The sequence below is a fragment of the Microbacterium oryzae genome, from assembly GCF_030406385.1.
In the GTDB taxonomy this organism is placed as follows: domain Bacteria; phylum Actinomycetota; class Actinomycetes; order Actinomycetales; family Microbacteriaceae; genus Microbacterium; species Microbacterium oryzae_A.
In genome coordinates, this window is record NZ_JAUEPM010000002.1 from 1 (window position 1) to 430,569 (window position 430,569).

Below are 430,569 nucleotides of genomic sequence, written 5' to 3' on the forward strand. Positions count from 1 at the left end.
GAGGGCACGATCCCGGAGGGGACCACGTTCCCGCTTCCGGACACCGCGACCGACGGTGACTACACGCTCGAGGCTCGCGACCCGGCGGTGAGCGACGAACCCGTCGCAACCGACGACCTCGTCGTCGGTGCTGCGGCTCAGTCGGTCGTCGGAACGGACCCTGCCTACGCGGGGCTCGACCTGCCGATCTCGGGTGACGGCTGGCCGGCCGGCTCGACGGTGACGGTGACCCTCGAGGACGAAGAGGGCAATGTCATGGCTGGTCCTGCGGAGGTCGAAACGGATGAGACCGGCTCCTTCCCCGCCGACGCGGTGCTGCCGCTGGGTGGTGACGTCGATGCCGGTGACTACACGCTGGTGGCTGTGAGCGGTGACCTCGAGGCGGCGGATGCGCAGCCGGTGTTCGCGCCGACGGTGGCGGCGGATGACCCCGCCGAGCCGGGCACGGACGTACCCGTGACGGGTGAGGGCTTCCCGCCGAGCACCGACATCGAGCTGGTCGTGGTCGACGACGAGGGCAACCCCGTCGAGAACGCCGATGGCAACCCGGTCGTCGTGACCTTCACGTCGACGCCGGAGGGCACGATCCCGGAGGGGACCACGTTCCCGCTTCCGGACACCGCGACCGACGGTGACTACACGCTCGAGGCTCGCGACCCGGCGGTGAGCGACGAACCCGTCGCAACCGACGACCTCGTCGTCGTCTCGGACGCGGACGTCGAGGCGAACGCCAATGCTTCGGCTTCTGCTGGGGCGTCGGCCGACGCTGATGACGACAGCAACGCGTCGGCTCAGGCCGCTGCGCAGGCTGCTGCTCAGGCTGACGCTTCGACGGCTGCGACTGCTGCGGCAAACGCGGACGCGACGGCTGCTGCTTCGTCGGCGGCGAACGCGGATGCGTCGAGCGATGCGTCGACGGATGTCTCCTCGGAGGCGAACGCTTCGGCGCAGGCGGCTGCTCAGGCGGCGTCGAACGCTGACGCGTCGTCGGCTTCGAACGCGGACGCGTCGTCGGCTGCGGAGGGCGATGCGTCGGCTGCGGCTGCTGCGGCGTCCAACGCGGACTCCTCGTCGGATGCGTCCTCGGCGGCGGCATCGAATGCCGACGGCTCTGCCGATGGTGACGACACGCAGGCCGACACGGCTGCCGATGCGGATGCTGACCAGAACGCCAACGCTTCGGCGTCGGCCGCGGCCTCGGCGAACGCTGATGACGACAGCAACGCGTCGGCTCAGGCCGCTGCGCAGGCTGCTGCTCAGGCTGACGCTTCGACGGCTGCGACTGCTGCGGCAAACGCGGACGCGACGGCTGCTGCTTCGTCGGCGGCGAACGCGGATGCGTCGAGCGATGCGTCGACGGATGTCTCCTCGGAGGCGAACGCTTCGGCGCAGGCGGCTGCTCAGGCGGCGTCCAACGCTGACGCGTCGTCGGCTTCGAACGCGGACGCGTCGTCGGCTGCAGAGGGCGATGCGTCGGCTGCGGCTGCTGCGGCGTCCAACGCGGACTCCTCGTCGGATGCCTCCTCGGCGGCGGCAGGAAACGCTGACGGTGCTGCAGATGGCTCGGACGACACGGCGGACGCGGACGCGAACGGCGACGACTCCCAGGCCGATACGGCCGCGGACAGCGATGCCAACGCGAATGCGTCGGCTTCGGCTGCCGCGTCGGCCAACGCCGATGACGACAGCAACGCGTCGGCTCAGGTCGCAGCACAGGCTGCTGCTCAGGCTGACGCTTCGACGGCTGCGACTGCTGCGGCAAACGCGGACGCGACGGCTGCTGCTTCGTCGGCGGCGAACGCGGATGCGTCGAGCGATGCGTCGACGGATGTCTCCTCGGAGGCGAACGCTTCGGCGCAGGCGGCTGCTCAGGCGGCGTCGAACGCTGACGCGTCGTCGGCTTCCAACGCGGACGCGTCGTCGGCTGCGGAGGGCGATGCGTCGGCTGCGGCTGCTGCGGCGTCCAACGCGGACTCCTCGTCGGATGCGTCCTCGACGGCGGCAGGAAACGCGGACGGCGGTGCCGACGGCTCGAACGTCGACTCGTCTTCGACCGCGGATTCGTCCTCGAACGCCGACTCGTCGGCGGACGGCGGCGATGACTCCTCGAACGCGACGTCCTCGTCGAACGCCGACGGGTCGAGCGACGGCGACAGCGGCATCTCGATGTCGCTGAAGCTCGAGCGCCGCATGGTCGGGGAGCAGCAGACCGCCTACGGTCACGGCTTCGAGCCGGGTGAGAAGGTCGCGGCGACCATGTACTCGACGCCGCAGGACCTCGGCACGCAGATCGCCGACGAAAACGGCGACGTGACCTTCACGTGGACCATCGCGGCCGGGACGTCGCTGGGTGAGCACCGCGTGGAGCTCGTCGGCGCGACCTCCGGGTCGGTGGACGACACCTTCGAGGTCTACGCCCGCGAGGGTCAGCTGTCGCCCACGGGCGGCGACCTGAGCGCACCGCTCGGCGGTCTGGCCGTCGCGATGCTCCTCGGAAGCGCGGCCATCTGGCTCGCGCTCCGGCGACGAGAAGCGAGCGTCTGATCCAGGCGTGACTCGGGTGCCTCGAGCGCGATCCGCTCGAGGCACCCGGTAACCTTTCAGGAAATCGACGGTGCCCCGGTGATCACCTCACCGGGGCATCGTCGGTTCGCAGAACTTCCGGCTTCTGGAGGCCTCTCGGTGCCCGATAAGACCCTTCCGCGTCGTCGCGTCGTCACCCGCGTCGTCATGGTGCTCGCCGTCGCCGTCACGGCCTGGCACGTGCTCGCGTCATTTCTGTGGATCGCGCCCTATTCGCCGCTCCGTGAGGTCGTCGGGCAGAAGGCGCTTTCGGCGTACATGCTCCCCGTCTTCGGGCAGTCCTGGAGCGTGTTCGCTCCCGAGCCGATCAACGGCGACTACCGCTTCGAGGTCCGTGCGCTTGTCGACGGCGAGGAGACGGAGTGGGTCAGCGCGAGCGATGTCGAACTGTCGATGATCCGGTACCACCTCTTCACGCCCCGTGCGGGCATCCAGGCGATGGACGTCTCAAGCCAGTTCAAGGGCGCCTGGGCGGACTTGAACGAGGACCAGCAGGCTGTCGCCGAGCTCAACTACTTCAAGGACGCGTGGGAGGACCGGATGGCCGAGGCCATGATCGCGTATGGCGACGAGGACGTCGTCGCGAACTACGTCGACCAAGAGCATCGCGCCACTGCGTACGCCACGCAGGTGGCCTACGCGATCTGGGGAGACGACGTGGAACGGGTCCAGTTCCGGGCGACGCGACAGAACGTCATCCCGTTCGAAGACCGTCACGACCCCGAAGCAGAGCGCCCGGCCATCCAGTACTCGCCGACCGGATGGCGCGCGCTGGTCATCGAGGATGGCCAGTCGCAGGAGGCGTTCGCCGACGTCTTCCGCCGCGCGTACGAGCGGATGGGCGAGTGAGCGGCCGCACGACGGCGAGCGCCGTCGCCGCGCGGGCGCCCCGCGCCATGGCTCGGCTCCTCGTCGAGCTCTGGCGCATCGTCGCGGGAGCGGTTCGGGGGGTGTGGCTGTTCGGAGAGTCCTGGCTGCTGGATTCGAAGAAGTCGCTCTACGGGATCGCCGTCACCCGCATCCTGCTCGGTCTCACCGGCATCGGCCTGCTGCTCACGAACTTCTCGAGCCGCCTCTACACCTTCGGGTCCGGCTCCGCGTGGAACGGCGAGGCGGCGGAGCCGGTCAGCGAGTTCCCGAAGATCTGGCTCTTCAGCTGGTTCGACCGGGTGCGACTGGACGACACCCTGTTCACCGTGCTCTACCTCGTCCTTCTCGCCCTCGCGGTGCTCTTCACGATCGGATGGCGCTTCAAGGTCGTCCTGCCGGTCTACTTCGTCCTGTGGATCAGCTTCATCGAGATGAACGACGCCGTCGGCGACCAGGGCGACAACATGTACCGGATCGTCCTGCTCCTGCTCTTCTTCGCCGACCCCGCCGCGCGCTGGTCCCTCGATGCGCGCCGCCGCGCGCGAAACGGGGATCGAACCATCCTGCCCCGCGAGATCAGCACCCTTCTGCACAATCTCGCGCTCGTCGCGTTGACCGCCCAGGTGTGCTTCGTCTACGCCTCGGGCGGTCTGTACAAGGCGGGCGGCGAGCCGTGGTCGGGCGGGTACGCGGTCTACGCGCCGCTCATGACGGAGCGGTTCGGCACGTGGCCGGTGCTCAGCGATCTCGTGACGGCGTGGGGGCCCGCGGTGACGATCGCGAGCTGGGGCTCGATCATCCTGCAGATCGCCTTCCCCTTCATGCTGCTGTCGCGCCCGACGCGCATCATCGCGCTCTTCGGCATCATGAGCTTCCACATCGGCATCGGGGTCCTCATGGGCCTGCCGTGGTTCTCGCTGGCGATGATCGGCATCGACTTCATCTTCATCCGCGATCGCACCTGGCGGCGTGCGCTCGAACTCGTGCGCACGAGCTTCCGCGAGGAGCCCCGACCGGGCGATATGTCGTCGACAGACAACGCTCTCGACGACCGTGACGATGCGGACCTGTCCGGTCGGGACAAATCATCTGCGAGGGTGTTGTCGAAGGCCTAACGTGGAGACCATCCTTCCCACCCCGTAGAAGAGGTGTGACTCATGGTCGACACAGTCGTTCGCCCCGTCCAGCCCAGCACGCGCCCGGTCGCCGCTGAGGCCGACGACGCCCGCATCGACATCTCCCGCGTCAATCGGATGCTGCTCGGCACCTGGGCGGAGATCCGGCTCGAAGCCCGCGAGATGATCAAGGACTCCGCGTTCTGGCGGATCGACGGCCTCAGCCACCACGCGCACCGCGAGCGGGTGCTCGATCAGACGCAGCGTCTCGCCGATCTGGGGGCGGGAGCGCGCGCCTACCCGCTCGAGTACGGCGGGAGCAACACCAACGGCGGCAACCTCGCCGGCTTCGAGGAACTGGTCCTCGCCGACCCCAGCCTGCAGATCAAGTCGGGCGTGCAGTGGGGCCTCTTCGGCAGCGCCGTTCTGCAGCTGGGCACCCAGAAGCACCACGACCGGTGGCTGCGCGACATCATGAGCTTGAAGATCCCGGGCGCCTTCGCGATGACCGAGACCGGACACGGCTCGGATGTCCAGTCGATCGGCACGACGGCGACCTACGACCCTGAGACGGAAGAGTTCGTCATTCACACGCCGTTCCGCGGGGCGTGGAAGGAGTACCTGGGAAACGCCGCGGTGCACGGGAAGGCCGCGACGGTGTTCGCGCAGCTCATCTCCCGCGGCGTCGACTACGGGGTGCACTGCTTCTTCGTGCCCATCCGCGACGAGCAGGGCGTCTTCCTGCCCGGCGTCGGCGGCGAGGACGACGGCGTCAAGGGCGGGCTCAATGGCATCGACAACGGACGACTTCACTTCGACCGCGTGCGCGTCCCGCGGGAGAACCTGCTGAACCGGTACGGCGACGTCGCACCGGACGGCACCTACACCAGCCCGATTGCGAGCCCCGGCCGCCGTTTCTTCACGATGCTCGGCGCGCTCGTGCAGGGCAGGGTCTCGCTCGACGGCTCCGGCACGCTGGCCTCCGCGCTCGGACTGAAGATCGCCGTCACCTACGGCAACGAGCGCCGGCAGTTCGACAGCGGCAGCGGCACGGGGGAGACGGTGCTGCTGGACTACGGCAAGCACCGCCGCCGCCTCCTGCCGCTCCTCGCCACCACGTACGCGCAGTCGTTCGCGCACGACGAGCTGCTGGTGAAGTTCGACGGCGTCTTCAGCGGCGAGGCCGACACCGACGAGAACCGGCAAGACCTCGAGACGCTGGCGGCGGCGCTGAAGCCGCTGTCGACATGGCATGCCCTCGCGACCCTGCAGGAATGCCGCGAGGCCTGCGGCGGCGCGGGCTACATGGCCGAGAACCGCCTCGTCACGCTCCACCAGGATCTCGACGTCTTCACGACGTTCGAGGGCGACAACAACGTCCTGCTGCAGCTCGTCGGAAAGCGCCTCCTCACCGACTACGGCGCGCAGTTCAAGGGCAAGGACGCCCGTGCCCTTGCCCGCTACGCCGTCGGCGAGACCGCGGGCAAGATCTTCCACGGTGCGGGGCTCCGCCGTCTCGGCCAGGCCGTGGCCGACCGGGGATCCACCGCCCGCTCCGTCGAGCTGGGTCTGCGCGCCGACGACCAGCAGCAGCTGCTCACCGACCGCGTGCAGCGCATGGTCGCCGATGTCGCGGGCCGCCTGCGCCTGGCGTCGCGGCTGACGCCGGCGCAGGCGAGCGACCTCTTCAACGAGAACCAGGTCGAGCTGCTGGAGGCCGCGCGCGCCCACGGTGAGCTCCTGCAGTGGGAGGCCTTCACGGATGCCCTGGGCCAGGTCGACGACGACGGCACGCGGCAGGTGCTCACCTGGCTGCGCGACCTCTTCGGCCTCAGCCTCATCGAGAAGCACCTCGCCTGGTACCTGCTGCACGGGCGCCTGTCGACGCAGCGCGCGGCCGCGGTGTCCCGGTACATCGACCGCCTCTGCGCGCGCCTCCGGCCGCACGCGCAGGACCTCGTCGACGCCTTCGGCCTCGCCCCCGAGCACGTCCGCGCGCCCATCGCCTCGGGCCGGGAGCAGGAGCGCCAGGAGGAGGCGGCCGCCTACTACGCGGCGCTGGCCGCGAGCGGCGATGCTCCCGTGAAGGAGAAGAAGCAGAAGCGCTGAGCGCGCGACGTGCTCACGCTTCGGCGACGTCCGCGTCGTCGGGGTGCCTCAGGTCCTCGGCGGTCGCGACCAGCTCGTCGAGGAACCGGATGATCACCTCGCGCTCCTCGGGGGCCAATGATGCCGCGACGTCGAACCGGCGGGCGTGGATGCGGCCCACGGTCGCGCGAGCGGCGACGCTGGTCTCCTCACTGACCTCGATGGCCAGGCTGCGGCGGTCGGTCGGGTGCGGCAGGCGCCGCACGTGGCCGCCCGCGGCCAGCCGATCCAGCAGCTTCGTGGTCGAGGCCGTGGAGATGCCGAGGTGAGCGGCGATCGAGCTGGGCGTCACGACCGCGCCGTGACGCTGCGCGGCGATCAGGTAGCGCAGCGCGCGCATGTCGGTGGTGCCGAGCTTCATGTAGCGCCGCGACGCCTCGCTCAGCTCGGCCTCCGTGTCGCGCCACCTCTTCATGGCCTCGAGGACGCGGACGACCTGCGTGATCTCCTCGGCCGGAAGGTGGGCGCGCTGGACCAGCTCCTCGTCCGGGTCGACGACCCGCGGATCGAGCAGCGAGAACGGCTCCTCCGTCGGCGACTTGTCTTCAGGCACGGCTCGAGCTTACTCCTTATATTGAAATCAGCTACGTTGATAGCTAGCTTGGGGAAAGATCATAAGGAGAGACGGATGACGACTGCAGTCGAGCGCGTGGTGCTCCTCGACGATGAGGGGCGCTCGGTCGGCGCGGCGCCCAAGGCGACCGTCCACACCGAGAGCACGCCGCTCCACCTCGCCTTCTCCTGCCACGTCCTCGATCCACGAGGGAGGATCCTCCTCTCGCGTCGTGCGCTCTCGAAGCGCACGTGGCCGGGAACCTGGACGAACGCGTTCTGCGGCCATCCGAGCCCCTTCGAGGCGATTCCCGCCGCTCTCGAGCGGAGGGCGAAGGAGGAGCTCGGCCTCGTCCTGCGCGATGTGCGCCTGGTGCTGCCCGACTTCCGCTATCGCGCCGTGGATGCGTCGGGCATGGTCGAGAATGAGGTCTGTCCCGTCTACTTCGCGGTCGCCGACGACCAGCCGGCTCCCGCCCCGGACGAGGCGATGGACGTGAGGTGGGCGGATGCGGACGATCTGGCGACGGCGCTCGACGCGGCCCCGTGGGCGTTCAGCCCCTGGCTCGTGCTGCAGGCCAGGGAGCTCTCGCCCGGCGGCGCCATCAGCGGCGCCGCGTGGCGGGGTGCGGTGACATGATGACGAGCGACACCATGGCACACGACGCGCTGAGCGCGATGCTCGAGACGTTCTTCGCCGAGCGGCAGGCACGCGCCGAGGAGCTCGGGCCGGCCTACGCCGCGCTCTGGCGGCGGATGGCCGAGGCCGTGCGGGGTGGGAAGCGATTGCGGCCGCGGCTGGTCCTCACCGCGCACGCCGAGCTCGGCGGCATCGACGAGGCGGCTGCCCACACCGCGGCCGCCGCCTTCGAGCTGCTGCACACCGCTCTGCTGTTCCACGACGACCTGCTCGACGGCGACCTCGTGCGGCGCGGCAGGCCGAACCTCGCCGGCACGTTCACCGCGGAGGCGATGGATGCGGGCACGAGCGCCGACGCTGCGACCGCCTGGGGTCAGGCATCCGGGCTGCTCGCGGGGGACCTGCTGCTGAGCGCCGTCCACGCGCTCGTCGCCCGGATCGAGAGCCCCGCCCGGGTGGCCGTTCACGAGATCATCGACGACTGCCTCTTCCTCACCTCCGCGGGGGAGCACGCCGACATCGGATTCGCGCACGACACGATGCCCGCCGAGGCCGCCGACATCGTCCGCATGATGGAGCAGAAGACGGCCAGCTACTCCTTCGCGGCCCCGCTGCGCGCCGGCGCCGCACTCGCCGGCGCCGGCCCGCTCGTCGATGCCTCCCTGCAGCGGATCGGCACGCAGATGGGCTTCCTCTATCAGCTGCGCGACGACGTGCTCGGCGTCTTCGGCGTCGAGTCGCGCACGGGCAAGACCGCCCTGGGCGATCTGCGCGAGGGCAAGCGCACCCTGCTCATCGCGTTCGCCGAGGACCAGGCCGCCTGGCGCGAGGTCCGTCACCTCTTCGGTCGGCGGTCGCTGGAGGAGGAGGGCGCCGCCCTGCTGCGGAACGCGCTCGTCGCGAGCGGCGCCGCCGCCGAGATCGAGCGCGTCATTGCGGAGCAGTGCGCGATCACGCGCGCGGAGATCGCCGACGCGCCGCTTCCCGATGGCCTGCGCGAGGAGCTCGACGCCCTCACCGTGCGCTGTGCGGAGCGCGACGCATGAGCGGTCTGGACCTCTACACGCGCACAGCGCGGGCCGCGGCAGCCCGCGTCATCACCGCCTACTCGACGTCGTTCGGCCTCTCCAGCCGGCTCCTGCCATCCGAGGTGCGCGCCTGCATCTCCGACGTGTACGCGCTCGTGCGCGTGGCCGATGAGATCGTCGACGGCCCGGCGGCGGAGGCCGGGCTCGACGCGGGCGAGAAGCGCGCCGTCCTCGACGCCCTCGAGGAGGAGACGGTGCGCGCGATGTCGTCGGGCTTCAGCGCCAACCTCGTCGTGCACGCGTTCGCGCACACGGCGCGGCGCACCGGCATCGGCGAGGACCTCGTGCGTGCGTTCTTCGCCTCGATGCGGATGGACGCCGACGGCGTGGAGATCTCGGACGACGCGACGTACCGGCGGTACATCCACGGCTCCGCGGAGGTCGTCGGGTCGATGTGCCTGCGCGGGTTCGCCCAAGAGGACCCCCGCCTCGTGATCGACGAGGCGATGGAGGAGGGCGCCCGGCGCCTCGGCGCCGCGTTCCAGAAGGTGAACTTCCTCCGCGACCTCGCCGAGGACTGCGACGGGCTGGGGCGCTCGTACTTCCCGGGCGTCGACCCGCACGCGTTCACCGAGGCCGACAAGCTCCGGATCGTCGCGGAGATCGATGACGACCTCGCCGTCGCCCGCGCCGCGATCGTGCGCCTTCCGCCCGCCTCCCGGCGCGCGACGACGGCGGCGGCCGACCTGTTCGGCCGCCTCAACGACCTGCTGCGCGCGGCACCGGCGGGGGAGCTCCTCGTGCGGCGCGTGTCGGTTCCGACGAGCGAGAAGCTCCGGGTGATCGCCGCTGCCATGGTGCGCGGCACGAGAGAAGGAGCGGCATGACCGCACGACGGGTCCTCGTCATCGGCGGCGGCATCTCGGGGCTCGCAACGGCGGCGCTCCTCGCACACGACGGGGCCGACGTCACGCTCCTCGAGGCGCGCGACGACCTGGGCGGACGCGCGGGCCGGTGGAGCGCCGACGGCTTCGTCTTCGACACGGGCCCCTCGTGGTACCTCATGCCGGAGGTCTTCGATCACTTCTTCCGGCTGCTCGGCACGTCCGCGGCCGAGCAGCTCGACCTCGTGCCGCTCGACCCGGCGTACCGCGTGTACTTCGAAGGCGACGACGAGTCGTTCGATCTCCCTGCGGAGGGCGCCCGCGAGGCGCTGCGGGCACTGGACCCCGCGTCCGCCGGCCGGATCGACGCCTACCTCGCCTCGGCTGAGGAGACGTACGGGCTGGCCACCGCGAAGTTCCTCTACAGCACGTTCGAGTCGATGCGCCCGCTGCTCGACTCGTCCACGCTGGCGCGGCTGCCGCGGCTCGCACGCCTGCTCGCCGAGCCGATGGAGCGCTTCATCGCCCGTCACGCCGACGACCCGCGGCTGCGGCAAGTTCTCGGGTACCCGGCGGTCTTCCTCGGCACCTCGCCCTCGCGCGCCCCCGCCATGTACCACCTGATGAGCCACCTCGACGTGGGGCAGGGGGTGCTGTACCCGCGGGGCGGATTCGGCGCGGTGATCGACGCGATCGCGCGCCTCGCCGCGGCGAACGGGGTCGAGCTGCGCACGGGTGCTCCTGTGACCCGCATCCTCGTCAAGGATGGTGCCGCCTGCGGCGTCGAGATCGAGGGCGCGGATGGCACGCGCGAGCAGCTCCTCGCCGACACCGTCGTCTCGTCGGCCGACCTGCATGTGACCGAGCGCCTCCTCCCGTCGGCCAGCCGTTCACGCAGCGCCGCGTGGTGGGACCGGCGGGATCCGGGCCCCGGAGCGGTGCTCGCCCTGCTCGGCGTGCGCGGCGAGCTGCCGCAGCTGGCGCACCACACGCTGTTCTTCACGCGCGATTGGGACCGCGGCTTCGAGGCCATCCACGGCCGCGAGCCCTCGATTCCCGACCCCGCGTCGCTGTACGTGTGCCGCCCGAGCGCGACCGATGACGCGGTAGCCCCGGCCGGCCACGAGAACCTCTTCGTGCTCGTGCCGGTTCCCGCAGACACCGGCATCGGGTTCGGCGGGGTGGATGGCGCGGGTGACGCGGCCGTGGAGCGCACGGTGGACGCGGCCATCACGGAGATCGCGGACTGGGCGGGCGTTCCCGACCTCGCCGAGCGGATCGTCGTGCGCCGCAGCATCGGGCCGGCGGACTTCGAGCGCGACTTCGGCGCGTGGCGCGGCGGCGCTCTCGGCCCCGCGCACACCCTCCGTCAGAGCGCGTTCCTGCGCGGATCCAACGTCTCCTCCCGGGTCGACGGCCTCCTCTACGCCGGAGCCACGACCATCCCCGGGATCGGCCTGCCGATGTGTCTCATCAGCGCGGAGCTCGTGCTGAAGCGGCTGCGCGGGGACGTCTCCGCCGGACCTCTGCCGGAACCCCAGCCGGAGCCGGTGTGAATCTCGTCTACCTCGCCGCGCTCCTGGTCTCGTTCGCCTGCGTGCTCGTCGTCGACCGGCGCTTCCGCCTGTTCCTCTGGCGCGCGCCGCGCACCGCGCTCGCGGTGCTGGCAGTCGGACTCGTCTTCTTCCTCGCGTGGGACGCGGCGGGGATCGCCCTGGGCGTGTTCTTCCGCGCCGAGACGACGTTCATGACGGGCATCGTCCTCGCGCCGGAGCTGCCGCTGGAGGAACCGGTGTTCCTGCTCTTCCTGTGCGAGCTGACGATGGTGCTCTTCTGCGGCGCCGAGCGCCTTCTGGCCCGCCACGCGGGAAGGACGCGCTCGTGACGTACGCGCTGCTGTGCGCGGTGTTCCTCGGCGTCGCGGTCGTGGCCGCAGTCGCCCTGACCGTCGCGCGGAGACGGGGGAGCCGGCCCCCTGTCCGCAACGTCGTGCTCGCCGCCCTGCTCGCGGCGGCGGCGCTCCTCGTGCTGACGGCGGTCTTCGACAACGTCATGATCGCCGCAGGGCTCTTCGCCTACTCGGACGCCCACATCTCCGGGATGCGGATCGGAACCGCCCCGGTCGAGGACTTCACGTACCCGCTGGCCGCGGCCATCCTGCTGCCCGCCCTCTGGCTCTTCCTCCGGAGGCGACATGATTCGTGAGCTCTTCCTCTCCTCGCGCCCGCTGAGCTGGATCAACACCGCGTTCCCGTTCGCCGCGGCGTACCTGCTCGCCACCCGCGAGGTCGACGTCGTGCTCGTCGTCGGCACCCTGTTCTTCCTGGTGCCCTACAACCTCGCCATGTACGGCGTGAACGATGTCTTCGACTACGCGTCCGACCTCGCCAACCCGCGGAAGGGCGGCGTCGAGGGTGCGCTCCTCGAACCCGCGCACCATCGCACGGTGCTCCTCTCGGCCGCGCTCTCGTGTCTGCCGTTCGTCGTGGCGCTGTTCATCTTCGGGGCGCCCGCGTCCTGGGCCATCCTCGCCGTGAGCCTCTTCGCCGTCGTCGCCTACTCGGCGCCACCGTTCCGCTTCAAGGAGGTGCCGTTCCTCGACTCGCTGACCTCGAGCATCCACTTCACGAGCCCCGCGCTCTACGGGCTCGTGCTCGGAGGCGGCGACCTTGACCGCGGCGCGCTGACCGTGCTCGCGGCGTTCCTGCTGTGGGGGATGGCCAGCCATGCGTTCGGCGCGGTGCAGGACGTCGTCCCGGATCGCGAGGGCGGCATCGCCTCCATCGCCACCGTGTTGGGTGCCGCCCGCACCGTGTGGTTCGCGCTCGCAGCCTGGCTCGCAGCAGGGGTGCTTATGCTGACAACGGGGTCTCCCGGAGCATGGGCGGCGCTGCTGGCGCTGCCCTATCTGTGGGCCGCCGCGCCGTTCGCCCGTGTGTCCGACGCGGACTCCGCCCGCGCGAACCGCGGGTGGCGCCACTTCCTCTGGATCAACTACGCCGCCGGCTTCGTCGTCACGATGATCCTCATCGTGTTCGCGATGCAGACCGCCTGACCATCCGCCATGACCGACAGGAGAACTGCCATGACCACGGCCTCCACCGTCCCGTATGCGTCGCCCGCCTCGGCGGACGGCGCACCGTTCGTCTCGACACCCCAGCGATACGACGCCATCCTCCTCGCCGGGTTCGGCGGTCCGGAGGGGCAGGACGACGTCATCCCGTTCCTGCGCAACGTCACGCGCGGGCGCGGCATCCCCGACGAGCGGCTCGAGGAGGTCGCGCACCACTACCGGCACTTCGGCGGTGTCAGCCCGATCAACGCGCAGAACCGCGCGCTGAAGGCGGCGCTCGAGGCGGAGATCGCGCGTCGCGGTCTCGACCTCCCTGTCTACTGGGGCAACCGCAACTGGGCGCCGTACCTGGGCGACGTCGTGCAGGAGGCCGCTCAGGACGGGCGCACCCGCCTCCTCGCCGTGGCGACGAGCGCCTACAGCTCGTTCTCGAGCTGCCGCCAGTACCGCGAGGACTTCGCCCGCGTGCTGGAGGAGACCGCCCTCGGCGGCGAGGTCACCATCGACAAGGTGCGTCAGTTCTTCGACCACCCCGGCTTCGTCGACGCGTTCGTCGACGGCGTGGTCGACGCCGTCCGCGGGTTCTTCGCGGATGGCGTCGCGTCGCAGGCGGTGAAGGTGCTGTTCACGACGCACAGCATCCCCGTCGACGATGCGCTGCGCTCGGGCCCCCGCGACATCGACTTCGGTCCCGGCGGCGCGTACGAGGCGCAGCACAGGGCCGTGGCCGAGGTCGTCATGGCGAAGGTGGGGGAGATCCTGCCGGAGGCCGCCGACATCTCGTGGGAGCTCGTGTACCAGTCGCGGTCGGGCCCCGCGTCGCAGCCCTGGCTCGAGCCCGACATCTGCGACCGCATCGCAGAGCTCCCCGCCGAGACGGCGGAGGCCGTGGCGATCGTGCCGGTCGGCTTCCTCAGCGACCACATGGAGGTCATGTGGGACCTCGATGAGGAGGCGCTGGAGGCCGCCGAGGAGGCGGGCCTCAAGGCCGTGCGCACGCCCACCCCGGGAGCGGACCCCCGCTTCGTGGCGGGCGTCGTCGACCTCGTCGAGGAGCGGATGGCCGCTACGCCGCGGGAGGAGCGGCCGAGCCTCACGAAGCTCGGCCCCTGGTACGACGTGTGCCGCCCCGGCTGCTGCGAGAACGTGCGCGCGGGGTTCAAGCCCGCCGCGGCCGGCGTCGCGCCGTGATCGGCTCCCACTCCGCGCCGGAGCCGGCGCGGAGTGGGAACCTCCGCCCTCGGCACGGCAGAATGGAGCGGGGAGGATGAGCATGGTTCACTCGGAGATCGCCGGCGCGGAGATCCACCAGGCCGCGGAGTGCCCGACGTGCTTCGTCGAGCTGCAGCGCGACGGCGGCTGGTGGCAGGCGCGTCCGGCCGGATCCCGGCTGGTGGGCCTCGTCGTGCAGCGCGATGACATGCCGTCGGTCATCCAGCAGCGCGAGGACCTGGCGCGCTTCGGTGTGCCGATCGACGGCTTCCGGCACCCGGCTCCGGACATCCTCGAGTCGTGGGAGGAGCGGCTGCACCGGCTGTTCTCACGGCTGAAGGGCGGCGATGTGCTCGTCGTCGCGAGCGTGCACGCCCTCGGGCGCGATGCCGCGGAGGAGGTTCGCACGGTCGCGGAGCTCAGTCGTCGCGGCGTCGTCGTGAAGGTGCTCGACCACGGTCAGAAGCACCTCCACGACGCGTGAGGTCGCTCGGGGCTGCCCCTCGCCCCGGACGTTGAGCGAGCGAAGCGAGCCGTCCGGGTCACTCATCCCGGTCGTTGAGCGAGCGAAGCGAGACGAAACGCCTCGCCTGGGTCATCCGCCCCGGACGTTGAGCGAGCGAAGCGAGATGAAACGCTCCGTCCGGGTCACTCCTCCCGGTCGTTGAGCGAGCGAAGCGAGACGAAACGCCCCGTCTGGGTCATTCACTCCGGACGTTGAGCGAGCGAAGCGAGACGAAACGCCCCGTCCCGCCCCGCCTCAGATGAGCGAGAGCTCCTTGAGCTTCGCCTCGACGTCGGCGTTCGTCGGCTCCACGTGATGGGTGGCGTCGGGGTAGACCACGACCGGGATGTTCGTGCGGCCGGAGATGTCCTTTGCGACCTGCGCCGCCGACGGGTCGGCCTCGAGGTCGACGTACGTGTATGCGATGCCGAGGCCGTCGAGCTGCGCCTTCGTGCGGCGGCAGTCGCGGCACCACTCGGCGCCGAACATGGTGATCTCGTTGCTCGCGGGAGTCGTCATGCCTTCCAGCGTACGCGCGTGGCGGCGGGCGGGCGCTGCGAGCCCGGCGCGGCGAGCGGGCGTTCGTGTGGCGGCCGGTGGACGGCTCCGTGTCTCACTTCTGGTGGCTTGCCGCCGGTCATTCCCGCCTGGAGTGAGACACGGTGCCTGGGGCGACGGCTCTGTGTCTCACTTCTGGTGGCTTGCCGCCGGTCATTCCCGCCCGGAGTGAGACACGGTGCCTGGGGCGACGGCTCCGTGTCTCACTTCTGGTGGCTTGCCGCCGGTCATTCCCGCCCGGAGTGAGACACGGTGCCTGGGGCGCCGACGCTGAGCCCGCCGACGCGGCAGGACTCAGACCTTCGCCGCGTCCACCACGACGACCGCCCACGACAGCGGCGGGAGCGTCGCCCGCAGCGTGCCCTCGTCGAAGCCGACCTCGCGCAGGGGCACGAGCCCGACCCGATCCTGGTCGCCCTCGACGTTCGCCGTGCCGCGGTCGCCGCCCTCGGGCGTGGTCAGCACCTCGGCCGAGCGGATGGCCGTGGCCGAGAGCCCGCGGAGGTCCACCGTCACCTCGCCCGACTCCTCGAGGGAGCGGTTGGCGAGGAACAGCGCGACGGTTCCGTCGGCCTCGTCCCACGTGGCGGCGGCGTCGACCGCGTCGACGTCTCCGAACTTGCGCGTGGGGATCTGCGACGACTCGACCGCGAGCCGCAGGATCCGGCCCTTGGCGAGCTGGGCCATCCGGGCGAACGGCCAGAAGATCGACTGACGCCAGGCGGGGCCGCCCTCCTCTGAGCGGATGGGCGCGATCACGTTGACGAGCTGCGCCTGGTTCGCGATGCGGACGCGGTCGCCGTGCCGGAGGAGGCTGTGGAGGAGCGTGCCGACGACGACGGCGTCGGTGACGTCGTAGGTGTCCTCGATGAGGCGCGGGTGCTCGCGCCAGCCCGCCGCGGCGATCTCGTGAGCCTCGACCTCGTTGTACCGGGTCTGGTCCCACACGTTCCACTCGTCGAACGAGATGTCGATCTGCTTGCGGTGCTTGCCGGCGGCCTTCACGCCGTCGATCGTGGCGACGACTCCGTCGATGAACGCGTCCATGTCGACGCCCTCGGCGAGGAACGACGCGGCGTCGCCGTCGTGCTCCTGGTAGTACGCGTGCATGGAGATGTAGTCGACCTCCTCGTACGCGTGCGTGAGCACGGTGTGCTCCCACGTCCCGAAGGTCGGCATCTCCCTGCTGGAGGAGCCGACGGCGACGAGCTCGATCGTCGGGTCGACCAGGCGCATGGCCTTCGCGGTCTCCTGCGCGAGCCGGCCATACTCGTCCGCGGCCTTGTGGCCGATCTGCCAGGGGCCATCCAACTCGTTGCCCAGGCACCACAGGCGGATGTCGAACGGGTCCGCCGCGCCGTTCTTGCGGCGCAGGTCGGACCAGTACGTTCCGCCCGGATGGTTCGCGTACTCGACGAGCGCGCGGGCCTCCTCCACGCCGCGGGTGCCGAGGTTCACCGCCTCCATGATCTCGACGTCGGCCTCCTTGGCCCAGTCGACGAACTCGTGCAGACCGAACGCGTTCGTTTCGACGGTGTGCCAGGCCCCGTCGAGGCGGCGCGGCCGGTTCTCGACCGGCCCGACGCCGTCCTCCCAGAGATAGCCCGAGACGAAGTTGCCGCCCGGGTAGCGGATGACGGTGGGCCCGAGCTCCTTCACGAGCTGCAGCACGTCGCGTCGGAAGCCGCGCTCGTCGGCCTGCGGGTGCCCCGGCTCGTAGATGCCGGTGTACACGCACCGGCCCATGTGCTCCACGAACGAGCCGAAGAGCCGCCGCGGCACGTCGGCGATCGTGAAGTCGCGGTCGATGGTGATGCGGGCGCTGGTCATGGTTCTCCTGTTCTGCGTGCGCGAGGTCACTGGCCGCCGAAGCCCGTGGTCGCGACGCCCTTGACGATCTGCTTCTGGAAGATGAGGAACACAATGATGAGCGGCAACGCGGCGAGCACGGCCTGCGCCATGATCTGCGCGTACTGCACGCCGTAGGCGCTGATGACGGTCTGCAGGCCGACCGGCAGGGTCATGAGCGTGGTGTCGTTGATGACGAGGAACGGCCAGAGGAAGTTGTTCCACGCGCCGATGAACACGAAGATCGCCACCGACGCGAGGATCGGCCGCGACAGCGGCAGCACGATCGACCAGAACACCCGGAAGCGGCTCGCGCCGTCGACGCGGGCGGCCTCCTCGAGCTCGATCGGCACGGCGTCGAAGAACTGCTTGAGGATGAACACCATCGCCGGCGCCACCACCTGGGGGAGGATGAGCCCCCAGTGCGTGTCGACGAGGTGGAAGGCGAGCATCTCGTAGAACAGCGGGATGATGAGCGCCTGCGGCGGGACGACGATGCCGGCGATCACGACGACGTAGAGCCACCGGCGGCCGCGGAAGTCCATCCGCGAGAACGCGTAGGCCGCGAGCGCCGAGATCGCGAGGGTGATCAGGGTCACCGCCACCGACGTCCAGAGGCTGTTGAAGGCCCAGATCCAGACGTTCCCCTGCGAGAGGATGGCCGTGAACGCCCCCGTGGTCGGCCCGCTCGGCCCGATCCAGGAGGGATCGCCGGAGGCGGCGTCGTTCTCCGTCTTGAAGGCCGTCGCGACCGCCCAGAGGAACGGCAGCAGCCATCCGATCGCCATCAGCAGCAGCACGATGAACGCGACGATCCGCAGCGGGCTGAACGGCTTCGACCCCGGCTTGCGCTCGTGCGTGCCGGCGCCGGTCGGCGCGACGATGGTCTCGGTGAGGGTGGTCATCACTGCTCCTTCCGGCGCCCGACGACGAGCGCCTGAGCGATGCCGATCACGACGATCAGCGCGAAGAACACGTAGGAGATCGCGGCGGAGTAGCCGAATCGGTAGCCGACGAAGCCGGCCTCGTACATGTACTGCACGATGGAGCGCGTGGTGTCGCTCGCGACGCCGCCGAGCATCTGGTACGCCTGGTCGAACAGCTTCAGCGACGCGAGGATCTGCAGCATGACGATGAGCACGGTCGCGGGGCCGAGCTGGGGGATCGTGATCGACCAGAGCTGACGCCACGGCCCCGCGCCGTCGAGCGAGGCGGCCTCGTACTGCTGGGCGGGGATGTTCTGGAGGGCCGCGAGGTACAGCAGGAAGTTGAACCCGACCGTCCACCACACCGTCGCGATGACGATGGCGATGAGGTTCGTGTCGGGGTTCTGCAGCCACGCGATGGGCGGCAGTCCGACGGCCTCGAGGAGATTGTTCGCTGCGCCGATCTGCGGGTTGAAGATCCACACCCAGATCTGCGAGATGACCGTCGAGGCCAGCAGGAACGGCATGAAGAACGACAGCCGCCACAGCCACTGACCCGGGATGCCGCGGTCGACGAGCACCGCCATGATGAGCGCGAGCACGACGAGTGGGATCGTCGACAGCACCGTGAACAGCAGGGTGTTGCCCATCGAGCGCCATGTGGTCGGGTCGCTGAGCGCCTCGGCGTAGTTCGCGAAGCCGATGATGTCGCCGCCGGCGCCGGTGAGCGACTGGTCGGTGAAGCTCAGGTAGATGCCGTGCAGGATGGGCCAGACGAGGAAGAGCGCGAACGCGACGAGGAACGGGGCGAGGAACGCCCAGCTCACGAGCTGCTCGCCGCGCTTGCCTCCCGCGTGCCCCGGTCGCTCGCGGGCCGCGCCCGTGACGATCGCGCGGGTGGTCTGCGGTGCCGTCGTCATGACTGCCACGTCCCCTCGGGGTCGGCGGGGTTCGGCCTGGAGAGCACGGCGTCGACCCGGCGCTGGAAGTCGGCGATCGCCGCGGCGGGGTCGCCGCCGCTCAGCAGCGCGTCCTGCACGGAGGCGCCGAAGTCGCCCTGGAAGTTGGAGCCGGATCCCGTGAACCAGGCCGGCGGGTCGTACGCCACGTGCTCGGCGGCATCCGCGTAGTGCGCCTGCGGCACGAGGTCGGCGTAGTCGGGGGACTGCGTGACGGGGAGGTAGGCGGGGATGTGGCCCGCTTCCGCCCAGTCGAACGACCCCTTGAGGAGATCCGCCACGAAGCGGTACGTGAGATCGCGCTTGTCGGGGTCGGGTTCGGTCTGATGCGGCAGGACGAAGGAGTGCGAGTCGGCGTAGACGGAGTCGGTGCCGAACAGCGTGGGGATCATCGTCGCGTCGAACGGGATGCCCGCGGCCTCCATCGTCCGCAGCTCCCACACGCCGGTGAGGAGCATGCCGCTCCGGCCCGTCGCGAACTCGGCGATCGCCGACTGGTAGTCGTTCTGCGGGGCTGCGATCTCGCCATCCAGCAGGTTCTGCATGAGGGTGAGCGACTCGACCGCCGCGTCCTGATCGAGCTCGCTCTTGCCGCCCTCGGGCAGCTCCATCTCGAGGCCGTGCTGCGTGTAGAGCGTGTAGAAGAGGCGCCACATCTGCGCGCCGTCGCCGAGGTACCCGTACGAGAGGCCGTGCCCCTCGGCGGAGCCCGCGACCGCGCGCGTGAGCTCGAGGAACTCGTCGGGACTCTGCGTGGGGTTGAGGCGCCCGTCGCTGTCGAGCACGCCCGCCGCGTCGCAGATGTCCGGGTTGAACATGAGGACGAACGGATGGGCGTCGAGCGCCACGCTGTAGAGCTCGCCTCCCGCGTGTCCCTTCTCCCAGATGGGAGCCGGGAACGTGGACTCGTCGACGCCGAGCTCGGCGAGCCGGTCGACGTCCCACGGGTCGAGGAGGCCGCCCGGCGCATAGCCTGCGACACGCGTCGCGTGCATGATGGCGACCTCGGGCGCGCGCCCGCCGGTCGCGGCCATGGCGAGCTTCGTGTAGTACGGCGACCCCCAGGCGAGCACGGTGGGCCGGACGCGGTAGTCGGACTGGGCGGCGTTCGCCGTGTCGAGCAGGCCCGACATGGTGACGCCGTCGCCGCCGCTGAGGAGGTGCCAGAACTGCAGCTCCTGCGGGGTCCGAGCACTGCCGGGAGGCGTGCAGCCGGCGAGGAAGGCGGTTCCCGCGAGGGCGGCGGCGCCGGCGAGCAGCTGCCGGCGCGTCATATGAAGCGATGGTGGCGCCATCGTCACTCCTTCGTGACTGTGTGACCAGGGTCCGGCCATCATTACATCGATGTAATAGCGCGTGCAAGAGGGGAGGCCGGACAGATGCAGGAGATCCGGCTGGGCACGCGCTGAGCGGCCCCGAGAACACGCCGCCCGGGCGCCGCTGAGAGCACGGATCTCCTGCGCTGCGTCCCGGGCCGGGGCGAGCTGCGCGCTGAAGCGGCAGCTCAGCGCGTCGTGCTGCCGCGGACGACGAGCTCGTACGGAACGCGCACCGCGCGCGGGGTGTGCGCGCGATCGCCCATGCGCCACTCGAGCAGGGTCAGCGCCTCGCGGGCGAAGGTGCGCCGGTCGAAGCGGATGGTCGTGAGCGAGGGGGTGGTGAAGCGCGCGATCTCGACGTCGTCGAATCCCGTGAGGAGGACGTCCTCTGGCACACGGAAGCCGTGCGCGTGGAGCGCGTGCAGCGCGCCGGCGGCGAGGGAGTCGGTGAACGCGACGATCGCGTCGAAGCGCACCCCCCGGGCGAGGAGATGCTCGACCGCGGCCGCGCCGGAGCCGACCGTCCACGGGAGGCTGCTGATCTCGAGCGCCGGGTCGGCGGGGATGCCGGCCTCGGCGAGCGCGTCGCGATACCCGGCCAGGCGCTCGCGGCTGGTCGCCGTCGCCGACGCGTCATCGCCATCCCCGCCCACCGCCGCGATACGGCGCGCGCCCTGCGCGATGACATGCCGCGTGACCTCGCGCGACGCGGCGAGGCTGTCGACGTGCACGCGGTCGGCGACGCGCTGCTCCACCTCCCCGATGAGGACGACCGGCGGGAGGTGGTCCGCGTGGCCGATGGCGCTGTCCTCGAAGCGGATGGGGTTGAGGATGAGGCCGTCGATGAGATGCGCCCGGGCGCGGGAGAGCAGCTCGTACTCGCGCCCGGGGTCGGAGGCGGTCTCCTCGACCTGCACGGCGAATCCGCGCTCGTGCGCCACCTCGACGAGACTGTGCAGCAGTTCGGCGGAGAACGCGGTGCCGAGGTCGGGGAGCGCGACGGCGATGGTGCCGGAGCGGCCGTTGCGCAATCCGCGCGCGCTGAGGTTCGGCACGAAGTCGAGCTCGCGCATGGCGGCCTCGACGCGCTCAGTCGTCTCCGGGCGCACGTAGGTGGTGCCGGTGACGACGTTCGAGACGGTCTTCGCGGACACGCCGGCCAGCGCCGCCACGTCCTTCATGGTGGCTCTCCCCGCCCGCCCCGCCATCCGCTCAGGATAATCCGGCATGTCCCACTCGTTCACGCCAAGAGGCGGTCATGACGTGCACAAGTGAGACATGCCGGAAGGGGGAGCACGAACTCACCCGGTGTTCTGGAGGCCGGCCGCGACACCGGAGACCGACAGGAGCAGCAGGCGCTGCTGCTCGGGGTCGGCGGGCAGGTCGGCCGGGGCGTCGCGCAGCGCACGGAGCGCCCGCAGCTGCAGGAGCGAGAGCGCGTCGACGTACGGGCTGCGGAGCTTCACCGCGCGCTGCAGCACCGGCTTGTTGGCCAGCAGGCCGTCGCCGCCCGCGATCCGGATGACCCAGGCGCGGGTGAGCGTCATCTCGTCCATGACGAGCTGCGCGAGGTCCTCGCGGTCGCCGAGGGCGAGGTACTGCCGCGCGATCCGGTCATCGGCCTTCGCGAGGCTCATCGCCACGTTGTCGATCATGGTCCGGAAGAGCGGCCACTGCGCGTAGGCCTCCTTCAGCCGCGCCTCGTCGCCGACGGATTCCAACGCGGTGCCCAGCCCGAACCATCCGGCGAGGTTGATGCGCGCCTGCGTCCACGCGAAGACCCACGGGATGGCCCGGAGGTCCTCGAGCGACTCGACCGACAGCCCGCGCCGGGCGGGACGGGAGCCGAGCGCGAGCAGCCCGACCTCCTCCATCGGCGTCACCGTGGCGAACCACGGCGCGAAGCCCGGGGCCTTCACGAGGTCGAAGAACCGCGCCCTCGACGTGGTCTCCATGACCTCGGCGATGTCGGCGTAGCGCTCGGCCGCCGTGCGGTTCCGCTCCTCGTTCGAGGGCGCCGAGGCGGTGAGGATGGCCGCGGCCACCTGATCGACGTGGCGCATCGCGATGTCGGGATCGCCGTAGCGGGCGAAGATGACCTCACCCTGCTCGGTGAGCTTGAAGCGGCCGTCGACCGAGTGCGGAGGCTGGGCGAGGATGGCGCTGTTCGCCGGGCCACCGCCGCGGCCGAGGGCGCCGCCGCGGCCGTGGAAGAGGGTCAGCTCGATGCGGCTCTCCTGCGCCCACGCGGCGATCAGGGCCTGCGCCTCGTACAGCGCGAGGTTCGCCGCGACCGGTCCGACGTCCTTGGACGAGTCGGAGTAGCCGAGCATGACCTCGAGACGGCGGCCGGTGGCCTCGAGCCGCGCCGAGAACTCGGGATGGTCGACGATCTCCGCGAGGATGCCCGGCGCCGCCTGCAGGTCGGCGAACGTCTCGAAGAGCGGGATGACGTCGAGCACGGGCGGGGTGCCGCCCTCGCCGACCGCGTACCGGGCGAGACGGTGCACGTTCGCGAGGTCCTCCGCGGACTGCGTGAACGACACGATGTACCGGCCCGCGGCACGCGGGCCGAAGCGCTCCTGGATGAAGGAGATCGCGCGGAAGACCTCCAGCACCTCCTCGGCCTGCTCGCTGCGGGCGTCGCCCGCGTCGAGCTCGGCGAGCACCTTCGCATGCACGGCCGAGTGCTGGCGCACCTCGAGCTCGGCGAGGTGGAAGCCGTACGTCTCCACCTGCCAGATGAGCTGCTGCAGCTGACCGTAGGCCTGACGGGCCGCGCCGCCGCGAGCGAGCGACTCCTGCACGATGCGGAGGTCCGACAGCAGGTGCTCGGGGTCGCGGTACGCGAGGTCGGCGTCGCGGGTGCGCGTCGCGGCGATCTTGCGCGAGAGCAGCAGCACGACGCGGCGATGCGGCTCGTTCGGCGAGCGCTTCGCGATCTCGGCGGCCGCGTCCTCATCCGCACTGCGCAGCCGCTCCCAGAGCGCGAGCAGCTCGTCGCTCGGGGGAGTGGTGGACGCGTCCAGGGTGAGCCCGCGCCCCACGCGCTGTGCCGCGCGCTCGAGTCCGAGGAGCACGTGCTCGCTCGCGATCGCCGCCGCCTGCCGGCTCACCTTCGCGGTGACGAACGGGTTGCCGTCGCGGTCGCCGCCGACCCAGGTGCCGACGCGCACGAAGGGGCGCACGAGCGGCGGCTCGTCGCCGTCGATCCCGCCGCGGATGGCCTCGTCGGCGCGGCGGTAGATCTCCGGCACGGTCGTGAAGAGGGTGTCGTCGAAGACGGCCATGACCGTCCGCACCTCGTCGGTCGGCGACGGCTTCTCGGCGCGGATGGGCGCGGTGCGCCACAGGGTGTCGATCTCCTCGAGCATGTGCCGCGTGGTGCGCTGCTGCGCTGCGCTGTTCTCCGGCGCGGCACCGAGCTCGTCGACGAGCGTCGACAGACGACGGATGGCCGTGGAGACCGCGCGACGTCGGGCCTCGGTGGGGTGCGCGGTGAAGACGGGGTGGAAGCGGAGAGCCTGCAGGCGCTCGCGCGCTGCATCCTCGCCCACCTCGGCGGCGAGATCGGCGTACGCGCCGGCGATGGTGCCGCGCGGGTCGCGCTCGGGCTGGCCGTCGCGCTCGCGCAGCACGCGCACGCGGTGGTGCTCCTCGGCGAGATTCACGAGGTGGAAGTAGCAGGTGAACGCGCGCGCGACCTCATCCGCCCGCTGCACCGAGAAGGAGTCCGCGACGCGGGCGGCCCGGTCGAACGCCTCCGGGCTCGGGTCGGTGTAGGCGTGGATCGTGGCCACGCGGAGCCGCTCGACGTCCTCGTACAGGTCTGCGGAACCGCTCTCGCGGAGCACCTGGCCGAGCAGGGAGCCGAGCAGGCGGACATCCGCGCGCATCCGCTCGGGCATCTCCTGCTCCGCTTCCAGTCGCCCGACGGCGTCGAGAACTTCCGTGGGGGTGGGATCGTGCATACGACAACGGTAACGGGCGCCGAGGGATGCTCCGTCGCGCGTCGTCGCACGCCGTCATGCGCTCGCCGTCCCCGCTAGGGTGGGCCGCGGAACAGGAGGGCGCATGCACAGCGACCGCACGAGCGCCGACCGCGCGCAGCCGGTCTCGCTCGCCGTCGTGGGGGCCGGATGGCGCGCGCGGTTCATCCTGCGGGTGGCGGCCGCGCTTCCCGAGCGCTTCCGGATCGCGGGACTCGTCGTGCGCGATGCGGCGGCGGCCGAGCGGATGAGCGCGGAGTGGGGGGCGCCCGCATTCGCCACGCTCGACGCGCTGCTCGCGCATCGCCGCCCGGACTTCCTCGTCCTCTCCGTGCCCCGCGCTGCGGCGCCCGAGCTCATCGCGGACGCCGTGCGCCGGGACCTCCCCGTGCTCACCGAGACCCCGCCAGCGGACTCCCTCGACGATCTCACCGCGCTCTTCCGCACCGTCGGCGGGGAGGCGCCCGTCCAGGTCGCCGAGCAGTACCACCTGCAGCCGCTCATCGCCGCTCAGCTCGGGATCGCCCGGTCGGGAGTGCTGGGCGAGGTGCGCGAATGCCGCGTCTCGATCAGCCACGGCTATCACGCTGCGAGCGTGATGCGGCGGATGCTCGGCGTCGGATTCGAGGACGCCGTGATCGCGGCGTCGCGCTTCGACGCGCCGCTCGTCGGCGGCCCCGGCCGCGGCGGAGACCCCGAGCGCGAGGAGCTGCTGACCGCCGAGCTCACCCTCGCGCATGTCGACTTCGGCGGCCGGCTCGGCGTCTACGACTGGGCCCCGCAGCAGAACCGGTCGTGGATCCGCGGCACTCGCCTCCTCGTCCGCGGGGAGCGCGGCGAGATCGACGGGCTGGACGTGCGCTACCTGCAGGACGCGCGCACCCCGATGGAGTACCGCATCCGCCGCGTCGAGGCGGGGCAGTTCACGAACCTCGAGGGGCACTTCCTGCGCGGTCTCACCGGGGGCGGGGAATGGCTGTACCGCAATCCGTTCGCGCCGGCGCCGCTCATCGATGACGAGATCGCGGTGGCCCATTGCCTGGCGCGCATGGCGGAGTACGTGCGGGGTGGCGACGGCTGGTACGGCCTCGCGGAGGCCGCGCAGGACCACTACCTCGGGATGGCCGTGGCGAGGGCCGCCGAGAGCGGCGAGCGGGTGCGCACCACGCGGCAGGCCTGGGCGGCCTGAAGTCAGACGGCGGCGGTCTCGTGCCGCGGGCAGGGCGCTGCGTCGCCGCAGCCCTCGCACAGCACCACGCGCACCTGGCACGCGTCGTCCACGCAGTCGACCATCCGGGCCGACGGAGCCTCGCAGCGCGAGCAGCGGGAGATGACGGCCGCGCCGTCGCCGAAGGTCATCGACTCGCGTCCGTCGAAGACGTAGAGCGCGCCCTCCCACAGTCCGGTGTTGCCGAAGGTCTCGCCGTAGCGGGCGATGCCGCCATCCAGCTGGTACACCTCGCCGAAGCCGCGCGCGGTCATGAGACTCGACAGCACCTCGCAGCGGATGCCGCCGGTGCAGTACGTCACCACCGGCCGCCCCTTCAGATCGTCGTAGCGGCCGGAATCGAGCTCGGCGATGAAGTCGCGCGTGGTGGCCACATCGGGCACCACCGCATCGCGGAAACGGCCGATCACCGCCTCGAACGCGTTGCGGCCGTCGAAGAAGACGACGTCGTCGCCGCGCTCGGCGACGAGCCTGTGCAGCGCACCCGGGCTGAGGTGCGTACCGCCGCCGACCACGCCGTTCTCGTCCACGCGGAGCTCCTCGGGGGCTCCGAAGGAGACGATCTCCTCGCGCACCTTCACCGTCAGTCTCGGGAAGTCCAGGCTCCGGCCATCCGCATCGAGTCCGCTGCCGGACGACCACTTGAAGTCGATGCCCGTGAAGGGCGCGTAGTCCTTCGTCTTGCGGATGTAGCGCTTGAGCGCGTCCATGTCGCCGCCGACGGTGCCGTTGATCCCGTCCTTCGAGAGGAGGATCCGCCCGCGCAGGCCCAGCAGTTCACAGAGGTCGCGTTGCCACAGGCGGATGGCGTCCGGGTCCGCGATGGGGGTGAAGAGGTAGTACAGGAGGATCTTCGCGGGCACGGATCCAGGGTAGGCGTCAAGGCCGAGAAGACGCCGGTTGCGCGGCAGTACGGTGTGGGCCATGACGTTCAACGACAACGCCGATGTGAGCCGCAACCGCGCGCGTCGCCGCGGCCGCACGACCGCGATCGCGGGCGGCGGCACGGTCGGCGTGCTGGGCCTCGGCTTCCTCCTCCTCAACCTGCTGACGGGCGGCGACTTCAGCGCGCTGCTCGGAGGCCTCGGGCAGCAGCAGGCGGCACAGGGCGGGGGAGGCGGCGAGACCGCGATCGCCGACTGCGAGACCGGCCGGGACGCGAACGAGAACGACGACTGCCGGCTCGCCGCCGGGTCGCTCGCGCTGGATGAGTTCTGGGGCGAGACGGTGGAGGGCTATCAGCAGCCGGACCTCATCATCGTCGATGGCGAGACCTCCACCTCATGCGGCACCGCGTCGAACGCGACAGGGCCGTTCTACTGCCCACCCGACCGCACCGTTTACATCGACCCGACCTTCTTCTCGCTCCTGCGCGAGCGCTACGACGCGGAAGCGGGCGATCTCGCGCAGCTGTACGTGCTCGCCCACGAGTACGGGCACCACGTGCAGGGCCTGACCGGCACGCTGGCCGCGCATCAGGGCGGCGGCACGGGGGCGGACAGCGACAGCGTCCGCACCGAGCTGCAGGCCGACTGCTACGCCGGCGTGTGGATCGGGCACATGGCGGAGCAGGAGGACGACAACGGCGTCGCATACCTCAAGGCGCCCACCGCCGCGCAGATGCGCGACGCCGTCGATGCCGCGGCGGCGGTCGGCGACGACCACATCCAGCGGCAGTCCGGCGGCGCCGTCGATCCCGACAGCTGGAGCCACGGCTCGAGCGAGCAGCGCACGCGGTGGTTCGAGACCGGCTACGAGGGCGGAGTGAACGCGTGCGACACCTTCGCGGTCGGCGGCAGCGACCTCTGAATCTGGACGTCGCCTGCATCACGACCTCGTCACGTATCAGGCTGGAGTTGCGTGACTCCTTCCGTATATGGGCACAATGAGTGCGACATGGATGACCTGTCTCTGTCGGTCCCCTCGGGAGATGACTCCCCGGGGACGCTCTCCTCGTCGCCCGAAGACGCGCAGAGCGATGCCGACCACGGCACCGGGAACGCCGCTGCGCGCTGGGAGCGCGCGGCGCGGTCGTTCGAGAGCTGGCGCGACGGCGATCCGCGTGCGATCGACGAGCTGGTGCGGGTCATGACCCCCGTGCTGTGGCACCACGTCCGCGCCTACGGGCTGCCGAAGGCCGCGGCCGAGGACGTCATCCAGTCGACGTGGCTCACGCTCGTGCGCAAGAACGGGTCGATCACGCACGCGGCCGCGGTGTACGGCTGGCTCAGCACGACCGCGCGCCGCGAGGCGTGGCGGGTGTCGCGGATCGATCGGCGAGCTGACAGCCTCCCCGATGACGAGCTCGAGGGAAGGCTGCCGACCCAGCGCGCCGCCGAGGAAGACGTCGCCGAGCGCGACACGTCGCATCGCCTCTGGACTGCCGTGCAGACGCTCAACGAGCGGTGTCAGCGTCTGCTGCGCATCGTGGCCTTCGACGACCGACCCGACTACGCTCAGATCGCCGCCGACCTTCATATGCCGATGGGAAGCATCGGCCCCACGCGCCAGCGTTGCCTTGCCAAGCTGCGTGCGAAACTGGATTCAGACCTGCGAGATGGGGGGACCCGATGACGGGGACCGACGGCGGAGACAACCGCGAGCTCTTCACCGCGCTGCGGAGCGCGTGGGAGGACGTCGACCCGGTGCCCGCCGGACTCGCCGAGCGCATGATCGCGGCCATCGCCGTCGACGACCTGAGCCGCGAGTTCCAGCTGCTGACCCTCGTGGAGGGCGTCGAGGTCGCCGTCCGCGGCGAGGACGGCAACCGCACGGTGCAGTTCGAGGGCGACGGCACCGAGGTGCTGCTGCACCTCGCAGCGTCGCAAGCCGGCGTCGTCCGCGTCGACGGATGGTCGCGGCCGGCGGTCCTCGCGGCGCGCCTGGCGCAGGAGGACGAGGAATGGAGCGCGCAGACGGTCGGCGACGGCCGCTTCGCGTTCGACCACGTCCGTCGCGGCCGCTCCCGCGTGCGGATGGTCGTGCAGCAGGACGAGGCGATGCGCGAGTTCACGACGCCCTGGTTCGACATCTGACGCCGCACTTCCCCGCCGTCTTCGGGTAGGGCAGGATTCCCGGATACGGTTGTGACCGGATCGACCGGCGGGAGGGCGGATGTCAGACCACGGCCGCGCCGACGCGAGCGACTCCTGGGCGCTCTCCGGCCTCGAGGAGGTCTCCGCGGAGGAGCTCCTGCGCCGCGGCATCGCCGAGAACGGCCGGGGTCGGCTGCGCAACGCGCGGCGGATCCTGGCGCGTGCCCTCCTGAGCGCGGGCGACGACGCGCTCCGCGCTCGGATCAGCGCTCCGCTGGCCTACGCGATGGGGGAGCTCGGCGACGCATCGGGCGCGGAGCTGCTGTGCCGCACCGCACTGGGGCTGCCCGAGCTGCCGCCCGCCATCCGGGGCATCCTCTCCGGCCAGCTCGGCACGCTCGTGCTGCACCGGGGCGGGGTGGACGCCTCCCTCGCGCTGTTCCGGACGGCCGTGGCGCTCGTCGAAGACCCCGCCGCCCGCGCCAACGTGCTGCTCAACCACGGTGTGGCGCTGCTGCAGCGACGCCGCCTGCGGGAGTGCGCCGACGAGTTCGCGGCGGCGGCCGAGCTGTTCGCCGAGCTGGGCGATGCCGCCGGAGAGGCCCAGGCCCGGCACAACCTCGGGTACACCGCTCTGCTCGCGGGAGACCTGGTGCTCGCGCTCACCGAGATGAACGCCGCGCGCGACGAGCTCGGGCGGGAATCGCCGATGGCGGCCGCGATCTCCGATCTCGACCGCGCGGAGGCGCTGCGCGAGGCGGGCCAGCTGCACGAGTCCGAGGAGCTGCTCGAGCAGGCCGCGCACGCATTCGGGCGCCTGCGTCGTCCGCAGACGCGCGGCGAGGCCGAGCTGCAGCTCGCACAGACGCTGCTGGGGCACGACCCCGCGCGAGCCGCGCAGGTCGCGGCCCGCGCCGGCCAGCGCTTCCGCGCCCTGGGCAGCGAGTCGTGGGCCGTGCGCGCCGACGGCGTACGGCTGCGCGCGCTGCTCGCCCCCACGGGGGATCGCACATCCACCAAACCCGTGCCGCCGGAGCTGGAGGCGGCCTGCGCGCGGACGAGCCGGAAGCTGTCTCGTTTCGGCTTCCGCGTCGAGGCCCGCGCCCTCGGATACGTGCGCGACGCCGCTCTGGCACGCAGCGGCCATCCGCCCCGCCGTGCCCCGCGTCTGGACCCCGACGATCCGCTGTCGGTTCGCGTGCTCGCGCATGAAGCGCGAGCCGCACGGTCGGCGGCGCTCGGGCGAGACGCCGACGCCCGGCGGCATGCGGCCGAGGGGATCCGAGAGGTGTCGGCGTGGCAGCGCTCCTTCGGCTCGCTCGACATCCTGTCCTCCGTGGCCATTCACGGCTCCGGTGTCTTCGCCGAGGGGATCGCGGCGGGCATCCGGTCGGGGCGGCCAGAGGTCGTGTTCGAATGGTCGGAGTACGCGCGGCACTTCACGCAGCAGGTGTCGCCGGTCCGCCCGCCGCAGGACCCGAGGCACGCCGCCGACCTCGCGCAGCTCCGGGCGCTGCGCGCGGAGATCGGAACGGCGGACTGGGCGGACGACTCGCGCGTCGTCGCGCTGCGCCGACGCGTGAGCGAGCGGCAGTGGGTCGGGACCTCGTCTACCGACGGGCCGCCCTCGCTGGGTCTGGAGGAGTTTCGCGACCTCCTGGACGACGACACCGTGCTGCTCAGCTATGTGTATGCGCGCGGCCGGTTGACGTGCCTGGTGGTGCCGAGGACGGCGCCTCCCGCACTCGTGGATCTCTCCTGGCGAGCCGTGCGCGATCTGCGTGACGGTCTGCACACCGAGCTCAACGCGGCGGCAGCGACCCACGGGGGTCGCGCGGGACGTCTCATCCGCGAGGCGCTGGAGCGACGACTGGCTCGGCTGTCCCAGGCGCTTGTCGAGGAGCCGATGCGGATCGCGAGCCATGCTCGTCGTGTCCTCATCACCGTTCCGGGCGAACTGCAGGGCACCCCGTGGGGGATGCTGCCCGCCCTTCGCGGGCGGGTCATCACGAATGTCCGGTCCGCCTCACGCTGGGCGCACGGCAGCCGCGTGCCGTTCGCACTCCAGCGCGCCGGGTTCGTCGTCGGTCCGCGCGTCGCGCGCGGCGTGGAGGAAGCGCAGTCGGGTGCGCGACCCTGGTGGATCGAGGCGGAGCGCCGCGCGCGCGGCTCCGGAGGCGATGCCGTCCACGTCCTGGCGGATGGCGCCGCCCGGGTAGAGCACGCCACGGCGCTCGCCGAGGAGGTCGATGTGCTGCACGTCGTCGCGCACGGCCGCCACTCCGCCGACTCGCCGTTGCTGTCCGGGTTCGAGCTGGCCGACGGCACGCTGTTCGGTTACGACATCGACGCGATCGCCGAGGCACCGGACCTCGTGGTGCTGTCCGCGTGCGAGCTCGGCAGGTCGTCGGTGCGGTGGGGCGAAGAGGCGATCGGGATGGCGAGGGCGTGGCTGCATGCCGGGAGCCGCTGCGTGATCGCCGCCCCCGTGACCGTGGCGGACGACGTCGCGTGCGAGTTGCTGAGCGTCATGCACGAGGGACTCGCGGCCCGGCTCGACCCGGCAGAAGCGCTCGCTGCGGCGGCCGCAGAGACGGGCCACGACTCCCCGTTCCTCTGCTACGGCTCCGGGTTCTGAGAAGAGAAGGGCCCCGGTGGCGCTTCCGGCGCGCCACCGGGGCGGTGTGAAGGCCGTAAGCCCTCCCCACCCTGCTCGGCCCCGAGGGCCGAGGTTTCCGGTGCGGGCGCCGCGGGGGTCGGCATCGGCACCGGAGTCTGTGGCCGCAGGCATGCTGCGGCGTGGTCCCCGTCGATGAGGAAGAGCACCCCCCGACCCTCCTGATACACGCCGATCCGGACGAGTTCCCGGGCGCGTCGCTCGATAGCCCTCGACGACGTTCGACAGCCGGTCTCCGCGACATCGCGAGGCGATGTATCAGTCGCGCCCTCGCCCCCTCCTTCTCTTCGGGAACGCCTCACATCCGGGTGACGCGGCCCGCAGCTGCCAGGGGGCAGCGATTCGTTTCGGGGAGATGCGATGTATTCCTATGTCAGCGCCCGGGCCTCGGCCCTGCCTGCTCTGTCCTGCGCGGGCGGCCGCACCGAGCGCGGATCGAGGGATGCCCGATGACCGCGCGAAGCGCAGCGGCGCGTCCGATCCTCGCCATGGGCATCGTGGCGCTCGTCACGATCGGACTCGGTGCGCCGAGTGTCGCGAGCGCGAGCTCGTGGCCTGCGCGGCCGCAGGGCGCGAGCATCGAGGCCGGCCCCACGCAGCTCGTGTTCTCCGGCGAAGCCGGAGACTCGTGCGAGGTCGAGCAGGAGATCCCGATCGCGGCATGGGACGACTCCGGCCGACAGTGGACAGCGTCAGCAGACGCGGACTGGCTGCAGCTGAGTGCGACGAGCGGCACGACGCCGGCGCGCATCACCGCGACCGCGGACTGCGACGACCTGGCCGCCGGCGTCCACGACGCCACGATCTCCTTCGTCGGTGCCGACTCGTCGGTCGCGGGCGACGAGATCGCCGTCGCCGCCGTGATCCGCGAGGTCTCCCCGGTTCGCGTTGCCACCTGGAAGGACGGGCATGCCGGAGCCTTCAGCACCTCAGTCGACGACGGCCACGACACGGGATTCGACGCGCTGATCTCCGCCGGCGACACGGGCACCTTCGTCGCCAGCGGCGTGACGCCGCCGGCGTACTACCCGGGCCTGCATGACGCCGGCATGGAGATCGGCTCGCACCTCGTCAGCCACTCCTGCGAGGGCTTCGACGCGAACGGATGGCGGGACGAGATCGAGGGGAACCTCGACGGCCTCGAGATCGCGGCCGGATCGCTCGACGAGCTCACCACGCTCGTGTGGCCGTGCGGCTACACCGACGAGCTCGCGCAGGTCGTCGCCGGCGAGTACTTCCTCTCCGCGCGGGGGTACAACCACAACGCGCTGGAGGATCCGACCCCGTCGAACTTCATGGATCTGAAGAGCTTCAACTCGCATGAGCACGAGCCGTTCCCGCCTGCGGACCTGAAGACCATCGTCGACGACGCGGCGGCGTCGGGAAAGTGGGCGAACCTCGTCCTCCACTACATCATGGACGACGACGACGCCATCCAGTACGCGGCCGCGAAGGACGTCTGGGCCGCGCCGATCGGCGAGGTGATCACGTACATCCTGCAGCGCGACCGCACGGTCATCTCCGACGTCTCCGTGTCGTCGTCCTCGATGACGTTCGACTTCCGGCGGCTGCCGCTGCCGACCTCTCCGCTGCGGGACTTCGAGCGGACGGTGACCGCTGACGACGAGGTCACCTTCGAGGTGGCGCTGGGAACCGCGCAGCATCCGGTCGAGGTCGAGATCGGCGGGGCATCGGTCGCGTTCGACGTGCGTGGCGAGGGCAGCGAGCGGAAGCTCTTCTTCACGGCGCCGGTCGGCACCGCGGCGGAATCCGCCGAGATCGGGCTCTCGTCCCAGCCGCAGCCCGTGCTGGACGTGGACGCCGAGCAGCTGAGCTACCTGATCGCCGCGGACGGCGATCCGGAGCGGCAGGACGTGGCCGTCGCCAATGCAGGCGCGGGGACGCTGGCCTGGCGCGCGAGCGTCGAGCCCGCGGCGGCCGGATGGCTGTCCCTCGCGGCGACCTCCGGCTCGGGGAACGGATCCCTCGGCGTCATCGCGGATCCGGCGGGTCTCGAGCCCGGGGTGCACACCGGCTCGATCGCGGTCTCGCCGCAGTCCGGCGGGTTCGCTCGGAACCTGCTCGTGACGCTGCGCGTGCGCGACGGGGCGGTGCACACCGACGTGTTCGACTACGCCTCCCGTGCCGAGCTCGCGGCCGACGGCTGGGACTTCCGAGGACGGTCCGCGAACGGCCAGGTGCGCGACACCGAGGCAGCTGCGGAGCTCTCCTACTCCCGCGCGGGACTCTCGGTCCCGGCCGTCGCCGGCGATCTGTGGGAGGGGCTGAACAACACGCGCAACAGCTTGTTCCGCGATCTTCCGGAGGGCTGGACGAGCGCGGAGGTGGCGCTGAGCTTCGCGCCCACGGCCGACTACCAGCAGGCATCCGTCGTCGTGTACGAGGACGACGACCACTACGTGCAGCTCATGCGCAATCACAACACCTACACGGGCGGCAGCACCGTGGTCCTCGTGACCGAGGACGCCGGGTCGGCGGAGAACCGCAGGTCCGCTCCGACGGCCGCCGGCGAACTGCGGTTGCGGCTCGAGCGGGCGGGGAACGACTACTCGGGTTCGTTCTCGACGGATGGCGGATCCACCTGGGTCTCCCTGGGCAAGGCGACGCAGTCGTTCGAGGACGCTCGTCTGGGCGTGGTCGTCGGCGGAGACGACGCCGCCGGCGCTGACGTCGCAGCCGCGACGATCCGCTCGGTCGCGATCACCACAGGGCCGGAGCCGACCCCCACCCCGACTCCCACGCCGACCCCGACTCCCACGCCGACCCCGACTCCCACGCCGACCCCGACGCCGACGCCGGTGCCCGAGGAGGACGCCGCGTACGCCTTCGACTACGCGACGCGTGCCGAGCTGCTGGATGCCGGCTGGGACTTCCGGGCGCGCACCGCGACGGGCGCCACCCGGGACACCGAGTCCTCGTCGACGCCCTCTCTCGCCTACTCCGCGTCAGGCCTCGGCGTCCCCGCGGGTGCCGGTGACGTCTGGGAGGGCTTCAACGACTCGCGCAACAGCCTGTTCCGCGACCTCCCGTCGGGATGGTCCTCCATCCAGCTCTCGCTGCAGTTCGCGCCGAGCGAGAACTACCAGCAGGCGAGCCTGGCCGTCTACGGAGACGATGACGACTACGTCGCCGTGACCCGCAACTTCAACTCCGATCGCGGCGGATCGGGAGTCGTGATGGTCGACGAGAAGGCCGGCTCGGCGAGCGTGCCCGGACAGACTCTCACCACGGCCGCGAACGTGATTCTGCGCCTGGAGAGGGAAGGCGGCGTCATCACCTCGTCCTTCTCGAGCGATGCGGGCGCCACCTGGACCGCGGTGGGTTCGGCCACGCACGTGGTGGAGCGGCCGCGACTGGGCATCATCGTAGGCGCCTCGAACAGCGGATCGCCCGTCGCGACGCTGCTGTCCGCCGAAGTGACCGTGGCGAGCACCACGCCTCCCGAGGAGGGTGTGCAGACGCTCTTCGGCACGGCCGCGCCCGCGATCGCCTCCAAGTCGGACGAGCGCTCGGCCGTCGAGCTGGGCACCGCGTTCCAGGTGACCCAGACCGGCGAGGCGACCGCTATCCGCTTCTACAAGGGCGCGGACAACACCGGCACGCACCGCGGCACGCTGTGGTCCGCCACGGGCCAGGTGCTCGGTCAGGTGACCTTCGAGGAGGAGACGGCGAGCGGCTGGCAGCGCGCCGCGCTGGCATCTCCGGTTCCCCTCGTGCCCGGCGAGACCTATATCGTCTCCTACCTGGCTCCCGAAGGCGGATTCGCGATGGAGGGCGGGTACTTCGCCTCGGCACGCACCAGCGGCTCCATCACCGCGCCCACGACCGGCAACGGACGCTACCGCTACGGCGCCGGCGGCGGCTTCCCGACGGACTCATGGGACGCTTCGGCCTACTTCGTGGACGCCGAGATCGCCTTCGACGCGCAGGGGGTGACCCCGTGAGGGTCGGCATCATCGGGGCGGGCTTCTTCGGATTCCATATCGCGCGGCAGCTCGAGCGACGCCACCCGGACATCCAGGTGGAGATGTTCGAGAAGGAGAGCGCGCCGCTGGTCGGCGCGGGGACGAACAACCAGTGCCGGCTGCACATGGGGTTCCACTACCCCCGCTCCGGCTACACCATCTACCAGTCGATCATGGGCTTCGACCGCTTCGTGAGCGAGTACGGGGAGTTCCTGACCGACGTCTCGGACAACCTCTACGCGGTGCACAACGAGGGCCTTGTCTCCGTCGATCAGTACCTGGCCGTGATGGACTCCTTCCACCTGCCCTACGAGACGCAGCCGGTGTCCTCCGATCTCTTCCGCAACCCCGACGAGATCGGGCTGCTGGTGCGCGTGCCGGAGAAGTCGATCGACGTGCGCAGCATCCGGCAGAACCTCGGCAGCTGCCTGCGCGGGTCGGTCAGAGTGGGCACTCCGATCGACGAGGTGGATGCCGAGAACGGGCTGCTCCGCAGCGGCACGACGGAGTTCGGCCCCTTCGACTACATCATCAACGCGAGTTACACGAATCCGAACCTCGGGCTTCCCCCGGCGCTCCACTTCGGCGTGAAGTGGGAGCTCGCGGTCCTCGTCCTCGCGCGCACCTCGCTCGCGAACGATGCGGCGGTGACGCTGATGGACGGCGAGTACGTGTCGGTGTACCCCGCCTACGGCGGCATGCACACGCTGTCGTCCGTGCGGCACACGCCCATGCGGCGCTACGACGACGCGATGGACCTCGCCGCCGACTACCCGAACCGCTTCCAGCTCGCCCAGGATGAGGGGCGGGAGCGCGCCATCGCGGACGATGTCGCGCGGCACCTCCGCATCGAGTACGACACCGAGGAGCTCTGGGTGACCGCGAAGACGAAGCTGTCCACCGACATGGGCGACTCGCGCGTCACAGAGGTCCGACGTCACGGGCGCCTCCTCTCCGTTCTCTGCGGGAAGATCGACGCGGTGTTCGAGGCCTCCGACGCGATCCTTCGGGAGCTGCGATGAGCCGCCCCGGAGCCGGAGCCGGAGCCGCTCCCCGTGGCCTGCCGACCCTAACCGCCCTGCGCGCAGGCGCCGCGGCTCTCGTGTTCGCGTATCACCTCAGCAGGATCGTCGTGCCGGTTCCCCTCGCCGACGTCGGCTACGCCGGAGTGGCGTTCTTCTTCGTCCTCTCCGGGTTCGTGCTCACCTGGTCGTACCGACCTGAGGGATCATGGGGCGGCTTCATGGTGCGACGTGTCGCTCGCGTCTTCCCCAGTCACCTGGTGGTGATGGGGGTCGCGCTCATCCTGAGCGCCTCGCTTCTTCCCGCGACGGTGACGCCCGGCATGGTGGCGTCGCAGACCCTGCTCGTGCAGGCGTGGCTCTTCGATCCCGAGACCATCCTCGGGATCAACATGGTCTCCTGGTCGCTCAGCGCGGAGATGGCCTTCTACGCGCTCTTCCCCCTGCTCGTGCCGGCGCTCCTGCGCATGCGGCCTCGGCTCCGCGCCGTGTGCGCCATGGTGCTGCTGGCCATCCCGGTCGTCCTCGGCACCGTCCTGACCGCCGCAGGGTCGCCGGAGGCCGCGCGTCTGCTCTACTTCGACCCGCTCGCGCGCGTGCCGGAGTTCGTGCTCGGCATCGTCATCGCTCTGATCGTGCGCGCCGGACAGGCGCCCGTGCTGCCGCGCGGGACCGCGATCCTCCCCGTCGCCGCCGCGTGGATCGCCTGCTCGGTCACCGCGGTTCCGGAGTTCGTCGGGAACGCGGCGCTCGCGCTGGCCTTCGCCGTGATCATCTGCGAGGCGGCTCGGAGGGATGTCGCACGCGCCTCTGGTGGACGCGGCCGAGCGCCCGCGCGCTGGGCGCAGTTCCTCGGACGCATCTCCTTCGCCTTCTACCTCGTGCACGTGCTGGCGATGCAGCTGGTCGTCGCATACCTGCCGGTCCCCGCAGGCGTCCGCGCGGTGGTCGCCCTCGTGCTGGCGACGGCGGCGGCTGTCCTGCTGCACATATGGGTGGAGAAGCCCGCGCAGCGGTGGGTCATGACCGGATGGATCAAGCTGCGCGAAATCTCCTCGTCGCGGACGGGCAGCGCGGTACTGCGGTCCGGGACGCTTGCCGCAGAACGATCGGATGGAGAGGCGAGACGATGAGTGAACCGCGCAGGCTGGAGATCGGAGTACGCGACTGCTCCTTCGGCGACGGCTGCGTCGTGGCGGACCTCGTGAACGTGTACGACGCCGTCTTCGGCGACCGCTGCTTCATCGGCCCGTTCGTCGAGGTGCAGAACGACGTGCGATGCGGCGACAATGTCCGCATCCAGTCGCACTCGCTCATCTGCGAGGGGATGGTGATCGGAGACGACGTGTTCATCGGGCACGGTGTGATGACCGCCAATTCTCGCTATCCCGTCGCGGGTGCGGCCGAGTGGACATGCGAGGCGCCGGTCATCGGCAACCGGGTCGCGGTGGGCTCCAACGCCACGATCCTCCCCGGGGTCCGCATCGGCGACGGGGCGGTGATCGGCGCGGGCGCGATCATCACGAAGGACGTGGCGGCCGGCGCCGTGGTGATCGGGAGGGACGAGATCGCACGACGCGGGCCTCGCTCCGAGAAGACGACTGAGGGAGACATGGAATGAGCACTGACGAGATGACTGCGGTGAGCACGCGGGTGCCCTTCCTGAATCTGGCGGCGCAGCAGGCCGAGGTATCGGACGAGGTGCTGCCGCGGTGGCGAGAGCTCTTCGAGACGGCGCAGTTCGTCGGCGGCTCGGAGGTGTCCTCCTTCGAGGCCGAGTACGCGCGCTACATCGGCGTCGAGCACTGCGTCGGCGTGGCCAACGGCACCGACGCGCTTGAACTCGCCTACCGCGCGGTCGGCGTCGGCCCCGGCGACGAGGTCATCATTCCGGTGAACACGTTCGTGGCGACCGCCGAAGCCGCGACGCGGATCGGCGCGGTGCCGGTGTTCGTCGACTGCGATGAGCACCTCCTGCTCGACGTCGACGCGGTCGAGGCCGCGATCACCGCTCGCACCCGCGCCATCGTGCCCGTGCATCTCTACGGCCAGGTGGCGGACGTCGCGGCCCTGCGCGTCGTCGCCCGCCGTCACGACCTCGCGATCGTGGAGGACGCCGCGCAGGCGCAGGGAGCGAGCTCGCAGGCCGGGCGCGCAGGCGCGCTCGGCCGCGCGGCGGCGACGAGCTTCTACCCGAGCAAGAACCTCGGCGCCGCCGGGGACGCCGGCGCGGTGCTGACCGACGATCCCGAGCTGGCTGCGTACGTGCGCAGCTTCGCGGCCCACGGAGGGGCGAGCCGCTACGTCCACGACGTACCCGGAATGAACTCGCGACTGGACGCCGTCCAGGCCGTGCTCCTTCGCGCCAAGCTCCTTCGCCTCGACGCCTGGACGGCCGCCCGGACCGAGGCCGCCGGCCGCTACGGGCGCCTTCTCTCGGGCATGAGCGGGGTCCAGGCGCCGACATCGCTGCCGGGCAACGACGACGTCTGGCACCTCTATGTCGTCCAGGTGGATGACCGTGACCGCGTGTCCGCCGAGATGGACGCCGCGGGCGTCGACAACGTCATCCACTACCCGCACCCCCTCCACCTCACCCCGGCGTACGCACCCCTCGGGTACCGACGGGGTCAGTTCCCCGTCGCCGAGGCGGCAGCGAAGCGGATCCTCTCGCTGCCGCTGTACCCGCACATCACGGCACCGCAGCAGGAGCGTGTGGCAGAGGCCCTGCACGAGGCCGTCCGGTGAGGAGAACTCGCATGATGCCTGTCGACCTCGCCGAGAGGACGGAGCCGAGCTGGCCTGGGCCGAAGCCTCGACTCACCTTCTTCCGCGTGCTCGGCGAGCCCGAGCTGCCGACCTTCGTGCGCGGCCACTTCCGGGACCAGGAGCGCTGCCTCGCGCAGTTCTTCGACGTCACGGTCGTGACCGAGAGCGCCGACTACGACGAGATCGTGGACCGGACGGAGCCCGACCTCGTGCTCTTCGAGTCCGGCGTCTACGCTCGGGCTGGTCGCGCCATCACGAACACGCACACCCATCCGGAGGTGCCGAAGCTCGGATTCCTGCACTCCGACGGATACTGCCTGTCGCGGTCGGTGTTCCTCGCGGACATGGACGACTGGGGTGTGGACACGTACTTCGCCTACGCCATGTCCGCGGTGGGCTACACGCCGGACATCGCCGATCGCACCTACCTCTGGCCGAACTTCGCCGACCGATCCGTGTTCCGCTCCTATCCGGATGGCAAGAGCGAGACCATCCTGCTGAGCGGCAGCCGAGAGGCCAACTATCCCTGGCGGGTGCGCGTCCACCGGCTCCTCGCGGAGCGCTTCCCCTCGCGCTCCATCGCCCACGGCGGCTGGTTCGACCGGCAGGCTGCGGCGGCGATGCCGGTCGGCAGCGACTACGCGCGCTCGCTTTCGTCGGCGCTCATCGTCCCCACGTGCGGAACGATCGCCGAGGAGTTCGTCCGCAAGTACGTGGAGATCCCCGCCGCCGGCGCGGTGCTGCTCGCCGAGCGCACGGCGATCGCGGAGTCCGCGGGCTTCGTCGACATGGAGAACTGCGTCTTCGCAGACGAGAGCGATGTGGTGGACAAGGTCGAGCACCTGCTCGACCATCCCGAGGTGCTCGAGCGCATCGCCGCCGCCGGCCAGGAGCTGGCGCATTCCCGGCACTCCATCGAGCATCGAGACCAGATCCGGCAGTGGTTCGAGCTGAACAGGAAGGCCGCTCCCGGGCAGCGCATCGTGCAGCCGGACCCGTTCGCCCCGATGGAGCTGTCGGAGCATGCGGCTCCGGCGCGCACGGTCAGCCTCGCCCTGCCTCCGGGCCTCGACCGGTCCCTCCTCGCCGAAGCGCGCGAGCAGCTGTCCGCAGATCGCCCGATGCAGGCAGCGGAGGGCTTCGCCGAGGTGCTCAACCTGCACTATGAGCCCGAGGCCGCTCTCGGACTCGCCCGCAGCTGGCTGCGTTCAGGGCGACCCGCGTGGGCTCGGGGCCTCCTCGAGCACGCGACGGACACTGGCGTCGCGGCCCATGGAGCCTCGCATCCGGATCCCGTGGAGTGGGCGTGGCTGATCCGCGCCTCGCTGTGCGAGGGCGACCTCCGCACCGCCGGGGAGCGCGCTGCGCGCTACAGCGGCATTCGCCACCCGGAGCTGGACCGGATGCGTTCGGTCGTGGCAGGGCTCGGCGGCGCGACCGACGAGCTCGCGCTCGCCGATCGCAGCCGACACCGCAGCGTGCACGGAGACGACGGCACGGACTGGTCGTCCTGGGTCGACGGCCTCGCCCTCGACCTGAGGGCGTCGGGGCGCAGCGCGATGGCGGAGGGCGTGGCGCGGATGGGCGACATCGCCGACCCGGCCGAGATCCGCGAGCGGCGCCCGTCTCCGGGCCGCGGGCAGCGTGCCGCGCTGCTGAACCGGGCCGCGAGCATCGCTCGGCGCGGAGTCCGCCGGGTTCAGCGTGAGCTCGATCGCCGCAGCCGGCCTCAGCTCCCTCCCGACCGCACCTCCCTCTTCCAGCTGCTCGGCGGCATCGGAATCGACACCGCCGTGCTGGTTCTCGTCGACCAGGAGACGGGGGATCGCTTCGAGCCGTATGCGCTGCGATGCGCTGACCCCGTCGGCGTCGTCCGGATCGGCCGCGCCACACCGGTGGGCGCGAGCATCGCGTCGGGGACGATCGGCCTCCGCACGGGTGCGGAGGCCATCCGATACGCCGCAGCGTGGGGGCGATCCGTCATCGTCGCCTCGCCGATGGGTGCGTCCTTCGTCGACGTGGAGCACCTCTCGCAGGCCGCGGTGTTCGCCGTGATCGGCGGCGAGGAAGCCGCGGTCGAGGTCGAGCTGCGCGGCTCGGCCGGTTGGATCCGCGGCGACGAGGACCTGCACCGCGGCTTCGCGCGCGCCCTCGGTCATGAGGACACGCGGCTCTGGGTCCGCGCGGCCCGTGCTGAGGCCTCGGATGTCTGAGAAGGCCGCGGCTCAGCCCGCACTCGCCAAGGTCGCGGCCGCCGGGATCGCCTGGACCACCGCGCAGACGTGGGTCTCGCGATTGGGAGGGATGGCGACGGTCGTCATCCTCGCGAGGCTGCTCTCGCCGGAGGACTTCGGCGTGGTGGCCATCGCCATGGCACTGCCGCCTATCCTCCAGCTCATCGCCGACATGGGGCTGTCGACCTACATCCTCCAGGCCGAGCGCCCGACCCGTCGCACGTACAGCACGTTCTTCTGGTACTCCGCCACCGCGGGGGTCGTGCTCTCGGGGCTCCTCCTCGCGGCCGCGCCGGTCGTCGGCGCAGTGCTGGACACGCCCGAGGTCGTGCCGATCAGCGCCGCCCTGGCTCCCGTCGCGCTGTTCGTCGTCCTCGGGTCGGTGCCTGTGACGATGCTGCGTCGAGAGATGCGCTTCCGCGTCATCGCGCTGCAGACCGTGGTCGCGTCGATCGCCAGCCAGATCGTCGCCGTGACCCTGGCCCTGACCGGATTCGGAGCGTGGGCGCTGGTCTGGCAGACCCTCACGTTCCAGTTCATCGTCCTCGTCCTCGCGTGGTTCTCCTCGCGCTTCCGACCGCGGTTCGCCTTCTCCGTCGCGGAGTTCGTCGAGATGACCCGCTTCGGCGTCAAGGTGGTCGGCACGCAGGTGCTCGGCGCCGCCGCGATCTGGGCCGTCAACGCGATCATCGTCGGGGCGCTCGGGACGGCCACTCTGGGATACCTCAACATCGCCCAGCGACTCATCACCCTCGCTCAGGAGCTCACGACGAACGCACTCGGGATGGTCTCCACCGTCCTGTTCGCGCGGATCCGGAACGACCGGGTCCGGCTGCGGGGGGCGTTCCTCCGCTCGCTCTCGATCTCGTACGCGGTGGCCATCCCCCCGATGGTGCTGGTCGCGGTCGGAGCGCCGCAGATCATCCCGATCGTCTTCGGCGAGCAGTGGGGGGACAGCGTCGTGCCCGCTCAGCTGCTCGCCGTCGCGGCCGTCTTCGCGTCGCTGGCCGGAGTGGACTACTCCCTCTTCATCGCCCTCGGCAAGCCGGGGACGTGGTTCGTGTACTTCGTCGCGATCGACCTGATCGTCGTCGGCGTGACCGCGCTCGTGGTCTCCCAGGGGCTGGTCGCATATGCGGTGGGATACGCGGCGGCGGCGGTGCTCGCCACCGCTGTGAGGTGGGTCATGCTGGGCAGGCAGCTGTCCTCCCCCTGGTGGCGGATCGCCGAGCCGTTCGCGCGGACGGCGCTGCCGTCCGCGTGCGCGGCGGCCGTCGGCGTCGGGGTGGGCGCGCTCACTGCGGAATGGCCGGCCCTGCTCGCGCTCATCGCGATGGGGTCAGCCATGCTGGTGGTCTACCTGCCGCTCATCCGGCTGACCTCACCCGAGGCCTGGTCGGAACTGTCTCGACTGCTCGGCGGCGCCGTCCGCCGGCTCCGTCCTCGCGCCAAGGAGGTTCGCGCAGATGCCTGACACCCCGCTCCACCGCGTTTCCGTCGTCATGCCGCTCTACAACTACGAGCAGTACCTCGACGAGGCGATGAGATCGGTGCTGTCGCAGGAGGGCGTGGACCTGGACGTGACGATCATCGACGACCGGTCCACCGACCGCTCGTACGAGATGGCGCTGCGGTGGCAGGACGCCGACCCCCGGGTGCGCGTCATCCAGCACACGACGAATCGCGGACATATCGCGACTTTCAACGACGCACTCGAGAGCGCCACCGCGCCGTATGTCGTCAAGCTCGATCCCGACGACCTCCTCACCCCGGGCTCTCTGCGCCGGTCGGCGGACGTCCTCGCCGCGCATCCCGATGTCGCCTTCGTCTACGGTCGGTGCCGGGTCTTCAGCGGGGAGGCTCCCGCTGTCCCCACGCCCGCCGACCGGCCGGCGCGCCTGTGGAGCGGGGAGCGGTGGGTCGCGCGTCGCAGTCGCGGCGGGGCCAACGTCATCTACCAGCCGGAGGTGATGATCCGCGTCAGCGCGCTCCGAGAGGTCGGCGGACACCTCGCCGAGGTGTCGGAGGCGAGCGATTACAACCTCTGGCTGCGGCTCGCCACGACCGGCCGGGTCGCCCGCCTGGACGGCGCCGTGCAGGGGCTGTACCGCGTCCACGAGAACTCGATGCAGCGGACCATCCACAGCGGAGAGCTGCGCGACCTCCGTGCGCGCGTGCGAGCGTGGGAGCTGTTCCTCGAGCAGCGTGGGCGGGTGCTGTCGAACCGGTGCGCCATCGAGCAGGCGGCACGCCGCACGCTCTCCCGAGAGGTGGTCATCAAGGCCCTCGATCTCTTCGACGGCGGGGCCGCCCGGTCGCAGCCGATTGCGGAGTTCCGAGCCCTGGCGCTCGAACTCGACCCCGCCATCGTGCGCAGTGCGCGGTGGCGGGAGCTGAGCCGGCGGATGGACGCCGGGCTCGCTGTGGCGACGCCGCGGCATTCCCCGACGCGAATCGCGCGCCAGCTGCGCTGGAACCACCGCATCGCACGGATGAGAAGATTCCGCACATGAGAGGACGACCGATGAGACGAGCTGCTGCCGGAGCGGAGGTCGGCCTCCTGTCGGCGCTGACGGCCCTCGTGGACGCAGGTCCGCCGAGCGTCCGCTTCGGGCCCTGGCGCGAGCTGCGACGCCGTCTCATGTCCCGTCCCCTCCCCGTGCTCGGCGCCGCGGACACCGGCGGCGCCGCGCGTGTCGACGTGGGCTCGCGCGAGCTGCCGGACCCGCAGGCGGAGGTCGTCCTGGTGACCGGCGGTCTCGGCACCGGTGGCGTCGAGACCGTCATCGGGATGCTCGCCCGCGACCTGCCGGGGCACGGGGTGCGCACCTCCGTGCTGTGCTCGGCAGGCGGCGCGACGGCGGAGGCCCTGCAGAACGAGGGGATCGCGGTCCGCGAGGCGGGGGACGCCGCGACAGCCGCCGCCTGCGTGGCGCAGCTGCCCGCTGGTGCTGTCGCGCAGCTGCACAATGCCCCTGAGCACCTCATCGAGGCCTGCCAGGCCGCGGGGGTGCCGATCATGCCGGTTCTGCACACCACGGACATCAATCTCACCCCCGAGCAATGGCGGCGCGCCGGCCGGCTGACCGATGCGGCGCCGGTGAGCGTCGCGGTGAGCGAGATCGTCCGCGCCTTCCACCTGAGGGGCGTGCCGCAGCAGCCCGGCTCGCCGATCGTCGTCATCCCCAACGGCGTGGAACCGCATCCCGCGGCTGCCGGCACCGCCGCGGCCGCGCGGGCGCAGCTGTCGGATCTGCTGCGGGCGCCGCTGGACCAGGTGACACTGTTCACCTGCCTTGCGCGCTACGACATCCAGAAGAACGTGCCGGGACTCGTCTCCGCCTTCCTGGAGGCCGCCGCGGAGCGCCCGGATCTGCACCTCATCGTGGCCGGCCCGGTGACGGACTGGCTCGAATACCGACTCGCACGGGCGCTGTGCCGTGGGCACGCGGCCGGTCATCGGGTGCACCTCATGGGGCCGAGCGACCCGCATCGCCTCCTGGCGGCGTCCGACGCCTTCGTCCTCGACTCGTTCTTCGAAGGATGGGCGGTGGCTTCGAGCGAGGCCGTGATGGCGGGCATCCCGGTCGTCGTCTCCGACACGGGAGGCGCCGCGGAGCTCGTCGGCGAGCAGGGCTCGCGCGGGTACCTCGTGGGCAATCCGGCGGGCGATCCGGAGGTCATGAGCATGCCGCGCATCAGGCGCGCCCGGCGGCGGACCGGCGGTCAGGAGAATCGCTCGGAGCTCGTCGACGCGCTGCGCCGCGTGCACGACGACGTAGACCGGTGGCGGGGTCGTCGTGGCGACCTGGCCGCCGACGCGCGCAGCTGGCTCGGGCGCGAGATGATGGTCTCCGCTCACGCGGAGACCATCATCTCAGTGGCCGCTCGCTCCTGACCTCGATCAGGAGGAAGCGAGAGCTCAGGAACGGGTGAGCTCGTCCGCGAGGACGCGGACGAAGGCCTCTCCGGTCGGTTCCCAGGATCGACCGCGCACGCTCGCGGCGGCGGCCGCCGCACGCTCGACACGTCGTGGATGCGCGACGGCGGCGACCAGCGCGTCGGCCAGCGCGGCGGGTGTGGCGTCGGCCCAGACCACCTGCGGATTGTCGAGCACCATCCGCGCGTATCTGTCCTCGTTCACGACCGGAATCGCGCCGCACGCGAGCATCTCCTCGGGAACGAGGGAGACGTTCGTGAAGGACAGCGCGAGCCCCGCGATGACCCCGTTGTAGAGGTCGCTGAGCGCGTTCGGCGTCATGTTCCCGTGGTTGACGACGGGAAAGCGGACGTCGGCCACGACGTCGCCGTACACGTGGATCGGCTCCTCGGGGAGCCGCTCGTGGAACAGCTCGAGAGCGCGGGTCGCGTGACGGTAGCCGCGCCGGTCGTTGCCCCGCTTCGCATACCAGGCGATCCCGCGGCGCTCCGGCTGCGGGTCCGCCAGCTCGTAGGCCTCGGTGTCGCATCCGAAGGGCACGAGATCGCTCGCGACCCCCAGTTCGTCTCGCAGCAGCTCGTGCACCATCTCGCCCAGCGCGATGTTGCGGAACCCCAGCCGATACGAGTCCTGGGCGAAGGCGTGCTCGGACCCGCGGGGTGAGAAGAAGGGCTCGTAGTCCTGGATGAAGTAGAGCCTCCTGCCTTCTGGGGCGCGGGAGGCGATCACGTGCGCGGTGGACCAGCTCGAGGCGACGAGGGCGTCGAAGCCGATGATTCGCTCGGCAGCCGCCTCGATACGGACGTCGAGCCATGGCCAGGCGTGTCGGATCACCTGGCGGTAGTAGTCGACGTCGCCGTCGTGGCGGTTGTACAGGAGGAGCGTGCAGTCGAACCCCGCGCCGACGGCGCTCGCGATCATCCGGAAGAGCGTGGTGTGCCCGCCCGATCCTGCGCTCGGCGGATGGACCACCCATCCGATCCTCGGACGAGCGGGCGCCGGGTGCACCTCGTGAGGTGAGAGATGCTGCGAGTCGGCGAGATCGCCCTCATGCAGCGGGAACAGGAGCCGGCCGGCATCCACCCGGTCATACAGCTGCAGGGCCGCGAAGCGGAGCAGGTACGCCGGTGTCCGGCCGCGCAGACGGGCCAGCGGACCGCGGCGCGGTCGGTCGGACGTGGGCGCGACGCGCGCACGCGCGCCCGTGCGGTCCTGCTCAGGTGCGGACATCGCGCGTCTCCTCGATTCGATGGTCGGCGAATGCGGCGGGGAGCCGCTCGGATATGCTCCAGGCGCCGCCGCAGAGCCCCGGCATGAGCGCCAGGAGGCCGAACGCCTTGGGGAACGAGAACGAGTCGAAGAACGCGGACAGCGCGACCGCGACCAGGCAGCTCGCGGCCAGCGCGACCGCGAGTCCGGAGATCGCCGGGGGTGCGGTGCGGCAGCGCACCACGCTCAGGATGGCGACGACGTAGAGGGCGAGGAAGGCCACTGTGCCGACCACGCCGAGCTCCAGGAGGAGCAGCAGGTACTGGTTGTCGAAGATCCGGTACTGCGGAAGCAAGGTGCCGAGCCCGCGGCCGGTCCACGGGCTGATCGGAAGGAGCACGGAGAAGACATCCAGGCTCGCCGTGCGCGAGAGGACGCTGGTGTCCGATCCCGCGCTCTGGAAGAGATGGCGCAGCGTGCCGATCATCCCGGGAACGGCGACGTAGACGACGACGAGGGCGGCGCCCCCCGCGATGAACGCCTTCAGCCGTTCGCGGGCGCCGAGCGTGAACAGCAGCGGCACCACGCCGATCACGAGCCCGAGGATGGCCGATCGGGACCCCGCGATGATGAGGGCCATCGCGATGAAGCCGACGCTGACCAGCATGACTGCCCGCGTGCGACCGCGGCTGCGCAGGGCGAGCATGAGCGCCACGGGGAACGCGACCGCCAGCGTCATCGCATATTCGAGCGGATGGCTGGCAGTGGCGGCGGGCCGCAGGAAGTCGCCTCGCATGCCCGCTCCTCCCGTTCCGTCGCCCACGAGCCACGGCGTGGGGATGGAAGCCGCGAGCGGAGTCTCCGTGACGAACTCGAGGATCCCCAGCAGCGCGACGAGTGCGGCGAGCACGGAGAAGCGCCGCAGCAGCGCTACGAGGCGCCCGAAGGTGCGGATGCCGTTGGCGGCGACCAGAGCGACTCCGAGGAAGGACAGCATTCGGAACAGGTTCCGATCGGCAGGTGAGATCTCCTCCACCGGGATGGCGCGCATCATGCCGAAGATGTAGCTGAGCAGGATCGCAGCGAAGAACGCCCAAGCCGCGACGCCTACCGGCGTGAATACCCGCACCTCGCTGCGGCGGCGACTGAGCACGTGCCAGACCCACCAGAGAAAGCAGCCGAAGCCCCACAGGATCGCAGGCGCCCCCAGATTTCCGAGACCCGGCACCGCCCGGTCCGAGGGGATCAGCAGAAGGAGGAAGAGGTAGACGCTGAGCGCGCTGACCGCGTCGAAGCCCTGGCGGGTGCTGCCATCGTCCGCCCGATCCACGATGTCATAGCTCGTTCGCCGGAGCTCGGCGGACGCGCGCGCGACGGGGCTAGCGGCGGTGCTCACTTGTCAGCACCTCGCCGTCGATCACGTCCACGTCCGCCTCGTCGCCCTCCAGTGCCGCGGCCCCCGCGCCGACGTCCGTCGCCCGCGCTCCGGTGCGCTCCGCGGAGGAACGCCGCCGCTTCGCACTGTCGCGGCGGCGGTCGCGAGGGCGCACCGTGTCCTGGTGGGGCACGTCGCGCGCGCGCAGCGGCTCCAGCGGGTCCCGCTCACGAGCGGGTTGCACCTCGAGGGCGGCCTTGCGGCGAGAGCGAGCGGTGGCGAGCCCCTCGACTGCGCCCGCCAGCACGACGCTCAGCACGACGCCGACCGCGGCGACGGCGAGGGTGAGCTGCGTCCGCTCGGAGGAGAGCTCCGTCGCCTCGATGTCGGAGGTGATGCGCATCATGCCGATCGTGGAGATGTCCTCGACGTCGAGCTCCTGCTGCATGAGAGCGAGCTGCGTCTCTGCCGCGGCCTCCACCTGGCCCACGAGCGCGAGGGCATCCTCCTCCGTTCCCGCCTGCGTGGTGATGGCGAGGAAGGCAGCACCCGAGCTCGTGTCGCCTCCCACGCCGTAGTCCGCATCGTCGTCCGGAACGAGCAGCTCGTGCTGCTCCTGCGAATTCAGCCGCGTGTTGAGCACGGCGAGCGCCTGACCGAGTCCGCCGAGAATCAGATACGGATTGTCGCCCTCGTAGGCGTCGATGCTCTCCTGCGGCGGCAGCAGCATGAGCGTCGATCCCGCCTCGTAGCGGACGGGGGTCTCGCCGTAGACGTACGAGGCGCCCCATCCGGCTAGAGCCAGGCCGGCGACGATGACGTACCACCGTCGCAGCAGGCCGCGCATCAGATCGCTGAAGTACATGATGAATCCCCCTTGCGCCGTCCGACCCCCGTCGGTGCGGCTGTCGCTGCCGATGTAGCTCCTCGCCGACGGCGAGGAGAAGGTTCAGATCCGACGCCAGAGCGGAGACCCTCGACCATGAAGGATGTTCGTCTCTTGACCAGAACGTCCACGAGGACAGCCGCGGCGAGGCTCACGCCGACGCCGAGAGCAGCGATCCCGCCCAGCATCCGGGCGCGGTCCGGCCCGACGGAGAAGACCTCGGGAATATCCGGCGAGGCCTTCCATCCGATGCGCTGATCATCGGCCACGACGTACTCGTCCTGGCGCTCGTCGATGACCTCGGCGACATCGGCCGTGAGAGCGACGACGCGGTCGGTGACGTAGGAAGCCGTCGGTCCGACGACATCGATGACCAGCACCGGACGGTTGAAGTTCGGCGCCCACTGGCCTCCCGCGTTGGGCACGTAGACGACCTCGCCCTTCCGCACCCCTGCGCCGTAGAGCGGCGCATCGGGGGAGGCGAACAGCTGTCCCGTGAGGCTCTCATCGATGCTCGCCTCGACGACGCGCGCGAACGCGACCATCGTCGCGGCGGAGTCGGTGAGCGAGTTCCCTCCCACAGCCCAGCCGACGGGTGGAAGCAGAGTGACGACTGTGCGAGCGGCGTAGACGCCCGTGACCTGCAGAGCGGCGGTCGCGCCCCCGATGGTGAGGAGGACGCCGATGAGGAGCACGAGCCACCGGCGCGCCAGCATTCGCAGAATCTGGGGAAGGGTCATGGCGCCCCCGAGCAGCGGAGCCTGGCGCTCACAGACCTTGAGCCGCGGTCGCGGCGAGCGCGCGGCCGGCCTGATGAGCTGGTGCCGTGACAAGGCGATGCATGGTGACTCCCCCGAATCAGTGCCGCGGTGTTGCGACGAGGCGACGCCCAGCCCGGATGCTCGGCGTTCCCTATAGGAGGAAGAGGGCACAGCCGTCACTTTGATACAAGCGGCGGCTATGCGACGCGGCGGTGGCGTTCGCAGACCGCTTCGTAGGCGTCTGCCAGCCTCTCCCGCGGTGCGTCTTCGATCATCGTCAGTCCCGCGAACGCGGCCGACGCCCCACGGTGGATGTCACGCACGTGCTTGTCGGATCGGCGGAGCGAATAGAGGAAGACCTTGTAGCGGAGGTAGCGCCGCAGTCCGCGAAGCGCGCGGGACCCGCGCGGGAAGACCTTGTGGGAGATGTAGGCGTAGTTGAGAACGTGGAAGAACCCGTAGTCGAAGCCACCCGCGCGCTTCCCCGGGGCGACATTGTGGAAGACCGCGGCGCCAGGCGCGGCCGCGATCAGGAGTCCCGATCGCAGAACCCGGAGGCCCAGGTCCTTGTCCTCGTGCGTGGCGTAGCCAATGCGCGAACCGAGAAGCGCGTCGAACAGAAGACCGCGGGCGACGTCGGTGCGGAAGCTCATGAGAAACCCCCCGATGGTCTCGACGAGCGGGTGCTCCAGGCCGTCCTGGTGCGCACGTGCTCCGAGCTCCGCGATGCGCTCCTCCCCGTAGACGTTGAACGGCTGCGGCACGAGGAGCCGCTCGATGCGATTGCGCCAATGGACGATCCTCACATCGTCCTTGAGAGAGCGCTGCGCCTGCGGTACTTCGCTCGAGCTGCTTCCGGGACGGTGAGTCGTCTCCGTGGCCGACACCCCGCCGTACCGATGATGCACGTCGGCTTCATAGACGGCCATGAGCTCGGCGGCGGTTCCGGGGTGCCAGAAGGAATCGTCATCCGGAAATGCGACGACGTCCTCGTGGACGAGCGCAAGGCCCTGATTTCGCTGGACAGGGAGATTGGCCGCCTCCCCGTAGTGCACCTCTAGGGGGATGACCGAGGCGGAGGCGAGCTCCTCGCAGTACTCCCGAACCACCTCGTGGTCGTCGCTGCGATCCACGACGATGATGCGATCGGCCGGACGGCTCTGCTCGAGGAGCAGCGGGAGCGACGTCTTCAGCATCGCGAGGCGGTTGCGGGTCGCGACGACGATCGCGTAGGTCAGCATGCGAATTTTCCCGGGAGCCCGGTGGACACGGTCTGCGCCGCGATGAGACGGCGGTGCGCGGTCATCGTCATCGAGTCGCGATCCTGGCCTTCAGTCGGTCGAGGCCGTCCTTGCCCGCCACCGCCACGAAGGCTCGCTTGCCGAGCCCGCGCGCGGTCTCACGGGAGTAGCGCGCGGGCGAGCGCACGAGGCGGTCGAACGCGACGGTGCCCGCCGGCGGGCTCGGCACATCGTCCAAGAGGTCGCCGAACAGCGTCCGGTGGGAGTCGGGTGAGACGCGCACGCCGCGCACCCGGTTGCTCACGTTGCCGCCGTGCACGACCTGGAGCCAGGCGGGCCGGCCGCGGTCGGTCACGACGGGAAGGTGGTTGCGCAGGAGAGTGTGCCAGTCGCGCCAGGCCGTGAGCGGCGCATCCCATGGCTCCGCCACGCTGCAGAACGCGTTCTCGTCGTCGCGGCGCAGATACACCTCGTCGCCGTGGGCGATGATCCCGCGGCCGAGGAAGAGCGCGGCGTGCGGATTCGCGCGCGCGAGAGTCTGCAGCCGATGGACGAAGTCATCGGCGATCGCATCGTCGTTGTCGAGGTTGGTCGTGAGCAGGATGGACCCGCTCGCGCCGGTGAGGGAGCGCGCGTCGGCTGCCACATCCTGCCATGACACGGACTCGCGGTAGAGCGGAGTGAACAGACCGGCCGCGACGTGCGGCGCGAGGCGCTCCAGGAGCCATGACGGACTCTGCGGGTCGAGGTAAACGATCCACCGGAAGCTCCTCTCCGTCTGACGGGAGACGGACGGCACCGTGTACCGCTCGAAGAGGTCGATGCGTTCGCGCAGCCATCCCTCCCGCGCGCGTACGAGGCTCTCTGGGCCCGGCGTCGGCAGGTTGAAGCGCGTAAGGATCACGTGATCGACCGAGGAGGCCGGCAACGCGGAGCCGACGCTGCGCGAGGACTCGTCGCGCTCCCAATCCGACTGCCCCTTCCGTGCTGCGCGATTGCCCTTGACCCGGCCTGCGAGGGCGAAGCCGGCGTACACGAGGGCGTCGGCCGCCGTGAGCGGGCCGACGACCGTGCGCGCGAGCTCGCGGAGGCTGGACGGCGCCGTCTCCACGCCCTGCTCCGCAGGTCCGCGACGATTTCGGGTCAGCACCCGCACAAGTGCATCGGCGGTGCGCGGTGGGGTGACCTCGACGGGCGCGCCGTCCGGCAGCGTCTTCTCTGCCGCGTGGAAGAGCCGGTCCACATGCAGATCGTCCGCCGTGACGTCGGGGAAGCGGCCGAGCCGGCCGTGCCCTTCCTCGCTCAGGCCATAGGCGCCGGCACCCCAGAGAGCGCCGCGGGTGGAAGGCATGCGATCGCGGGCGCGGTAGTACGCGCGCACGAGCGGGGAAGCACCCTCGGTGACGACGCGGAACGCGGGGCGGCCGGCGAGGGCATGGCCGTCTGCGAGCGCCCGGATCACGGGCTCGAGGGCCTCGGGGGAGACGCCGATGTCCGCGTCCAGGTAGATGCGGGGCCAGTGCGTCGCGTGCTCGTCGCCGAGGTTCAGCGCCGCCGTCTTCGAGGGGACGGCCGTCTCGAGGACTCGGACGCCCGGGATGGCGCGCGCGCGGGCGGCCGTGTCGTCCGCGCATCCGTTGCAGACGACGATCACCTCGACGCGGCCGTCCTCGGCGAGCGGGGACAGCGGGCGGAGCGTGCGCTCGATCACCGCCGCCTCGTCGTGCGCGGGGATGATGATCGACGCCGCGGGGAACTCCTCGGGCATGATCGGGTCTCGCTCGGCACGCGGCAGCTCCGCCCACCGCGCACGGCGCGCGAGGGCCCACCTTGCGCGCGCATGGCTGGGGTCCCGCCGCAGCTGCTCGCCCACGACGACCGCCGCGCGGAATGCCCCGGCCCGGCGCGGGGCGTGCTTGTCCATGTAGCGCACGCGGTTGACGATCGTCAGTGCGACGAGGTCGGCCGAGGTGCCGGATCCGCTGCCCTCGTGCACCACCACCGCGTCCGGTTCGAACCAGATCTGGAATCCGGCCTCACGCAGGCGCCGCTGGAAATCCGTCTCCTCCGAGTACAGGAAGAACCGCTCGTCCCAGGAGCCGACGGCGGCGGCGGCATCGCGGCGGATGAGGATGGCAGCGCCCGTCGCCCATTCGATCGGGTGCGCCCGCCGGTAGGCATCCGCGGAGCGCACGTACTCGGAGAGCGCGCCGGGGCGACCCTGCCAGACGCGGCCGAGGGCTCCGTCGGCGCATGCTCGCACCAGCGTCGGCTCTCGTCGCAGTGACGGGTAGACCTGGCCGTGTGCGTCGTTGATCAGCGGAACGACGGCACCGATCCGCTGATCGAGCCGCAGTCGCCGCAGCATCGTGTTGATCGCGCCGTCGGAAACCCGGAGGTCGGGATTGAGCACGAGGACGGCCTCGGCGGTGCCCGCGTGCGACATCGCGACGTTCAGACCGCCGGAGTAGCCCAGGTTGCCGCCGGTCGCGACGGCGATCACGTCGTCATGTCTCCGGGCGACGGCGAGTGTGCTATCGGACGAGGAGTTGTCCGCGATGATGACGCGCAGCGAGACGGCCGCAGCCTCTCGGCGAAGGTCTGCGACGAGTGCATCGATGTGCGCGGCGTTGCGGTAGGTGACGACCAGCACGGCGACCTCGACGGGCCCGCCGCGGTGGAACCGTCCTTCGACGGCGCGCTCGTGATCGACCTCTGCGGTGACACCGGAATGCATCGCGACTCCCCCTGGATCTGGCCGCGAACGCGCGCGGCTCGGGGCGCTCCGCCCGGATGCCGAGCGCTCCCCTCGCAAGGGAGGAGGGCCGGGATTACCTTCTGATACACCGGTGTGCGCGGCCGGTCGAGGGTGGTAGCTTTCGTCGCACCTGACCTTCCCCCCGGAGGTCGGACTCTCTCGGACGGTCGGTGCTCACATGCCATTTTCGATGACGGCGGTGCCGCGCCGCCGCGTGTTCTTCACCGGAGGGACGGCGCTCGCGGTGAGCGCGCTGGCAGCGGGGCTTCTCGCGTTCGGCCCCTCGTCGGCTGCAACCTCCTCGGCTGCGACCTCTGCGGCCGCTGACCCCAGCGACATGGCGTCGCCGGGATGCGACGGAGCGCTCCCATGGGGCGCCGCATCCACCTGGTCGGACGGCGCGGTGCCCGGGGAGGGCGCCGACGTCACGCTGCCAGCGGGCGCCGCCGTCTCGGTCGACGTGGACGTCCCGCACCTCGGGAGGGTGGAGGTGCCCGGCGATGCTGCACTGTGCTTCCCCGATCGGGACGCCGTGTTCAGCGCGAGGGAGATCATCGTCCATGGCGAGCTGCAGGCGGGCACCGCGGAGCGCCCTCTCATGAGCGAGCTCACCATCAAGCTCGAGGGCGGGACGCCGGAAGACGATTACGAGCTCACCGGGCACGCGGCTCATGCCATCGAGGAGTACACGGGCTCGCATCAAGGACACTGCACGGGCAGCGGCGACTGCCTTCACGTCGGGCCCAGCGCGGGAACCAACCTCCTGCTCGCGGCCAACGGCGGCTCCATCGAGCTCCACGGGCAGGATGTCGGCCGGACATGGACCGAACTCGCTGCGACGGCGGAGGCAGGGGCGACGACGCTGGAACTCGACGAGGCCGTGTCATGGCGCGTCGGCGATGAGATCGTCGTGGCGAGCAGCAGCGTCGACTGGCGGGAGGCCGAGTCCGCGCGGGTCGAGGAGGTGTCCGGGGACGGACGCATCGTCCGGCTGGATGCGCCGCTCGAGCACTCCCACAGCAGCATCGAGACCTGCGAGACCGCCGACGGTGAGACCCGGTGCGTGGCGGAGCGGGCGGAGGTCGGGCTGCTCACGCACAACGTCAAGGTGGCAGGACCCGACGAGCCGGTCGACGGGTTCGGGGGGCAGATCATGATCGCCGCGGGCGGCCGGATCGACACCGCGTACACCGAGCTCGTCAGGCTGGGGCAGAAGGGCCTGATCGGGCACTATCCGATCCACTTCCACGTCACCGGCGCGGGCGGCGCGGACTCCGAGGTCGCCGACATCAGCATGCACGACAGCTTCAACCGGCAGGTCACCATTCACGGCACCGACGGCGTGCGCGTCAGCCGCACCGTGTCGTACCTCACCTTCGGTCACAGCTTCATGCTCGAAGACGGTTTCGAGACGGGCAACCAGCTCTCGGACAACCTCGTCATCGGCAGCCGCTTCGAACCCGACCCGGAGCAGCGGGTGCGCGAGTCGGATCGCACGCCCTCCGGCTTCTGGATCCCGAACGCGGACAATGACCTGCGTGGCAACCACGTCGCCGGCGGAGACGGAACCGGCATCTGGATCGACTTCGGCACCGACAACCACAACGTAAATGAAGCGCGGCGAGGTGTGTTCGGCGTCTTCGACGACAATGTCGCGCACTCGAACGACGCAGCCGAGGCCGACCGTCCGGCGCACGAGGCCGGCAATGGCATCTTCGTCGGGGGATATGTCGGCAGCCCGCCCGAGCGCGCCGAGGCGCTCCGCAACAGCGCGTGGAAGAACACCGGGACGGGTCTCTGGATCGATGGGCCGATCGACTTCGTCGATTCGACCGCGGCGAACAACCACATGGGTGCGACGCTGCAGGGCTCCGTGATGCGCGGCGGCCTGCTGATGGGGGAGACGGAGAATGCCGCCGCAGATCCCGCATCGTCCTTCCTCTTCCCCTATGGCGCAGGTGTCCTGCGCGCCTATCACGGCGCCTCCGATTACGACGACGTGTGGGTGGGCGGATTCGGAGGCACGCCGATCACGGAGAACTACTCGGCCATCAGCGACGGCGGAGCCGGCATCTCGGATCACCCGATGCGCATCAAGAACCTCCGCTTCTTCGGAGAGGGGTATCGCGTGCTCTTCGACGCGTGCCCGTTCGAGGAGGACGGCGGCACCGTGTGGGGGCAGTGCTACTGGGGTCCCGAGCACGGCGGCAACGCCCACGCGCTGGTCGACCTCGACGGCTCCATCCGCGAGGACGGGCAGCCCGTGACCTACACGAACTCCGCGCCGTTCCTGCGCCACGGCGACGACTTCCTCTATCCGCAGGGCGGTGAGACCCCGTTCGGCCCCACAGCCCGAGGTCTCATCACCTCATCTGAGCATCGCTACATCGAGTTCACACCTCGCGACCCGGCCGAGGGCCTGACTCTCACACGGGAGAGCGACGGAGCGACGACGACCGACGCGGGCTGGAACATGATCGAGCTGGGCGAGCGGTACCGCGTGGACGGGCCGTTGCGGATGTTCAACGTCGGCGGCAACTACGCGGGAGAGGTCGAGTTCGTCGTCGAACTCGATGCGCCCCCGAGCGAGGTCGCGCGCGGCAGCGCGCTCGACGGCGGCGATCGCGTCGCGCAGGAGGAGGCGTCGAGCCTCGAAGCCCTGGGCGAGGATGGCGCGTGGTGGTGGGAGGACGGCGAACTCTACCTGCACGTGGAGATTGGCGGCGAGGATGTCCCGTTCGGCCGTGCGGGCGACGAGACGACGCTCGACCACCGCGAGGGCCCCGTCTGGAGCATCGTCCCCTGATCGACGCCGTCAGGATTCGGCGGCGTTGACCATCGCGCTGTTGTCGTAGTCCTGCGCGATGACCCTTCCCGGATTGCCCGCGACGAGGCACCGGGAGGGGACGTCGCGCGTGAGGACGGTGCCGGCGGAGATCGTCACGCCGTCGCCGATCGAGACGTCACCGGAGATCGTCGCGCCGGGGCCGATCCAGACGTTGCGGCCGATGCGCGGCACGCCCTGGTCGTTCTGCGCGACGCGCATGCCGATCGTGACGTTCTGGTAGAGCGTGCAGTTGGGGCCGATCCGAGCGGGACCGACCGTGATCCCGCCGCGATGCATGATCAGCAGGCCCGGCCCGATCATCGCGTCGCGGTGGATGTCGCACTGGTGCTGGTGCGTGCATCGCCGGTTCCAGACCCGGTGCGCGACGACGAGCGGCAGCGCGGCGATCGGATGCCGCACGCGCATCCGCCGCGTGAACCGGCCGAAGCGGTAGCAGGCGACGCAGTGCAGCTCGGAGTTGAACAGCAGGAACGCCGCTCGCGCGCGCCAGGAGGGTGCCACGCCGCCGAGCATGCGGGCGAGGTCGCCCGCGAACGCGCCCCTCACGCGGTCTTGCGCTCCACGAAGGCGACGAGCTGGTCGATCCCGTCGAGGTTGGCCGGCACAGTCTCGGAATCGGCGACCGCGATGCCGAACTCCTGCTCGATGAACTCGATCAGCTCGAGCACGCCGGTCGAGTCGATGACTCCGGTCTCGACGAGCGAGTCCGATCCCGACGGCATGCGGGAGGCGTCGCCGAGGAGCAGCGAGTCGAGGATGAAGCCCTCGATGCGGGCGCGGATGTCTGCGGTCACGGTCTTCCCCTCGTCGAGCCGTTGCATGCCGTTGGCGTAATGCTCCTGGCGGGGCTTAATGTAACAGCAACATCGACGGCGAGAGGAACGCGGATGACGCGGAGCGACTGGCGTCGCGTCGTGGCCGAGGCGGCCGACGCGGCCGCGGACGGAGCGAGTCCCGCCAGCATCGCGATCCACCTCGAGGAGGCGTGCGACGTCGTTTTTCCCGACGCGTTCATCTCCACCGCGCGGCTCGGGAGCGCCGACGCCATCCTCGCCACCTTGCGCGAACTCGGCGAGCCCGTCTGATGTGCGGTATCTGCGGCGTCTACTCGCCCACAGCGCTGCCCGACGTCGAGCTCGGGCTCGCCATGATGGGCGAGCTCAGTCACCGAGGCCCGGACGGCAGCGGCTACCTCCGCGACCAGACCGTGCTGCTCGGACACACGCGCCTGGCGATCATCGACGAGGCCGGTGGCACGCAGCCGATGTCGAACGAGGACCGCACGGTCTGGGTCGTCTTCAACGGCGAGATCTTCAACCACGTGGAGCTGCGCGCGGAACTCGAGCGCCGCGGTCATCGCTTCCGCAGCCGCTCCGACACCGAGGCCATCGTGCACGCGTGGGAGGAGTGGGGGCACGGCTGCTTCGAGCGGTTCAACGGGCAGTGGGCCGTGGGTATCTGGGACCGCCGCTCGCGCGAGCTGATCCTCTCGCGCGACCGCCTCGGGGTGCGGCCTCTCTACTACACGCGGGCGGGCGGGCGCCTCCTGTTCGCATCCGAGGTCAAGGCCCTCTTCGCGGACGCCGAGGTTCCGCGTCGGATCGATCCCCTGGGGCTCGACGAGGTGCTGACCTTCTGGTCGACCGTGGCGCCGCGGACGATCTTCGAGGGCGTGCAGCAGGTGCCGCCGGGCTCGTCCCTGATCGTCAGCGAGCGGGGGGAGACGCTGCGCCGGCACTGGCGCCCGTCCTTCCCCGAGCGCGGCGGCGAGCCGAAGCAGGATCTGGCCGAGAACGTGCGGGAGCTGCGTGAGGCGGTCGTCGCGGCGACGCGGCTGCGCTTCGAGCGGGCTGACGTGCCGGTGGGCGCGTACCTGTCCGGGGGCATCGACTCGGCGGTGACCGCGGCCTCGATCGCCGAGTACACGGGCGCGGAGCTCCACACCTTCTCGCTGCGGTTCGCCGACGCCGAGTTCGACGAGGGCTCCCCGCAGGCACTGATGGTCGACCGACTCGGATCGCGGCACAGCGAGGTGGTCGCGACGGAGCGGGACATCGCCGAGGTCTTCCCCGAGGTGGTCCGGCATGCGGAGACCGCTCTGCTGCGCACGGCGCCCGCGCCGATGTACCTGCTCTCGAAGCTGGTTCGCGATTCCGGCTACAAGGTCGTCGTCACCGGCGAGGGCGCCGACGAGGTGCTGGCCGGCTACGACATCTTCCGCGAGGCGCGCGTGCGGCGGTTCCTCGCGCGGAACCCCGATTCGGCGGTCCGGGGTCAGGCGGTCGAGCTGCTGTACCCGTGGATGAAGCGGTCGCCGGGCAGCGCGCCCGCCTTCGCGCGCAGCTTCTTCTCGCGCACCATCGACGTCGACGACGTCGCGCTGTCGCACCGGCCCCGCTGGGAGTCGACGTCGGTGCTGAAGAGCATGCTCACCGCGGACGCGCGGGTCGACGGCTCCGCCCCTGACGAGGCCCTCGTGGCGGCTCTGGCCGACGAGGGAGCGGGGTGGGACCCGCTCGCGCAAGCGCAGTGGCTGGAGCTGAACACCCTGCTGCCCGGGTACATCCTGTCGTCGCAGGGCGATCGGATGCTCATGGCGAACTCCATCGAGGGGCGGTTCCCGTTCCTCGATGCGAACCTCGTCGAGCTCGCCAGCCGTCTGCCCGCGCGTCAGAAGATGCGGGGCCTCGACGAGAAGCACCTGCTGAAGCAGGCCTTCGCGGATCTCGTGCCCACGGCCATCCGCGATCGCCCCAAGCAGCCCTATCGCGCTCCGGACGCCGCCAGCTTCTTCGCGGATGGCTCGCCCGACTGGCTGGACGACGTCGCCTCTCAGCGCGCCCTGGTCGACACCGGAGTGTTCCGCCCGGAGACCGTCGATCGGCTGCTCGCGAAGTGCCGTGCGCGCGACGGGCGGGGTCTCGGCAACACCGACAACATGCGCCTGGTCGCCGTGCTCTCCGTGCAGCTGCTGAGTGCCCTCTTCCTGGGGGCGCGGCCGGCCGCACCCCGACGGCCCCCGGAACCGGTCGTCGCTTTCGACCTCGTGGGCGAACTCGGACACATGCGGGACGGAGCCGGCGCGGCCGGGAGGAAGGACACGACATGACATTCGGACCGGAGAGCCTCGCCATCGACGAAGAGGCGGAGGTCGAGCGGATCACTGCGAGCCTGCGCGACTACGCCGCGCGGCACCGCCGACGGGGCGCGGTGCTGGGTGTCTCCGGCGGAATCGACTCCAGCGTGGTGGCGGCGCTCTGCGTGCGCGCATTCGGCCCGGAGCGCGTGTTCGCGCTGCACATGCCGGAGCGGGAGTCGTCGGACGACACCCTCGGCTTCAGCACGAGCCTGACGGACTGGCTGGAGGTCGAATCCCGGGTGGAGGACCTCACCGGCATCCTCGAGGCGGCGGGCGCTTACGAGCGTCGCGACGCGGCCATCCGACGCGTCCTGCCGGACTACGGCGAGGGATGGAAGTCGAAGATCGTGCTGCCGAGCGTGGTCGATTCCGACGCCTTCCGCATCTACTCGGTCGTCGCCGAGGCGCCCGACGGCACCCGCGTGACGCGGCGCCTGACGACGGAGGCGTACCTCGAGATCGTCGCGGCGACCAACACCAAGCAGCGCGTGCGCAAGATGACCGAGTACGGCGACGCCGACCGGCTGAACTACATCGTCGCGGGCACTCCGAACCGGCTCGAGTACGACCAGGGCTTCTTCGTGAAGCTCGGCGACGGCGCGGCCGACGTGAAGCCGATCGCGCATCTCTACAAGTCGCAGGTCTATGCCCTGGCTGCCCACCTGGGCGTGCCCGACGCCATCCGCGAACGGCCGTCGACGACCGACACCTACTCTCTCGAGCAGTCGCAGGAGGAGTTCTACTTCTCGCTGCCGTATCAGCGGATGGACCTCTGCCTCTACGGCCTCAACCACGGGGTGCCGGTGCCGGAGATCGCGACAGCGACGGGGCTCGAGGACGAGCAGGTCGAGCGCGTCTTCCGGGACATCGTGCAGAAGCGGCGGACCACGTCCTACCTCCACGAGCCGCCGGTGCTCGTGGAGCCCGTCAGCGAGGTGTGACAGGCGAGGCCGTCGCGACCGCCATCGCGACGGCCTCCGTCGACGACGTCCGCACGTGCACGTGGAGCGCCGCCGCGGCCTCGGCCACAGGGCCGGTGAGATGCGCGGTCTCCTCCTCGGGCACGATCCCGATCCACTGCCAGGGCACGGAGCCGTCCCAGCCGCGGAGGCCGAGCGCTTTCCATACGGCCTCCTTCGCGGCGAAGGTCTCGGCGTAGGCACGTGAAGGAGAGGCGTCCGCGTGGCAGCGCCGGCGCTCCTCGGGCGTGAACCAGCGTTCGGCGACCGCCCCGCCTCGCAGCGCGACGAGATGGGCGATGCGCGGGACGGCGGCGACGTCGACCCCGATCCCGTGGATGCTCACGGCGCGACCGGCGCCACGACGCGGACGAGCTCGCCGGCCGCCGCGCGGGCGCCGAGGGCGTTGAGGTGTCCGGAGTCCGCGGCGAGAGCGCGGTTGAGGACGAAGTAGCGGTCCGCTCCCTCCGCCCGGGAGGTGGGCCGCTGAGCCAGGGTCGCCTCGACGGCGGCGACGTCGAACAGGGCGCCGGAAGCGCCGTAGCGCTCGCGGATCAGCTCGTTGTACTCCTCGCGCGCGACGTTGTCGAGCGGACCGGCCTGGTCGCCCCGCCCGACGAGCGCCTTGAGGTTCGCGCGCCAGCTGGGGTCGGTCGTGAGGGGCACCGTGGTGTACAGGAAGCGGATGTCGGGGTGCCGCCAGGCGAGTTCGCTCATCGCGTGCGCGTACGCGTCGAACACCGCGGGCACGTCGCTGCTGGCCGTGACGTCCAGGTAGCAGAACTTCAGCAGCGCCACGTCGACGCGCTCGCCCATCGGACCGTCGAGGATGCGCGTGAAGTCCGCGATCTTGCTGTACGGGTCGCCGTTCACACCGAGGTAGGCGTGGGCGATGAAGCCCCCGTCCTCGGCGGGCGGCTCCGTCGTCTCGACGATCCGCGGCGCGCGCGTCGTCGACCCGGCATAGACGTCCTCGACGCCGGAGAGCACGTTGGCCCCGACCGACTGATGGCCGAAGAAGATCCGGGTGCCCGCGACCGCCTCCAGCTGCTCTGCGGCGGGCGGCTGCACGTCGATCTCGTCCATCGGCGGGTTCTCCAGTGTCCAGTAGGCGGCGCTGACGGCGAGAACGAGGATGGCCGCGGTCGCCAGCAGAGCGCGACGCCTCCCGTTCATGACGACGCCCGTGCCAGGGCTGCGGTGATGCAGAGCTCCCGCACGCTGCGCTTGACGACCTTGCCGTTCGCGTTGACCGGCAGGGCGTCGACGGTGTGCACGCGCACGGGCACCATGTAGGGCGCCAGGCGCTCGCGGCAGTGACGGAGGACGTCCTGCGGGGTGAGCGGCCGATCGGGCGAAGCGACCACGACCATCTCGACACGCTCGCCGCAGCGCTCGTCCGGCACGCCGACGGCCGCTGCGGCGATGAGTCCCGGCAGCTCCATCGCCGCCGCCTCCACATCGGTGCTCGCGATGCGGTAGCCCCACGACTTGATGAAGTCCTCGGCGCGGTCGACGACGTAGATGAAGCCGTCGGCGTCGACGGTGCCCAGGTCGCCGGTTCGCAGGACGCCGTCCGACATCTTGCGGGCGCTCGCCGCGGGGTCGTCGAGATAGCCGGGGGAGACGTTGCGCCCTGCGGCGACGATCTCGCCCACCTCGCCGGGCGCGACGGCGACGCCGGCCTCGTCCAGCACGCGGAGCACGACGCCGGGGATGCCGCGGCCGATCGAACCCTCCCGGCGCAGCAGCTCCTCGGGCGGCAGGTACGACAGCCGCGCAGTCGCCTCGGTCTGGCCGTACATCACGAACAGACGCGCGTGCGGCTGCCCGGCGACGAGCTCGCGCAGCACGCGCGGGGAGAGCGCTCCGCCGGCCTGCTGCATGTGGCGCAGGGCGGGCAGCTCGCGCCGCGTGAACGTGCTGCCTCGGACCAGGAGGTTGTAGACCGACGGAACCCCGGCCATCCCGGTGCAGGCGTGATCGGCGAGAGCCTGCACGATCGTCTCCGGGAACGCGGACGACGGATGGTCGACGAGCGAGGCGCCCGCACGGAGGTGCGTGTGCAGGAGCGAAGCGCCGAACACGTAGGTGAACGGCAGCACGACCAGCATCCGGTCGTCGGCAGCGAGCTCGAGGTACCCGAGGATCGAGTCCGTGTTCGCACGGATGTTGTCATGCGTGATGCGGACGGCGCGCGGGTCGCCCGTCGTGCCCGAGGTGAAGAGGTACGCCGCATCGGCGTGCGGGTCGACCTCCGTGACGGGGAAGTCGGCCGCTTCCCCCCGTGCCCAGGCATCCCCGGCCTCCTCCTCGAGGACGGGGATGCCTGCGCCGGCTGCGGCCTCCGCCTTCGCCGCCTGCGAGCGTCCGGCCAGCAGCGCGCGGCACCCCGCCCACGACGCGCGCCGAGCGATCTCCCCCGCGTCGATGGCGGTCGGAAGCGGCACCGCGACCATCCCCGAGGCGAGGATCGCGAGGTACGAGGCGATCCAGAACGTCCCGTTCGCGGCGAGCAGCGCCACCGGCTCGCCGCGAACGAGGCCGAGCGCTGCCACGCGCTCGATCATCGTGCCGACCGCTGCGCGGAGATTCGCGTAGGAGACCGCGCCGGTGCCGTCGATCCACGCCGTCGCCTCGCCCGGTGCCTCCGCGAGGAGGTAAGCGGCGACGTTCGTGTGCCACTGTGGAGGCGTGAGATCGGATGCGCGACGCTGGGCGGTGTGGGTGCTGGCCGCGTACGTGCTCGCCGTCATCGTCGTGCTGCTCTCCCCGGTCTCGCCCGGGAGGGCCGTCGAGGTGATCACCGACGCGGTACGCGGGCTGGGGCTCCCCTGGGTGCGGCAGGGCTGGGTGGAATTCGGTGCCAACATCGTGCTGTTCCTGCCGTTCGGCTTCCTGCTGACGCTGCTGTGGCGGCGCCCGTGGCTCGGCGTCGTCGTGGCCGTGGGCGTCTCGGTGGCCGCCGAGGTCGCGCAGACGGCTCTCGACGGCCGGTTCGCCACCCCGCGCGACGTGCTCGCGAATTCGCTGGGCGCGCTGCTCGGGGCGGCGATCGGATGGGCGGTGCGGCGTCGGCTGGTCAGGCCGGGCTCAGCGCGCGGATCGGCTGGGCGTGAGAACGGCGCACGGCGAGGTACGCCGGCGGACCCTGGATGAGGTAGCGGCGGGCGAGCCGGCGCGGCTCGAGCATCAGGCGGTACGCCCACTCGACACCGGCGTTGCTGACCCACTCCGGAGCGCGGCTGACGCGTCCGGCGAGGAAGTCGACGACCGCGCCGAACGCCAGCAGTGCATCGGCGCCGGTCTGCGCGCCGTATGCGGAGATCCAGCGCTCCTGGCGCGGCTTGCCGAGGCATACCAGCAGCACGTTCACCCCGGTCGCGCGGATCTCGTCGCAGAGCCGGCGGCAGGCCTCGGGGTCGCTCAGCTCCTCGCGGGAGGGCGACCAGTGGCCCGCGAAGCGCAGCTCCGGCCATCCGTCGGCCAGACGCTGCCGCAGCGGCTCGGCGACCTCGGGCATGCCGCCCACGACGCCCACCGACAGATCGGCCGCGGCGAGGTCGCCGAGCACCGACGTCACGATGTCGCTGCCGGCCAGACGCGGGTAGGCGACGCCGGTCATCCGCTGCGCCTGGTGCGCGATGGGCGCGCCGTCGATGAGGTTGAGCCAGCGCACCGACCCGTCGGAGCGGAAGGAGTCCGCGCCGCCGGCGAAGTGGTGGATGTGATCGAGGTTGATCGACGAGACCGCGAGGGGCTTCCGCAGCGGTCGCCGGGTCGCCTCGGCGATGACGCGCCGCGCGACGCGCTCGTCGACGAGGTGGACGGGCGCGCCGCCGATCTCGATGACGGGGAGGCTCGCGAAGTCGTCGCTCACGAGGCGGGGTACGGCCGGCGGCTGCGTCGCGCGTCGGCGGAGGGTCGGCATCACCGACGACAGAGACAGGGTTGCTTGAGACATCAGTACGCCCCTTTCGGACGGACGACCACCGCGGCGGTGCGGAGGATGATCTTCAGGTCGGTCGCGATGGACCAGTTCTCGACGTAGCGGAGGTCGATGCTGACGCTCTCCTCCCACGTCAGGTCGCTGCGCCCACCCACCTGCCAGGGGCCGGTGATGCCCGGCTTGACGTACAGGCGGCGGTAGGCGGAGCGCTCGTATGCGAACACCTCGCGTGGCAGCGGGGGTCGAGGGCCGACGACGCTCATGTCGCCCCTCAGCACGTTCCAGAACTGCGGGAGCTCGTCCACGGAGAACTTCCGCAGGAAGCGACCGACGGTGGTGACCCGGGGGTCGTCCCGCAGCTTGAAGAGCGGGCCGGCTCCCTCGTTCGCGGCCTCGAGGCGCTCGCGCTCCGCCTCCGCCGACTGCGACATCGAGCGGAACTTCACCATCCGGAACGGGCGGCCGTCGCGTCCGATGCGCTCCTGCAGGAAGAACACCGGGCCGGGGGAGTCGAGCTTGATCGCGAGGGCGATCACCGGCAGGACCGCGCCGATCGCGACGAGAGCGAGTGCCGACACGACCACGTCGACCGCGCGCTTGGCGAGGTGCGATGCGCCGCGGTAGCGGGGAACCTGCACCTGCACGAAGGGCACGCCCTGGATCTGCAGGAGGGCGAGGCGCGACGGCGCGGTGTCCCGCAGCCCGTTGGCGACGACGATCTCGGCCGCCAGACCCTCCAGGCGCCATCCGAGGCGCTTGATGAGGTCGCTCCCGGCGGGCGGGGCGCTCGCGACGATGACGGTGTCGGTGCCGAGTGACGCGGCGGCCGCCGTCACGCGCTCGATGACCTCCGAGGGGTCAGCGGTGTCCTCGATGAGCACCGAGCCGTCGATCCGGTAGCCGTTCGCGTCGTCGCGAGCGAGGGCCGCGGCGAACCCCTCGACGTCGATCGCCCTGCCCACGAGGAGGGCCGATGCGAGGTCGTGCCCGGCCCGGCGGCGGACGGTGGCGCGGAGGCGCAGGGCCTCCCGCGACAGCGCGAGCCCGGCGAGCCCGACGGGGGCTGCCACGAGCAGAACGGGCCGGATGGCGTCGGACTCGACGGCCACGAAGGCCATCGTGAGCAGGCCGAAGGCGACGACGGTCGGGGCGAGGAGCCGTTGGCGAGCCGTCGTGGCGGTCGCGGAGCGGGAGCGGCCGACGAGAAGAGCCGTCCACCACACCGCCGCGCTCAGCGCGCACGGCAGGGCGTCGGGCTGTGCGCCGAGGAGCGGTGCGAGAACCCAGGCCAGGATGGCCGCCGCGGACACGACGACGGCGTCGGTCGCGGCGGTCAGGAGCCGCTGCCCGCGTTCGATGCGCAGACGACGAGCGAGAGCGGTCGCGGTGCGTGGCGCCGCTGCGGTCGCATAAGGCGAGGCGACCGGGCGCTCGACCGCGACCTCGTGCGTCTCCTCCGTCGGCCGCAGCGCCGACGGCTCGCGGCCGACGACCTCGCGCAGCGGACGGAGTCCGATGCGGCGTCGCGGGCGGAGCGTCGCCAGGGTCTCTTCGAGCGCGGTCACCGCGCGCCTCCTGGTGCGGCTCCACGCCGCTGCCGATGCAGAATCGCCATCGCATGCCCCCATCCCTCGAAGAGCCCGTCCGGCACGAATGGGGCCGGGTTCACTGAGGGAGGAGAGCGCTCCGGTCGCGCTGATACGTCGGGGTCGGGAATTGACGTGCGGACCGCCCTGACCCGCGCGTCGACAGCGCCAGGCCCTCCGGATACGCTCGGGCCATGGCCTCGCTCGTGCTCACGCTCATCGGACAGGACCGCGCCGGACTCGTCGCCCGGGTGGCGGATGTCGTGGAAGCGCACGGCGGCAACTGGGAGAGCAGCCGGCTCGCCGAACTCGACGGCACCTTCGCCGGAGTGGTGCAGGTGTCGGCACCGCCGTCGCAGATCCCCGCGCTCACCGAGGACCTCGATCGCATCGAGGGGCTGGCCGTCATCGTGCGCGCGGCCGAGCAGCCGGAGCGCGTGACGGGCGCGAGGTTCGCGTTGCAGGTCCTCGGCGACGACCGGCCGGGAATCGTCCGCGAGGTGTCCGCAGCGCTGCTGCGCGGGGGCGCGAGCATCGAGAGCATGTCGACGCAGACGCGGGAGGCCGCCATGTCGGGAGGCCGCCTCTTCGAGACGGCGGCCACGGTCCGCGTTCCGGAGGGCATCGCCGTGGCCGACGTCGCGCGCGAACTCGAAGGCATCGCCGCCGAGATCCAGGTCGACGTCGCCCCCGCCGACGAGACCGCGCCCGCGCCGCTGCACTGAAGCTCAGCGGGGCGCCGCGCGGCGGGAGCTCAGCGGGAGGCGCTCACCTCGAAGCCGGATCCGCCCTGCGCGGCGGTCTCCTCGACCGTCAGGGAATCCACCCGCGCGCCGACGGGCCCGTGACGCATCCAGTCGACGAGGGCTTGCACGGCGTCCGGTGCTCCTTCGAGTTCCGCTTCGACGGTCGCACGTCCTGCGTTGCGCACCCAGCCGCTCACTCCGAGCCGCTCGGCTTGACGCGCGGTGCTCCAGCGGAAGCCCACGCCCTGCACGCCGCCCTCCGCGACCACGCGCACCCGCTTCACCGCGGCCATCCGATCAATCCAGCCCGAATGGCCGGCCCTCGGCGACGGAGAGCGCGTACGCGTGCACGATCTCGGCGCCGGCACCCGGCGTGAGCTGCTCGACGACGGGGCCGGCGTGCTTCTCGATCTCCTCGACGGGCTTCCCGGTCCACTCGCGCCGGAACTCCACGTCCTGTTGCTGCCAGATCAGACTCATGAGCCCACCCTCGCACCGATGCGGCCGTTTTTCCCGGGCTTGATGGCTGGGGGCGACAGCGGTATCGAAGCCCGCGCTTCCTTCTCCCGCCGGGATCCCTCAAGATGGGCGTGGGGGAATCGAATGCATTCGGAGATATCGGACCGACAGAGCGAGGACGAGGCCGCGCAGCGGCCGCGTGCGACGCTGGTCGCGCACGTGGGTGTGGCCATCGCCGCGCTCGTCGCCGTCACCACCGGGGCAAGCGCGCTGGCCGTGGGCCGCCCGGTTCCCGAGAGCGCGCCGGTCGCCGCCGTGTCGCTCGCGGTGGACCCATCGCAGGGCGACGCGGCCGAGCCGCCGGAGTCGCCCACGGCAGGGTTCTCCGACGAGGCCGCGCGCTTCGCCGAGCAGACGGTGGAGGTGCCGGACCTCGCGTCGAGCTCGTACGGCGCGACGACGATCGACGAGCTCACCGCCACCTTGCGGAAGGCTCGCGAAGCGCTCATCGCCAACGCGCGCGCGGCCGGCCTCGACGTCGACCTCTCGCGGCTGGGCGACGACGAGGACCTTCCGTCGCTCGGCAAGTTCATCTGGCCGGTCGCCAACCCCACGCTCACCGACCCGTTCGGTGCGCGCGGCGGCCGCCACATGGGCATGGACATGGCCGCAGCCGGCGGCACGCCCATCACCGCGGCGTCGCCCGGCATCGTCGTGCTCTCCAGTGAGAGCCACTACGGCTACGGCGTCGCGGTGATCATCCAGCATGTCAACGGCGTGCGCACGCTCTACGGGCACATGATCCACGGCAGCCGCGCCGTCCAGGCGGGCGACTGGGTGGAGGCCGGAGATCCCATCGGCCTCGTCGGCAACACCGGCCACAGCTTCGGCAACCACCTGCACTTCGAGGTGCACGTCGATGGCGTCCCCGTCGACCCGCGGCGCTATCTCGATGGCGCAGGCGACCCTGTCGACGTGGAGCCGTGGCAGCCCGTACCGGCTGACCCGGAGCCGGCGCAGGTGCCGCCGTCGGCATCGCCCTCGCCCTCCGCCGATCCTCGACCCACGGCGACCCCTGAGCCCACGCAGCCCGGGCCGACGCAGACGCCGCCGCCGACCACGGCGCCCACTCCGTCTCCCACGACTCCGCCCGCCACGCCGAAGCCCACGCCGACGCAGCCGCCGGCCACGGCGGAGCCGACGCCGACCACGCCGCCGACGACGCCTCCCGCGACGACACCGCCGACCCCAGCGCCGGAGCCGGCTCCCTCGACGCCGGTGCCCACGGAGCCGACGCCGTCCGCGCCGAGCACCCCCGCGCCGAGCAGTCCGGCGCCGAGCAGTCCGGCGTCCCCTGCGCCGGCGCCGACGGACACCGCTGCCCCGCCCGCCAGCGCGTGACGTCCGACACGCGGCCGCTGAACGCCGAGCCGCTCCACACTGACGCGCTGGATACTGCGCCGCTCACCGCACGGGTGCGCGGCCGCGACGTGCGCCGGTTCTGGCGACGATTCCGGGACGTACCCGGGGCGCGTCAGCCGGGTCGCGGCGCGCGCGTCGCGGTGGTGACCTTCGGCGCGCTCGTGATCCCGATCGGGCTGCTGGCGATGTCCGTCGGCGTCGCGCAGGAGATCGAGGAGGCCGCTCCTGACATGGCGGAGCAGCTCACGGGGATGTCCGTGATGGTGCTGCTCTTCCTCGTCGCGGGTGCTGTGCTGACCTGGGCATCGGTCCGCATGGGCGCGCGGCGGCGCAGCCGTCGGGAGTTCTTCCGCCTGGCCCGGTTCGCCGCCGTGAACGGGCTCGACTTCGCGCCGGGGCTCCACGACGGCTCGCACCTCGAGCCGTGGCGCGAGCGGGGGAGGGTCGGCGTCATCGACGCCATGCGGACTCGCGGCGGACGCCCTGTCGAGTTCGGGAACTACGAGATCCGCACGTCGGAGGGCCACCGAGCGCAGGCGACCTTCGGCGGCTATGCCGCCACGCGTGTCGGAACCGCGCTGCCGAACATCCGCCTCGAGTCCCGTCGCGTGCGACGGGTGATGAGCGAGGGCGCCGTGGCGCGCGAGCAGAGGCTGAGCCTCGAGGGGGACTTCGATCGCGCATTCACGCTCACGTGCCCGCAGGGGTACGAGACGGATGCCCTCTACCTCTTCACCCCGGATGTCGCGGCGCTGCTGATGGACGCGGCGTCGGATTTCGACATCGAGCTCATCGACGACTGGGTCTTCCTCACGTCGCCCGCCGACGTGGTGACCCTGCGCGCGGAGCGCTGGCAGAACGTCGAATCCGCGCTGCGGGCGGTCGTCGCGAAGATCGATCAGTGGGAGCGGTGGCGCGACGATCGCGTGGCCCGGACGCGGCTGTCGGGCCCGGGAATCGTCGCCCAGGCAGGCAGGCGACTGCGTATCGGTGTGGGCGCGGGAACGGTGATCACGGGTTTCGGCATCGCGGCGTTCACCGCTATGGCGCTGATCGTCGGCGCGTTGGGCTGAGCTGGATCGGAGTGGGCTCGTCGCTGGAGCGACCCTCGAAGGGGCGCAAGCGTCGTGAGCGGCCTTGAGGCTTCACCGGGGCAGAGCAAAACCCCCGCCATGTAGAAGCTAGGCGAGGGTTTCTGGGATGACTGTAACGGTCATCCTTGTGGCTCCGACGGGCGTCGATCCCGTGACCTCACGATTTTCAGTCGTGCGCTCTACCAACTGAGCTACAGAGCCGAGCTGCAGATATCTGCCGCTTCCTAGACGAAAGGCCTTCTCGAAAGAAGGCCCATCGTTCGGAGCGACCCTGACGGGACTTGAACCCGCGACCTCCGCCGTGACAGGGCGGCACGCTAACCAACTGCGCTACAGGGCCATGATGTGCTTTCGCACGGATTTTCAATTGTATCAGCTCGTGTGACCCCAACGGGATTCGAACCCGTGCTACCGCCGTGAAAGGGCGGCGTCCTAGGCCGCTAAACGATGGGGCCGGGAGTGAACCTCGGGCTCACGCTTGCCGACGATCCAGCATACGCAGACGGTTTCGAAAAATCCAAACCGCGCCCGCGCGCCGGGCGTGCCGCGCGGAGAAGGCGCGCGAAGATGGGCTGGGAATCTCCCCGCTTTCGTACCCGCGAAGATGCCGGCTGTGACGGAAGTTGCTACTGTTTCGGCTGGTGCGTGTACGTGCGGAGAAGGGTGCGATGAACGTCGAGAAGAACCTCGTGGAGGAGTGCGACTGCGCCCCCACCGCCGCAGAGCGACGCATCCTCTGGAATCCCCTCTCCCGACGCAACGCCCTGATCTTCGGCGCCCTCGGCGTCGCCACGATCGGTGCCGGAGTGGGCGCCTTCGGCGCGAAGCAGTCCGCGGCGGCGCTGACGTACAACCCCGACGACTACCCGAGCTGGGATGACGTGGAAGCCGCGCGCGGCGACGAGGCGGCGAAGGCGGCCGAGGTGTCGCGCATCGAGGGGCTCATCGCCGGTCTTCAGAGCCGCGTCGAGGAGACGAAGGCCGCCGCGAAGGCCGCCGCAGACGACTACTACGCCGCGCAGCAGGCGTTCTACGAGGCGGCGTATCGCGCCGACGAGCTGCAGAAGCAGGCCGACGAGCAAGCAGAGAAGGCCGACGCGGCGGCGCAGACCGCCGCCCGGCTCGCCGCGCAGCTCTCCCGATCCGGCGGTGACGACACCTCTCTCGAGCTCCTCTTCGCGGGTTCCGCGGAGAACGCCGACGAGCTGCTCACCCAGCTCGGGCAGATGGACAAGCTCATCGAGCGGAACGAGTCCGTCTACGCAGAGGCCGCCTCCGCGCGCGACTCGGCCCAGTCGCTGAGCGACCAGGCCGAGACCGCCCGTGCCGAGCGGGACCGGCTGCAGAAGATCGCCGAGGAGAAGATGGCGGCCGCTCAGGCGGCGCAGCAGGCCGCGGAGGCCGCGCTCGCCGACCAGGAGGCGAACCTCATCACCCTCGAGGCGCAGCTCGCCGCCCTGAAGGACACCACGAGCAAGACCGTGGCCGAGTACCAGGCCGGGGTCGAGGCGAAGCGGGAGTACGAGGAAGAGCAGCGACGTCTCGCCGAGGAGCGCGCGCGGCAGGAGGCCGAGCGCCAGCGGGAGATCCTCCGGCAGCAGCAGCTCGAGCAGCAGCGTCAGCAGGAGCTCGAGCAGCAGCAGGCGCAGACCCAGCAGCAGAGCGGCGGCGGGCAGCCGGCGCCGCAGCAGGCGCCCGCCGACAACGGCGGCGGCGGAGGCGCCACGCAGTCGGGCTCGAACGGCTGGGTGCGTCCGAACAACGGCGTGCAGACCTCCGGCTACGGACGTCGCTACCAGATCTGCGGGTCGAGCTACTGCTCGTCCTCGTTCCATGCCGGGGTCGACCTGGCCGCCGGCTGCGGCTCGGGCATCTACGCCGCGCACTCCGGCACCGTGATCTACTCCGGGTACAACGGCGGCTACGGCAACTACATCCACATCGACAACGGCGACGGCACGGGGACCGGCTACGGCCACATCGTCAACGGCGGCCTGCTCGTCGGGCAGGGCCAGTGGGTCGAGGCGGGCCAGCTCATCGCGCTCGAGGGCAACACCGGCAACTCGTTCGGCTGCCACCTTCATTTCGAGGTCTACGTCAACGGCGCGACGGTGAACCCCATCGACTTCATGGCCGCGCGAGGCATCTCGGTCTGACGCGCGACGACGAGAAGGGGCCCGCCGATCATCGATCGGCGGGCCCCCTTCTCGTCGCGGGACTCAGGCGCGGGAGTCGGGCAGCTCGCCCTCGCCCTGCGTGCGGGTCTGCCCCTCGTGCTCCTCGAAGCGCTCGAACGCCTCCTGCACGAGACGCTCGGCCTCGGCGGCGCCGGCCCACTCGTCGACCTTGACCCACTTGCCCGGCTCGAGGTCCTTGTAGTGCTCGAAGAAGTGCGCGATCTCCTTGCGCGTGTACTCCGGGAGGTCGTCCAGGTCCTGGATGTGGTCCCAGCGCGGGTCCTTCGCGAGCACGGCCACGACCTTGTCGTCGCCGCCGGCCTCGTCGCTCATCTTCAGCACCGCGACGGGGCGCACCTTGGCGCTCACGCCCGGGTAGATGGCGTGGTCGAGCAGGACCATGACGTCGAGCGGGTCGCCGTCCTCCCCGAGCGTGTTGTCGAAGAACCCGTAGTCGGTCGGGTAGCCGAAGGTCGTGTAGAGCACACGGTCGAGGAACACGCGCCCCGTGCCGTGGTCGACCTCGTACTTCACGCGGCTGCCGCGCGGGATCTCGATGACTGCGTCGTACGCGCCCATGCGAGTGGTGTCCTCTCGTAAGGAAATCTGACGTGCCCAGCGTAGCCGCGCGCGCCGCGACCCGACGAAGCGCGCGCTCGCGCGCCCGCTAGCGTGGGATCGTGCTCGATCCCGCCATCGCCGCCGTCCGTCTCGCCGTGCGCGCGGCGCTCGCGCCGCTCGAGGGCTCGGGCGCCGCGATCGTCGTCGCGCTGTCGGGCGGCCCCGACTCGCTGGCCCTCGCCGTCGCGACGGCGTTCGAGGCGCCTCGGCTCGGCCTCCGGGTCGTGACCGCGACCATCGATCACGGGCTGCAGGACGACTCGGCCGACGTCGCCCGCCGAGCCGCCCAGCAGGCGCGGATGGCCGGGGTCGCCGACGCGCGCATCATCCGCGTCGAGGTGGGGGCGGAGGGCGGCCCCGAGGCCGCCGCCCGCGACGCGCGATACGCCGCCCTCCGCGACGCCGCATCGGAGGAAGGCGCCGCCGCGGTCCTCCTCGCCCACACGCTCGACGACCAGGCGGAGACCGTCCTGCTCGGCCTCGCTCGGGGCGCGGGCGCGCGAAGCCTCGCCGGCATGCCGCCGCGTCGCGTCGACGCGCGGGGCCTCGCCTGGCTGCGGCCGCTCCTCGGGCTGCGGCGGGAGCAGATTCACGCGTTCTGTCGCGCATCCGACCTCGCACCGTGGACGGATCCGCACAATGACGAGGAGCGCTTCGCACGCGTGCGGGTGCGAAGCCGCGTGCTCCCCGTGCTGGAGCGCGAGCTCGGCCCGGGCGTCGCGGAGGCGCTCGCGCGCACGGCCGATCAGCTGCGGGAGGACGACGAGGCCTTCGCCGACATGATCGACGAGGTCATCGAGGACATCGTCGAGCCCGCCGAGGCCGGCATCGCGATCTCCGTCCCCGCGCTGGCCGCCAACCCGCCCGCCCTCCGGCACCGGATCATCCGGCACGTGGCGCAGAGCGAGTTCGGCGCGAGCCTCACTCGCACCCAGACCCTCGAGGTCGCCCGCCTCGTCTCGGACTGGAGCGGGCAGGGCCCCATCGACCTTCCCGGCTTCACCGCCGCGCGCCGAGCGGGCCTGGTGGTGTTCGCCGCGCGAGCCTGAGTCACCGGGATACCGGGCCGTATGACCCGCGCCGCATACGAGAGCGAATACGCTGGAAGGTCCACGCGGCCGCTCCGCCGGCGCGCGCCTACGGAGGATACGTGCCAGGAAACGCCATCGCCCGCTTCGACAATGTCGCACTGCTGTCCGTCACGAGCGAGCTGCCGAGTCGTGTGACGACCTCCGACGACATCGAGAGCCGCCTCTCCGATGCGCTCTCGCGGCTGCGCCTGCGCAGCGGACTGCTGCGACGGGTCGCCGGTGTGCTGGAGCGGCGCAACTGGGCCGAGGGGGAGTCGTCCGACGCCGCCACGATCTCCGCGGGGCGACGGGCGCTGGCCGAGGCCGGCGTCGACCCGTCCGAGGTGGGCCTGCTCGTCAACACCTCCGTCACGCGCAAGCACCTCGAGCCGTCGGTCGCCGTGCGCCTGCACCACGGTCTCGGCATGCCGACGTCGGCCGTCAACTTCGATGTCGCCAACGCGTGCCTCGGCTTCATGAACGGCATGAGCCTTGCGGCGGGCATGATCGAGTCCGGCCAGATCCGCTACGCCATCGTCGTGAACGGCGAGGACGCCGACGACATCCAGGTCAACACGATCAACCGCCTCCTGCGCGCCGACATCGGCCGCGAGGACTTCATGAGCGAGTTCGCCTCGCTCACGCTGGGATCCGGCGCCGCGGCGGCCGTCCTCGGCCGAGCCGACGAGCACCCCGAGGGGCACCGCCTGCTCGGCGGCGTCACCCGCGCCGCGACGCAGTTCCATGAGCTGTGCGTGGGCAGCGTCGACGGCATGTTCACCGATGCGAAGGCACTGCTCAAGGGCGGCCTCGAGCTCGTCGTGTCCGCGTGGAAGGAAGCCGCGCCGGAGTGGGGATGGGCCTCGGTCGACCGCTACATCACCCACCAGGTGTCGTCCGCCCACACGAACGCCATCGTGAAGGCCGCCAAGCTCGACCGCTCCCGCGTGCCGGTGACCTACCCGCGCTACGGCAACGTCGGGCCGGCGTCCATCCCGATCACCCTCGTCGAGGAGAGTGCGACCCTGAAACGGGGCGACCGCGTGCTCCTCATGGGCGTCGGCTCGGGGCTGAACACGGCGATGATGGAGCTCTCCTGGTGACGCAGCCCGCCTCGCCTCTGCCGGCGAGCCTCCCGGGTCTCGACGCACGTCAGAGCCGGGTCGCGGTGGTCGAGGGGCGGGGCGCCGACGCCGGCGTGACCCGGTCCTGGCACCACCTCGACACGGCGGACGAGCTCGTGAAGCTCGGCGCCCGGCAGCTCGGCACCATCCTCGCCGTCCACGGCAACCCGACGTGGTCCTACCTGTGGCGCCACGTCGTGGCGGCCACGCTGCGGCAGGCCGAGGAGACCGGCGAGGGCTGGCGCGTCGTCGCCGTGGACCAGCTCGAGATGGGATGGTCCGAACGCACCGGTGTGCATCGGCCGCTCGCGCAGCGCGTCGCCGACCTCGCGGCCTTCGCCGACGCCGTCGTCCCCGCGGGACCAGTCGTCACGCTCGGTCACGACTGGGGCGGCGTCGTCTCCCTCGGCTGGGCGGTCGATCACCGGGACCGCCTCGCCGGCGTCGCGCTGCTCAACACGGCGATCCACCACCCGGAGGGCGTGCCCATCCCCGCCGTGCTGCGCCTCGCGGGCTCGCGCGCGGCGCTCGCCTCGGCGACCGTCCGCACGACCGCGTTCCTCGACACGACCCTCGCGCTCGCGTCGCCGGCGCTGCCGTCCGATGTGCGCGATGCCTACCGCTCCCCGTACCGCACGGCCGCACGCCGCGGCGGGATCGGCGCGTTCGTCGCGGACATCCCGGCCGACGCCGAGCACGAGAGCCACCCCGAGCTGCAGCGGATCGCCGCGGGCGTCGCCGAGCTCGACGTGCCGGCCCTCATGCTCTGGGGCCCCAAGGACCCGGTCTTCTCCGACCGCTACCTCGACGACCTCGTGCGCCGGATGCCGCACGCCGACGTGCACCGCTTCGAGGGCGCCGGTCACCTCGTCGCGGAGGACCGCCCCTGCGCCGACGCGCTGCTGACCTGGCTCGGCGACCGCCTGCCGGATGGTGCCATCGGGTCGGATGGTCGGAGCGGTCCTCCCGAGGGTGCCGCGGCTTCCGGCGACGCGCCGGCTCCCGCGATGCCGCACGAGTCGCTCTGGGCGCCGCTCGACGCGCGCCGCGAGGACGACGACATCGCGGTGGTGGAGCTCTCCGCCCAGGGCACGCGGCGCGTCAGCTGGCGGCAGCTGGACGAGCGCGTCCGCGCGATCGCCGCCGGCCTGCACGAGATCGGCGTGCGCCGCGGCGACCGCGTCTCGGTGCTCGTGCCGCCGGGTGCCACCCTCACCGCCGTCATCTACGCGTGCCTGCGCATCGGCGCAGTCGTCGTCGTGGCCGACGCGGGACTCGGTGTGAAGGGCCTCTCGCGCGCCGTGCGCGGCGCGTGGCCCGCCTTCCTCATCGGCGAGCGGAAGGGCCTCGCCGCCGCGCGTGCCCTGGGGTGGCCCGGGCAGCGCATCTCCGCCGTCGGGCTCGCCCCCGCGGTGCGTCGCGCACTCGGCGTCTCGCACACGCTGGGCGAGATCGCGGCCCTCGGTCGAGACGCCGAGCTGCCGGAGGCTCCGGGCCCTGCCGATCGGGCGGCCATCCTCTTCACCTCCGGCTCGACGGGACCAGCGAAGGGAGCGGTGTACACGCACGCGCAGCTGTCCGCACTGCGCGACGCGCTCGCCGCGCACTTCGAGGTCGGCCCCGACACCGGCCTCGTCACCGGGTTCGCGCCGTTCGCCCTGCTGGGGCCCGCGCTCGGCACCCGCTCGGTCACGCCCGATATGGACGTGTCCGCGCCGCGCACGCTGACCGCGCAGGCGGTGGCTGCGGCCGTCCGCGAATCCGGCGCGCGCATCGTCTTCCTCTCGCCCGCGGCCATCCTCAACGTCGTCGCCACCGCGGATGGCCTGACTCCGGCAGACCGCGAGGCGCTCGCCGGGGTGAGGACGTTCCTGTCCACGGGCGCGCCGATCGGCCGGGCGCTGCTGGAATCGGCCGGCGACCTCATGCCCGAGGCCGTGGCGCACACCCCGTACGGCATGACCGAGTGCCTGCTCGTGACCGACACCACCCTCGACGGCATCCGCGCCGCCGAGACCGCGCCCGACGGCGGCGTGTGCGTAGGGCGGCCGATCGGCGAGGGGCGCGTGAAGATCAGCGCGCTGGACCCCGCCGGGCACGCGACGGGCGAGCCGGGCGAGGAGCCCGGCGTGCTGGGGGAGATCCTCATCTCGGCTCCGCATCTGAAGCGGGGCTACGACCGGCTGTGGCTGACCGACCGGGCGGCCGCACGGGAGGTGCCGCAGGACGGGCGCCGCTGGCACCGCACCGGCGACGTCGGGCACCTCGACCCCGCGGGGCGGCTGTGGGTCGAGGGGCGCCTGCCGCACGTCATCGTCACGGCGGCTGGACCCGTCGCCCCCGTCGCGACCGAGCAGGAGATCGAGACCGTCGCCGCCGTGCGGCGCGCGGCCGTCGTCGGCATCGGCCCAGAGGGCGACCGGCGCGCGGTGGCGGTCGTCGAGACCCGCCCCGCGGCCCGCCGCCCTGGCCTCGCGAGCCCCGACCTGACCGCCGCCGTGCGGGGGGCGGCCCGGTTGCCGCTCGCGGCCGTGCTCGTCGTGCCGGTGCTCCCCACCGACATCCGGCACAACTCGAAGATCGACCGCACCCGGCTGTCGGGATGGGCCGAGCGGACGCTCGCCGGCGGGAAGGCGATGCGGCCGTGAAGGTCCTCGTCACGGGAGCGTCCGGCTTCCTCGGTCGCGCGGTCGTCGAGCAGCTCCTCGCAGCCGGCCACGAGGTGCGCACGCTGCAGCGCCGCCCGTCGCGTGTCGCCGGTGCCGAGGATGTCCTGGGTTCGGTGACCGACGCTGCGACGGTCGAGCGGGCGATGACCGGGGTCGCCGGGGTCGTGCACCTCGCCGCGAAGGTCTCGCTCGCCGGCGACCGTTCGGAGTTCCGCACCGTGAACGTCGAGGGCACGCGGGCGATGCTCGACGCGGCCGAGCGCGCCGGAGCTGGGCGCTTCGTGCAGGTGTCGTCGCCGTCGGTCGCGCATGCCGGGTCGTCGCTGGTCGGCGTGGGGGCGGAGCCGGCGTCGCCCGACTCGGCGCGCGGCGATTACGCGCGGACGAAGGCCGAGGCCGAGCTCCTCGCGCTCGCACGCGACGGCGGTGCCATGCACGTCGTCGCCGTCCGGCCGCACCTCGTGTGGGGGCCGGGCGACCCGCAGCTCATCGAGCGGATCGTCGAGCGTGCGCGGCGCGGCCGCCTGCCGCTCCTCGACGGCGGCACCGCGCTCATCGACACGATCTACGTCGACAACGCCGCCACCGGCATCGCCGCGGCGCTCGAGCGCGCACCTGAGGCGCACGGCCGGGCCTACCTCCTCACGAACGGCGAGCCGCGCCCCGTGGGCGACCTGCTGGCCGGCATCTGCCGCGCCGCCGGCGTGCAGCCGCCGCGGTGGAGCGTGCCCGCGGGCGTCGCGCGCGTGGCGGGATCCCTCGTGGAGCGGGCATGGGCCATCCGTCCGGGCGTCGACGAGCCGCCCATGACGCGGTTCCTCGCCGAGCAGCTGTCGACCGCCCACTGGTTCGACCTCCGCGACACCGTGCGCGACCTGCAGTGGCGGCCGAGTGTGACGATCGACGAGGGGCTCGAGCGCCTCGCCGCGCACTACCGCTCGCGCGGCGGAACGTAAGCTGGTCTCATGCGTGCAGCCGACATCTCCGGTGACCTCGATCGCGTCCTCGTCACGGAGGAGGAGATCCACGCGAAGCTGCGCGCGCTCGCCGCGCAGGTCGAGAAGGACTACGAGGGCAAGAAGCTCCTCCTCGTCGGCGTGCTGAAGGGTGCCGTCATGGTGATGGCGGACTTCATGCGGTGCCTCAACCGCGAGGTCGTCATGGACTGGATGGCGGTGTCGAGCTACGGCTCCAGCACGAAGTCGAGCGGCGTGGTGCAGATCCGCAAGGACCTCGACACCGACCTCGGCGGCTACCACGTGCTCATCGTCGAGGACATCATCGACTCCGGCCTCACGCTCAGCTGGCTGCTGAGCAACTTCGCCTCGCGCGGTGCCGAGTCCATCGAGGTGCTGGCGCTGCTGCGCAAGCCCGACGCCGCGAAGGTCGAGATCGACTGCCGTTACCTCGGGTTCGACATCCCGAACGAGTTCGTCGTGGGCTACGGCCTCGACTACGCCGAGCACTACCGCAACCTCCGTGATGTCGCCGTGCTCGCGCCGCACGTCTACGCCTGACCCCCGTACGCCGTGGGCGAATCCCAGACGGCGCATAGAGAGGCCGCGGTAGCCTGAGACGACTCGACGCTGGTCGCGTCGACGGGAGGAAGTCACGCCAGGCATGGACGTCAAGAAGCTCACTCGCAACCCGCTGATCTACATCCTTCTGGTCGGCGTGCTGCTGATCGTCGGGTTCTCGCTCATCTCCAACCTCGGCGCACCGCGGCAGATCTCCACGCAGCAGGGCCTCGAGCTGCTCGACGGCGACACCGTCAGCGAGGTCGTCATCACCGACGGCGACCAGCGCGTGGACATGACGCTGTCGAAGGCGTACGAGGGTGCGACCGACGTGCAGTTCTACTACGTCACCGCCCGCGCCGAGGAGGTCGTCGACGCGGTCGACGCCGCCGCTCCCGCCGACGGCTACGACGACGCGGTGCCGCGCGCGACGATCTGGGACAGCCTGCTCTCGCTGGCGGTGCCGATCCTCCTGCTCGGCCTGCTGTTCTGGTTCCTCATGTCGAGCGCCCAGGGTGGTGGCCGCGGCGTGATGCAGTTCGGCAAGTCGCGCGCGAAGCTCATGAGCAAGGAGCACCCGGACGTGACGTTCGGGGATGTCGCCGGCGCCGACGAGGCGATCGAGGAGCTCCAGGAGATCAAGGAGTTCCTGAAGGACCCGGCCCGCTTCCAGGCCGTCGGAGCCCGCATCCCGAAGGGCGTGCTGCTGTACGGCCCTCCCGGAACCGGCAAGACGCTGCTCGCACGTGCAGTGGCCGGCGAGGCCGGCGTGCCGTTCTACTCGATCTCCGGCTCGGACTTCGTGGAGATGTTCGTCGGCGTCGGCGCGAGCCGCGTGCGGGACCTCTTCAACCAGGCCAAGGAGAACTCCCCGGCCATCATCTTCATCGACGAGATCGACGCGGTCGGCCGGCACCGCGGCGCCGGCATGGGCGGCGGTCACGACGAGCGCGAGCAGACGCTGAATCAGATGCTCGTCGAGATGGACGGCTTCGACCCCAAGGTCAACGTCATCGTCATCGCGGCGACGAACCGCCCCGACATCCTCGACCCGGCGCTGCTGCGCCCCGGCCGCTTCGACCGGCAGATCGGCGTGGACGCCCCCGACCTCAAGGGCCGGCTGCGGATCCTGCAGGTGCACAGCCGCGGCAAGCCGCTGGCCGACAATGTCGACCTCGAGGTCGTCGCGCGGAAGACGCCAGGGTTCACCGGCGCCGATCTCGCCAACGTGCTGAACGAGGCGGCCCTCCTCACCGCGCGTTCGAACGCGCAGCTGATCGACGACCGCGCGATGGACGAGGCGATCGACCGCGTCATCGCCGGTCCGCAGCGCCGCACCCGCGTGATGAAGGACAAGGAGAAGCTCATCACCGCGTACCACGAGGGCGGTCACGCCCTCGCGGCGGCGGCGATGAACTACACCGACCCCGTCACGAAGATCACGATCCTCCCGCGCGGCAAGGCGCTCGGCTACACGATGGTGCTGCCGCTCGAGGACAAGTACTCCGTCACGCGCAACGAGCTGCAGGACCAGCTCGCCTACGCGATGGGCGGCCGCGTGGCCGAGGAGATCGTCTTCCACGACCCCACCACGGGCGCGTCGAACGACATCGAGAAGGCCACCAGCATCGCCCGCAAGATGGTCACCGAGTACGGCATGACCACGGCCGTCGGCCCCGTGAAGCTCGGCAGCTCCAGCGGCGAGGTGTTCATGGGGCGCGACATGGGTCACGGGCGCGACTACTCGGAGCGCCTCGCCGAGCACATCGACGGCGAGGTGCGCGCGCTCATCGAGCTCGCGCACAACGAGGCGTACGAGGTGCTGAACGCGAACCGCGAGATCCTCGATCGGCTGGCGCTGGCCCTCCTCGAGCAGGAGACCCTCGACCACCTGCAGATCGAGGAGATCTTCAAGGACGTCAAGAAGCTCCCCGAGCGGCCGCAGTGGCTGTCGTCGAGCGACCGTCCGGTCTCGGCCCTCCCGCCCATCGACGTGCCGCGGAAACGCCAGGTCGACGGCATCGCCGCCTCGACGGCGGCGGAGAACTCGTCGACCCAGTCGGTGACGCGGCCCGCGACCGGACACGCGCGCCCCGCCACGGCCTGACGGTGAGCGCGTGACCGTCGACCGGGAGCGCGTCGCGGCGCTCACCCGCGAGCTGCTCGTCGCGATCGGAGAGGACCCCGATCGCGCCGGGCTGCGCCAGACCCCGCAGCGCGTCGCCGACGCCTACGCCGAGTTCTTCGCCGGCGTCGGGGAGGACCCGGCGGCGCCCCTCGCCCACACGATCAGCGTGAGCCGCGGACCCGCGCCCGACACGCTCCCGTCCGGCGCGGTGCTGCTGCGCGGCGTGCGCTTCCGCTCGATGTGCGAGCACCACCTGCTGCCCTTCGCCGGCCACGCGCACATCGCGTACCTGCCGGGGGAGCAGGTCGTCGGCCTCGGCGCGCTGCCCAGGGTCGTCGACGTGCTGGCTGCGCGCCCGCAGGTGCAGGAGCGCCTGGGCGAGCAGATCGCGGACACCATCGCGGGCTCGCTCGATGCCCGCGGCGTCGTCGTCGTCCTCGACGCCGTGCATCAGTGCGTGACCATGCGCGGCGGTCGCCAGAGCGACAGCTCCACCGTCACCGTCGCGGCCCGCGGCGAGCTCGCGGAGCCGGCGGCCCGCGGCGAGATCGTCTCCCTCATCGCGCTGGGCGGCGGTCTCGCGCACGAGGAGCTGCCGTGACCTCGATCTGGGGCATCGTGAACGTCACCCCCGATTCCTTCTCGGATGGCGGCGCGCACTTCGCCGTGGACGCGGCTGTCGCGCACGGACGCCGACTTCGTCAGGACGGTGCGACCGTGCTGGACGTCGGCGGCGAGTCCACGCGCCCCGGGGCTGAGCCGGTGGGCGCGGCGGCCGAGATCGCGCGCGTGGAGCCGGTGATCCGCGCGCTCGCCGCGGACGGCGCGACCGTGAGCGTCGACACGTACCGCGCGGAGACCGCGCGATCGGCGATCGACGCGGGCGCTGCCATCCTCAACGACGTCTCCGGCGGCCTCGCGGACCCCGCGCTGCTCGAGGTGGCCGCCGCGCACGACGTCGACGTCGCGCTCGGGCACTGGCGCGGTCCGTCCGCCGACATGTACCGGGAGGCGTCGTACCGGCGGATCGGGCGCGAGGTGGCAGACGAGCTCTCGGCCCGGGTCGACGCCGCGCTGGCCGCCGGCGTCGATCGCGAGCGGATCATCCTCGACCCGGGCATCGGATTCGCCAAGCGCGGCGAGCAGAACTGGGCGCTGCTGCGCGAGCTCGACGACGTCCTCGCGCTCGGCTTCCGCGTGCTCGTCGGCACCTCGCGGAAGGGCTTCCTCACCGCGGCGCTCGGCGATGCCCCCACGCTCGCGCAGCGCGACCTCGCGACCGCCGTCACCAGCGTGCTGGCGGCGAGTGCGGGTGCGTGGGGCGTGCGCGTTCACGACGCGGCCGCGACCCGGGATGCGCTGGCGGTGGCGCGGGCCTGGCAGGGTTGACGACATGGAAGCGCTCGATCGGATCGAACTGACCGGACTGACGGCCTTCGGGCGGCACGGCGTCTTCGACTTCGAACGCGAGAACGGCCAGGACTTCACGATCGACCTGCGGCTGTCGCTGTCCACGCGGCGCGCCGCGGAGTCCGACGACGTCGCGGACACCGTGCACTACGGCGAGCTCGCGGAGCAGGTGGTCGCGATCGTGGCGGGAGAGCCGGTGAACCTCATCGAGACCCTCGCCCATCGCATCGCCGACGCGGTGCTGGCCGACGAGCTCGTGCGGGCGGTCGACGTCACTGTGCACAAGCCCCACGCTCCGATCACCGCGCAGTTCGCCGACGTGTCGGTCACCGTGCGCCGCTTCGCGCTCGACCAGCCCGACGGGCAGGACGCGCCGTGAGCCGCGACCTCGCCCGACCGCTCGGCTCAGCGCCCGCACGCGAGCGCCCCGCGGCGGTGGCGGCCGTGGTCGCGCTGGGCGCCAACCTCGGCGACCGGGCCGCCACCCTCGCCGCCGCCGTCCATGAGCTCGAGCGCCTGCCGCTGACCGAGGACGTGACCTGCTCGCGCCCGCACGAGTCGGTCGCCGTGAAGCTCGACGGCCCGGACGCCGACGCCCCCGCCTACCTCAACGCCGTCGCCCTCGTGACGACGCGGCTCGCGCCCACCGTGCTGCTGGGGTACCTGCAGGCGATCGAGGAGCACCACGGGCGCGTGCGCCGCGAACGGTGGGGCGATCGCACGCTCGACCTCGATCTCATCGCCTACGGCGACGTGCGCTCAGACCACCCTCGGCTGGTTCTCCCGCACCCGCGCGCGGCGGAGCGCGACTTCGTCCTCGTCCCCTGGCTCGAGGTCGACCCCGACGCGGTGCTGCCCGGCGCCGGCCGCGTCGACGCGCTGCTCTCCCGGCTGCGGGGGGAGCGGGCATGAGGCGGACGAACGCCGTGACCCTGCTCGTGGCGGCCCTGCTGGGCGGCGGCGCCGGTTTCCTGCTCGATCACGTGCTCACCGCGTCGGGACGCGCCACCTTCGCGCCCTCGCTCATGCTCCCCGTCCTCCTCGTGCTCCTGGGCGCCCTCGTGCTCGCGCTCGCCTGGCCCGTCCGCCGATCCGTGCGCGACCCCGATGCGCCGCGCGTGGATCCGTTCCGCGCGCTGCGCATCGCCGTGCTGGCGAAGGCGTCGAGCATCGTGGGCGCCGTCGTCGGGGCCGCGGCGCTCGGTCTGCTGCTCTACGGCGCCACGCGGCCGGTGGCACCCGCGCTAGGGTCGGTCGGGACGACCATCGCGTGCGCGATCGCGGGTGCACTCCTCGTGGCTGCCGCGCTGCTCGCAGAGCACCTCTGCACGTTGCCGAAGGACCCCGATGAGCGAGATCCCGACGAACCCGCAGCCGGAGCCGAGCCCCGCTGAGGTCTCGACGCCCGTCCTCGACGACGACACGTATCGCGGCATCCGCGAACCGCGCCGCGGCGGTGGCCTCGCCCTCGACGGCACCTGGCACCAGATCTCGCCGAAGTACGTCGCATCGCAGCTGCTGCAGAACGCGATCTTCCTCGTCGTGGTCTGGACGGTCGCGATCGTCGTGTGGGCGCTCGCCGACGCGCAGGTCTGGCCATGGGTCGTCGCGGGCGCCGTCACGCTCATCACCGCGCTGCCCCTCGCCATCCTCCCGCGGCAGGCGCGTGCGCTCGGATACATGCTGCGGGCCGACGACATCGTCTTCCGCAAGGGGATCCTGTGGCAGCGGATGGTCGCGGTGCCGTACGGGCGGATGCAGCTGGTGGACATCACGGGCGGTCCGCTCGACCGCGCCTTCGGCATCGCGAAGCTGAAGATGGTGACGGCGGCGGCGACCACGGGCGTGGAGATCCCCGGGCTCGGGCAGGACGCGGCCGAGGCGCTGCGCGACGCACTCATCGAGGTGGCCGAGACCCGGCGGACGGGGCTGTGAGCGCGATGGCACCCACGCCGGCCTCACCCGGCGCAGGCGCCGGCGTCGCCGTGCTGCCTGGTGGCGGCGCGTCGGCTGTCGCCGACGGCGAGTGGCACCGGCTGCACCCTCTCACGCCGCTGTTCAAGGGCGGCCTCGCCCTGCTGATCGTCGCGGGCATCGCGCTCAACAACATGCGCGACCGCCTCATCTTCTGGGCGGTGTCGCTGTTCACGCCGCCGGAGGCGCACGTCGACGACTACCGGGGCGGCGATCCGTTCGACTGGGTGCTGGCCAACAACCTCATCCTCGTGGCGCTTCTCGCGACCCTCGGCGTGGTGGCGGTGCTCGTGCTCGTGTTCTGGCTGGTGTGGCGGTTCCAGCAGTTCCGCATCACGGAGGAGCACGTCGAGGTCCGGAAGGGCATCGTCTTCCGCTCCCACCGGCGGGCGCCGCTCGACCGCGTGCAGGGCGTGAACCTCACCCGCCCGTTCCCCGCGCGGCTCATCGGAATGGCCAAGCTGGAGGTCGTGGGCGCCGGCAGCGACGCGAACGTGGTGCTCGAGTACCTGGCCACCACCCGCGCGGAGGCGGTGCGCGCCGACATCCTGCGGCTGGCCTCCGGCGCCCGGGCGGCGCGAGTTGCGGCCCGCTCCGGCGCGGCGGTGCCGGCCGCCGGGCTGCGCGCGCAGGTCATCGGGCATCTCAACGAGGGCGTGAGCGGCCTCATCGAGGGAGTGGACCTCGGCGACGTCGCGCCGGAGAGCGTCGTGAAGATCCCGACGGGCCGGCTCGTCGGGTCGCAGGTGATCGGCGGGGTCATCTGGTTCGTCTTCTTCATGGTCGTCTTCGCGGCCGTCATGCTCGGGCTGCTCCCGATCGCGCTCGCGAACGAGGACGGCGACGGGATGCTCGTGCTCCTGGGAGCGGGCATCGGGATGGGGCTTCCGTTCCTCCTCGCGACGGTCGCCATCGTCTGGGCGCAGATCTCCCGATCGCTGCGCTATGCCATCGCCCCGACCCCCGACGGCGTGCGGATCACGTTCGGTCTCTTCACGACGGTCACCGAGACGCTCCCGCCCGGGCGCATCTTCGCCGTCGAGGTCTCGCAGTCGCTGCTGTGGCGGCCGTTCGGCTGGTGGACCGTGAAGATCAACCGCATGACGGGGAAGAGCCTGGCGCAGCAGAGCAGCAGCACCGCGCAGCAGTTCAACGTGGTGCTGCCGGTCGGCAAGCGAGCGGACGTGGAGCGCGTGCTCGCGCTCATCCTCCCCGACGCCCCGGTCGCCGATCTCCCGCTGGTGTGGGAGCACGGGATCCTCGGCCCTGTCGAGGGCGACCCCTACCGGCGCATGCCCGCCCGGGCGGCGTGGCGGCGCCCGCTCTCGTGGCGGCGTCACGGCTACGCGGTCACCGACTTCGGCCTGCTGCTGCGCCGCGGCCGGATCTGGCGGAAGCTCGCGATCTTCCCGCTCGCCCGACTGCAGGGCGTCTCGATCGCCCAGGGGCCGATCGATCGCCTGCAGCGGGTCGCCTGGGGTCAGGCGCACACGGTCGCCGGTCCCATCTCGGGTCAGGTCGTCGGACTCGAGCGAGACGACGCGATCGCGCTCCTGCAGGAAGCCAGCCGGCGTGCGGTGCACGCCGCCTCACGCGACCACACCCACCGTTGGGGCGAGCACCTCGCGCCGATCCCGATGGATTCCGACGCGGATGTCGATTCCGGTCTTCCCCGTTCGACGCACTGAGTGAGAGGGTCGAGACGCGACCCCCGCGAGAGGTGGAGAGACCGATGAAGTTCATGATGATCATGCGCGCGACCGACGAGGCCACCGCGGCGTACCGGCAGGTCCCGTTCGAGGAGATCCTCGAGCAGATGGGCCGGTACAACGAGGAGCTCATGAAAGCCGGGGTGCTCCTCGCGGGTGAGGGCCTCGCCGACATCGACGACAACGCGTTCGTCGTCGACTTCTCGAGCGAGCCGCCGCTGGTCACCGATGGCCCCTACGGCGAGACGAAGGAGCTCTTCAGCGGCTTCTGGATCATCGAGGTCGCCACGAAGGACGAGGCCGTGCACTGGGCCCGGAAGGTGCCGCTCGGCCCGGGGTCGAAGATCGAGGTGCGCCGGGTGACGGAGATGAGCGACTTCCCCGCCGACAACGAGTGGATCGAGAAGGAAGCCGGATGGCGCGAGGAGCAGGCGAACCGCGCGCAGTGACGGCGGCACCGTGAGCGGCGCGGCGGACGAGGTGCGCCGCGCCGTCACGGCCGTCTGGCGGGCCGAGGCCGCGCGCATCGTGGCGACCCTGACGCGCTACACGGGCGACTTCTCCCTCGCCGAGGACCTCGCCCAGGAGGCGGTGGCCGACGCGCTCGCGCAGTGGCCGCGCTCCGGCATCCCCCGGAACGGCGCCGCGTGGCTGACGACGGCGGCCAAGCACAAGGCGATCGACGTCTGGCGACGTCGGGAGCGCTACGACGCGCGCGTGGTGGCGCTCGCGCACGCGCTCGACGAGGCGCAGCCGGACGCGGACCCGTGGGACCCGGACGAGATCGACGACGATGTGCTGCGCCTCGTGTTCGTCGCGTGCCACCCCGTGCTCGCACCGCCCGCGCGGGTGGCTCTCGCACTGCGCGCCGTGGCCGGTCTCGAGGCCGACGAGATCGCGCGCGCTTTCCTCGTGCCGACGGCCACCGTGCAGCAGCGGATCGTCCGCGCCAAGCGCGCCCTCGCGGAGGCGGGCGTGCAGTTCGAGGTTCCACTGCCCGAGGAGCGGCCGACGCGGGTGGCCGCGGTGCTGGCAGTGCTCTACCTCGTCTTCAACGAGGGCCACTCCGCGAGCTCGGGTCAGGACCTGCTGCGGCCCGACCTGGCGCGCGAGGCCATCCGGCTGGCCCGCATCCTCGCAGCGCTGCTGCCGCGAGAGCCCGAGGTGCACGGCCTCCTCGCCCTCATGGAGCTCACGGCCTCCCGGTTCCCCGCGCGCACCGACGCGCGGGGAGAGCCGGTGCTGCTGGCCGATCAGGATCGCCGGCGCTGGGACCGCGCCGCCATCGCGCGCGGTCGCGCGGCGCTCGCCCGCGTCGACCTGCTGGGCCGAGGCCGCGGGCCGTACGCGCTGCAGGCCGCCATCGCGCAGTGCCATGCCGTCGCGCCCGACGTCGCAGGCACCGACTGGGCGCTCATCGTGCGGCTGTACGAGGCGCTCGCGCAGGTGGCCCCGTCGCCCATCGTCGACCTCAACCGCGCGGTGGCCGTCGCCGAGGCATCGGGGCCGGACGCGGGGCTGCGCATCGTCGACGAACTCGTCGCGGGCGGACGGCTGCGGACCTACCATCTGCTGCCCGCCGTGCGCGGCGAGCTGCTCGCGCGCCTCGGGCGGGACGAGGAGGCGCGAGCGGAATTCGCGGACGCCGCGGCGCTCGTCCGCAACGAGCGGGAGCGTGCGGCGCTGCAGGCGCGCGCGGCCGCGACGGGAGCCCCTACCAGCCGTGCGCGTTGAACCACTCGTGTCGGCGTGCGACCTCCGCGTCGCTCTCGGCGGCGTCCGACGTGTCGTGGGGGAGGAAGCGCCCGCGCGGATCGAGCTCGATGAACCGGCCGCAGGTCGGGCAGAGCGCCAGCCCGTGCGGATAGCCGTCGTCGAGGGGTGGGGCGGGGGCGCCGCGCTGGCCCGTGCCCGGGCACCCTGCGGCGTCGGCGGCGAGGTCGCTCCACATGATCGCGCGATGCCGGTGCAGGCCGGGGTGGTCGAGAGGACGGGTGCAGCGCGCGCCGTCGCGACGGCTGCGGCAGAAGCGCATCATGACGACGAGGATGCCAGGTCGACCCGGGGCACGGCGCCATCGCGTAGGGTCGACGCCGTGCGACGGGACGGACGACTGGGAGTCGGCATCATCGGAGCCGGCCGGGTGGGGCCCGTGATCGGGGCAGCGCTCGCGGGCGCAGGACACGCGATCACCGGCATCACGAGCGGGTCCGACGAGGAGCGCGTCTCCGCTGTGCTGCCCGATGTGCCCGTGCTCGATGCGCTCGAGGTCGTGCGTCGCTCGGAGCTCGTCGTGCTCGCGGTGCCGCATGCCGAGCTCCCCGGCCTCGTGCACGGGCTCGCCGACCTGGGAGCGTGGCAGCTGGGGCAGCTCGTGCTCCACACCGACGCGGCATACGGGATCGAGGTGCTGCGCGCGGCTGCCGAGAAGGGCGCCATCCCGCTCGCCGTGCACCCCGCGATGGCCTTCACGGGCACGACGATCGACCTGCGCCAGCTCTCCGCGTCGTACGCCGCCGTCACCGCGCCGGGACCGGTGCTGCCCATCGCCCAGGCGCTCGCGGTCGAGCTGGGGTGCGAGCCGGTCGTGGTCGAGGAGGCCGACCGGGTCGCGTACGCCGAGGCGATCGCGACGGCGTCGGAGTTCTCGCGGCAGATCGTCCGCCAGGCGACGGGGATCCTCCGCGGAATCGGGGTGGAGAACCCCGGCGGGTATCTTTCGGCCCTCGTGCGGTCGACCGTCGACCAGGCGCTCACCGAGGCGAGCCCGGCCATCCCCGACCTGCCGCCCGAGGAGTGACCAGGACCGGCTGACTAGACTTGCAGGCAGACTTTCTGAGGAGCTTGCATGTCTGAGACGCCCGTCGAGAACGCCCCCGAACCGACCGAGGAGGACGTCTTCGAGCAGAAGGCGGTCCGCCTGGCCAAGCGCGAGCGGCTGATCGCCGAGCGCGGTTCGGCGGCCGGCGGCGCCTACCCGGTGACCGTCCCCGTCACCACGACCATCCCCGCCCTGCGTGCGGAGTACGGCGAGCTCGAGGCCGGTGCTGAGACGGGCGTGACGGCGGGGGTCGCGGGACGCGTCGTGTTCAGCCGCAACACCGGCAAGCTCTGCTTCGCGAGCCTGCAGTCCGGCGACGGCTCCCGCATCCAGGCGATGGTCTCGCTGGCGAACGTGGGCGACGAGTCGCTCGCGCGCTGGAAGGAGCTCGTCGACCTGGGTGACCATGTCTTCGTCTCCGGCGAGGTCATCTCCAGCCGTCGCGGCGAGCTCTCGATCATGGTGACGGACTGGGAGATCGCGGCCAAGGCCGTTCTGCCGCTGCCGAACCTCTACACCGAGCTGAGCGAGGAGGGCCGCGTCCGCAGCCGCTTCCTCGACCTCATCGTGCGCGACCAGGCGCGTGTCACGGTGCGCTCGCGCGCGAAGGTCAACGCGAGCCTCCGCGCCACGTTCGACCAGCACGACTTCGTCGAGGTGGAGACCCCGATGCTGCAGGTGCAGCCAGGCGGCGCCACTGCACGTCCGTTCATCACGCACTCCAACGCGTTCGACACCGACCTCTACATGCGCATCGCGCCCGAGCTCTACCTCAAGCGCGCGGTTGTGGGCGGCATCGACCGCGTCTTCGAGATCAACCGCAACTTCCGCAACGAGGGCGCGGACTCCACGCACAGCCCCGAGTTCGCGATGCTCGAGGCCTACCAGGCCTACACCGACTACAACGGCATCGCCGACCTCACGCAGGAGCTCATCCAGAACGCCGCGGTGGCGGTCGCCGGAGACACGAAGGTCACCTGGGCGGATGGCACGGTGTACGACCTCGGCGGACAGTGGGACCGCGTCTCGATGTACCCCTCCCTCTCGGAGGCAGCGGGCGTGGAGGTCACCCCCGGCACCCCGCTCGAGGAGCTCCTGAAGCTCGCCGAGGCGAACGACGTCGACGTGCCGTCGCACGCCACGCACGGCAAGCTCGTCGAGGAGCTGTGGGAGCACTTCGTCAAGCAGCACCTCACCCGGCCCACCTTCGTCATGGACTTCCCCGTCGACACCAGTCCGCTGGTGCGCGAGCACCGGAGCGTTCCCGGAGTCGTGGAGAAGTGGGACCTCTACGTGCGCGGCTTCGAGCTCGCCACGGGCTATTCCGAGCTCGTCGACCCCGTCATCCAGCGGGAGCGGTTCGTGGAGCAGGCGAAGCTCGCCGACCGCGGCGACGACGAGGCCATGCGCATCGACGAGGAGTTCCTCCGCGCGCTCGAGCACGGCATGCCGCCCACCGGCGGGATGGGCATGGGCATCGACCGTCTGCTCATGGCGATCACCGGCCTCGGCATCCGCGAGACGATCCTCTTCCCGCTGGTGAAGTAAGCGCTCCGGCGGCCGGATCACGGCCGCCGGAACGCCCACGGCGGAAGGTAGGCCGCGTTCAGCATCGACGCGATGATGCTGGCGAGGCCGTGGTCGGGCTCGATCTCCGTCACGAGGTGCACGTAGTGCGCGGCATGGGTCGCGCGGCCGAGCGCCCAGCTCAGCCACGCCGCCGAGACGAGGGGCCCCACGCGGGCCTCCCGGGGCGCGGCTGCCGCGAGTCGCCGCACGAGCGCGAGCGCCCGCTCCAGCCGCTCGGCGTCGGGTCGCGGCCCTTCGCCCATGAGCCGGATCGGGCCGTCCGGCTCGGATCGGTCGCCGGCGCGCCACCGCTCGTTGAACTCCAGCGCGCGATAGCCCTCCGCCAGATCGGCGCTCCACTGCGACAGCGCGACGTCGCGGTAGAAGGGGCGGTCGAGCGCCCACACCAGCGCGGCCGCGAGGTACGGCTCGAGCCCGTCGGGGTCCCAGCCCACGCACTCCTCGAACACCTCCGGCAGATGTCCGAGCAGGCACACCGCGGCGAGAGCGCGCGGGGGCACTCCGCCGATCCCCGCCGGGCTGTCGCCGCCGAGCACGTCGGCGGCCCGCGAGACCTCCCGGAGCGCCCGCGCGACGCGCTCTCGCTCGGCGAGGTCGGATGCCGGCAGATCGACGCCGTCGCCCTGGTCCGCGAGCACCGCCGACGGCTCGACGCCGTCAGGGAGCGCGTCCTCGTGCGCGATCTCCGCGAGCGGCCGCGCCTCTCCGGGGTCGTCGAGGTACGAGCCCCACCCGTCTGCGGCCACGCACAGCGCGTCGACGGCGTCGAGCCCGCAGTGGTCGGCGCGCTCGCGGAGCCACCGCATGAACCCGTCGAACGCGATCGCGCCATCGCCGTCGCGGAACGGGCGGTCGGTGTAGATCACCGCCGTGAAGCGCGTCACATCGGGCAGCCGGCACACGACGCCGAGCGCGGTCGCGGCGACCTCGCCCCACGCCTCCTCGTCGGGCGGGAGGTCCAGGCGCGCGACTGCCGCCGTGCACCCGTCGGCGATGGGCACCACGACGAGGCTCAGGCGCGGGAGATAGCCGCACACGTGAGGGAGGACGGAGAGGAACTTCTGCGCGGACCGCGCGGGGATGATCGTCGTCATGCCCTCGAGGCTCCCGCCGCGCGCCGCCGCGGTCGCGGTGCTCACAGCCGCCGGAGGGCGGCGCGCCGGGTGAGGGCGGCCTGTGGAGGAGACGTCGGCCGCCCGGGCATCTCCCAATCAGGCCCCGTAGAATGCGATCGTGGACAGTTTCTGGGTGGCGGCGCTCTGGTCGCTCGCGCCCACCGTGGCGATCGCGCTGGTGTTCTGGATGATCCTGCGGAACATCATCCGCTTCGATCGCACCGAGCGGCGCACGTACGCGGCCATCGAGGCGGAGGAGCGCGCGAAGCGCGGCCTGCCGCCGCGGGAGGACTGACCGCGGCCTGTCAAGGCTCTGCCGCCGGCGCCCCGCGCACGCGAGGGTCGATGCATGTTCTTCGGCTACCACGCGTCCCATGAGCAGCTGCCGCCGAGCGCGCTGCTGTCCGCCGTCCAGCTCGCGGAGTCCGTGGGCTTCGAAGGCGCCATGTGCTCCGACCATCTCGCGCCGTGGGGACGCGCGCAGGGCGAGTCGGGGTTCGCCTGGTCCTGGCTCGGCGCGGCGCTCGCGACCACCCGCTTCGGCTTCGGCGTCGTCACGGCCCCCGGCCAGCGCTACCACCCCGTGATCACCGCCCACGCCATCGCGTCTCTGGGCGAGATGTTCCCCGGCCGCTTCTGGGCGGCCCTCGGCAGCGGTGAGCGCATGAACGAGCACGTGACGGGCGACCCGTGGCCGGAGAAGGGCGAGCGCGACCGCCGCCTCGACGAGTGCGCGGCGATCATCCGCCGACTGCTGGCCGGCGAGCGCGTGGATCACGAGGGTGCGGTGCGCGTGCACGAGGCGCGCCTGTGGAGCCTTCCTGCGGCCATCCCGTCGCTCGTGGCCGCGGCGATCTCGCCGCAGACCGCGGCCCGCGTCGCGGGCTGGGCGGATGGCCTCATCACGACGGGCACGGACGCGGACGCGCTGGGGGACACGGTGAGCGCCTACCGGGAGGCGGGCGGGCAGGGCGAGGTGAGCCTGCAGCTGCACCTCAGCATCGACGCCTCGCGAGAGCGCGCGGCGGACATCGCCCGCGATCAGTGGCGGCACGGCGCGGTCAGCGAGGTCTCCCCGTGGGACGTCGCGCAGCCGGAGGACTTCGATCGGCTGGCCGAGGAGGCCGACGAGGACCCGGCGGAGACCGTGCTCGTCGGCGACGACCCCCGCGAGCTCGCCGACCGGATCCGCGCCCTCACGGCGGGCGTCGACCGCGTCTACCTGCACCACGTGGGGCAGGACCAGCGCGGCTTCCTCGAGGAGCACGCGCCTGCCCTCCTCGCCGAGCTGCGGGGCGCCCGATGAGACGGGAGAACGTGGCCGACCTCTGGTGGCGGTCCGCCGTCGTCTACTGCCTCGACGTGGAGACCTTCCTCGATGGAGACGGGGACGGCATCGGAGACCTGCCGGGGCTCGTTCGCGCCGTGGACTACGTCGCGGACCTGGGCGCCACGGTGATCTGGCTCATGCCCTTCTACCCGTCACCGAACCAGGACGACGGATACGACGTGGCGGACTTCTACGGCGTCGACCCGCGCTACGGCACCCACGGCGACCTCCTCGAGGTCATCCGCGTCGCGCACGGTCGCGGCCTGCGCGTGATCGTCGACCTCGTCGTCAACCACACCTCCGACGAGCACCCGTGGTTCGTCTCCGCACGCCGGTCGCGCACCTCGCCGTATCGCGACTTCTACGTCTGGCGCGACGATGCGCCAGACGACGCGGAGAACACCGTGTTCCCCGGTGAGGAGGCGAGCATGTGGGAGTGGGAGCCGGAGACCGAGCAGTACTTCCTGCACAGCTTCTACCGGCATCAGCCGGACCTGAACTTCGCGAACCCGCGGGTGCGGGATGAGATCGCGAAGGTGGTCGCGTTCTGGCTGAGCCTCGGCCTCGACGGCTTCCGCGTCGACGCGGTGCCGTTTCTCGTGGACCCCTCGCCGGAGCGGATCGCCGACCCGCACGAGTATCTGCAGGACATCAAGCGGTTCCTCCGCCGGCGCTCGCCGAGCGCCGCGCTGCTGGGCGAGGTCGCGCTCGACCACGACGGCCAGGAGGCGTACTTCGGGTCGGGAGGTGACGAGCTCGACCTCCAGTTCGACTTTCAGACCAACGTCGCGCTGTACCTCGCGTTCGTCCGCGGCGATCCCACCCCCATCGTCCGCTCCATCGAGAGCCGCAAGGCGCCATCCGACGACGTGAGCTGGGCGCTCTTCCTGCGCAATCACGACGAGCTGTCCCTCGCCCTCCTGAGCGAGGAGGAGCGGCAGGAGGTGTTCGAGGCACTCGCGCCCGACGAGGCGCAGCGCGTCTACGGCCGCGGGATCGTGCGGCGGCTGCCGACCATGCTCGAAGGCGACCAGCGCCGGATCCGGCTCGCCTACAGCCTGATGTTCTCGCTGCCCGGCGCCACCGCGCTGCTGTACGGCGAGGAGATCGGCATGGGCGAGAACCCGGACCTCGAGCGTCGCCGCGCGGTGCGCACGCCGATGCAGTGGACCGCGAGCGGCGGCTTCTCCACGTCGGACGAGCCTGTCGCGCCCTTTCCGGAGGGCGCCTGGTCTCCTCGAGAGGTGAACGTCGCCGATCAGCGGCGCGACCCCGACTCCCTGCACCGGTTCCTGCGGACGGTGATCGCCGCCTACCGCTCGACACCGGCGATCTCCTGGGGCGCGTTCGAGGCGCTTCCGTGCGATGCGGCGGGGGTGCTCGCACACCGCATGCGCTCGGATCTGGGTGACGCCCTCTTCCTCCACAATCTCCGGGATGAGCCGGTCGACGTGCGGCTGGATGTCGACGCACAGGACGACGCCCTCCTGTGCGACCTGCTCGACTCGGAGCGGCCGCGCCCGCTGCCGCGGCCACTGGAGATCTCGCTCGAGGCCTACGGCTTCCGCTGGTACCGGCTGCGCGGCGCGTCGGAGATCGGACCGGAGGAGGCGGGACCGGCGCGCGCCTGAGCGGCGGCGCGGCGCCGGACCCGCGTCCGGCCAGGTCAGGTCGAGATCTCCTCGACGGTCTCGCCGGTCTCGACCGGGGCGAGCGCGAGGGCGATGTCGGCCTGGCTGATGATGCCGACGAGCCGGTGGTCGTCGAGCACGGGGAGCCGGCGCACCTGGTGATCCTGCATCAGGGTGAGGGCGTCGCGGATGTCGTCGCCCGCGTCCACCGTGACGGGCGCCCCCTCCGCGAGCTGTCCCGCCCGCGTCGAGCTCGGGTCGCCCCCGGACGCGATGCACTTCACGACGATGTCGCGATCGGTGAGCATCCCCTTGAGCTTCCCGTCCTCCCCGCAGATCGGCAGGGCGCCGACGTCGAGGTCGGCGAGCAGCTTTGCCGCGTCGACGAGCGATTCCTGCTCGCCGACGCACCGGGGATCCGAGGTCATGATGTCGCGTGCCGTGGTCATGGTCCTGCTCCTTCGTCCGCTGCCAGGTTCGGTCGCGACGATACGAGCCGCGACGATGGACGGCAGGGCGGTTGACAGACGCGGCGTCCACGCTCTCGTCGCGGGTGCACCCCTGTCCGCGACCGCGCAACCCCCTATCGTCGACCGACGCACCTGGATACCGTCGGCGGCATGACCGTCACACTCACCGGCCTCGCGACCGTGGTGCCCCCGACCGTTCTCCATCAGGACGAGGTGAGGGAGGTCTTCGGATCGCAGCCCGAGCTGTCGCGGCTGGCGAAGCGCCTGGTGAGCACGTCCTTCGGCGTCTCCGGAATCGAGCGCCGCTACACCGTCCTCACCGAGCTCGGCGAGCGCACCGCGCAGCCCGGCGTCGAGCGCGTGTTCTACGACGCGGAGACGGGCCTGCTGATGTCTCCGGGGACGAAGGCGCGCAACGACATCTATGCGCGGGAGGCGAGCCGGCTCTACGTCGACGCCGGCCGCGCGGCGCTGGCGAACCAGGAGGAGTTCTCGGCCGAGGACGTCACCCATGTCATCACCGTGTCCTGCACCGGGTTCTACGCGCCGGGCCCGGACTTCGTCGTCGCGCGCGATCTCGGGCTGCCGGCCGACGTGCAGCGGTTCCACCTCGGCTTCATGGGCTGCTATGCCTCGCTTCCCGCCCTCCGCCTGGCGACGCAGCTGTGCCAGGCCGATCCCGAAGCCGTCGTCCTCGTCGTGAGCGTGGAGCTGTGCACGCTGCACCTGCGCACGTCCGACGACCCCGACACGATCATCGCCACGTCGCTGTTCGGGGATGGCGCTGGCGCGGCGCTCGTGTCGGCTCGCCCCATCCCGTCGCACGAGCCGGGCTTCGAGCTCGACCGGTTCGCTTCGCGGGTCGCCCCGGAGGGCGAGTCCGACATGGCGTGGCGCATCGGCGACCACGGATTCGAGATGGTCCTCTCGAACATGGTCCCGGCCATCCTCGGCCAGCACGTGACCGGCGCCGTCCAGCCCCTCTTCGCTCCCGAGCCCGACCTCGCCCGCGCCCTCGACGAGCGGCGCGCGGGCGACGTCATCCCGCACTGGGCCATCCACCCCGGCGGTCGCAGCATCCTCGACAAGGTCGAGTCGGCCCTCGAGCTCAGCGAGGCGCAGCTGCTGCCGGCGCGGGCGACCCTGCGCGACTTCGGCAACATGTCCAGCGCGACGGTGCTGTTCGTGCTGCGCCACATCCTGGATTCGCCGGCCGCCGCGGCCGGGGAGCGCGTGGCGGCCATGGCGTTCGGCCCCGGCCTCACCGTGGAGTCCGCCCTGATGACCATCCGGGGCTCCTGATGGCCGGACGGCTCGCCACGCGCGACGCCGTCGTCGCCGAGCGGATGGACGACCCCGACTGCGACCCGGACCGGCTCGCGCGCACCTACGCGCGCTTCGGGCTCATGAACGCGGTCGTGGCCGCGCCGCGCGCGGCGTACCGTCGCTGGATCGCGCCCCGCCTGCGGCAGGGGGACGTGCGCCTGCTCGACGTGGGCACGGGCGGCGCCGACTTCCCGCGCGCGGTGTGCCGGTGGGCGCGACGGGAGCCCGGGCGGCTCGACGTGCTCGCGATCGACCCCGATCCGCGCGCTTTCGCGTTCGCCGAGCTCGTGCCGCCCACGCCGGGCCTGCGCGTGCGCCGCATGGACACCACGGCCGTGCTCGCGAGCGGCGAGCGGTTCGACGTCGTCATGTCGAATCACGTGCTCCACCACCTCTCCGACGACGAGGCCACCGCGCTGATGGCCGAGACCGCGCAGCTGCTGCGCCCGGGCGGCGTCGTCGTGCACCGCGACATCGAGCGGTCACGCGGAGCGTACGTCGCCTTCGCGGTCGGCACGCTCCCGGTGCATCCGCTCCTCCTGCGGGGCACGTTCCTGCGCGAGGACGGGCTCACGTCCATCCGTCGCAGCCGCACGCGTGCGGAGCTGGAGGCGATCGTGCCGCCGGGCTGGCGGGTCGAGCGAGGGCGGCCCGCGCGCCTCGAGGCGGTGCACGAGGCATGAGCGCGTCGCACGACGTCGTCGTCGTGGGCGCGGGGCCGGTCGGCATGCTGCTGGGGTGCCTTCTCGCGCAGCAGGGTGCGGACGTGGCGGTGCTGGAGCGCTCGCTCGCGCCGTCGGCGAGCTCGCGTGCGGTCGGCATCCACCCGCCCGGGTTCGCCGCGCTCGCCGCGGCGGGCATCGGCGACGACATCGAGCACGCGGCGCTGCGCATCCATGAAGGCGTCGCGCTCTGCCGCGGGCGTCGGATCGGGACCCTGTCCTTCGCGGACCCCGTGCGGATGCTCCCGCAGGACCGCACGGAGGCGCTCCTCGAACGGCGCCTGAGCCGGGTCGCTTCCCGCGCCCTGCGCCGCGGGATCGAGGTCCGGGGCCTGCAGACGACGGCCGCCGGGGTGGAGCTCGAGACGTCGGAGGGCTCCGTCGCCGCACGCCTGCTGGTCGGGGCGGATGGCACGCGCAGCTTCGTCCGCGAGCGCGCGGGGATCCGGTGGGAGCGCCGCGATCCCGACGTCCGGTTCGTCATGGCCGACGCCGACGATTCCGGCGAGCATCGCGGCCGCGCGCTGCTGCACCTCGAACCTGACGGGGTCGTGGAGTCGTTCCCGCTTCCGGGAGGCCGGCGCCGCTGGGTCGTCCGCACCGACGCGCACCGCGCCGATGGCGCGGCGCGCGTGCGCGCGTGGTCTCGCGCCGCCTTCGCCGCCGTCGTCGAGGAGCGGGTGGGTGCGGTCCTCGACACCGCCACCATGAGCGAGCCCAGCCCCTTCGCCGCCCGTCAGCAGCTTGCCGCCACGTTCGCGCGCGGGCGGGTCGCGCTCGCGGGCGATGCCGCGCACGAGGTGAGCCCGATCGGCGGGCAGGGGATGAACCTCGGATGGCTGGACGCACGCGCCCTCGCCGACCGCCTCCTGTCTGGTTCGAGCGGAGGTGACGCGTGGGGGGCCTACGCGTGCGCGCGCCGTGCTGCGGCGGAAGGGGCGATGCGCCGCGCGCGTTTCAACATGGCGATGGGCGCCCCGCGCGAGGACGCTGCGCTCACCGCGCGCAACGCCGCCATCCGCGCCCTGGCCCTTCCGCCCTTCCGGAAGGTGCTCGCCGGGACCTTCACCATGCGCGGGCTGTGACGGACGTGGCTGATGTCAAGCCCTTTCCTCCGAGTTCCGTCACGCGCTTCTCTGGACATGCCAGAGAGTCCGCACGCAGCAGAGGAGAGGGTAATGAGCCACAGAACCACCGATCGGGTCGGCTACGCCGAGACCCCGGTCCAGAAGGCCGCGCTGATCCTGGGAGTCGTCTTCCTCCTGGTGGGCATCGCGGGCTTCATCCCGGGGATCACCTCGGGCGTCGACCAGCTCGAGTTCGCATCGCACACGTCCGAGGCGATGCTCCTCGGCATCTTCCAGGTGTCGATCCTGCACAACCTCGTGCACGCCCTGTACGGCGTCGCCGGTCTCGCGATGGCGCGCACCGCCTCGGCGGCGCGCAGCTACCTCATCGTGGGCGGCATCGTGTACGCCGTGCTGTTCATCTACGGTCTGTTCGTTCCGCACGACAGCGCCGCGAACTTCGTTCCGCTGAACAGCGCCGACAACTGGCTGCACCTGGTGCTGGCCGTGGCGATGATCGCGCTCGGGTTCCTCCTCGGACGGGACACGGTGCGTCGTCGCGCCTGATTCCGCTCCACCGAGCCGCCGTCCGCACACGCGGGCGGCGGTTCGCTGTGCCGGGGAGGGTGCCGCGGAGCGCCACCGGGTCAGGAGCGGCACGGTCAGGAGCGCTGCCGTCGCTTCGCTAGGCTGGCCAGGACGAGGAGGGTTCCGATGGACTGGGTGGTGAGCTCCGCCTTCTGGCTCGGCGCCTACACGGTCGTCGACATCATCGTGCGCATCCTCGCACTCGTCGTCGTCCCGGCGAACCGCAAGCCCACCTCGGCGATGGCTTGGCTGCTCGCGATCTTCCTCGTGCCGATCCCGGGCATGATCCTCTTCCTCCTCATCGGCAACCCGCGTCTGCCGCGGGAGCGCCGGGAGATGCAGACCGAGATCAACGGCGTCCTCCGCGAGGCCAATGAGCACCTGGAGCGCGGCACACCGCGTCCGAACGAGCCGGGCTGGTTCAGCGCGATCGTGCGCATGAACCGCGAGCTGGGCGCGCTGCCGCTCTCGGGCGACAACGGCGCACGTCTCGTGACGGGATACCAGGAGAGCCTCGACGAGATGGCCGAGGCCATCCGCTCGGCCCGTCGTTACGTGCACGTCGAGTTCTACATCCTGAAGTCCGACCGGTCGACCGAGAGCTTCTTCCGTGCACTGGAGGAGGCGTGCGCGCGGGGTGTCGCCGTCCGCGTGCTCATGGACCACTGGGCGAACCTGTCCAAGCCGCTGCACCGGAAGACGCGCGACCGCCTCAAGCGCATGGGGGCGGACTGGCACTACCTGCTGCCCTTGCGCCCGTTGCGGCGCCGGTGGCAGCGGCCGGACCTCCGCAATCACCGCAAGCTCCTGATCGTCGACGGCGAGGTCGCCTACATGGGCTCGCAGAACATCACCGACGCGAGCTACAACGTGCGCTCGAACATCAAGCGCGGGCTGCAGTGGGTGGACCTGATGGTCCGGCTCGACGGCCCGGTGGTCTCCAGTGTCGACGCGGTCTTCCTCAGCGACTACTACAGCGAGACCGGGCAGACCCCGCCCGGCGTCGACCTGCGCGACATGGCGCCGGGGACGGGCGACGTGGACTGCCAGGTCCTGCCGTCCGGCCCCGGATTCGAGGTGGAGAACAACCTGCGGCTGTTCCTCGCCCTCCTGTACGCGGCGCAGCGGAGGATCGTGATGGTCAGCCCGTACTTCGTCCCCGACGAGGCGCTCATGCTGGCCGTCAGCGCCGCGGTCTCGCGCGGGGTGCGCGTGGAGCTGTTCGTCTCGGAGATCAGCGACCAGGCGATGGTCTACCACGCGCAGCGCAGCTACTACGAGGCGCTGCTGAAGGCGGGGGTGCACATCTACCTCTTCCAGTCGCCGTACATCCTGCACACGAAGACGGTGTCGGTCGACGACGAGGTCGCCGTGATCGGCTCGAGCAACATGGACATGCGCTCGTTCGGCCTGAACTTCGAGGTGTCGCTGCTCGTGCGCGGCGAGGAGTTCGTCCGTCAGCTGCGCGAGGTGGAGGACGACTACCGTGCGCGGAGTCGCCCGCTCCAGCTGGACGACTGGGTCGCGCGGTCGTTCGGGAGCAAGGTGCTCGACAACCTCGCCCGCCTCACGTCGGCTCTGCAGTGAGTCAGAGCCGCCCGGTCAGAGCCGGGCGGTCGGATGGCCGTGGGGGACGGCCATGAGGAGGGCGCCCTTCTCGATCCGGCAGTGCAGTCGGGTCGCCTGGCCGAACTCGTCGCCGTCGAGCTCCACCGGCTGGATGGACACCGGCGCGGTCTCCATCTCGATGCCCCGCAGGAACCGCACCGACGAGTCGCGGCGCCGCTCGACGACGCGGCGTCCCAGCCGCGAGCGGCGCAGCACGGAGTTGTCCCACCACACCTTTCGGAAGACGCCGAGCCATCCGAACACTCCCGATGGCTGGATGAGGGCGATGTCGAGCACCCCGTCGAAGACCGAGGCCTCCGGGATCAGCTCGATGCCCGCCGGCAGCGCCCCGCAGTTGGCGAACAGCACGCTCTGCACCTTCGCGGCGTGGAGCCTGCCGCCGTCGAGCTGGTAGACGACGCGGAAGGGCTCCGCTCCGGGAAGCGACCGGGCCGCGCCGTCGACGTAGGCGACCCATCCCACCTGCCGCTTCAGGCGCGCGTTGGTGTTGGCGATCATCGCCGCGTCGAGCCCGATGCCCGCCATGACGACGAAGGCGTGCTCCTCCACCTCGCCGGTGAGGCGACGCAGCCGCGCGACGCCGATGTCGGTGGCGACGACGTCGCCGTCGATCGCCGCGCGCACCATCTCCTCGGGATCGGCCAGTGGCAGTCGGAGGTTGCGGGCGAGGAGGTTGCCGGTGCCGCTCGGGACGACGGCGAGCCGCACCCCGGTTCCCCTCATCACCTCGGCCACCGCGCGCACGGTTCCGTCGCCGCCGGCGACGAGGACAGCGGAGACGCCCTCGGCGAGCGCGCGCTTCGCGGCGTGCTGCCCGGGATCCTCGATCGTCGTCTCGAAGACGAGAGGCGGCAGCCATCCGCACTCGTCGGAGATGAGCGTGACGGCCGAGCGCAGCGCGTCGGCCGAGGCGACCTTCACCGGGTTGTAGACCAGGGCGGCCCGCGGCGCGGCGGCGGGGGCGGCGGACATGCTCACACTCTAGGGCGGCGCGTCACGTCGCTTCCGGGAGCCCGCGCGGGTCGCACGCCTAGACTCTTAGGGTGATCGACCCCGTACTGCTGCGTGAAGACCCCGAGCTCATCAAGCGTTCTCAGGTGGCGCGCGGCGGATCGCCCGACGCCGTCGACGCCGCGCTCGCCGCGGACGCCGCCCGCCGCACGGCGATCAGCGCGTTCGAGGACCTGCGCGCCGAGCAGAACGCGTTCGGGAAGACCGTCGCGAAGGCGCCGAAGGACGAGAAGGCCGCGCTCGTGGCGCAGGCGAAGGACCTCGCCGACCGGGTGAAGGCCGCCCAGGCCGCCGCGAACGAGGCGGAGACCGAGTTCCGGACCGCGATCGACGCCATCCAGAACGTCGTGATCGACGGCGTGCCGGCCGGCGGCGAGGACGACTTCGTCGAGCTGCGCCGGGTGGGGGACATCCCCGCGTTCGACTTCGAGCCGCTCGACCATCTCGCGCTCGGCGAGAAGCTCGGCGCCATCGACATGGAGCGCGGGGCGAAGGTCTCCGGAGCGCGCTTCTACTTCCTCAAGGGCATCGGCGCGCGCCTGGAGCTGGCGCTCATGAACTACGCGCTGAACACGGCCCTCGAGCACGGCTTCACGCCGATGATCACCCCGACGCTCGTGCGGCCCGACATCATGGCAGGCACCGGCTTCCTCGGCGCGCACGCCGACGAGATCTACCGGCTCGAGGAGGACGACCTCTACCTCGTCGGCACGAGCGAGGTCGCCCTCGCCGGGTACCACAAGGACGAGATCGTCGATCTCTCGAGCGGGGCCATCCGCTACGCCGGCTGGTCGACCTGCTACCGGCGCGAGGCCGGCTCGCACGGCAAGGACACCCGCGGCATCATCCGCGTGCACCAGTTCAACAAGCTGGAGATGTTCGTCTACACGACCCCCGAGGACGCGGAGGCCGAGCACGAGCGCCTGCTGGCCATCGAGGAGCAGATGCTGAGCTCCCTCGGACTCGCGTACCGTGTCATCGACGTCGCGGCCGGTGACCTCGGCTCGAGCGCTGCCCGGAAGTACGACACCGAGGCCTGGGTGCCGACGCAGGGCGCGTACCGCGAGCTCACGTCGACCTCCAACTGCACCACCTACCAGGCGCGTCGCCTGGACATCCGTCACCGCCCCGACGGCGGGAAGACCCGGCACGTGGCGACGCTCAACGGAACGCTCGCCACCACGCGCTGGATCGTCGCCCTCCTGGAGACGCATCAGCGGGCCGATGGGTCCGTCGTCGTGCCGGAGCCCCTGCGCCCGTATCTCGGCGGACTCGACATCCTGGAGCCGATCGCATGACCTACCCCGTCGACGAGTCCGCACGCCTGCTCATCGCCCTCGACATCGACGGCACCGTCGTGCTCGAGGACGGCACCTTCAGCCCTGGCGTGCAGGAGGCGGTCGCCGAGGCCGCCGAGCGCGGCCACGTGGTGACGATCGCGACCGGGCGCAGCTGGGAGTCCGCCGCCCCCGTGATGGAGGGCCTGGGCATCCTGCCGCCGTACGTCGTGTGCGCGAATGGCGCGACGATCATGTCGCGCGACCCCGAGGACCCGACCGGGTACATCCGCCACACCACCGAGACGTTCGACGCCACCGAGGTGCTGCGGTTCATCCGCGAGCACCTCCCCGGCGCGAGCTACATGGTCGAGCTCGCCGATGGCACGCGCCTGTTCACGCAGTACATGGACGACTGGGACCTCAACCGACCGGGAGCCCGCCACGTCGAGTTCGAGGAGATGCTGGGCCTGCGCGTGACGCGCGTGGTCGTCGTCTCGCCCGAGCACGACGGCGAGGAGTTCAACGCCTTCGTCGAGCGCATGGGCCTGCAGCAGGTGACGTACTCGGTCGGCTGGTCCGCCTGGCTCGACATCGCCCCGCAGGGCGTGAACAAGGCCACCGCCCTGGAGAAGGTGCGCGAGTGGGTCGAGGTCGACCGCGAGCGCGTGGTGGTCATGGGCGATGGGCGCAACGACATCGAGATGCTGGCCTGGGCCGGCGAGGGCGGCGGCAGCGCCGTCGTGATGGGTCAGGCGCCGGCGGAGGTGCAGCAGTACGCGACGCAGCTCACGCTTCCCGTCGAGGGCGGGGGAGTCGCGGCCGCGCTGTCGGAGCTCGGCGTCGCGACCGCCACCATCGTCTGAGCGCCGGCCGGACCTGACAGCGACCCTTCAGGGGACCCGCCGACAATAGCGGGACGGCCGTTCCACTAGACTCGACGCCGTCCGCGCTCGCCGCGGGCACGGAGGGTTGTCCGAGCGGCCGAAGGATCCGGTCTTGAAAACCGGTGGGCAGAGATGTCCCGTGGGTTCGAATCCCACACCCTCCGCGGAAGGCGGCTCGCGTCAGGGCGCGGGCGGTCACCGTCCAGCCCGAGAGGACGCGAGTGAGCGACAACCGGAAGCACGACACGCGGCGCACGATCGCGCGCCACGGCCGGCTGACCTCGCCGAGTCCGCTCCGGCAGCTCCTGCGCGTGCTCGGCGTGGCGGTATCCGTGCTCCTCGTCAGCGGTGTGGGCGTGGCGAGCTATGCCGCGTGGGACTTCGGCTCGACGTTCAGCGCGGACGCGGTCGTCCTCGAGGGGCAGGACGCCTCGCCGCCCGATATCGGCGCGCTCGACAACGAGGGCGTGAACATCCTCTTCGCCGGTCTCGACGCCTGCGAGGAGGAGTACAAGCAGTACTTCGGCGGCCGCTGCCCGGACGACGCCGCGTACGACCCCGATTCCCGCGACAGCGTGCTGAACGACGTGAACATGCTCGTGCACATCTCGCCCGAGCCGCGACGCGTGACCGTCATCAGCTTCCCCCGCGACCTCATGGTCGAGGCGCCCGAGTGCACCGACCCGCAGGGCGACGTGGCGTCGGCCCTCACCCGCAGCCAGCTGAACGAGGCCTACTACCGCGGCGACCTGGGCTGCATCGTGAAGACGATCGAGCAGCTCTCGGGGCAGACCATCGACTACGGCGCGACGGTCACCTGGGGCGGCGTCATCGAGATCACCAACGCCATCGGCGGCGTGAACGTCTGCGTGGGCGGCGAGGGCATCTACGACGAGCACACCGGTCTCGCCATCCCGCCCTCGGACAACTACACGCTCGTCGGCGTCGAGGCGCTGCAGTTCCTGCGCACGCGGCACGGCGTCGGCGACGGCAGCGATCTCGGTCGCATCAGCAACCAGCAGGTGTACATGTCGGCGCTGGCCCGCAAGCTCATGAGCGAGGAGGTGCTGACCGATCCCGCGACGCTTCTCACCCTCGCGCGGACGACGCTGCAGAACGTCGACCCGTCGTCGAGTCTGACGAACCCGGTCACGCTCGTGCAGATCGCGATGGCGGCGAAGGACGTGCCGCTGGACGAGTTCACCTTCGTGCAGTACCCCGTGGTGAGCGACCCGTACGACGTGAACCGCGTCGCTCCCGACTACGCGTCGGCGGAGGCGCTGTGGGCCGCGCTCGAGGAGAACGTGCCGCTCGAGCTCACCGGCGACACCGGCGGCGGTGCCGTCCTCGCTGAGGGCGAGGACGGCGCCGAGACGCCCGCCCCCGAGGACACCGCGACTCCCGTCGAGACCGAGGCGCCCAGCGACCCGTCGGCGACGCCGAGCCCGACGGAGACCCCGGCGGACGGCGAGCTGGGTGCGAACGTGCACGGTTCCGACGCGAGCCAGGTCACCTGCTCGAACGGCGCCGGCTGAGCCGGTTCGCGACACCGGCTCAGAACCGTTAGGATGGTCGCTGTGCCTGTTCGCAGGCGCTGGAGACGTCGCATAGTCAGGCCTAGTGCACCACCCTGCTAAGGTGGAGTCCCCTTATGGGGACCGAGGGTTCAAATCCCTCCGTCTCCGCCACGAGAAGCCCCCGGACAGAGGCGTCGCAGGTTGTCGAATCCGTTGATTTGCGAACAGGCTGCGAACGGTTCTGAGCGTCGGCGGAGCGAGAAATTTCATCGGCGCTGGTCGTGCGACGCCTGGTCACGTGCTGTCTGTCGGCGATGGTCGAATCTGACGTGTTAGCGGCGTGCACGCCGGTGGCCGTCGCAATGGGGCTATTGCTCGGAGGCTAGCAAAGCCTGAAAGAGCGCTTCGGGGGTCCGGTCGCCGCTGCCGCGTCGCCAGGGGCCCGCGGCATCGCGGAAGTAGATCCGGGCGCCGGTGTCGGCAGTGCGGTGCCTGCGGGTTATCACCGGCCGCGTGCGCGCGGAACGGCCGGTAGTAACCCGCAGGGTGCAGGCCGCGCCGCAGTTCCCAATTGATCGTGGAGGGGGCTCGCCCGAGCAGCTGCCCGATCGCGGTCGGACCGAGACCGCGGTCGGCGAGATCAGCGATCTGCACCCGCTCGGCCTTTGATAGGAACCGAGGCGAGATCACGCGGACGGCGAGCAGCTCAAGCGTTAGCGCGAACTTGACCGTGCCATTCTTTCGACACACCGTCACGCCGTTCTTCCAGATCCGGCCCGTCGAGCGACCGACCTCCAACTCGCGGCACGCGCTACTCAACGTCCAGCCCTGCGCGAGCATCTCCAGGAAGCGACGGCGCTTCTCCGTCATCGGCCGACGAGCCGGCCCCTTCGGAACACGACGAGACGGCATGCAAAGCACACCTTTCCGATCGTTCTGGGACGGGTGGGGATCCTGTCGCGCAAGCGTTTGCCACGTCCTGTTCAGAGTGTGTAGGGCGCGCGCTTCGTCATCCGTCCTTGGCTAGTGCGAGATGCTGTCAATCCTTGGGAGGCGCTGACTGACGCGGAGTGTGCGGTCAGCCGAGGTTGTCCGGGAGTGCGGTCGCAGTCTTGCCCACTGTGAGTCTCGTCGGCCGGCGTTTCGCTTTCGTTTCTAGACCGTAAAAGGAAGCGGCAAATTGCAATCACAACGATCAGAAAAACGTAACGTCTTGATCGTTCGGATCGACGGGGATCATCGCGCCACCGCCTGAGGAGGGCACATGGTCACCCCTGAGACTCGTACCGCGATCCTGACTGCGATCGACGAGCAGTTCGACAGCGCCGTCGACCTTCTTCGCGCCATGATCGACGAGCCCAGCGTCGGCCCCTGGTTCGGCGAGCCCGCCGAGGTGTCGGGCGAGGGAGGCATCCAGGCTCTGCTCCGCGCGAGGCTCGAGGCGATGGGCGCCCGGATCGACGAGTGGGAGCCGAGCGCCCAGGACCTCGCACACCACGCGGGCGGCCCCGGCTACTTCGCCGACCGCGACTTCACCGGCCGTCCCAACCTCGTAGGGACGATCACGCCGCCCTCGGTGGATCCGGAAGCCGACTCGCTCATGTTCCTCGGGCACTGCGACGTCGTCCCCGGGGGTGTGGGCTGGACGAAGGCCGAGCCGTTCACCAGCACGCTCGTCGACGACCGGATCTACGGCCGCGGCGCGTGCGACATGAAGGGCGGGATGGCCGCCGCGCTCGCCGCAATCGAAGCGGTCCAGCGCGCTGGCGTCGAGCTCTCGCAGCCGCTGTCGTTCGGCTCGGTCACCGAGGAGGAAACCGGAGGCATGGGCACGCTCGCCCTCATCGATCGCGGCTACCGCCCCGGCCTCGGCATCGTGATCCCGGAGCCCACGAGCCTCAAGGTCGCACCGCTGTGCCGCGGGATCCTCTGGGGCGAGATCACGATCCCCGGCAAAAGCGGTCACATCGAGATCGAGCAGCCCGGGTGGCGCGACGGCGGCGCCGTCGACGCGATCGCGCACGGGCGCCGGCTCCTTGCCGCGGTCGACGAGCTCAACGCCGCGTGGGCCGAGCTGCCCGAGAAGAACCACCGGTACATGCCCCTCCCGTGCCAGATGAACGTCGCCGTCATCGATGCCGGCACATACCCGAGCTCGTGGGCGGGATCGTTTACGATCCGCTTCGACATCCAGTATCTGCCCGTCGAGCTCGACGAGCGCGGCGGCGGCGGTCTCGTCCGCGCCCAGATCGAGGATATGCTCGCCGCGTTCGTGGGCGAGGACGAGTGGCTCGCAGAGAACCCGCCCGTGCTCGCCTGGCTGGTCGACGCCGACTGCGGAGAGACCGCCGACACCGAGCCGATCGTGACCGCACCCCTCGCGGCGATGCGCGAGCTCGGGATGGAGCCCGTCATCGAGGGCGTCACCTCTCACACCGACATGGGGCTCCCCATCAAGGCGGGCGTCCCCACCGTGACCTTCGGTCCGGGCTTCCTCAGCGTCGCCCACCAGCCCGACGAGTACCTCGACCTTCCCGAGTACAAGCAGGCCATCCGGGTCATGGCGCTCATGATCGCCGACCTCTGCGGAGCGGGTGGTGACGATGACTGATCGCGACGGGACCGATGTCGTGGCGGTCCGCACGCTCCTCGCCGGATGGGGCATTCACGCCGTGCACGACGTCCGTGCGACCGCGAGCGAAGCGGACCGCACGTTCCTCGTGGCGACGGACACCGGCGTCGTCGTGCTGAAGCAGTCGCCCTCGGGAAGCCTCGCACCCGCCATGCAGGCGGCGCTCCTCAACGCCGCGCAACGCGGCGCGGCGGAGCTGCCCGTTCCCCGTCTGCTCCCGCACCTCGTCACCGGCGGACCGCTGTCGCCCGACGGCACCGCCTTCGTCTCCACCCTTTGCCCCGGGCGCCCGCTCGAGTCGGTCGCGCCAAAAGACGCCTATATCGACGCGATCGCGGACGCGCAGGCCCTGCTGCTCGCAGCGCTCGAGACGGTGGATGCCGCGGCCTCCCACGTGCCCGACACCAACGAGTGGTCGCTCGACGCCGTCGTCCGTCACGAGCCGCTCATCGATCGGCACCTCGCCGAGCGCCACAGGAGCGCCGCGCACAGCATCGTCGCAAACTATCGCGCGCTCGCGGAGACGGCCCTGCCCGCGCTCGCGCACCAGGTGATCCACGCGGACTTCAACCTGTCGAATCTGCTCGTCCACGACGGACGGCTGAGCGGAATCATCGACTTCGGCGATGCCGTGCGCGCACCACGCATCTTCGACGTCGCCGTCACCGCCGCGTATCTCGCGCTGTGGGCGGGAAGCCTGGAGAGTCCGCTGGTCGCTCGGTACATCGATCGGGTCGGGCAGCGCGCCGCCCTCACGTGCGACGAGATGGCCGCTCTGCCGGTCCTCGTCCGCTGCCGCATCGTCATGGTGCTCGCGCTCGGGCGCCACACGGCGGAGCGCCGGCCCGATCGCGCGGAATACCAGCTCCGCTACGACGCCCTGGCCGAGCGCGCGTTCGACGACGCCCTCGCCCTGTCACCCTCCGGTCCCCATCCGCAGCGAAAGAAGCACCAGTGACCACGACGACACCCGCCAGCGGCCGGATGATCAACAAGTTTGATCCCGCATCCGCCGGAAACCTCTCGGCTGCGGACCAGGACCTCCTCGCCCGTCGCCGCGCCACGCTCGGCGACATCTACCCGCTCTTCTACGAGCGGCCCCTCCACATCGTCCGCGGCAGCGGCGCGCGGCTTATCGACGCCGACGGCGCCGAGTACTTGGACGCGTACAACAACGTCCCCGCGGTGGGCCACGCGAACGCGCGGATTGCCGAGGCGGTGTATCGCCAGCTCACCCGCATGAACACCCACACGCGGTACCTGCAGGACGGCGTCGTCGCGTACGCCGAGCGCTTCCTCGCGACGTATCCCGCGGCTCTCGACCACGTCGTCTTCACCAACTCGGGGTCGGAGGCGAACGACCTCGCGCTCACCATCGCGCGGTGGCGCACCGGCAACGAGGGCGTCATCGTGACCCGCCAGGCCTACCACGGCACGACGAGCGTGCTCGCCGGCGTCTCACCCGAGAACGGCCCGTCGATGGCCCTCGCCCCCTATGTGCGCCTCGTCGACGCCCCCGACACGTACCGCGACGGTGCCGCGGCCGGAACGGTCTTCGCGGAAGCCGTCGCGGCGGCGATCGACGACCTTCGACGCTCCGGGCTCGGCGTACGGGCGCTGCTCCTCGACACGATCATGTCGACCGACGGAATCTACGCGGGCGAGCGCGGGATGCTCGCCGATGCGTTCCGTCGCGTGCGCGACGCGGGCGGCATGGTGATCGCGGATGAGGTGCAGCCGGGCATGGCCCGTCTCGGCGAGCACATGTGGGGCTTCCAGCGCCACACCGACGAGGTCGACATGGTGACGTGCGGCAAGCCGCTCGCCGGCGGGCTCCCCATCGGCAGCCTGGTGCTGTCGTCCGAGCTTTCGGATGCGTACGCGGCGAGCAACCGCTACTTCAACACGTTCGGGGGCAACCCGGCGTCGATCGCCGCGGCGACCGCCGTGCTCGACGAGATCGAGGACCGTGGGCTGCTCGGTCACGCGGCGAGCGTCGGAGCACTGCTGCAGGACGGTATCCGCGCGGCATCCGCCGGCAGCGGGCTCGTCGCCGATGTGCGCGGGGTCGGCCTCTTCATTGGGGTCGAGATGAACGCCGCCGACGGCCGCACCTCGCGCGAGGTCGCCGCGGCCATGGTCAACGGCCTCCGTGAGCGCCGGGTGCTCATCTCGGCGGTCGGTCCCGTAGGCGAGACGCTCAAGGTCCGTCCGCCCCTCGTCTTCACCGCCGACGACGCGGCCGAGTTCGTGTCGATCTACACCGACGTCCTCGCGGACGTGGAGCAGAAGGGAATCGCACATGAGTGAAGAAGTGCTCACCATCACCGACGTCGGCAAGAACTTCGGCGCGGTCACCGCGCTGCGCGATGTCAATCTCAAAGTCCACGCTGGTGAGATCGTCGCTCTCCTGGGCGACAACGGCGCAGGCAAGTCAACGCTGATGAACATCATCTGCGGGTCGCACGCGGCGGATGTCGGGACCGTCAAAGTGAAGGGCCAGGAGCTCTGGTCCCTCGCCGACGCGAAGCGACTCGGCGTGGGCGTCGTCTATCAGGATCTCGCCCTCGCGCCCGACCTCACGGTCGCTGACAACCTCTTCCTCGGCAACGAAGAGGTGCGTCGCGTCGGTCCGTTTCGGATGCTCGATCGCCGGGCCATGCGGAAGGACGCGCGCGCCGCGATCGAGAACCTCGGGATCTCGACCCTCCGCGACGTCCGGCTGCCCGTGGCACGGCTGTCCGGCGGCCAGCGTCAGGTGCTCGCCGTCGCGCGAGCCATGAAGTGGGCGGAGAACGTCATCCTGCTCGACGAGCCGACAGCGGCTCTCGGACCGAAGCAGGTCGGCATCGTCCTCGACTCGATCAAGCGCGCTGCCGACCACGGCATGGGCGTCGTCCTCGTCTCGCACGACATCCCGAGCGTCCTGAAGCTCGCCGACCGCATAGTCGTGCTGCGGCACGGCACCATCGCCGCAGACCGGCCGCCCGCCGGTCTGACCGTCTCCGAAGTCGTCACCGTCATGGTGGGGGAGGACTGACATGACCGACACCGTCACTCAGACGGCCGCCGCGGACGCGCTGGCGCCTTCCAGGCCGACGCCCGGCCGGTCCGCTAAGCATGGGATCGCCAGAGTCCTCTCGAACCGCGCAGTTCAGATCATCCTCGTCGAGATCGTGATCATCGCGATCTTCCAGGTGCTCTCGCCGAGCGGAGCCTTCCTCAGCGAAGCGAACATCCGGGGAATGGCGATCACGGCATCCCAGGTGCTGCTCCTCGCCATTGGGCAGGCCATCCTCATGTCCGCGGGGCAGATCGACATCTCGCAGGGTGCTGCGGTCATCCTCTCCTCGGTGTTCTCCGGGCAGCTTATGATCGCGCTCACCGGGACCCTGCCGGTGCCCGTGATCCTCGTCCTCGGCTTCGGGATGGCGATCCTCACCGGTGTCGTCATCGGCCTCGTCAACGGCACGCTCGTCGGAATCGTCCACGTCAACGCACTGGTCGCGACCCTGGGTATGCTCTCGGTCGCGACGGGTGTGGCCCAGGTGGCAACCGGTGGCGTGAACCTCTTCGGGATGCCGAATGAGCTGCAGTCGTGGTTCGGCTCCGTCTCGTTCGGCGCGCTGCCCCTCCCGATGCTCGTGAGCCTTGTCGTGATCCTGATCATCTGGGCGGTGTACCACTTCACCCCCTGGGGCACGCACACGCTCGCGATGGGCTCCAACCGTCAGTCCGCCCGCCGCGTCGGCATCAAGACGCTGCAGAACACGATCTTCATCTTCGTGCTGTCGTCGGCCCTTGCCGGACTCGCCGGATTCATCGACCTGGCGCGCTACTCCACCACCAACATCTCGGGGCACCTGAACGACTCGATGGCGGCCATCGCCGCGGCGCTCATCGGCGGCACGGTACTCACGGGCGGACGGATCAGCTTCCTCGGAGCGATCGTGGGCGCATTCCTCGCGATCATCCTCCAGTCCGGCCTCGTGATCGTGAATCTCTCACCCTTCTACCAGACCATCGCGATCGGAGTCATGCTCCTGGTCGCGGTCAGCTTGGACCGCAGCAGCCGGGCCGCGTCGAAACGCGACTCATAGCCGCTCGGACCGAGAAACGCGCCCCCCGACCCTGTTCGCAACTCGCCCTCACCACTAGGAGACATCCATGTCCAGAAGCACCTCCCGTCATCGTCTCGCCCTCGGAGCGGGCGCGCTGCTCGCCACCACCGTCCTCGTCGCAAGCTGCTCGTCCAGCGAGGCCCAGCCCGCAGCGTCGGACGAGGCCTCGGCTGCCGACATCACGGTCGCAATGGTCACGCCCGAGAGCACCGGCGAGTTCTACGGCGCCATGTACTGCGGCGCCGAGGTGGCGGCGGAGGAGGAGGGCGTCACCCTCAACGTCCAGGGCACGCCCGGCACCTCGACCGAGGAGGTCATGCAGGTCCTCCAGTCCGTCCTCGCCACCGACCCCGACGGTCTCCTCCTCACCGTGTGGGACAACAACGCGTTCAACGCGACGATGGAGCCCTACACGTCGGCCGGCAACCCGCTCGTCATGCCCGACTCGTTCCTCTCGAACGACGAGTTCGTGCAGAGCATCCGCACCGACAACTACCAGTCGTCGTACGACGCGGCCCTCCAAGCAATCGACGACTTCGAGGTGACCTCGGGCAGCGTGCTCGTCGTCACGGACGCACCCGGCAACGCCGTGCAGTCCTCGCGCGCCGAGGGCTTCCGAGACGCGCTGCTCGAGAACACGGATCTCGAGGTGCTGGAGTTCCAGTACGTCGGCGCCGACGCGGCCGAGGCCTCGCAGGCCGTGACGTCGGCTCTCGCCGCCAACCCTGACCTCGGACTCGTCTTCTCGACGAACATCGGCGCAGGTACCGGCGCAGCCAACGCGATCCGCACCTCGGGCGCCGAGGCCGTCCACATCGGGTTCGACACCGCCTCGGCGCAGGTCGAGGAGCTCCGTGAGGGGTCATACGACGCGCTCATCGCGCAGAGCCCGTACCAGATGGGCTACGAGTCGACCGTACTCATCTCGCAGATCCTGAAGGGCGAGACCGACGCCGACTCGATCACCGAGAAGGTCGAGTGGTCGCCGTGGGCCCTCGTGACGCAGGACAACGTGGACTCCGAGGAGATCGCGTCATTCCTTTACTCGGCTGATTGCAGCTGAGTCCGCCGCAGTGCCGGTGGTCCCCTGACCACCGGCACTGCACCCTGGGAGATCGACACCATGGACAGCACCGCGACCGCAACCGGCTCGATCGCCCGCACGCGGGCGCAGCTGGCGAAGGGCGCCGTCAAGGCCCGCGACCTCGCCGACGGCATCCTGGCCCGTCTGGATGCGGTCGACGCGCAGACGGCCGACGGTCCCTCCCTCAACGCCGTCGTCGTTCGCAGCGCGACGATGCAGGATGACGCGGCGCGCCTCGACGCGGAGCGGGACGCTGGCCACGTGCGCGGCCCGCTCCACGGCATCCCGTACACGGTGAAGGACAGCTTCGCGGTCGAGGGCATGACCCTCGCCGCCGGCTCACCGGCCTTCGCCGACCTCGTCGCTCGCCGCGACGCGGTCGTCGTCGAGCGGCTCCGCGCAGCGGGAGCGCTCCTCGTCGGCAAGACCAACATGCCGCCCATGGCGATCGGCGGGGGACAAGCCGGGCTCTACGGCCGCACCCGCAGCCCCTACAGCCGCGACTGGCTCGCGGCCGCGTGGCACTCCGGATCCTCGATCGGCTCCGCCGTCGCCGTCGCCGCCGGCCTCTGCGCCTTCGGCATCGGCGAGGAGACCGTGTCTTCCGGGCGCTCGCCCGCATCCAACAACGCCCTCGTCGCCTACACGCCGTCGTGGGGCGTCATCCCCAGCGCCGGCAACTGGCCGCTGCACCCGCACCGCGACGTTGTGGTGCCGCACACCCTTCGCGTCGACGACCTCCTGGACGTCCTCGCCGTGATCGCGGGCCCCGACCACCGCGACTTGTGGCACCGCCAGGGCATCATCGACGTGAGCGCCGCCGACCGCGTCGCCGAGGCGTTGCGCGCCGACGCGGTGCGCGCGGTCGCTCGTACGGATCTGCGGGGGATGCGCATCGGCGTTCCCCGGATCTACGTCGGTGACGACCATGACGGCGTCGCTGCGGTTCCGCTACGCGGCTCGGTACGCACGCTGTGGGATGCCGCGGCCGCCCGGATGCGTGAGGCGGGCGCCGTGCTGCTGGACGTCGATTTCCCTCTAGTCGAGGCCTACGAGGATCGCCATCCCGGTCGCCCATCACTCGAAGAGCTAGGCCTGCTCCCGACGTCCTGGGCGCGATACGAGCTTGGTCCGCTCCTGACGGCCGCGTGGCAGGAGCATCTCGATGTCTACGGCGACGGCCGGGCCCTCTCGACCGTGGATCCCGCCCTCGTGCGGCCCACGCCCCCGGGCGCCCTCGACGACACCGTCGGTGATACGCATCCGGGCCGCGACACCTTCGACTTCGCGGCCGTCCTCGGCGACCCCCCGCCGACGCCCGACGAGATCGCCGCGACCGCCGCCGCCCCACTCCGGGGACTCGTCCGCGCGCGCGATCGGCTCTTCGACGCGTGGATGGAGGAGGTCGGCATCGACTTCGTCGCCTTCCCCGCCAACGCCGACGTCGGGCGCTGGGACTCCGACACCAATCCGGAGTCCGCCGCGGCGTCGTGGGCGGACGGCGCCGTCTTCTCGACGGGGAACCACGTGCTTCGCCGTGTGGGAATCCCCACGGCGACCCTGCCCATGGGGATTATGTCCGACATCGGCATGCCCGTCGGCCTCACCATCGCCGCGAGCGCCTACGACGACGCCGCTCTTCTGAGCCTCGCCGCCGCCGTCGAGGCCGTCCTGCCCGACCGCGTCCCCCCGCCCCTGCCCTGACCCCGTTCGTTCCGACCCCACGCCAGACCTGGAGTACCCATGACCGACACCACCACCGTCCTGCCCCTCTACTTCCGCACCGCGACCGAGTTGCGCGACGCGATGCGCAGCGGCGACCTGACTGCTGTCGAGGTGATGACCGCCTTTCTCGACCGCATCGACGCCACCGACGACGCGGTCAACGTGATGGTTTACCGGCTCCCGCGTGAAGCGGCGCTCGCGCTCGCCACCGAGGCAGACCGCGCCCGCGCCGCTGGCGAGGAGCTCGGGCCCCTCCACGGCATGCCCATCGCGATCAAGGACCTCGTCGACGTCGCCGGCATGCCGACATCGCGCGGGTCGCGCGCGTTCGCAGGACGCGGGCCGATGCCCGAGGACGCCCCCCACGTCGCGAAGCTCCGCGCCGCCGGCGCGCTCATCATCGGCAAGACCAACTCGCCCGAGTTCGGAGTCGGCACGGTCACCTTCAACGATGTCTTCGGCGTGACGCGCAATCCTTTCGACACCACGCGTCACGCCGGGGGCTCGACGGGAGGCGTCGCCGCCGTCGCAGCCGGGATGCTGCCGTTCTGCGACGGCTCCGACTCCGGCGGCAGCCTCCGCTACCCGGCATCCTTCTGCAACGCGGTCGGGCTGCGCACCACCCCGGGTCTCGTCCCTGCCGTCGCTGGGGGTGGCTCGTGGTCGCCGCACTCGGTCAACGGCCCCGTGGCGCGCACGTGCCGCGACGCGGCCCTGCTGCTGTCGGGGATGACCGGTGCCGAGGCGTTCAGCCCGCTGTCGAGCGGACTGGGCGCGAGCAAGGAACTCGGCGCCGTGCGCACCGCCCCGCTGCGGCTCGCATGGAGCGTCGACCTCGGCGACCTGCCCATCTCTCCCGACGTGCGCTCCTCGTTCGCGCAGACTCGCGACGCCCTCGAGACCGGGGGAGTGGAGGTCGTCGACATCGACGTGGACTTCGCCGGCGCCGACCGCGCATGGGAGGTCATCGAGCTCATCGGATGGTTCTCGCTCCTCGGCCGCGACCCGCTGGAGAACCCCGAGAAGTACCGCGACGACTTTGCACGCAATGTCGCCGAGGCGTCGGAGTTCTCGACGAGCGAGCTGATCGAGGCGGAGGCGCGGCGCTACGAGCTGTTCACCCGGTTCGTCGAACTGCTGACCGAGTTCGACGCGTTCGTGTGCCCCGGCGCTCCTGTCGTCGCGCCCCCGGCGGATTGGAAGTGGGTTCCGCGGATCGAAGACGAGACGTTCGACCGCTACTTCCTGTGGCAGCGCCTTGCGTGTCGCCTCACTGTCACAGAGCACCCCGTGCTCGCCATGCCCGCTGGATTCAGCGACGGCGGATTGCCGATCGGCATCCAGGTGGTCGGACGCTACGGTGCCGACGTCGAGCTCCTTGCGATCGGTGAGCAGCTCGAGCTCATTCTCGGCGCCGCCGACGTCCACCCGGATCTTGGATGAACGGCGCGGTCCATCGGCGCTGAAAGGATTCACGGTGAGACGTCGCACTGACTGGCGACGGTCGGAGAGGACACGCACGTGGGAGATAAGGCAAGACGCCAGCAGCGCATCATCGAATTGCTCGAAGAGGAAGGGCGCGCCGAGACCGCAGCGCTCGCCCTGCGTCTGGGCGTGACGGAGCTCACCATCCGCCGCGACATCGACCAGCTCGACGAGCAGGGTGTCGTGCGGCGCGTGTACGGCGGAGCTGTTCTCAACTCTGGCAGCAGCTTCGAGCCGCCGTTCGCGATGCGGCTGAAGACCAATGTCGACGGGAAGAAGGCCATCGCCGCCGCCGCGGTGCGGCTCGTCCCGCGCGGTGCCAATATCAGCATCGACTTCGGCACGAAAGCCTACTACCTCGCGCTCGAGATGCGCCGCCGTCATGTCCAAGTCCTCGCGGCGCCCACTAGCGTGCAGGTGATCGAGGTTCTCGGCCAGGATCCCGACATCCGCATCCTCGCTCCCAGTGGAACGGTCAAGTCGGGCGAACTGAGCTTGCGCGGCTCCTCGACCGAGCACTTCTTCCGCGAGCGGCGGTGGGACCTGGCGTTCGTCGGCGTCGCCGGCATCAATGCCGACAAGAACCTGATGTCCGACTTCGACGAGGCGGACGCGCGGCTCAAAGCCACCATGATCGGCTCAGCCGACCGTGTCGTCGTCCTCGCCGAGGCCAAGCACCTTGGCGCCCTGTCGTTCGCGCCGGTCGCGCCGCTCGACCCGGTGACGACAGTCGTGACAGATGCGCGCGGCGACAACGAGACCCTCGCCGCGCTCGAACAGCGCGGCATCGAAGTGATCAGAGCAGCGGAGACCTCATGACGGCGACCATCGTCGGCACCACGAACGTTGGCGCGTCGAACACGCCTTCGTCGGCATCGCGCTCTCGGGCCGCGAGGAGGTGTGGATCCACCTGCGCGGCCGCGAGGACGCCGTGCGCGAGGCCGCGCGAATCGGCGCGCTCGCCGACCCGGGGGCGGATCTGCCCCTCCGCGGCCTCGTCGTCGCGGTAAAGGACACCATCGACGTGGCGGACATGCCGACCACGGGGGCTATCCTGGTGCGTCATTCGATCCGGATCAGGACGCCGCGGCCGTCGCCCGGCTGCGGGGTCAGCGCGATGATCATCGGCGACACGAGTCTCGACCAGTTCGCGACGGGCCTCGTCGGACGCGAAGCCCGTTCGGAGCCGTGCGTAGCGCGCACCATCCCGAACTCAACAGCGGTGGCTCCAGCTCGGGCTCGGCGGTCGCGGTCGCTCTCGGGTTCGTGGGCATTCCGCTCGGCACCGACACCGCGGGTTCGGGCCGTTTGCTCGCGGGGCTCTACGGGATCGTCGGAGTCAAGCCGACCCTCGGTGCCGTGACGCTCGATACGGGCGCGGTCGTCACCCGATTCGGGTGCTCGGCCCTCCCGCACCTCGTCAGAGGACGCCGGGAGGGTCGAAGCGCGCGGCGCGCGGCAGGCCGTCGACGAGGCTGCTTGCGAGTCCCACCGTCCACGCGATGTTCGCCGCAATGCCGTCGTTGGGCAGATCGTCGGGCTGGTGCAGGCGGTGCAGGTCGTTGAACGTCATGAACGCGCTGGGGACCCCGGCGCGATAGAACGAGGCGTCGTCTGTGCCGGTGGTCGGGGGGAAGCGTGAGACGACGCGCAACGCCCTGCCCACGCGGCGGCCATGGCTTTCGACCGCGAGGTGCAGCGCGGTGTTGAACGACTCCGGCGACGCGAACGCCTCGAGGAAGTCGCCGCGCCCGAGGCCGTCGATGTTGAGGACGAAGTCGAGGTCGTCGATGCGGTCGGCCGACCCCTCGGGAGCGGACCGCGCGACGTCCACGTAGAACCGCGACCCGGCGAGGTGCCACTCCTCTGCCGTGAAGAACAGGACGCGCACGCTGCGCGCTGGTGGGGTCTCGCGCCAGGCGCGCAGCAGGTGCAGGAGGGCGATCGTGCCGCTGCCGTTGTCGTAGGCCCCGACGGTGTTGAAGAACGTGTCGTAGTGTCCGCACACGAGCACGCGCGCGTTGGACGCGCCCGGGACGTCGACGACGATGTTGTCCGCGACCGCCTCCTCGTCCGGTCCGGCGTTGCAGCGAACGTCGACTGCGGGCTCCTTGCCGTCGGCGATCCACTCCGTGAGCTGCTGCGCGTCGAGCCGCCCGATCGCCAGGTGCGGCACGGTGTGATCCGAGCCGGCGGGGAGCGGCTGCGGTGCGGCGGGTCCGCCGTCGCGACCGTGGAGGTAGGCGACGACCACGCCGGCGGGGTCGACGACGGCGAAGTGCTGCCACACCTGCGAGTCGCCCCAGATGCCCTGGGGCCCGAGTTCGACGACGTGACCCGCCACGGTTCCCTCCGCGCCTCCGCTGCTGAGCATGGGCCACGCTGGGAGTGCACGGCGCAGCGGCGAGGTGACCACGACGTCCGAGACGGTCCCCGGCTGCCAGCCGCTGAGCACGACGCGCTGCCGCACGGGGGCGTACCCCGCGGCGCTCGCCTGAGCGACGAGCCAGTCCGCAGCGGCATGAATCCCGGGGCCGCCGTGGAAGCGGGGGCCGAATGACACGAGCGTGGTGAGGTCCTCGAGCGCCTGCCCGGCGGTTCCGGCGGTCATCGGCGGTCTCCTTCGTCGAGAAGAGAGGGTTCCATGTGGACGAGCTGACGCACGATTTCGGCGATGTTCGCCGTCGGTCCGCGGAACCACCAGGTCGTGAAGCGGTCGGTGGTGGGCCGGCGGGATCCGTCGAAGCCGAGATCGGCCGGCGTGCCCGGCGCCTCCATCTCCGCGAACCCGCCGAGTCCGCCGTCGTCGTCGTAGATGTGCAGCGCATCGCCGCGGTGACCGGGGCGGTCGTCCGGCTCTTCGGCGTAGTCCAGCCCGGGATGCACGGGAGAGGAGCGGACGAGCAGTGTGGACATGTTGTCGGGGAGGGCGCGGAGATAGCCGAGGCGCCCCGTCACATGGGGCGCCGCGAAGCCGAGCTTGAAGCGGTCGGCGCCCGTCATCGTGACCGCGACGCCGCCGCGGGTGCGGCGAAGGAGTTCGCCCACCGGCTGGTAGTAGTCGGTGACGCGCATGCCGGGCGTGCCGGGGACGAGCGCGGTGCTACCGGCGTGGACTTGGAGGAGCACCCACGGCTCGATGGGCGCCGGAGTGCCCGCCGCCCCATCGTGAACTCGGTCGCGTAACCGGCGTACTCGACCGACCGGGCTATCCCCCCGAGGTGGCGGAGCCGATCAGGTGCGGGGCGCACACGGATCTCGAGGTCGACGTTCGTGATTCCGCCGGAGAGGTGCGGTCGCACGCGCAGATGCCGGTGCATCGTCGGTTCGTCGGGCCCTCGCGACAACGTGTGCTCACCCGGGTCGAGGGCGGAGGGCATGTCGTAGGTATCCCAGTACCGATCACGATCCGGGATCATGTACTCGATCTCGGGCCCGATCCACACCCGGTCGCCGCCGAGGTTCCACTGCTCGTCGGCGTGGAGCGCGGCGAAAGCGTCGGCGTCGCCGAATGCGGACGGCAGCCACGACTCCGACACGCCCGCGCGAAAGAACGGCCCGTACACCCGCGCGCCGTACGACGAGACGACGACTGCGGCGTCCGCGCCTACGTCGAGGCGACGGAAGGGGATCGCGCGCTCCGAGAGGCGCGCCTCGACGGCGGCGAGGTCGGCGATCGGGGCGGCGTCTCGGGTTCCGGACATCGTGGTCGACGGCATGTTCACGCGGCGTCCTTCTCGTAGGCGGCATCGTGGAAGCGGTTTTCGGCTTCAAGGGCACCGAGGAACCAGGCGTCGAGCGTGGCGTCGTCCACCTCGCCGATGGGGAGGCGATCGACGAGCGAGCGCCAGAACTGCGCCTGCGCAGCGAACTCCACCGTCGCGTGCATGTCGATCCAGGCCTGCACCGCCTGCGGCCGCGGCCGCGGCCGGCGCGCCGCCGCGGCGCACCAGATCGCGTAGAGGGTCTCCGCCGCGGCGAAGCACACCGCGATGGCGGGCGCGCCGTGGGAGACGGCGAGTGCCGTGACATATGCCGTCAGCGGGTCCGTCGTGCGAGGGCCGGCGATCGGCGCGGCGACGCCGTCCTCGGCCAGACGTCGGAAGTAGTCGTGCTGGGGCCCCGCGAGGTCGGCGACGATGTCATCGAGACGGCGCCGGACGGCGGGGTCGCGCTCCTCGTCCCGCGCCCGCTCCGCGAGACCGAGCGCGGTCGTGACGAACGTCGACTCGAGCTCGGCGTACCGCTGGAATTCGCCGGTCGTCACGCGGCCGCGTGTCATGGCGCGCAGCAGCGGATGCCGCGTTGCTGAGGCAAGGTCGTCCCTGCAGCGCACCATCAGATCGTCGGCCCTCGTCATGACCGCCCCGTGACCCAGCCGACGATGCCGTTGAACAGTGCGGTGTAGCCGCTCCACTCGTCGCAAAACGCGGGCGGGGCCCAGTGGGGCGAGCAGTCGCTGGTGAAGACGGCGGAGCGTCCCTCGCCGATCTCCCACACGGTCACGAGCGGGTCATCGCCCATCGTCGCGAGGGTCGTCGCACCTTCCTTGGTGATCGTGCGGTTGTAGCCGAGCAGCGCCGGCCAGGTCGCGCCGGCTGACCCCAGGGCGGGGTGCGTCGCGTCGAGCACGGTCGGGGCGACGCCCGCGGGGCGCTCGACGCGGTCGTCACCGACGAGCATCTCGACGGGCAGCACCGGCGCGAGATCGGTCTCGCGGTAGGCGGCGAGCGCCTGGAAGCCCGTGAAGGACAGGTAACCGCCGATCATGATGAGGCCTCCGCCGCGCGTCACCCAGGCCGCGAGCTCCTGGAGGCGGTCGCGGCCGGGGATCGATCGCTCGATGACATCGGGTGCGAGCTGCACCGAGTTGGCGCCGATGTCGGACAGGATGATCGCGTCGAAGGCGGCGAGCTGCTCGGGCGTCTCGGGGAAGTCCGAGGGGACGAGGTGGCCGGGCATGTGGACGACCTCGTGCCCTCCCGCTTCGAGCGCGGTGCGCAGCTGCGCGACGCCCTCGACGTACGAGTGCAGGGTGAACGCGTCAACGCCTTTCGTGTGGGTGCTGGTGGTGAGCCAGCTCTCGCCGGCGATGAGGATGCGGGCCATGGTGGTCTCCTTCGGTGAGGGGGTTTGTGTCGGTGCCTGTGTGTCAGCGCCGGGTGGCGAGCGCGAAGAGGCGCTGCACGTTGGTGGTGTTCACGGCGCGAACGACGGTCTCGTCGATGCCGAGATCGATGAGACGGTCCAGGAAAACCGCGGGAATGTAGGCGAGGCCGTTGCCGCCGTTCTTGCGCAGCATCCCCTTGAGGAAGAGATCGTGGCTGAACAGGAGCCGATCTCCGAATCCGGCATCCGTCAGGCGCTTGATCGCCGCTGCGGTCTGGTGCGGCGCGGGCGAGGGGCCCTCGCCCGGAAGGGTGAAGCGGTACGGCATCCCGATCATGTCGAATTCGAGCCACACGCCCCGATCGGCAAGCGACCGCTGGTAGGCGGGGTCGTCGCCCGAAGGGTCGACGTGGCAGAGGACGACGGCGCCCGGGTCGACCGACTCGTCGTCGAGGATGATATCGAGCGCCCGTTCGCCGTGCCGGACGAACCCGGGAAGGTGCACCCACATCGGAAGGCCGACCTCCCGCTGCAGGCGGCACGCGGCCCGCAGCGACCGCTCCTCGCGCTCGGTGAACGCGGGGGAGATGCCGATCTCGCCGATGGCGCCCGAGCGCGGCCCCTCCGCCTCGTCCGGGCGGCCGTAGTCGTCGAGCAGGACCGCGGTCATCGCGTCAATGTCGTCGCCGCGGGTGATCTCCGGGTGGAAGCGATCGAGGTACCACCCGCCGCCAGCGACGATGTTGACGCCGGTGCGCTGCGACAGGTCCGCGAGCCCGGCTCGGTCGCGCCCCAGCCCCTCGCTCGTGACCTCGATGACGGTGGACCCGCCGAGGGCGCGGAAGTGCTCGAGCTCGACCGCGACCGCGTGCGGGTCGTCGAGGATGCAGTTGTCGCGCGAGGCGTACGGCCGGTCGCGAAGGATCCAGGCGAGCTCGGGGGTCACCGGTGCGTCGAAGAGGTCGGGGAAGTCCGGGTCGGGGACGAGACCTCCGGCCTCGATGCTGTTGAGCAGGTGTTCATGCGGCAGCACGAAGCCGAGTTCGCGCGATGGGATCGCGCCGGTCACGGTGACGACGTCCGTCATTTGTCTCCTCGTGTGCGTCGGGATGGAGATGCTGGGACAGCGATTGCCCGATCGGTCTGCCCCTAAGAGTGAACAGTCCACGTTTCAGATCGGACAGCGCTGTGTTTCCAACACGTGACAAGATTTGTTGATCGGGAAATGGATTGCCGAACTCGGGATTGCGCGTCCTACGCTGGGCGGGTGAACACCATCACCCTCGCCGATGTCGCCCGCGCGGCGGGCGTGTCACCCTCTACTGCGTCGCGGGTCCTTTCTGGATCGCGTCCGGTCGGCTCGGATGTCGCGGCGCGCGTGCATCGGGTCGCTGACGAGCTGGGCTACACCGGCAACGGCGTCGCCCGCGCGCTGCGCAAGCGCCGCACCGACTCGGTCGGTATGGTCGTGCCCAGCATCCTCAACCCGTTCTTCGCGGGCCTTGTCGACAGCATCGAGGCCGCGCTCCACGACAGCGGGATGCAGCTGCTGCTGTGCGACGCGCGGCAGTCGCCTGACGTCGAGGCGGCGCACCTGCGCGCGCTCGTGGAGCGCAACGTCGACGGTATTGTCGTGAGCCCGTGCCATTCCACCGCCAGCATCGACGCCGTCGGTCGGGCGGCGGCCATCGTTCCGGTCGTGCAGCTCGACCGCTGGGTCGACGTGCAGGGGACCGACTGGGTCGGGATGGACGACCACCGCGCGCTGCGCATGGTGCTCGAGCATCTCGTCGGCACGAGCGCGAGGAGCGTCGCCTTCCTCACCTCCGAGCTGACGAACTCGTCGACAGCCGATCGTGTACGCGGCTTCCGCGAGAACGCGGCGGCGCTGGGACTGACCGTCGTCCCCGACGGCGTCGTGCTGGGCGACTTTAGCGTCGAGAGCGGCCAGGCGGCGGCCGAGACGCTGCTCGCACGCGGCGACCGACCCGACGCCATCGTGTGCGCGGACGACCTCATCGCCATCGGCGTGCTGAGCGCGTGCCGAGCGAGGGGGATCGGGGTACCCCGGGATGTTCAGGTCACCGGCATCGACGACATCGACTTCGGCCGCTACGTCGTGCCGACGCTGACCACGCTCGCTCAGCCGACCGTGCGGATGGCGGCGGAGGTGATGCGCCTCCTCGGCGAGCGGGTGTCGTTCGCGGTGAACGGGGCGGCGCCGCGGGACGCGACGCGGCTCGCGCTCAGCCCGCGGCTCGTCGTGCGAGAGAGCACGAGGGCGGTCTCGTGAGCGGCGACATCCTGAGCACGAATGCGGGGCGGATGTCGTCGGCCCCCGATGTCGTCGACCTGCTGCGCGTGCTCATCCGCGAGGACACCACAACGGGGTCACCGGGGGAGCGCGAGGCTCTCGCTCTGCTCGCTGAACGAGCGGGGCACATGGTCGGAGCCGCGGGCGAGGTGAGGGTCGCGACGAGCGGTGACGCGTTCGTCGTCGTCCCCGATGCCGGCAGCGGCCCGGTCCTGCTGTTCGCGTGCCACATCGACACGGTGCCCGTCGGGGATCCCGGGCGCTGGCAGCACCCGCCTCACGCCGCGGTCGTCGCAGACGGCCTCGTGCACGGTCGCGGAGCCTCGGATATGAAGTCCGGCCTGGCGGCGGCCCTGCTCGCGGTCGCAGACGGCCTTACCGCCGGCGTCCGCGTGGCCTTCGCCGCCACGACAGGCGAGGAGGCCGGGTGCCTCGGCGCCGCGTCGGCGGCGGGACTGCTGACGGACGTGCCGGTCGGCGCCGTTGTCATCCCCGAGTCGACGGACAACCGCGTCGCCCTCGGCCATCGCGGCGCCTACTGGCTCACCGTCGAGACACGCGGCGTCGCGGCGCACGGAAGCACCCCGGCCGCCGGGGTGAACGCCGTCACGGCGCTCGTCGACGCCGTGTATCAGCTGGACCGCCTGCCAGTGCGGACGCATCCCTCGCTTGGCGACGAGAGCGTGAATGTCGGGCGTTTCGCGGGCGGCGAGGTCCACAACATTGTTCCCGATCGCGCGAGCGCGGCGATCGACCACCGCGTGGTGGAGGCAGACGTCGACGCGCTGACCGCCTGGTGGGCCGCGCGGGTCGACGCCGTCTCGGAGGACCTCCGCCTCGACCCGGTGTGGACGGATCCCGACGACGCGTGGGTGCGGAGCCTCTCCGCACCCGAGTCCGTGTCCGACGACGCGGTCCCGTACTTCACCGACGCCTCCGTCCTCGTGCGCTTTCTCCCGCCGGGAACACCCATCGTCGTGTGGGGTCCGGGTGACCCCGCGGCCGTCCACACCGTCGACGAGTCGGTCTCCATCGTGGCGGTCCACCGCGCGCTCGAGCTGTTTCGCGCCGCCGTCGCCCGATGGGGAGACCTTCCGGCCGTCGATCCGGCCACCCGTCCGGAAGGAACCCCGTTATGATCCCCGTCGTCGATCCTGTACCGCCGCTGCGTTGGACGCATGCCGCCAGCACGGCCTCGTGGTCCGAGAATGTGCTGACGATGATCTCGCCCGCCCAGAGCGATTGGGCCCGCGACGCCCGCTTCGCGCACCTGCCCGCGCAGCTGGACACCACCGCGCTCGTCTTCCCGGTCGACGAGGACGCCGTGATCGCCGCGCGCGTCGAGGTCGTCGGCGAACGCACGACGTTCGACGCCGCCGTGCTCGTCGTCTGGATCGACGACGACCACTGGGCGAAGCTGTGCTTCGAGATGTCCCCGGCGGCTGAGACGATGGTCGTCAGCGTCGTCACCAACGTCTTCTCCGACGATGCCAACGCCTCGGTCGTGCAGGGCGATCACGTTCATCTGCGCATCGCGCGTGTGGGGGACGCCTTCGTCTTCCAGTCCTCCGCCGACGGGGTCGACTGGCGATTCGTGAGGCTGTTCCGGCTCCATTCCGATGCCCCCGCCCACCTCGGCTTCCTCTCGCAGTCGCCAAACGGCGGGCCGTGCACCGCCCGGTTCTCCGACGTCTCGTACACTCGCGGGACGCTTGAGGTTCTCCGGGAGGGCCTTGAATGAGGGCCGTTGTCTACACCGGGCCGTCCGCATATCGCGTCACGGACGTTCCGCCGCCCGTCCCCGGGCCGGCCGAGGTGCGCATCCGCGTCGAGCGGGTCGGAGTGTGCGGCACGGACCTGCATGTCCACCACGCGAGCATCCCCGTCGGGTCCCCTGTCATCCCCGGCCACGAGATCGTGGGAGTCGTCGACCTCGTCGGCGCAGGAGTGACCACGGTGCGGGTGGGCGACCGCGTCGTCGTGAACCCGAACATCACGTGCGGGGTCTGCGATGTCTGCCGTCGGCGGCCCTCGATGCAGTGCCGACGCATCCGCGGGCTGGGCGTCGGCGAGGACGGCGGACTGGCGGAGCAGGTTGTCGCCCCCGAGGGGAACGTGTTTCCGGTCGGCGATCTGCCGCCGGACCTGGCGGCCTTCGCCGAGCCGGTGGCGTGTGTGCTTCACGGCGTCGAGCGCCTGGATCCTGGCGTCGGCGATTCGGCGGTGGTGTTCGGGGCGGGGCCCTCCGCAGCGATCATGGTCGCCGTGCTTCGGGCGCGCGGCGTCGGGCCCATCACGGTCGCCGCACCCGAGGGGGCGAAGCTGCGCGCGATGGGTCGGTACGGGGCGACGGGGTTCGTCGCGCTCGACCGATCTGATCCGGATTTGGCGGACTCGGCGCTGATCGCGGCTTCGAGTGACCGCGGCTTCGACCTCGCGATCGACGTCACGGGCGTGGCGGGCGTCATGGCCCTGGCGCTGCGGCACGTCGGTGCAGGCGGCACGGTCATGCCATACGGCGTCGCGGATCCGGGTGCGGTTGTTGGCGTTCGGCCGTACGATCTGTTCCTCCGCGACCTGACGATCGTCGGGTCGTTCGCACAGACCACCTCGATGCCCGCCGCGATCGCGTTCCTCCGCTCCGGCGCCTTCGATCCCCGCCCGCTAGTCACCCACGAGTTCCCACTCGAAGACTGGGCTCGCGCCATCGACGCGGTGGAGAATGATCGCACGGTGCACAAGGCCGTCATTGTCATGGAGGCCGCATGAGCGCTCGCGTCCAAGTCTTCGGTAGCCTGAACCTCGACATCTCGCGCCGCGTCCCCTGCTTCCCGCGGGCGGGCGACCCTGTCCGGCGTCGCCGCGCCCGACGGGCCCGGCGGCAAGGGACTCAATCAGGCGTTCGCCGCTGCGAAGCGGCGCCCGCGTGATCATGCACGGCACACTCGGCGACGATGCCAGCGGCGAGGCCGTGCGCGCCTCGCTGCGAGCTGAGGGCATCGACGCGGCGGGCGTCCGCACCGCTCCCGTCCGCACGGGACAGCGGTCGTGGTCACGGACGAGAGCGGCGAGAACCGGATCGTCCTCGACGCGGGCGCGAACGCGCTCGCCGCGGCACCGGAATCCGATGCGTTCGCCCCGGGGGACGTGCTCCTCGTGCAGGCAGATGCTCCCTGGCCGCAGAACGCGCTCGCGATCGAGCGCGCCACGCCGCCGGGGCGACCGTCGTGCTGACGCCCGCGCCCGTCGTGGACGTCGGCGACATCCACGCCTCGCCCATTGACATCGCCCTGGCGAATCAGTTTGAGGTGACCGCGCTCGCCGCCGCAGAGCCGGGGGCCGCGGCCGCGACCCTTAGCCGGCGTTCCCGCTCGGGGTGGTGAGCCTCGGCGCGGACGGCGTCCTCTGGGAGCGAGGCGGTGCGGTTCGCGGAGCGCGTCCCGCCGCGCCGACCGAGGTCGTCGACACGACGGCGGCCGGCGACACCGTCGTGGGTGCGCTCGCCGCCCGGCTGGTAGGGGGTGACTCCTTCGAGGTCGCGATGGCCTGGGCGCTGTGCGCAGCGTCGATCACGGTCTCGCGGACGGGTTGGGCCCGCTCAATTCCCCACGAGAGCGAGATCCGCGACCGCCTTGCAAGCGAGCAGCTGCGGCATCGCTGACGGGTAAACTCTTGCCGGTTGTACCTCACCGCTGGTAACTCACCGCTGGTCTGCGCGGAACGTCCCGCTCTTCCGCCGGACGTGCGAAGAGATTGCGAACAACTGAGGACTCGCGACCACCCCGAACCTCCGCGAACGCGGCCGCGAACCCCGTCGATTCAAGGGGAACAGCCCTGGCTATTCGCGAGGATCCCCATAGAGTCGGAGTTCAAGTCCCTCCGTCTCGGTCACGAAAGACCGGGTGAGAAGGTTTTTCTGACCCGGCCTGCGTATACGGGAGCTGCTCGCCGAGCGTCTGTGACGGGGCCCGAGTGTCCCCTGCCTGTCTGAGCCTGTTCGGCGTCTGTCCGTCGCCGGAGGTGCTCGCGCCCGCTGGTCGTCTCCGAGGATGTGGGCGTAGACGGCCATCACCCTCCTCGGGTCATCCCCGAGGTACTCCGCCACCTCGCGCACTGGTGTGCCGAGGCGCGGCCATCGTGAGGCGGCGTAGTGCCGAAGAGCGTGCGGACGGTGCACTACCTGTTGCGGTGTTGGGTTGGAATGAGCGCTTGATGGTGAACCCAGTGGCGCGTTCGACACGTCCGTCTTGTTCGAGGTTGTCCACCAGGTCGTTTGTCGCCGGTGTCGGGATCCCGAGGTAGTGGCTGGGCTCGGCCGGTCGCGCGGTTCGATCGGCGCGGCTCAGGAGGGATCGGAGGGCGGGCATCTCGTCCTCAGCCATCGACGAAGCTTCGCGAGCGCGGCGGCGCGTGGCGACTTCGGCGGCTCGGTAGGTGCGGAGCGCCTCGAGGGTCTGTCGGGCGAGGGTCTTCTGCTCGGAGAGGTCGTACTGCCAGCCGTGGCGGTGTCGTCGAGGTTCGTGCCGCCGTGGGTGTCGGGGTGTCTGGAGGTGGCGTTGCGTCGCGATCGATCGGCCTCGCGTCGCTCATGCGAGGGAGAGGAAGAGCTTTTCCAACTCGTCCGGAGTGCTGACGCCGTCCGCGGCGGGGTCGGTCATGCAGTCGCGGAGCGCGGCGGAGATGACCAGGAAGCCCGCCCGGTCGAGGGCTTTCGAGACGGCGGCGAGCTGCTGAACGACGTCACGGCAGTGTGCGTCGCTTTCTACGGCAGTGATCACCGCTGCGAGCTGACCTTGAGCGCGCTTGAGGCGGTTGACGACCTTCCGCTTGGCCTCGGCGTCGTGGGCGAACTCTTCGACGGTGCCTTCGGGTGCGCTCATCTTCGTTCCTTCCGTGAAGTTGACAATCACGATACCCCCCAGGGTATGCTGAGTCCACTCCGAACCGATACCCCCGGGGGTATTACAGATTGAGGGACCATATGTGCAGAGCTACGAAGTGCCGAACCTGCGGGAAGACCACGTGGGCTGGCTGCGGGCAACACGTCGCAGCCGTTCGCAAGAGCGTGCCGGCGTCGGACTGGTGCAACGGAAACCACACCCGCGGTGAGGTCCAGGCCGCGCAGTCCCAGAGAGGCGGGTTCTTCACCCGCCTGTTTGGCAGGTGACCACATGTCGACGATCGATCTGACGGGTGAGGCCTTCGGCGACGCTGTTGCGGGCGAGGGTATCGTCCTCGTCGACTTCTGGGCGGCGTGGTGCGGTCCGTGCCGTGCGTTCGCGCCTGTGTTCGACGCTGTGTCCGAACGTCACCCAGACGTGGTGTTCGCGAAGGTCGACACCGAGGCTGAGGTCGGCCTCGCCACCGCCAACCGCATCACCTCCGTCCCCACGCTCATGGTCATCCGTGATGGCGTCCTGGTTCACAAGCAGCCTGGCGCTCTTCCCGAACCTCAGCTCGAGCTCCTGATCAGTAAGGCCCGCGAACTCGACATGGACGACGTTCGCCGGCAGATCGCCGAATCATCCACCGCCGCCTGAAAGGGCCCCGCTATGTGTGCACAGATCACCTGCTCGACCTGCGGCAAGCCCGCTTGGGCCGGTTGCGGGCAGCACATCGAACAGGCCCTCGCGGGCATTCCCAACGACGAGCGCTGCAGCTGCGCTCACTGACAGCGACACGAAAGCGGAATCATGCTCCTCGAACGTCTCTATGACGACGACCTCGCTCACGCCAGCTATGTCATCGGGTGCCAGCGCACCGGTGAAGCGATCGTCGTCGACCCGCGTCGCGACGTGCAGGTCTACCTCGACCTTGCCGCGAAGAACGGCATGACCGTCACCGCGGTCACCGAAACCCATATCCACGCGGACTACCTCTCCGGCACACGCGAGCTCGCATCTCGCACCGGAGCGAGGATGTACGTGTCCGGCGAGGGTGGCCCGGACTGGCAGTACGGCTCCGGATTCCAGGACGCCTCTCGGATGATGCACGGCCACCGCATCAGCGTCGGGAACGTCACGATCGAGGCGGTCCACACTCCCGGGCACACTCCGGAGCACCTATCCTTCCTCATCGCCGACGGCGCCGCCTCCTCCGAGCCGGGCTACGTCCTCACGGGTGACTTCGTGTTCGTCGGGGATGTGGGACGCCCTGACCTGCTCGACGAGGCCACCGGCGGTGTCGACACCCGTTTCGACAGTGCGCGCGATCTGTTTGCCAGCCTCCGCGACCATTTCCTCACCCTGCCCGACTACGTGCAGGTGCTCCCCGCTCACGGGTCGGGGTCTGCATGCGGCAAAGCGCTCGGCGCCGTGCCCAGCTCGACCGTCGGGTACGAGCGGCGCTTCGCATGGTGGGCGCCGTACCTTGAGGCCGGTGACGAGCAGGGCTTCATCGACACGCTGCTGAACGATCAGCCCGATGCCCACGCGTACTTCGCGCGCATGAAGAGGCAGAACCGTATCGGACCGGCCGTACTCGGCGAGCTCGCTCCGCTGGCCGAGTACGGTGCGTCTGAGCTTCGTGTCGACGTCGAGGCCGACCGGGTCGTCGTGGTCGACACCCGCCACCACTCCCTCGTCCACGAGGGCACCGTGCCTGGCGCGCTGAATGTCCCTGGTCTCGCGAAGGCAGCCAGTTACGGCGCGTGGGTCTACGACCCTGAGACCGAATCGCGCCCGCTCGTCTTGCTCATCGACTCCGCGGACGCCGCTGCCCGGTTCCGGGATCACCTGCTGCGCGTCGGCATCGATCGGGTCGACGGGTTCATCACCACCCTCGAAGGTCTGCCCACGGCGCAGCCCAAGACGATCGCCGCGACCGACCTGGACCAGGTCGACGCGGCGCTCCTCCTCGACGTGCGAAACCGTACCGAATACACGGCCGGACACATCCCCGGCGCCGCGCAGCTCTCCGGCGGCCGAGCCCTCTGGCGCACCGATGAACTGCCCCCCGGCAAGATCCTGACCTACTGCCAGAGCGGCGTCCGCAACAGCGTCGTCGCCAGCGCCCTCCGCCGGGCCGGGCACGATGTCATCGAGATCGAAGGAAGCTACAACGCCTGGGTCACAGCCACCGTGTCCCAGCCCGCCACGGCCTGATCGGGCTGAGGAGCTCGAGTGAGTACGTCCATCGTCTTCGCCATGGCCCTCGCGGTCCTGCTGGGTGTCGCACTCGGGCTCCTCGGTGGCGGCGGCTCCATCCTCACCGTCCCCATCTTCACTCTCGTCCTAGGTACCGGAACGAGAGAGGCGATCATCTCCTCCCTGTTCGTTGTCGCCATCACCAGCGCGGTCTCCGCGGCATTCCGGGTAGGGCGGAGCGAGGTGCGATGGATGAAGCAGGCCGGGTTCAGTGACCTCCGCAACCTCGGGTCACTCGTGCAGCTAGAGCATGGCCGCGTCATCGCCGGCGCTGGGAGGCCGCGCCTCGCGCTGCAGGGGCGACGGGCGAGCGATGAGCTCGAGGAGGTTGCCTTCGGGATCGGCGACGAACGCGATGGGCAGGCCCGACATCGGGGAAGCCCCGGGCGGTGAGATCGCACGAGCGCCGGCCTCGAGCAGGTGCTCGTAGAGGGCGTCGAGCTCCTTCACGCGCAGGCAGATGTGCCCGTAGCCGCGAGTCATGATCGCCTCGGCGGGACTTGTCGCCTGCAGCCCCGGCTGCGAGCCCGTCCGCTCGACGAGCTCGATGGCCCATCCCTCGTCCGGGTCGACGAGGTATTGCGTGCGGATGCCGGCCGCGGTGCTGCCCAGAGGCGGAAGGGCCCGCAGGCCCAGGGCGCGTTCGTACCATCGTGCCTGTCCGTGCAGGTCTGCGACGGACAGGCCGATGTGGTCGAGCGCGGTCATTCGTGAGCGATCGCTTCGATCTCGATTCGCAGCGCCGGCTCGAAGAGGCGCTCCACGATCACGAGCGAGCTTGCCGGCAGGCCACCCGGGAACAGGCGCGGAAAGGTGACGTCCATGTGCGGCACCAGCTCGGCCATGTCGTCCGCGGAGGCCACGAAGATCGTCAGTTTGACGATGTCTCCCAATGTGAGGCCCACCGCGTCGAGCGCGGCGGCGACGTTCGCGAGCGCCTGGTCGCACTGGGCCGCAACCCCCTGCCCGACGAGGCGCCCGTCGGCGGTCGCCCCCACCTGCCCGGAGACGAAAGCGAGCTCGCCGACGCGTACCACCTGTGAATAGGGTCCCGGTGGGGTCAGCAGCGTCGCGGGGTTCTCGAAGATCGGTGTCGTCACGTCGTCATCCGCTCACTGTCCGGTGCTCACGCCTGCTCGGCGAACGTCTCCGCGATCCAATCGGCGGTGAACTCGCCGACGTAGACCAGGTTGTCGATGCCGATGTGCTCGGCGCCGCCTTCCTCCTGTGTGAAGACGCGCAGCTCACGCTTAGGCGAGTTGACAGCGCCCTCATACTCGTCGTGGGCGTACTTCACCGGAATCTGGCGGTCGCCCTCGCCGTGGGTGACGAGGAAGGGCACGGTGATCTTCCCGATGACATCCTCGAGGCGCATGTTCTTCGTCTTCTCGATGAAGTCGTCCATGTCGCTCGCGCCGAACACCCAGAAGACGTGGTCCCAGTAGTGGGGCACCGGGTTCTCGCCCTCGCGCCGGCGGCGGGCTTCCTGCACGGCGGCCCAGTCGTAGTTGGCGCCCCAGGCGACGGCGAGCGCGATGCGCTTCTCGAAGGCCGCGGCACGGGGCACGTAGTAGCCGCCGAGTGACCAGCCGACCAGCCCGATGCGACGGGTGTCGACGTTGAGAGCGGCGGCGTTCTCCTCGATCCAGTCGATCGTGGATGCCGCCCACACCTCGGTGTCGTATCGCGCGGACAGGCCGCGCATGCGCAGCGCCTCGCCGGATCCGGGGGGATCCATCATGAGGGTGGAGATACCCCGTCGGGCCAGCTGCTGCGGGAACCCGGAGGTGTACATCATCTCCTTGGTCGAGTCGAGTCCGTTCCACATCACGACGAGCGCGTGCGGCCCATCGCCGGGAGCGCGGTAGAAGTATCCGGGCAGCGCGGAGCCCTCCGGGGCGTCATCCCCCTGGTAGGGGATGTCGACGGTGGTGAGAGGCACATCGCCCAGCTCGGCATGCTTCAGAAGCAGGTCGATGGACTTCTGGTAGGCGGCGGTGCGACCCTCCCACTTCGGTGACTGCAGACGCTCTGCCTGCGAGGTGTACAGCGCCGCTCGGTAGTACTTGTCGGCCGCGCTGAGCTTCCAGCCGCGCGCCTGCGCGCGCTCCGCCTCGGCCAGCAGCCGATCGGCGACGGCCTGCCACGAGGCGTAGAGCAGCTCGGTGCCGACGTCGTCGCCCTGCTGGGAAGCCTCCAGAACTGGTCTCGAAGCCTTGTCGACATCGTCGATGAGCCCGCCGTTGTTCAGCGATGCGACGACGGCCATGCTCCAGACGTAGTTGGAGGGGAAGTACATGTACACGTGGGCGCTCCTAGGGGGTTGGGGGACGGACGGCGTCAGACAGGAAGGTGGCAGCGCCGGAGAGATACTGGCCGCCGTCGACGCCGATCTCGGCTCCGGTGATATAGGCCGCGGCGTCGGAGAGCAGGAAGACCACGACGTCTGCGACTTCCTCCGGCTCTCCGGCGCGATGCAGCGGAGAGATGGCGGTGTTCGCCTCGAGGAAGGCCGGCGGTGCGCTCGCCGTCATCTCGGTGCGGATGTATCCGGGGTGGACGATGTTGGCGCGGATGCCGTGCGGTCCGAGCTCGGTCACGCACGTGTGGGTCAGGCCTCGGATCGCCCACTTGCTGGTCGTGTAGGCGGCCGTGTAGTGGCCGGTGAGGCCCGCCGCGGACCCGATGTTCACGATCGAGGAGCCGGCCCCCATGAGGGGCAGGAGCGCTTGGATCCCGAGCATCGGACCGGTCACGTTGATCGCCATCACCCGGTCCCAGTCGGCCCGATCGACCGCCCCGATGCGGATCCGCGACGTCACTCCGGCATTGTTCACGAGTCCCTTCACGGCCCGGCCGCCCATCGACTCGACGAGCATGCGCCACTGGGCCTCGTCGGTCACATCGAGCCGGTGATACGTCACCGTCCCTGGGAGGTCGGCGGCCCGGGAGAGGAGCTCCGGGGCGCTCGCGGCCAGATCAGCCGCGATGACGTCCGCGCCGTTGGCCGCCAGCAGCAGAGCCTCCTGGGCGCCCTGTCCGCCCGCGGCGCCCGTGACGACGAAGAGGTTGCCAGCCAGCCCGGGCAAGCGGATGTCGGTCATGCCGTCACCGCTCCCTTCCGATCGAGCAGTTCGATGAAGTTTCCCTCGGGATCGGTCACGAAAGCGAAGCGCACCCCGGGCTGCGGTGACTCACCGGGGGCGGTCACGATGCCGGCTCCGGCGGTCACGAGAGCTTCGTAGACGGCGTCGAGGTCCTCGACGCGCATGCAGATGTGTCCCCACCCCTGCGACAGGAGCGCGTCCGGCGGTGTCGCGGCCGGCGTCGGATGGGACGAGCCGCGGCGCTCGAGAAGCTCGATCGCCATGCCGTGGGGCGCGAGCAGGAAGACGCCGCGCAGCCCGACGCCGGGGATCTCGAAGGGGTCTGCGATGCCGAATCCGAACGCGCGCTGATACCAGTCGCGCTGAGCGTCGAGATCGCCCACGGACAACCCGATGTGATCGACGTGCATGATCCCCTCAGTCCCGCGGCCCGCGGCGCATCAGCCCATCACGTGCGCTCTCGGGGAGCACGTCGAGGGCATCCTGTCCGTACTCGCCTCCGACGAGCACGAACGCGACCCGCGCGACGCGATCCGTTCGGTTGGCCCACGCGTGATCCGTGCCTCGCTGGATGACGACGTCGCCGGCACTCGCCGTCACCGCGGTGGCATCGAGGATCAGGGTGATCTCGCCCTCGAGCACGATTCCGTAGTCGATCGACTCCGTGCGGTGCACGGGCGACTGCAGGCCCTTGTCATCGAGATGTCCGGGCAGGAACTCGTTGATGCGGATCCGGGTGCCCCGCGCGGGCGGGGGTACCGTAAGGGCTCCCGCCGTGGGATCCTCCTGACCCGCGCCGATCACGGCCGGGGCGCTGTCGGTGACCCAGATCTCGTGGAAGGCGACGCCGTCCTCGAGGAGCTCCTGGGTGACCGGCACGGGGCCGTCGCTCACGACGACCGATGCGCCGTTCCGGTCGTGGCCGGTCACGATGCGGCGGGGCACGCGGAAGCCGCTCACGGCGCCGGAACCAGAGCGCTCAGGGCGTCGGCCATGACGCGGCCGGGGTCGGCATCGGGCGAGCCCGGGTTCTGCTCCCAGTCGGCCAGCAGGAGGGAAGCCTCGACGACTCCCTTGACGCGGGGGACGCGCCGGGAGTGGAACTCGCGCATCTGCGTCTCGAGGTCGCCGTCCTCCGTGACGTACTGCGCGAAGAGCAGCGCATCCTCGAGGCACTGCGCGGCCCCCTGGGCGATCAGCGGCGGGACCGCGTGCACGGCCTCTCCCAGCGCGATGACGCGCCCGCGGTGCCACGGGCCTTCCACGAAGATCCACTCGATCTCCTGGAAGTTGAGGAAGGTGCTCTCCGTGATCGACTCCCGCAGGAAGTCGAAGTCTCCGTGGTAGTTGGCCATCAGGCGCTTGACCTCCTGCCAGTCCGGCAGGCCGTTGTCGGGACGCTCCGGTCGGCACAGCACGAAGACATAGCACTGCGTGTCACTCACCGGTGTGTAGCCGACCTTGAACGCGCCGCCGTCATCCTGGAGCGGAAAGGCGATCCCGCCGGTCATCTCCGGGCGGCGGTCCGTGACGGCGCGCCAGATGCCGAGGCCGCTGGGTGCGCGGTCCTCGGTGATGCCGAGCTTCGGTCGCGTGGGGGACTTGATCCCCTCTGCGACGACGATGAGGTCCCAGGACTCCGTTGTGCCGTCCGAGAGCACGGACGTCGCCGAGTCCTCGTGATTCTCGAACGAGACGAGTTCCCGTCCCATCCGGATCTCGACTCCCAGCGACTCGGCCTTCGCGACGAGAATCTCGTGCAGGTCCGGCCGGAGGGCGCCGATCGTCGGAGGCAGGTCCTCGCCGCCGGTGTGCGGGGTGTGCAGCGGCGCCATGACCCGGCCATCGGCGAAGAAGAGCGTCAGGCCCTGTTCCGATTGACCCTTCTCGAGAACCTCGTCGATGACGCCGATCTCCTTGAACACCCGCAGCGCGTTGCCCTGAATGGTCAAGCCGTGGCCGACGCGCGCCCACTCCTTCGCGCGATCGACGAGGGTGACCGCCACTGAGCGCCGAGCGAGCGCGATCGCCGCCGTCAGGCCGGTGAATCCACCGCCGACGATGAGCACGTTCCGAATTGACATCCTCGTCTCCCACTTCCTGGTGCGACATCGCACTCACCGCTCGACGTTAGGGCCGCCGTGGTGGCGCCACCAGTCAGCGAGCGCGATGGCACCTATCGGGACGCGCAGCGCCACCGACCGTCCAGTGCGTGGTCCGGACACGCCCACGGCAGATGCGTGGTATCCCGCCATCGCCTGGTGTCCCCGGGGCGGATCGGCATACCCTCGGTGGGTCGCGTTCCGCGCGACACGGTTCTGACATGAAAGGTCGACGATGACTGAACGGCTCGTCTCTCATCTGCGCTACGCAGCGCTCGCCGTGCCCGACTTCGAAGTCGAGCGCGAGTTCTTCATCCGCCACTGGGGCCTCACCGAGGCGCACGGCGAGGACGGGCTCAGCTACCTCGCGGCGGAGGGGTCGACGGAACCCTTCATCCTGCGCCTGCGCCGCGACGAGAAGCGCGTCGACCTCGCGGGCTTCGCCGTGCGGACGCGTTCCGACATCCATGCTCTGGCAGAGAAGCTGCACCGCGAGGAGGTTCGGTTCGTCCACGAGCCGCAGGAGCTCACCGGTTTCAGCGGTGGCTACGGCTTCCGCGTCTTCGACGGCGATGGGCGCGTACTCGAGTTCGCAACGGGATACGAGCAGCGCGAAGCACGCAAGATCCGCGAGCGCGAGCCGATCCCGGTGAAGCTCTCGCACATGGTGTTCAACTCGGCGGACCTCAACACGACCGCGCAATGGTACGTGGACCACCTGGACTTCACGATCTCCGACTCGCTCGTGCGCCCCGACGGCGTCGAGATGATGCACTTCATGCGGTGCAACGCCAATCACCACTCGATCGCGGTCGCGATGGGACCGCACCACTCGCTTCACCATCTCTCCTTCGAGATGCGCGGCATCGAGGAGTGGATGCGCGGCGCAGGAAAGATCCTGCGCGCGGGCACCCGCATGATCTGGGGGCCCGGCCGTCACAACGCCGGCGACAACACCTTCGCGTACTTCCTGGACCCCTCGGGCAACACCATCGAGTACACGACGGAACTGTCGATGGTGGACGACGACTCGTGGGTTCCGGGCCAACACGACATCAGCAAGCTCTCCACTCAGGATCAGTGGGGCACGGCCCAGGAGATGAGCGAGCTGGTGGCTCGGGAGTCCTTCAACGACATCGACCGCGGCCTGTTCGTCGCCCCGCCGGTCTGACCCTTCGCACCTCGCTCGAACACGGAGACCTCAGACATGACACGCATCCACTTCGCCGTCGACCACGGCGGTTACGAACTCGGACGCGCCCTGGCGGCGCGGGCGAAGGCAGGAGGTTTCGACGTCGTCTGGCACGGCGCGGACGAGATCGACCCCGGCGACGACTATCCCGTCTACGCTGTCCGCGTCGGCCGTGCCGTCGTGCAGGATCAGGACGCCGGCGTCGACGCATTCGCCGTGCTCGTGGTCGACGAGGCGATGGCGGGCGTCGTGGCAGCCAACAAGGTCAACGGTGCGCGCGCCGTCACCACGGTCTCTCCCCGCGCGGCCATGGCCGCGCGCGGGGTCGTCGACGCCAACGTGCTGGTGCTCGACGGCACCGCGTTCGAGGAGTCGGCATGGCTGAACATCTACGCGTTCGTGACCGCGCCCATGCAGCAGACGGTCGAGCGGGGGAGGCAGATCCTGCAGATCGAGGAGTACGAGAACGCCGGAACGATCGAGGGATGGGCCGTCCAGCTCGAACCCGATCAGATCGCCGTGCGACACGAGTGATGCCCGGTCGGGATCGTCCGTGAGCCGTGCCCGCGCCGTACGCGGTCGCCGCCTGGGTCCCCGGGTCAGACCACGTCGAGGAGACGCGACCAGGCGACCTCGCGACCCAGCTGCCCAGTCTGCTGGAACAGTCGCACCTGATGGGTGTCAGCCAACGCCTCGGCAAGCTCGTCACGATCAGCGGCCTCGAACCCGAGACTCTGCCAGAACGGTCCAGAACGGCGACTGAACAGCCACGCCTTCATCGCACCCTCTTCCGCTGCGCGCTCAAGCGCGAAGCTCGCGAGCGCGCGACCACGACCACGGGAGCGCTGAGACGGGGCGACCGCCACGCTCCGGATCAGTGCGTGTCGACCGTCACCGCTGATCTCGTACCCCGTGCTGCCGGCGATCGCTCCCCTCTCGTCACGCTCGATCCACAGCCGCACACTCGGCGCATCCAGACCACTCAGGGTGAGATCCACTTCGCTCAGGAACGCCGCCAGCGCCTCCACTTCGGCCACCTGGCACTGCTCAAGATCCACACCGCAAGTCAACCAGCCGGCTGGGCCTCGACCTGGCGAACCGCAGAGGGGCACCCGCAGCGGGGAAGGTCGTCGCCCCCTGACGGATCGCGTCGTCAGGGGGCGCGGCATCAGGCTCTCCAGACCGTCTTCAGGTTGCAGAACTCCCGGATACCGGCGGCGGCGAGCTCACGGCCCACGCCCGAGTCCTTCACGCCGCCGAAGGGGAGCTCGGGGTATGACGCCGTCATCCCGTTCACGAAGACGGCGCCGGCGTCGAGGTGGCGCACGAACCAGTCCTCTTCCTCGGGGTCGCTCGTCCACACGGCCGAGCTCAGACCGAAGGTGGTGCCGTTCGCGATGCGCGCGGCTTCCTCCCTGCTGTCGACGCGATAGACGGTCGCCACGGGGCCGAAGGCCTCCTCGAGGTGCAGGCGCATCTCGGATGTCACGCCGGCGAGCACCGTCGGCTCGAAGAACCAGCCCGGGCGGTCGGGCGCCGTGCCGCCCGCAAGAACCGTCGCGCCGTTCGCGACGGCATCGGCCACCTGACTGGCCAGCTCATCGCGCCCGGACTCGGTGGCGATCGGGCCGATATCCGTCGACTCGTCCAGCGGATCCCCCACGGTGAGGCCGGAGACGCCTTCGGCGAACAGCCGCACGAACTCGTCGTGGACATCGCTGTGCACGATGAAGCGCTTGGCTGCGATGCAGGATTGGCCGTTGTTCTGGTTGCGCGCGATGACCGCGGTCGCGGCGGCCCGCGCGATGTCGGCGCTCGGCATGACGATGAAGGGATCGGAGCCGCCCAGCTCGAGGACCACGTGCTTGACCTCGGATCCTGCGACGGCCGCGAAAGACCGTCCGGCGGGCTCGGAACCGGTGAGCGTCGCGGCCTTGACGCGGCGGTCTCGCAGGACCGGCTCGACGCGGGACGCGGGGATCAGCAGCGCGGCGAAGGCTCCCGCGGGGAAGCCCGCGCGCTCGAAGAGCGTGTCCAGATAGAGCGCGGCCTGCGGCACATTCGAGGCGTGCTTCAGCAGGCCCGTGTTGCCCGCCATGAGCGCTGGGCCCGCGAAACGCAGCACCTGCCAGAGCGGGTAGTTCCAGGGCATGACCGCGAGCACGACCCCGATCGGCGCATACACGGTGCCAGCCCGCGAGGCGCCGACGACGGCAGGGTCGGCCAGCTGCTCGGGCGCGAGGAACTCCTCGGCGTGCTCGGCGTAGAAGCGCAGTCCCTTCGCGCACTTCAGCACCTCGGCGCGGGCGCCCGTGATCGGCCGACCCATCTCGATGGTGATGATGCGAGCGAGCTGCTCCTGGTCCTCTTCCAGCAGGTGCGCTGCCGCCCGCATCCACTCCGATCGCTGCGTGAACGTGGTGTCACGCAGGGTCTCGAAAGCGGTCTGCGCAGCCGCGATGCGGCGCTCGATCTCGGCATCATCGTGCGGGGCGAACTCTTGTTCGATCCGGCCGGTGTACGGGTTGACGGTCGCGATGGCCATGGGGCTCCTCGGGCAATGACAGGACGACGGAAGCGTACGTCGCGGTGGCCGGCGCGGTCCACCGGCTTCGGCGATAGGTGCCATGGGGTACCAGGGGGTGGCCCGCGACCGCCGGAGAGCCCGGGACCCGAGCGCACGTCGGTGTCTGTCCGAGCGATAGCACGTATGGAAGCGGCGACGTTGCAGTGCCGGCAGGCGTCTGAGTACGTTCACACTCGAAGCGTCACCGCTCCATTCAGCATCACCGCAACGCTGCGCATCACACAGACGCGATCCGCATTCCGCGCGCCAGGGCAAGGAGGCCCCGTATGTCCCGCACTCGCATCACCTCGGTCTCGACGGTCGGACTGGCCATCGCAGGGCTGCTGCTGGCCGGCTGCTCCGCAGAGAACGGTTCATCAGCGGAGGCGACTCCGGAGCTCGACCCGGACGATCCCGTTGCCATCGAGGTGCTCCAGTCGGCCGGTGGGCAGTTCGAGTCGCTCCTGCTGGGCATCGAGCAGGGCTTCTTCGCAGAAGAGGGCCTCGACCTCAATGTCACGGTCGGCACCGGGAACCCGGCCACGATCGCGCCTCAGCTCGTGAGCGGTCAGATCCAGTTCGCTCAGATCGACGCAGCCTCCCCGATCGCCGCGGTCTCGCAGGGCATCCCCATCTCGCTCGTCTCCGTCATCCAGAACGACGACCCGGAGGTGACGCCGTCCGCCGGACTCCTGGTCCCTCCGGGAAGTGACGTCACCTCGGTGGCAGACCTCGAAGGCAAGACGATCGCGACGGGCCAGCTCGCCGGGCTGCCCGTGGTCTCGACCAACCTGGCGCTGACGGCGGCCGGTGTGCCGCTCGACTCGATCGAGTGGGTGCAGCTCACGCCCGACGCTCTCCCCGATGCCGCCACCTCTGGTCAGGCCGACGCCATCCTCACGTACGCCTCGTTCTTCGCGGGCGCGAGGGAGAGCGGCTTCACCTTCCTGGAGGAGACGAGCACGAGCGCGACGCTGCCGGAGGTCACCCAGGTCGCGTGGGGCGCGAGTGACGCCTACCTCGAAGAGAACCCCGAGGTCGTCGCCGCGTTCATCCGGGCCACCGACCGGGCGAACGAGTATGCCAACGAGAACCCCGACGAGGTGCGCCGCATCGACAGGGAGCAGACCGAGCTGCCCGACGACTACATCGAGAGTCGGGAGATCCAGCCGTTCGGCGGCTCCTTCCACGTGGACGTCATGCAGCAGCTGGCCGACGCGATGCTCGACCAGGGGTTCAGCGACGAGGCCGTGGACGTCGCCGACGACCTCCTCTGGTCGGAAGCCGATCAGGACTGACCCGTGGTCGTCGGTTCTCTCGCTCCCACCACGGCGGTCCGGACCATCCGGGCGCCGAGGAACAACCGGCGCCGGATCCTCTCCCTGGTGGTGATCGCCGCGGCGATCATCGCCTGGGAGGTGGTGGCCCGCACCGGCCTGCTGTCCGCGGCGCTGCTACCTCCCGCCAGCGAGGTGCTGGTCGCACTCTGGCGCCTGCTTCCGCAGTCGGGGTTCTGGGGCTCCGTCGGCCTGACGGTGGGCGGAGCGATGATCGGCCTGGCGATCTCAGCTGTGATCGCCATCCCCATCGGTCTCATGGCCGGGCTCATTCCGTTCGTCGAACGCTCGACGCGGATGCTCGTCGACCTCGGCCGATCGTTCCCGTCCATCGCCCTGCTGCCGGTGATCGTCCTGGTGCATGGGACGAGCATCACCTCGAAGGTCATCGCGGTCGTCCTCGCGTGCAGCTTCCCGCTCATCGTGCAGTCGCTGTACGGTGCGCGAGGCATCGACCCGGCGATCGTGGAGACGTCCCGGGCGTACCGGGTCCGTGCTCCGCTGTACTTCCTGCGCGTCGCCCTTCCGACCGCGACCCCCTCGATCATGACGGGGCTGCGCCTGGCGGCCACCATGGCCGTGCTCGTCTCCGTCGGCTCCGAGGTCGTCGGAAGCATTCCCGGCATCGGCTTCGGACTGGCGACGGCTCAAGTGGACGGCGCGACATCGACGGCCTTCGCCTACTTCATCGTCGCCGGCACCCTGGGTTACGTCGTCACCCGGTCGGCCGAAACCCTGGAAGGGCACTTCCTGCGCTGGAGGCAGAACACCGATGACTGACACCACGACATCCTCCCGGTCGACCGCTCGGCGAGCAGGAACTGCGCTGAGCTACGTCTGGCTCCCGTTGCTGCTGCTGGCGTCGCTCTTCGTCGTCTCGGCGAACAGCACGGACGTGTACTTCCCCCCGGCGACGGAGGTCGTCCAGACGATCTTCTCCGGGTTCGCCGACGGCGAGCTGACGGCGGCCCTCGGGTACAGCATGTTCAACTTCATCAGCGGCTATGCGATCGCCGCGATCGTCGGAATCGGCGGCGGGCTTCTGCTCGGTGAGCGGCGCGTCCTGCGCGACGCGACCCGGCCGCTGCTGAACTTCGTGCGCGCGCTGCCGTTCGTCGCACTCGTGCCGATCTTCATCGTGGCTCTCGGCATCGGCGCGGCGCCGAAGGTCGCCCTCATCGCCCTCGGCTGTGTCTGGCCGATCCTGCTGAACACCACGGACGGGGTTCGCGGCATCGCGGCATCCGTGCTGGAGACCTCGCGCAGCTACCGCATCAGTCACCCGCTGCGCCTGCGCCGCGTGACGCTGATGGGGGCGCTGCCGCAGACCTTCGCGGGACTGCGGATCGCCCTGTCGGTTGGAATCGTGATGGTCGTTGTCAGCGAGATGTACGGCTCGGCCGACGGAATCGGCTTCTACATCCTCTTCAGCGCGCAGCGATTCGCCGTCGCAGAGACATGGGCGGGCACCGTCGTGCTGGCCGTCGTCGGCTTCCTCATCAACGTCGTGTTCATCTGGGTAGAGCGGATATCGCTCAGCTGGTACTTCCGCCGAGGCGGGGCCTGAGCCCCGTGCGCGACGCGTTCACACATCAACGAAAAGGCTGAAGCAATGAACATGACAACTGATGCGCCGCAGAATGTGCGTTCTACGGCTCCGCTCGTCATCGACTCGCTGACGAAGTCGTTCGGCGACCACACGGTGCTGGGCGGGCTGAACCTGACGATCAATCCGGGGGAGTTCGTCTGCATCGTCGGCCCGTCCGGAGCTGGCAAGACGACGATGCTGCGATGCCTGTCGGGGCTCATGCTCCCGACGTCGGGCTCGGTCAGGTACGGCGACACCGCCGTCGATCGGCCGCTGTCCGAGATCGCCGTGGTGTTCCAGGACTACCGGGGATCGCTGATGCCGTGGATGCGGATCTGGGACAACGTCGCGTTTCCGCTGCAGAGCAGAGGGCTCGGCAAGGCTGAGCGCCGGGAACGTGCCGAGCGGGCTCTGGAATCCGTCGGTCTGGGCGACGTCGGCGAGAAGTACCCGTGGCAGCTCTCCGGAGGAATGCAGCAGCGGGTGGCCATCGCACGTGCGCTGGCCTACGACTCGCCCATCCTGCTCATGGACGAGCCGTTCGGCTCCGTCGACGCACAGACGCGGTTCGAGCTCGAAGACCTCATCCTGAACCTGCGCTCGTCGCTCGGGCTGACCATCGGCCTCGTGACGCATGACATCGACGAGGCCGTCTACCTCGCCGACCGGGTCGTGGTCGTCGCGGGCAAGCCGACGCGCGTCATCGACGAGGTGACCATCGGCCTGGGGCCGGTGCGCGATCAGATCTCGACGAGGGCGGACCGACGATTCGGCGAACTGCGCAGCAAGGTGCTGCGCGAGATCATGGATCCCAGATTCCTCGAGGCGGGGACAGGAGGACAGCGTGGCTGAGCGGACATCCAGCGCCATTCCCGAGTACGCGCGCGGGTACGAGGAGTTCGAGGGCTCCGTCAAGGAGACGATCTCGGAGTCCCGCCCTGCGTGGCCGGCGGAGCCGACCGCACGCGAGGGATCGCCGAACGTGATCGTCATGCTCGTCGACGACATGGGGTATGCCGACATCGGTCCCTTCGGATCCGAGATCGACACGCCCAACCTCGACCGCCTCGCCGAGCGCGGCGTGCGCATGACGAACTACCACACGACTCCCGTGTGCTCTCCGGCTCGTGCCGCGCTGCTCACCGGGATCAACCCCCACCGCGCGGGCTTCAGCACCGTCGCCGGGTTCGATCCGGGCTTTCCCGGCTCCACATTCGAGATCGCCGACGACGTCCTCACGCTCCCGGAGATCCTCAGGGGGAATGGCTATTCGACGTTCATGGTCGGCAAATGGCACCTGAGCCGAGGGTCGGCGACCAACGACGGTGCGGCGAAGGACTCCTGGCCCCTGCAGCGCGGCTTCGACCGCTACTACGGCTGCCTCGAGGGCTTCACGCCGTTCATGGCACCGAACCGGCTCATCCGGGACAACAGCCCGGTCGAGGTCGAGCGATACCCCGACGACTACTACCTGACGGACGATCTGACCGACGAGGCCATCGGCATGATTCGCTCGCTGCGCGCTCACGACGCGAAGCGGCCGTTCTTCCTCTACTTCGCCCACCATGCCATGCACGCCCCCTTCGCCGCGAAGAAGGAGGACATGGAGAAGTACCGCGGCCGATACGATGCCGGTTGGGATGAGGTGCGTGCCCGGCGGTTCGACCGGCAGCGCGAGCTCGGTGTGGTCGAGGAGGGCACGCGCCTTCCGGAGCGGAACCACGAAGGACCCGCATGGGACGTTCCGGCTTGGGATGAGGTGTCTCCCGCCGAGCAGGCGAAGACCGCGAGGATCATGGAGGTCTACGCGGCGATGGTCGACAACCTCGACCAGAATCTCGGCCGGCTCATGGACGCCCTCGAAGAGCAGGGCGAACTGGACAACACGATCATCGTGTTCACCAGCGACAACGGCGGGGCGAACGACGGCGGGCGCCTGGGCACGCGGAGCTACCTGGCGAACTTCCTCGGATTCGTGGCGGACGTCCCGGAGGACTGGACCCGCGACACGGATCTCGATCTGGACCTCATCGGCGGCCCGCAGGCCATGGTGCAGTACCCGCGCGGGTGGGCGATGGCGTCGAACACCCCGTTCCGGTTGTACAAGGGGTCCACCTTCGCCGGCGGCGTTCGCACCCCGGTCATCGTGTCGTGGCCCGAGGGGCTGCGCCGCGGTGCGGAGGACGACGGGTTCCGGCGGCAGTACGCCTACGTGACCGATCTGTCGCCGACGATCCTCGATCTGCTGGGCATCGATCGACCCGCCGAACGCTGCGGTGCGCCGGCGAAAGAGCCCGACGGGCAGAGCTTCGCACCGGTGCTCACCGACCCGGTTCACCCTGCGATCCGCACCGAGCAGTACTCGGAGTTCAGCGGCCACCGCGGGTTCTACCGCGACGGCTGGAAAGCACTCACGCTGCACCGCCCGGGCGCCCCGTACGAGGACACGGAATGGCAGCTGTTCGACACTCGCAGCGACCCCACCGAGATCGACGACATCGCCGGGGAACACCCCGGACTGGTGGCGGAACTCGCCCAGGCGTGGCAGCGGGAGGCATGGCGCAACACGGTCTTCCCCCTGGGTGACGCCTCGGGCGTCCTCACCGGCGTCCACCGCCCGTCGACGGATGCGTTCTCCGATCCGCTGACGCTCTATCCGGGAACGCCGCAGCTCGAGCGCGAGCGCTCGGCCGCCCTGATCAGCATGCGGTCGTTCGAGGTCCGCGCTGCCGTGACGGTCGGCGGCGATTCCGCGGGCGTGCTGTTCGCCCACGGCGACCAGAACGGCGGATACGTCGTGTATGTCGAGGACGGCACGGTCCACTTCGAGTACAACGAGTACGGCATCATGCACAAGGTCACCGGACCGCGGTTGGCCGAGGGAGCACACGAGGTCGTGCTGCGGGCGGAATGGCGCCCGGGCATGAAGTGGGACTTCGACCTCGCGCTCGACGGGTCGACGGAGTCGGCGACGCTGACGGGCGTGCAGATGATGATCGGGCTCGCCCCGTACACGGGTATCGACGTGGGAATCGATCGTGGCGGGCCTGTCTCGTGGTCGATGCACCAGCGCCACGGCGCCTTCCGCTTCAGCGGGAAGCTTCACCACGTGGCGTTCATCCCGGGCGAGCCCGCGGACCACAACCGAGAAGAGCACTTCCGGGCCTGGCGCGACGCTGCAGCGATGTTCGACTGACGCGACGGATGGAAGACAGCGGAAGCCCGGCAGGGGCCACGGCGGACATATCCGTCGGGAACCGTGGGACTCGTCTCATCGCCGTCGAGGAGGCCTTCAGCATCCCCGAGATCGTCGAGGCCGCGCGTGAGCAGACCGGGGGTCGGCCGTCGATGAGCTCCGGCCCCATCGCGGGGCCTCTCCTTGGGCCGCTCCTGGACCTCGGGCCCGGACGAATCGCCGCCATGGATGCGGCCGGGATCGACGTGCAGGTGCTCTCCGTCTCCGCGCCGGGGGTTCAGCATCTCCGTCCTGAGGTGGCGACGCCGCTCGCGCGGCTCGCGAACGACCGTGTTCACGAGCTCCTCTCGGCCCACCCGACGCGGTTCGCCGGCATGGCCACGCTGCCCATGCAGTCTCCGGCCGACGCAGCAGCGGAAGTCATGCGCGCGGTCGACGAGCTGGGGCTCAGCGGCGTGCTGGTCAACTCCCACACCGAGGGCCGCTACCTCGACGACCCGCGGTTCGAGCCGGTGCTCGAGGCGATCGTGAACGCCGACGTCCCGCTGTACCTTCACCCGCGGGAGCCCTCCGAGACGCTCGCCGGCGCCGGCATTCCGGGCTTCACCGTCGGATGGGCCTATGCCGTCGAGGTGGGCACGCATGTCCTGCGGATGATCAGCGCGGGAGTCTTCGACCGCTTCCCCGATCTGCGGATCATCCTGGGCCATCTCGGTGAGTCGCTTCCCCTGCTCCTGGACCGCATCGATGACCGCTACCGCTTCGAGCTCACCGCAGTCGGGGGCGCACCGTTGGAGCGCACGCCGAGCAGCTACTTCCGCGAGCACGTCTGGGTGACCACGAGCGGGATGAACTTCGCAGCTCCCGTGCGAGCTGTGGTCGACATCCTCGGCCCCGAGCGCGTGCTCTTCGCTGCGGATCACCCGATGGAGGACCAGGCTGCGGCGGCAGCCGCCTTCCGCGCACTCGACCTCAACCCGCACGAGCGCACCCTGATCTCCCACGAGAACGCCGAGCGCGTGTTCGGTCTGGCTCCGGCCGGCGCCGCGCCAGGTCACGAGAGGAACGACTGATGACACGCACCCGCCCCGAGCGTCCTGGCGCCGTCGGCCGCACGATCGCCGGTACCGAGCCCTGGTGGCCGCCGCGCCCCGGAGCAGGCCGACGGCGCCCCAATGTCATCGTGATCCTCGTGGACGACATGGGCTTCAGCGATGTGGGATGCTACGGGTCCGAGATCCCCACCCCGGCGATCGACGCCGTGGCGGAGGCCGGTACCCGGTTCACGAGCTTCCACGTGACGCCGTTGTGTTCGCCGACGCGCGCGTCTCTGCTGACCGGAATCAACCACCACCGGGCCGGCTTCGCATTTGTCGCGAACACCGATCCTGGCATGCCGAACCGGACCGCGACGTTCCCGGCAGACTGCTCGCCGCTTCCGGAGATGCTCCGCGACGGTGGATACGCCACGATGGCGGTGGGGAAATGGCATCTCGCCCCGGAAAGCGAGATGCACGACGCGGGTTCCCGCGAGATGTGGCCGTGTCAGGTCGGCTTCGACCGCTTCTACGGGTTTCTCGAGGCTTTCACCATGCCGCACAGTCCGCCGCGCCTCGTCGTCGACAACAGCGCCGTCGATACGGACAGCTATCCCGAGGGCTACCACGTGACGGATGACCTGACCGATCGGGCCGTCGAGATGATCCGCGCCGTGCGCGCCGCAGATCCGGAGAAGCCGTTCTTCCTCTACTTCGGCCATGCAGCGGTGCACGGACCGCTGCAGGCGAAGGACGAGAGCATCGCCCAGTTCGCGGACATGTACGCCGACGGCTGGTCGAGGACCGCCGAGACGCGCTTCGCCCGGCAGAAGGAGCTCGGGCTCTTCCCCCATGATCTCGTCATGGCCCACCGCGAGGAGGAGCCCGGTCGTGCCGTTCCGGACTGGGACGAGCAGACCGACGAGCAACGCGCCCTCTACGCGCGCATGATGCAGGTCTACGCCGGGATGATCCACGAGGTGGATCAGAGCACGGCACGGCTGCTCGAGGTGCTGGACGAGCTCGGCGAGCGCGAGGACACGATCATCATGTTCCTGTCCGACAACGGCGCCACGGCCGAGGGCGGGCCGCGCGGAACTCTGCAGTACACCAAGGCTCCGCCCCTCGCCCGGCGCGAGGACGACGATCTCGATCTTCCGCTCGACGAGGTCGGCGGGCCGCGGAGCATGATGCACTACCCGTCGGGGTGGGCCATGACCTCCAACACCCCGTTCCGCCTCTTCAAGGCCTCGACCCACGAGGGTGGCGTGCGCTCGCCGCTCATCGTCTCGTGGCCCGCCCAGCTGCCGTCGAACCGCATCCGCGAGGGGTACCAGTACGTCACCGACATCGCGGCCACGGTGCTCGACCTCGTCGACCTGCCCGGTCCGGGTGACCGGAACGGCCGCCCCGGACTCGAGATGGACGGCCGCAGCTTCGCCGACGCCCTGCGCGAGGTCCCCGGTGCCGAGCCGCGACGGTCCCAGCACGAGGAGGTGAGCGGTCATCGCAGCTACTACCAGGACGGATGGAAGGCGGTGACGCAGCATCCGCGCATGACGGACTTCGACGACGACCGCTGGGAGCTCTACCACCTCGACTCCGATCCGGGTGAGGTCCGCGACCTCGCCGCCGACGAGGGGGAGCGCCTCGATCGCCTGCGGACCGGGTGGGAGGATGCCGCACAGCGCAACGCCGTGTACCCCCTTGACGAGGGCTCGGGGTTGGCGAACGCCGTTCGCAATCCCGATGAGGAACGCTACAGTCGACCGCTGCGGCTCCTCCCGGGAACGCCGACAGTCGAGCGCTACCGCGCGAGCAAGCTGGTCACCGCACGTTCGTTCGAGGTCGTGGCCGATCTCGAGGTCGACGAGAGCGAAGGCGTGATATTCGCGCACGGCGGGCAGGCCGGCGGCTACGTGGTGTACGTCGAATCCGGACACGCCGTGCTCGAGTGGAACGACTTCGGCATCATGCACGTCTCCTCCCCGTGTGCTCTGCCCGAGGGCCGCACGACCATGCGTCTCGCGGTCGAGGTCGGGGCGGCGCGAGCATGCCGCGCCGAGCTCATCACGGACGGGGAGACGGCGACTGTCGGCGGACTCACCGCCTTCGGGATCTTCGCGCCCTTCAGCGGCATCGATGTCGGGATCGATCGACGCTCGCCCGTCTCGTGGGATCTGCGCTCCCGGCGCGGGACGTTCCGCTACTCCGGCGTCATCCACTCCGTCACCTATACGGCGGGCGAGCTGGCCCCCGATGCCGCTGAGCGTCGGATCGACGACATGCGCGCTGCCGCGTCGCGGTTCCAGTGAACCCGCAGGATCTCTCGAGAGGAGTCAAGATGCGTTTCGTGGACCTGTCCATGCCACTGGATGACGTGGTTCCGGTGGATCCCCCGTTTCTGCGCCCGAAGATCGACTACAAGGATCACGTCGGCGGGCTCAAGGACATGTATGCGATGTACGGCATCCTGCCCGACCAGTTGCTCGACCAGCAGGGGCTCGCGGCCGAAACCGTCACGATCACCACCCACGCCGGCACACACGTCGACGCCCCCTGGCACTACCACCCGACGATGAACAACGGCGAGCGCGCGTGGACGATCGACGAGGTGCCGCTGGACTGGTTCTTCCGGCCGGGCGTCAAGCTCGACCTCCGCCACCTGCCCAACGGGCATCTTGTCACCCCCGACGACATCGACGCCGAGCTCGAGCGCATCGGATACGAACTGCAGCCGCTGGACATCGTGCTGGCGAACACGATCGCGGCGCAGGCCTACGGGCGGGACGACTACATCGACACCGGCATCGGATTCGGGCGCGCTGCGACCCTGCATCTGACCGCGAGGGGCGTGCGCGTGGTCGGAACGGATGCGTGGGGCTGGGACGTGCCGGTCAGCATCAACCGACGGCAGTTCGAGGAGACCGGCGACCCCTCGATCGTGTGGGAGGGGCACAAGGCGGGCGCCGAGGTGGGCTATTGCCAGATCGAGAAGCTTCAGCACCTCGATCAGCTGCCGCCATCCGGATTCACCGTAGCCTGCTTCCCCACCAAGGTGCGTGGCGCGTCGGCCGGGTGGACGCGCGCGGTCGCGATATTCGCTGAATGAGCGCCCGGATGTCGTGACGCCCGCCGATGCCTGGCATCGCCACCGGACGGTGGCCGCGGGTGCCGCACGCGCCTAGCGTGATCACGGTGGGCGAAGCCGCCCCCGACGACGACGTTGAAAGAGGAATGACCATGGCCTACGTATGCAGCGCCACCTGGACCGCCCTGCCCGGCGAGGAGCAGACCGTTTGCGACGCCCTCGAGCAGCTCTCACCGGCATCCCGCGAGGAGCCCGGGAACATCTACTACCAGGCGTACCAGAGCCCGGATGAGCCCCGGATCTTCCGCATCTTCGAGGTGTACGCCGACGAGGCCGCCTTCAAGGCGCACGCCACGTACCCGCATTTCGAGCAATGGGCACTCGGGCAGGCGATTCCCGCACTCGAGACCAGGCAGCGCGACTTCTACGAGACCTTGGACTTCTGACATGGGGCGCTATGCGCGCTACGTCGGTGCGAACGGCATCGTTCACACGGGACGGGTCGGGCACGGCAAGCTTCACGACATCCCCGGCGATCCCGAGATCCTGGAGCTGTTGAACAGGCCGGCCGACGTTCGTCGGGATCTCGACGTGCGCGCCGGCCGGATGCAGAAGCTGCCGATCGAGGACGCGACCTTCGCGGCTCCGGTGCAGCCGAGGGCCATGCGGGACTTCCTGGTATTCGAGGCCCACATCGCCGGAATGAAGAAGAGCGAGCCCGGCAACGGTGCGGTTCCCGAGCAGTGGTATCAGGCGCCGGCCTTCCTGTTCATGAACCCGTGGTCGGTTCTGCCGACGGGCGCCGACGTGCCGATGCCGCCCTTCACCCGCAAGCTCGACTTCGAGCTCGAGGTGGCGATGATCGTCAAGGACACGGTGAAGGACGTCCCGATCGAAGAGGCGGCGGAGCACATCGCCGGCTTCTGCCTGCTCAACGACTGGAGCGCTCGCGACATCCAGGGCGATGAGATGCGCGTGGGACTCGGACCCTCGAAGGGCAAGGACTTCGCGAACACGCTCGGACCGTGGATCACCACCCCTGACGAGCTCGAGCAGTACCGCGAAGGAGACCGATACGCGCTCGAGATGTCCGTCGCGATCAATGGCGAGGTCATCGGCACCGACAATCTGCGCAATATGTCGTGGTCCTTCGAAGAGATGCTCGTGCATGCCTCGCGCGATGCCTGGGTGGGCGCCGGCGACGTCCTCGCGACCGGGACCGCTTCCCAAGGGGCGCTCTCGGAGCGCTGGGCCCGCAGCGGCTCCCTGACACCCCCGCCTCTCCAGGTCGGCGACGTGGTGACGATGACCGTCGAGGGGCTGGGAACGATCGAGAACCGCATCGTGGAGACGACGAGCCCCGGACACACCGTGCCGCCGGCGCGGCGGACGTACGGTCCCGACCGGCTCTGACGAACCCAGCCTGTGGGCTCATCCCTCCGGGGGCGCCGTCGTCCGTTCGACCGGGCTCGCTGTCGCGGCGAGGTCCGCGTGAAGGGCGGCGGCCAGGCGCTCTCGGAACCACCTGTGCGCCGGATCGGCGTCATGACTCTCATGCCACCACAGGTTCAGCGCGATCGGAACCGAGCCGAAGGGCGCAGGCACGCCGATCGTTCCCGTGGGAGGGCCCAGCACCTCGGCCAGCGCCCGGGGCACCACGGCGACGAGGTCGGTGCCGGCCACCACGGAGGGCAGCGGCAGAAACGACGACGTGGTCACGCGTGGCTCCCGACGGTCGACGCCGAGCTCGCGCAGGCGCCGGTCGGCGGGCGTGTAGTGCAGTCGACCGAAGCGGGCGACCGCCTGTGGCAGGGCGAGGAAGTCCTCGAACGACAGCGCGCCGTCATGCAATGCCGGGTTCGCCGCATCGACGAGGCACACGTACTCGTCCTCCAGCAGTGGCAGGTGGGGGCCGTCGATGCCGGTCCCCGGCACCGTGATCACGAAGTCGTGCGTGATGAGATCGCGCTCGCTCTCCATCGGGCGCTCCGGCAGCGGCATGAGGTCGACCTGCATGAGCGGAGCGTCGGCGAGGACGGCGGCCAACGCGGGGCGCAGCCGCATCACGCCGTAGTCGGTCACCATGATGGTGAAGGCCCGCCGAGCGGTTGTCGGCTCGGGAAGGCGCTCGCCGGTGAGCACCCGCTCGATGAGCGGCACGGTCGCCTGCACCTGCGGCAGCAGAAGCCGGGCGAACGGGGTCAGCTCATAGTCGCGCCCCACGCGCACTAGGAGCTCGTCGTTGAAGGCGACGCGCAGCCGCGACAGCGCCGAGCTCATCGACGACTGTCCCAATCGCACCCGCTGACCCGCGCGCGTGACGTTCGCCTCTTCGAGGAGCGCGCGCAGGGGGATGAGGAGATTCAGGTCGTAACCGCCGTTGGCCATGGCGGCATGCTAGCGCGCTCACCCTCGCCCTCCTGCTCTCGTCCTCGCCGCCGTGCGGAGATGATGGCAGGTATGCCGGCTGCGCCGTTACACGGAGAGGTGGAGTTCCCTAACGTGGGATCGGCGATCTGCCGTCCGTTCGCGAAGCGGCAGGGCGCACTCAGCGAAGGAGGAGCACATGGGTCGGCTTGAGGGCAAGATCGCACTGATCACGGGGATCGGCGGGGGGATGGGGCGGGATGCGGCGCGGCGCTTCGCCGCAGAAGGCGCGAAGGTCGTCGGCTGCGACATCAACGCCGAGACGCTGGACGAGACGGTTCGCATCGTGCGGGAGGAGGGCGGCGAGATCGCTGGGTTCGGTGACATCGACCTCACCGATCCCGATGTCACCGAGCGATGGGTGGCGGAGGCCGCAGACGTTTACGGCGGCATCGACATCCTCTACAACAACGCCGGGATCCAGCGGTTCGCACCGATCGACGAGCTCACCGTGGCGGACTGGGAGCTCAACCTCAAGGGTGAGCTCAGCATCGTCTTCTACGCGGTGCGTGCGGCGTGGAAGCACCTCGCGCAGCGCCGCGGCGTGATCGTGAACATCGGCTCGATCGCCGGGATCCGCGGGGTGGAATTCGCTCCCCAGAACGTGCACGGCAGCGCCAAGGCCGGCGTCATCAACCTGACCCAGCACCTCGCCGTGGAGGGCGGGCCGCTCGGCATCCGCGCGGTGTGCATCTCGCCCGGCTTCGTCGTCACTCCGGCGACGAAGTTCCTCGTCGACAACCCGCCGCCCGCCGTGGAGGCGACGTGGGGCCGCATCCCGCTGCGTCGCGTCGGCCAGACCTCCGATATCGTCAACGCGGCGGTCTTCCTCGCCTCCGACGAGGCCTCGTGGATCACCGGCATCAACCTCGTCGTCGACGGCGGAGGCTCGGTCATCGGCTGAGGTCGGGCAGGACAGCGGGTCTCCCCTGCGATCGAACCGCGATGGCTGGTATCCCCCCAGCCGCGTTTCGGCTTGTCGCGGGTGTCTCTACTGTCGGGGGTGGAAGCCGCGCCGTCGCGGCATACTCGAGCGAGGAGCCCGCCGTTGACGTCTGACACCCTCACGATTCCCCCTTTCGACGGTCGCCTCGTGCTGCCCGAACACGCGGACTGGGACGACGCCCGGGTGGGGCGTGTCTTCAACGGACGTCGACCGGATCGGCAGCCGGATGCGGTGCTGATCGCCGAGTCGGTCGAAGACGTGCAGCGCGGAGTGCGGCTGGCCGCCGAGCGGGGCTGGACGGTCGCCGTGCGCTCCGGCGGCCACGCGTGGGCCGCGTGGAGCGTGCGTGACGGCGGCCTGCTGATCGATCTCGGCGCTCTTCGGGACATCTCTTACGACGAGCAGAGCGAGATCGTCTCGGCAGGACCGGCGACCAAAGGCGGTGATGAGCTGTCGCCGTACCTCGAAGCATATGGGCGCTTCTTCAACGGTGGCCACTGCCCGTCGGTCGGCATCGGGGGATTCCTGCTGCAGGGCGGACAGGGCTGGAACCAGCGAGGCTGGGGCTGGGCCGCCGAGTCCGTGGTCGCGGTCGATGTGGTGACGGCCGACGGCGAGCTGATCCGCGCCGATTCGGAGCAGAACAGCGACCTCTTCTGGGCGGCCCGCGGCGCGGGCCCGACCTTCCCGGGCATCGTCGTGCGATTCCACATCAAGACCCGCCCGATCTTCGGCCACCTTGCTCACACGGTGCACGGGTACGAGCTCGAGGACTTCGCCGAGGTCATGCAGTGGCTGTACCGGGTGCATCACCGCGTACCCGACAACGTGGAGATCGTGGCTGTGTCCACGCCGGTGCCGCTCGAGGACGGGACCGAGCGCCGATTGCTCCTGGTGACGGCCCTGGCGTTCGGGGACGACGAGCAGCACGCTCGCGAGTCGCTCGCTGAGTTCACCGCGAGCCCGTTGCTCGACCGGGCGGTGTTCGTCCAGGACGCCTCCCCTTCGACGATGGCCGAACAGCGCGTCCAGCAGGAGCTGCAGAACCCGGAGCACTGGCACTACATCACCGACAACGCGTGGATCGACGGTGAGAACACCCCGGAGGGCATCTTGCGGATGGTCGAGCACATCCGTCCGCTCTTCACGACCAACCCCACCGAGAAGGGCTTCGCGATCTGGATGAGCAACGCTCCACGCCGGCCACTGCCCGACATGGCGTTCTCACTCCAGACCGACGCGTACGTAGCCGCCTACACCGTGTACGAGGATGCATCGGAATACGCCCGCAACAGGGCGTGGGTCAGCGAGGTGTTCGCCCACGCGCAGCCGGTCACGGCCGGACAGTACCTCGGCGACTCCGACATGACCCACCGGCAGCTCCGAGTGATGGCGCCCGAGAACTGGGTGCGGCTGCTCGAGATCATCCAGGCCCGCGATCCTGAGGGTCGCTTCCACCGCTACCTGGCGCGGGACAGCGATCGGTTGAATCACAATCACTGGGAGATCGACCAGGTCGCGGACGTTCCGGGATGAGCGCATCCGTCTCCACGCTCGAGGGCATGTTCTCCTGCGCGGGGCAGGTGGCGGTCGTCACCGGCGGTGCGACCGGGATCGGCCGCGGCTGCGCCGAGGCGCTCGCGGCCGCCGGCGCGACGGTGGTGATCGCCGGACTCGCCGCGAGCGAGCCGGAGCGCGCGGCGCAGGAGATCCGGGACGACGGCAAGACCGCGATCGGCATGGACTGCGACGTCACGGATGGCGCGTCCCTCACGACACTGGTCCAGGGCATCGTCGAACGATTCGGTCGGATCGACACGGTCCTCGCGAATGCCGGCGCGGCGCTCGACGACCCGAGCGCCCCCGATGACCTCGAGGATCTCGACCGGATGTTCGATCTGCATGTGCGTTCGGTGGTGCGCCTGTCGCAGCGCGCCCTGCCCATCATGGCCGACGGCGGCGGCGGCGCCTTCCTGGTGATGTCGAGCCTGTCGGGGCTCCGCGGCAACCGCGCCATCGGCAGCTACGGAATCACCAAGGCGGCGAACGCACAGCTCGCTCGCAACGTCGCCGTCCAGTGGGGCCCGCGAGGCATCCGATCGAACGCGCTGTCACCGGGCGTGATCGCGACCGACTTCGCCCGTCCGATCACGGGCGACCCGGATGCCGCCCGGACGCGACTCGGCAAGACGCCCCTCGGCCGCTTCGGCACACCGGCCGAGATCGGCGCGGCAGTCGTCTGGCTCGCCTCGCCCGGCGGCGCCTTCGTCAGCGGGCAGAACATCGTCATCGACGGCGGCACGCTGGCCGCGGATTGAAAGGAGATGCGGATGAACGCACGCACAGCGATCGTCAGCGGTGGTGCCCGGGGCATCGGAGATGCCATCGCCCAGCGGCTGCAGGCGCACGGGGTCGACGTCGTCAGCCTGGACATCGCGGAACCGCCGGTCCCGCGAGAGGGCGTGCTGTACGTGTCGTGCGACATCGCCGATCCCGGGGCGGTGAGCTCGGCCGTCGAGCGGGTGGCTGCGGAGCGGGGAGCGGTGAGCGTCCTCGTGCACTGCGCCGCGTTCCAGCGCACGGCTCCCTTCGTGGAGCTCCAGCCCGCCGACTGGGCGCGCACCTTCCGCGTGAACGTCGACGGCGCCTTCCACCTCCTGCAGGCGACAGTCCCCGGGATGCGCGCCGCGGGCTGGGGGCGCATCGTCCTCATCACCTCGTCGACCTACTTCACGCCGCCGGCCGGCATGAGCCACTACATCGCCAGCAAGGGTGCGCTGACGGGGCTGGTGCGCGGTCTGTCGATGGAACTGGGCGCGGACGGGATCACCGTGAACGCGGTCGCCCCCGGCCTCACGGGCACGGACAATGCGATCCGAGACATCCCGGAGTCCCACTTCGCGCTGGTGCGCGGCCGCCAGGCGATTCCCCGCACCGGCGAACCCGACGACATCGCCGCAGCGGTGGGGTTCCTCGTGTCGGACGATGCGAGCTTCATATCCGGGCAGACGGTGCTCGTGGATGGCGGTGAGAGTCGCGTCTGAGGATGCAGAGATGGTGGGTGGCCATTCCGTAGGATGGGAAGTCCGTTCCCTCCCTCGATTCGGATTCAGCGCCGTGACCGACGTCCGCAAGCTCGACCTCAACCTCGTCGTCGTGCTCGACGCGCTGCTCACCGAGCGGAACCTGACCCGCGCCGGTGAGCGCATCGCCATGACGCAGCCTGCGGTGAGCAGCTCCCTGGCCCGATTGCGGGAGTTGTTCGACGATGCGCTGTTGGAGCGGGAGGGGCGTGGCTTCGTTCTCACGCCGCGCGCCGAGTCGCTCGTTCCCATCGTCGCGGAGTGCATGACGGAGATCCATCGGACGTTCGAGGTGCTGCCGAAGTTCGACCCGCAGACGAGCACGCGTACTTTCCTGGTCTCCGCGAGCGACTACGTCCTGTCCGAGATCACCAGCCCGCTGCTGAGTCTGTTGCAGCGCGACGCGCCGCGCACACGCGTGGAGTTCACATCGCTCCAGACGCATGCGATGATCTCGCCGATCGATCTGCTCCGCTGCGACGTCAGCATCGCGGGCACGGGCAGGGGAGTGCCCGGCAAGCGCGCCTCGCTCTTCTCGGACCGCTTCGTCTGCCTGGTGGATGCGGCCAATCCGGCTCTCGAGAACGGCCGGCTGTCTCTCGAGGCGCTGAGTCGGCTGCGACACGTCAAGTCCACGTTCGGCGCGAACCCCGCCACTCACATCGACGACATGCTCAGCGCGGCCGATCTGGTCCCGTCGGTCGCCGCGACCGTGGTGGGCTTCCTGCCGGTCCCGTTCGCCATCGCCGGCACGCCGTGGGTCGGGTGGGTGCCCGAGCGCACCGCGCACCGATACGCCGCTCCGCTCGGTCTGGTGATCGCCGAGACGCCGATCGTGCCGAGCGTGCTCGTCGAGGCTGCGCACTGGCACCCGTCGAAATCGGATGACACCGCGCTCCAGTGGCTGGTGGGACGCCTCCGAGTCGCCGCCGAGCTCGTGGAATTCGGCGGGAGCTAGGAGCGGACCCGTCGCGCTTCGGCCGGTCGGCGCCGGGGCGAGGACGGCGCGAGGCGCGACGGCCCCTCCGGCCGCTCAGCCCGTGAGACCCCTCAGCGGCCAGCCGGTGTAGGCCTCGGCGAGGTAGGTGCGCCCCGCTTCGGACTCGACGACGCTGCGCAGCTCGCCGAGCTGGCGGCGGCGATCGAAGTCCGAGGCGTCGGGCGCCACGTGCAGCATGCTCGTCATCCACCACGAGAAGTGCTGGGCCTTCCAGATGCGCTGCAGGGCCGTCTCGGGGAACGCTTCGAGCAGGCGCGCATCGTTCTCGAGCAGGAGGGCGCGCAGGGCGCGCTCCAGTACCAGCACGTCCGCGACGGCGAGGTTCATGCCCTTCGCGCCCGTCGGCGGTACGGTATGCGCGGCGTCGCCGACGAGGGCGACGCGCCCGTGCAGCAGCTCGTGGGCGACGAAGCTGCGGAACCGCAGCACGTCGCGCTGGAAGATCGGGCCCTCCTGCAGCTCGGTGCCGGGAACCCGCTTCTGCAGTTCGCGCCAGAGCTCCTCTTCGGTGAGCGCATCCGGGTCGGCATCCGGTTCGCACTGGAAGTACATCCGCTGCACCGAGGGACTCCGCTGGCTGATCAGAGCGAAACCGTCAGGGGAGTTGCTGTAGATCAGTTCGTCCGCGCTCGGCGGTGCCTCGCAGAGGATCCCGAACCACGCGAACGGGTACTCGCGGAAGTAGCCGTTGCGTGAGCCCGACACGGCGGCGCGCGCCACGCTGCGCGACCCGTCGGCGCCGACGACGAACTCGGCCTCGATCACGAGCTGCTCGCCGTCGGCATCGGTCGCGATCACGCGGGGAAGAGCGGATGCCGCGTCTTCGACACGCGTGGCGGTCACGCCGAACCGCAGATCCTGGCCGGCGGTGACTCGCGCGGCGATGAGGTCTTTCAGCGCCTCGTGCTGCGGGTAGAGCCAGACCGCACGGCCGACGAGCGCTTCGAAGTCGATGCGGTGCCCCTCGCCGTCGAAGCGCAGCTCGATGCCTTCATGGCGGCTTCCCACGGTGCGCGCCCGCGAGGTGCCGAGCGTGTCGAGGATCTCGACGGTGCCCTGCTCCAGGATGCCCGCGCGGATCGTGGTCTGGATCTCTTCTCGGGAGCGCTGGTCGATGACGACTGATTCGATGCCGGCGTGGGCGAGCAGGTGGGCCAGCAGCAGGCCGGCGGGGCCGGCGCCGATGATCGCGACGCGGGTGCGGACCGTCGTGGTCATGTCATCTCCTTCGATGCGGGGGAACCATCTTCAGTGTGAGGACGGCCCGCCGCACGAAGGGATCAATTCCCGTTCAACGGGACGGCTTCTACCGATGGCGCACGAGAGCGTTCTCGATGCCCGCGGCTGCATGCCTCAGCTCCGGAAGCGCCGACTCCGGAGCAGTGCCGCGGGGCAGCACGACCGACAGAGCGGCGATCACGACGCCCGATCCCTCGCGAACCGGCACAGCGACGCCCGTCGACACGGTTTCGATGTAGCCCGGCGCCACCGCATAGCCGACGAGCCGGATCTCGCTCAGCTTCCGACGCACGTCCGTCGGGGCGACCAGCGTGGCGTCCGTGAGTCGTTGCAGCGGGGCGGAGAGCACGCGCTCTTGGAGATCACGGTCGGCGTACGACAGGAGGACCAGGCCGGAAGACGAGGCGTGGAGGGGGAGGCGCCCGGCGACGCGGGTGATGTTGGCCCCCGAATCGGCGTCGCTCAACCGCTCGAGGAACAGCGCCTCGTCCTGCTCGAGAATGGCCAGCTGCGTGTGCTCGCGGACGCGGGCCTGCACGCGCTCCATGAAGGGGAGCGCGACCTGGCGCAACCGCAGCGCGTGCGATGAGCGCGTCGCCAGCTCCCACAGCCGCATCCCGATCCGCACGCGCCGCTGATCGTCGCGTTCGAGGAGCCCGGCTTCGACGAGCTCCCCGACGATGCGGTGCGCGGACGAGCTCGGCAGTCCTGCTCGCCGTCCGATCTCGGCCGTGGTCTGCACGGTTCGCGTGGGCGTGAACGTCTCGAGGACGCGGACCAGCCTGTCGGTCACCGAGTCGCCCGAGGTGGAGTTCGCCACGGCTTCATCCTCGCAGGCCGACGAGCCGCGATCGAGCCCGTCGCCGTGGGGGTACCCTCGACCCATGGCCTCCGCGGTACCCGACCCCGCCACCCCGTGGGCGCCCCTCGCCCCCGAGTCCGTCGCCGAGATGCTCGATGAGACGACGTCGCTGTGGTGGCTCTCGGGTGGTGCCGCCCTGGACCGCTGGCTCGGTGCGCCGATCCGAGACCGGGCCAACATCGACGTGAGCACGACCTCTCCTCATCTGCCGGGGCTCCTCGGCTCGCTGCCGGCGACGCGGAGCGCGTGGGTCACGGTCGACGGCACCCCGGTGCCCTGGCAGGAGGCGCCCGACGACGTCGACCCGCACCCCGTCCTCATCCACGACGACCAGCGCCGCGCCTGGGTGCTGCAGATCGCCGTCGAGGACGGCTCCGATCGCGCATGGATCTACCGGCGCGACCCGAGGCTGCAGCTGCCATGGGACTCCGCCGTGCTCGACATGGACGGCATTCCGACCGGGGCGCCCGAAGTCCAGCTGCTCTGGAAGGCGCTCCGACCTCGCCCCGAGGATGACATCGACAAGGACGCCGTGGCTCCGCTTCTCCCCCTGGGGGCGCGGGCGTGGTGGGAGAAGGCGCTGCTGTCGATCCATCCGCACTCATCTTGGGCGATCCAGGTGCGCAGCCCCATGTTCCCTGCGAAGGCCAGCTGGAATCGCGCCAGGGATTAGGCGGGCTGGTCCCCGAGCGCCTCGCGGTATTCGTCGGAGGTGACGGCGCTGTGCACCAGGGAACGAAACCAGTGCTGGATCGGCGACAGCCCGGCTTCCCAACGGGTGTACAGCGCCACGGGGGAGCTGTGGCCGGGCCAGGGGAGCTCCGCGATCCGCAGGGCGGGGAACCAGCCGCAGAACACCTCGGCGACATGCCGGGGGAGCATCACCACAAGATCGGTCGCGACGAGGACGGCGGGGACGGTGGCGTACTCCTCGACCGTCAGTGCCACCTGGTGAGCGAGGTCGTGCTCCACAAGGGCCTGCAGGGGAAAGACATGACCACCGCGGGTCGATACCTGGACGAAGCGGCGATCCGCGAACATGTCCGGCGCCGTGGGCGGCAGCGGGGCGGCGGCCGATGACAGCGCGACGTACTCGACGGTGCGCACCGGCGTGCGCCACAACCGCGGCGTCGACATCACCGATACCGTGATCGCCACGTCGACCGCACCTCGGACGAGCTCCTCCTCGACCTGATCTGCGTCCAATCGCTCCACCCTGAGGTGCGCGGTCGCGGCCTCGCTCTCGAGCGCGGCCATGATCGGCGGAAGGAACGTCTGCTCGCCGATCGAGGTCAACCCCAAGGACAGTTGGCCGCTGAAGCTCCCGGGGTCGAACGCGTCCGATCCTCCCACTGTGGCATCGATCTGCTTCAGTGCCTCGTGAAGCGGGCCGAAAAGCTGCGTCGCACGTGCTGTCGGCACCATGACGTGACCCTCGCGCCGGAAGAGGTCGTCTTCGAAGTGCCGACGCAGCCGCGAGAGGGTGTAGCTGACGGTCGGCTGCGTCACGTGCAGCTGATCGGCGGTGGCGGTGAGGCTGCGCAGCTCGTACAGCACGACGAACGTGCGGAGCTGATTGAGATCCGCGGTCGACATCAATAGATCCCATCTATGGCGACGTACTCTCGAATCTATTGGACCACAGTCATTCGTCGGCCTATCGTCAAGAAAGCGGGACGTTCCGCATCCGATCTGTTCAATGACGAGGATTTCGCGTGATCATCGACATCCACGGCCACTACACCACGGCCCCGGCGCAACTGGGTGCCTGGCGCGATCTGCAGATCGCTTACGCAACGGGCCAGGGCGATGCGCCCGATCCCGCGGCGCTGCAGATCGCCGACGACGACATCCGCGAGACGATCGAGGCCAACCAGTTGCGGCTGATGAACGACCGCGGCAGCGATGTCACCGTCTTCAGCCCCCGCGCGTCGTTCATGGCGCACCACATCGGCGACTTCGCGGTGAGCGAGAGCTGGACGCGCATCTGCAACGACCTCGTCGCGCGCGTCTCGCAGCTGTTCCCCGACCGCTTCCTGCCGGGCGCGATGCTTCCCCAGTCGCCCGGAGTGGACCAGAAGACGACCCTGGCCGAACTCGATCGTGCCGTGAACGATCTCGGTGTCGTCAGCGTCAACATCAACCCTGATCCGTCCGGTGGACTGTGGACCGCCCCGCTGCTGACCGACAGGAGCTGGTACCCGGTCTACGAGAAGCTCGTCGAGTACGAGCTGCCCGCCATGATCCACGTGAGCACGTCGTGCAAGCCGCAGTTCCACACGACCGGCGACCACTACCTCGGCGCCGACACGACGGCGTTCATGCAGCTGCTCAAGGGCGACCTCTTCCGGGACTTCCCCGATCTGAAGTTCGTGATCCCGCATGGCGGCGGTGCGGTCCCCTACCACTGGGGGCGTTTCCGCGGCCTCGCCATGGCGCTCGGCAAAGGGGAGCTGGAGGAGCATCTTCTGGGCAATGTGCACTTCGACACCTGCGTGTACCACCAGCCGGGCATCGATCTGCTCACGGACGTCATCCCGACCGACAACATCCTGTTCGCGAGCGAGATGATCGGGGCGGTCCGCGACATCGACCCGCGCACCGGCCACCACTTCGACGACACCAGGCGCTACGTCGACGCCACCCCGAACCTGAGTGACGCCGCGCGGCAGCAGGTGTTCGAGGGGAACGCCCGACGCGTCTATCCGCGCGTCGACCGCGCGCTGAGCCGCCGAGGACTGTGAGGAACGAGAACATGCGACTGAACGACCTCGGACTCGTCCGCACGAACATCCACCGCCCCGACCCTGCCGACGTCGAGCGGCTCTCGAGGTTCGGTGTCGCCACCATCCACGAGGCCATGGGGCGCGTGGGTCTGCTGCGCCCGTACATCCGTCCCGCCTACGCGGGAGCACGCCTGTGCGGCCCCGCCGTGACCGTGCTCCTGCAGCCCGGTGACAACTGGATGCTCCATGTCGCCGCCGAGCAGGTGCAGGAAGGCGACGTCATCGTGGCAGGGTGCACGACCGAGAGCGAGGATGGCTTCTTCGGCGAGCTGCTGGCCACCTCTCTGCGCGCCCGCGGCTGCCGCGGACTCGTCATCGACGGCGGCGTCCGCGACGTCGCCGACCTCGAGAAGATGGACTTCCCGGTGTTCTCCCGTGCCATCAACTCGAAGGGCACGGTCAAGGCGACACTCGGTTCGGTCAACATCCCCGTGGTCGTCGCGAACGCTCTCGTGAATCCGGGTGACGTGGTCGTCGCCGACGTGGACGGTGTGGTCGTCGTTCCTCGCGAACTCGTCGGTGCGGTGGCGGATGCCAGCCAGAAGCGCGAAGACAACGAAGAGGCCAAGCGCCAGAGGTTCCGCGACGGTGTGCTGGGGCTGGACATCTACGGCATGCGCGAGCGGCTGGCCGCCGCCGGCCTCGAGTACGTGGAGGACTGACCCATGCTCGAGGGCACCGCACACGGCACCACCACCGGCCACTTCGACAAGACGCCGGGATGGCTCGACTGGTACGACGGGCCGTCGAAGCCCGCCTTCACCCTTCCGGCGGGCGCGGTCGACGCGCACTGCCACGTATTCGGACCGGGGGAGGAGTTCCCCTACGCTCATGAGCGCAAGTACACCCCGTGCGACGCATCGGCCGCTCAGCTGTTCGACCTGCGCGACCACCTGGGGTTCGACCGCAACGTCATCGTGCAGGCCACCTGCCACGGGGCCGACAATCGCGCGCTGGTCGACGCGCTGCGGCGCAGCGAGGGACGGGCTCGTGGTGTGGCCACGGTCCGGCGCGACGTCAGCGATGCCGAACTCGCCGAGCTGCACGAGGCCGGCGTTCGCGGGGTCCGGTTCAACTTCGTCAAGCGCCTCGTCGACCGGGTGCCCACGGACTCGCTCGACGCGATCGTGGCGAAGATCGCTCCGCTCGGGTGGCACGTCGTCATCTACTTCGAGGCGGAGGACCTTCCCGACCTCTTCGGCTTCTTCTCCGGCATCCCGACCGACGTCGTGGTCGACCACATGGGCCGTCCCGACGTCGCGAAAGATCCCGACGGGCCGGAGTTCGGTCTGTTTCTGCGCTTCATGCGCGAGAACCCGAACGTGTGGACCAAGGTGAGCTGTCCGGAGCGGCTCTCCCTGACGGGTCCACGCGCTCTCGACGGCGAACAGCACGCGTATCGCGATGTCGTGCCGTTCGCCCGACGCGTGGTCCAGGAGTTCCCCGACCGCGTGCTGTGGGGCACCGACTGGCCCCACCCGAACCTCAAGGACCACATGCCCGACGACGGGCTGCTGGTCGACTACATTCCGCAGATCGCCCCCACGGTCGAGTTGCAGCAGAAGCTGCTCGTCGACAACCCGCGCCGCCTCTACTGGCCTGAAGGAGAATGACATGGCTCTCGACAAGCCGTACAAGAATGTGCCCGGCACGACCATCTTCGATGCCGAGCAGGCTCGCAAGGGCTACCACCTGAACCAGTTCTCGATGTCGCTCATGAAGCCCGAGAACCGCCAGCGGTTCCTCGCCCACCAGGAGGCCTACCTGGACGAGTGGCCGCTCACTCCCGCCCAGCGCCAAGCCGTCCTCGACATGGACCTCAACACGATGATCCGCGAAGGCGGCAACATCTACTTCCTGTCCAAGATCGGCGCCACGCACGGCCTCAGCTTCCAGCAGATGGCCGGCTCCATGACCGGCATGAGCGAAGCGGCCTACCGCGACATGATGATCGGCGGCGGACGCCGGCCCGAAGGGAACCGGCTCAAGGATCTCGACGGATGGACGCCGCCGCCGACCGAGAAGGCGACCGTGATGCGCGAGGATGCTCCTGCGCGCTTCACATCAGCACTGTTCACCTCCCATGTGCCGGCTATCGGTGCCGCTATGGATCTGGGCAAGACCGAGGAGCCGTACTGGAAGAAGGTCTTCGACGGGTACGAGTGGACGCGGAGGTGGGCCAAGGAGAACACCCCCGACGTGGTCATCCTCGTCTACAACGACCACGCGACGGCGTTCGATTCGAACATCATTCCGACCTTCGTGCTCGGTACCGGCGCGCATTATCCTGTCGCCGACGAGGGGTACGGTCCTCGCCCGGTACCCGACGTGAAGGGCTACCCGGAGCTCGCCGCCCACATCGCACAGTCGGTGATCCAGGATGACTTCGACCTGACGCTCGTCAACGAGATGGTCGTCGACCACGGTCTCACCGTTCCGCTCTCCCTCGTCTTCGGCGACGTCGAGGAGTGGCCGTGCCGCGTCATCCCGCTGCCGGTGAACGTGGTGCAGTACCCCGTCCCCTCCGGGCGCCGCTGCTACGAGTTGGGCAAGGCGATCCGCCGCGCACTCGACAAGTGGGACGGGCCCGAACTCAATGTGCAGATCTGGGGTACCGGCGGCATGAGCCACCAGCTCCAGGGGCCGCGGGCGGGTCTCATCAACGAGGAGTGGGACAACGCGTTCCTCGACCACCTCATCACCGATCCGCTGGGGCTGACCGAATGGCCCCACATGGAGTACGTCGACGAGGCCGGGTCCGAGGGGATCGAGCTCGTGGACTGGCTCATCGCACGAGGGGCCATGGACGACCAGTTCGGGGGCGGGGCGCCCGACGTGAACCACCGCTTCTATCACGTGCCGGCGTCCAACACCGCGGTCGGCCATCTGGTGATCTCGAACCCGACGGGCCTGAACACCACGGCGGCTGCCGACGCGGTCGAGGCGGCGGTCGCGGGGTCCGACGACAGTGGCGAGATCACGGCCGAGCAGGCGAGAGAGGCAGAGGTGCCCGCATGAGCGAGCGGGTCCGCATCGCCGTCGTCGGCGCCGCCGGAGCCTTCGGCATGAAGCACCTCGACGGCCTCGCGAACATCCCCGACGCCGAGGTCACCGTCGTCAGCGGCACCCGGCTCGAGCCGACGCAGGCCGTGGCCGAGAAGTACGGGGTGCCCACCGCGGTGGTCGGATACGACGCGGTGCTCGAGCGCGACGACGTGGATGCCGTCATCCTCGCCACCCCGACGGGCCTGCACGCCGCTCAGACTCGAGCGGCCCTGGCCGCCGGCAAGCACGTGCAGGTGGAGATCCCCCTCGCCGATTCGCTGGCCGACGCCGAGGCTGCGCTCGCGGCGGCCGAGGCATCCGACCTCGTGTCGATGGTGGGGCACACGCGGCGGTTCAACCCCTCCCACCAGTGGCTGCACAACAAGATCGTGACGGGTGAGTTCGGCGTCCAGCAGATGGACGTGCAGACCTACTTCTTCCGCCGCACGAACACGAACGCCAAGGGCGAGCCGCGGTCGTGGACCGATCACCTGCTGTGGCACCACGCCGCGCACACGGTCGACCTGTTCGCCTACCAGGCGGGCAGGATCGTCCAGGCGAACGCCATCCAGGGCCCCATCCACCCCGACCTGGGCATCGCCTTGGATATGTCGATCCAGCTCAAGGCCGAGTCGGGAGCGATCTGCACCCTGTCGCTGTCGTTCAACAACGACGGTCCGTTCGGCACGTTCTTCCGCTACATCGGCGACACCGGCACCTACATCGCCCGATACGACGATCTCGTCGACGGCAGGGAGAAGCCCATCGATGTGTCGGCGGTCGCCGTCAGCATGAACGGCATCGAACTGCAGGACCGCGAGTTCATCGCCGCGATCCGTGAAGGCCGCGAGCCGAACTCGTCGCTGCGCCAGGTGATCGACTGCTACCGCGTGCTCGGTGCGCTGGAGGAGCAGCTCGCGTGACCCCCTCGCGCGCGAGCCTGCCTCGGATGGGTCTGGGGTGCATGGTGCTCAGTCACGCGTACGGCGTGCCGCCGTCGGCCGACGACGGGCTGCGGATGCTGCGGGGCGCGCTCGACGAAGGAGTGACGCTGCTCGACACGGCGACTCTGTACGGCGCCGGACGCAATGAAGAGCTCGTCGGGAGGGCGATCAACGGACGACGCGACGAGGTGGTGCTCGCCAGCAAGGGCGGCATGGCCTCCGTCGACGGCGTCAGGACGATCGACGGCCGCCCCGAGACCCTGCGTGGTCAGGTCGACGCCTCGCTGCGTCGGCTCGGGGCCGACCATATCGATCTGTACTACCTCCATCGGTGGGACAAGAAGGTGCCCATCGGCGACAGCGTCGGCGCCCTGGCCGATGCGGTGGAAGCCGGCAAGATCGGCGCCATCGGGCTGTCGGAGGTGTCCGTGGCGCGCCTGCGCGAGGCGCAGCGGGTCGCCCCCATCGCCGCGGTGCAGAACGAGTACTCGCTGTGGACGCGCAACGCCGAACTCGGGATGCTCGACGCGACCCGCGAGAGCGGCACGGCCTTCGTCGCATTCTCACCCCTCGCGCGCGGGTTCCTCGCCGATGGAGTGCACGACCCCGACGCGCTGGCTGCGGGGGACATCCGCCGCGGCCAGCCGCGCTTCCAGCCCGATCACTGGCCGAGGAACGCCGCGCTGCTGCCGCGGTGGCGCGCCCTCGCCACGGAGGCGGGGTGCACGCCCGCGCAGCTCGCGCTCGCATGGGTGCTCTCCCGCGGCGAGCACGTGGTGGCGATCCCCGGCACCACGCGCATCGACCACCTGCGGGAGAACGACGTCGCCGTGGGCCTCGCCCTCGATCCGCAGATCCTCGCCCGCGCGGGAGAGCTGATCGACACGGCGACGGTCTCCGGCCCTCGCTACCCGGACGCGCAGGCGCGTGAGGTCGACGCCGAGACCTTCCCGGAGGCGGTGTGAGGGCCATCACGTCGATGGCGACGCGGCATGTGCTCACCGAGCTCGCCGCCGCCGTCGCCGCCGAGGGGCTTCCCGCCCTGCAGCTCGAATCGGTCGGGGGCGTCACCGCCGCGGACCGCGTGCGCGCCGGTGAACCGTGGGACCTGGTCTTCCTCGCCGTCGACGCCCTCGAGCGGCTCGGCGCGGACGGACACGTCATCGCCGACACCGTGACGCCCATGCTGGTCTCGAGCGTCGCCGTCGCCGTCGCCGTGCCGTCGGCGACGACAGAGCCGGCTGCCGACCCCGCCACTGCGGCGTATCCGGATGCCGGCGCCGTGCGCACCGCTGTGGCCGCCGCCGGGCGCATCGGATACTCCTCCGGGCCGAGCGGAACCGCCCTGCTGCGGCACTTCGAGGACTGGGGGCTGCGCGCGGCGCTGGAAGGGCGGCTCGTGCAGGCGCCCCCCGGCGTGCCGGTCGCCCGGATGCTCGCCGACGGAGAAGTCGACATGGGCTTCCAGCAGCTCAGCGAGCTCGTGGCGCAGCCGGGTATCCGCCTGCTGGGGACACTGCCGCCCGACTGCGCCATCACGACGGTGTTCGGGGGCGCGGTCGCGGCGACGGCGGCCGAGCCCGCGCGTGCCCGCGATGTCCTGCGCTACCTGGCCTCGGATGCCGCCGCGCCGGCCGCGCTCCGGCACAGCTTCGCGCGCCCCGGTCAGGACTCCGAGGGCGTGAGGGGGAGCTGACGTCCATAGTTCCAGGACAGGATGGCCGGCTGCTCGCGGTAGAAGCTCAGCACCGACACCGATCCGGCGTCCAGAGTTATCTGCGCGGCGAAGCGGGGAGCCAGCCGCAGGAACACCGCGGTCAGGATGCGCAGGAAGTGGCCGTGGGCGACCAGAGCCACGTCTCCCTCCGCCATGGCGGGTAGCACGCGCGTGAGCACGCGGGATGCGCGCGCTGCCACCTCCTCCACGGTCTCCCCTGGCGTCTCCCCGCGGATCACCCCGTGGGTGAAGGCGCTCCAGTTGTAGCCGAGCTCGCGTCGGATGTCGAGCGTCGTGCGCCCCTCGTATCCCCCGTAGTCCCACTCGACGAGAAGCGGATCGATCTCGGCGTGCAGATTCGCGAGCTCCGCGGTGCGGCGGGCGCGCTGCAGAGGCGACGTCAGCACGAGGGAGAAGTCGTAGTCGGCGACCAGCTCGCCGGCGCCGCGCGCGAGATCCTCGCCCCGACTCGTCAGCGGGAAGTCCGACAGGCCGGTGTGTCGGCCATCCTTCGACCACTCGGTCTCGCCGTGACGCAGGAGGATCAGCTTGCCCTGCGGGTTGTCGGGGGCCGGGTGGTCGAGCAGTGGATCATTCGCGAACACACGGCAACCGTAGTCTCCCTGCGTCTCCCGGGGCCGCTCACGGACGTGCGTCGTCCCGATCCCGGGCGGTGTCAACCCCTGTCAGCGGCCCTGTCCGCCTGCATACCGTGAGCGTGCCGCCATCCCATCAGGAGGAGTCACGACCATGACCTACATCACGCGCATCGGCGACCTCGAGCAGATCTCGGAGCTGCACCGTGGCGAGGGCGAGCCGTACGCCCAGGCCCGCGTGCTCGTCCTCGACGAGGTCGACCGCGCCGCGGGGGTGAAGGAGGGGCGACCGGCAGCCGCGTACGACGTGCTCGTCAGCGGAGCTCAGGCGACAGCCCTCGTGGAGGCCGCGCAGCGCAGCACCGGACGCATGCGGCTGTTCTTCGCGGGCACCACGGAGGACCGCCCCGCCGACGAGGCCGTGCACCGCGTGCGGGCCGACGAGGTGGGTGTGAGTCTGCTCGATCAGACGGTGACCGTCCACGACTCCGACCAGAGCGTGGCGCAGACGGAGCCCTGGGACGCGCCGCTGCCGCCCGAGGCCTAATCTCCTCCGGCGTTCGGGTCAACCCGTGGTGCCCGGGCCGCTCATCCTCCAGGATGGTGGCGACACGAGGAGGCCGTATATGACCGATGCAGAACGCCCGTCCACGCAGACGTCCACCGAGAACGAGGAAGCCGTCGACATGCGCCCCGAGGAGGAGCGCGCGGATGCCACGCTGGAGGCGCCGAGCACCTCTCAGGAGCCCGGCGAGGAACCCCGCGCGGACGAGCCGCAGGTGAGCGACGACGCCAGCCACCACGCCGTCGGGATCGGCGTCATCGACGCGGAGATCCCCGGCGAGGAGGGCGCTCCGGAAGCGGAGTGACCCCGAGACGATCAGCGAAGGAGCGATCATGAGCGCGCAGACCGGACGAGACGACCAGCAGGACCCGGGGGAGTACACCGACGTGGAGGAATCGGACGGGCAGGAGCGGCCGAACCGGACCGTCGAGCAGCCGGGCCAGTACACCGACGTCGACCGCGACGAAGAGGTCTGACCCGCTCACAGGTGATCGATCAGGGCCGGCCGGGCTCCGCGAGAGCGGAACCGGTCGGCCTAGTTGTTCCCGTTTCCCTTGCCCTGGTTGCCGTTGCCGTTGTTCCCGTTGCCGTTGTTCCCATTGCCGTTGTTGCCGTTGCCGTTGCCGTTGCCCTGATTCCCGTTCCCGTTGCCGGGGTTCTCGGGCTGGGTGACCTCCGGTTCCGGTGCCTCGGTCTCGGGCTCGGGTGCCTCGGTCTCGGGCTCCGGTGCCTCGGTCTCGGGTTCCGGCGCCTCCGGCTCAGGAGCCTCGTTCACGGGCGACTCCGGTGCCGGGGGAGCGTCATCGTCTGCGGGCGGGTCGGTGGCGACCTCCGACACCGGTTCCTTCGTCGTCGGCGTCGGCGTCGGCGATGGCGTGGGCTCGGGCGCGGCGAGCGTCACGAGATCCGCGCGCACGACCTCGATGGCGTCGCGGATGGCGACCGCCCGACCGCCGTCGATGTCTCCGGCGACAAGCGCGTCGTCCACGTCCTGAGCGAGGGCGTCGAGCGCGGAGAGGGCGCTGTCGTGGTCGCCCGAAGCGGCGCTCTCGGCGATCTCGACCACGCCTGCCTGCAGCGCCGCGGTGGTCTTCGCGTCGGATTCATCGGCGGCGCACCCCGTCAGCAGGATGCCGGCGAGCACGACGCCGGGAAGGAGGAGCCGCCTCACGGTGTCACCGCTTCCATGAGATCGTCGAGGTGACCGCCGAGGGGGTCGTCGACCTGCGGCAGCGCGGGCGGATCCGGCTGCTCGGCTGAGCCGAACAGAGCGGGCCCGCCGATGGCCAGTGCCAGCGCGACGAGCACCGTGGCGAGCACCGCGCCGACCGTGATCGTCAGCGCACGGCGACGGGACGGCGCGTGCTCGTCGGCGCGGGCGAACGAGGAGAGCGGGGTCGCCGAATCCGCGCGCGCGGCCGGGATGGCGAGGTCCGACTGCTCGACGGGGAACGGACGGGTCGCGTCATCGTCGCGGGTGGCAAGCGCGTCCGCCGTGACGGAGACGGGGTCTGCGGTGTCGGGAGCGGTGTCGAGCGGAGCGGTGCCCGGAGTCGCAGTGCTGAGTTGCGTCGTGTCGAGAGAAGCGGTGTCGACGTCGGCGCTGCGCTCCATCTCCTCAGCCGCGAGCGCGCGGGCCGCGTCTGCCACCTCGGTCGCGGAGGGCCGGCGATCCGGCTCGCGATCGGTCATCGCGGTCAGCAGGGCGCGCCACTGCGGCCCGAGATCAGCCGGGATCTCGGGCTCGCCCGTGAGCCGGAGCGCGAAGACCTCCTGCGGGGTGCCGGCGGGGAACGGATGGCGTCCCGTCAGCATCTCGAGGAGCATCAGTCCGAGCGCGTAGATGTCCGACGGTGGCGCGGGCTGCTCACCGCGCACCTGCTCCGGCGCGATGTACGCGGCGGTGCCGATCATCGTCCCCGGAGTGGTGATGCGGCTGGAGTCGAGGAGGTACGCGATGCCGAAGTCGGCGAGCGTCACCGAGGGGGCGATGCCGGGCAGCTGAGCGGTCCGCAGGAGCACGTTCGACGGCTTGACGTCGCGGTGGACGATGCCGGCATCGTGGACGACCGCCAGGGCGTCGGCCAGAGCCGCGCCCGTCTCGGCGATCTCTCTTCTCGAGATCGGGCCCGCGGCCATCCGGTCGCGCAGCGTGGGACCGTCGACGTATTCCATGACGAGGTACGGATGGTCGTCCTCGTCCACTCGCGCGTCGAACAGTGTGACGAGCGAGGGATGGTTGAGGGCAGCCAGCAGCTGCGTCTCGGCTCGTCGGCGCTGGCGGGACTGCGGGTCGTCGGGCATCGGCCGGAACAGCTTGACGGCGACGTCGCGCCCGAGCAGCTCGTCTCGCGCGTGGTAGACCGTGGCCATCCCGCCGGCGCCCACCCGGGAGACCAGGCGATAGCGCCCGTCGAGGAGCTCGCCGGTGGCGGGCCCGTTGAGGAGGTCCGACATGGCCTCAGGCGAGCGGCTCTCCGTTGTCGGTGGTCCGCCGCGTGGTGATGCGCTCACCGCTGGCGGGGTCGACAGCCGTCCGCTGGGTGGAGACCGCGCTGCGCCGACGCATCATCATGACGAGGCTGATGAGGAAGACCAGCGCCCCGGCGGCCATGAGGATGTAGCCGATCATCGTGAGATCGATCCCCGCGATGTCGATGTCGATGGCGAACGCGACGATGGCGCCGATGGCGATGAGGGCGATGCCGGATCCGATTCCCATGGTGGTGCTCCTTCCGCGCGCTGAGCGCTGTGCGCCGGCCGACGGACGGGCTCGGGTCGCCTGTCACCGCGTCGACGGCTCATCAAGATGTACCGTCAACGTCGAGCGCACGTCGCGCGGTTGACACGGCGGTGACGGGAGGGTAGCCCTTCCGTGCCCAGGCTCAGTCGTCGATGGTCGAGGGCGGGGTGCCGAGCTTCTCGACCTCCGGCCAGAAGTCGTCGGGGATGGCCGTGGCGTAGAGCTTCTCGAGCTCGCGGATGCGCTCGGGGCGGCCGACCCCGACCACCGTCGAGTGGATCCCGGCGTGGCGGAGGGAGAAGTGCAGCGCGGCCGCGGGGACGGCGAGTCCCCACTCGCCGCAGAGCCCGCGAAGCCGGCCCAGCCATGCGAGGAGGTCGGCGGGAGCCTCCCGATAGGCGTAGCGAGTGCCCGTGCCGGCGAGGAGCCCGCCGCCGAAGGGCGCCGCATTGAACACGCCCATGCCGCGGTCGTTCGCCTCCGCGATCAGGTCCTCGGCGCGCCGGTCGACGAGAGTGAACCGGTTGTGCGTGAGGAGGGCGTCGAAGACTCCGGTGCGCACGTAGGCGGTCTCGAGGCTGATCTCGCCCACCGCGATGCCGATCGAGCCGACCAGCCCCTGCTCGCGCAACTCCACCATCCCCTGGATGGCGCCGCCCGGCGCGCTCGCCTCTTCCACCGTGGTCGCCCACGGGTCGTGGAGGTGCACGAGCGGGAAGCGCTCGATGCCGAGCTTCTCGACGCTCTCCTCGTACGAGCGCCACACGCGGTCCCGATCGAAGCGGCCATCCAAACCGACGTCGACCTTCGTGACGATGCTGTGGCCGTCGGTCAGCCCGCCGCGCGCATCGAGCGCGCGGCCGAGCGCGGTCTCGCTCGCGCCGCCGGCGTAGTTGTTCGAGGTGTCGACGACCGCGAAGGGCGCCCCGAGCATCTCCTCGGCGAGGGCGACGGGATCAGCGGGGGAGCGCTCCGGGTTCCCGAGCGACGAGGCGCCGAGCGTGATGGGGCTGACGACGAGCGGCGTCGAGCCGAGCGGGCGGGGGTCGAGCACAGACATGGGCGCCTCCATCGGTCGCGGATCCGTCTCCAGAATGACGCAAGACGGCGCCGGTCGTCGAGAATGGGCGGATGCCCATCATCGACAACGCCGTGTACGTCGACGGCGTGCGCATCGCCGATCCGCCGAGCCTCGACATGACCTTCGAGCAGGTGCGGGCGCAGGACGGGATGGCGTGGATCGGCCTGCTGCGCCCGACCGCCGAGGAGCTGGCGACGGTCGCCGCGGAGTTCGACCTGCACGCGCTCGCGGTCGAGGATGCGCGCAAGGGGCATCAGCGGGCCAAGCTCGAGCGCTACGGGGAGACGCTCTTCGTCGTGCTGAGGCCGGCCTGGTACATCGACGCCACCGAGACCGTGGAGTTCGGCGAGCTGCACGTCTTCGTCGGTCGGGATTTCGTCGTCACCGTGCGGCACGGGGACGCGCCGAACCTCGCGCGCGTGCGGCAGCGGATGGAGGCGGAGCCGGGGCTGCTCGCGCTCGGCCCGGAGGCGGTGCTGTACGCGATCCTCGACGAGGTCGTCGACCAGTACGCACCCGTCGTCAGCGGCGTGGAGAACGACATCGACGAGATCGAGGACGCGCTCTTCACCGACACCGACACCTCCCTCTCCCGTCGCATCTACGAGCTCTCGCGGGAGGTCATCGCGTTCCAGCGCGGCACGCAGCCCCTCGGCGGCATGCTCGAGGGGCTGCTGCGCGGCGGGGAGAAGTACGGCGTCGTGGGGGAGCTGTCGCAGCTGCTGCGTGACGTGCACGACCACGTGCTGCGGTTGAATGACCGGATCGCGGCGTTCCGTGCCATCCTCGACAACGCCCTCACAGTGCACGCCACGATCGTGACGCAGCGGCAGACGGAGACGTCGCTGCAGCAGAACGAGCAGGTGAAGAAGATCTCCGGATGGGCGGCCATCCTCTTCGGGCCGACGCTCGTCGGCGGGATCTACGGGATGAACTTCGAGCACATGCCCGAACTGGAATGGGCCTGGGGCTACCCGATGGCGCTCGCCCTGATGGCCGTGACGAGCGCGACCCTCTGGGGCGTCTTCAAGTGGCGGAGGTGGATGTAGCGCGCGCGCCGGACGGAGCCCGCGCGACCGGCGAGACGGCGTGCCCGCTCCGAGACAGCCTCCGCGCTCCGAGACCACCTGCGGTGTACGGGGCCTTGGAGCGTAGCCGCAAGTCGGGAGCGACGGGGTGATGTCGGCGCCCTACCGGGGCTGCGCCGTCGCATCGGCCAGCTCCGGCACCCTCCTGCCGCGCTGGCGGACGAAGAGCGCGTACGCGAGCCACAGCAGGCCGAGCCAGACGACCCCCACGATCAGCGCAGGACGCGTGTCGGGGACGATGCCCAGCACCACCACGACGAGCGCGACGAACGTGACCGCGGCGTAGGACGCCGCCGGCCACAGCGGCACGGGGAACTCCGAGGGAGGGAGGTTCGCTCGCGCGATCTCGCGCTTCATCCGCACGTGGGCGAGCAGGATCATCAGCCAGACCCAGACCGTCGCGAAGGTCGCGACGGATGCGATGAGGAGGAACGCCTGCTCGGGGACGACCGCATTCACCACCACGCCCACGAGCAGCGTCGCGACGAGGATCAGCACCGGCACGAGGGGCGTGCCGTGCCGGGAGGTCCGCGCGAAGGCGGCGGGCGCCTGACCCTGCTGGGCGAGCCCGAACAGCATCCGGCCCGCCCCGAAGATGTCGGAGTTGATCGCGGAGACGGCGGCGGTGATGACGACGGCATTGAGGATGTGCGGGGCGAAGGGGATGCCCAACGTCGTGAAGATCGAGACGAATGGGCTCGCCTCGCCGGTGATCGAGGTCCAGGGCACGAGCGTCATGATGATGGCGAGCGTCAGCACGTAGAACAGCAGGATGCGCAGCGGCACCGTGTTGATGGCCAGCGGCAGCACCCGCTGGGGCTCCTTCGCCTCGCCCGCGGCGACGCCGATGATCTCGATGCCGCCGAAGGCGAACATCACCACGGCGAGGCTGGCGATCACGCCACCCAGGCCCTCCGGGGCGAACCCGCCGTGGGACCAGAGGTTCGCCACTCCGGACGCGCCCTCGGACTGCGCGCCCAGCCCGAACACGATGATCGCGATGCCGCCGGCGATCATGGCCACGATGGCGGCGACCTTCACCAGCGAGAGCCAGAACTCCAGCTCGCCGAAGATCCGCACGCTCGCGAGGTTCAGCGCGCCGATGAACAGGATGATCGACAGCACCCAGATCCACCGCGGCACGTCGGGGAACCAGAACCCCATGTAGATGCCGAATGCGGTGACGTCGGCCAGGCAGACGATCACCATCTCGAAGGCGTAGGTCCATCCGGTGACGAACCCGGCGAACGGACCGAGGTAGCGCGCCGCGTACTGCCCGAACGAGCCGGCGACCGGGTGGCGCACCGCCATCTCACCGAGGGCGCGCATGACCATGAAGACGGCGGCGCCGCCCACGATGTAAGCCAGGAGGACGGCCGGGCCGGCGGCCTGGATGGCGGCGGACGATCCGTAGAAGAGGCCGGTGCCGATCGCGGAGCCGAGGGCCATGAAGCGGATGTGACGGGCGGAGAGCCCCCGGCGCAGGGTCGCGGATTCAGACATCGTGCCTCCATTCTCCCAGCGGATGGCCCGGGGCCGGGTGAGAGAACGGCCGTCGGCCATAGGGTGGGCGCGTGGACAGAGCAGCGCAGCAGATCGTGATCACCGGCGGCAGCGGCAAGCTCGGACGGGCGGTCGTCGCCCATTTCGCCGAGCACGGGTACGCCGTGACGACGGTGGACCGGGTTCGCCCCGCCGAACTGCCGGACGGCGTCCGCTTCCTGCAGGCCGACCTCACCGACTACGGGCAGGCCGTCCAGGTGCTCACGCACATCGACGAGCACTACGGCGCGCTCCCCGTCGGCTCGGGCCGCGGCGTCGACGCGCTCGTGCATCTCGCGGCCATCCCCGCCCCCGGCCTCATCCCGGACGCGGCGACCTTCGCGAACAACACCGCGATCACCTACAACCTCTTCTCCGCCGCGCGTCTGGCCGGCGTGCGCCGCGTCGTCTTCGCCTCGAGCGAGACCCTCCTCGGGCTCTCCTTCGACGAGACGCCGCCGCCGTACCTCCCGGTCGACGAGGAGTACGCGGTGCGTCCGCAGACGTCGTACTCGCTGAGCAAGGCGGTCGACGAGGAGAACGCCCGGCACTTCGCGCGCTGGTGCCCGGATGCCGGATTCATCGGGCTGCGGTTCTCGAACGTCATGGAGCCGGCGGACTACGAGCGGTTCCCGAGCTTCGAGGAGGATCCGCGGCTGCGCTCCTGGAACGCCTGGGGCTACATCGACGCCCGCGACGGCGCGCAGGCATGCCGGCTCGCGGTGGAGAGCGATCTCGTCGGAGCGGAGAACTTCGTCATCGCGGCCGCCGACACCGTCATGTCGCGTCCGTCGGCCGAGCTCGCCGCGGAGGTGTTCCCCGCGATCCCGCTGCAGCGCGAGGTCGCGGGCACCGAGACGCTGCTCGCCATCGACAAGGCGCGTCGTCTCCTGGGATTCGAGCCGCGGCACTCCTGGCGCGACGGGCGCTGAGCGCCTACGCCGGGACGTCGACGATCCGCTCGACGCCGACGACCGGCGAGAGGGATCCGGCCGAGGCGGCCGCGAGATCCTCGGCGAGGCGACCCAGGCCATCCGCGGGGACCCACAGCTCGAACCGCGCCGCCGCGCCGTACGTCGTGTCGCCGAGCGTCGCGCCGTGGTGCTGCACCCACTCGCGCAGGAGGTTGTCCACGCGACCGGCGTCGCCGTGCGGCACGTCGACGAGCGCCTGCGTGAGCGACTCCCGGCGGACGATCGCGGCGAGATCCAGCGCCTCCGAGACCGCCGCGGAATACGCGCGCACGAGCCCGCCCGCGCCCAGCTTGATGCCGCCGAAGTAGCGCGTGACGACCGCGACGACGTCGGTGAGCTCGCGGCGGCGCAGCACCTCGAGCATGGGGATGCCGGCGGTCCCCGACGGCTCGCCGTCGTCGGAGGAGCGGGCCTGATCTCCGAGGACGCCGGTGACCATGGCGACGCAGTGGTGGCGCGCGTCCCACGCGCGCTTCCGCACGGCCGCGATCACGGCGTCGGCCTCCTCCGGCGACGCGACCGGCTCGAGGTGCGCGATGAAGCGCGACTTGCGGATGACGAGCTCGTGCTCGACCGTCGCGGCGATCGTGGACGGGAACCGGCGCGTCATCCCGTCGAGGATACCGTCGTGCTCTGCGCGTGATGAGATCGAAGGATGAACGCGCACGCTCGCAGAACCGGCTGGATGGCGGCGCTCGTCTTCCTCGTCGCGCTGTGCCTCCGCCCCGCCATCACCTCCGTCGGACCGGTGCTCGCTTACCTCGGGGCCGACACCGGCCTCGGCGAGGGCACCCTCGGCATCCTCACCGCGCTGCCGCTGCTCGCGTTCGCCGCTGTCTCGCCGCTCGTCCATCGGATGGCCGCGCGCTTCGGCGATGACAGGGCGGTGCTCGTGGCGCTCGGCGTCCTGGTGGTGGCCACCGTCGTGCGCTCGTACGCGGGCGACGCCGGTCTCTGGATCGGCACCTTCGCGATCGGCGCGGCGATCGCCGTGGGCAACGTGCTCACCCCGGTGCTCGTCCGCCGTGACTACCCGGAGCGGGTGTCGCTCGCCACGGGCTTCTACACCGCGTTCCTCACGCTGGCGGCGGCCACGGGATCCGCGCTCTCGGTGCCGCTCGCGCACCTGGTGGACTGGCGGTTCTCACTCGTCGTCTGGGCCGGCCTCGCGCTCCTCGTGGCGCTGGCATGGCTGCCGCGCATGGCGGGCCCGGCCGTGCACTCGCCCGCCCTCGAACCCGTCCCGGTGCCGCACCATCCGAGCATCTGGCGCTGGGGCACCGCGTGGCTCGCGACGGTGTACATGGGGCTGCAGTCCACGACCTTCTACGTGCTGGCGACCTGGCTGCCGACCATCGAGACGTCGTGGGGTGTCCCCGCCGCGACCGCGGGCCTCCACGTGTCGTTCTTCCTGCTGCTGGGGGTGCTCGGCGGTCTTCTCATCCCGCGGCTGCTGCGGGATGGCCGGGACCAGGCCCCGGGGATGCTCGCGGCGACCGCGCCCCTTGCCGTCGGCACCGCGGGCATGCTGCTGTGGCCGGACGCGCTGCTGCTGTGGCTCGTTCTCCTCGGCCTCGCGCAGGGCGCCTCGCTCGTCGCGGCGCTGACGATGCTGAGCCTCCGCGCGCGCAGCCACGGCGAGGCGGCGAAGCTCTCCGGCATGGCGCAGTCGATCGGCTATCTCCTCGCCGCGGCGGGCCCCTTCGCGGCCGGATTCCTCGCCGAGCAGACCGGCAGCTGGACGCCGACGCTCGTGCTGCTCGCCGTCTTGACCACGACCCAGACGATCGTCGGAGTGGTCCTCGGCCGCGGCGGCCGTCGCTGAACCGGATGGCGAACCGGGCGCCGCCCCTCCCCAAACCGCGCGGCGCCGCATAGCCTGGCCTCACGACACCCACCGCCGCGATGTCGCGGCCCGAGCCTCACGATCGGAGGTTCCCATGTCCATGAGCCAGGTGCAGAGCACGAAGGCCATCATCGGTGAGCCCGAGGTCGTCGAGGACGGCCGCATGGCGAGCGGCCGTCTCGAGAGGGCGGGCGCGGATGGCCCGGTGGCGGAGTCCGCAGCGTGGCTCCGACTCAAGGCGGCCGCGATCGCCATCCAGGGGATGCAGGCGCCGGACGGCTCCATCCCGGACGCCGCGCATCATGCGACGGCCCGGGTCGAGGTCGAGCGCGTGCAGGCGGCGGTGCGCGAGCTCGCGCCGCGCTTCCCGCACGATGCGGCGTACCTCGACGCCGTCGTCGCGGACCTCGGCCGCTGGGGCGATGCGGGGTTCGGCGTGCCGGACTTCCATGACGCGCTCGTGGCGTTCCACCCCGAGGAGCACCGCGTCGACGGCCTCGGCCACCTCGTCGTGTTCCCGATGTACACGCAGAACGGCTCCCGCGACCGGCACCTGGAGGCGCTCCTCGTCGAGGTGATCTGGCCGCAGTTCGTCGCGCGGCTCGAGGCCAGCTCGTACAGCAACCGCCTCTTTGTGAGCCTCCGCCTGGTCGACTTCACGCCGGGGTACGACACGAACTCGGCGGTGCTGTTCCCCGAGACCGTGTCGGTGCGGGAGGTGCCGACGTTCACGTGGGGTGCGATCTTCCAGGATCGCGAGGCCGCCCGCTATCGTCGCGTCGTCCGCGCCGCGGCGGAGATCACCAAGCTCGAGCTGCCGGAAGAGGCCGCCCGCATGCTCGACGACCAGCGGCTGACGCAGCAGTCCTTCGTCATGTGGGACATGATCCACGACCGCACCCACATGCGCGGTGACCTGCCCTTCGACCCGTTCATGATCAAGCAGCGGATGCCCTACTTCCTCTACGCGCTGGAGGAGCTGCGGTGCGACCTCACCGCGTTTCGCGAGAGCGTGGCCATCCAGCGACGACTCACGGCCGCGAAGGAGCTCGATCCGGATGGCCTCGACGCCGTCGAGGAGGAGACGCTCGCGCAGGCGCGGCTCGTCCAGTACGCCGTGATCTTCGATCGCATCTTCCGGTTCGCGATCACGGGCAGCCGCGTGCGCAACTACGACGGCCTCGGCGGCCAGCTGCTGTTCGCATGGCTGCACCAGCGCGGCGCGCTGCACTGGACCGACACCGCGCTCGCCTTCGACTGGAAGGCGGTGCCGGGAGCGGTCGTGGCGCTCGGGGATGCGATCGACGAGCTCTACTGGCGCTCGATCGACCGCCCGAAGTCCGCGCACTGGCTGGCCGCGTACGACCTGGTGCGCTCGGTGCTGACGCCGCACCCCGCGTCGACCTGGGCGCGCGGGCTGCCCGACGAGGTGCTCGCCGGACCGCTGCGCGGCTACACCGACGCGGTGCTCGACGACGAGTTCCCGCTGTCGATGTTCTACGAGGCGCTCGAGCGGAAGATGCGCGACGTCATCGCGCAGACCTCGGGCATCCGCGGGACGGATGACTGAAGCCGCCTCGGCTCGTGCCCCCGGTGCTGTTCTGCTCACCGGGGGCACGAGCGCGGCCGGCCGCGCGGTCGCGCGACGGCTGGCGGATGGCGGCGCCCGCGTGATCGTGGCCGGTCGCGACCCCGAGAAGCTCGCCTCTCTCGCCGCGGCCGGGTACGACACCATCGAGGCCGATCTCGCCGAACCGGGGGAGGTGCGCGTGCTGGCCGAGGCCGTCGGACCTCTCGACGGCCTGCTGCACCTCGTCGGCGGATGGCGCGGGGGCGGCGGCCTCCCCGGGCAGAGCGACGAGGACTACCGTGCACTCGAGGCGTCGTTCACGTCGCTCCGCCTCGTGACCCGAGCGCTCTGGCCATCCCTCATCGCCTCACCCGGCGCACGGGTGGCGATCGTGTCGTCGACCGCGGTCGCGCGGCCGCTCGCGGGTGGCGCGAACTACGCGGCGGTGAAGGCGGCGAGTGAGGCGTGGGTGCGCGCGCTCGCCCACGGACTCGCGAAGGAGGCGCCCGCATCGGCGGCGACGATCTTCCGGGTGAAGGCGCTGGCGGGTCTCGAGGAGCGGCTCGCGGAGACGTACGCGGGGCTGTGGGCAGCGGCGGCCGCCGACGTCAACGATCGCGTGATCGAACTCCTCCCATGAGCGGCGAGAATAGGCTGGGTCGGTGACCTCACTGCATGACCCGAACCTGCGCAGCTTCGCCTCCGACAACTACGCCGGCATCCATCCCGACGTGCTGGCCGCGATCGCGGGGGCCAACGACGGCCACCAGATCGCCTACGGCGAGGATGTGTACACCGCGCGCCTGCGCGACGTGCTGACCGAGCAGCTCGGCGGTCCGCTCGAGGTGTATCCGGTGTTCAACGGCACGGGCGCCAACGTCACGGCGCTGCAGTCGATGCTGCCGCGCTGGGGCGCCGTCGTCGCCGCGACCACCGCGCACATCAACACCGACGAGCAGGGCGCTCCGGAGCGGATCGGCGGCATCAAGATCCTCGGCGTGCCGACCGAGGACGGCAAGCTCACCCCCGAGCTCATCGACCGCGAGGCGTGGGGGTGGGGCGATGAGCACCGCGCGCAGCCCCTCGTCGTGTCGATCACGCAGGTGACCGAGCTCGGCACGATCTACACGCCGGAGGAGATCCGCGCGGTCGCCGACCACGCGCACGGCCTCGGCATGCACGTGCACCTCGACGGCGCCCGCCTGGCGAACGCCGCGGCCGCACTCGACCTGCCGCTGCGCGCCTTCACGCGCGACGCCGGCGTCGACGTGCTGTCCCTGGGCGGCACGAAGAACGGCGCCATGCTCGCCGAGGCGATCGTCGTGCTGAACCCCGAGGCGTCCACCGGCCTCACGTACCTCCGGAAGCTCAACATGCAGCTCGCCTCGAAGCTGCGCTTCGTGTCCGCGCAGCTGCTGGCGCTGTTCGAGGGCGATCTGCACCTCCGCAACGCGCGGCACGCCAACGCCATGGCGCAGCGGCTCCGCGCCGCCGTCGAAGCGGGCGTGGCCGACGGGTCGATCCGGGGCGTGCGCTTCACGCGGGAGACGCAGGCCAACGGCCTCTTCGCCATCCTGCCGGCGGGCGTCGCCGACCGGCTGCGCGAGACCGTGCGCTTCTATGACTGGGATGCCGCGACCGCCGAGGTGCGGTGGATGTGCAGCTTCGACACGACGGAGGAGGACATCGACGCCTTCGTGGCTGCGATCGCCCGCGAGACCACGCGCTGATGGCCTCGCTGCTGGAGCGCGCGCGGGCCACTGCCGGCGACGCGGACGCGCTCTACGACGCCTTCGTCGAGTGGGCGGACGAGCGCGGGTTCGCGCTCTACCCCGCCCAGGACGAGGCCGTCATCGAGCTCGTCTCGGGCAGCAACGTCATCCTCGCCACTCCCACCGGAACGGGGAAGTCGCTCGTCGCGATCGCCGCGCACGCCGCGGCGCTCGCCGGGGGCGGCCGCACCTACTACACGGCCCCGATCAAGGCCCTGGTCAGCGAGAAGTTCTTCGCGCTCGTCGACATCTTCGGCGCGGAGAACGTCGGAATGGTCACCGGCGATTCGTCGGTGAATCCGGAGGCGCCGATCATCTGCTGCACCGCCGAGATCCTCGCGAACCTCGCGCTGCGGCACGGCGCCGACACCGAGGTCGACCAGGTCGTCATGGACGAGTTCCACTACTACGGCGACAGCGACCGCGGCTGGGCGTGGCAGGTTCCCCTGCTCCTGCTCCCGCGCGCGCAGTTCCTCCTGATGTCCGCGACGCTCGGCGACACCACGGCCATCCAGGAGGACCTCTCGCGGCGGACGGGGCGGCAGACGACCCTCGTCGCGGGAGCCGAGCGGCCGGTGCCCCTGCACCACACCTACTCCGATCATCCCGCGCACGAGACGGTCGAGAAGCTCCTCGAGGAGCGCGAGGCGCCGATCTACATCGTGCACTTCTCGCAGGCCGGCGCCATGGAGCGCGCGCAGGCGCTCGCGAGCGTCAAGGTCACCACGCGCGAGCAGCGCGACGAGATCGCCGAGGCGATCGGGGGCTTCCGGTTCACCACCGCGTTCGGCAAGACCCTGTCGCGGCTGGTCCGGTCGGGCATCGGGGTGCATCACGCGGGCATGCTGCCGCGCTATCGGCGGCTGGTCGAGACGCTCGCGCAGCGCGGGCTCCTCCGCGTCATCTGCGGGACCGACACCCTCGGCGTCGGCATCAACGTGCCCATCCGCACGGTCATGATCACGGCGCTGTCGAAGTACGACGGCACGCGCATGCGGCGGGTCTCCGCGCGCGAGTTCCATCAGATCGCCGGTCGTGCCGGACGCGCGGGCTACGACCCGTACGGCAATGTCGTCGTGCTGGCTCCCGAGCACGACATCGAGAACGCGCAGGCGCTGCGGAAGGCGGGGGACGACGCCGCCAAGCGCAAGAAGGTGCAGCGCAAGAAGGCCCCCACCGGCTTCGTGTCGTGGAGCGAGCAGACGTTCGAGAAGCTCGTCGACGCCGAGCCCGAGCCGCTGCAGCCGCAGCTGCAGATCACGAGCGCGATGCTCATCAACGTCATCGGGCGCGGGGGAGACGTCTTCGCCAACGTGCGTTCGCTGGTCTTCGACAACCACGAGTCCCGCCCGCGGCAGTACGCGCTCGCACGGCGTGCGCTGGCGATCTTCCGGACGCTCCGGGAGGCCGGCATCGTCGAGGTCGACGCCGACGGGCGCATCCACCTCGTCGTGGAGCTGCAGCCGAACTTCGCTCTCAACCAGCCGCTGTCGCCGTTCGCGCTGGCCGCGATCGAGCTGCTCGATCCCGCGGCCGGGGCGGATGGTGTGGGCACCGGCTCATACGCCCTCGACGTCGTGAGCGTGATCGAGGCGACGCTCGACGATCCAAGGGCCATCCTCTCGCAGCAGGAGTTCAAGGCGCGCGGCGAGGCCGTCGCGGCCATGAAGCGCGAGGGGATCGAGTACGAGGAGCGCATGAACGCGCTCGAGGAGATCACGTACGCCAAGCCGCTCGCCGACCTCCTGCAGCAGTCGTTCGAGGTGTTCGCGTCGAGTCAGCCGTGGGTGCGCGACTTCGAGCTGCGCCCGAAGTCCGTGGTGCGCGACATGTTCGAGCAGGCGATGTCGTTCGCCGAGTTCGTGAACTGGTACCAGCTCGGACGCAGCGAGGGCCTCGTGCTGCGCTACCTCAGCGACGCGTACCGCGCCATCCGTCAGACCGTGCCCGCCGAGGCGCGCACCGAGGAGCTGCGCGACATCATCGAGTGGCTGGGCGAGCTCGTGCGCCAGGTCGACTCGAGCCTCGTCGACGAGTGGGAGGCGCTGGCATCCGGCGCGGACGGCGACGACGCGACCTCGGTCGTGCCGCCGGCACCGCCATCCGTCACCGTCAACCGCCGCGCGTTCACGGTCCTCGTGCGGAACGAGATGTTCCGCCGCGTGCAGCTCGCGGCGCTCGAGAAGGACGAGGAGCTCACCGCGCTCGATCCCGAGATCGACTGGCCGCGCGCGCTCGACCGGTACTACGCCGAGCACGACACGATCGGCACGGGCGGGGCCTCGCGTTCTCCGGCCCTGTGCCGCATCGAGGAGGACGGCATGACCTGGCGCGTCGAGCAGACGATCGACGATCCCGCCGGGGATCATGATTGGCGCATCCGCGGCGAGGTGGATCTGGAGGCGTCCGCGGAGGCGGGCACCGCCATCCTGCGCGTGACGGAGGTCGTGCGGCTGTAGGACAGTTCGGCACCACCGAGCGCGCGCTGGCGAGGCCGGTCTCGCTCGGTGGTGTGGAACTCGCGATCACGGTGCGGAGAACGGCAGTTCCGCACCACCGAAGCGCGCGCTGTCTTGCTCGGTGGTGCGGAACTCGCGCTTACGGCCCCCAGAACGACAGTTCCGCACCACCGAAGCGGGCGCGGTCTTGCTCGGTGGTGCGGAACTCGCGCTTACGGCGTCAGGCCGCGTCAGCCGCGCAGGGCGTCGAGGCTCCGGGCAATACTCGCACCTGCGGAGAGCCACGCGCGCTGCGTTGCGGGGCGGAGCGCGCCGTAGTGCAGCAGCCCGCCGATCATCGCCGGGTCGTACGGGATGCCGACGACGTCGCGGGAGATCGACCGGTACCCGTCGATGACCTTGCGCTGCTCGCTCGGGTGCGCGTTCGGGTCCGCCTGGCTCACGATCGTGACGGCGTTCTGCGCGAGTCGGGCCGAGCGCTCGTCGCGTGAGGCGAGAGCCTCCAGCAGCAGCGCGCCCGCCTCGGCGTGCTCCGCGCGGGACGTGGTCGCCACGACGATCTGGTCGGTGTGGTCGATCATCCGCAGCCACATCGGGTCGGACTCGTCGTTGCCGGAGTCCATGACGATCAGGCGGTAGTACTTGGCCGCGACCGCGTGGATGCGGTCGACGTCGGAGGAGTCCAGGCGCTGACGCCCGGCGAGGACCATCGGCTGCGAGCGCAGCACGTCGAACCGGTCACGCGTCTGGTGGTGCACGAATCGTGCGAGGTCGGCGGCCTGCGCACCGGCCGAGAGCAGGTGGTCGGTCTCCGGCAGCAGCTCGTGCAGCGTGGCCTCGTGCGGACCCTGCTCCGTGCGCCATCCGAGGGTCCCGCGCGTCTGGTTGTTGTCCCACGCGAGCACGCCCGCGCCGCCGAACCGCGCGAACACCGCGGCGGTGAGGATGGTGGCCGGGGTCTTGCCCGAGCCTCCCTTGCCGTTGACGACGGCGATGGTGCGGGGGCCGGCCCAGTGCCGGGCGACGGCCGCGACGTCCTCGCGCTCGGCGAGCTCGGCAGGGCCCGGAGCCACGCGGACGCCGGCGCGGACGAGCGCACCGCGCCAGCCGCGGGTCGCGGGCTCCTCCACGTGCTCCGAGGTGAGGAAGGACTCACGCGACTCGCGAGCGCCGGGCTCCTGAGCGGACGGTGCGGGTGCGGCGGACGGCGCGGGTGCGGCGGACGGCGCGGGTGCGGCGGACGGTGCGGGTGCTGAGCGCGTCGACGCGTGAGCAGGCACCGGCGCGGCGGCGGATCGCGGTGCGGCGACCGGCTGCGGCGCGGGAGCTGCAGCCGCGGACCGCGGCGCGGCGACGGGCTGCGGCGCTGCGGACCGCGGCGCCGCAGCGGGGGAGGAGCCGGCGGCGGCGCCCTCCAGGGAGTCCACGCGGCCGTCGGGGTGCACGACCAGCGGCCAGTCGCCATCCGGCTCGTGCACCATCACGTGCACGGGCGCTTCGAGCATCGCGGCGATCTCGGCCGCGCGTCGCACGATCTCGCGACGGGCGTCCTCGACGAGCGCGGTGTCGATCGGCTGAGGGGTCTCGTCGACCGTGAGCACCGCGGATCCGTCGGAACGGATCACCGCCGAGAGCCCGGACCGCGTCGCGTCGTCAAGCATCTGGTCGTCTCCTCAAGGAAAAGGCCGACGTCATCGGCGGATGTCCGATCCAGCCTACAGACCGCGTCGTCGCCGGCGCCTGAGAGGGATCAGGCGCGCGCGGTGCGCGTCTCGGTCACGGCGGCCGAGAGCTGCCGGAGCTGGGCGTCGAGGGCGGGGACGTCCGCTGCCAGGTTCCGAGCGGGCGCCAGCGTTCGGGCCCACACCTGCCTGATGCGGGAGAGGTTGTCCTCGGCGAGCTGCGTGATCGACACGACGACCCCTCGCCCGTCGCCGTCGGGATGGCTGCGCGCGATGAGCCCGACGCGTTCCAGCTGCCGCAGCGCCTCGCTCACGTTCGGGCGCTTCAGGCCCAGGCTCGTCCCGATCTCGGTCGGGGACGAACCAGGGCGGTGATGCAGATGGCGCAGGACCATCCGCCCCGTCGCGGTGAGCGTGATGACCTCGCCATCCTCCGAGAGGTGCAGCTCGATCTCCCTCGCGAGGGACAGGACGGCATCGGCGAGGTCGGCGAGCTGCGCGTCGGTCGCTGCGGGCATGGGCGAGAGTCTACGACCACGGCTAATATTGTTATGTACGCATAAACACTGGAGTGAGCATGACCACGGGAACGATCGCACAGCCCTCCGTCCGAGCCGGGCGGGAGGGGAAGATCGGCGTCGGGCTCCTGCTCGTTCTGGCGCTGCTGTCGGCCGTCGCGCCGTTCGCGACCGACCTCTATCTGCCGGCGTTCCCGACGATGGCCGCCGATCTCGCCGCGGACGCCAGCGGGATCCAGCTCACGCTCACGGGATTCCTCGTCGGGGTGGCGGCGGGCCAGCTCGTCTTCGGTCCGCTCTCCGACCGCTTCGGCCGCCGCGGGCCGCTCCTCATCGGCGCCGCCGCGCTCGTGCTCTCGAGCGTCGTCGCCGTCCTCGCCCCCACACTGGAGGTGCTCGTCGCGGCTCGCGTGGTGCAGGGGCTCGCCGGAGCGGCGGGCATGGTGCTCGGGCGGGCGATCATCGCCGATCTCGCGATCGGCGCCGCCGCCGCGCGCGCGTTCAGCCTGATGATGATCGTCGGCGGGGTCGCTCCCGTCGTCGCGCCGCTCGTCGGCGGGTTCATATCGGGCCCGCTGGGGTGGCGCGGCGTGCTCGCCGTCGTCCTCGGGATCGCCGTGGTCATGCTCGTGGCCGTCGTCCTGGTCGTGCGCGAGACGCACCCGGCCTCGGCGCGCGCACGGCGAACGGAGGGAGCGGATGGCGGTAGGCGCGCACTCCGGAGCCGCGAGTACCTCGGCTATGCGTTCGCGTTCGCGTTCGCCTTCGCGGTCATGATGGCCTACATCTCCGCGTCCCCGTTCCTCTATCAGTCGATGCTGGGGCTCGATGAGGTGCAGTACGGCCTCCTCTTCGGAGCCAACGCGCTCGCGCTCATGGTCACCAGCGCGCTGTCCGCGAACCTCGCGGCGCGGGTCGCTCCGCGTCGGCTTCTTGGGTGGGGCCTCTCGGGCACTCTCGTCGGCTCGGTCCTCTTCTTCGTCATCGCTGTGACCGGTGCGCCGGTCTGGCTGCTCGCCGGGGCGGTCTTCCTCGCGATCGCCGCGCTCGGGCTCGTGCTGGGCAACGCCACCGCGCTCGCCCAGGGGGCGGCGCCGGCGGCGGCGGGTACGGCCTCTGCGCTGCTGGGGGCGCTGCAGTTCGGCCTCGCGGCGCTCGTGTCGCCCCTCGTCGGGCTCGGCGGCGAGACGACCGCGGTGCCGTGCGGCCTCGTGATGGCGCTGTCGGCTGCCATCGCGCTGGTGGCCTTCGGCGTCTCCGCCAGGCGGCGCGGCTGAGAGCACGCCTTACCCCCGTGGAAAGAATCGGCCTTCTTGCGCTCTCCAGGCATCGTAAGCAGGGCGATCATCGCGCATAACCTGTCATCACGAAGGATGTGGGCGCAGCTGCCCGCCGGATCGAAGGAGAACCCCAGCGTGAGCCAGCAGTTCGAAGCCCGCCGTGCCGAGTGGATCGCGCGGGAGGAGCTCGCCGAGCGGATGATCCCGCTGATCGGGCGCCTGTACCGCGAGCTGGGAGTGGTCACGTCCATCCACGGTCGCCGCCTGCTGAACATCTCGCCGGTCGAGATCCTGCGCACGCACCGCGACACCCGCGAGCACGGCGGCGACGCGCTGCGTCCGGAGAAGACCTTCGCCGTGCTCGAGGCGCTGGAAGCGCTCCGCCCCGGCCCCGCCTCGGTCGACGTCGCGCGTCTCGTCGCGCGGTTCGACGCCCGCGACGGCTCCTACGGCACGACGGGCCTCGTGGACTTCCTCCGCGAGGAGCTGGCCCCCGTGCTCGAGGCGCGCGAGGCGAAGCCGACGGACGTCGTCCTCTACGGCTTCGGGCGGATCGGGCGTCTGCTGGCGCGGATCCTCGTCGCCCACCAGGGTGACGGCTCGGGCCTCAGGCTGCGGGCCGTGGTCGTGCGCCGCGGCTCCGAGAACGACCTCCTCAAGCGCGCGAGCCTGCTGCGCCGTGACTCCGTGCACGGCCCCTTCGCCGGCGCCATCGAGGTCGATGAGGAGAACGGCACCCTTCTCGCCAACGGCACGCTCATCCAGTTCATCTACGCGAACGACCCCGCCGAGGTCGACTACACCCGCTATGGCATCGAGGACGCCATCGTCGTCGACAACACCGGACGCTGGCGCGACGAGGAGGGCCTCGGACAGCACCTCCGCGCCCGCGGCGTCTCGCGGGTGCTCCTCACGGCACCCGGCAAGGGCGCGATCAAGAACATCGTCTCCGGGATCAACAGCGACGACATCTCGGCCGACGACGTCATCCTGTCGGCGGCTTCGTGCACGACGAATGCGATCACCCCGGTGCTCGCGGCCGTCGACGAGGCGTTCGGCATCCGTCACGGCCACGTCGAGACCGTGCACTCCTACACCAACGACCAGAACCTCATCGACAACTTCCACAAGGGCGACCGACGCGGGCGCTCCGCGGCGCTCAACATGGTCATCGCCGAGACCGGGGCCGCGAAGGCCGTCGCCAAGGCCCTGCCGCAGCTGGCCGGTCGCCTCTCGGGCAGCGCCATCCGCGTTCCGACCCCGGATGTCTCGCTGGCCATCCTCAACCTGCAGCTCGCTCGGCCGACGACGAAGGACGAGATCAACGCGTTCCTGCGGCAGACCTCGCTCACCTCGCCCCTGCGTCAGCAGATCGACTACGTCGAGTCGCCCGAGGTGGTCTCGACGGACTTCGTGGGCAGCAACCGCGCCGGCATCGTCGACGGCCTCGCCACGATCGCGGGCGAGGAGAGCGTCGTGCTCTACGTCTGGTACGACAACGAGTACGGATACTCGTGCCAGGTGGTGCGCGTGCTGGAGAAGATGGCGAACGTGCACCCGACGATCCTCCCGGTGCGCGAGCCGGTCGTGCTGGGCGCGGAGCCGGTTCCGGTCTGACTCCTACTTCGCGACGAGCGTGGTCTCGAAGCTGTACATGTCGGGCCGGTAGCAGTGGTGCCCGAACTCGACCGCGCGTCCTGACGAGTCGTAGGCGACGCGCTCCATCGTGAGCAGCGGTCCGCCCTTGTCGACGTCGAGCAGCTCCGCCTCGTCGCCGTGCTCGCGCCGCGCGCCGATGCGCTGCTTGGCGACCCGGATGGTCACGCCGCGCGACCGCAGGATCTGGTACAGCCCCTGCTCCTCGAGGAGCTCGAGGGAGATGTCGGCGAAATCGCCGGGCAGCCAGTTCTCCAGCAGCGCGACCGGCACGCCGTCGGTGCTGCGCTGGCGGCGGAGGTACAGCGCCTCCGCGCCGACCGGCACGCCGAGCTGCTCGGCGACGTCGGCGGGCGCCGCGCGGAGGTCGCGCGTGAGCACGCGCGTCGTGGGCGCGTGCTGCGTGTTCTGCAGGTCCTCGTAGAGGCTCGTGAGCTCGACCTGCCGCGTGACCTGACCCTGCACAACCTGCGTGCCGATCCCGCGGCGGCGGACGAGAAGGCCCTTATCGACGAGCTCCTGGATGGCGCGGCGCACGGTCGGGCGCGACAGCCCGAGGCGGTGGCCGATCTCGATCTCGTTCTCGAGACGCGCGCCCGCAGGGATGGTCCCGTTGCGGATGGCCGCCTCGAGTCGGCTGGACACCTGGAAGTAGAGGGGCACCGGGCCCGTCCGCTCGAGATCGGCGAACAGTTCGTCTGGCCACACTGCCGGCTCTGCCATGAGGGCGCTCCTTCTCGGCCGTCGCTCGGCCTTTGTCGGGACAACGTTACTAGGCGCAGTCTTTGTCATGTCGGATTTCCCCTTGCGCGACGACCTGCTTGTGATATTGTCATGACATAGACGAAAGCCGGGCGGAGCCGCCCAGTCAGGACAACGGAGCATGACGATGAGCAACTCACCCGACGTTCTTGCGATCGGCCGCCTCGGCGTCGACATCTACCCGCTTCAGGACGGTGTCGGACTCGAGAAGGTCGAGACGTTCGGCAAGTACCTCGGCGGAACCGCCGGGAACGTCTCCGTCGCGGCAGCCCGCTACGGGCACCGCTCCGCGCTCGTCTCCCGGGTGGGAGACGACCCCTTCGGTCGCTACCTCCTCGGGGAGCTGACTCGCCTCGGCGTCGACAACCGCTACGTGGCGACCGACCCGACGTTGAACACCCCGGTGACGTTCTGCGAGATCTTCCCGCCGGACGACTTCCCGCTCTACTTCTACCGTGAGCCCAAGGCGCCGGACATGAACGTCGACGCGGCGCAGATCGACCTCGACGCGGTGCGCGACGCCCGCATCTTCTGGTTCACCACGACCGGCCTCAGCGAGGAGCCGAGCCGGGAGGCGCACCACACCGCCCTCGCCGCTCGCGAGCGTCGGACGCACACCATCCTCGACCTCGACTACCGCCCGATGTTCTGGGAGGACCCGATGCTTGCGACCGAGCAGATCGGGCAGGTGCTCGACAAGGTCACGGTCGCCGTCGGCAACCGCGAGGAGTGCCAGGTCGCGGTCGGCGAGACCGAGCCGCAGCGCGCGGCCGACGCGCTCCTCGAGCGCGGCGTGGAGCTCGCCATCGTCAAGCAGGGCCCCAAGGGCGTGCTGGCGAAGACTCGCGACGAGGTCGTCGAGGTGCCGGTGCACGCGGTCGAGGTGATCAACGGGCTCGGCGCCGGCGACGCCTTCGGCGGGGCCCTCTGCCACGGCCTCCTCGAAGGATGGGGCCTGGAGCGCACGCTGCGCTTCGCGAACGTCGCCGGAGCCGTCGTCGCGTCGCGTCGGGAGTGCTCCACCGCCATGCCCACGGCCGAAGAGGTCGAGAACCTGCTGCAGGGAGCCTGAGATGACCGCACTCACCGAGGCCGACTTCGAGCGCCTGCGCGATATCCGCGCGCACCGCCCGCACGAGATCGGCGAGGCGTTCTCGTCGCGCCGTCGTCGCGACGTGCTGCAGGGCGACGGCCGCCTGTTCATCATCGCGGCCGACCACCCCGCCCGTGGGGCCCTCGCCGTCGGCAGCGAAGCCACCGCCATGGCGAACCGCTACACGCTGCTCGAGCGCCTCGCTACCGCTCTCAGCCACCCCGGTGTGGACGGCGTGCTCGGCACCCCGGACATCATCGACGACCTCGCGGCCCTCGGCCTCCTCGACGACAAGGTCGTCGTGGGCTCGATGAACCGCGGCGGCCTGCGCGGCGCCTCGTTCGAGATGGACGACCGGTACGGCGCGTACGACGTGCCGACCATGAGCGCCAAGGGCATCGACTTCGCCAAGACGCTCATTCGCGTGAACCTCGACGACCCGGGCACCGCGCCCACCCTCGAGGCCACGGCGAAGGCTGTCAACGAGGCCGCCGCCGCGCGGCTGCCGATCATGCTCGAGCCGTTCATGAGCCGCTGGCGTGACGGCCGGATCGTGAACGACCTCTCGACCGACGCCGTGATCCTGTCGGTGGCGATCGCGTCGGGCCTCGGCGCGGACAGCTCCTACACGTGGATGAAGCTTCCCGTCGTCGACGACATGGAGCGCGTCATGGCCGCGACCACCATGCCCACGCTGCTGCTCGGCGGCGACTCCGGCGCCGACCCCGACGAGACCTTCGCCGCGTGGGAGGGCGCTCTCGCTCTGCCCGGCGTCAAGGGCCTCACCGTCGGCCGCACCCTCCTCTACCCGCCCGACGGCGACGTCGCCGCGGCCGTCGACACGGCGGCCCGCCTGGTGCACCCCGCACTCCCCGCCGCCGTCTGACGCATCCGCCCCACATCATCGAAGGACACCTCATGACCAACACCATCGGACACTGGATCGACGGCGCGCACCGCGCCTCGCGCTCGGGCCGCACCGCACCGGTCTACAACCCCGCCACGGGAGCGCAGAGCGCTGAGCTCTCCCTCGCCGACGAGGCCGAGATCGAGGAGGCCCTCGCCTCCGCGCAGCGCGGCTTCGAGGTCTGGAGCCGCCTGTCGATGGCGAAGCGCCAGAACGTCATGTTCGCGTTCCGCGAGCTGCTGAACGCGCGCAAGAAGGAGCTCGCGGCCATCATCACCGCCGAGCACGGCAAGGTCGTCTCCGACGCGATGGGCGAGATCCTCCGCGGCCAGGAGGTCGTGGAGCTCGCCACGGGATTCCCGCACCTCATCAAGGGCGCCTTCAGCGAGAACGCGTCCACCGGCATCGACGTGTACTCGATCAAGCAGCCGCTGGGCGTGGTGGGCATCATCAGCCCGTTCAACTTCCCCGCGATGGTTCCGATGTGGTTCTTCCCCGTCGCGATCGCGGCCGGCAACTCGGTCATCCTCAAGCCCAGCGAGAAGGACCCCTCCGCCGCGCTGTGGCTGGCGGAGCTGTGGAAGGAGGCCGGTCTTCCCGACGGCGTCTTCACGGTGCTCCAGGGCGACAAGCTCGCCGTGGACGGCCTGCTGACCGACCCGCGCGTGCAGTCGATCTCGTTCGTCGGCTCCACTCCGATCGCGCAGTACATCTACGAGACGGCCTCCAAGCACGGCAAGCGCGTGCAGGCCCTCGGCGGCGCGAAGAACCACATGCTGGTCCTCCCCGACGCCGACCTCGACCTCGTCGCAGATCAGGCCGTGAACGCGGGCTACGGTGCGGCCGGCGAGCGCTGCATGGCGGTCTCCGTCGTGCTGGCCGTCGAGCCGGTCGCCGACGAGCTCATCGCGAAGATCTCCGAGCGCATCGCCAACCTCCGCATCGGCAACGGCGCGGGCGTCGACGGCGTCGAGCCCGATATGGGGCCCCTCATCACGGCGCAGCACCGCGACAAGGTGGCCGGATACGTCGACATCGCCGAGGCGGATGGCGCGAAGATCGTCGTCGACGGGCGCGACTTCCGTGTCGACGGACACGAGGACGGGTTCTTCTTCGGCCCGACCCTCATCGACGACCTCCCGACCACGTCGCGTGCGTACCAGGAGGAGATCTTCGGTCCCGTGCTGCAGGTCATCCGCGTGGAGAGCTTCCAGGAGGGTGTCGACCTGATCAACTCCGGTCAGTTCGGCAACGGCACCGCGATCTTCACCAACGACGGGGGAGCGGCCCGCCGCTTCCAGCACGAGATCCAGGTCGGCATGATCGGCATCAACGTGCCGATCCCCGTGCCGGTCGCCTACCACTCCTTCGGCGGCTGGAAGGCCTCGCTCTTCGGCGACGCCAAGGCCTACGGTGTGCACGGGTTCGATTTCTTCACGCGCGAGAAGGCCATCACGAGCCGCTGGCTCGACCCCGCCACGCACGGCGGCATCAACCTGGGCTTCCCCCAGAACGACTAGGACCGAGGCGAGCGGAGCGAGCGGCCTCTGGTCGTTCAGCGAGCGAGGAACGAGCGAGACGAAACGCGGCGACCGTGTCTCGAGATCGGATCACGGCGTTTCGTCTCGCTTCGCTCGCTCAACCTCCGGCGGAACCGATTCATCAAGGAGAGACACGCACATGACCGAACAGCGCTGGTTCCACACCCGGGGCGCACTCGCGCGCGACGGCTGGGAGACCGTCGTCGACGGGTCGATCGAGGGATGGGTCCACACCGGACTGCGCGTCGCGCGGCTGGCGGCGGGGCAGGAGCTCTCGCTCGAAGCCGGCGTCGAGAAGCTCGTCGTGCCGCTGTCGGGCTCGTTCGCTCTCCGTGTCAGCGAGGGCGGGGCCGATGGCGAGATCGCCCTCGCCGGTCGTCCGTCGGTGTTCCACGGCCCGACCGACGTGGCGTACCTCTCCAGCGCGGCCACGGCCGTCCTCAGCGGCGAAGGCCGCGTGGCGGTGGCGACCTCGCCCACCGACGAGGTCTTCCCGACCCGCGTCATCCCGGCGGCGGACACTCCGGTCGAGCTGCGCGGCGCGGGGGCGTCGAGCCGGCAGGTGCACAACTTCGGCACGCCGCAGGCGCTCGACGCCGCCCGGTTCATCGTCTGCGAGGTGATCACCCCGGCGGAGAACTGGTCGTCGTACCCGCCGCACAAGCACGACGAGCACAAGCCAGGACACGAGTCGCGCCTCGAGGAGATCTACTACTTCGAGACCGCGCCGTCGCGCGTAGGCGGCGAGAAGGGCACGCAGCAGGCGTCCTTCGGCATGTTCAGCACGTACTCGTCGCCGGCGGGCGCGATCGACATCAACGCGCAGGTGCGCACGGGCGATGTCGCCCTCGTCCCGTTCGGCTACCACGGCCCCGCTGTGGCGGCGCCCGGATACGACCTCTACTACCTCAACGTGATGGCGGGCCCCGATGCGGAGCGCGCCTGGCTCATCAGCGACGACCCCGGACACGCCTGGGTGCGCGAGACCTGGGAGGGCCAGGAGTTCGACTCCCGCCTCCCCTACGAGAACAAGGAAGGCTGACCCATGGGCGGCACCAAGCGGATGACCGTGAGCCAGGCGCTCGTCGAGTTCCTGGCGCATCAGTGGACGGTCGACGGCGATCACCGTGAGCGGACGATCCCCGGCGTCTTCGGCATCTTCGGACACGGCAACGTGGCCGGCGTCGGCCAGGCGCTCAAGCAGTTCAACCACGAGCAGCCAGAGCTCATGCCGTACTACCAGGCCCGCAACGAGCAGGCGATGGTGCACCAGGCCGTCGGCTACGCGCGCATGCACCGCCGCCTCGGTACCTACGCCGCCGCCGCGTCCGTCGGCCCTGGCGCCGCGAACATGCTCACCGGCGCAGCGCTCGCCACCGCCAACCGGCTGCCGGCGCTGCTGCTGCCGAGCGACACGTTCGCCACCCGCGTGGCCGACCCCGTGCTGCAGCAGCTCGAGCACCCGCACGACCTCGGCATCCAGGTGACCGACGCCTTCCGCCCGGTCTCGCGCTTCTTCGACCGCGTGCAGCGCCCCGAGCAGCTGTTCTCCATCGCGCTCGCCGCGATGCGCGTGCTCACCGACCCCGCGGAGACGGGCGCCGTGACGATCGCCCTCCCCGAGGATGTGCAGGCGGAGGCGCTCGACGTGCCGCTGGAGTTCCTGCAGGACCGCGAGTGGCGCATCCGACGGCCCCGGCCGGATCGCGACGCGTTCGCCCAGGCCGTGCGGGCCATCCGCGCCGCCAAGCGCCCCTTCCTCGTCGCCGGCGGCGGCGTGCTCTACTCCGAGGCGGAGCGGGAGCTGCGCGCGTTCGTCGAGGCCACGGGCATCCCCGTGGGCACCTCGCAGGCCGGCGGCGGCGTGCTCAACTGGGACCACCCGCAGAACCTCGGTGGCGTCGGCGCGACCGGCACGCTCGCCGCCAACCGCCTCGCGGCGGAGGCCGACGTCGTGATCGGCATCGGCACGCGCTACAGCGACTTCACCACGGCATCGCGCACGGCGTTCCAGAACCCCGACGTGACGTTCGTCAACATCAACGTCGCGGCGTTCGACGCCTACAAGCACGGCACGCAGCTGCCCGTCATCGCCGACGCTCGCGAGGCGCTCGACGAGCTGATCGCCGCGCTGCCCGACCTCCGCGTCGACGGCGGCTACGCCGAGCGGATCGCCCGCGAGAAGGCGGAGTGGGACGCGACGGTCGACGAGGCGTTCGCGCCGTCCGGCCTCGCGCTGCCGGGTCAGCCCGAGATCATCGGCGCGGTGCAGGAGGCCAGCGACCCGCAGGACGTCGTGGTGCAGGCGGCCGGCTCGCTCCCCGGCGACCTCCACAAGCTGTGGCGCGTCCGGGACCCGCTGGGCTACCACGTCGAGTACGCGTTCTCGTGCATGGGCTACGAGATCGCCGGCGGCATCGGCGTCAAGCGCGGCGCGGCCGAGTCCGGCTCCGAGCGCGACGTCATCGTCATGGTGGGCGACGGCTCGTACCTCATGCTCAACACCGAGCTCGTCACCGCCGTGGCTGAGGGCATCAAGATCATCGTCGTCCTCATCCAGAACCACGGCTACGCCTCCATCGGGCATCTGTCCGAGACGGTCGGCTCCGAGCGCTTCGGCACGAAGTACCGCGCCTACGATCCGCAGGCGCGCAACTTCCAGGGCGAGGACGTGCTCCCCGTGGACCTCGCGATGAACGCGCGCAGCTACGGCCTCGATGTCATCGAGATCGAGCCGACCGAGTCGGCCGTCGACGACCTGCGCGCCGCGATGGCGCAGGCGAAGGCGTCCGACCGCTCCACGGTCATCCACATCAACAGCGATCCGCACATCTACGCTCCCGACGGAGCGGGGTGGTGGGACGTGCCGGTCGCTCAGGTGTCCACGCTCGACTCCACCCAGGACGCGCGCGCTGAGTACGAGGAGCAGGCGAAGCTGCAGAAGCCGCTCCTCGGCTGAACTGCATGTATGTTTGTCAAGACAATTAGTCGATCAATGAAGAGGACACGATGAGCACCGGACTCCGCATCGGCACCGCACCCGACTCGTGGGGTGTGTGGTACCCCGAGCACCCGCGCCAGATCCCCTGGGATCGCTTCCTGGACGAGGTCCAGAAGGCGGGCTACAACTGGATCGAGCTGGGCCCGTACGGCTACCTGCCGACCGACCCGAACCAGCTGCAGGACGAGCTCGCCAAGCGCGACCTCAAGCTGTCGGCGGGCACCGTGTTCACCGGGTTCCACAAGGGCGAGGAGCAGTGGCAGCGTGCCTGGGACCAGGCCGTCCAGGTCGCCGGTCTCGCGGCGGCCGTCGGCGCCGAGCACATCGTCGTCATCCCCGACCTGTGGCGCTCCGACCTCACCGGCGAGGCGCTCGAGGCGCGCACCCTCGACGCCGAGCAGTGGGACAAGCTCGCCAAGGGCCAGGACCGGCTCGGCAAGGCGCTGCTGGAGGAGTACGGCGTCAAGCAGCAGTTCCATTCGCACGCCGACAGCCACGTCGGCACGCGGAGCGAGGTCGTGCGCCTGCTCGAGCTCACCGATCCGCGGTACCTCAACCTCTGCCTGGACACCGGCCACTACGCGTATTACGGCGGCGACAATCTGCGTCTCATCCAGGAGCACCCCGAGCGCATCGGGTACCTGCACCTCAAGCAGATCGACCCCGAGTACCGCTTCGAGGTGCTGAAGAACGACATCCCGTTCGCGGACTCCGCGATCGACGTCATGGTGGAGCCGCCCGCCGGCATCCCCGAGTTCGGACCGATCATCGAGGCTGTCGCGGCCATCGACCCGGAGATCTTCGCGATCGTCGAGCAGGACATGCCCGGCGTCGACATCGACCTCCCGCTCGGCATCGCCACCCGCACCCGGCAGCACATCTTCGGCTGCACGTCCTTCGCACGCACCCGTTGACGCCCCCGTCAGAACCAGGAGACATCATGAGCCAGGACCTCCGCATCGGCGTCGTCGGCGCCGGCATGATGGGCGCAGACCACATCGCCCGCATCACCCACCGCATCAGCGGCGCCTTCGTCTCGGCGATCATCGAGCCCGACGCCGCCCGCGCGGCGGCCGCTGCCGACAACGCTCCGGGCGCGCAGACGTTCTCGCGCATCGAGGACGCGATCGAGGCCGGCGCCGTCGACGCCGTGCTCATCGCCACGCCCGGTCAGTTCCACCAGCCCGTGCTCGAGCCCGCGCTCGCGGCTCGCCTGCCGATCCTGTGCGAGAAGCCGCTCACGCAGGATTCCGCGACGTCGGCGCAGATCCTCGAGATCGAGCAGAGGCTCGACCGCCCGCACATCCAGGTCGGCTTCATGCGCCGCTTCGACGCCGAGTACGAGCAGCTCCGCCAGCTCATCGTCTCGGGTGAGGCCGGCGAGCTGCTCATGCTCCGCGGCGTGCACCGCAACCCGAGCGTGCCCGAGAGCTACGTGCAGAACATGCTCATCACGGACTCCGTCGTGCATGAGTTCGACGTCGTGCCGTGGCTCGCGGGCTCGCCCATCAAGACCGTCGAGGTCAAGTACCCGCGTCGCAACGACCTCTCGCCCGAGCGTCTGCGCGAGCCGATCCTCGTGCTCATGGAGCTCGAGAACGGCGTGCACGTCGACGTCGAGATGAACGTGAGCGTGCAGTTCGGCTACCAGGTCGGCACCGAGGCCGTGTTCCAGCAGGGCGTGGCCCGCATCGGCCAGCCGTCGGGGCTCCAGCTGTGGCAGGCCGGCCGCGTGTCGACGGCCGAGCACCAGAGCTTCACGACGCGCTTCGCCGCGGCCTACGACAACGAGATCCAGCGCTGGGTCGACGCCGTCCGTGATGGCCGTCTCGTCGACGGACCGAACGCATGGGACGGCTACCTCGTCGCCCTCGCGTGCGAGGCCGGCGTGCGCGCCCTCGACGGCGGCATCCACACGGTCGACGCCGCCGAGCGCCCCGCCTTCTACGCCTGACCGGCCGCAGACATCCGCTTCGAAGGAGAACACCGATGGTGCGCATCGCCCTCGACCCCACGCCGTACAACGACTCCGTCCACCTGCTGGACTTTCCGGACCTCGTGGCCCGGCTGGGGTACGAGTACCTCCAGCTGACCCCGAACCCGGACTTCGGTCGCCACTTCCACCACCCCAAGGTGGACTCCGCGATGATCCGCACACTGCGCAAGCGCGCGTCGGACGCCGGCGTGACGATCACCTCGGTCCTGCCGGTGCAGCGGTTCTCGTGGCCGGAGGAGCCGCAGCGTGAGGCGGGCGTGCGCAACATGAAGCGGTACATCCGGGTGGCTGCCGAGCTCGGCGCTCCCGTGGTGAACACCGAGTTCTCCGGCCGTCCTGAACGCGAGGAGGACTCCGAGGCCGCGTTCTACCGGTCGATGGAGGAGCTCCTCCCCGTGCTCGAGCAGGAGGGCGTCACGCTCAACATCGACCCGCACCCCGACGACTTCGTCGAGGACGGGCTCGAGGCGTGGCGCATCATCCGGGCGCTCGACACCCCGCGGGTGGGCTTCGTGTACGTCGCCGCGCACACCTTCCACTACGGGGACCGCGCGGCCACGCTGCTGCCGGAGGTGGGGGAGCGGCTGGGCGCCGTATACGCGGCCGACTCGTTCGACCACCACCGCTCGCACGGCCTGCGGTACATCTCCAACCCTCCCGGCAACGCGGCGCGGGTGCACCAGCACCTCAACATCGGCGACGGCGATGTGGACTGGTCGGAGCTGTTCGGCACCCTGAAGCAGATCGGCTACTTCGATCGCGAAGACGCCCTCATCGTGTCGAACGTGTTCGCCGAGGACGAGAACGCCGACGCATCGGCGCACCACCAGCTGCAGAGGCTGCGCGAGCTCGTCGGATGACCTGGGCGCGCTACCCGTACGACGGCACCCGGGTGCTCGTCACGGGAGCGGGCACCGGGATCGGCGCGGCGATCGCACGCGCGTTCCTCGAGCAGGGAGCGCGGGTGGCCCTCATCGGGCGTACCCGCGCGACCCTCGAGGAGACCGCGGCGGTCGCCCGTTCGCGCGCACTCGTGGTGGTGGCGGATGTCGCCACGCATGACGGCGTGTCGGACGCGGTCGCCGAGGTGCTCGCGACGTGGGGCGGCCTCGACGTGGTCGTCGCCAACGCCGGTCTCAGCGAGCACGGGGCCGTCTCCGACCTCGACGACGCGTCGTGGGAGCGCATGCGCTCGCTGAACCTCGACGGGACGCTGTTCCTCGCGCGGGCGAGCATGCCGCACCTGCGTGACGCGCGCGGCACGTTCCTCGCCATCACGTCGATCGCGGGGCTCGGCGGCGACTGGGCGCAGCCCGGGTACAGCGCGACGAAGGCCGCCGTGAACGCGCTCGTGCAGACGATGGCGATCGACGAGGGCCGCTCCGGCGTCCGGGTCAACGCCATCGCACCCGGCTTCACACGCACTGCCCAGACGGCCGAGCGCCTGGACGATCCCCGCTTCCATGCGCGCCTCGTCGACCGGCTCGCGCTCGACCGCGCGGCGGAGCCCGCCGAGGTCGCCGCCGCCGCGCTGTTCCTCGCGAGCCCCGATGCGTCCTACATCACCGGGGTGATCCTCCCCGTCGACGGCGGCACCACCGCATCGATCGGGACGCCGCGCCCACCCGCCTGACCAGACTCGAACACGACGAAGGACCATCCATGACCAAGCTCTCCATGAACGTCACGACGACCTTTTACGGCAACGTCGTCAACGACATCGCCGTCGCGAAGGCCGCCGGATACGGGGGCATCGAGCTGCAGAGCCCGAAGCTGTACCGCTATCTCGACGCGGGGTACGCCGTGGACACGCTGCCGCCGCTGCTCGACGGGCTCGAGGTGACCGGCATCGGCGCGGTCCTCGACCTCGAGCGGCAGGGCGACGCGCGTGCCGACTTCCTCGCCGAGGTCGAGCGGATGGCCGACATCGCCGTGGTCGTGGGAGCGCCGATCCTGCAGCTGTGCACGGGACCCGTGGACTGGGAGGTCGTGAAGGACTTCCGCGCGGGGCGGCTCACCGCAGAGGACCTGCGTTACCGCGGCACGCTGGGCCTGTCGGAGAGCGACGCCCTGGACGCGGCGGCGTCGAACGTGCGCGAGGCCGCCGACATCGTCGCCGACCGCGGGCTGGACCTCTACCTCGAGCCGCTGGCGTGGTCGAACCTCAACCGGCACCGCCACTCGCTGGAGATCATCGAGCGGGCGGGCCGCGACAACGTCGGCATCGCGCTCGACACGTGGCACTACTGGACGACGGGCGACACGCTCGAGGAGGTCGCCGCGACGCCGAAGGAGCTCATCAAGGCCGCGCACATCTCGGATGGGCTGAGCCTCGATCGCGAGAGGGACGTCCCGGATCAGAGTGTGCACCGCAATGTGATGATCGGCGGCGGGGCCATCCCGCTGCAGGAGTGGGTCGACGCGATCAAGTCGACCGGCTACGACGGATGGTGGGTATCGGAGATGTTCTCCGACAAGGCCAACGAGCACGACTTCCTCGAGGTGGCCACGACCATCCGCGGCCTGCTCCACATCCTCGTCTCCTGAGAGGCTCGACCATGCAGCGCTTCGCCCTCATCGGCGCCGGATTCATCGGGTCGGTCCACGCCCAGAGCCTCGCCGCCCATCCGGATGTCGACTTCCGGTTCGTCTACGACGTCGACTTCGGCCGCGCCGAGGCACTCGCCGCGCGGCATGGCGCTCGTGCCGCCCGCACGATCGCCGACGCCTTCGACCCCGCTCAGGTGGACGCGGTCTTCATCGCGTCCTCCACCGACACGCACGCGGAGAACCTGCGTCGCGCCGCGGATGCGGGCCTCGCCGCGCTCGTGGAGAAGCCCATCGACCTCGACCTCGCTCGCGCGGCGGAGACCGTCGCGTATGTCGAGCGGGCGGGCATCCCCGTCATGGTCGACTTCAACCGGCGCTTCGACCGCGATCACGCCGAGCTCAAGCGCCTCGTCGACGAGGGGGAGGTGGGCGAGGTCGCGCTCGTGCAGCTCACCTCGCGCGGGCCCGCGCTGCCGCCTTTGGACTACCTCAAGGTCTCCGGCGGACAGATGCGCGACCAGACCGTGCACTTCTTCGACCTCGCGCGGTGGATCAGCGGGCTCGACCCTGTCGAGGTCTTCGTCGCGGGATCGGCGCTCGCCGACCCGCGCGTGGCGGAGATCGGCGACGTCGACACGTCGGCCGCCACCCTGCGGCTCTCGAGCGGCGCGCTCGTGCAGATCGACAGCGTGCGGCACACCGGCTACGGATACGACGAGCGCATCGAGGTGCTGGGCTCCGCGGGGATGGCCGAATCCGGCCGTATGCGCGCGGGCGGCGTCACGCGCTTCCGGGGCGCGCACGCGACATCGGACGGTCTGCACGCGGGGTGGTTCGAGCGCGTGCAGCCGACGTACGCCGCCGCGCTGGGCGCGTTCGTGTCGGCGCTGGAGACGTCGGGGCCCATGCCCGCGACGCTGCGCGACGGGCTCGCGGCGCAGGCCGTCGCCGAGGCCGCAGCGCGCTCGCTCGTCACCGGCCGCGCGGAGCCCATCGACCTCGCGCTCTGACCCGCACGCGAGAACGGCCGCAGCTCCGAGGAGCTGCGGCCGTTCTCGCGTCGGGATCAGCGACGACGACGGGGAGCGGTGTTCTCCTCGACCGTGCGGATGGCCTCGGTGCGGCCGCCGAACTCCTTGAGCTCGTGGCTGAGCTCGGCGAGCTCGTCGCCGCCCGCCATCTGCCGCGTGAGCTCGTCGAGGGTGACCTCGTCGCGCGTGCGGTCGAGGACCGCCTGCCCGAGCTTGAGGATGACGAAGTGGTCGCCGACGAGGTAGGCGTGGTGCGGATTGTGGGTGATGAAGACCACGCCGAGACCCGCGTCGCGCGCCGCGGCGACGTACTTCAGCACGACGCCCGACTGCTTGACGCCGAGGGCGGCCGTCGGCTCGTCGAGGATGAGCACCTTCGCTCCGAAGTACACGGCACGCGCGATCGCCACGCACTGGCGCTGTCCGCCCGAGAGCGTGCCGATCGGCTGGTCGAGGTCCTTCACGACGATGCCCATCTTGCGCAGCTCGGCGTCCGCGATGGCCTTCATGTCGCGGATGCGCATGCCGGCCAGCGGGAACTTCGACCCGACGAGCTCCGAGCCGAGGAAGAAGTTCCGCCACACCTCCATGAGGCCCACGACGGCGAGGTCCTGATACACCGTCGCGATGCCCTGCGCGAGCGCTTCGCGGGGCGAGCTGAACGAGGCCTCCTCGCCGTTCACGATCAGGCGCCCCTCCGTGTGCGGGTGGAGGCCGGCCATGATCTTGATGAGCGTGGACTTGCCGGCGCCGTTGTCGCCGAGCACGCAGGCGACCTCGCCCGCGTTGACCGTCAGGTTGATGCCCTTGAGCGCGCGGATGGCGCCGTAGCTCTTCCCGACGTCCTGCATCTGGATGAGCGGCTTGTGGGTCTGCAGAGTCTCCGACATGGCGATCAGCCCACCTTCCTGGTCGTGGAGAGCTTCTTGACGTAGAGGTTCACGAGCACGGCGAGCACGAGCATGACGCCGAGGAACGCGCGGAACCAGTTCGGGTCCCACCCGGCGTAGACGATGCCGAGAGAGGTCATGCCGAAGATGAAGGCGCCGATCGCGACGCCGATCGCGTTGCCGAAGCCGCCGGTGAGGAGCGTGCCGCCCACCACCGCGGCGATGATGTAGAGGAACTCGTTGCCCACGCCGTTTCCCGCCTGCAGCGTGTTGAAGCGGTAGAGCGTGTGCATGCCGACGAACCAGCCGAGGAACGACACCGTGATGAACAGGCCGATCTTCACGCGGACGACGGGAACGCCGACAGCGCGGGCGGAGGCGTCGTTGCCGCCGACGGCGTAGATCCAGTTGCCGATGCGGGTGCGCTGCAGGACCCACGCGGCCAGGGCCACGAGGACGAGCCAGTAGATGACGCTGTTCCAGATGGTGACGCCGCCGATGCGGAACGATCCGGCGAAGACGGCGTGCATGATGCCGTAGCCGTCCATCTGCGAGATGTTCGGGCTCGCCACCGCGCCGGTCACGAGCTTCGTCACGCCGAGGTTGACACCCTGCAGGATGAAGAACGAGCCGAGCGTGATGAGGAAGCTGGGGATGCCCGTGCGCATCACCAGGTAGCCGTTGACGAAGCCGACCACGAGGCAGAAGACGAGCGACACGATCGCGCCGACGATGAGGTTGATGCCGAGGTAGTACGAGAAGAGGGCGTTGAAGAGCCCGGCGCTCGTGACGATGACGCCGGCGGAGAGGTCGAACTCGCCGCCGATCATCAGCAGCCCCACTGCGACGGCGACGATGCCGATCGTGGAGGCCTGGTACAGCACGGTGAAGAGCGCGTCGGGCGACCGGAACGATGGCGCCACGACGAGGAAGAAGATGAAGATGAGCACGGCGGCGACGGCCGCGCCGACCTCCGGACGCGCGAGCAGGCGGTTGGACCAGCCGAGCTTCACGCGGTTCGAGGACTCATGCGGCGCGCTGACCGGCGCCTGCGTGGTGGCCTGACTCATGAGGAACTCCTAAGGGTAGGGGCGACGGCGAGCGGGGGCGCCCGAAGGCGTCCCCGCTCGTCCGGCGAGAGATCAGCGCGTGTTGTTCTGAGCGAACGGGAGGATGACGTCGATGTTCGACTGGTCGACGAACGAGGGGCCGGTGAGGACGGGCTGGCCGCCGCCGATGTCGTTGCCGTTCTTCAGGTTCAGGTAGAGCGACGTGACCGCGAGGTAGCCCTGCATGTAGGGCTGCTGGTCGATCGAGAACTCGATCTCGCCGTCCTTGATCGCCTGAGCGGCGTCGGCGTTGAGGTCGAAGGTGATGAGCTTCGCCTCGCTGCCCGACTGCTCCATCGCGTCGAGCGCGTCCATCGCGATGGGGGCGCCGAGCGTGACGATGTAGTCGATCGACGGGTCCTGCTGCAGCTTCGCCTGGAGGCTGGCGACGACCGCGGAGTCGTCAGCGCCGTTCACCTGGATGTTCTCGGTGGCGGGCACCGCTTCCTTCACTCCCGCGCAGCGCGCCTCGAGGGCGACCGAGCCGGCGGCCTGGATCACGCAGAGCGGGTGCTCGCCGCCGTCCTCGGCGATCCGCTCACCGGCGGTGTGGCCGGCGAGGTTCTCGTCCGAGCCGAAGTACATCAGCGCGCCGAGATCCTGGTACTGGTCGATTCCGGAGTTGAAGCCGACGATCGGGATGCCCGCCTCACCCGCCGCCGCGACCGACGACGCCAGCGCGTCGGGGGTGGCGAGGGTGGTGGCGATGCCGTCGACGTTCGAGTCGATCGCGGTCTGGATCAGCTGCGCCTGCTTGTCGGCGGCGGGGTCGTTCGAGTACTGCAGCTTCGCGCCGGTGTCCTTCGCGGCCTGCTCGGCACCCGCGCGGATCTTGTCCCAGAACGTGTCGCCGGGCGTCTCGTGGGTGACCATGGCGATGGTGTAGCCCGAGTCGCCGCCGCCGCCACCGGAGTCGTCTCCGCCGGACTCCGGCTGTGCGCCGCCGCCGCTGCAGGCCGTGAGGGCGAACACGGCGACCAGTGCGCCGGCGCCGAGGATCTTTCGGGGGGTGATGAGCCTCATGGTGGTCCTTCCAGGGATACGTCGAGGGCAGCTTCGCCCTGCGACCGACCGTCACCGCTTCGACGCGGTGGAGATAAGAGTGAGGGCAAGCCCAACGCGCTGTCAAATTTTTGTCTTGACATTGTGTCAATTCCGTTACCAATGGCCTCGATGCCTCGACGGCGCAACGCTAAGGACAGTATGTCTATTTGACGTGACAAAGTTTTGATGTCAGGATATGGCGCAAGCGAGCGCCGGTCGGGCGGCGCGTCGGACGAAGGAGTCAACATGGCAAGTGCACACTCGGAGGGCTCGAGTACGAGCCTTCCTCCGCTCACCGGAGGACCGCATCGCAAGCGGCTGGGGCTTGTCGCCCTCATCGCCACCTTCGGCGGCCTGCTCTTCGGCTACGACACCGGCGTGATCAACGGGGCACTGGTTCCGATGTCGGAGGAGCTCGGGCTCAACGCCTTCACCGAAGGCGTCGCGACCAGCTCGCTCATCTTCGCCGCCGCGATCGGCGCGATGTTCGGCGGTCGGCTGTCGGATGGCTGGGGCCGCCGGAAGACGATCATCCTGCTGGCGGTGCTCTTCTTCGTCGGCACGCTGTTCGTCGTCTTCACGCCGAACCTCGCCGTTCTGGTCGTCGGTCGCGTGATCCTCGGCCTCGCGGTCGGCGGCGCGTCCACCGTCGTACCGGTCTTCCTCGCCGAGCTCGCGCCGTACGAGATCCGCGGCTCGCTCGCCGGCCGCAACGAGCTCATGATCGTGACCGGTCAGCTGGCCGCGTTCATCATCAACGCCGTCATCGGCAATCTCTACGCCGGCGCCGACCATGTCTGGCGCATCATGTTCGCCATCTGCGCCATCCCGGCCATCGCGCTCTTCTTCGGCATGCTGCGCATGCCCGAGTCCCCGCGCTGGCTGCTGGAGAAGGGCCGCAACGCCGACGCGCTGGCCGTGCTCAAGACCGTGCGCTCCGAGGACCGCGCGAAGGCCGAGGTCGCCGATCTCGAGCGGATCGCCGCCGAGGAGAGGGCGGAGGGCCAGCTCGGCTGGCGCGCCATCCTCAGCAACAAGAACCTCTCGCGCATCCTGCTCGTCGGAATCGGGCTCGGCGTCGCGCAGCAGCTCACCGGCATCAACTCGATCATGTACTTCGGCAACACCGTGCTCACCGAGTCGGGGTTCGAGCAGGGCGCGGCGCTCATCGCCAACATCGCCCCGGGCGTCATCGCGGTCGTCGGCGGCATCATCGCCCTCGCCATGATGGACCGGCTCGACCGTCGGAAGACGTTCGCGATCGGCCTCACGCTCACCACGTCGTGCCACCTGCTCATCGGCGTCGCCTCGATGGTCCTGCCCGCCGGCAACCCGCTCCGCCCCTGGGTGATCCTCTTCCTCGTGGTGGCGTTCGTCGGCTCGATGCAGACGTTCCTCAACATCGCGGTGTGGGTCTACCTGTCGGAGATCTTCCCGCTGCACATGCGCGGCGTCGGCATGGGCATCTCGGTGTTCATGCTGTGGATCGTCAACGGCTTCCTGTCGCTGTACTTCCTCTCGCTCGTGGACGCGGTCGGCATCACCGGCACGTTCTTCCTCTTCGCCGCAGTCGGCGCGCTCGCGCTCATCTTCGTCATCACTCAGGTGCCGGAGACTCGCGGGCGCACCCTCGAGGCGCTCGAGGAGGATGTCACCACCGGCGCCATCTACACGGTGCGCGGGCGCTCGCCGCGTCGCTGACGCTCGCAGCAGAAGGGGCCCGGTCCGCGCGGATCGGGCCCCTTCTGCTGTGCTCAGCGGGTGATGGAGCGCCGCTCGGCGTCGGCCGTCGCGCCGCGTGTCAGCTCGCGGCGAGGCGCCAGGGTGTCTTCCGCCCCGACTCCATGCGGTCAGCGCTTGACCGGACCGAGAAGCGCATGACAGAATGTCCTTACAAATAAACTCTTCGTCAGGAGCTCGCCATGCCCCTCGTCCGCATCGACCACAGCGACGCCCGCACGAATCCCACGGAGATCGCCACGGCCATCCATGACGCGATCGTGTCGGTCTACGGCATCCCCGAGCGCGACCGCTTCCAGGTGATCACGTCGCGCCCCGCCACCACGATCATCGCCGAGGACGCCGGCCTCGGCTTCGAACGCACCGACCCGGTGATCATCCAGATCTTCACGCAGCGCGGCCGTGCGACCGAGCAGAAGCAGCGCCTGTACGCCGCCATCGCCGACGCGCTGGAGCCGGTCGGGGTCGCCCCGCAGGACGTCTTCATCGGCTACGTCGAGAACGGCGCCGAGGACTGGAGCTTCGGGTTCGGGCGCGCGCAGTATCTGACGGGGGAGCTCGCCGTCCCCGGCGCATGATCGCCGCTCGCCCCGCGCTCGGCCGCGCCGCTAGTGTGGATGGGGGAGGTGCGGTGGGACGGAACGCCGATGCGATCGAGGAGGGTCTCGCGATCGCGCATGCCGCCGCGCGACTCGCGGTGAAGAACAGGATCCTCGTCAGCACGATCTCGCTGGACGAGGCGTTCGACGCGTCCCACTTCCTTCCCGCGGCTCGTGAGGCGATCGCCTCGCTCGCGGATGAGTCGGAGCAGGCTGCGGAGGAGATCTCACGCCTGCGCAAGGCGGCCTGGGGTCGGCACACGCAGTCCCGCGGCACGCACGACTACCGCGATCGAGACGTGCGCAATCTCCGCCGTCGCGCCAAGCAGTACGTCGGGGTTGCGAAGGCGCTGCGCGCGGAGCTCGAGGATGAGGCGCATCTCCTCGCACTTGTCGAGCAGTCGCGCGAGGCGGCGTGGGGCGACATCGCCTCCACCCTCGACAACCGGCTCCGCGTCGAAGCCATGCGGCCTGACCAGGACCCCAACTACGCCTCGATGCGGGAGGCGCGGATGCAGGCGCTGCGCCTCGTGGACCTGCAGAAGCTCGCAGTCGAGACCAAGGAGCGCCGCAGCGAGACCGAGCCCGCTGACGCCGACTGAGCGCGACGCGCCCGGGGTGCCCGCCTCGATTTGTGAGTGCCCGCGACTGCGTTGTATGCTCATACGGTTGCCGCGGCAACGGAGATTGCGCCCGTAGCTCAATGGATAGAGCATCTGACTACGGATCAGAAGGTTAGGGGTTCGAGTCCCTTCGGGCGCACATCACGACAGAACGGCCCCCGCTTCGGCGGGGGCCGTTCTGCGTTCCGATCAGCGGCGCTCGCGCACGGCCTCGCCCGCGCGCCACTCCTCCCAGCCCGGGTCGCCCGCCATGAAGCGCTCGATCTCGTCCTGAGAGGCGGTGAGCTTCGGGTCGTGCTTGAGGTACGCCCGCGTCTCGCGCGCGACCAGGCCGGAGAGGATGAGCAGCCCGATGAGGTTCGGCAGCGCCATGAGGCCGTTCATCACGTCGGAGAACGCCCACACCACGCCGAGCTGCGTCGTGCAGCCGATGAACACCACGAGCGAGAAGACGATGCGGAAGGGAAGCACAGCCCGCCGCCCCAGGAGCTTCTCGACGTTGCGCTCGCCGTAGTACGACCATCCGAGGATCGTCGAGAACGCGAACATGACCAGCGCGAGGGTGACCACCCAGTGGCCCCACTCGCCGGGCAGGCCGTGGGTGAACGCCTCGCCCGTCATGAGCGACGCCTCGATCTGCGCGCCGGCGTCGTCGGTGAGCTGGTATGCGCCGGTGGTGATGATCACGAGGCCGGTCATCGAGACGACGATGATGGTGTCGATGAACGTCTGGGTCATCGACACGAGGCCCTGGCGCACCGGGTGACTCGTCTGCGCGGCGGCCGCAGCGATCGCCGCCGAGCCCATGCCCGACTCGTTCGAGAAGATGCCGCGCGCGACGCCGAACTGGATGGCGACGATGATGACGGACCCGGCGAACCCGCCGGCGGCCGCGCTGCCGGTGAAGGCGTCGTGGAAGATCGTCGCGAAGGCCGCGGGCACGTCGGCGATGTTGGCGATGAGGATGTAGAGCGCGCCGATGACGTAGAAGACGATCATGATCGGCACGAAGCCGGCGGTGACCCGTCCGATCGACTTGATGCCGCCCACGAGCACCGCGAGCGCGATGATCGTGAGCACGACGCCGGTCGCCCAGGTCGGGATCGAGAAGCTGCGCTCGAGATTCGCCGCGACCGAGTTGCCCTGCGTCATGTTGCCGATGCCGAAGCACGCGAAGATCGTGAAGATCGTGAAGGCGAACGCGAGCACCTTGCCGAATCCGTTGCGGATGCCGCGCTCGAGGTACTGCTGCGGCCCGCCGTTGCGCTCGCCGGCTGCGTCGGTGGTGCGGTAGCGGACGCCGAGGAACGACTCCGAGTACTTCGACGCCATGCCGAGGAGGCCGGTCACCCACATCCAGAACAGAGCGCCGGGGCCGCCGATGCCGATGGCGGTCGCGACGCCGACGATGTTCCCTGTGCCGACGGTGGCCGCCAGCGCGGTGGTCAGCGCCTGGAACTGCGAGATGTCGCCCTCGGCGCCGCGGTCCTTCCGGCGCAGGATCCCGAGGCTCAGCGCCGGACCGAGGCGCACGAACTGCAGGCCGCCCAACCGGATGGTGAGGTACAGCCCGGTGCCGAGGAGAAGGGGGATGAGGAGCCACGGTCCCCAGATGATGCTGCTGAGCTGTTCGAGGAACGCCTGGATCGTGTCGAGCATTCGTCTGCCTTTCCTGCCTGCGCGCCGTCGCGCTCCGCTTTTCCGGCAGAGTCTATGAGCACGGCCGGGCCTGCGTGGCACAGCCGTGCGGCGTGGTCAACCTCCCCGGGTACTCCCGGAGATTCGGGCAGGATGGTCGAGACGTGCTCGCGACGACAGGAGACCTGCGATGTTCGGAAGGCAGCGGCCTCGCACACAGGCCACGCAAGCGGTGACGATGAACTCCGCGCACACGCCGCGGCGCCTCTGGTCGGACGGGTTCGGCACGCTGGCGACCCGGTCCATCCAGCTCATCGCGGTCGTCATCCTCACGGCGGGATTGGTGGTGACCTTCCGCGCGCTGTCGCTGGTGTTCATCCCCGTGCTCCTCGCGCTCATCTTCGCGTGCGCCTTCGAGCCGCTCATGGCGCGGCTGCGGCCCCGGCTGCGTCCGACGCTGTCGACCGTCATCGTGCTGCTCGCGATCGTGCTCGTCGTGGGCGGGCTCGGCTGGGCCATGGTCTCCGCCGTCCGCAACCAGTGGGACGACCTGTACGAGCAGGCGCAAGCCGGCGTGCAGCAGGTGATCGCCTGGGTGCAGACGCTGCCGTTCGCCCCGGATCAGGACCAGATCGACGAGTGGCTCGCGACCGTCACCGACTTCATCACGAGCGCGCAGTTCGGCCAGACCGTGGGCTCCGGCGCGGTCGCCGGCGTCGGCGCACTGGCGAACTTCGTCACCGGCTTCGTGCTGCTGGTGGTCGTGCTGTTCTTCTTCCTCAAGGACGGCCCGGGGCTCTGGCGCTTCCTCACCCGCCCCTTCGAGGGCAAGTGGTACGCGCGCGTGCGCCGGGCCGGTTCGAAGACCGTCGATACGTTCGGCGCCTACCTCCGCGGCACCGCGGCCGTGGCGGCCGTGGACGCCATCGGCATCGGCATCGGCCTGCTCATCCTCGGGGTGCCGCTGGCGTTCCCGCTGACGATCCTCGTGTTCCTGCTCGCCTTCATCCCGATCGTCGGCGCGACGGTCGCCGGCATCCTCGCCGCGCTCGTGGCGCTGGTCGCCAACGGTCCGGTGGTGGCCCTCATCGTCATCGGCATCGTGGTGGTCGTGAACCAGCTGGAGGGCAACTTCCTGCAGCCGCTCCTGATGGGGCGCGCGCTCAAGCTGCACTCGCTTGTCGTGCTGATCGCCTTGACCGTCGGCACCGTCCTCGGCGGCATCCTGGGCGCCGTGCTCGCCGCGCCGTTCGCGGCCGTCGTCTGGGGCATCGTGCAGGTGTGGGATGGGCCGGAGACTCCCGCGCGCTGGGCCCGCGACAACAAGAAGCCCGCCGTCACGATCTGACGGCGGGCTCCTCGGGGCCGAGCGGAATCGACGCGGGGGCGTGCGGCGATCAGCCGCCGAGCGCGGCGGTGACGACCGCGCGGGCCTCCTCCTGCACCTGGCGCAGGTGCTCCTCGCCGCGCAGCGACTCCGCGTACAGCTTGTAGACGTCCTCGGTGCCCGACGGGCGCGCGGCGAACCACGCGTGCTCTGTCTGGACCTTGAGGCCGCCGATCGCCGCGCCGTTGCCCGGCGCGTGCGAGAGCTTCGCGGTGATGGCCTCGCCCGCGAGCTCGGACGCGGAGACATCGTCGGGGGAGAGGGCCTTCAGGGCTGCCTTCTGCTCCGTGGAGGCGGGCGCGTCCACGCGCTGGTAGGCGGATGAGCCGTACTCGGCTTCGAGCTCCGCGTAGCGCTGCGAGGGGGTCTTGCCGGTGACGGCGAGGATCTCCGCGGCCAGCAGGCAGAGGAGGATGCCGTCCTTGTCGGTGGTCCAGACGGTGCCGTCCATGCGGAGGAACGACGCACCGGCGGACTCCTCGCCGCCGAACGCGACGGAGCCGTCCAGGAGGCCGGGGACGAACCACTTGAAGCCGACCGGCACCTCGAGCAGGTTGCGGCCGAGGGCGGCGGTGACCTTGTCGATCATCATCGACGAGACGAGGGTCTTCCCGACGGCTGCCTCCGGCGACCATCCGGGCCGGTGCGAGAAGAGGTAGTCGATCGCGACGGCGAGGTAGTGGTTGGGGTTCATGAGCCCCGCGTCGGGCGTGACGATGCCGTGCCGGTCGGAGTCCGCGTCGTTGCCGGTGAGGATGTCGTACTCCGCGCGCTTGGCGACGAGCGACGCCATCGCCGAGGGAGAGGACGGGTCCATGCGGATCTTCTCGTCCCAATCCAGCGTCATGAAGCGCCAGGTCGGGTCGACGTCGGGGTTCACGACCGTGAGGTCGAGGCCGTGCATCTCGGCGATGAGCGCCCAGTACTCGACCGAGGCGCCGCCGAGCGGATCGGCCCCGATGCGCACGCCGGCCTTGCGGATGGCCTCGATGTCGATGATCGAGGCGAGGTCGCGCACGTAGGCCTCGCGGAAGTCGTACTGCCCCAGCGTCTCGGCGTCGAGGTCGGCGAACCGCACGCGCTTGACGGCGTCGAGGCCGTCGGCGATGAGGGCGTTGGCACGGTCGGCGATCCAGCCGGTGGCGTCGGTGTCGGCGGGGCCGCCGTGGGGCGGGTTGTACTTGAAGCCGCCGTCGGCGGGCGGGTTGTGGCTGGGGGTCACCACGATGCCGTCGGCGCGGCCGGGGTCGTCGATCGCGCGGCCGCGGTTGTGCGCGAGGATCGCGTGGCTGAGGGCGGGAGTCGGCACCCACGAGTCGCGCGAGTCGACGCGCACGTCGATGCCGTTCGCGACGAGCACCTCGATGGCACTGCGCTCGGCCGGCAGCGAGAGGCCGTGGGTGTCGCGCCCGAGGAAGAGCGGGCCGGCGATGCCCTGCTCGGTGCGGTAGTCCACGATCGCCTGCGTGGTGGCGAGGATGTGGTTCTCGTTGAAGCTCGTGTTGAGGCTCGACCCGCGGTGACCGCTCGTGCCGAATGCCACCTGCTGCGCGGGGATCGAGGGATCCGGCTGGCGGTCGTAGTAGGCGGAGATCAGCTCGTCGACATCGATGAGGTCGGATGCTTCTGCGGGGAGTCCGGCACGGCTCGTCATAGGGCAAGTCTGCCCCGTCTGCGCCCTTCGTGCACAGCATCGCGTCTCGGACGCGCCGGTGCGCCCTCTAGGCTGATCGTCATGTCGACGGAAGCCCCCGAACGCCGGACGTACAGCTACCTCGGCCCGGCTGGCACCTTCACGGAGGCCGCGCTGGCCCAGGTGCCCGAGGCGCGGGGGCAGATCTGGCGCCCGGTGAGCAACGTCGGTCAGGCTCTGTCGGACGTCGTGTCCGGCCGCAGCGACGCCGCGATGATCGCGATCGAGAACTCCGTCGAGGGCGGCGTCTCCAGCGCGCAGGATGCGCTGGCGACCACGCCGAACCTCCGCATCGTGGGCGAGTACCTCGTGCCGGTGCGATTCTGGCTGGTCGGCCATCCGGGGGCGACCCTGCGCGACATCCGTGCGGATGGCGTGGCCGGCATCGCCGCGCATCCGGTCGCGTACGCGCAGTGCCTGACGTGGCTGGGCGAGAACCTGCCGGCGCACGAGCACGTCGTGGCCTCGAGCAACGTCGCCAGCGCGATCGGCATGCTCGACGGCACCCTCCCCGCGCGGGCGGCGATCGTCGCGCCGGGTGTGGCCCTGCATCACGACGTCGAGGTGCTGGCGGAGGACATCGGCGACAACCAGCAGGCGGTCACGCGATTCGTGCTCGTGACGAGCACCGTCGCGCCGGCCGCGCCGACCGGCGCCGATAAGACCTCGCTCGTGGCCGAGCTGCCGAAGGACGAGCCGGGCGCGCTGCTGGAACTGCTCGAGCAGTTCTCCACGCGCGGCATCAACCTCAGCCTGCTGGAGTCGCGCCCGGTGGGCGACGAGCTCGGCCGGTACCGCTTCGTCATCGACGCGGATGGCCACGTGTTCGACGAGCGGATGGCCGATGCGCTCATGGGGTTGCGTCGCTTCAGCCCGAACGTGGTCTTCCTGGGCTCGTACCCCCGGGCCGACCGGCAGGTCGTGCACTACCCGGAGCGCTACGGCGACGAGGCCTTCGTCGAGGCGCGCGACTGGCTGCGCGCGCTCGTGGCCGGCGAGCCGGAGGCGTAGCCTCGAGCCGCCAGTTCGCCGGTCGAGCGGGCTCAGCCGAGCTCGGCGGCCAGCCGCTCGATCGTCTCCAGGCGAGCAGGGGCGGCGTCGAGGGGGTCCGCCTCGTACGAGCCGGCTGCGGGGGAGATCATGACCTCGTCGACGCCGTGCTGCGCGCCGAAGGCCCGCAGCTCCGCCGCGACGGAGGCGGCGGTGCCGACGAACCAGCGCGCGCGGCCCTGCTGCACGAGAGAGTCCTCGAGCGGGTCGGATGGCGCGGCCAGCACCTCGTCGATGGTCTCGATCGGGCGCATCGGCTTGTTCGTGCGCAGGCGCGCGAACTGGCGCAGCTGGGGGAGCGCGCGGCGCTCGGCCTCCTCCTGCGTCTCGGCGACGACCACGTTGGCCGTGATGAACGACTTCGGCGCATCGAGCCACGCGCTCGGCCGGAACTGGTTGCGGTAGAGCGCCATCGCCCGCTCGAGGCCCTCGCCCGCGAAGTGGTTGGCGAACACGTACGGCAGCCCCATGCTCGCGGCCAGCTGCGCGGAGTAGTCGCTCGAGCCGAGCAGCCACACCTCGGGGGTGCCGGCCGCGGCGGGGGTGGCGTGCACCTGGTACTCGCCGCCGGAGGTGAAGCGCACCGTCGCGCCCTCGGGGCTCATGATCGAGAGGATGTCGGCCACGTTGTCGGGGAAGCGCTCTGCTTCGCTTGTCGTGCCGGATCGACGCAGCAGCTGCGTGATCACCGGGTCGCTGCCGGGGGCGCGACCCAGACCGAGGTCGATGCGGCCCGGCGCGAGCGCCTCGAGGGCCGCGAACTGCTCGGCGACGATGAGGGGCGAGTGATTGGGGAGCATGACGCCCCCCGACCCGATGCGGATGCGGGAGGTGCGGGCGGCCGCGGCGGCGATGAGGACGGGCGGCGTGGTCGACGCCACGGCCGGCATGTTGTGGTGCTCGGCGAACCAGTACCGACGCAGGCCGAGCTCGTCGGCGAGCTGGGCCATCCGCAGCGACGCCGTGATCGCCTGGGAGCTGGACTGTCCCGTGCGCACGGACACGAGATCGAGGACGGACAGGGCGGGAGCAGGTGCGTCGGACATCACTCACGCCAACAGGGCGAGGCTGTCGCCTATTCCGAGCGCCGATAGCCTGGCGGTATGGGCGCCGAGATTTTCGTGATTCTCGTCTGTTCGGTCGCCGTGGCGGCCTTCGCGCGATGGCGGGGATGGCCGGCGCCACTGGTCGTGACAGGTGTCGCCCTCATCGCGTCGCTGCTGCCGTTCGTGCCGTCGGTCGAGATCGACGGCCACCTGCTGCTGAACCTCACGCTGCCGCCGCTGCTCTACTCGGCGGCGCTGGAGGTGTCGTACGTCAGCTTCAAGCGGTCGCTGCCGCATATCCGCCGACTGGGGATCGGGCTGGTGCTCACCACCGCCGCAGCAGTGGGGCTCGTCGCCTGGCTCATGATGCCCGAGCTCACGGTCGCCGGCGCGCTGCTCCTCGGCGCGATCGTGGGCCCGCCGGACGCCGTGTCGGCGGCGGCGATCGCGCGGAAGCTGGGCCTCCCGCGTCGCGTGATGACGGTGATGTCGGGGGAGAGCCTCATCAACGACGCCACGTCGCTGACCCTGGTGCGCGTCTTCGCCGCGATCGTGGCGGGAGCCACCGTGACGATCTGGGACGGTCTGACCGAGTTCGCGCTCGCCGTCGTCGTCGGCGTCGCGATCGGCCTGGTCTTCGGCATCGTGCTGCATCAGCTCCGCCTGCGGATCAGCGACCCCGTGGTCACGGGCACCGTCGGCCTCCTCGTGCCGTTCGGTGCCTACGCGATCGCGGAGGAGCTGCACGGCTCGGGAGTGCTGGCCGTGGTCGCCATGGGGCTCTACGTCGGCTACAACGCTCCGAAGACCAGCTACGCGACGCGGCAGCAGGATGGTCCGCTGTGGTCGTCGATGGACTTCCTGCTAGAGAGCTTCGTCTTCGCCTACATCGGCCTCCAGCTTCCCGATGTCGTGGCCGAGCTCGGCGACGTGTCGGGCACCCGGACCCTCCTGCTGGCGTTGACGGTGTTCGCCGTCGTCCTCGTGATCCGTCCGGTGTTCGTCTACGCGAGCTACGCCTGGGGGCAGGCGTGGCAGCGCGTGCGCCTCGTCCGCTGGAAACACGCCGCGGAGGAGTACCGGCGGAGCCCGGACAGCCGCCGGGCGCGGATGGTGCGCAAGCAGCGCGCGCGTCTCGAGAAGCGCGGTCGCCCCATCACCGAGCGGACCATCCGCCAGCGCATCGTCGAGCCGCCGATGTCGGTGCGCGAGCGGGCCGTGGTGTCGTGGGCCGGGATGCGCGGCGTGGTGACGCTGGCGATGGCGGCGGCCCTTCCCGACCTCACGGACGGCGGCATGTCCACGGGAAACGTGGAGGTGCTGATCGTGTGCGCGTTCGTCATCACGGTCGGCACGCTCCTGCTGCAGGGGCTCACTCTCGCCCCGCTCATCCGCCTGCTCGGGGTGAACGCCGACGCGCAGCGCGCATCGGACGCGCGTCAGCTCGAGGCGGTTCGAGGTCTCTGCGCCGATGCCGGGCGTGACTATCTGCAGGAGCGGCAGCGGGAGTGGGTGGCGCTCTACGGCGAGGACTCGCTGCAGAAATTCGACAAGGTCGCGCGGTCGCTCCTGCGGGTGGAGAAGAACGCGGACAAGGCGGAGCGCGCGCTCGACGCGGCGGAGGAGGCGAAGCCGATCGTCAAGCGGCCGAGCTACGAGAGCGTGCGAGACCTGTCGAAGGGATGGCTCGAGGTGCGTCGCCGGGTGCTGCTCGAGGAGCGCGACAAGGGCAATCTCAGCGAGGAGGTCATGCGGGAGCTCATCACCGCGATGGACGCCGAGGAGCTCGCACTCGACACTCGCGGAAACCTGCGGCCACCGGCGCCGGATACTCCGCAGCGGGCCGGCCGCATCAGGCCAGAGCTCTCCCGCTGATGCGGAGCGCGGCGCGGCGCGGCAGCAGGCGGACGACGCCGGCGGCCAGCGCGTTGAGGCGTCCGGACACGACGCTCGGGGCACCGGCCGGCGCATCCAGGGCGCTGAGCGCGCGTCGGACGACCTCGTCGACGCTCTGCTGCCGGCGGAACGCCGCCGCCCGCGTGCCGATCTCGTCGAAGAACTCGGTGCGCGTCGGGCCGGGGCTGATGGCCAGCACGCGCGCCCCGCTGCCGCGGGTCTCCTCCGCGATCGCCTCCGTGAAGCTGAGGACGAAGGCCTTGCTCGCCCCGTAGGCGGCCATCCCCGGACACGGCTGGTACGCGGCGGTGCTCGCGACGTTCACGAGCGCACCGCGGGCCGCGAGGATGTCGGGCAGGAACTCACGGGTGAGCGCCGCCAGCGCGCCGACGTTCGTGCGCACCATCGCGTCGAGGCGCTCCGGGTCGGCCTCCGCCAGGGCGCCGCGCATGCCGAAGCCGGCGTTGTTGACGAGGCCGTCGATGCGCACGCCGTCCGCCTCGAGCCGCTCGCGCAGCGCCGTGGCGGCGTCAGCGGCGGCGAGGTCGAGCGGCACGACCCGCACCCGCACGCGGTGATCGCGCTCGAGACGGTCGGCCAGCTCACGCAGGCGGTCCTTCCGACGCGCGACGAGCACGAGGTCGCTGCCGCGGGCGGCGAGCTGCGCGGCGAACTCCGCGCCGAGACCCGAGCTCGCGCCGGTGATGAGGACGTTCTGCAGCTGTCGTGGGGAGCTGGTCATGTGCCCACCGTAGACACTCCGGCAACGACGAGGGCGGCCATCCGATCGGATGGCCGCCCTCGCCTGAGCGCGTGCGGCTGCGTCAGCTGCGCGCAGCGACCGCTGCGGCGCCCTCGTGCTCGGCGTCCTCGCGCTCGGACTCGTCGATGAAGGGCAGACCCTCGCGCGGCGCGTCGTAGAGGTCGCGGTCGAGGATGCCCTCGCGCTTGGCGACGATGGCGGGGATGAGCGCCTGGCCGGCGACGTTGACCGCGGTGCGGCCCATGTCGAGGATCGGATCGATCGCAAGCAGCAGGCCGACGCCCTCGAGCGGCAGGCCGAGGGTCGACAGGGTCAGCGTGAGCATGACCGTCGCGCCCGTGGTGCCGGCGGTGGCGGCGGAGCCGACGACCGAGACGACGACGATGAGGACGTACTGGATGAGCGACAGCTGGATGTCGAAGAACTGAGCCACGAAGATCGCGGCGATCGCCGGGTAGATCGCGGCGCAGCCATCCATCTTCGTCGTCGAGCCGAACGGGACGGCGAACGACGCGTACTCGCGGGGGACGCCGAAGTTGCGCTCGGCCACGCGCTGCGTGAGGGGGAGTGTGCCGATCGACGAGCGGCTGACGAAGCCGAGCTGCACGACGGGCCACACGCCCGTGAAGAACTGCCTGATCGAGAGGCCGTGGGCCTTCACGAGGATCGGGTAAACGACGAACAGCACGAGCGCGAGGCCGATGTAGATCGCCAGCGCGAACCAGGCGAGCGAGGTGAGGCGCTCCCAGCCGTACTCGATGACGGCGTTGCCGATGAGGCCGAGCGTGCCGATGGGGGCGATGCGGATGATCCACCACACCACCCGCTGGATGACCTTCAGCAGCGACTCCGTGAAGGCGAGGAACGGCTCGGCCTTGCGGCCGGCGCGGAGGGCGGCGATGCCGACGACCGCGGCGACCACGATGATCTGCAGGATGTTGAAGCTGACGCTCGAGGAGACGCTGCCGTCGTCGGCGACGTTCGTGGAGACGCCGAGGCCGAGGAAGTTCTGCGGCACGAGGCCGAGCAGGAAGTCCCACCAGGAGCCGACGTGCGAGGGCTCGGAGGCCTCCAGGCCGGCGCCGGCGCGGTTGCCCGGCTGCAGGACGAGACCGAGGGTGATGCCGATGCTCACCGCGATGAACGCGGTGATGGCGAACCACAGGATGGTCTGACCCGCGAGGCGGGCGGCGTTCTGCACGCGGCGGAGATTCGAGATGCTCGCGACGATCGCGGTGAAGACGAGCGGGACGACCGCCGTCCGCAGGATCGTGACGTACGAGCTGCCGATCGTGTCGAGGGTCGCGGCGAGGCCGTTGGGCTCTCCGTCGGCGGATGCGCCGATCGCGCGGCCGATCAGGCCGAGCACGATGCCCAGGATGAGGGCGGCGACGATCTGGAAGCCGAACGAGGTGTAGAAGGGGCGCTTCGCCTTTGCGGGGCGGGCCGTCGTGGTGCTGCTGCTCATGGTCTCCTGTGGCGGCGGGGATCTCCCGCCGGGCACGAGCGTCTACTTTAGATGCGCCGGAATATGGGAAGGGCGGCTGCGACGGAAGAAGTCCGCGTGTGACGGCGTGTGTCCGGCGTCTGGTCGTTCAGGCGCTCGAGACTGCGCGGTAGCTCGTGGGTCGCGCATCTGCTCTGACACAACGTGCGGCGAATGCTGTCCGAGAGCGGTGACGATGCGTCGGAGTGCAGCCGGGGCCTGCGGCGCCGGGGCCCCGTCAGCCGACCGTGTGGCGATCGTCGCGCACGACGCTCGGGAGCTGCGGAGCCGCATGCGCGAACACTGCCGCCGACCATCACCGGTCCGCGCGTACCAGCAGGTCGCCGATCTCGCAGTCGAGCGCCTGACATACGGCGATCAGAGTCGAGAAGCGGATGGCCCGGGCCCGGTCGTTCTTGAGGACCGACAGATTGACGATGCTGACGCCGACGATCTCGCTCAGGCGGGTGAGCGTCATGCCGCGCTCGGCGAGCAGCTCGTCGAGACGGCAGTGGACCCCGGTCCACTCGTCATCGGTCGCGGGCGTCACACCAGTCCTTCCGTGTCGCGCTGCAGCTGAGCTCCGTGGCGGAAGATCGCCGCGAGTGCCGCGAGGAGAAGCGCCGCGCCGAGCGGCCACAGCGTGGATTGGACGTAGAAGAACTCCGGGTAGCCGGCGTCTCCCCGGCCGATCAGGCCGCGGAGGATCGCGGTCTGGCCGATCGATGAGAGGACGTCGGAGCCGAGGCCGGTGACCGCGACGACCACCGCGCCGATGTACATCGAGCGGGTGGTGAGGGCGTGGAACGGGCGCCCAGCGGCCGCTTGGAACGACGAGATCGCGACGATCACGAATGGCGTGAGCAGCGCCGCTGTCGACAGGACCTGGGTCCCCACGACGATCCAGCGCATCCAGGCGGCAGGGGAGGAGACCGTCGCGCGCGCGTGGTCGTACGACAGGCACGCGAGTGTCGGCTCCACGGGGCGATCGGCGGTTCCAGAGAAGCACCCCGTTGGCATCGAGTATGGGCCCACGCTGCTCGTGGAGAACTCGATCCACGAACTCGAGAACGTCGTGATCACCTGCAGGGCGAGAACGAACATCGAGATCACGACGAACCACGACGACAGGATCAGCACGACGTCCAGCACGGCCGACCGACTGCCGCTCCGCTTCGCTCGCCAGAAGATGAATGCCACCACGATGGCGATCACGCCGAGGACGGCTGCCGCCATCCACAGGGCCGCGCCCGGATTCTCTCCACCTGCGGTCATCACACGAGTCCTTCCGTGTCCCGCTGGATGCGGGAGCCGATCGCGAAGGCGCCCGCCACGAGCGCGAGAATGAAGCTCCATCCGATCGGCGCGAGGTCCAGGTCCAGCAGGAATGGCCAGAGGATGGTCGTGAGCTCGGGAGTGCGCGCGGCGAGGTCCTCGACGACGAGGGCTCGACCGAAGGCGCCGCACGCCTGAGAGGCGATCCCGCCGACGAGGACGAGGCCGGCGATGGCGGCGAGAGCCGTCGCGATCATCCGGCGGAAGGGGCGCCCGCGCATGAGCGCCAGCGCGAGCACGGAGGCGACGACGCAGACTCCGATCGTCGCGAGCGCAGGCAGGGCGCCCTCGAGAAGCAGCAGCCAGCGGGCGCCCGCCGGAGGATCGGCGAGCACGACATCCGCTGCCGCACCTCGCGCGTCGACGATGCCGGCGACGCCGTCAAGCTGAGCGATGTCGGCCTGCTGCAGCGGCAGTCGCACCTGCGGCGCATCGGCGAAGACGGACAACGCGCCGGTCACGATGGCGACGACGGCGCCGACCGCGACGGAGACCGCCCCGGTAGCGATGACGCCGAGCGCGACCGCATCACCGCGAGAGACCGGATGGCCGGGAGAGAGTGACATGGAAGCCTCCTTTCTTCGCGATTAACGATAACAACGACAATCGATAAGAGAAGAGGTGCCCAGTCGCGTTCGTGATCGTTTCGTTATATGGAGGGCGCGAGAGCTCTCGCTCTCCCGTTCGAATGTCGGTGGTCCGCGGGATGATGAGTTCATGAGCCAACGAAGGCCACGATTCGAAGAGCGCCTCACCTACGAGGCCACTCCGGAGGAGACCCGCGTCCTCGGCAATGTCGTCGAATCACTCCTCCACTACCGGCGCGTGATGGCCTCGATCGCGGGGGCGGAAGCGCAAGCGCTCGCCATCGCCGCCGGGATCGCACGAGATCAGATGTCGCGGTCCGGGTCGAGCTCGGAGTACGCCTTCCCCTATCGTGCGATCGCCGCCGAGATCGGCGCGGCGCTCCACGAGCCCTCGGGGTCGATCGAGCGGCGGATGGCCGATGCCGAGGTGCTGACGAAGCGGCTGCCCGCGGTCCGGGAGGCGCTCACCGAGGGGCGGATCACCCGAAAGCACGCCGAGATCATCCAGGAGTACGCCGGGTTCGTCGACGAGCAGGCGCTGCCGCAGTACACGGCGCTCACCGTCGCGTTCGCCGAGGATGCGACGCAGCATCAGCTGCGGGTCTTCGCGAAGCAGCTCGCTGAGCGGCTTGGGGTGCTGACCCGCGAGACCCGCCAGCGCGTCGCGCGGCGACAGCACGGCGTCTGGGCGCGCGACCTGCCTGATGGGAACGGCGAGCTCGTCATCCGGCACAGCGCCGAGGTCATCCGCGCGATCAAGGACCGGGCCGATGCGCAGGCGAAGGCGTTCGCGAAGAAGATCCGGCGGCAGAACCACGCCGAGCGCGTGCGGGCCGAGGCGGATGGCGTGCCTCCGCAGCTGGACGACCGCAACCGGGACCAGATCCGAGCCGACATCGTCGCCGACGAGCTGCTCACGGCCGCCCCCACCGTCCACGTCGTGGAGCGGGAGGGGACGCCGAACCTCCTCGCCGGGATCCGGGGCACGATCGCCATCACGATCCCCGTCACCACGCTCGCCGGACTCGACGACGAGCCGGCTTTCCTGCACGGATACGGCCCGCTCGACCCCGACATCGCCCGGCGCTTCGCGAAGCAGGCGCCGGGGTGGGAGCGGGTGTTCCAGGATCCCGACACCGCCGCGCTTCTGACCGTCGATCATTACGAGCCGACCGCGGCCATCCGCCGGCTGATCGATGTGCGCGACGAGGTGTGCCGCTTCCCGTCCTGCGATCAGCTCGCACAGCACTGCGAGAAGGATCACACCGTCGAGTACGCCAGGGGTGGGCCGACGAGGGCCTCGAATCTGGCGGCCCTCTGTCGGCCGCACCACATGCTCCGACATCAGACCGCCTGGCATCCGAGACAGGTGTCGCCGGGAGTGATCGAGTGGACCAGCCCGGCCGGACGGAAGTATCGCGAGGTTCCGCTGCCGCAGCGCCGCAAGCGTGCCGTCGATCAGATGCCGCCGTTCTGAGCGCTATGCCCAGGGCGAACACGAGCACCGGCCAGGCCTTCCCTGGTTACGGTGGAACCACGGCGCGCCGACCGTCCTTTGTCGACGCGTCCTCGGCCTTCGGCCCAGAGGAGTGACATGTTCGAGAGATTCACCGACCGTGCCCGTCGGGTGGTCGTCCTCGCCCAAGAAGAGGCGAAGATGCTCAACCACAACTACATCGGGACCGAGCACATTCTGCTCGGACTCATCCACGAGGGTGAGGGCGTCGCCGCGAAGGCGCTCGAATCGCTCGGGATCTCGCTCGATGCTGTGCGCGAGCAGGTTCAGGACATCATCGGCCAGGGCCAGCAGCAGCCGACGGGGCACATCCCGTTCACGCCGCGCGCCAAGAAGGTGCTGGAGCTGTCCCTGCGCGAGGCGCTGCAGCTCGGCCACAACTACATCGGCACCGAGCACATCCTGCTCGGTCTCATCCGCGAGGGCGAGGGCGTCGCCGCTCAGGTGCTCGTGAAGCTGGGCGCCGACCTCAACAAGGTGCGCCAGCAGGTCATCCAGCTGCTCTCCGGCTACCAGGGCAAGGAGCCCGTGGGCGTCGCGACGACCGGCCAGGAGTCCCAGCAGGGCGCCCAGGGCGGCTCGCAGGTTCTCGACCAGTTCGGCCGCAATCTCACGCAGGCCGCGCGCGAGAACAAGCTCGACCCCGTCATCGGGCGCGAGAAGGAGATCGAGCGCGTGATGCAGATCCTCTCGCGCCGCTCCAAGAACAACCCCGTCCTCATCGGCGAGCCCGGCGTCGGCAAGACCGCCGTGGTCGAGGGGCTCGCGCAGGCGATCGTCAAGGGCGATGTGCCCGAGACGCTCAAGGACAAGCAGCTCTACTCGCTCGACCTCGGCTCGCTCATCGCCGGCTCCCGCTACCGCGGCGACTTCGAGGAGCGCCTGAAGAAGGTCACCAAGGAGATCCGCACGCGCGGCGACATCATCGTCTTCATCGACGAGATCCACACCCTCGTGGGTGCGGGTGCCGCCGAGGGCGCGATCGACGCGGCCTCGATCCTCAAGCCGCTCCTCGCACGCGGCGAGCTGCAGACCATCGGCGCCACCACGCTCGACGAGTACCGCAAGCACTTCGAGAAGGACGCGGCCCTCGAGCGCCGCTTCCAGCCCATCCAGGTCGCGGAGCCCTCGCTGCCCCACGCGATCAACATCCTCAAGGGTCTGCGCGACCGGTACGAGGCGCACCACAAGGTGCAGATCACGGATGGCGCGATCGTCGCGGCCGCGAACCTCGCCGACCGCTACGTGAGCGACCGCTTCCTGCCGGACAAGGCCATCGACCTGATCGACGAGGCAGGTGCCCGCCTGCGTCTGTCGATCCTGTCGTCGCCGCCGCAGCTGCGCGAGTTCGACGAGAAGATCGCCAAGGTCCGCGAATCCAAGGAAGCAGCTTCCGAGGAGCAGGACTTCGAGAAGGCCGCCTCGCTCCGCGACGAGGAGAAGGCGCTCCTCGGCGAGCGTCTGCGCCTCGAGAAGCAGTGGCGCTCGGGTGACGTCGCGGCTCACGCCGTCGTCGACGAGGGCCTGATCGCCGAGGTCCTCGCACAGGCGACGGGCATCCCGGTGTTCAAGCTCACCGAGGAGGAGACCAGCCGCCTCGTCTTCATGGAGAAGGCGCTGCACCAGCGCGTCATCGGCCAGGAGGAGGCGATCGCCGCGCTGTCGAAGACCATCCGTCGTCAGCGCGCCGGTCTCAAGGACCCGAAGCGCCCCTCGGGGTCGTTCATCTTCGCCGGCCCCACCGGCGTCGGCAAGACCGAGCTCGCCAAGGCGCTCGCGGAGTTCCTCTTCGACGACGAGGCCGCGCTCATCTCGCTCGACATGTCGGAGTTCGGCGAGAAGCACACGGTCTCGCGCCTCTTCGGCGCCCCTCCCGGATTCGTCGGCTTCGAAGAGGGCGGCCAGCTCACCGAGAAGGTGCGCCGCAAGCCGTTCTCCGTCGTGCTGTTCGACGAGATCGAGAAGGCGCACCCCGACATCTTCAACTCGCTCCTCCAGATCCTGGAAGAGGGACGACTGACGGATGGCCAGGGTCGCGTCGTCGACTTCAAGAACACGGTGATCATCATGACGACGAACCTCGGTTCGTCGGCGATCGCGGGTGGTCCCGTCGGCTTCCAGGTCGAGGGCAACACGCAGACGACCTACGAGCGGATGAAGGGCAAGGTCGACGAGGAGCTCAAGCGCCACTTCAAGCCCGAGTTCCTCAACCGCGTGGACGACATCATCGTGTTCCCGCAGCTGTCGAAGAGCGAGCTCGTGCAGATCGTGGACCTGTTCACGAAGCGTCTCGCCGAGCGTCTCCTCGACCGCGACATGACTATCGAGCTGTCGCAGGCGGCCAAGGAGCGCCTCATCGAGGTCGGCTTCGACCCGGCTCTCGGTGCCCGTCCGCTCCGCCGCGCCATGCAGCGCGAGGTCGAGGACCGGCTGTCGGAGCAGCTGCTGAACGGCCAGCTCGAGTCGGGCCACCACATCAAGGTGGACCTCGTCGACGGCGCCTTCACCTTCGACAGCGCACCCCGTGGCGAGAGGGTCTCTGTCGGCGTGAACACCGGCGGCGACCTGTCCGCGACGCCGGACCTGGCGGCGCTGGGCGACTGACGCTCGTCGTATCGACAAGGGGCGGGGCCTTCGGGCTCCGCCCTTTGTCGTATGCCCGCTCGCCCGGCTCGCCCCGCTCGCTCGCGTCCAGGAGAGGCAGAGGTAGCCCGTCCTAGGCTGGGAGCATGACGGAGTTCACCCTGCGCCCGGCACGAGCAGCCGATATGGAGCGGGTGCACCGGATGCTTCAGCCGCTGGTCGAACGGCGCATCCTCCTCGGCAAGGACCTCGTCGTGCTCTACGAGGCGACGCCCGAGTTCCTCGTCGCCGTGGATGGCGCGGGTCAGGTCATCGGCTGCGGCGCCCTCCACGTGATGTGGGAGGACCTGGGCGAGGTCCGCACCCTCCTCGTCGCCGACGAGTGGATCCACCACGGCGTCGGCCGAGCCATCGTCGAAGGGCTTGAACGGAATGCCCGCGAGCTCGGACTCTCGCGCCTGTTCTGCCTCACCTTCGAGGTCGATTTCTTCCGCCGTCGCGGCTTCGAGCCCATCGGCGAGCAGGTCGTCTCGCCCGACGTGTACTCGCAGCTCGTCCGCAGCCGCGACGAGGGCATCGCCGAGTTCCTGGATCTCGCGCACGTGAAGCCCAACACGCTCGGCAATACCCGGATGCTCAAGCACCTCTGAGAGGATGCCCGCGTGAGTCAGCGACGCCGCCCCAGTCCCGCCGTCTACCGACGCCGGCGCCTTATGGTGCTCCTGCTCGCCCTCCTCATCGTCGGCAGCCTCGTCTGGCTCGCCGTCGCGCAGCCGTGGCGCGGCGCGAGCGAGGCCGCGCCCGACACGGAGAACCCTGGTGCCTCCGCGACGGCGGCTCCCGCGGTGACCGAGCCGGCGCCATCCGCTGAACCCACGCCGACCGGCGCGCCCACGCCGCAGCCCTGCGACCCGAAGGACCTCGAGGTGACGGGGATCGCGGACCAGAGCGAGTACGCGGCTGATCAGGATCCGCGCTTCTCGATCGAGCTCACCAACAGCGGCGATGCCGAATGCCTGCTGAATGTCGGGACCACGACGCAGCGCTTCACGGTCATGAGCGGCGCCGACACGTGGTGGAAGTCGACCGACTGCCAGAGCGAGCCCAGCGACATGGAGGTCACCCTCGACGCGGGGCAGACCGTGACGAGCGCGGAGCCCGTCGTCTGGGACCGCACCCGCTCCAGCGTCGACACCTGCGACAGCGACAGTCGCCCGGCTGCCCCCGCATCCGGCGCGTCGTACCACCTTCAGGTCGAGATCGGCGGCGTGGCGGCCGCCGAGACCACGCAGTTCGTCCTCAACTGACGAACCAGCTTCCGACACGCCCGGCGATCGTGTCCCCCGAAGGGGGGACAGACGGTATTAGGCGGACAGCGTACAGTTGTATCAACTCCAGTGCACCCAGGGCCGTCCCCAGCGGCTCGTCGCATATCGTGTCCCCAGCACGGCGGCTGCACCGGAGGGACTCGGACCCCTCGCACCTCTCGGAATACCAGAGGCGGGGGGTCCCTCATTCTCTGCGCAGGGTGTTCGCGGATCGGCCGGTCCGTAGGCTGGAGCCATGGCCTCTGCGAAGCGAAAGAAGTCCGTCGCCGCGGATCCCTCGGCATTCCGCTCCGAAGCCCTCGCCCGGGCGCTCGAGAAGCAGGACATGGCGGCGGTCGCCCTGGCCCTCCGCAACGGCAACACGGTCGTGCCGCTGCTGTCACCCGGGCCGAAGGACGACCCGCTCGACGGCGGCGAGGTCTGGACCTACCGTGACCAGAGCACGGGTCAGGTCGCACTGCTGCTCTTCAGCGACGCGCGGCACAAGCCCGGCAACCTCCCGCCGCAGGTCGGGGTGTACTCGCCCGCCTGGCTGCGGGCCTTCCTGACCCAGCACCGCACGGCGATCACCACCGTGTTCCTCGACATCGCCGGCCCTCACCCCATGCAGGCCGCGCCGGGCGACCTGCTCGCCGCGCTCGACGCCTGAGCGGTCGGCCGCTCAGAAGTCCGCGTACCCCGTGTGCTGCGGCACCAGGTGCAGGGCGCGGATGTCGTTGAGCGCCGACGAGAGCTTTCCCGACCGGTCGTCGACCACGCGCGTGTAGCCGAGCCGCGCGGCCTCCGCGCGGCGCTGCGCGCCCTGCGTCACCGGACGCACGTCGCCGGAGAGGCTGAGCTCTCCCACCGCCGCGACATTGCGTGCGATGGCGTGGTTCCGCACCGCGCCCGCCACGGCGATCGCGATCGCGAGGTCGGATGCGGGCTCCGTGAACCGCACGCCGCCCACCGTGGACACGTACACGTCGAGGTCGCTCGTCTTGATGCCGGCCCGGCGCTCGAGCACCGCCAGCACCATCGCCACGCGAGACGGATCCACACCGTGCACCACGCGGCGCGGGTTGTTCGCCTGCGTGGGCACGGTCAGCGCCTGCACCTCGACCGGCAGCGCACGGCGCCCCTCGAGCGCGATGGAGATGCACGTGCCGGGCTCAGGGCTGCCGTGCGAGAGGAAGAGCGCGCTGGGGTCCGGGACCTCGACGATGCCGTCGCCGGCCATCTCGAAGCAGCCCACCTCGTCGGCCGCCCCGAAGCGGTTCTTCAGCGCGCGGATGAACCGCAGGCTCGTCTGCCTGTCGCCCTCGAAGTGGCACACCACGTCGACGAGGTGCTCGAGCAGCCGTGGCCCGGCGACCTGCCCGTCCTTGGTGACGTGGCCGACGAGGATGACCGGCAGGTCGCGCTCCTTCGCGATGCGGATGAGCGTGGATGCCACCTCCCGCACCTGGCCCGGCATGCCGGCTGCGCCATCCGACAGGGAGGACGAGATCGTCTGCACGGAGTCGACGATGACGAGCGCGGGCTGCACCTCGTCGATGTGCCCGAGGATGCGCGCGAGGTCGGTCTCCGCGGCGAGGAACAGCTCGTCGTGCAGCGCCCCGGTCCGCTCCGCGCGCAGGCGCACCTGTCCCGGCGACTCCTCGGCGCTGACGTAGAGCACGCGACGCCCTTCGCGCGCGGACTGCGCGGCCACCTCGAGCAGGAGCGTGGATTTGCCGACTCCCGGCTCGCCGGAGAGCAGGATGGCCGCCCCCGGCACGATGCCGCCGCCCAGCACGCGGTCGAACTCGCCCACGCCGCTCGCACGACGCGGCGTCTCCGCCGTGTCGATCGACGTGATGGGGCGTGCGGACGCGGTCGGGATCAGCGGCGCCACACGGCGCGCGCCGCCCGCGGGCGCGGTGGCCTCGACGACCGTGTTCCACTGCTGGCACTCGCCGCAACGCCCCACCCACTTGGGCGACGTCCATCCGCACTCTGAGCAGACGTACGCCGGAGCGGGAGCGCGTTTGGTAGCCATGATCCCCAGCGTAGGCGGGGGTTCCGACATCGCCCTCGGGTCAGCCGCGCAGCTGCTCCTCGATGTCGGCGAGGGCGGTGGCGGACGCGCGCAGCGACGCGAGCTCGCGCTCGTCGAACGATGTCTCGCGGATGGCCGTGGCCCCGTTCGCGGAGACGACCGACGGCACCGAGAGGGCGACCCCGGCCATCCCGTGGAAATCGGACAGCACGGTCGACACCGGCAGGATGGCGTGCTCGTCGCGCAGGACCGCCTCGACGATGCGCGTGGCCGAGAGCCCGATCGCGTAGTTCGTCGCGCCCTTGCCCTGGATCACGGTGTAGGCGGCGTTCCGCACGTCGGAGGCGATCTCCTCCAGCTCGTCCAGCGTGAGCCGGGCGCCGTTCTCCGGCTGCCAGTCGAGGATCGGGACCGGCCCGATGCGTGCGCTCGACCACAGCGGGAACTCCGAGTCCCCGTGCTCGCCCACGATGTGCGCGTGCACCGAGCTCGGGGTGACCCCGGTCCGCTGCGACAGCCGCCAGCGCAGGCGCGACGTGTCGAGCACCGTGCCCGATGCGAAGAGGCGCCGCGGCGGCAGCCCGGTCTGGGCGACCGCGAGCGAGGTCAGCACGTCGCACGGATTCGAGACGACGATGTAGACCGCGTCGGGCGCGACCTCGAGCAGCTGCGGCAGCAGCGTCTCGAGGATCCGCGCGTTCGTCCCGATGAGGTCGAGCCGCGTCTGTCCTGGCCGCTGTGCGGCACCGGCCGTGATCACGACGACCTGCGCGCCGGCGACGACCGAGATGTCGCTGCCGCCCTCGATCGTGCTGGCGCCGGTGAACAGGGCGCCGTGCGCGAGGTCGAGCACCTCGGCGTCGACCTTCGCGGTGTTCACGTCGTAGAGGGCGACCTGGCGCGCGGCGCCGCGGATGAGGAGCGCGTACGCCGTGCTCGCTCCCACCGCCCCCGCGCCGATGACGGCGACCTTCGCGTTCTCGATCGCGGACATGGAACCCCTCTCGCCGAACGGCCGGTGTCCGCCCAGTCTCTTTACGTTGCATGAAGCGCGCAAGCGCCGCGAGCGCCCGCCTGTGATGGACTCTTCTCATCGGCACACGAGGCCGGTGATCCCATCCCGTCCCAAGGAGACTCCCATGTCCCGTATCCCTCGCGCGGCGCTCGCCGCGGCCTCCGTCGTCACGGCCGCCGCCCTTCTCGCCGGCTGCTCGGGCGGGTCCTCCTCGACGGGGTCGGCGCCGTCCGGCGAGCCCCAGGAGGGCGGCACGCTCACCTACCTCGAGCCGCAGACGTGGAACACGCTGTACCCGCCGGCCGCGGGCTTCTACCCGAACGGCGGCATCGTCGACAACATCGCCGATCGCCTGCTCTATCAGAATCCCGAGACGCTCGAGCTCGAGCCGTGGATCGCCGAGGACTGGCAGGTCAACGACGACGCGACCGAGTACACCTTCACCCTCCGTGAGGGCGTCACCTACTCCGACGGCTCGCCGCTGGACGCCGAGAACGTCGTGCGCAACCTCGACCTGTTCGGCAAGGGCGACCCCGACCGCGCGCTCACGGTGTCGGAAGCCATCAACAACTACGACCGCGGCGAGGTCGTCGACGACCGCACGGTGAGGTTCCACTTCACGGCGCCGTCGCCGGGGTTCGCGCAGGCCGTCTCGACGATCAACTCCGGACTCGTCTCCAACGAGACCCTGGAGCGCACCGGGGAGGAGTTCGGTCCCGGCAACGCGACCGAGATCATCGGCAGCGGCCCGTTCGTGATCGCGGACGAGGAGATCGGCACGGAGATCTCCCTCGAGGTCCGCGAGGACTACGACTGGGCGCCGCCCTCGCTCGAGCACCAGGGCCGCGCGTACCTCGACGGCATCGACTACCTCGTCGTCCCGGAGGACAGCGTGCGCGTCGGCACCGTCACCGCCCAGCAGGCGCATATCGCCCGCCAGGTGGAGGCGCCCGACGAGACGCAGTTCGACGCCGACGGGCTCTCGCTCCTCGCCGCCGCGACCAACGGCGTCAACAACGGCCTGAGCTTCCGCTTCCGCGACCCGATCCTCGAGGACATCGACGTGCGGAAGGCGCTCGTCGCCGGCATCGACCGCGAGCAGATCGTCGAGACGCTCTTCACCGACAGCTACCCGCTCGCCACCGGCGCGCTCGCCACGACCGCGCTCGGCTACACCGACACCTCCGAGTACTACCAGTACGACCCCGACAAGGCAGCCGAGCTGCTGGATGGCGCGGGCTGGGAGATCGGCTCGGACGGCGTCCGCGAGAAGGACGGTCAGAAGCTGTCCCTGACGTTCAACGAGGCCCTGCCGCAGCCGCGCTCGGCTGAGGTCGTCACGCTCATCCAGGAGCAGCTGGGGGAGCTCGGCATCGAGGTGAACCTGCTCCCCGGCGATCAGGCCGCGCAGGACGCCGCCCGCGTCGAGGTCGGCACGCTGCAGGTGTACCACTCCATGGTCGGCCGCGCCGACTTCGACGTGCTGAAGTCGCAGTACCACTCCGGCAACCGCAACACGCTGCTGAACGGCTACCCCGATGGCAGCATCGGCGACGAGGAGCTCGACCAGCTGCTGCAGCAGGTCGCATCCACGCCGACCGAGGAGGGCCGCGCCGAGGCGTCTGCCGCCGCGCAGCAGCGCATGGCCGAGCAGGCGTACATCCTGCCGATCTTCGAGGAACCGCAGGTGTTCGGCTTCGTCGACGCGGTGCAGGGCTTCCGCACGGAGTCGGTGGGCCGCCCGTGGTTCTACGACACCTGGCTGGCCCAGTAGGCGCCGGATGACCTACGTCCTGCGACGCGCCGGGCAGGCGCTGCTGGTGCTCGTGCTCGCCTACACGGCGGCGTACGTGCTCCTCGCGGCCCTGCCCGGCGACGCCGTGCTCGCCCGGTACGGCAACCCCGATCTCGGCCTCACGCCCGAGCAGCTCGACGAGATCCGCGCCTCGTATGGCGCGGATCAGCCCCTCATGCTCCGCTACCTCGACTCCGCAGCGGGCTTCCTCCGCGGCGACTTCGGATTCTCCGTGCAGAGCGGAGCGGCGGTGTCCGACCTCATCGCCGCGAACCTGCCGTCGACCCTCCTCCTCGCGGTGCTGGGGCTTGGGGCGGCGATCTTCCTCGCCGTCACGATCGCGTTCACCGCGACCTACGGCAAGGGCGGATGGCTGCGCCGCGTCTTCCGCAACATCCCGCCGTTCTTCGTCTCGCTGCCGCTGTTCTGGGTCGGGATCATCCTCATCCAGGTCTTCTCGTTCCGGCTGCGGCTCATCCCCGCGATCGGGGCGAGCCCGGTCGAGTCGCTCATCCTGCCCGTGGCCACCCTGGCCATCCCCATCGCCGCGCCGCTCGCGCAGGTGCTCATGCGCAGCATCGACGAGGTGCGGCACCGCCCGTTCGTCGCGGTCGTGCGCGCCCGCGGCGCCAGCACGTCGTGGCTGCTGTGGCGGAACGTCGCCCGCAACGCGCTGCTGCCCACGCTGACCATGGCTGGACTGCTGTTCGGCGAGCTCGTCGGCGGCGCGGTCGTCACCGAGACCGTCTTCGCTCGCAACGGCGTCGGGCAGCTGACCGCGCAGGCCGTCGCGAACCGCGACACCCCGGTGCTCCTCGCGGTCGTCGTCATCACGACGGTGACCTTCGTCGTCATCAACCTCGTCGTCGACCTGCTGTACCCCGTGCTCGACGCGCGGCTGCGGACGTCCAGCCGTGCCACCCGTTCGGCTCGGCCTGCTCGCAAGGGAGCCCTCCGATGAGCACTCTCCTCGCTCCGACCCGCCCCTCCCGGACCCGGCTCGGCCGCGCGCTGCTGCGACCGGGCGTCCTCATCCCGGTGATCGTGCTCCTTCTCGCGCTGGCATGGGCGATCGCGCCGAACCTGTTCGCCCCGCTCAGCCCCACCGAGAGCGTGGGCCGCTCGCTGCAGGCACCGAGCGGTGCGCACTGGTTCGGCACCGACGCGACCGGGCGCGATGTCTTCACGCGGGTCGTCCACGGCGCCTCGCACTCGATCAGCGGCGCGCTCATCGCGGTGCTCGTCGGGCTCGTCGTGGGCACCGCCATCGGCGTCACCGCGGGAGCGACCGGCGGCGTCGTCGACGACGTGCTCATGCGCGCGGTCGACGTGCTCCTGGCCATCCCCGCCCTGCTGCTGTCGCTGAGCGTGGTGATCCTGCTGGGCTTCGGCACCACGAACGCGGCCATCGCCGTCGGCGTGACGTCGATCGCGGTCTTCGCGCGGCTCGCGCGCGCGGAGGTCGTGAGCGTGCGCGTGAGCGAGTTCGTCGAGGCCGCGTACGGCTCCGGCGGCACCTTCCTCAGCGTGCTGTGGCGGCACATCCTGCCGAACTCCCTCACCCCCGTCATCGCGCTGGCCGCCCTGCAGCTCGGCTCGGCCATCCTGCAGATCTCGACGCTGGGCTTCCTCGGCTACGGCGCCCCGCCGCCCACGCCGGAGTGGGGTCTGCTCATCGCGGAGGGGCGCGACTACGTCGCCACCGCGTGGTGGCTGACCGTGCTCCCCGGCGCGGTCGTCGTGATCGTCGTGCTGGCGACCAACCGCCTCAGCCAGGCGATCCGAGGAGGGGAGCCCGCATGACCGGGCCGCTGCTGTCCATCCGCGACCTCGCCGTGCAGTACCGCACGGGCCACGGCCCGGTCGATGCCGTGCGCGGCGTCTCCTTCGACGTGCAGGCCGGCCAGGTCACCGCGCTCGTGGGCGAGTCCGGATCGGGCAAGACCACCGTCGCGCAGTCGGTCATCGGCCTCCTCGCCTCCAACGGGCACGTCTCCGGCGGCAGCATCCGGCTGAACGAGCGCGCGTCGGGCGAGACCGAGCTGGTCGGGCTGAACGAGCGCGGATGGCGACGGCTGCGGGGGCGGTGCATCGGCCTGATCCCGCAGGACCCGGGCAATTCGCTCAACCCCGTCGCGACGATCGAGTCCAGCGTGTCGGAGGCCCTGCGCATCCACGGGTGGCGGGACCGGCGGAAGATCCACCAGCGGGTCATCGACCTGCTCGAGCGCGTGGACATCGACGACCCGGAGACGCGGGCGCGGCAGTACCCGCACGAGCTGTCGGGCGGCATGCGCCAGCGCGTGCTCATCGCGGCGGCGCTCGCGCTCGAGCCCGAGCTGATCATCGCCGACGAGCCGACCAGCGCCCTCGACGTCACCGTGCAGCGGACCGTCCTCGATCTGCTCGACCGGCTCCGCGAGGAGACCGGCACCGGCATCCTCTTCATCACGCACGACCTCGCCGTCGCCGCGGACCGCTCCGACGACATCGTCGTGATGCGCGGGGGAGAGGTGCAGGAGGAGGGGCCTTCGGCCACCGTGCTCACGGCGCCGCAGTCGCCCTACACGCGTACGCTCCTCGCCGACGCGCCCTCTCTCGCGCAGATCGTCGAGCGCACGCCGCCGGTCGTCGAGGCCGGCGCGCGTCCGGTCGTCGAGGTGGCGGGACTGCGGCAGGAGTTCTCGCGCGGCGCCGGGCGCGAGCCCCTCGTCGCGGTCGACGACGTCACGTTCGCGGTGCCGCGAGGCACCACCCACGCGCTCGTGGGGGAGTCGGGGTCGGGCAAGACCACGACCGGGCGCAGCATCGCGGGGTTCAACCGTCCGACCGCGGGGGCCATCCGCGTGGGCGACGTGGACGTGACCGCGCTGCGTTCTCCTCGGCAGTTCCGCCGCACGACGCAGCTCGTCTACCAGAACCCCTACGGATCGCTGGATCCGCGGCAGACGATCGCCGACATCCTCGCCGAGCCCCTGCAGAACTACCGCATCGGCGACCGTGCGGAGCGGGCCGACCGGGTCGCGCATCACCTCGAGCTCGTCTCGCTCGCCCCCGAGATCGGACGGCGCCGGCCGCGGGAGCTCTCCGGCGGGCAGCGGCAGCGCGTCGCGATCGCGCGGGCGCTCATCCTCGAGCCCGAGGTCGTCGTGCTCGATGAGGCGGTCTCGGCCCTCGACGTCACCGTGCAGGCGCAGATCCTGCGTCTGCTGGCCCGCCTGCAGAGCGAGCTGGGGCTGACGTACGTCTTCATCTCGCACGACCTCGCGGTCATCCGCCAGATCGCCGACACGGTGTCGGTGCTCCAGCGCGGCCGCCAGGTCGAGCTCGGCAGCGCGCGGCAGGTCTTCGACGACCCGCAGCACGCCTATACGCGGCAGCTGCTGGCGGCCATCCCCGGCGCATCGTTCACCGGCGCGCCATCCGCCGGCACGTCATTCGGAGGAGAGGCATGACCCGGATCGGATTCTTCACGCGGCTGCTCGAGGACGCGCCGGCGGCAGACCGCTACCGGTTCGCGCTCGAGCAGATCGCGCAGGCCGAGGCGTCGGGCTTCGCCTCGGCCTGGGTCGCGCAGCATCACTTCGGCGAGCACGAGGGCGGGCTCCCGTCGCCGTTCGTGCTGCTCGCGGCCGCGGCGGAGCGGACCTCGCGCATCGAGCTCGGCACCGCCGTGCTCACGCTGCCGATCGACGACCCAGTGCGCTCGGCGGAGGACGCCGCCGTGCTCGACCAGCTGAGCGGCGGCCGCGTGCAGCTCGGCGTCGCCTCCGGCGGCACGCCCGCCTCGTTCGCGGCCTTCGGGCGGAACGCCGACCGGCGCCGCGAGATCTTCGCCGAGCACCTCGAGGTGTTCCTCGACGCACTCGAGGGGCGCGGCATCCGGGGCACCGAGTCGCGCGTCTACCCTGCCGCGGGCGACCTCTCCCGGCGCATCTGGCAGGCCACGTTCTCCGCCGACGGCGCTCGCCGTGCCGGCGAGCGCGGCGACGGACTCATGCTCTCGCGCACGCAGCCGCGACCGGAGGGCGCTCTCGACGCGCCGCTCCACGAGGTGCAGCTGCCGATCATCGAGGCCTACCGTGCCGCGCTGCCGGACAGCGCCGTGCCGCGCGTGCTGGCGTCACGCACCGCGCTCGTCGTCGACCCCGAGCACCGCACACGGGCGCTCGAGCTCGCGCAGGATGGCCTCGCCCGCCTCGCGCAGACGATGTTCCGCGTCGACCCGGCCGGCATGGGCATCGACCAGCTCGCGCGGCTCACCGACACCCACGTCGGCACCGTCGACGAGGTCGTCGCCTCGCTCGCCGCCGACGAGACGCTGCCCGCGGCCACCGATGTGTCGTTCCAGGTGCACTCGATCGCAGCGACGCACGAGCTCACACTGCGCTCGCTCGAGCTGCTCGCGACCGAGGTCGCCCCGCGGCTGGGGCTCGCGACTTCCGCATCCACTACCGCCTCCGTTCCCGAACTCGTCACCGAAGGAGCCTCATGAGCCAGAACGCGGACATCATCGACCTGCTCGCGGGAGTCGCCCCGGGCAGCGCGCTCTCGGCCATCCGCGACCAGCGCGCGCAGGCTCGAGAGAACGCGCAGCGCAGCTTCGAGGCGCTGCTGGAGCCGGCCGACCCCGGCACCTTCCCGCACGCGGAGCGCTATGCGGTCGCCGCCTTCACCGCGCGCCTGCACGGCTTCGGCGAGGCCACCGCGTTCTACGCGGATCTGCTCGGCGATGAGGCGCCCGAGCTCGTCGACGCGGTCGATGCGTCGGCGGCGGATGGCGCCACGCGCGGCCCGTACGGCGCCTACCGTGAGGAGGGGCTGCGGGGCGAGAGTACCGAGGGCCTGCGCTGGACCGCCGATGCCGCCGCGCTCGGCGAGCGCCTCGCGGCCGCGCTCACCCACACGCACCTGCTCGTCTTCCGGCCGCGCGAGGCCCGGCCCACGGCCATCCGCTCGCTCGTCGATGCCGGCTGGAGTGCAGACGACATCGTCTCGCTGTCGCAGCTCGTCTCGTTCCTCACCTTCCAGCTGCGTGCGGCGTGGGGACTGCGCGTGCTGGCGCGCAACACGAACGACACGGCATCGACCGACTCACGCGAAGGGACCGCAGCATGACCGAGCTCGTCACCGAGTACCCCGACCTCGCCCGGCCCGAGGCGTTCACGCAGCAGGGGCTCGGCTGGGTGCCGTGGCTGCTGCCGATCGCCGAGGCCGACCTGACCGACGAGCAGCGCGACGCGCTCATCGAGCCCGCGCGCGCGAAGATGCCGTACTTCCGGCTGCTCGCGCGCGACCCCGACGCGCTGCGGGCGCGGACGCTCACCGACCGCGACATCTTCTTCAACGTCACGAGCGGCGTCGGGCGGGCGGAGCGCGAGCTCGCGGCCGCCGCCACCTCGCGGCACAACGGCTGCGTCTACTGCGCGCACGTGCACGCCGCGGCGGCCACCCGCGAGTCCAGTCGCGAGGCCGACGTGCAGCGCCTGCTCGACGAGGGCGTCGGCGCCGACCTGGGCGATGAGGTCTGGAACGCCGTCGCGGCGTCGTCCGTCGCGCTCGCGGAGACGCCGCTGGCGTTCGGCGATGCCGACGTGCAGCGGCTGCGGGACGCCGGTCTCGACGACGCCGACATCGTCGACGTGATCAACGGCGCGGCCTTCTTCAACTGGGCGAACCGCCTCATGCTGTCGCTGGGCGAGCCCGAGGTCCCGGCCCGGCGGCGAAGGTGACCATGGCCATCCCGCGCCTGCTCGACCACGTCGTCATCGCCGGGCCCGACCTCGCGGAGCTCATCCGGTGGTTCGCCGAGCGCACCGGCGTCACGGCCGCTCCGGGCGGCGTGCATCCGACGGGGACCGCGAATGCGCTCGTCGCGCTCACGGTCGGCGGGGAGCGCGGGCGGCAGTACCTCGAGCTCATCGGCCCCGACCCCGACCGCGCAGACCCGGCGCTGCCGACGACGTTCGGGATCGACGCACTCACGGCGCCGGTCGTGCGGACGTACGCCGTGCATCCGGATGACATCGACGCCACCGTGGCGGGCGCTCGCGAGCGCGGCTACGACCCGGGCGAGGTCAGCGACCTGTCACGACGCACGGCCGATGGCTCGCTGCTGCAGTGGCGGCTGACGCAGGGGGAGGGGCGGCGGCTCGACGTGCCGTTCCTCATCGACTGGGGCGCCACCGCCCATCCGGGGCTCGGCGACATCCCCGCCGTGGAGCTCGTGGCGTTCGAGCGGGTGGAGCCGGACCCCGCCGCGCTGCACGATGTGCTCGATGCACTCGCCCTCGGCGACGGCGTCGCACCGGTCGTCGAGGGCACGCCCGCCGGGTACCGGCTCACGCTGCAGCCGACGGAGGGGCGGGTCGCCGTCCTGTAGGAGCCCGGGGCGGGCGAGGTGGCGGCGGGCCTGCGCCGAGAGCGCGTCGGCGCTCCGAGACTGCGCGTGCGCTCACGGTCGCCGCGCCGACGCTCCGAGACCGCATGCGCCGCACGCGGTCTCGGAGCGAGGACGCACCTTGCGAGCGACGGCGCGGTCTCGGCGCGACGCGCTACAGCTCGACGCTGCGGTTCGTGCCGACGTCGGGCCGACCGCCCGTCATCGCGGTCTTCACGATCTTGAACGCCGCGACGACACCCGGGTCATCCTGCGACCAGTACTCCGCCGACTCCGCGTGCACCTTGATGAGCGCGACGGTCGGGTCGTCCTTCCCGTCGGGGAACCACGCCGCCACCATCGACGACCAGTACTCGTCGACCTTGGCGCGGTCGTGCACGACCTCCGCCGCCCCGGCGATCGAGAGGTAGCCCTTGCCGCTCTCGAACGCGACATTGACCTGCGGGTTCCCGGCGATGTCGCGGACCTTGTCGCTCGGATCCTGCGTGAAGAACCACAGGTCGCCGTCGAACTCCACGTCCTGCGCGGCGAGCGGACGGCTGTGCAGATGCCCCGCGTCGCTGATCGTCGTGAGCAGGCCGATCTTGGCCGCCTTCACGATGCGCTTGATGGTCTCGTGGTCCTCTTCGGTCGCATGCCGGATCTCGTTGTCCATGCTTCTCCCTTCGTGGTCCTCCGAGCCTAGGAACCCGCGCCGTGATGCGAACCGCCTTGACAGGTGCCGCAGCAGGCGACAGAGCGTGGCGAGCGCGCCGTGACGCAGGCGCACGAGGGCATGCTCGTCCCACGATTTGATGAACCGGGATGGCGCAGGGGAGTCTGTTCTCGACGACGACGACGACGACGCCGTCGAGACGGAGGCCACCTCATGACCCACAGCCCGATGACCCTGCCGGGAGTCCACGACGACGGCGGCCGTGCTCTCGTGCCGTCGGTGACGATCTTCCGCTCCGCCGGCGCGGCGCTCGTCGTCGCGTTCCGCGACGACGGGCTGCCGGAGGTGCTGCACTGGGGGAGCGACCCCGGGCCCGTCGATGCCGCGAGCCTCGCCGCTCTGGATGCCGCGGCGGCGCGGCAGGTGTCGGCGAGCGCCCTCGATGAGCCGTGGCCGCTGACCATCCTGCCGACCGAGCGCGACGGATGGCAGGGGAGGCCCGGCATCGCGGGTGCGATCGGCGGAGTCCCGCTCCTGCCGTCGTGGCGCGTCGCCGCCGTCGAGATCGACGACCGCGGCTTCTCTCTGCGCGCGGAGGCAGACGGCGTGCGCCTGCAGAGCTCGCTCCGCTTCGACGAGGCCGGCGTGCTGCTGGTGTCTCACACGCTGGTGAACACCGGCGACGAGGCGATCGCGCTCGCGGCGCTCGAGGCGACGCTGCCCTTGGCCGAGCGGGCGACCGAGCTGCTCGACTTCAGCGGCCGATGGACCCGCGAGCGCACGCCCCAGCGCCGTCCGATCGGGATGGGCAGCCACTCGCGCGAGTCGCGGCGCGGACGCACCGGGCACGACGCACCTCTCGTCGCCGTGGCCGGCACGCCCGGCTTCTCCGACCGGTGCGGAGAGGTGTGGGCCGTGCATCTGGCATGGAGCGCCGACGCGATCTACCGCACCGACCGGCTCCCCGAGGGGCGCTCGGTGCTGGGCGCGGCCGAGCTCCTGCGCGCGGGGGAGATCGTTCTCGCGCCGGGTCAGTCGTTCGTCACACCCGACGCATGGTTCATCTGGAGCGACGCCGGGTTGGATGGCCTCTCCGCGCGGGTGCACCAGACTCTGCGCGCGCGGGAGCGTCACCCGCGCAGCGACCGTCCGGTGGTCCTCAACACGTGGGAGGCGGTCTACTTCGCCCACGAGCTCGAGCCGCTCGTCGCGCTCGCGGATGCGGCGGCGGCCGTCGGCGTGGAGCGGTTCGTGCTGGATGACGGCTGGTTCCTCGGCCGTCGCGGCGACGACGCGGGGCTCGGGGACTGGGCCGTCGATCCGGAGGTGTGGCCGGAGGGTCTGCACGCCCTGGTGGATCACGTCCGCGCGCGCGGCATGGGCTTCGGCCTCTGGGTCGAGCCCGAGATGGTCAATCCCGACTCAGAGCTCCACCGCAGCCATCCCGACTGGCTGCTGACGCCATCCGCTCGGTCGTGGCGGAATCAGCAGGTGCTGGATGTGGCACGCCCCGATGTCGCTGCCTGGCTGCTCGAGCGCCTGGACGCGCTGCTCACCGAGTACCCGATCGAGTACCTGAAGTGGGACCAGAACCGCGACCTGCTCGAGGCCGTGCACGCGGGGCGCCCGGGCGTCGACGCGCAGACGCGCGCGGTGTACGCGCTCCTCGACGAGCTGCGCCGGCGCCATCCCGGGGTGGAGATCGAGTCGTGCTCGTCGGGCGGCGCGCGTGTGGACCTCGGCATCCTCGCGCGGACGGATCGGGTCTGGGCATCCGACACGAACGACCCGATCGAGCGCGCCAGGATCCAGCGCTGGACGGAGCTGCTCCTGCCGCCCGAGCTCATCGGCAGCCACGTGGGCCCCGCCCGCGCGCACACGACGCATCGGGTGACCGACCTGCGGTTCCGGATGGCCACGACGCTGTTCGCGTCGGCCGGGATCGAGACCGACATCACGCGCTTCACCGAGGAGGAGCGTGCGGAGCTGACCGCCTGGATCACGGAGTACAAGCGCCTGCGGACGCTCATGCACACCGGCGAGCTCATGCATGCGGAGACCGAGGATGAGGGCACCGCACTCACCGGCGTCGTGTCGGCGGATGGCTCGCACGCGCTGTACCGTCTCACGCGCGAGGCGACAGGGGAGTGGGCGGTGCCGCCAGCGCTGCGGCTGCCCGGGCTCGACCCGCGGCGCACCTACCGCGTCGACGTGCTGCCGGCGCTCACGGCCGCGCGCTTCCTCGACGTCAAGCCGGTGCCGTGGGTGGCGGCGGGCGGCGTGACGCTGCCGGGCTCGCTGCTGACGACCGTGGGCGTGCGCGCTCCCCTGCTCGCGCCTGCGTCGGCCCTGGTGGTGGAGGCGGTGGCGATCGCGTGAGCCCCGACGGTCCGGGGAAGCGCCGGGCGACGCGCCGATTCGCGTCTGGGTGGGAGTTGTCCTAAGCTTGTCCGCGGTGACGTGTCCGAGCGGCCGAAGGTGCAACTCTCGAAAAGTTGTGTAGGGTAACCCCCTACCGTGGGTTCAAATCCCACCGTCACCGCCACTGAGAACCCCCGGTCTTCCGGGGGTTCTCTGCTTTTCCGGATGCGCTCATGCCCGCCGATGCATGGCATCCTCGGACGGTGATACACGAGGAACGCGGTGAGCCGAGCTTGGCGGCGGTCTGCGCCGTGGTGCGGCGGGATGTGACCGAGGGTCTGCTGCAGCTCTGGGGGCGGTCGACGGTCATCGACGAGCACGTCGGGCAGGCGGTGATCGCTTCGGCGGTCTTCGAGGCGCTGCATGAGGCGGCTGGCCTCGATGAGGAGTTCCCGGAGGGCAATGCAGGTCTGCTGCACGTCTACGGGTACTGGTTCTCCGACGTCCTCACGCCGTTCGGCCGCAAGCGCGACAGATGGGTGGACGGCGCGCTCGCGGCGGCTCTCGGTCGCGACCGTCGTGCCTTCCACCTCGACGCCGACGACGACACGTCGCTGCTGGAGCGGGTGACGGAGGCAACGCTGCCGGTGCTCCTCGATCCACCTCGGGCGGCCGTCTTGGTGGAGCAGCCCGTCGGCGACCACCTCACCAGGGTGGTCGTGCAGGCCTCTCCGGATGGACTCGGCTCAGCGCTCATCTACGGAGTCGACGGCGGAAGCGGCTTCCGGTTGATCACCGCGTTCCCCGTGGCAGGCGACGGGCGAGAGGTCCTGGCGGACTTCTCGAGCTCCGCGCAGCTGCGCTGGAACGCCGCCTCGCGGCCGACGTAACCAGACGTTCACTCCCCGGATGACGATTCGTCCATATTGCGGCGTACGGTCGGACGCATCGTCCAGCATCGGGAGCGCGCATGAGGCCCAGCATCATCTTCGACTTCGACGGCACCCTCGCCGTCGGATCCGGTCCCGTGCGCGCGTATGCGCAGCTGGTGGCTCTCACCGCCAGAGCGGGGTACCTGCAGCGGGTCGAGGCCGCATTGCGCGCATTCGAGGACGGGGATACGACCTACCGCGACGGGTACGACGTGGTCGGATCGCTCGCCGCCGACGACGGCGTGGACGGCGCCGCGATGAGCGCCGCCTACCACGGCAGCCGTGACCTGCTGGGCAGTCCCCTCGCGCCCGTCTCAGCGATGCCCGATCTCCCTGGGTTCCTCGAGCGACTCTCCGGGCACGCGCGCCTCGTGCTCGCGACCAACGCGCCGGAGGCGGGGGTCGAACGAGTGCTCCAGGCATGGGGCGTTCGTGATCGCTTCGACGCCGTGCACGCGACGGTAGGGAAGCCGGCGGGCCTCGCGGCGGTCATCCGCGCTCTGCTCGAGGACGGACCCGTGCTCGCTGTGGGCGACATCTTCGACTTCGACCTCGCACCAGCGCAGGCCCTCGGCGCCGACACCGCGCTCGTCGGCGCGACGGCCGCGACCTCGCGCGCGTCGGTGACGATGCGCGGCGCCGACCTCGGCCACATCCGCGGCGATATCGAGACCTGGGCCGCGACCGCGGCTTCCCGGAACCCCGCGCCCGAGGGCGCAGACCCCCTCATCGAAAGGTAGCTCCGAGCAATGCGCACCCCTCTCATCGCCACTGGCGCTCTCGCCGTGGCCTCGCTCGCTCTCGTCGGATGCAGCACCGGCTCCGGCGACTCCGCCTCCGCCGACGACTCGTGGCCTGAATCCATGACCATCTCCCTCGTCCCCTCCGTGGAGGGAGAGGATCTCGCCGAGGCGCTGGATCCCCTCACGACATATCTGTCCGACGAGCTGGGCATCGACGTGGAGGGAGTGGTCGCGACCGACTACGCCGCCACGGTCGAAGCGCTGGGCGCCGACCAGGCGCAGGTCGTCATCACGGATGCCGGATCGCTCTACAATGCGATCGAGCAGTACGACGCCGACCTCATCCTGCGCGACGTGCGGTTCGGGACCACGTCCTACGCGTCCGTCGCCTACACGAACGATCCCGACACCTACTGCGACGACGAGCCGGTCATGGCGACATACGACGCGAGTGGAGTGGAGCTCGCCTACTGCAACGGTCTGGAGAAGCCCGGCGAGAGTGCGACCGGCCGAGGACCGGCCGGCCTCGAGGCCTTCTCCGAGATCGGCGAAGGCACCAGGGTGGCGCTGCAGGCGGCCACCTCGCCTGCCGGCTACCAGTACCCGATGGTGGCCATGGAGGACGCCGGCATCGACACCGACGCCGACATCACCGAGATCCCGGTGGAAGGCAACAACAACGCGGTGCTCGCCGTGGCCAACGGAGACGCCGAGATCGGCTTCGCGTACTGGGACGCCCGCACCACCGTCCTCGAGGAGGCCCCGCAGGTCGCGGAGAATGTCGTCGCCTTCGCCTACACCGAGATGATCCCGAATGGAGGAGTCGCCGTAGCGTCGTCCCTGCCCGACGACCTCGTCGCCGAGCTCGCCGAGCTCATGGATGGATACGCCGAGTCATCCGAAGAGGCTGCGACGGTGATGTTCGACCTCGTCGGCCTGTCCGACTGGACGGACGAGACGGCTGAGGACGAGATCACGCGCTACGGCGAGATCCTGCAGCAGTTCGCCGGCTGAGACCGCGCACGAGGAGCACCACGCATGCACATGGATGCACGCCGAGCGGGGGCCGGGCAGAGCCCGGCCTCCGCGTCGTGGCACATCGAGCTCGATCGGGTGTCGGTGACGTACCCGAACGGGACGCACGCGCTGCGCGACGTCTCGCTGCGCATCGAACCGGGGGAGATGGTCTCGATCGTAGGGCTGTCCGGCTCGGGCAAGTCCACGCTGATCCGCACCATCAACGGTCTGGTGCGCGCGACGAGCGGCTCGGTCGAGGTCGGACCGTTCGCGATCGACGCGTTGAGCGGACGGCGACTGCGCGAGGCGCGCGGTCACATCGGCATGATCTTCCAGGGGTTCAATCTCGCTGAGCGCACCGACGTGTTCCACAACGTGCTCGTGGGTCGGTTCGCCCACACCTCCGCGCTGCGCTCGCTGCTCGGAGTGCCGACCGCTCACGACCGCGACCTCGCGCTTCGAGCCCTGGATGCGGTGGGGATGCTCGAGAAGGTCTGGACCCGCGCGGGGTCGCTCTCCGGCGGCCAGCAGCAGCGGGTCGCGATCGCGCGGGCGCTCAGCCAGGAGCCGAACGTGATGCTCGCGGATGAGCCCGTGGCGTCGCTCGACCCGCCCACGGCTCACGCGGTGATGGCGGACCTGCGACGCATCAACGCCGACCGCGGGCTCACCGTGCTTGTCAACCTCCATCTCATGGACCTCGCTCGCCAGTACACGACGCGGATGATCGGCTTGCGCGGGGGCGAGCTCGTCTACGACGGATTCGCTCACGAGGCGACCGACGCCGACTTCGAGCAGATCTACGGGCGTCCGGTGCAGGCGCGCGACCGCCTCGAGGCCCGCGCATGAGCTCCGAACTCCTCGTTCCGGAGCGGCCTCGGCACCACCTGCGCATGGTCGCCGGCGTCGGCGCGTTCGCGGCATTCACCGTGGCGGCGTGCTTGCCCGCGATCGGCGGCGTCGCGCTCGACTTCGGGTCGATCGTCGACAACTGGCGCAACGGGGCGGACAAGATGCTGCAGTTGCTGCAGCCGAACCTCGCGTTCGTGCCGCGCACGCTGGGGCCCATGCTCGAGACCCTGCAGATGGCACTGGTCGCCGCAGCAGTCTCGGCTCTCCTGTCGGTTCCCCTCACGCTGTGGGCCGCTCAGCCGACGAACCCGAACGGTCTCACTCGTCGCTCGGTCCGAGCCGTCGTCAACGTCGTGCGGGCGGTGCCCGACCTCGTCTACGCCACGGTCCTCGTGGCGATGGTCGGTGTCGGGGCCCTGCCCGGTGTGCTCACGCTGCTGCTGTTCGACATCGGCATCATGGTCAAGCTCGTCTCGGAGTCGATCGACGCCGCCGATCACCGCTACATGGAGGCGGGAAGGGCAGCCGGCGGCAGCCAAGGACAGATCAACCGCCTCACTGCGCTGCCTCAGACCCTGCCGCTGTTCGCGAACCAGTGGCTGTATGTGCTCGAACTCAACGTGCGCATCTCCGCCATCCTCGGCATCGTCGGGGCCGGTGGCGTGGGGAGGCTCCTCGACGAGCGCCGCGCGTTCTACGCCTACGCCGACGTGTCGGTGATCATCCTCGAGATCCTCGCCGTCGTCGTGCTCATCGAGGTGCTCTCCAATCTGCTGCGACGGAGGCTCGTATGACGGCCGCAGTCTTCGACCCCTCCGTCAACGTCACCGCGGCGCCGCCGCCGCGGCCGTCGAAGATCGGTCAGACGGTCGCGGCGGCCCTCGTCGGCGTCGTCATCCTCGCCGCGGGCGCAGGACTGCAGATCTCCTGGAACGCTGTCCCGCAGCTGCCGGCGAGGATCGCGGACTTCCTCGCGCTCATGTTCGCCTCCCCGGACTGGGGTCGGCTGCCGCGGGCCCTGCTGGAGACCTGGCGATCGATCTCGATGGCGTGGATCGGCGCCATCCTCTGCGTCGTCCTCGCGATCCCGCTCGGCATGCTGACGGCGCACGGAGTCGGCCCGGCGTGGCTGCGCGCGATCCTGCGGGCTCTCTTCGCCGTCATCCGCGCGGTTCCGGAGGTGGTCATCGCGCTCATCCTGCTCACCGTCACAGGACTCACTCCCTTCACGGGGGCACTGGCGCTCGGAATCGCGGGCATCGGCACCCAGGGCAAATGGGTGTACGAGGCGATCGAGTCGGCGCCGCAGGGCGCTTCCGAAGCCGTGCGGGCAGCGGGTGGCACGACGGCGCAGATCGTGCGCTGGGCGCTCTGGCCGGCGGTGGCGCCTGCGCTGATGTCGTTCGCGCTCTACCGCTTCGAGATCAACATCCGCACGTCCGCAGTCCTCGGCCTCGTCGGAGCGGGCGGCATCGGAAGCATGCTCTCGAACTACACGAACTTCCGCGAGTGGGATACTGTCGGCATGCTCCTCATCGTCGTCGTCATGGCGACGATGATCATGGACGCCGTCTCCGGCGCGATCCGTCGTCGGATCATGGAGGGGAGCCGCGCTCGTGGCATGGCGCGGAGCAGCTGACGCTCCGGTGAGCGCGCGCGTGCTCTCGCTGCTGCCGTCCCTGCAGCGCACCGAGCAGCGCGTGGCGGAGGCGGTCGTCGCGGATCCGGGTGGGACGGTGGAGCGCACGGCTCAGGAGCTGGCCGATGCCATCGGCGTCGGCCGCACCACTGTCGTCCGCACCGCGCAGTCGCTCGGCTACGACGGCTATCCGCAGCTGCGGGTCGCGGTCGCCCAGGAGCTCGCGCTGCGGCGTTCGGCGCCCGCGCCCCAGGGGGCGGAGGATTCTCCCGTGGGCGAGATCAGGGCCTTCGCGGCACGATTCAGCGCGAATCTCGGACACTCGATGTCGGCCCTGACCGACGAGGCGGTCGCCGCATTCCTGGAGACGCTCGACGAGGCCGAGCGGGTGCTCGTCGTCGGCAACGGCCTGTCCGGCCCGCTCGGGCTCGACCTCATGCTGCGTCTCAACGCCGCAGGACGACCGGCGGAGCAGCTGATGGATCCGGTGGCCCAGCAGATCTCGGCGCGCCAGCTGGGCTCGGCCTCTGCCTGCGTCGCGATCTCGGGCTCGGGGGCGAGCCGTGCGACGGTCGTGAGCATGCGTGCCGCGCGCGACAGCGGCGCGCGAGTGCTCGCCGTCACGTCCTTCGCCCGGTCGCCCGTCGCCGACGCGGCGGACGTGGTCCTCGTGATCCCGCCGGCGAACGACAGCTTCCATGACGAGCTGATCCACACGTCACGGGCGGCGCTCATGCTCGTGAACGAACAGCTGGTGGATCTCCTGATCGCGCGCCGAGGTGGGCGCGGGCAGGATGCGCGGGCGGCGTCGCTGTCGGTGCTCGGCGGCTCCTTGCAGGAATGATCCCCGCCTAGGTGTATGGAGTCATCAGGCCGGTGACACGCGGGCTGCGGGCGTGAGTCCGTGGCTGGAGTGGGTTCGTTCAGTGTCGTAGTGCTCGATCCAGGGCGCAAGGGCGTCGGCTCGGGCTCGGCGCCGGGGTCAGTGGCACAACGGCTGAGTTCGCTGTTCTGACTGCATGGAGCGCCGTGTCGGAACAGTGGACAACGGCGCAGGCCGCGTCAGCAGGTCTTGCGGGCGCTACTGCCGCCACAGCCATCGAAGCGCTCGGCGGCCACAAGGGCGCGCGACCGTACTCATCGAGGGTCCTTCCGGGGCAGTGGGCAGCGCAGCCGCGGCGTTCGCCCTCGCCGCGCGCGCTGCCGTCATCGGCACGGGTAGCCGAAGCAGCATCCCTTCCCGGTGATCGTCGCAACGCGTCCGGAGGCTGGCGGCTGTGGTGGTCGGTCGCTTGGCGGGATGCAGCTGACCACCGCATCCCGCCGAAGCGCCTTCAGGAGTGTTGGATGTCGGAGAAGAGGCCGGTGAAGGCGGCTCCTGAGCCGACGAGTCGCTGGAAGAACTCCCCTGCGGTCGGCGTGCTCACAGCGGCTGAGGCGGCCTCGTAGCTGTCGAAGTAGAGGTCGAGGGTTCGGTGGGCGGGGGTGGGTGTGCCGTCCTCCTTGGGCCAGACCTTCGCCTCTTCGAGGCGCCGGAGTTCGGGGAGCTGGCGGGCGAATGCAGCGATGTCGGCGTACGCGGTCTCGAACCGCGCCATGTCGGCGGGGTTCTCGATGATGATGGTGATCTTCGTGGGCATGGTGCTCTCTCTTTCTTGGGTGGTTGCTATTGCGCGGCCGGTCGGCCGTACGTCTCCAAAAGTCGCAACCAGACCTCGCTGATGGTGGGGTAGGCAGGGACGGCGTGCCAGAGCCGGTCGATGGCGACCTCTCCGACGATGGCGATCGTGGCCGAGTGGACGAGTTCCGCGACGTCCTGTCCGACGAAGGTCGCTCCGACGATCACTCGTCGGTCCTCGTCGACGACGAGCTTGGCTCGTCCGGCGTATCCATCGGCATGGAGCTTGGCCCCGCTCACCCATCCGAGGTCGTATTCCACGGTGCGGTAGCGGATGCCTTCGCGCCGTGCGCCGTCCTCGGTCAGCCCGACGGCAGCGACCTCGGGGTCGGTGAACACGACACGAGGCACGGCCGAATGATCGGCGGAGGCGACGTGCTGACCCCACTTCTCGTCGGAGACAGTAGCGCCTACTGCTCGCGCCGCGATCGCCTCGCCTGCGGCACGCGCTTGGTACTTGCCCTGATGGGTGAGCAGAGCCCGCCCGTTGACGTCCCCGACGGCGTAGAGCCAGTCAGTGCCGACCGCCAGCATCGTGTCGTCGACCTCGATCGCACCGGTAGGAGGCAGCCCGACCGTCTCGAGCCCGAGGTCATCGGTGGCCGGTCGACGGCCGGTCGAAACCAGAAGCTCGTCAGCCACGACGGTGCTGCCGTCGGCCAGCTCGATTGTCACGCTCCCCTCGTGAGCTCGGTCGACCCGCACGGGGGTGGCGGCGGTGTCGACCGTGACGCCCTCGGTGACCAGCGCCGCGGCGACCAGCTCGCCGACGAAGGGTTCCTCGCGTTCGAGCAGTGGGTTACGCGATAGCAGGGTCACCTGCGAACCGAGGGATGCGAAGGCGAATGCGAGCTCGGTGCCGGCGACCCCGCCGCCGATGATCGCCAAGCGCGGCGGTACATGCTCGGCGGACGTGGCCTCGCGGGTGCCCCACGGTGAGGCTGCGGCGAGTCCCGGAATCGCGGGCAGCACCGGAACGGATCCTGTAGCCACGGCGACCGCCCCGGCCGTGTAGAACCGGTCGCCCACGGCGACTCGTCCCCGGCCCGTGATCCTCCCGCGACCGCGGATCAGATCGATGCCGGCGGATTCCAGCCAGGACACCTGGCCGTCATCGCTCCATCCGTCGGTGAATGCCGTCCGTCGTGCAAGCACAGCGGCCGCATCGATGCCGCCCGTGATCGCGTCGCGAGCGCCAGCGAGGCGCTGCGCAGCGCGAAGGGCGTGGCCACTTCGCAGGAGCGCCTTGGACGGCATGCACGCCCAGTAGGAGCACTCCCCACCGACGAGTTCGGCCTCGATGATCGCGACGCGAGCGCCGCGCTGGGAGGCGTAGCCGGCGACATTCTCCCCGACGGGACCGGCGCCGATGACGATGAGGTCGTAGTCGGTCGTGCCGTTCATGAGGTGACCCGCTTGCGCAGGATGCTCGTCAGGTGGATCGCGGAGATCAGGAAGAACACCGCGCCGAGAAGCGCGTATCCCGCGACTCCGGTGATCGCTCCGCTGCCCTGCAGTCCCTGGAAGAGGAATGCCGATCCGGCGAACACCGAGATCCCACCGGAGAGCATCTGCGGCACCTGTCCGCCGGCGCGACGGTTGCGGACGGCCGTGACCAGCTGCGGGATGCCCGCACCGATGGCCCAGAGTCCCCAGACGACGAGCGCAGCCGATGCGGACACCGTGGAGGCCCATCCCAAGGCGATCGCGACCAGGATGCTGACGACGATGTTCACCCACTCGGAAATCTTCGTTCGCTCGGAGTCCTTGTTCGACCGAAGCTGCCAGAACACGGCGGCCGCATCGAAGAGCGGGTAGATGATCAGCAGGGTCGTCAGGAACGGGCCCATCGATCCGCCGGTTGCGAACAGCAGCGCTGCCCATACGAGCGTGAAGCCGAACCTGGTGAAGTAGAGGCGGCGCAGTGCGGTGCCTGTAGCGGAGGAGGCGGTCGAGTCGACGGCGGTGGTCATGGTCATTCCTTCAGGTCGAAATCTAGGTAGAGTTACTAGTACGTCTACATGGATGACCGTAGACTCATTCGGGAGGTCGCGCAAGCAGCGTCTCGAGATCGGAGCAACAGATGGCGCCCGCCGCAGACACACGGTCGCGGATACTCGCAGCAGCGAACGAGCTGTTCTATGCGCAGGGCATCCGCGCGACCAGCGCCGACCGCATCATCGAGCAGGTGGGGATCACGAAGGTCACCTTCTACCGCCATTTCCGCACCAAGAGCGACCTGGTCGTCGCCTACCTAGAGGCGCAGGCTGCTGCGGAGAACGACTGGATGCTCAGCGTCATCGACCCCGGGGAACCCGCCGGGTCGTTGGCCGCACTGGCCGCAGGCATCGGAGCGGCGAGCTGTCAGCCCGGCTTTCGCGGGTGCGCTTTCATCAACGCCGCCGCTGAGTTTCCGGATCCGGAGGACCCCGTTCGCCGGACCGTCGACGCGCACCGGGAACGAATGCTCCAGACCTTCGCTGAGATCGCCCTCGCAGGGGGTGTCAGCGACGTGCCGGCCAGCGCGAGACAGATGATGTTGCTGCGTGACGGTGCCATGGTCAACGGATATCTCGGTGAACCCGAAGCCGTGGCCGAGGCTCTCGACGCGGGATTCGCTGCCATTCTCACGCAGGCTGCACTTCGATAGACCCACACACAGCGGGGTGCCCGCGGATTGGTGAATCATGAGACTCGACCTCACCGGAACTGTTGCGCTGATCACGGGATCGACCCAGGGCATCGGGCTTGCGATCGCCACCGGACTCGCCGGCGCTGGCGCGCACGTGATCGTCAACGGGCGGCGCGCCGACGGAACCGAAGCCGCGAGAGAGTCGATCCTCTCGGCCGTGCCGGGGGCGAAGGTGTCCATGCTGTCGGCGGACCTCGCTTCAGAGGAGGGAGCGGGTACCGCATCCGAACGGTTCCCGGATGTCGACATCCTCGTCAACAACCTCGGGATCTTCGGATCAGAGGATGCACTCGAGATCGAAGATGACGAGTGGCGGCAGTACTTTGAGACGAACGTCCTCTCAGCAGTTCGGCTGACGCGAATGTACCTTCCGCGGATGATGGATCGGAGGTGGGGACGGGTGCTGTACATCGCGAGCGACTCGGCATACGTCACCCCCATCGAGATGATCCACTACGGCGTGTCCAAGACCGCGCTTCTCGGCGTCTCACGGGGTTTCGCGAAGGTCGCCGCGGGGTCGGGAGTCACCGTGAACTCTGTCATTGCGGGACCCACCCATACGGGCGGCGTTGAAGACCTCGTCTACGAGCTCGTGGACCGCTCCGTCCCCTGGGAGGAGGCGCAGCGCCGTTTCATGACCGAGCATCGCCCCCAGTCCCTCCTTCAGCGGCTGATCGAGCCGGAGGAGATCGCAAATATGGTGGTCTATCTGAGCTCCCGGCAAGCGTCTGCGACCACGGGTGGCGCTCTGCGCGTCGACGGCGGGTACGTCGATTCGATCGCTCCGTGACCGACGACTTCACGCGCCCCCGGTATCGGCAGTGGACCCGATCACGGGTCGCACGACGTACGAGAACGACGAAGTGAGGAGCGTTCATGGGAGCGATGGATGACCTCATCAGTCCTGCGCTGGTCGCGCAGATGCGAGCGGCACTGCGATCGGTCGCGCCCGCGATGGACACGCCCAACCTCGCTCATGCGGAGACTGCGGTGCTCGGGGCAAGCCTCCGGCGCCGGGTCGACATAGTGCGGGATGCGCTTCTCGATGACCTGCCCGCGGGTTTCGCCCCGACCGAAGAGGTCGTCCTGTATCTGCTCGGAGAACCGCGATTCGCCGGGTGGATGATCTGGCCGACCACCGAGGTCGTGGCCGCGCGGGCGCTCGGGTCTGGATCAGAGCAGGATTTCGACTCCGGGATGGCTCTCCTGGCCCGTCTCACGACCGGACTCACCAGCGAGTTCGCGATTCGAGGTCTCCTCGCGGCCCGTCCTGAACGGGCGCTGGCAATCATGCAGACCTGGACGACGCACGACGATGAGCACGTCCGGCGGCTGGCGACGGAAGGTTCCCGCGCGTACCTGCCGTGGGCGAAGCGGGTTCCTTGGCTTCTGGCTCACCCTCGAGCGACGGAGGGGATACTCGATGGAACGTATCGCGATCCGTCCGAGTACGTCCGGCGGTCTGTGGCCAACCACCTCAACGATCTCAGCCGCATCGATTCTGCGGTCGTGGTCGACATCGGCAAGCGGTGGGCGGGCGATCCGAACGTGAATACCCCGTGGGTGCTCCGGCACGGACTCCGAACGCTGGCCAAACGGGCTGACCCGGGCGCGCTGGCCTTGCTGGGATTCAGCGGTGACGAGTTGGACGTCGAGCGACCGCAGCTATCCCGGGGCCTGGTGCCATGGGGTGAGGAGATCGCGATCAGTGCGCAGGTCCGCAACCACGGCTCTGCAGAGGCACTGGTCGCGATTGACTACTCCATCGGCTTCCAGCGTGCCAACGGCTCAGTAAGTCCGAAAACCTTCAAGCTCGCTGTTCGGCGCATCCCTCCCGGGGACACCGTGATCGTCGACAAAACGTTCTCCTTCCGCAGGATCACAACCCGCACGTACTATCCGGGTCGGCACTATGTCGCCGTGCAGGCGAACGGGGTGGTCTCCGAACCAGCGGACTTCGTCCTGGATGATCCACGCCCGTCGCAGATGACTGCGCGCTAGCGGACGGCGCTTAGGTCCCGACACGGATCACGCGACGGGGTCTCTGAGGATCGTGCGGAGCGTTGCCTGCGACGTGGTTCGTGTAAATCCGTCAGTATGGATTTCATGGTGGGGGCCGGCTCGGTGCAGCCCTCTCTCCTGTGCGTAGTCTCCGAGGCGCTTGAGGGTCGCGAACTCTTCCGAGAACGGTCCGTGATGCATGACCTGAACGACCTCCTGGGAGGGAACTGAGAACAGCGAGATGTCATCCGAGGTGTTGTCGGCAACACTTGCGGCACGGGTGCGTGCGTCAGCGATGTCCGCTTCGGTCTTGCCTTCGGGGATCTGAGCGAGCACCCGGTAGAGCAGCGACGGGATCGGGTTGACGCTGTAGAAGTCAGCGATTTCAACGGGTGTGGAGTCCTCGGGGTACCAGAACTGCAGCTCCACGACGGGCGTCTCGTCGCTGCCGTTAAGGATGCGGGCGATATCGGAGACCAGAACCTTCTTACGGTAGAACTCATCGCTCCCGGGAGCACCGTCGCCAAGGACCGCGACGTAGTCGACGGAGGGGGTCCGCACGTATTCGGGGTTGTCGGATGCGTGCAGGTGCTCGGATAGCTGGGTGGTAGTCATTACTTGCTCCTTTGATTGTTACTCGTGGGTGTTGGTCTTGTTCGCCCCGGCGGGGCGGGTGCGGGCGATGGTGGCGTCAAGGCCCGCGCTGATGCTGGCCATCGTCTCCGCGTAGGCCTCGTCAAGATCGATGCCGAGCTTGTCGGCGAGGACGAACGTCCACCACATCGATTCGGCGAGTTTGTGCTTGAGTTCGGCTCGCGGGTCACCGTCGATAGCCCAGGTCCCGTCATGGGCGAGCAGAAGGCGACCGATGTAGCCGACGTCGTTGGAGAACCCGATCATCAGCTCATGCAGTGACCAGGTCTTCCCGTTGAAGCGCTCCTCGAGCACTTCGTACTGCGAGCGAACCGCGAGGGCTTGCTCACGTGCGGTGGATAGTGAGGCTGTGTGCTCAGGCATGGGCGGGCTCCTTCGAGTCGGGGTTACTGGGGAAGACGGTCATCGTGCGGCGCGCGAGGGCCAGGAGCGATTCGCGAGGCGTTCCGTCGGCTGCTCGGATGGCGAAGCCACTGCTGACAGTGATCAGAAACGCTGCGAGCTCCTCTGGGTGTTCATCCGGGGGGAGGTCGCCCTCGTCGATAGCGCGGCGGAACCGATCTGCGAACAGAGCTTGGATTCTCGCCCGGTTCTCCGTCAGCGAAGCCAGCTGTGTGAAGCCCTCGGTCGCGACGGCAGCCTGCACTGAGAGACATCCTGCGGGAAGCCCGGGCATGGTGACGGCGATGGCGTTGCCCGCAAGGAAGGCTGCTGCCACATCACGGGCTGTGGTTTGAGCGAGGGCGTCTGTGACATAGCCCATGTTGCGTTGCACGTAGCGATCAAGCACTGACTGAAACAACTGATCCTTGTCGCCGAACGCTGCGTAGAGGCTCGGGCGATTGATGCCCATCGCCGCGGTCGGCTCCGAGAGGCTGGCGCCGTCGAAACCGCGCCGCCAGAAAACGTCGACGGCTGCATCGAGAGCCACGTCGGCTTTGAAGCCGCGGGGTCGTCCAGGAGCTGTCATTGCCATCCCGCCTCTCTTTTCTTACCGATCGGTATAGAACTAGCGCGTCGCAGAATCTGCCCGGTGGGTAGGGCGCAAGTGCCGGTACGTGCTGAGTCCGAGCGTCAGCAGAACGACGATTGCCATGGCTGCGATGGGCGGCGTGATCGCGACGACGGGAATCAGGGCGAGGGTTAGTGCTGCCGCGATCGCGCTCGACCAGGGGAGGCGGCGCGATGTGACCGATACGTAGGCGGCAGTGGAGGCGAAGAACAGTGCCAGCCCGCCCGCCAGGGCCGTCGCGTTGAAGATCCCGATGTCGCTGGCTTCCTCAATGTGTTCGATGGCGCCACTGATCCCCAACGAGGCCAGCAGGACTCCTGCCACGATCCCGAAATGAAGGTACGTGCCGACGGTCGCCACCCCCGTGCGCCGGGCGCCATCGAGCTCGTTGATGTCACGCTCAGCGGCTGCGGAGAGTCTGCCGAAGTAGTGCCACCACATGCTGAGGGAGAGTGTCACGGCGAGGAGAGCGCCGACAACGGCGAGAGGAGAGAGGGCGGCGTGAGCGGCCCCGAATCCAATCGAGATGATCGATTCGCCGAGCGCCAGGATGACGACGAGACCGTGCCTTTCGGCGTAGTGCCCGGCCGAGGGCAGTTGCCACTGGCCACCGCGTGAGGTGAGGTACACGGTGATGCCTTCGATGGCGACGGCGGCCAGCCAGAGAGCGATCTGAGCAGGCCCTTCGAGCACCGCTCCCGTGATCAAGGCGGCAGAGACCGGCACGATGGTGACGCCCATGGTCAGGATGACCTGGCGGCGAAGTAGCACGTCGTGGCCGGCGACGAGGATGTTGACCCCCGTGTAGGCGAGGGACAGCACCACGAAGCTCGTCGCGAACAGCAAGGCTCCGAAGTGGCTTTCGCCGGGGCCGGGGTAGACCTCGGGGATGGAGATCGACAGGACGAGGACCATTGCGATAGCGATGAGGATCCCGATTCGCACCACACCACGGTCGGCGACGCGCTGGTTCGCAAGCCAAGCATGGGAAGCCCACGACCACCACAGCACACCGAGAACTGCGACCCCACCGAGCACGCTCGTCAGATCCGCGCCCTCCGCCATCAAGTGTGTGATTTGAGTGAAAGCGAAGACGTAGACCAGGTCGAAGAACAGCTCCAGCGGCGTTGCTCGCTGCGCTCCAGCAGACCGTCCGCCGGATCGCTCGTGTGTCTCGATTGCGGTGGTCATACGCGTGCGAACGCGGTCGAGCTGAGGCCGTTGATGGTGGTGTCGCCCTGGAGGAAGCCCGTGGCGGAGCTGCGGATCACGTTCATCGGGTACTCGAGAGTGGGCTCGGTGAGCGACGACAATCGTGCGAGCTCCCCAGGGGACAGTACGACGTCTGCAGAAGCCAGGTTGGCCTGAAGCTGATCCACGGTGCGTGCGCCGATCAGTGTCGATGTGACCTCGGCCTGCTGTCGCACCCATGCGAGCGACACGGCGGCGACGGTCGTGGCGTGCTCACCTGCGATCTCGGCCAGCGCGTCCAGAAGAACGAAGGTGTCTTCGGTGAGGTTGGGGGCGGCGTAGCCGGACCTGCTGGAGCCCTGCACGGCTCGGACCTCGCGGGAGTACTTGCCGGAAAGCACCCCCGATGCCAGCGGGCTCCACGGGGTCACGCCGAGTCCGAGCGCTCGGGCGGCACCGAACTGCTCCCCTTCAGGGGTGCGGGCGAGGAGCGAGTACTCGACCTGAAGCGCAGCGATACGCTCCCAGCCGCGTGCTCCGGAGAGTCCGGCTGCCTGGCCCACCCACCATGCCGGTACGTTCGAGACTCCGATCGCCCGGATCTTCCCCGTCCGCACCAGGTCATCGAGCGTTGAGAGTGTCTCTTCGATCGGGGTGTGCCGGTCCCACTGGTGCATCCAGTAGAGATCGATGTAGTCGGTGTTGAGTCGACGCAGCGACTCATCGAGCTGTGTGTGGATGGCCTTGCGGCCGGCCCCTCCGGCATTCGGATCTGACGGGTGCAGCGTGCCGCCGAACTTCGTCGCGAGGACGACACGATCCCGGCGTCCGGGCCGCTGGTCGAAGTAGTCGCCGAGAGTCTGTTCGGACTTGCCGGCGTTGTACTGATTGGCTGTGTCGATGAAGTTGCCGCCCGCGTCCAGGTAGTGGTCGAGGATGTCGAAAGACGTCTCCGGGGCAGAGCCCCAGGTTCCATCGTCGAAGTTCATCGCTCCGAGTGCCAGAGGACTGACGCGAAGCCCGGTCGTGCCGAGCGTGCGGTAGGAATCGATGGTCATGGTGCCTCCAAGTAGATGGTGCGGTGTCGTTTGATTCGAGTCTTCGACCGAGCCTCGGTCGGCGGAAGGCCGCGCGACCCGGGGTGCCGCGCACCCCCTCAGCGGTGGTGGCAAGCGGCTGAGGGGGTGCGGCGCACCCTGGGAAGCGCGCCCTTCCCCGCAGTGTCGAGCCCGCGCAGTGTGGAATCCATGACCACGAACACGAATAGCCCCGCCATCACCGCCGAGACCGTCGCCGCTTGGGTCGCCCGCTACCTCACCGCGTGGAAGGCCAATGACGCCGAGGACATCGCGGCACTCTTCGCCGAGGACGGCGAGTACCACGAAGGGCCTTATGAGACCGACTGGATCGGCCGCGACGAGATCGTCGCCGGCTGGCGTAGTCGCTGGGACTGGCAGCAGGGAGGCTGGAGCTTCGACTGGCAGCTCGTGTCCATCGCCGGCCCCTCCGCTGTCATCACCGGAGTGGGCCGCTATAAGAAACTCGGCAACTTCGACAACCACTGGACCGTCACCTTCCGCACGCCCGAGCTCTGCGAAAACTTCGTCATGATCAACAACGAAATCGACGACGAGGAGTGATGGCGCGCCGTTCCCCGGTCGCCCCGCGAAGCGCGACGCGCCGCATGCTGCACTCGGCCGGGGGCCAGCTAACGTGAAGACCATGCCCGTCCAGCCCAGTCCTCTCGGCGACTTCCTCCGCGCGCAGCGTGCCCGTGTCGCACCCGCTGACGTCGGGCTCCCCGATGTCGCAGGTCGACGCGTCAGCGGCCTTCGCCGTGAAGAGGTGGCTGTCCTTGCCGGTGTGAGCGTCGACTACTACACCCGTCTCGAGCAGGGGCGGGAGCGCACCCCGTCAGCTCAGGTCGTCGACGCGATCTGCGGCGCCCTCCGGCTGAGCCCTGACGCTCGCCAGCACGCCTACCGACTCGCCATGCTCGCCCCGACATTCCAGCCGCCGTCGGGCACCGTCAGCCCGGAACTGCTGCAGCTGATGGACGCGTTCCCGGGAGCTGCGGCCTACGTCGTCGACCCGGCTTTCCGGGTGATCGCGGCCAACGCCACAGCGCGAGCACTGCTGGGTCCGACGCAACTCGAAGCCGGTGGCCTCGAGTACATCTTCCTCGAGCCCAGCGCCCGGGACTACTTCGTCGAGTGGGACGTCGTCGCGCGGGCCAGCGTGAGCGCGATCCGACTCGCTGCAGGATTTGCGGTTCCGTTCCCGGCGGTTCCACCGCTCGTGGAACGTCTCCTGCGTGAGAGCAGTGATTTCGCCGCTCTGTGGGCGGACCACACCGTGGCCGGGCTGAACATCACTTACAAGGTCATCAACCACCCCGACATCGGTCGAGTGGAGCTGACCTATCAGACCCTCGACGTTCGCGATGCGCCGGGCCAGCAGCTCACCGTCGCCACCGCTCCCGTCGGTTCACCGAGCGCTGACGCCCTCGCGCTGCTGGGAACCATCGACGCCACCCGACGAGCGCGGAGCTAAGGCCGCGCGGCTCCACCCCGCCCGGTGGCATGGGGCTGCGGTGTCGCACGCGATCTACGCGCTCGTCGAGGAGTCGGCTACCCGGCGGCGCGGTAGATGCCGCGCACCCCTCCGACAGGGCCGTGCCCGTCGTCGTTCAGCCATAGCGAGGTGTTGTCACCGGCGTGCGTCGAGGTGACCTCGGCCTGCTGCCGGTCGGAAAGTCAGTACAGGCCCGGGCGCCGGTCCCGGAACAGATCGTTGTGCGGGGGCAGACTCTTGTCGTCGCGGCCGGTCACGGCGAGGTCGGCGACGGCGGTCGCACGCGCGTCAGGCCGCGCCGCGATCCAGCCGTCGCCGTCGATCACGACGGTGCCCGACGTCCACGTCACGCCCCGCTCCTGACCGCGTCGGTCCGCGATCACGGTCGGCAGGCGGGAGGACCGCGCGGCGGCCATCGCCTGGATCACCTCCGGCGGGTGCTCGCCGGGCGGCCGTGCGACGACCGGCCAGTTGACGGGCAGCGCCAGCACCTCGGCGCCGGCCAGCGCGAGACGACGCGGCACCTCCGGAAACTCGTTGTCGTAGCAGATCGCGACGCCGAGACTCCCGACCGGGGTGTCCACCACTGCACCGGCGAAATCGCCAGGCTGGAACACCGCCTTCTCGATGCCCCAGAGGTGGGATTTGCGGTAGTGCTCGAGAACGGCTGACCGGGTGAATACCACCGCGGTGTTGAACAGGCCGGTCGGCGAGGATTCGGCGTACCCGACGACGGCCGTCGCGCCGCCGGGAAGCGCTGCGCGGAGCAGCTCGAACCGCGGGTCGGCACGATCCAGGGCCGCGGCGCGCGCCTCGGCGACACCCGTGAAGACATATCCGCTCAGAGCCAGCTCAGGCGCGACGATGAGGCGGGCGCCGCGAGCGGCGGCTGCGGCGATCGCGACGGCGACACGCTCGATGTTGCCATCGACGTCGCCGAGCAGGATCTCAGGCGACACGGCCGCCGCTCGCAGCACCCGCACGATCAGTAGATGTTCGCGAGCTCGAGCGGCTCGTCGCCGCGCATGCCAGCGATCTGCGCCCGCAAGGCGATGTCGTCCCACAGGCGCACCTCCTTGACGAGCTTGCCCTTGTGGAAGGTGAACTGCGAGATGCCCAGAACGTCGACGGGCTTGCCCGTGAGCGGCCCGTAGTTCGCCTTGCCCACGTACCCGCCGAGGAACTTCCACGTCACCGCAACCCGCAGACCGGCGTAGCGCACGTCGTAGTTCGTCTGGATGTCGCGGATCTCGAACTGGCCGGCGGGAAACGACTCCAGGAAGCGGAGCAGCGCCCGGCGGTAACCCTCCGGACGGATCACCGTGCGGTTCCCGACCGTGAGAAGCGTCAGATCGCGCTCGAAGTAGCGCTCAACCTTCTGCAGGTCGCGCTGGTTCCAGACCACGTCGATCATCTCGAGGACCGTCTCGACTTCGGACCGGTACTCATCGGGGCGGGGACCCGAATCGCCGACCGCGATCGGGTCGACCGGTGCGGGCTCGGTCCACGAACCCGTGTACCCGCGGAACGACTGGGCGCGCGCGAGCTCGTCGACGTCGAGGCCGTGGTACAGGGCGCCCGCGAGGCTGTCGCGCACGACCCACTCCTCGACCATCCGACCCTGCCGGTACAGGCAGTTCGCGATGGTGCGGCCGACCTCGGGTGTGTGGAGGTAGCCCGAGAAGACGAGGTGCGAGCTGAGGAACGCGTCGTCACCTCGCGCCTCCCACACCACGTCCTCGGCCTGACCGGTGCGGTCGGGCGTGGCGGAGATGCGCATCAGCGAGCCCTCGATGACCTCGTCGCGGGTCGTCGAGGTGCCGAGCGAACCGTGCACGATCGAGTCGGGCTCGTAGTTCTCGCGGATGTAGCTGATCGAACGGTTCACCCAGATGAGGTCGGTCACCTCGCGGATGAAGTCATCGGGGTCGGCGTAGGGCTGGTAGGCGATCGGGTCGAGGGGCATGATGGTCCTCCGGGAAGGCGCGGCTGGGCCGCGGATGGGGTCGGGCGTGGGGTGGCACGGAGATACAGCGGCCGGATCAGCCTCCGGGGTCGGCGGGCGGGCCGAGCGTCGACCGATCCACGAACCGCGTCGGGAAGGAGACGGTCTCGAACGTGTCCGTCTCGCCTTCGAGCCGAGCGGTGATGAGCCGGGCGGTCTCGCGCATCATCGCGTTCAGGTCGTACGCGATGGTCGACAGCTGGACGATGTCCCACGCCGCGGACGGAAGGTCGTCGAAGCCGATGATCGAGACGTCGCGCGGGGGAGTGAGGCCCGCACGCGACGCGGCGTTCAGCGCACCGATCGCCACCACGTCATTGGCCGCGAACACGGCGGTCGGCGGCGTCGGCAGCGCGAGCAGGTCAGTCATCGCCCGGTCTCCCGTCTCGGTGTCGTACCCGCCCCGACGCACGAGGCTCGACGGCAGGTCCATGTCGTGCCGGTCGAGGGCGTGCCGCAGCGCCGACTCCCGGGAGCGCCCCGTGCTCGTGTTCTCGGGGCCGAGGATCGCCGCGATCCGATGGTGCCCGAGAGCGACGGCACGATCCACCGCGTCTTCGTAGCCCGGCGCGGGATCGACGACCGTGGCATCTGCATCCACGAGCGACCCGGTCCGGTTGAAGTACACGAACGGCACCGATCGGTCGCGCAGCCGGATGGGGGTCGCCGATTCCAGCGTGGAGGTGGCGAGGATGACGGCAGCCAGTCCGTTGGCGACGAGCCTCTCGGCGAGGGTGTCGTCCTCGCCCGTCTCGGTCTGCAACATGAGCTGATACCCGAGCCGGTCGAGCTCGCGATGGGCCGGTGGGATGAGCTGCGAATAGAACTGGTTGTCGAGGTCGGTGACGAGCAGCCCCACTCGGCGGCTCCGCCCCGACGACAACGCGCGACCCGCCTCGCTCGGGACGTAGCCCAGCTGGGCGGCAGCCTCCCGCACGCGACGCTTGGTCTTGTCCGAGACCTTCGGGTGGTCGCTCAGCGCGCGCGAGACCGTCGCCTGCGAGACGCCGGCCAGTCGAGCGACGTCGTGGCTCGTGACGTTCACGAGATCACCGCCGCACTGGCATCTGTCCCGGTCATCCCTTGACGGACCCGTCGCTCAGTCCCGCCACCAGGTACTTCTGGGCGACGAAGGCGATGATGACCACCGGGAAGGTCAGGAGAATGGATGCCGCGCCCGCCTGCTGCAGCATGGGGAGGTTCTGCCCGAGCTGGGTGGCGATGAACACCGGGACCGTCTTGGACGAGCTGTCGGTGAGGACGACGGCCGTCAGGTACTCCTGGAAGGCGAAGAGGAACACGAAGATCCCGGCCGTGACGATCCCCGGGCCCATCAGCGGGATCATCACCCGCCGCAGGATGCCGATGCGGGTGCACCCGTCGATCATCGCAGCCTCATCGAGCTCCTTCGGGATCTCCGCGAAGAAGTTGCGCAGCAGCCAGATCGTGAACGGCTGGTTGATCGCGACGAGGGCGATCGCCAGCGCGAAGGTGGTGTCGTAGATGCCCAGTGCGCGGCTGATGTCGTACATCGGCAGCACGACCGCGAACCGGGGCAGCGACCGGAAGACGAGCGCGATGACGAGCAGCAGCGCCGATATGTAGCTGGGGAATCGCGACAGCGCGTAGGCGGCGGGGATGCCGATCACGAGCGCGATCAGCGTCGAGACGACGGCGACGACGAGGGTGTTCACCAGGTAGTCGGCGAAGTAGGTGGTCTCCCACAGGTCGACGAACGCCTGGAGGCTCGGCTCGTAGTCCCAGAGGACCGGCGGGTTGCGGAAGGCGATGTCGGTCGGCTTGGTCACCGACATCGTCATCCAGATGAAGGGGCTGAGGAACAGCAGGCACAGCAGCCCGAGAAGCATGCCCGTCACGACGGGAGGTCGCCGCCGCCGGCGCGCCCGCTGCAGATCGGAAGCCGACAGGGCGGAGCCCGAGCTGATCTCAGTGGTCGTGAGGCTCATCGGAGGGCCTTCGCTTCCTTGAAAGTCCCGCGGATGAACGGGATGAGCATGATCAGGATGATGAGGATCGTCAGCACGTTGATCGCGCTGCCGAGACCGAGATGCTGCGCGCCGTCGGTGAACGCCATGGCGTAGACATAGAGCATGATCGACTCGTTGCCGATCACCGCCGCTTGCGGCGACAGCGCGATGAGGCTGTCGAAGACGCGCAGGACGTCCATGATCGCGATCAGCGTCACGAAGCCGAGCACCCCGCGGATGCTCGGGATGATCACGTAGAGGTGCGTCTGAAACGCGTTGGCCCCGTCGATTCGAGACGCCTCGCGTAGTTCCGCGGGCACGCCCTGCAGCCCGGCGAGGATGATGAGCATCGCGAAGGGCTGCAGCGACCACACCTCGTTCGCGATGACGAGAACCTGGTTCCAGAACGGATCGGTGAACCAGAGCACGGGATCACCGCCGAAGAACTCGATCAGCCGGTTGACGACACCGCCGAAGTTGTCGTTGAACAGCCACGAGAAGGCGACTGCGCCGACGAGCGACGGGAGCACGTACGACACCAGGAGGATGCCGAGCACGACGGGGCGCGTGCGGCCGAGTCGGTTGAGGCCGATCGCGATGAGGTACCCGAAGACGAGCAGGATCACCGTGGTGACGAGCGTCGTCGTGATGGTGAAGACGACTGCTCGGCCGAAGCGGCCGTCGGTCAGGGCCTCGGCGTAGTTGTCGAGGCCGATGAATGTGCCGCCGGAGCCGTAGGAGACGTCCTCGAGGCTCCACTGGATGGTGCGGGCGAGCGGCACCACGAGCAGACCGCCCATGATGAGCAGGCTCGGGGCGAACAGGTACCAGAATTCACGCGCTTTCATGGGGTGACGCGTTCCTCTCATCGGAGTCCGTGGTCGGCCTCTGCAGGGCCGACCACGGACGAAGGTCGTTGCCGGATCCGAGGTCAGCCGATGGTTTCGCCCTCGGCCTGCATCTGCGCGACGCCGTCCTCGATCGACATGTCACCCATCAGGATCGCTGCGAGCGTGTCGCGTGTCGCAGCGGTCACGTCGGCGAGGATCGGCGAGACGACGGGCGGCATGACCGACACGATCGACTCGTTCGCGGCTTCGCCGTACGGTGAGTTCTCGTCGGTCACCATGCCCTCGCGAGCGGGGTAGGCCGCGGGCACCGAGGCCGCCGACGCGTCCTCACCGACCGACGAGGCGATCATCTGGAAGAGCATGTCGTGGTCGAGCCCGGTGTTGAAGGGAATCGACCAGCCGTCGATGGAGACGCGGTTGTACGCGTACTCGGCGTCGGCGTTCGCCTTTGGAGGCGCCGCGAAGGCGATGTCGTCGAAGAACTCGCTGTTGGTCTCGAGCATCAGGTCGTTCATGCGGCCGGAGAACATGATCGACATCGCGGCGGTGCCGTTGTACATCTGCTGCTGCACGCTGGGTTGGTCGAACGTGAGCACCTGCGGGTCCATGTACGGCACGAGGGAGGTCATGGCCTCGAGTGCCGTGCGGGCGTCGTCGGTGTCGAGGGTGACATTGCCGTCGGCGTCGACGAAGTCGCTGCCGAGCGAGTTCATCATCGCTTCGAAGCTGGTCGACACGTCGGAGGTGGCCAGCCACGGCAGGGCGATGGGGTAGTCCATGGTCCCGGCGTCCTGGATCGCCTGTGCGGCGCTGATCATCTCGTCGAACGTGGTCGGGACCTCAAGGCCGAGCTCGTCGAACACGTCCTCGCGGTAGGCGAGGATGAACATCTGCCCCTGCATCGGCAGGGCGTACAGCGTGCCGTCGAACGTCAGCGCGCTGAGCATCGATTCGCTGAGCGCGTCGAGGTCGTACTGCTCGCTGTACTCGGCGAACAGGTCGTCGAGGGGTACAAGCTTGTCCTCGGCGGCCTGCGCGGGAATCGCGAAGCCGTAGTTCTCGATGATGTCGTAGGTGCCGGTGTCGCCCGAAAGAGTCGCCGTGGTCTTCGTCACCTGCCCCGCGAAGTCAATCGGGTCGTGGACGAGGGTCACGTCGTCGATCGAGCAGCTCTCGACCATCGTGTCCGTGAATGGATCGATGGCCGACGAGTTGTACGCCAGGACGTTGACGGTGGTGGCGGATTCGGGCGCGGTGTAGTCGCACGCGACCGCCGCCGAGTTCTCGTTGGTGGTGCGGGAACCCGCACCACACCCCGTGAGCGTGACCGCAGCCGCGGCTGCTCCGGCGACAATCATGATAAGACGGTTCTTGGTGGGAGGCATGAGCTCACTGTATCCGTATGCACTCGGACAGTACGCGCCGCTAATGCTAAATCTGTGTTAACGCGTGTTACTTCTGCGGGTCAGCTGCATACGTATGCGTAACGCCGGCGCCGTTATCGAAGAGCCACGCCGTCGTCTCGCCCGGCAGCATCGGCGCGCGATCGCCGGGGATCGGGGCCGACGGGTCAGAAGAGAGGCCTACGACCTCGCCGGGAGCGAGGCGGAGCGGAACCGGGACGTCGCCGAAGTTCGTCAGGGAGCGGACGCCGTCGCTGCGTCGGACCTCGAGCACATCCTCGCCGTGCTCCACGATCGAACACATCGCCGCGCGCTCGAACCGGCGACGACGCTCAGTCAGTGCCGACCGATAGAACTCGATCGTCGACGTCGGATCGTCGGTCTGCGCCTCGACGCTCAGCGTCCCGAACCACGACGGCTGCGGGAGCGGGGTCGCCGACCCGTCACGTTCGGGCCCGAACCCGAAACGGGGGCCGGTCGACGTCCATGGGAGCGGCACCCGGCTCCCGTCTCGACCCTTCCGGCTGCCGGAGCTGCGAACCCAGATCGGATCCTGTAGCGCCGACCGCGGGATGTCGGGCACCTCGGGCAGGCCGAGTTCCTCACCCTGATAGAGGTACGTCGACCCGGGGAGCGCGAGGATCAGCTGCGTCGCGGCGCGTGCCCGGCGCAGGCCGCGGTCGCGGTCCTCCCGCGGGTCGCCGCCATCGCTCATCAGCCACGCCACGGCATCCGCGCCGGGCGGAAGGCCGTAGCGCGTCGTGTGTCGGATGACGTCGTGATTCGAGAGCACCCACGTCGACGACGAGCCGACGGATGCCGCGAGGGTCAGGTTCTCGCGGATCGCCTCTGCGAATGCAGCCGCGCACCACGGCGACTCCAGCAGCGGGAATTCGAAGGCCTGCCCGAGCTCGGTCGGCCGGGCATACAGTGCGCGGCGGTGCGCGGGGACCCACGCCTCGGCGACTGCCGACCGGGGCGGGTCGTACTCGTCGAGCACCCGTCGCCAGCCCGCGAAGATCTCATGCACCTCGTCGCGGTCGAACAGCGGATCGGTGCCGTCGGCACGGCGGGGTGGCGGCGCGGCGTCCATCGAGCCGACTGGCCCCATCGACAGGGAGGACGAGCCAGGCAGAGGATCGGACAGGTCTTTCGCCAGCCCGTGGGCGACGTCGACGCGAAAGCCGTCGACCCCGCGGTCAGCCCAGAAGCGCAGCACATCGTGGAACATCTCGCGGACCTCGGGGTTCGACCAGTCGAAGTCCGGCTGCTCAGGCGCGAAGAGGTGCAGATACCAGGTGCCATCGCCGACGGGATGCCACGCGCTGCCGCCGAAGAGCGACGTCCACCCGTTCGGGGGCAGGGCGCCCGCCTCGCCTCGGCCCTGCCGGAAGACGTAGCGCGCGCGCTCGGGCGAGCCGGGCCCCGCGGCCAACGCGGCACGGAACCAGGCGTGCCGGTCGGAGGAGTGGTTGGGAACGATGTCCACGATGACTCGCATACCCAGCGCGTGCGCGTCGCGGAGGATGCCGTCGACGTCGTCGAGCGAGCCCAGCGCGGGATCCACCGCGCAGTAGTCGTCCACGTCGTACCCGCCGTCGGCGAGAGCGGACGGATAGAACGGGCTCAGCCAGACGGCATCGACGCCGAGCGCGGCGAGGTACGGCAACCGGGAACGGACGCCGCCCAGGTCGCCGACGCCGTCGCCGGTGGTGTCGGCGAACGCCCGCGGGTAGACCTGGTAGACGACGGCATCACGCCACCAGTCGGCGTCCGGGGTGATCATGTCTCGTCCGTCCCTCCGACGCGCGCCCGCCACTGAGGGACCAGGCGCGCGTCGAGGGTCATCGCCAGCAGCGAGACGAGCAGCACGGCGATCACGAACCAGAATGCCCCGACAGACGCCGCGGCCACCGCTGTCGCATCCGTCGCGCTCGCCGTCGTCGAGAGCGCGAGGGTGAGTGCGACGCCGGCGACGCCGACGCCCGTGGCGGAGGCGAGTTCGCGCAGGGTGCTGTTGATGCCCGCTCCCGCGCGCCCGCCGAAGCGGCCGTAAGACGTCGTCAGCCGCGTGGACAGGGGGGAGGAGCACAAGCCGCCGCCGACCCCGACCACGACGAGCGCCGATTCATAGAGGAGGAACGACCCGTCGGCGCCCCAGGCGATGACACCGAGATACCCGATGCTCGATGTCAGCAGGCCCGCGGCGGCGATCACACCGAGTCCCCACCGGCGCACGAGCGGGACGGTCGCGTAGGTGACGATGAACATCGCGACCGAGATCGGCACGAGGCTCAGCCCGCTGATGCCGGCGCTGAGGCCTCGGACCGTCTGCACGATGTGCGCGTGCAGCGAGAAGAGCGTGAACAGCCCCGCGAACGTCGCCGTGATCCCGAGCGACGCTGCCCGGACCGTCGGGTCGCGGAACACCTCGAGGTGCAGGAGGGGATGGGATCTGCGTCGCTGCACCCTGACGAACCCGATCGAGGACGCTACAGCGATCGCGACGGGGACGGCGAGCAGCGCCGGCGCCGTCCGCAGCAGCGCGGGCGCCTCGATCACCGAGACCAGGGTGCCGACCGCCGCGAGCACGAAGAGTCCCGTGCCGGCGAGATCGAGCGGCGCACGACGATCGGGCCGTGCGCGCACGCCCACCGTGAGGACGACGAGGACGGCGGCCACCGCAGCCAGGGGCGCGGTCACCGCGAACGCGCTCCGCCAGCCGCTCGCCGCGACCAGGGGGCCGCCAAGGCCGTTGCCCACGATGCCCGCGAGGCTGGTCGAAGCCGTCCACGCCGCGACGATCGTCGCCTGGCGCATTCCGCCCCCGCGCTTCAGCAGGATCGACAGGGTCTGCGGCAGCGCGATGCCTGCGCCGATGCCCGCCACCGCGCGGGACGCGATCAGCAGCGGCATTCCGGGTGCGCACAGGGCGACGACGCTTGCCACCGCGAACAGAGCGAGGCCGGCCACGAGCACGCGCCCCTCGCCGAAGCGTTCTCCGATCATCTCGGACGGCAGGAGCAGACAGGCGAATGCGATGACGTACGCGTCGACGAACCACGTGAGCTCTGCGGAAGTCGCGCGCATCGTGCTGTCCGCGAGCACCGGGACCGAGAGGTTCGCCAGCGAGACCGCCGACATCAGGAGGACGACGACGCCGCACAGGATGGCAAGATCCCGGCGGCGGGTGCGAGTTTCGGTCATGACACCAGTAAGCGGGAGGGGTGGGATGCGCCACGGCGAGTGCCGGTGCCGTATGGACGGCGGCGTGGTGCGGCTCGAATCAGATCGGAGCCTCGCGCGTCCACCGGTCACTCTACGGCGCAGACGAGGTCGTCCCGCTCGCGGAGACGCCGAGATCGAATGCGTCGAAGCCGTCCCCAGCACGTGGCGGAACCGCCCGAACCGGCTCATGCCTGATAGCGCTCGAGTCGCATCGTCGCCGTCGCGGAGTGCGCCGCCATTCCCTCCGAGTCCGAGATGGTCTGGACGGCATCGGCGAGCTCGGGCGTCGTTCCGCGAGCGATCCGCTGATACGTGAGTGGCTTCACGAAGCGCGAAACGGACAGTCCCGCGCTGTGCTTGGCGCCACCGGCGGTGGGCAGAACGTGGTTCGTGCCCGCCATGCCCTTGTCGGAATACGCCACCGTGCTCCACGAGCCGAGGAACAGCGAACCGTAGTTGCGGAGGCGATCGTGATACCAGTCGTCGTCGCGCGTCATCACCTCGAGGTGCTCGGGGGCGAGGTCGTCCATCAGCGTCGCCGCTACCTCGCGATCGGTCGCCACCGTCACGACGCCGTAGTCGCGCCAGGCCGGACCGGCGATCGACTGCGTGGCGAGCGACGCGAGCTGGCTGTCGACCGCTTCGATGACGGCCGCCCCGTGTGCTTCGGAGGTTGTGACCAGGGCGGCGGGAGAGTTCGGGCCGTGCTCCGCCTGGCCGAGCAGGTCGGCAGCGACGATCTCGGGGTCGGCGCTGTCATCGGAGATGACGGCGACCTCGGAAGGACCGGCGAGCAGATCGATGGCCACGGTGCCGAACAGCTGCCGCTTCGCTTCGGCGACGAACGCGTTGCCCGCGCCGACGAGCATGTCGACCGGCAGATCGCCGAGCAGGCCGTACGCCATCGCGGCGAGCGCCTGGACGCCGCCGAGGACGATGACGCGGTCGACCCCGGAGAGGTGCGCGGCGTACACGACGGCGTCGTTAGCCGCCCCGTTTGGCTGCGGCGGCGAGCAGGCGATCACGGTGGGAACGCCCGCTTCCTTCGCGACTCCGACGGTCATGAATGCGCTTGCCGTCAGCGGGAAGCGGCCAGCGGGCAGGTAGGCGCCGACGCGGGAGACCGGGATGTAGCGTGCGCCGGTGACGAGGCCCGGCACCAGCTCGACCTCGAAGTCGGCGAGTCTCGCGCGCTGGGCTGCCGCGAACGCGCGCGTGCGCTCGGAGCCGAGCTCGATGGCTGCGCGAAGATCGGGGGCGAGACGGTCGCCGCTCGACGCGATCTGCTCGGGAGACAGCTCGATGTCGCGCCCGTCGTAGCGGTCGAGATCGCGTGCGTGGTCGAGCACGGCGTCCATTCCGCGCCGCTGGATGTCGAGCAGCATTCGAGAAACCGTCTCGGCCACCGCGGGGTCGCGCTGGGCGGCGGGAGCGTCGACGAGCGGTTGCTTGAGGTGGACGAACGATCCGGCGAGACGGTCGAGCACGGGGGAGCTGTAGCGCATACCTGCACGCTAGAGAACTGAAGAACATCGCACAACGGCGTGGAAGACGATGATTGACATCGCATTTACCATTGGCGTGTGACCGTCACTCAGCTCACCGCGTTCCTCGCCGCCTTGCGTCTTGGATCGTTCACCGCCGCCGCGGTCGAACTGGACACCACGCAGGCGTCCATCTCCGAGCTCGTCGCGCGCCTCGAGCGCGAGGTCGGCGCGCGACTGTTCGTGCGCGGGCCGCGGCGACTCGCCCCGACCGAGGCGGCCCTCGCCCTCGCGGCACCCGCCGAACGCGCGGTCGCCGCCGTCGGCGAGGGGCTCGACGCCGTTCGATCGGTCACCGACCTCGACACGGGCACGTGCACGTTCGGCGTTCTCCGCAACGCCGCGTACTACGACCTCTCCGATCTCGTCCAGCGATTCCATGCGCTGCACCCCCGCGTCACCGTGCGATTGGTCGGACTGAACTCAGCCCTCGTCGCGGAATCCGTCGCCTCGGGTGAGATCGAAGCGGGACTCGTCGTGCTTCCGGTGGACGATGCGGGGCTGGCGGTCCGTCCCCTCGCGCGTGACGAGGTGCTCTACGCATCTGCGAACCGTGATCCGGGTCTCGGCGCGGTCACCCTCGATGAGATCAGCAACGCCAAGCTCGTGCTGTATGACGCTTACGCCGGATGGCGTGACCCGACGAGGCGTCAGCTGCGCGACCGCGCCGCGCTCGCCGGCCTCGCCGTCGAACCCGCGATCGAGGTCGAGCATGTCGAGACGGCGCTGAGCCTGGTCGCGACAGGATCGGTCGACACCATCGTCTCGCGGCGGGTCGCGGAAGGTGCCGGTTTCCCCTCCGGCATCCATGTCACCGCGTTCGACGACCCGCTGTACGACACGATCGCACTCGTGCAGCGACGGGGCGCGCACCTCTCGACCGCGACCCGCCGCATCGTCGAGCTCGCCGTCGAATCGCTCGCGTCGGCGGAGCTTCCGCGCGTCGCGGCGGGATGATGGCGAGGGCGAGGCTGCGGGTCGAGCTGTGTCGCGCGGAGCGCATCGAACCTCGATGAAGAGGTAGTCGGGTGCGAGCCGCTGACGGCCACCGCGTAGGGCGCGAGCAGAGCCTCACCATCGACGTGAAGGGCCTGATCCGTGGCCACTCGACCCCGGAGGCCTCTCCTACGTCAACACCGACCGGCACGCCAACAGCCCGCGTAAGGGTTCAAATCCCACCGTCACCGCCAGATGAGAAGGCCCCCGATCCCATGGAGACATGGGGATCGGGGGCCTTTCTCGTACGCTGATCGACGCCGACGGTGACGCACCTGCCGTGCTTCAGGGCGAACCGGCGTCGCCCCGACTCTCCTCGAGGACGGCGACGAGGTCGCACTGCACGAGCGCTCGGCGGTCGAGCTGGGCGGACATCGCCTGCCGGGCGGGGCGGCTCGCCGGATCGGGGAACATCTCGAGCCATTCGCGATTGAGCGCCATGCGGTCGCGGTAGTCGGCCAGCCAGAACGTCATCTTGACGATGTCGTCCACGTGCCCGCCCGCGGCCGCCATGAGGTGGCGCACGTGGAGGAACACGTTGCCGCACTGGGCGTCCAGTGACGCAGGCATCGTGGAGGTATGCGGGTCGCGCCCGGTGAGGACGCCCGAGAACAGGAAGGGCCCGATCCGCGACGCCGTCGGTATCGGGTTCTCGTGCGAGAAGCCCGGCATCAGGACGCTCGACCGCCGCGGCACGGTCATCCCTCCTCGACGACGCGGTTCTCGATCGCGCCGAGGCCCTCGATCTCCGCGTGCACGACGTCGCCCGGCTTCAGCCAGTTCTGGGTGGGAGCGCCGATCCCCGCAGGCGTCCCCGTTGCGAGGATGTCCCCCGGCATGAGCGTCATGACCTGCGACAGGTAGGCGATCTGCTCGTAGATGTCGTAGATCATGTCGTGCGTGCCGAAATCCTGCCGCACCTCTCCGTTCACGCTCAGGCGCATGCGCAGGTCGAGCGGATCTGCGATCTCGTCGTCCGTCGTCAGCCATGGTCCCATCGGACCGTGGGTGTCGAAGGACTTCCCGAGCGTGAACGTCGGAGAGCGCTTCTGCAGCCAGTCGCGAACGGACACATCGTTGACGACGAGATACCCCGCGATGACCGAGCGCGCCTCATGCGCCTCGACGTGGCGGCAGCGCTGCCCGATCACGACCCCCAGCTCGATCTCGTAGTCCAGCTGCTCGCTCACCCGCGGGCGCTCGATCGGGTCGAAGGGCCCGCCGATGCAGGAGACCTGCTTGTTGAACCACAGCTGGCTGGTGGGGATGGGGATGCCGGCCTGGCGTGCCTCCTCCGCGTGCTCGCGATAGTTCATCCCGATCCCGAGGAACTTCTGCGGGTCGTCGACAGGCGCTTCCAGGACGACGTCGGTGAGCGGGATCCGATCGCCCTCGGCGGCCAGAATGCCCTCACGCAGCTCGGCGAGCCGGGGTAGAGCGGCCCGCAGCGATGTGCCGACCCCGGGAAGGTCGCTGATGTCGACGAGCGCGTCGCCGTCGACGCGCGCCAGCCGCGAGGCTCCGTCGGCGCGGCGGTATCGAGCGATTCTCATGTCTTCTCCTGTTCCGCTCCGGCATCGCCGGAGCCCTCGTCCTCGGCGCGCTCGGAGGGCAGCTCGCCCCACACCTGCTCGCCGTACGGTGTCATCTGAAAGCTCACGAAACGCCATGCGCCGGTGGCGTCGCGTCGCAGCACCTGTGTCACCGCGCCCCCGAGCGTGCGCTCGCCGCCGTCGGGATTGCGCAGCCGGTTGATCAGGGGGCCGTCAATGATGGCGACATCGCCCAGCACGCGCACCCGCAGCTCTCCCCGGGAGATGCCGAGATAGGCCTGCCGTGTCGCGACGTGCTCGAGCAGCTGGCTCTTCGTGTGCGTGACGCCCGGCGCGTGGATGTGGACGAGGCTCTCATCGAACATGGCGTCGAGCGCCTCGACATCGGCGGCCATCAGCGCGCGCTGGCGCCGCTCCTCGAGCGCGAGCACCTCGGCCACGGCCGTGTCGTGATCGGCCGCGGGTTTCGTCGTCTTCATAGCAGTCCCTCATACGTTCCGCCGTCCAGCTGGATGCTCTGGCCGGTCATGTACCCCGCCTGCGCACTGCAGAGGAACGCGCAGGCGTCGCCGAATTCCTCCGGCCTTCCGAGCCGCCCGGCGGCGATGGTCGAGGCGATGCGGCGGTACGCCTCGTCACGGTCGATGTCCTCGGCGCTCATCAGCCGTCGGGCCATGAACTCCTGGCGCGGCGTGTCGAAGCGCTCTGGCAGCAGGCTGTTGACGGTCACGTTGTCCTGGACCACCTCGCGGCTGAGCGCCTTGCTGATCGCCGTCAGCGCGCTGCGCGCAGAGGTGGACAGGCCCATCTCGTAGGAGGGGCTCTTCACCATCGCGGAGGTGATGTTGACGATCCGTCCGAAGCGCCGAGCGCGCATCCCCGGCACATACGCGCGCATGAGCTCCACCGCGGGAATCATGTTCGCGCGCGCGGCCTCGATCAGCGCGTCCTCCGTCCATCCCTCCAGACCCACCGGCCGCGGACCGGCGTTGTTGTTCACGAGGATGTCGACGTGAGGACGCGAGCGGACGATCGCGTCCCGGCCCGCTGCGGTGGTGAGATCGGCTGCGACCGCCGACACGTCCGCGCCCTCCACCTCCTCGCGAAGCCGAGCAGAGGCCGCGTCCAGCCGGTCGGCGTCGCGCCCGTTGAGCACGACAGCGACGCCCTCACGCGCCAGGGCCAGCGCGCACGCATAGCCGAGGCCCTGCGATGACGCGGCGACGAAGGCGGTGCGTCCCGCGATTCCGAGGTCCATGCCGGATCGGCCCTGGTTCAGGCCCGACCGGCTGCGGCCGGCTCGTCCCAGGTGCGGAAGCCGGTCGCCTCGCCGGCCTCATGCCCCGGACGCGGGGATCCGACGAGCCGGTGGTAGCGACTGAAGATGGCGTCGGCCTCGGTGAGCGGGAGCACGTCCTCGATGTCCTCGAACGGCTGCCCGTCGGTGCGCTCGGCCACCATCCGCCGGATCACCTCGTACCCTTCGCCGCGCATGTTGTCGGCGATGCGGTTCACGATGTCACGGCGCGCGGCGTCGTACGCGGCGAAGGCCTTCCGGGGATCGCCGAGTTCGATGAGCTTCTCCGTCAGCACCCGCGCGTCGAGCATGGCCTGCGTGATGCCGTTGCCGCCGCGGGGGTACATGGCATGCGCCGCGTCGCCCAGCAGAACGACCCGCCCGTCCACCCAGGTGTCCAGGGGGAAGTGCCGGATGAGCGGGAACAGGTACACCTCTCGCGCGTCGCGGATGAGCTGCTGCACGTCGAGGAACGGCAGCTTCAGGGTGTCGAAGGCGGGAATGATCTGCTCGGGGTCGGCGACCTGGTTCCAGTCCTCGGCGGTCTCCTCGCCGTTCGTCTCGACGACCCAGTTGACCAGGTCCAGGCCCGAGCCCTCGAAGTTCTGCGCGATCGGGTACACGATCATCGTCGAGATGCGCGGGTCTCCGAGGTGGAGGATCGTGTGCCCGCCGCGGAACGGCTCGCGCAGCGTGGTGCCGCGCCACATCGTGATGCCGGAGAACTCCGGCTCCGCCTGGTTGGGGTGCATCTGCCGGCGCACCGCCGACTTGATCCCGTCGGCGGCGATCACGGCGTCGTGGCGCTTCTGCTCGGTGCGGCCGTCACGGTGGGCGATGTCGAGGGTGACGCCGTCCGCGTCCTGGGCGTAGTGCTCCACGCGTGCGCCGAGGATGACCGCGTCCTCGCCCAGGCGCTCGAGCACGGTCCGGTAGAAGAGCATCTGCAGGATGCCGCGATGCACGAACCGCTGCTCGTGCAGGTAGCCCATGTGCACCCCGCACTTCTCGGCGTAGATCTCCTGGCCGAAGTGGTTGTAGAAGATCGAGTCCTCTGCGTCCACAGAGATCGCGCGGAACTTCTCGAGGAGGCCGAGATCGTCGATCTCCCGCGTTCCGACGGTCTTGATGTCCACGCCGACGCCCAGCGGCTTCAGCTCCGGCACTGTCTCGTAGATCGTGGGCCGGAAACCCGCCTGGTGCAGGCGGAGCGCGGTGATCAGGCCGCCGGGGCCCGCGCCGATGATGGCGATATCGGTCATGGTTGTTCTCGCTTTCTGGGGCGGGACGGTCTCGGTCTCGCTCGGGGGGATGGCGGATGGCCGGTGGGCGTCAGTGGTCAAGGGGGTCTTCCTGCAGAAATCGCTCGATGCGCTGCCACGTGCGGGCGGCGCTGCGGGGGTGCGGACCGAAGCCGGCCCGGCGCGAGGGAGGTGACGGCGGATCGGTGTAGCCGTGGCCGGCGCCGCCGAACAGGTCCACCTCCCAGTCCAGTCCGGCCTGCGAGAGCGCGCCCTCTATGCGGGCTCGCTCAGCGGCCGGCGCCATCGGGTCGTCTGCGCCCGTGCACAGCAGCACACGCGCGCTCGCGGTCGCGCTCGACCAGTCGTCGCCGACGAGGTCCAGTCCGCCAGCGATGCTCACAGCGCCTGACACCTCGGCGCCGGTGCGCACCAGTTCGAGGGCGGAGGCGCCGCCGAAGCTCGTGCCGATGACGACGGGTCGTCGCCCTGCCGCCTCCGGTCGCTCCCGGAGGGCGTCGAGGGCGGCGGTGAGACGTCCGTGCCACTCCACGCGATCGGCCGCCATCCCGCCGACGAGCGGACCGGGGTCTTCGCCGGGAGCGGGCACCCGGCCCCAGACGTCGGCGGCGAGAACCGCGAAGCCGAGGTCCGCGAGCCGATGCGCGTCGCCGAGCACCGAGCGCGTGAGGCCGTACGCGCCGTGCACGAGCAGGACGGACGGCGACGGCCGCTCCGAGACGGGCGCGACGAGCATGCCGTGCATGGCCGTGTCGCCGTGCGCGTAGGGCACGGCCTGCTCGAGGCTCATCGCGCGGCCTCGGCGACGTCGGTGGTCAGGCGTCGTGGCGCGAGCGGTACCAGCCCGAGATGAAGTCGAGGAACAACCGCACCCGCGCGGGTGTCTGACCCCCCGGTCCGTGCACGGCGTACAGGGAGCGCGTCGGCGGCGGCAACTGCGGCAGCACTTCGACGATCCGTCCGGCGTCGAGCGCCGGCTGCGCGGGCCCGCGCGGGATGATGCCGATGCCGCAGCCCTGCTCCACCATCTGCTCGAGCAGCAGGTACGCGTTCGTCATGACGGCCGGTTCCTGCACCTTGTACTGCTGGGCATCCGGTCCGTCCCCCAGATGCCAGACCGCGTCGTTCGCGTGCGTCAGCAGCTCGTGTCCTGCGAGGTCGGAGGGTCGCTGCGGGGTCCCGCGCCGGGACAGGTACTCCGCCGATCCCGCCAGCACGAAGGGCAGCTCCGTGACCCGTCGCACCCGCACCCGGGAGTCCCGTGGATCCCGCGCATGGAAGGCGACGTCGAAGCCCCGGTCGAGGAAGTCGTACAGGCGATCCGACATCGATCCGAGCTCGACGCGCACGCGGATCCGCGGATGCTCGCGCACGAAGGCGCCGATGGCCGTGCCCAGGTCGAGGTTGCCGATCCACTTCGGACAGAGGATGGACAGCTGGCCCTCGGCCGAGCTCTGCCGCTCGGCCAGTTCCGCGTCCGTCTCCTCGATCTCCTGCAGGATGCGGTCGGCGAACTCCGCGTACTGCTGCCCCGCATCCGTCAGGCTCACGGAACGGGCGGTCCGGTTGACCAGCCGCACGCCGACCTGCGCCTCCAGGTCCGCCACATGCCGCGACACGAGCGAAGGCGAGATGCCGAGAGCTCCGGCAGCGCCGTTGAACGTCGACACCCGGGCGACCGCGACGAACGTCCGCATGACGACGAGACGATCCACGCCGGTTCTCCTTCGCTCCGTTGCCGCGGCCTTCCGATCCGAGCTTATCCGTCGTCCGCGCGCTCATCGCGCCGCCGCCTTCCGCTCGGCAGCGCGCAGGGCGCGGCGCTCCTCGCGTCCGGCCGGCGTCGCCGCGGGGGTCGCCTCCAGGAGCGTTCGCGTGTACGGGTCACGGGGCGAGGTGAACAGCGTCTCGGTGTCGGCGAGCTCGACGAGGCGCCCCTGGTTCATCACACCGACACGGTGGGCGATGCGTCGCACCAGTCCCATGTCGTGCGCGATGAACAGGTAGCTCACGCCGGTGAGCTCCTGCAGATCCATGAGGAGGTTGATGATCTGGCTCTGCGTCGACAGGTCCAGCGCGCTCACCGCCTCGTCGCAGACGACCAGGCGCGGCTCGAGCACAAGCGCCCGCGCGATTGCGACGCGCTGCTGCTGGCCGCCGGAGAGCTCGTTGGGGAAGCGTCCGAGGTGATCGGACGAGAGCCCGACGAGGTCGAACGCATGCCGCGTGCGGCGGTCGAGCTCGCGGCGGTCGCGTACGCCGTGGCGCCGCAACGGCGCCTCCACCGCGTGCGAGACGAGGTGCCGCGGATTGAGCGAGGCGCTCGGATCCTGGAACACCGCCTGCACCTGACGCCGGTAGGCGAGCGGGGTGCGGCGACCCCAGCGGGCGATGTCCTCGCCGTCGAACAGGATGCTCCCCGACAGCGCCGGCAGCAGCCGCAGGATCGCGCGTCCCGTGGTGCTCTTGCCCGAGCCGGACTCGCCGACGAAGCCGAGAGTCTCCCCGGGCCGGATGTCGAAGCTCACGTCCTCGACGACGGGGGCCGCCGGGCGCGTGCGCAGGAGGCCGGCGCGGGTGTCGTACGCGGCGGCGAGATCCTTCACCTCGAGAAGCGGGCGCTCGTCGATCTGGCTGCTCATCGCACGGCCTCCATCCGGTCCGCGGCCGCGACCGCGTCGTCGATCTGGGCGCGGGTCGCGGCGTCGATGGTGCGCAGGCGCCCCGCACCGTCCGCGCTCGCCGGGTTCGCCGCCAGCAGCGCCGCGGTATAGGGGTGCTGCGGGGCCGCGAACAGGCGCTCCGCGGAGGCGTCCTCGACGATGCGTCCGCGGTACATGACGGCGGCTCGATCACAGGTCTCGGCGACGACGCCGAGGCTGTGGGTGATCATGAGCACGCCCATCCCGTACTCGTCGCGGAGGTCCAGCAGCAGGTCGAGCACCTGCGACTGTGTCGTGACGTCGAGCGCGCTCGTCGCCTCGTCGGCGATGAGCAGCTCGGGCTCGGCCGCGAGCGCCATCGCGATGGCCACGCGCTGGGCCATTCCGCCCGAGAACTGGTGCGGGTAGTGGTCGAGCCGCTCCGCCGCGCGCCGGACGCCGACGCGCTCGAGCAGCTCGACGGCGCGCGCCCGCGCCTGGGCGCGGGGGAGGCCCTTGTGGATCCGGAGCGGCTCGACGAGCTGCTGGCCGACGGTGTGCACGGGCGAGAGCGCGGTCATGGGGTCCTGGAACACAGCTCCCATGACCGTGCCGCGCACGCCGACGAGCTCCCGCGCCGGAAGCCGGGTGAGGTCGCGTCCGGCGACGCGGATGGAGCCGCCGTCGAGCCAGGTGCCGGCGGGGAGCATCCCCAGCACCGCGCGTGCGAACGTGGACTTGCCCGAGCCCGATTCGCCCAGGAGGCCGACGATCTCGCCGCGCCCCACCTCGAGGCTCACCCGGCGGACGATGTCGACGGGAGGACCCGAGGGGCGGGCCAGCGCGACCGTGACGTCGTGCGCCCGCAGCACCGGCTCTGCCCCCGACCCCCGCTCCTCGCGTGCGTCTGCCGACGCGACCGGCGCGACCGGGGCGGCGACAGGCGCGGCCGCCGGCGTCGCGGCGCGCCGCGGCCGGCGGCGGCGCTCGCCTGTCAGGGCATCGTTGAGACCGTCGCCGAAGACGTTGAACGCCAGCACGGTGAGCATGATCGCGAGACCGGGCGGCCAGGACAGGAAGGGCGCGACCGCCTGCTTCTCCACGGCGAGGCTCAGCATCGCGCCCCATGTCGGCACGTCGCCGCCGAGGCCGATGCCGAGGAAGCTCATCGCGGACTCGAGCATGATCGCAGACCCCAGGAACACGGCGGCCTGGGTGATCACCGGGCCGATCAGGTTCGGCAGGACCTGGCCGAAGATGATCTGCCCGGTGCGCAGCCCCGAGACCTCGGCGGCCTCGACGTACAGCTTGCCGCGTTCGACGAGCACCGTCGCGCGGGTCATCCGGGCGAACGCCATGCAGAAGACGAGGCCGATCGCGAACATGAGGATGAACATGTTGCGACCCAGGATGGCGATGACCGTCAGGCCGATGAGCATCCCGGGAAGAGCCTGGGCCATGTCGACGAACCGCATGCCGATGCGGTCCCACCATCCGCCGTGGAAGCCGAAGAGCAGGCCGATCGGCACGCCGAGCACCGCGGCGATGACGACGGATCCGAGCGCCACGAGGAGCACGATGCGCGTGCCGTGGATGAGACGGCTCAGCTGATCGCGCCCGAGATCGTCGGTGCCGAGGACGTGCGCGGCGGACGGGGCCTCGAGCACGTGGTCGAAGTCCGTCAGCGTGGGGTCGTACGGCGCGATGAGCGGCGCCGCGAGGGCGACGACGACGAGCAGCACGATGAACGCGAACGAGACGACGGTGGCCGGCTGCCGGCGGGCGCGGAAGACGATGCGCCCGATGTTCGTGCCGCGCTTGGATTCGGACGCGGCGATGGAGTGGACGGTGCTCGTGACGGTGTCGCTCATCGCGGCCTCGCCTTCGGGTTGATGAGTCCATAGAGGACGTCGAGGACGAGGTTGACGACGATGATCATGACGGCGATGAGGAGCACGCCCGCCTGCACGACGGCGAAGTCCTTGCCGGTGACGCTGCGGAGCATGAGCGTGCCGATGCCGGGGAAAGCGAACACCTTCTCCAGGGCGAAGCTGGCGCCGAGCATGATGCTGATGGTGATGCCCGTCGCGGACAGCACGGGGACGAGGGCGTTCTTGAACGCATACCGGAACACCACGCGGCCGCGCGGAACGCCCGCCGCGGTGAGGGAGTCGACGTAGCGCGAGGAGAGCGCCTCGGCCATCGCCGTGCGCGTCTGCCGCGCGATCAGCGCAGCGCCGGCGATGCCCAGCGCGATCGAGGGCAGGATGAGCCCCCGCAGCCATCCGACGGGGTCCGTCTCGAAGGGCACGTAGGCGACGACGGGCACCAGCCCCAGCTGCACCGCGAAGACGAGCAGCAGCACGATGCCGACCCAGAACTCGGGCACCGACATCGTCAGGGCCGAGATGGCGGTCGCCACCCGGTCGCGGATCGAGCCCGGTTTGGTTCCGCCGAGGAGGCCGAGACCGAGACCGAGCAGCAGCGCCACCACGAGCCCGCCGAGCATGAGCGAGAACGTGGCGGGCAGGCGCTCGGCGAAGAGCTCGCCCACGGGCCGCGCCGACACGTACGACATCCCGAGGTCCCCCTGGAACGCATGCGCGTACCAGTCGCCGAGGCGGGTGAAGAACGGCCGGTCGAGCCCCAGCTGTGCTTCGAGCTGCGCGACGCCGGCCGGGGTGGCGGCGGCGCCCAGGATGGCCGCCGCCGGGCTCCCCGGAACGAGGTACGTGAGCAGGAAGACGAAGAACGACAGCAGGAGCAGCTGGGGCACCGCCAGGGCGAGCCGGGAGAGGACGAGCTTCAGCATGTCGTCCACCCCCTTCGCGGCGCGCCCTGACGGATGGTGATGCAGGACATCAGGCCACGGGCTCCAGATCGCGGTAGTTGACGAGGTTCGGCTCCCAGCGCTCGGCGGGCGCCGCCACGCCGGAGACCGTCTCCGTGTTCCAGGCGAGCGTCTCGACGCCGCGTGCGTGGGCGCAGGTGAGCGCCTCATCGGAGATGATCTTCGTCACCTCGGCCCACAGGTCGGCTGCCTCCTCGGAGTCGCCCGCCGCGATGGCGGCGTCGGCGGCGGCCTTGAGCTCGGCGCTCTCGGCACCGGACGGGTTGCCGGGCGCATCGGCGGCGAACCATGCGCTGTACCACTCGTAGGGCGTCAGCTCGTCGTTGCTGGCGAGCCCGAGCGGGTAGCGACCCGAGTTCCACTCGGCGCTGAACTGCGGCGGGGGCAGCGTCGACACGCTGACGGAGACGTCGCTCAGAGCGGCCTTCACCTGCTCCATGAAGATGGTGATCTGCGTCTCGTTGTAGGGCGCCGCGACCATCTCCGCCGAGACGACGGGGCTGCCGGCCTCCTCGTAGAGCTCCTGTGCGGCCTCGATGTCGGTCGGGTAGCCCTCGATGTCCGGGTTGTACCCCAGCTCGCCCTCCGCGAAGTGCTGTGTCGCGCTCTCGCCCTCGCCCTCGACCTCGACCATCTGCTCGACGTCGATCGCGTAGCAGACCGCCTGGCGCAGCTCCTGCGACGCGAAGACCCCGCCCTCGCCGCGGTCGAAGAAGATGAGGTTGTTGCGGATGGCCGGGTACTGCAGCGTGTCGATCGCGGAGCCCTCCAGCGTGGCGAGCGATGTCACTTCGATGTCGCTCACATCGATCTCGCCCGACTGCAGGGCCGCGACGGCCGCGTCGTTCTCGGCGATCGCGTACAGCTCGACGTCGGCGAAGCCCGGGGCCTCTCCCCAGTAGTCCTCGTAGGCGGCGAAGTACATCTTCGTGCCGAGCACGGAGCGGTCGGGGTCGTACGCCCACGGCGAGGTCCCGACCGGGTTCTGCGCGATCGTGCCGTCTTCGAGTGCCGCGGGGCTCGCCATCGGCAGTGCCCGCGTCGTGAGCGTCTGCGCGATGGACGGCGTCGGAGCGGTGAGATTGAAGCGCACGGTGAATTCGTCGACGACGTCGACGGACGCGATGGCCGCGAGCGTGGCGGCATAGGCCGTGGCACCGGCCTTCACGTACTCGACGTTGGCCTTCACGGCCTCGGCGTCGAAGGCCGTGCCGTCGTGAAAGGTCACGCCCTGTCGCAGCGTCAGGGTGATCGCGTCGTCGGTGAGCTCGTACGCCTCTGCGAGGAACGGAGCCGGCTGGCCGTCGTCGCCGACGGCGAGGAGGGTCTCGTAGGGCACTCGGAGCAGGCCGCCCTCCATCTCCTGGCCGGGTGACCAGTTCTCGGGGAACTCGCCCCAGTTGACGCGGAGCGCGGCGTCGGCGGGCGCCTCGGGCGTATCCGCCGGGGCCCCGCCTCCTCCCGAGCATCCGGCGAGCGCGACGCCCGCGACAGCGAGCGGGACGAGGGATCTGAGCAGAGCGGTCTTTCGCAGCATGCGCGCCTCCTTGCGACATGGCGCGGCTCCTCGGAGGAGCCGTCGAGATTCGGGTCGCGTTCACGCTAGAACGCCCGGTGCCCCTTCCACGACGTCCGATCGTGCAACCTCACCGTGCAGGATCGTGCGGATGCGTCAGGGCAGGGCGCGCCTATCGTGAGGGACGTGACGATGCCGTTCCAGCGCGATGACGCGCCCTCCCCTCCTCGCCCCGCTCGCATCGGCGTGCTGCGCGCCGAGCTGCGCGGCGACGCCGCCTGGGTGGCCACGCCGACCCCGCGGCTGACGTGGACGGTGGAGACGGACGAGCCCGGATGGCTGCAGGCGTGGGCCGAGATCCGGCGCGGAGACGAGATCCGTCGCATCGACGGCGCCGAGAGCGTGCTCGTCGCATGGCCGTTCGCCCCCCTCGCGGAGGGTGAGGTCGCCGAGGTCGCGGTGCGAGCCGGAGCGGTCGACGGCCATGAGACGCCGTGGAGCGCGCCACTCGAGGTCGCGGCAGCGTTCACGACCGCGTGGCGCGGTCGCCTGATCGGTCTCGCCGACCCCGACGCGCCCGCCCGACCCGCGCTGCTGCGCAGGGCCTTCCGAGTGGAGCGGCCCGTGCGCCGCGCGGTGCTCCACACGACGGCCTTCGGCGCGGCGGACTGGACGGTCAACGGCGCGGCGGTGGACGACGGCGTGCTCGGGCCGGGCTGGACGAGCTACCGGCTGCGTGCGGTGCACGACACCGCGGACGTCACGCCGCTCATCGCGCCGGGGGAGAACATCCTGGCGGCGCGTCTGGCAGGAGCCTGGTACACGGAGGAGTACCACCTGCTGACGCCGCCCCGCCGAGTGTACGGCGCGCAGCCGTCCGCGGCGGCCCAGTTGCGCGTCGAATACGCCGACGGCTCCGTCGAGACGATCGCGACCGACCAGCGGTGGCGCGCGATCCCCGACCCCGAGACGCTCGCGAGCGGCATCTATGCCGGCGAGACGGCGGACGGCCGCGGTCGTCTGGACGGATGGGATCGGCCGGGATTCGACGACGTGACCTGGCCCGCCGCCGCGCTCTCATCGGATGCGCTGCCCACGCCAGAGCCGCGGATCGCACCGCCGGTCCGCCGCGTCGATACCGTGCCCGTGCGCGCCGTGCTGCCCGCACCATCCGGCGGCGTGATCCTCGATTTCGGACAGAACCTCGTCGGGCGTCTGCGCATCCGCGTGCACGGCGAGCGCGGCTCGCGGATCGTGCTGCGCCATGCGGAGGTGCTCGAGGACGGCGACCTCGCCCTGCGGCCGCTGCGGCGGGCCGCCGCCCGCGACGAGTACGTCCTCGGCGGCGGCGGCGAGGAGGTCTGGGAACCGCGCTTCACCTTCCACGGGTTCCGCTACGCCCGCATCGAGGGATGGCCAGGCCCCTTCGACGCCGACTCCGTCGAGGCGGTCGTCCTCCAGACCGACCTGCCGCGCACGGGCTGGTTCTCATCGTCCGACCCGCTGCTCGACCGGTTCCACGAGAACGTCGTGTGGACGATGCGCGGCAACGCGCTGGCCGTTCCCATGGACTGCCCGCAGCGCGACGAGCGTCTCGGATGGACCGGCGATCAGCAGCTGTTCGCCCCGACCGCGGCCTTCCTGTTCGACTGCGCGGCCTTCTACCGATCCTGGCTGCGCGACCTCGCCCTCGAGCAGGAGCGCGCCGGCGGCATCGTGCCGCTGTTCGCGCCCGACGCCGTGCCCTCGGTCTCCACGCGCGGACCGATGGCCGGATGGGGTGACGCGATCGCGATCATCCCGCGGGTGCTCGCGGACGCGACCGGAGACCTGACGTTCCTTGACGACCTCTACCCCGCGATGCGCTCCTGGCTCGACGTCGTCATCGGGGCGCTCGACGACGACGGGCTCTGGACCGCGGGCCGGCAGCTCGGCGACTGGCTGGACCCGAACGCGCCACCGGACGCCCCGGCCCGCGGGCGGACGGACGCCGAGATCGTCGCCACGGCCTACTTCATCCGCAGCGCGCTGCTCGTCGCGCGCATCGCGCGCCGCCGAGGGCACGGCGACGAGGCCGATCGGCTCGAGCACGAGGCCGAGATCTCGCGGGCCGCGTTCCTCGAGGCCTATGTCACCCCCGCCGGTCGGATGATGTGCGACACCCAGACCGCCTACGCGGTGGCGATCGCCTTCGACATCGTCACCGAGGAGCGGTTGCGGGCGCGCCTCGCCGACCGCCTCGCCGACGTGGTCCGCCGCGACGGATACCACATCGCGACCGGGCTCGTCGGGACGTCGGTCATCGCGCAGGCCCTCACCGAGGGCGGCCACCCCGACGCCGCGGAGCGGCTGCTGCTGCAGACCGAGAGCCCCTCATGGCTGCATCCCGTCACCGTCGGCGCCACCACGATCTGGGAGCGCTGGGACGGTCTGCGCGAGGACGGCACCCTGAATCCGGGCGCCATGATCTCGTTCAATCACGTCGCGCTCGGATCCGTCGCGGCTTGGCTGCACGAGGACGTGGCGGGCCTCGCGCCCGCGGAGCCCGGCTACCGGCGCATCCAGGCGGCGCCCCGCGTGCTACGGGGCATCGACAGCGCCCGGGCAGAGCACCTGACGCCGTACGGGCGCGCGGTGGTGGGATGGGAGCGCCGCGGCGGCGTCGTCCACGTGACCGCGGTCATCCCGCCCAACACGACCGGCGATGTCCGCCTGCCCGACGGCCAGCGGATGCGCGTGGGCTCCGGGTCGCACGAGTGGATCGTCGTCGATGAGCCGGACGAGCCCCGGCCTCCCATCCACCTCGACTCCTCCATGGCCGAGCTCGCCGACCACCCGGCGGCCTACCGCGCGTTCCACGCGGCGCTCGCCGCCTCCCCGAACGACTTCGTCGCGCGCGCCGTGCGCGCCAACGCGCTGTACCGGGACACGCTCCGCATCCGCGACGCGCTCACCTTCGCGGACGAGCCGACCGTCCTCGCCATCGCATCCGCACTCGCGAGTGCATCCGCACCCGCGACCATCTCCGCCTGACCAGAAACCGCTGAGAGGAAGGACCGCACATGACGGTCATCGACATCAACATCCACCACCTGCCCGAGGACCTCTTCACGAACGAGAAGACCCTCAACGGCTTCCTGAACAGCGCCCCGCGCGGCTTCGGCGAGATCGCCACCGTCGGCACCGCGGACGACGGGAAGCAGCAGCTCATCCTGGAGAAGCCGAAGGGCTACCAGAACCTCAACTACGTCGACGGCGACTACTCCGCCGAGGCGAAACTCGCGGCCATGGACGACGCGGGCGTCGATTACGGCATCATGCGCGTGCCGGTGTGGCAGGAGTGGCTGGACCTCGAGACGTGCAGGGTCGTCAACGACAACGCGGCCGACATCGTGAAGCGGTCGAACGGCCGGCTCTTCTCGACGGCGTGCGTTCCGCCGTGGGGCGGCAAGGAGAACATCTACGAGCTCGAGCGCTGCATCGGGGATCTCGGCGTCGTCGGCGTGCAGGTCGCCTGCCACTACGGCCAGCTCTACCTCGACGACGAGGTCTTCAAGCCCTACCTCAAGGTCCTCAACGACCTGCAGGTGCCCGTCATCGTGCATCACACGCCGCTTCCGGTCGAGTGGCGCTCGGTCATCGACTACACGAACCTGCGTCGTGAGTACGGGCGCATCGTCGACCAGGCCACGGCGGTCGGTCGTGAGCTCTTCAGCGGCATGTTCGACGAGTTCTCGAACCTCAAGTTCATCCACACCATGTTCGGCGGCAACTGGTTCGCCAACACCGAGCTGCTCACGCCGCACGCGTCGAACAAGAAGGAATCGCTCACGCGGCTCGACCCGACCGGTGGGGAGAAGATCAAGAGCTACCTCGACAACAACATCTTCTACGACATGACCCACCCGCACTCGTGGGGCAAGCACCAGGTCGAGGCTGCGCTGAAGATCAACGGGGCGGACCACTTCATGTTCGGCTCGTCCTTCCCCGTGTTCCGCAGCTGGATGAGCCAGGGCGTGGACTTCGTGAACGACGACCTCGACATCAGCGACGACGAGCGCGAGCTGATCCTCTCCGGGAACGCCAAGCGCCTCTTCAACCTGCCGATCTGAGCATGGGCGCTGCGATGACAGATGACGACGTCGATGGCTTCTTCTCGACCGCGCGCCTGCGCGGCAGGGCGGAGGCGGTCCAGCTCGGCGACGAGAGCTATCGCGAGCACCTGCTGGACCTCGAGGACCCGAAGCTCGCCGCCTGGCGCGGCCTCGACCGAGAGGAGTTCGCGCGGCGGCGCGTCGACAACCCCTTCGTGCAGGGACTGCTCGCCGATTGGAATGCGCTCTACCGTGAGCCGTTCCGGGGCATCACGACGGACGGCGCGGTGCGCGAGGGCCTGTACCCGCTCGCGGACGGGGGAGAGCCCGACGTCGAGATGGGGCGGGCCGTCGCCCGCCTGCTCGACGTCCTCGCACCGGAGCGGCTCGCGGCCGTCCGCTATCCGCTCGACGCACGAGAGTGGCGCGCCTGGAGCAACCCCGAGTTCGCCGTCCACCGCGTCGGGGTGCGGCTGGAGGACCTCGACGCCGACGAGGTGACCGCGGTCCTCGCGGTGGTGGAGGCTTCGCTGAGCCCCGCGGGCTTCGCGCGCGTGCGCGAGACGATGGCGCTGAACGGCTACCTCGGCGAGCTCGTCGACCTGCCGCAGGTCATGAACGAGCGCAGCTACTCCTTCGCGCTGTTCGGCGAACCGGGAACAGGCGAGCCCTGGGGATGGCAGCTGTTCGGCCACCACCTCGCGCTCAACGTCGTCGAGGTGGCGGGACGTCACGTCATCGCGCCCGTGTTCATCGGCGCGGAGCCCGCGCTCTCGGACGACGCTCGCGCTCCCCTCTTCGCGGAGCGCGAGCGACTCGCGCTCGAACTCGCTGCCTCCTTGACGCCCGCGCAGCGCCGGGCGGCCGTCGTGTACGGATCCGTGCTCGATCCGGACATGCCGGAGGGGCGCGTGCATCCCGCCGACGAGCGCCACGTCGCGGGCGCCTTCCGGGACAACCGCGTCGTCCCGTACGAGGGCGTCGTCGCCGGCGACCTCGACGACGCCCAGCGGGACCTGCTCCGGCGGATCGTGGCCGATGCGCACCTGCTTCTCAAGGACGGGCAGCGCGCGGCCACGCTCGCCGAGTTCGATGCGCACCTGGATGAGACGCACCTCGCCTGGTACGGGGCCACCGACGGCAGCCAGCCGATCTACTTCCGCGTGCACAGCCCGGTGCTGATCGCCGAGCTCGACGACCACGCGGGCGTCTGGCTGGCCAACCGCCTGCCCGCGCGCTTCCACGTGCACACGACCCTGCGCCATCCGAACGGCAACGACTACGGCAGGGCATGGATCCGGCAGTGGCGAGAGCGCACCGGCTCGCCGTCCGAGAACGACTTCTGAAGGAGAGCCGATGCTTCCCGTCACCAATCCCCACCCCGCGTTCGCCCTCACCAGGGCCAGTCACGTCTCGATCGCCGTGACCGACCTCGAGCGCAGCCGGGACTTCTACCGCGACGTGATCGGCCTCGTCGTCACGGAGGAGACCGACGACGCCGTCTACCTCCGCGGGCTCGAGGAGGCCGCGCATCACAGTCTCGTGCTCGAGCGCGCCGACGAGGCGAAGGCGCTGCACGTCGGCCTGCGGGTGCGCACCGACGACGACATCGTCGCGGCCGAGCGCTTCTTCCGAGAGAACGACATCGAGCACCGCCGCGTCGAGCGTGCCCACCAGGGCCCCACGATCCAGTTCCGCGACGCGGTCGGCACGCACATCGAGCTCACGTCGTCGATGGACGTCGTGCCGCGCATGATGCAGCGCTACGACACCTTCGTCGCGGGTGCCCCGCAGCGCATCGACCACTACCAGTGCGTCACGCACGACGTGCAGAAGGCGACCGACTTCTGGACGGGGCTCGGCATGCGGATGTCGGAGTACACCGCGAAGGACGGCACTGACGAGCTCTGGGGCACGTGGATGGAGATCAAGGGGAACACGCACGACCTCGTGTTCACGAACGGGCGCGGGCCGCGCCTGCACCACTTCGCGTTCGCCGTCCCCGACGGCTCGTCGCTCATCCACGCGGCCGACGTCGCCGGCGCCCTCGGCTTCGGCGACGAGATCGACCGCGGGCCGGGGCGCCACGGCATCAGCAACGCGCTGTTCCTCTACCTGCGCGACCCCGATCAGCATCGCGTGGAGCTCTTCAACACCCACTACCAGTTCATCGATCTGGAGACCCCGCCCATCCGATGGGATGTGACCGACCCGCGTCGCGCGCAGCTGTGGGGGATGCCCGCCTCGAACCGATGGTTCTTCGAGGCGAGCGAGTTCCCCGACGAGCCTGTCGAGGAGCCCCTGCTGCAGGCGACGCCGCAGACGCTCGAGCAGTACCTGGGGGTGCACTGATGGAGCTGATCGAGAAGCTGCGCGCGGCGCCCGTCGCCGGCCTGTCCGCGCAGCTGCGGCGGCGCGGGCTCCACCGGGTGTTCATCGACGGCGTCGCTCCGCTCACTCCCGGCTCCTCCCTGATCGGGCGCGCGCGCACGCTGCGCTTCATCCCGCTGCGGGAGGACCTCTTCGCGCGGCACGGCGGCGGTCACAACGCACAGAAGCGCCTCTTCGACTCCGTCGGACCGGGCGAGGTGATCGTCATCGAGGCGCGTGGCTTCCCGCACGCCGGGACGCTGGGGGACATCCTCGCGCTGCGCGCCCAGGTCGCCGGCGCCGCCGGCGTGGTGACGGATGGCGCGGTGCGCGACGCGCGCGCGGTCGCCGGCATCGGCGTCCCGGTGTTCGCGCAGGGAGCGCATCCCGCCGTGCTCGGGCGCGAGCACGTGCCCTGGGAGCACGACGTCGCGATCGCCTGCGGCGGCGCCGCCGTCGAACCGGGGGACTGGGTCGTCGGCGACGACGACGGCGTCATCGTCATCCCGCCGGACCTGGCCGAGGAGGTCGCCGACGCCACCATCGCCCAGGAGCAGGAGGATGCCTGGATCGCGGAGCGCGTGGCGGAAGGCCATCCCCTCGACGGCCTGTTCCCGATGAGCGCCGAGTGGCGGAGGCGGTTCGACGAGAGGGACGCCGGTGCTGACGCCTGAGGTGCTCACCGGGATCGCCGACGAGCTCGCCCGGGCGGAGAGCGCGCGCACGACGGTGCCCCTGCTCACGGCGCGGCACGACGGGATGACGGTCGACGACGCCTATGCCGTCCAGCGGGTGTGGCGTGACCGGGGCCTCGCCGTGGGCCGGCGGATCGCCGGGCGCAAGATCGGGCTCACGAGCCGCGCCATGCAGCAGGCGACGGGCATCACAGAGCCCGACTACGGGGTGATCTTCGATGACGTCGTGTTCGAGAGCGGGACGGCGATCGAGCACGGGCGGTTCTCCAACGTGCGGATCGAGGTCGAGCTCGCCTTCGTGCTGGCGCGACCCCTGGCCGGCCCGCACACGACCGTCTTCGACGTGCTCGACGCGACGGCCTACGTGGCGCCGGCGCTCGAGATCCTCTCCAGCCGCATCGAACTGCCCGGGCGCACGATCGTCGACACCATCAGCGACAACGCGGCGCTCGGCGGCATCGTGCACGGCGGGACGCCGACGGCGCCGTCGGCGATCGACCTGCGGTGGGTTGGCGCCCTGCTCCACCGCAACGAGGTGATCGAGGAGTCGGGTGTCGCCGGGGCGGTCCTCGGCCATCCCGCGAACGGGGTCGCGTGGCTCGCGAACAAGCTCGCCGCGCACGGTGACCGGCTCGAGGCGGGGGAGATCATCCTCTCCGGCTCGTTCACGCGTCCGATGCGCGTGGAGCGCGGCGATACCGTGCACGCGGACTTCGGCGCGCTGGGGGCGGTGTCGTGCCGCTTCGTCTAGCTCCCACTCTGCGCACGCGGCTGGCCGACGCGACGCGGCCGCTGGCGGGGATGTGGGTGTGCTCTGGCTCGCCGCTCGTCGCCGAGATCTGCGCCGGAGGCGACGTCGACTGGCTGCTCATCGACATGGAGCACGCGCCGAACGGCCTCCCGTCGGTGCTCGCGCAGCTGCAGGCCGTGGCCGCGTATCCGGCGACGCCCGTCGTCCGCGTCGCATCGGCCGATCCCGTCCTCATCAAACAGGTGCTGGACGTCGGCGCCCAGAACCTGCTGGTGCCGATGGTGGGCTCCGCCGCCGAGGCGCGCGAGGTCGTCGCGGCCGTGCGCTACCCGCCGCTCGGTCGCCGAGGGGTCGGCTCGGCTCTCGCCAGGTCCGCACGGTGGAATCGCGTCGACGGCTACCTGACCGAGGCCGACGAGCACACGGCGCTGTTCGTGCAGGTGGAGACGATCGAGGCGGTCGAGGCCGCCGGGGAGATCGCCGCCGTGGACGGCGTCGACGGCGTCTTCGTCGGTCCGAGCGACCTCGCCGCGTCGATGGGCCTCATCGGCCAGCAGACGCATTCCGACGTCACAGCCGCCGTGCGGCGCGCGTTCGAGGCGGTGCTGCGGGCCGGCAAGCCCGTGGGCGTGAACGCCTTCGATCACGCCGTCGCGCAGAGCTACGCCGGGGCCGGCGCGGCTTTCCTGCTCGTGGCCGCCGACGTGGCCGTGCTCGCCCGTGCCGCCGAGAACGTCGCGTCGGAGTGGGCCGGTGCCCCCGCGAGCTCTCGGGAGTCGTACTGACACGCGAGATCCTCCGGCGACACGGATTCGCTCCGTCCTCACGGACTCGTGGGGGCTTGCGCCGTCCGCCCTGTCGACCTCCGCGTAAACCAGCTCCTCCCTGAACGCAAGGGGTCCAGTCGGCTCAGGTCACCAGGGGAGAATGGCGCATGCCATGGGAAGCATCGAGCGAAGTTCCGAGCAGCAGGGCGTCCGCGCGCTGCTGCTTCCGCTCGTGCAGCTCCCACCGCGGCTCTGGGCCCTGCTTATCGCCGTGCACCTCGGGATCGCGGCCATCCTCCCGCCGATCGTCACTGCGCTCTTCGAAGGCGCCCTGCACGTCGCGGACCTGCGCGCGCTGACCGATCAGAACCTGCTCGTCCTCGCCGGCACGCCGGGCTCGGTCGCGCTGCTGGCCGCGGCCGGCGCGCTCATCGCGGCGGCCTCTGTCGGATGGGCCGTGCTCGCCTTCGTCGTCGCCGAGCGTCGCCTGGCGGGGGAGGCGTCCCGCGGCAGCATGTGGCCGCGGCTCCGCGTGGCAGCCGGCATGCGCCGCGCCTGGCCCCTTGCCATCGGGATGGCCGTGGCCGGTCCGCTCGCGGGCATCACCGTCTTCGCACCCGCCAGTGCCGTCCTCGCGGTGCCGCCGTTCATCGGGCGCGAATTCCTCAAGGACGGCCTGAGCGGTGCCCTGTGGTCCGGAATCATCGGCGCGCTCCTCGTCGTCACAGCGGCCGCCATCCTCGCCCTTCCTGCGCTGATGCTGGAGCTGTGGCCGAAGGCGCCTCGCGACGAGCGCTGGGCGCGGCGCCGTGACGAGCGCCGCACCGCGATCGCCCTCGTCGTCGTGGCCGCCATCGTCGCCCTCCTGCCCAGGGCGGCGGCCTTCCTGCTGGAGACCGGACAGAGCGGGCTGCGCAAGGAGCCGGAGACCTTCGCGGGCCAGGCCATCCTCGCGTGGGCGCTGTACCAGCTCGTCAGCGTGTTCGCGGCGCAGGCGATCGCCTTCCTCGTCGTCGCCCGCGCGCGCCTGGCCGCTGGGCTCGAGGCTTCGGCCATCGGGCCGGCGCCGGTCCGGTGGCGCCGCGTGCGCATCCGCGTGGTCGCCGTGACCGGAGTCCTCGCCCTCGTCGGGACCGGCGCGCTGACGGCAGGAGCGTCGCAGGCGACATCGGCGCTGCCCGAGGATCCGCTGCTCATCGCGCACCGCGGATACGACAACGGCGGCCCCGAGAACACCATCGCCGCGCTCGAGGCGGCGGCGGAGTTCGACCCCGACTACGTCGAGGTCGACGTGCAGCAGACCGCCGACGGCGACTACGTGGCGAGCCACGACGTGAATCTCACGGTGCTCGCGGGACGCAACGAGAACATCTACGAGATGACCACAGCCGAGGTGCTGCAGACGACGGTCAGCATGCACGGCCGCGCCGACACCATCCCCACCATGACCGAGTACGTGGAGCGCGCGCGAGAGCTCGGCATCCCGCTCATGATCGAGCTGAAGATCACCGGCCACGAGACCCGCGACCCCGTGGACGAGCTGCTCGCGGAGCTCGACGCCATCGGCGGGACGAAGGGCAACGTCTTCCACTCGCTCGACCGCGCGTCGGTGGAGAAGCTCAAGCAGTTGCGCCCGGACCTGCGCGTCGGCCTCACCGTCGCGATCAACGTCGGCAAGCTCCCCGACGTCGGCAACGACTTCTACGTCGTCGAGCAGGCGTCCATCACCCCCGAGATGATCGACTGGGCGCATGCGCGAGGCCTGCCGATCTACGCGTGGACGGTGAATGACCGGATGGCGATGGACGCGCTGCTGGCCGCGGGGATCGACGGTCTCGTGACCGACCAGCTGGACGAGGCCGTGCCGCTGATCTCCGACGCGGGCGGCTGACCAGCCCAGCGCGTTACTGTCGAAGGATGCCCGCAGGAGTCGACACCCCGGATGAGGCACCGCACATGCGGCGTCTCGCGTCGGCGATGAAGGACACCGGACGGCGGAACGTGGTGCTCGCCGCGGCTGCCGTGCCCGTCCACGTCACGGTCGCGGGGTCGAAGACGCTCGTCCTGCTCGGGCACTTCTCCACGTTCATCGCGGCCAACGTCCTCTTCACGCTCGGGATGGCCGCGGTCAAGATCCTCGTGGTGCGCGCGCATCGGAGCGAGGAGGGCGGGCACGGCACCGAGGCGGCGCTGCGCACGTATCGCATCTCCGGTATTCTGCTCACGTCGATGGCGGCCGTCTATACCGTCGCGTGCATCCCGCTCGCGCTCGGCGAGCAGGTGCGGGTCGGCTACGACCGGTACGTCGCGATCGCACTCGCCGTGATCGCGCTCGTGGAGCTCGGCCTCGCCATCCACGGCTTCTTCTCCGCCCGGCGACTTGGCGATGTGCTCATGCGCGCGGTCAAGCTCGGCAACATGGCCGCGGCTCTCGTGCTCCTCGTCCTCGCGCAGACCGCACTGCTGTCGATCCTCGGGCCCTGGCAGGACCCGTCGCGCTACAACGGATGGTGCGGGGTCGTGCTCGGCGGCGTCGCGCTGGCGATCGGCACGTCGATGATCCGGCACCGCCCGGGGGAGTGACGTCTCCTCCTTACGGGGGAGGGCCGTATCGAGATTCCGACGGGCGGCGGATGGTCGTGGTCGCGCCGGATTCGTACGGTGGGGACATGAACACGCAGCAAAGCAACCGCACCCCCTTCATCGACCCGGTCATCATGAGCGCCATGACGGGTGCCGGAGTCGGGGTCGGCATGGCTGCGACATTCGCCATCGCCGCGCTCGCCGAGGTTCCGTTCGGGCTGCCCATGGCCATCGCGCTGCCGGCCGCGATGATCCTCGCGATCGGCGGCGCCGTCCTCCTCACCTGCCGGAAGAACCGCCGGGCAGCCTGAACGCCGTCGTCACGAAAGCGGCGCCAGCCCCGGGTGACGTGCGAGACCATCCTCGCCGTACGCGGCGAACACGGTCATGACGGCGGCCAGGGGAACATCGGCGCCGCGGAGGCGGAGCGGCGCGATCGTCCCGCCGAACTCCGTCACCAGCGTCCACGAGCTCACTTCCGGATAGATCGCGGTCATCGCGCCGTAATGGAAGCTCATCCACTGTCCTCGCACGAGGCAGACGAGACGTCGATTCGAGACCAGCACTCGCACGTGCTCCCATTCGCGCCACTGCTCGGCCGCGGCGGCGTTGGCCGCCGAGCGTCGGGAGGCGGTCACCACAGCGCTCGCGGCCAGGCCGGCGAGCACGAACGCCGGCCTTCCCGCGAACACGCCTCCCGCTGAGGTGTACGTCACGTCCTGGCCGTAGTACCGCTCGTAGTCGGCCTCGAGCTCGAAGAAGAACACCTCATCGCCCTCGGGCACCACGTGCCAGACGGGCATCGTCGCCGGCACCTGCCGGCGCAGAAGCGTCGACCGCAGGGCGCGCGCGGCCTCCCACCGAGCGAGCTCCTGCTGGGCTCGCGCCTGCTGCACCTGCTCGAAAGGCGTCAGGATCCCGCGCCGCCGGCGCGATTCCCGCCTGACCCGCAGAGCGCCGGTGACGGTGAGCACCGCGGCGACGAGCATGCCGACGACCATCGCGGCGATCACCGACAGCACTGTGAGGCCGAGGCCGACGCTTTCCGTGGCGTCGGGGATCTCCGAGATCGCCGCGATCGTCAGTGCTCCCGCGAGGTAGATGACCGGCACGCACAGCAGCGGGATGATCCAGCGCAGGTGTCGTCGCATCGGGCTCCCTTCACCGGTCCGGTTCGAGAAGAGTAGTGCCTTGGGTGCCCTCAGCGACTGCGCTCGGACTGGCGGGAGTCGTCGGAGCCGCCGACCTCCTCGGGAAGCTCGTCGATGGGGACGATCACGATGTCCTGCACGCGCCAGTCCAGATCGATGCAGGCGTTTCGCGCCTCCATGAGCTGGTCGAGGCTCGGCGTCTTTCCCTTCCGCGGCACCACGAACGACTCGACGTGGAAGACGTGGCCCTGGTCGCGCATGCGGCTGCCCGCCCTATCCACCCAGGGCAGATTCCGCAGGTAGGTGTCGACCTGACCGGCGACGGGATGGGGCTTGCCGTCGTCGAAGGTCGTCGCGCGCGTGTCGATGAGATCGGTGATGGCCGCACGCATGTTCTTCACGCCGTCGGACACGATGCTCGCCGCGATGAACAGCGCGGCCGCTGCATCCGCCCACCACAGTCCCAGTCCGATGCCGGCGACGCCGACGATCGACCCGGCCGCGGTCATCCAGTCGGCCTTGTTCATATCGGCGTCGGCATACAGCACCTTGTCGTGCAGATCGCGCGCGAGGCGCATCTTCACCTTGCCGAAGTAGATCGGCAGCGGGATGGTGAGCGCCATCGCGATCATCATCAGCCATCCCAGCCAGATCGGCTGACCGAAGAGCACGATCGATCCGATCGGCGGGTGCTCCGCACTGATGAGGCCGGAGCCGGAGTCGATGATGAGGAAGACGCCCATCGCGAAGAGGGCGACGCCGGCGACCAGATGCGCCACGCCGACGGCCCGGTGATAGCCGTAGGGGTACTTCTCGTTGGGCCGCCGGTTGACGATGCGCACCGCGATGAGGAACGCGATGGGCGGCGTGAGCGAGAGCAGGTCCTCGATCCACGCGGCCTTCATCGCCTGCGAGCTGCCCATCACGAGATAGACCATCGTGATGGTGACGGCGAGGAACACGAGCGTGTACCACTCGAAGCGGACGGCCTTCCGCAGGGCCTGCTCCTGCCGCTCGGGCAGCTCGGTGCGTCCGAAGCGCGCGGTCATGACGCCTCCTCGTACAGGAACTCCTCGAGGGCGACGAGGAGCCGGTTCTCGCCCATCCGCACGATCATCACGTGCTTGTCGGGCCCATCCGCGGTGTAGGGGAAGGTGACGGCACCTTTCTCCGCCCACGGGGTGTCGTCGAGGAAACCGCCGATGACGAGGTCGAGCTCGCCGCGGTCGAGGGCGTCCATCAGCACGGCCTCGCTCCCGGTCGTCCACTCGACGTCTGCACCCTGGCCCTCCGCGAACTCGGCGACGAGATCGGCTTCGCTGCCAGCCGGCTCGGTGCCCCCATCCATCTCGACCCAGGGCGGGTTCTCGGTCGCGCCGACGCGGAGCGCGCCGCCCTGAGCGCGATCGAGGGTGCCGTGCGGGTCGGCGGGGATCTGGATCGAGCAGCCGGTCAGCAGCACGGCGAGCGCCGCGACGGCTGCGAGCTTGAACTGGCCTCTCCCCATGAAGCCGACCATAACGAATCACCTCGCGCCGAGCGGCGGGACGGGCGCGGCTTGATTCGCGAGCACCGGAGGAGTACGGCCCGGGGCGGGAGCGACGGGCATGTGCTCGGCGGCCTGTCGCTCGAGTTGACCCCTACCCACATCCCGTGCGCAGGGTCAAGGGCGCGACAGCGACCCCCGCCATCCGACACCATCTTCGGTGGACGCCTCTGAGGCAGGCGCGAGCACGAGGAGACAGCATGACGCAGGACACCGCCCCCGATACCAAGCTGCGCAGGGGGATCACCGGCCCGCTGCTGTTCGCGTTCATCCTCGGAGATGTGCTCGGCGCCGGCATCTACGCTCTCATGGGCGTGCTCGCCGGCGACGTCGGAGGGGCGCTCTGGGCTCCGCTGCTCGTCGCCCTGCTGCTGGCCCTGCTGACCGCCGGGTCGTACGCCGAGCTCGTCACGAAGTACCCGAAGGCAGGCGGCGCGGCGGTGTTCGCCGAGCGCGCGTTCCGCAGCCCGATCGTGTCGTTCCTCGTCGGGTTCTCCATGCTCGCCGCCGGCGTGGTCAGCGCCGCCGGACTCGCGCTCGCGTTCGCCGGCGATTACTTCAGCACGTTCATCGATCTGCCGGCGCCGCTCGTTGCGATCGTCTTCCTCGCGGTGGTCGCGGCCCTCAACGCCCGCGGCATCCGCGAGTCGATGGGCGCGAACCTCGTCATGACGATCATCGAGCTCAGCGGCCTCGTCATCGTCGTCGTGGCAGGCGCGCTGATCCTCGGCGGCGGCGCGGGCGATGCATCGCGCGTGACCCAGCTGCCGGAGGGCACGTCGGCCGCGACCGCGGTGCTCGCCGGCGCCATCGTCGCGTACTACTCGTTCGTCGGATTCGAGACGTCCGCCAACGTCATCGAGGAGGTCAAGAACCCCCGTCGCGATTACCCGCGCGCGCTGTTCGGCTCGCTCCTCACCGCCGGCGTGGTGTACATCCTCGTCGGGCTCGCGAGCTCGATCGCCCTGCCCGCCGACGAGCTCACCAAGTCGAGCGGCCCGCTCCTCGAGGTCGTCGAGGCGAGCGGCATGGCGATCCCGTCGTGGCTGTTCAGCCTCATCGCCCTCATCGCCGTCGCCAACGGCGCACTGCTCACGATGATCATGGCCAGCCGCCTCACCTACGGCATGGGCGAGCAGGGGCTCCTGCCCGCCGTGTTCGCGAAGGTGCTGCCCAAGCGCAAGACGCCGTGGGTGGCCATCCTCGTCACGACCCTCATCGCCATGCTGCTGACGCTGCTGGGAGACCTCGCGCTGCTCGCCGAGACGGTCGTGCTGCTGCTGCTGTTCGTCTTCCTGAGCGCCAACATCTCGGTGCTCGTGCTGCGTCGCGACAAGGTCGAGCACGAGCACTTCCGGGTGTGGACCTTCGTCCCCGTGCTCGGCGTCGCGTCGTGCATCCTGCTCCTCACGCAGCAGGATGGCCGGGTCTGGCTCTTCGGCGCGATCGCGATCGCCGTCGGCGTGGTGCTGTTCTTCATCGCGCGCGCCACGAGCAAGCGCAGCTGAGACCGCCTACCGGGCGCGGTCGGCGGTCTGCACGCCCGCGCCCGGTAGGCTCGGTCGCTATGGCGATCGGCGCGATGATCCACACCTTCACGGTGCAGCTGGCCGACGTCGATCGCGGCGTCTACGACGAGCTGAGCCTGCGCGTCGCGCGGCACCCGTCGGAGACCGACGCGTACATGCTCACGCGGGTGCTCGCGTACTGCCTCGAATACGAGGAGGGGATCGCGTTCGGCGAGGGGATCTCGTCGACGGACGAGCCCGCGGTCATCGTCCGCGACCTCACCGGCGCGATCACCGTGTGGGTCGAGGTCGGCGCCCCCGATGCTGAGCGCCTCCACTACGCGAGCAAGCTCGCCGAGCGCACCGCGGTCTACACGCACCGCGACCCGGCGAAGGTGCTCGGCGCGTGGGCGGGGAAGACGATCCACCGCGCGGAGGACATCGTCCTGCGCAGCTTCGACCCCGGCTTCATCGACGACGCCACCGCCGCCATCGAGCGCCGCAGCGCGATGTCCGTGTCGGTGACCGAAGGCCACCTCTATCTGGAGCTGAACGGCGCGAACTTCAGCACGGCCATCCACGAGGTGCCGGCGCGCGCGCTCGACTGAGCGGCGGAGGTGGGCGGCGGCCCGCGGGTCGGCCGGCCGCGGCGACCGCTTCCCCGTTCCGCGTCCATCGGCGTCATGTCGCCGCGTTCTGCGGCGACGGTGGCCGCAGCGCGTTTTGACCCTCGGCCGGGCCGGCCCCTATGGTGGCCGCATCGGCGGCGGCCGCGCGGCACTCTCGAAAGGACGACGATGAGCTCTCCCGAGACCACCCCGGCTTCGAGCGCGACGACGGGCGGATGGGCCGTGCTCGGTCCTGGGCAGATCGCGCGTCGGTTCCTGGCCGACCTCTCCTCAGCCGGCGGCGGGATCGTCGCGGTCGGCAGCTCCGACCCGGGGCGGGCGCGCGCATTCGCGGATGAGGCGGAGGCGAGCGGCGACGCCGACGTCTTCGCCGGCTCGTACGAGGACGCGCTCGCCGATCCGCGCGTGCGCGCGGTCTACGTGTCCGCCGTGCACACGGCCCATCCCGATCTCGTGAGCGCGGCCATCCGAGCCGGCAAGGCCGTGCTGTGCGAGAAGCCGCTGTCGGTGAACGAGGCCACCACCGCCACCCTGGTCAGCGAGGCTCGCGGCGCGAGCGTGCCGCTCGTCGAGGCGTACATGTACCGGTTCCATCCGCAGACGCGCGCGGTGCTCGACCTCGTCCGCGACGGCGTGATCGGGCGGGTGCTCCACATCGACGCGGCGTTCGCGTTCGCGATGCCCGAGCGCGAGGGGCGGCTGTTCGACCCCGCCGTCGCGGGCGGTGGCATCCTCGACGTCGGCGGGTACCCGGTGACGATGGCGGCGGCGATCGTCGACGCCGCGGAGGGCATGCACGCCGCGGAGCCGCTCGTCTTCTCGGCCGCCGGCGTCGTGGGCCCGACCGGAGTGGACGAATGGGCGGTGGCCCGCGCGACCTACCGCGGCGGCATCACCGCGACCCTCGCGACGGGCGTGCGCGTGGACGCGCCGAACGACGTGACGATCCTCGGCGACAAGGGACGCATCCGCGTCGCCGACCCGTGGACGCCGACGGGCGCGACGACCATCGAGCTCGCCACGGTGGATGGCGGTGCTCGGGTCGTCGAGATCGACGCCGCCCCCGCCTATGCGCTGGAGGCGAGCGCCGTGCTCGCCGCGCTGGCGGACGGCACCGGCGAGGCGACGGAGATGACGCACGCCGAGACCCTCGCGACGGTCCGGACGCTCGACCGCTGGCGCTCGGCGCTCGGCGTGCGCTTCCCGTTCGAGACGGACTAGGGCCCACCGTCAGTCGCCCTTCACGTTGACGAGCTGCCGCAGGGTGTGCCGCACGGTCACGAGGTCGTCCGCGTCGGTCATCACGCGGTCGATCGGCTTGTAGGCCTGCGGGATCTCGTCGAGGAACGCGTCGGTGTCGCGGTACTCGATGCCGGCCATCGCCTCGCGCAGCTGCTCGCGCGTGAAGGTGCGGCGGGCGGCGGATCGGGAGTACTCCCGCCCGGCGCCATGGGGCGAGGAGTTCAGTGACAGCGCGTTGCCCTTCCCCTCGACGATGTACGACGCCGTCCCCATCGAACCGGGGATGAGCCCGGGGCGGCCCGCGTCGGCGAGGATCGCGCCCTTCCGCGACACCCACACGCGCTCGCCGAAGTGCACCTCCGACTCCGTGAAGTTGTGGTGGCAGTTGATGCGCTCGAGCTCCTCGACCTCCGTGCCGAGGAAGCCTCCCAGCTGCTCGGCAACGCGGTCCATCATCTCCTCGCGGTTGAGCAGCGCGAAGCGCTGGGCCCACCGCAGCTCGCGGATGTACTGCGCGAACTCGCCACTGCCCTCCTCGAGGTAGGCGAGGTCGCGGTTCGGCAGGTCGATCCGCGCGTCGCGGCAGATCCGCTGCGCGATGGCGATGTGGTGCTGCGCGATGCGGTTGCCCACGCCGCGTGAGCCCGAGTGCAGGAACATCCACAGCGCGTCCGTCTCGTCGACGGACACCTCGATGAAATGGTTGCCGCTGCCGAGCGAGCCCAGCTGCAGGCGCCAGCCCTTCGCGCGCGCAGCCGGATCGAACCCCGCCTCGGCCGCCAGCCGCTCGAGCTCGGCGATGCGGGGTGCCGCGGTGGCGGTGATCCTGCGATTCGCATGCCCGGCGGAGAGCGGAACCGCGCGCTCGATCCGTCGACGCAGGTCGCCGAGGTCGCGCCCGGTGAGATCGGCGCGCGTGAACGGCGTGCGCACGGCGATCATGCCGCAGCCGATGTCGACGCCGACGGCGGCCGGCATGATGGCGCCACGCGTGGGGATGACCGAGCCGACGGTCGCGCCGAGTCCGAGATGGGCGTCCGGCATGAGCGCCAGGTGCGGGTGGATGAACGGCATCTGCGACGACGTGCGCGCCTGCGCGATGGTCTGCTCGTCGATCAGGCTCGCCCACGACAGCAGCCGATCCGACAGCCTCTCCATGGTCTTCCCCTCTCCCTAGCCGCCGGTGGCCGCCCTGATGACGGCCTCCGGGGTGGCGGCGTGCCGCGGCAGCTCGGCCGCGATGCGGCCCTCCCGCATGACGAGCACGCGGTCAGACATCCCGAGGATCTCCGGCAGCTCCGACGAGATCATGAGGATGGCCATCCCCTCGCCCGCGAGCCCGCTGAGGAGCCGGTGGATCTCGGCCTTCGAGGCCACGTCGATGCCGCGCGTGGGCTCGTCGACGATGAGCAGCCGCGGCCGGGTCGCGAGCGCGTTCGCCAGCACGACCCGCTGCTGACCGCCGCCGCTGAGCGAGCCGGCGGGAGCGCTCAGCGAGGCGGCCCTGATGCGAAGGCGCTCGACCCACCCCCGCGCGGCCGCGCGCTCGGCCCTGCTCGAGAGCAGCCCGCGCCGCGCGAGCGACCGACGCGACGCCAAGGTGACGCTGCGGGAGATCGGCAGGCTCGGGATGAGCCCGTGCCGCAGGCGATCGGCGGGAACGAGGGCGATGCCGCACCGGATGGCCGCTGCCGGGCTCCCCGAGGGAACCCGCTCGCCGTCCACGAGCACGCGGCCCTCGTCGTACCGGTCGACGCCGAAGATCGCGCGGGCGAGGCCACTGCGTCCCGAGCCGACGATGCCGGCGAGGCCGACGATCTCGCCCGCGCGCACCGTGAGCGATACGTCGTGGAACGTGCCGCGGCTCTCGAGCTCCGTCACCTCGAGGACGGGCTCGCCGATCTCGGCGTCCTGCTTGGGGAAGAGCTCGGTGACGTCGCGCCCGACCATCGCGCTCATGAGCTCGTCGACCGTGGTGTCGTCGATGTCCATGGTGTCGACGAACGCGCCGTCGCGCAGCACGGTGATGGTGTCGCAGAGGTCGAAGACCTCGCCGAACCGGTGCGAGATGAAGAGGATGGCCCTGCCCTCGTCGCGCAGGCTCCGCACGATCGCGAAGAGCCGCTCGATCTCGCGGACCGAGAGCGCCGATGTCGGCTCGTCCATGATGAGGATGCGGGCGTCCTCGGTGAGCGCCTTCGCGATCTCGACGATCTGCCGATCGGCGATGGACAGCACGTCGGCGGGGAGATCGGGATCCATGTCGACGCCGAGGCGCCCGAGGATCCGCAGCAGCCGATCCCGCATGCCGCGGCGGTCGATCGATCCGAGCACGCCCCGCGGCTCGCGCCCGAGGTAGACGTTCTCGATGACGGAGAGGTGCGGGAAGAGCGTCGGCTCCTGGTGGATGACGGCGATGCCCGCGTCCCGCGACTGCGCGGGGGAGGTGAAGTCGACCGCCTCGCCGTCGATCTCGAAGCGCCCGCCGTCGCGGCGGTAGACGCCGGCGATGATCTTCACGATCGTGGACTTGCCCGCGCCGTTCTCGCCGACGAGCGCGTGCACAGACCCGCTCTCCAGGCGCAGGCTCGCCGAGCGCAGCGCGAGCACGGCTCCGAAGGACTTCACGACGCGGCGCATCTCGAGGACGGGCAGCGCGTCGGGATCGCGCGCGGTCATGCTCGCCCTCCTCCACGCTGAGCCGGACTGAATCGATTCGATCGGTCGCGGGACTACTCTAGGCGTAGTCGCGAGCTGCCTGCATCGGTGCACCAGCCATCCTGCTCGCGCACCGAGGAGAGCCGTGCCCGCCAGCATCCGCGACGTCGCGCAGCTCGCCGGGGTGTCCGTCGGGACGGTCTCGAACGTGCTGAACCGGCCAGACGAGGTCGCCGTCGACACGGTCGCGAAGGTGAACGCCGCCATCGAGCAGCTCGCCTACGTGCGCAACGACGCGGCCCGGCGCCTGCGGGCGGGCGTCAGCCGCACGGTGGGCTTCGTCGTGCTCGACGGGCAGAACCCGTTCTTCAACGACGTCGTCCGCGGCGCCGAGGATGAGGCCTTCCGCAACGGCATCGCGCTGCTGCACGGCAACACCGACGAGGACATCTCGCGCGAGCGGATGTACCTCGAGCTCTTCGAGGAGCAGCAGGTGCGCGGGGTGCTCATCGCCCCGCACGGCGACGTGGCGTCGCAGCTGCAGCGACTGCGCTCGCGCGGCATCCCTTCGGTGCTCATCGACCGCTTCAGCGGCGACGGCCGGTTCTCATCGGTCTCCGTCGACTCCCTCGCGGGCGGGCGGATGGCCGCTGAGCACCTCATCGGCATCGGCCGACGGCGGATCGCGGTGGTGGGCGGCCCCTTCGATCTGCGCCAGATGAACGACCGGCTCGCGGGTGCTCGGATCGCGGTGGACGAGGCCGACGAGGACGTCGAGCTGGAGATCATCGCGACCGAGGCGATGACGGTCACCGAGGGTGCGAGGGCGGGGGAGCGGATCCTCGAGCGGCCGCGACGCGATCGCCCGGACGCGGTGTTCGCGGGCAACGATCTTCTCGCACTCGGGCTCATGCAGTCGCTCGTCGTCTCCGGCCGCTCGCTCGTCCCCGAGCAGATCGCGCTCATCGGGTTCGACGACATCCCGTTCGCGGCCGCCGCGGCGGTGCCGCTGACCTCGCTGCGTCAGCCCAGTCGGATCATCGGCCGCACCGCGCTGCGGATCCTCCTGGAGGAGTCGAGTGACCCCGACGCCATCCCGCGGCAGACGGTGTTCCAGCCGGAACTCGTGGTCCGCGCCTCCGCCTGAGGTGAATCGGTTCAGGTCTCGGGATGGTCACGGCAGCTTCCTCGGCTTGACACGCCTTCCGCGGCACTCCTACAGTGGCACGCATTGGGACTGAATCGATTCAGATTCGTCCTCGACGAAGAGGGCAGGAGCAGCCGATGGCGGAGTCGCCGGTGCTGGAGCTGCGTGACGTGGAGAAGGCCTTCGGCTCAGTGACCGCACTGCGCTCGGGCACCATCTCCGTGGACGCAGGCTCCATCCATGCGCTCGTGGGCGAGAACGGAGCGGGCAAGTCGACGCTCGTGAAGATCGTCGCGGGCCTGTATCAGCGGGATGGCGGCGTCTTCCGCCTTCGTGGCGACGACGTGGACTTCACGTCCACCGCGCAGTCGAAGGCGGCCGGCGTGGCCGTCATCTACCAGGAGCCGACGCTCTTCCCCGACCTGTCGGTGACGGAGAACATCTTCATGGGCCGCCAGCCCACGACGCAGTTCGGCCGCATCGACCGCAAGGCCATGCGCCACGAGGTCGAGCGCCTCTTCACGCGCCTCGGCGTGACGATCGATCCCGATCGCCCCGCGGAGGGGCTGTCGATCGCCGATCAGCAGGTCATCGAGATCGCCAAGGCCGTCTCGCTCGACGCCTCGCTGCTCATCATGGACGAGCCGACCGCCGCCCTCTCCGGCGTCGAGGTCGAGCGCCTGTTCGCGATCGCGCGCAGCCTCCGCGACGAGGGCCGCGGGCTCATCTTCATCTCGCACCGCTTCGACGAGGTCTTCTCGCTCTGCGACACCGTGACCGTCATGCGCGACGGCGCCTACATCGCCACCAGCAGCATCGCCGAGACCAGCGTCGACGAGATCGTCCACCAGATGGTGGGGCGCGAGGTCACCGAGCTCTTCCCGAAGCTCGAGGCCGAGAAGGGCGGGCCGCTGCTCGAGGTCGAGGGCCTCACCAGCCCCGGCGTCTTCTCCGACATCACCTTCACCGTGCATGCGGGCGAGATCGTGGGGCTCGCGGGCCTCGTGGGCGCCGGCCGCAGCGAGGTCGCCCGCGCCGTCTTCGGCGTGGACGACTACACCGCCGGCAGCGTGCGCATGGGCGGCTCGGTCGTCCCCAAGCGCAACCCCAACGCCGCCATGCGTGCGGGCCTCGCGCTCGTCCCCGAGGACCGGCGCAAGCAGGGTCTCGTCGTCGAGGCGGGCGTGGGCGAGAACATCACCCTGTCCATCCGCAACCGCCTCGCCAAGCTCGGCCTCGTCACGAGCGGCATCGAGAACCGCGCCGCCCGCGAGTGGGCGAGCCGGCTCGAGGTCAAGAGCAACGCGCTCGACACCGTCGCGGCCACCCTCTCCGGCGGCAACCAGCAGAAGGTCGTCCTGGCGAAGTGGCTCGCGACGAACCCGCGCGTGCTCCTCATCGACGAGCCGACCCGCGGCATCGACGTGGGCACCAAGTCCGAAGTGCACCGTCTCCTCTCGCAGCTCGCGCAGCAGGGGATGGGCATCCTCATGATCTCGTCGGAGCTCCCCGAGGTGCTCGGCATGGCCGACCGCGTGCTCGTCATGCGCGAGGGCCGGATCACCGCTGAGATCGACCGCGCGGACGCCACGAGCGAGAACGTGATGCACGCCGCTACCCACGCCTCGGAGGCCGCAGCATGACCACCACCCAGGCGACCCGCGCCATCCCCGCCTCCGAGGTCACGCGCCACATCGGCACGCTCGGCAAGGCGCGCGAGTTCGGCATTCTCCTCGCGCTCGTCATCGTCGTCGCCGCGGCGACGGTGAAGAACCCCACCTTCCTCTTCAGCCCCGACGGATGGCGCGACCTCCTCCTCACGCCGTCGATCCTCGTGCTCGTGGCCGTCGGCCAGGCGATCGTCCTCATCACGCGCAACGTCGACCTCTCCGTCGGCTCCGTGATGGGCCTCTCCGCGTATCTGACCGGCCGGCTGTTCATCGACATCCCCGGCATCCCGATCGTCGTCGTCGTCATCCTCGCCGTGCTGTTCGGCGCCGTCCTCGGCCTCATCAACGGCGCGCTCGTCGCGTTCGCGAAGGTGCCGGCGATGGTGATCACGCTGGGCACGCTGTACGCCTACCGGGGCATCAACGTGCTGTGGACCGGCAGCGACCGTGTCAACGCGTCGGACATGCCGAAGAGCTTCCTCGCGCTCGGCACCGGCCAGATCCTGACCATCCCGATCCTCACGATCGTCGCGGTCATCGTGCTCGCCATCGCCGCCTGGTTCATGAAGAACACCCGCGGCGGCCGCGAGTACTACGCCATCGGGTCTGACCCGGCCGCGGCCGAGCTCTACGGTCTGCGCGTCACGCGACGCGTGCTCACCGCGTTCGTGCTCTCCGGCGCGCTCGCCGGGCTCGGCGGCGTCTTCTACGCGGCCCGCTACGGCACCATCAACTCGCAGGCGGGCTCGGGCTGGGAGCTCGACGCCGTGGGCGCGGCCGTCATCGGCGGCGTCGCGATCGTCGGCGGCGTGGGCTCGGTGTGGGGTGCGGCCATCGGCGCGATGCTCCTCATGACCATCAACCGCGCCCTGCCGATCCTCGGCATCCCCGACTTCTGGCAGCGCGCGGTCGTCGGCCTGCTCATCATCAGCGCCATCGTGCTCGACCGCGTGCTCGCGGTGCGGCAGAAGCGTCGGCTCATCGAGGCGAGGGAACAGTCATGACCACAGCACCCGTCACGTCGTCGAATCGCGTCGCCCGCGACTTCGACCGCCCGCTCTGGAAGCGGCTCGTGCTGAGCCGCGAGACCGCGATCATCGCGCTGCTCGTCGTCGTCGCGCTCGTCGCGGCGCTCACGGTGCGCGGCTTCGCGCAGCCCATCACGTTCACGTACCTGATCCTCGACGTCGCGCCGATCCTCCTCATCGCGCTGCCGATGACGCTCATCATGGTCACCGGCGAGATCGACCTCTCGGTCGGCAGCATGGTCGGGCTCTCCAGCGTGGTGACCGGCGTGCTCGTGCAGTCCGGCACCCCGTTCGAGCTGGCCGCGCTCGTCGCCCTCGTCGTCGGCGTGATCGGCGGCGCGTTCAACGGCTTCCTCGTGACCGTCGTCGGGCTCCCGTCGCTCGCCGTGACGATCGGCACGCTGGCGCTGTTCCGCGGCCTCGCCGTCGGCCTCCTCGGCACCACGGCCGTCACGAGCTTCCCCGAGATGTGGACCGACCTCGCGAAGGCCAAGTTCGCTGGCACCCCGATCCCCGCGATCATCGTGCCGTTCCTCGTCCTGCTGGTCGTGTTCGTCGTGCTGCTGCACTTCACCCCCTTCGGCCGCGGCATCTACGCCATCGGCCTGTCGAAGGAGGCCGCGCACTTCTCCGGCGTCCCGGTGGAGCGGACGAAGTTCGTGCTCTTCATCCTCGCCGGCGTCGTCTCGGCCTTCGCCGGCATCTACTACACGCTCCGCTTCGGCAGCGCCCGCGGCGACAACGCCACCGGCCTCGAGCTGCAGGTCATCGCGGCCGTCGTCCTGGGCGGCGTGTCCGTCTTCGGCGGCCGCGGCAAGATCCACGGCGTCATCGCCGCGGTGCTCCTCATCGGCATCCTCGCCAGCGCCCTGCGCTTGGCGAACGTGACGTCCGATGTCATCAACATCATCACGGGCGCCCTCCTGGTCGTCTCCGTGGTGGCCGCCAGCTTCCTGGCCTGGGTGCAGAAGGCGCGCCGCAAGCCAGGAGGAAGGGTGCGCGCAGCGGCCTCCACAGCATGACGGGCTCGCTCGACACCTCATACCCCACGAAAGGAAGAACAATGACGTTTGCACGCAAGGGTGCGGCTGCTGCCGCTCTCACCATGGGCGTCGCCCTGGCGCTCTCGGGTTGCGCTCTCGACTCCGGCAACTCCGACTCCGGTTCGAGCTCCGGCTCCGACAGCAGCAGCGACGGCGGTGACAGCAGCAACCTGACCGTCACGTTCCTGCCGAAGAACCTCGGCAACCCGTACTTCGACACCTCGTCGAAGGGCGGCGAGCGCGCGGTCGAGGAGTTCGGCGGCACGTTCGCCGAGGTCGGCCCCGCCGAGGCGACCCCCGACGCGCAGGTCAGCTACATCAACACCGCCACCCAGCAGGGCGTCGGCGCGCTCGTCGTCTCGGCGAACGACCCGCAGGCCATCTGCGACGCCCTCAACGAGGCACGCGACGCAGGCGTCAAGGTCGTCACGTTCGACTCCGACACCAACCCCGAGTGCCGCGACATCTTCGTGAACCAGGCTGACGCCGAGGGCATCGCCAAGGTCCAGGCCGACCTCATCGCCGAGCAGATCGACGGCGACGGCGAGATCGCCATCCTGTCGGCCGCCGCCAACGCGACGAACCAGAACACCTGGATCGAGATGATGGAGGAGTACCTCGGCAGCGAGTACCCCGACATCGAGGTGGTCGAGACGGTCTACGGCGACGACGACGACCAGACCTCGTTCGACAAGACCGCGGCGCTGCTGCAGTCGCACCCCGACCTCGAGGGCATCGTCTCGCCCACCACGGTCGGCATCGCCGCCGCTGCGCGCTACCTGCAGACCTCGGACTTCCAGGGCGAGGTCGCGCTGACCGGTCTCGGCACGCCGAACCAGATGCGCGAGTACGTCGAGGACGGCACCGTCGAGGCGTTCGCGCTGTGGAACCCGGAGGACCTCGGCTACCTCTCGGCCTACACCGCGCAGGCGCTGATCGCCGGGGACATCACCGGCGAGGAGGGCGACACCTTCGAGGCGGGCGACCTCGGCGAGTACACCGTCGGCGCGGACGGCGTCGTCCTGCTGGGCGACCCGTTCGTGTTCGACGAGGAGAACATCGGCGACTTCGACTTCTGAGTCGCCACGCAGAACGCCCGGCCCGTGCATCGCACGGGCCGGGCGTTCTGCTGTGGCCGGATCAGAACGAGATGCAGTTCCCGTCCTCGTACATGAGCAAGGACTCGGCCGTGTCCGGCACGATGTAGGCGGTGTAGCCCGTGAATGACGAACCAGGGTAGAGCGTGGGACCGTCGGACATCGCCGGCATGCCGTCGGCGTAGGCGATGGCCTCGCTGTCGTACAGCTCGCCCTCGGGCGTCGCGAGCGACAGGTCGAAGCTGGCGAGGCTGGGCTCGACTCCGTCCGGGTCGATGCCCGTCATCGTGAGCTCGACGATGACGTACGTGAAGCCGATGGGCGCCTCCTCGTTGAACCTGTTGTATCCGGCAACGGCGGCGTTGGCATCGGCGTCGACAACGCGACCGGTGAGCGAGTACTTCTCGCCGCCCAGCAGGCCCTTGGCCGTGTAGGGCTCGGGGAGCGGGTTCGCCCTGTCGCCCTGCTTCGCCGCCTGCGCCCCGGCGGCGAGCCAACCGTCGGACGCGCGAGCATCGCCTGCGCCGACCCCGCTGATCCCGTTGGCGGCGGTGATCAGGACGAACGCCGCGACGATCGCGCCGACGACGAGCGTGCCCATCCGGCCCTTCTTCTCACCTGACCGTGCGCCTGCGAGCGCAGTCGGCGCAATCCAGGCGGCCGCGACGCGCCTCCGCTCGATCCACTGCGCGCCGTCGTCGTCGCGCTCGGCGCGAGCGAATCTCGCGACATCCATGGTGGTCATGGTGGTGCCTCACGTCCTGAATTCATCCCCGTAGGGCGGGCGCGAGATCGCAGCGCCGCCACAACCTGAAGAGCGTCGGTATTCCGATCAGATACCTCGCGGCTCTTCGGCGTGTCCGAGGCGCGCAGAACGCCCGGCCCGTGCATCGCACGGGCCGGGCGTCTCGCTGTTCTCGATCAGGCCGGGGTCGGCACCGCGAAGCGCAGCACCGCGGCGAAGGGGCCGCCGTCGGTGAGCTCCTCGCGGCGCACCGCGCGCACCTGACCGCCGGACTGCAGCACGTGCGCGACGACGTCCTCGACGAGGGCCGAGTCGTCGCTGTCGGCCACGACGCGGCCGAACTCGTCGATCTTCCCCGGAACGTCGGCGGCGACGTCGAAGCGCAGCTCCGAGATCGCGGCGGCAGCGGCCGCCGCGGCCACCTCCGACACCCGCGAGGTGGCGAGCCCCTGCGAGCGGAGCTCTCCGAAGTGCTCCTTCCACGTCTCGGTGGCCGCCTTCTTGCGCTCCTCCAGGATGGTGCAGGCCTCCTCCACCAGCCGGTTGTCGTCAAGGGAGTCCGGGTGGGCGGGGATGGCGGCATCCAGCAGCGGGTCGTGGGTCGAGCGCGACCGGTAGGCGGCGGAGAGGTCCTCCGAGGTCGCGAGGATGAGCGGGGTGCCGCGCGGCACGATGCGAACCACCTCGTCCTGCACGATCTTGCAGTAGCGCTCCCGCTCGCTCTGGTCGCCGTCCGACCCACGGGCGCGGTCGCGGTCGGCCTGGCCCGCGTTCTCGGCGTGAGCGAAGGTGAGCTCGATGTCATCGGGCAGGACGAGCGGATGCTCGACCAGGCGGCCGTCGGCCAGGAGCTCGGTGAGGCGGGCCTTCCGCTTCGAGAGCTGGAGGACGAACGCGCAGTGGTGGTGATGCGGGGCACGCAGCAGCGCCCGCAGCGCGAACCGCGAGCCGATCGTCACGCGGTCCTCGACGTCGAAGGGCAGGCGGAAGGCCTCTCGGCGGTCAGGCGCGGCGAGCAGCAGGATCGACTGCGACTGGTGTTCCCAGAATGCGTCGTCGTCGAGGGCCGCGCGCAGGTGGGAGATCACCGCCTTCTGCTCGTCCTTGGGGATGTCGGTCTGGGCCAGGCGCTCCGCGGCTTCGTCGATGGCATCGCGGAGGGCGATGCGCACGCGCTCGTGATCCGTCGGTTTCGGCGAGGAGCCGATCGCGATCGTGACGCTCGCCGGATGGCGGTGGGCGAGCAGGTCGAGGAGCTGGCCGTCTTCTGGGATGTCCACGGTGAGCATGTGCCGACGATATGGGCGCCCGGCGCTGGCGCGCAGGGGGTTGCATCTGCCGATGCCGAGGGTTAGTGCACCTCGCGGAGCCGGTTCCCGCCATCCGCTCGCCGTGCGCGACGCGCCCTCACCTCGTAGGCCACCAGCAGGATGGCCACCCACACGGGGCCGACGATGACGGCGGTGCGGTACTGGGGGGAGAAGGCCATGAGCACGACGACCGCGGCGAGGAAGACGAGCACGATCCACGGTGTGACCCGCGCCCACGGGAGGGGGAAGGCGAGGCGAGCCGCGCCATCCGCCCCGATGCGTCGACGGAACTTCAGCTGGGTGATCATGATCATGCCCCAGTTGATGATCGCGGCGATGAGCGCGATCGAGAGCAGGTACTGGAAGGCGAAGTCGGGCCACAGGAACACGACGACGACCGCGAGCACCGTGACCGCCGACGAGGCGAGGACGCCCGCGACGGGAGCGCCGCGGCGCGAGAGGCGGCCGAGGAACGCCGGCGCGCTGCCCTGCTGGGCGAGGGAGTGGAGCATGCGCCCGTTGGAGTAGAGGCCGGAGTTGTAGACCGAGACCACGGCCGTCAGCACGACGAGGTTGAGGATGTGCGCGGCGCCGGGGATGCCGATCCGGTCGAAGATCTGCACGAACGGGCTGGTGCCGCCGTCGATGAGCGACCACGGCATCACGGCCATGATGACCGCGAGGGCGCCGATGTAGAAGATGAGGATCCGCAGGATGACCTGGTTGACGGCCTTCGGGATGGTCCGCCGAGGGTCCGCGGCCTCGCCGGCCGTGACGGCGACGAGCTCGGTGCCGCCGAATGAGAACGCGACGACCGCGAGGGACGCGACCGTGCCGCCGATCCCGTGCGGGAAGAAGCCGCCGTCGTCGACGAGGTGCGCGAAGGTGGGATCCGGCAGGTCGGTGCTGTTGTTGATGCCGAAGGCCACGACGACGATGCCGAGCACGATCATCGCGATGACCGCACCGACCTTCACGATGGCGAACCAGAACTCGAACTCGCCGAACGCGCGCACGCCGACGAGGTTGACGCCCGTGATGAGGACGAGCACGACGGCCGCCGACACCCACAGCGGCACCGCCGGCAGCCAGTAGTTCACGAACGAGCCGACGACCGAGAGCTCCACCATGGCCACGGCGATGTAGTTGAACCAGTAGTTCCAGCCGGACACGAAGCCCGCCCGCGGGCTCCAGTTGCGGTGAGCGAAGTGGCTGAACGCGCCCGACACCGGTTCATCCACCGACATCTCGCCGAGCGCGCGGATGATGAGGAAGATCACCGCGCCCACGACGAGGTACGCCAGCAGAACGGATGGCCCCGCCACGCCGATCGTGTCGGCCGAGCCGTAGAAGAGGCCGGTTCCGATCGCCCCGCCGAGCGCGATCATCTGGATGTGGCGGCCCTGCAGGGCGCGCTTCATGCGCGGGGCGTCATCGCTCGCGGACGCGGACGCGGGCATCCCTCGGGTCGTCATCCCTCCATCCTCGCGGATGGCGCGGGCAGCGCCGCGCGACCACCTGCTCCGCGGACCTCTAACGTTGTCCTCGACCCTGTCCCCGACGCCAAGGCTCCCGTGACCCCCGCCATCCGACAGCGCCGCAATGCGCTCTTCGTCATGTTCCTCCTGCCCGGCCTCGGCGTCTCGTCGTGGGTGACGCGGACGCCGGACGTGCAGACGCTGCTGAGCGCGCGGATCGACCAGATGGGGTTCATCCTCTTCGGACTCTCGGTCGGCTCGATGATCGGGATCCTCTCGTCCGGCCCGCTCGTCGCGCGTCTCGGCACGCGGCCGGTCATCGCCGTCGGGACGCTCGCCAGTGCGGTCGGCGTCGCGGTGGTGGGGCTCGGCGCCGCGCTCGGCATGGCTCAGGTCGTGGCCATGGGGCTCGCCCTGTTCGGCTTCGGGATGGGCTCCGGGGAGGTCGGTCTGAATGTCGAGGGTGCGGAGGTCGAGCAGGCGCTGGGCCGCTCGGTCATGCCGCTCATGCACGGCTTCTTCAGCCTCGGGACGGTGGTGGGCGCGATCGCGGGAATGCTGCTGACGGCGGCGGCCTTCCCGGTGGGGACGCACCTCGCTGTCGTCGGCGGGATCATCATCGCGGCACTGGCCCTGGCCATCCGGAACGTGCCGGCCGGCGTCGGGCGCCGCGCCGTCGTGAGCGATCGCGCGCAGAAGGCGCCGCGGGCGGAGGAGGTCGCGCCGACACCGGTGTGGAAGGACCCGAACCTGCTGCTCGTGGGCGGGATCATCCTCGCGCTCGCGATGGCCGAGGGGACCGCCAACGACTGGCTGCCGCTCGTCATGGTGGAGGGGCACGGCTTCGACGCCGCCCTCGGGTCGGCCGTCTACGCGATCTTCGCCGCGTCGATGACCCTCGGACGCTTCGTCGGCGGCTGGTTCGTCGACCGGTTCGGCCGCGCCGCCGTGCTCGCGGCGAGCTCCCTCCTCGGTGCGCTCGGCCTGGCCGTCGTGATCTTCATCGACAGCCAGATCGCGGCCGCCGCCGCGGTCGTGCTGTGGGGGCTCGGGGCGTCCCTCGGGTTCCCCGTCGCGCTGTCGGCGGCAGGCGACTCCGGCGATGACACCGCCGCACGCGTGTCGTTCGCTGCGACGATCGGCTACATCGCATTCCTCGTCGGGCCGCCCGTGCTCGGGCTCCTCGGCGAGCAGTTCGGGCTGCGATCGGCGCTCATCGTCGTGATGGCGCTGGTGGCGGTGGCGATCTTCCTCGCACCGGGCGCGCGGACCCCGGCTGAGCGCGAGGCGAAGGCGGCGGCGCGGGGCTGACCGCGGTTCGCCCCGGTGCCGCGGTCGCGGGATACTGACGGACGGAGCGCCGTCGGCGCCGAGAGGGAGAGAACATGACGCACACCGCCGACATCTCGGGAACGCAGCACGTGCTGCGAGCCGGCGCATACGAAGCAGCCATCGCCAGCGTGGGCGCCACGCTCCGCCAGCTTCGCCACGAGGGCCGCGACCTCGTCGTGCCGTTCGCCGCCGACGAGGTGCGCCCCGCCTACCGCGGCACGACGCTCGCACCCTGGCCGAACCGCGTGGTGGACGGGCGCTACACGTTCGACGGCGTCGAGTACCAGCTGGCGCTGACGGAGCCGTCGCGCGGGCACGCGCTGCACGGGCTCGTGGCCTGGGCCGGGTTCGCCGTCGTCGACGAGAGCGAGAGCCATGTGACGCTCGCCGCGACGATCGAGCCGCAGGAGGCCTACCCCTGGCGCGTCGCGGTGACGACGACGTTCGCGCTCGACGCGGACAATGGCCTCACTCAGACCGTGTCGGCGACGAACGCGAGTGCGACTCGGGCGCCGTTCGGCACCGGCCCGCACCCGTACCTGGTGGCGGGGGAAGGCGCGGTCGACGACTGGACGCTCGCGCTGCGCGCCGATACCGTGCTCGGCGCGACCGAGGAGCGTCTCATCCCCACCGAGCTCGCGCCCGTCACCGACGACGCTGAGCGCTTCGACTACCGCGAGGCGCGGCAGATCGGCGCGACCGAGATCGACCACGCGTACACCGGCCTCGCGCGCGACCACTCCGGTCTCGCGGCGGCCGAGGTGACGGATGGCCGGGGCCACGGGGTGCGGATGCTCTGGGACGAGCGCTGCCCGTGGGTGCAGGTGCACACCGCCGACCTCCCGCACCGCGGCGCCGGCCATCGCGGGGGGCTCGCCGTCGAGCCGATGACGTGCCCGCCCGACGCCTTCAACTCGGGCACCGACCTCGTGCTGCTCGAGCCGGGCACGACCGCCGAGGTCGCGGCCTGGACCATCGCCGCGATCTGACGCGGGACGCGACGATGCCCCCTCCCGCGGGAGGGGGCATCCAAGTCACTCACGAGGCTGCGCGCCTCAGACGTCGTCGCCCTCAGCCTGCGAGGGGTGCCCCGACTCCTCGGGGTCCGGCTCGACCGTGCTCATGTCGGGGTCGATGCCCTCGGCCTGCGAGGGGTGCGCGGTCTCCGGGTCGGAGGGTCGCTGCTGGTCGTCGGGAGTGCTCATGTCGTACCTCTCTTCGTCGGAAGGTCCCCAGTCTCGCCCGCCGAGCCGGAGTCGGGGAGGCCCTTGACAGCGCGACGCCCCCTCCGACAGTGGAGGGGGCGTCGCAGCGCTTCATCGCGTCGGAGCGGCGGGACTCAGAAGTCCTCGCCCTCGGCCTGCGAGGGGTGGCGCTCGAACCACACCGGGGTGGCGATGAAGTCGAAGGCGTCGGTGTCGTGGTCGGCGATGGAGGTGTTCATGGCGTTCTCCTTGGGGTGATGTGAATCTCGGGAGCGGCGGAACCGCGTTGCATCCAGAATGCGGCGCGAGGGAAGAGTGCGGTGAGGGAGATCCGCGCGAAGATCACGCGTTCTTTCGGGAAACAGCAACGAATCGCGTCTCTTTCGAATGATGAGGGCCCCGGGAATGCGCTCTCCGGCCGATCGAGACTGCGCGCGCGCTCGCGCACGGCGTCTTCGCTCCGAGACCGCGTGCGGGACACGCTGTCTCGGAGCGACGGTGCAGAGTCAGCCGTCACAGCGGCGGAGGAGCGCCGCGATCGCCTGGCCGCCGCCGATGCACAGCGTCACGACCGCGTACTCGAGGTCGCGTCGCTGCAGATCGAGCGCGGCGCGCACGGTGAGGATGGCGCCGGTCGCGCCCACCGGATGTCCGAGCGCGATCGCGCCGCCGTAGGGGTTCGTGCGGGCGGGGTCGAGCCCGCCGTCGCGAACGACGGCGACCGCCTGGGCGGCGAACGCCTCGTTCACCTCGAACAGGTCGACGTCGGAGGGACCGAGCCCCGTGCGATCCCAGAGCCGCTGCAGCGCGATGACGGGCGCGTAGCCCATGAACGCGGGGTCGATCCCCGCGGTCGTGACCGCCTCGATCGTCGCGAGCCCGGCGATTCCGCGAGCGCGGACATCCGATTCGCGCATGAGCACCGTCGCGGCGGCGCCGTCGTTGATGCCCGACGCGTTGCCGGCGGTGACCGTGCCGTCCTCCTGGAAGACCGGGCGCAGGCGGGCGAGGGCGTCGAGCGTCGTGTCCGGGCGCGGATGCTGGTCGACCGTCACGGAAGCGTCCCCGACGATCACCGGCGTGATCTCCTCGGCGAAGGCGGCGCGCGCGGCGTGGGTCGCCGCGCGGCGCTGGCTCTCGAGTGCGAACGCGTCCTGCTCCGCACGCGAGACGCCGTACCGCGCCGCGACGTTCTCGGCGGTCGTCCCCATGTGCCGGCCGCTGAACGGGTCGCTGAGGATGGCGAGGGTCCCGTCCTGCAGGGAGCGGTCGCCGAAGCGCTTGTTGCCGCGCAGATCGTAGGAGAGGAAGGGGGTGCGCGACATGCTCTCGTCGCCGCCCGCGACCACGACGTCGACGTCGCCCCACAGCAGTTCCTGCGCGCCCGACCAGATGGCCTGGACTCCCGAGCCGCAGAGCCGGTTCACGGTGAGCGCGGGCACGTGCGCCCCGAGCCCCGCCGCCAGCGCGACGCGACGCGCGTTGTACGCGTCGGGCCCGTACTGCGCGACGCAGCCCATGACGACCTCGCCGACACCGGCGGAGTCCACGGCGGCCCGAGCGAGCGCCTCGCGCACCGCCACCGCGCCGAGCTCGTGCGCGTCGATGTCGCGGAAGACGCCCGCGAACGAGCCCACGGGCGTGCGAGCGCCCGACACGATCACGATCCGCTCGGCCATCCGAACCTCCTCGTCGCGGCCCGCTTCGTCAGGCCGACTCCTCCGGGCGCTCGGCGATCTCCCGGTCGGTCTCGTCGGGCACGTACCCCTCGACATGGCGCTCGTCCGGGCCGACGTACGCCGACAGCGGCCGGATGAGCGCGTTCGACGCCGCTTGCTCCATGATGTGCGCGGTCCATCCCGTCACTCGCGCCGCGACGAACAGCGGCGTGAAGGTGAGCGTGTCGAAGCCGATGAGGCTGTACGCCGGGCCCGACGGGTAATCGAGGTTCGGGTAGATGCCCTTGCGTCTCACGAACTCGTCCTCGAGCGTCGTGTACAGCTCGAGCACGTCGGGCCGGTCGTAGTGCTCGGCGAGCGTCTCCAGCGCCGTGCGCATGGTCGGCACCCGCGAGTCGCCGCGCTTGTACACGCGGTGCCCGAAGCCCATGATCTTGCGCTTGGCGGTCAGGGCTTCATCGAGCCAGGCGGACACCCGCGAGGCATCGCCGATCTCCTCGAAGATGTCCAGCACCGCCTCGTTCGCGCCGCCGTGCAGCGGCCCCTTCAGCGCGCCGATCGCCGCGGTGACCGCCGAGTAGAGGTCGCTGAGCGTGGAGGTCACCACGCGCGCGGTGAACGTCGACGCGTTGAACGAGTGCTCCGCGTACAGGATCATCGACCGGTTGAAGGCGTCGACGACGACCGGGTCGAACTCCTCGCCGAAGGTCATCCACAGCAGGTTCGCCGCGTAGTCGAGGTCGTCGCGCGGCGCGACGGCCTCGAGGCCGCGCCGCCGCCGCTGGCCGTACGCGACGATGGCAGGGAGAGCGGCGAAGAGACGGATGGCCCGAGCCGCGTTCTCCTCGGGCGTTCCGCCCGCGTCGACCGCGCTCACGCCGCCCAGCTCCCGCGCGCCGAGTGCGCTGACGGCCGTCCGGACCTCGTCCATCGGGTGCCCGGAGGTCGGGAGCAGATCGATGACGGCCTTCACCTCGTCGGCGAGCGCGCGATGACGACGCTCCTCGGCGCGCAGCTCGGTCAGCTCGTCGGTGCTCGGCAGCTCGCCATGCCATAGCAGGTGCGCGACGGCTTCGAACGGCTGCATGGCCGCGAGCTCCTGCACCGGATAGCCGCGGTACAGCAGGCTGTTGCTCTCCGGGTCGACCTTCGAGATCGCCGTCTCGTCGACGACGACCCCCACGAGCCCCTTCCGGATGTCCTCGGTCATGCTCACTCCTTCGTGATCGTGAAGTCGTAGACGCCGGCGTCGAACCGGCTGTACCCCTGGTAGTCGATGAGGTCGTAGAGGTCGGCGCGATGCTGCATGGCGTCGAGCTGCGAGACGAGGTTCCCCTCGTCGGTCAGGGTGTCGAGCGCGCGCTCGGCCGCGCCCATGGCCATCCGCAGCAGCGAGACGGGCCAGATCACCATGCGGACGCCGGCGTCGCGGAGGGCGTCGACCGTGAACAGCTCGCTCTTGCCGAACTCCGTCATGTTCGCCAGCACCGGCACGTCGAGGGCTGCGGCGACGGCCGCGAACTCCGACAGATCGCGCATGGCCTCGGGGAAGATCGCGTCGGCGCCTGCGTCGACGAGCGCCCTCGCACGGTCGATCGCGGCATCGAGCCCGGCGACGGCGCGGATGTCCGTGCGCGCCATGATGAGGAAGTTCTCGTCACGACGCGCGTCGACCGCGGCCCGCACGCGCTTCAACGCGGTGGGCTCGTCGACGACCTCCTTGCCGTCGAGATGTCCGCAGCGCTTCGGGTTGACCTGGTCCTCGACGTGCATGCCGGCGAGGCCCGCGTCCTCGAGCGTCTGCACCGTGCGGGCGACGTTCATCGGCTCGCCGAACCCCGTGTCGGCGTCGACGATGGCCGGCAGCTCGGTCATCCGCGCGATCTGGCCCGCGCGCTGTGCGACCTCGGTGAGCGTCGTCAGGCCGATGTCGGGGAGCCCGAGGTCGGCGGAGAGGACGGCGCCGGAGATGTAGACCCCGTCGAAGCCCTTGCGCTCGATGAGGCGGGCCGACAGCGGATTGAACGCGCCGGGGAAGCGGAGGAGCTCGCCCGATGCGAGCCGCTCGCGGAAGAGGCGACGCTTCTCGTGCGCGGGGGTCGTGGCGTACAGCATCAGCGGCTCCCGGAGGTGTCGGAGGTCATGGGGTTCTCGGACGTCGAGCGAGGGAGCGCCCGCGTTCCCCCTCCGGACGTTGAGCGAGGGAGCGCCAGCGACCGAGACGAAACGCGGTGGGTCGTTGTCGAGGGCGGGTTGCGGCGTTTCGTCTCGCTTGGCTCGCTCAACGTCCGGGGTGGTTGCATCCCCGTCTCGGACGTTGAGCGAGGGAGCGCCAGCGACCGAGACGAAACGCGGTGGGTCGTTGTCGGGGGCGGGTTGCGTCGTTTCGTCTCGCTTCGCTCGCTCAACGTCCGGACGGAGGGTCCGGATTTCGTCTCGCTTCGCTCGCTCAACGTCCGGGGTGGTTGCATCCCCGTCTCGGACGTTGAGCGAGGGAGCGCCAGCGACCGAGACGAAACGCGGTGGGCCGTTGTCGAGGGCGGGTTGCGTCGTCTCGTCTCGCTTCCCTCGCTCAACGCCCGGGGCGGTTGCGTGCCCGTCTCGCTTCGCTCGTTCGACGTCCGAGGCGACATCAGAACAGGCCCTTCGGGAGCGGGGTCGCGTCGAGCACGCCCTGGCGCGCCACGATCGAGAGCTCGCGCACCTCCGTCGCCGTCAGCGTGGGCAGCCGCTCGGCGAGGTCGAGGAAGCGGTCGATCTCCTCCGCCTCCAGCACGGGCTCGGCGAGGAGGCGGAACTTCGCGATGTAGTCCGGCCGGGTGAAGGGGCGCGCCCCGAGCGGGTGCGCGTCGGCGACGGCGATCTCGTCGACGACGGTGGTGCCGTCGGCCAGGGTGATCTCCACCCGGCCGCCGAACGCCTTCTCGTCCGGGTCCTCCGAGTGGTAGCGGCGCGTCCACTCGTCATCCAGCGCGGTGGTGACCTTCTGCCACAGCGCGACGGTGTCCGGGCGCGCGGCACGGTCAGGAGCGTAGGAATGCACGTGGTGCCAGCCGCCGTCCTGCAGCGCGACGGTGAAGATGTACGGGATCGAGTGGTCCAGCGTCTCGCGCGAGGCGGTGGGGTCGTACTTCTGCGGGTCGCCCGACCCCGACCCGATCACGACGTGCGTGTGGTGCGACGTGTGCAGCACGATCGAGCGGACGTTCGCGGGGTCGCGCAGCTCCGGATGCGCAGCTCCCAGTCGGCGCGCGAGGTCGATCCACGCCTGTGCCTGGTATTCCGCGGAGTGCTCCTTCGTGTACGAGTCGAGGATCGCGCGCTTGGGCTCCCCGGGCGCGGGCAGCGGCACCTCGTACCGGCCCTCCGGGCCGTCGAGCAGCCAGGCGATGACGCCGTCTTCGCCCTCGTAGATCGGCGACGGCGACGTCTGCCCCCGCAGCGCACGGTCGACGGCCTCGACCGCCATCTTCCCCGCGAACGCCGGCGCGTGCGCCTTCCACGTCGAGATCTCGCCCTTGCGCGACTGCCGCGTCGCGGTGGTCGTGTGCAGCGCCTGCGCGACGGCCTGGAAGATCACCTCCGGGGCCAGCCCGAGGAGCGTGCCGATGCCGGCCGCGGCGGACGGCCCGAGGTGCGCCACGTGGTCGATCTTGTGCCTGTGCAGGCTGATCGCCCGCACGAGATCCATCTGGATCTCGTACCCGGTCGCGATCCCGCGGACGAGGGCCGCGCCATCCGCCCCGACGTGCTGCGCCACGGCGAGGATTGGCGGGATGTTGTCACCCGGATGCGAGTACTCCGCCGCGAGGAACGTGTCGTGGTAGTCCAGCTCGCGCACCGCCACGCCATTCGCCCACGCCGCCCACTCCGGACTTGTGCGCGTCTCGAGCGGGCACCCGAACACCGTCGCCCCGGCGCCGCCGCGGGAGACGGGGTGGTCCAGCGCCTGCGCGCGCGCGGAGACGACCGGTCCGCGCGTGAGCGACGCCGCCGCCACTGCCGCGTTGTCGATGACCCGGTTGATGACCATGTCCACGACGTCGTGCTCCACCGCGACCGGGTCGGCGGCGACCTCCGCGATCTTCCACGCCAGCTGCGCTTCCCGGGGAAGCGGCTCATCGCTGCGATACGTGCGGACGGGGTGGACGACGGTCATCGCGGGCCTTCCGAAGGGGGATGGGGATCTCGTCAGTGTAGGCACAGCCCTCAGCGCGGCGGCATGCGGATGGCCCCGTCCAGTCGGATGGTCTCGCCGTTGAGCATGGGGTTCGCCACGATGTGCGCGGCGAGCGCCGCGAACTCCTCCGGATGGCCGAGGCGGGCGGGGTGCGGGACAGCCGCCGCGAGCGACGCGCGGACGTCCTCGGGCAGCGTGGCCAGCATCGGAGTCTCGAACGTGCCGGGCGCGATGGTGACGACGCGGATGAGCTTCGAGGCGAGGTCGCGGGCCGCCACCAGGGTCATCCCGACGACGCCCGCCTTCGACGCGGTGTAGGGGATCTGGCCGATCTGACCCTCGAATGCGGCGACCGATGCGGTGAGCACGCAGACGCCGCGCTCGCCGTCCTGCGGGTCGTTCGTCGCCATCCGCGCGGCCGCGAGGCGCAGCACGTTGAACGTGCCGACGAGGTTCACGCGCACGACCTCCTCGAAGGTCTCGAGCGACCCCGCGGAGCCGTCGCGCTCCACGAGACGGACGGGCGAGATCCGGCCCGCGCAGTGCACAACCGCGTGCAGCGGACCGTGCTCCTCCGCGATGTCCAGCGCGCGATCGATGGCGGGGCCATCCGTCACGTCGGCGGGGGCGAACGAGCCGTGGATGTGCCCTGCCGCCACCTCGCCCGGGGCGTGGGGAAGGTCCACGATGACGACGTGCGCGCCCGCGCCCGCCAGCTCGCGGGCGGTGGCGAGGCCGAGCCCCGACGCGCCTCCCGTCACGATCGCCGATCCGCCGGAGACGTCCATCGTCCCTCCCGTCCGCGCCTGCCGGCGCTCTCCTCCCGACGCTACCCGGGCCATCCGACATCGGGAAGGGAGGCGTCTCAGCCCTTCACGCCGCCGGCGACCACCCCCTCGACGATGTGCCGCTGCGCGACGAAGAACAGCACGATCATCGGCAGCGTCGTGATGACGCTGGCGGTCACGAGGATCTCCCAGTGCCACTCGCCGCCGAATCCGAACGCGTCGACGAGGGCCTTGAGTCCGCGGGGGATGGTGAAGGTCGACGCGTCGCGGAGGTAGATGAGCGAGCGCATGAGGTCGGTCCACACCGCCTGCACCTCGAACACCAGCGTCACCGCGATCGCGGGGCGCGACAGCGGCAGGGCGATGCGCCAGAACAGCTGCCACGCGTTGGCGCCGTCGACGCGGGCCGCGTCGAACAGGTCGCGCGGCAGCGCCAGCATGAACTGGCGCAGCAGGAAGATGTAGAACGCGCTGCCGAAGAGGTTGTGCGCCCACATCGGGGTGAGCGTGCCCACCTGCCCGAACGCGTTCCAGATGAGGAACGTGGGGATCATGGTGACCGCACCCGGCAGCATCATCGAGCCCAGGACGAGCGCGAACAGCACGCCGCGGCCGCGGAACCGGTAGTACGAGAAGCCCCACGCCACCATCGCGCTGGAGATGGTCACCGCGCCGGCCGCGAGCACCGTGACGATCGCGGTGTTCAACAGCCAGAGCGCGAGCGGCGCCTCCTGCCAGACCTGGACATAGTTGTCCCACGTGAAGGTCTTGGGGATGAGCCGGTTGTCGAACACCTCCCCGCGCGGCTTGAACGAGGCGCTGATGAGCCACACGAAGGGGTACGCGAACACGACGCCGGCGGCGACGAGCGCGATGCCGATCGCGTAGTGCACGAGCCGACGCCGGGGCGACGTCCGGCGCCGCTTCGACGGGCGGATGGTGGGCGGCTGGGGCGCGGGAGTCGCCGCGGGTGGGACGACCTCCAGGTCGGCGCTCATCGCGACGCCCCCTCGTAGTGCACGAGCCGGCGCGAGACGACCATCTGGATGGCGGTGACGATCATCACGATGAGGAAGAGCAGCCACGCCATCGCCGAGGCGTACCCCATGTGCAGGAACTCGAACGCCTGCTGGAAGAGGTAGATGACGTAGAACAGCGCGGCGTCGTTCGCGTAGGTGGTGTTTCCCGCGCCGAAGAACGCCGTGTAGGCCTCGTCGAAGGTCTGCAGGCCCGCGATCGTGTTCACGACGACGACGAAGAACAGCGCGGGGCTGATCATCGGCAGCGTCACGCTCGTCAGGCGCCGCCAGGATCCCGCGCCGTCGATCTCCGCCGAGTCGTACAGCTCCTCGGGCACGCCGCGGAGAGCGGCGAGCAGGATGAGCACCGACGAGCCCACGGTCCACAGGCTCATGATGACGAGGCCCGGCTTCACCCAGGATCCGTCGGTGGTCCACGAGGGGCCGTCGATGCCGACGACCCCCAGGGCCGCGTTGAAAAGGCCGCTCTGACCGTTGAACAGGAGCAGGAAGAGGATGCCCACGGCGACCGGCGGAGTCATCTTCGGCAGGAAGAAGACGGTCCGGAAGAACCCCGAGGCCCGCCCCGCCCGCTGCAGCAGCACCGCCAGTGCGAGCGACACGAGCACGTACGCCGGCACCTGCACCGCCGTGAAGAACAGGGTGTTGCCGAGCGCGAGCGCCACCTTCGGGTCCGAGAACAGCCTGGCGTAGTTGTCGAAGCCGACGAACGAGGGGTCGTTGATGACGTCGTAGTCCGTCAGCGAGAGGTACCCGCTGTAGAGGATGGGCCAGGCGGTGAAGACGGCGAAGCCGACGATCCAGGGACTGAGGAAGAGGAGGGCCGCGCGCGTGTCGCGCCGCTTCACGACCCCTCCTCGACCGTGGCCCACGCGTCGTCGAGCGCCTGCTGCGCGGTCTCCTGCGCCTGGGCGAGGGCGTCGGCGGCCTCGGCGTCGCCGGAGAGCACGTCGTTGATCGCGTCGTTCATAGCGGCCTCGAACTCCGCATCGGCGGGGTTCGCCGGCAGCGAGAACGTGTGCTCGTTGGCCTCGTACACGGCGGCGATGCCGCTGTCCCAGGGCTCCCCGCCCGAGGTGGTCATGTCGTGGATCTGCTCGTCGGCCTCGGCGTTGCCGGTGAGGATGCCCGTGAACGGCTTGCCCTCCTCCTCGCGCAGGTCGAGGCGCGCCTGAGCCGCGGCGAGCCACGCGTCGAGGGAGGTCATCGCGCGCGCCCATCGGCATGCGGCCTGCGGGTTCTCGGCGCCCGACGGGATGGCCCAGGCCGAGCCCGACGCGTAGGCGATCGGCTCTCCGTCGTGGTCGCGGACGGTGTCGAATTCGAGCGGCGCGTCGGGGGAGACGTCGTTGAGGACGTTCACGTACCACTGCTCCATCGGCATCGCGCCGAGGACGCCGCTGGCGAACTGGTTGCCTTCGCCGAAGAAGTCGGCGGAGTCGCGCAGCGCCTTCACGTCGCCGAAACCGCCCTGCGCGTCGTAGATGCCGACGGCCCATTCCAGCGCCTCCACCGCCGCCGGGTCGTCCAGGTGCGCCTCGCGCCCGTCCTCGCTGAGGAGATCCGCGCCATTCATCCGCGCCCACAGCGGGAAGAACTCCGGCAGCTTGCTGTCCACGCCGATGACGGCGAGCGACCCGCCGTCGCTGCGGGTGAGGGCCTCGTTCGCGGCCGACATCGCGTCCCAGTCCGACCCGTTGACGTCCTCGATGGAGAGCCCCGCGCCATCCAGCAGATCGGCGTTCGCCATGGTCACCTGCACCACGTTGAACTCCGGCACCCCGTAGACCTCGTCGTTCAGGGTCACCTGCGCGAGCGCGGCCGCCACGAACGCGTCGGCGTCGATGCCCTCGCCCTCGTAGCAGCGGTCGAGCGGCAGGATCGCGCCGCGCGCGGCGAGCGACCCGATCTGGTCGCGGTTGGCGTAGATGAGATCGGGCGGATCGCCGGTCGCGGCGGCCGAGAGGAACTGCTGGAGGTCGAGCTCGCCCTCGGTGAGCTTCACCTCGACGCCGTCGCCGAGCTCCTGCTTCGCGAAGTCCATCCGGGTGGTGGCGACCTCGTCGACCCCCGAGAACCCCATGACCGACAGCTCGCCCTCGAGCGTCGTGTCGGAGGAGTACTCGGTGCCGGAGTCGTCGCCGCCGCCGGTGCCGACCGCGCAGCCCGTGAGGGCCAGCAGCGACGCCGCGCCCACGGCGGTCGTGATGGCGAGCGGATGGCGGTGCCCTGGTGTGCGCATGACCTGCTCCTTTCGAGAGGGTCACCGGGAGGTCCTCCCGACGGCCTGATGGGGCCGAAGGTAGGACTGCGCGGGACTGCTCGGGAGGCGCTTGACAGAAGCGCTCGACCGTCGCCGTCAGAGCTCGCGGACGCTGCCCGCCTCGACGCTCCAGCGCCGCTCGATGCGCACGTTCTCCAGCATGCGGCGGTCGTGCGTGACCAGAAGCAGGGTGCCCTCGTAGCTCTCCAGCGCCTGCTCCAGCTGCTCGATCGCGACGACGTCGAGGTGGTTCGTCGGCTCGTCGAGCACGAGGAGGTTCACACCCGTGGCCTGCAGCACCGCGAGGCCCGCGCGGGTGCGCTCGCCGGGGGAGAGCTCGCCCACGGGCCGCCCCACGTGCTCGGCCTTGAGGCCGAACTTCGCCAGCAGCGTGCGCACCTCGGCCGGCGGCAGCTCGGGCACGATCTCCTCGAATCGCCGTGCGAGCGGCTCGTCGCCCACGAGCAGCGAGCGCGCCTGGTCGATCTCGCCGATGCGCACGCTGGCCCCGAGGCTCGAGGTGCCCTCGTCGGGCGTGCGGCGCCCGAGGAGAACCGCGAGGAGGGTGGACTTGCCGGCGCCGTTCGGCCCTGTGATCCCGATGCGGTCGCCGACGTTCACCTGCAGCGAGACCGGCCCGAGGGTGAAGCCGCCCTGGCGGACGACGGCGCCCGACAGCGTGGACACGACCGTGCTCGAGCGCGGAGCGGCGCCGATCGTGAACTGCAGCTGCCACTCCTTGCGGGGCTCCTCGACCTCGTCGAGGCGCGCGATGCGGCTCTCCATCTGCCGCACCTTCTGCGCCTGCTTCTCCGACGACTCGGTCGCGGCCCTCCGGCGGATCTTGTCGCTGTCGGGAGACTTCCGCATCGCATTGCGCACACCCTGGCTCGACCATTCGCGCTGGGTGCGCGCGCGGGACACGAGGTCGGCCTTCTTGTCGGCGAACTCGTCGTACGCCTCGCGCGCGTGCCGCCGTGCGGTCGCGCGCTCTTCGAGGTACGCCTCGTAGCCGCCGCCGTAGACGCGGTTGGACGACTGCGCGAGGTCGAGCTCCAGCACGCGGGTGACGCAGCGTGCGAGGAACTCGCGGTCGTGGCTCACGAGCACGACGCCGCCGCGCACCCCCCGGACGAACGACTCCAGGCGCTCGAGCCCGTCGAGGTCGAGGTCGTTGGTGGGCTCGTCGAGGAGCGCGATGTCGAACCGCGACAGCAGCAGCGCGGCGAGTCCCACGCGAGCCGCCTGCCCGCCCGACAGCGACGTCATCATCGTCTCCTGGGCGCCCGCGGCGTCGAGGTCGAGGCCGAGGTCGGCGAGCACCGCGGGGATGCGCTCCTCGAGGTCGGCGGCACCGCTCGCGAGCCACCGGTCGAGGGCCCGCGCGTAGAGGTCGTCGGCGGCCACTCCCGCCGGTGCGAGCGAGGGGTCGGCGAGGGCGGCCGCGGCGCCGTCGAGGTCGGCGCTCGCCGCGGCGCACCCGGTCCGGCGCGCGATGTAGGCGGCGACGCTCTCGCCGGCGACGCGCTCGTGCTCCTGCGGCAGGTAGCCCACGAACGCATCGGATGGCGCGAGCGAGACCGTGCCGTCCTGCGGCTCGAGCACGCCGCCGAGGATGCGCAGGAGGGTGGACTTGCCGGCGCCGTTGGCGCCGACGACGCCCACCACGTCGCCCGGGGAGACGGTGAGGTCCACCGATGAGAAGAGCGTGCGGTGGCCGTATCCGCCGGCGAGACCGCCGGCCACGAGGGTCGCGGTCATCCGGCCATCCTCTCAGACCGCCTCCGAGCGCATTCCGCGAGCGGCGCTCAGTCGGATTCGACCGACGTCTCCGAGTGAGGCAGCCCGAGGGGCTTCGACTCCGCCGAGCCGCGCTGGCGGAGGTAGATCGAGAACGCGATCATGCAGCCCACCGCGAGGAACTCGGACTGCCAGTTCTGCAGGGTGCGATTCCAGAACTCGGGGCTGGCGACGTAGTCCAGCCACGTCTGCGGCGCCTCGCCGTGGTGAGCCGCCTCGTCGTTCGCGACCACGAGTCCGGCCAGGGACTGCGCGAACCACGACAGGGCGAAGATCGCACCCATCCAGATGAGGAGGGAGTTCCCGTAGAGCGAGCGCCGCCATCCGCTCGCCCGCGCCCATCGCGGCGAATCGGGGCGGGCGTAGCGGCCGGCCAGCTGATCCTCGTCGTCGCCGCGACCCTCGTCATCGGGCTGCTTGGACTCGGGCGATCCCCGCTGCACGAGCCACACCGTGGCGAGGATGAAGACGAAGAACTGCAGGAACTCGCTCTGCCAGTTCTCCGCGACATCCACCACGAACGCGGATGACGTCACGAACTCGCCGAGGGAGACCTCCGGCCGGCCGTGGCGGAGCAGCTCCTCGTTGTTGTCGGCGTGCCCGACGAAGGCCTGCGCGACGAGCGTCGCGAGGAAGATGCCGAGGAAGAGCAGCGAGAGGGCGTTGTCTCGGATGAACGCGCGCATGAGGACCGGCCCGGCTCAGCGTCCCGCGAGTGGCAGGACGATCATCACCGCGAGGCCGACGCCGACGATCGCGGCCCAGGACCAGAACATGACGCGCATGCCGACGGTCTCGTCGTCGTCGGATGCGGAGCGAGGCTTCGCGGACATGCCGCCAGGCTAGGCGGGGCCGTCCCGCTGGCGCCCGGGTCTTGACGGACCTGCGGCCCGGAGAGTAGGCATCGCGCACCCATGCGGTTACAGGGTGACGTTCCGTCCGTCAACCCGTGTACTCCGGAGGAAGGCCTGCCTACCGTTGGCGCAGGCGGGGTCGACTCGTCGAGACCCGCGGGAAGGAAGATCGCCATGGTCACGTCGCTCGTTGCCGAGATCGAGGTCGACGCGCCCATCGGCGAGGTCTATCAGCAGTGGACGCAGGTGGAGAGCTTTCCCGAGTACCTCGGGGCGGTGTGGTCGGTGCTTCCGATCGACCGGGTCCGATCGCGCTGGGCGGTGAACCTCGACGGCTTCACCGAGGAGTTCTACGCCGACATCGTCGAGCAGACTCCCGAACGTCGCATCGAATGGCAGAGCACCGACGGCGTCTTCCATCGGGGGCTCGTCGAACTCGCGGAAGCGGGCGAGGGCACGCATGTGACCCTGCGGATGGAGTGGGAGCCCGAGGGGATGCTGGAGTCGTTCGGGGCGTCGGTGGGGGTGGACCCCCGGCAGGCGGAGCAGGACCTCGAGCGGTTCAAGCAGTTCATGGAGACGCGGCGCTCTTCGGTGACGTGACGTGACGAGATGGCCTCTCCGCTACACCTGTTCGGCGTGTATTGCGGCTAAGCTCTGCCCGTGGGCAAATTCATCTACGGACTCGGCGGCGACTCGGTCGAACTCGATGATCGCACGCTTGCGCACCTGCGCATCGTCGTCATGAACAAGCTCCGTCGCTCTGAGCCCTTCATGTTCGACGCCTCGCTCGGCGAGGGCACCGGACGCCGCAGCTTCTGGCTGCACCCGGCGGTCCCCCTCCAGTTCCAGTTCTCCGGCGGGCGCTCACCGCGCCTGAACCGCCTGTGGCTCGACGAGCTCATGAAGGCGGCCAGCGGCCCCTCCGGTCTCACGATCATGCCCGAGCCGACGGAGCCCGTCGAGGCACCCGCGGCCGACCCGGTCTGACCCGACACGCGGACGATTCGAGGCGCGTCTCCGACGATCGTCGGAAGAATCATTCCGTCTCGTCGTCCTCCACCTGCTCCTTCACGAGGGTGATCCCGCCGAGGGCGTTGGCCGACTGAGCCAGCTCCTCGAGCCACGCGCGGTTGAGGGCCGGCGCCTCCTCGGTCTCGAAGACGAACCGCAGCGGGATCGCCGGATGCACCCACAGCGTGCTGCGCCCGTGCGCGTGGCTCCACGAGACGGAGAAGCTCTCGCCGCGGCGGAGCTTGCTGATGATGACGACCTTCAGGTGCGCCAGTGCGCGGTCCTCGATGTGTACCGCCGTGGCAGCCGCGCCATAGTGGAGAGTGCCCATGGCGCTCACAGTAGCCCGGAAGCGCCGCCCTCACAGGATCCCCATAGCGCGTTCTCCTAGCGTGAGGGCATGAGCTCGATCCCCGTCGACGACGACATGCTCGAGCAGGCGCGCGCCATGCGCGACGAGATGCAACGGTTCCTCAACGAATACCGCTTCGGCATGCGCGAGATCGAGACGAAGCTCTCCATCCTGCGCGAGGACTTCGAGCAGCAGCACTCCTACAACCCGATCGAGCACGTCTCCAGCCGCCTCAAGACGCTCGACAGCATCGCCGAGAAGGCCGACCGCAAGGGGATCGAGCCGACGATCGAGGCCATCCGCTCGCAGCTTCTCGACATCGCGGGCGTCCGCGTCACCTGCAGCTTCGTCACCGACGCGTACCGGCTGTTCCATCTGCTCGCGGGCCAGGACGACGTGACCGTCGTCCAGGTCAAGGACTACATCGCGCACCCGAAGCCCAACGGCTACAAGAGCCTGCATGCGATCGTGGAGGTGCCCGTGTTCCTCTCGACGGGGACGGTGCCGGTGCCCGTCGAGGTGCAGTTCCGCACGATCGCCATGGACTTCTGGGCGAGCCTCGAGCACAAGATCTACTACAAGTACGCCAGTCAGGTGCCCGCCCGCCTCACCGACAGCCTGCGGGACGCCGCGCTCACCGCCGCCGAGCTCGACGACCGGATGGAGCGGCTCCACCGCGAGCTGCACGGCGAGCGCCCGGCGCCGATCGCTCCGCTGCAGCTGCTGGCGCGCTCGGACGACGAGAGCCCGACCCCGGCGTAGCCGCGGGCCGTAGGGTGGGCCCGTGGACGATCTGCACGGGCTGCTGGCCGACGCGCGCTCGCGCCTGGCCGCTCGGCCGCGCGAGGGCCTCGGCGAGCTGCGTCGCCCGGGCCGCCTGCGCGGCGCGCTCGGCGGGCGGCCCCGCGTCGTTCGGGTCGGCGAGGCGTGGCACCTGGGCGTGCTCCTGCTCACGGACAACGCGCTCCTCGCGACCGGGACCATCCTGCGCGCGGCCGAGGAGGTGCGACGCGGCTACGCGGCGGAGTCGCAGCGGCAGCGCGCCGAGGTGCGGGCCGCGGCGTTCCGCGGCGGCTTCGCGGAGGGCGAGACGCTGCACCTCGACTGGACGCCCATCGAGGTCGACGCGGTCGCCCGCGGCGAGGCGGACGGCCCGCTCTCCTGGCAGGACGGTGTTCTGATGGTGAGGTGGTCGCCGGCGGGCTTCCTGCGGCCGCTCGCGCCGTATCTCGCGGAGCAGATCGAGCTCCTGAGCGGCTAGCGATCTCGCCGCCGGTGTCTGTCAAGCCCCGGATTCCGCGCCCGCGCCGAAGTTAGCGTGGGCGCATGGACACCACGCGGCAGACCGGAGGGCGGGACATCCTGCGGCAGGTCGCCGTGATCTCCGCCACCTGCTTCATGCTCGTCGCGGCCATGGTCGGCGTGGGTCTCTTCGGCGGAACGGCGGTGCAGGACCTTCAAGGCGGCGCGCTCGACGCCGACGCCTCCTATCTCGCCCCGGCCCGTCCCGCCTTCTCCATCTGGACTCCGATCTACGTCGGCCTGGTGCTGTACGCGATCTGGCAGGCGCTGCCGGGCCAGCGCGCGAGGAGCCGGCAGCGTGCGATCGGGTGGTGGATCGCCGCTTCTGAGGTGCTCAACGGCTGCTGGCTGCTCGCGGCGCAGTTCCTGAATCTCCCCGCCACCGTGGCGGTCATCTTCGCCCTCGCCGCCGTGCTCGCCGTGACCTTCCGGGCCGCCGTGCGCGCGCCGGGCGACGGCGTCGCCTCGGCGGTGCTCATCGACGGCGTCACCGGCCTGCACCTCGGCTGGGTCACGCTCGCGACGGTGGCGAACACCGCTGCCTGGCTCACGCAGACGGCGCCCGCCGACTGGGCCGACGCCGCGGCGGTGTTCGGCATCGCCGTGCTCGCGGTCGTCGCGCTGATCGGTGTCGCCCTCGGATGGCGGGGACGCGGCCGGCTGGCACCGGCTCTCGCACTCGCGTGGGGGCTCTCGTGGCTGGCGGTGGGGCGCCTGTCGGAGGAGCCCGCGAGCGCGGCCATCGGCGGCACGGCGGTCGCGGTGGCCGTCGTCGTGCTCGTCGCTGCCGTCGTGTTCCGCCTGACCCGGGGAGCGCGGCGCGCATGAACGCGTCAGCGCGAGGAGTTCGCCGTCCGACCGCGGAGGATGCCCACGAAGTCCTGCACATCCTCGGAGTCGTGCTCACGCAGCCACGCGAAGGCGACTGGGGCGACCGGGCCGCCGACGAGCGGGCGGTACGTGACGTCCCGCCGGTGATGCAGCCGGGCGAGCGACATGGGCACGACGGTGACGCCCACGCCGGTGGCGACCGTGGCGATCGCGTCTTCGGTGGTCTCCGGCGCATCGAACACGGGCGGGATGGTGCCGGGCAGGGCGAGCGGCCCGAGGACGTCGTCCTTCGGCACGATGAGCACCGACCCCGCGAGCTCCGGCGCCTCGAGCTCGTCGACGACCGTGAGGTCGGAGTCGCTCGAGACGACCACGACGGGCACCTCGTCGTACATCGCGATGACATGGAGCCCGTCTTCCTCGAGCGGACGGCGCACGATCGCGGCGTCGACGCGGCCCTCGTCGAGAGCGGCGCGCTGCTCGGCGACGACGAGCGGCACGAGCTCGAGCTGCACGTGCGGCTTCCGCTCGTGCCAGCGATCCACCCAGCGGCCCGGCGTCGCGCCCGGGATCACGCCCAGGCGGAAGGTGCGCGGCTGCTCGACGGGTCCGGGAGCGGGACGCTTGACGTCCGCGCGTCTCGGGGTCGTGCTGCGCGTCGTCTTCCGCGGCTGCCGCGGGCCCCCACCGCGGGGTGCAGATGCCTTGCGGTGCGCCATCCCGTCAGCCTACGCGCGCGGGCGCCCGCGGGCGATCCGCCCAACCGAAACCGCCGATAACAACCAGAACGCCTCCGTCGAGACGGGGACACCGAGCGGCAGCGAGATTGTTCATTCACGGGAATACCTTCCCGGGGTGATGCGTTGTCTCAGGTGTCCGGCCTCGCCCGGGGCCGCAGAAGGGCATCGTGGGTAAGAACTACATCGACATCGAGAATGACCACGGCGAGCAGCTGCGCTATCGCAAGCATGTGAACGGACGTGGACTGATCGCCACCGGTGCGAAGGTCCATCCCGACGCGCGTGTGGAAGCGGGCGCTTATGTCGAACCGGGGGCGCGGATCTCCGCGGGAGCGCGCGTCGCGAGCGGCGCGTGGATCGACTCCAACGCGCTCATCGGGCCGAAGGCGACGATCGAAGCCGGAGCGCACATCGGCCCCGGCGCGATGATCGGCGCGAGCGCTCACATCGGAGTCCGCACCAACGTGGGGGAGGGCGCGCGTGTCGCACCCGGATCCCGCGTCGGCGACGACGAGACCATCCGCGACGGCATGGCTGTCACCACCGACCGCAAGGGCTTCCTGCTCGCAGCATGAAGCCTCGACGGCCCCGGCACCGCCGGGGCCGTCGTTCTGTCTCGGGGCGAGTGCCGGTGCGCCTCGGTGCGGACGGGTCAGCTCTGGCAGACCGGACACCAGAACGCGAGCCGCTCCTTCGTCGGGTCCGCGCCGAGATGGGTCATCCGGATGAGCGTGCCGCAGCGCCGGCAGGGCTTGCGCTCGCGTCCGTAGACCCACATCCCCTGGCCTGGGCGCGCGTCGCCGGTGAAGGTGCGCTTCCGCTCCTCGACGTTGCGGCGGATGGTCCGCGCCCCCAGCGCGACGAGCGCCGCCGTGTCCACCTCCGCCATCGGGCGCGTGGGCAGCACGCCGCGGAGGAACAGGATCTCGTTCACGAAGACCGTGCCGAACCCGGCGACGTTCCGCTGATCCAGGAGCGCCACGTGCGCCGCGCGCGTGTCTGCGGCGAGGCGTCGCGCGGCCTCGTCCGGATTCCAGTCGGGCCCGAGGGGATCGGGACCGAGGTAGCCGACGGCCTGCTCCTCGTCGCGCGTGCGCAGCAGCTCGACGACGCCGAGCTCGAAGCCGACCGCCTCCACCCGCTCGGCGGCGACGATCGCCCGCGCCTGGTACGCCGGGCGGCGCCAGCGCGCGCCGTCGACGTACACGTGCCACTCGCCCTCCATGCGCAGGTGCGTGTGGAGGGTGTAGTCGCCGATGCGGTGCAGGAGATGCTTGCCGCGCGCGATGACGTCGTGCACGGTCTCACCGCGGAGGTCAGCGGTCGCCGCCTGCGACACCCGGAGATCGAAGCGCGTGACGACGCGACCGGCGAGCGCCGTGTTCAGCCGGCGTGCGGCGCGGTGGACGGTATCGCCCTCGGGCATGTCAGCCCCGCTCCTTGCGCAGGGTGAGGCCCTTCGTCGTCTCGACGAAGCCCGCTGCCCGCAGCGCGCGGCCGAGGGCGGTGCCGAAGACGAACTCGCCGTTGACCTGCTCCACCGTCAGCGTCTCCAGGCGTCGAGCACGGGCGGTGGCGACGAGGTCCGCGCACGCGGCGGCGAGACGCTCCTCGTCGTCGACGAACTGCAGCACCGTCCGGCCGCCGCGCTCGAGGTACAGGACGAGCTCGCCGTCGATGAGCACGACGAGGCCGCCCGCCTTGCGTCCGGGACGATGCTTCACCTGCTCGAGTGCGGGCCATCCGAGAGCCGCCCCGTAGGGGTTGGCGGGGTCGGTCGCGGCGAGCGTGAGGGCGCGCAGGGGCGCGGGGTCCGGCACGGACGCGAACTGCCGCAGGCGGTCGATGGTGGCGGAGGCTGCGAACTGCGCGGCGCCCAGCTGCTCGATGAGGTAGCCGCGCCGGCAGTGCCCGGCCTGCTCGAACCCGGCGAGGATGCGGTACGCCTGCGCGAAGCCGCCCGGCACCTGCTCGCCCTGCACCGAGCCGCGCGTGACGACGCCGTACCGGTCGAGGAGGAGTGACGCGCTCGCCGTGGCGCGGACGGCGGCGTCGGGCTCGGGGACGGGGAGCAGCGACCAGCGCCCGCCCAGCGCGGGTGGGCGGGGCGGCGCGGCCATCGCCGTCGGCCGCAGCGTCACGCCGCGGTACATCCGCGCGCGCGGCGTGCGCCGGGCGACCTTGTGGCTCTGGGAGCCCCCGCCGAGCAGCGTCCGCAGCGGGGCGAAGGTGTCGTTCGTCACGCGCCCCGACCAGACGAGGTTCCACAGCGCCGCGATGACGGCCTGCTCGTTCTCGGCGCCGGTCGCCTCCCGCAGCTGGCTGGCGAAGTACGCGCCGCCGCCGGTGAGCGCCGCGACGAGCTGCGCCTCGAGCGACCCCTCGGCGAGCTCGCCCTCGGGGTCGGGGGCCGTGAACGGCACGGCGTCCGCGGGGTGCAGTGCGACCCAGCCATCCCGCCCGGGCAGTGAGCCGTGGCCGGACCAGACGACCTCGCCCGTCGCCGTCAGCTCGTCGAGCATCGCCGGGGTGTAGTCGCGCACGCGGGAGGGGAGGACGAGCGACTCCCACGCGCTCGCGGGGATCGGCACGCCGGCGAGCTGATCGATGACCGCCGCGACGCCGTCGATGCCCTCGAGCGGACGCGTGACGTGCTGCCAGTCGGGCAGGAAGCGCGCGAACGCGTCGGGCGGCACCGGCTCGACGCTGCCGCGCAGCGCGGCGAGCGAGCGCATGCGGATGCGCCGCAGCGCCTCCGCGTCGCACCACTCCACCTCGTCTGACAGCGGCATGCCGTCGCGCTCGGGGAGGAAGAAGCCGCTGGAGAGCCGCCCCTGCGCCTCGAGGCGCTGCAGCGTGTGCCGGGCGACGGCCGCGCCGATGCCGAGCCGCGTCGCGACGGCCTCGGTGGTGAACGGCCCGTGCGTGCGGGCGTAGCGCGACACGAGATCGGCGAGCGGATCGGCGAGCGGCTCCAGGAACGCCACCGGCACCCCGACGGGGAGTGCGGTGCCGAGGGCGTCGCGCAGGCGACCGGCATCCTCGATCGCGGCGAACCGGTCGGCTCCGGCCAACGAGACTCGGATCGCGCGGCGCGCGTCGACGAGGGCGGTCAGGTGAGCGGATGCCGCTACCTCGAGAGCCGCGGCGTCGCGCCCGGTGCCGCTCGCGCCATCCGGCGCCTCGAGGCGTTCGGCCACCTCGGCGACGCTCAGCGGACCGAGGACGCGGAGGAGGTCGGCGACGCCCTCGAGCCCGCGAGCGTGACGGCCGGGGTCGAGTCGCTGGACTTCGCGCTCGTACTGGGCGAGGACATCGGGATCGAGGAGCTCGCGCATCTCGACCTTGCCCAGCAGCTCGCCGAGGAGCGCGGGGTCGACGGAGAGCGCGGCCGCGCGGCGCTCGGCGAGGGGCGAGTCGCCCTCGTACATGAAGGCGCCCACGTAGCCGAAGAGCAGCTCGCGCGCGAAGGGCGATGGCTGCGAGGGCTCGGTCTCGACGAGACGAATGCGGCGCTCGCCGATGCCGCGCGCGACGCGGAGGAGGGCGGGAAGATCGTAGACGTCCTGGAGGACCTCGCGCAGCGTCTCGAGGATGATCGGGAAGGTCGGATGGCGCTTGGCGACTTCGAGGAGGGCGGCCGACCGCTGGCGCTGCTGCCACAGGGGCATGCGCTTGCCGGGGTTGAGGCGCGGCATGAGGAGCGCACGCGCCGCGCACTCGCGGAAGCGCGAGGCGAACAGGGCCGACCCGCCGACCTCGTCGGTGACGATCTGCTCGAGCTCGTCGGGGTCGAAGACGAACAGTTCGGCGCCGGGCGGCTCGGCCTCGGTGTCAGGGATGCGCGCGATGATGCCGTCATCGCTCGCGACCGCCGACCCCTCGACGCCCAGTCGCTCGCGGATGCGCGCGTTGACGGCCAGCGCCCACGGCGAGTGCACGTGCATGCCGTAGGGGGAATGCAGGATGATGCGCCAGTCGCCGACCTCGTCGCGCCCGCGCTCGACGGTGAGGGTCCGGTCGGTCGGCAGCGTGCCGGTGGACTCGCGCTGCTCGGAGAGGTAGGCGACGAGGTTCGCACGCGCCTTCTCATCCAGGCCGGCGTCGATGAGCCGCTGCTCCGCCTTCTCCGAGGCGCCGCTCGTGAGCTCGCGCGAGAACCTGCCCAGCGCCTCCCCGAGCTCGGCAGGGCGACCCAGGCCATCCCCGTGCCAGAACGGCACCTTGCCCGGCTGGCCGAAGGCGGGCAGCACGTTGACGCGGTCGTGCGTGATCTCGACGATGCGCCAGCTCGTCGTGCCGAGCGTGAAGACATCGTTGACCCGTGACTCGTAGACCATCTCCTCGTCGAGCTCGCCGACGCGCGCGTTCGCCGTCTCGCCGGCGACGAAGACGCCGAAGAGACCGCGGTCGGGGATGGTCCCGCCGCTCGTGACGGCGAGTCGCTGCGAGCCGGGGCGGCCGGTGAGCGTGCCGGCGTCGCGGTCCCAGACGAGGCGCGGGCGCAGCTCGGCGAACTCGTCGGAGGGGTAGCGGCCGGCGAGCAGGTCGAGCGTCGCCTCGAACGCGCTGCGAGGGAGGGTGCGGAACGGGGCGCTGCGGCGCACCGTCTCGTACCAGCGCTCGACCTCGATCTCGCCGAGCGCGGATGCCGCCACGGTCTGCTGCGCGAGGATGTCGAGCGGGTTCTGCGGCACGGCGATCGCCTCGATCTGCCCGTGCAGCATCCGCTCGGTGACGATGGCGGTGTGCAGCACGTCGCCGCGGTGCTTGGGGAAGAGCGCGGCGCGGCTGATCTCGCCGACCTGGTGCCCCGCTCGGCCCACGCGCTGCAGGCCGCTGGCGGCGCTCGGCGGTGCCTCGACCTGGATGACGAGATCGACGGCGCCCATGTCGATGCCGAGCTCGAGGCTGCTTGTCGCGACCACGCACCGGAGGACGCCCGACTTCAACTCCTCCTCCACGATCGCGCGCTGGTCCTTCGAGACCGAGCCGTGGTGCGCCTTGGCGAGCACGGGCTCGGCACCCGCCGTGTGCGCGGCCTGCGCCATCATCGCGGCGGGGATGGACGGCTCGGGCGGGGCCATCCCCAGCCGCTCGGCGTAGATCTCGTTGAGGCGGCCGGTGAGGCGCTCGGCGAGCCGGCGGGAGTTCGCGAACACGATCGTGGAGCGGCGTTCGAGGACCCGGTCGACGATGGCCTCCTCGACGTGCGGCCAGATCGACCCTGTGATCTCGGTCGTCTCGGGGAGGAACCAGCCCTCGCCATCCGCGTCGCCGTCGGTCGGCGGGGGAGCCGCGGGGCCGACGGGCGGCGGGTTCTGCATGTCGTCGATCGGCACCGTCACGGTGAGCTCGAACGTCTTCGACGCCTTCGGCGCGACGATCTCGACGGGCGCGGAGCCGCCGAGGAAGCGCGCGACCTCGTCGATGGGGCGGACGGTCGCGGAGAGCCCGATGCGCTGCGCGGGCTCGTCGAGGAGGTCGTCGAGGCGCTCGAGGCTGACCGCGAGGTGGGCACCGCGCTTGGTGGCGGCGACCGCGTGCACCTCGTCGACGATGACCGTGCGCACGCCGCGCAGCGTCTCGCGGGCCTGGCTCGTGAGCATGAGGTAGAGCGACTCGGGCGTCGTGATGAGCACGTCCGGCGGGTGGCGGACGAGGCGCTGACGGTCGGATGACGGGGTGTCGCCGGAGCGGACGCCGACGCTCACATCCGGTGCGGCGACGCCGAGCCGGCGCGCGGCCTGGTTGATGCCCACGAGCGGCGAGCGCAGGTTGCGCTCGACGTCGACGCCCAGGGCCTTGAGCGGCGAGATGTAGAGGATGCGGGTGCGCTCGCCGTCGTCCTGCGTCTTCTCGCGGAACACCTGGTCGATGGCCCAGAGGAACGCGGACAGGGTCTTGCCGGATCCGGTGGGCGCCACGACGAGCGCGTGCCGCCCCTTCGAGATCGCGTCCCACGCGCCGCGCTGGGCGTCGGTAGGTGCGGCGAATGCGCCGCGGAACCACTCCCGCGTCGCCTCTCCGAATCGGTCCAGGACGTCCACGTGACCATCCTCTCGCGCACCACCGACATCCGGCTCGGATGGCAGCGGGTTCGCGGCTGGGTTCGAAGCTGGTTTCGGTCGGCATCGGGGAGGAGATGTGCATTCGGGAGGAGAGGGTGTGGAGATTCCCTCCCCCCGAGTGCACATCTCCTCCCGGACGGCCGGGCAGTGCGGGGCGAGGTGCCCCGCTCCTTACCCGGGCACGCGCTCCGACAGCGCGCCGTCGCGCAGCTCGAGCACGAGGTCCGGTGCGAGCCGGGCGAGGAACGCCTCGTCGTGACTCACGACGAGCACGGCACCCCGATACGCCCGCAGCGCCTCGAGCAGCTGCTCGGCGGTGTCGATGTCGAGGTTGTTCGTCGGCTCGTCGAGGATGAGCAGCTGCGGCGGCGGGTCGGCGAGCAGCAGGCGGGCCAGGGCGACGCGGAAGCGCTCGCCCCCGGAGAGAGTCCGCACGGGGCGGTCGACCGTCGCGCCGCGCAGGAGGAACCGCGCGAGCCGGTTGCGCAGCTCGCGATCCGGCGTATGCGGCGCGGCTGCCCGCGCGGCCTCGAGCACGGTCGCGTCCTCGTCGAGCCCGTCGACCCGCTGCGGGAGGTAGCCGACGTGCTCGACGTGGAGCTCGGCGACCGGCGCCTCGTTCGGTGGTGCCGAAGTGCGGGATAGAGCGCTCATATCGCCACTTCCGCACTGCCGAAGCCGAGGCCCGCCGCTCGGTGGTGCCGATGTGGGCGAAAGCGGGCTCATATCCGCAGTTCCGCACTGCCGGACCGCGGCGGGCTCGAGCGTGGCGGCACGCCCGTCCCCGTCTCCGAGCAGCGATCGCAGCAGCGTCGACTTCCCGGATCCGTTCGGGCCGATGAGGGCCACGCGCTCGGCACCCTGCATGACCCACGCGCGCTCGCCGCTGCGGAGCGTCGCGATCCGGCGCCCGGACGAGACGCCCGGGTCCGGCAGGTCGATCCGCACCGTGTCGTCCTCGCGGAGGCGGCTCCCGGCGGCATCCCGAGCCTCACGAGCGGCGGACTCCTTCTCGCGCATCTCGGTGCTGAGGCGTCCGGCCGACACCTCCGCGGCCATCCGCCGGCCGTGCGCGACGATCTTCGGCACGCGCTTCTCGGCCTCGGCCTTCCGGGCCGTGCGGGCGCGCCGAGCGAGCTTCACCTCGGCCTCCACGCGCTGGCGCTTCTCCTTCTTGAGTGCCCTGTCCGCGTCGCGCTCGGCCTGCGCGGCGGCCTCCTGCTCGCCGTCGAGCCACGCCCGCCACCGCGAGTACGCCCCGCCGAACACCGACAGCTCGCTGCCGTAGAGCTCGGCGGTGTCGTCCATCAGCTCCAGCAGCGCGAGGTCGTGCGAGACGACCACGAGGGCACCGCGCCACGTCCGCACCATGTGGTGCAGGCGCAGCCGCGCGTCATGGTCGAGGTTGTTCGTCGGCTCGTCGAGCAGCGTGATCGACGCCGACCGCAGTCGGATGCCCGCGATCGCCACGAGCACCGCCTCGCCGCCGGAGAGCGTGCCGACGGTGCGGTCGAGCGCGTCGGGCGGGAGGCCCGCGTCGGCGAGCGCGACGTGCGCGCGGGCCTCGACGTCCCAGTCGTCGCCGACGGCGTCGAAGTGCGCGGGGTCGACGTCGCCGGACTCGATGGCGCGCAGCGCGGCGAGCGCGCGGCCGACGCCGAGCAGGTCGGCCACGGGGCGGTCGACGTCGAGCGTGAGCCGCTGCGGCAGGTAGGCGACGTCGCCGTCGCGCGCGATGTATCCGGCGGTCGGCGTGAGTTCGCCGGCCGCCAGGCGCAGCAGCGTGGACTTGCCGGATCCGTTGCGGCCGACGAGGCCGGTGCGGCCGGCGCCGAATGTGCCGCTGACGTCGGACAGCGCGGCCGAGCCGTCGGGCCAGGTGAAGAACAGGTGATCGAAAGTGAGCGCGGGCATGAGTGCCTCCGGTGTGCGAGTGGGAATGCACTGACACCGGACGCGCGCCGATGACGGCGGGCGGCTCGCGGCGGGCCTGCGATCAGACCGGCCGGAATGCTCCGAGGGGAAGCGGCGAGCGTCGACGGTTCAGCGCGTGAGCGCGTGAGCGTCGATCAGCTTCAACGGCTTCTCCAGACCTCGGGAACAGGACGCCGACCACTGTACCCGGATGGCCGCGGTCGCGGAAGAGGAGTCGCCTCGACCCGGAAGAGGGAGGACGGCCCAACGCCTGGCCCGGCCGTCGATCGAGGATGCCCGCGGTCAGAGCTCCTCGAGACCGCCCGCCCGCTTCCGGTCGGCGGTCCGCCCGCCCCACCAGGACACGAGCGACAGCACGGCAGCCGCCGCCGCGAGCCACAGCCGAGGGCGAGCCGCGCCCGCCCGGGCGAGGCCGTCATGCAGGCGCGCGTCCAGGGCCTCGCCGAGCTCCGCGAACCCGAGCACCGCACCCGCCGCACCGGTGACGATCCCGGCGCGCGCGGCGGGTGGGACGGTGACCTCGTCGCTGCGGAGCGCGGTCCAGGTGACCCATGCCGTGAGCACGGCGACCACGCCCCGGTAGGCGGCGCGCCGCCCGACCGTGAGCCTGCGCGGGTCGATGAGCGTGAGTCCTGCCGTGAGCGCCGTCGAGACGAGCCCGTTCGCGACGCTGTTCACGTCGTTCAGCTGTGCCAGCACCCCGCGGGTCCTCATGACTGCTCGCCACCGATCCGGGTGTCGATCGGAGGCACCCGCTGGACAGCACCCGGCGGGCTCTTCACCTCCGCGTGCTTCAGCAGGAACATCGACAGGTCGTCGAGCTCGCCGGGCGCCACCGCGTGCCCGAGCCCCGGGTAGATCCGCCCCACGAGATCGGCATGCCGCGGCAGCCAGTCGGTCGTGTGCACGACGAGCGCCTCGGGGATCACGGTGTCGAGCGTGCCGCGGCCCCAGAACACGGGCGGACGGCGCTCGGCGAGCGACGCGTCGCCCTCGAGCTCGCCCGGCGTCGCGTACCCGGAGAGGTTGGCGCAGAACGCGAACCGCTCGGGTGCGAGTCGCATCGCCTGCAGCGCGATGGCGCCGCCCTGCGAGAAGCCGATCAGTCCCACGGTCGGGTCTCCGCCGACCGCCTGCGCGAGCCACTCCAGGAACCGGCGCGCGCCATCCGTCGTTCTCGCCGCATCGCGGCTCTCGAGCCCCTCGATCGGATACCAGGCGTACCCCGGCTGCGGCCAGGGCATGCCGAGCGGCGCGCGCACGGCGGCGTAGACGAAGGCGTCGGGCAGCTGCCCCGCGAGGGCGAAGAGGTCGCGCTCGTCGGCGCCGTATCCGTGCAGCAGCACGACCACGGGGCGCCCATCGCGGGGGCCCGACCAGCGCACGGCGGCATCGTCCAGGGGAGGCGTCGCTTCCATGCCTCCATCGTGGCGCACACCGCGGACATCCGCCCCGGCCCGCCCCGCCGTGCGGGGATTCCGTGGGGGAGGGGGTAGAAAGGACGCATGCCGGTCCGCACGCCTGACCCCGATCCCGAAGAGCTCCCCGACGAGCCGCGGCTGCCATCCGACCTGGGTGCCAGCGGCATCGGAGCGGTGCCGGGCGGGTCGTCGAACCCCGGATGGCTGAGCGAGTTCGAGCTCGAGTCCGTCCGCCGCCGGCTGCCGATGCTGTACGTCGAGGCGGTCCCGGTGCGCACGGATGGCGTGGGCCAGGTGACCGACGTCGGCATCCTGCTGCGCTCGACGAGCATGGGCGACCTCAAGCGCACCATCGTCTCCGGCCGCGTGCGGTACGGCGAGACCGTGCGCGACGCCCTCTTCCGCCACCTCGAGAACGACCTCGGGCCGATGGCGTTCCCGCTGCTGCCGCCGCAGCCCACGCCGTTCACGGTCGCGGAGTACTTCCCGATTCCCGGTGTGACGGCGTTCCACGACGACCGGCAGCACGCGGTGTCGCTCGCGTTCGTCGTGCCGGTCACGGGCACGTGCGAGCCGCGCCAGGACGCGCTCGAGGTGACGTGGATGCCGCCCGAGGAGGCGGCGTCCGATACGCTCGCCGCCGAGATGGAGGGCGGCCGCGGCTCCCTCATCCGGATGGCGCTGGCCTCGGTCGGCGCTCTGCGGTAACGGACGCAGGGCCCGCTGCGCGCGGCGACTGTTTCCTCGCGTGACGGGGCGTTTCGCCGCGTGACGGGGGATGACGGGCGGGACGTAACGTCTTACCGGGCGGAGGCCATCCGCCCCTAGCGTCGTCGGCATGCAGACACTCGTCCTCCTCGCCCTGATCGGCTTCGCAGCTCAGCTCGTCGACGGGGCGCTGGGGATGGCGTACGGCGTGACGTCGACGACGCTGCTGCTGACGGTGGGCGCCGCGCCCGCCGCGGCCAGCGCCTCGGTGCACCTCGCGGAGATCGGGACGACCCTTGCGTCCGGGATCGCCCACTGGCGATTCGGCAACGTCGACTGGCGCACGGTGCTGAAGATCGGCGTGCCGGGAGCGGTCGGGGCGTTCGCCGGCGCGACGTTCCTGTCGGGGCTGTCGACGGAGGCCGCCGCGCCGATCACGTCGGGGATCCTCCTCGCGCTGGGGTCGTACATCCTCGTGCGGTTCACGGTGCGCGGGCTGCCGCGACGGCGCGGGGACAGGCCGCTGCCGCTGGGGTTCCTCGCGCCGCTCGGCCTGGTCGGCGGCTTCCTCGACGCCTCGGGTGGCGGCGGATGGGGCCCCGTCGGCACGCCGGCCCTCCTCTCGAGCGGGCGCCTCGAGCCGCGGAAGGTCATCGGGACGATCGACACGAGCGAGTTCCTCGTCGCGATCGCCGCGTCGGCCGGGTTCCTCGTGGGGCTCGGCGCCGGTGGCTTCGACCTCGGCTGGGTGCTGACGCTGCTGATCGGCGGGGTGGCGGCGGCGCCGCTCGCGGCCTGGCTCGTGCGGAAGCTCCCCGCCCGCGTCCTCGGCTCGCTGGTCGGGGGCCTCATCGTGCTCACCAACACGCGGACGCTGCTGCGCGCGACGGGCGTCGGCGACACGGTCGTCGGATGGTCGCTCATCGCGATCGCGCTGGTATGGGCCGCCGCGGTCGGATGGTCGCTCCGTGCGCACCGCATCGAGCGTCGCGGGGCGCCGGCGGCGGTGCAGCCCGCGCTCGTGGGGGAGTAGGGAGCCCGGGCCTGCGTTCCGCCCGCGCGCGGGACGCACGCCGCAGGCCCCGGGCCGAAGAGCCCGGGGCCTGCCGTCGTGCGGGAGAGGAAGCCCGCGCCTACTCGCCCTGCGGGGGGAGCGACGCCACGACCGGATGGTCCTTCGCGATCACGCCGACCTTGGATGCGCCGCCAGGCGATCCGATGTCGTCGAAGAACTCGACGTTCGCCTTGTAGTAGTCCTGCCACTCGTCCGGCAGGTCGTCCTCGTAGTAGATCGCCTCGACCGGGCACACCGGCTCGCAGGCGCCGCAGTCCACGCACTCATCCGGGTGGATGTACAGCGACCGCTCGCCCTCGTAGATGCAGTCCACCGGGCACTCATCGATGCAGGCGCGGTCCTTGACGTCCACGCAGGGCAGGGCGATGACGTACGTCATGAGCGAGCGAGCGCGTCGGCGCGCGAGATCTCGACCTGGTCCTCGCGCGGCACGACCTTCACGCGCTCGCGCTGGTGACGGTGCGTCTCGCCGAGGCCGCGCTCGTGCGCGTCGAGGGCGAGCCAGCCGTCCCAGGTCGTGTACGCCACGTCGCGCTCATCGAGCAGCGCGACGACATCGGCGGTCGCGGGGGTCGGCAGCGCGTCGGCCGCGGCGTCCTCGACGAGGTGCTCCACGGTCTCCATGGCGTCGGACTTGGTGTGCCCGATGAGCCCGACGGGTCCGCGCTTGATCCACCCGGTCGCATAGAGCCCTGGCTGCACGCGGCCCTCGACGTTCGGAATCACGCCGCGGGCGGCGTCGAACGGCGCACCCTCGACGCGCGTGCCGTAGTATCCGACCGCGCGGTAGATCGCCTGCAGGGGGTACTCCGCGAACTCTCCGGTGCCGACGACCCGCCCATCCTCGACGCGCGTGCGCTCGAAGCGCATCCCCTCGACGCGCTCGTCGCCGAGCACCTCGACGGGCGCGTGCCAGAAGTGCAGGTGCAGGCGACGGAAGGCTCCGGTCGACCCGCGTCCGAGCCACGACTTCATGGTCCGCAGCATGATCTTCATCTGGTTGTTCGGCGCCGCAGCGGGGTCGACGCCCTCGAAGTCCGCCTCGTCGAGCACGATGTCGACGCCGCGCACCTCGCCGAGCTCGCGCAGCTCGATGGGCGTGAACTTGATGTCAGCGGGTCCGCGGCGTCCGAAGACGTGCACGTCGGTGACGGCGGAGCCCTCGAGGCCCTCGAGCACGTTGTCGGGCACCTCGGTCGAGCGGAGGTCCTCGGGCAGCTTCGCGAGCACGCGGGCGACGTCGAGCGCGACGTTGCCGTTGCCGATCACGGCGACCTGCTGCGCGTCGAGCGGCCAGGTGCGCGGCACGTCGGGGTGCCCGTCGAACCAGGCCACGAAATCGGCCGCTCCGTGCGAGCCGGTCTTCTCGATCCCCGGGATGCCCAGAGCGGCATCGCGGATGGCCCCCGTCGCCAGGATGACGGCGTGGTACCTCTCCTGCAGCTCGTCGAGCGAGACGTCGCGTCCGACCTCGACGTTGCCGATGAAGCGGATGCGACCCGAGTCGAGCATCTCGTGCAGCGAGTTGACGATGCCCTTGATGCGCGGATGGTCGGGGGCGACTCCGTAGCGGATGAGCCCGTAGGGCGCGGGGAGCGACTCGAGCAGGTCGATCGACACCGATCCTCCGGCCTCCGCCACGGCGTTCGCGAGGAGGTTTCCGGCGTAGATCCCGGCGGGGCCGGCGCCGACGATCGCGACGCGCAGGTTGTCGAGGCTCACAGGGCTGCCTTTCGTTCGGAGTCGTCGTGCAGGGCGTCGACGAGCTCGGCTGGTGCATACGGGCTCACGGTCACCACGTCGCCGATCACGACGACGGCCGGGTTGCGGACCTTGCGCTCCGCCGCCTGGTACGCGATGGTCTGCAGGGTGCCGAAGGTGACGCGCTGACGGGGCCCATAGCCATCCTCCACGATCGCCACGGGGCAGTCGCCGCCGCGGCGGCCGGCTCCCAGGACATGCGCGGAATGCGCGAGGGTGCCCACGCCCATGAGCAGCACGACGGTGTGGTCGCGGCCGCCGCCGACGTCGGCGATCTGATCGTGCCCGGAGACGACGGTGAACGACGCCGCGAGGCCGCGCTGCGTGAGCGGGATGCTCGCGACCGCCGGCACGGATGTCGCGCTCGTCACACCGGGAACGACCTCCACCTGCAGGCCGGCGGCTCGGCAGCGGAGGAGCTCCTCGCCGCCGCGCCCGAAGATGAACGGGTCGCCGCCCTTCAGCCGCACGACGTCGCGTCCGGCGAGCGCGAGCTCGACGAGCAGCTCCGAGATCGCGTCCTGCGGGACGGGGTGATGGCCGGGCGTTTTACCGACGTCGATGATCTCCGCGCGGATGGCCACGCCGTCGGCGACGAGACCGTCGAGCACGCCGCGCGCGCCCAGTCGGTCGGCGACGATGACGTCGGCGCTCTCGATCGCGCGGAGGCCGCGCAGCGTGAGCAGGCCCGCGTCGCCGGGTCCCGCGCCGACGAGGGTGACGATGCCCTCGCGGCCATCCGCCTCACTCACCGACGGTCCCCGCGGCGATGGTGTGGCCATCCGTCGGCCGGATGACGAGGAACGAGCCGGACTGCCGGGACACGCGGTAGGGCTCGAGCGGCAGGGCCTCGGCGAGGCGGATGCGCGCACGGCCGATCTCGTTGGCGTTCAGCCGATCGGCGGGCACGTGCGCGAGCGAGTCGAGGTCGCGTCGCTCGAGGATCTCCTCGACGATCGCCTGGACCGTCTTCGTGCCGTGCTTGACGAGCACGCGCGCGCCCTGGATGAGCGGGCGCTCGTCGAGGAGGAACAGCTGCGCGTCGATCTCGCGGGCGAGCTCGGGCGCCGCCTCCTCCGCGACGAGCACGCTGCCGCGCGCGGCGTCGACGTCGTCGGCGAGGCGGATGGCGACGGACTGTCCGGCCGAGGCGATCTCGACCTCGGTGCCGGCGATCTCCACGGCCGTGACGGTCGTGACGATGTCGGTCGGCAGCACGCGCACGCGGTCGCCGGGGCGGACGACGCCGGATGCGATCCGCCCGGCCGACGCCCGGTAGTCGCGCAGGCGCTCCACCGCGCCGGGGTCGGCCGCGACCACGTCGGGCGACAGCCCGCCCTGCGGGCGCAGCACGAGCTGCACGGGGAGGCGGAACGGCTCGAGCCCGCGCTCCTCCGCGTCGGCGCCCGGCAGCTCCTCGAGGAGCTGCAGCAGCGACGGCCCGGTGTACCAGGGCGTGCGCGGTGAGCGCTCGACGATGTTGTCGCCCTCGAGCGCCGACACCGGCAGCACGTGCACGTCGGCGATGCCGAGCTCGGCCGTCACCTCGCGCACCTGCTGCGCCACGGGTGCGAACGCGTCCTCCGCATAGTCGAGGAGGTCGATCTTGTTCACGGCGACGATGACGTGCGGCACCCGCAGGAGCGCCGTCACCGCGAGGTGGCGCCGCGTCTGCTCGAGCACGCCCTTGCGTCCGTCGATGAGCACCACGACGGCGTCGGCGGTCGTCGCGCCGGTGACCATGTTGCGCGTGTACTGCACGTGCCCGGGGCAGTCCGCGAGGATGAAGCTGCGCTCGGGCGTCGCGAAGTACCGGTAGGCGACATCGATCGTGATGCCCTGCTCGCGCTCGGCGCGCAGACCGTCGGTCAGCAGCGCGAAGTCGATGCCCTCGGCCCCGGCGAAGCCGCGCTCGCGGGAGGTGCGGGCGACCTGCTCGAGCTGGTCCGCCAGGATGGCCTTGGAATCGTGGAGAAGCCTGCCCACGAGGGTGGACTTGCCGTCGTCCACGGACCCCGCGGTGGCGAACCGGAACAGGGTGGAGGGCGCGAGCGCGGTGCTCGCGGCGAGCTCTGTCGTGTCGATCGTGGTGCTCATCAGAAGTATCCGTTCTTCTTGCGGTCTTCCATGGCCGCTTCGCTGATCCGGTCGTCGGCGCGGGTGGCGCCGCGCTCGGTGAGTGTGGACACGGCGACCTCGGCGACGATGTCGGCGATGCCGGCGGAGGCGGACTCGACGGCGCCCGTGCAGCTCATATCGCCCACCGTGCGGTAGCGGACGGTGCGACGCTCCACCGTCTCGTCGGGACGCGGCTCCGAGAACGCGCCCACGGCCATCCACATGCCGTCGCGGCGATACACCTCGCGCTCGTGCGCGAAGTACAGGGGCGGGAGGGCGATGCTCCCGCGCTCGATGTAGCGCCAGATGTCGAGCTCGGTCCAGTTCGAGATCGGGAAGACCCGCACGTGCTGGCCGGGAGTGTGGCGGCCGTTGTAGAGGCTCCACAGCTCGGGACGCTGGTTGCGCGGGTCCCACTGGCCGAACTCGTCGCGGAGGGAGAAGATGCGCTCCTTCGCCCTGGCCTTGTCCTCGTCGCGTCGCGCGCCGCCGAAGACCGCGTCGTGGCGTCCCGCGGCGATCGCGTCGAGAAGCGGCTGCGTCTGCAGGGGGTTGCGCGTGCCATCCGCCCGCTCGAGGAGGCGCCCGTCGTCGAGGTAGTCCTGCACGCGCGCGACCTCGAGGTGGAGGCCGAGGCGGGCCACGGTCTCATCGCGGAAGCGGATGACCTCGGGGAAGTTGTGCCCCGTATCGACGTGCAGCACCGAGAACGGCACGCGACCGGGCAGGAACGCCTTGGCCGCCAGGTGCAGCACGACGACCGAGTCCTTGCCGCCGGAGAAGAGCAGCACAGGGCGCTCGAACTCCGCGACGACCTCGCGGATGACGTGGATGGCCTCGGCCTCGAGCAGGTCGAGGGTCGACAGGCGGGCGGATGGCTCCTCGGCGGTCGGCCCCGTTTCGTCTCGCTCCGCTCGCTCAATGACCGGGAGGCTGGTGACGGTGATGTCGCTCATGTGTGGAGTCCGCATTCGGTCTTGTCGAGTCCGGCCCAGCGGCCGGAGCGGGGGTCTTCGCCCGGGGCGACGGGCTTCGTGCAGGGGCGGCATCCGATGGACGGATAGCCGAAGTCGAGCAGCAGGTTCATGGGCACGTCGTGCCGCGACGCGTACGCGCGCAGGTCCTCCCACGACCAGGCCGCCACCGGGTTCACCTTGACGAGGCCGTTCTTCGCGTCCCACGTGACGAGCGGGGTGCCCGTGCGGGTGGGCGCCTCGTCGCGGCGGACGCCCGTGAACCACACCTCGTATCCCTGGAGGGCGTCGTGGAGCGGCGCGACCTTCCGCAGGGCGCAGCAGCGGGCGGCGTCGCGGGCGAAGAGGTCGGCGCCGAGCGTCGCCTCCTGCTCCGCGACGGTCTGGTCGGGCAGCACGTCGACGATGCGCACGTCGAGCCGGCGGGCCACCTCGTCGCGTGTGGCGACGGTCTCGACGAAGTGGTAGCCGGTGTCGAGGAACAGCACGTCGACGCCGGCCAGCTGCTCGGCGACGAGGTGCGGCAGGGCCGCATCCGCCATGGAGCAGGCGACCGCGGCAGCGCCCGTGTCGAAGGTGCGGGCGACCCACTCCACCACGGCGGCGGGTGTCGCCTCGCGGTCGGTGAGGCTGCCGAGCTCGGCGGCCCCGGCCTCCGCGATGGCCTGCAGCTCGGCGGCCGAGCGGCGCGTCTGCACGCGCGGGGCGAGGCTGACCGTCATCGCAGCACCTCCTCGTCGACCCGGTGCGCCCACTGCGCGAAGCTCTCCTCGCCGACGCGGCCCTCGGCGAACCGGCTCGCGACGCGCTCGACGTAGTCCGCGATGCCGGTGGCGGAGACCTTCAATCCGCGCACGGTGCGCCCGAGGCCGGCCTCGTCGCGCTCGTTGGAGGTGAGTCCGCCGCCGAGGTGCACCTGGTAGCCGGGCACCTTGTTGCCCTCGTCGTCGGTGATGATCTGACCCTTCAACCCGATGTCGGCGGTCTGGATGCGCGCGCACGAGTTCGGGCAGCCGTTGACATGCAGGCTGAGGGGCGCGTCGAGGTCGAGGCCCGCGAGGCGCTCCTCGAGCTCGAGCACGGCCTTCCGCGCGTTCTCCTTGGTCTCGACGATGGCGAGCTTGCAGAACTCGATGCCGGTGCAGGCGATGGTGCCGCGCCGGATGAGGCTCGGCCGGGCGCTCAGCCCCAAGGCGTCGAGCCCCGCGATGAGCGGCTCCACGCGATCCTCCTCGATGTCGAGGAAGACGAGCTTCTGGTGCGGCGTCGTGCGCAGACGAGTGGATCCGTGCGCCTCGAGCAGGTCGGCAAGCGCGGTCAGCTGCTCACCCGACGTGCGCCCGACGATCGGCGTCGCGCCGACGTACCTCCGGCCATCCTTCTGCCGGTGCACGCCGACGTGGTCGCCGATCGTGAGCGGCTTGGGGGCGGCGGGGCCGTCGGCGAGGCGGTACCCGAGGTACTCGGTCTCGAGCACGTCGCGGAACTTCTCGACGCCCCAGTCCGCGAGCAGGAACTTCAGCCGCGCCTTGTTGCGCAGGCGCCGGTAGCCGTAGTCGCGGAAGATGCTGGCGACGCCATGCCAGACCTCGGCGACCTGATCGGGGGCGGCCCAGGCCCCGAGCCGCTCGCCGAGGCGCGGGACGGCCGCGAGCGCGCCGCCCACCCAGACGTCGTAGCCGACGCCGAGCTCGGGATGCGTGACGCCGACGAACGCGACGTCGTTGATCTCGTGGACGACGTCCTGGCTCGGGTGCCCCGTGATCGCGGTCTTGAACTTGCGGGGGAGGTTCGCGAGCTCCGGGTCGCCGATGAAGCGGCTCGTGATCTCGTCGATCTGCGGCGTCGGGTCGATGAGCTCGTCGGCGGCGATGCCGGCGACGGGGGAGCCGAGCACGACGCGCGGGACGTCGCCGCAGGCCTCGGTGGTCGCCAGGCCGACGGCCTCGAGGCGGCGCCAGATCTCCGGCACGTCCTCGACGCGCACCCAGTGCAGCTGGATGTTCTGCCGATCGGTGAGGTCCGCGGTGCCGCGGGCGAAGTCCGTCGAGATGCCCCCGATCGTGCGCAGCTGCTCGGTTGTCAGCTGTCCGCCGTCGATCCGGACCCGCAGCATGAAGTACTCGTCCTCGAGCTCGTGCGGTTCGAGAGTGGCGGTCTTCCCGCCGTCGATTCCGGGCTTCCGCTGGGTGTAGAGGCCCCACCACCGGAAGCGCCCGTGCAGGTCCGTCGGGTCGATGGAGGCGAACCCGCCCTGCGCGTACACGTTCTCGATGCGCTCGCGCACGTTCAGGCCGCTGTCGTCCTGCTTGAACTGCTCGTTCGCGTTCAGAGGCTCGGTGCCGTCGATCTTCCACTGGCCGTTCGGCTTGTCGGATGGCCGGGGCGGGCGGATGCGCGCACCGCGCGCCGGTGCCGCGGCCGTCGCGGCCCGCGTCTCGGTCTCGCTCTCGCTCAGGGTCATGCTCGTCTCCGCTCGCTGAATGTGGGTCGAGCCTAGGGAGCGCGTCCGGCGCCGCCGAGGGGTGCCGCAACACCCCGTCATACGTTCCGACACACGGCGTCACACACCGTCACGGGAGTACATCTGAGCCCTCGGCCGTCGTTTCGTCTCGCTTCGCTCGCTCAACGTCCGGGGTGCGACCGAGCGCCGGCGAGGGAGACGAAACGCGGTGACCGGTGTCGAGAGCCGGTGCCGTCGTTTCGTCTCGCTCCGCTCGCTCAACGTCCGGGTGGTTGCGTCGTTTCGTCTCGCTCCGCTCGCTCGACGTCCGGGGTGGTTGCGTCGTTTCGTCTCGCTCCGCTCGCTCAACGTCCGGGGTGGTTGCGTCCCCCGTCTCGGACGTTGAGCGACCGAGCGCCGGCGAGGGAGACGAAACGCGGTGACCCGGCCTCAGCTCCCGGCCCCGGCCATCCGCTCAGTCGAGGCCGCGACCATCCGAACCGAGCGCGGCCCGCGGGAGGAAGGTCGGCCGGCGGTCGAGTCGGTCGGCCCGCGCGAAGGCGTGCCGACGCCCGAGGGCGACCGAGCCGCCGGCGAGGGCGATCGTCACCAGGCCCAGCGTCGAGAAGGTGAGCCCGAAGCCGTGGTTCAGGGCGTCGAGGAGGCGGACGGCGGCGAAGCCGACCGCGAGACCGTAGAGGGCGAAGACGGCGAGGTGGATCCATCGCGGCCGCACGCCGCGCAGCCCGAATCCGATGAGGGCCGCGACGGGCGTTCCCACGACCGCGGCGCCGAGGGAGAACGAGACCGAGTACATCAGCGCGAACACCGCGGCGGCCTGCATGGACAGCGCGTAGAAGACGGTCGAGGAGCCGAGAAACCAGAGGACCGCGCACAGGGCTCCGAACAGCAGCTCGCCGCGGGTGAAGGCAGCGGGGCGCTCGGGCGTGCGCGGCGACGGCATACCGCGAGCGTATCGGGCGGGATACATCCGCAGACGGATGCCGCGGACCGGCGGCCCTCGTAACGTGGAGATGATGGACGAGCTGCAGACGGACACGCTGGGAACACGCTTGCGTGGACTCTTCCGCCCGGTGTCGACGGCGCAGTGGATCGTCGACGGGGTCGTCGGGGCGTTCTTCCTGCTCGGATCGGCCGTCCTCCTGCCGACCTACTACGAGGGCTTCCTGATCGCCACGGGGCTCATGACGCTGACGTTCATGACCGCGGCGCTCATGCTGAGCCGCTGCTCCCCGCCTCTCGCGCTCACGGTCGCATGGCTCGGAGCGGTCGCGCAGATGGCGACCGGCCAGCAGCCGATGGCGGCGAATCTCGCGATCTTCGTGGTGCTGTTCGCGACCGCGGCGTACGGCTCCCGGTTCGTGTTCTGGGCCGGGTTCGTGTCGGCGTTCCTCGGGGCGCTCCTCATCGCGCTGTATCTGTTCCTGCTGGCACCGGGGCTGTCGGGCGTCGGCATCGTCACACCCGATGTGTGGACGCAGGACTCGACCTTCGCGTTCCTGTTCTCGATCGCCCTCGTCTTCGGCTTCTCGGTGTTCAGCCTGCTGCTGGCGTGGACGCTCGGCGCGCTCTTCCGCGTCGTCATCCGCAACCGCGAGACCCGCCGCGCGCAGCTCGTGGCCGAGGAGCGGGCGACAGCGGAAGAGGAGCGCGGTCGCATCGCCCGCGACATGCATGACGTCGTCGCGCACTCGCTCGCGGTCGTCATCGCGCAGGCCGACGGCGCCCGCTACGCCGCGGGCGCCGATCCGGACGCGGCTGCCGCGGCCCTGAAGACGATCAGCCAGACCGCGCGCTCGGCGCTGTCCGACGTCCGGATGCTGCTCACGCAGATGCGTCACAGCCAGGCGGAGGGTCCGCAGCCGACGATCGCCGACCTCGAGGAGCTCTACGCGCAGGTGCGGGCGGCCGGCGTCGACCTGCGCGTGACCGTGGATCCGGTGCCGCCGGGGGAGCCGCCGGCGTCGGTGCAGCTCGCCGCGTATCGGATCCTGCAGGAGGCCACCACCAACGCCCTCCGTCACGGTGACGGCGGTCCCGTGGATGTGCACCTCGCGTGGCTGTCCGATCACGTCGCGCTGCAGGTGCGGAACGGCCGCGCCGCCGACCCCGGGCCCCTCGGTGGCGCTCGCCCCGGCGTGCTGCACGCGCCGCCCGCGACGACGGGGCACGGGCTCATCGGCATGCGCGAGCGCGCCGACCTGGTCGGCGGCCACCTCGAGGCGGGTCCGGATGGCGAGGGCTGGGTCGTGCGCGCGACCCTTCCGGTGTGAGGCGGGCTGGTCGTCGACCCGTGTCTCACTTGCGGTGGGTATGAGCGCTGGATGGCGGCACGGAGTGAGACATGGGTGGCGGGGCGGGTGGGTCGTGTCTCACGTGTGGTGGGTATGAGTGCTGGATGGCGGCACGGAGTGAGACATGGGGGGCGGGGCTGGCAGGGTGGGAGGCGAAGCGTGAGGCAAGAGGGAGAGCGGATGATCAGGGTCGTGCTCGTGGATGATCAGGCGCTGTTCCGTGCGGGCATCCGGATGGTCGTGGCCTCGCAGCCCGACCTCGAGGTCGTGGGCGAGGCGGGCGACGGGCAGGAGGCCATCGCCGTCGTGCGCGCGACGCGTCCGGACGTCGTGCTCATGGACATCCGCATGCCGGTGATGGATGGCCTCGCCGCGACCTCGTGCATCCTCACGGAGCCGAACCCGCCCCGGGTGGTCATGCTCACGACGTTCGACCTGGACGAGGCAGCGGCGCGTGCCATCCGGGAGGGGGCGAGCGGGTTCCTGCTGAAGGACGCCGATCCGGAGTTCCTGCTCGCGGCCATCCGCACCGTGCACGCGGGGTCGTCGGTGATCGCCGCGTCGGCCACGCGCGAGCTCTTCGCGCACTTCGCCGAGGCGCCGCAACCCGCGCCGCCCGCCTTCGCCCATCTCACCGACCGCGAGAAGGAGATCTTCGCGCTCGCCGCGCGAGGGCTGAGCAACGCCGAGATCGCGCAGCGCGAGTTCCTCAGTGAGGCGACCGTGAAGACGCACATCAGCCGCATCCTGTCGAAGCTCGCGCTGCGCGACCGCGTGCAGCTCGTCGTCTTCGCGTTCGAGCATGGGCTCGCCTGAAGCGTTCATCGCGTTCGTGTGACGACCCTTACGAGGCGGCGAGCCGCGGAGTATCTTCATCCGCACGACGGAGGTGGAGCGATGCCCGAACGCTCGAAGGTCCTCCGAGGGGTCGTGGTGCTCGCCGCGGTGCTCTCGGTCGTCACCGGCTGTGCCGCGGAGACGCCCGGGGCGAGTGCGAGCAGCGCGCCCACGGCCGCCGCCCCGAGCGAGACGCCCGCGCAGGCGCCGACACCCGCGGCCGAGCCCGCAGCGCCGACCGCCCCGCCCGCGCCGGAGCCGTCGACCGCGCCGGAGCCGTCCACCGCCCTGGTCGCGCCAGACCCATCGATCCCCGGAACCGCGCCGACCGCCCCGCCCGCGCCATCCGACCCCGCGCCCGCCCCCTGCGGCACTCTCACCCGGGATGAGGCCGCCGCGGTCGCCGCGCAGCGCCTGCCGCCGCCGCTCGGCGACGCCTACTTCACCTGGGACACCACATACACGGCCGACGACCCCGGATACGACCCCTGCGCGGCGCTGTCGTGGATCGTCTTCCCGCTCGCCGGCGGCACCGTCTCGTCGCCGAACGCCATCGCCCTGTTCCACTACGGCCAGTACGTGGGCCCCGCGACGGCGGAGCAGTACGGCTTCTGGCCGGCAGTGGAGCGGCTCTCCGACGACAGCATCCGCGTCACGTACCCGTACCTGCTCGACGGTGACGCCAACGCGAACCCGCAAGGGCAGGCGGTCGCGCGGTTCACATGGGATGCCGAGACGCAGTCCGTCGAGATGGACGGCAACCTGCCCCCCTCCGGCACCGGCGTCACGGCCGCGATGCACGAGGTCACGGAGAGCGCGGCGCCCGAGATCATCCTTACGATGTAGGCGGATGAGTTCGGTGGGCGACGTGCGCGCCCACCGCGGATCCATACCGTCGGAAGCATGGACATCACGACCACCGATCTGGGCCTCGCCGCCCGCGTGCAGCAGCTCACCAAGCAGTACGGGAGCGGGGAGAACACCGTCCGCGCGCTCGACGGCGTCAGCGTCGGCATCCGCCGCGGCCAGTTCACCGCGATCATGGGGCCGTCGGGCTCCGGCAAGTCGACGCTCATGCACATCATGGCCGGGCTCGACGCCCCCACCAGCGGGCGCGTCTGGATCGGCGACAGCGAGGTCACGGGCATGCGCGACGAGCAGCTCACCCTCCTGCGGCGTCGGCGTGTGGGCTTCGTCTTCCAGGCGTTCAACCTCGTGCCGACCCTCGACGTGCAGGGGAACATCCTGCTGCCCTTCGACCTGGATGGGCGCACGCCGACGTCCGCGGAGCGCGCGCGCATCGACGGGCTCATCGAGACGCTCGGGCTCACCGCGCGCCTGCGGCACCGGCCCCACGAGCTGAGCGGCGGACAGCAGCAGCGCGTCGCCATCGCCCGCGCCCTCGCCACGGCGCCCGACCTTCTCTTCGCCGACGAGCCCACCGGCAACCTCGACTCGCGCACCGGCCGCGAGGTGCTCGCCCTCCTCGCGGCGGCCAGCCGAGAGCACGGCCAGAGCATCGCCATGGTCACGCACGACCCCTTCGCCGCGAGCTACGCCGATCGGGTGCTCTTCCTCGGCGACGGGCGCCTCGTCGCCGACAAGCCGCGCCAGACGCCCGAGCAGATCTCCGCGCACATGCTCACCGCCGAGGGGGCGGATGGCGCGGGTCGGGTCGATCCCGCAGGCTCCCACCCCGCGGGCCGCGGCCTCGTCGAGGAGGTCGGACGGTGACCGCCCTCGAGGCCGTGCCGTCCCGGCCATCCGCAGGCCGGCCATCCGCTCGACCCGCACTCCGGCCATCCGCTCGGCTCGCGTTCCTGCGCGAGCGCGGGATGGGCGCGAGTGTGCTCGTCGCCGCGCTGTCGGCCGCGTTCGGCGTGACGCTCGTGTCGACGACCGGGTACATCGCGGCGGTGCTGCAGGCGGATCCGTATCTCGGCGACTCCGCGACGCTCGCGTTCGTCGTGAGCATCCTCAGCGTGCTGCTCACCGCCGTCGCGATGTACGTGGCGGGGATCGTCACCGCCAACACGTTCTCGACGATCGTCGCGGGGCGCGTGCGGCAGATCGCACTGCTGCGACTGATCGGCGCGTCCGCGCGCTCGCAGCGGGCGGAGGTCGCGCGGCAGGGGCTCGTGGTCGGCGCGATCGGCGCGGTCATCGGGCTGATCGTCGGAACGGGGCTGTCATATGCCGGCACGGCTATCGGCGACGAGCTGCTCGGTGTGAGCGGGCATGGGTACGTGGTGATGCAGCCTGCGCTGCTCCTGCCGGCCGCGATCGTCGTGCTCACGACGTGGGCGGCCGCGTGGGTCGGCGCGCGTCCGGTGCTCGCCGTGACGCCGCTGCAGGCGCTGGGCGGATCCGTCGAGCGCGGACACGGAGAGGTCGCGCGGCGGCCGGCGCGGAACATCCTCGCGCTCGTGCTGTTCCTCGTGGGCGCCGCGCTGCTGGGGCTCGGGGTGGTCGCCGGGTTGGTCACACCGGCTGCGATCCTGCCCGCGTTCGCCGGCGGCCTGGTCTCGTTCACGGGACTCGTGCTCGGCGCCACCGCGTTCATGCCGCCCGTGCTGCGGATGGTCGGGCGCTGGTTCGGACGCTCGGCGACCGCCCGGCTCGCTGCCGAGAACGCGCTGCGGCATCCGGAGCGCTCGAGCCGCATGTCGATCGGCGTGGTGATGGGCGTGACGCTCGTGACGATGTTCTCCGTCGCGACCGAGACGGCGAAGGCCGTGTTCACGGCGAACGCCGGCGGCGAGCTGAACGACGACTTCGCGATGATCCTCGATACCTTCGCGCAGATCATGGTGGCGCTCGTGGCGGTCTCGGCCGTCATCGCCGCCGTCGGGCTCGTCAACCTGCTCACGATCGGCGTGGTGCAGCGCCGCCGCGAGCTCGGTCTGCTGCGCGCGCTCGGACTGTCCGGCGCTCAGGTGCGGCGGATGGTGCTCCTCGAGGCCGCGCACATCACCGTCGCCTCGCTCGTCACCGGACTCGCTCTCGGCATCGCCTACGGGTGGGCGGGCGCGCAGTCGCTGCTCGGATCCGTGCCGACCGAGCCGGGCGGGAGCGCTGGATCCTTCGTCCTCCCCGCCGTGCCGTGGGTGCCGGTGCTGCTCCTCGCCCTGGCGATGGCGGCGCTGACGGTCGTCGCGGCCGTCACCCCGACGCGCCTGGCGACGAGCATCGCCCCGGTCGAAGCGCTCGCCGCGGACTGAGGGGGTGGGCCGCGGGCCGCTCGGGACCGGCGCACGCTCCCTCGCACCCGGCCGGCGGGCGCGCCCTGGATCACCTGCCGTGTGTCCGGCCGGGCGCCCTCACGGCGAGCCCCAGCCCGAGCCCGAGCCCGAGCGAGCGGATGGTCTCATTCGGCTTCGCGGGACGGCTCAGTGGTGGGTTGCGTCGGCTCGGTCGCTGTCGTCGCCTCGTCCGCCTCGCCCGCGGGCTCCCGCAGCTCGGGGTCGAAGGCCCACGTGCGGGCGAGGCGGCGCAGGCGCACGGCCCGCGCCTGCCACATCGCCCAGAGCGGGAGCCAGAGCACGGGAGCCGTACGCCCGCCTATCGTGAGGCGCTCTCGCCACAGGGTGCGGCCATCCGCTGTCGCCGAGACCGCCATCTGGTGGTCCCAGACGGCGAGCGAGGCGAGCGGGCCGGTGAGCGGCATGCCGACGTCGCGCAGGATGCGGACCGAGCCGCCGTTCTTCTCGCGGTCGACGGTCGCGATCAGCTGCGTGCCGAGCGAGATGGAGCCGGTGTCCAGCTGCACGGCGGCGTCGGCGCCCGATTCCCACTCGAGCGGGAGCGGGTCGGCGCCGAGCGGGCGCATCCGCACGAGCGGTCCATAGAGCTCGGCGAGGACGGCGGGCGAGTGCAGCGCGCGCCAGGCGGCGTCGACGTCGCAGTCGAGGACGAGTTTCTGCAGGATCCGCATGGGCCTATCGTGCCCTGTCCAGTGGGAGCGACCCAGCCCTTGACTATCCGGCGGCGTTCCCGAGTGCGTGAGCGGAGCCACCGGTCGCGCTCGCGGGAACCTGGGCGGGGCGGCTCATCCGCAGCTCGCTCATCGGCGTGCCGTCGGCCGCCTGCTGAACCTTCTCGACGCCGTCGAGGGCGAAGCCGTTCTTCTCGTAGAAGCGGATGGCCCGCGCGTTGCCCTTGAGGACCCAGAGGTAGGCCGCGGCGTTCTCGACCGAGTGCTGGAGCAGGCTGACGCCGACGCCGGTGCCGTGCTTGTCTGGATCGACGTAGAGCGAGTAGAGCTCGAGCTGGGCGGGGGCGTCGCGGTCGCGGGCGGGGCCGGAGGAGGAGAATCCGATGGCGCGCGCTCCGTCGAACGCGGCCCACGTGGGCTCGGTGCCCTCGTGCAGGAGCTGCGCCCAGCGCCGCGCGCGTGCCGAGACCGAGAGCCGTGCGAGGGTGGCCTCCGGCAGGAGACCCGCGTAGGAGATCCGCCACGTGCGGATGTGCACCTCCGCGAGCCCTCGCGCATCGGCCGGGGTCGCTCGCCGGATCTCCACCATGCCGTCTCCTCGCGTCGTCGTCCTCTCAGCACGATACGCGCGGGCTCGGGGAGAATGGGCGGATGTCCTCCGCGCTCGACCAATCCACATATCAGGTGCGCTTCGACTGGGGCATCGCCGGTCTCCGGCGCCTGGCCGCCAGCGATGTCGTGATCGTCGTCGACGTCCTCGGCCTCTCGGCCGACGCGCTGGCCGCGGCCGCTCGCGGCGAGGACCTCGTGCCGGCGGGAGCGGATGGCGGAGCGCTCGTCGCGCGGGCGGCCGGCGAGCTCGCGCACGGACCCGTCGTGCTGGTGGCGGCGTTGCGGAACGCCGCCGCCGCCGCACGCACGGCGATGGCGGAGCAGGAGCGGCGCGGGGTCCGCACGAGCATCGCCGTCGTCGCCGCCGGAGAGCCGGAGGAGTCCGGACTGCGCTTCGCCGTCGAGGACCAGCTCGGCGCGGGCGCGGTGATCGCGGCGCTCGGCGACCTCGGGATCGACCACTGCTCACCGGAGGCCGTGTCGACCGCGGAGGCGTTCCGCGCCCTGCGTCGTGCAATGAAGCACCTGCTCACCGCGAGCGGGTCCGGCCGGGCGCTCGCAGGCGGGGAGCGCCATTCCGAGGTCCGGGAGGCTGCGCGACTGGACGACCTCGCTCTCGTGCCGACGCTCGATCGGGGCGCCTTCCGCGTGGTGCGCTGACGCGCAGAAGCGGGGCGCCCGTCTCCGGAACGCCCCGCTTCCCCCGGCGCTCAGCGGCCGGCGCGCACTGGGTCGGTGGGGATGACCTGCGAGATGGGCGAGGGGCCCTGGCCGTTCTCGGGGAGGGCGGGCAGGCGCTCGGGCTCCCGCACCGGCGTCTCGTGGTCGTCCGTCATCGTCGTCTCGTCGAACGGCAGCGCGCCGCGCAGGACCTCGCGCGCCCGGTCGCGGTCGAACTCGCGGGTCCACGTGGCGATCACGATGGACGCGACGGCGTTGCCGGTGAAGTTCGTGAGGGCGCGGGCCTCGGACATGAAACGGTCGATGCCGGTGATGATGCCGACGCCGTCGACGAGGTCGGGGCGGTAGGTCTGCAGGCCGCCCGCGAGGGTCGCGAGGCCTGCGCCGGTCACGCCGGCGGCGCCCTTCGACGCGATGATCATGAACACGAGCAGGCCGATCTGCTCCGACACCGACAGCGGCGTGCCCATCGCTGCGGCGATGAAGAGCGAGGCCATCGTGAGGTAGATCGCGGTGCCGTCGAGGTTGAACGAGTAGCCGGTGGGGACGGTGATGCCGGCGACCGGCTTGGAGACGCCGAGGTGCTCCATCTTCGCGATGAGGCGAGGCAGCGCCGACTCCGACGACGACGTGCTGACGATGAGGAGGTATTCGCGGGCGAGGTACTTCATCACCGAGAAGATGTTCACGCGCGCGGTGAGCCACAGGACGGCGGCGAGGATGACGCCGATGAAGAGGATGCAGGTGACGTAGAACCCGACCATGAGCGTGCCCAGGGCGACGACTGCGCCCCAGCCCGTCGACCCGACCACGCCGGCGATCGCCCCGAATGCGCCGATCGGCGCGACCCAGAGGATCATCGTCAGCACGCGGAACACGACCGCCTGCACGAGGCGGATGCCGTCGAGGATGCGCTCGCCCTTCGCCCCGAGGCGCTGGATGGCGAAGCCGACCAGGAGCGAGACGAACAGCACCTGCAGGACCGACTCGCCCGTGAGCGGGGAGAAGAGGGTCGACGGGATGATGCCCATGAGGAAGCCGGTCGTCGACTCGGCCTCGCCCTCGATCTCGTAGCCGGGGTTGCTGAGCTGCAGGCCCTCGCCGGGGTGGAGGATGTTGCCGACGACCAGACCGATGAGCAGCGCGACCGTCGACATCACGAGGAAGTAGCCGAGGGCCAGTCCGCCCACCTTGCCGACCGTGGCCGCCTTGGCGATGGATCCGATGCCGAGCACGATCGTGCAGAAGATGACCGGCGCGATCATCATCTTGATGAGGCCGACGAAGGCCTTCCCGATCCAGTCGAGCGAGGCGCCGAACTGCGGCCAGATGAGGCCGACCGCGATGCCCGCGACCACCGCGATGATGACCGCGATGTAGAGCCAGTGCTGCTTGTCGATGCCGCGTGCGCGCCGCGCGGCTGGTGGCGTCGTCGCCATGGTGCGTCCTCTCCGTCGGGGTGCCGGGTCCTCGAGGAGCCGGCATGCGCTTTCATCCTGATCGGCGGCGGCGGGCGCCCCTGACTTGCGTGCATAGTGTTCGCGGCGGATGGCGGCGGGCGGGGCGACAATGGGGGGATGGCACGAGGAAGCGCCGCGGTCGGCGCCCGGCGACGCAGCGTCGCGGCGTGGGTGCTCGGCGTGCAGTCGGCTGTCCTGCTTCTGGGCGGCGCGGTCGTGTTCGGCGTGCTCGCATGGGATGCGCAGAGCGCCGCCCACGCCGACGCCGAGGAGCGCACGACGAGCCTCGTCCTCACGCTTGCGAGCGAGCCGACCCTCGTCGAAGTGGTCTCGACCGCGCACGAGCGCATCGCGGTCGACCGTGACGAGGCGGTGGCGACCGCGTCCGGCGAGCTACAGCCGTACGCCGAGCAGATCGTCGCCGCGGCGGGCGTCGACTACGTCACCGTCATGGACACCGACCGCACGCGGTACACGCACGTGGACCCGGCCCGCATCGGCGGGGCCTTCCTCGGCTCCATCGCGCCGGCGCTCGAGGGCGAGACCTTCGCCGAGGTGTACGCGGGGACGCTCGGACCGTCGGTGCGGGCGGTCGCGCCGATCGTGGACGGGGGCGAGGTGGTCGGCCTCGTCTCGGCGGGCGTCACCCTGGAGAACGTGACCGGCGCCATCCTGCTGCGCCTGCAGCTCGTCGGCCTCGTCACGCTCGCCGTCGTCGCGCTCGGAGCCCTCGTCACCTTCCTGCTCTTCCGTCGGCTCCATCGCGTGACCGGCGGGCGCGACCCTGATGAGCTCGCGCGCCTCTTCGCCGCGCACGAGGCGGTGCTCCATTCCCTCGAGGAGGGGCTGCTGCTCGTCGAGCACCCGCGCCGCGGCGTCGCCCGCGTGGTGCTCGCGAACGACCGCGCCGGGGAGCTGCTGGGCGTGACGCGGGAGCTCCCCTTCGCGGTCGACGATCCGGCGCTGCCGGCGCCGGTGCGCGACGTGCTCACGGGGCGCGAGGCCAGCGCGGTCGTGCCGGTGGCGGCGCGCGAGCTCGTCGTCGCGCGATCGGAGATCGAGCTCGGCGGGCGGCGCGCGGAGATCCTCGCGCTGCGCGATCGCACGGAGCTGCGGCAGCTGGCGGGGGAGCTGTCGTCGGTGCGGACGATCTCGGACGCGCTGCGGGCGCAGGCGCACGAGTTCGACAATCGGCTGCACGCCATCGCCTCGCTGATCGAGCTCGGGCGCCCCGACGAGGCCCTTTCGTTCGCCGCGTCGGAGCGCGACCTCGGTCAGCGGCTCGCGGACCGTGTGCTGCACGCCCTCGACGAGCCCGTCATCGCCGCGCTCCTGCTCGGCAAGGTCGCGCAGGCGCACGAGCGGGCCGTCGAGATGCACTTCGAGACGCATCTCGCGCCGGGCACACACGGGCTGCCGCCGGCAGACGTGGTGACGATCCTCGGCAACCTCATCGACAACGCGATCGAGGCCTCCGCGGTGCGCGCCGCCCGCACCGGCGACCGCGACGCGTGGATCGAGGTGTACCTCGGCGACACGGAGGACGGCGGCCTGGTCTTCCAGGTGTCCGACAGCGGCGCGGGCGTGGCCCCCGGCGACCGCGAGCGGATCTTCGAGCGGGGCTTCTCGACGAAGGGCGAGACGCCGGGGCACGGATACGGGCTGGCGCTCGTGCGGCAGACCGTGCGCGGTCTCGGCGGCGCGATCGAGGTGGATGAGGCGCCCGGCGGCGGCGCCGTCTTCACGGTGACCCTGCCTCGCCCGGCGGCAGGAGGGGCCGCCGCGGATGGCACGGACGCCGATGCCGGGGATGTCGGCGCCGCGGAGGGCGAGCGTGGCGCCGGTCGCCCCCGGGCGGACCAGGGGACGCGTCGATGACGGCCATCCGCGTGCTCGTGGTCGAGGACGATCCGCGTGCGGCGCGCGCACACGGCGAGTACCTGGCGCGCCTGGAGGGCTTCTCCCTCGTCGGCACCGCCCACACGGCCGCGGCTGCGCGGCGAGCCATCCGCGATGCGCACCTGGGTGGCGAGCGCGTGCACCTCGTGCTGCTGGACCTCAACCTGCCCGACGGCCACGGTCTCGATCTGTGTCGGGAGCTGCGCGCTGCGGGCATCCCCCTCGACGTCATCGCCGTGACGGCCGTGCGCGAGCTCGCGGCCGTGCGGCAGGCAGTGGCGATCGGGGTCGTGCAGTACCTGATCAAGCCGTTCACGTTCGACGTGTTCGCGGCGAAGCTGCGCGCGTACCGCGCGTACTCCGACCGCATGCGCTCGCCGGTGTCGGCCCTCAGCCAGCTCGAGGTCGACACCGCCTTCGCGGCGCTGCGGACGACGAACCTCCCGGGCCTGCCGAAGGGGCTCTCCTCGGAGACGCTCGAGGCGGTGACGGAGATGCTCGGCGGTGACGCGCTCTCGGCGTCGGAGGTCGCCGATGCGCTGGGCCTGTCGCGGGTCACGGCGCGGCGGTACCTGGAGTTCCTCGCGGACGGCGGCGTGGTCGCGCGCGCGCCGCGGCACGGCGGCCGGGGTCGTCCGGAGCTGGAGTACCGCCGCGTCGGGTGAGGGCCCTCAGCGCGGGGTCAGCGCCGCCGCGCGGTCGGCGGGCGTGATCTCGCGCCGCTGCCAGGTGAACAGGAACCGCGCGTCGAACGTGCGGGCGCACGTCACGCACGACGACGGGCGCGACGGGCGCCGATGCCGGTACACCACGTGCCCCGACGGGCAGGTCCCGATCCATGGCGCGAGCTCCACGGCGGTCTCGCCGTCATGCGTGCGCCCGCCGGTGTACCCGAGCTCGCGCGCCGTGCGCAGCCAGGTCGCGCCATGCGCCGCGCGTCGTCCGGCCAGGGCATGGGCGACCTCATGCAGCAGCGTCTGCCGGTTCGTCTCGTCGTCGTAGCGCGCCGTCAGATACCGCGACATCGAGATGCGCTTGCGGGAGTAGTCGCACTGCCCGGCGCGGCGCTTCGCGTGGTCGTAGGCGAAGGTCCACTCCTCGTCCAGGTGCTGGGCGATGAGCGCCTCAGCCCACTGGGTCACCTGCTGCAGATCCGACACGCTTCAACGCTAGGGGCGACCACCGACATCCGCCGCGAGACTCAGCCCGCGACGACCGCCGCGGAGGAACGAGGACGACGCCGCTCGACCGCCTCGACAGCCGCCATCGCGGCCTCGATCTGATCGTCGGGGGCGTTCATCTCCTGGCGCAGTGACAGCAGGCGCTTGAAGTCGCGCCGGGCGCCCTCGTAGTCGCCCGCGTCGTACCGGGTCTTGCCGCGGTGCTGCAGGGCGAATGCGGTGATGCTCGTCCACTCCTGACCGTCGGACTCCTCGATGCACGTCGAGAGCTCCTGGTCGGCCGCCGCGAAGGCGCCGCGGTACTGCTGAACCGTCGCGTGGAGCACGCGCGCACGCAGCAGGTCCTTGCGGGTGCCGGCCATCCGCGCGACGCGCACGGCCTGCTCCGAGATGGTCAGAGCCTCGTCGAGTTCGCCCAGAACCTTCAGCAGCCACACGCGCTCGAGAAGCGCGGGCAGGCTCCGCTGCGGTCCGATCTCCCCGAGCCGATAACGGCATTCGGCGGGATCGACAACCTCACGAAGGGTCTCTGGGTCGTATCCGTGGATGTAGCTCATTCCCGATCCCTTCCGCGCAGTCGCCTCCCTATTCTGCGACCTCCGGCTGGATCCCACGTCCAGGCACACCGCGCGATCGCCTTTCCCGGTTCAGTTCGGGAGGAGATCGGCGTCCGGGAGGAGGAATCCGCCGCGCCCGGCCCTTTCGCCTGCGCATCTCCTCCCGAAACGCCGGGCGCGCGTCGTTCAGCGCTCGAACATCGACGCGGATGGCCGGGGTGAGGCGGTCGCATCGCCGTCGGTGGCGGGGATGGCGTCGCGGATGAACGTGTCGATCTCGGCGCCCTCGGCGACCTTCGCGGGGTGGGGGCCTGCGGCCATGAGGCGCGGCAGCCACTCCGTCGGCAGGGGCGCGGCAGAGGCGGCGACGACGAGGTTGCCGAACCGGCGCCCCTTCAGCACCTGCACCTCGGCGAGGACGACGACGTGCGGCAGCACCTCGCGGATCGTCGCGACCTGGCGGCGCGCGAACGCGAGGCCCGCGCCATCCGCCACGTTGACGAGCAGCACGCCACCCGGCGCGAGGAGCTTCGCCGCCTCACGGTAGAACTCGACGGTCGTGAGGTGCGCGGGCGTCTGCGCGCCGGAGTAGACGTCGGAGACGAGGAGGTCGACCTGCCCGGTGAGGGAGCCGGGAAGGCGCCCGAGCCCTTCCCGTGCGTCGCCGATGCGAATGCGGATGGCCGCGCCGCGGGGAAGGGGGAGGTGCTCGCGCACGAGGTCGACGAGCGCCTGCTCGAGCTCGACGACCTGCTGGCGCGACCCGGGGCGCGTGGCCTCGACGTACCGGGGGATGGTGAGACCGCCGGCTCCGAGATGGACGGCCGTGAGCGGCCCCGCGGGGAGCTGGTCGATCACAGCGCCCATCCGGGCGACGTACTCGAAGTGCAGGTGCGTCGGGTCGTCGAGGTCGACGTGGGACTGCGGGGTGCCGTCGACGACGACCTCCCAGCCGCCGCCGAATTCGCCCGGTGCGATGCGCGCGATCGATCCGTCCGAGAGGCGGGCCTGCGGGTCCTCGCGCTCGTGGTTCCGCTGGCGTCCCATGGGGCCATCCTCTCGCGGATGGTGCGGGGCAAGGGAGCGCACCCCTCCGGCTCGCCAGTGCGGGCGACACGTTCTCGACGTCGAAAGCGTGTGCCCCGCACTGGCGAACCGGTCAGGACGGGGCCGCGGCGACCGAACCCACGGCTACGGGCGCCGGGCCTCCGCCAGCCAGCGCGTGTACGTCCGCCACGGGTCGACGCCGCCCGCGAGCGCCGCGGCGTGCGCGACCAGCCCGGGCACGGCCGTGAACCACTCGCCGCCCTCGCCCACGTCGGCGAACTCCGCGTGGCGGGCCTGCTCGAGCCGGCGGCCGCCGCGCTCGAAGGCCAGCAGCTCCTCATGGTGGATGGCCGCGAGCCGCCGACGAGGATGGGCGGAGGTCCCGATCTTGATCCGGTCCGCATAGCGCAGGTAGTAGACGACCTCCACCACGGGCGGCGGCAGGTCGGGGTCCGGCGCATCGCCCGCGAACCAGCCGCACACGGCGCAGCGGGGGCGGCCATCCGCTCGCTCGAATTCGCGGGCGCCGCAGAAGACGCAGATCGCGTTCACGAGCGGCGACAGGATCGCGCCCGCGGGTTTATACCCGAGAGGCCGAACGAGGTCAAGGATTCCGCTTGCCTTGGCGCGTCAGAGTGCGTATAGTTGACATTTGCGCTCTTATGGGTCATCCATGCCTTCATATGGTGGTCGGCTGGCTCCCGTGACTCCCCGCAGATAGCGGCGTGTGAATCACAGGATAGACCCGAAGCGCACCTCACCTGTCGACAAGGAATCTAGCGGCCCCGCACGCGGGGCTCATGGAGGTTTTCCCCTTGGCTGCTGCGCGCAACGCATCCACCACCACCCCGAAGAACGGACGCGGAGCATCCCGCCTCTCGTTCGCCAAGATCTCCGACACGCTCACGGTCCCCGACCTGCTGGCGCTGCAGACCGAGTCGTTCGACTGGCTCGTCGGCAACGAGGCATGGAAGGCCCGCGTCGCCGACGCGAAGGCCACCGGCCGCACCGACGTCCCCGAGCGAAGCGGTCTGGATGAGATCTTCGAGGAGATCTCTCCCATCGAGGACCTGAGCGAGACCATGCAGCTCTCGTTCACGAACCCCTACCTCGAGCCCGAGAAGTACACGATCGAGGAGTGCAAGGACCGCGGCAAGACGTACGCGGCCCCGCTCTACGTCGAGGCCGAGTTCATGAACCACCAGACCGGTGAGATCAAGACTCAGACCGTCTTCATGGGCGACTTCCCCCTGCAGACCGACAAGGGCACGTTCATCATCAACGGCACCGAGCGTGTCGTCGTGTCCCAGCTCGTCCGCTCGCCCGGCGTCTACTTCGACAAGACGCCCGACAAGACCTCCGACAAGGACATCGTCTCGTCGCGCATCATCCCCAGCCGCGGCGCCTGGCTCGAGTTCGAGATCGACAAGCGCGACCAGGTCGGCGTCCGCATCGACCGCAAGCGCAAGCAGTCGGTGACGGTGTTCCTGAAGGCCCTCGGCCTCTCGAGCGACGACATCCTCTCCGAGTTCGCCGGCATCGCCTCCATCGAGGAGACCCTCGCGAAGGACACGATCCTCACGCAGGAAGAGGCCCTCCGCGACATCTACCGCAAGCTCCGTCCGGGCGAGCAGGTCGCCGCCGAGGCTGCGCGCTCGCTGCTGGATAACTTCTACTTCAATGGCAAGCGCTACGACCTCGCCAAGGTCGGCCGCTACAAGCTGAACCAGAAGCTCGGCCTCGACAAGCCGCTCACCGACTCGGTGCTCACGGTCGAGGACATCGTCGCGACCATCAAGTACCTCGTTCGCCTGCACCGCGGCGACGAGACCTTCGAGGGCGTCCGCAAGGGCGGCGAGCTCGTCGACCTCCGCATCGAGACCGACGACATCGACAACTTCGGCAACCGTCGCATCCGCGCGGTGGGCGAGCTCATCCAGAACCAGGTCCGCACGGGTCTCTCGCGCATGGAGCGCGTCGTCCGCGAGCGCATGACCACGCAGGACATCGAGGCGATCACGCCGCAGACCCTGATCAACGTGCGCCCCGTCGTCGCCGCGATCAAGGAGTTCTTCGGAACCTCGCAGCTGTCGCAGTTCATGGACCAGAACAACCCGCTCGCGGGTCTGACCCACAAGCGCCGCCTCTCGGCGCTCGGGCCCGGCGGCCTCTCGCGCGACCGCGCGGGCGTCGAGGTCCGCGACGTGCACCCCTCGCACTACGGCCGCATGTGCCCGATCGAGACCCCGGAAGGCCCGAACATCGGCCTGATCGGCTCGCTGGCGTCGTTCGCGCGCATCAACGCGTTCGGCTTCATCGAGACCCCCTACCGTCGCGTGACCGGCGGCAAGGTCTCGAACGACATCGACTACCTCACGGCCGCCGAGGAGACGCGCTTCAACGTCGCCCAGGCGAACGCGGTGCTTCAGAGCGACGGAACCTTCGCGGATGAGCGCGTCCTCGCGCGTCAGCGCGGCGGCTCCGGCGAGGTCGACCTGATCTCGGCCGACGAGATCGACTACATGGACGTCTCGCCCCGTCAGATGGTGTCGGTCGGCACCTCGCTCATCCCGTTCCTCGAGCACGACGACGCGAACCGCGCCCTCATGGGTGCGAACATGCAGCGTCAGGCCGTGCCGCTCCTCGTCGCCGACTCGCCGCTCGTCGGCACCGGCATGGAGGGCTACGCCGCGGTCGACGCCGGCGACTCGATCATCGCCGACAAGGCCGGTGTGGTCACCGACGTCACGAGCGACTACGTCTCCGTCCAGCTGGACGAGGGCGGCCGCCGCGACTACTTCCTGCGCAAGTTCGACCGCTCGAACCAGGGCAACTGCTACAACCAGCGTGCGATCGTCACCGCCGGTGAGCGCGTCGAGGTCGGTGAGGTCATCGCGGATGGCCCCGCCACGCAGAACGGTGAGCTCGCGCTGGGCAAGAACCTGCTCGTCGGGTTCATGTCGTGGGAGGGTCACAACTTCGAGGACGCGATCATCCTCAGCCAGAACCTCGTGAAGGACGACACCCTCACCTCGATCCACATCGAGGAGTACGAGGTCGACGCCCGCGACACGAAGCTCGGCAAGGAGGAGATCACCCGCGACCTTCCCAACGTGAGCCCCGAGCTCCTGAAGGACCTGGACGAGCGCGGCATCATCCGCATCGGCGCCGAGGTCCGCCCCGGCGACATCCTCGTCGGCAAGGTCACGCCCAAGGGCGAGACCGAGCTCTCGGCCGAGGAGCGCCTGCTCCGCGCGATCTTCAACGAGAAGAGCCGCGAGGTCCGCGACACGTCGCTGAAGGTGCCCCACGGTGAGCAGGGCACGATCATCGCGGTCAAGGAGTTCGACGCCGAGGAGGGCGACGACGAGCTCGGCTCGGGCGTCAACCGCCGCGTCGTCGTCTACATCGCCCAGAAGCGCAAGATCACCGAGGGCGACAAGCTCGCCGGTCGTCACGGCAACAAGGGCGTCATCGCGAAGATCCTCCCTGTCGAGGACATGCCGTTCCTCGCGGACGGCACGCCGCTCGACGTCGTGCTGAACCCGATGGGCATCCCCGGTCGAATGAACTTCGGCCAGGTCCTCGAGACGCACCTCGGCTGGATCGCGAAGCAGGGCTGGAAGATCGAGGGCGAGCCCGAGTGGGCTCTGCACATCCCGGAGGAGGCCCGCGAGGTCGCTCCCGGCACCAAGGTCGCCACGCCCGTGTTCGACGGCGCGTACGAGTCGGAGATCTCGGGCCTGCTCGAGTCGACGAACCCGACGCGCGACGGCGAGCGCCTCATCGGCAGCTCGGGCAAGGCCCAGCTGTTCGACGGCCGCACCGGCGAGCCCTACCCGGCTCCGATCTCGGTCGGCTACATGTACATCCTGAAGCTGCACCACCTCGTCGACGACAAGATCCACGCACGTTCCACGGGTCCCTACTCGATGATCACCCAGCAGCCGCTCGGTGGTAAGGCGCAGTTCGGTGGACAGCGCTTCGGCGAGATGGAGGTGTGGGCGCTCGAGGCATACGGCGCCGCCTACGCGCTCCAGGAGCTCCTCACCGTCAAGTCGGACGACATCCTCGGCCGCGTGAAGGTGTACGAGGCGATCGTCAAGGGCGAGAACATCCCCGAGCCGGGCATCCCCGAGTCCTTCAAGGTGCTCATGAAGGAGATGCAGTCGCTCTGCCTGAACGTCGAGGTCCTCTCGTCCGACGGCACGGCGGTCAACCTCCGCGACACCGACGACGAGGCCTTCCGCGCAGCGGAGGAGCTCGGCATCAACATCTCCAGCCGATTCGAGTCCGCCTCGATCGACGAGATCTGATCCGGCCAGCCGATTTAGAGATTTCCGAATACAGGAGAACTAGTGCTCGACGCAACAACTTTCGATGAGCTTCGCATCGGCCTGGCCACCGCCGACGACATCCGTCGTTGGTCCTTCGGTGAGGTCAAGAAGCCCGAGACCATCAACTACCGCACGCTGAAGCCGGAGAAGGACGGCCTCTTCGGCGAGCAGATCTTCGGTCCCAGCCGGGACTGGGAGTGCGCCTGCGGCAAGTACAAGCGCGTCCGCTTCAAGGGCATCGTCTGCGAGCGCTGCGGCGTGGAGGTCACCAAGAGCTCCGTCCGCCGCGAGCGCATGGGCCACATCGAGCTCGCCGCCCCCGTGACGCACATCTGGTACTTCAAGGGCGTGCCCTCGCGCCTCGGGTACCTGCTCGACATGGCGCCGAAGGACCTCGAGAAGGTCATCTACTTCGCCGCCTACATGGTCATCTCGGTCGACGAGGAGGCGCGTCACCGCGACATGCCGACTCACGAGAACAACCTGCGTCTCGAGATCAAGAACCTGAACGACCGTCGTGACTCGCGCATCGCGGCTCGTCTCCAGAAGCTGGAGGAGGAGCTCGCGGCTCTCGAGGCCGAGGACGCCAAGGCGGACCAGAAGAAGAAGGTCCGCGACGCCGCCGAGAAGGAGATGGCGACCATCCGCAAGCGCGCGGACGAGTCGATCGCCAAGCTCGAGCGCATGTGGGAGGAGTTCCGCTCCCTCAAGGTCGGCGAGCTCAAGGCGGAGGACGACGTCTTCCAGGAGCTGCAGGACCGCTTCGGCCAGTACTTCGACGCCCACATGGGTGCCGAGGCCATCCAGCGTCGTCTGGCGGAGTTCGACCTCCCGGCCGAGGCCGAGTCGCTGCGCAACCAGATCGCCGAGGGCAAGGGCCAGCGCAAGATCCGCGCGATCAAGCGCCTGAAGGTCGTCCAGTCCTTCATCACGACCGGCATGTCGCCGGCCGCGATGGTGCTCGACGTCGTGCCGGTCATCCCGCCGGAGCTGCGCCCGATGGTGCAGCTCGACGGTGGCCGCTTCGCCACGAGCGACCTGAACGACCTCTACCGTCGTGTGATCAACCGCAACAACCGTCTGCGCCGCCTTCTCGACCTCGGGGCTCCCGAGATCATCGTGAACAACGAGAAGCGCATGCTGCAGGAGGCCGTCGACGCGCTGTTCGACAACGGCCGTCGCGGTCGTCCCGTCACGGGCACCGGCAACCGCGCCCTGAAGTCCCTGAGCGACATGCTCAAGGGAAAGCAGGGTCGCTTCCGCCAGAACCTGCTCGGCAAGCGCGTGGACTACTCGGGCCGTTCGGTCATCGTCGTGGGTCCGCAGCTGAAGCTGCACCAGTGCGGTCTGCCCAAGCAGATGGCGCTGGAGCTCTTCAAGCCGTTCGTCATCAAGCGCCTGATCGACCTCGGTCACTCGCAGAACATCAAGGCCGCGAAGCGCTCGGTCGAGCGCACGCGCCCCGAGGTCTGGGACGTGCTCGAGGAGATCATCCGCGAGCGTCCGGTTCTGCTGAACCGTGCGCCCACTCTGCACCGTCTGGGCATCCAGGCGTTCGAGCCGCAGCTCGTCGAGGGCAAGGCCATCCAGCTCCACCCGCTCGTCTGCGCGGCGTTCAACGCCGACTTCGACGGCGACCAGATGGCTGTGCACCTTCCGCTGTCGGTCGAGGCTCAGGCCGAGGCGCGCGTGCTCATGCTCGCCTCGAACAACATCCTGAAGCCGTCGGACGGCCGTCCGGTGACCCTGCCCTCGCAGGACATGATCATCGGTCTGCACCACATCACGACGCTGAAGAACGGCGCCAAGGGTGAGGGCCGCGTGTTCGGCTCGGTGTGGGAGGCGCAGCTCGCCAAGGAAGAGGGCACCCTCGACCTGCAGGCGAAGGTCCGCATCCGCATCCCCGGTCTCACGTTCCTCGAGGGCCAGGCGCCCGAGGGGTACGAGAAGCACGGCCTCGTCGACACCTCGCTCGGCCAGGCGATCTTCAACGACCAGCTGCCGAAGGGCTACCCCTTCGTGCGCGAGCAGGCCGACAAGGGCAAGCTCTCGCAGATCGTGAACAAGCTGGCCGAGGAGTACCCGAAGGTCGTCGTGGCGGAGACGCTCGACAAGATCAAGGACGCCGGCTTCCACTGGGCCACCCGCTCGGGTGTCACGGTCGCCCTGTCCGACGTGCTCACGCCCCCCAACAAGGGCGAGATCGTCGCTCGCTACGAGCAGCAGGCCGCCAAGGTCACCGCTCAGTACGAGAAGGGCCTCACCACCGACGAGGAGCGCCGCACCGAGCTGGTCCGCATCTGGACCGAGGCCACGGACGAGATCCAGAAGGAGATGCGCGCCAACTTCCCGGAGGACAACACCATCAACCGAATGGTGTCGTCCGGTGCCCGTGGTAACTGGCTGCAGATCCGGAACATCGCGGGCATCCGCGGTCTGGTGAACAACCCGAAGGGTGAGATCATCCCTCGCCCGATCATCTCCTCGTACCGCGAGGGTCTGTCGGTGGCGGAGTACTTCATCGCCACGCACGGTGCCCGCAAGGGCCTCGCCGACACGGCTCTGCGTACGGCCGACTCGGGTTACCTCACCCGTCGTCTCGTGGACGTCTCGCAGGATGTCATCATCCGCGAGGAGGACTGCGGCACGTCGAAGGGCCTCGAGTACCCGATCGCCGAGGCTGACGCCGAGGGCGTGCTGGTGCGCGACGCGAACGTCGAGAACTCGGTGTTCGCCCGCAGCCTGGCCGTCGACGTGGTGGCGGAGGACGGCACCGTCCTCGCGCAGGCCGGTCAGGACGTCGGCGACGTGCTCATCGACTCGCTCGTCGAGGCGGGCGTCACCTCCATCAAGGTGCGCTCGGTCCTCACGTGCGACTCGGCGGTCGGCGTCTGCGCCCGCTGCTACGGTCGCTCGCTCGCGACGGGCAACCTCGTCGACATCGGTGAGGCCGTCGGCATCATCGCGGCCCAGTCGATCGGCGAGCCCGGCACGCAGCTGACGATGCGCACCTTCCACACCGGTGGTTCGGCTTCGGCAGACGACATCACGCAGGGTCTGCCCCGCGTGCAGGAGCTGTTCGAGGCCCGCACTCCGAAGGGCGCTTCGCCCATCGCCGAGGCGGATGGTCGCATCACCATCGAGGAGACCGAGAAGCAGAAGAAGGTCATCCTCACGCCCGACAGCGGCGACGAGCAGGTCGTGTACCCGGTGCTGAAGCGCGCGACGCTTCTCGTCGAGGACGGCCAGCACGTCAAGGTGGGTGACTCCATCCAGGTCGGAACGCTCGACCCGAAGGAGATCATGCGCGTGCAGGGCGCCCGCGAGGTGCAGAAGTACCTCGTCGGCGGCGTGCAGGGCGTGTACCGCTCGCAGGGTGTGCCGATCCACGACAAGCACATCGAGGTCATCGTGCGCCAGATGCTGCGGAAGGTCACCGTGGTCGACCACGGCGAGACCGACCTGCTGCCTGGCGAGATGGTCGACATGCGCCGTTACCAGGACATCAACCGCGCGGCGATCGCCGAGGGGAAGCGTCCTGCGTCGGGTCGTCCGGAGCTGATGGGCATCACGAAGGCGTCGCTCGCGACGGAGTCGTGGCTGTCGGCCGCGTCGTTCCAGGAGACGACGCGCGTCCTCACCGAGGCCGCCATGCAGGGCAAGCGCGACCCGCTGATCGGTCTCAAGGAGAACGTCATCATCGGAAAGCTCATCCCCGCGGGCACCGGCCTGTCGAAGTACCGCGATGTCGTGGTCGAGGCGACCGAGGAGGCGAAGACCGAGCGGTACCCCAACCGCATCTTCGCGTCGGACGGCGCGTATGCGGAGGGCGACTACTCGTTCGTCGACTTCGACGCGTTCACGACCGACGACTTCACGCCCGGGACGTACAACTGATCCGGATGTGAAGCAGTGAGAGAGGCCTCGGGGTTCGCCCCGGGGCCTCTTTCCGTACCCGGGGGCCGCGCCTGCCCCGCCAAACCGCGCCATACGATGTCGTCTCATCGAGGGGACACGGGAATCCGCGGAATACGGTGTCGCGACGGTGAGGCGACATCGTTTGGACGCGAGGAACGCCGCGCCTGCGCACGTACCCTGGATGCATGGCGATCGGCGGACGCAACCTCGTGGCGACGTGGATCGGCGGCATCGTCATCCTCGTCGTCGTCGCGGGCATCGGATGGGCGGCGCTCCCGTTCCTGCCGGTGGTCGGCGACTGGATCGTCGGCGTCGTCGGCTTCTTCTTCGACTGGCTTCGCTCCATCACGCCGACACGCGCGTAGCCGCGACATTCCGCGGCGAGGCTCCGACCGCGCGCCTTCCGCCGCGGGTATTCTCGCGGCAGGGGAGAGTCCCCGTCGTGAGGAGCACTTCTGATGAGCGACCCCCGCAGTTCGACCGGCGGACCGCTGAACGGCGACCCCGACGACTCGGCCGCCGCTGACGCCCAGGGCGGGCGCGTGACCGACGCCCGCGATGGCGCCGATTCGGATGGCCAGAGCGGCTACGCCGCCGGCGACGAGAACGCGACGGATGGCCAGAGCCGGGCATCGACGGATGGCCAGAGCCCGGCATCGACGGACGGTCACGACGATCTCGCCCCCGGCGAGCACGACGGATCTCCCGCCACCGGGGGAGACGGCTTCGCCGCCGGCGACCGCGACCCCTTCGCCACGGCCGACCGCGAGGTCTTCCATGAGGACGACCGGGACCCCTTCGCGCAGCACAACGAGCCCGAGATCTTCGCGTCGGGCAGCCGCGGCCTCTTCGCCGACGCCGACGAGCGCGACGCCGCCGGCTTCGACACCACCGCACCCGCGGGCGACGACACCGCCACCCGTGCCATGCCCGAGGTGGGGGAGGAGCGCCCCGCCGCGGTCGCCTTCGAGCCGTTCGGCCGCAGCGAGGACGCCCATGAGGAATCCGCTGATACGACCGGCTCGCGCCAGGATGAGCGCCCCGCTGCCGTCGCCTTCGCGCCCGGCGCCGACGCGGCAGAGCGCGCCACGGCGGGCGCAGAGGACGAGCCCGCTGCCGGCATGCCCTCTTTCGCTCCGGCAGATGCCGACGCCGAGGACCGCCCCGCGTCCGACGGCGACGCCGACGACGCGAACGCCACCGACGCGTCCGACTCCGACGCCCGCACCCGCCCCGCGGCCGTCGCGTTCGACCCCGATGCGCCGTCGGTGACGCGCGCATCGGAGGAGGCCGACGCGTCCGCCGGGCGCGTGCCGCCGATCGACAACGATCGCGACGGCGAGCCCGACTTCGCCGCCCTCGCTGCCGAGCTCGAGGAGTTCGAGCGGCGCTCCGCCGACCCGAGCGACTCGCTCGCCGCTCCCGCGCGCGCCCGCGAGGACGACGACGATCACAAGTCGCCGTGGTTCGAGCCGGCGAAGACCGACACGTTCACCTCGTCCGAGCCCGAGCAGGACCGCCCCATGATCACCGCGTCCGAGCCCGCCCCGCACAGCAGCGCCGCGCCGGAGCCGAGCGCCGCTCCGGAGACGACCGCCGCGCCGCAGCCGATCTTCGTGCAGGCTCCCGAGCGGCCGAAGAAGCGCGGCAACCGGGGTGCCGCCGGTCTCATCGGCCTCGTGGCGGCGGTGCTGTTCGCCGTGCTGTTCTTCGCCGCGACGCTCGGCTGGCGCCTGGTCACGGGCGACGCCGACTTCGCGAACATCGCCGAAGAGGCCCTGCAGATCGTGACGAGCTTCGCGTTCTGGGTGACGGTCGTCGTCTTCTGGCTCGGCTTCTGGCTGCTCGGTGTGTTCGTGAACCGTGCGCGCTGGGGCAAGTGGGTCGTCTTCGGTCTGCTCGTCGGCGTCATCTCCTATGGCGGATACGTCCTCGGCCAGCTCTTCGAGGCGCCGTTCTGGATGCTCACCGCCTCCGAGGGCGGCGAGCTCGCAGCCGACAGCCTCCTGCACCCGCTCGCGATCGTGGCGTTCATCCTCGGCCGCGAGATCACCATCTGGTTCGGAGCCTGGGTCGCTCGCCACGGCGCACGTGTCTCCGAGCGCAACGCACAGGCCCAGGCCGAATACGAGCGCACGCTCGAGGCCGGTCCGCAGCTGGCACAGTGACCACAGCACCACGACGCGAAGGCGAGGGGCTTCCCGCAGGGATGCTCCTCGCCTTCGCCGTCGCGGGGTACGGCGCCCTCGCCGTGTGCGGGCTCGGTTTCGGCAGCCTGTTCACCGAGTCCGACGTCATCGAGACGCCGGGCGTCGGCATCGTGCCCGCCGCTCTCGCCGTCGTCGTGAGCGCCGGCGCCTTCGCGCTCGCGCTGTGGCCGGCGATCCGGCCCGAGCGCCCGCGCTTCACGTCGGTGATCGGCGTGGTCTTCGCCACCGCCGCGATCTACGCGCTGGCGCTGTGGCTGCTCGCGCTGGTCTTCGACGCGGGCCTCGGCGCCGCGACGGGCGCTGTCGTCGAGGTGGTGATCGGATGGCCGGTGCCGGTTCTCGCCGGAGCCGCCGCAATCACGTCGTGGTGCGCGATCGCCGTCCGGCGCACCCGTGCCCAGCGACCGCTGTGGCCGTGGGAGCGCCCCGATGCGCAATAGTCCGCTCGGCGCCCCACCGCAGACGCTCGCGCCCCCTACCCTGTAAGTCATGGAGCGGACGCTCGACGCGCAGGTGGCTCAGGCGGTGGACGCCTGGCTGCGCTGGCTGCCGCGCTGGCAGCCCGCCACGCATCGCGGCCGTGCCGCTCCATGCCGCCGCTGCTTCGGGTCGCCGCTGCTCTCGGCCGCCGGCCTCGGCGCCGACGTGCCCCATGGCGTGCAGCACGGGCTCTCCACGCGGATGAAGGCCATCGTCGATCACGCCGTCGCCGAGTACACAGCCCGCAACCTGCCACTGCTGCAGGCCGAGCTCGATCAGCAGGCCGCCCGCAATCGCGCGCGCTCCTACCGGCCGGGGGAGGACCTCGCGCCCGAGTACGAGGGGCTGCCGCTCGACCCCGACCCGGTGCCTGGCGCCCCGTTCCTCTTCACGATCGAGCAGCTGGCGAACGAAGCCGAGGCCGACGTGCCGAGCCTCCCGCCGCTGTCCGCGGAGGCGAAAGCGGCCCTGCGCCACGAGGTCTCGCTCGCCGACGAGTACGCGAACCTCGTCGGTCGCGAGATCTGCTCCGTGCTGCTGGGCCATCGCCTGCGCATCCAGGCCGCCGTCGTCGAGTTCGTCGAGCCGCAGGTCGAGGCCATGCTCGCCGAGCTCACGCAGTCGCTCGACACTCCGTTCGGTCCCGAGGACTTCCTGTCCGGGCCCGGCGCGACCCCCTGAAACGAGACATCCCCGCCTCGAGGAGGCGGGGATGTCAGCGGATGGCCGGTTCGGCCATCCGCATCAGCTCTCGCGTGCGAGCGAACCGAGCAGCTCTCCCGAAGCGTCGTAGACCTCGAGGGTCGACTCGCCGACGGTGAGGGTCTCGAGCTTCCGGAGCCAGTCGTCGACTCCCGGACAGCCGCGCGTGGTGGCGGCGACGTAGGTGACCGTGACGGTGTCGCCATCCTGCTCGTAGCGGCCGGACATCTTGTTGCAGCCGTCGTTGCCGCGGAACTGCCCGTCTTCCGTGAAGGTGAGGTGCGGTTCGCTGCTCTCGCCGCTCTGCCACGTCCCGACCACTGAATTCACGCCGGCCCCTCCCGCGGTTGTTGCGCATCCGGTGAGCGCGAGGCCGGCCGCGATGAGCGCGCCGACCCTCCAGATCCGTCTGCTGGACATGTCTTCCCCCGTTCATGCCGGCGAATGCGGACTTGCCCTACATCGTAGGTGTGCGTCTAGTCTGTAAACGCTGTGTCTCTCCCGAGAGAGACCAGAGCTTCCGGGGGCCTGGGTCAGCCATGATCCGCCTCCGTCTTGAGAAGTGCACATGACAAAGAACCGGGGGAACCGAGTTTGAAGCCTTCAATCACGCGCGCAGCGCGTCTGGGAGCGCTGGGTGTCGCGTCGGCGCTGGCGTTCGGCGGTGTGGCCGCTACGTCCGCATCCGCGACTGAGGCGCCTTCCGCGCCGACCGAGGGCGAGGCGTTCGACGCTCTTGCGTTCGAGCTCTTCCAGGACGACTCGGTCACGGGCGTCCTGCACGATGGCAGCGGCCAGGTCATCGTCCAGCAGCTGGAGAGCGAGGGTGCGGGCGCCGCGGCCAAGCGCATCCAGGCTTCCGCGACCGCCGCTGAGGTGGCGAACACCTACGGCAACGTCAAGATCGTCACCGTCACGGAGGACGAGCTCGCGAAGCCGACCGCCGCGACCGACGTCGTCGGCGGCTACGGCATCGCGCTGTTCCCCGACTCGGGCAGCCAGGGAGCCGTCTGCTCCGTCGGCTTCCCTGCCTGGAGCCCCAGCGGCGACCCGGCCGTGCTGACCGCCGGCCACTGCACCGAAGACGGCGCGTTCGGCAACATCTTCCTCACGGACCCAGCTGGCGACACCGCCGGCGGCGGCGCCGAAGACAACAGCACGGTCGCCCCGACGTACGCGCTCGGCACGATCGGCTTCTCGCAGTTCGGCGGCGCCGGCAACAGCGAGGGCGGCCCCGGCGACGCGCTCGACGTGACCGCGATCGACGTCATCAACGACGACCTCGATCTCATCCCCGCGATGACTGACTGGGCCAACACCGACGACCTGTCCGCGTCGCTCGCGTCGAACATCACCGGCGTCGGCACCGCTCAGATCGGCGCCACCGTGCAGCGCTCCGGCCGCACCACCGGCTACTCGGCCGGCCCGGTCGACACCGACCGCTTCGTCTCCGACGTCGAGGCCGAGGGCTACCTCATGGTCGACGACCGCATCGTCAAGGGCTTCGCCGCGGCGACGCAGGCGATCCCCGGCGACTCGGGCGGAACCATCCTGCAGGGCAGCACGGCTGTCGGCATCGTCTCGGGCACCTTCCGGTACGAGGGTGAAGAGCACATGTGGGGCGCCGACCTGCAGGCGAACCTCGAGGGCACCGGCGGCTACAGCGTCATGCTCGACATCGCTGAGGCGGAGGTCACCTCGCTGGAGTCCGGCGCGAACATCTCGTGGAACGCGCCCATCTCGGGCACCGCTGCGGCGAACTCCACGCTCGAGTACGCGTTCGTCTCACAGGGTTCGGACGCCTCGTTCGAGAACAGCGCGACGACCGCGGTCGACGGCAGCGGCAACTGGCAGATCCAGGGCCCCTCGACGCCCGGCGACTACACCGTCTACTTCCGCGTGAAGAGCGGCTTCGACACCTCCGACGTCACCTCGTTCGACACGCAGGTCTTCCCGACCGCCCCCGGCATCATCTCGCCGGAGAACGGCCAGTCGTTCACCGAGCCGGTCACCGCCATCTCCGGCAACGCGGCGCCGAACACCGAGGTCACGCTGTCCGGCGACGTCACCGCGAAGGTCACCTCCGACGACGAGGGCAACTGGTCGCACGCTGTTGAGCTCGGCGAGGGCAGCTACTCCGTCAGCGCTCAGCAGACGGTCAACGGCAAGACCTCCGCCGCCGCCACGGTCGAGTTCACGGTCGGCGCCGCCGCGCCGAGCCCGGCTCCCGAGCCCGAGCAGCCGGCGGCCCCCGAGGCACCCGCGTTCATCAACCCGTCGAACGACGGCGGCTCCTACGTCGAGGGCTCGACCCCCGGCACGGTGACCGGTGAGGGCATCAACGGCGCGACCGTCGAGCTCCGCGTGAACGACGAGCTCGTCGGCTCGGCCACCGTCGAGGCGAACGTCTGGTCCATTCAGATCGGCGCGCTCCCCGTCGGCGAGCACACCATCGCCGCCCGCCAGATCGTCGACGGCGTCGCGAGCGCCGACAACGCGGTCACGGTGACGGTGACCGCCGCGGCCGCCCCGCAGGACCCGCAGTCGGAGGAGCCGCAGCAGGCTCCGGACGACGAGAACCCGCAGGCCGAGCAGCCGCAGCAGGACGGCCAGCTCGAGCCGACCGGCGCCGAGTTCGACGCCACCGCCCCGCTCGCGCTGGGCTTCGGCCTGGTCTTCGCGGCCGGCGGCGTGCTGCTGATCGCTCGCCAGCGTCAGCTGAAGTCGGAGCGCTGATCCCGCTTCTGAGCTGAGAGCTCGCACCGAAAGGGCGTCCCGCAAGGGGCGCCCTTTCTGCGTCCCGCCCCCCCTTCCGGAGGTTGAGCGAGGGAGCGCAGCGACCCCTTCCCGGACGTTGAGCGAGGGAGCGCAGCGACTGAGACGAAACGGGTCGTTGTCGGGAACGGGTTGCGGCGTTTCGCCTCGCTTCGCTCGCTCAACGTCCGGGGTGTGTCTCCTTCTCGGACGTTGAGCGAGGGAGCGCAGCGACTGAGACGAAACGGGTCGTTGTCGAGACCGGCTCGCGTCGTTTCGTCTCGCTTCGCTCGCTCAACGTCCGGGGTGTGTCTCCTTCTCGGACGTTGAGCGAGGGAGCGCAGCGACCGAGACGAAACGGGGTCGTTGTCGAGACCGGCTCGCGTCGTTTCGTCTCGCTTCGCTCGCTCAACGTCCGGGGTGTGTCTCCTTCTCGGACGTTGAGCGAGGGAGCGCAGCGACTGAGACGAAACGGGTCGTTGTCGGGAACGGGTTGCGGCGTTTCGCCTCGCTTCGCTCGCTCAACGTCCGGGGGTGTGTCCCCTGTCCGGTCGTTGAGCGAGGGAGCGCAGCGACCGAGACGAAACGGGGTCGTTGTCGGGGGCGGGCTGCGTCGTTTCGTCTCGCTTCGCTCGCTCAACGTCCGGGGGTGTGTCTCCTGTCCGGTCGTTGAGCGAGGGAGCGCAGCGACCGAGACGAAACGGGGTCGTTGTCGAGACCGGCTCGCGTCGTTTCGTCTCGCTTCGCTCGCTCAACGTCCGGGGCCGAACTCGTTTGACCGGGTGTCGTAGAAGGCCCTATCATGGAAGCAGTGTGCGTGCACGCGTTTGCGTGCGTGCGCACTTACGGGACGGGCCTGCGAACAGGTCACCCCCACGGCATATCCACCTGAAGTCTCTCGCCTTTCGGCGCGGGGGTGGGTTTCGTGAAACATCACGCGCTGTCACCGTGCAGCAACGAACAAGGAGAAACGTGCCAACTATTCAGCAGTTGGTTCGCAAGGGCCGTTCGCCGAAGGTCTCGAAGACCAAGGCGCCCGCCCTGAAGGCGAACCCGCAGCAGGCGGGTGTCTGCACCCGCGTCTACACGACCACCCCGAAGAAGCCGAACTCGGCTATGCGGAAGGTCGCCCGTGTCAAGCTGCGCAACGGCACCGAGGTCACGGCCTACATCCCCGGTGAGGGCCACAACCTCCAGGAGCACTCGCTCGTGCTCGTCCGCGGCGGTCGTGTGAAGGACCTCCCCGGCGTGCGCTACAAGATCGTCCGCGGTGCGCTCGACACCCAGGCTGTCAAGAACCGTAAGCAGGCTCGCAGCCGCTACGGCGCGAAGAAGGGTTGAGTTAGATGCCTCGTAAGGGTCCGGCCCCCAAGCGCCCCGTCGTCAACGACCCGGTTTACGGCGCTCCGATCGTCACGCAGCTGGTCAACAAGATCCTCGTCGATGGCAAGAAGTCCATCGCCGAGAGCATCGTCTACACCGCTCTCGAGGGTGTGGCCGCCAAGAACGGCCAGGACGCTGTCGCCACGCTGAAGAAGGCGCTCGACAACGTGCGCCCGACGCTCGAGGTCCGCAGCCGCCGCGTCGGCGGTTCGACCTACCAGGTTCCGGTCGAGGTCAAGCCTCACCGTGCCAACACGCTCGCTCTCCGCTGGCTCGTGAGCTACGCGAAGGGCCGTCGTGAGAAGACGATGACCGAGCGTCTCATGAACGAGATCCTCGACGCGTCGAACGGTCTGGGTGCCGCGGTCAAGCGCCGCGAGGACACCCACAAGATGGCCGAGTCGAACCGCGCCTTCGCGCACTACCGCTGGTAGGAAGCGCCCCGAGCCGGTCCCGGATGGCCCCGGGCCATCCGGGACCGGCCTCCTGCTTTTCTCTCTCCACACGTAAGGAAGAACGCTAGTGGCACAAGACGTGCTCACCGACCTCAAGAAGGTCCGCAACATCGGCATCATGGCGCACATCGATGCCGGTAAGACCACGACGACCGAGCGCATCCTGTTCTACACGGGCGTCAACCACAAGATCGGCGAGACCCACGACGGCGGTGCGACCACCGACTGGATGGAGCAGGAGCAGGAGCGTGGTATCACCATCACCTCCGCCGCCGTGACGTGCTTTTGGGACAAGAACCAGATCAACATCATCGACACCCCCGGTCACGTGGACTTCACCGTCGAGGTGGAGCGCTCGCTCCGCGTCCTCGATGGCGCTGTCGCCGTCTTCGACGGCAAGGAGGGCGTCGAGCCCCAGTCCGAGACCGTGTGGCGTCAGGCTGACAAGTACAACGTCCCCCGCATCTGCTTCGTCAACAAGATGGACAAGCTCGGCGCGGACTTCTACTTCACGGTCGACACGATCATCAACCGCCTGAAGGCGAAGCCGCTCGTGCTGCAGCTTCCCATCGGCGCGGAGAACGACTTCCTCGGTGTCATCGACCTCGTCGAGATGCGTGCGCTCACGTGGCCCGGCGACGCCAAGGGCGACGTGACCATGGGTGCCAAGTACGAGACCGGCGAGATCCCCGCCGAACTCGCCGACAAGGCTGCCGAGTACCGCGAGAAGCTCCTCGAGACCGTCGCCGAGTCCGACGACGTGCTCCTCGAGAAGTACTTCGGTGGCGAAGAGCTGACGATCGAAGAGGTCAAGGGCGCCATCCGCAAGATGACGATCGCCTCCGAGGTCTACCCGGTCCTCTGCGGCTCGGCGTTCAAGAACCGCGGCGTGCAGCCGATGCTCGACGCGGTCGTCGACTACCTCCCTTCGCCCCTCGACGTGCCGGCCATCGAGGCCCACGACCCGAAGAACGAAGAGACGATCATCGAGCGTCACGCTGACCGCGAGGAGCCGTTCGCTGCTCTCGCGTTCAAGGTCGTCACGCACCCCTTCTTCGGTCGTCTGACCTACATCCGCGTCTACTCGGGTCACCTCGACTCGGGTGCGCAGGTCGTCAACTCGACCAAGGGCAAGAAGGAGCGCATCGGGAAGATCTTCCAGATGCACGCCAACAAGGAGAACCCGGTCGACTCGGTCACCGCCGGCCACATCTACGCGGTCATCGGTCTGAAGGACACCACCACCGGTGACACCCTCTCCGACCCGGCGAACCAGGTCGTCCTCGAGTCGATGACGTTCCCGGAGCCGGTCATCGAGGTCGCGATCGAGCCGAAGACGAAGGCTGACCAGGAGAAGCTCGGCCTGGCCATCCAGAAGCTCGCCGAAGAGGACCCGACGTTCCGCGTCGAGAACAACGCCGAGACCGGCCAGACGGTCGTCAAGGGCATGGGCGAGCTGCACCTCGACATCCTCGTGGACCGCATGAAGCGCGAGTTCAAGGTCGAGGCGAACGTCGGCAAGCCGCAGGTGGCGTACCGCGAGACGATCCGCAAGGCCGTCGAGCGTCACGACTACACGCACAAGAAGCAGACCGGTGGTTCGGGTCAGTTCGCGAAGATCCAGTTCGCGATCGAGCCGCTCGAGGTCACGGCGGACAAGACGTACGAGTTCGAGAACAAGGTCACCGGTGGCCGCATCCCGCGCGAGTACATCGAGCCCACCAACCAGGGCTTCCAGGACGCCATGAACGTCGGCGTCGTCGCGGGCTACCCCATGGTCGGCGTGAAGGCGATCCTCATCGATGGCGCGTCGCACGACGTCGACTCCTCGGAGATGGCGTTCAAGATCGCCGGCTCGATGGGCTTCAAGGAGGCCATCCGCAAGGCGAGCCCCGTCATCCTCGAGCCGCTCATGGCGGTTGAGGTGCGTACTCCCGAGGAGTACATGGGCGACGTCATCGGCGACCTGAACTCGCGTCGTGGCCAGGTGCAGTCGATGGAGGACGCTCAGGGTGTGAAGGTCGTCAAGGCCCTCGTCCCGCTCTCGAGCATGTTCGGCTACATCGGCGACCTGCGTTCGAAGACCTCCGGCCGTGCCGTCTACTCCATGGAGTTCGACAGCTACGCCGAGGTCCCGAAGGCCGTGGCCGAGGAAATCGTCCAGAAGGGCAAGGGCGAGTAATCGCCTGAGCCATCTAGGCTCGCCGGGGTCGGCTGCGAAGTCGGCCCCGGCACTGATCAAAACTTCATAACGAGTCTCTACTAGACTGACAACATCCCCGGAAGTCCCGGTCGCAATCCAGCGACCGTGGTCTTCACATGACCGTCCTGAGGAGGACCCAGTGGCTAAGGCCAAGTTCGAGCGCACCAAGCCGCACGTGAACATCGGAACGATCGGTCACGTCGACCACGGCAAGACCACGCTCACCGCGGCGATCTCGAAGGTGCTCGCCGACAAGTACCCGTCGGCCACCAACGTCCAGCGCGACTTCTCGTCGATCGACTCCGCTCCCGAGGAGCGCCAGCGCGGCATCACGATCAACATCTCGCACGTCGAGTACGAGACGCCCAAGCGTCACTACGCTCACGTCGACGCCCCTGGTCACGCTGACTACATCAAGAACATGATCACCGGTGCCGCCCAGATGGACGGCGCGATCCTCGTGGTCGCCGCGACCGATGGTCCCATGGCTCAGACGCGCGAGCACGTGCTGCTCGCCAAGCAGGTCGGCGTTCCCTACCTGCTCGTCGCGCTGAACAAGTCGGACATGGTCGACGACGAGGAGATCCTGGAGCTCGTCGAGCTCGAGGTTCGCGAGCTCCTCTCGTCGCAGGACTTCGACGGCGACAACGCTCCCGTCGTCCGCGTCTCGGGCCTCAAGGCTCTCGAGGGCGACGCCGAGTGGGTCGAGAAGATCGTCGAGCTCATGGACGCCGTCGACGAGTCGATCCCCGACCCGGTGCGTGACAAGGACAAGCCGTTCCTCATGCCCATCGAGGACGTCTTCACGATCACCGGTCGTGGAACCGTCGTCACGGGCCGCGCCGAGCGTGGCACCCTCGCGATCAACTCCGAGGTCGAGATCGTCGGCATCCGCGCGACGCAGAAGACCACGGTCACCGGTATCGAGATGTTCCACAAGCAGCTCGACGAGGCCTGGGCCGGCGAGAACTGCGGTCTCCTGCTCCGTGGCCTCAAGCGCGAGGACGTCGAGCGCGGGCAGGTCGTCGTGAAGCCGGGTTCGGTCACCCCTCACACCAACTTCGAGGGCACCGCGTACATCCTCTCCAAGGACGAGGGTGGGCGTCACAACCCCTTCTACACGAACTACCGCCCGCAGTTCTACTTCCGCACCACGGACGTCACCGGCGTCATCTCGCTGCCTGAGGGCACCGAGATGGTCATGCCCGGCGACACCACGGACATGACGGTGGAGCTCATCCAGCCCATCGCCATGGAAGAGGGCCTCGGCTTCGCGATCCGTGAGGGTGGCCGCACCGTCGGCGCCGGCACGGTGACCAAGATCATCAAGTAAGTTCTTCGAACTCGCTTCGTCAGCGGGGTCGCCCTTCGGGGCGGCCCCGCTTTCGTGTACCCGTCGTCCCGGGCGTTGAGCGAGCGGATCCGTCGGACGTTGAGCGAGCGGAGCGAGTCGAAACGACGTGAGCCGTCGTTGGGACCGGGTCACGGCGTTTCGTCTCCCTCGCTGGCGCTCGGTCGCTCAACGTCCGGGAGGGGCCTTCCCCGCCCCCGGTCGTTGAGCGAGCGGAGCGAGTCGAAACGACGTGAGCCGTCGTCGGGACTGGGGTCGGGTGCGGCGTTTCGTCTCCCTCGCTGGCGCTCGGTCGCTCAACGTCCGGGAGGGGAGGGCCGTCTCCTTCTCGGACGTTGAGCGAGCGAAGCGAGACGAAACGGCTGTCAACCCTTTGAAGCCATCCGCCCTCGCCTCTAGGAAGGAAGCATGACGATCCCCACATGGACTGCACATGGCGGACTCGAGCTGCCGGTTCTCGGCTTCGGCACCTACGGCTTGAAGGGCGCAGATGGCGCGGATGCCGTCGCTCGCGCCGTCGAGAAGGGCTACCGGCTGATCGACTCCGCGTTCAATTACGAGAACGAGGGGACGGTGGGGGAGGGTGTGCGCCGCTCCGGCATCGACCGCGACGAGCTCATCGTCACGTCGAAGCTCGAGGGACGCCATCAGGAACGCGATGCGGCCATCCCGTCGATCGAGGAGAGCGTCTACCGGACCGGCCTGGGCCACCTCGACCTGCTGCTCATCCACTGGCCGAACCCGAAGACCGACAAGTACGTCGAGGCGTGGCAGGCGCTCATCGAGGCGCGCGACGCCGGCATCGTGAAGGCGATCGGCGTCTGCAACTTCCTGCCCGAGCACCTCGAGCGGCTCGTGCGCGAGACCGGCGAGTTGCCGCAGGTGAACCAGATCGAGATGCACCCGCACTTCCCGCAGGAGGAGTGCATTCGGTTCAACGCCGAGCACGGCATCCTCACCGAGGCGTGGAGCCCGCTGGGGCGCGAGACCGGCATCCTCGAGGACGAGGTGATCGTCGACATCGCGCGCAAGCACGACGTCACCCCCGGGCAGACGGTGCTGGCGTGGGCCATCGCGCGGGGCGCCATCCCGATTCCGAAGGCTGCGAGCGACAAGCGTCAGCTGGAGAACCTGGGGGCGCTCGAGGTCGAGCTGGTCGAGGAGGAGATCGCGGCGATCACCGCGCTGGGGCGCCCGGATGGCCGTCTGGCCGACCAGGATCCTGCCGAGTACGAGGAGTTCTGAGGTGAGCGGAGCGTTTGACATGAGCTGTGTCATCTGTGACACTTATGACATGCGCACCCGCCGACGACGGTGACCGTTCCCGTCAATCGTACCCATTCGCCCTAGGGCACCGGGCCGCGATAGTTGCGGCACACACGCACACCACCTGACGATAGAGGCAATTCGCCATGCCCAAACTCGACGCTTCGAGCGTGCCTACAACCGAGATAGCCATCCTTGAGGAGACTCAAGACAAGTTGCCCGTGGGTAATCTGCGCACTGCGCTTGAGATGCTCTCTCATGCCCTTCGGGGAGGTGAGGACATGTTCGTCATCAAGCAACATGAGACGCTCACGCCCTCCGAAGCTGCCGGTCTGCTGGGCCTCAGCCGTACGCATCTTTACAAAATCCTCGACTCCGGGGCAATCCCGCACTACGTCGTTGGATCGCGCGACCGTCGCATCGTCGCCACTGACCTGCTTGCTTACCGGGCGCGCATGTTTGAAGCGCAGAAGCGCGTAGCCGAGAGCAGAGCGCACGCGGATGAGGCCGACCACCTCGCCCTTGACGAGTTCGATTAACGCTCATCTGTCGGATGTCGTTCGTATGCTGGGTAGATGGGAAGATCCAGACGAGTGACGCTCCGATGCGCTGCGGAAGATTTCGCGCAGGACTGGACAACCTCGGCTGACCTCGTTGCCGTGCAAAGACTGCGCGAACTCGTGCAGCAGCGCCTCTGCGATGAGGTCGGCGACTCCGCGATCTCTCGTCATCTCATCCAAATGCCGCCGATGTGTCGGCTCGGCCATCCCCTCATTCGGGCGTTCGACGATCAGTTCAGCGGCGAGGACGACGGTGACCACCTTCGCCAGTCAATTAAGTCGGTGAAAGACCGCCAATGGTTGAAGCAGACGTTTGGCACGCGTTGGCGCGGCGCGGCGGTCATTCTTGCTGACGAAGATGGGGTGGAGACGGTGTGGCTCGGGGCGGCGGGCTACCACCGTGCGGGTTCCCCAGAAGACTTCTACGCGCGATTTTCAGTGGACTGCGCCGCTGGGTCGGACGGGTTCCTCCCTAGGGAGGAGGACCGAGTCCTCCGGGCCGTCGAGAACAAGGTTGCCCGGCTCGGCGCCTGGAAACTTCAACTTCACCTAACCTCCCTCCTCCTCCTGCACAGCGCGCTGCAGGCCGAGGAAGTCCCGTACACGGTTGACGTGAGAAGCCCCGACGGCAGTGAGCTTCTGCAAATGGAGATGACCGTGGTGTCGTCGATGTTGCGGGGGGCCATCGTGAAGGAGCTTCTCGTGGTGTTAAGCCCGTCCGGATGGGAGAAAGCGACTCTCCGCGAAATAGCTAGCCGCGTCGTCTGTACCGCAATAGACCCGAACATGGAGGCCTGGAAGGACGCCCCGCTGGATGGGCCGGCGATGTCCCATTGGACAGCTATTACCGAGAGCGCGATCTCGCAGGCTAGAGCTGCTGCAGAGTCTGGGGAGATCCACGAGGACGCACGTCCCGGCGAAGTTCGCCTCGGCACCATCGCGCACTACGCGCCTCGCGACAGCCTCACCCGCTCCACCGTGGAAGGGGAAGCTGTGCGCGCGATGTGCGGCCACTGGTTCGTGCCGACGGCAGACCACGAACACCTCCCGCGATGCGCCACTTGCCACGACAACTATGAGAAGCTCCCCACCTGAGCGAAAGTCGCCCTTCTAGGCGTACTCGCTGTTGCGGCGGCCCTTGCGCCCGGAACGAAGACCAGAATCAATGTAACCACCCGTCGATAGTTCGCTTGTTCGCCGCCTCCGAAACCGCCCTCAGGGTCGTCTCGGTCGCGGAGGTAGCGGAAAAGGTCCTGCGCACCCGCTTGCCAGGACGGGCGTCTAGGGTCGAGGTCAACGTCCGCGCCATGAGGAGGTCCTGATGACCGACGCACTCGGCCCCAAGCCGCCCCGCAGCCGCGCCCGCCTGTGGATCGCCACGCTGCTGCTCGCCCTCTACGCCGGCTTCGTGGCCGTCGTCACGCTCTGGCCAGACCCCAGCGATCTCGAGTTCGACAGCATCTCGGATCGGGTGCTGAGCGTGCTCTACCGATTCGGCATTCCCGAGTGGTTCGGCTTCGACGAGCTCGAGTTCACCGCCAACATCGGGATGTTCATCCCGCTCGGGTTCTTCCTCGGCCTGGCCCTGCCGCGTCGGGCCTGGTGGCTCGCGCTCTTCCTCGTGCCGGCGTACTCGGGCTTCATCGAGTGGACGCAGGCGACGAGCCTGGAGTCGCGGGTGTCGAGCATCCTCGACGTGTTCGCGAACACCGCGGGCGGCTACGTCGGCATCCTGCTCGCCATGACGATGCGGGCGATGATCTACGCCCGCGACCGCCGCATCATCGCCCGTGCGATCTGGGAGCGCGATGCGGAGATCCTCCATGCGCGCCAGCACCCGCTGCCGCAGCAGCCCGGCCGCGTGCAGCAGCCCGGCCATCCGGTGCAGCAGCAGACCTGGCGCGAGCCGGACGACGCGACCCGCATCTTCGATCAGCGCCCGACCTGGCAGGACCCGCGCGACGCTCCCACGGAGCGCCTGCCCTTCTGATCAGTCCTCGTCGGCCGGGTCGCCCGCGGCTGCCTCGCCGACGGCGTCGGCCATCCCGACGAGGAAGCGGGCGACGACGCCGCGCTCCTGCTCGTCCATGCCGTCGACGAGTGCGAGCATGCGCTGGTGCACGGGGCCGAGGGTCTCGCGCACCTCCGCGTCGCTGCTCGCAGTCGGCACGACGATGCCCGCGCGGCGATCGGTGGGGTGCGCTTCGCGCTTCGCATGGCCGTCGCGCTCAAGCCGGTCGATGAGGGCCGTGACCGAAGCGGTGGAGATGTCGAGCGTGCGGGCCAGGTCGACGGCGCGCACGACCCGTCCGGCACGCTGCTCACGCAGCAGGTGGCGCAACGCGAGGAGGTCGGTCTCGTTCATCCGCATCGAGGCCCGGGTGCGGGCGCGCATGGCGGTCTCCGCCGCGCGATAGCGGCGCAGGAGGTTCAGAACGTCGACGGTCGTCGCGCCGCCGTCGGTGTCGGGGTACCAGTAGCCGGATGCGGTGGGTTCGGTGGACGTCGCCATGCGTTCTACTTCGCCTCCTGGAGGAGCGCTTCTCGCGCAAGTCGTTCTGCCGTGCCGTCTTCGACGCCGGACGGGACGACGCGCAGCAGCCCGCCGGTCATCGCCTCGTTCTCCGAGTAGGCGATCTCCTCGATTCGCCACAGGGGCACCGCGGGGAAGCGGTCCGCGAGGCGCGAGACCATCTCCTGGTACAGGACGTATCCCGCTTCATCAGGTGCAAAGCTCGTCGTCATCGCCCTTCCTCTCGCGTCGGCGTCCATCCAGCTTCTCACCTTCCGTGACGGGAAAAGTCCAGATCCGGAGAAGGTTCGACGTGCGTGTATCAAGGTCGTCTAGTAAGGTTGCTCGTAATGGGCGACATGAGTGGACGGCAGGTGAGGATCACCGGATGAATCACGAGACCGAGGATGGCCTGATCCGCGCCATCGAAGACCTCCGTCGAGCGGAGGCTCGGCTCGCCCGCAGGAGGCTGGCGAGCCGCTCCCTCAGCGAACTCGACCTGACGGCCATCCGCATCGTCGTCGATGCCGCGAGCGAGGGCCGCGAGCTGACGCCGACCGAGATCGCGGAGACGCTGCAGGTGAGCAGTGCGTCGATCACCGCGGTGCTGCGGCGTCTGGAGGACGCGGGCTACGCGGATCTCCGCGCGAACCCCGCCGATCGCCGTTCGAAGTTCGTCGTCGCCACCGAAGCGGGCCGGTCGTTGGATGACCCCGTCGCGGACAGTGTCACGCGCGCGGCGGTCGATCTCACCGAAGCCGAGCGGATGGTCGTTGCGGCGTTCCTGTGCCGTGTCACGGAGGAGATCGACGCGGCCCTTCAGCCGGAGCTCTCACGCGGCTGAGGGCTCGCTCGGCGGGTCGATCTCCTGCGCGTGTGCGGTGACGGCGTCCGTCATCTGCTGCAGGAACGCCGAGATGACGGCCGCCTGACTGCTGCTGAGCGTCCGAGCGACGCTCATCATGCCCTCATGCACACCGCCGAGGGTCGCGCGCACGTCGATCTCGGCGAGTCGCGTGGGCAGGATCCGCTGGCGCCGGCGATCGGTGGGGTGGGGGAGACGCTCGATGTGGCCGGAGCGCTCGAGCTTGTCGAGCAGGCCGGTGATGGAAGCGGGGGTGAGACCCAGCTCCCGCGCGACGTCGCGGGGCTGCAGCTCCTGACCGGAGCGGGCGCGCCTCGTGGCGAGGCCGATGACGAGCATCTCATTGTCGGTCATCCGCATCGACGTTCGCGTGCGTCGGCGCAGGTCCATCTCGGCAGCGCGGTATGTGCGCAGTGCCTGCAGCACGTCCGTTGCGGCTTGCTCGTCGACGCCGGTGCCGTACCAGTACGACGACACCTCGCCAGGACCTGAACGATTCATGTCGTCATGGTAGCGAAATTCCGGAGTCCTGATTACTCGCTTGCTAAATGGTTAGTTTGCCGAGTAAAGTTGGAGATGTCGGCACGGGCTGACCAGATCCGAGGGAGAGCGCATGGGCAAGATGTTCTACGGCATGAGCGACCAGCCGATCGAGATCGAGGATCGTCTCCTTGCCCATGTGCAGTCGGTTGTGCTCACCAAGCTGCGCCGCGGCGAGTCCTTCTCCCTCTCGTGGCAGCACTCGCAGGGTGGGCGCGAGACCATCTGGGTGCACTCGGCCATCCCGTTCCGGATCATCCTCGACGAGGTGGAGCAGGTTCCGCTGAACCGCGAGATCCTCGTGCGTCTTGTCGAGGCGGCCAACTCCAATCACGGTCTCGACCTCTCGCCGTCCGCCCTCGCTGAGATCGAGGGCAAGGCCGCGCCTCGCGCGGCGTTCCTCGCGAGGGCGGCCTGACATGCGCGCCGCAGTGTCGGCGGCGGCGAAGCCGGCGACCGCCGCGGTGGGCGTGGGAGAGGCGGGCGTCAGCCTGGTGCCCCGCGTGACTCTGCAGTCGCTTGTCGCCGCGGGGATGTCCCGCGTGACGGGAACCCGCTGGGCGGAGTTCTCCCACCGGAGCTGAGCGTGGCTCAGGAGCTGTCGCCCGGCGACCGGGTGAGCTGGAACACCTCGCAGGGGCGCACGCGCGGCGAGGTGGTGCGCCGGCAGGAGTCGGACTTCACCTTCGCGGACCAGACCTTCCGCGCATCGAAGGACGACCCGGTGTTCGTCGTGAAGTCGGAGTCGACCGGCGCGGAGGCCGCGCATCATCGGAAGGCGCTGCGCAAGCTGCCGAAGCGCTGACGTGCGACCGGCGCGTGTCGATGCAACGCGGCCACTGGTTCGCCGGACTCGCCCTGCGCGGCCTCACCGCTGCCCGTACCCTGGCCTCATGCATGCTTCCCTCTCCGGGCCCGAGACAGGCAGTCCCGTCGTCCTTCTGCATGGCGGGGGAGTGGCGGGATGGATGTGGGACGAGGTGCGCCCGCGTCTCGAGGGCGCACATCGCGTCTGCGTCGTCGACCTTCCCGGGCACGGGCAGAGCGCGGATGAGCCGTGGGTCTCCCACGAGGAGACCGTGCGCAAGCTGGCGGCGCAGCTGGCGGCGCGCTTTCCCGGGCGCCGCGTCGACCTCATCGGGTTCTCCCTCGGAGCGCAGCTCGCGATCCAATTCGCGGCATCGTTCCCGCACGTGGTCTCCAGCGTCGTGGTCGTCAGCGCGCAGGCGAAGGAGATGCCCCGCAGCGACCTCATGCTGCGGCTGGTGAAGGCGACGGCCGGCCTCGCGCAGAAGCCGTGGTTCGCCCGGCTGCAGGCGCGGGCGCTCTTCATTCCTCGCCATCTGCGCGACGCCTACGTGAAGACGAGCGCCGGCATCACCGAGGAGGTGCTGCTGGCAACGGTCGGTGGCAACCTCGCCTTCGAGCTGCCGAGCGGATGGTCGCAGTACCCCCGCCCCGCGCTGGTTCTCGTGGGCAGTCGTGAGCGTCGTCTCCTGCGCGACTCGGCGGAGGTCATCCATCGCGCGCTGCCGGGCAGCGAGCTCGAGGTGGTGGAAGGCGTCGGTCACGGCCTCCCGCTGCAGCGACCGGAGTGGTTCGCCGAGCGCGTGGAGGCCTGGCTCTCCCGCAGGCGCTGACGCGGCGGCCGACAGCCAGCCGAGAGGGGAACGCCGATCGGCCCCGTGCGGACGAGGGCGCGGGGCACTCCCTCGTTCCTTAAACCTGATTCAGAGGCTCATTAGTCGTGTTTACAGTGCGTAAACCTTAGTTGCGGGGTGCGATAATCGGGGTATGGGAACCCGATCTGCCACCGCCCTCGTCGGCTGGCCCTCACATGGCGTCGAGACGCTGCCCTGGCGTCAGCAGGTGCGCGGCGGGACGCGGGACGACCGGATGATGGCCTCCGTCAACGCGACGATCCCGCCGATGATCGAGGATCTCGACTTCATCCCGCCCATGGCGACGATGATCACGACGGAGCAGGCCCTGCTGGCCGTCGCGCAGGCGGACACCGACGCCGAAGGGCATTCCGCGGCGCTGAGCCGGTTCATGATGCGCACCGAGTCCATGGCCTCTTCGAAGATCGAGCGCATCACGGCCACCGCGAACGACTATGCCCTGGCGTTGGCGGGGAACAGGTCGAACTCCTCGGCGACGAGCATGGTAGCGGCGAGCACGGCGTTGCACACCCTGGTGGTGAGCGTCGGAGAGCGTGGCGCCTTCACCCTCGATGACCTCCTCGCCGCACACGAGGCACTGATGAAGGACGACCCGCACGAGGCCGACTACGCCGGGCGGCTGCGTGACATTCAGAACTGGATCGGCGGCAGCGACTACTCTCCTCGAGACGCCCTGCACATCCCTCCGGCCCCCGAGCGCGTGCCCGCGCTGATGGCGGACCTCCTCGCCTACCTCAACCGAGACGACGTCCCGGTGATGACCCAGGCCGCGATCGGACACGCCCAGTTCGAGTCCATTCACGCTTTCACCGACGGCAACGGCCGCATCGGCCGCGCGCTGGTCTCGGCCGTACTCCGGCGCCGCGGCGTCACCCGGAACGCGGTCGTCCCGCTCGCGAGCGGGCTGTTGGCGAAGCGGGACGACTACTTCGCCGCCCTCGGCCACTACCGCAGGGGCGCACCGGCGCCGCTCATCGATCTGTTCGCTCGCTCGGCACTGGCAGCTGCGGTGTGCTCCCGTGACTCCATCGCCCGCCTCAAGGCCCTGCCAGCGGAGTGGGCTGCGGAGCTGGCCCCTCGCCGCGGGTCCGCCGTCGCCGCGCTCCTCCCCGCCTTCTACGATCATCCCGTCATGGGCGCGGACGAGCTCGAGCAGCGGTCGGGGTCGTCCGCTCAGCAGACCTATCGCGCTGTCGACAAGCTCGTCGATGCGGGCTTCATCATGGAGATCACCGGCCGGAAGCGGGACAGGGTCTGGGTGGCGGCGGAGCTGCTGGCGGAGCTCGACGATTTGGACCGCCGCATCCAGGCCGAGATGAACGCTTGAGGCTCTACTCCTTCGAGTGCTGGGGCGGTGACGGCGTGGCCGGGCGGGGACTCCCGCGGTTTCGTGGGAGTCCTCCCGCCTACCCCCAGGCTCCGAGCTTCGCCGGGTTCATCACGATCCAGACGTCGCCGGCGACCGCGCCCCGCACGCCGAGATTGAGGATGCCGAGCACGCCGTCGCCGTCCCGCACGAGGAAGGCCGCGCCATCCGCCGTCTCGACGTCTTCGACCCGCGCGCTCGGATTCTTCGCGAGCACCCCGAGGATGAACCGCGCCACGTTCTCGGCACCGACCACGGGGCGCCGCGCCGCGCTGACGACCCCGCCGCCGTCCGAGCGGAGGACGACGTCCTGCCCCAGCACCTCGAGCAGCCCAGCGAGGTCGCCCTCCGCGCAGGCACGCCCGAAGGCGGCGACCACTGCATCGTGCTCCGAGCGAGGGACGACGTGGGTCGGTTCGCTCGCGAGGCGTCGGCGAGCGGATGTCGCGAGCTGGCGTGCGGCGGCAGGGGAGCGATCGAGCAGGGCCGCGATCTCGTCGAAGGGCACCGCGAAGGCGTCGTGCAGCACGAACGCGACGCGCTCGGCCGGCGTCATCCGCTCGAGCACGACGAGCAGGGCGGTGCTCACCGCGTCCGCGCGCTCGGCGCGCGCGGCGGGATCGGCCGCGGCCGTCAGCTCGTGATCGGCGGGCAGCGGCTCGGGGAGCCACTCGCCGACGTACTCCTCCCGCCGCGCGCGGGCGGAGCCGAGCGCATCGAGCCCGATCCGCCCGACGACCCGTGTGAGCCAGGCCTGCGGATTCCGGATGGCCCCCCGCTCGTCGGGGGAGAGGCGGTACCAGCGGGCGAACGTCTCCTGCACCGCATCCTCAGCGTCAGCGAGCGTTCCGAGCAGGCGGAACGCGATCGAGATGAGGCGGGGGCGCTCGACGGCGACATCGGCCGCGGTATCCGTCATGCGCTCAGCCTCTCACCGGATGAACGGCGCGGGCGACCTCACATCGGCCGCCGCTGCGTCGTCTGAACGGCAGGGGCCATCCGAGCCCGATCAGAGAAGGAAGGACCAGCCATGAGGATCGTCGTCGCGGGAGCCACGGGCGCAGTGGGTCGACACGTCGTCGTCGCGGGGCGCGAGCGCGGACATGAAGTCGTCGGGATGTCGCGTTCGAGCGGGCAGGACGTCATCGCCGGCACCGGGTTGCGGGAGGCGCTCGCCGGAGCCGACGTCGTCATCGACGTCACGAGCGTGATGACGACATCCGGCAAGGCCGCGGTGTCGTTCTTCCGCACCGCGACGCGCAACCTGCTCACCGCCGAGCAGCAGGCGGGCGTCGGTCACCACGTCGCGCTGTCGATCGTCGGCATCGACGGCATCGACGCCGCGTACTACGCCGGCAAGCACGCGCAGGAGCGTGAGGTCGCCGCGGGGGATGTGCCGTGGTCACTGCTGCGGGCGGCGCAGTTCCACGAGTTCGCCGAGCAGATGCTCCGCCAGCTGTCGTTCGGGCCCCTCACGCTCGCGCCGAAGATGCTCATGCGCCCGGTGGCGGCACGAGAGGTGGCCGCGGCGCTCGTCGAGGTGGCTGAAGCGGGGCCGAGTGGCCGCGTTCCGGACCTCGTCGGCCCGACCGAAGAGCGGCTCGTCGACCTGGTGCGCCGCCTGCGGCGAGCGGATGGCCGCCGCGGCCCGACCGTGGAGATGCGACTTCCCGGTGCGTACGGTCGCGGGCTCGCGTCCGGGGCGCTACGCGGCGGCCCCGACGCGCGGCGCGGCACGATCGACTTCGACGGGTGGCTGCGATCGGCGGACCACCGCCGCCGCTGACGCCCGGTTCTCCGGGTTAGAGGTCGCGGTGCATCGCGAAGCGCTCGAGCGCGACGCCGGCCCGCTCGACGGTCTCGGCGTGGTCGACGACGAAGCCGGCACGTTCGAGAACCGGCCGCGCGACCCGGCTGGCGTTCGTGCAAACCCGTGGCATCCCCTCGGACTCGGCCAGCGCCACGACATGGTGAAGGAGCCGCCGGCCGACTCCGCGTCGGGTAGCCGACGGGTGCACGAACAGCCGGTCGATGTAGCCGTCGGCGCCGAGGTCAGTGAAGCCGACGACCACGCCGGAGATCTCGGCGACGAACGTGCGCGTCGCCGCGCGCTCCTCGTGCCAGCGGGGTGCCCGCGGGTTGTCGCCGAGCCATGCGAGCCGCTGCTCGTCGGTGTAGGCGTCGCGAGCGCCGCGCAGGATGGCCGTGACGAAGATCTCGAGGGTCGCGGCGGCGTCCGTCGGGCGATAGGGGCGGACCGTGATCGCGGTGGCGGGTGCTTCCGCCCACGCCTCACGGGTCAGCGTGAAGGCGAGCGTCGGGTTGTCGCCGTGCGGGTTGTCGCGGAAGGGCTCGCGCCGGAAGCCGAGGCGCTCGGCGAATCGCGTGGACGCCGCGTTGCCGGGCGAGATGAAGGCGTCGACCGCGTCGAGATCGAGTTTCTCGAACGCGTAGCGCAGCAGGGGGATCACGGCCTCCCTCGCCAGTCCCCGCCCCTGGCGATCGCGCCGGATGACGTAGCCGAGTTCGGCGCGGCCGTCGCCCGCGCGCTTGAGGTCGAGCTCGCCGATGACCTCACCGCTCGCGCGTTCCTCGACGGCGAGGACGATCCATTCGCCGTCCGCGGTCGCCTGGTGCTGGTCGAGCTTCTTCTCCAGCGCCGCGAGCGTCTGATCGCGGTCCCGAACCGGCCAGGGCAGGTATCGCACGGTATCCGGGTCACTGTGGAACCGCACGAGGTCGTCGAGGTCGCGCAGCTCGTGACGCCGGAGGATGAGCCGGTCGGTCGTGACGGGGAGGGCGGGGGACCAAGTGCTCGGCGCGTGAGCTGCAGGGGTGCCGCGTTCCACAAGATCTCCTCATCTGGCGGCAAGTGCCGCCCAAACGCAAGCTTGGTCTCGCACGGACAGTGTGACAACTCTCGGTAGGGAAGCTGATGCAGTCCGTCGCCGATGCCGACGACACCACCGGGCTTCGCACCGGGGGCCGTGCCACGCTGAGGACGCCGCTGACATCCGAGGGCAGCACGACGTGACCCACCTCGCGGTGCGGCAGGATGTCTTGCGCGACAGGGCGCCCGACAGTGCGTATCGCGTCATGCGAGCGGATGCGCGGCGCGGCGCGACCTGGAAGTGCGGCTTCCCAGGGCTTAGGGACGCGGACTAGCGTCGGGACCGCTGCGCGGGGGAGCGGGAGCCCGGCGCCGGCTCAGCGAGCCGACCACGAGTTCGCTCGCGAGGACGCGAACATCACGCAGTACTGATGGTTGGGGTGGGAGACGACCTGGTGTGCTGCATGCCCAGGAGCGGCTGGGTGGGCGATCTTCAGGTCAGCGACCGCTCGCGCGCTTTGCTCGTCGCCGACCGATAGTCGCGCCAGCGGTTCCAGACCCACATGAGCAAGAGAGTGGCGACAGCGCCGAGATCAGCGCCGAGCGAGTACGTGCGGTAAGGAAGAAACGACGGCACTAGCAAGACGAGAACGCTCAGCATCACGTAGCAGTCGAGGCTGCGCCGCCCAATACGCGCAAGGACGCTTGTAGCCGGAGGTATCTTACCCTCGGCCCACCTGATGATGGGGAAAAGGGCGGCCATGACGAGGAAAGCAAAGATCACCGTTCCTGGGCCCATTTGTCCACTGCCGAATATCCAAGCGTTCACTTCGCTGACCGCAGGTGGAAGCATTTCGCTACGGTCCAGGCGTGCCCAGACGATTACGGCGGCTACGAGCGAGAGCGAGAAAGCGTGCCACGGGCGAGAATCGAGGCGAGGGCGGACGCGATCCCAGTTCCAGCCCACTATGAAGGCTAGAAAATAGGTAGCCTGCCACGTCGCCCAGTTGATTTCGCCGAAGACACCAGGCATGCGGGGGAGGGTGAAAGCTTCTGGGAAAAGGTGGCCGACGGCAAACAGCCCGATCAGGGCGACTACGAACAGCCACCACCATCGTTTGAATGCGAGTATGGCCGCGCCGGCCGTGAGAAGCAAAAGCACCACGTATAGAGACAGGATTGCCGCCCGGGGCGGATTGATCTGTAAGAGTAGCGCGGCCACCAGCGCCTGCCACCAGCCGCCGACGTCCTCAAAACTCGCGTAGGTCCCATCTCGTCGCGGGAAGGCATTCGCTACGCCGAAGGCGAGCGCACAGATGAAGAGGTGCGCGACATAAACCAGCCGCGCACGACGGATTACCTTGATAGGGCCGTCCGACAGGCGCCCACGTTCGATCGTCTTGCGCTGAACCATGCCGACAACGAGGCCGGAGAGTAGGACGAACCCCATTGCACCGTCGAACCAGACAGCCGCGTGCGTGACCTTATAGCCGATGCCACCCAGCGCGATGTGCGCGAACACCATGGAGACGATGCAGAGGCCGCGTATGACGTCAATCGCCGCTTCTCGTCCATGCGGGCCGTCTCCGTAGAGCAGTTGCCGGGCCAAGGCTGAAGCGGACATGGGAGCTCACGCTACAGCGCGCAGGATGTGCAACGCCCGAGCGATGCGACTCGGGCAGCAATGCCTCGAGCTATGCGACGGCGGGGCGGGATCCTTTGCTGGAGCAACTCCGGAAAGTTCACACTTGCACCCGGCTGACACGGGAAGGCCTGTCGCGAGCGCAGCGGGAGATGTTCGCGCAGTGGCCCTACGTCTCCGAGTTGTGGCCAACGGCTCGATCGTGGTCGACGGCGACAAGTGAACGGGCGAGGGTCCCCCTCCCTGTAATATCACGCCTGTCCCCCGTCGCAGCCCTCCAGCCGCTGCGTCAACCTCGCCGTGTTCCTCGCGGCGCAAGAACCACCGCGGAGAGCTGCGCATGGCCACGAGCGCGACCGAGCGTCTGAATCGCCAGACAGCCAAGCCGCCCGTTAGAAGAGGGCAGCGTCGTGACATCCAGGGGCTGCGCGCCCTAGCGGTGCTCGCGGTCGTGCTCAATCATCTAGCCCCTCGCATCCTGCCCGGGGGGTACGTCGGCGTCGACGTGTTCTTCGTGATCTCGGGATTCCTCATCACGGGCCTTCTTCTCCGCGAATATGAGAAGTCAGGCCACATCTCCTTCCGAAAGTTTTACGCACGACGGGCTAAGCGGCTGGTTCCCGCTGCAACGCTCGCCATCGTGGTGACTGTCATCGCCAGTCATCTCCTGCTTCCTGCAATCAGAGCTCGAAGCGTGCAATGGGATGGGCTGTGGTCCTTCATCTTCGTTCAGAACTGGAATCTGGCGGCGAGCAGCACCAACTACTTCGACGAGAATTCCGGCACCTCTCCACTGCAGCATTTCTGGTCTCTGTCAGTGGAGGAGCAGTTCTACCTCGTGTGGCCATGGCTGCTCCTGCTCCTGCTGCATCTCCTTGCGCGTGGCAACGGGGATGGCAACAGGGCCAGGTCCGCTCGCCGAGTTGCAGGCACCGCGATCGGCGCGATCATCTTGCTCTCGTTCTCGTGGGCTCTTGTCCAGTCGGTTGTAGCGCCGTCCCCTGCCTACTTCTCAACTCTGACCCGGGCGTGGGAACTGGGCTTGGGCGCGGCCATCGCCGTCTGTGCCTCGCGGCTCACCCGTCTGCCGATGGCCAGCCGTGTGGTCCTCCTGTACTCGGGACTCGCGGCGATCGCCGTGTCGCTCTGGTCGCTCAACGCCGCGACGACCTGGCCGGCTCCATGGGCGCTGTTACCCACGCTGGGAGCGGCCGCGGTCATCGTCTCGGGCGTGGGAGAAGAGTCACGGTTCGACCCCTTCCTTCGCAATCGACTGGCTGTCTGGGTCGGAGACATCTCCTACAGTCTTTATCTCTGGCATTTCCCTGTCATCGTCCTCGGGGGCGCGTTGTACCCGAACGCGGGGCGCAAGGTCGATGTCGCGCTTCTCGCCTTGGCGTTCGCCCTAAGTGCATGCGCGTATTACCTCGTGGAGGAACCGTTACATAAATCCCCTTGGCTGATGCCGCGAGCAACTTCGAGCTCGTGGGCCGACTGGCTCCACGAGCGCCACGGGCGCCTCATCAGGGCGGGGCTCGGGAGCTTGCTGACCGCGGTCGCGATCATCGCGGCAGTGGCAATGGTTCCGGTGAGGAACCCCGTCGATGAGATTCCCCTCGAGGCGCTCACCTCCCCGGACGCCAACCCCGCCGTGGTCGCGGGCCTGTCCTTGGAGGCGTGGCCGGACGACTTGACACCTGTCGTCGGGTCTCCCCGTAGCGAGAAGTACGTGACGGCTTGGTCAGTCGATAAGTGCCTCGCGCAGGGCATGACCCCTGCCGAGACGTTCGCAGAGTTGTCCCGACGATGTGTCTACGGTGATCCGCAGGGAACCAAGACCGTCGTCGTTGTCGGCGACTCGGTCGCTATCAGCTGGACCACGGCGCTTGACGATGCCTTGCGGACCGAAGGGTGGCGCATCGTCAACCTCACTGCCGAGATGTGTCCAGCTTCTGACGTCGAGATCGTCCGCGATACGGGCACGCTCTACCCTGGATGCGGAGACTTCCGGGACCTCGCTCAGCGCTACGTGGCGGAGACGTCTCCGGACCTCGTGATCCTCAGCGAGACATCGACATCCGTCGCGCGCCTTGCCGACGGGGCCGAGGGTGATGCGGCCATCGGCGAACTGGCTCAAGGGATGAAGAGCAGCATCGCGACGATGTCGGCCAGCGGTGCGGACGTTGTCCTCATCAGCTCGATTCCCCGTACGCGCTCGATGGGGGACTGCTTTGACGAGAGCGCCGGCCCGGCTGCGTGCACTTTCGTAGCCGGCGGCCAGAGTCATCTCGGCGCGTTGGAACAGGCAGCGGCAGAGACGGGAGCGGCGCTCATCGACAGCCGCGGGTACTTCTGTGTCGAGAACGTCTGTCCTCCCGCCATCGCGGGGATGCTTGCACGTCCTGACGGCGCTCATCCCTCGGATGCTTATGCGCGCAGCATCGGTCCGGCCCTGTGGAGCGAGATAGAGGAGGCGCTGGGCTGATCCATGCGCTGAGCAGATTCCTGAGTGGGCAGTTTCAGAGGCCCCTCTAGGATCGTGGGATGTCAAAGCCCGGGGGAGTGATGCGCGCTGATATTCAAGCATTGCGGGCGCTCGCAGTGCTTTACGTCGTCATCAATCACCTCTGGCCCGAGTGGTTGCCGGGCGGCTACGTCGGCGTGGATATCTTTTTCGTCATTTCCGGTTTCCTCATCACGGGTCACCTGCTGCGTGAGTTCGAAAGCTCCGGACGGGTGGCTCTCGGCCGGTTCTGGGCGCGACGAGCGCGACGACTGCTTCCGGCCGCTCTCCTGGTATTGGCGGTGAGCGCAGTACTGGCGACTCTGTTCGTCCCACCGGTCGCGCGACAGAACGAGTTCGTCCAAGTCGGCTGGGCAGCGCTCTACGTGTTGAACTGGGCGTTGGCGGGTCAATCACTCGACTACTTCGCGCAGGACGACGGTCAGACCATGGTCGTGCACTACTGGTCGCTTTCGGTGGAGGAGCAGTTCTATCTTGTCTGGCCGCTCATTCTGCTCTTGGTCTTCGCGCTCGCGAAAGCGACCCGCACGTCGAATGGGCGCCGCCTCCTGTTCCCAGCGCTTTCGGTTCTCGCTGTTCTCTCACTCGCGTGGGCGCAAATCGCAACGAACGAGAGCCCAGAGGCTGCCTACTTCCAGACGACGTCGCGGGTGTGGGAGTTCGCTGCCGGCGGGATCCTGGCTGTGGCACCAGCACTCTCCGCAAAGCGGACGGCAAGCCTCCAGCCACTTCTCTGGATCGGCTGGGGCGGCCTCGTAGCCAGCGCGTTCATACTCGACGGCAACTCGGGTGTTCCCGGTCTGCCCGCGCTGTTGCCGGTGGCTTCGGCGGTCCTGGTAATCGGTATCGGCGAGGCTTCAGGTAGCCCATTGAAGCGCCTGACGGGAGCCCGGGCTGCGCAGTCGGTCGGTGGGCTCAGCTACTCGGCCTACCTATGGCACTTCCCGCTCATCGTCGTCACGCCGTACCTCGTCGGGGCCAACCTGCTCGCCTGGCACAAGCTGGTGATCCTTCTCCTGACTTTCGTTCTCGCACTCGGTACAAAGCGTCTCGTCGAGGATCCGATTCGCTTCGGTCGGGTCTCACGGGTGCGTCCCGGGCTCGTGTTGGTCGGTACGGTGACGGCGATGGCTCTCGTGGCAGGAACGACCTTCGGCGCCACCGCTGCACTCCGCGCGCATGCAAACCAGATCCGGTCGGACCTCGTCGAAGATGCGCAGGACGGCGGGGAGTGCTTTGGCGCACAAGCCGTCTTCAGCGGTGCTGACTGCCCATCGTCGCACCTGCTCGCCGATCCCGCATACCTTGAGGAGGCGCCCGTCGACACCTTCGGAGAAGGCGGAGACGGAACCCGGCCATTCAGCTGCGAAAGTGAAGGGATCGCCGGCATCGAGGCGGAGATCTGCTTCGGCGGTGTGAAAGAGGGCCAGCAGGACCTGAATGTAGCCCTGGTCGGCGACTCTCATGTGTCCATGTGGCGCTCGGCTCTCGCCAACGTGGCAGACGATTACAGGCTGCGGATACAGTCTCGGACTCTGGGCGGCTGCCCTCCGAGCCTGGATCCGGACCTGATCGCCATCGGGGGTGTGGATCAGGACGGGTGCCTCGAATGGAGGCGTTCCGTAATCGAGGACGTCGCTTCAGACCCTGACATCGACGTCGTCGTGACGAGTTCGCGCGCCAACATGTACAGGTATGCAGACGGCAGCCCCGACCACGGCACGGGCTATACAGAAGCGTGGAAGTCGTGGTTGCAATCCGGCAAGGACGTCATCGTGATCAACGATGTGCCGATCCTGTCCGAGGCGATCGTGCCGTGCGTGACCGCGGAGGGGGTACGTGTGAAGGACCCCTGCACGCGCCCTCGGGATGAGGCGCGAGGGGATACCACTCTTTCGAAGGCGGCCGAATCCATGACTCACCCGCGCTTCCACTTCACGGACTACGTGAATGTCTTCTGCGACGACGAACTCTGCCACTCGATCATCGGGAGCATCCCTGCGTATCGCGATTCGAGCCATCTTTCCGAGGCGTTCGTGCTCTCCTTCGGTGACGAATTCCTCAGGAAGGAGCTCCGTGCCATCTCGAAGGAGCGCTGACGCTCGGACCCGACACAGCGCTCGATAGGATGAGAGCTCGCCCTCGCCGCCCCCGTCGTCCACTCCTCGCAGGGCGGATGGACAGCCGCCAAGACGAAACGATCGCAGGGAAACTCTTGAACCCCAAGCCAATTCGAGTGCTCGAGACCGTTGCTGCTCCAGGGCACACGATCAAGTACATCGATCAGGTCGTCCGCTACGCGCCCAATGACGTGACCTTCACATACTTCTCCTGGAAGCAGGCGCTCTTCGGTCGGTATGACGTGCTTCACGTGCACTGGCCCGAGTTCCTCATGCGCTCCGGGCGCCCGTGGTTCAGGATCCTTCAGCGTCAGCTGGTTCGGGCCCTCCTGCTGCGTGTGCGCGTCCTGCGAACTCCTGTGGTCCGCACGCAGCACAATCGGGAGCCTCACGAACCGGGCGACGCGAAAGAGCGCGCTCTGCTCCGAAAGCTGGACGAACTGACGACCGATCGAGTCTTTCTCAGCGCGGCGATGAATGCGACCGATCTGCCTGGAACGCGATACGTAGTTCCGCACGGCGATTATCGGGAGGAGCTTGGGTCGCACCCCACTTCCTCGGCGGTGCGGGGACGCCTCGTCTTCTTCGGCCGGATCGAACCGTACAAGTCCGTGCCCCACCTCATCGACGTGTTCGAAGCGGTGGCTTCGGAGGGGGATGAGCTGCGCGTGGTCGGAAGGCCGACCGAGCCGGTGAAGCAGGAGATTCTCGACCGAGTGGCTGCATGGCAGCGTACGGATGCTACTGTCCGGCTACGTCTGGAGCACGTCGCTGATGTGGACATGGTGGAAGAGATCTCCAGTGCAGAGGCAGTGGTGTTGCCGTATAGCGAGATGAACAACTCAGGCGTTGTCCTCGTGGCGCTCTCCCTCTCGCGCCCGGTGATTGTTCCGGCATCTGAGACGAACCAGACGATTGCCGATGAAGTGGGTGAGGGCTGGGTCATTCAGTACGAGGGGGAATTCTCTGAGCAGAATCTCCGTGAAGCCCTCGCGACGGCGCGCCGGCCCCGCTCCGTTGCGCCCGACCTCGCGGCACGCAGCTGGCGAACTGTCGCGTCGTCCTACGCGGACGTCTTCCGTACCGCGGCGAGCACGCGTGCTGCGGCGAAGCGGCGCGTATATGTGAATGCGGGGGGTCAACGCGACAACATCGGTGATTCTCTCCTGCGCCGCGCATACCTCGATGCGCTGCGGGCTGCTGGTGAACTGCACGCCTACGCGGGGCCGGACAGGGGATACTCCTCAGGGCTGGGAATGCGGCCGGAGGACGTCGAATACGCCTCGCCCCGTAAGTGGCTGGTCCAGGCTGCGCTCTCGACTCTTATGCGTCCCGGCACGGCTGTCGCATTCAATACAGGTGAGGTCGTTGGGACCCGCGAGGAATACCAGAAAGGCCGTTGGCAACCGGGTCTCGCTCGCTTGGCAAAGTTCTTCAGGCGTCGCCTCGTGCTCACCGGGGTCAGCGTCCGCCCGGGGAGCTCGCCCGAACTCACCTCCCTCCGCACATTGTCCTCGGTTTCGGACGTCGTGACCTGGCGCGATGAATGGAGCCGCGATCAGTTCGGCCGGGGTGAGGTGCAACCCGACTGGGCTTTCTCGCTCGGAAGCTCCCCCGACCAGTGGCTGGCGGAGGACGAGCGAAAGACGCTCGCGGTCGCCATGCGAGGCGATCGGCCACTTCCTGAGGACGGTTGGTTCGAGGCGGTCCGTGCTATCGCAGATCAAAGGGGATTGTCCATCACCGTGGCGGTCCAGGTGCTCCGCGACGCCGATCGCGCTGCCGAACTCGCCGAGCGGCTAGGGGCGGATGTCCTGGGATGGGAGCCGAGCGTCAGCCATGCCGAGCAGGAGCGCCGCATCCGTGCACTGTACGGCAGTAGCGTTGGCGTGATCAGCGACCGCATCCATGCCCTGATCGTCGGTTACACGGAGGGAGCCGTGCCGCTGGGTTTCAGTACCGATTCGCCCGAAAAGGTCGTTCGCTCACTGGAACCGACTACGACGAGGGCCTTCTTCGGAATGCCTGGCGAGTGGCGGTCGGTATGGGAGTCGGCGCTCGACGCGCGGGCCGGTTTCACGGCGGACTTGGTGTCGGCTCGTACGCGCCTTGAAGCCGTCGCCGAGAGAATAGTCGGCACACTCAGGCAGCGTTGAGGCAGATTCCAAGCAACCGGCTCAGCTGCTCGTCCAGAGGTCATCGGGGAAAGCTTCGAGGAGTGCGGCGGAGTCGACTCGAGCGGGACGCTCGCCTCCCATACGGATCGCTTCCTCCACATCCTTCGCGGGTGTGAAAGTGGAGCGGCCGGTGCCTCGGTAGTAGTCGTCGTACTTGAAGTCGGGTTCCGTGCCAGGCTGAATCAGCCGAGCGGGAATGCCGAACGCCTCCGCGATGACGATCCCGTGCAACGACGAGCCGCATACGAAATTGCTCAGCGCGATCTCCCGCACCGCGGCGAACGGATCTTGTAGGGGATCGATCAGGTGCGGGCCGGTCATGCGGTCCCGGTCGTACAAGTTCGGTACGACGGACATGTCACGCAGAGATTCATCCGGGACACCCTGACGGTACGACTCGAGCGGCCAGAAGTGCGGCCAGAGGAGAGCGGGGTCGCCGTATACGTCTGGGACAGACGTCCCCAGCTCTCGCAGCAGCTTTGCTGTGCGCGGGCCCCGAACGGCCCGCACGTCGATGTTCGGCGCTGCTCCGGCATCCATCGATTTGCCGTTCACACCCGCGCCCCAGACGGTATCGCCGGGCCGCGACATTCGCATGATGGATCCCACGGCCAGCAACCGGGTAGGGCGGCTCAACTCCTCGAGCCGCCGCCTCTTCACGATCTCACCGACGATCACCGGGCCGATGAGGTCCCCGAAGTTGTTCAGCGGCCGCTTCGGGCGGAAACGACCCAGCAGGCCCGGCTGACGACGGAGCGGATTGAAATGTACGACCTCGACCGGCACGGATTCATCCTTCTTGTCTTCAACGGCGGAAGCGGCGGGCGACGTCCCACAGCTGCGCATAATCATGTCGGATTGGTGGGACCAGGGCGGCAAGCGCCAGGTACGCGACGATCGTCGCGCTGAGTATCAGAGCCTCCAGTACTGGCTCCATGTCGGTGAAAAGTCCGTACGACATGAAGAGGCTGAGGGCCACGAGCGGCGTGTAGAGCAGGATCGGCCTCACCGCGATCCGAAGGAGCGGCAGGCGCCGCAGCCCTGAGTGGCGCATGGGGAAGAGAGACTGCAGTGTCCAGTTGACGGCCTGCCCCACGGCCGCCCCGATAGCGACACCGAGAGGCCCCCATATGACTCCGACGCACATCGCCACCACCATCGCGGATCGGCCAATGAGTGTCCAGCGCAACTGAATACCGGTCAAGGCGCGAGAGAGGAAGACCCAGTAATAGACGAACCCCATTCCCTGGAATACCCCGCCCAGGGCGAGGACCGTGAAGATCGGCTTGGCCGGCTCCCATCCTTCGCCTAAAAGGATGTCGACCGCGGGGTCAGACACAGAGGCGAGGAGGAAGAAGGCACCACCGAAGGCATAGCCGAGAACGAGCTGCGCGCGCTGAACGTACGCCTCGTACCGGTCGTCGGCCTGCAGCCGAGACAGCACAGGAAGGGCGACCTTGGTCATAGGCGCCGCGATCTGCTGAAGCGGAAGACGGAACAGCTGGTAAGCGCGGTCGTAAAGGCCGAGCGGGGATGGGCCCCAGAACCGGCCGATGAGAATGCTGTCGACGTTCGAGGTGAGGTACGAGAAGAGCTGAACGCCGAGCGTGTTCGCCCCGTATGAGTACAGGGCACGCATGTCGGCGCCGCGACGCGGCAACCCGGGTAGCCACCCGGATGCAGCGATGAGGCCCAGGAGTGTGACGGCCGCGATCGCGATCTGCTGAGCGATGAGTGCCCAGTACCCGAAGTCGTGCACTGCCAGGGTCAATGCCGTCGCCAGACCCGCGATCACGGCGAGCACGTCGACTCCCGCAAGTGCCTTGAACCGAAGCCGAACGGAGACTTCTGCGCGGAACTGTGCGGTCAGCGAGTTGAGCAGGAATGTCACCGAGAGAAGCTGGGCGATTCCGATCAGCCGGTCATCGCCGTAGAACGCGGCGATGAGCGGCGCGGAGAGAAAGACGGCCCCGGTGAGCAGGCAGCCGATGGCGGCGTTGGTCCAGAACAGGTTGGATCGCTGAGCGCTGGTGATGGTCTGCGACTGAATCGCCGCCATCGACAGGCCGAAGTCGCCGAGGACCGTCGCGATGCCGATTACTGCGAACACCATGGTGTAGAGGCCGAATTCGGCCGGCGCGATCAGGCGAGCCAGGAGGGCGGTCGCGAGGAGCTGAACGAGAAAGCGTGCGAGCTGACCGGCGAGGGTTACCGCACCACCACGAGCCGCAGCGTCGGCGAGGCTCAGAGTTCTTCCGTTCCAGTCACCCGACGAGCTTAGCCGAGGTCTCGTTCTCGCCGACGCGTGGGGTGAGTCGATCCACCGCCTCGCCGGAGTTGCTGAGGCGCTTGCGGAACCGCGCCATCGGCTTCTCGATGAACCTGTACACCGCCCACGAGACGACGAAGGTGAGTACCGCTGCGATAGCGGCTTCGGCAGGAACGGGGATATCGGTCACATAGCGCACCGCGTGCAGGAACTGACTATGCACGAGGTACATGGTGTAGGAGAGGACGCCGACGAAGACGAGAGGGCGCCAGTTCAGGATCCGTCCGGCCCAGGATCGTGGTGCGAGGATCAGGTAGGCGAAGATCGGCATGAGGGCGATGCCCTGCAGCGTGTATCCGACCGTGTAATTGATCGTGGCGGGGCCGAAGGAAACGAGGAGGAAGACGACGAACGCAGCGGCCGCGGCGACGGGCAGTTGCCAATCGCGCTTCGTGCGGATCTCTCCGTAGACCGGGTTCATGCCGATCGCCAGCATGGCGCCGAAGAGGATGCTGTCGATGCGGGTATCGGTCGCGTAGTAGACGCGAGGCGCGTCGACGCCTTCCCCGATGAAGAGCCACGTCCGCCAAGCAACGACTACGAGGCAGATAGCGGCCAGTAGCATGATCTGCCGCCGAGGCGAGGGCAGGAACCGCTGCAGCAGCAGGTAGACCAAGGGGAACACCAGGTAGTAGTGCTCTTCGACGGAGAGGGACCACAGAACTCCCAGACCGTCAGGCACCCCGACGCCATTCGCGAAGATGTTCCAGTAGTTGGTGAAGAAGAAGAGCGAGGAGGCCACGCCGCCCAATGTGGGCGTCGCTGCCAACAGCCCTGCCACCGACAGAAGTAGCCCCAAGGCGATGGCGAAGTACATGGGGGGGAAGATGCGGAAGAGTCGGCGGAGATAAAAGTCCTTCAAGGAGATCCGCCCGCTCCGGTCCTTCTCCACCCGCATGAGCGTCGTGATGAGGTAGCCGCTGAGGAAGAAGAAGATGGTGACGCCGGTGCCGCCTCGCACACCGCCGGGGAGGCCAGCGTGAGCCCAGAAGACGAACAGTATCGATACGGCACGCAATCCGTCGAGCGACGGGATGAGTCCGACTCTCGGAGCAGTGACCCCAGCGGCTGACATAACCGCGAGAGTACACGGGCCGGGCGATCACCTATTCCCTCGAGCCGGAAGGCGCGTCTCGTCCGCGCTCGCTATGGAACGTGCTCAAAGGCCTATCCCGACCGTCCGCATAGAATCGAGCAGGAAGCGGGCGGCTAGTCGAGCGATCGCCCTGCCCGCCGCTAGGGGAGATCATGACAACAGACGGACCGCACCGGCGGAACTGGCCGGGATCGTCTCACCTGCGCGCGCTCGCCGACTCAACTCGATTCTTCGCTGTTTCCGTGGTCGTCGGATTCCTCATCGGCCTCGCTACAACTGTGTATCGCAGGCAGCTACTCGCCGAGCAGTTCAATCGGGACGCGAATCGCATTTACAACATCGCCAGTGGCAGAGTGCCGGACTTTCAGGATGGCTCCTACACGCCGGTGGGGCTCGTCTACAGGGCTCTCGGTCTGGCCACTGCCCCTGATGTAGCGGCGGTGCTCGGGTACCTTCTCGCTTCTTTCGTCATCGTGCTCGCTCTCCTGCGCTCAGGGCGCCGCACGGCCAGCCTTCCGGTTGCCCTTTACATCGTCGCGTCATTCCTCCTGGCCGGGGTCTATCTTGGGCAGTACTCGAAGGATGTCTTCGTGCTCCTGCCCGTCGCCCTGTTGGTACTTCTTCCCGCGAAGATCTGGTGGGACGCTGTCGCGGTCGTAGCGATGTTCGCCTACGCGTTCTTCTTCCGGGACTACTGGGCGATCGTGGCGGTCATGTACCTCGCTATCCGTGTCATCTTGATACGTCAGGTGCGTGTGAGATACCTCGTGGTGGCGGGGAGCATGGCGGCGGTAGCGATCGGCCTCGCATTCTTCTTCGCTCTCGGAGTAGATCCGAACCACTTCCGGACGGCCGTGCAAGGCCATCTCGAGGCGAACACACTCATCGTTCCGCTCGAGCCGTTCGCGCAGCCACTGGGTGGCGCCGCGGACGTCTTCCTCAATTACTGGCTCCTATATGTGCCCGTTCTTCTGCCCTTCCTGGCGGGCGCACCGTACGTCGTCGTCGTGCTGGGCTTCGTCCTCGTCAAAGTGCTGCCGCTCTACGCGGCGCGATCCCGTGTACGCTGGCCTGCCTCACGCGAGGGAGCGCGCGTGCGTCGCGCGCTGGCTCTGATCCTGGCGTTCAGCGTGGTTCAAGCCGTTTTCGAACCCGACTACGGCTCGGCCTTGCGTCATTTCACTCCCCTCATGGCGTTGGGGCTGGTCGTTCTGCAGGGTGCGCGGTCGGGCCATGTGCGAAGCGCACCAGCGCGGGCCTGGAGTTGGTCCGGCGCAGCTGCTGTAGACGCATCCGCCTCGCACGTCTGAATCTCTCAGTTGGTGTTCATAGCGCCGTCTAACATTGGATCTCGATGTCTCGCCAACTCAGTTCGAATATTCCCGAAGTGACGATGCTCTGGATGGAGTCGACTCGCGTCGGTTCCGCAGCACGCACGCATATGGACGGCACGCGCGCGCGGCTCGATGCGGCAGGTATCGGTGTGCGAGAGCAGATCTATTCGGAAGCGGTAGCAGAGGGCATCCGGGACAAAATCACTCGTCTACTCAAGCTGGTGAGAGCTGGGCGGAAGTCAGCGCACCGAGGCGTCCTCGTCGCTCGGTGGCACCCCTTCCTCGCTTTCGTGGCTCCGCGGTGGCTCCGCAAGGGCGGCAAGGTGCTTCTTCTTGTGCAGGGGAATGACGAGTCGGCTTACGAGACGAACCCCTGGTTGCGCAGGATCCCAGCCGTCGACCGCCTGATGACGCGGAGCCTCGGCTGTGCGTCGGCGGTCCTGTGCGTCAACGAGGGATTGGCAGAGTGGGTGCGCTCGAAGCGGGCCGGCGCGGATGCGGTTCCCGTCGAAGTGATGCCCAGTGGCGTGAGCGATCTGTTCTTCGACGCCACTCCCGTCCCTACGGAGGAGCCGTATGTGCTGTTCTTCGGTGGACTCGCGCCGTGGCAGGGCATCGACTACATGTTGGAGGCGCATCGGTCCTCGAAATGGCCGTCCGGGCTGAAGCTGCTCGTCATCGGCGACGGAGCGAAGGCCGCGACAGTCGAGCGGGCGCAGGGAGCGACTCTCGAGTGGCTGGGTCCGAAGCGTCCCGCCGAGTTGGCGCGGTACGTCGCCGGTGCGTTGGTGACGCTCTGCCCGAAGAGCAACACGGGCTCCATGGCCAAGGTCACCACGCCCTTCAAGATGCTTGAATCGGCGGCGGCGGGAGTGCCCGTGATCGCGACCGACATTCCGGCCCAGAAGGACATGCTCGAGGAAGGCTACGGCCTGCTCGTCGATGCCGAGCAGCCGAGCGACCTGGCGGATGCCGTGGCTCGAGTCTTCAAGGACGAGCAGCTGCGGGAGTCACTCGTAGCTCGCGCTCGGGACTTCTCCCCGAAGTGCCGATGGACATATGCCGCTCCCCAGCTCGCGAACATGATCGGTGCGCTCGAACGTGACATCCGGAGCTGAAATGGCTACGACGCCGTCCCCGCGCGTGCTACATGTCACACAGGTGTATGCGGGAGGCATCAGCCGGGCCATCAAGTCTCTCGTCGAGCTCACTCCCGAGGTAGAGCATCATCTGCTGTGGGCAGGAAACGAGCAACCAGACCCGACGCTGCCGTTCAAGACAGTGCATGAGCTGCCGCAGTCGCCGCGCGAGATGGTCACTGCTGTGCAACGCGTGAAGAGCGTGGTCGCCGAGGTACGACCGGACTACGTGCACGCTCATTCGAGCTTCGGTGGCGTATACGCGCGGCTCGCGCGCCTCGCGGAGCCTGTGTTTTACGAACCACACTGCTATAAGTTCGATGACCGTCAGCAGCTCGCGCCTATGCGCGTGATCTACCGGCTGGTCGAGCAGGCGCTTGCTCCGCGAGCCGCGAGGACGGTCGTGCTCTCGCCTCATGAGGAGGCGCTGGCTCGGTCGCTCCACACTCGTGGCGAGGTGCTCTTTCTGCCGAACGTGGCGACGGTGCTGCCCACCGAGGCGCATCCTGCGTCGCGCTTTGAGCACGGGCGGGACGTCTTCATGATCGGACGGCTGACGGGTCAGAAGGACCCGGCGTACTTCGCAGACGTCGCGCATCGAGTGCGGAAGCAAGCGTCGGATGTGACGTTCAGATGGATCGGCGACGTCGACGGCGTGGACGACGGGCGAGGGGCCCGAATGCGTACGCGACTGGAGAATGCGGGGGTGCGGGTACTCGGATGGCTCGACGGTGACGCTCTGGCAACCGAGCTGAGTCGTCCTGGTCTCTACTTCCATAGCGCCCACTACGAAGGCTTCCCGCTCAGCATTCTCGACGCAGCTGCGTTCGAGCATCCGATCGCTGTTCGGCGGATTCCTACCTTCGAGGGGATGAATCTCCCCAGCGCCGCGAGCGCTCACGACGCCGCCGAGTTGATCCTCCGCATACTCGACGGCAAGGACGAGTATGTCTCCGCACGCGAGGGGGCGCAGAGGCTCAACGCCACGATGAACAAGACCGCGCAACGATCTGCGCTGCACGCTTTATACGCGCCCGTCAGCTGAACCGGCTCACACGGGCATCGAGCCAGCGAGCAACTAAGCTGGGGCCACCACGCCCGGAAGGCGCGACCGTCGCCGCGTTTCCTCGACATCGCCGTTTCCGGCCGAGCGCAGGAGTCCCACATCAGCATGAGACAACGCAAGATCGAGAACACCGCCGGCGACGCCGAAGCAACCCACGGGAAGCGGCGGCGCAAGGTGCTCCGTCGTTGGCTCGGCTGGGGTATCCCCGTCCTGTTTCTCGCTTGGATGGCCGTGCTGGCGGTGAGCGCGTTCGTCGCCTATAACGCACTGAGGGACGTCGCGCCGTTGGCCGGACAGGTCCAGGAGAAGATCGGATCGGGCGACACCGCGGGGGCGCAAACGGCGGTGGATGAGGTCGCGTCCAAGACCGGGGCGGCTCGCGCGAGTACGGGGCACATTCTGTGGCGCGGCGTCGAGTGGCTTCCGGTCGTGGGAGATGACCTGCGGTCCGTTCGTCTTGCCGCAGCGGGTGCGGACGATCTGGTTCGTGACGCACTGAAGCCGTTTGCGGCACTCGACATCTCGGCGATCGGTCCGAACGAAGGCGCTATCAACCTCGATGCTGTCCGCTCTCTCGCCGAGCCTGTGTCCGAAGCGGCGGCAGCAACGGAGAAGGTCGACATCGAGTTGTCGGCGATTGACACCTCAACGCTCCTCGCGCCCGTCGGGGATGCAGTGGGCCAGCTGACTGGCGCGGTTGACTCCCTGTGGCCGACGCTCGTTCGCTTGGACGAACTCATGCCGCACCTGCCGACCATGCTCGGCGCGGACGGACCGCGCAGCTACATCGTCATGGTTCAAAACAACGCGGAAGCGCGCACCACGGGCGGCAACCCGGCGTCGCTCATGATGCTCACGGCGGACCAGGGGCGAATTGCGATCACACAGCAGGTGTCGACGAGCACCTTCAGTAACGGGCGGCCAACGCCGATCATTCCGCTCGATGAGGGGACGGAAACCCTCTATGGGGACCGCGTCGGCCGCTATAGCCAGGACACGACGATGTCGCCGAACTTCGACGAGACCGCGAGGCTCATCCGAGCGTTCTGGCAGGAGGGTCACGGCGACCCCGGCGTGGGCGTCCTGTCTCTGGATCCAGTGGCGCTGAGCTATCTTCTGGGGGCGACCGGGGGCGTGTGGCTCCCTGACGGCTCGCAACTCACCGCCGAGAATGCAGTTCAAGTTCTGCTGAATGGCGTCTACTTCAAGTACCCAGGCGAGACGTATGCCGAAAAGGAAGCCCAGGACGCCTTCTTCGGCGCAGCGGCGGGTGGGGTCTTCGAGAAGATCACGAGCGGCTCCGCCGACATCGTGAAGCTGGCTCAGGCCATCGGCAAGGCTTCCAGCGAGGGGCGCATCCTCTTCTCCTCCACGGACCCGATCGAGGCGCGCGCGGTCGAGGGCACGTCCCTCGCCGGTCCGCTTCCAGAGGACAACGAGAAGAAGACCGCGCTCGGCGTTTTCGTGAACGACACGACCGAGGGCAAGCTCGACTACTACGCGGATATGAGCGTGTCTGCCACGAGCAACGCATGCCAGGCGGAGGATGCCCCGACGTTCACGACGGAGGCAACCTACAACTACACGCTCGACCCGGCCGATGTTGCGACGCTGCCGTACTACATCTCCACCGCCAACTACTTCGGTAAGGGCAATAAGGCCACCGACATGGTCTTCTATGGACCGGTCGGCGGCACATACGTCTCTGCGGAGGTGGACGGGGAAGCTGAGCAGCCCGACGTGGGAACAACCGACGAGGGGCGTCCGGCGGTGCGCATTCGCGTGTTCAACGAGCCGTCGACGTCGCACACGTTCAAGGTCACGTTCGCGGGCGTGGCAGGCGAGCAGTACGGACCCCTCGAGATCGTGCACACTCCGCTCGTGAAGGATGTGCCGACGGAAGTGACCCAGCCGGAGTGCGGCTGAGCGCCCGACCTACCGCTGGCTCGACGGCGAGATCACGAGCTCGTCGATGCGGACGTGCGGAGGAGACTCCAGCACGAACTGCACCGCGCGCCCGATGTCCTCGGCGGTGAGCATCGACGCGCGCTGCTCCGCACCGGGCACGTTCGGGCGCAGGTCGAGGAAGTCGGTGTCGACCTCGCCCGGGCACAGATGACATGCCTTGATGCCGTGCTGCCCCTCCTGGTCGTTGATCGAGGAGACGAGCGGGCTGAGCGCGGTCTTGCTTGAGGAGTAGGCGACCCCCGAGTTCGGCGAGAAGCGCCATCCGGCTCGGGACGAGATGACGACGATGTCGCCGCGCCCCCGCTGGCGCATCTCGGGCAGCACGAGGTCGACCGCGCGAGCGATGCTCGTGAGGTTGGTGTCGACGATGGCGGCGAACTCCGCCATTGATTGGTCCGCCCAGCTGCGCCGCGGGGCATTGAGGCCCGCCGCGAGCACGAGCGCATCCACCGGTCCGCACGACTGCACGATCTGGCCGTGCGCCTCCGCGAGCGCTGCCGGGTCTCGCACGTCGACGGGCGCCTCGAAGGCGCTGCCACCGGCGGCACGCACCTGCTCGGCGGTGTCGGCGAGCGCTTCCGCACGACGTCCGCTCACGGCCACGCGCCATCCGCTGGCACCAGCGGCGATCGCCGCGGCACGACCCATGCCGCTGCCCGCCCCGGTGACCCACAGGACTCTGCGCTTCGTCATGACGGTGCTCCTTCACGTGATGCCCGATGTCGGCGGATAAGCCCAGACTAGGTATAGCGGATGGCACGAGCGGCGACGGCGCCGGGAGAGAGGTGCGCATGGACTTCGGGATCGCGGGACGCGTGGTGGTCGTGACCGGCGCCGGACGGGGGATCGGCCGGACGATCGCAGAGGTCTTCGCTCGGGCCGGGGCGCATGTCGCCGCGCTCGACGTCGTCGCCGAAGGCGTGGAGGAGTTCGCCGCGGTCTCGGGTACTCGAGGACAGAGCGGCCTAGGGCTCGTCGCCGACGTCACCGACGCGGGTTCTGTGCGCGCCGCACTGGCGCGCGTCGCCGAGCGCTTCGGCGGGATCGACGTCGTGATCAACAACGCCGGCATCAACGTCGAAGGGCGCGTGATCGACCTCGAGGAGGAGGCGTGGCAGCGCTGCTTCGACGTGAACGTGGCGGGCGTCTTCCGGGTCTGCCAGGCGGCCATTCCCTATGTGTCACAGAGCGCGTACGGGCGGATCATCAATGCGGCGTCGTTCGCGGCGGTCGTGCCGAGCATCGGCAGCGCGGCATACGCCGCCTCGAAGGCCGCGGTCGTGCAGCTCACGCGCGTGCTCGCGGGGGAGCTCGGGCCGCACGGCGTCACCGTCAACGCCTATGCGCCGGGGATGATCCCGACGGCGATGAACGGGTTCGCCGAGATGCCGCAGCCTGCGCAGGACCGGCTGCTCGACACGCTCACGCTGCGGCGGTGGGGGTCGGCGGAGGAGGTGGCGGACCTGCTGCTGTTCCTCGCGAGCGACGCGTCGCGGTACATCACCGGGACGCTGCTGGACGTCAGCGGCGGGAAGCTCGCGACGCAGGTTCCGGCGAAGGCATACGAGGAGTAGGAGGGCGGGCGGCTTCCCCGGAGGCGCTCCACGGCCATCCGCTCGCTCGGCCGGCCCTGGCCATCCGAAGCCATCCGATCTCTCAGAAACCCGCCCATAGGATCGAAGCCACAGCTTCACCAGGGGAGACGGCGTTGAGTGGTCTGATCGTGCACGAGTGGCTCTCGCCCGCGGGCGGGTCCGAGAACGTGTTCGAGGCGATCGCGCGGGTCTTCCCCGATGCGGAGCGGTGGTGTCTCTGGAACGACGCTGGCGAGCGCTTCCAGCCCGTGCACGAGACGCTGCTCGCGCGCACGCCGCTCAAGGGCCGCAAGGCCCTCGCGCTGCCGTTCATGCCGAGCGTGTGGCGGCACCTTCCGGCGCGCGAGGCCGATTGGGTGCTCACCAGCTCTCACCTCTTCGCGCACCACGCGCGCTTCGCGGGCACGGCGCGGGACGTGCCGAAGCTCGTCTACACGCACACGCCGGCTCGGTACATCTGGGTTCCCGAGCTGGATGGCCGTGGCGACAGCCTGCCCGCGCGCGCGTTGTCGAGGGTGCTGAAGCCGCTCGATCGCAAGCGCGCGCAGGAGCCGGTGGCGATCGCCGCGAACAGCCGGTTCATCGCCGAGCGCGTCGCGGACGCGTGGGAGCGCGAGGCTGAGGTCATCTACCCGCCGGTCGCCGTCGCCGAGTTCGGGCAGGAGCCCGAGCTCACCGCGGCCGAACAGGATCGGCTCGACGCGCTGCCGGAGTCGTTCATCCTCGGCTTCTCGCGGTTCGTGCCGTACAAGCGCCTCGACGCGGCCATCGCGGCGGGGCGCGCCTCCGGGCTGCCCGTGGTGCTCGCCGGTTCCGGTCCGGACGAGGAGCGTCTGCGCGCGATCGCGGAGGAGACGTACCCGGGCGCGGTGACGTTCGTGCACCATCCGTCGACGCCGTTGCTCACGGCCATCCTGCAGCGGGCATCGGCCCTGGTGTTCGCGCCGATCGAGGACTTCGGGATCATCCCGGTCGAGGCGATGGCTGCGGGGACGCCCGTGCTGGCGAACGCCGTCGGGGGAGCGGTCGAGTCGGTGCTCGATGGCGTCACGGGCGCGCACGTGCACGACTGGGAGTCGCCGGCCGAGCTGCAGGCGGCGGTCTCGAAGGCGCTCGGCTCGTCTGCGGATGCCTGCCGCGCGCGGGCGACGGACTTCGGGGAGGACGTGTTCGCGCGCGAGATCGAGGGGTTCGTCGCGCGGAACGCGCGTTGATCTCGCGATCGACATCCCGCTAGAGTCGGCGGAGATCCGGAAGGGGGGCCATCCGGATGCTCTTTCCTCCCGAACGGAAGGCATCCATGCGCACCCTGACCACGCGAGTGGCCGGCCTCGTCGCCGGTGCCGCCCTGGCGCTGAGCCTCGCTCTGCCCGCCTCGGCCGACACGGATGACGCGATCATCGTCGACATCGAGCCCGCGACATCCGCCCAGTCACCCCACTTCGACGCGACGCATCTGTCGGCCGACGATGTCGTCGTCGGGCCGGACCAGGACGGCTGCCGGTACGTCACGGTCTCCCTCGAGAGCGACACCGGCAAGGGTGTGGAGAGCTGGCATGCGAGGGTCGACGTCGCGCGCGGCTCGCGCCTGGTGACCTGGGCGGCGTTCTACTCGGACAGCAACCCGACCGAGAAGCGGTTCCTGTACTGCCCCTCGGATGGCCTGGGCAAGTTCACGCTCGGCTCCAGCGAATGGTGGGTCGACTACGCCTCATGGGTTAAGAGCGGCGTGGATGCGACGAAGGGAGCGTTCTACGCGCGCGCGGAGGCGAAGGCGAGCATCTCGTCCATCACGCGCTCCGGCGAGTACACGCTGGTGCGAGCGACCGTCACCCGCTTCAAGCCCTACGCGGAGCCCGAGCGCGTCAGCTTCTCTGCCGACAAGGCCGTGCTCCAGGTGAAGGGCGACAACGGCTGGAAATCGGTCGAGACGACCAAGCTCGTGAACGGCTCGGCCTCGTTCGAGCACGAGGGCCCGGCCGGGCAGACGTACCGGGTGCTGATCCCGGAGACCGACACGACGACGGCCGCCGTCAGCGGGAGCGCGAAGAAGTAGGCGTGTCGGCGCGCTCGGGCGTTGAGTGACCGCGCGCCAGCGACCCCTTTCCGGGCGTTGAGCGAGGGAGCGCCAGCGAGGGAGACGAAACGCGGTGCGCCGTTGTCGGGGGCGGGTTGCGTCGTTTCGTCTCGCTTCGCTCGCTCAACGTCCGGATGGAGGGTCCCGATTTCCTCTCGCTTCGCTCGCTCAACGTCCGGACGGAGGGTCCGGATTTCGTCTCGCTTCGCTCGCTCAACGTCCGGACGGAGGTCCGGATTTCGTCTCGCTTCGCTCGCTCAACGTCCGCGGGGTCTTCAGCGCGTAGGGGTCGTCAGAGCCGCGCTCGGCTCAGTGGAACGGGCAGCGTGAGCCGGACGCGCCCGCGGCACGCACGCGCCCGCCCGAGCGCGGCTTCGTGGGAAGGCGCCCGCGATTCACGTCGAGGTTCGACCCGAGGATCATGACGCGCGGGTCGCTGATGGTGGCGATGGCAGCCGCGAGCCCCGCGATCGCCAGCTTCTCGCCGGGGCAGCGGTGCCCGGTAGCGGGGTCCGCTCCGCCGTGCGGCACGAACGCCTCGATCGCCTCGTAGTCGTCGACGTCGCGCCAGCGCTCCGGGTCGAACTCGTCGGCGCGTTCCCACTCCTCGGCGTCGCTGTCGGTGCCGAGGATGTCGAGCAGGACACGTCCTCCCGCGGCGACCCGCTCGCCGTCGTGCTCGATGTCGGTCGTCGCCCAGGCCGGAAGCATCGGCACGAACGGCGACAGGCGCCGGACCTCCTGCGCGAACATCGTCGTCAGCTCGCCGCCGGTCAGAGCCCCACGCTCGGCGGTCTCCGCCGCGATGCGCTCACGCCACTCGGGTCGATCGTGCAGCTCCTTCGCGGCGAACGCGACGAAACGGCACACGGCGATCATCGGTCGGAAGCTGTTCTGTAGCTCCACGCCGGCCAGACGCGGGGACAGCAGCTCGCCATCCCGATCGCGATGCCACGCCCACTCGTGAAGCGCGGTCCCCTCGGCGGGCTGCAGTCGCCCCGCGCGCGTCGCCTCGATGAGCTGAGCGGCGTGCCGGTTCGACCACCAACGGTTCACTAGCGCCAGGAGATAGACCGGTGAGTACGGCGAGCCGAAGTCGTCCACGATCTGCGCCTCGCGCTTGGCCCAGCGGGTCTGCGCAGCCGCGGTGCCGGGGATCCCCGCCCACTTCATGATCGCGCGGCCGAGCGCGCCGATCGCGGCTTCGTACGCGGTGCGGGTGCCGCCGGCGACCCACGCGTCGAGCTCGCTCTGCCACTGCGTCTCGAGATACGGCATCAGACGCGCGACCTGCTCGTCGTCGTAGAGCACCTTGATGAAGGGCGCCTTGCGGTGACGGTGCTCGGCGCCGTCGAGGCTGTGGACCGACCCGTTCCCGAACAGCGACTGCTGGATGAATGCGGGCATCGCCTTATGACGGCGGGTGCGGGTCTCGTCGTAGAACAGGGCGACACCGTCGCTCCCACGCACCAACAGCGCCTCGCGCCCGAGCAGGCGGAACGGGACGGCCCGGGCGCCCTCCCGCGTGCGCTGCCAGAGGTGCGCTCCGAAGTCGTAGCCCCGCGCCAGGAGTGAGAGCGAGTCGTCGCGCAGCAGTTCGTTCATCGTCGGCATGTGACCACCGTGCCACCCTCCCGGCACCGCGTGAAGGGGCCGCCAAGGCGGACATCCTGTGGTAGCCCGGCCGGCAGGTTCGCCGTGCGGGCGATGGCGCGTTGCTTCGCTCGCTCAACGTCCGGGGTGGTTGCGTGCCCGGCTCGGACGTTGAGCGAGGGAGCGCCAGCGACCGAGACGAAACGCGGTGGGTCGTTGTCGGGGGCGGGTTGCGGCGTTTCGTCTCGCTTCGCTCGCTCAACGTCCGGACGGACGGTCCGAGACGAGACGTGGCGACCAGGCCTCGTAGGATCGAGCGCGTGCCCCAAGCCGAGCGGATCGTGTGGATCGACGCCGCCCGCGGCATCTGCGTCCTCGCCGTCGTGCTCATGCACACGACCCTCTCAGCCTACCTCGGCTACCTGCAGCCCGGCACCTCGACGGGCTTCTGGTCCTGGTTCATCGACGCCATGACGCCGTTTCGGATGCCCGGGCTCGCCATGCTGAGCGGCCTCCTGCTGGCAAGGCGCATCCGCACCGGATGGTCGGACAGTGCCGTTCGCGTCTCCATCGCCTCGTCGTACTGGCTGTATGCCGTGTGGCTGCTCGTTTTCGCCCTCTTCGCCGGTCTCATCGGGTCGCACGTCTGGACCGGGCCCGTCGGCGTGGGGGAGGGGCTGCGTCTCGACGCCTACCTCAACCAGCTCGTTCTGCCGCGGACGATCCTCTGGTACGTCTTCGCGCTCGCCGTCTGGTCGGCGCTGCTCGCGACCCTGCACCGAGTCGACCCCGGTCTCGTCCTGGTGACCCTGACCATCCTGTCGATCTGCAGCCACTACGTCCCGGTCGCGGACGACAACGACCAGTACCGCAACCTGCTGCGCTACGCGGTGTTCTTCGCCATCGGGGTGTACGGGTCGCCGTGGCTGCGCGAGCGGGTGCATGCGGGGCACGCTCCGTTCGCCGTCGCCGCGCTTGCCGTGTACCTCGGCGCCGGCGGAATCATCGCTCAGGGAGATCCGCACGTCGGCGCGGTGCTATCGGTTCCTCGCGACGCGGCTGCAGCCGTCCTGCTGCTTCTGCTCATGTCGGTGCTCTGCCGCGTGCGGGCGATCGGCGCCGTGCTCGGCTGGGTCGGGCGGCGCACCCTGCCGATCTACGTGCTGCACGGGCTGCTGCTCGAGACGCTGGCGTTCGCTCCGCACTGGGGAGCCGTCATCGATCGAGCCGGGGTGCGCAGCGTCGCGCCACTCCTCGTCACCGCGGCGATCGCCATCCTGAGCATCGTCGTGTACGAGTTGGTGATGCGCACGCCGGCGCGGGCAGTGTTCGAGCTGCCGCGGTCGGTGCGCGCGCTGCTGCGGTAGGGCCGCGGGACGCGGGCGGTGGGCGGTGGGCGGCCGCGCGGGGGACGATGAGGGCAGAGCCCAGGCATCGTCATCCAAACCGGGCGAACTGGACGTTACGGCACCGTCGTATTCCGCAGCACCAGCCGCGGGGCGACCGCGATCGTGCCCTTGCCGGGGTTGCCGTCCATGGCAGAGAAGAGCTTCTCGGCGGCCAACCGTCCGAGGTCCTGCAGGCGGAAGTCGATGCTGGTGAGCGGGGGTCGAGTGTTCTCGGCGATGACTCGCCAGTTGTCGAATCCGATGACGCTGATGTCTTCGGGCACGCGCTTGCCAAGTTCCGTCAGCCCCTCGATGACGCCGCGCGCGATCTGGTCGCTGCCGCACACGATGCCGTCGATAGTCGGCTCTCGGTCGAGGAGTACCCGCACGGCGCGCCGACCCCAACCCTCGTTCCACGCTCCGAACAGCGGCTCGGAACCGGCGAGTTCCAGTCCGTGCGCGTGGAGCTCCTCCTGTACTCCCTTCGCGCGGTCCGCCGCGGCGGCGTACTCGCGATCTCCGCTGATGTGCGCCACGCGCGCACGGCCGACGTCGAGCAGGTGGCGCACCCCCATCCGTCCCGCTTCGACGTTGTCCCCGATGATCGACTGATCTTCGGGATCCTCGCTTGGGGCGTAGGCGTACACGACGGGCACGGGCGGACGGCGCGCTAGGGGCGGCCGGGGATTCGTGTTCGCGCCCACGACGATGATGCCCTCGACGCGGCGGGAGAGCAGCGCGTCGATGTGGTGCTGCTCGCGGATGCTGTCTCCTCGCGCGTCGCACAGAAACACGGACATCTCGCCAGCACCGAAAGCGTCCTCGGCGCCCATCATGACGGGAATTCCGAAACGCCCTTCCAAGTCCGAGGTGATCAGACCCACTGTCCCGCTTCGGCCACCGAGGAGAGTGCGGGCGGCGGCGTTGGGGGTGAACCCACGCTTTCGCGCGATGTCCAGGACGCGTTCTCGTGTCTCCGCGCGTACGTCGGGGCGTCCGTTAAGCGCTTTCGACACAGTGGCGATCGAGACTCCGGCCTCTTTGGCGATGTCGACCAGCGTGGTCGCCCGCTGTTTGTCAGCCACTCTGCACTCCTTCGGAAAGCTTTCGAAGAGCGTACTCGACGCTGACTTGACAGTTCGATCGCGCGCTCTCTAATCTCATCGTAAAGCTTTTCGAAAAATTTCGTGACTCAAGGGAGAGTGAATGTCCGATCGACTCCACACCGATGAGGGAGCGGTCGTTCTCTCCCTCGCTGGGAAGGGCCGAAACGTCTCGGTCCGTCGTCCGATCCTCTGGGCGACTATGGCCGGCAGCAGCGGGCGTCAGGGCTATGACGCCCTAGCGGACGCAGGAGGTTGCCTCGTCGGCACTGCAGAGGTGGCCGACGGACGCATTTCTGTGACCGATACATGGTCGGCAGATTCGAAGCGCGTCCTGCTGGAACGCCGCGTTGTGGCACGGGCGGGCGATCCGGTGCGCGTCGACCTCGAGATCCCTATTCCCAGCGACCAGACGGACCGGTTCTTCGTTCCAGGTATGATCTCCGCTCCTGCACAGCACAGCCGTGACGGCCGCTATCAGTTCGCCGATGATCGCCTTGGGTATCCGATCGTCGCGGCATGGAATTCGGCAGCCCGCGTTGTCGTGTGGCTCGCACGCATCTCGCTCGCGTCCTACGACGCCGCGCCCGTCCGCGAGCTCGGAGACCGCACATTCCGTCGCGACACCGATATCGGGTTCATCGGCTTCTCCACCGACCGCGGCGCGCTGCTCGCCGGTTGGCCGGTCGCCGAGGGCGACCACAGCTCGCAGCTTGATGCCGCGGGCCACTCGTTCGAGACGTTCCACGGGTGCCGTGACGACCTTGCCGTCACGATCACCTACGAGCTCGCTAGCGCCCCGGCGCCCCGGTTCGCTGACGCCGTCCGTATCGCCACGGCGCGTGCGGTCGAGCTCGCCGATCCGCAGCCGACGTCGCACAGCTTCACGCTCGAGCAGTCCATCGACTACCGCCTCGATTCGGCGGCGAAGACATACAGGGAAACCGCTTCCGGATTCGCGGGCTTCGTGCTGAACTTCGACCCCGAGCGCGGCTACGACTCTCAAGCCAAGGCGTTCGGCGCATCTTTCGCGGATCACGAGATGAGCGGCTCTCACGGCATCCTCGAGTACGGGTTCACCGGCCGTCAGCTAGACCTCGCCCACTCGCTGGCGCGCCGCGACCCGGAAGAGTGGGCCGAGCGGGGCGCCCGCGTCGTCGACAGCTTCGTGCAGCGGATGGTGCATGACAGCGGATGGGTCGCGACGCTGTTCGATGTCGTCGAGGATCGTCCGCTGTATGCCATCGGCGACGAGCGCGGACCGGTCATGCACTACCTCGGCCGGTTCGACGTCGCGGGCACGTACACGCGCATGATGACGGAGGGCGGGGGCGACCTCGTCCGCAACATTCTGCTCCACGAGAACCTCGGACGCGACGTCACCGAGTGGAGGAACGCCGCGGCCGGCCTCGCGGGCTTTCTCCTCAACGTTCAGAACGACGACGGATCGTGGTACCGCGGCTACGCGCCCGACCGTACGCCCATCGTCGGCACCGACTGGTTCGGCGAGCCGAACCGCACTGGCAAGAGCGCGACGGGTGCGGTCGTGCCGTACTTACTTCAGGTCGCCGACATGGCCCCAGAGCTCGCGAGCACGCTCCGGGATGCCGCCGCCCGTGCCGGGCAGTACATTTTCGACACATTCGTCGCCGCGGCTGAGTTCCGGGGCGGGACGCTTGACAATCCCAACGACGTCGACAAGGAAGCGGCGTTCATTGCGATGCGCGCCCTCCTCGCTCTTGAGGCCGCGCAAGTCCCAGGCCCGTGGCGCGACGCCGCCACGGATGCCGCCTGGTTTGCCCTGGGCTGGCACTCACTGTGGCCAGTGCCGCTGGTGAAGGGCACTCCCGTTGGGCGCGCGGCGGTGCGCTCGGTCGGCTGGGGCGGCATCAACTCCGTGTGGGGCGTTGGCGTCACCGACATCTACTCCCTATTCTTCGCCGACGATTTGCACCGCCTCGGTGTAATGAGCGGTACCCCCGAGTTCGTCCGCGTCGCCGAACTCGTAGCGCACTCGAGCGTCGAGATCCTCTCCAGCCCTGGGCAGCTCCATGGCTTCGCCGACACCGGTATGCAGCCCGAGGGCATCTCCTTCTGCGATCAGGGAGCCTATGACGGGCTCATCCGCAAGGGCGACACGTGGGGCGGACTGGGCTGGCCCTACACAGCCGGCACGACCGGACTCGCTAACTACCTCGCCGCTCGCGCGGCATCTTGACCCCTTCCCCCTCACCACACGAGAAAGAAAACATCATGCGACGACGCACGATCATCGGCTTTGCGAGCACCCTCGCTCTCATGGCCGGAATGGCCGGATGCAGCAGCGCTGTCCCCGGCGGCGGATCCGACTCCGGCACTACCATCGAGATTCACTCCAACTTCACGTCCGATGTCGCCCGCGGAAAGGTCCTCGACGAGCTCATCGCAGAGTTCAACGAGCAGCATGCGGGCGAGTACACCGTCGTGTCGAAGGGGCAGCCGGACTGGCCGACGCTCCAGCAGCAGATTCGCTCGAAGATCTCGGCTGGTGACGCTCCGGACGTCTTCCTCTACAACTACAACCCCACTGATCTCAGCCGCGAGGAGTCCGGCCAGCTCTTAGACTGGACGGCTGCGCTCGCCGACGACTCCGCCTGGAAGGCGCGGTTCAAGGCCGACCAACTCGACGCACTCACGGTGGGTGGTGAGATCGTCGGGATCCCCGGCGATCAGTCGCCAGCGCTCTTCTACTACAACGAGACGATGCTCGAGCAGGCGGGGATCGACGAGTTCCCTTCCACATGGGAGGAGCTGTTCACCGTCGCGCAGACGCTGAAGGAATCCGGCGTCGGTGCCATCTCTATGATGACCGCCGACGACGCCTGGCACACCATGAACGTTTTCAGCTACCTTGCTACGGCAGCGGGAGGTGCCGACGTGTACGCTCCCGGTGCCGACCTCGACAGTCCCGCAATCAGCACCGCAGCCGACTACACGAAACGGCTCCTGGCACTCTCGACTGCAGACGCCGTCGGCGGCAACTACGCATCGTCGTCGAGCAGCTTCATCAACGGACAGTCCGCGATGATCGTCGACGGGCCGTGGCTGATCAGCTCAATTCAGTCTGGCGTGGAGGATCCGTGCAGCATCAAGGTCGCGCCGGCGCCGACGTTCGATAACGGAGAAATCGAGTCCGGGTACACCGTGACCGACTCCCTCAACGCCTGGGCCGCTGCCAAGCAGGACGACCCGGCGAAGGAGGAGGCGGTCGTCGAATGGATGAAGTTCTTCACCTCGAACGAGTCGGCCGTGCGTATGGCGATCGACGGCGAGTACCCGATGGCGGTGCAGACCGATCTATCGGCGGAAGACAGCGAGCGCGCATCCTGCCAGGTGGCCCAGGTGCTCGAGATCAACAACGCGGCGCCCACCGTGATCGCGCAGATGGGCCGGTTGATCACGCCCGCTGCCCAGTCGGAGCTGCCATCGATGCTCGAGGGCCTCGCTCTCGACCGCCTCTCGCCTGAGCAGTTCGCGGCCGACCTGCAGGCGGCGAACGCCGAATGACTGCCGCGTCCGGGGCGACAACGATCGCCCGCCCGCGCCGTCGTCCCGGGCGCAGTCTGTCCGTTCCGCCGGGATCGGCGGGTGGACGACGACAGCTCCAGCGGCTGCAGGTCGGCCTTTACCTGCTGCCGGCGGTCGCGCTCGTCACGCTCTTCCTCGCGATTCCGCTCGCGGTCGTCGTCGCCTTGAGTACGACCGAGTGGGCAGGTGTAGGCGCTCCCGAGTTCGTCTCGCTCGAGAACTTCGGCACCCTATTCGGCGATCCCGCGTTCCTCCTCGCAGTGCGCAACACCGTCATCTGGGTGCTCGTGGGCGTATTTATCCACACGCCGCTCTGCATCCTCGTCGCACTGGTAATCGCGCGGAAGCCGCGAGGATGGAAAATCTTGCGCACCATCCTGTTCCTGCCCAACATCCTGAGTGCGACGGCGCTGGCCCTGCTGTGGTACTTCGTCTTCCACGTCTCGCTCGGGCTCATCAACGCTGCACTCACTCTGGTGGGCCTCGAGTCGTGGACGCGCAACTGGCTCTTCGACCCGTTCACCGCGCTCGGCGCCACGATGACTCCCTGGGTGGTCTACATCGGCTTCGGGATGGTGCTGTTCCTCACGCAGATCTCGACCATTCCGCAGGAGTACTACGAGGCGGCGCAGCTCGACGGCGCGTCTACATTCCGTCAGGACTGGTCGATCACAATCCCGCTCATCCGGCGGGCGATCGCTTTGCAGGTGCTGTTCGTCGTCGGGTACGCGCTGCGCAGCTTCGAGTACCCGTTCATCATGACGAGTGGCGGCCCAGCGAACGAGTCGATCACGCTGTCGCTCTACATCTACAAGCAGATGATGACCGCTAACCAGTACGGCCTGGCAATGGCAGCGGGCGTCGTCACCCTGGCGATCGGGGCGCTGTTCACCGCCGCCGTGTTCCTCGTGCTGCGGAGGGCCGAGCGATGAGCCCCATTGCACGCGCCGTCCGCTGGGTGGTCCTCGGCGTCTTCACGTTCATCACGCTGATCCCGCTCCTGTGGCTCATCGTCTCGTCGTTCAAGACGAATAACGAACTCTTCACCAACCCATTCGGACTTCCAGCGAGCTGGTCGTTCGACAACTACGTCGAAGCGCTCTCCGCCCGACCGCTGCCGGTCTATCTGCTGAACAGCTTGGTGGCTGCGGGTCTGTCAGCCGCGCTCATCATCGTGGCCTCGATGCTCGCGTCCTACGCCCTCATGCATCGATTCCCGCTCCGTCAGGTGACGTTCGGCTTCCTCATGTTCGGTATCTTGCTGCCTGTCAACGCGCTGATGACGCCGATCTTCTTCATCGTCAACATCATGGGGCTCTACAACACGATCCTCGGGCTGGCGCTCGTATACGCGGGTCTGTTTTTTCCGCTCGGGTTCCTCATCATCAAGACATACATGGACACCACACCGCCCGAGATACTCGAGGCCGCGCGCCTCGACGGGGCGGGATTCCATTCGGTATTCGCTCGGATCGTCGCGCCGCTCACCGCGCCCGGCGCGATCACTGCGGGAATCTTCCTCCTGATCACGGCCTTCAACGAACTGCTGTTCGCGTCGATCCTCACCGAGGATGCGCAGGCGCAGACCATTCAGGTCGGCGTCCGCTATTTCCTCACCACGTATTCGGCCGACTACCCGCTCGCCTTCGCCGCGACGGTGATCAGTATCGCGCCGACCATCGTCATCTACATCCTTCTGAGCGACCGCATCGTGGCCGCCATGACCGCCGGGAGCCTCAAGTGACCCTCGTCTCTCAAGATCCGCATGGCACTACCCGAGTCGGAGCAGTTCCTGTCGCTCCCGCCGCAGGGGCGCTTGCGCCGGTGCCTGCCGACCACGTCACTTTGGTAGGCGGGTTCTGGGGCGAACGTCAAGCCGTCAACGCCCAGATGTCGATCCGGCACTGCCTGGATTGGATGGAGGGCACGGGTTGGATCGCGAACTTCGACCGCACCGCGCGCGGTGAAGGACCCGAGCGCGCAGGCCGGGAGTTCGCCGACTCCGAGATCTATAAGCTGCTCGAGGCAATGGCCTGGGAGAGCGCCCGGACGGGCGGCGTTGAGCTCGAGGAGACGTTCGTTGCGCTCAGCCGGCGAGTGCTCGCCGCCCAGTGCGATGACGGATACCTCAACACGCGCTTCGGTGGCCCGGGACAGCCCGCGCGCTACAGCGACCTCGAGTGGGGTCACGAGCTGTACTGTGCGGGGCACCTCATCCAGGCGGGCGTCGCTCGCGCGCGCACCGTCGGGCTCGACGACGAATTCGTCCACGGGGTGCTGCGCGTTGCCGATCATGTCGTCCGCGAGTTCGGTGAAGGCGGCCGGGACGCGATCGATGGGCATCCGGAGATTGAGCCGGCTCTTTCCGAGCTCGCGCGCGTGACGGGCGACGATCGATACCTCCACCAGGCCGCGATCTTCGTCGAGCGCCACGGCCGGGGCCTGCTGTCGACGGGTGAAGCGGAGGCAGCGTACTTCCAGGATGAGGTGCCCGTCCGTGAGGGGCAGGTGTTCGCGGGGCACGCCGTGCGAGCGATGTATCTCGCCGCCGGCGCGATCGATGTCGCCGTCGATACCGGCGACGATGAGCTGCTGCAGGCGGTTGAGCGGCAGTGGGAGCAGACGCTTGCGCGCCGCACATATCTCACGGGTGGAATGGGGTCGCGGCATGACTGGGAGTCGTTCGGCGACGACTTCGAGCTGCCGAGCGACCGCGCGTACTCCGAGACCTGCGCGGCCATCGGCTCCGTCATGGTCGGCTGGCGGCTCCTGCTCGCTACTGGTGAAGAGCGGCACGCCGACCAGATCGAGCGAGCGCTATTCAACGTCGTCGCGGCGGCGCCGGACTCATCCGGCACGGCATTCTTTTACGTCAACCCGCTTCAGCGCAGAGTTCCCGGCGTCCCGGCGCTGCTCGACCGCCCAAGTCCCCGTGCCGCGTCGAGCCAGCGCGCGCCCTGGTTTGAAGTGTCGTGCTGCCCGACGAATACAGCGCGCACACTCGCGAGCCTCGCCGGGTACGTCGCGTCCACGGACGACTCCGGCATCCGTATCCACCAGTTCGCACCGGCGGAGATCGCGACAACCCTGCGGGACGGATCGCCGATCCGACTTCACGTGACAACGGAGTATCCGCTCGACGGCCTCGTGTCGGTCGAGGTGCTCGACGCTCCCGACAGGGAGTGGACGCTTACCCTGCGCATTCCGGCATGGGCCGAGGGAACCGCCTCGGTTGACGCGTCCGGCGAGATCACGATGAGCGGATCGGCGGCGAGGGTGCGCGGACGGCTCAAGGCCGGGGATGTGGTGCGGCTGACGCTGCCCGTAGAGCCGCGCATCACCATTCCGGACTCGCGGATCGACGCTGTACGGGGCACCATCGCCGTCGAGGCCGGTCCGCTCGTCTACTGCCTCGAGAGCGTCGATCTACCGGAGGGTGCCGACCTCCTCACGGTTGCCGTCGACACGAGCACCCTTCCCGTGCGCAATGACGGCGATGTCGTGACGATCCAGGCCGAGCTGCCTGATGCCGTCCACGATCACACCTGGGCGTACGGATCGACCGCGCCGGACCTCGTGCGTCATCCGCTCGCGCTCGACCTCATCCCGTACCACCGCTGGGCGGAGCGCGGCCCGTCGACGATGCGGGTGTGGATCCCCGAGCGCACGGGGCGGTGAGGAGCCGCGGCACAATGGACCCATGCCTCAGATCGCGATCGACACCCGGTGGGATGGCATCGCCGGCATCCAGCGCTACTCGCGGGAGGTGCTGCCGCGGCTGAAGACGCCGTGGGTTCCGCTCGGGCTCGACGGCGACCACCTCGCGCCGGCCGACGCGCTGCGCCCGGTCCCCACCGACCGGCTCATCTACTCGCCGGGATACAACGCGTTCGTGCGCGCGCCCCGCGAGCTGCTGACGATGCACGACCTCATCCAGCTGCAGACGCCGTGGCCGGGGCGCGCGAAGTACCTCGCGTATTACCGACTCATCGTGCGCCCCGTCGTGCGGCGGACCGGCGCGGTGCTCACGGTGTCGGAGACATCGAAGGCCCTCGTCGAGGAGTGGCTCGGCGATGCGTCCGTGCGCGTGGTGAACGCCGGCATCGGGTGCTCGGATGCCTTTCGCGCGGACGGGTCGCCCGCACTGGCGAGCGACCCGTACCTCATGTACGTCGGGAACCTCCGCGCCCACAAGAACGTCGCGGTCGTCCTGGATGCCCTCGCCCGCGTTCCCGGGGCCCGGCTGCGGATGCTCCTGCCCGCGCGCGAACACGACGAGGCCCAGCGGATGGCCGCGGCCCGCGGCATCGGACCGCGCGTCGAGCTGCTGGCGGGCATCGACGACGATGAGCTCGCCCGGCAGTACCGGGGCGCGGCGGCGACCGTGATGCCGTCGACGCTGGAGGGGTTCGGGCTGCCGGCGCTCGAGAGCGTGATGACCGGAACTCCCGTGCTGTTCTGGCGCGGCTGCGCGGCGGTCGCCGAGACGGTGGGGGATCGCGGCACCGCCCTCGAGAGCGCGACCGACGTCGAGGAGTGGGCCGCGGCCATCCGCTCTGCCCTGGAGTCGCCGCGTCGGGTCGAGGCGCCCGTGGCCGGGTATGACTGGGATGCGACGGCCGCCCGGATCGATGAGGTGCTGGCTTCTCTCGGACGTTGAGCGAGGGAGCGCAGCGACCCATCCCGGGCGTTGAGCGAGGGAGCGCCAGCGACTGAGACGAAACGGGGTGGGTTGTTGTCGGGGGCGGGTTGCGTCGTTTCGTCTCGCTTCGCTCGCTCAACGTCCGGACGGAGGGTCCGGATTTCGTCTCGCTTCGCTCGCTCAACGTCCCAGGGTGTGTCCCCTGTCTGGACGTTGAGCGAGGGCGCGCAGGGACCGAGTCGAAACGGGGTGGGCCGTTGTCGGGGGCGGGTTGCGTCGTTTCGTCTCGCTTCGCTCGCTCAACGTCCGGGGCGGTTGCGTCCCCGTTTCGGACGTTGAGCGAGGGAGCGCAGCGACCGAGACGAAACGTGGTGGGCCGTTGTCGGGGGCGGGTTGCGTCGTTTCGTCTCGCTTCGCTCGCTCAACGTCCGGACGGAGGGTCCGGATTTCGTCTCGCTTCGCTCGCTCAACGTCCGGGGGTGGCTCGCTCGCCCGGACGGACGAGCGGTAGGAGACCGGTCGGACCGGCGGGTAGCCTGGAAGTGGGGGGACACGTTGCATTTCGGTGACGCCCCCGAAGCCGTCGACGTGTGGAGCACATCGTGAACTTCCTGGCCGAGCCGTCCTTCCTCGGAACGCGGACCCCGGTCGAGATCATCCTCACCCTCGCGGCGGTCGCCGTCGGCGCTGCCGCCATCGTGTGGCTGTCGTTCCGGCTGCAGGCTCGAGTCCTGCTCGGCGCCGCGTTCGTGCTCGGCATCGTGCAGCTGTTCGGACCGTTCGGCTTCACGTCGTTCGGGCTCCTCGCCACCGCCGCCTTGCTCCCCGCCGCCGTCTGGCGGTGGGGCCGCACGAAGCCGCCGCTGTGGATCGGGCTTCTCGCCGCGCTCGCCGTCTGGCAGATGATCTCGGTGCTCTGGGCCGACAAGCTCGGGTCGGCGGCGTACGGGGTCCTGCTCACGCTGGGACTCATCGCGACGTCGCTCATCGCGCGCGAGACCATCCGCGAATCACCGCGTGGACTGCTCGACGCCCTCGCGATCGCCGCGCCGTTCGTGCTGATCGAGGCATGGCTCGTGACGCTGTTCCGGATCTTCCCGGACCTCGAGCGGGTTTACCTCACGTCGCCGCTCGCGCGGTTGCTCACCGAGCCCGGCGTCGAGATGATCGCGCAGGGCAGCACCGAGAACGTCAACGACATCTTCAAGGCCGGCGGCGTCTTCCTGAACGCCAACACCGCGTCGCTCTTCCTCGCGGTGGTCGGCTGCCTCTACGTGTGGGCCGCGCTGCAGCGTCCGTCGCGGGCGCAGCTCTGGATCTTCCTCGCCATCGGGCTCATCGCCTTCGACGCCTCGCTCGGCACCGGATCCAAGACGCCCCTCGCGGCGATCGTGCTGCTGCCGGTGCTCGGGGTCTTCGCGCTCGTCGCCGTGCGCAAGCCGCTGCTCGCGATCGGCGTCGCGGTCGTGGGCGCGGCGGCAGCCGTGGGCGGGATCGCGCTCGTTTCGGCCATCCGACCGAATCTGCTGGACGAGACCATCCGCACCCTCGACGAACGTCGTCGGCTGTGGGGGGTCGTGTTCCACCGCTTCCCCGAGCACTGGTTCACGGGGCTCGGGTTCGGCAACTGGCGCCTCGCGATCGAGGAGGAGTGGCGCACCGCCTTCCCCGGCCGCGGCCTGCAGCTCTTCCCGCCGCACAACCTGTTCGCGCAGGCGTGGGCCGACGCCGGCCTCGTCTCGCTGCTGCTGACGATCGCGCTGTCGCTGCTGCCGATCGTGGCGGTGGTCGTGCGGATCCGCCAGCGACGCCACGACCGCCTCTTCTCGCGCGGATCGCTCGAGCTGCTCGTCGTGTTCGTCGGCGTCGCGTGGGTGCTCGTGCACGGGATGCTCGACACCACGACGTTCCTCGGCGACAACCACCTCGTGCCGTTCTTCGCCGCGATCGTGGCGGTCGCGTTCTCGCCTCGGCTCGGGACGCGGCAGGATGGTCGCATGCCGTCGACTGCCGCACGCCAGGTCGCATGACCACGTACGTCTACTACCCGCGCGGGCTCGCGACGGGCGGACCCGAGGCGCTGCACCAGCTCGTCGACTCGCTGCGTCGGCAGGGGCAGGAGGCGTTCCTCGTGCCGGTTCCGGGCACCGAGGCGACGCCCCGCGCCGAGCGGTACGCGCACTACGACGCCCCGGAGGCGCCGAGGGTCGTGGATGCACCCGGGAACTCGGTCGTCGTGCCCGAGACACAGGCGCTGCTGCTGCGCCCGCTCGAGCAGGCCGCGCCCTTCGTGTGGTGGCTGTCGATCGACTACGCGCCGCGGTTCGTCATCGAGCGTGCGCAGCGGTCGACCCTGCCGCTCGAGCAGACGCGGATGTCGCGCCCGCCGCTGCTGTGGCTGCGGCAGCTGAAGCGCATGTGGCGCGGCTGGCGCACGGGGGAGGACGCCGTCCTGCAGCGGGCCGGGCACCTCGTGCAGTCGCACTACGCGTGGAACCATGTCTTCGCGCACCTGGGGCGAGTGGGGACCATCCTGTCGGACTACACGCCGCTGGGCGGTGCCGGCGCGGCGGCGCCGGTGTCGGCGGACGGGCGGGTGCCGCGCATCACCTACAACCCGGCGAAGTCGGCGGCGATCATGCGCGAGTTCTCGCGCCGGTACCCCGAGCTCGAGCTGCTGCCGCTGCGCGGGATGACCGGCGACGAGGTGGCCGAGGCGCTGCGGACGTCGCTCATCTACCTCGACCTCGGCACGCACCCGGGCAAGGACCGGATGCCGCGCGAGGCTGCCGCGGTGGGCGCGGTCGTGCTCGTCGCGCGCCGGGGCGCCGCGGCGAACGACGTGGATGTTCCGCTGCCGTTCGCGCACAAGGTCGCGGTGCTGCCCGACGTGGTGGACGCCGCGCACGAGGCGGTCGTGCGGGTGCTGGACGACCCGGCCGCTGCGCTCGCCGCCCAGGGCCCGTACCGCGAGCGCGTGCTGCGCGAGCGCGAGGTGTTCGACGCGGAGGTGGCGGCGGCGTTCATCCGCGGTGAGTTCGGTCGGGACGGCGCGGCCGGGGTCTAGGGGTACGGGGCCGCGGGGCCCGGGGGTCGGGCGCGCGGGGTCGGGCGCGCGGGGTTGGGGCCGCGGGCGCGGGCGCGGGGCC

Annotated in this window: 395 protein-coding genes, 7 tRNA genes and 5 pseudogenes; 247 read left to right on the top strand and 160 right to left on the bottom strand. The window is 70.1% G+C overall.

The genetic code is table 11. The features are described from left to right. The 4 genes and pseudogenes from QWJ90_RS03950 to QWJ90_RS03965 form a co-directional block, all read left to right on the top strand. Positions 1-2,544 (top strand): annotated as a pseudogene (locus QWJ90_RS03950) (hypothetical protein); the annotation flags it as partial. Positions 2,545-2,682: 138 nt separating this feature from the next. Then, the gene (locus QWJ90_RS03955; protein WP_290106365.1) at positions 2,683-3,432 is read left to right on the top strand and encodes a DUF5819 family protein; all 750 of its coding nucleotides are present in this window, start codon (positions 2,683-2,685) and stop codon (positions 3,430-3,432) included. Beyond that, positions 3,429-4,568, top strand: a complete 1,140-nt coding sequence (locus QWJ90_RS03960) for an HTTM domain-containing protein (protein ID WP_290106366.1) — start codon at positions 3,429-3,431, stop codon at positions 4,566-4,568. The genes QWJ90_RS03955 and QWJ90_RS03960 overlap by 4 nt, the downstream gene beginning before the upstream one ends. A gap of 42 nt (positions 4,569-4,610) precedes the next feature. After that, positions 4,611-6,677, top strand: a complete 2,067-nt coding sequence (locus QWJ90_RS03965) for an acyl-CoA dehydrogenase family protein (RefSeq protein ID WP_290106367.1) — start codon at positions 4,611-4,613, stop codon at positions 6,675-6,677. 13 nt (positions 6,678-6,690) lie between these two features. Here QWJ90_RS03965 and QWJ90_RS03970 read toward each other — a convergent pair whose 3' ends face one another. Next, positions 6,691-7,269, bottom strand: coding sequence for a MarR family winged helix-turn-helix transcriptional regulator (locus tag QWJ90_RS03970; RefSeq protein ID WP_290106368.1), 579 nt, complete (start codon positions 7,267-7,269; stop codon positions 6,691-6,693). Between the two features lie 75 nt (positions 7,270-7,344). Between QWJ90_RS03970 and idi the strand changes: the two genes are divergently transcribed. From idi to QWJ90_RS04015, 9 genes are all read left to right on the top strand, one after another. Then, entirely contained in the window at positions 7,345-7,908 is a 564-nt protein-coding gene (gene idi, locus QWJ90_RS03975; RefSeq protein ID WP_290106369.1) for an isopentenyl-diphosphate Delta-isomerase, read from the top strand. Between the two features lie 14 nt (positions 7,909-7,922). Continuing rightward, positions 7,923-8,954 (top strand): polyprenyl synthetase family protein, encoded by a 1,032-nt coding sequence (locus tag QWJ90_RS03980; RefSeq protein ID WP_290106370.1) that lies wholly within the window; start codon positions 7,923-7,925, stop codon positions 8,952-8,954. Next, positions 8,951-9,823 (top strand): phytoene/squalene synthase family protein, encoded by an 873-nt coding sequence (locus QWJ90_RS03985; protein ID WP_290106371.1) that lies wholly within the window; start codon positions 8,951-8,953, stop codon positions 9,821-9,823. Before QWJ90_RS03980 ends, QWJ90_RS03985 begins: the two co-directional genes overlap by 4 nt. Further along, positions 9,820-11,376, top strand: coding sequence for a phytoene desaturase family protein (gene crtI, locus QWJ90_RS03990; RefSeq protein WP_290106372.1), 1,557 nt, complete (start codon positions 9,820-9,822; stop codon positions 11,374-11,376). Before QWJ90_RS03985 ends, crtI begins: the two co-directional genes overlap by 4 nt. After that, a complete protein-coding gene (locus tag QWJ90_RS03995) occupies positions 11,373-11,705 on the top strand; it encodes a lycopene cyclase domain-containing protein (RefSeq protein ID WP_290106373.1) in 333 nt (110 codons plus the stop codon). Before crtI ends, QWJ90_RS03995 begins: the two co-directional genes overlap by 4 nt. Next, on the top strand, positions 11,702-12,025 hold the full coding sequence (locus QWJ90_RS04000) for a lycopene cyclase domain-containing protein (protein ID WP_290106374.1): 324 nt from the start codon (positions 11,702-11,704) through the stop codon (positions 12,023-12,025). Before QWJ90_RS03995 ends, QWJ90_RS04000 begins: the two co-directional genes overlap by 4 nt. Then, positions 12,015-12,875, top strand: coding sequence for a prenyltransferase (locus tag QWJ90_RS04005; protein ID WP_290106375.1), 861 nt, complete (start codon positions 12,015-12,017; stop codon positions 12,873-12,875). Before QWJ90_RS04000 ends, QWJ90_RS04005 begins: the two co-directional genes overlap by 11 nt. A 30-nt stretch (positions 12,876-12,905) precedes the next feature. Next, entirely contained in the window at positions 12,906-14,084 is a 1,179-nt protein-coding gene (locus QWJ90_RS04010; RefSeq protein WP_290106376.1) for a ferrochelatase, read from the top strand. 82 nt (positions 14,085-14,166) lie between these two features. Then, the gene (locus tag QWJ90_RS04015; protein WP_290106377.1) at positions 14,167-14,589 is read left to right on the top strand and encodes a recombinase family protein; all 423 of its coding nucleotides are present in this window, start codon (positions 14,167-14,169) and stop codon (positions 14,587-14,589) included. Between the two features lie 276 nt (positions 14,590-14,865). Here QWJ90_RS04015 and QWJ90_RS04020 read toward each other — a convergent pair whose 3' ends face one another. The 7 genes from QWJ90_RS04020 to QWJ90_RS04050 form a co-directional block, all read right to left on the bottom strand. After that, complete coding sequence (locus QWJ90_RS04020; protein ID WP_290106379.1) at positions 14,866-15,129, bottom strand: glutaredoxin family protein; 264 nt, start codon at positions 15,127-15,129, stop codon at positions 14,866-14,868. A 333-nt stretch (positions 15,130-15,462) separates the two neighbouring features. Continuing rightward, positions 15,463-16,998 carry an alpha-N-arabinofuranosidase gene (locus QWJ90_RS04025; RefSeq protein ID WP_290106380.1) on the bottom strand — a complete coding sequence of 512 codons (1,536 nt, stop codon included), beginning with the start codon at positions 16,996-16,998 and terminating at the stop codon, positions 15,463-15,465. 26 nt (positions 16,999-17,024) lie between these two features. Then, positions 17,025-17,921 (bottom strand): carbohydrate ABC transporter permease, encoded by an 897-nt coding sequence (locus QWJ90_RS04030; protein ID WP_290106381.1) that lies wholly within the window; start codon positions 17,919-17,921, stop codon positions 17,025-17,027. After that, the gene (locus QWJ90_RS04035; protein ID WP_290106382.1) at positions 17,921-18,862 is read right to left on the bottom strand and encodes a carbohydrate ABC transporter permease; all 942 of its coding nucleotides are present in this window, start codon (positions 18,860-18,862) and stop codon (positions 17,921-17,923) included. The genes QWJ90_RS04030 and QWJ90_RS04035 overlap by 1 nt, the downstream gene beginning before the upstream one ends. After that, positions 18,859-20,175, bottom strand: coding sequence for an extracellular solute-binding protein (locus tag QWJ90_RS04040; protein WP_290106383.1), 1,317 nt, complete (start codon positions 20,173-20,175; stop codon positions 18,859-18,861). Before QWJ90_RS04040 ends, QWJ90_RS04035 begins: the two co-directional genes overlap by 4 nt. Positions 20,176-20,405: 230 nt before the next feature. Further along, the gene (locus QWJ90_RS04045; protein ID WP_290106385.1) at positions 20,406-21,449 is read right to left on the bottom strand and encodes a LacI family DNA-binding transcriptional regulator; all 1,044 of its coding nucleotides are present in this window, start codon (positions 21,447-21,449) and stop codon (positions 20,406-20,408) included. A gap of 72 nt (positions 21,450-21,521) precedes the next feature. Then, positions 21,522-24,191, bottom strand: coding sequence for a phosphoenolpyruvate carboxylase (locus QWJ90_RS04050; protein WP_290106387.1), 2,670 nt, complete (start codon positions 24,189-24,191; stop codon positions 21,522-21,524). 103 nt (positions 24,192-24,294) lie between these two features. Between QWJ90_RS04050 and QWJ90_RS04055 the strand changes: the two genes are divergently transcribed. Beyond that, a complete protein-coding gene (locus QWJ90_RS04055) occupies positions 24,295-25,398 on the top strand; it encodes a Gfo/Idh/MocA family protein (protein WP_290106388.1) in 1,104 nt (367 codons plus the stop codon). Positions 25,399-25,400: 2 nt separating this feature from the next. Here the strand turns inward: QWJ90_RS04055 and trhO are convergent, their stop codons facing one another. Beyond that, the gene (gene trhO, locus QWJ90_RS04060; RefSeq protein WP_436836688.1) at positions 25,401-26,300 is read right to left on the bottom strand and encodes an oxygen-dependent tRNA uridine(34) hydroxylase TrhO; all 900 of its coding nucleotides are present in this window, start codon (positions 26,298-26,300) and stop codon (positions 25,401-25,403) included. 61 nt (positions 26,301-26,361) lie between these two features. Here trhO and ypfJ point away from each other — a divergent pair, with 61 nt between their 5' ends. The 13 genes from ypfJ (at position 26,362) to QWJ90_RS04125 (ending at position 45,058) form a co-directional block, all read left to right on the top strand. Next, positions 26,362-27,246, top strand: coding sequence for a KPN_02809 family neutral zinc metallopeptidase (gene ypfJ / locus QWJ90_RS04065; RefSeq protein WP_290106390.1), 885 nt, complete (start codon positions 26,362-26,364; stop codon positions 27,244-27,246). Between the two features lie 87 nt (positions 27,247-27,333). Next, the gene (locus QWJ90_RS04070; protein ID WP_290106391.1) at positions 27,334-28,011 is read left to right on the top strand and encodes an RNA polymerase sigma factor; all 678 of its coding nucleotides are present in this window, start codon (positions 27,334-27,336) and stop codon (positions 28,009-28,011) included. Further along, on the top strand, positions 28,008-28,472 hold the full coding sequence (locus QWJ90_RS04075; RefSeq protein WP_290106392.1) for a hypothetical protein: 465 nt from the start codon (positions 28,008-28,010) through the stop codon (positions 28,470-28,472). Before QWJ90_RS04070 ends, QWJ90_RS04075 begins: the two co-directional genes overlap by 4 nt. A 79-nt stretch (positions 28,473-28,551) precedes the next feature. Continuing rightward, a complete protein-coding gene (locus tag QWJ90_RS04080) occupies positions 28,552-31,110 on the top strand; it encodes a CHAT domain-containing protein (protein WP_290106393.1) in 2,559 nt (852 codons plus the stop codon). Positions 31,111-31,598: 488 nt separating this feature from the next. Further along, positions 31,599-35,114, top strand: a complete 3,516-nt coding sequence (locus QWJ90_RS04085; protein ID WP_290106394.1) for a DUF4082 domain-containing protein — start codon at positions 31,599-31,601, stop codon at positions 35,112-35,114. After that, positions 35,111-36,157 carry an FAD-binding oxidoreductase gene (locus QWJ90_RS04090; protein WP_290106395.1) on the top strand — a complete coding sequence of 349 codons (1,047 nt, stop codon included), beginning with the start codon at positions 35,111-35,113 and terminating at the stop codon, positions 36,155-36,157. The genes QWJ90_RS04085 and QWJ90_RS04090 overlap by 4 nt, the downstream gene beginning before the upstream one ends. Beyond that, positions 36,154-37,290 carry an acyltransferase family protein gene (locus QWJ90_RS04095; RefSeq protein ID WP_290106396.1) on the top strand — a complete coding sequence of 379 codons (1,137 nt, stop codon included), beginning with the start codon at positions 36,154-36,156 and terminating at the stop codon, positions 37,288-37,290. The genes QWJ90_RS04090 and QWJ90_RS04095 overlap by 4 nt, the downstream gene beginning before the upstream one ends. Further along, positions 37,287-37,778: an acyltransferase gene (locus tag QWJ90_RS04100; protein WP_290106397.1), complete on the top strand. Its 492-nt coding sequence runs from the start codon at positions 37,287-37,289 to the stop codon at positions 37,776-37,778. The genes QWJ90_RS04095 and QWJ90_RS04100 overlap by 4 nt, the downstream gene beginning before the upstream one ends. Next, positions 37,775-38,905 (top strand): DegT/DnrJ/EryC1/StrS family aminotransferase, encoded by a 1,131-nt coding sequence (locus QWJ90_RS04105; protein WP_290106398.1) that lies wholly within the window; start codon positions 37,775-37,777, stop codon positions 38,903-38,905. Before QWJ90_RS04100 ends, QWJ90_RS04105 begins: the two co-directional genes overlap by 4 nt. A gap of 11 nt (positions 38,906-38,916) precedes the next feature. Further along, on the top strand, positions 38,917-41,139 hold the full coding sequence (locus tag QWJ90_RS04110) for a glycosyltransferase (RefSeq protein WP_290106399.1): 2,223 nt from the start codon (positions 38,917-38,919) through the stop codon (positions 41,137-41,139). Then, positions 41,132-42,634, top strand: a complete 1,503-nt coding sequence (locus QWJ90_RS04115; protein WP_290106401.1) for a lipopolysaccharide biosynthesis protein — start codon at positions 41,132-41,134, stop codon at positions 42,632-42,634. The genes QWJ90_RS04110 and QWJ90_RS04115 overlap by 8 nt, the downstream gene beginning before the upstream one ends. Continuing rightward, a complete protein-coding gene (locus tag QWJ90_RS04120) occupies positions 42,627-43,673 on the top strand; it encodes a glycosyltransferase family 2 protein (RefSeq protein ID WP_290106402.1) in 1,047 nt (348 codons plus the stop codon). The genes QWJ90_RS04115 and QWJ90_RS04120 overlap by 8 nt, the downstream gene beginning before the upstream one ends. 11 nt (positions 43,674-43,684) lie before the next feature. Next, positions 43,685-45,058 carry a glycosyltransferase gene (locus QWJ90_RS04125; protein ID WP_290106403.1) on the top strand — a complete coding sequence of 458 codons (1,374 nt, stop codon included), beginning with the start codon at positions 43,685-43,687 and terminating at the stop codon, positions 45,056-45,058. A gap of 24 nt (positions 45,059-45,082) precedes the next feature. Here the strand turns inward: QWJ90_RS04125 and QWJ90_RS04130 are convergent, their stop codons facing one another. The 6 genes from QWJ90_RS04130 to QWJ90_RS04155 all read right to left on the bottom strand — a co-directional run bounded on the left by QWJ90_RS04130 (position 45,083) and on the right by QWJ90_RS04155 (position 53,309). Beyond that, positions 45,083-46,330 carry a rhamnosyltransferase WsaF family glycosyltransferase gene (locus QWJ90_RS04130; protein WP_290106404.1) on the bottom strand — a complete coding sequence of 416 codons (1,248 nt, stop codon included), beginning with the start codon at positions 46,328-46,330 and terminating at the stop codon, positions 45,083-45,085. Next, positions 46,317-47,705, bottom strand: coding sequence for an O-antigen ligase family protein (locus tag QWJ90_RS04135; RefSeq protein ID WP_290106405.1), 1,389 nt, complete (start codon positions 47,703-47,705; stop codon positions 46,317-46,319). The genes QWJ90_RS04130 and QWJ90_RS04135 overlap by 14 nt, the downstream gene beginning before the upstream one ends. Further along, on the bottom strand, positions 47,689-48,549 hold the full coding sequence (locus QWJ90_RS04140) for a hypothetical protein (RefSeq protein WP_290106407.1): 861 nt from the start codon (positions 48,547-48,549) through the stop codon (positions 47,689-47,691). The genes QWJ90_RS04135 and QWJ90_RS04140 overlap by 17 nt, the downstream gene beginning before the upstream one ends. Then, the gene (locus tag QWJ90_RS04145) at positions 48,531-49,310 is read right to left on the bottom strand and encodes a hypothetical protein (RefSeq protein ID WP_290106408.1); all 780 of its coding nucleotides are present in this window, start codon (positions 49,308-49,310) and stop codon (positions 48,531-48,533) included. The genes QWJ90_RS04140 and QWJ90_RS04145 overlap by 19 nt, the downstream gene beginning before the upstream one ends. Before the next feature lie 218 nt (positions 49,311-49,528). Continuing rightward, the gene (locus QWJ90_RS04150) at positions 49,529-50,572 is read right to left on the bottom strand and encodes a glycosyltransferase family 2 protein (protein ID WP_290106409.1); all 1,044 of its coding nucleotides are present in this window, start codon (positions 50,570-50,572) and stop codon (positions 49,529-49,531) included. A 67-nt stretch (positions 50,573-50,639) separates the two neighbouring features. Further along, a complete protein-coding gene (locus QWJ90_RS04155) occupies positions 50,640-53,309 on the bottom strand; it encodes a glycosyltransferase (protein ID WP_290106410.1) in 2,670 nt (889 codons plus the stop codon). 199 nt (positions 53,310-53,508) lie between these two features. Between QWJ90_RS04155 and QWJ90_RS04160 the strand changes: the two genes are divergently transcribed. Next, positions 53,509-56,136 (top strand): G8 domain-containing protein, encoded by a 2,628-nt coding sequence (locus tag QWJ90_RS04160; RefSeq protein WP_290106411.1) that lies wholly within the window; start codon positions 53,509-53,511, stop codon positions 56,134-56,136. 9 nt (positions 56,137-56,145) lie between these two features. Here QWJ90_RS04160 and QWJ90_RS04165 read toward each other — a convergent pair whose 3' ends face one another. Together QWJ90_RS04165 and QWJ90_RS04170 are read right to left on the bottom strand one after the other, a co-directional pair. After that, a complete protein-coding gene (locus QWJ90_RS04165; RefSeq protein ID WP_290106412.1) occupies positions 56,146-56,724 on the bottom strand; it encodes a serine O-acetyltransferase in 579 nt (192 codons plus the stop codon). Beyond that, the gene (locus QWJ90_RS04170; RefSeq protein WP_290106413.1) at positions 56,721-56,972 is read right to left on the bottom strand and encodes an acyl carrier protein; all 252 of its coding nucleotides are present in this window, start codon (positions 56,970-56,972) and stop codon (positions 56,721-56,723) included. The genes QWJ90_RS04165 and QWJ90_RS04170 overlap by 4 nt, the downstream gene beginning before the upstream one ends. Positions 56,973-57,065: 93 nt before the next feature. Here QWJ90_RS04170 and QWJ90_RS04175 point away from each other — a divergent pair, with 93 nt between their 5' ends. Genes QWJ90_RS04175 through nadE form a run of 3 tightly spaced genes read left to right on the top strand, consistent with a single transcriptional unit; the run spans position 57,066 to position 60,258 of the window. Then, positions 57,066-57,263, top strand: coding sequence for a hypothetical protein (locus QWJ90_RS04175; RefSeq protein WP_290106414.1), 198 nt, complete (start codon positions 57,066-57,068; stop codon positions 57,261-57,263). Beyond that, the gene (gene asnB, locus QWJ90_RS04180) at positions 57,263-59,287 is read left to right on the top strand and encodes an asparagine synthase (glutamine-hydrolyzing) (RefSeq protein WP_290106415.1); all 2,025 of its coding nucleotides are present in this window, start codon (positions 57,263-57,265) and stop codon (positions 59,285-59,287) included. The genes QWJ90_RS04175 and asnB overlap by 1 nt, the downstream gene beginning before the upstream one ends. After that, complete coding sequence (gene nadE / locus QWJ90_RS04185; protein WP_290106416.1) at positions 59,284-60,258, top strand: NAD(+) synthase; 975 nt, start codon at positions 59,284-59,286, stop codon at positions 60,256-60,258. The genes asnB and nadE overlap by 4 nt, the downstream gene beginning before the upstream one ends. On the opposite strand, the gene QWJ90_RS04190 is transcribed toward nadE, so the two are convergent. From QWJ90_RS04190 to QWJ90_RS04200, 3 genes are read right to left on the bottom strand one after another with little or no spacing between them, the layout of a single operon-like run. Continuing rightward, positions 60,245-60,622, bottom strand: coding sequence for a holo-ACP synthase (locus tag QWJ90_RS04190; RefSeq protein ID WP_290106418.1), 378 nt, complete (start codon positions 60,620-60,622; stop codon positions 60,245-60,247). The two genes, nadE and QWJ90_RS04190, sit on opposite strands and share 14 nt — an antisense overlap. Continuing rightward, complete coding sequence (locus QWJ90_RS04195; RefSeq protein WP_290106420.1) at positions 60,619-61,452, bottom strand: hypothetical protein; 834 nt, start codon at positions 61,450-61,452, stop codon at positions 60,619-60,621. The genes QWJ90_RS04190 and QWJ90_RS04195 overlap by 4 nt, the downstream gene beginning before the upstream one ends. After that, complete coding sequence (locus QWJ90_RS04200; protein ID WP_290106422.1) at positions 61,449-63,032, bottom strand: class I adenylate-forming enzyme family protein; 1,584 nt, start codon at positions 63,030-63,032, stop codon at positions 61,449-61,451. The genes QWJ90_RS04195 and QWJ90_RS04200 overlap by 4 nt, the downstream gene beginning before the upstream one ends. On the opposite strand from QWJ90_RS04200, the gene QWJ90_RS04205 reads away from it, so the two are divergent. After that, positions 63,004-63,435 (top strand): VanZ family protein, encoded by a 432-nt coding sequence (locus QWJ90_RS04205; RefSeq protein ID WP_290106423.1) that lies wholly within the window; start codon positions 63,004-63,006, stop codon positions 63,433-63,435. The genes QWJ90_RS04200 and QWJ90_RS04205 overlap by 29 nt on opposite strands. Here QWJ90_RS04205 and QWJ90_RS04210 read toward each other — a convergent pair. Together QWJ90_RS04210 and QWJ90_RS04215 are read right to left on the bottom strand one after the other, a co-directional pair. Next, positions 63,359-64,240 (bottom strand): WecB/TagA/CpsF family glycosyltransferase, encoded by an 882-nt coding sequence (locus QWJ90_RS04210; RefSeq protein WP_290106424.1) that lies wholly within the window; start codon positions 64,238-64,240, stop codon positions 63,359-63,361. The genes QWJ90_RS04205 and QWJ90_RS04210 overlap by 77 nt on opposite strands. Beyond that, complete coding sequence (locus QWJ90_RS04215; protein WP_290106425.1) at positions 64,240-65,790, bottom strand: sugar transferase; 1,551 nt, start codon at positions 65,788-65,790, stop codon at positions 64,240-64,242. Before QWJ90_RS04215 ends, QWJ90_RS04210 begins: the two co-directional genes overlap by 1 nt. A 215-nt stretch (positions 65,791-66,005) precedes the next feature. Between QWJ90_RS04215 and QWJ90_RS04220 the strand changes: the two genes are divergently transcribed. Beyond that, positions 66,006-66,536: a glycine cleavage system protein R gene (locus tag QWJ90_RS04220; protein WP_290106426.1), complete on the top strand. Its 531-nt coding sequence runs from the start codon at positions 66,006-66,008 to the stop codon at positions 66,534-66,536. 29 nt (positions 66,537-66,565) lie between these two features. Here the strand turns inward: QWJ90_RS04220 and QWJ90_RS04225 are convergent, their stop codons facing one another. Both QWJ90_RS04225 and QWJ90_RS04230 read right to left on the bottom strand, forming a co-directional pair. Then, positions 66,566-66,850, bottom strand: a complete 285-nt coding sequence (locus tag QWJ90_RS04225; protein ID WP_290106427.1) for an acylphosphatase — start codon at positions 66,848-66,850, stop codon at positions 66,566-66,568. A gap of 4 nt (positions 66,851-66,854) precedes the next feature. Continuing rightward, positions 66,855-67,037 carry a hypothetical protein gene (locus QWJ90_RS04230; protein WP_290106428.1) on the bottom strand — a complete coding sequence of 61 codons (183 nt, stop codon included), beginning with the start codon at positions 67,035-67,037 and terminating at the stop codon, positions 66,855-66,857. Between the two features lie 123 nt (positions 67,038-67,160). On the opposite strand from QWJ90_RS04230, the gene QWJ90_RS04235 reads away from it, so the two are divergent. Then, positions 67,161-68,417 (top strand): M23 family metallopeptidase, encoded by a 1,257-nt coding sequence (locus tag QWJ90_RS04235; RefSeq protein WP_290106429.1) that lies wholly within the window; start codon positions 67,161-67,163, stop codon positions 68,415-68,417. Then, entirely contained in the window at positions 68,414-69,511 is a 1,098-nt protein-coding gene (locus QWJ90_RS04240) for a hypothetical protein (RefSeq protein ID WP_290106430.1), read from the top strand. The genes QWJ90_RS04235 and QWJ90_RS04240 overlap by 4 nt, the downstream gene beginning before the upstream one ends. A 149-nt stretch (positions 69,512-69,660) precedes the next feature. Here the strand turns inward: QWJ90_RS04240 and QWJ90_RS04245 are convergent. The 3 genes from QWJ90_RS04245 to QWJ90_RS04255 all read right to left on the bottom strand — a co-directional run bounded on the left by QWJ90_RS04245 (position 69,661) and on the right by QWJ90_RS04255 (position 69,987). Then, a tRNA-Phe gene (locus QWJ90_RS04245) sits at positions 69,661-69,733 on the bottom strand. A 65-nt stretch (positions 69,734-69,798) separates the two neighbouring features. Continuing rightward, positions 69,799-69,872: transfer RNA gene (locus QWJ90_RS04250), tRNA-Asp, on the bottom strand. A 42-nt stretch (positions 69,873-69,914) separates the two neighbouring features. Beyond that, positions 69,915-69,987 (bottom strand) — tRNA-Glu (locus tag QWJ90_RS04255). Between the two features lie 213 nt (positions 69,988-70,200). On the opposite strand from QWJ90_RS04255, the gene QWJ90_RS04260 reads away from it, so the two are divergent. After that, positions 70,201-71,688 carry a peptidoglycan DD-metalloendopeptidase family protein gene (locus tag QWJ90_RS04260; RefSeq protein ID WP_290106431.1) on the top strand — a complete coding sequence of 496 codons (1,488 nt, stop codon included), beginning with the start codon at positions 70,201-70,203 and terminating at the stop codon, positions 71,686-71,688. Positions 71,689-71,751: 63 nt separating this feature from the next. Here the strand turns inward: QWJ90_RS04260 and QWJ90_RS04265 are convergent, their stop codons facing one another. Then, the gene (locus QWJ90_RS04265; RefSeq protein WP_290106432.1) at positions 71,752-72,288 is read right to left on the bottom strand and encodes an inorganic diphosphatase; all 537 of its coding nucleotides are present in this window, start codon (positions 72,286-72,288) and stop codon (positions 71,752-71,754) included. A 101-nt stretch (positions 72,289-72,389) separates the two neighbouring features. On the opposite strand from QWJ90_RS04265, the gene tilS reads away from it, so the two are divergent. From tilS to QWJ90_RS04340, 15 genes are all read left to right on the top strand, one after another. After that, positions 72,390-73,379 (top strand): tRNA lysidine(34) synthetase TilS, encoded by a 990-nt coding sequence (gene tilS / locus QWJ90_RS04270; RefSeq protein ID WP_290106433.1) that lies wholly within the window; start codon positions 72,390-72,392, stop codon positions 73,377-73,379. Between the two features lie 101 nt (positions 73,380-73,480). Continuing rightward, positions 73,481-74,503, top strand: coding sequence for a 3-oxoacyl-ACP synthase III (locus QWJ90_RS04275; protein WP_290106434.1), 1,023 nt, complete (start codon positions 73,481-73,483; stop codon positions 74,501-74,503). Beyond that, on the top strand, positions 74,497-77,172 hold the full coding sequence (locus tag QWJ90_RS04280) for an alpha/beta fold hydrolase (protein ID WP_290106773.1): 2,676 nt from the start codon (positions 74,497-74,499) through the stop codon (positions 77,170-77,172). Before QWJ90_RS04275 ends, QWJ90_RS04280 begins: the two co-directional genes overlap by 7 nt. Then, entirely contained in the window at positions 77,169-78,149 is a 981-nt protein-coding gene (locus QWJ90_RS04285) for an NAD-dependent epimerase/dehydratase family protein (RefSeq protein ID WP_290106435.1), read from the top strand. The genes QWJ90_RS04280 and QWJ90_RS04285 overlap by 4 nt, the downstream gene beginning before the upstream one ends. A 9-nt stretch (positions 78,150-78,158) precedes the next feature. Next, the gene (hpt, locus tag QWJ90_RS04290; protein ID WP_290106436.1) at positions 78,159-78,710 is read left to right on the top strand and encodes a hypoxanthine phosphoribosyltransferase; all 552 of its coding nucleotides are present in this window, start codon (positions 78,159-78,161) and stop codon (positions 78,708-78,710) included. Positions 78,711-78,813: 103 nt separating this feature from the next. Then, positions 78,814-80,817: an ATP-dependent zinc metalloprotease FtsH gene (gene ftsH / locus QWJ90_RS04295; protein ID WP_290106437.1), complete on the top strand. Its 2,004-nt coding sequence runs from the start codon at positions 78,814-78,816 to the stop codon at positions 80,815-80,817. Between the two features lie 10 nt (positions 80,818-80,827). Beyond that, positions 80,828-81,439, top strand: a complete 612-nt coding sequence (folE, locus tag QWJ90_RS04300; protein WP_290106438.1) for a GTP cyclohydrolase I — start codon at positions 80,828-80,830, stop codon at positions 81,437-81,439. After that, positions 81,436-82,227, top strand: a complete 792-nt coding sequence (folP, locus tag QWJ90_RS04305; RefSeq protein WP_290106439.1) for a dihydropteroate synthase — start codon at positions 81,436-81,438, stop codon at positions 82,225-82,227. The genes folE and folP overlap by 4 nt, the downstream gene beginning before the upstream one ends. Before the next feature lie 4 nt (positions 82,228-82,231). Then, positions 82,232-82,627 (top strand): dihydroneopterin aldolase, encoded by a 396-nt coding sequence (gene folB / locus QWJ90_RS04310; RefSeq protein WP_290106440.1) that lies wholly within the window; start codon positions 82,232-82,234, stop codon positions 82,625-82,627. Beyond that, entirely contained in the window at positions 82,624-83,160 is a 537-nt protein-coding gene (folK, locus tag QWJ90_RS04315) for a 2-amino-4-hydroxy-6-hydroxymethyldihydropteridine diphosphokinase (protein ID WP_436836689.1), read from the top strand. The genes folB and folK overlap by 4 nt, the downstream gene beginning before the upstream one ends. Then, on the top strand, positions 83,157-83,642 hold the full coding sequence (locus tag QWJ90_RS04320) for a DUF3180 family protein (protein WP_290106441.1): 486 nt from the start codon (positions 83,157-83,159) through the stop codon (positions 83,640-83,642). The genes folK and QWJ90_RS04320 overlap by 4 nt, the downstream gene beginning before the upstream one ends. Next, positions 83,596-84,183: a PH domain-containing protein gene (locus QWJ90_RS04325; protein WP_290106442.1), complete on the top strand. Its 588-nt coding sequence runs from the start codon at positions 83,596-83,598 to the stop codon at positions 84,181-84,183. Before QWJ90_RS04320 ends, QWJ90_RS04325 begins: the two co-directional genes overlap by 47 nt. Before the next feature lie 5 nt (positions 84,184-84,188). Beyond that, on the top strand, positions 84,189-85,910 hold the full coding sequence (locus QWJ90_RS04330) for a PH domain-containing protein (protein ID WP_290106775.1): 1,722 nt from the start codon (positions 84,189-84,191) through the stop codon (positions 85,908-85,910). A 44-nt stretch (positions 85,911-85,954) separates the two neighbouring features. After that, on the top strand, positions 85,955-86,380 hold the full coding sequence (locus tag QWJ90_RS04335) for a YciI family protein (protein ID WP_290106443.1): 426 nt from the start codon (positions 85,955-85,957) through the stop codon (positions 86,378-86,380). A gap of 10 nt (positions 86,381-86,390) precedes the next feature. Continuing rightward, positions 86,391-87,665: an RNA polymerase sigma factor gene (locus tag QWJ90_RS04340; RefSeq protein WP_290106444.1), complete on the top strand. Its 1,275-nt coding sequence runs from the start codon at positions 86,391-86,393 to the stop codon at positions 87,663-87,665. Here the strand turns inward: QWJ90_RS04340 and QWJ90_RS04345 are convergent. Then, positions 87,646-87,969, bottom strand: coding sequence for a hypothetical protein (locus QWJ90_RS04345; protein ID WP_290106445.1), 324 nt, complete (start codon positions 87,967-87,969; stop codon positions 87,646-87,648). The two genes, QWJ90_RS04340 and QWJ90_RS04345, sit on opposite strands and share 20 nt — an antisense overlap. Positions 87,970-88,026: 57 nt before the next feature. Between QWJ90_RS04345 and QWJ90_RS04350 the strand changes: the two genes are divergently transcribed. Next, positions 88,027-88,731 carry a DUF2520 domain-containing protein gene (locus QWJ90_RS04350; protein WP_290106446.1) on the top strand — a complete coding sequence of 235 codons (705 nt, stop codon included), beginning with the start codon at positions 88,027-88,029 and terminating at the stop codon, positions 88,729-88,731. 48 nt (positions 88,732-88,779) lie between these two features. Continuing rightward, the gene (lysS, locus tag QWJ90_RS04355) at positions 88,780-90,300 is read left to right on the top strand and encodes a lysine--tRNA ligase (protein WP_290106447.1); all 1,521 of its coding nucleotides are present in this window, start codon (positions 88,780-88,782) and stop codon (positions 90,298-90,300) included. A gap of 17 nt (positions 90,301-90,317) precedes the next feature. Here lysS and QWJ90_RS04360 read toward each other — a convergent pair whose 3' ends face one another. Continuing rightward, positions 90,318-91,436: a DUF4192 family protein gene (locus QWJ90_RS04360; protein WP_290106448.1), complete on the bottom strand. Its 1,119-nt coding sequence runs from the start codon at positions 91,434-91,436 to the stop codon at positions 90,318-90,320. 139 nt (positions 91,437-91,575) lie between these two features. Here QWJ90_RS04360 and QWJ90_RS04365 point away from each other — a divergent pair, with 139 nt between their 5' ends. The 3 genes from QWJ90_RS04365 to QWJ90_RS04375 are packed head-to-tail and all read left to right on the top strand — an operon-like array spanning position 91,576 to position 94,418. Further along, the gene (locus QWJ90_RS04365; protein ID WP_290106450.1) at positions 91,576-91,752 is read left to right on the top strand and encodes a hypothetical protein; all 177 of its coding nucleotides are present in this window, start codon (positions 91,576-91,578) and stop codon (positions 91,750-91,752) included. 54 nt (positions 91,753-91,806) lie between these two features. Next, positions 91,807-92,763, top strand: a complete 957-nt coding sequence (locus QWJ90_RS04370; protein ID WP_290106451.1) for a TIGR03885 family FMN-dependent LLM class oxidoreductase — start codon at positions 91,807-91,809, stop codon at positions 92,761-92,763. Further along, entirely contained in the window at positions 92,760-94,418 is a 1,659-nt protein-coding gene (locus tag QWJ90_RS04375) for an alpha-amylase family glycosyl hydrolase (RefSeq protein WP_290106452.1), read from the top strand. The genes QWJ90_RS04370 and QWJ90_RS04375 overlap by 4 nt, the downstream gene beginning before the upstream one ends. Before the next feature lie 35 nt (positions 94,419-94,453). Here the strand turns inward: QWJ90_RS04375 and QWJ90_RS04380 are convergent, their stop codons facing one another. Further along, positions 94,454-94,867 (bottom strand): CBS domain-containing protein, encoded by a 414-nt coding sequence (locus QWJ90_RS04380; protein WP_290106453.1) that lies wholly within the window; start codon positions 94,865-94,867, stop codon positions 94,454-94,456. 171 nt (positions 94,868-95,038) lie between these two features. On the opposite strand from QWJ90_RS04380, the gene QWJ90_RS04385 reads away from it, so the two are divergent. The 5 genes from QWJ90_RS04385 (at position 95,039) to cls (ending at position 100,178) form a co-directional block, all read left to right on the top strand. Continuing rightward, complete coding sequence (locus tag QWJ90_RS04385; RefSeq protein ID WP_290106454.1) at positions 95,039-96,190, top strand: type III polyketide synthase; 1,152 nt, start codon at positions 95,039-95,041, stop codon at positions 96,188-96,190. After that, positions 96,190-96,897, top strand: a complete 708-nt coding sequence (locus tag QWJ90_RS04390) for a methyltransferase domain-containing protein (RefSeq protein ID WP_290106455.1) — start codon at positions 96,190-96,192, stop codon at positions 96,895-96,897. The genes QWJ90_RS04385 and QWJ90_RS04390 overlap by 1 nt, the downstream gene beginning before the upstream one ends. Continuing rightward, complete coding sequence (locus QWJ90_RS04395; protein ID WP_290106456.1) at positions 96,894-98,021, top strand: FAD-dependent oxidoreductase; 1,128 nt, start codon at positions 96,894-96,896, stop codon at positions 98,019-98,021. The genes QWJ90_RS04390 and QWJ90_RS04395 overlap by 4 nt, the downstream gene beginning before the upstream one ends. 93 nt (positions 98,022-98,114) lie before the next feature. Then, positions 98,115-98,570 (top strand): DUF4383 domain-containing protein, encoded by a 456-nt coding sequence (locus QWJ90_RS04400; protein WP_290106457.1) that lies wholly within the window; start codon positions 98,115-98,117, stop codon positions 98,568-98,570. A 147-nt stretch (positions 98,571-98,717) separates the two neighbouring features. Next, positions 98,718-100,178 (top strand): cardiolipin synthase, encoded by a 1,461-nt coding sequence (cls, locus tag QWJ90_RS04405; RefSeq protein WP_290106459.1) that lies wholly within the window; start codon positions 98,718-98,720, stop codon positions 100,176-100,178. 15 nt (positions 100,179-100,193) lie between these two features. On the opposite strand, the gene QWJ90_RS04410 is transcribed toward cls, so the two are convergent. After that, positions 100,194-101,192, bottom strand: coding sequence for a diacylglycerol/lipid kinase family protein (locus tag QWJ90_RS04410; protein ID WP_290106461.1), 999 nt, complete (start codon positions 101,190-101,192; stop codon positions 100,194-100,196). A gap of 71 nt (positions 101,193-101,263) precedes the next feature. Here QWJ90_RS04410 and serS point away from each other — a divergent pair, with 71 nt between their 5' ends. The 5 genes from serS (at position 101,264) to QWJ90_RS04435 (ending at position 105,083) form a co-directional block, all read left to right on the top strand. After that, positions 101,264-102,529 carry a serine--tRNA ligase gene (gene serS, locus QWJ90_RS04415; RefSeq protein WP_290106462.1) on the top strand — a complete coding sequence of 422 codons (1,266 nt, stop codon included), beginning with the start codon at positions 101,264-101,266 and terminating at the stop codon, positions 102,527-102,529. Continuing rightward, positions 102,526-103,374: an HAD family hydrolase gene (locus QWJ90_RS04420; RefSeq protein WP_290106463.1), complete on the top strand. Its 849-nt coding sequence runs from the start codon at positions 102,526-102,528 to the stop codon at positions 103,372-103,374. The genes serS and QWJ90_RS04420 overlap by 4 nt, the downstream gene beginning before the upstream one ends. A 100-nt stretch (positions 103,375-103,474) precedes the next feature. After that, a tRNA-Ser gene (locus tag QWJ90_RS04425) sits at positions 103,475-103,559 on the top strand. Between the two features lie 57 nt (positions 103,560-103,616). Further along, positions 103,617-104,930 (top strand): LCP family protein, encoded by a 1,314-nt coding sequence (locus QWJ90_RS04430; protein ID WP_290106464.1) that lies wholly within the window; start codon positions 103,617-103,619, stop codon positions 104,928-104,930. A gap of 61 nt (positions 104,931-104,991) precedes the next feature. Next, positions 104,992-105,083, top strand: a tRNA-Ser gene (locus QWJ90_RS04435). 123 nt (positions 105,084-105,206) lie between these two features. Here QWJ90_RS04435 and QWJ90_RS14850 read toward each other — a convergent pair. Then, complete coding sequence (locus tag QWJ90_RS14850; protein ID WP_354670414.1) at positions 105,207-105,824, bottom strand: helix-turn-helix domain-containing protein; 618 nt, start codon at positions 105,822-105,824, stop codon at positions 105,207-105,209. A 352-nt stretch (positions 105,825-106,176) separates the two neighbouring features. Between QWJ90_RS14850 and QWJ90_RS04440 the strand changes: the two genes are divergently transcribed. The 11 genes and pseudogenes from QWJ90_RS04440 to QWJ90_RS14860 all read left to right on the top strand — a co-directional run. Next, a complete protein-coding gene (locus tag QWJ90_RS04440; RefSeq protein WP_290106466.1) occupies positions 106,177-107,523 on the top strand; it encodes an ArgE/DapE family deacylase in 1,347 nt (448 codons plus the stop codon). Continuing rightward, complete coding sequence (locus QWJ90_RS04445) at positions 107,516-108,502, top strand: phosphotransferase enzyme family protein (RefSeq protein WP_290106468.1); 987 nt, start codon at positions 107,516-107,518, stop codon at positions 108,500-108,502. Before QWJ90_RS04440 ends, QWJ90_RS04445 begins: the two co-directional genes overlap by 8 nt. Beyond that, positions 108,499-109,854: an aspartate aminotransferase family protein gene (locus tag QWJ90_RS04450; RefSeq protein ID WP_290106469.1), complete on the top strand. Its 1,356-nt coding sequence runs from the start codon at positions 108,499-108,501 to the stop codon at positions 109,852-109,854. Before QWJ90_RS04445 ends, QWJ90_RS04450 begins: the two co-directional genes overlap by 4 nt. Further along, positions 109,847-110,584 carry an ATP-binding cassette domain-containing protein gene (locus tag QWJ90_RS04455; protein ID WP_290106471.1) on the top strand — a complete coding sequence of 246 codons (738 nt, stop codon included), beginning with the start codon at positions 109,847-109,849 and terminating at the stop codon, positions 110,582-110,584. The genes QWJ90_RS04450 and QWJ90_RS04455 overlap by 8 nt, the downstream gene beginning before the upstream one ends. A gap of 1 nt (position 110,585) precedes the next feature. After that, positions 110,586-111,644, top strand: a complete 1,059-nt coding sequence (locus QWJ90_RS04460) for an ABC transporter permease (RefSeq protein WP_290106472.1) — start codon at positions 110,586-110,588, stop codon at positions 111,642-111,644. A gap of 67 nt (positions 111,645-111,711) precedes the next feature. Further along, positions 111,712-112,728 carry a substrate-binding domain-containing protein gene (locus QWJ90_RS04465; RefSeq protein WP_290106474.1) on the top strand — a complete coding sequence of 339 codons (1,017 nt, stop codon included), beginning with the start codon at positions 111,712-111,714 and terminating at the stop codon, positions 112,726-112,728. Between the two features lie 60 nt (positions 112,729-112,788). After that, complete coding sequence (locus tag QWJ90_RS04470; RefSeq protein ID WP_290106475.1) at positions 112,789-114,453, top strand: amidase family protein; 1,665 nt, start codon at positions 112,789-112,791, stop codon at positions 114,451-114,453. 39 nt (positions 114,454-114,492) lie between these two features. Next, on the top strand, positions 114,493-115,917 hold the full coding sequence (locus QWJ90_RS04475) for an amidase (protein WP_290106476.1): 1,425 nt from the start codon (positions 114,493-114,495) through the stop codon (positions 115,915-115,917). 78 nt (positions 115,918-115,995) lie between these two features. Further along, positions 115,996-116,778 carry a DeoR/GlpR family DNA-binding transcription regulator gene (locus tag QWJ90_RS04480; protein WP_290106477.1) on the top strand — a complete coding sequence of 261 codons (783 nt, stop codon included), beginning with the start codon at positions 115,996-115,998 and terminating at the stop codon, positions 116,776-116,778. Positions 116,779-116,890: 112 nt separating this feature from the next. Continuing rightward, positions 116,891-117,064, top strand: a pseudogene (locus QWJ90_RS14855) (hypothetical protein); the annotation flags it as partial. 83 nt (positions 117,065-117,147) lie between these two features. Continuing rightward, positions 117,148-117,264, top strand: a pseudogene (locus QWJ90_RS14860) (amidase family protein); the annotation flags it as partial. Between the two features lie 115 nt (positions 117,265-117,379). Here QWJ90_RS14860 and QWJ90_RS04490 read toward each other — a convergent pair. From QWJ90_RS04490 to QWJ90_RS04515, 6 genes are read right to left on the bottom strand one after another with little or no spacing between them, the layout of a single operon-like run. After that, positions 117,380-118,570 carry a M20/M25/M40 family metallo-hydrolase gene (locus tag QWJ90_RS04490; protein ID WP_290106478.1) on the bottom strand — a complete coding sequence of 397 codons (1,191 nt, stop codon included), beginning with the start codon at positions 118,568-118,570 and terminating at the stop codon, positions 117,380-117,382. Further along, entirely contained in the window at positions 118,567-119,007 is a 441-nt protein-coding gene (locus QWJ90_RS04495; protein WP_290106479.1) for a hypothetical protein, read from the bottom strand. Before QWJ90_RS04495 ends, QWJ90_RS04490 begins: the two co-directional genes overlap by 4 nt. Next, positions 118,959-119,684 carry a hypothetical protein gene (locus tag QWJ90_RS04500; protein WP_290106480.1) on the bottom strand — a complete coding sequence of 242 codons (726 nt, stop codon included), beginning with the start codon at positions 119,682-119,684 and terminating at the stop codon, positions 118,959-118,961. Before QWJ90_RS04500 ends, QWJ90_RS04495 begins: the two co-directional genes overlap by 49 nt. After that, positions 119,681-120,319, bottom strand: coding sequence for a hypothetical protein (locus QWJ90_RS04505; protein WP_354670415.1), 639 nt, complete (start codon positions 120,317-120,319; stop codon positions 119,681-119,683). The genes QWJ90_RS04500 and QWJ90_RS04505 overlap by 4 nt, the downstream gene beginning before the upstream one ends. Beyond that, positions 120,316-121,068, bottom strand: coding sequence for a glutamine amidotransferase (locus QWJ90_RS04510; RefSeq protein WP_290106482.1), 753 nt, complete (start codon positions 121,066-121,068; stop codon positions 120,316-120,318). Before QWJ90_RS04510 ends, QWJ90_RS04505 begins: the two co-directional genes overlap by 4 nt. Positions 121,069-121,111: 43 nt before the next feature. After that, complete coding sequence (locus tag QWJ90_RS04515; RefSeq protein ID WP_290106483.1) at positions 121,112-122,155, bottom strand: phosphotriesterase family protein; 1,044 nt, start codon at positions 122,153-122,155, stop codon at positions 121,112-121,114. Positions 122,156-122,335: 180 nt separating this feature from the next. Here QWJ90_RS04515 and QWJ90_RS04520 point away from each other — a divergent pair, with 180 nt between their 5' ends. The 6 genes from QWJ90_RS04520 (at position 122,336) to QWJ90_RS04545 (ending at position 127,043) form a co-directional block, all read left to right on the top strand. After that, positions 122,336-123,361, top strand: coding sequence for a LacI family DNA-binding transcriptional regulator (locus QWJ90_RS04520; protein ID WP_290106484.1), 1,026 nt, complete (start codon positions 122,336-122,338; stop codon positions 123,359-123,361). Beyond that, the gene (locus QWJ90_RS04525) at positions 123,358-124,521 is read left to right on the top strand and encodes a M20/M25/M40 family metallo-hydrolase (RefSeq protein ID WP_290106485.1); all 1,164 of its coding nucleotides are present in this window, start codon (positions 123,358-123,360) and stop codon (positions 124,519-124,521) included. Before QWJ90_RS04520 ends, QWJ90_RS04525 begins: the two co-directional genes overlap by 4 nt. Continuing rightward, on the top strand, positions 124,518-125,123 hold the full coding sequence (locus tag QWJ90_RS04530) for a DUF1349 domain-containing protein (RefSeq protein ID WP_290106486.1): 606 nt from the start codon (positions 124,518-124,520) through the stop codon (positions 125,121-125,123). The genes QWJ90_RS04525 and QWJ90_RS04530 overlap by 4 nt, the downstream gene beginning before the upstream one ends. Then, complete coding sequence (locus tag QWJ90_RS04535) at positions 125,120-126,151, top strand: alcohol dehydrogenase catalytic domain-containing protein (RefSeq protein WP_290106487.1); 1,032 nt, start codon at positions 125,120-125,122, stop codon at positions 126,149-126,151. Before QWJ90_RS04530 ends, QWJ90_RS04535 begins: the two co-directional genes overlap by 4 nt. Positions 126,152-126,430: 279 nt before the next feature. After that, positions 126,431-126,616: a hypothetical protein gene (locus tag QWJ90_RS04540; protein WP_290106488.1), complete on the top strand. Its 186-nt coding sequence runs from the start codon at positions 126,431-126,433 to the stop codon at positions 126,614-126,616. Positions 126,617-126,761: 145 nt separating this feature from the next. Beyond that, positions 126,762-127,043, top strand: a complete 282-nt coding sequence (locus tag QWJ90_RS04545; RefSeq protein ID WP_290106489.1) for a PfkB family carbohydrate kinase — start codon at positions 126,762-126,764, stop codon at positions 127,041-127,043. A gap of 925 nt (positions 127,044-127,968) precedes the next feature. Here the strand turns inward: QWJ90_RS04545 and QWJ90_RS04550 are convergent. Beyond that, positions 127,969-128,262 carry a metal-sensitive transcriptional regulator gene (locus QWJ90_RS04550; RefSeq protein ID WP_290106490.1) on the bottom strand — a complete coding sequence of 98 codons (294 nt, stop codon included), beginning with the start codon at positions 128,260-128,262 and terminating at the stop codon, positions 127,969-127,971. A gap of 101 nt (positions 128,263-128,363) precedes the next feature. On the opposite strand from QWJ90_RS04550, the gene QWJ90_RS04555 reads away from it, so the two are divergent. The 3 genes from QWJ90_RS04555 (at position 128,364) to QWJ90_RS04565 (ending at position 130,485) form a co-directional block, all read left to right on the top strand. Further along, positions 128,364-128,549: a hypothetical protein gene (locus QWJ90_RS04555; protein WP_290106491.1), complete on the top strand. Its 186-nt coding sequence runs from the start codon at positions 128,364-128,366 to the stop codon at positions 128,547-128,549. A 4-nt stretch (positions 128,550-128,553) separates the two neighbouring features. After that, positions 128,554-128,922 carry a thioredoxin family protein gene (locus tag QWJ90_RS04560; RefSeq protein ID WP_290106492.1) on the top strand — a complete coding sequence of 123 codons (369 nt, stop codon included), beginning with the start codon at positions 128,554-128,556 and terminating at the stop codon, positions 128,920-128,922. A gap of 153 nt (positions 128,923-129,075) precedes the next feature. Next, complete coding sequence (locus QWJ90_RS04565) at positions 129,076-130,485, top strand: MBL fold metallo-hydrolase (protein ID WP_290106493.1); 1,410 nt, start codon at positions 129,076-129,078, stop codon at positions 130,483-130,485. Positions 130,486-130,770: 285 nt separating this feature from the next. Here QWJ90_RS04565 and QWJ90_RS04575 read toward each other — a convergent pair whose 3' ends face one another. Genes QWJ90_RS04575 through QWJ90_RS04605 form a run of 7 tightly spaced genes read right to left on the bottom strand, consistent with a single transcriptional unit; the run spans position 130,771 to position 135,718 of the window. After that, positions 130,771-131,235, bottom strand: a complete 465-nt coding sequence (locus QWJ90_RS04575; protein ID WP_290106494.1) for a VOC family protein — start codon at positions 131,233-131,235, stop codon at positions 130,771-130,773. Then, positions 131,232-131,627, bottom strand: coding sequence for a RidA family protein (locus QWJ90_RS04580; protein ID WP_290106495.1), 396 nt, complete (start codon positions 131,625-131,627; stop codon positions 131,232-131,234). Before QWJ90_RS04580 ends, QWJ90_RS04575 begins: the two co-directional genes overlap by 4 nt. A 26-nt stretch (positions 131,628-131,653) precedes the next feature. Then, entirely contained in the window at positions 131,654-132,826 is a 1,173-nt protein-coding gene (locus QWJ90_RS04585; RefSeq protein ID WP_290106776.1) for an alpha/beta hydrolase family protein, read from the bottom strand. Between the two features lie 16 nt (positions 132,827-132,842). After that, entirely contained in the window at positions 132,843-133,631 is a 789-nt protein-coding gene (locus QWJ90_RS04590) for an SDR family NAD(P)-dependent oxidoreductase (RefSeq protein ID WP_290106496.1), read from the bottom strand. Further along, the gene (locus tag QWJ90_RS04595; RefSeq protein WP_290106499.1) at positions 133,628-134,044 is read right to left on the bottom strand and encodes a VOC family protein; all 417 of its coding nucleotides are present in this window, start codon (positions 134,042-134,044) and stop codon (positions 133,628-133,630) included. The genes QWJ90_RS04590 and QWJ90_RS04595 overlap by 4 nt, the downstream gene beginning before the upstream one ends. Before the next feature lie 7 nt (positions 134,045-134,051). Next, positions 134,052-134,594 (bottom strand): cupin domain-containing protein, encoded by a 543-nt coding sequence (locus QWJ90_RS04600; RefSeq protein WP_290106501.1) that lies wholly within the window; start codon positions 134,592-134,594, stop codon positions 134,052-134,054. After that, complete coding sequence (locus tag QWJ90_RS04605; RefSeq protein WP_290106503.1) at positions 134,591-135,718, bottom strand: FAD-dependent oxidoreductase; 1,128 nt, start codon at positions 135,716-135,718, stop codon at positions 134,591-134,593. Before QWJ90_RS04605 ends, QWJ90_RS04600 begins: the two co-directional genes overlap by 4 nt. A gap of 253 nt (positions 135,719-135,971) precedes the next feature. On the opposite strand from QWJ90_RS04605, the gene QWJ90_RS04610 reads away from it, so the two are divergent. Further along, a complete protein-coding gene (locus QWJ90_RS04610; protein WP_290106505.1) occupies positions 135,972-136,907 on the top strand; it encodes a VOC family protein in 936 nt (311 codons plus the stop codon). Positions 136,908-136,943: 36 nt separating this feature from the next. Further along, the gene (locus QWJ90_RS04615; RefSeq protein WP_290106507.1) at positions 136,944-137,462 is read left to right on the top strand and encodes an RpiB/LacA/LacB family sugar-phosphate isomerase; all 519 of its coding nucleotides are present in this window, start codon (positions 136,944-136,946) and stop codon (positions 137,460-137,462) included. 65 nt (positions 137,463-137,527) lie between these two features. Here the strand turns inward: QWJ90_RS04615 and QWJ90_RS04620 are convergent, their stop codons facing one another. Beyond that, complete coding sequence (locus QWJ90_RS04620; protein ID WP_290106508.1) at positions 137,528-137,986, bottom strand: GNAT family N-acetyltransferase; 459 nt, start codon at positions 137,984-137,986, stop codon at positions 137,528-137,530. Positions 137,987-138,096: 110 nt separating this feature from the next. Beyond that, entirely contained in the window at positions 138,097-139,473 is a 1,377-nt protein-coding gene (locus QWJ90_RS04625; protein ID WP_290106510.1) for an NADP-dependent succinic semialdehyde dehydrogenase, read from the bottom strand. Positions 139,474-139,781: 308 nt separating this feature from the next. Between QWJ90_RS04625 and QWJ90_RS04630 the strand changes: the two genes are divergently transcribed. The 10 genes from QWJ90_RS04630 to QWJ90_RS04675 all read left to right on the top strand — a co-directional run bounded on the left by QWJ90_RS04630 (position 139,782) and on the right by QWJ90_RS04675 (position 151,156). Continuing rightward, positions 139,782-140,792 (top strand): ABC transporter substrate-binding protein, encoded by a 1,011-nt coding sequence (locus QWJ90_RS04630; protein ID WP_290106511.1) that lies wholly within the window; start codon positions 139,782-139,784, stop codon positions 140,790-140,792. 3 nt (positions 140,793-140,795) lie between these two features. Continuing rightward, entirely contained in the window at positions 140,796-141,611 is an 816-nt protein-coding gene (locus tag QWJ90_RS04635) for an ABC transporter permease (protein ID WP_290106512.1), read from the top strand. Further along, the gene (locus QWJ90_RS04640; protein WP_290106513.1) at positions 141,604-142,398 is read left to right on the top strand and encodes an ABC transporter permease; all 795 of its coding nucleotides are present in this window, start codon (positions 141,604-141,606) and stop codon (positions 142,396-142,398) included. The genes QWJ90_RS04635 and QWJ90_RS04640 overlap by 8 nt, the downstream gene beginning before the upstream one ends. A gap of 45 nt (positions 142,399-142,443) precedes the next feature. Then, positions 142,444-143,271 (top strand): ABC transporter ATP-binding protein, encoded by an 828-nt coding sequence (locus QWJ90_RS04645; RefSeq protein ID WP_290106514.1) that lies wholly within the window; start codon positions 142,444-142,446, stop codon positions 143,269-143,271. Next, on the top strand, positions 143,264-145,615 hold the full coding sequence (locus QWJ90_RS04650) for an arylsulfatase (RefSeq protein ID WP_290106515.1): 2,352 nt from the start codon (positions 143,264-143,266) through the stop codon (positions 145,613-145,615). The genes QWJ90_RS04645 and QWJ90_RS04650 overlap by 8 nt, the downstream gene beginning before the upstream one ends. 152 nt (positions 145,616-145,767) lie before the next feature. After that, positions 145,768-146,688 (top strand): amidohydrolase family protein, encoded by a 921-nt coding sequence (locus QWJ90_RS04655; RefSeq protein ID WP_290106777.1) that lies wholly within the window; start codon positions 145,768-145,770, stop codon positions 146,686-146,688. Continuing rightward, positions 146,688-148,967 (top strand): arylsulfatase, encoded by a 2,280-nt coding sequence (locus QWJ90_RS04660; RefSeq protein ID WP_290106517.1) that lies wholly within the window; start codon positions 146,688-146,690, stop codon positions 148,965-148,967. Before QWJ90_RS04655 ends, QWJ90_RS04660 begins: the two co-directional genes overlap by 1 nt. A 29-nt stretch (positions 148,968-148,996) precedes the next feature. Next, positions 148,997-149,764: a cyclase family protein gene (locus QWJ90_RS04665; RefSeq protein WP_290106518.1), complete on the top strand. Its 768-nt coding sequence runs from the start codon at positions 148,997-148,999 to the stop codon at positions 149,762-149,764. A gap of 86 nt (positions 149,765-149,850) precedes the next feature. Next, entirely contained in the window at positions 149,851-150,189 is a 339-nt protein-coding gene (locus QWJ90_RS04670) for a putative quinol monooxygenase (RefSeq protein WP_290106519.1), read from the top strand. A gap of 1 nt (position 150,190) precedes the next feature. Beyond that, positions 150,191-151,156 (top strand): fumarylacetoacetate hydrolase family protein, encoded by a 966-nt coding sequence (locus QWJ90_RS04675; protein ID WP_290106520.1) that lies wholly within the window; start codon positions 150,191-150,193, stop codon positions 151,154-151,156. 18 nt (positions 151,157-151,174) lie between these two features. On the opposite strand, the gene QWJ90_RS04680 is transcribed toward QWJ90_RS04675, so the two are convergent. Next, positions 151,175-152,131, bottom strand: a complete 957-nt coding sequence (locus tag QWJ90_RS04680; protein ID WP_290106521.1) for a LysR family transcriptional regulator — start codon at positions 152,129-152,131, stop codon at positions 151,175-151,177. 178 nt (positions 152,132-152,309) lie between these two features. Between QWJ90_RS04680 and QWJ90_RS04685 the strand changes: the two genes are divergently transcribed. The 5 genes from QWJ90_RS04685 to QWJ90_RS04705 all read left to right on the top strand — a co-directional run bounded on the left by QWJ90_RS04685 (position 152,310) and on the right by QWJ90_RS04705 (position 157,157). Next, positions 152,310-153,074, top strand: a complete 765-nt coding sequence (locus QWJ90_RS04685; protein ID WP_290106522.1) for an SDR family NAD(P)-dependent oxidoreductase — start codon at positions 152,310-152,312, stop codon at positions 153,072-153,074. A gap of 144 nt (positions 153,075-153,218) precedes the next feature. Beyond that, positions 153,219-154,652 (top strand): FAD-binding oxidoreductase, encoded by a 1,434-nt coding sequence (locus QWJ90_RS04690; protein ID WP_290106523.1) that lies wholly within the window; start codon positions 153,219-153,221, stop codon positions 154,650-154,652. Next, positions 154,649-155,434: an SDR family NAD(P)-dependent oxidoreductase gene (locus tag QWJ90_RS04695; RefSeq protein WP_290106524.1), complete on the top strand. Its 786-nt coding sequence runs from the start codon at positions 154,649-154,651 to the stop codon at positions 155,432-155,434. The genes QWJ90_RS04690 and QWJ90_RS04695 overlap by 4 nt, the downstream gene beginning before the upstream one ends. Before the next feature lie 12 nt (positions 155,435-155,446). Further along, positions 155,447-156,160 carry an SDR family NAD(P)-dependent oxidoreductase gene (locus QWJ90_RS04700; protein ID WP_290106525.1) on the top strand — a complete coding sequence of 238 codons (714 nt, stop codon included), beginning with the start codon at positions 155,447-155,449 and terminating at the stop codon, positions 156,158-156,160. Positions 156,161-156,233: 73 nt separating this feature from the next. Next, positions 156,234-157,157 carry a LysR family transcriptional regulator gene (locus tag QWJ90_RS04705; RefSeq protein ID WP_290106526.1) on the top strand — a complete coding sequence of 308 codons (924 nt, stop codon included), beginning with the start codon at positions 156,234-156,236 and terminating at the stop codon, positions 157,155-157,157. A 75-nt stretch (positions 157,158-157,232) separates the two neighbouring features. Here QWJ90_RS04705 and QWJ90_RS04710 read toward each other — a convergent pair whose 3' ends face one another. Together QWJ90_RS04710 and QWJ90_RS04715 are read right to left on the bottom strand one after the other, a co-directional pair. Beyond that, positions 157,233-158,417, bottom strand: coding sequence for a 4-hydroxybenzoate 3-monooxygenase (locus QWJ90_RS04710; RefSeq protein ID WP_290106527.1), 1,185 nt, complete (start codon positions 158,415-158,417; stop codon positions 157,233-157,235). 88 nt (positions 158,418-158,505) lie between these two features. Continuing rightward, positions 158,506-159,258, bottom strand: a complete 753-nt coding sequence (locus QWJ90_RS04715) for an IclR family transcriptional regulator (RefSeq protein WP_290106528.1) — start codon at positions 159,256-159,258, stop codon at positions 158,506-158,508. Positions 159,259-159,322: 64 nt separating this feature from the next. Between QWJ90_RS04715 and QWJ90_RS04720 the strand changes: the two genes are divergently transcribed. Beyond that, a complete protein-coding gene (locus tag QWJ90_RS04720) occupies positions 159,323-159,973 on the top strand; it encodes a nucleotidyltransferase domain-containing protein (protein WP_290106529.1) in 651 nt (216 codons plus the stop codon). Here QWJ90_RS04720 and QWJ90_RS04725 read toward each other — a convergent pair. After that, positions 159,970-160,896: a LysR family transcriptional regulator gene (locus QWJ90_RS04725; RefSeq protein WP_290106530.1), complete on the bottom strand. Its 927-nt coding sequence runs from the start codon at positions 160,894-160,896 to the stop codon at positions 159,970-159,972. The genes QWJ90_RS04720 and QWJ90_RS04725 overlap by 4 nt on opposite strands. Positions 160,897-161,015: 119 nt before the next feature. Between QWJ90_RS04725 and QWJ90_RS04730 the strand changes: the two genes are divergently transcribed. From QWJ90_RS04730 to QWJ90_RS04760, 7 genes are read left to right on the top strand one after another with little or no spacing between them, the layout of a single operon-like run. Beyond that, positions 161,016-162,044: an amidohydrolase family protein gene (locus QWJ90_RS04730; protein WP_290106531.1), complete on the top strand. Its 1,029-nt coding sequence runs from the start codon at positions 161,016-161,018 to the stop codon at positions 162,042-162,044. 11 nt (positions 162,045-162,055) lie between these two features. Continuing rightward, positions 162,056-162,748 (top strand): 4-carboxy-4-hydroxy-2-oxoadipate aldolase/oxaloacetate decarboxylase, encoded by a 693-nt coding sequence (gene ligK, locus QWJ90_RS04735; protein ID WP_290106532.1) that lies wholly within the window; start codon positions 162,056-162,058, stop codon positions 162,746-162,748. Positions 162,749-162,751: 3 nt separating this feature from the next. Next, the gene (locus tag QWJ90_RS04740) at positions 162,752-163,699 is read left to right on the top strand and encodes an amidohydrolase family protein (RefSeq protein WP_290106533.1); all 948 of its coding nucleotides are present in this window, start codon (positions 162,752-162,754) and stop codon (positions 163,697-163,699) included. Between the two features lies 1 nt (position 163,700). Beyond that, positions 163,701-165,104 (top strand): protocatechuate 4,5-dioxygenase subunit alpha/beta, encoded by a 1,404-nt coding sequence (locus QWJ90_RS04745; protein WP_290106534.1) that lies wholly within the window; start codon positions 163,701-163,703, stop codon positions 165,102-165,104. Next, on the top strand, positions 165,101-166,054 hold the full coding sequence (locus QWJ90_RS04750) for a Gfo/Idh/MocA family oxidoreductase (RefSeq protein WP_290106536.1): 954 nt from the start codon (positions 165,101-165,103) through the stop codon (positions 166,052-166,054). Before QWJ90_RS04745 ends, QWJ90_RS04750 begins: the two co-directional genes overlap by 4 nt. Continuing rightward, entirely contained in the window at positions 166,051-167,040 is a 990-nt protein-coding gene (locus QWJ90_RS04755; RefSeq protein ID WP_290106537.1) for an aldo/keto reductase, read from the top strand. The genes QWJ90_RS04750 and QWJ90_RS04755 overlap by 4 nt, the downstream gene beginning before the upstream one ends. Further along, entirely contained in the window at positions 167,037-167,771 is a 735-nt protein-coding gene (locus tag QWJ90_RS04760) for a substrate-binding domain-containing protein (RefSeq protein WP_290106538.1), read from the top strand. Before QWJ90_RS04755 ends, QWJ90_RS04760 begins: the two co-directional genes overlap by 4 nt. On the opposite strand, the gene QWJ90_RS04765 is transcribed toward QWJ90_RS04760, so the two are convergent. Beyond that, positions 167,741-168,397 carry a histidine phosphatase family protein gene (locus tag QWJ90_RS04765; RefSeq protein ID WP_290106539.1) on the bottom strand — a complete coding sequence of 219 codons (657 nt, stop codon included), beginning with the start codon at positions 168,395-168,397 and terminating at the stop codon, positions 167,741-167,743. The two genes, QWJ90_RS04760 and QWJ90_RS04765, sit on opposite strands and share 31 nt — an antisense overlap. Positions 168,398-168,542: 145 nt before the next feature. Between QWJ90_RS04765 and QWJ90_RS04770 the strand changes: the two genes are divergently transcribed. From QWJ90_RS04770 to QWJ90_RS04780, 3 genes are all read left to right on the top strand, one after another. After that, the gene (locus QWJ90_RS04770) at positions 168,543-168,935 is read left to right on the top strand and encodes a single-stranded DNA-binding protein (RefSeq protein ID WP_290106540.1); all 393 of its coding nucleotides are present in this window, start codon (positions 168,543-168,545) and stop codon (positions 168,933-168,935) included. A 79-nt stretch (positions 168,936-169,014) separates the two neighbouring features. Beyond that, a complete protein-coding gene (locus tag QWJ90_RS04775) occupies positions 169,015-169,257 on the top strand; it encodes a hypothetical protein (protein WP_290106541.1) in 243 nt (80 codons plus the stop codon). 28 nt (positions 169,258-169,285) lie between these two features. Further along, a complete protein-coding gene (locus QWJ90_RS04780) occupies positions 169,286-169,429 on the top strand; it encodes a hypothetical protein (RefSeq protein ID WP_290106542.1) in 144 nt (47 codons plus the stop codon). 59 nt (positions 169,430-169,488) lie between these two features. Here QWJ90_RS04780 and QWJ90_RS04785 read toward each other — a convergent pair whose 3' ends face one another. From QWJ90_RS04785 to QWJ90_RS04800, 4 genes are all read right to left on the bottom strand, one after another. Then, the gene (locus tag QWJ90_RS04785) at positions 169,489-170,124 is read right to left on the bottom strand and encodes a hypothetical protein (protein ID WP_290106543.1); all 636 of its coding nucleotides are present in this window, start codon (positions 170,122-170,124) and stop codon (positions 169,489-169,491) included. Further along, positions 170,121-171,410, bottom strand: coding sequence for a serine/threonine-protein kinase (locus tag QWJ90_RS04790; RefSeq protein ID WP_290106544.1), 1,290 nt, complete (start codon positions 171,408-171,410; stop codon positions 170,121-170,123). The genes QWJ90_RS04785 and QWJ90_RS04790 overlap by 4 nt, the downstream gene beginning before the upstream one ends. Positions 171,411-171,414: 4 nt before the next feature. Beyond that, positions 171,415-171,675: a DUF6458 family protein gene (locus tag QWJ90_RS04795; RefSeq protein WP_290106545.1), complete on the bottom strand. Its 261-nt coding sequence runs from the start codon at positions 171,673-171,675 to the stop codon at positions 171,415-171,417. A gap of 163 nt (positions 171,676-171,838) precedes the next feature. After that, positions 171,839-172,756, bottom strand: a complete 918-nt coding sequence (locus QWJ90_RS04800) for an aldo/keto reductase (protein WP_290106546.1) — start codon at positions 172,754-172,756, stop codon at positions 171,839-171,841. 71 nt (positions 172,757-172,827) lie between these two features. On the opposite strand from QWJ90_RS04800, the gene QWJ90_RS04805 reads away from it, so the two are divergent. Then, positions 172,828-173,826, top strand: coding sequence for a magnesium and cobalt transport protein CorA (locus QWJ90_RS04805; protein WP_290106547.1), 999 nt, complete (start codon positions 172,828-172,830; stop codon positions 173,824-173,826). 141 nt (positions 173,827-173,967) lie between these two features. On the opposite strand, the gene QWJ90_RS04810 is transcribed toward QWJ90_RS04805, so the two are convergent. Next, complete coding sequence (locus tag QWJ90_RS04810) at positions 173,968-175,368, bottom strand: amino acid permease (protein ID WP_290106548.1); 1,401 nt, start codon at positions 175,366-175,368, stop codon at positions 173,968-173,970. A 71-nt stretch (positions 175,369-175,439) separates the two neighbouring features. On the opposite strand from QWJ90_RS04810, the gene QWJ90_RS04815 reads away from it, so the two are divergent. Continuing rightward, positions 175,440-176,339 (top strand): NAD-dependent epimerase/dehydratase family protein, encoded by a 900-nt coding sequence (locus tag QWJ90_RS04815; RefSeq protein WP_290106549.1) that lies wholly within the window; start codon positions 175,440-175,442, stop codon positions 176,337-176,339. Positions 176,340-176,343: 4 nt separating this feature from the next. On the opposite strand, the gene QWJ90_RS04820 is transcribed toward QWJ90_RS04815, so the two are convergent. Then, entirely contained in the window at positions 176,344-176,991 is a 648-nt protein-coding gene (locus QWJ90_RS04820) for an IMPACT family protein (protein ID WP_290106550.1), read from the bottom strand. 45 nt (positions 176,992-177,036) lie between these two features. On the opposite strand from QWJ90_RS04820, the gene QWJ90_RS04825 reads away from it, so the two are divergent. The 5 genes from QWJ90_RS04825 (at position 177,037) to QWJ90_RS04845 (ending at position 184,028) form a co-directional block, all read left to right on the top strand. Then, positions 177,037-178,206: an MFS transporter gene (locus QWJ90_RS04825; protein ID WP_290106551.1), complete on the top strand. Its 1,170-nt coding sequence runs from the start codon at positions 177,037-177,039 to the stop codon at positions 178,204-178,206. Between the two features lie 121 nt (positions 178,207-178,327). Beyond that, positions 178,328-179,797 carry a DUF6421 family protein gene (locus QWJ90_RS04830; protein ID WP_290106778.1) on the top strand — a complete coding sequence of 490 codons (1,470 nt, stop codon included), beginning with the start codon at positions 178,328-178,330 and terminating at the stop codon, positions 179,795-179,797. After that, positions 179,790-180,437, top strand: coding sequence for an SDR family oxidoreductase (locus tag QWJ90_RS04835; protein WP_290106552.1), 648 nt, complete (start codon positions 179,790-179,792; stop codon positions 180,435-180,437). The genes QWJ90_RS04830 and QWJ90_RS04835 overlap by 8 nt, the downstream gene beginning before the upstream one ends. A gap of 22 nt (positions 180,438-180,459) precedes the next feature. Next, positions 180,460-181,527: a threonine aldolase family protein gene (locus tag QWJ90_RS04840; protein ID WP_290106553.1), complete on the top strand. Its 1,068-nt coding sequence runs from the start codon at positions 180,460-180,462 to the stop codon at positions 181,525-181,527. Then, the gene (locus QWJ90_RS04845; protein WP_290106554.1) at positions 181,527-184,028 is read left to right on the top strand and encodes a DEAD/DEAH box helicase; all 2,502 of its coding nucleotides are present in this window, start codon (positions 181,527-181,529) and stop codon (positions 184,026-184,028) included. Before QWJ90_RS04840 ends, QWJ90_RS04845 begins: the two co-directional genes overlap by 1 nt. Before the next feature lie 230 nt (positions 184,029-184,258). On the opposite strand, the gene QWJ90_RS04850 is transcribed toward QWJ90_RS04845, so the two are convergent. Then, positions 184,259-185,689, bottom strand: a complete 1,431-nt coding sequence (locus QWJ90_RS04850) for a MinD/ParA family ATP-binding protein (RefSeq protein ID WP_290106555.1) — start codon at positions 185,687-185,689, stop codon at positions 184,259-184,261. Positions 185,690-185,778: 89 nt separating this feature from the next. Further along, the gene (locus QWJ90_RS04855; protein WP_290106556.1) at positions 185,779-186,228 is read right to left on the bottom strand and encodes a MarR family winged helix-turn-helix transcriptional regulator; all 450 of its coding nucleotides are present in this window, start codon (positions 186,226-186,228) and stop codon (positions 185,779-185,781) included. Positions 186,229-186,287: 59 nt separating this feature from the next. On the opposite strand from QWJ90_RS04855, the gene QWJ90_RS04860 reads away from it, so the two are divergent. Further along, positions 186,288-187,505 carry a multidrug effflux MFS transporter gene (locus QWJ90_RS04860; RefSeq protein ID WP_290106557.1) on the top strand — a complete coding sequence of 406 codons (1,218 nt, stop codon included), beginning with the start codon at positions 186,288-186,290 and terminating at the stop codon, positions 187,503-187,505. Between the two features lie 96 nt (positions 187,506-187,601). Next, on the top strand, positions 187,602-189,125 hold the full coding sequence (locus QWJ90_RS04865) for a glyceraldehyde-3-phosphate dehydrogenase (RefSeq protein ID WP_290106558.1): 1,524 nt from the start codon (positions 187,602-187,604) through the stop codon (positions 189,123-189,125). Positions 189,126-189,128: 3 nt separating this feature from the next. Here QWJ90_RS04865 and QWJ90_RS04870 read toward each other — a convergent pair whose 3' ends face one another. Further along, a complete protein-coding gene (locus tag QWJ90_RS04870) occupies positions 189,129-189,887 on the bottom strand; it encodes a GntR family transcriptional regulator (protein WP_290106559.1) in 759 nt (252 codons plus the stop codon). 166 nt (positions 189,888-190,053) lie between these two features. Here QWJ90_RS04870 and iolC point away from each other — a divergent pair, with 166 nt between their 5' ends. From iolC to QWJ90_RS04925, 11 genes are all read left to right on the top strand, one after another. Then, entirely contained in the window at positions 190,054-190,998 is a 945-nt protein-coding gene (gene iolC / locus QWJ90_RS04875; RefSeq protein ID WP_290106560.1) for a 5-dehydro-2-deoxygluconokinase, read from the top strand. 1 nt (position 190,999) lies between these two features. Continuing rightward, on the top strand, positions 191,000-191,905 hold the full coding sequence (locus tag QWJ90_RS04880) for a class I fructose-bisphosphate aldolase (protein WP_290106562.1): 906 nt from the start codon (positions 191,000-191,002) through the stop codon (positions 191,903-191,905). A 32-nt stretch (positions 191,906-191,937) separates the two neighbouring features. Next, the gene (locus QWJ90_RS04885; RefSeq protein ID WP_290106563.1) at positions 191,938-193,446 is read left to right on the top strand and encodes a CoA-acylating methylmalonate-semialdehyde dehydrogenase; all 1,509 of its coding nucleotides are present in this window, start codon (positions 191,938-191,940) and stop codon (positions 193,444-193,446) included. Between the two features lie 160 nt (positions 193,447-193,606). Next, positions 193,607-194,509, top strand: coding sequence for a 5-deoxy-glucuronate isomerase (iolB, locus tag QWJ90_RS04890; protein ID WP_290106564.1), 903 nt, complete (start codon positions 193,607-193,609; stop codon positions 194,507-194,509). Positions 194,510-194,512: 3 nt separating this feature from the next. Then, positions 194,513-196,426 carry a 3D-(3,5/4)-trihydroxycyclohexane-1,2-dione acylhydrolase (decyclizing) gene (iolD, locus tag QWJ90_RS04895; protein WP_290106565.1) on the top strand — a complete coding sequence of 638 codons (1,914 nt, stop codon included), beginning with the start codon at positions 194,513-194,515 and terminating at the stop codon, positions 196,424-196,426. 50 nt (positions 196,427-196,476) lie between these two features. After that, entirely contained in the window at positions 196,477-197,382 is a 906-nt protein-coding gene (locus tag QWJ90_RS04900) for a sugar phosphate isomerase/epimerase family protein (protein ID WP_290106566.1), read from the top strand. Between the two features lie 26 nt (positions 197,383-197,408). Beyond that, positions 197,409-198,422 (top strand): Gfo/Idh/MocA family protein, encoded by a 1,014-nt coding sequence (locus QWJ90_RS04905; RefSeq protein WP_290106567.1) that lies wholly within the window; start codon positions 197,409-197,411, stop codon positions 198,420-198,422. Between the two features lie 35 nt (positions 198,423-198,457). Then, positions 198,458-199,324: a sugar phosphate isomerase/epimerase family protein gene (locus QWJ90_RS04910; protein WP_290106568.1), complete on the top strand. Its 867-nt coding sequence runs from the start codon at positions 198,458-198,460 to the stop codon at positions 199,322-199,324. Then, positions 199,321-200,097 (top strand): SDR family NAD(P)-dependent oxidoreductase, encoded by a 777-nt coding sequence (locus tag QWJ90_RS04915; protein WP_290106569.1) that lies wholly within the window; start codon positions 199,321-199,323, stop codon positions 200,095-200,097. Before QWJ90_RS04910 ends, QWJ90_RS04915 begins: the two co-directional genes overlap by 4 nt. Before the next feature lie 29 nt (positions 200,098-200,126). Continuing rightward, the gene (locus QWJ90_RS04920; protein ID WP_290106570.1) at positions 200,127-201,011 is read left to right on the top strand and encodes a sugar phosphate isomerase/epimerase family protein; all 885 of its coding nucleotides are present in this window, start codon (positions 200,127-200,129) and stop codon (positions 201,009-201,011) included. Positions 201,012-201,022: 11 nt separating this feature from the next. Next, the gene (locus tag QWJ90_RS04925; protein ID WP_290106571.1) at positions 201,023-202,024 is read left to right on the top strand and encodes a Gfo/Idh/MocA family protein; all 1,002 of its coding nucleotides are present in this window, start codon (positions 201,023-201,025) and stop codon (positions 202,022-202,024) included. 56 nt (positions 202,025-202,080) lie between these two features. On the opposite strand, the gene QWJ90_RS04930 is transcribed toward QWJ90_RS04925, so the two are convergent. The 3 genes from QWJ90_RS04930 to QWJ90_RS04940 form a co-directional block, all read right to left on the bottom strand. Beyond that, complete coding sequence (locus QWJ90_RS04930; protein WP_156242251.1) at positions 202,081-202,935, bottom strand: ATP-binding cassette domain-containing protein; 855 nt, start codon at positions 202,933-202,935, stop codon at positions 202,081-202,083. A 5-nt stretch (positions 202,936-202,940) separates the two neighbouring features. Continuing rightward, a complete protein-coding gene (locus QWJ90_RS04935; protein ID WP_290106572.1) occupies positions 202,941-204,005 on the bottom strand; it encodes an ABC transporter permease in 1,065 nt (354 codons plus the stop codon). Between the two features lie 72 nt (positions 204,006-204,077). Further along, complete coding sequence (locus QWJ90_RS04940; RefSeq protein ID WP_290106573.1) at positions 204,078-205,067, bottom strand: substrate-binding domain-containing protein; 990 nt, start codon at positions 205,065-205,067, stop codon at positions 204,078-204,080. Positions 205,068-205,334: 267 nt separating this feature from the next. Here QWJ90_RS04940 and QWJ90_RS04945 point away from each other — a divergent pair, with 267 nt between their 5' ends. The 4 genes from QWJ90_RS04945 (at position 205,335) to QWJ90_RS04960 (ending at position 208,189) form a co-directional block, all read left to right on the top strand. Continuing rightward, positions 205,335-206,789, top strand: coding sequence for a sugar porter family MFS transporter (locus QWJ90_RS04945; protein ID WP_290106575.1), 1,455 nt, complete (start codon positions 205,335-205,337; stop codon positions 206,787-206,789). Positions 206,790-207,010: 221 nt separating this feature from the next. Continuing rightward, entirely contained in the window at positions 207,011-207,406 is a 396-nt protein-coding gene (locus QWJ90_RS04950; protein ID WP_290106576.1) for a tautomerase family protein, read from the top strand. A 53-nt stretch (positions 207,407-207,459) separates the two neighbouring features. Beyond that, complete coding sequence (locus QWJ90_RS04955) at positions 207,460-208,029, top strand: asparagine synthase (protein ID WP_290106577.1); 570 nt, start codon at positions 207,460-207,462, stop codon at positions 208,027-208,029. An 87-nt stretch (positions 208,030-208,116) separates the two neighbouring features. Beyond that, positions 208,117-208,189 (top strand) — tRNA-Arg (locus QWJ90_RS04960). A gap of 50 nt (positions 208,190-208,239) precedes the next feature. On the opposite strand, the gene QWJ90_RS04965 is transcribed toward QWJ90_RS04960, so the two are convergent. Beyond that, complete coding sequence (locus tag QWJ90_RS04965) at positions 208,240-209,709, bottom strand: alanine/glycine:cation symporter family protein (RefSeq protein ID WP_290106578.1); 1,470 nt, start codon at positions 209,707-209,709, stop codon at positions 208,240-208,242. A gap of 217 nt (positions 209,710-209,926) precedes the next feature. On the opposite strand from QWJ90_RS04965, the gene QWJ90_RS04970 reads away from it, so the two are divergent. Beyond that, positions 209,927-211,036, top strand: a complete 1,110-nt coding sequence (locus QWJ90_RS04970) for an AI-2E family transporter (protein ID WP_290106579.1) — start codon at positions 209,927-209,929, stop codon at positions 211,034-211,036. Positions 211,037-211,085: 49 nt separating this feature from the next. Here the strand turns inward: QWJ90_RS04970 and pgm are convergent, their stop codons facing one another. Next, the gene (pgm, locus tag QWJ90_RS04975) at positions 211,086-212,729 is read right to left on the bottom strand and encodes a phosphoglucomutase (alpha-D-glucose-1,6-bisphosphate-dependent) (protein WP_290106580.1); all 1,644 of its coding nucleotides are present in this window, start codon (positions 212,727-212,729) and stop codon (positions 211,086-211,088) included. 81 nt (positions 212,730-212,810) lie between these two features. Here pgm and pheA point away from each other — a divergent pair, with 81 nt between their 5' ends. Further along, on the top strand, positions 212,811-213,779 hold the full coding sequence (gene pheA, locus QWJ90_RS04980; RefSeq protein ID WP_290106581.1) for a prephenate dehydratase: 969 nt from the start codon (positions 212,811-212,813) through the stop codon (positions 213,777-213,779). 32 nt (positions 213,780-213,811) lie between these two features. Here pheA and QWJ90_RS04985 read toward each other — a convergent pair whose 3' ends face one another. After that, entirely contained in the window at positions 213,812-214,864 is a 1,053-nt protein-coding gene (locus QWJ90_RS04985; protein ID WP_290106582.1) for an LLM class flavin-dependent oxidoreductase, read from the bottom strand. Positions 214,865-214,921: 57 nt separating this feature from the next. On the opposite strand from QWJ90_RS04985, the gene QWJ90_RS04990 reads away from it, so the two are divergent. Further along, a complete protein-coding gene (locus tag QWJ90_RS04990) occupies positions 214,922-216,739 on the top strand; it encodes a cation:proton antiporter (protein WP_290106583.1) in 1,818 nt (605 codons plus the stop codon). On the opposite strand, the gene QWJ90_RS04995 is transcribed toward QWJ90_RS04990, so the two are convergent. The 5 genes from QWJ90_RS04995 to QWJ90_RS05015 all read right to left on the bottom strand — a co-directional run bounded on the left by QWJ90_RS04995 (position 216,717) and on the right by QWJ90_RS05015 (position 220,910). Next, positions 216,717-217,502 carry an SDR family NAD(P)-dependent oxidoreductase gene (locus QWJ90_RS04995; RefSeq protein ID WP_290106584.1) on the bottom strand — a complete coding sequence of 262 codons (786 nt, stop codon included), beginning with the start codon at positions 217,500-217,502 and terminating at the stop codon, positions 216,717-216,719. The two genes, QWJ90_RS04990 and QWJ90_RS04995, sit on opposite strands and share 23 nt — an antisense overlap. Before the next feature lie 82 nt (positions 217,503-217,584). After that, on the bottom strand, positions 217,585-218,991 hold the full coding sequence (locus QWJ90_RS05000) for a dicarboxylate/amino acid:cation symporter (protein WP_290106585.1): 1,407 nt from the start codon (positions 218,989-218,991) through the stop codon (positions 217,585-217,587). A 334-nt stretch (positions 218,992-219,325) separates the two neighbouring features. Further along, positions 219,326-219,559 (bottom strand): helix-turn-helix domain-containing protein, encoded by a 234-nt coding sequence (locus QWJ90_RS05005; protein ID WP_290106586.1) that lies wholly within the window; start codon positions 219,557-219,559, stop codon positions 219,326-219,328. After that, positions 219,556-220,284, bottom strand: a complete 729-nt coding sequence (locus QWJ90_RS05010; protein WP_290106587.1) for a hypothetical protein — start codon at positions 220,282-220,284, stop codon at positions 219,556-219,558. The genes QWJ90_RS05005 and QWJ90_RS05010 overlap by 4 nt, the downstream gene beginning before the upstream one ends. Continuing rightward, positions 220,284-220,910 (bottom strand): hypothetical protein, encoded by a 627-nt coding sequence (locus QWJ90_RS05015; protein WP_290106588.1) that lies wholly within the window; start codon positions 220,908-220,910, stop codon positions 220,284-220,286. The genes QWJ90_RS05010 and QWJ90_RS05015 overlap by 1 nt, the downstream gene beginning before the upstream one ends. Before the next feature lie 151 nt (positions 220,911-221,061). Between QWJ90_RS05015 and QWJ90_RS05020 the strand changes: the two genes are divergently transcribed. The 5 genes from QWJ90_RS05020 to QWJ90_RS05040 all read left to right on the top strand — a co-directional run bounded on the left by QWJ90_RS05020 (position 221,062) and on the right by QWJ90_RS05040 (position 227,007). Then, positions 221,062-222,408 (top strand): HNH endonuclease signature motif containing protein, encoded by a 1,347-nt coding sequence (locus QWJ90_RS05020; protein ID WP_290106589.1) that lies wholly within the window; start codon positions 221,062-221,064, stop codon positions 222,406-222,408. A 117-nt stretch (positions 222,409-222,525) separates the two neighbouring features. Further along, the gene (locus tag QWJ90_RS05025) at positions 222,526-225,051 is read left to right on the top strand and encodes an ATP-dependent Clp protease ATP-binding subunit (RefSeq protein ID WP_290106590.1); all 2,526 of its coding nucleotides are present in this window, start codon (positions 222,526-222,528) and stop codon (positions 225,049-225,051) included. Positions 225,052-225,176: 125 nt separating this feature from the next. Further along, positions 225,177-225,680 carry an amino-acid N-acetyltransferase gene (locus QWJ90_RS05030; RefSeq protein ID WP_290106591.1) on the top strand — a complete coding sequence of 168 codons (504 nt, stop codon included), beginning with the start codon at positions 225,177-225,179 and terminating at the stop codon, positions 225,678-225,680. Positions 225,681-225,692: 12 nt separating this feature from the next. After that, complete coding sequence (locus QWJ90_RS05035; RefSeq protein WP_290106592.1) at positions 225,693-226,337, top strand: hypothetical protein; 645 nt, start codon at positions 225,693-225,695, stop codon at positions 226,335-226,337. Between the two features lie 256 nt (positions 226,338-226,593). Next, positions 226,594-227,007 (top strand): dehydrogenase, encoded by a 414-nt coding sequence (locus QWJ90_RS05040; RefSeq protein ID WP_290106593.1) that lies wholly within the window; start codon positions 226,594-226,596, stop codon positions 227,005-227,007. Positions 227,008-227,019: 12 nt separating this feature from the next. Here the strand turns inward: QWJ90_RS05040 and radA are convergent, their stop codons facing one another. Together radA and QWJ90_RS05050 are read right to left on the bottom strand one after the other, a co-directional pair. Then, on the bottom strand, positions 227,020-228,378 hold the full coding sequence (radA, locus tag QWJ90_RS05045) for a DNA repair protein RadA (RefSeq protein WP_290106594.1): 1,359 nt from the start codon (positions 228,376-228,378) through the stop codon (positions 227,020-227,022). Between the two features lie 40 nt (positions 228,379-228,418). Beyond that, positions 228,419-229,372 carry an L-lactate dehydrogenase gene (locus tag QWJ90_RS05050; RefSeq protein ID WP_290106595.1) on the bottom strand — a complete coding sequence of 318 codons (954 nt, stop codon included), beginning with the start codon at positions 229,370-229,372 and terminating at the stop codon, positions 228,419-228,421. 145 nt (positions 229,373-229,517) lie between these two features. Here QWJ90_RS05050 and QWJ90_RS05055 point away from each other — a divergent pair, with 145 nt between their 5' ends. From QWJ90_RS05055 to QWJ90_RS05090, 8 genes are read left to right on the top strand one after another with little or no spacing between them, the layout of a single operon-like run. Beyond that, complete coding sequence (locus QWJ90_RS05055; RefSeq protein ID WP_290106596.1) at positions 229,518-231,167, top strand: TIGR04028 family ABC transporter substrate-binding protein; 1,650 nt, start codon at positions 229,518-229,520, stop codon at positions 231,165-231,167. Between the two features lie 7 nt (positions 231,168-231,174). After that, positions 231,175-232,149, top strand: coding sequence for an ABC transporter permease (locus QWJ90_RS05060; protein WP_290106597.1), 975 nt, complete (start codon positions 231,175-231,177; stop codon positions 232,147-232,149). Further along, positions 232,146-232,991, top strand: coding sequence for an ABC transporter permease (locus tag QWJ90_RS05065; protein ID WP_290106598.1), 846 nt, complete (start codon positions 232,146-232,148; stop codon positions 232,989-232,991). Before QWJ90_RS05060 ends, QWJ90_RS05065 begins: the two co-directional genes overlap by 4 nt. After that, a complete protein-coding gene (locus tag QWJ90_RS05070) occupies positions 232,988-234,643 on the top strand; it encodes a dipeptide ABC transporter ATP-binding protein (protein ID WP_290106599.1) in 1,656 nt (551 codons plus the stop codon). Before QWJ90_RS05065 ends, QWJ90_RS05070 begins: the two co-directional genes overlap by 4 nt. Continuing rightward, entirely contained in the window at positions 234,640-235,683 is a 1,044-nt protein-coding gene (locus QWJ90_RS05075; protein WP_290106600.1) for a putative FMN-dependent luciferase-like monooxygenase, read from the top strand. The genes QWJ90_RS05070 and QWJ90_RS05075 overlap by 4 nt, the downstream gene beginning before the upstream one ends. After that, on the top strand, positions 235,680-236,306 hold the full coding sequence (locus QWJ90_RS05080; RefSeq protein WP_290106601.1) for a CMD domain protein: 627 nt from the start codon (positions 235,680-235,682) through the stop codon (positions 236,304-236,306). The genes QWJ90_RS05075 and QWJ90_RS05080 overlap by 4 nt, the downstream gene beginning before the upstream one ends. Continuing rightward, positions 236,303-236,920 carry an alkylhydroperoxidase domain protein gene (locus QWJ90_RS05085; protein ID WP_290106602.1) on the top strand — a complete coding sequence of 206 codons (618 nt, stop codon included), beginning with the start codon at positions 236,303-236,305 and terminating at the stop codon, positions 236,918-236,920. The genes QWJ90_RS05080 and QWJ90_RS05085 overlap by 4 nt, the downstream gene beginning before the upstream one ends. Positions 236,921-236,922: 2 nt before the next feature. Beyond that, on the top strand, positions 236,923-237,570 hold the full coding sequence (locus QWJ90_RS05090; protein WP_290106603.1) for a VOC family protein: 648 nt from the start codon (positions 236,923-236,925) through the stop codon (positions 237,568-237,570). A 172-nt stretch (positions 237,571-237,742) separates the two neighbouring features. Here the strand turns inward: QWJ90_RS05090 and QWJ90_RS05095 are convergent, their stop codons facing one another. Then, positions 237,743-238,243: a pyridoxamine 5'-phosphate oxidase family protein gene (locus QWJ90_RS05095; RefSeq protein ID WP_290106604.1), complete on the bottom strand. Its 501-nt coding sequence runs from the start codon at positions 238,241-238,243 to the stop codon at positions 237,743-237,745. 213 nt (positions 238,244-238,456) lie between these two features. Between QWJ90_RS05095 and QWJ90_RS05100 the strand changes: the two genes are divergently transcribed. The 10 genes and pseudogenes from QWJ90_RS05100 to QWJ90_RS14865 all read left to right on the top strand — a co-directional run. Then, on the top strand, positions 238,457-240,622 hold the full coding sequence (locus QWJ90_RS05100) for an alpha-galactosidase (protein ID WP_290106605.1): 2,166 nt from the start codon (positions 238,457-238,459) through the stop codon (positions 240,620-240,622). Between the two features lie 75 nt (positions 240,623-240,697). Then, positions 240,698-240,788, top strand: a tRNA-Ser gene (locus tag QWJ90_RS05105). Between the two features lie 79 nt (positions 240,789-240,867). Next, the gene (locus QWJ90_RS05110) at positions 240,868-241,494 is read left to right on the top strand and encodes an amino acid deaminase (protein WP_290106606.1); all 627 of its coding nucleotides are present in this window, start codon (positions 240,868-240,870) and stop codon (positions 241,492-241,494) included. 80 nt (positions 241,495-241,574) lie between these two features. After that, complete coding sequence (locus QWJ90_RS05115) at positions 241,575-242,276, top strand: HAD family hydrolase (protein WP_290106607.1); 702 nt, start codon at positions 241,575-241,577, stop codon at positions 242,274-242,276. Positions 242,277-242,285: 9 nt separating this feature from the next. After that, the gene (locus QWJ90_RS05120) at positions 242,286-243,293 is read left to right on the top strand and encodes a phosphate/phosphite/phosphonate ABC transporter substrate-binding protein (protein WP_290106608.1); all 1,008 of its coding nucleotides are present in this window, start codon (positions 242,286-242,288) and stop codon (positions 243,291-243,293) included. Positions 243,294-243,317: 24 nt separating this feature from the next. Further along, positions 243,318-244,145, top strand: a complete 828-nt coding sequence (gene phnC, locus QWJ90_RS05125; RefSeq protein ID WP_290106609.1) for a phosphonate ABC transporter ATP-binding protein — start codon at positions 243,318-243,320, stop codon at positions 244,143-244,145. Further along, a complete protein-coding gene (gene phnE / locus QWJ90_RS05130) occupies positions 244,142-244,942 on the top strand; it encodes a phosphonate ABC transporter, permease protein PhnE (RefSeq protein WP_290106610.1) in 801 nt (266 codons plus the stop codon). Before phnC ends, phnE (QWJ90_RS05130) begins: the two co-directional genes overlap by 4 nt. Beyond that, positions 244,939-245,787, top strand: a complete 849-nt coding sequence (phnE, locus tag QWJ90_RS05135) for a phosphonate ABC transporter, permease protein PhnE (RefSeq protein WP_290106611.1) — start codon at positions 244,939-244,941, stop codon at positions 245,785-245,787. Before phnE (QWJ90_RS05130) ends, phnE (QWJ90_RS05135) begins: the two co-directional genes overlap by 4 nt. A 7-nt stretch (positions 245,788-245,794) precedes the next feature. Next, positions 245,795-246,631 carry a MurR/RpiR family transcriptional regulator gene (locus tag QWJ90_RS05140; RefSeq protein WP_290106612.1) on the top strand — a complete coding sequence of 279 codons (837 nt, stop codon included), beginning with the start codon at positions 245,795-245,797 and terminating at the stop codon, positions 246,629-246,631. Between the two features lie 122 nt (positions 246,632-246,753). Continuing rightward, a pseudogene (locus tag QWJ90_RS14865) lies at positions 246,754-247,019 on the top strand (NADP-dependent oxidoreductase); the annotation flags it as partial. Between the two features lie 102 nt (positions 247,020-247,121). Here the strand turns inward: QWJ90_RS14865 and QWJ90_RS05150 are convergent. The 3 genes from QWJ90_RS05150 to QWJ90_RS05160 are packed head-to-tail and all read right to left on the bottom strand — an operon-like array spanning position 247,122 to position 249,438. After that, positions 247,122-247,427: an EthD family reductase gene (locus QWJ90_RS05150; RefSeq protein WP_290106613.1), complete on the bottom strand. Its 306-nt coding sequence runs from the start codon at positions 247,425-247,427 to the stop codon at positions 247,122-247,124. A gap of 26 nt (positions 247,428-247,453) precedes the next feature. Then, complete coding sequence (locus QWJ90_RS05155) at positions 247,454-248,869, bottom strand: dihydrolipoyl dehydrogenase family protein (RefSeq protein WP_290106614.1); 1,416 nt, start codon at positions 248,867-248,869, stop codon at positions 247,454-247,456. Next, complete coding sequence (locus tag QWJ90_RS05160; RefSeq protein ID WP_290106615.1) at positions 248,866-249,438, bottom strand: hypothetical protein; 573 nt, start codon at positions 249,436-249,438, stop codon at positions 248,866-248,868. Before QWJ90_RS05160 ends, QWJ90_RS05155 begins: the two co-directional genes overlap by 4 nt. A gap of 110 nt (positions 249,439-249,548) precedes the next feature. Between QWJ90_RS05160 and QWJ90_RS05165 the strand changes: the two genes are divergently transcribed. The 3 genes from QWJ90_RS05165 to QWJ90_RS05175 all read left to right on the top strand — a co-directional run bounded on the left by QWJ90_RS05165 (position 249,549) and on the right by QWJ90_RS05175 (position 252,158). After that, entirely contained in the window at positions 249,549-250,115 is a 567-nt protein-coding gene (locus QWJ90_RS05165) for a TetR/AcrR family transcriptional regulator (RefSeq protein WP_290106616.1), read from the top strand. A gap of 37 nt (positions 250,116-250,152) precedes the next feature. Then, complete coding sequence (locus tag QWJ90_RS05170) at positions 250,153-250,947, top strand: SDR family NAD(P)-dependent oxidoreductase (RefSeq protein ID WP_290106617.1); 795 nt, start codon at positions 250,153-250,155, stop codon at positions 250,945-250,947. A gap of 86 nt (positions 250,948-251,033) precedes the next feature. Beyond that, complete coding sequence (locus QWJ90_RS05175) at positions 251,034-252,158, top strand: hypothetical protein (RefSeq protein ID WP_290106618.1); 1,125 nt, start codon at positions 251,034-251,036, stop codon at positions 252,156-252,158. A gap of 27 nt (positions 252,159-252,185) precedes the next feature. Here QWJ90_RS05175 and QWJ90_RS05180 read toward each other — a convergent pair whose 3' ends face one another. The 5 genes from QWJ90_RS05180 to QWJ90_RS05200 all read right to left on the bottom strand — a co-directional run bounded on the left by QWJ90_RS05180 (position 252,186) and on the right by QWJ90_RS05200 (position 256,073). Next, entirely contained in the window at positions 252,186-252,773 is a 588-nt protein-coding gene (locus QWJ90_RS05180) for a GyrI-like domain-containing protein (RefSeq protein WP_290106619.1), read from the bottom strand. Between the two features lie 18 nt (positions 252,774-252,791). After that, positions 252,792-253,175, bottom strand: a complete 384-nt coding sequence (locus tag QWJ90_RS05185) for a hypothetical protein (protein WP_290106620.1) — start codon at positions 253,173-253,175, stop codon at positions 252,792-252,794. After that, positions 253,168-253,743, bottom strand: coding sequence for a TetR/AcrR family transcriptional regulator (locus tag QWJ90_RS05190; RefSeq protein ID WP_290106621.1), 576 nt, complete (start codon positions 253,741-253,743; stop codon positions 253,168-253,170). Before QWJ90_RS05190 ends, QWJ90_RS05185 begins: the two co-directional genes overlap by 8 nt. A gap of 78 nt (positions 253,744-253,821) precedes the next feature. Beyond that, positions 253,822-255,015, bottom strand: a complete 1,194-nt coding sequence (locus QWJ90_RS05195) for a low temperature requirement protein A (protein ID WP_290106622.1) — start codon at positions 255,013-255,015, stop codon at positions 253,822-253,824. Then, positions 255,012-256,073: an aldo/keto reductase gene (locus tag QWJ90_RS05200; RefSeq protein ID WP_290106623.1), complete on the bottom strand. Its 1,062-nt coding sequence runs from the start codon at positions 256,071-256,073 to the stop codon at positions 255,012-255,014. Before QWJ90_RS05200 ends, QWJ90_RS05195 begins: the two co-directional genes overlap by 4 nt. A gap of 189 nt (positions 256,074-256,262) precedes the next feature. On the opposite strand from QWJ90_RS05200, the gene QWJ90_RS05205 reads away from it, so the two are divergent. Together QWJ90_RS05205 and QWJ90_RS05210 are read left to right on the top strand one after the other, a co-directional pair. Beyond that, positions 256,263-256,655, top strand: a complete 393-nt coding sequence (locus tag QWJ90_RS05205) for a nuclear transport factor 2 family protein (RefSeq protein ID WP_290106624.1) — start codon at positions 256,263-256,265, stop codon at positions 256,653-256,655. Positions 256,656-256,737: 82 nt separating this feature from the next. Beyond that, a complete protein-coding gene (locus QWJ90_RS05210; protein WP_290106625.1) occupies positions 256,738-257,568 on the top strand; it encodes a helix-turn-helix transcriptional regulator in 831 nt (276 codons plus the stop codon). A gap of 203 nt (positions 257,569-257,771) precedes the next feature. Here QWJ90_RS05210 and QWJ90_RS05215 read toward each other — a convergent pair whose 3' ends face one another. The 9 genes from QWJ90_RS05215 to hisD form a co-directional block, all read right to left on the bottom strand. Further along, positions 257,772-258,572: a nitrilase-related carbon-nitrogen hydrolase gene (locus tag QWJ90_RS05215; RefSeq protein ID WP_290106626.1), complete on the bottom strand. Its 801-nt coding sequence runs from the start codon at positions 258,570-258,572 to the stop codon at positions 257,772-257,774. Positions 258,573-258,574: 2 nt separating this feature from the next. Beyond that, positions 258,575-259,555 carry an ester cyclase gene (locus QWJ90_RS05220; protein WP_290106627.1) on the bottom strand — a complete coding sequence of 327 codons (981 nt, stop codon included), beginning with the start codon at positions 259,553-259,555 and terminating at the stop codon, positions 258,575-258,577. Between the two features lie 76 nt (positions 259,556-259,631). Continuing rightward, on the bottom strand, positions 259,632-260,639 hold the full coding sequence (locus QWJ90_RS05225; protein WP_290106628.1) for a LacI family DNA-binding transcriptional regulator: 1,008 nt from the start codon (positions 260,637-260,639) through the stop codon (positions 259,632-259,634). 31 nt (positions 260,640-260,670) lie between these two features. Beyond that, positions 260,671-261,561, bottom strand: a complete 891-nt coding sequence (locus QWJ90_RS05230; protein ID WP_290106629.1) for a carbohydrate ABC transporter permease — start codon at positions 261,559-261,561, stop codon at positions 260,671-260,673. Next, complete coding sequence (locus QWJ90_RS05235; protein WP_290106630.1) at positions 261,558-262,430, bottom strand: carbohydrate ABC transporter permease; 873 nt, start codon at positions 262,428-262,430, stop codon at positions 261,558-261,560. The genes QWJ90_RS05230 and QWJ90_RS05235 overlap by 4 nt, the downstream gene beginning before the upstream one ends. 83 nt (positions 262,431-262,513) lie before the next feature. Further along, positions 262,514-263,791 (bottom strand): ABC transporter substrate-binding protein, encoded by a 1,278-nt coding sequence (locus QWJ90_RS05240; protein ID WP_290106631.1) that lies wholly within the window; start codon positions 263,789-263,791, stop codon positions 262,514-262,516. A gap of 94 nt (positions 263,792-263,885) precedes the next feature. Further along, entirely contained in the window at positions 263,886-265,622 is a 1,737-nt protein-coding gene (locus tag QWJ90_RS05245; RefSeq protein ID WP_290106632.1) for a glycoside hydrolase family 13 protein, read from the bottom strand. Further along, complete coding sequence (locus tag QWJ90_RS05250; protein WP_290106633.1) at positions 265,619-267,043, bottom strand: MFS transporter; 1,425 nt, start codon at positions 267,041-267,043, stop codon at positions 265,619-265,621. The genes QWJ90_RS05245 and QWJ90_RS05250 overlap by 4 nt, the downstream gene beginning before the upstream one ends. A gap of 206 nt (positions 267,044-267,249) precedes the next feature. Next, positions 267,250-268,569 (bottom strand): histidinol dehydrogenase, encoded by a 1,320-nt coding sequence (gene hisD / locus QWJ90_RS05255; protein ID WP_290106635.1) that lies wholly within the window; start codon positions 268,567-268,569, stop codon positions 267,250-267,252. 78 nt (positions 268,570-268,647) lie between these two features. Between hisD and QWJ90_RS05260 the strand changes: the two genes are divergently transcribed. After that, the gene (locus QWJ90_RS05260; RefSeq protein ID WP_290106636.1) at positions 268,648-269,565 is read left to right on the top strand and encodes a LysR family transcriptional regulator; all 918 of its coding nucleotides are present in this window, start codon (positions 268,648-268,650) and stop codon (positions 269,563-269,565) included. A 324-nt stretch (positions 269,566-269,889) separates the two neighbouring features. Here QWJ90_RS05260 and QWJ90_RS05265 read toward each other — a convergent pair whose 3' ends face one another. The 11 genes from QWJ90_RS05265 to QWJ90_RS05315 form a co-directional block, all read right to left on the bottom strand. Beyond that, complete coding sequence (locus tag QWJ90_RS05265; protein ID WP_354670416.1) at positions 269,890-270,306, bottom strand: RidA family protein; 417 nt, start codon at positions 270,304-270,306, stop codon at positions 269,890-269,892. Then, positions 270,303-271,157, bottom strand: coding sequence for a fumarylacetoacetate hydrolase family protein (locus QWJ90_RS05270; RefSeq protein ID WP_290106637.1), 855 nt, complete (start codon positions 271,155-271,157; stop codon positions 270,303-270,305). The genes QWJ90_RS05265 and QWJ90_RS05270 overlap by 4 nt, the downstream gene beginning before the upstream one ends. Beyond that, on the bottom strand, positions 271,154-271,636 hold the full coding sequence (locus QWJ90_RS05275; protein WP_290106638.1) for a YybH family protein: 483 nt from the start codon (positions 271,634-271,636) through the stop codon (positions 271,154-271,156). Before QWJ90_RS05275 ends, QWJ90_RS05270 begins: the two co-directional genes overlap by 4 nt. After that, positions 271,633-272,415: an SDR family oxidoreductase gene (locus tag QWJ90_RS05280; protein WP_290106639.1), complete on the bottom strand. Its 783-nt coding sequence runs from the start codon at positions 272,413-272,415 to the stop codon at positions 271,633-271,635. Before QWJ90_RS05280 ends, QWJ90_RS05275 begins: the two co-directional genes overlap by 4 nt. 17 nt (positions 272,416-272,432) lie before the next feature. Beyond that, on the bottom strand, positions 272,433-273,716 hold the full coding sequence (locus QWJ90_RS05285; RefSeq protein WP_290106640.1) for an FAD-dependent monooxygenase: 1,284 nt from the start codon (positions 273,714-273,716) through the stop codon (positions 272,433-272,435). Between the two features lie 70 nt (positions 273,717-273,786). Continuing rightward, on the bottom strand, positions 273,787-274,506 hold the full coding sequence (locus QWJ90_RS05290) for a dienelactone hydrolase family protein (RefSeq protein WP_290106641.1): 720 nt from the start codon (positions 274,504-274,506) through the stop codon (positions 273,787-273,789). Positions 274,507-274,531: 25 nt separating this feature from the next. Further along, positions 274,532-275,431 carry a LysR family transcriptional regulator gene (locus QWJ90_RS05295; protein ID WP_290106642.1) on the bottom strand — a complete coding sequence of 300 codons (900 nt, stop codon included), beginning with the start codon at positions 275,429-275,431 and terminating at the stop codon, positions 274,532-274,534. Positions 275,432-275,494: 63 nt separating this feature from the next. Continuing rightward, positions 275,495-276,358, bottom strand: coding sequence for an ATP-binding cassette domain-containing protein (locus tag QWJ90_RS05300; RefSeq protein WP_290106643.1), 864 nt, complete (start codon positions 276,356-276,358; stop codon positions 275,495-275,497). After that, a complete protein-coding gene (locus QWJ90_RS05305; protein ID WP_290106644.1) occupies positions 276,355-278,229 on the bottom strand; it encodes a dipeptide/oligopeptide/nickel ABC transporter permease/ATP-binding protein in 1,875 nt (624 codons plus the stop codon). The genes QWJ90_RS05300 and QWJ90_RS05305 overlap by 4 nt, the downstream gene beginning before the upstream one ends. Further along, positions 278,226-279,170: an ABC transporter permease gene (locus QWJ90_RS05310; RefSeq protein WP_290106645.1), complete on the bottom strand. Its 945-nt coding sequence runs from the start codon at positions 279,168-279,170 to the stop codon at positions 278,226-278,228. The genes QWJ90_RS05305 and QWJ90_RS05310 overlap by 4 nt, the downstream gene beginning before the upstream one ends. A gap of 49 nt (positions 279,171-279,219) precedes the next feature. Then, the gene (locus QWJ90_RS05315) at positions 279,220-280,746 is read right to left on the bottom strand and encodes an ABC transporter substrate-binding protein (RefSeq protein ID WP_290106646.1); all 1,527 of its coding nucleotides are present in this window, start codon (positions 280,744-280,746) and stop codon (positions 279,220-279,222) included. 171 nt (positions 280,747-280,917) lie between these two features. On the opposite strand from QWJ90_RS05315, the gene QWJ90_RS05320 reads away from it, so the two are divergent. From QWJ90_RS05320 to QWJ90_RS05365, 10 genes and pseudogenes are all read left to right on the top strand, one after another. After that, on the top strand, positions 280,918-283,758 hold the full coding sequence (locus QWJ90_RS05320) for an alpha-L-rhamnosidase (protein WP_290106780.1): 2,841 nt from the start codon (positions 280,918-280,920) through the stop codon (positions 283,756-283,758). A 29-nt stretch (positions 283,759-283,787) separates the two neighbouring features. Continuing rightward, positions 283,788-284,837, top strand: a complete 1,050-nt coding sequence (locus QWJ90_RS05325; RefSeq protein WP_290106647.1) for an amidohydrolase family protein — start codon at positions 283,788-283,790, stop codon at positions 284,835-284,837. 14 nt (positions 284,838-284,851) lie between these two features. Beyond that, positions 284,852-286,165, top strand: coding sequence for a DUF3500 domain-containing protein (locus tag QWJ90_RS05330; RefSeq protein WP_290106648.1), 1,314 nt, complete (start codon positions 284,852-284,854; stop codon positions 286,163-286,165). 10 nt (positions 286,166-286,175) lie between these two features. Further along, positions 286,176-287,171: a 3,4-dihydroxyphenylacetate 2,3-dioxygenase gene (gene hpaD / locus QWJ90_RS05335; protein WP_290106649.1), complete on the top strand. Its 996-nt coding sequence runs from the start codon at positions 286,176-286,178 to the stop codon at positions 287,169-287,171. Next, a pseudogene (locus tag QWJ90_RS05340) lies at positions 287,105-287,863 on the top strand (fumarylacetoacetate hydrolase family protein); the annotation flags it as partial. The gene hpaD and the pseudogene QWJ90_RS05340, both read left to right, overlap by 67 nt. Beyond that, complete coding sequence (hpaH, locus tag QWJ90_RS05345; protein WP_290106650.1) at positions 287,850-288,635, top strand: 2-oxo-hept-4-ene-1,7-dioate hydratase; 786 nt, start codon at positions 287,850-287,852, stop codon at positions 288,633-288,635. The pseudogene QWJ90_RS05340 and the gene hpaH, both read left to right, overlap by 14 nt. Continuing rightward, the gene (locus QWJ90_RS05350; protein WP_290106652.1) at positions 288,620-289,420 is read left to right on the top strand and encodes an HpcH/HpaI aldolase family protein; all 801 of its coding nucleotides are present in this window, start codon (positions 288,620-288,622) and stop codon (positions 289,418-289,420) included. Before hpaH ends, QWJ90_RS05350 begins: the two co-directional genes overlap by 16 nt. A gap of 154 nt (positions 289,421-289,574) precedes the next feature. Then, positions 289,575-291,293, top strand: coding sequence for a glycerophosphodiester phosphodiesterase (locus tag QWJ90_RS05355; RefSeq protein ID WP_290106653.1), 1,719 nt, complete (start codon positions 289,575-289,577; stop codon positions 291,291-291,293). 26 nt (positions 291,294-291,319) lie between these two features. Continuing rightward, the gene (locus QWJ90_RS05360; RefSeq protein WP_290106654.1) at positions 291,320-291,985 is read left to right on the top strand and encodes a hypothetical protein; all 666 of its coding nucleotides are present in this window, start codon (positions 291,320-291,322) and stop codon (positions 291,983-291,985) included. A gap of 86 nt (positions 291,986-292,071) precedes the next feature. Continuing rightward, on the top strand, positions 292,072-292,296 hold the full coding sequence (locus QWJ90_RS05365; protein WP_290106655.1) for a hypothetical protein: 225 nt from the start codon (positions 292,072-292,074) through the stop codon (positions 292,294-292,296). A gap of 9 nt (positions 292,297-292,305) precedes the next feature. On the opposite strand, the gene QWJ90_RS05370 is transcribed toward QWJ90_RS05365, so the two are convergent. Genes QWJ90_RS05370 through QWJ90_RS05380 form a run of 3 tightly spaced genes read right to left on the bottom strand, consistent with a single transcriptional unit; the run spans position 292,306 to position 294,643 of the window. After that, positions 292,306-293,136, bottom strand: coding sequence for a hypothetical protein (locus QWJ90_RS05370; RefSeq protein ID WP_290106656.1), 831 nt, complete (start codon positions 293,134-293,136; stop codon positions 292,306-292,308). A gap of 50 nt (positions 293,137-293,186) precedes the next feature. After that, a complete protein-coding gene (locus QWJ90_RS05375; protein ID WP_290106657.1) occupies positions 293,187-294,185 on the bottom strand; it encodes a cation transporter in 999 nt (332 codons plus the stop codon). Next, the gene (locus QWJ90_RS05380) at positions 294,182-294,643 is read right to left on the bottom strand and encodes a transporter substrate-binding domain-containing protein (protein ID WP_290106658.1); all 462 of its coding nucleotides are present in this window, start codon (positions 294,641-294,643) and stop codon (positions 294,182-294,184) included. The genes QWJ90_RS05375 and QWJ90_RS05380 overlap by 4 nt, the downstream gene beginning before the upstream one ends. Before the next feature lie 239 nt (positions 294,644-294,882). Here QWJ90_RS05380 and QWJ90_RS05385 point away from each other — a divergent pair, with 239 nt between their 5' ends. The 3 genes from QWJ90_RS05385 to QWJ90_RS05395 all read left to right on the top strand — a co-directional run bounded on the left by QWJ90_RS05385 (position 294,883) and on the right by QWJ90_RS05395 (position 298,040). After that, positions 294,883-296,190: an APC family permease gene (locus tag QWJ90_RS05385; RefSeq protein ID WP_290106659.1), complete on the top strand. Its 1,308-nt coding sequence runs from the start codon at positions 294,883-294,885 to the stop codon at positions 296,188-296,190. Positions 296,191-296,249: 59 nt separating this feature from the next. Further along, positions 296,250-296,798 carry a YaeQ family protein gene (locus QWJ90_RS05390; protein ID WP_290106660.1) on the top strand — a complete coding sequence of 183 codons (549 nt, stop codon included), beginning with the start codon at positions 296,250-296,252 and terminating at the stop codon, positions 296,796-296,798. Positions 296,799-296,987: 189 nt separating this feature from the next. Continuing rightward, positions 296,988-298,040 carry a Gfo/Idh/MocA family protein gene (locus QWJ90_RS05395; RefSeq protein WP_290106662.1) on the top strand — a complete coding sequence of 351 codons (1,053 nt, stop codon included), beginning with the start codon at positions 296,988-296,990 and terminating at the stop codon, positions 298,038-298,040. 9 nt (positions 298,041-298,049) lie between these two features. Here QWJ90_RS05395 and QWJ90_RS05400 read toward each other — a convergent pair whose 3' ends face one another. Together QWJ90_RS05400 and QWJ90_RS05405 are read right to left on the bottom strand one after the other, a co-directional pair. Next, positions 298,050-299,219 carry an RtcB family protein gene (locus tag QWJ90_RS05400; RefSeq protein WP_290106663.1) on the bottom strand — a complete coding sequence of 390 codons (1,170 nt, stop codon included), beginning with the start codon at positions 299,217-299,219 and terminating at the stop codon, positions 298,050-298,052. A 15-nt stretch (positions 299,220-299,234) separates the two neighbouring features. Further along, positions 299,235-300,740: a sugar ABC transporter ATP-binding protein gene (locus QWJ90_RS05405; RefSeq protein ID WP_290106664.1), complete on the bottom strand. Its 1,506-nt coding sequence runs from the start codon at positions 300,738-300,740 to the stop codon at positions 299,235-299,237. 124 nt (positions 300,741-300,864) lie between these two features. On the opposite strand from QWJ90_RS05405, the gene QWJ90_RS05410 reads away from it, so the two are divergent. The 5 genes from QWJ90_RS05410 (at position 300,865) to rhaS (ending at position 306,686) form a co-directional block, all read left to right on the top strand. Next, on the top strand, positions 300,865-301,866 hold the full coding sequence (locus QWJ90_RS05410) for a LacI family DNA-binding transcriptional regulator (protein ID WP_290106665.1): 1,002 nt from the start codon (positions 300,865-300,867) through the stop codon (positions 301,864-301,866). A 137-nt stretch (positions 301,867-302,003) separates the two neighbouring features. Beyond that, complete coding sequence (locus tag QWJ90_RS05415) at positions 302,004-303,509, top strand: sugar ABC transporter ATP-binding protein (RefSeq protein WP_290106666.1); 1,506 nt, start codon at positions 302,004-302,006, stop codon at positions 303,507-303,509. Next, complete coding sequence (locus QWJ90_RS05420; RefSeq protein WP_290106667.1) at positions 303,506-304,540, top strand: ABC transporter permease; 1,035 nt, start codon at positions 303,506-303,508, stop codon at positions 304,538-304,540. Before QWJ90_RS05415 ends, QWJ90_RS05420 begins: the two co-directional genes overlap by 4 nt. After that, the gene (locus QWJ90_RS05425) at positions 304,537-305,586 is read left to right on the top strand and encodes an ABC transporter permease (protein ID WP_290106668.1); all 1,050 of its coding nucleotides are present in this window, start codon (positions 304,537-304,539) and stop codon (positions 305,584-305,586) included. The genes QWJ90_RS05420 and QWJ90_RS05425 overlap by 4 nt, the downstream gene beginning before the upstream one ends. 41 nt (positions 305,587-305,627) lie before the next feature. Continuing rightward, entirely contained in the window at positions 305,628-306,686 is a 1,059-nt protein-coding gene (gene rhaS / locus QWJ90_RS05430) for a rhamnose ABC transporter substrate-binding protein (protein WP_290106669.1), read from the top strand. Between the two features lie 61 nt (positions 306,687-306,747). On the opposite strand, the gene QWJ90_RS05435 is transcribed toward rhaS, so the two are convergent. The 3 genes from QWJ90_RS05435 to QWJ90_RS05445 form a co-directional block, all read right to left on the bottom strand. Continuing rightward, positions 306,748-307,449, bottom strand: a complete 702-nt coding sequence (locus tag QWJ90_RS05435; protein WP_290106670.1) for a hypothetical protein — start codon at positions 307,447-307,449, stop codon at positions 306,748-306,750. 176 nt (positions 307,450-307,625) lie between these two features. Beyond that, the gene (locus QWJ90_RS05440) at positions 307,626-308,738 is read right to left on the bottom strand and encodes a baeRF11 domain-containing protein (RefSeq protein ID WP_290106671.1); all 1,113 of its coding nucleotides are present in this window, start codon (positions 308,736-308,738) and stop codon (positions 307,626-307,628) included. A 62-nt stretch (positions 308,739-308,800) separates the two neighbouring features. After that, the gene (locus tag QWJ90_RS05445) at positions 308,801-310,234 is read right to left on the bottom strand and encodes an amino acid permease (RefSeq protein WP_290106672.1); all 1,434 of its coding nucleotides are present in this window, start codon (positions 310,232-310,234) and stop codon (positions 308,801-308,803) included. 99 nt (positions 310,235-310,333) lie between these two features. On the opposite strand from QWJ90_RS05445, the gene QWJ90_RS05450 reads away from it, so the two are divergent. Together QWJ90_RS05450 and QWJ90_RS05455 are read left to right on the top strand one after the other, a co-directional pair. After that, positions 310,334-311,548: an MFS transporter gene (locus QWJ90_RS05450; RefSeq protein ID WP_290106673.1), complete on the top strand. Its 1,215-nt coding sequence runs from the start codon at positions 310,334-310,336 to the stop codon at positions 311,546-311,548. Positions 311,549-311,622: 74 nt separating this feature from the next. Then, positions 311,623-312,558: an aldose 1-epimerase family protein gene (locus tag QWJ90_RS05455; RefSeq protein ID WP_290106674.1), complete on the top strand. Its 936-nt coding sequence runs from the start codon at positions 311,623-311,625 to the stop codon at positions 312,556-312,558. Positions 312,559-312,624: 66 nt separating this feature from the next. On the opposite strand, the gene QWJ90_RS05460 is transcribed toward QWJ90_RS05455, so the two are convergent. The 12 genes from QWJ90_RS05460 to QWJ90_RS05515 all read right to left on the bottom strand — a co-directional run bounded on the left by QWJ90_RS05460 (position 312,625) and on the right by QWJ90_RS05515 (position 325,357). Next, the gene (locus QWJ90_RS05460) at positions 312,625-312,774 is read right to left on the bottom strand and encodes a hypothetical protein (protein ID WP_290106675.1); all 150 of its coding nucleotides are present in this window, start codon (positions 312,772-312,774) and stop codon (positions 312,625-312,627) included. A 506-nt stretch (positions 312,775-313,280) separates the two neighbouring features. Beyond that, positions 313,281-314,453, bottom strand: a complete 1,173-nt coding sequence (locus tag QWJ90_RS05465; protein ID WP_290106676.1) for a thiolase family protein — start codon at positions 314,451-314,453, stop codon at positions 313,281-313,283. 28 nt (positions 314,454-314,481) lie between these two features. Further along, positions 314,482-315,663 (bottom strand): bifunctional 2-methylcitrate synthase/citrate synthase, encoded by a 1,182-nt coding sequence (locus QWJ90_RS05470; protein ID WP_290106677.1) that lies wholly within the window; start codon positions 315,661-315,663, stop codon positions 314,482-314,484. 2 nt (positions 315,664-315,665) lie between these two features. Then, positions 315,666-316,568: a methylisocitrate lyase gene (gene prpB / locus QWJ90_RS05475; RefSeq protein ID WP_290106678.1), complete on the bottom strand. Its 903-nt coding sequence runs from the start codon at positions 316,566-316,568 to the stop codon at positions 315,666-315,668. A 517-nt stretch (positions 316,569-317,085) separates the two neighbouring features. After that, positions 317,086-318,612: an MmgE/PrpD family protein gene (locus QWJ90_RS05480; protein WP_290106679.1), complete on the bottom strand. Its 1,527-nt coding sequence runs from the start codon at positions 318,610-318,612 to the stop codon at positions 317,086-317,088. A 50-nt stretch (positions 318,613-318,662) separates the two neighbouring features. Continuing rightward, positions 318,663-319,421 carry an SDR family NAD(P)-dependent oxidoreductase gene (locus QWJ90_RS05485; protein WP_290106680.1) on the bottom strand — a complete coding sequence of 253 codons (759 nt, stop codon included), beginning with the start codon at positions 319,419-319,421 and terminating at the stop codon, positions 318,663-318,665. Between the two features lie 77 nt (positions 319,422-319,498). After that, positions 319,499-320,419 carry a carbohydrate ABC transporter permease gene (locus QWJ90_RS05490; RefSeq protein WP_290106681.1) on the bottom strand — a complete coding sequence of 307 codons (921 nt, stop codon included), beginning with the start codon at positions 320,417-320,419 and terminating at the stop codon, positions 319,499-319,501. Next, positions 320,416-321,309, bottom strand: coding sequence for a carbohydrate ABC transporter permease (locus tag QWJ90_RS05495; protein WP_290106682.1), 894 nt, complete (start codon positions 321,307-321,309; stop codon positions 320,416-320,418). Before QWJ90_RS05495 ends, QWJ90_RS05490 begins: the two co-directional genes overlap by 4 nt. Then, the gene (locus QWJ90_RS05500; RefSeq protein WP_290106683.1) at positions 321,306-322,703 is read right to left on the bottom strand and encodes an ABC transporter substrate-binding protein; all 1,398 of its coding nucleotides are present in this window, start codon (positions 322,701-322,703) and stop codon (positions 321,306-321,308) included. Before QWJ90_RS05500 ends, QWJ90_RS05495 begins: the two co-directional genes overlap by 4 nt. A 117-nt stretch (positions 322,704-322,820) precedes the next feature. Continuing rightward, the gene (locus QWJ90_RS05505) at positions 322,821-324,485 is read right to left on the bottom strand and encodes an ABC-F family ATP-binding cassette domain-containing protein (protein WP_290106684.1); all 1,665 of its coding nucleotides are present in this window, start codon (positions 324,483-324,485) and stop codon (positions 322,821-322,823) included. A gap of 47 nt (positions 324,486-324,532) precedes the next feature. Continuing rightward, positions 324,533-325,210: a DUF6766 family protein gene (locus QWJ90_RS05510; protein ID WP_290106685.1), complete on the bottom strand. Its 678-nt coding sequence runs from the start codon at positions 325,208-325,210 to the stop codon at positions 324,533-324,535. Positions 325,211-325,225: 15 nt separating this feature from the next. Next, positions 325,226-325,357, bottom strand: a complete 132-nt coding sequence (locus QWJ90_RS05515; RefSeq protein ID WP_290106686.1) for a hypothetical protein — start codon at positions 325,355-325,357, stop codon at positions 325,226-325,228. Positions 325,358-325,552: 195 nt separating this feature from the next. Between QWJ90_RS05515 and QWJ90_RS05520 the strand changes: the two genes are divergently transcribed. Continuing rightward, entirely contained in the window at positions 325,553-325,981 is a 429-nt protein-coding gene (locus QWJ90_RS05520; RefSeq protein WP_290106687.1) for an SRPBCC family protein, read from the top strand. A 60-nt stretch (positions 325,982-326,041) separates the two neighbouring features. Next, on the top strand, positions 326,042-326,368 hold the full coding sequence (locus QWJ90_RS05525) for a DUF7882 family protein (RefSeq protein ID WP_156242138.1): 327 nt from the start codon (positions 326,042-326,044) through the stop codon (positions 326,366-326,368). A gap of 49 nt (positions 326,369-326,417) precedes the next feature. Here QWJ90_RS05525 and QWJ90_RS05530 read toward each other — a convergent pair whose 3' ends face one another. After that, positions 326,418-326,723: a DUF7882 family protein gene (locus tag QWJ90_RS05530; protein WP_290106688.1), complete on the bottom strand. Its 306-nt coding sequence runs from the start codon at positions 326,721-326,723 to the stop codon at positions 326,418-326,420. Between the two features lie 69 nt (positions 326,724-326,792). On the opposite strand from QWJ90_RS05530, the gene QWJ90_RS05535 reads away from it, so the two are divergent. The 3 genes from QWJ90_RS05535 (at position 326,793) to QWJ90_RS05545 (ending at position 328,874) form a co-directional block, all read left to right on the top strand. Continuing rightward, the gene (locus QWJ90_RS05535) at positions 326,793-327,506 is read left to right on the top strand and encodes a GTP pyrophosphokinase (protein WP_290106689.1); all 714 of its coding nucleotides are present in this window, start codon (positions 326,793-326,795) and stop codon (positions 327,504-327,506) included. Positions 327,507-327,528: 22 nt separating this feature from the next. Further along, entirely contained in the window at positions 327,529-328,005 is a 477-nt protein-coding gene (locus tag QWJ90_RS05540) for a glutaminase (protein ID WP_290106690.1), read from the top strand. Positions 328,006-328,070: 65 nt separating this feature from the next. Further along, a complete protein-coding gene (locus tag QWJ90_RS05545) occupies positions 328,071-328,874 on the top strand; it encodes a tryptophan-rich sensory protein (RefSeq protein WP_290106691.1) in 804 nt (267 codons plus the stop codon). A 5-nt stretch (positions 328,875-328,879) separates the two neighbouring features. On the opposite strand, the gene QWJ90_RS05550 is transcribed toward QWJ90_RS05545, so the two are convergent. Continuing rightward, positions 328,880-329,596, bottom strand: a complete 717-nt coding sequence (locus tag QWJ90_RS05550) for a LysR substrate-binding domain-containing protein (protein WP_290106692.1) — start codon at positions 329,594-329,596, stop codon at positions 328,880-328,882. A 188-nt stretch (positions 329,597-329,784) separates the two neighbouring features. Here QWJ90_RS05550 and QWJ90_RS05555 point away from each other — a divergent pair, with 188 nt between their 5' ends. Further along, positions 329,785-330,192, top strand: a complete 408-nt coding sequence (locus QWJ90_RS05555) for a transferase (protein ID WP_290106693.1) — start codon at positions 329,785-329,787, stop codon at positions 330,190-330,192. A gap of 77 nt (positions 330,193-330,269) precedes the next feature. Here QWJ90_RS05555 and QWJ90_RS05560 read toward each other — a convergent pair whose 3' ends face one another. From QWJ90_RS05560 to QWJ90_RS05580, 5 genes are all read right to left on the bottom strand, one after another. Further along, the gene (locus QWJ90_RS05560) at positions 330,270-331,043 is read right to left on the bottom strand and encodes a DNA-formamidopyrimidine glycosylase family protein (protein ID WP_290106694.1); all 774 of its coding nucleotides are present in this window, start codon (positions 331,041-331,043) and stop codon (positions 330,270-330,272) included. Position 331,044: 1 nt separating this feature from the next. Then, positions 331,045-335,667, bottom strand: coding sequence for an ATP-dependent helicase (locus QWJ90_RS05565; protein ID WP_290106695.1), 4,623 nt, complete (start codon positions 335,665-335,667; stop codon positions 331,045-331,047). 192 nt (positions 335,668-335,859) lie between these two features. Beyond that, complete coding sequence (locus QWJ90_RS05570) at positions 335,860-337,602, bottom strand: ABC-F family ATP-binding cassette domain-containing protein (protein ID WP_290106696.1); 1,743 nt, start codon at positions 337,600-337,602, stop codon at positions 335,860-335,862. A 303-nt stretch (positions 337,603-337,905) separates the two neighbouring features. Then, the gene (locus tag QWJ90_RS05575) at positions 337,906-338,322 is read right to left on the bottom strand and encodes a hypothetical protein (RefSeq protein WP_290106697.1); all 417 of its coding nucleotides are present in this window, start codon (positions 338,320-338,322) and stop codon (positions 337,906-337,908) included. A gap of 11 nt (positions 338,323-338,333) precedes the next feature. Next, a complete protein-coding gene (locus QWJ90_RS05580) occupies positions 338,334-339,041 on the bottom strand; it encodes an alpha/beta hydrolase (RefSeq protein WP_290106698.1) in 708 nt (235 codons plus the stop codon). An 87-nt stretch (positions 339,042-339,128) separates the two neighbouring features. Between QWJ90_RS05580 and QWJ90_RS05585 the strand changes: the two genes are divergently transcribed. After that, positions 339,129-339,752 carry an NUDIX hydrolase family protein gene (locus QWJ90_RS05585; RefSeq protein ID WP_156242125.1) on the top strand — a complete coding sequence of 208 codons (624 nt, stop codon included), beginning with the start codon at positions 339,129-339,131 and terminating at the stop codon, positions 339,750-339,752. A 130-nt stretch (positions 339,753-339,882) separates the two neighbouring features. Next, complete coding sequence (locus tag QWJ90_RS05590; RefSeq protein ID WP_290106699.1) at positions 339,883-340,785, top strand: sulfite exporter TauE/SafE family protein; 903 nt, start codon at positions 339,883-339,885, stop codon at positions 340,783-340,785. Between the two features lie 100 nt (positions 340,786-340,885). Here QWJ90_RS05590 and fdxA read toward each other — a convergent pair whose 3' ends face one another. From fdxA to QWJ90_RS05630, 8 genes are all read right to left on the bottom strand, one after another. Further along, positions 340,886-341,206: a ferredoxin gene (gene fdxA, locus QWJ90_RS05595; protein WP_156242123.1), complete on the bottom strand. Its 321-nt coding sequence runs from the start codon at positions 341,204-341,206 to the stop codon at positions 340,886-340,888. Beyond that, the gene (locus QWJ90_RS05600; protein WP_290106700.1) at positions 341,203-342,549 is read right to left on the bottom strand and encodes an FAD-dependent oxidoreductase; all 1,347 of its coding nucleotides are present in this window, start codon (positions 342,547-342,549) and stop codon (positions 341,203-341,205) included. The genes fdxA and QWJ90_RS05600 overlap by 4 nt, the downstream gene beginning before the upstream one ends. Beyond that, the gene (cobA, locus tag QWJ90_RS05605) at positions 342,546-343,340 is read right to left on the bottom strand and encodes a uroporphyrinogen-III C-methyltransferase (protein WP_354670417.1); all 795 of its coding nucleotides are present in this window, start codon (positions 343,338-343,340) and stop codon (positions 342,546-342,548) included. The genes QWJ90_RS05600 and cobA overlap by 4 nt, the downstream gene beginning before the upstream one ends. Beyond that, positions 343,333-344,685, bottom strand: a complete 1,353-nt coding sequence (locus QWJ90_RS05610) for a sulfate adenylyltransferase subunit 1 (RefSeq protein ID WP_290106701.1) — start codon at positions 344,683-344,685, stop codon at positions 343,333-343,335. Before QWJ90_RS05610 ends, cobA begins: the two co-directional genes overlap by 8 nt. Continuing rightward, positions 344,685-345,662, bottom strand: coding sequence for a sulfate adenylyltransferase subunit CysD (cysD, locus tag QWJ90_RS05615; protein WP_290106702.1), 978 nt, complete (start codon positions 345,660-345,662; stop codon positions 344,685-344,687). Before cysD ends, QWJ90_RS05610 begins: the two co-directional genes overlap by 1 nt. After that, positions 345,659-346,402 carry a phosphoadenylyl-sulfate reductase gene (locus QWJ90_RS05620; protein ID WP_290106703.1) on the bottom strand — a complete coding sequence of 248 codons (744 nt, stop codon included), beginning with the start codon at positions 346,400-346,402 and terminating at the stop codon, positions 345,659-345,661. Before QWJ90_RS05620 ends, cysD begins: the two co-directional genes overlap by 4 nt. Continuing rightward, a complete protein-coding gene (locus QWJ90_RS05625) occupies positions 346,399-348,144 on the bottom strand; it encodes a nitrite/sulfite reductase (RefSeq protein ID WP_290106704.1) in 1,746 nt (581 codons plus the stop codon). The genes QWJ90_RS05620 and QWJ90_RS05625 overlap by 4 nt, the downstream gene beginning before the upstream one ends. Before the next feature lie 454 nt (positions 348,145-348,598). Beyond that, positions 348,599-349,087, bottom strand: coding sequence for a hypothetical protein (locus tag QWJ90_RS05630; protein ID WP_290106705.1), 489 nt, complete (start codon positions 349,085-349,087; stop codon positions 348,599-348,601). 130 nt (positions 349,088-349,217) lie between these two features. Here QWJ90_RS05630 and QWJ90_RS05635 point away from each other — a divergent pair, with 130 nt between their 5' ends. The 5 genes from QWJ90_RS05635 (at position 349,218) to QWJ90_RS05655 (ending at position 354,496) form a co-directional block, all read left to right on the top strand. Then, positions 349,218-350,417, top strand: a complete 1,200-nt coding sequence (locus QWJ90_RS05635) for a sensor histidine kinase (RefSeq protein ID WP_290106706.1) — start codon at positions 349,218-349,220, stop codon at positions 350,415-350,417. 201 nt (positions 350,418-350,618) lie between these two features. Then, complete coding sequence (locus QWJ90_RS05640) at positions 350,619-351,254, top strand: response regulator (RefSeq protein ID WP_290106781.1); 636 nt, start codon at positions 350,619-350,621, stop codon at positions 351,252-351,254. A gap of 81 nt (positions 351,255-351,335) precedes the next feature. Beyond that, entirely contained in the window at positions 351,336-352,121 is a 786-nt protein-coding gene (locus QWJ90_RS05645; RefSeq protein ID WP_290106707.1) for an LppP/LprE family lipoprotein, read from the top strand. Between the two features lie 57 nt (positions 352,122-352,178). Beyond that, positions 352,179-353,009, top strand: a complete 831-nt coding sequence (locus QWJ90_RS05650; RefSeq protein WP_290106708.1) for an ABC transporter ATP-binding protein — start codon at positions 352,179-352,181, stop codon at positions 353,007-353,009. Positions 353,010-353,110: 101 nt separating this feature from the next. Next, positions 353,111-354,496 carry an ABC transporter permease gene (locus QWJ90_RS05655; RefSeq protein WP_290106782.1) on the top strand — a complete coding sequence of 462 codons (1,386 nt, stop codon included), beginning with the start codon at positions 353,111-353,113 and terminating at the stop codon, positions 354,494-354,496. Between the two features lie 146 nt (positions 354,497-354,642). Here the strand turns inward: QWJ90_RS05655 and QWJ90_RS05660 are convergent, their stop codons facing one another. Further along, complete coding sequence (locus tag QWJ90_RS05660) at positions 354,643-355,209, bottom strand: hypothetical protein (protein WP_290106709.1); 567 nt, start codon at positions 355,207-355,209, stop codon at positions 354,643-354,645. Between the two features lie 43 nt (positions 355,210-355,252). Continuing rightward, positions 355,253-355,798, bottom strand: coding sequence for a GNAT family N-acetyltransferase (locus QWJ90_RS05665; protein WP_290106710.1), 546 nt, complete (start codon positions 355,796-355,798; stop codon positions 355,253-355,255). 62 nt (positions 355,799-355,860) lie between these two features. Here QWJ90_RS05665 and QWJ90_RS05670 point away from each other — a divergent pair, with 62 nt between their 5' ends. Continuing rightward, on the top strand, positions 355,861-356,481 hold the full coding sequence (locus tag QWJ90_RS05670) for a 2-phosphosulfolactate phosphatase (protein WP_290106712.1): 621 nt from the start codon (positions 355,861-355,863) through the stop codon (positions 356,479-356,481). 50 nt (positions 356,482-356,531) lie between these two features. Here the strand turns inward: QWJ90_RS05670 and QWJ90_RS05675 are convergent, their stop codons facing one another. Then, positions 356,532-357,941 (bottom strand): cation:dicarboxylate symporter family transporter, encoded by a 1,410-nt coding sequence (locus tag QWJ90_RS05675; RefSeq protein WP_290106713.1) that lies wholly within the window; start codon positions 357,939-357,941, stop codon positions 356,532-356,534. A gap of 138 nt (positions 357,942-358,079) precedes the next feature. Between QWJ90_RS05675 and QWJ90_RS05680 the strand changes: the two genes are divergently transcribed. Both QWJ90_RS05680 and QWJ90_RS05685 read left to right on the top strand, forming a co-directional pair. Further along, positions 358,080-359,840, top strand: a complete 1,761-nt coding sequence (locus QWJ90_RS05680) for a sensor histidine kinase (protein WP_290106714.1) — start codon at positions 358,080-358,082, stop codon at positions 359,838-359,840. Next, on the top strand, positions 359,837-360,526 hold the full coding sequence (locus QWJ90_RS05685; protein WP_290106715.1) for a response regulator: 690 nt from the start codon (positions 359,837-359,839) through the stop codon (positions 360,524-360,526). The genes QWJ90_RS05680 and QWJ90_RS05685 overlap by 4 nt, the downstream gene beginning before the upstream one ends. 6 nt (positions 360,527-360,532) lie before the next feature. Here QWJ90_RS05685 and QWJ90_RS05690 read toward each other — a convergent pair whose 3' ends face one another. The 4 genes from QWJ90_RS05690 to QWJ90_RS05705 form a co-directional block, all read right to left on the bottom strand. After that, positions 360,533-361,021 carry a SprT-like domain-containing protein gene (locus QWJ90_RS05690; protein ID WP_290106716.1) on the bottom strand — a complete coding sequence of 163 codons (489 nt, stop codon included), beginning with the start codon at positions 361,019-361,021 and terminating at the stop codon, positions 360,533-360,535. Positions 361,022-361,062: 41 nt separating this feature from the next. Beyond that, the gene (locus QWJ90_RS05695; RefSeq protein WP_290106717.1) at positions 361,063-361,599 is read right to left on the bottom strand and encodes a hypothetical protein; all 537 of its coding nucleotides are present in this window, start codon (positions 361,597-361,599) and stop codon (positions 361,063-361,065) included. A 186-nt stretch (positions 361,600-361,785) separates the two neighbouring features. Continuing rightward, positions 361,786-362,646 carry a spermidine synthase gene (locus tag QWJ90_RS05700; protein WP_290106718.1) on the bottom strand — a complete coding sequence of 287 codons (861 nt, stop codon included), beginning with the start codon at positions 362,644-362,646 and terminating at the stop codon, positions 361,786-361,788. Positions 362,647-362,790: 144 nt separating this feature from the next. Then, positions 362,791-363,198 carry a GIY-YIG nuclease family protein gene (locus QWJ90_RS05705; protein ID WP_290106719.1) on the bottom strand — a complete coding sequence of 136 codons (408 nt, stop codon included), beginning with the start codon at positions 363,196-363,198 and terminating at the stop codon, positions 362,791-362,793. A gap of 263 nt (positions 363,199-363,461) precedes the next feature. On the opposite strand from QWJ90_RS05705, the gene rpoB reads away from it, so the two are divergent. The 6 genes from rpoB to QWJ90_RS05735 all read left to right on the top strand — a co-directional run bounded on the left by rpoB (position 363,462) and on the right by QWJ90_RS05735 (position 374,272). Next, complete coding sequence (gene rpoB / locus QWJ90_RS05710) at positions 363,462-366,962, top strand: DNA-directed RNA polymerase subunit beta (protein WP_290106720.1); 3,501 nt, start codon at positions 363,462-363,464, stop codon at positions 366,960-366,962. A gap of 42 nt (positions 366,963-367,004) precedes the next feature. After that, positions 367,005-370,880, top strand: coding sequence for a DNA-directed RNA polymerase subunit beta' (rpoC, locus tag QWJ90_RS05715; protein ID WP_290106721.1), 3,876 nt, complete (start codon positions 367,005-367,007; stop codon positions 370,878-370,880). Between the two features lie 206 nt (positions 370,881-371,086). Beyond that, complete coding sequence (locus QWJ90_RS05720) at positions 371,087-371,266, top strand: hypothetical protein (protein ID WP_290106722.1); 180 nt, start codon at positions 371,087-371,089, stop codon at positions 371,264-371,266. A 93-nt stretch (positions 371,267-371,359) separates the two neighbouring features. Further along, complete coding sequence (locus QWJ90_RS05725; RefSeq protein WP_290106723.1) at positions 371,360-373,069, top strand: hypothetical protein; 1,710 nt, start codon at positions 371,360-371,362, stop codon at positions 373,067-373,069. Continuing rightward, a complete protein-coding gene (locus QWJ90_RS05730; protein ID WP_290106724.1) occupies positions 373,066-373,551 on the top strand; it encodes a hypothetical protein in 486 nt (161 codons plus the stop codon). The genes QWJ90_RS05725 and QWJ90_RS05730 overlap by 4 nt, the downstream gene beginning before the upstream one ends. A gap of 49 nt (positions 373,552-373,600) precedes the next feature. After that, positions 373,601-374,272 carry a spermidine/putrescine ABC transporter substrate-binding protein gene (locus tag QWJ90_RS05735; protein WP_290106725.1) on the top strand — a complete coding sequence of 224 codons (672 nt, stop codon included), beginning with the start codon at positions 373,601-373,603 and terminating at the stop codon, positions 374,270-374,272. Between the two features lie 63 nt (positions 374,273-374,335). Here QWJ90_RS05735 and QWJ90_RS05740 read toward each other — a convergent pair whose 3' ends face one another. Continuing rightward, positions 374,336-374,713: an META domain-containing protein gene (locus QWJ90_RS05740; RefSeq protein ID WP_290106726.1), complete on the bottom strand. Its 378-nt coding sequence runs from the start codon at positions 374,711-374,713 to the stop codon at positions 374,336-374,338. A 174-nt stretch (positions 374,714-374,887) separates the two neighbouring features. On the opposite strand from QWJ90_RS05740, the gene QWJ90_RS05745 reads away from it, so the two are divergent. From QWJ90_RS05745 to QWJ90_RS05785, 9 genes are all read left to right on the top strand, one after another. Beyond that, positions 374,888-377,029, top strand: a complete 2,142-nt coding sequence (locus QWJ90_RS05745; protein ID WP_290106727.1) for a S1 family peptidase — start codon at positions 374,888-374,890, stop codon at positions 377,027-377,029. 990 nt (positions 377,030-378,019) lie between these two features. Further along, complete coding sequence (gene rpsL, locus QWJ90_RS05750) at positions 378,020-378,388, top strand: 30S ribosomal protein S12 (RefSeq protein WP_018171438.1); 369 nt, start codon at positions 378,020-378,022, stop codon at positions 378,386-378,388. 5 nt (positions 378,389-378,393) lie between these two features. Beyond that, positions 378,394-378,864 carry a 30S ribosomal protein S7 gene (rpsG, locus tag QWJ90_RS05755; RefSeq protein WP_290106728.1) on the top strand — a complete coding sequence of 157 codons (471 nt, stop codon included), beginning with the start codon at positions 378,394-378,396 and terminating at the stop codon, positions 378,862-378,864. An 88-nt stretch (positions 378,865-378,952) separates the two neighbouring features. Next, positions 378,953-381,067, top strand: a complete 2,115-nt coding sequence (gene fusA, locus QWJ90_RS05760) for an elongation factor G (RefSeq protein ID WP_290106729.1) — start codon at positions 378,953-378,955, stop codon at positions 381,065-381,067. 160 nt (positions 381,068-381,227) lie between these two features. After that, positions 381,228-382,421 carry an elongation factor Tu gene (gene tuf / locus QWJ90_RS05765; protein WP_290106731.1) on the top strand — a complete coding sequence of 398 codons (1,194 nt, stop codon included), beginning with the start codon at positions 381,228-381,230 and terminating at the stop codon, positions 382,419-382,421. A 426-nt stretch (positions 382,422-382,847) separates the two neighbouring features. Continuing rightward, positions 382,848-383,684: an aldo/keto reductase gene (locus QWJ90_RS05770; RefSeq protein ID WP_290106732.1), complete on the top strand. Its 837-nt coding sequence runs from the start codon at positions 382,848-382,850 to the stop codon at positions 383,682-383,684. Between the two features lie 167 nt (positions 383,685-383,851). Beyond that, positions 383,852-384,244: a helix-turn-helix domain-containing protein gene (locus QWJ90_RS05775; protein WP_290106733.1), complete on the top strand. Its 393-nt coding sequence runs from the start codon at positions 383,852-383,854 to the stop codon at positions 384,242-384,244. A gap of 141 nt (positions 384,245-384,385) precedes the next feature. After that, positions 384,386-385,360 (top strand): DUF3039 domain-containing protein, encoded by a 975-nt coding sequence (locus QWJ90_RS05780; RefSeq protein WP_290106734.1) that lies wholly within the window; start codon positions 384,386-384,388, stop codon positions 385,358-385,360. Positions 385,361-385,586: 226 nt separating this feature from the next. After that, positions 385,587-386,255 (top strand): VanZ family protein, encoded by a 669-nt coding sequence (locus tag QWJ90_RS05785; RefSeq protein ID WP_290106735.1) that lies wholly within the window; start codon positions 385,587-385,589, stop codon positions 386,253-386,255. On the opposite strand, the gene QWJ90_RS05790 is transcribed toward QWJ90_RS05785, so the two are convergent. Both QWJ90_RS05790 and QWJ90_RS05795 read right to left on the bottom strand, forming a co-directional pair. Beyond that, complete coding sequence (locus tag QWJ90_RS05790) at positions 386,256-386,777, bottom strand: MarR family winged helix-turn-helix transcriptional regulator (RefSeq protein ID WP_290106736.1); 522 nt, start codon at positions 386,775-386,777, stop codon at positions 386,256-386,258. It abuts the gene before it with no gap. Between the two features lie 5 nt (positions 386,778-386,782). Next, positions 386,783-387,010 carry a hypothetical protein gene (locus tag QWJ90_RS05795; RefSeq protein ID WP_290106737.1) on the bottom strand — a complete coding sequence of 76 codons (228 nt, stop codon included), beginning with the start codon at positions 387,008-387,010 and terminating at the stop codon, positions 386,783-386,785. 155 nt (positions 387,011-387,165) lie between these two features. Between QWJ90_RS05795 and QWJ90_RS05800 the strand changes: the two genes are divergently transcribed. Next, positions 387,166-387,621: a MarR family winged helix-turn-helix transcriptional regulator gene (locus QWJ90_RS05800; RefSeq protein ID WP_290106738.1), complete on the top strand. Its 456-nt coding sequence runs from the start codon at positions 387,166-387,168 to the stop codon at positions 387,619-387,621. Here QWJ90_RS05800 and QWJ90_RS05805 read toward each other — a convergent pair. Further along, entirely contained in the window at positions 387,610-388,143 is a 534-nt protein-coding gene (locus tag QWJ90_RS05805; protein ID WP_290106739.1) for a MarR family winged helix-turn-helix transcriptional regulator, read from the bottom strand. The genes QWJ90_RS05800 and QWJ90_RS05805 overlap by 12 nt on opposite strands. Positions 388,144-388,255: 112 nt before the next feature. Here QWJ90_RS05805 and QWJ90_RS05810 point away from each other — a divergent pair, with 112 nt between their 5' ends. The 5 genes from QWJ90_RS05810 (at position 388,256) to QWJ90_RS05830 (ending at position 391,191) form a co-directional block, all read left to right on the top strand. Further along, the gene (locus tag QWJ90_RS05810) at positions 388,256-388,600 is read left to right on the top strand and encodes a DUF7882 family protein (protein ID WP_290106740.1); all 345 of its coding nucleotides are present in this window, start codon (positions 388,256-388,258) and stop codon (positions 388,598-388,600) included. 1 nt (position 388,601) lies between these two features. After that, positions 388,602-388,766: a hypothetical protein gene (locus QWJ90_RS05815; RefSeq protein WP_290106741.1), complete on the top strand. Its 165-nt coding sequence runs from the start codon at positions 388,602-388,604 to the stop codon at positions 388,764-388,766. Between the two features lie 2 nt (positions 388,767-388,768). Next, positions 388,769-388,987: a DUF2945 domain-containing protein gene (locus QWJ90_RS05820; RefSeq protein WP_290106742.1), complete on the top strand. Its 219-nt coding sequence runs from the start codon at positions 388,769-388,771 to the stop codon at positions 388,985-388,987. 88 nt (positions 388,988-389,075) lie between these two features. Then, positions 389,076-389,822, top strand: a complete 747-nt coding sequence (locus QWJ90_RS05825) for an alpha/beta fold hydrolase (protein WP_290106743.1) — start codon at positions 389,076-389,078, stop codon at positions 389,820-389,822. A 154-nt stretch (positions 389,823-389,976) separates the two neighbouring features. Then, positions 389,977-391,191, top strand: a complete 1,215-nt coding sequence (locus QWJ90_RS05830) for a Fic family protein (protein WP_290106744.1) — start codon at positions 389,977-389,979, stop codon at positions 391,189-391,191. Positions 391,192-391,270: 79 nt separating this feature from the next. On the opposite strand, the gene sigJ is transcribed toward QWJ90_RS05830, so the two are convergent. Beyond that, a complete protein-coding gene (sigJ, locus tag QWJ90_RS05835; protein ID WP_290106745.1) occupies positions 391,271-392,149 on the bottom strand; it encodes an RNA polymerase sigma factor SigJ in 879 nt (292 codons plus the stop codon). Between the two features lie 111 nt (positions 392,150-392,260). Here sigJ and QWJ90_RS05840 point away from each other — a divergent pair, with 111 nt between their 5' ends. Next, on the top strand, positions 392,261-393,016 hold the full coding sequence (locus QWJ90_RS05840; RefSeq protein WP_290106746.1) for an SDR family oxidoreductase: 756 nt from the start codon (positions 392,261-392,263) through the stop codon (positions 393,014-393,016). Between the two features lie 16 nt (positions 393,017-393,032). On the opposite strand, the gene QWJ90_RS05845 is transcribed toward QWJ90_RS05840, so the two are convergent. Together QWJ90_RS05845 and opgC are read right to left on the bottom strand one after the other, a co-directional pair. Then, positions 393,033-394,079, bottom strand: a complete 1,047-nt coding sequence (locus QWJ90_RS05845) for a GNAT family N-acetyltransferase (RefSeq protein WP_290106747.1) — start codon at positions 394,077-394,079, stop codon at positions 393,033-393,035. 474 nt (positions 394,080-394,553) lie between these two features. Then, entirely contained in the window at positions 394,554-395,684 is a 1,131-nt protein-coding gene (gene opgC / locus QWJ90_RS05850) for an OpgC domain-containing protein (RefSeq protein ID WP_290106748.1), read from the bottom strand. Positions 395,685-396,042: 358 nt separating this feature from the next. Here opgC and QWJ90_RS05855 point away from each other — a divergent pair, with 358 nt between their 5' ends. The 3 genes from QWJ90_RS05855 (at position 396,043) to QWJ90_RS05865 (ending at position 402,502) form a co-directional block, all read left to right on the top strand. After that, positions 396,043-398,187, top strand: coding sequence for an acyltransferase family protein (locus QWJ90_RS05855; protein WP_290106749.1), 2,145 nt, complete (start codon positions 396,043-396,045; stop codon positions 398,185-398,187). A gap of 59 nt (positions 398,188-398,246) precedes the next feature. Continuing rightward, complete coding sequence (locus QWJ90_RS05860) at positions 398,247-400,325, top strand: acyltransferase family protein (protein ID WP_290106750.1); 2,079 nt, start codon at positions 398,247-398,249, stop codon at positions 400,323-400,325. Positions 400,326-400,462: 137 nt separating this feature from the next. Then, positions 400,463-402,502, top strand: a complete 2,040-nt coding sequence (locus QWJ90_RS05865; protein WP_290106751.1) for a glycosyltransferase — start codon at positions 400,463-400,465, stop codon at positions 402,500-402,502. Between the two features lie 21 nt (positions 402,503-402,523). On the opposite strand, the gene QWJ90_RS05870 is transcribed toward QWJ90_RS05865, so the two are convergent. Genes QWJ90_RS05870 through QWJ90_RS05880 form a run of 3 tightly spaced genes read right to left on the bottom strand, consistent with a single transcriptional unit; the run spans position 402,524 to position 405,927 of the window. After that, positions 402,524-403,375, bottom strand: coding sequence for a polysaccharide pyruvyl transferase family protein (locus tag QWJ90_RS05870; protein WP_290106752.1), 852 nt, complete (start codon positions 403,373-403,375; stop codon positions 402,524-402,526). Then, on the bottom strand, positions 403,329-404,843 hold the full coding sequence (locus tag QWJ90_RS05875; RefSeq protein ID WP_354670419.1) for a lipopolysaccharide biosynthesis protein: 1,515 nt from the start codon (positions 404,841-404,843) through the stop codon (positions 403,329-403,331). The genes QWJ90_RS05870 and QWJ90_RS05875 overlap by 47 nt, the downstream gene beginning before the upstream one ends. Beyond that, positions 404,788-405,927 carry an acyltransferase family protein gene (locus QWJ90_RS05880; RefSeq protein WP_290106753.1) on the bottom strand — a complete coding sequence of 380 codons (1,140 nt, stop codon included), beginning with the start codon at positions 405,925-405,927 and terminating at the stop codon, positions 404,788-404,790. The genes QWJ90_RS05875 and QWJ90_RS05880 overlap by 56 nt, the downstream gene beginning before the upstream one ends. Before the next feature lie 173 nt (positions 405,928-406,100). Here QWJ90_RS05880 and QWJ90_RS05885 point away from each other — a divergent pair, with 173 nt between their 5' ends. From QWJ90_RS05885 to QWJ90_RS05900, 4 genes are all read left to right on the top strand, one after another. After that, positions 406,101-407,258: a hypothetical protein gene (locus QWJ90_RS05885; RefSeq protein ID WP_290106754.1), complete on the top strand. Its 1,158-nt coding sequence runs from the start codon at positions 406,101-406,103 to the stop codon at positions 407,256-407,258. A 44-nt stretch (positions 407,259-407,302) separates the two neighbouring features. Further along, positions 407,303-408,400: a glycosyltransferase family 4 protein gene (locus QWJ90_RS05890; protein WP_290106755.1), complete on the top strand. Its 1,098-nt coding sequence runs from the start codon at positions 407,303-407,305 to the stop codon at positions 408,398-408,400. A 1-nt stretch (position 408,401) separates the two neighbouring features. Next, positions 408,402-409,466 (top strand): glycosyltransferase, encoded by a 1,065-nt coding sequence (locus QWJ90_RS05895; protein WP_290106756.1) that lies wholly within the window; start codon positions 408,402-408,404, stop codon positions 409,464-409,466. A 126-nt stretch (positions 409,467-409,592) separates the two neighbouring features. After that, complete coding sequence (locus QWJ90_RS05900; RefSeq protein ID WP_290106757.1) at positions 409,593-411,413, top strand: DUF4012 domain-containing protein; 1,821 nt, start codon at positions 409,593-409,595, stop codon at positions 411,411-411,413. Positions 411,414-411,422: 9 nt separating this feature from the next. Here the strand turns inward: QWJ90_RS05900 and QWJ90_RS05905 are convergent, their stop codons facing one another. Beyond that, positions 411,423-412,148, bottom strand: a complete 726-nt coding sequence (locus tag QWJ90_RS05905) for an SDR family oxidoreductase (protein WP_290106758.1) — start codon at positions 412,146-412,148, stop codon at positions 411,423-411,425. A gap of 98 nt (positions 412,149-412,246) precedes the next feature. On the opposite strand from QWJ90_RS05905, the gene QWJ90_RS05910 reads away from it, so the two are divergent. From QWJ90_RS05910 to QWJ90_RS05920, 3 genes are all read left to right on the top strand, one after another. Next, on the top strand, positions 412,247-413,029 hold the full coding sequence (locus QWJ90_RS05910; protein ID WP_290106759.1) for an SDR family NAD(P)-dependent oxidoreductase: 783 nt from the start codon (positions 412,247-412,249) through the stop codon (positions 413,027-413,029). A gap of 134 nt (positions 413,030-413,163) precedes the next feature. Then, positions 413,164-414,264, top strand: a complete 1,101-nt coding sequence (locus tag QWJ90_RS05915; protein WP_290106761.1) for a glycosyltransferase — start codon at positions 413,164-413,166, stop codon at positions 414,262-414,264. Between the two features lie 86 nt (positions 414,265-414,350). Further along, entirely contained in the window at positions 414,351-415,106 is a 756-nt protein-coding gene (locus QWJ90_RS05920; protein ID WP_290106762.1) for a hypothetical protein, read from the top strand. A 330-nt stretch (positions 415,107-415,436) separates the two neighbouring features. Here the strand turns inward: QWJ90_RS05920 and QWJ90_RS05925 are convergent, their stop codons facing one another. Beyond that, entirely contained in the window at positions 415,437-416,732 is a 1,296-nt protein-coding gene (locus QWJ90_RS05925) for a cytochrome P450 (RefSeq protein WP_290106784.1), read from the bottom strand. Between the two features lie 308 nt (positions 416,733-417,040). Between QWJ90_RS05925 and QWJ90_RS05930 the strand changes: the two genes are divergently transcribed. Beyond that, positions 417,041-418,087 (top strand): acyltransferase family protein, encoded by a 1,047-nt coding sequence (locus QWJ90_RS05930; protein ID WP_290106763.1) that lies wholly within the window; start codon positions 417,041-417,043, stop codon positions 418,085-418,087. Positions 418,088-418,182: 95 nt separating this feature from the next. Here QWJ90_RS05930 and QWJ90_RS05935 read toward each other — a convergent pair whose 3' ends face one another. After that, a complete protein-coding gene (locus tag QWJ90_RS05935) occupies positions 418,183-419,193 on the bottom strand; it encodes a LacI family DNA-binding transcriptional regulator (RefSeq protein WP_290106764.1) in 1,011 nt (336 codons plus the stop codon). 220 nt (positions 419,194-419,413) lie between these two features. On the opposite strand from QWJ90_RS05935, the gene QWJ90_RS05940 reads away from it, so the two are divergent. The 8 genes from QWJ90_RS05940 to QWJ90_RS05975 all read left to right on the top strand — a co-directional run bounded on the left by QWJ90_RS05940 (position 419,414) and on the right by QWJ90_RS05975 (position 430,487). Then, positions 419,414-421,429, top strand: a complete 2,016-nt coding sequence (locus tag QWJ90_RS05940; protein WP_290106765.1) for a hypothetical protein — start codon at positions 419,414-419,416, stop codon at positions 421,427-421,429. Positions 421,430-421,464: 35 nt separating this feature from the next. Beyond that, positions 421,465-422,757 (top strand): ABC transporter substrate-binding protein, encoded by a 1,293-nt coding sequence (locus tag QWJ90_RS05945; protein WP_290106766.1) that lies wholly within the window; start codon positions 421,465-421,467, stop codon positions 422,755-422,757. Next, positions 422,754-423,710, top strand: a complete 957-nt coding sequence (locus tag QWJ90_RS05950; RefSeq protein WP_290106767.1) for a carbohydrate ABC transporter permease — start codon at positions 422,754-422,756, stop codon at positions 423,708-423,710. Before QWJ90_RS05945 ends, QWJ90_RS05950 begins: the two co-directional genes overlap by 4 nt. 26 nt (positions 423,711-423,736) lie before the next feature. Next, positions 423,737-424,522: a carbohydrate ABC transporter permease gene (locus tag QWJ90_RS05955; protein ID WP_290106768.1), complete on the top strand. Its 786-nt coding sequence runs from the start codon at positions 423,737-423,739 to the stop codon at positions 424,520-424,522. 80 nt (positions 424,523-424,602) lie between these two features. Continuing rightward, positions 424,603-426,456: a glycoside hydrolase family 127 protein gene (locus QWJ90_RS05960; RefSeq protein ID WP_290106769.1), complete on the top strand. Its 1,854-nt coding sequence runs from the start codon at positions 424,603-424,605 to the stop codon at positions 426,454-426,456. A gap of 22 nt (positions 426,457-426,478) precedes the next feature. Beyond that, positions 426,479-427,438: a glycosyltransferase family 4 protein gene (locus QWJ90_RS05965; RefSeq protein ID WP_290106770.1), complete on the top strand. Its 960-nt coding sequence runs from the start codon at positions 426,479-426,481 to the stop codon at positions 427,436-427,438. Between the two features lie 584 nt (positions 427,439-428,022). Beyond that, a complete protein-coding gene (locus QWJ90_RS05970; RefSeq protein ID WP_290106771.1) occupies positions 428,023-429,450 on the top strand; it encodes an O-antigen ligase family protein in 1,428 nt (475 codons plus the stop codon). Beyond that, a complete protein-coding gene (locus tag QWJ90_RS05975) occupies positions 429,447-430,487 on the top strand; it encodes a hypothetical protein (RefSeq protein ID WP_290106772.1) in 1,041 nt (346 codons plus the stop codon). The genes QWJ90_RS05970 and QWJ90_RS05975 overlap by 4 nt, the downstream gene beginning before the upstream one ends. Positions 430,488-430,569 lie beyond the last annotated feature (82 nt).

Excerpts from the sequence above, each read along its gene's own strand:
- QWJ90_RS03965 (WP_290106367.1), top strand. The coding sequence starts at position 4,611 with ATGGTCGACACAGTCGTTCGCCCCGTCCAGCCCAGCACGCGCCCGGTC.
- idi (WP_290106369.1), top strand. The coding sequence starts at position 7,345 with ATGACGACTGCAGTCGAGCGCGTGGTGCTCCTCGACGATGAGGGGCGC.
- QWJ90_RS03980 (WP_290106370.1), top strand. The coding sequence starts at position 7,923 with ATGGCACACGACGCGCTGAGCGCGATGCTCGAGACGTTCTTCGCCGAG.
- QWJ90_RS03985 (WP_290106371.1), top strand. The coding sequence starts at position 8,951 with ATGAGCGGTCTGGACCTCTACACGCGCACAGCGCGGGCCGCGGCAGCC.
- crtI (WP_290106372.1), top strand. The coding sequence starts at position 9,820 with ATGACCGCACGACGGGTCCTCGTCATCGGCGGCGGCATCTCGGGGCTC.
- QWJ90_RS04005 (WP_290106375.1), top strand. The coding sequence starts at position 12,015 with ATGATTCGTGAGCTCTTCCTCTCCTCGCGCCCGCTGAGCTGGATCAAC.
- QWJ90_RS04010 (WP_290106376.1), top strand. The coding sequence starts at position 12,906 with ATGACCACGGCCTCCACCGTCCCGTATGCGTCGCCCGCCTCGGCGGAC.
- QWJ90_RS04015 (WP_290106377.1), top strand. The coding sequence starts at position 14,167 with ATGGTTCACTCGGAGATCGCCGGCGCGGAGATCCACCAGGCCGCGGAG.
- QWJ90_RS04020 (WP_290106379.1), bottom strand. The coding sequence starts at position 15,129 with ATGACGACTCCCGCGAGCAACGAGATCACCATGTTCGGCGCCGAGTGG.
- QWJ90_RS04025 (WP_290106380.1), bottom strand. The coding sequence starts at position 16,998 with ATGACCAGCGCCCGCATCACCATCGACCGCGACTTCACGATCGCCGAC.
- QWJ90_RS04030 (WP_290106381.1), bottom strand. The coding sequence starts at position 17,921 with ATGACCACCCTCACCGAGACCATCGTCGCGCCGACCGGCGCCGGCACG.
- QWJ90_RS04035 (WP_290106382.1), bottom strand. The coding sequence starts at position 18,862 with ATGACGACGGCACCGCAGACCACCCGCGCGATCGTCACGGGCGCGGCC.
- QWJ90_RS04040 (WP_290106383.1), bottom strand. The coding sequence starts at position 20,175 with ATGACGCGCCGGCAGCTGCTCGCCGGCGCCGCCGCCCTCGCGGGAACC.
- QWJ90_RS04045 (WP_290106385.1), bottom strand. The coding sequence starts at position 21,449 with ATGCCGGATTATCCTGAGCGGATGGCGGGGCGGGCGGGGAGAGCCACC.
- QWJ90_RS04050 (WP_290106387.1), bottom strand. The coding sequence starts at position 24,191 with ATGCACGATCCCACCCCCACGGAAGTTCTCGACGCCGTCGGGCGACTG.
- QWJ90_RS04055 (WP_290106388.1), top strand. The coding sequence starts at position 24,295 with ATGCACAGCGACCGCACGAGCGCCGACCGCGCGCAGCCGGTCTCGCTC.
- ypfJ (WP_290106390.1), top strand. The coding sequence starts at position 26,362 with ATGACGTTCAACGACAACGCCGATGTGAGCCGCAACCGCGCGCGTCGC.
- QWJ90_RS04070 (WP_290106391.1), top strand. The coding sequence starts at position 27,334 with ATGGATGACCTGTCTCTGTCGGTCCCCTCGGGAGATGACTCCCCGGGG.
- QWJ90_RS04075 (WP_290106392.1), top strand. The coding sequence starts at position 28,008 with ATGACGGGGACCGACGGCGGAGACAACCGCGAGCTCTTCACCGCGCTG.
- QWJ90_RS04080 (WP_290106393.1), top strand. The coding sequence starts at position 28,552 with ATGTCAGACCACGGCCGCGCCGACGCGAGCGACTCCTGGGCGCTCTCC.
- QWJ90_RS04085 (WP_290106394.1), top strand. The coding sequence starts at position 31,599 with ATGACCGCGCGAAGCGCAGCGGCGCGTCCGATCCTCGCCATGGGCATC.
- QWJ90_RS04095 (WP_290106396.1), top strand. The coding sequence starts at position 36,154 with ATGAGCCGCCCCGGAGCCGGAGCCGGAGCCGCTCCCCGTGGCCTGCCG.
- QWJ90_RS04100 (WP_290106397.1), top strand. The coding sequence starts at position 37,287 with ATGAGTGAACCGCGCAGGCTGGAGATCGGAGTACGCGACTGCTCCTTC.
- QWJ90_RS04105 (WP_290106398.1), top strand. The coding sequence starts at position 37,775 with ATGAGCACTGACGAGATGACTGCGGTGAGCACGCGGGTGCCCTTCCTG.
- QWJ90_RS04110 (WP_290106399.1), top strand. The coding sequence starts at position 38,917 with ATGATGCCTGTCGACCTCGCCGAGAGGACGGAGCCGAGCTGGCCTGGG.
- QWJ90_RS04115 (WP_290106401.1), top strand. The coding sequence starts at position 41,132 with ATGTCTGAGAAGGCCGCGGCTCAGCCCGCACTCGCCAAGGTCGCGGCC.
- QWJ90_RS04120 (WP_290106402.1), top strand. The coding sequence starts at position 42,627 with ATGCCTGACACCCCGCTCCACCGCGTTTCCGTCGTCATGCCGCTCTAC.
- QWJ90_RS04125 (WP_290106403.1), top strand. The coding sequence starts at position 43,685 with ATGAGACGAGCTGCTGCCGGAGCGGAGGTCGGCCTCCTGTCGGCGCTG.
- QWJ90_RS04130 (WP_290106404.1), bottom strand. The coding sequence starts at position 46,330 with ATGTCCGCACCTGAGCAGGACCGCACGGGCGCGCGTGCGCGCGTCGCG.
- QWJ90_RS04140 (WP_290106407.1), bottom strand. The coding sequence starts at position 48,549 with ATGTACTTCAGCGATCTGATGCGCGGCCTGCTGCGACGGTGGTACGTC.
- QWJ90_RS04145 (WP_290106408.1), bottom strand. The coding sequence starts at position 49,310 with ATGACCCTTCCCCAGATTCTGCGAATGCTGGCGCGCCGGTGGCTCGTG.
- QWJ90_RS04150 (WP_290106409.1), bottom strand. The coding sequence starts at position 50,572 with ATGCTGACCTACGCGATCGTCGTCGCGACCCGCAACCGCCTCGCGATG.
- QWJ90_RS04155 (WP_290106410.1), bottom strand. The coding sequence starts at position 53,309 with ATGCATTCCGGTGTCACCGCAGAGGTCGATCACGAGCGCGCCGTCGAA.
- QWJ90_RS04160 (WP_290106411.1), top strand. The coding sequence starts at position 53,509 with ATGCCATTTTCGATGACGGCGGTGCCGCGCCGCCGCGTGTTCTTCACC.
- QWJ90_RS04175 (WP_290106414.1), top strand. The coding sequence starts at position 57,066 with ATGACGCGGAGCGACTGGCGTCGCGTCGTGGCCGAGGCGGCCGACGCG.
- asnB (WP_290106415.1), top strand. The coding sequence starts at position 57,263 with ATGTGCGGTATCTGCGGCGTCTACTCGCCCACAGCGCTGCCCGACGTC.
- nadE (WP_290106416.1), top strand. The coding sequence starts at position 59,284 with ATGACATTCGGACCGGAGAGCCTCGCCATCGACGAAGAGGCGGAGGTC.
- QWJ90_RS04195 (WP_290106420.1), bottom strand. The coding sequence starts at position 61,452 with ATGAACGGGAGGCGTCGCGCTCTGCTGGCGACCGCGGCCATCCTCGTT.
- QWJ90_RS04200 (WP_290106422.1), bottom strand. The coding sequence starts at position 63,032 with ATGACGGCGAGCACGTACGCGGCCAGCACCCACACCGCCCAGCGTCGC.
- QWJ90_RS04210 (WP_290106424.1), bottom strand. The coding sequence starts at position 64,240 with ATGTCTCAAGCAACCCTGTCTCTGTCGTCGGTGATGCCGACCCTCCGC.
- QWJ90_RS04220 (WP_290106426.1), top strand. The coding sequence starts at position 66,006 with ATGGCCTCGCTCGTGCTCACGCTCATCGGACAGGACCGCGCCGGACTC.
- QWJ90_RS04225 (WP_290106427.1), bottom strand. The coding sequence starts at position 66,850 with ATGGCCGCGGTGAAGCGGGTGCGCGTGGTCGCGGAGGGCGGCGTGCAG.
- QWJ90_RS04230 (WP_290106428.1), bottom strand. The coding sequence starts at position 67,037 with ATGAGTCTGATCTGGCAGCAACAGGACGTGGAGTTCCGGCGCGAGTGG.
- QWJ90_RS04235 (WP_290106429.1), top strand. The coding sequence starts at position 67,161 with ATGCATTCGGAGATATCGGACCGACAGAGCGAGGACGAGGCCGCGCAG.
- QWJ90_RS04260 (WP_290106431.1), top strand. The coding sequence starts at position 70,201 with ATGAACGTCGAGAAGAACCTCGTGGAGGAGTGCGACTGCGCCCCCACC.
- QWJ90_RS04265 (WP_290106432.1), bottom strand. The coding sequence starts at position 72,288 with ATGGGCGCGTACGACGCAGTCATCGAGATCCCGCGCGGCAGCCGCGTG.
- hpt (WP_290106436.1), top strand. The coding sequence starts at position 78,159 with ATGCGTGCAGCCGACATCTCCGGTGACCTCGATCGCGTCCTCGTCACG.
- ftsH (WP_290106437.1), top strand. The coding sequence starts at position 78,814 with ATGGACGTCAAGAAGCTCACTCGCAACCCGCTGATCTACATCCTTCTG.
- folB (WP_290106440.1), top strand. The coding sequence starts at position 82,232 with ATGGAAGCGCTCGATCGGATCGAACTGACCGGACTGACGGCCTTCGGG.
- QWJ90_RS04320 (WP_290106441.1), top strand. The coding sequence starts at position 83,157 with ATGAGGCGGACGAACGCCGTGACCCTGCTCGTGGCGGCCCTGCTGGGC.
- QWJ90_RS04325 (WP_290106442.1), top strand. The coding sequence starts at position 83,596 with ATGAGCGAGATCCCGACGAACCCGCAGCCGGAGCCGAGCCCCGCTGAG.
- QWJ90_RS04330 (WP_290106775.1), top strand. The coding sequence starts at position 84,189 with ATGGCACCCACGCCGGCCTCACCCGGCGCAGGCGCCGGCGTCGCCGTG.
- QWJ90_RS04335 (WP_290106443.1), top strand. The coding sequence starts at position 85,955 with ATGAAGTTCATGATGATCATGCGCGCGACCGACGAGGCCACCGCGGCG.
- QWJ90_RS04345 (WP_290106445.1), bottom strand. The coding sequence starts at position 87,969 with ATGATGCGCTTCTGCCGCAGCCGTCGCGACGGCGCGCGCTGCACCCGT.
- lysS (WP_290106447.1), top strand. The coding sequence starts at position 88,780 with ATGTCTGAGACGCCCGTCGAGAACGCCCCCGAACCGACCGAGGAGGAC.
- QWJ90_RS04360 (WP_290106448.1), bottom strand. The coding sequence starts at position 91,436 with ATGACGACGATCATCCCCGCGCGGTCCGCGCAGAAGTTCCTCTCCGTC.
- QWJ90_RS04370 (WP_290106451.1), top strand. The coding sequence starts at position 91,807 with ATGTTCTTCGGCTACCACGCGTCCCATGAGCAGCTGCCGCCGAGCGCG.
- QWJ90_RS04375 (WP_290106452.1), top strand. The coding sequence starts at position 92,760 with ATGAGACGGGAGAACGTGGCCGACCTCTGGTGGCGGTCCGCCGTCGTC.
- QWJ90_RS04380 (WP_290106453.1), bottom strand. The coding sequence starts at position 94,867 with ATGACCACGGCACGCGACATCATGACCTCGGATCCCCGGTGCGTCGGC.
- QWJ90_RS04385 (WP_290106454.1), top strand. The coding sequence starts at position 95,039 with ATGACCGTCACACTCACCGGCCTCGCGACCGTGGTGCCCCCGACCGTT.
- QWJ90_RS04390 (WP_290106455.1), top strand. The coding sequence starts at position 96,190 with ATGGCCGGACGGCTCGCCACGCGCGACGCCGTCGTCGCCGAGCGGATG.
- QWJ90_RS04395 (WP_290106456.1), top strand. The coding sequence starts at position 96,894 with ATGAGCGCGTCGCACGACGTCGTCGTCGTGGGCGCGGGGCCGGTCGGC.
- QWJ90_RS04400 (WP_290106457.1), top strand. The coding sequence starts at position 98,115 with ATGAGCCACAGAACCACCGATCGGGTCGGCTACGCCGAGACCCCGGTC.
- cls (WP_290106459.1), top strand. The coding sequence starts at position 98,718 with ATGGACTGGGTGGTGAGCTCCGCCTTCTGGCTCGGCGCCTACACGGTC.
- QWJ90_RS04410 (WP_290106461.1), bottom strand. The coding sequence starts at position 101,192 with ATGTCCGCCGCCCCCGCCGCCGCGCCGCGGGCCGCCCTGGTCTACAAC.
- QWJ90_RS04420 (WP_290106463.1), top strand. The coding sequence starts at position 102,526 with ATGACCTACCCCGTCGACGAGTCCGCACGCCTGCTCATCGCCCTCGAC.
- QWJ90_RS14850 (WP_354670414.1), bottom strand. The coding sequence starts at position 105,824 with ATGCCGTCTCGTCGTGTTCCGAAGGGGCCGGCTCGTCGGCCGATGACG.
- QWJ90_RS04440 (WP_290106466.1), top strand. The coding sequence starts at position 106,177 with ATGGTCACCCCTGAGACTCGTACCGCGATCCTGACTGCGATCGACGAG.
- QWJ90_RS04445 (WP_290106468.1), top strand. The coding sequence starts at position 107,516 with ATGACTGATCGCGACGGGACCGATGTCGTGGCGGTCCGCACGCTCCTC.
- QWJ90_RS04455 (WP_290106471.1), top strand. The coding sequence starts at position 109,847 with ATGAGTGAAGAAGTGCTCACCATCACCGACGTCGGCAAGAACTTCGGC.
- QWJ90_RS04460 (WP_290106472.1), top strand. The coding sequence starts at position 110,586 with ATGACCGACACCGTCACTCAGACGGCCGCCGCGGACGCGCTGGCGCCT.
- QWJ90_RS04465 (WP_290106474.1), top strand. The coding sequence starts at position 111,712 with ATGTCCAGAAGCACCTCCCGTCATCGTCTCGCCCTCGGAGCGGGCGCG.
- QWJ90_RS04470 (WP_290106475.1), top strand. The coding sequence starts at position 112,789 with ATGGACAGCACCGCGACCGCAACCGGCTCGATCGCCCGCACGCGGGCG.
- QWJ90_RS04475 (WP_290106476.1), top strand. The coding sequence starts at position 114,493 with ATGACCGACACCACCACCGTCCTGCCCCTCTACTTCCGCACCGCGACC.
- QWJ90_RS04490 (WP_290106478.1), bottom strand. The coding sequence starts at position 118,570 with ATGACCGCCGGAACCGCCGGGCAGGCGCTCGAGGACCTCACCACGCTC.
- QWJ90_RS04505 (WP_354670415.1), bottom strand. The coding sequence starts at position 120,319 with ATGACGAGGGCCGACGATCTGATGGTGCGCTGCAGGGACGACCTTGCC.
- QWJ90_RS04510 (WP_290106482.1), bottom strand. The coding sequence starts at position 121,068 with ATGGCCCGCATCCTCATCGCCGGCGAGAGCTGGCTCACCACCAGCACC.
- QWJ90_RS04515 (WP_290106483.1), bottom strand. The coding sequence starts at position 122,155 with ATGACGGACGTCGTCACCGTGACCGGCGCGATCCCATCGCGCGAACTC.
- QWJ90_RS04530 (WP_290106486.1), top strand. The coding sequence starts at position 124,518 with ATGATCCCCGTCGTCGATCCTGTACCGCCGCTGCGTTGGACGCATGCC.
- QWJ90_RS04535 (WP_290106487.1), top strand. The coding sequence starts at position 125,120 with ATGAGGGCCGTTGTCTACACCGGGCCGTCCGCATATCGCGTCACGGAC.
- QWJ90_RS04550 (WP_290106490.1), bottom strand. The coding sequence starts at position 128,262 with ATGAGCGCACCCGAAGGCACCGTCGAAGAGTTCGCCCACGACGCCGAG.
- QWJ90_RS04555 (WP_290106491.1), top strand. The coding sequence starts at position 128,364 with ATGTGCAGAGCTACGAAGTGCCGAACCTGCGGGAAGACCACGTGGGCT.
- QWJ90_RS04560 (WP_290106492.1), top strand. The coding sequence starts at position 128,554 with ATGTCGACGATCGATCTGACGGGTGAGGCCTTCGGCGACGCTGTTGCG.
- QWJ90_RS04565 (WP_290106493.1), top strand. The coding sequence starts at position 129,076 with ATGCTCCTCGAACGTCTCTATGACGACGACCTCGCTCACGCCAGCTAT.
- QWJ90_RS04575 (WP_290106494.1), bottom strand. The coding sequence starts at position 131,235 with ATGACCGCGCTCGACCACATCGGCCTGTCCGTCGCAGACCTGCACGGA.
- QWJ90_RS04585 (WP_290106776.1), bottom strand. The coding sequence starts at position 132,826 with ATGTACTTCCCCTCCAACTACGTCTGGAGCATGGCCGTCGTCGCATCG.
- QWJ90_RS04590 (WP_290106496.1), bottom strand. The coding sequence starts at position 133,631 with ATGACCGACATCCGCTTGCCCGGGCTGGCTGGCAACCTCTTCGTCGTC.
- QWJ90_RS04595 (WP_290106499.1), bottom strand. The coding sequence starts at position 134,044 with ATGCACGTCGATCACATCGGGTTGTCCGTGGGCGATCTCGACGCTCAG.
- QWJ90_RS04605 (WP_290106503.1), bottom strand. The coding sequence starts at position 135,718 with ATGTCAATTCGGAACGTGCTCATCGTCGGCGGTGGATTCACCGGCCTG.
- QWJ90_RS04610 (WP_290106505.1), top strand. The coding sequence starts at position 135,972 with ATGACTGAACGGCTCGTCTCTCATCTGCGCTACGCAGCGCTCGCCGTG.
- QWJ90_RS04615 (WP_290106507.1), top strand. The coding sequence starts at position 136,944 with ATGACACGCATCCACTTCGCCGTCGACCACGGCGGTTACGAACTCGGA.
- QWJ90_RS04625 (WP_290106510.1), bottom strand. The coding sequence starts at position 139,473 with ATGGCCATCGCGACCGTCAACCCGTACACCGGCCGGATCGAACAAGAG.
- QWJ90_RS04630 (WP_290106511.1), top strand. The coding sequence starts at position 139,782 with ATGTCCCGCACTCGCATCACCTCGGTCTCGACGGTCGGACTGGCCATC.
- QWJ90_RS04640 (WP_290106513.1), top strand. The coding sequence starts at position 141,604 with ATGACTGACACCACGACATCCTCCCGGTCGACCGCTCGGCGAGCAGGA.
- QWJ90_RS04645 (WP_290106514.1), top strand. The coding sequence starts at position 142,444 with ATGAACATGACAACTGATGCGCCGCAGAATGTGCGTTCTACGGCTCCG.
- QWJ90_RS04655 (WP_290106777.1), top strand. The coding sequence starts at position 145,768 with ATGAGCTCCGGCCCCATCGCGGGGCCTCTCCTTGGGCCGCTCCTGGAC.
- QWJ90_RS04660 (WP_290106517.1), top strand. The coding sequence starts at position 146,688 with ATGACACGCACCCGCCCCGAGCGTCCTGGCGCCGTCGGCCGCACGATC.
- QWJ90_RS04665 (WP_290106518.1), top strand. The coding sequence starts at position 148,997 with ATGCGTTTCGTGGACCTGTCCATGCCACTGGATGACGTGGTTCCGGTG.
- QWJ90_RS04675 (WP_290106520.1), top strand. The coding sequence starts at position 150,191 with ATGGGGCGCTATGCGCGCTACGTCGGTGCGAACGGCATCGTTCACACG.
- QWJ90_RS04680 (WP_290106521.1), bottom strand. The coding sequence starts at position 152,131 with ATGGCCAACGGCGGTTACGACCTGAATCTCCTCATCCCCCTGCGCGCG.
- QWJ90_RS04685 (WP_290106522.1), top strand. The coding sequence starts at position 152,310 with ATGGGTCGGCTTGAGGGCAAGATCGCACTGATCACGGGGATCGGCGGG.
- QWJ90_RS04695 (WP_290106524.1), top strand. The coding sequence starts at position 154,649 with ATGAGCGCATCCGTCTCCACGCTCGAGGGCATGTTCTCCTGCGCGGGG.
- QWJ90_RS04700 (WP_290106525.1), top strand. The coding sequence starts at position 155,447 with ATGAACGCACGCACAGCGATCGTCAGCGGTGGTGCCCGGGGCATCGGA.
- QWJ90_RS04710 (WP_290106527.1), bottom strand. The coding sequence starts at position 158,417 with ATGACCACGACGGTCCGCACCCGCGTCGCGATCATCGGCGCCGGCCCC.
- QWJ90_RS04720 (WP_290106529.1), top strand. The coding sequence starts at position 159,323 with ATGGCCTCCGCGGTACCCGACCCCGCCACCCCGTGGGCGCCCCTCGCC.
- QWJ90_RS04725 (WP_290106530.1), bottom strand. The coding sequence starts at position 160,896 with ATGTCGACCGCGGATCTCAATCAGCTCCGCACGTTCGTCGTGCTGTAC.
- ligK (WP_290106532.1), top strand. The coding sequence starts at position 162,056 with ATGCGACTGAACGACCTCGGACTCGTCCGCACGAACATCCACCGCCCC.
- QWJ90_RS04740 (WP_290106533.1), top strand. The coding sequence starts at position 162,752 with ATGCTCGAGGGCACCGCACACGGCACCACCACCGGCCACTTCGACAAG.
- QWJ90_RS04745 (WP_290106534.1), top strand. The coding sequence starts at position 163,701 with ATGGCTCTCGACAAGCCGTACAAGAATGTGCCCGGCACGACCATCTTC.
- QWJ90_RS04750 (WP_290106536.1), top strand. The coding sequence starts at position 165,101 with ATGAGCGAGCGGGTCCGCATCGCCGTCGTCGGCGCCGCCGGAGCCTTC.
- QWJ90_RS04770 (WP_290106540.1), top strand. The coding sequence starts at position 168,543 with ATGACCTACATCACGCGCATCGGCGACCTCGAGCAGATCTCGGAGCTG.
- QWJ90_RS04775 (WP_290106541.1), top strand. The coding sequence starts at position 169,015 with ATGACCGATGCAGAACGCCCGTCCACGCAGACGTCCACCGAGAACGAG.
- QWJ90_RS04780 (WP_290106542.1), top strand. The coding sequence starts at position 169,286 with ATGAGCGCGCAGACCGGACGAGACGACCAGCAGGACCCGGGGGAGTAC.
- QWJ90_RS04790 (WP_290106544.1), bottom strand. The coding sequence starts at position 171,410 with ATGTCGGACCTCCTCAACGGGCCCGCCACCGGCGAGCTCCTCGACGGG.
- QWJ90_RS04795 (WP_290106545.1), bottom strand. The coding sequence starts at position 171,675 with ATGGGAATCGGATCCGGCATCGCCCTCATCGCCATCGGCGCCATCGTC.
- QWJ90_RS04800 (WP_290106546.1), bottom strand. The coding sequence starts at position 172,756 with ATGTCTGTGCTCGACCCCCGCCCGCTCGGCTCGACGCCGCTCGTCGTC.
- QWJ90_RS04805 (WP_290106547.1), top strand. The coding sequence starts at position 172,828 with ATGCCCATCATCGACAACGCCGTGTACGTCGACGGCGTGCGCATCGCC.
- QWJ90_RS04810 (WP_290106548.1), bottom strand. The coding sequence starts at position 175,368 with ATGTCTGAATCCGCGACCCTGCGCCGGGGGCTCTCCGCCCGTCACATC.
- QWJ90_RS04820 (WP_290106550.1), bottom strand. The coding sequence starts at position 176,991 with ATGACGCGCCGGTTCCCGTCCACGATCGCCGCGACGGTCGAGCACGAG.
- QWJ90_RS04825 (WP_290106551.1), top strand. The coding sequence starts at position 177,037 with ATGAACGCGCACGCTCGCAGAACCGGCTGGATGGCGGCGCTCGTCTTC.
- QWJ90_RS04830 (WP_290106778.1), top strand. The coding sequence starts at position 178,328 with ATGAGCCAGGTGCAGAGCACGAAGGCCATCATCGGTGAGCCCGAGGTC.
- QWJ90_RS04835 (WP_290106552.1), top strand. The coding sequence starts at position 179,790 with ATGACTGAAGCCGCCTCGGCTCGTGCCCCCGGTGCTGTTCTGCTCACC.
- QWJ90_RS04845 (WP_290106554.1), top strand. The coding sequence starts at position 181,527 with ATGGCCTCGCTGCTGGAGCGCGCGCGGGCCACTGCCGGCGACGCGGAC.
- QWJ90_RS04850 (WP_290106555.1), bottom strand. The coding sequence starts at position 185,689 with ATGCTTGACGACGCGACGCGGTCCGGGCTCTCGGCGGTGATCCGTTCC.
- QWJ90_RS04855 (WP_290106556.1), bottom strand. The coding sequence starts at position 186,228 with ATGCCCGCAGCGACCGACGCGCAGCTCGCCGACCTCGCCGATGCCGTC.
- QWJ90_RS04860 (WP_290106557.1), top strand. The coding sequence starts at position 186,288 with ATGACCACGGGAACGATCGCACAGCCCTCCGTCCGAGCCGGGCGGGAG.
- QWJ90_RS04865 (WP_290106558.1), top strand. The coding sequence starts at position 187,602 with ATGTGGGCGCAGCTGCCCGCCGGATCGAAGGAGAACCCCAGCGTGAGC.
- QWJ90_RS04870 (WP_290106559.1), bottom strand. The coding sequence starts at position 189,887 with ATGGCAGAGCCGGCAGTGTGGCCAGACGAACTGTTCGCCGATCTCGAG.
- iolC (WP_290106560.1), top strand. The coding sequence starts at position 190,054 with ATGAGCAACTCACCCGACGTTCTTGCGATCGGCCGCCTCGGCGTCGAC.
- QWJ90_RS04880 (WP_290106562.1), top strand. The coding sequence starts at position 191,000 with ATGACCGCACTCACCGAGGCCGACTTCGAGCGCCTGCGCGATATCCGC.
- QWJ90_RS04885 (WP_290106563.1), top strand. The coding sequence starts at position 191,938 with ATGACCAACACCATCGGACACTGGATCGACGGCGCGCACCGCGCCTCG.
- iolB (WP_290106564.1), top strand. The coding sequence starts at position 193,607 with ATGACCGAACAGCGCTGGTTCCACACCCGGGGCGCACTCGCGCGCGAC.
- iolD (WP_290106565.1), top strand. The coding sequence starts at position 194,513 with ATGGGCGGCACCAAGCGGATGACCGTGAGCCAGGCGCTCGTCGAGTTC.
- QWJ90_RS04900 (WP_290106566.1), top strand. The coding sequence starts at position 196,477 with ATGAGCACCGGACTCCGCATCGGCACCGCACCCGACTCGTGGGGTGTG.
- QWJ90_RS04905 (WP_290106567.1), top strand. The coding sequence starts at position 197,409 with ATGAGCCAGGACCTCCGCATCGGCGTCGTCGGCGCCGGCATGATGGGC.
- QWJ90_RS04910 (WP_290106568.1), top strand. The coding sequence starts at position 198,458 with ATGGTGCGCATCGCCCTCGACCCCACGCCGTACAACGACTCCGTCCAC.
- QWJ90_RS04915 (WP_290106569.1), top strand. The coding sequence starts at position 199,321 with ATGACCTGGGCGCGCTACCCGTACGACGGCACCCGGGTGCTCGTCACG.
- QWJ90_RS04920 (WP_290106570.1), top strand. The coding sequence starts at position 200,127 with ATGACCAAGCTCTCCATGAACGTCACGACGACCTTTTACGGCAACGTC.
- QWJ90_RS04925 (WP_290106571.1), top strand. The coding sequence starts at position 201,023 with ATGCAGCGCTTCGCCCTCATCGGCGCCGGATTCATCGGGTCGGTCCAC.
- QWJ90_RS04930 (WP_156242251.1), bottom strand. The coding sequence starts at position 202,935 with ATGTCGGAGACTCTGCAGACCCACAAGCCGCTCATCCAGATGCAGGAC.
- QWJ90_RS04935 (WP_290106572.1), bottom strand. The coding sequence starts at position 204,005 with ATGAGTCAGGCCACCACGCAGGCGCCGGTCAGCGCGCCGCATGAGTCC.
- QWJ90_RS04940 (WP_290106573.1), bottom strand. The coding sequence starts at position 205,067 with ATGAGGCTCATCACCCCCCGAAAGATCCTCGGCGCCGGCGCACTGGTC.
- QWJ90_RS04945 (WP_290106575.1), top strand. The coding sequence starts at position 205,335 with ATGGCAAGTGCACACTCGGAGGGCTCGAGTACGAGCCTTCCTCCGCTC.
- QWJ90_RS04950 (WP_290106576.1), top strand. The coding sequence starts at position 207,011 with ATGCCCCTCGTCCGCATCGACCACAGCGACGCCCGCACGAATCCCACG.
- QWJ90_RS04965 (WP_290106578.1), bottom strand. The coding sequence starts at position 209,709 with ATGCTCGACACGATCCAGGCGTTCCTCGAACAGCTCAGCAGCATCATC.
- QWJ90_RS04970 (WP_290106579.1), top strand. The coding sequence starts at position 209,927 with ATGAACTCCGCGCACACGCCGCGGCGCCTCTGGTCGGACGGGTTCGGC.
- pgm (WP_290106580.1), bottom strand. The coding sequence starts at position 212,729 with ATGACGAGCCGTGCCGGACTCCCCGCAGAAGCATCCGACCTCATCGAT.
- pheA (WP_290106581.1), top strand. The coding sequence starts at position 212,811 with ATGTCGACGGAAGCCCCCGAACGCCGGACGTACAGCTACCTCGGCCCG.
- QWJ90_RS04985 (WP_290106582.1), bottom strand. The coding sequence starts at position 214,864 with ATGTCCGACGCACCTGCTCCCGCCCTGTCCGTCCTCGATCTCGTGTCC.
- QWJ90_RS04990 (WP_290106583.1), top strand. The coding sequence starts at position 214,922 with ATGGGCGCCGAGATTTTCGTGATTCTCGTCTGTTCGGTCGCCGTGGCG.
- QWJ90_RS04995 (WP_290106584.1), bottom strand. The coding sequence starts at position 217,502 with ATGACCAGCTCCCCACGACAGCTGCAGAACGTCCTCATCACCGGCGCG.
- QWJ90_RS05000 (WP_290106585.1), bottom strand. The coding sequence starts at position 218,991 with ATGAGCAGCAGCACCACGACGGCCCGCCCCGCAAAGGCGAAGCGCCCC.
- QWJ90_RS05010 (WP_290106587.1), bottom strand. The coding sequence starts at position 220,284 with ATGACCGCAGGTGGAGAGAATCCGGGCGCGGCCCTGTGGATGGCGGCA.
- QWJ90_RS05015 (WP_290106588.1), bottom strand. The coding sequence starts at position 220,910 with ATGTCACTCTCTCCCGGCCATCCGGTCTCTCGCGGTGATGCGGTCGCG.
- QWJ90_RS05020 (WP_290106589.1), top strand. The coding sequence starts at position 221,062 with ATGAGCCAACGAAGGCCACGATTCGAAGAGCGCCTCACCTACGAGGCC.
- QWJ90_RS05025 (WP_290106590.1), top strand. The coding sequence starts at position 222,526 with ATGTTCGAGAGATTCACCGACCGTGCCCGTCGGGTGGTCGTCCTCGCC.
- QWJ90_RS05030 (WP_290106591.1), top strand. The coding sequence starts at position 225,177 with ATGACGGAGTTCACCCTGCGCCCGGCACGAGCAGCCGATATGGAGCGG.
- QWJ90_RS05040 (WP_290106593.1), top strand. The coding sequence starts at position 226,594 with ATGGCCTCTGCGAAGCGAAAGAAGTCCGTCGCCGCGGATCCCTCGGCA.
- radA (WP_290106594.1), bottom strand. The coding sequence starts at position 228,378 with ATGGCTACCAAACGCGCTCCCGCTCCGGCGTACGTCTGCTCAGAGTGC.
- QWJ90_RS05050 (WP_290106595.1), bottom strand. The coding sequence starts at position 229,372 with ATGTCCGCGATCGAGAACGCGAAGGTCGCCGTCATCGGCGCGGGGGCG.
- QWJ90_RS05055 (WP_290106596.1), top strand. The coding sequence starts at position 229,518 with ATGTCCCGTATCCCTCGCGCGGCGCTCGCCGCGGCCTCCGTCGTCACG.
- QWJ90_RS05060 (WP_290106597.1), top strand. The coding sequence starts at position 231,175 with ATGACCTACGTCCTGCGACGCGCCGGGCAGGCGCTGCTGGTGCTCGTG.
- QWJ90_RS05065 (WP_290106598.1), top strand. The coding sequence starts at position 232,146 with ATGAGCACTCTCCTCGCTCCGACCCGCCCCTCCCGGACCCGGCTCGGC.
- QWJ90_RS05070 (WP_290106599.1), top strand. The coding sequence starts at position 232,988 with ATGACCGGGCCGCTGCTGTCCATCCGCGACCTCGCCGTGCAGTACCGC.
- QWJ90_RS05075 (WP_290106600.1), top strand. The coding sequence starts at position 234,640 with ATGACCCGGATCGGATTCTTCACGCGGCTGCTCGAGGACGCGCCGGCG.
- QWJ90_RS05080 (WP_290106601.1), top strand. The coding sequence starts at position 235,680 with ATGAGCCAGAACGCGGACATCATCGACCTGCTCGCGGGAGTCGCCCCG.
- QWJ90_RS05085 (WP_290106602.1), top strand. The coding sequence starts at position 236,303 with ATGACCGAGCTCGTCACCGAGTACCCCGACCTCGCCCGGCCCGAGGCG.
- QWJ90_RS05090 (WP_290106603.1), top strand. The coding sequence starts at position 236,923 with ATGGCCATCCCGCGCCTGCTCGACCACGTCGTCATCGCCGGGCCCGAC.
- QWJ90_RS05095 (WP_290106604.1), bottom strand. The coding sequence starts at position 238,243 with ATGGACAACGAGATCCGGCATGCGACCGAAGAGGACCACGAGACCATC.
- QWJ90_RS05100 (WP_290106605.1), top strand. The coding sequence starts at position 238,457 with ATGACCCACAGCCCGATGACCCTGCCGGGAGTCCACGACGACGGCGGC.
- QWJ90_RS05115 (WP_290106607.1), top strand. The coding sequence starts at position 241,575 with ATGAGGCCCAGCATCATCTTCGACTTCGACGGCACCCTCGCCGTCGGA.
- QWJ90_RS05120 (WP_290106608.1), top strand. The coding sequence starts at position 242,286 with ATGCGCACCCCTCTCATCGCCACTGGCGCTCTCGCCGTGGCCTCGCTC.
- phnC (WP_290106609.1), top strand. The coding sequence starts at position 243,318 with ATGCACATGGATGCACGCCGAGCGGGGGCCGGGCAGAGCCCGGCCTCC.
- phnE (WP_290106610.1), top strand. The coding sequence starts at position 244,142 with ATGAGCTCCGAACTCCTCGTTCCGGAGCGGCCTCGGCACCACCTGCGC.
- phnE (WP_290106611.1), top strand. The coding sequence starts at position 244,939 with ATGACGGCCGCAGTCTTCGACCCCTCCGTCAACGTCACCGCGGCGCCG.
- QWJ90_RS05150 (WP_290106613.1), bottom strand. The coding sequence starts at position 247,427 with ATGCCCACGAAGATCACCATCATCATCGAGAACCCCGCCGACATGGCG.
- QWJ90_RS05155 (WP_290106614.1), bottom strand. The coding sequence starts at position 248,869 with ATGAACGGCACGACCGACTACGACCTCATCGTCATCGGCGCCGGTCCC.
- QWJ90_RS05160 (WP_290106615.1), bottom strand. The coding sequence starts at position 249,438 with ATGACCACCGCCGTCGACTCGACCGCCTCCTCCGCTACAGGCACCGCA.
- QWJ90_RS05165 (WP_290106616.1), top strand. The coding sequence starts at position 249,549 with ATGGCGCCCGCCGCAGACACACGGTCGCGGATACTCGCAGCAGCGAAC.
- QWJ90_RS05170 (WP_290106617.1), top strand. The coding sequence starts at position 250,153 with ATGAGACTCGACCTCACCGGAACTGTTGCGCTGATCACGGGATCGACC.
- QWJ90_RS05175 (WP_290106618.1), top strand. The coding sequence starts at position 251,034 with ATGGGAGCGATGGATGACCTCATCAGTCCTGCGCTGGTCGCGCAGATG.
- QWJ90_RS05180 (WP_290106619.1), bottom strand. The coding sequence starts at position 252,773 with ATGACTACCACCCAGCTATCCGAGCACCTGCACGCATCCGACAACCCC.
- QWJ90_RS05185 (WP_290106620.1), bottom strand. The coding sequence starts at position 253,175 with ATGCCTGAGCACACAGCCTCACTATCCACCGCACGTGAGCAAGCCCTC.
- QWJ90_RS05195 (WP_290106622.1), bottom strand. The coding sequence starts at position 255,015 with ATGACCACCGCAATCGAGACACACGAGCGATCCGGCGGACGGTCTGCT.
- QWJ90_RS05200 (WP_290106623.1), bottom strand. The coding sequence starts at position 256,073 with ATGACCATCGATTCCTACCGCACGCTCGGCACGACCGGGCTTCGCGTC.
- QWJ90_RS05205 (WP_290106624.1), top strand. The coding sequence starts at position 256,263 with ATGACCACGAACACGAATAGCCCCGCCATCACCGCCGAGACCGTCGCC.
- QWJ90_RS05210 (WP_290106625.1), top strand. The coding sequence starts at position 256,738 with ATGCCCGTCCAGCCCAGTCCTCTCGGCGACTTCCTCCGCGCGCAGCGT.
- QWJ90_RS05220 (WP_290106627.1), bottom strand. The coding sequence starts at position 259,555 with ATGCCCCTCGACCCGATCGCCTACCAGCCCTACGCCGACCCCGATGAC.
- QWJ90_RS05230 (WP_290106629.1), bottom strand. The coding sequence starts at position 261,561 with ATGAGCCTCACGACCACTGAGATCAGCTCGGGCTCCGCCCTGTCGGCT.
- QWJ90_RS05235 (WP_290106630.1), bottom strand. The coding sequence starts at position 262,430 with ATGAAAGCGCGTGAATTCTGGTACCTGTTCGCCCCGAGCCTGCTCATC.
- QWJ90_RS05240 (WP_290106631.1), bottom strand. The coding sequence starts at position 263,791 with ATGATTGTCGCCGGAGCAGCCGCGGCTGCGGTCACGCTCACGGGGTGT.
- QWJ90_RS05245 (WP_290106632.1), bottom strand. The coding sequence starts at position 265,622 with ATGATCACCCCGGACGCCGACTGGTGGCGTGATGCCGTCGTCTACCAG.
- QWJ90_RS05250 (WP_290106633.1), bottom strand. The coding sequence starts at position 267,043 with ATGACCGAAACTCGCACCCGCCGCCGGGATCTTGCCATCCTGTGCGGC.
- hisD (WP_290106635.1), bottom strand. The coding sequence starts at position 268,569 with ATGCGCTACAGCTCCCCCGTGCTCGACCGTCTCGCCGGATCGTTCGTC.
- QWJ90_RS05265 (WP_354670416.1), bottom strand. The coding sequence starts at position 270,306 with ATGACCGTGCCGCGGCGGTCGAGCGTCCTGATGCCGGGCTTCTCGCAC.
- QWJ90_RS05270 (WP_290106637.1), bottom strand. The coding sequence starts at position 271,157 with ATGAGAATCGCTCGATACCGCCGCGCCGACGGAGCCTCGCGGCTGGCG.
- QWJ90_RS05275 (WP_290106638.1), bottom strand. The coding sequence starts at position 271,636 with ATGAAGACGACGAAACCCGCGGCCGATCACGACACGGCCGTGGCCGAG.
- QWJ90_RS05280 (WP_290106639.1), bottom strand. The coding sequence starts at position 272,415 with ATGGACCTCGGAATCGCGGGACGCACCGCCTTCGTCGCCGCGTCATCG.
- QWJ90_RS05285 (WP_290106640.1), bottom strand. The coding sequence starts at position 273,716 with ATGACCGATATCGCCATCATCGGCGCGGGCCCCGGCGGCCTGATCACC.
- QWJ90_RS05290 (WP_290106641.1), bottom strand. The coding sequence starts at position 274,506 with ATGAGCCTCGAGCAGGCCGTGCCCTACGCGCACGGCGACACGGCCATG.
- QWJ90_RS05300 (WP_290106643.1), bottom strand. The coding sequence starts at position 276,358 with ATGAGCAGCCAGATCGACGAGCGCCCGCTTCTCGAGGTGAAGGATCTC.
- QWJ90_RS05305 (WP_290106644.1), bottom strand. The coding sequence starts at position 278,229 with ATGAGCGACACCGTCACGAGCACCGTCCACTCCATCGCCGCGTCCGAA.
- QWJ90_RS05310 (WP_290106645.1), bottom strand. The coding sequence starts at position 279,170 with ATGCTGAAGCTCGTCCTCTCCCGGCTCGCCCTGGCGGTGCCCCAGCTG.
- QWJ90_RS05315 (WP_290106646.1), bottom strand. The coding sequence starts at position 280,746 with ATGCTGCGAAAGACCGCTCTGCTCAGATCCCTCGTCCCGCTCGCTGTC.
- QWJ90_RS05320 (WP_290106780.1), top strand. The coding sequence starts at position 280,918 with ATGCCGTTCCAGCGCGATGACGCGCCCTCCCCTCCTCGCCCCGCTCGC.
- QWJ90_RS05325 (WP_290106647.1), top strand. The coding sequence starts at position 283,788 with ATGACGGTCATCGACATCAACATCCACCACCTGCCCGAGGACCTCTTC.
- QWJ90_RS05330 (WP_290106648.1), top strand. The coding sequence starts at position 284,852 with ATGACAGATGACGACGTCGATGGCTTCTTCTCGACCGCGCGCCTGCGC.
- hpaD (WP_290106649.1), top strand. The coding sequence starts at position 286,176 with ATGCTTCCCGTCACCAATCCCCACCCCGCGTTCGCCCTCACCAGGGCC.
- QWJ90_RS05355 (WP_290106653.1), top strand. The coding sequence starts at position 289,575 with ATGGGAAGCATCGAGCGAAGTTCCGAGCAGCAGGGCGTCCGCGCGCTG.
- QWJ90_RS05360 (WP_290106654.1), top strand. The coding sequence starts at position 291,320 with ATGCCCGCAGGAGTCGACACCCCGGATGAGGCACCGCACATGCGGCGT.
- QWJ90_RS05365 (WP_290106655.1), top strand. The coding sequence starts at position 292,072 with ATGAACACGCAGCAAAGCAACCGCACCCCCTTCATCGACCCGGTCATC.
- QWJ90_RS05370 (WP_290106656.1), bottom strand. The coding sequence starts at position 293,136 with ATGCGACGACACCTGCGCTGGATCATCCCGCTGCTGTGCGTGCCGGTC.
- QWJ90_RS05375 (WP_290106657.1), bottom strand. The coding sequence starts at position 294,185 with ATGACCGCGCGCTTCGGACGCACCGAGCTGCCCGAGCGGCAGGAGCAG.
- QWJ90_RS05380 (WP_290106658.1), bottom strand. The coding sequence starts at position 294,643 with ATGGGGAGAGGCCAGTTCAAGCTCGCAGCCGTCGCGGCGCTCGCCGTG.
- QWJ90_RS05385 (WP_290106659.1), top strand. The coding sequence starts at position 294,883 with ATGACGCAGGACACCGCCCCCGATACCAAGCTGCGCAGGGGGATCACC.
- QWJ90_RS05390 (WP_290106660.1), top strand. The coding sequence starts at position 296,250 with ATGGCGATCGGCGCGATGATCCACACCTTCACGGTGCAGCTGGCCGAC.
- QWJ90_RS05395 (WP_290106662.1), top strand. The coding sequence starts at position 296,988 with ATGAGCTCTCCCGAGACCACCCCGGCTTCGAGCGCGACGACGGGCGGA.
- QWJ90_RS05400 (WP_290106663.1), bottom strand. The coding sequence starts at position 299,219 with ATGGAGAGGCTGTCGGATCGGCTGCTGTCGTGGGCGAGCCTGATCGAC.
- QWJ90_RS05405 (WP_290106664.1), bottom strand. The coding sequence starts at position 300,740 with ATGACCGCGCGCGATCCCGACGCGCTGCCCGTCCTCGAGATGCGCCGC.
- QWJ90_RS05415 (WP_290106666.1), top strand. The coding sequence starts at position 302,004 with ATGGCGGAGTCGCCGGTGCTGGAGCTGCGTGACGTGGAGAAGGCCTTC.
- QWJ90_RS05420 (WP_290106667.1), top strand. The coding sequence starts at position 303,506 with ATGACCACCACCCAGGCGACCCGCGCCATCCCCGCCTCCGAGGTCACG.
- QWJ90_RS05425 (WP_290106668.1), top strand. The coding sequence starts at position 304,537 with ATGACCACAGCACCCGTCACGTCGTCGAATCGCGTCGCCCGCGACTTC.
- rhaS (WP_290106669.1), top strand. The coding sequence starts at position 305,628 with ATGACGTTTGCACGCAAGGGTGCGGCTGCTGCCGCTCTCACCATGGGC.
- QWJ90_RS05435 (WP_290106670.1), bottom strand. The coding sequence starts at position 307,449 with ATGACCACCATGGATGTCGCGAGATTCGCTCGCGCCGAGCGCGACGAC.
- QWJ90_RS05440 (WP_290106671.1), bottom strand. The coding sequence starts at position 308,738 with ATGCTCACCGTGGACATCCCAGAAGACGGCCAGCTCCTCGACCTGCTC.
- QWJ90_RS05445 (WP_290106672.1), bottom strand. The coding sequence starts at position 310,234 with ATGACGACCCGAGGGATGCCCGCGTCCGCGTCCGCGAGCGATGACGCC.
- QWJ90_RS05455 (WP_290106674.1), top strand. The coding sequence starts at position 311,623 with ATGACGCACACCGCCGACATCTCGGGAACGCAGCACGTGCTGCGAGCC.
- QWJ90_RS05460 (WP_290106675.1), bottom strand. The coding sequence starts at position 312,774 with ATGAGCACTCCCGACGACCAGCAGCGACCCTCCGACCCGGAGACCGCG.
- QWJ90_RS05465 (WP_290106676.1), bottom strand. The coding sequence starts at position 314,453 with ATGGCCGAGCGGATCGTGATCGTGTCGGGCGCTCGCACGCCCGTGGGC.
- QWJ90_RS05470 (WP_290106677.1), bottom strand. The coding sequence starts at position 315,663 with ATGACCGAGGACATCCGGAAGGGGCTCGTGGGGGTCGTCGTCGACGAG.
- prpB (WP_290106678.1), bottom strand. The coding sequence starts at position 316,568 with ATGCTGTACGCCACGACCCCCGCGCACGAGAAGCGTCGCCTCTTCCGC.
- QWJ90_RS05480 (WP_290106679.1), bottom strand. The coding sequence starts at position 318,612 with ATGACCGTCGTCCACCCCGTCCGCACGTATCGCAGCGATGAGCCGCTT.
- QWJ90_RS05485 (WP_290106680.1), bottom strand. The coding sequence starts at position 319,421 with ATGGACGTCTCCGGCGGATCGGCGATCGTGACGGGAGGCGCGTCGGGG.
- QWJ90_RS05490 (WP_290106681.1), bottom strand. The coding sequence starts at position 320,419 with ATGAGCGCCGACCTGGAGGTCGTCCCACCCGCGGCGACTCCCGCGCCC.
- QWJ90_RS05500 (WP_290106683.1), bottom strand. The coding sequence starts at position 322,703 with ATGCGCACACCAGGGCACCGCCATCCGCTCGCCATCACGACCGCCGTG.
- QWJ90_RS05505 (WP_290106684.1), bottom strand. The coding sequence starts at position 324,485 with ATGACCGCGACCCTCGTGGCCGGCGGTCTCGCCGGCGGATACGGCCAC.
- QWJ90_RS05510 (WP_290106685.1), bottom strand. The coding sequence starts at position 325,210 with ATGCGCGCGTTCATCCGAGACAACGCCCTCTCGCTGCTCTTCCTCGGC.
- QWJ90_RS05515 (WP_290106686.1), bottom strand. The coding sequence starts at position 325,357 with ATGTCCGCGAAGCCTCGCTCCGCATCCGACGACGACGAGACCGTCGGC.
- QWJ90_RS05520 (WP_290106687.1), top strand. The coding sequence starts at position 325,553 with ATGGTCACGTCGCTCGTTGCCGAGATCGAGGTCGACGCGCCCATCGGC.
- QWJ90_RS05530 (WP_290106688.1), bottom strand. The coding sequence starts at position 326,723 with ATGGGCACTCTCCACTATGGCGCGGCTGCCACGGCGGTACACATCGAG.
- QWJ90_RS05535 (WP_290106689.1), top strand. The coding sequence starts at position 326,793 with ATGAGCTCGATCCCCGTCGACGACGACATGCTCGAGCAGGCGCGCGCC.
- QWJ90_RS05545 (WP_290106691.1), top strand. The coding sequence starts at position 328,071 with ATGGACACCACGCGGCAGACCGGAGGGCGGGACATCCTGCGGCAGGTC.
- QWJ90_RS05550 (WP_290106692.1), bottom strand. The coding sequence starts at position 329,596 with ATGGCGCACCGCAAGGCATCTGCACCCCGCGGTGGGGGCCCGCGGCAG.
- QWJ90_RS05560 (WP_290106694.1), bottom strand. The coding sequence starts at position 331,043 with ATGCCCGAGGGCGATACCGTCCACCGCGCCGCACGCCGGCTGAACACG.
- QWJ90_RS05570 (WP_290106696.1), bottom strand. The coding sequence starts at position 337,602 with ATGCCCGCGCTCACTTTCGATCACCTGTTCTTCACCTGGCCCGACGGC.
- QWJ90_RS05580 (WP_290106698.1), bottom strand. The coding sequence starts at position 339,041 with ATGGAAGCGACGCCTCCCCTGGACGATGCCGCCGTGCGCTGGTCGGGC.
- QWJ90_RS05585 (WP_156242125.1), top strand. The coding sequence starts at position 339,129 with ATGCCGGTCCGCACGCCTGACCCCGATCCCGAAGAGCTCCCCGACGAG.
- QWJ90_RS05590 (WP_290106699.1), top strand. The coding sequence starts at position 339,883 with ATGCAGACACTCGTCCTCCTCGCCCTGATCGGCTTCGCAGCTCAGCTC.
- fdxA (WP_156242123.1), bottom strand. The coding sequence starts at position 341,206 with ATGACGTACGTCATCGCCCTGCCCTGCGTGGACGTCAAGGACCGCGCC.
- QWJ90_RS05610 (WP_290106701.1), bottom strand. The coding sequence starts at position 344,685 with ATGAGCACCACGATCGACACGACAGAGCTCGCCGCGAGCACCGCGCTC.
- cysD (WP_290106702.1), bottom strand. The coding sequence starts at position 345,662 with ATGAGCGACATCACCGTCACCAGCCTCCCGGTCATTGAGCGAGCGGAG.
- QWJ90_RS05620 (WP_290106703.1), bottom strand. The coding sequence starts at position 346,402 with ATGACGGTCAGCCTCGCCCCGCGCGTGCAGACGCGCCGCTCGGCCGCC.
- QWJ90_RS05625 (WP_290106704.1), bottom strand. The coding sequence starts at position 348,144 with ATGACCCTGAGCGAGAGCGAGACCGAGACGCGGGCCGCGACGGCCGCG.
- QWJ90_RS05630 (WP_290106705.1), bottom strand. The coding sequence starts at position 349,087 with ATGCCGTCGCCGCGCACGCCCGAGCGCCCCGCTGCCTTCACCCGCGGC.
- QWJ90_RS05640 (WP_290106781.1), top strand. The coding sequence starts at position 350,619 with ATGATCAGGGTCGTGCTCGTGGATGATCAGGCGCTGTTCCGTGCGGGC.
- QWJ90_RS05645 (WP_290106707.1), top strand. The coding sequence starts at position 351,336 with ATGCCCGAACGCTCGAAGGTCCTCCGAGGGGTCGTGGTGCTCGCCGCG.
- QWJ90_RS05650 (WP_290106708.1), top strand. The coding sequence starts at position 352,179 with ATGGACATCACGACCACCGATCTGGGCCTCGCCGCCCGCGTGCAGCAG.
- QWJ90_RS05655 (WP_290106782.1), top strand. The coding sequence starts at position 353,111 with ATGGGCGCGAGTGTGCTCGTCGCCGCGCTGTCGGCCGCGTTCGGCGTG.
- QWJ90_RS05660 (WP_290106709.1), bottom strand. The coding sequence starts at position 355,209 with ATGCGGATCCTGCAGAAACTCGTCCTCGACTGCGACGTCGACGCCGCC.
- QWJ90_RS05665 (WP_290106710.1), bottom strand. The coding sequence starts at position 355,798 with ATGGTGGAGATCCGGCGAGCGACCCCGGCCGATGCGCGAGGGCTCGCG.
- QWJ90_RS05670 (WP_290106712.1), top strand. The coding sequence starts at position 355,861 with ATGTCCTCCGCGCTCGACCAATCCACATATCAGGTGCGCTTCGACTGG.
- QWJ90_RS05675 (WP_290106713.1), bottom strand. The coding sequence starts at position 357,941 with ATGGCGACGACGCCACCAGCCGCGCGGCGCGCACGCGGCATCGACAAG.
- QWJ90_RS05680 (WP_290106714.1), top strand. The coding sequence starts at position 358,080 with ATGGCACGAGGAAGCGCCGCGGTCGGCGCCCGGCGACGCAGCGTCGCG.
- QWJ90_RS05685 (WP_290106715.1), top strand. The coding sequence starts at position 359,837 with ATGACGGCCATCCGCGTGCTCGTGGTCGAGGACGATCCGCGTGCGGCG.
- QWJ90_RS05695 (WP_290106717.1), bottom strand. The coding sequence starts at position 361,599 with ATGAGCTACATCCACGGATACGACCCAGAGACCCTTCGTGAGGTTGTC.
- QWJ90_RS05700 (WP_290106718.1), bottom strand. The coding sequence starts at position 362,646 with ATGGGACGCCAGCGGAACCACGAGCGCGAGGACCCGCAGGCCCGCCTC.
- QWJ90_RS05720 (WP_290106722.1), top strand. The coding sequence starts at position 371,087 with ATGGCGATCGGCGGACGCAACCTCGTGGCGACGTGGATCGGCGGCATC.
- QWJ90_RS05725 (WP_290106723.1), top strand. The coding sequence starts at position 371,360 with ATGAGCGACCCCCGCAGTTCGACCGGCGGACCGCTGAACGGCGACCCC.
- QWJ90_RS05735 (WP_290106725.1), top strand. The coding sequence starts at position 373,601 with ATGGAGCGGACGCTCGACGCGCAGGTGGCTCAGGCGGTGGACGCCTGG.
- QWJ90_RS05740 (WP_290106726.1), bottom strand. The coding sequence starts at position 374,713 with ATGTCCAGCAGACGGATCTGGAGGGTCGGCGCGCTCATCGCGGCCGGC.
- rpsG (WP_290106728.1), top strand. The coding sequence starts at position 378,394 with ATGCCTCGTAAGGGTCCGGCCCCCAAGCGCCCCGTCGTCAACGACCCG.
- QWJ90_RS05770 (WP_290106732.1), top strand. The coding sequence starts at position 382,848 with ATGACGATCCCCACATGGACTGCACATGGCGGACTCGAGCTGCCGGTT.
- QWJ90_RS05775 (WP_290106733.1), top strand. The coding sequence starts at position 383,852 with ATGCCCAAACTCGACGCTTCGAGCGTGCCTACAACCGAGATAGCCATC.
- QWJ90_RS05785 (WP_290106735.1), top strand. The coding sequence starts at position 385,587 with ATGACCGACGCACTCGGCCCCAAGCCGCCCCGCAGCCGCGCCCGCCTG.
- QWJ90_RS05790 (WP_290106736.1), bottom strand. The coding sequence starts at position 386,777 with ATGGCGACGTCCACCGAACCCACCGCATCCGGCTACTGGTACCCCGAC.
- QWJ90_RS05795 (WP_290106737.1), bottom strand. The coding sequence starts at position 387,010 with ATGACGACGAGCTTTGCACCTGATGAAGCGGGATACGTCCTGTACCAG.
- QWJ90_RS05800 (WP_290106738.1), top strand. The coding sequence starts at position 387,166 with ATGAATCACGAGACCGAGGATGGCCTGATCCGCGCCATCGAAGACCTC.
- QWJ90_RS05805 (WP_290106739.1), bottom strand. The coding sequence starts at position 388,143 with ATGAATCGTTCAGGTCCTGGCGAGGTGTCGTCGTACTGGTACGGCACC.
- QWJ90_RS05810 (WP_290106740.1), top strand. The coding sequence starts at position 388,256 with ATGGGCAAGATGTTCTACGGCATGAGCGACCAGCCGATCGAGATCGAG.
- QWJ90_RS05815 (WP_290106741.1), top strand. The coding sequence starts at position 388,602 with ATGCGCGCCGCAGTGTCGGCGGCGGCGAAGCCGGCGACCGCCGCGGTG.
- QWJ90_RS05825 (WP_290106743.1), top strand. The coding sequence starts at position 389,076 with ATGCATGCTTCCCTCTCCGGGCCCGAGACAGGCAGTCCCGTCGTCCTT.
- QWJ90_RS05830 (WP_290106744.1), top strand. The coding sequence starts at position 389,977 with ATGGGAACCCGATCTGCCACCGCCCTCGTCGGCTGGCCCTCACATGGC.
- sigJ (WP_290106745.1), bottom strand. The coding sequence starts at position 392,149 with ATGACGGATACCGCGGCCGATGTCGCCGTCGAGCGCCCCCGCCTCATC.
- QWJ90_RS05840 (WP_290106746.1), top strand. The coding sequence starts at position 392,261 with ATGAGGATCGTCGTCGCGGGAGCCACGGGCGCAGTGGGTCGACACGTC.
- opgC (WP_290106748.1), bottom strand. The coding sequence starts at position 395,684 with ATGTCCGCTTCAGCCTTGGCCCGGCAACTGCTCTACGGAGACGGCCCG.
- QWJ90_RS05855 (WP_290106749.1), top strand. The coding sequence starts at position 396,043 with ATGGCCACGAGCGCGACCGAGCGTCTGAATCGCCAGACAGCCAAGCCG.
- QWJ90_RS05860 (WP_290106750.1), top strand. The coding sequence starts at position 398,247 with ATGTCAAAGCCCGGGGGAGTGATGCGCGCTGATATTCAAGCATTGCGG.
- QWJ90_RS05870 (WP_290106752.1), bottom strand. The coding sequence starts at position 403,375 with ATGATTATGCGCAGCTGTGGGACGTCGCCCGCCGCTTCCGCCGTTGAA.
- QWJ90_RS05880 (WP_290106753.1), bottom strand. The coding sequence starts at position 405,927 with ATGTCAGCCGCTGGGGTCACTGCTCCGAGAGTCGGACTCATCCCGTCG.
- QWJ90_RS05885 (WP_290106754.1), top strand. The coding sequence starts at position 406,101 with ATGACAACAGACGGACCGCACCGGCGGAACTGGCCGGGATCGTCTCAC.
- QWJ90_RS05890 (WP_290106755.1), top strand. The coding sequence starts at position 407,303 with ATGTCTCGCCAACTCAGTTCGAATATTCCCGAAGTGACGATGCTCTGG.
- QWJ90_RS05895 (WP_290106756.1), top strand. The coding sequence starts at position 408,402 with ATGGCTACGACGCCGTCCCCGCGCGTGCTACATGTCACACAGGTGTAT.
- QWJ90_RS05900 (WP_290106757.1), top strand. The coding sequence starts at position 409,593 with ATGAGACAACGCAAGATCGAGAACACCGCCGGCGACGCCGAAGCAACC.
- QWJ90_RS05905 (WP_290106758.1), bottom strand. The coding sequence starts at position 412,148 with ATGACGAAGCGCAGAGTCCTGTGGGTCACCGGGGCGGGCAGCGGCATG.
- QWJ90_RS05910 (WP_290106759.1), top strand. The coding sequence starts at position 412,247 with ATGGACTTCGGGATCGCGGGACGCGTGGTGGTCGTGACCGGCGCCGGA.
- QWJ90_RS05920 (WP_290106762.1), top strand. The coding sequence starts at position 414,351 with ATGCGCACCCTGACCACGCGAGTGGCCGGCCTCGTCGCCGGTGCCGCC.
- QWJ90_RS05925 (WP_290106784.1), bottom strand. The coding sequence starts at position 416,732 with ATGAACGAACTGCTGCGCGACGACTCGCTCTCACTCCTGGCGCGGGGC.
- QWJ90_RS05940 (WP_290106765.1), top strand. The coding sequence starts at position 419,414 with ATGGCCGGCAGCAGCGGGCGTCAGGGCTATGACGCCCTAGCGGACGCA.
- QWJ90_RS05945 (WP_290106766.1), top strand. The coding sequence starts at position 421,465 with ATGCGACGACGCACGATCATCGGCTTTGCGAGCACCCTCGCTCTCATG.
- QWJ90_RS05950 (WP_290106767.1), top strand. The coding sequence starts at position 422,754 with ATGACTGCCGCGTCCGGGGCGACAACGATCGCCCGCCCGCGCCGTCGT.
- QWJ90_RS05965 (WP_290106770.1), top strand. The coding sequence starts at position 426,479 with ATGCCTCAGATCGCGATCGACACCCGGTGGGATGGCATCGCCGGCATC.
- QWJ90_RS05975 (WP_290106772.1), top strand. The coding sequence starts at position 429,447 with ATGACCACGTACGTCTACTACCCGCGCGGGCTCGCGACGGGCGGACCC.